General features: G+C 45.3%; 391 protein-coding genes, 13 tRNA genes, 3 rRNA genes, 23 pseudogenes and 4 riboswitches (2 of these 434 cut by a window edge). Of the genes and pseudogenes, 202 read left to right on the top strand and 228 right to left on the bottom strand.

All coding sequences use genetic code 11. From position 1 onward, the window contains the following. The 13 genes from FM037_RS06375 to FM037_RS06315 all read right to left on the bottom strand — a co-directional run. On the bottom strand, positions 1–277 hold the 5' portion of the coding sequence (locus tag FM037_RS06375) for a hypothetical protein (RefSeq protein WP_227992635.1). Its footprint begins 176 nt before the window's first position; only the first 277 of its 453 coding nucleotides appear in the window; the start codon lies at positions 275–277; its stop codon lies off the left edge, out of view. Positions 278–682: 405 nt separating this feature from the next. Further along, positions 683–767, bottom strand: a tRNA-Leu gene (locus FM037_RS06370). Positions 768–1,022: 255 nt separating this feature from the next. After that, a tRNA-Leu gene (locus tag FM037_RS06365) sits at positions 1,023–1,107 on the bottom strand. 116 nt (positions 1,108–1,223) lie between these two features. Next, a tRNA-Gln gene (locus tag FM037_RS06360) sits at positions 1,224–1,298 on the bottom strand. 73 nt (positions 1,299–1,371) lie between these two features. Continuing rightward, a tRNA-Leu gene (locus FM037_RS06355) sits at positions 1,372–1,456 on the bottom strand. Between the two features lie 109 nt (positions 1,457–1,565). Beyond that, positions 1,566–1,642: transfer RNA gene (locus tag FM037_RS06350), tRNA-Met, on the bottom strand. A 35-nt stretch (positions 1,643–1,677) separates the two neighbouring features. After that, positions 1,678–1,752, bottom strand: a tRNA-Gln gene (locus tag FM037_RS06345). A 32-nt stretch (positions 1,753–1,784) separates the two neighbouring features. Then, positions 1,785–1,859, bottom strand: a tRNA-Gln gene (locus tag FM037_RS06340). Positions 1,860–1,906: 47 nt separating this feature from the next. Further along, positions 1,907–1,991 (bottom strand) — tRNA-Leu (locus tag FM037_RS06335). A gap of 138 nt (positions 1,992–2,129) precedes the next feature. After that, positions 2,130–2,206, bottom strand: a tRNA-Met gene (locus FM037_RS06330). A 307-nt stretch (positions 2,207–2,513) separates the two neighbouring features. Beyond that, entirely contained in the window at positions 2,514–3,605 is a 1,092-nt protein-coding gene (ychF, locus tag FM037_RS06325; RefSeq protein WP_144045301.1) for a redox-regulated ATPase YchF, read from the bottom strand. Between the two features lie 130 nt (positions 3,606–3,735). Beyond that, a complete protein-coding gene (gene pth / locus FM037_RS06320; RefSeq protein WP_144045300.1) occupies positions 3,736–4,320 on the bottom strand; it encodes an aminoacyl-tRNA hydrolase in 585 nt (194 codons plus the stop codon). 204 nt (positions 4,321–4,524) lie between these two features. Further along, a complete protein-coding gene (locus tag FM037_RS06315) occupies positions 4,525–5,661 on the bottom strand; it encodes an FAD-dependent monooxygenase (protein WP_144045299.1) in 1,137 nt (378 codons plus the stop codon). A gap of 272 nt (positions 5,662–5,933) precedes the next feature. Here FM037_RS06315 and FM037_RS06310 point away from each other — a divergent pair, with 272 nt between their 5' ends. The 6 genes and pseudogenes from FM037_RS06310 (at position 5,934) to lnt (ending at position 11,961) form a co-directional block, all read left to right on the top strand. Then, positions 5,934–6,272, top strand: coding sequence for a hypothetical protein (locus FM037_RS06310; RefSeq protein WP_185976968.1), 339 nt, complete (start codon positions 5,934–5,936; stop codon positions 6,270–6,272). Between the two features lie 89 nt (positions 6,273–6,361). Next, a complete protein-coding gene (gene miaB, locus FM037_RS06305; protein WP_144045298.1) occupies positions 6,362–7,786 on the top strand; it encodes a tRNA (N6-isopentenyl adenosine(37)-C2)-methylthiotransferase MiaB in 1,425 nt (474 codons plus the stop codon). 145 nt (positions 7,787–7,931) lie between these two features. Then, positions 7,932–8,975: a PhoH family protein gene (locus tag FM037_RS06300; protein WP_144045297.1), complete on the top strand. Its 1,044-nt coding sequence runs from the start codon at positions 7,932–7,934 to the stop codon at positions 8,973–8,975. Then, positions 8,965–9,441: an rRNA maturation RNase YbeY gene (ybeY, locus tag FM037_RS06295; RefSeq protein ID WP_144045296.1), complete on the top strand. Its 477-nt coding sequence runs from the start codon at positions 8,965–8,967 to the stop codon at positions 9,439–9,441. Before FM037_RS06300 ends, ybeY begins: the two co-directional genes overlap by 11 nt. 50 nt (positions 9,442–9,491) lie before the next feature. Beyond that, a pseudogene (corC, locus tag FM037_RS06290) lies at positions 9,492–10,366 on the top strand (CNNM family magnesium/cobalt transport protein CorC). Positions 10,367–10,416: 50 nt separating this feature from the next. Then, the gene (lnt, locus tag FM037_RS06285) at positions 10,417–11,961 is read left to right on the top strand and encodes an apolipoprotein N-acyltransferase (protein WP_144045295.1); all 1,545 of its coding nucleotides are present in this window, start codon (positions 10,417–10,419) and stop codon (positions 11,959–11,961) included. Positions 11,962–12,051: 90 nt separating this feature from the next. On the opposite strand, the gene FM037_RS06280 is transcribed toward lnt, so the two are convergent. Then, the gene (locus tag FM037_RS06280; RefSeq protein ID WP_185976967.1) at positions 12,052–13,920 is read right to left on the bottom strand and encodes a methyl-accepting chemotaxis protein; all 1,869 of its coding nucleotides are present in this window, start codon (positions 13,918–13,920) and stop codon (positions 12,052–12,054) included. A gap of 384 nt (positions 13,921–14,304) precedes the next feature. Next, a complete protein-coding gene (locus FM037_RS06275; RefSeq protein ID WP_144045294.1) occupies positions 14,305–14,805 on the bottom strand; it encodes a zinc ribbon-containing protein in 501 nt (166 codons plus the stop codon). A gap of 119 nt (positions 14,806–14,924) precedes the next feature. On the opposite strand from FM037_RS06275, the gene leuS reads away from it, so the two are divergent. From leuS to lipA, 14 genes and pseudogenes are all read left to right on the top strand, one after another. Next, positions 14,925–17,516: a leucine--tRNA ligase gene (leuS, locus tag FM037_RS06270; protein ID WP_144045293.1), complete on the top strand. Its 2,592-nt coding sequence runs from the start codon at positions 14,925–14,927 to the stop codon at positions 17,514–17,516. A 31-nt stretch (positions 17,517–17,547) separates the two neighbouring features. After that, positions 17,548–18,042: an LPS-assembly lipoprotein LptE gene (locus FM037_RS06265; protein ID WP_144045292.1), complete on the top strand. Its 495-nt coding sequence runs from the start codon at positions 17,548–17,550 to the stop codon at positions 18,040–18,042. A 67-nt stretch (positions 18,043–18,109) separates the two neighbouring features. Next, positions 18,110–19,150, top strand: coding sequence for a DNA polymerase III subunit delta (gene holA / locus FM037_RS06260; protein WP_144045291.1), 1,041 nt, complete (start codon positions 18,110–18,112; stop codon positions 19,148–19,150). A 7-nt stretch (positions 19,151–19,157) separates the two neighbouring features. Continuing rightward, positions 19,158–19,792 (top strand): annotated as a pseudogene (gene nadD, locus FM037_RS06255) (nicotinate-nucleotide adenylyltransferase). A gap of 105 nt (positions 19,793–19,897) precedes the next feature. Beyond that, on the top strand, positions 19,898–20,227 hold the full coding sequence (gene rsfS / locus FM037_RS06250; RefSeq protein WP_144045290.1) for a ribosome silencing factor: 330 nt from the start codon (positions 19,898–19,900) through the stop codon (positions 20,225–20,227). Beyond that, complete coding sequence (rlmH, locus tag FM037_RS06245) at positions 20,227–20,697, top strand: 23S rRNA (pseudouridine(1915)-N(3))-methyltransferase RlmH (protein ID WP_144045289.1); 471 nt, start codon at positions 20,227–20,229, stop codon at positions 20,695–20,697. The genes rsfS and rlmH overlap by 1 nt, the downstream gene beginning before the upstream one ends. A gap of 75 nt (positions 20,698–20,772) precedes the next feature. Further along, positions 20,773–22,629 carry a penicillin-binding protein 2 gene (gene mrdA / locus FM037_RS06240; RefSeq protein ID WP_144045288.1) on the top strand — a complete coding sequence of 619 codons (1,857 nt, stop codon included), beginning with the start codon at positions 20,773–20,775 and terminating at the stop codon, positions 22,627–22,629. Continuing rightward, a complete protein-coding gene (gene rodA / locus FM037_RS06235) occupies positions 22,626–23,732 on the top strand; it encodes a rod shape-determining protein RodA (RefSeq protein ID WP_144045287.1) in 1,107 nt (368 codons plus the stop codon). Before mrdA ends, rodA begins: the two co-directional genes overlap by 4 nt. A gap of 189 nt (positions 23,733–23,921) precedes the next feature. Continuing rightward, complete coding sequence (gene mltB / locus FM037_RS06230) at positions 23,922–24,929, top strand: lytic murein transglycosylase B (protein ID WP_144048854.1); 1,008 nt, start codon at positions 23,922–23,924, stop codon at positions 24,927–24,929. A gap of 82 nt (positions 24,930–25,011) precedes the next feature. Beyond that, complete coding sequence (locus FM037_RS06225; protein ID WP_144045286.1) at positions 25,012–25,818, top strand: septal ring lytic transglycosylase RlpA family protein; 807 nt, start codon at positions 25,012–25,014, stop codon at positions 25,816–25,818. Positions 25,819–25,974: 156 nt separating this feature from the next. Further along, complete coding sequence (locus FM037_RS06220; RefSeq protein ID WP_144045285.1) at positions 25,975–27,147, top strand: serine hydrolase; 1,173 nt, start codon at positions 25,975–25,977, stop codon at positions 27,145–27,147. Between the two features lie 121 nt (positions 27,148–27,268). Further along, on the top strand, positions 27,269–27,535 hold the full coding sequence (gene ybeD, locus FM037_RS06215) for a DUF493 family protein YbeD (protein WP_144045284.1): 267 nt from the start codon (positions 27,269–27,271) through the stop codon (positions 27,533–27,535). A gap of 164 nt (positions 27,536–27,699) precedes the next feature. Further along, positions 27,700–28,353, top strand: a complete 654-nt coding sequence (lipB, locus tag FM037_RS06210) for a lipoyl(octanoyl) transferase LipB (RefSeq protein WP_144045283.1) — start codon at positions 27,700–27,702, stop codon at positions 28,351–28,353. After that, on the top strand, positions 28,350–29,315 hold the full coding sequence (lipA, locus tag FM037_RS06205) for a lipoyl synthase (protein WP_144045282.1): 966 nt from the start codon (positions 28,350–28,352) through the stop codon (positions 29,313–29,315). Before lipB ends, lipA begins: the two co-directional genes overlap by 4 nt. 71 nt (positions 29,316–29,386) lie before the next feature. Here the strand turns inward: lipA and rimI are convergent, their stop codons facing one another. Both rimI and FM037_RS06195 read right to left on the bottom strand, forming a co-directional pair. Next, positions 29,387–29,848 (bottom strand): ribosomal protein S18-alanine N-acetyltransferase, encoded by a 462-nt coding sequence (gene rimI, locus FM037_RS06200; protein WP_227992639.1) that lies wholly within the window; start codon positions 29,846–29,848, stop codon positions 29,387–29,389. 2 nt (positions 29,849–29,850) lie between these two features. After that, positions 29,851–30,198: a hypothetical protein gene (locus FM037_RS06195; RefSeq protein WP_144045281.1), complete on the bottom strand. Its 348-nt coding sequence runs from the start codon at positions 30,196–30,198 to the stop codon at positions 29,851–29,853. Between the two features lie 159 nt (positions 30,199–30,357). On the opposite strand from FM037_RS06195, the gene dpsA reads away from it, so the two are divergent. Then, positions 30,358–30,825: a DNA starvation/stationary phase protection protein DpsA gene (dpsA, locus tag FM037_RS06190; protein WP_144045280.1), complete on the top strand. Its 468-nt coding sequence runs from the start codon at positions 30,358–30,360 to the stop codon at positions 30,823–30,825. A 106-nt stretch (positions 30,826–30,931) separates the two neighbouring features. Here dpsA and FM037_RS06185 read toward each other — a convergent pair. The 6 genes from FM037_RS06185 to pssA form a co-directional block, all read right to left on the bottom strand. Further along, positions 30,932–31,008, bottom strand: a tRNA-Trp gene (locus FM037_RS06185). 282 nt (positions 31,009–31,290) lie between these two features. Then, on the bottom strand, positions 31,291–31,704 hold the full coding sequence (locus FM037_RS28465) for a LamG domain-containing protein (protein WP_185976966.1): 414 nt from the start codon (positions 31,702–31,704) through the stop codon (positions 31,291–31,293). A 342-nt stretch (positions 31,705–32,046) separates the two neighbouring features. Next, positions 32,047–32,162: ribosomal RNA gene (rrf, locus tag FM037_RS06175) — 5S ribosomal RNA — on the bottom strand. Between the two features lie 164 nt (positions 32,163–32,326). Beyond that, positions 32,327–35,231, bottom strand: a 23S ribosomal RNA gene (locus FM037_RS06170). Between the two features lie 460 nt (positions 35,232–35,691). Next, positions 35,692–37,236, bottom strand: a 16S ribosomal RNA gene (locus tag FM037_RS06165). Together the 16S, 23S and 5S rRNA genes form the textbook arrangement of a ribosomal RNA operon. A gap of 754 nt (positions 37,237–37,990) precedes the next feature. Further along, positions 37,991–38,812: a CDP-diacylglycerol--serine O-phosphatidyltransferase gene (gene pssA, locus FM037_RS06160; protein WP_144045279.1), complete on the bottom strand. Its 822-nt coding sequence runs from the start codon at positions 38,810–38,812 to the stop codon at positions 37,991–37,993. A 135-nt stretch (positions 38,813–38,947) separates the two neighbouring features. Between pssA and FM037_RS06155 the strand changes: the two genes are divergently transcribed. Next, positions 38,948–39,397 carry a DUF4124 domain-containing protein gene (locus FM037_RS06155; RefSeq protein ID WP_144045278.1) on the top strand — a complete coding sequence of 150 codons (450 nt, stop codon included), beginning with the start codon at positions 38,948–38,950 and terminating at the stop codon, positions 39,395–39,397. A gap of 128 nt (positions 39,398–39,525) precedes the next feature. Here the strand turns inward: FM037_RS06155 and FM037_RS06150 are convergent, their stop codons facing one another. The 4 genes from FM037_RS06150 to rluD form a co-directional block, all read right to left on the bottom strand. Continuing rightward, complete coding sequence (locus FM037_RS06150; protein WP_144045277.1) at positions 39,526–39,846, bottom strand: hypothetical protein; 321 nt, start codon at positions 39,844–39,846, stop codon at positions 39,526–39,528. 218 nt (positions 39,847–40,064) lie between these two features. After that, the gene (clpB, locus tag FM037_RS06145) at positions 40,065–42,638 is read right to left on the bottom strand and encodes an ATP-dependent chaperone ClpB (protein WP_144045276.1); all 2,574 of its coding nucleotides are present in this window, start codon (positions 42,636–42,638) and stop codon (positions 40,065–40,067) included. 121 nt (positions 42,639–42,759) lie between these two features. Continuing rightward, a complete protein-coding gene (pgeF, locus tag FM037_RS06140) occupies positions 42,760–43,479 on the bottom strand; it encodes a peptidoglycan editing factor PgeF (RefSeq protein WP_144045275.1) in 720 nt (239 codons plus the stop codon). 17 nt (positions 43,480–43,496) lie between these two features. Beyond that, entirely contained in the window at positions 43,497–44,471 is a 975-nt protein-coding gene (gene rluD, locus FM037_RS06135) for a 23S rRNA pseudouridine(1911/1915/1917) synthase RluD (protein WP_144045274.1), read from the bottom strand. Between the two features lie 122 nt (positions 44,472–44,593). On the opposite strand from rluD, the gene FM037_RS06130 reads away from it, so the two are divergent. Both FM037_RS06130 and FM037_RS06125 read left to right on the top strand, forming a co-directional pair. After that, complete coding sequence (locus FM037_RS06130) at positions 44,594–45,358, top strand: outer membrane protein assembly factor BamD (protein ID WP_144045273.1); 765 nt, start codon at positions 44,594–44,596, stop codon at positions 45,356–45,358. 263 nt (positions 45,359–45,621) lie between these two features. Next, a tRNA-Phe gene (locus FM037_RS06125) sits at positions 45,622–45,697 on the top strand. A gap of 167 nt (positions 45,698–45,864) precedes the next feature. Here FM037_RS06125 and FM037_RS06120 read toward each other — a convergent pair. Continuing rightward, the gene (locus tag FM037_RS06120) at positions 45,865–47,727 is read right to left on the bottom strand and encodes a methyl-accepting chemotaxis protein (RefSeq protein ID WP_144045272.1); all 1,863 of its coding nucleotides are present in this window, start codon (positions 47,725–47,727) and stop codon (positions 45,865–45,867) included. Between the two features lie 272 nt (positions 47,728–47,999). On the opposite strand from FM037_RS06120, the gene lhpI reads away from it, so the two are divergent. The 4 genes from lhpI to FM037_RS06100 all read left to right on the top strand — a co-directional run bounded on the left by lhpI (position 48,000) and on the right by FM037_RS06100 (position 51,244). Beyond that, entirely contained in the window at positions 48,000–48,956 is a 957-nt protein-coding gene (gene lhpI / locus FM037_RS06115; protein ID WP_144045271.1) for a bifunctional Delta(1)-pyrroline-2-carboxylate/Delta(1)-piperideine-2-carboxylate reductase, read from the top strand. Positions 48,957–49,227: 271 nt separating this feature from the next. Continuing rightward, positions 49,228–49,764 (top strand): RNA polymerase sigma factor, encoded by a 537-nt coding sequence (locus tag FM037_RS06110; RefSeq protein WP_144045270.1) that lies wholly within the window; start codon positions 49,228–49,230, stop codon positions 49,762–49,764. Then, positions 49,764–50,297 (top strand): hypothetical protein, encoded by a 534-nt coding sequence (locus FM037_RS06105; RefSeq protein WP_144045269.1) that lies wholly within the window; start codon positions 49,764–49,766, stop codon positions 50,295–50,297. Before FM037_RS06110 ends, FM037_RS06105 begins: the two co-directional genes overlap by 1 nt. Next, a complete protein-coding gene (locus FM037_RS06100; RefSeq protein ID WP_144045268.1) occupies positions 50,294–51,244 on the top strand; it encodes a DUF4097 family beta strand repeat-containing protein in 951 nt (316 codons plus the stop codon). Before FM037_RS06105 ends, FM037_RS06100 begins: the two co-directional genes overlap by 4 nt. Positions 51,245–51,371: 127 nt before the next feature. On the opposite strand, the gene rsuA is transcribed toward FM037_RS06100, so the two are convergent. Then, a complete protein-coding gene (rsuA, locus tag FM037_RS06095; RefSeq protein ID WP_144045267.1) occupies positions 51,372–52,061 on the bottom strand; it encodes a 16S rRNA pseudouridine(516) synthase RsuA in 690 nt (229 codons plus the stop codon). Between the two features lie 405 nt (positions 52,062–52,466). On the opposite strand from rsuA, the gene FM037_RS06090 reads away from it, so the two are divergent. The 4 genes from FM037_RS06090 to FM037_RS06075 all read left to right on the top strand — a co-directional run bounded on the left by FM037_RS06090 (position 52,467) and on the right by FM037_RS06075 (position 56,628). Further along, a complete protein-coding gene (locus FM037_RS06090; RefSeq protein WP_144045266.1) occupies positions 52,467–54,551 on the top strand; it encodes a M13 family metallopeptidase in 2,085 nt (694 codons plus the stop codon). A 200-nt stretch (positions 54,552–54,751) separates the two neighbouring features. Beyond that, complete coding sequence (locus FM037_RS06085) at positions 54,752–55,540, top strand: RelA/SpoT domain-containing protein (RefSeq protein ID WP_185977057.1); 789 nt, start codon at positions 54,752–54,754, stop codon at positions 55,538–55,540. A 66-nt stretch (positions 55,541–55,606) separates the two neighbouring features. Next, a complete protein-coding gene (locus tag FM037_RS06080) occupies positions 55,607–56,008 on the top strand; it encodes an SMI1/KNR4 family protein (protein ID WP_144045264.1) in 402 nt (133 codons plus the stop codon). A gap of 119 nt (positions 56,009–56,127) precedes the next feature. After that, positions 56,128–56,628: a DUF4447 family protein gene (locus FM037_RS06075; protein ID WP_144045263.1), complete on the top strand. Its 501-nt coding sequence runs from the start codon at positions 56,128–56,130 to the stop codon at positions 56,626–56,628. 120 nt (positions 56,629–56,748) lie between these two features. Here the strand turns inward: FM037_RS06075 and FM037_RS06070 are convergent, their stop codons facing one another. The 8 genes from FM037_RS06070 to FM037_RS06035 form a co-directional block, all read right to left on the bottom strand. Continuing rightward, the gene (locus FM037_RS06070) at positions 56,749–57,372 is read right to left on the bottom strand and encodes a glutathione S-transferase family protein (RefSeq protein WP_144045262.1); all 624 of its coding nucleotides are present in this window, start codon (positions 57,370–57,372) and stop codon (positions 56,749–56,751) included. A 103-nt stretch (positions 57,373–57,475) separates the two neighbouring features. Next, on the bottom strand, positions 57,476–60,019 hold the full coding sequence (locus FM037_RS06065) for a TonB-dependent receptor (protein WP_144045261.1): 2,544 nt from the start codon (positions 60,017–60,019) through the stop codon (positions 57,476–57,478). A gap of 253 nt (positions 60,020–60,272) precedes the next feature. Then, on the bottom strand, positions 60,273–60,989 hold the full coding sequence (locus FM037_RS06060) for a response regulator (protein WP_144045260.1): 717 nt from the start codon (positions 60,987–60,989) through the stop codon (positions 60,273–60,275). 44 nt (positions 60,990–61,033) lie between these two features. Further along, positions 61,034–62,653, bottom strand: coding sequence for an ATP-binding protein (locus FM037_RS06055; RefSeq protein WP_144045259.1), 1,620 nt, complete (start codon positions 62,651–62,653; stop codon positions 61,034–61,036). Between the two features lie 166 nt (positions 62,654–62,819). Continuing rightward, positions 62,820–64,355, bottom strand: coding sequence for a tripartite tricarboxylate transporter permease (locus FM037_RS06050; protein WP_144045258.1), 1,536 nt, complete (start codon positions 64,353–64,355; stop codon positions 62,820–62,822). 4 nt (positions 64,356–64,359) lie between these two features. Then, positions 64,360–64,848 (bottom strand): tripartite tricarboxylate transporter TctB family protein, encoded by a 489-nt coding sequence (locus FM037_RS06045; protein WP_144045257.1) that lies wholly within the window; start codon positions 64,846–64,848, stop codon positions 64,360–64,362. Positions 64,849–64,954: 106 nt separating this feature from the next. Next, entirely contained in the window at positions 64,955–65,938 is a 984-nt protein-coding gene (locus FM037_RS06040) for a tripartite tricarboxylate transporter substrate binding protein (RefSeq protein ID WP_144045256.1), read from the bottom strand. A 96-nt stretch (positions 65,939–66,034) separates the two neighbouring features. Next, positions 66,035–67,375, bottom strand: a complete 1,341-nt coding sequence (locus FM037_RS06035) for an OprO/OprP family phosphate-selective porin (protein ID WP_144045255.1) — start codon at positions 67,373–67,375, stop codon at positions 66,035–66,037. A 382-nt stretch (positions 67,376–67,757) separates the two neighbouring features. Between FM037_RS06035 and FM037_RS06030 the strand changes: the two genes are divergently transcribed. The 5 genes and pseudogenes from FM037_RS06030 to FM037_RS06010 all read left to right on the top strand — a co-directional run bounded on the left by FM037_RS06030 (position 67,758) and on the right by FM037_RS06010 (position 73,500). Continuing rightward, entirely contained in the window at positions 67,758–68,132 is a 375-nt protein-coding gene (locus FM037_RS06030; protein WP_144045254.1) for a response regulator, read from the top strand. Between the two features lie 278 nt (positions 68,133–68,410). Next, positions 68,411–69,592 carry an NRAMP family divalent metal transporter gene (locus FM037_RS06025; RefSeq protein ID WP_144048852.1) on the top strand — a complete coding sequence of 394 codons (1,182 nt, stop codon included), beginning with the start codon at positions 68,411–68,413 and terminating at the stop codon, positions 69,590–69,592. A gap of 11 nt (positions 69,593–69,603) precedes the next feature. Further along, positions 69,604–71,090 (top strand): annotated as a pseudogene (locus tag FM037_RS06020) (serine hydrolase domain-containing protein). 54 nt (positions 71,091–71,144) lie between these two features. Continuing rightward, positions 71,145–71,609, top strand: coding sequence for a YehS family protein (locus tag FM037_RS06015; RefSeq protein ID WP_144045253.1), 465 nt, complete (start codon positions 71,145–71,147; stop codon positions 71,607–71,609). Positions 71,610–71,811: 202 nt separating this feature from the next. Further along, the gene (locus FM037_RS06010; RefSeq protein ID WP_144045252.1) at positions 71,812–73,500 is read left to right on the top strand and encodes an NAD-dependent malic enzyme; all 1,689 of its coding nucleotides are present in this window, start codon (positions 71,812–71,814) and stop codon (positions 73,498–73,500) included. Positions 73,501–73,964: 464 nt separating this feature from the next. On the opposite strand, the gene FM037_RS06005 is transcribed toward FM037_RS06010, so the two are convergent. The 3 genes from FM037_RS06005 to FM037_RS05995 form a co-directional block, all read right to left on the bottom strand. Beyond that, entirely contained in the window at positions 73,965–74,780 is an 816-nt protein-coding gene (locus FM037_RS06005; protein ID WP_144045251.1) for a hypothetical protein, read from the bottom strand. A 166-nt stretch (positions 74,781–74,946) separates the two neighbouring features. Then, positions 74,947–75,357, bottom strand: coding sequence for a type 2 periplasmic-binding domain-containing protein (locus FM037_RS06000; RefSeq protein WP_144045250.1), 411 nt, complete (start codon positions 75,355–75,357; stop codon positions 74,947–74,949). Between the two features lie 10 nt (positions 75,358–75,367). Continuing rightward, entirely contained in the window at positions 75,368–76,549 is a 1,182-nt protein-coding gene (locus FM037_RS05995; protein WP_144045249.1) for a porin, read from the bottom strand. Between the two features lie 305 nt (positions 76,550–76,854). On the opposite strand from FM037_RS05995, the gene FM037_RS05990 reads away from it, so the two are divergent. Next, positions 76,855–77,727 carry a LysR family transcriptional regulator gene (locus FM037_RS05990; protein WP_144045248.1) on the top strand — a complete coding sequence of 291 codons (873 nt, stop codon included), beginning with the start codon at positions 76,855–76,857 and terminating at the stop codon, positions 77,725–77,727. Positions 77,728–77,781: 54 nt separating this feature from the next. Here FM037_RS05990 and FM037_RS05985 read toward each other — a convergent pair whose 3' ends face one another. Beyond that, a complete protein-coding gene (locus tag FM037_RS05985; RefSeq protein WP_144045247.1) occupies positions 77,782–79,521 on the bottom strand; it encodes an amidohydrolase in 1,740 nt (579 codons plus the stop codon). A 227-nt stretch (positions 79,522–79,748) separates the two neighbouring features. Between FM037_RS05985 and FM037_RS05980 the strand changes: the two genes are divergently transcribed. Then, positions 79,749–80,726: a transposase gene (locus FM037_RS05980; protein ID WP_144045246.1), complete on the top strand. Its 978-nt coding sequence runs from the start codon at positions 79,749–79,751 to the stop codon at positions 80,724–80,726. 690 nt (positions 80,727–81,416) lie between these two features. Here FM037_RS05980 and FM037_RS05975 read toward each other — a convergent pair. Further along, complete coding sequence (locus FM037_RS05975; RefSeq protein ID WP_144045245.1) at positions 81,417–81,854, bottom strand: DUF3069 domain-containing protein; 438 nt, start codon at positions 81,852–81,854, stop codon at positions 81,417–81,419. 93 nt (positions 81,855–81,947) lie between these two features. Further along, a complete protein-coding gene (locus FM037_RS05970) occupies positions 81,948–82,409 on the bottom strand; it encodes a phosphatase PAP2 family protein (RefSeq protein ID WP_227992698.1) in 462 nt (153 codons plus the stop codon). Between the two features lie 498 nt (positions 82,410–82,907). On the opposite strand from FM037_RS05970, the gene FM037_RS05965 reads away from it, so the two are divergent. The 3 genes from FM037_RS05965 (at position 82,908) to add (ending at position 89,112) form a co-directional block, all read left to right on the top strand. Then, entirely contained in the window at positions 82,908–84,650 is a 1,743-nt protein-coding gene (locus tag FM037_RS05965; protein ID WP_229381100.1) for a diguanylate cyclase, read from the top strand. 729 nt (positions 84,651–85,379) lie between these two features. Then, positions 85,380–87,677, top strand: a complete 2,298-nt coding sequence (locus FM037_RS05960; protein ID WP_144045243.1) for a beta strand repeat-containing protein — start codon at positions 85,380–85,382, stop codon at positions 87,675–87,677. Positions 87,678–87,902: 225 nt separating this feature from the next. Beyond that, positions 87,903–88,002, top strand: a riboswitch (purine riboswitch). A gap of 114 nt (positions 88,003–88,116) precedes the next feature. Beyond that, a complete protein-coding gene (gene add, locus FM037_RS05955; RefSeq protein ID WP_144045242.1) occupies positions 88,117–89,112 on the top strand; it encodes an adenosine deaminase in 996 nt (331 codons plus the stop codon). A gap of 169 nt (positions 89,113–89,281) precedes the next feature. On the opposite strand, the gene FM037_RS05950 is transcribed toward add, so the two are convergent. Together FM037_RS05950 and FM037_RS05945 are read right to left on the bottom strand one after the other, a co-directional pair. Beyond that, positions 89,282–90,901: a methyl-accepting chemotaxis protein gene (locus FM037_RS05950; protein ID WP_144045241.1), complete on the bottom strand. Its 1,620-nt coding sequence runs from the start codon at positions 90,899–90,901 to the stop codon at positions 89,282–89,284. 315 nt (positions 90,902–91,216) lie between these two features. After that, on the bottom strand, positions 91,217–91,942 hold the full coding sequence (locus FM037_RS05945; RefSeq protein ID WP_144045240.1) for a sulfite exporter TauE/SafE family protein: 726 nt from the start codon (positions 91,940–91,942) through the stop codon (positions 91,217–91,219). Between the two features lie 276 nt (positions 91,943–92,218). On the opposite strand from FM037_RS05945, the gene queG reads away from it, so the two are divergent. After that, entirely contained in the window at positions 92,219–93,493 is a 1,275-nt protein-coding gene (gene queG / locus FM037_RS05940; RefSeq protein ID WP_144045239.1) for a tRNA epoxyqueuosine(34) reductase QueG, read from the top strand. On the opposite strand, the gene FM037_RS05935 is transcribed toward queG, so the two are convergent. Beyond that, entirely contained in the window at positions 93,490–93,696 is a 207-nt protein-coding gene (locus FM037_RS05935) for a dodecin (RefSeq protein ID WP_144045238.1), read from the bottom strand. The genes queG and FM037_RS05935 overlap by 4 nt on opposite strands. A 444-nt stretch (positions 93,697–94,140) precedes the next feature. After that, positions 94,141–94,362 (bottom strand): hypothetical protein, encoded by a 222-nt coding sequence (locus FM037_RS05930; RefSeq protein WP_144045237.1) that lies wholly within the window; start codon positions 94,360–94,362, stop codon positions 94,141–94,143. 205 nt (positions 94,363–94,567) lie between these two features. Here FM037_RS05930 and FM037_RS05925 point away from each other — a divergent pair, with 205 nt between their 5' ends. Continuing rightward, positions 94,568–96,535: an alkyl/aryl-sulfatase gene (locus FM037_RS05925; protein WP_144045236.1), complete on the top strand. Its 1,968-nt coding sequence runs from the start codon at positions 94,568–94,570 to the stop codon at positions 96,533–96,535. A 456-nt stretch (positions 96,536–96,991) separates the two neighbouring features. Here FM037_RS05925 and cspD read toward each other — a convergent pair whose 3' ends face one another. From cspD to FM037_RS05910, 3 genes are all read right to left on the bottom strand, one after another. Beyond that, positions 96,992–97,213, bottom strand: a complete 222-nt coding sequence (gene cspD / locus FM037_RS05920; protein ID WP_144045235.1) for a cold shock domain-containing protein CspD — start codon at positions 97,211–97,213, stop codon at positions 96,992–96,994. 768 nt (positions 97,214–97,981) lie between these two features. Then, a complete protein-coding gene (locus FM037_RS05915; protein WP_144045234.1) occupies positions 97,982–98,734 on the bottom strand; it encodes a helix-turn-helix transcriptional regulator in 753 nt (250 codons plus the stop codon). Positions 98,735–98,983: 249 nt separating this feature from the next. Then, positions 98,984–100,387 (bottom strand): cytochrome P450, encoded by a 1,404-nt coding sequence (locus FM037_RS05910; RefSeq protein WP_144045233.1) that lies wholly within the window; start codon positions 100,385–100,387, stop codon positions 98,984–98,986. Between the two features lie 620 nt (positions 100,388–101,007). Between FM037_RS05910 and FM037_RS05905 the strand changes: the two genes are divergently transcribed. Continuing rightward, positions 101,008–101,550 (top strand): acyl-homoserine-lactone synthase, encoded by a 543-nt coding sequence (locus tag FM037_RS05905; protein ID WP_144045232.1) that lies wholly within the window; start codon positions 101,008–101,010, stop codon positions 101,548–101,550. A 159-nt stretch (positions 101,551–101,709) separates the two neighbouring features. On the opposite strand, the gene FM037_RS05900 is transcribed toward FM037_RS05905, so the two are convergent. From FM037_RS05900 to FM037_RS05890, 3 genes are read right to left on the bottom strand one after another with little or no spacing between them, the layout of a single operon-like run. Further along, positions 101,710–103,392 (bottom strand): GMC family oxidoreductase, encoded by a 1,683-nt coding sequence (locus FM037_RS05900; RefSeq protein ID WP_144045231.1) that lies wholly within the window; start codon positions 103,390–103,392, stop codon positions 101,710–101,712. A gap of 23 nt (positions 103,393–103,415) precedes the next feature. Next, entirely contained in the window at positions 103,416–104,084 is a 669-nt protein-coding gene (locus FM037_RS05895; protein WP_144045230.1) for a gluconate 2-dehydrogenase subunit 3 family protein, read from the bottom strand. Then, positions 104,078–104,596: a peroxiredoxin family protein gene (locus FM037_RS05890; RefSeq protein ID WP_227992696.1), complete on the bottom strand. Its 519-nt coding sequence runs from the start codon at positions 104,594–104,596 to the stop codon at positions 104,078–104,080. The genes FM037_RS05895 and FM037_RS05890 overlap by 7 nt, the downstream gene beginning before the upstream one ends. Before the next feature lie 359 nt (positions 104,597–104,955). Here FM037_RS05890 and FM037_RS05885 point away from each other — a divergent pair, with 359 nt between their 5' ends. Together FM037_RS05885 and FM037_RS05880 are read left to right on the top strand one after the other, a co-directional pair. Continuing rightward, positions 104,956–105,327 carry a hypothetical protein gene (locus FM037_RS05885; protein WP_227992692.1) on the top strand — a complete coding sequence of 124 codons (372 nt, stop codon included), beginning with the start codon at positions 104,956–104,958 and terminating at the stop codon, positions 105,325–105,327. Between the two features lie 94 nt (positions 105,328–105,421). Continuing rightward, positions 105,422–105,826, top strand: coding sequence for a RidA family protein (locus tag FM037_RS05880; protein WP_144045228.1), 405 nt, complete (start codon positions 105,422–105,424; stop codon positions 105,824–105,826). A 116-nt stretch (positions 105,827–105,942) separates the two neighbouring features. On the opposite strand, the gene FM037_RS05875 is transcribed toward FM037_RS05880, so the two are convergent. The 6 genes and pseudogenes from FM037_RS05875 to FM037_RS05850 all read right to left on the bottom strand — a co-directional run bounded on the left by FM037_RS05875 (position 105,943) and on the right by FM037_RS05850 (position 114,645). Continuing rightward, entirely contained in the window at positions 105,943–106,395 is a 453-nt protein-coding gene (locus tag FM037_RS05875; RefSeq protein ID WP_407695652.1) for a protein disulfide oxidoreductase, read from the bottom strand. A 119-nt stretch (positions 106,396–106,514) separates the two neighbouring features. Further along, the gene (locus FM037_RS05870) at positions 106,515–107,363 is read right to left on the bottom strand and encodes a DsbA family protein (RefSeq protein ID WP_227992691.1); all 849 of its coding nucleotides are present in this window, start codon (positions 107,361–107,363) and stop codon (positions 106,515–106,517) included. A 112-nt stretch (positions 107,364–107,475) separates the two neighbouring features. Beyond that, positions 107,476–109,592: pseudogene (locus FM037_RS05865) on the bottom strand (protein-disulfide reductase DsbD family protein). 99 nt (positions 109,593–109,691) lie between these two features. Next, positions 109,692–112,820 (bottom strand): efflux RND transporter permease subunit, encoded by a 3,129-nt coding sequence (locus tag FM037_RS05860; protein ID WP_144045227.1) that lies wholly within the window; start codon positions 112,818–112,820, stop codon positions 109,692–109,694. Beyond that, positions 112,817–113,977 carry an efflux RND transporter periplasmic adaptor subunit gene (locus tag FM037_RS05855; RefSeq protein WP_144045226.1) on the bottom strand — a complete coding sequence of 387 codons (1,161 nt, stop codon included), beginning with the start codon at positions 113,975–113,977 and terminating at the stop codon, positions 112,817–112,819. Before FM037_RS05855 ends, FM037_RS05860 begins: the two co-directional genes overlap by 4 nt. 317 nt (positions 113,978–114,294) lie before the next feature. Then, on the bottom strand, positions 114,295–114,645 hold the full coding sequence (locus FM037_RS05850; protein WP_227992688.1) for a hypothetical protein: 351 nt from the start codon (positions 114,643–114,645) through the stop codon (positions 114,295–114,297). Between the two features lie 448 nt (positions 114,646–115,093). Between FM037_RS05850 and FM037_RS05845 the strand changes: the two genes are divergently transcribed. After that, entirely contained in the window at positions 115,094–116,659 is a 1,566-nt protein-coding gene (locus tag FM037_RS05845) for a glutamate synthase-related protein (protein ID WP_144045224.1), read from the top strand. Positions 116,660–116,816: 157 nt separating this feature from the next. Here FM037_RS05845 and metE read toward each other — a convergent pair whose 3' ends face one another. Further along, complete coding sequence (metE, locus tag FM037_RS05840; RefSeq protein ID WP_185977056.1) at positions 116,817–119,105, bottom strand: 5-methyltetrahydropteroyltriglutamate--homocysteine S-methyltransferase; 2,289 nt, start codon at positions 119,103–119,105, stop codon at positions 116,817–116,819. Between the two features lie 232 nt (positions 119,106–119,337). Between metE and FM037_RS05835 the strand changes: the two genes are divergently transcribed. Next, positions 119,338–120,243: a LysR family transcriptional regulator gene (locus FM037_RS05835; protein ID WP_144045222.1), complete on the top strand. Its 906-nt coding sequence runs from the start codon at positions 119,338–119,340 to the stop codon at positions 120,241–120,243. A 103-nt stretch (positions 120,244–120,346) separates the two neighbouring features. On the opposite strand, the gene FM037_RS05830 is transcribed toward FM037_RS05835, so the two are convergent. The 3 genes from FM037_RS05830 to tsaD all read right to left on the bottom strand — a co-directional run bounded on the left by FM037_RS05830 (position 120,347) and on the right by tsaD (position 123,235). Next, positions 120,347–121,075, bottom strand: coding sequence for an HDOD domain-containing protein (locus FM037_RS05830; protein WP_144045221.1), 729 nt, complete (start codon positions 121,073–121,075; stop codon positions 120,347–120,349). Between the two features lie 300 nt (positions 121,076–121,375). Next, complete coding sequence (locus FM037_RS05825; RefSeq protein WP_324617109.1) at positions 121,376–121,816, bottom strand: GDSL-type esterase/lipase family protein; 441 nt, start codon at positions 121,814–121,816, stop codon at positions 121,376–121,378. A 405-nt stretch (positions 121,817–122,221) separates the two neighbouring features. Then, complete coding sequence (gene tsaD, locus FM037_RS05820) at positions 122,222–123,235, bottom strand: tRNA (adenosine(37)-N6)-threonylcarbamoyltransferase complex transferase subunit TsaD (RefSeq protein WP_144045220.1); 1,014 nt, start codon at positions 123,233–123,235, stop codon at positions 122,222–122,224. A 317-nt stretch (positions 123,236–123,552) separates the two neighbouring features. Between tsaD and rpsU the strand changes: the two genes are divergently transcribed. The 5 genes from rpsU to FM037_RS05795 all read left to right on the top strand — a co-directional run bounded on the left by rpsU (position 123,553) and on the right by FM037_RS05795 (position 128,465). Further along, positions 123,553–123,768, top strand: a complete 216-nt coding sequence (gene rpsU, locus FM037_RS05815; protein WP_142872304.1) for a 30S ribosomal protein S21 — start codon at positions 123,553–123,555, stop codon at positions 123,766–123,768. A 6-nt stretch (positions 123,769–123,774) separates the two neighbouring features. Beyond that, on the top strand, positions 123,775–124,218 hold the full coding sequence (locus FM037_RS05810) for a GatB/YqeY domain-containing protein (RefSeq protein WP_144045219.1): 444 nt from the start codon (positions 123,775–123,777) through the stop codon (positions 124,216–124,218). Positions 124,219–124,325: 107 nt separating this feature from the next. Further along, positions 124,326–126,053: a DNA primase gene (gene dnaG, locus FM037_RS05805; RefSeq protein ID WP_144045218.1), complete on the top strand. Its 1,728-nt coding sequence runs from the start codon at positions 124,326–124,328 to the stop codon at positions 126,051–126,053. A gap of 128 nt (positions 126,054–126,181) precedes the next feature. Beyond that, positions 126,182–128,026, top strand: a complete 1,845-nt coding sequence (rpoD, locus tag FM037_RS05800; protein ID WP_221937475.1) for an RNA polymerase sigma factor RpoD — start codon at positions 126,182–126,184, stop codon at positions 128,024–128,026. 362 nt (positions 128,027–128,388) lie between these two features. Then, a tRNA-Ile gene (locus FM037_RS05795) sits at positions 128,389–128,465 on the top strand. 234 nt (positions 128,466–128,699) lie between these two features. Here FM037_RS05795 and FM037_RS05790 read toward each other — a convergent pair. From FM037_RS05790 to FM037_RS05750, 9 genes and pseudogenes are all read right to left on the bottom strand, one after another. Continuing rightward, positions 128,700–129,985 (bottom strand): annotated as a pseudogene (locus FM037_RS05790) (NAD(P)/FAD-dependent oxidoreductase). A gap of 77 nt (positions 129,986–130,062) precedes the next feature. Next, the gene (locus tag FM037_RS05785) at positions 130,063–130,887 is read right to left on the bottom strand and encodes an ABC transporter permease subunit (protein ID WP_144045216.1); all 825 of its coding nucleotides are present in this window, start codon (positions 130,885–130,887) and stop codon (positions 130,063–130,065) included. Continuing rightward, positions 130,884–131,789, bottom strand: coding sequence for an ABC transporter permease subunit (locus FM037_RS05780; RefSeq protein WP_144045215.1), 906 nt, complete (start codon positions 131,787–131,789; stop codon positions 130,884–130,886). Before FM037_RS05780 ends, FM037_RS05785 begins: the two co-directional genes overlap by 4 nt. A 9-nt stretch (positions 131,790–131,798) precedes the next feature. Beyond that, positions 131,799–132,934, bottom strand: a pseudogene (gene potA / locus FM037_RS05775) (polyamine ABC transporter ATP-binding protein). A gap of 108 nt (positions 132,935–133,042) precedes the next feature. Further along, the gene (locus FM037_RS05770; protein WP_144045214.1) at positions 133,043–134,143 is read right to left on the bottom strand and encodes a polyamine ABC transporter substrate-binding protein; all 1,101 of its coding nucleotides are present in this window, start codon (positions 134,141–134,143) and stop codon (positions 133,043–133,045) included. A 187-nt stretch (positions 134,144–134,330) separates the two neighbouring features. Continuing rightward, a complete protein-coding gene (locus tag FM037_RS05765) occupies positions 134,331–135,431 on the bottom strand; it encodes a polyamine ABC transporter substrate-binding protein (protein WP_144045213.1) in 1,101 nt (366 codons plus the stop codon). 255 nt (positions 135,432–135,686) lie between these two features. Beyond that, positions 135,687–137,035: pseudogene (locus FM037_RS05760) on the bottom strand (glutamine synthetase family protein). A 3-nt stretch (positions 137,036–137,038) separates the two neighbouring features. Beyond that, entirely contained in the window at positions 137,039–137,800 is a 762-nt protein-coding gene (locus FM037_RS05755) for a gamma-glutamyl-gamma-aminobutyrate hydrolase family protein (protein WP_144045212.1), read from the bottom strand. A 603-nt stretch (positions 137,801–138,403) separates the two neighbouring features. Then, positions 138,404–138,952, bottom strand: coding sequence for a cupin domain-containing protein (locus FM037_RS05750; RefSeq protein ID WP_144048848.1), 549 nt, complete (start codon positions 138,950–138,952; stop codon positions 138,404–138,406). A gap of 324 nt (positions 138,953–139,276) precedes the next feature. On the opposite strand from FM037_RS05750, the gene FM037_RS05745 reads away from it, so the two are divergent. Further along, positions 139,277–140,584 carry an NAD(P)/FAD-dependent oxidoreductase gene (locus tag FM037_RS05745; protein WP_144048847.1) on the top strand — a complete coding sequence of 436 codons (1,308 nt, stop codon included), beginning with the start codon at positions 139,277–139,279 and terminating at the stop codon, positions 140,582–140,584. Positions 140,585–140,958: 374 nt separating this feature from the next. Here the strand turns inward: FM037_RS05745 and FM037_RS05740 are convergent, their stop codons facing one another. Further along, the gene (locus FM037_RS05740; protein WP_144045211.1) at positions 140,959–141,276 is read right to left on the bottom strand and encodes a hypothetical protein; all 318 of its coding nucleotides are present in this window, start codon (positions 141,274–141,276) and stop codon (positions 140,959–140,961) included. A gap of 1 nt (position 141,277) precedes the next feature. Further along, a complete protein-coding gene (hspQ, locus tag FM037_RS05735) occupies positions 141,278–141,607 on the bottom strand; it encodes a heat shock protein HspQ (protein ID WP_144045210.1) in 330 nt (109 codons plus the stop codon). A gap of 627 nt (positions 141,608–142,234) precedes the next feature. On the opposite strand from hspQ, the gene FM037_RS05730 reads away from it, so the two are divergent. Beyond that, on the top strand, positions 142,235–143,461 hold the full coding sequence (locus tag FM037_RS05730; RefSeq protein WP_407695632.1) for a dicarboxylate/amino acid:cation symporter: 1,227 nt from the start codon (positions 142,235–142,237) through the stop codon (positions 143,459–143,461). A gap of 118 nt (positions 143,462–143,579) precedes the next feature. Here FM037_RS05730 and FM037_RS05725 read toward each other — a convergent pair. Then, positions 143,580–145,090: pseudogene (locus tag FM037_RS05725) on the bottom strand (aldehyde dehydrogenase). Between the two features lie 205 nt (positions 145,091–145,295). Here FM037_RS05725 and FM037_RS05720 point away from each other — a divergent pair. The 4 genes from FM037_RS05720 to FM037_RS05705 all read left to right on the top strand — a co-directional run bounded on the left by FM037_RS05720 (position 145,296) and on the right by FM037_RS05705 (position 149,571). After that, positions 145,296–146,633, top strand: coding sequence for an aspartate aminotransferase family protein (locus FM037_RS05720; RefSeq protein ID WP_144045209.1), 1,338 nt, complete (start codon positions 145,296–145,298; stop codon positions 146,631–146,633). A 91-nt stretch (positions 146,634–146,724) separates the two neighbouring features. After that, positions 146,725–148,215: a CoA-acylating methylmalonate-semialdehyde dehydrogenase gene (locus FM037_RS05715; RefSeq protein WP_144048845.1), complete on the top strand. Its 1,491-nt coding sequence runs from the start codon at positions 146,725–146,727 to the stop codon at positions 148,213–148,215. Positions 148,216–148,315: 100 nt separating this feature from the next. Continuing rightward, a complete protein-coding gene (locus FM037_RS05710) occupies positions 148,316–148,681 on the top strand; it encodes a cupin domain-containing protein (protein ID WP_144045208.1) in 366 nt (121 codons plus the stop codon). 170 nt (positions 148,682–148,851) lie between these two features. Continuing rightward, on the top strand, positions 148,852–149,571 hold the full coding sequence (locus FM037_RS05705) for a TorF family putative porin (protein WP_144045207.1): 720 nt from the start codon (positions 148,852–148,854) through the stop codon (positions 149,569–149,571). Positions 149,572–149,665: 94 nt separating this feature from the next. Here the strand turns inward: FM037_RS05705 and FM037_RS05700 are convergent, their stop codons facing one another. Then, complete coding sequence (locus tag FM037_RS05700) at positions 149,666–149,854, bottom strand: hypothetical protein (protein ID WP_144045206.1); 189 nt, start codon at positions 149,852–149,854, stop codon at positions 149,666–149,668. A gap of 192 nt (positions 149,855–150,046) precedes the next feature. On the opposite strand from FM037_RS05700, the gene FM037_RS05695 reads away from it, so the two are divergent. Then, complete coding sequence (locus FM037_RS05695) at positions 150,047–150,394, top strand: DUF3634 family protein (protein WP_144045205.1); 348 nt, start codon at positions 150,047–150,049, stop codon at positions 150,392–150,394. Between the two features lie 54 nt (positions 150,395–150,448). On the opposite strand, the gene FM037_RS05690 is transcribed toward FM037_RS05695, so the two are convergent. Further along, positions 150,449–150,637, bottom strand: coding sequence for a hypothetical protein (locus tag FM037_RS05690; protein WP_144045204.1), 189 nt, complete (start codon positions 150,635–150,637; stop codon positions 150,449–150,451). A 4-nt stretch (positions 150,638–150,641) separates the two neighbouring features. Further along, a complete protein-coding gene (locus tag FM037_RS05685) occupies positions 150,642–151,598 on the bottom strand; it encodes a DUF368 domain-containing protein (RefSeq protein ID WP_144045203.1) in 957 nt (318 codons plus the stop codon). A gap of 268 nt (positions 151,599–151,866) precedes the next feature. Between FM037_RS05685 and FM037_RS05680 the strand changes: the two genes are divergently transcribed. Beyond that, positions 151,867–152,343, top strand: coding sequence for a hotdog fold domain-containing protein (locus FM037_RS05680; protein WP_144045202.1), 477 nt, complete (start codon positions 151,867–151,869; stop codon positions 152,341–152,343). 11 nt (positions 152,344–152,354) lie between these two features. Here FM037_RS05680 and FM037_RS05675 read toward each other — a convergent pair whose 3' ends face one another. Next, a complete protein-coding gene (locus FM037_RS05675; RefSeq protein WP_229381099.1) occupies positions 152,355–152,813 on the bottom strand; it encodes a MarR family winged helix-turn-helix transcriptional regulator in 459 nt (152 codons plus the stop codon). A gap of 172 nt (positions 152,814–152,985) precedes the next feature. On the opposite strand from FM037_RS05675, the gene FM037_RS05670 reads away from it, so the two are divergent. The 3 genes from FM037_RS05670 (at position 152,986) to FM037_RS05660 (ending at position 154,511) form a co-directional block, all read left to right on the top strand. Further along, a complete protein-coding gene (locus FM037_RS05670; protein ID WP_144045201.1) occupies positions 152,986–153,450 on the top strand; it encodes a hypothetical protein in 465 nt (154 codons plus the stop codon). An 86-nt stretch (positions 153,451–153,536) separates the two neighbouring features. Further along, the gene (locus tag FM037_RS05665) at positions 153,537–154,019 is read left to right on the top strand and encodes a hypothetical protein (protein ID WP_144045200.1); all 483 of its coding nucleotides are present in this window, start codon (positions 153,537–153,539) and stop codon (positions 154,017–154,019) included. Positions 154,020–154,130: 111 nt separating this feature from the next. Continuing rightward, on the top strand, positions 154,131–154,511 hold the full coding sequence (locus FM037_RS05660) for a DUF1294 domain-containing protein (protein ID WP_144045199.1): 381 nt from the start codon (positions 154,131–154,133) through the stop codon (positions 154,509–154,511). A gap of 103 nt (positions 154,512–154,614) precedes the next feature. Here FM037_RS05660 and FM037_RS05655 read toward each other — a convergent pair whose 3' ends face one another. Continuing rightward, positions 154,615–159,426 carry an Ig-like domain-containing protein gene (locus FM037_RS05655; RefSeq protein WP_229381098.1) on the bottom strand — a complete coding sequence of 1,604 codons (4,812 nt, stop codon included), beginning with the start codon at positions 159,424–159,426 and terminating at the stop codon, positions 154,615–154,617. Between the two features lie 11 nt (positions 159,427–159,437). Next, positions 159,438–159,602 carry a hypothetical protein gene (locus FM037_RS29175; protein ID WP_229381097.1) on the bottom strand — a complete coding sequence of 55 codons (165 nt, stop codon included), beginning with the start codon at positions 159,600–159,602 and terminating at the stop codon, positions 159,438–159,440. 427 nt (positions 159,603–160,029) lie between these two features. On the opposite strand from FM037_RS29175, the gene FM037_RS05650 reads away from it, so the two are divergent. Beyond that, positions 160,030–160,500 carry an FKBP-type peptidyl-prolyl cis-trans isomerase gene (locus FM037_RS05650; RefSeq protein WP_144045198.1) on the top strand — a complete coding sequence of 157 codons (471 nt, stop codon included), beginning with the start codon at positions 160,030–160,032 and terminating at the stop codon, positions 160,498–160,500. Between the two features lie 91 nt (positions 160,501–160,591). Here FM037_RS05650 and FM037_RS05645 read toward each other — a convergent pair whose 3' ends face one another. The 5 genes from FM037_RS05645 to FM037_RS05620 all read right to left on the bottom strand — a co-directional run bounded on the left by FM037_RS05645 (position 160,592) and on the right by FM037_RS05620 (position 169,298). Then, positions 160,592–162,292, bottom strand: coding sequence for a glycoside hydrolase family 19 protein (locus FM037_RS05645; RefSeq protein ID WP_144045197.1), 1,701 nt, complete (start codon positions 162,290–162,292; stop codon positions 160,592–160,594). Positions 162,293–162,446: 154 nt separating this feature from the next. After that, on the bottom strand, positions 162,447–165,038 hold the full coding sequence (locus FM037_RS05640; RefSeq protein ID WP_144045196.1) for a glycosyl hydrolase family 18 protein: 2,592 nt from the start codon (positions 165,036–165,038) through the stop codon (positions 162,447–162,449). 148 nt (positions 165,039–165,186) lie between these two features. Beyond that, positions 165,187–165,306, bottom strand: a riboswitch (cyclic di-GMP riboswitch). A 394-nt stretch (positions 165,307–165,700) separates the two neighbouring features. Further along, a complete protein-coding gene (locus tag FM037_RS05635; RefSeq protein WP_144045195.1) occupies positions 165,701–166,918 on the bottom strand; it encodes a M24 family metallopeptidase in 1,218 nt (405 codons plus the stop codon). Between the two features lie 325 nt (positions 166,919–167,243). Then, the gene (locus FM037_RS05625) at positions 167,244–168,020 is read right to left on the bottom strand and encodes an ROK family protein (RefSeq protein ID WP_144045194.1); all 777 of its coding nucleotides are present in this window, start codon (positions 168,018–168,020) and stop codon (positions 167,244–167,246) included. An 81-nt stretch (positions 168,021–168,101) separates the two neighbouring features. Continuing rightward, a complete protein-coding gene (locus FM037_RS05620) occupies positions 168,102–169,298 on the bottom strand; it encodes an MFS transporter (RefSeq protein ID WP_144045193.1) in 1,197 nt (398 codons plus the stop codon). A 549-nt stretch (positions 169,299–169,847) separates the two neighbouring features. On the opposite strand from FM037_RS05620, the gene FM037_RS05610 reads away from it, so the two are divergent. After that, positions 169,848–171,635, top strand: coding sequence for an aminopeptidase P family protein (locus FM037_RS05610; RefSeq protein ID WP_144045191.1), 1,788 nt, complete (start codon positions 169,848–169,850; stop codon positions 171,633–171,635). A gap of 68 nt (positions 171,636–171,703) precedes the next feature. Here the strand turns inward: FM037_RS05610 and FM037_RS05605 are convergent, their stop codons facing one another. Beyond that, positions 171,704–172,246 (bottom strand): helix-turn-helix domain-containing protein, encoded by a 543-nt coding sequence (locus tag FM037_RS05605; protein WP_144045190.1) that lies wholly within the window; start codon positions 172,244–172,246, stop codon positions 171,704–171,706. Positions 172,247–172,344: 98 nt separating this feature from the next. Here FM037_RS05605 and FM037_RS05600 point away from each other — a divergent pair, with 98 nt between their 5' ends. Further along, entirely contained in the window at positions 172,345–173,517 is a 1,173-nt protein-coding gene (locus FM037_RS05600) for a benzoate/H(+) symporter BenE family transporter (RefSeq protein WP_144045189.1), read from the top strand. A gap of 126 nt (positions 173,518–173,643) precedes the next feature. Here the strand turns inward: FM037_RS05600 and FM037_RS05595 are convergent, their stop codons facing one another. Then, positions 173,644–174,834: an EAL domain-containing response regulator gene (locus FM037_RS05595; RefSeq protein ID WP_144045188.1), complete on the bottom strand. Its 1,191-nt coding sequence runs from the start codon at positions 174,832–174,834 to the stop codon at positions 173,644–173,646. A gap of 460 nt (positions 174,835–175,294) precedes the next feature. On the opposite strand from FM037_RS05595, the gene FM037_RS05590 reads away from it, so the two are divergent. Together FM037_RS05590 and FM037_RS05585 are read left to right on the top strand one after the other, a co-directional pair. Next, positions 175,295–176,602, top strand: a complete 1,308-nt coding sequence (locus FM037_RS05590) for a DEAD/DEAH box helicase (protein ID WP_144045187.1) — start codon at positions 175,295–175,297, stop codon at positions 176,600–176,602. Between the two features lie 19 nt (positions 176,603–176,621). Beyond that, entirely contained in the window at positions 176,622–177,248 is a 627-nt protein-coding gene (locus FM037_RS05585) for a DUF2913 family protein (RefSeq protein WP_144045186.1), read from the top strand. A 123-nt stretch (positions 177,249–177,371) separates the two neighbouring features. On the opposite strand, the gene FM037_RS05580 is transcribed toward FM037_RS05585, so the two are convergent. After that, positions 177,372–178,019, bottom strand: coding sequence for a YqiJ family protein (locus tag FM037_RS05580; protein WP_144045185.1), 648 nt, complete (start codon positions 178,017–178,019; stop codon positions 177,372–177,374). A 218-nt stretch (positions 178,020–178,237) separates the two neighbouring features. On the opposite strand from FM037_RS05580, the gene FM037_RS05575 reads away from it, so the two are divergent. The 5 genes from FM037_RS05575 to FM037_RS28460 all read left to right on the top strand — a co-directional run bounded on the left by FM037_RS05575 (position 178,238) and on the right by FM037_RS28460 (position 181,639). Next, a complete protein-coding gene (locus tag FM037_RS05575) occupies positions 178,238–179,728 on the top strand; it encodes a carboxypeptidase M32 (RefSeq protein WP_144045184.1) in 1,491 nt (496 codons plus the stop codon). A gap of 40 nt (positions 179,729–179,768) precedes the next feature. Further along, entirely contained in the window at positions 179,769–180,248 is a 480-nt protein-coding gene (locus FM037_RS05570; protein WP_185977055.1) for a GNAT family N-acetyltransferase, read from the top strand. A 74-nt stretch (positions 180,249–180,322) separates the two neighbouring features. Then, entirely contained in the window at positions 180,323–180,577 is a 255-nt protein-coding gene (locus FM037_RS05565; RefSeq protein WP_144045182.1) for a DUF2960 domain-containing protein, read from the top strand. 95 nt (positions 180,578–180,672) lie between these two features. After that, positions 180,673–181,182 (top strand): RDD family protein, encoded by a 510-nt coding sequence (locus FM037_RS05560; RefSeq protein WP_144048843.1) that lies wholly within the window; start codon positions 180,673–180,675, stop codon positions 181,180–181,182. 304 nt (positions 181,183–181,486) lie between these two features. Then, positions 181,487–181,639, top strand: a complete 153-nt coding sequence (locus FM037_RS28460; protein WP_185976965.1) for a hypothetical protein — start codon at positions 181,487–181,489, stop codon at positions 181,637–181,639. A 184-nt stretch (positions 181,640–181,823) separates the two neighbouring features. Here the strand turns inward: FM037_RS28460 and nrfA are convergent, their stop codons facing one another. Beyond that, positions 181,824–183,224: an ammonia-forming nitrite reductase cytochrome c552 subunit gene (gene nrfA, locus FM037_RS05555; RefSeq protein WP_144045181.1), complete on the bottom strand. Its 1,401-nt coding sequence runs from the start codon at positions 183,222–183,224 to the stop codon at positions 181,824–181,826. Between the two features lie 245 nt (positions 183,225–183,469). Here nrfA and narQ point away from each other — a divergent pair, with 245 nt between their 5' ends. Further along, the gene (gene narQ, locus FM037_RS05550; RefSeq protein ID WP_144045180.1) at positions 183,470–185,173 is read left to right on the top strand and encodes a nitrate/nitrite two-component system sensor histidine kinase NarQ; all 1,704 of its coding nucleotides are present in this window, start codon (positions 183,470–183,472) and stop codon (positions 185,171–185,173) included. A gap of 79 nt (positions 185,174–185,252) precedes the next feature. Next, the gene (locus FM037_RS05545; protein ID WP_144045179.1) at positions 185,253–185,882 is read left to right on the top strand and encodes a response regulator; all 630 of its coding nucleotides are present in this window, start codon (positions 185,253–185,255) and stop codon (positions 185,880–185,882) included. 70 nt (positions 185,883–185,952) lie between these two features. Here FM037_RS05545 and FM037_RS05540 read toward each other — a convergent pair whose 3' ends face one another. Then, positions 185,953–186,327, bottom strand: coding sequence for a YacL family protein (locus tag FM037_RS05540; RefSeq protein WP_144045178.1), 375 nt, complete (start codon positions 186,325–186,327; stop codon positions 185,953–185,955). A gap of 164 nt (positions 186,328–186,491) precedes the next feature. Continuing rightward, positions 186,492–187,283 (bottom strand): FKBP-type peptidyl-prolyl cis-trans isomerase, encoded by a 792-nt coding sequence (fkpA, locus tag FM037_RS05535; RefSeq protein ID WP_144045177.1) that lies wholly within the window; start codon positions 187,281–187,283, stop codon positions 186,492–186,494. Positions 187,284–187,450: 167 nt separating this feature from the next. On the opposite strand from fkpA, the gene FM037_RS05530 reads away from it, so the two are divergent. The 7 genes and pseudogenes from FM037_RS05530 (at position 187,451) to FM037_RS05500 (ending at position 194,465) form a co-directional block, all read left to right on the top strand. Further along, positions 187,451–188,422 (top strand): WD40 repeat domain-containing protein, encoded by a 972-nt coding sequence (locus FM037_RS05530; RefSeq protein WP_144045176.1) that lies wholly within the window; start codon positions 187,451–187,453, stop codon positions 188,420–188,422. 8 nt (positions 188,423–188,430) lie between these two features. Next, the gene (locus FM037_RS05525; protein WP_144045175.1) at positions 188,431–188,643 is read left to right on the top strand and encodes a SlyX family protein; all 213 of its coding nucleotides are present in this window, start codon (positions 188,431–188,433) and stop codon (positions 188,641–188,643) included. 29 nt (positions 188,644–188,672) lie between these two features. Beyond that, positions 188,673–189,173, top strand: coding sequence for a peptide deformylase (gene def, locus FM037_RS05520; protein WP_144045174.1), 501 nt, complete (start codon positions 188,673–188,675; stop codon positions 189,171–189,173). A 20-nt stretch (positions 189,174–189,193) separates the two neighbouring features. Further along, positions 189,194–190,560 (top strand): annotated as a pseudogene (locus tag FM037_RS05515) (COG3014 family protein). A gap of 22 nt (positions 190,561–190,582) precedes the next feature. After that, on the top strand, positions 190,583–191,176 hold the full coding sequence (gene lpoB, locus FM037_RS05510; protein WP_144045173.1) for a penicillin-binding protein activator LpoB: 594 nt from the start codon (positions 190,583–190,585) through the stop codon (positions 191,174–191,176). 189 nt (positions 191,177–191,365) lie between these two features. Then, complete coding sequence (gene pepN, locus FM037_RS05505) at positions 191,366–193,990, top strand: aminopeptidase N (RefSeq protein ID WP_229381096.1); 2,625 nt, start codon at positions 191,366–191,368, stop codon at positions 193,988–193,990. Positions 193,991–194,252: 262 nt separating this feature from the next. Beyond that, a complete protein-coding gene (locus FM037_RS05500; protein WP_144045171.1) occupies positions 194,253–194,465 on the top strand; it encodes a hypothetical protein in 213 nt (70 codons plus the stop codon). A gap of 80 nt (positions 194,466–194,545) precedes the next feature. Here FM037_RS05500 and FM037_RS05495 read toward each other — a convergent pair whose 3' ends face one another. Both FM037_RS05495 and FM037_RS05490 read right to left on the bottom strand, forming a co-directional pair. Further along, entirely contained in the window at positions 194,546–195,112 is a 567-nt protein-coding gene (locus FM037_RS05495) for a phosphoribosyltransferase (RefSeq protein ID WP_144045170.1), read from the bottom strand. A gap of 387 nt (positions 195,113–195,499) precedes the next feature. Next, the gene (locus tag FM037_RS05490; protein ID WP_144045169.1) at positions 195,500–197,272 is read right to left on the bottom strand and encodes an alkaline phosphatase D family protein; all 1,773 of its coding nucleotides are present in this window, start codon (positions 197,270–197,272) and stop codon (positions 195,500–195,502) included. A 201-nt stretch (positions 197,273–197,473) separates the two neighbouring features. Between FM037_RS05490 and FM037_RS05485 the strand changes: the two genes are divergently transcribed. Further along, on the top strand, positions 197,474–197,908 hold the full coding sequence (locus tag FM037_RS05485; RefSeq protein ID WP_144045168.1) for a CBS domain-containing protein: 435 nt from the start codon (positions 197,474–197,476) through the stop codon (positions 197,906–197,908). Between the two features lie 60 nt (positions 197,909–197,968). On the opposite strand, the pseudogene FM037_RS05480 reads toward FM037_RS05485, so the two are convergent. Both FM037_RS05480 and FM037_RS05475 read right to left on the bottom strand, forming a co-directional pair. Beyond that, a pseudogene (locus FM037_RS05480) lies at positions 197,969–198,675 on the bottom strand (LrgB family protein). Between the two features lie 3 nt (positions 198,676–198,678). Then, a complete protein-coding gene (locus FM037_RS05475) occupies positions 198,679–199,080 on the bottom strand; it encodes a CidA/LrgA family protein (RefSeq protein WP_144048842.1) in 402 nt (133 codons plus the stop codon). A 211-nt stretch (positions 199,081–199,291) separates the two neighbouring features. On the opposite strand from FM037_RS05475, the gene FM037_RS05470 reads away from it, so the two are divergent. Continuing rightward, positions 199,292–200,179: a LysR family transcriptional regulator gene (locus tag FM037_RS05470; protein ID WP_144045167.1), complete on the top strand. Its 888-nt coding sequence runs from the start codon at positions 199,292–199,294 to the stop codon at positions 200,177–200,179. Positions 200,180–200,221: 42 nt separating this feature from the next. On the opposite strand, the gene FM037_RS05465 is transcribed toward FM037_RS05470, so the two are convergent. Both FM037_RS05465 and FM037_RS05460 read right to left on the bottom strand, forming a co-directional pair. Next, complete coding sequence (locus tag FM037_RS05465) at positions 200,222–200,881, bottom strand: peptidylprolyl isomerase (protein WP_144045166.1); 660 nt, start codon at positions 200,879–200,881, stop codon at positions 200,222–200,224. A gap of 198 nt (positions 200,882–201,079) precedes the next feature. Further along, entirely contained in the window at positions 201,080–202,030 is a 951-nt protein-coding gene (locus FM037_RS05460; protein ID WP_144045165.1) for a DUF808 domain-containing protein, read from the bottom strand. Positions 202,031–202,698: 668 nt separating this feature from the next. On the opposite strand from FM037_RS05460, the gene rpiA reads away from it, so the two are divergent. The 3 genes from rpiA to FM037_RS05440 all read left to right on the top strand — a co-directional run bounded on the left by rpiA (position 202,699) and on the right by FM037_RS05440 (position 206,225). Continuing rightward, positions 202,699–203,355, top strand: a complete 657-nt coding sequence (rpiA, locus tag FM037_RS05455; RefSeq protein WP_144045164.1) for a ribose-5-phosphate isomerase RpiA — start codon at positions 202,699–202,701, stop codon at positions 203,353–203,355. A gap of 1,163 nt (positions 203,356–204,518) precedes the next feature. Then, positions 204,519–205,082 (top strand): hypothetical protein, encoded by a 564-nt coding sequence (locus FM037_RS05445; RefSeq protein ID WP_144045163.1) that lies wholly within the window; start codon positions 204,519–204,521, stop codon positions 205,080–205,082. A 111-nt stretch (positions 205,083–205,193) separates the two neighbouring features. Then, positions 205,194–206,225: a transposase gene (locus tag FM037_RS05440; RefSeq protein WP_144045162.1), complete on the top strand. Its 1,032-nt coding sequence runs from the start codon at positions 205,194–205,196 to the stop codon at positions 206,223–206,225. 363 nt (positions 206,226–206,588) lie between these two features. Here FM037_RS05440 and FM037_RS05435 read toward each other — a convergent pair whose 3' ends face one another. Next, positions 206,589–206,921 (bottom strand): PBPRA1643 family SWIM/SEC-C metal-binding motif protein, encoded by a 333-nt coding sequence (locus FM037_RS05435; protein WP_144045161.1) that lies wholly within the window; start codon positions 206,919–206,921, stop codon positions 206,589–206,591. 550 nt (positions 206,922–207,471) lie between these two features. Between FM037_RS05435 and FM037_RS05430 the strand changes: the two genes are divergently transcribed. The 4 genes from FM037_RS05430 (at position 207,472) to FM037_RS05415 (ending at position 210,424) form a co-directional block, all read left to right on the top strand. Then, the gene (locus FM037_RS05430; protein ID WP_144045160.1) at positions 207,472–207,810 is read left to right on the top strand and encodes a hypothetical protein; all 339 of its coding nucleotides are present in this window, start codon (positions 207,472–207,474) and stop codon (positions 207,808–207,810) included. A gap of 207 nt (positions 207,811–208,017) precedes the next feature. Beyond that, positions 208,018–208,539, top strand: a complete 522-nt coding sequence (locus tag FM037_RS05425) for an aminoacyl-tRNA deacylase (RefSeq protein WP_144045159.1) — start codon at positions 208,018–208,020, stop codon at positions 208,537–208,539. Between the two features lie 439 nt (positions 208,540–208,978). Next, on the top strand, positions 208,979–209,398 hold the full coding sequence (locus FM037_RS05420; protein WP_144045158.1) for a hypothetical protein: 420 nt from the start codon (positions 208,979–208,981) through the stop codon (positions 209,396–209,398). Positions 209,399–209,584: 186 nt separating this feature from the next. Beyond that, the gene (locus FM037_RS05415; RefSeq protein WP_144045157.1) at positions 209,585–210,424 is read left to right on the top strand and encodes a class I SAM-dependent methyltransferase; all 840 of its coding nucleotides are present in this window, start codon (positions 209,585–209,587) and stop codon (positions 210,422–210,424) included. A 25-nt stretch (positions 210,425–210,449) separates the two neighbouring features. On the opposite strand, the gene recJ is transcribed toward FM037_RS05415, so the two are convergent. The 4 genes from recJ to brnQ all read right to left on the bottom strand — a co-directional run bounded on the left by recJ (position 210,450) and on the right by brnQ (position 215,917). Beyond that, entirely contained in the window at positions 210,450–212,174 is a 1,725-nt protein-coding gene (recJ, locus tag FM037_RS05410; RefSeq protein WP_144045156.1) for a single-stranded-DNA-specific exonuclease RecJ, read from the bottom strand. 207 nt (positions 212,175–212,381) lie between these two features. Then, positions 212,382–213,119: a bifunctional protein-disulfide isomerase/oxidoreductase DsbC gene (dsbC, locus tag FM037_RS05405; protein ID WP_144045155.1), complete on the bottom strand. Its 738-nt coding sequence runs from the start codon at positions 213,117–213,119 to the stop codon at positions 212,382–212,384. A 434-nt stretch (positions 213,120–213,553) separates the two neighbouring features. Then, complete coding sequence (xerD, locus tag FM037_RS05400) at positions 213,554–214,471, bottom strand: site-specific tyrosine recombinase XerD (RefSeq protein ID WP_144045154.1); 918 nt, start codon at positions 214,469–214,471, stop codon at positions 213,554–213,556. A 99-nt stretch (positions 214,472–214,570) separates the two neighbouring features. Beyond that, positions 214,571–215,917, bottom strand: coding sequence for a branched-chain amino acid transport system II carrier protein (gene brnQ / locus FM037_RS05395; protein ID WP_185976964.1), 1,347 nt, complete (start codon positions 215,915–215,917; stop codon positions 214,571–214,573). A 472-nt stretch (positions 215,918–216,389) separates the two neighbouring features. Here brnQ and FM037_RS05390 point away from each other — a divergent pair, with 472 nt between their 5' ends. The 6 genes from FM037_RS05390 to FM037_RS05365 all read left to right on the top strand — a co-directional run bounded on the left by FM037_RS05390 (position 216,390) and on the right by FM037_RS05365 (position 226,733). Further along, positions 216,390–217,121 carry a tRNA1(Val) (adenine(37)-N6)-methyltransferase gene (locus tag FM037_RS05390; RefSeq protein ID WP_185977054.1) on the top strand — a complete coding sequence of 244 codons (732 nt, stop codon included), beginning with the start codon at positions 216,390–216,392 and terminating at the stop codon, positions 217,119–217,121. Between the two features lie 116 nt (positions 217,122–217,237). After that, the gene (gene srmB / locus FM037_RS05385) at positions 217,238–218,467 is read left to right on the top strand and encodes an ATP-dependent RNA helicase SrmB (RefSeq protein WP_144048839.1); all 1,230 of its coding nucleotides are present in this window, start codon (positions 217,238–217,240) and stop codon (positions 218,465–218,467) included. 432 nt (positions 218,468–218,899) lie between these two features. Further along, positions 218,900–220,120 carry an efflux RND transporter periplasmic adaptor subunit gene (locus FM037_RS05380; protein WP_144045153.1) on the top strand — a complete coding sequence of 407 codons (1,221 nt, stop codon included), beginning with the start codon at positions 218,900–218,902 and terminating at the stop codon, positions 220,118–220,120. A gap of 14 nt (positions 220,121–220,134) precedes the next feature. Then, positions 220,135–223,302 (top strand): efflux RND transporter permease subunit, encoded by a 3,168-nt coding sequence (locus FM037_RS05375; protein ID WP_144048838.1) that lies wholly within the window; start codon positions 220,135–220,137, stop codon positions 223,300–223,302. Between the two features lie 473 nt (positions 223,303–223,775). Further along, on the top strand, positions 223,776–224,378 hold the full coding sequence (locus FM037_RS05370) for a TatD family nuclease-associated radical SAM protein (RefSeq protein ID WP_144045152.1): 603 nt from the start codon (positions 223,776–223,778) through the stop codon (positions 224,376–224,378). Between the two features lie 144 nt (positions 224,379–224,522). Next, positions 224,523–226,733 carry a PAS domain-containing protein gene (locus tag FM037_RS05365; protein ID WP_144045151.1) on the top strand — a complete coding sequence of 737 codons (2,211 nt, stop codon included), beginning with the start codon at positions 224,523–224,525 and terminating at the stop codon, positions 226,731–226,733. A 64-nt stretch (positions 226,734–226,797) separates the two neighbouring features. Here FM037_RS05365 and FM037_RS05360 read toward each other — a convergent pair whose 3' ends face one another. From FM037_RS05360 to tkt, 8 genes and pseudogenes are all read right to left on the bottom strand, one after another. Further along, positions 226,798–228,183 carry a hypothetical protein gene (locus FM037_RS05360; protein ID WP_144045150.1) on the bottom strand — a complete coding sequence of 462 codons (1,386 nt, stop codon included), beginning with the start codon at positions 228,181–228,183 and terminating at the stop codon, positions 226,798–226,800. A gap of 385 nt (positions 228,184–228,568) precedes the next feature. Beyond that, positions 228,569–228,748, bottom strand: coding sequence for a hypothetical protein (locus FM037_RS05355; protein WP_144045149.1), 180 nt, complete (start codon positions 228,746–228,748; stop codon positions 228,569–228,571). Beyond that, on the bottom strand, positions 228,741–229,478 hold the full coding sequence (locus FM037_RS05350) for a winged helix-turn-helix domain-containing protein (RefSeq protein WP_144045148.1): 738 nt from the start codon (positions 229,476–229,478) through the stop codon (positions 228,741–228,743). Before FM037_RS05350 ends, FM037_RS05355 begins: the two co-directional genes overlap by 8 nt. A gap of 374 nt (positions 229,479–229,852) precedes the next feature. Further along, complete coding sequence (locus FM037_RS05345) at positions 229,853–230,593, bottom strand: DUF481 domain-containing protein (RefSeq protein WP_144045147.1); 741 nt, start codon at positions 230,591–230,593, stop codon at positions 229,853–229,855. A 203-nt stretch (positions 230,594–230,796) separates the two neighbouring features. Next, positions 230,797–231,861 carry a class II fructose-bisphosphate aldolase gene (fba, locus tag FM037_RS05340; protein WP_144045146.1) on the bottom strand — a complete coding sequence of 355 codons (1,065 nt, stop codon included), beginning with the start codon at positions 231,859–231,861 and terminating at the stop codon, positions 230,797–230,799. A 231-nt stretch (positions 231,862–232,092) separates the two neighbouring features. Further along, positions 232,093–233,267, bottom strand: a pseudogene (locus tag FM037_RS05335) (phosphoglycerate kinase). A 737-nt stretch (positions 233,268–234,004) separates the two neighbouring features. Further along, a complete protein-coding gene (gene epd / locus FM037_RS05330; protein ID WP_144045145.1) occupies positions 234,005–235,027 on the bottom strand; it encodes an erythrose-4-phosphate dehydrogenase in 1,023 nt (340 codons plus the stop codon). Between the two features lie 338 nt (positions 235,028–235,365). Continuing rightward, a complete protein-coding gene (gene tkt / locus FM037_RS05325) occupies positions 235,366–237,360 on the bottom strand; it encodes a transketolase (RefSeq protein ID WP_144045144.1) in 1,995 nt (664 codons plus the stop codon). Between the two features lie 441 nt (positions 237,361–237,801). Between tkt and metK the strand changes: the two genes are divergently transcribed. Together metK and FM037_RS05315 are read left to right on the top strand one after the other, a co-directional pair. Then, the gene (gene metK / locus FM037_RS05320; RefSeq protein ID WP_144045143.1) at positions 237,802–238,953 is read left to right on the top strand and encodes a methionine adenosyltransferase; all 1,152 of its coding nucleotides are present in this window, start codon (positions 237,802–237,804) and stop codon (positions 238,951–238,953) included. Between the two features lie 239 nt (positions 238,954–239,192). Then, positions 239,193–240,230, top strand: coding sequence for a glucosaminidase domain-containing protein (locus FM037_RS05315; protein ID WP_144045142.1), 1,038 nt, complete (start codon positions 239,193–239,195; stop codon positions 240,228–240,230). 53 nt (positions 240,231–240,283) lie between these two features. On the opposite strand, the gene FM037_RS05310 is transcribed toward FM037_RS05315, so the two are convergent. Continuing rightward, complete coding sequence (locus tag FM037_RS05310; protein ID WP_144045141.1) at positions 240,284–240,796, bottom strand: hypothetical protein; 513 nt, start codon at positions 240,794–240,796, stop codon at positions 240,284–240,286. Positions 240,797–240,821: 25 nt separating this feature from the next. Continuing rightward, a pseudogene (locus tag FM037_RS05305) lies at positions 240,822–241,387 on the bottom strand (N-acetyltransferase family protein). A gap of 560 nt (positions 241,388–241,947) precedes the next feature. Here FM037_RS05305 and FM037_RS05300 point away from each other — a divergent pair. From FM037_RS05300 to FM037_RS30090, 3 genes are all read left to right on the top strand, one after another. Continuing rightward, positions 241,948–242,919, top strand: a complete 972-nt coding sequence (locus tag FM037_RS05300) for a GGDEF domain-containing protein (RefSeq protein ID WP_144045140.1) — start codon at positions 241,948–241,950, stop codon at positions 242,917–242,919. 275 nt (positions 242,920–243,194) lie between these two features. Continuing rightward, entirely contained in the window at positions 243,195–243,422 is a 228-nt protein-coding gene (locus FM037_RS30095) for a hypothetical protein (protein ID WP_324617108.1), read from the top strand. A 134-nt stretch (positions 243,423–243,556) separates the two neighbouring features. Further along, positions 243,557–244,138, top strand: a complete 582-nt coding sequence (locus FM037_RS30090) for a nucleotidyl cyclase domain-containing protein (protein ID WP_324617107.1) — start codon at positions 243,557–243,559, stop codon at positions 244,136–244,138. A gap of 28 nt (positions 244,139–244,166) precedes the next feature. Here FM037_RS30090 and FM037_RS05290 read toward each other — a convergent pair whose 3' ends face one another. Next, the gene (locus tag FM037_RS05290; RefSeq protein WP_144048837.1) at positions 244,167–244,373 is read right to left on the bottom strand and encodes a hypothetical protein; all 207 of its coding nucleotides are present in this window, start codon (positions 244,371–244,373) and stop codon (positions 244,167–244,169) included. Positions 244,374–244,462: 89 nt separating this feature from the next. Here FM037_RS05290 and FM037_RS05285 point away from each other — a divergent pair, with 89 nt between their 5' ends. Beyond that, a complete protein-coding gene (locus FM037_RS05285) occupies positions 244,463–244,876 on the top strand; it encodes an META domain-containing protein (protein WP_144045139.1) in 414 nt (137 codons plus the stop codon). 155 nt (positions 244,877–245,031) lie between these two features. Here the strand turns inward: FM037_RS05285 and FM037_RS05280 are convergent, their stop codons facing one another. Beyond that, positions 245,032–245,361, bottom strand: coding sequence for a DUF4234 domain-containing protein (locus FM037_RS05280; RefSeq protein ID WP_229381221.1), 330 nt, complete (start codon positions 245,359–245,361; stop codon positions 245,032–245,034). A gap of 556 nt (positions 245,362–245,917) precedes the next feature. Here FM037_RS05280 and FM037_RS05275 point away from each other — a divergent pair. Then, positions 245,918–246,373, top strand: a complete 456-nt coding sequence (locus FM037_RS05275; protein ID WP_144045137.1) for a GNAT family N-acetyltransferase — start codon at positions 245,918–245,920, stop codon at positions 246,371–246,373. 198 nt (positions 246,374–246,571) lie between these two features. On the opposite strand, the gene FM037_RS05270 is transcribed toward FM037_RS05275, so the two are convergent. After that, positions 246,572–247,939, bottom strand: coding sequence for an L-serine ammonia-lyase (locus FM037_RS05270; protein WP_144045136.1), 1,368 nt, complete (start codon positions 247,937–247,939; stop codon positions 246,572–246,574). 108 nt (positions 247,940–248,047) lie between these two features. Beyond that, a complete protein-coding gene (locus FM037_RS05265; protein ID WP_144045135.1) occupies positions 248,048–249,340 on the bottom strand; it encodes a serine/threonine transporter in 1,293 nt (430 codons plus the stop codon). Between the two features lie 600 nt (positions 249,341–249,940). Here FM037_RS05265 and yjjX point away from each other — a divergent pair. From yjjX to FM037_RS05250, 3 genes are all read left to right on the top strand, one after another. Beyond that, positions 249,941–250,528, top strand: a complete 588-nt coding sequence (gene yjjX, locus FM037_RS05260) for an inosine/xanthosine triphosphatase (protein ID WP_144048836.1) — start codon at positions 249,941–249,943, stop codon at positions 250,526–250,528. 372 nt (positions 250,529–250,900) lie between these two features. Next, entirely contained in the window at positions 250,901–251,851 is a 951-nt protein-coding gene (locus tag FM037_RS05255; RefSeq protein ID WP_144045134.1) for a GNAT family N-acetyltransferase, read from the top strand. 414 nt (positions 251,852–252,265) lie between these two features. Continuing rightward, the gene (locus tag FM037_RS05250; protein ID WP_144045133.1) at positions 252,266–253,309 is read left to right on the top strand and encodes an NADP(H)-dependent aldo-keto reductase; all 1,044 of its coding nucleotides are present in this window, start codon (positions 252,266–252,268) and stop codon (positions 253,307–253,309) included. Between the two features lie 28 nt (positions 253,310–253,337). Here the strand turns inward: FM037_RS05250 and FM037_RS05245 are convergent, their stop codons facing one another. Beyond that, entirely contained in the window at positions 253,338–253,955 is a 618-nt protein-coding gene (locus FM037_RS05245) for a class I SAM-dependent methyltransferase (RefSeq protein WP_144045132.1), read from the bottom strand. Between the two features lie 458 nt (positions 253,956–254,413). On the opposite strand from FM037_RS05245, the gene FM037_RS05240 reads away from it, so the two are divergent. The 3 genes from FM037_RS05240 to FM037_RS05230 all read left to right on the top strand — a co-directional run bounded on the left by FM037_RS05240 (position 254,414) and on the right by FM037_RS05230 (position 257,945). Further along, positions 254,414–255,628 carry a cysteine desulfurase gene (locus FM037_RS05240; protein WP_144045131.1) on the top strand — a complete coding sequence of 405 codons (1,215 nt, stop codon included), beginning with the start codon at positions 254,414–254,416 and terminating at the stop codon, positions 255,626–255,628. A gap of 83 nt (positions 255,629–255,711) precedes the next feature. Further along, positions 255,712–256,149: a SufE family protein gene (locus FM037_RS05235; protein ID WP_144045130.1), complete on the top strand. Its 438-nt coding sequence runs from the start codon at positions 255,712–255,714 to the stop codon at positions 256,147–256,149. Positions 256,150–256,790: 641 nt separating this feature from the next. Further along, complete coding sequence (locus FM037_RS05230) at positions 256,791–257,945, top strand: methionine aminotransferase (protein WP_144045129.1); 1,155 nt, start codon at positions 256,791–256,793, stop codon at positions 257,943–257,945. Between the two features lie 237 nt (positions 257,946–258,182). Here the strand turns inward: FM037_RS05230 and FM037_RS05225 are convergent, their stop codons facing one another. From FM037_RS05225 to FM037_RS05205, 5 genes are all read right to left on the bottom strand, one after another. Continuing rightward, positions 258,183–258,758 carry a YdeI/OmpD-associated family protein gene (locus tag FM037_RS05225; protein WP_144045128.1) on the bottom strand — a complete coding sequence of 192 codons (576 nt, stop codon included), beginning with the start codon at positions 258,756–258,758 and terminating at the stop codon, positions 258,183–258,185. Positions 258,759–258,818: 60 nt separating this feature from the next. Beyond that, positions 258,819–259,337 carry an AAA family ATPase gene (locus tag FM037_RS05220; protein WP_144045127.1) on the bottom strand — a complete coding sequence of 173 codons (519 nt, stop codon included), beginning with the start codon at positions 259,335–259,337 and terminating at the stop codon, positions 258,819–258,821. 434 nt (positions 259,338–259,771) lie between these two features. Continuing rightward, positions 259,772–260,320 (bottom strand): HD domain-containing protein, encoded by a 549-nt coding sequence (locus FM037_RS05215; RefSeq protein ID WP_144045126.1) that lies wholly within the window; start codon positions 260,318–260,320, stop codon positions 259,772–259,774. A gap of 268 nt (positions 260,321–260,588) precedes the next feature. Further along, positions 260,589–262,553, bottom strand: coding sequence for a TRAP transporter permease (locus FM037_RS05210; RefSeq protein WP_221937473.1), 1,965 nt, complete (start codon positions 262,551–262,553; stop codon positions 260,589–260,591). Positions 262,554–262,718: 165 nt separating this feature from the next. After that, on the bottom strand, positions 262,719–263,645 hold the full coding sequence (locus tag FM037_RS05205) for a TAXI family TRAP transporter solute-binding subunit (RefSeq protein ID WP_144045125.1): 927 nt from the start codon (positions 263,643–263,645) through the stop codon (positions 262,719–262,721). 233 nt (positions 263,646–263,878) lie between these two features. Between FM037_RS05205 and FM037_RS05200 the strand changes: the two genes are divergently transcribed. The 5 genes from FM037_RS05200 to FM037_RS05180 all read left to right on the top strand — a co-directional run bounded on the left by FM037_RS05200 (position 263,879) and on the right by FM037_RS05180 (position 271,177). Continuing rightward, the gene (locus FM037_RS05200; protein WP_144045124.1) at positions 263,879–265,033 is read left to right on the top strand and encodes a membrane dipeptidase; all 1,155 of its coding nucleotides are present in this window, start codon (positions 263,879–263,881) and stop codon (positions 265,031–265,033) included. 87 nt (positions 265,034–265,120) lie between these two features. Continuing rightward, complete coding sequence (locus tag FM037_RS05195) at positions 265,121–265,918, top strand: metallophosphoesterase family protein (RefSeq protein ID WP_144045123.1); 798 nt, start codon at positions 265,121–265,123, stop codon at positions 265,916–265,918. Between the two features lie 491 nt (positions 265,919–266,409). Further along, the gene (aspT, locus tag FM037_RS05190) at positions 266,410–268,122 is read left to right on the top strand and encodes an aspartate-alanine antiporter (protein WP_144045122.1); all 1,713 of its coding nucleotides are present in this window, start codon (positions 266,410–266,412) and stop codon (positions 268,120–268,122) included. A gap of 33 nt (positions 268,123–268,155) precedes the next feature. Beyond that, the gene (locus tag FM037_RS05185; RefSeq protein ID WP_144045121.1) at positions 268,156–269,742 is read left to right on the top strand and encodes a bifunctional aspartate transaminase/aspartate 4-decarboxylase; all 1,587 of its coding nucleotides are present in this window, start codon (positions 268,156–268,158) and stop codon (positions 269,740–269,742) included. A 253-nt stretch (positions 269,743–269,995) separates the two neighbouring features. After that, positions 269,996–271,177: an AAA family ATPase gene (locus FM037_RS05180; RefSeq protein ID WP_144045120.1), complete on the top strand. Its 1,182-nt coding sequence runs from the start codon at positions 269,996–269,998 to the stop codon at positions 271,175–271,177. Positions 271,178–271,246: 69 nt separating this feature from the next. Here FM037_RS05180 and FM037_RS05175 read toward each other — a convergent pair whose 3' ends face one another. The 5 genes and pseudogenes from FM037_RS05175 to norR form a co-directional block, all read right to left on the bottom strand. Beyond that, complete coding sequence (locus FM037_RS05175; RefSeq protein ID WP_144045119.1) at positions 271,247–271,621, bottom strand: PH domain-containing protein; 375 nt, start codon at positions 271,619–271,621, stop codon at positions 271,247–271,249. Positions 271,622–272,074: 453 nt separating this feature from the next. Beyond that, positions 272,075–272,440 (bottom strand): annotated as a pseudogene (locus FM037_RS30335) (universal stress protein); the annotation flags it as partial. Positions 272,441–272,701: 261 nt separating this feature from the next. Further along, a pseudogene (locus FM037_RS28770) lies at positions 272,702–273,477 on the bottom strand (YeiH family protein). Between the two features lie 675 nt (positions 273,478–274,152). Beyond that, the gene (locus FM037_RS05160) at positions 274,153–274,470 is read right to left on the bottom strand and encodes a cupin domain-containing protein (RefSeq protein WP_144045118.1); all 318 of its coding nucleotides are present in this window, start codon (positions 274,468–274,470) and stop codon (positions 274,153–274,155) included. 74 nt (positions 274,471–274,544) lie between these two features. Then, on the bottom strand, positions 274,545–276,170 hold the full coding sequence (gene norR, locus FM037_RS05155; protein ID WP_144045117.1) for a nitric oxide reductase transcriptional regulator NorR: 1,626 nt from the start codon (positions 276,168–276,170) through the stop codon (positions 274,545–274,547). 283 nt (positions 276,171–276,453) lie between these two features. On the opposite strand from norR, the gene FM037_RS05150 reads away from it, so the two are divergent. The 3 genes from FM037_RS05150 to hmpA all read left to right on the top strand — a co-directional run bounded on the left by FM037_RS05150 (position 276,454) and on the right by hmpA (position 279,432). Further along, positions 276,454–276,753: a hypothetical protein gene (locus tag FM037_RS05150; protein WP_144045116.1), complete on the top strand. Its 300-nt coding sequence runs from the start codon at positions 276,454–276,456 to the stop codon at positions 276,751–276,753. Next, positions 276,750–278,066 (top strand): NnrS family protein, encoded by a 1,317-nt coding sequence (locus FM037_RS05145; RefSeq protein ID WP_227992680.1) that lies wholly within the window; start codon positions 276,750–276,752, stop codon positions 278,064–278,066. The genes FM037_RS05150 and FM037_RS05145 overlap by 4 nt, the downstream gene beginning before the upstream one ends. Positions 278,067–278,196: 130 nt before the next feature. Then, entirely contained in the window at positions 278,197–279,432 is a 1,236-nt protein-coding gene (hmpA, locus tag FM037_RS05140; protein ID WP_144045115.1) for an NO-inducible flavohemoprotein, read from the top strand. Between the two features lie 152 nt (positions 279,433–279,584). Here the strand turns inward: hmpA and FM037_RS05135 are convergent, their stop codons facing one another. Beyond that, positions 279,585–279,875: a winged helix-turn-helix domain-containing protein gene (locus tag FM037_RS05135; RefSeq protein ID WP_144045114.1), complete on the bottom strand. Its 291-nt coding sequence runs from the start codon at positions 279,873–279,875 to the stop codon at positions 279,585–279,587. Positions 279,876–280,087: 212 nt separating this feature from the next. On the opposite strand from FM037_RS05135, the gene FM037_RS05130 reads away from it, so the two are divergent. The 8 genes from FM037_RS05130 to FM037_RS05100 all read left to right on the top strand — a co-directional run bounded on the left by FM037_RS05130 (position 280,088) and on the right by FM037_RS05100 (position 288,842). Further along, positions 280,088–280,888, top strand: coding sequence for a PH domain-containing protein (locus FM037_RS05130; RefSeq protein ID WP_144045113.1), 801 nt, complete (start codon positions 280,088–280,090; stop codon positions 280,886–280,888). A 1-nt stretch (position 280,889) separates the two neighbouring features. Further along, positions 280,890–282,473: a PH domain-containing protein gene (locus FM037_RS05125; protein ID WP_144045112.1), complete on the top strand. Its 1,584-nt coding sequence runs from the start codon at positions 280,890–280,892 to the stop codon at positions 282,471–282,473. A gap of 112 nt (positions 282,474–282,585) precedes the next feature. Next, complete coding sequence (locus FM037_RS05120; protein WP_144048832.1) at positions 282,586–283,125, top strand: DUF924 family protein; 540 nt, start codon at positions 282,586–282,588, stop codon at positions 283,123–283,125. A gap of 1,811 nt (positions 283,126–284,936) precedes the next feature. Beyond that, the gene (locus FM037_RS28765) at positions 284,937–285,908 is read left to right on the top strand and encodes a GmrSD restriction endonuclease domain-containing protein (protein WP_221937522.1); all 972 of its coding nucleotides are present in this window, start codon (positions 284,937–284,939) and stop codon (positions 285,906–285,908) included. A gap of 243 nt (positions 285,909–286,151) precedes the next feature. After that, positions 286,152–286,343, top strand: coding sequence for an HNH endonuclease (locus FM037_RS29165; RefSeq protein ID WP_229381218.1), 192 nt, complete (start codon positions 286,152–286,154; stop codon positions 286,341–286,343). 413 nt (positions 286,344–286,756) lie between these two features. Next, on the top strand, positions 286,757–288,277 hold the full coding sequence (locus FM037_RS05110) for an ISNCY family transposase (protein ID WP_144045111.1): 1,521 nt from the start codon (positions 286,757–286,759) through the stop codon (positions 288,275–288,277). A gap of 176 nt (positions 288,278–288,453) precedes the next feature. Next, on the top strand, positions 288,454–288,609 hold the full coding sequence (locus FM037_RS30330) for a glycohydrolase toxin TNT-related protein (protein WP_407695631.1): 156 nt from the start codon (positions 288,454–288,456) through the stop codon (positions 288,607–288,609). Then, positions 288,606–288,842 carry a hypothetical protein gene (locus tag FM037_RS05100; protein WP_144045110.1) on the top strand — a complete coding sequence of 79 codons (237 nt, stop codon included), beginning with the start codon at positions 288,606–288,608 and terminating at the stop codon, positions 288,840–288,842. Before FM037_RS30330 ends, FM037_RS05100 begins: the two co-directional genes overlap by 4 nt. Before the next feature lie 1,271 nt (positions 288,843–290,113). Here the strand turns inward: FM037_RS05100 and FM037_RS29160 are convergent. The 10 genes and pseudogenes from FM037_RS29160 to FM037_RS05055 all read right to left on the bottom strand — a co-directional run. Continuing rightward, positions 290,114–290,458: pseudogene (locus FM037_RS29160) on the bottom strand (AraC family transcriptional regulator); the annotation flags it as partial. An 18-nt stretch (positions 290,459–290,476) separates the two neighbouring features. Beyond that, a complete protein-coding gene (locus FM037_RS29155) occupies positions 290,477–290,821 on the bottom strand; it encodes a hypothetical protein (protein ID WP_227992679.1) in 345 nt (114 codons plus the stop codon). A gap of 109 nt (positions 290,822–290,930) precedes the next feature. Then, positions 290,931–291,278, bottom strand: a complete 348-nt coding sequence (locus FM037_RS05090; protein ID WP_144045109.1) for a Fis family transcriptional regulator — start codon at positions 291,276–291,278, stop codon at positions 290,931–290,933. A 200-nt stretch (positions 291,279–291,478) separates the two neighbouring features. Then, positions 291,479–291,889: a hypothetical protein gene (locus FM037_RS05085; RefSeq protein WP_144045108.1), complete on the bottom strand. Its 411-nt coding sequence runs from the start codon at positions 291,887–291,889 to the stop codon at positions 291,479–291,481. A 104-nt stretch (positions 291,890–291,993) separates the two neighbouring features. Further along, complete coding sequence (locus FM037_RS05080; RefSeq protein ID WP_229381094.1) at positions 291,994–292,833, bottom strand: zinc metalloprotease; 840 nt, start codon at positions 292,831–292,833, stop codon at positions 291,994–291,996. Between the two features lie 316 nt (positions 292,834–293,149). Next, positions 293,150–293,641, bottom strand: a complete 492-nt coding sequence (locus FM037_RS05075; RefSeq protein ID WP_144045107.1) for a FlxA-like family protein — start codon at positions 293,639–293,641, stop codon at positions 293,150–293,152. 517 nt (positions 293,642–294,158) lie between these two features. Further along, a complete protein-coding gene (locus FM037_RS05070; protein ID WP_229381093.1) occupies positions 294,159–294,671 on the bottom strand; it encodes a hypothetical protein in 513 nt (170 codons plus the stop codon). A gap of 295 nt (positions 294,672–294,966) precedes the next feature. Further along, positions 294,967–295,632 (bottom strand): hypothetical protein, encoded by a 666-nt coding sequence (locus FM037_RS05065; protein ID WP_144045106.1) that lies wholly within the window; start codon positions 295,630–295,632, stop codon positions 294,967–294,969. Positions 295,633–295,679: 47 nt separating this feature from the next. Next, positions 295,680–296,375, bottom strand: coding sequence for a HupE/UreJ family protein (locus FM037_RS05060; RefSeq protein WP_144048829.1), 696 nt, complete (start codon positions 296,373–296,375; stop codon positions 295,680–295,682). A gap of 181 nt (positions 296,376–296,556) precedes the next feature. Next, a complete protein-coding gene (locus FM037_RS05055; protein ID WP_227992677.1) occupies positions 296,557–297,036 on the bottom strand; it encodes a hypothetical protein in 480 nt (159 codons plus the stop codon). Positions 297,037–297,431: 395 nt separating this feature from the next. Between FM037_RS05055 and FM037_RS05050 the strand changes: the two genes are divergently transcribed. The 3 genes from FM037_RS05050 to FM037_RS05040 all read left to right on the top strand — a co-directional run bounded on the left by FM037_RS05050 (position 297,432) and on the right by FM037_RS05040 (position 302,031). Then, entirely contained in the window at positions 297,432–298,310 is an 879-nt protein-coding gene (locus FM037_RS05050) for an SRPBCC family protein (RefSeq protein ID WP_144045105.1), read from the top strand. A gap of 26 nt (positions 298,311–298,336) precedes the next feature. Then, on the top strand, positions 298,337–300,838 hold the full coding sequence (locus FM037_RS05045) for a lipoxygenase family protein (RefSeq protein WP_185976962.1): 2,502 nt from the start codon (positions 298,337–298,339) through the stop codon (positions 300,836–300,838). A 173-nt stretch (positions 300,839–301,011) separates the two neighbouring features. After that, positions 301,012–302,031: a patatin-like phospholipase family protein gene (locus tag FM037_RS05040; RefSeq protein ID WP_077754703.1), complete on the top strand. Its 1,020-nt coding sequence runs from the start codon at positions 301,012–301,014 to the stop codon at positions 302,029–302,031. 79 nt (positions 302,032–302,110) lie between these two features. On the opposite strand, the gene FM037_RS05035 is transcribed toward FM037_RS05040, so the two are convergent. Beyond that, a complete protein-coding gene (locus FM037_RS05035; protein ID WP_144045103.1) occupies positions 302,111–303,163 on the bottom strand; it encodes an alkene reductase in 1,053 nt (350 codons plus the stop codon). A gap of 184 nt (positions 303,164–303,347) precedes the next feature. Here FM037_RS05035 and FM037_RS05030 point away from each other — a divergent pair, with 184 nt between their 5' ends. Next, a complete protein-coding gene (locus FM037_RS05030) occupies positions 303,348–303,929 on the top strand; it encodes a TetR/AcrR family transcriptional regulator (RefSeq protein ID WP_144045102.1) in 582 nt (193 codons plus the stop codon). Positions 303,930–304,146: 217 nt separating this feature from the next. Here the strand turns inward: FM037_RS05030 and FM037_RS05025 are convergent, their stop codons facing one another. Beyond that, the gene (locus tag FM037_RS05025) at positions 304,147–304,590 is read right to left on the bottom strand and encodes a universal stress protein (protein ID WP_144045101.1); all 444 of its coding nucleotides are present in this window, start codon (positions 304,588–304,590) and stop codon (positions 304,147–304,149) included. A 72-nt stretch (positions 304,591–304,662) separates the two neighbouring features. Continuing rightward, a complete protein-coding gene (locus FM037_RS05020) occupies positions 304,663–305,094 on the bottom strand; it encodes a universal stress protein (RefSeq protein WP_144045100.1) in 432 nt (143 codons plus the stop codon). Positions 305,095–305,853: 759 nt separating this feature from the next. Here FM037_RS05020 and FM037_RS05015 point away from each other — a divergent pair. Next, positions 305,854–307,290: a coniferyl aldehyde dehydrogenase gene (locus tag FM037_RS05015; protein WP_185977050.1), complete on the top strand. Its 1,437-nt coding sequence runs from the start codon at positions 305,854–305,856 to the stop codon at positions 307,288–307,290. A 57-nt stretch (positions 307,291–307,347) separates the two neighbouring features. Beyond that, positions 307,348–307,923, top strand: a complete 576-nt coding sequence (locus FM037_RS05010) for a TetR/AcrR family transcriptional regulator (RefSeq protein WP_144045099.1) — start codon at positions 307,348–307,350, stop codon at positions 307,921–307,923. 95 nt (positions 307,924–308,018) lie between these two features. On the opposite strand, the gene FM037_RS05005 is transcribed toward FM037_RS05010, so the two are convergent. The 10 genes from FM037_RS05005 to FM037_RS04960 form a co-directional block, all read right to left on the bottom strand. After that, the gene (locus FM037_RS05005) at positions 308,019–308,351 is read right to left on the bottom strand and encodes a putative periplasmic lipoprotein (RefSeq protein WP_144045098.1); all 333 of its coding nucleotides are present in this window, start codon (positions 308,349–308,351) and stop codon (positions 308,019–308,021) included. 58 nt (positions 308,352–308,409) lie between these two features. Next, on the bottom strand, positions 308,410–308,829 hold the full coding sequence (locus FM037_RS05000) for a hypothetical protein (protein ID WP_144045097.1): 420 nt from the start codon (positions 308,827–308,829) through the stop codon (positions 308,410–308,412). A gap of 55 nt (positions 308,830–308,884) precedes the next feature. Beyond that, positions 308,885–309,223, bottom strand: a complete 339-nt coding sequence (locus FM037_RS04995) for a carbon starvation protein CstA (protein WP_144045096.1) — start codon at positions 309,221–309,223, stop codon at positions 308,885–308,887. Positions 309,224–309,614: 391 nt separating this feature from the next. Next, positions 309,615–311,015: a sensor histidine kinase gene (locus tag FM037_RS04990; protein ID WP_144045095.1), complete on the bottom strand. Its 1,401-nt coding sequence runs from the start codon at positions 311,013–311,015 to the stop codon at positions 309,615–309,617. A 78-nt stretch (positions 311,016–311,093) separates the two neighbouring features. Then, complete coding sequence (locus tag FM037_RS04985; protein ID WP_144045094.1) at positions 311,094–312,596, bottom strand: sigma-54-dependent transcriptional regulator; 1,503 nt, start codon at positions 312,594–312,596, stop codon at positions 311,094–311,096. Between the two features lie 340 nt (positions 312,597–312,936). Next, entirely contained in the window at positions 312,937–314,148 is a 1,212-nt protein-coding gene (locus FM037_RS04980) for an FtsX-like permease family protein (protein ID WP_144045093.1), read from the bottom strand. A 34-nt stretch (positions 314,149–314,182) separates the two neighbouring features. Next, positions 314,183–315,484 carry an ABC transporter permease gene (locus FM037_RS04975; protein WP_144045092.1) on the bottom strand — a complete coding sequence of 434 codons (1,302 nt, stop codon included), beginning with the start codon at positions 315,482–315,484 and terminating at the stop codon, positions 314,183–314,185. A gap of 11 nt (positions 315,485–315,495) precedes the next feature. Then, the gene (locus FM037_RS04970) at positions 315,496–316,272 is read right to left on the bottom strand and encodes an ABC transporter ATP-binding protein (RefSeq protein ID WP_144045091.1); all 777 of its coding nucleotides are present in this window, start codon (positions 316,270–316,272) and stop codon (positions 315,496–315,498) included. Positions 316,273–316,385: 113 nt separating this feature from the next. Then, entirely contained in the window at positions 316,386–316,712 is a 327-nt protein-coding gene (locus FM037_RS04965; RefSeq protein ID WP_144045090.1) for a hypothetical protein, read from the bottom strand. A gap of 10 nt (positions 316,713–316,722) precedes the next feature. Then, positions 316,723–317,985 carry an efflux RND transporter periplasmic adaptor subunit gene (locus FM037_RS04960; protein WP_144045089.1) on the bottom strand — a complete coding sequence of 421 codons (1,263 nt, stop codon included), beginning with the start codon at positions 317,983–317,985 and terminating at the stop codon, positions 316,723–316,725. Positions 317,986–318,692: 707 nt separating this feature from the next. On the opposite strand from FM037_RS04960, the gene FM037_RS04955 reads away from it, so the two are divergent. The 6 genes from FM037_RS04955 to FM037_RS04930 all read left to right on the top strand — a co-directional run bounded on the left by FM037_RS04955 (position 318,693) and on the right by FM037_RS04930 (position 326,556). Beyond that, positions 318,693–319,763 (top strand): efflux RND transporter periplasmic adaptor subunit, encoded by a 1,071-nt coding sequence (locus FM037_RS04955; RefSeq protein ID WP_185976961.1) that lies wholly within the window; start codon positions 318,693–318,695, stop codon positions 319,761–319,763. A gap of 15 nt (positions 319,764–319,778) precedes the next feature. Further along, positions 319,779–323,012: an efflux RND transporter permease subunit gene (locus tag FM037_RS04950; RefSeq protein ID WP_144045088.1), complete on the top strand. Its 3,234-nt coding sequence runs from the start codon at positions 319,779–319,781 to the stop codon at positions 323,010–323,012. A gap of 66 nt (positions 323,013–323,078) precedes the next feature. After that, complete coding sequence (locus tag FM037_RS04945; protein WP_144045087.1) at positions 323,079–323,294, top strand: YgaP family membrane protein; 216 nt, start codon at positions 323,079–323,081, stop codon at positions 323,292–323,294. Between the two features lie 37 nt (positions 323,295–323,331). Next, the gene (locus FM037_RS04940; protein WP_144045086.1) at positions 323,332–323,679 is read left to right on the top strand and encodes a rhodanese-like domain-containing protein; all 348 of its coding nucleotides are present in this window, start codon (positions 323,332–323,334) and stop codon (positions 323,677–323,679) included. Positions 323,680–324,186: 507 nt separating this feature from the next. Further along, positions 324,187–324,285: riboswitch (cyclic di-GMP riboswitch) on the top strand. Positions 324,286–324,350: 65 nt separating this feature from the next. Further along, entirely contained in the window at positions 324,351–325,769 is a 1,419-nt protein-coding gene (gbpA, locus tag FM037_RS04935; protein ID WP_144045085.1) for an N-acetylglucosamine-binding protein GbpA, read from the top strand. A gap of 217 nt (positions 325,770–325,986) precedes the next feature. Continuing rightward, a complete protein-coding gene (locus FM037_RS04930; RefSeq protein ID WP_144045084.1) occupies positions 325,987–326,556 on the top strand; it encodes a cytochrome b in 570 nt (189 codons plus the stop codon). A gap of 181 nt (positions 326,557–326,737) precedes the next feature. Here the strand turns inward: FM037_RS04930 and FM037_RS04925 are convergent, their stop codons facing one another. Together FM037_RS04925 and FM037_RS04920 are read right to left on the bottom strand one after the other, a co-directional pair. Next, a complete protein-coding gene (locus tag FM037_RS04925) occupies positions 326,738–327,121 on the bottom strand; it encodes an MAPEG family protein (protein ID WP_144045083.1) in 384 nt (127 codons plus the stop codon). A gap of 109 nt (positions 327,122–327,230) precedes the next feature. Next, positions 327,231–328,055, bottom strand: a complete 825-nt coding sequence (locus tag FM037_RS04920) for a cobalamin-binding protein (RefSeq protein WP_144045082.1) — start codon at positions 328,053–328,055, stop codon at positions 327,231–327,233. Between the two features lie 163 nt (positions 328,056–328,218). Here FM037_RS04920 and FM037_RS04915 point away from each other — a divergent pair. Beyond that, a tRNA-Leu gene (locus tag FM037_RS04915) sits at positions 328,219–328,305 on the top strand. Positions 328,306–328,732: 427 nt separating this feature from the next. Here FM037_RS04915 and cobO read toward each other — a convergent pair. The 10 genes and pseudogenes from cobO to FM037_RS04870 all read right to left on the bottom strand — a co-directional run bounded on the left by cobO (position 328,733) and on the right by FM037_RS04870 (position 340,086). Next, a pseudogene (cobO, locus tag FM037_RS04910) lies at positions 328,733–329,385 on the bottom strand (cob(I)yrinic acid a,c-diamide adenosyltransferase). Between the two features lie 80 nt (positions 329,386–329,465). Further along, entirely contained in the window at positions 329,466–331,091 is a 1,626-nt protein-coding gene (locus FM037_RS04905; protein ID WP_229381092.1) for a cobyric acid synthase, read from the bottom strand. Between the two features lie 217 nt (positions 331,092–331,308). Next, positions 331,309–331,863, bottom strand: coding sequence for a bifunctional adenosylcobinamide kinase/adenosylcobinamide-phosphate guanylyltransferase (gene cobU, locus FM037_RS04900; RefSeq protein WP_144045081.1), 555 nt, complete (start codon positions 331,861–331,863; stop codon positions 331,309–331,311). Positions 331,864–331,942: 79 nt separating this feature from the next. Beyond that, a complete protein-coding gene (locus FM037_RS04895) occupies positions 331,943–332,746 on the bottom strand; it encodes an adenosylcobinamide-GDP ribazoletransferase (protein WP_144045080.1) in 804 nt (267 codons plus the stop codon). Between the two features lie 57 nt (positions 332,747–332,803). Beyond that, positions 332,804–333,831 (bottom strand): annotated as a pseudogene (gene cobT / locus FM037_RS04890) (nicotinate-nucleotide--dimethylbenzimidazole phosphoribosyltransferase). Positions 333,832–333,919: 88 nt separating this feature from the next. Beyond that, a complete protein-coding gene (locus tag FM037_RS04885; protein ID WP_144048824.1) occupies positions 333,920–334,984 on the bottom strand; it encodes a FecCD family ABC transporter permease in 1,065 nt (354 codons plus the stop codon). A 67-nt stretch (positions 334,985–335,051) separates the two neighbouring features. Continuing rightward, a complete protein-coding gene (locus FM037_RS04880; protein WP_144045079.1) occupies positions 335,052–335,978 on the bottom strand; it encodes an ABC transporter ATP-binding protein in 927 nt (308 codons plus the stop codon). 31 nt (positions 335,979–336,009) lie between these two features. Next, a riboswitch (cobalamin riboswitch) is annotated at positions 336,010–336,278 on the bottom strand. Between the two features lie 225 nt (positions 336,279–336,503). Beyond that, positions 336,504–337,016, bottom strand: coding sequence for a histidine phosphatase family protein (locus tag FM037_RS04875; protein ID WP_229381091.1), 513 nt, complete (start codon positions 337,014–337,016; stop codon positions 336,504–336,506). A 20-nt stretch (positions 337,017–337,036) separates the two neighbouring features. Beyond that, positions 337,037–337,171: a hypothetical protein gene (locus tag FM037_RS29915; protein WP_267874863.1), complete on the bottom strand. Its 135-nt coding sequence runs from the start codon at positions 337,169–337,171 to the stop codon at positions 337,037–337,039. A gap of 92 nt (positions 337,172–337,263) precedes the next feature. Then, a complete protein-coding gene (locus FM037_RS04870) occupies positions 337,264–340,086 on the bottom strand; it encodes an ATP-binding protein (protein ID WP_144045078.1) in 2,823 nt (940 codons plus the stop codon). Positions 340,087–340,635: 549 nt separating this feature from the next. Between FM037_RS04870 and metH the strand changes: the two genes are divergently transcribed. The 3 genes and pseudogenes from metH to FM037_RS30325 form a co-directional block, all read left to right on the top strand. Next, positions 340,636–344,406, top strand: a complete 3,771-nt coding sequence (gene metH / locus FM037_RS04865) for a methionine synthase (RefSeq protein ID WP_144045077.1) — start codon at positions 340,636–340,638, stop codon at positions 344,404–344,406. 1,023 nt (positions 344,407–345,429) lie between these two features. After that, positions 345,430–345,675: a Fic family protein gene (locus FM037_RS29150; RefSeq protein ID WP_227992669.1), complete on the top strand. Its 246-nt coding sequence runs from the start codon at positions 345,430–345,432 to the stop codon at positions 345,673–345,675. Positions 345,676–345,683: 8 nt separating this feature from the next. Next, positions 345,684–345,865 (top strand): annotated as a pseudogene (locus FM037_RS30325) (vitamin B12 dependent-methionine synthase activation domain-containing protein); the annotation flags it as partial. 479 nt (positions 345,866–346,344) lie between these two features. Here the strand turns inward: FM037_RS30325 and FM037_RS04855 are convergent. From FM037_RS04855 to FM037_RS04835, 5 genes are all read right to left on the bottom strand, one after another. Further along, positions 346,345–347,022: a GNA1162 family protein gene (locus tag FM037_RS04855; protein WP_152829412.1), complete on the bottom strand. Its 678-nt coding sequence runs from the start codon at positions 347,020–347,022 to the stop codon at positions 346,345–346,347. 8 nt (positions 347,023–347,030) lie between these two features. Next, a complete protein-coding gene (locus FM037_RS04850) occupies positions 347,031–347,384 on the bottom strand; it encodes a DUF4810 domain-containing protein (protein ID WP_144045075.1) in 354 nt (117 codons plus the stop codon). Positions 347,385–347,399: 15 nt separating this feature from the next. Next, positions 347,400–347,759, bottom strand: coding sequence for a hypothetical protein (locus tag FM037_RS04845; RefSeq protein WP_144045074.1), 360 nt, complete (start codon positions 347,757–347,759; stop codon positions 347,400–347,402). 12 nt (positions 347,760–347,771) lie between these two features. Then, positions 347,772–348,704, bottom strand: coding sequence for a CsgG/HfaB family protein (locus FM037_RS04840; protein ID WP_144045073.1), 933 nt, complete (start codon positions 348,702–348,704; stop codon positions 347,772–347,774). A gap of 1,233 nt (positions 348,705–349,937) precedes the next feature. Continuing rightward, entirely contained in the window at positions 349,938–350,861 is a 924-nt protein-coding gene (locus tag FM037_RS04835; RefSeq protein ID WP_144045072.1) for a LysR family transcriptional regulator, read from the bottom strand. Positions 350,862–350,978: 117 nt separating this feature from the next. Here FM037_RS04835 and FM037_RS04830 point away from each other — a divergent pair, with 117 nt between their 5' ends. From FM037_RS04830 to sbnB, 10 genes are all read left to right on the top strand, one after another. Next, on the top strand, positions 350,979–351,659 hold the full coding sequence (locus FM037_RS04830) for an SDR family oxidoreductase (protein WP_144045071.1): 681 nt from the start codon (positions 350,979–350,981) through the stop codon (positions 351,657–351,659). A 66-nt stretch (positions 351,660–351,725) separates the two neighbouring features. After that, positions 351,726–352,922, top strand: coding sequence for an MFS transporter (locus FM037_RS04825; RefSeq protein WP_077754752.1), 1,197 nt, complete (start codon positions 351,726–351,728; stop codon positions 352,920–352,922). A 610-nt stretch (positions 352,923–353,532) separates the two neighbouring features. After that, positions 353,533–353,727, top strand: a complete 195-nt coding sequence (locus tag FM037_RS29145) for a hypothetical protein (RefSeq protein ID WP_229381090.1) — start codon at positions 353,533–353,535, stop codon at positions 353,725–353,727. Next, entirely contained in the window at positions 353,640–353,909 is a 270-nt protein-coding gene (locus FM037_RS30320) for a LysE family transporter (protein ID WP_407695651.1), read from the top strand. Before FM037_RS29145 ends, FM037_RS30320 begins: the two co-directional genes overlap by 88 nt. A 260-nt stretch (positions 353,910–354,169) precedes the next feature. Then, positions 354,170–354,472 carry an FAD/NAD(P)-binding protein gene (locus FM037_RS30315; protein ID WP_144045069.1) on the top strand — a complete coding sequence of 101 codons (303 nt, stop codon included), beginning with the start codon at positions 354,170–354,172 and terminating at the stop codon, positions 354,470–354,472. Then, a complete protein-coding gene (locus tag FM037_RS30310) occupies positions 354,379–354,777 on the top strand; it encodes an FAD/NAD(P)-binding protein (RefSeq protein ID WP_144048823.1) in 399 nt (132 codons plus the stop codon). Before FM037_RS30315 ends, FM037_RS30310 begins: the two co-directional genes overlap by 94 nt. 91 nt (positions 354,778–354,868) lie before the next feature. After that, a complete protein-coding gene (locus FM037_RS04805; protein WP_144045068.1) occupies positions 354,869–355,999 on the top strand; it encodes a hypothetical protein in 1,131 nt (376 codons plus the stop codon). Between the two features lie 97 nt (positions 356,000–356,096). Continuing rightward, positions 356,097–356,525: a ParB N-terminal domain-containing protein gene (locus FM037_RS04800; protein WP_185976959.1), complete on the top strand. Its 429-nt coding sequence runs from the start codon at positions 356,097–356,099 to the stop codon at positions 356,523–356,525. Next, positions 356,522–357,457, top strand: a complete 936-nt coding sequence (sbnA, locus tag FM037_RS04795; RefSeq protein WP_144045066.1) for a 2,3-diaminopropionate biosynthesis protein SbnA — start codon at positions 356,522–356,524, stop codon at positions 357,455–357,457. Before FM037_RS04800 ends, sbnA begins: the two co-directional genes overlap by 4 nt. Before the next feature lie 58 nt (positions 357,458–357,515). Continuing rightward, a complete protein-coding gene (gene sbnB, locus FM037_RS04790; RefSeq protein WP_144048822.1) occupies positions 357,516–358,523 on the top strand; it encodes a 2,3-diaminopropionate biosynthesis protein SbnB in 1,008 nt (335 codons plus the stop codon). Between the two features lie 368 nt (positions 358,524–358,891). Here sbnB and FM037_RS04785 read toward each other — a convergent pair whose 3' ends face one another. Continuing rightward, positions 358,892–359,440 carry a hypothetical protein gene (locus FM037_RS04785; RefSeq protein ID WP_144045065.1) on the bottom strand — a complete coding sequence of 183 codons (549 nt, stop codon included), beginning with the start codon at positions 359,438–359,440 and terminating at the stop codon, positions 358,892–358,894. Between the two features lie 337 nt (positions 359,441–359,777). Then, a complete protein-coding gene (locus tag FM037_RS04780; protein WP_185976958.1) occupies positions 359,778–360,662 on the bottom strand; it encodes a LysR family transcriptional regulator in 885 nt (294 codons plus the stop codon). Positions 360,663–360,762: 100 nt separating this feature from the next. Here FM037_RS04780 and FM037_RS04775 point away from each other — a divergent pair, with 100 nt between their 5' ends. The 8 genes from FM037_RS04775 (at position 360,763) to FM037_RS04745 (ending at position 367,968) form a co-directional block, all read left to right on the top strand. Further along, positions 360,763–361,170, top strand: coding sequence for a thioredoxin family protein (locus FM037_RS04775; RefSeq protein WP_144045063.1), 408 nt, complete (start codon positions 360,763–360,765; stop codon positions 361,168–361,170). A gap of 1 nt (position 361,171) precedes the next feature. Continuing rightward, positions 361,172–361,864 (top strand): cytochrome c biogenesis CcdA family protein, encoded by a 693-nt coding sequence (locus FM037_RS04770; RefSeq protein WP_144045062.1) that lies wholly within the window; start codon positions 361,172–361,174, stop codon positions 361,862–361,864. 11 nt (positions 361,865–361,875) lie between these two features. Continuing rightward, on the top strand, positions 361,876–362,649 hold the full coding sequence (locus tag FM037_RS04765; protein WP_144045061.1) for a haloacid dehalogenase type II: 774 nt from the start codon (positions 361,876–361,878) through the stop codon (positions 362,647–362,649). 255 nt (positions 362,650–362,904) lie between these two features. Beyond that, positions 362,905–363,168 (top strand): YdcH family protein, encoded by a 264-nt coding sequence (locus FM037_RS04760; protein WP_144045060.1) that lies wholly within the window; start codon positions 362,905–362,907, stop codon positions 363,166–363,168. A gap of 953 nt (positions 363,169–364,121) precedes the next feature. Beyond that, the gene (locus tag FM037_RS28755; protein ID WP_221937468.1) at positions 364,122–366,602 is read left to right on the top strand and encodes an alpha-xenorhabdolysin family binary toxin subunit A; all 2,481 of its coding nucleotides are present in this window, start codon (positions 364,122–364,124) and stop codon (positions 366,600–366,602) included. Next, complete coding sequence (locus tag FM037_RS30305) at positions 366,581–366,862, top strand: DUF4332 domain-containing protein (RefSeq protein ID WP_221937521.1); 282 nt, start codon at positions 366,581–366,583, stop codon at positions 366,860–366,862. Before FM037_RS28755 ends, FM037_RS30305 begins: the two co-directional genes overlap by 22 nt. A gap of 153 nt (positions 366,863–367,015) precedes the next feature. Continuing rightward, on the top strand, positions 367,016–367,648 hold the full coding sequence (locus FM037_RS04750; protein ID WP_144045059.1) for a hypothetical protein: 633 nt from the start codon (positions 367,016–367,018) through the stop codon (positions 367,646–367,648). Positions 367,649–367,650: 2 nt separating this feature from the next. Next, positions 367,651–367,968, top strand: coding sequence for a hypothetical protein (locus FM037_RS04745; protein WP_144045058.1), 318 nt, complete (start codon positions 367,651–367,653; stop codon positions 367,966–367,968). Positions 367,969–368,403: 435 nt separating this feature from the next. Here the strand turns inward: FM037_RS04745 and FM037_RS04740 are convergent, their stop codons facing one another. Further along, entirely contained in the window at positions 368,404–368,796 is a 393-nt protein-coding gene (locus tag FM037_RS04740; RefSeq protein WP_144045057.1) for a RidA family protein, read from the bottom strand. 207 nt (positions 368,797–369,003) lie between these two features. Beyond that, complete coding sequence (locus tag FM037_RS04735) at positions 369,004–369,327, bottom strand: hypothetical protein (RefSeq protein WP_144045056.1); 324 nt, start codon at positions 369,325–369,327, stop codon at positions 369,004–369,006. Between the two features lie 133 nt (positions 369,328–369,460). On the opposite strand from FM037_RS04735, the gene FM037_RS04730 reads away from it, so the two are divergent. After that, positions 369,461–370,330: a LysR family transcriptional regulator gene (locus tag FM037_RS04730; protein ID WP_144045055.1), complete on the top strand. Its 870-nt coding sequence runs from the start codon at positions 369,461–369,463 to the stop codon at positions 370,328–370,330. 326 nt (positions 370,331–370,656) lie between these two features. Here FM037_RS04730 and FM037_RS04725 read toward each other — a convergent pair whose 3' ends face one another. The 3 genes from FM037_RS04725 to FM037_RS04715 form a co-directional block, all read right to left on the bottom strand. After that, complete coding sequence (locus FM037_RS04725; RefSeq protein ID WP_144045054.1) at positions 370,657–371,052, bottom strand: DUF1090 domain-containing protein; 396 nt, start codon at positions 371,050–371,052, stop codon at positions 370,657–370,659. A gap of 241 nt (positions 371,053–371,293) precedes the next feature. Further along, entirely contained in the window at positions 371,294–371,893 is a 600-nt protein-coding gene (locus FM037_RS04720; protein ID WP_144045053.1) for a hypothetical protein, read from the bottom strand. A 124-nt stretch (positions 371,894–372,017) separates the two neighbouring features. Continuing rightward, the gene (locus FM037_RS04715) at positions 372,018–372,422 is read right to left on the bottom strand and encodes a helix-turn-helix domain-containing protein (protein WP_144045052.1); all 405 of its coding nucleotides are present in this window, start codon (positions 372,420–372,422) and stop codon (positions 372,018–372,020) included. A gap of 90 nt (positions 372,423–372,512) precedes the next feature. On the opposite strand from FM037_RS04715, the gene FM037_RS04710 reads away from it, so the two are divergent. Beyond that, positions 372,513–373,103, top strand: a complete 591-nt coding sequence (locus tag FM037_RS04710) for a class I SAM-dependent methyltransferase (RefSeq protein ID WP_144045051.1) — start codon at positions 372,513–372,515, stop codon at positions 373,101–373,103. Between the two features lie 164 nt (positions 373,104–373,267). Here the strand turns inward: FM037_RS04710 and glnD are convergent, their stop codons facing one another. Continuing rightward, positions 373,268–375,874 carry a [protein-PII] uridylyltransferase gene (gene glnD, locus FM037_RS04705; RefSeq protein WP_144045050.1) on the bottom strand — a complete coding sequence of 869 codons (2,607 nt, stop codon included), beginning with the start codon at positions 375,872–375,874 and terminating at the stop codon, positions 373,268–373,270. 321 nt (positions 375,875–376,195) lie between these two features. Here glnD and FM037_RS04700 point away from each other — a divergent pair, with 321 nt between their 5' ends. Then, positions 376,196–376,555 carry a TM2 domain-containing protein gene (locus tag FM037_RS04700; RefSeq protein ID WP_144045049.1) on the top strand — a complete coding sequence of 120 codons (360 nt, stop codon included), beginning with the start codon at positions 376,196–376,198 and terminating at the stop codon, positions 376,553–376,555. On the opposite strand, the gene FM037_RS04695 is transcribed toward FM037_RS04700, so the two are convergent. Then, positions 376,552–378,129 (bottom strand): ATP-binding protein, encoded by a 1,578-nt coding sequence (locus FM037_RS04695; RefSeq protein ID WP_185976957.1) that lies wholly within the window; start codon positions 378,127–378,129, stop codon positions 376,552–376,554. The genes FM037_RS04700 and FM037_RS04695 overlap by 4 nt on opposite strands. Before the next feature lie 412 nt (positions 378,130–378,541). Between FM037_RS04695 and FM037_RS04690 the strand changes: the two genes are divergently transcribed. Next, positions 378,542–379,228 carry a hypothetical protein gene (locus FM037_RS04690; protein ID WP_144045047.1) on the top strand — a complete coding sequence of 229 codons (687 nt, stop codon included), beginning with the start codon at positions 378,542–378,544 and terminating at the stop codon, positions 379,226–379,228. Between the two features lie 223 nt (positions 379,229–379,451). On the opposite strand, the gene FM037_RS04685 is transcribed toward FM037_RS04690, so the two are convergent. Then, the gene (locus FM037_RS04685) at positions 379,452–380,597 is read right to left on the bottom strand and encodes an NAD/NADP-dependent octopine/nopaline dehydrogenase family protein (RefSeq protein ID WP_144045046.1); all 1,146 of its coding nucleotides are present in this window, start codon (positions 380,595–380,597) and stop codon (positions 379,452–379,454) included. A gap of 1,256 nt (positions 380,598–381,853) precedes the next feature. Next, positions 381,854–382,249, bottom strand: coding sequence for a glutaredoxin family protein (locus FM037_RS04680; protein ID WP_144045045.1), 396 nt, complete (start codon positions 382,247–382,249; stop codon positions 381,854–381,856). A 260-nt stretch (positions 382,250–382,509) separates the two neighbouring features. Between FM037_RS04680 and FM037_RS28445 the strand changes: the two genes are divergently transcribed. Further along, on the top strand, positions 382,510–382,677 hold the full coding sequence (locus tag FM037_RS28445; RefSeq protein WP_185976956.1) for a hypothetical protein: 168 nt from the start codon (positions 382,510–382,512) through the stop codon (positions 382,675–382,677). A gap of 531 nt (positions 382,678–383,208) precedes the next feature. On the opposite strand, the gene FM037_RS04675 is transcribed toward FM037_RS28445, so the two are convergent. Both FM037_RS04675 and FM037_RS04670 read right to left on the bottom strand, forming a co-directional pair. Continuing rightward, positions 383,209–383,538, bottom strand: a complete 330-nt coding sequence (locus FM037_RS04675; RefSeq protein ID WP_144045044.1) for a DUF3332 family protein — start codon at positions 383,536–383,538, stop codon at positions 383,209–383,211. A gap of 381 nt (positions 383,539–383,919) precedes the next feature. Further along, positions 383,920–384,513, bottom strand: coding sequence for a toxin-antitoxin system YwqK family antitoxin (locus FM037_RS04670; protein WP_144045043.1), 594 nt, complete (start codon positions 384,511–384,513; stop codon positions 383,920–383,922). A gap of 583 nt (positions 384,514–385,096) precedes the next feature. On the opposite strand from FM037_RS04670, the gene FM037_RS28750 reads away from it, so the two are divergent. The 10 genes and pseudogenes from FM037_RS28750 (at position 385,097) to FM037_RS04625 (ending at position 392,920) form a co-directional block, all read left to right on the top strand. Then, complete coding sequence (locus tag FM037_RS28750; RefSeq protein WP_221937467.1) at positions 385,097–385,483, top strand: MBL fold metallo-hydrolase; 387 nt, start codon at positions 385,097–385,099, stop codon at positions 385,481–385,483. Positions 385,484–385,491: 8 nt separating this feature from the next. Next, a complete protein-coding gene (locus FM037_RS28745) occupies positions 385,492–386,037 on the top strand; it encodes an MBL fold metallo-hydrolase (protein ID WP_221937466.1) in 546 nt (181 codons plus the stop codon). Continuing rightward, complete coding sequence (locus tag FM037_RS04660) at positions 386,034–386,381, top strand: hypothetical protein (protein ID WP_144045042.1); 348 nt, start codon at positions 386,034–386,036, stop codon at positions 386,379–386,381. The genes FM037_RS28745 and FM037_RS04660 overlap by 4 nt, the downstream gene beginning before the upstream one ends. Continuing rightward, positions 386,369–387,229, top strand: coding sequence for a DUF692 domain-containing protein (locus tag FM037_RS04655; RefSeq protein ID WP_144045041.1), 861 nt, complete (start codon positions 386,369–386,371; stop codon positions 387,227–387,229). Before FM037_RS04660 ends, FM037_RS04655 begins: the two co-directional genes overlap by 13 nt. Continuing rightward, the gene (locus FM037_RS04650) at positions 387,213–387,950 is read left to right on the top strand and encodes an HvfC/BufC family peptide modification chaperone (protein ID WP_144045040.1); all 738 of its coding nucleotides are present in this window, start codon (positions 387,213–387,215) and stop codon (positions 387,948–387,950) included. Before FM037_RS04655 ends, FM037_RS04650 begins: the two co-directional genes overlap by 17 nt. Then, positions 387,943–388,527, top strand: a complete 585-nt coding sequence (locus FM037_RS04645) for an HvfX family Cu-binding RiPP maturation protein (RefSeq protein WP_144045039.1) — start codon at positions 387,943–387,945, stop codon at positions 388,525–388,527. The genes FM037_RS04650 and FM037_RS04645 overlap by 8 nt, the downstream gene beginning before the upstream one ends. Before the next feature lie 340 nt (positions 388,528–388,867). Then, a pseudogene (locus FM037_RS04640) lies at positions 388,868–390,470 on the top strand (cytochrome ubiquinol oxidase subunit I). After that, on the top strand, positions 390,463–391,602 hold the full coding sequence (cydB, locus tag FM037_RS04635; RefSeq protein WP_144045038.1) for a cytochrome d ubiquinol oxidase subunit II: 1,140 nt from the start codon (positions 390,463–390,465) through the stop codon (positions 391,600–391,602). The pseudogene FM037_RS04640 and the gene cydB overlap by 8 nt, the downstream one beginning before the upstream one ends. Positions 391,603–391,786: 184 nt before the next feature. Continuing rightward, a complete protein-coding gene (gene cydX, locus FM037_RS04630; protein WP_144045037.1) occupies positions 391,787–391,912 on the top strand; it encodes a cytochrome bd-I oxidase subunit CydX in 126 nt (41 codons plus the stop codon). 111 nt (positions 391,913–392,023) lie between these two features. Further along, a complete protein-coding gene (locus FM037_RS04625) occupies positions 392,024–392,920 on the top strand; it encodes a LysR substrate-binding domain-containing protein (protein ID WP_144045036.1) in 897 nt (298 codons plus the stop codon). Here the strand turns inward: FM037_RS04625 and FM037_RS04620 are convergent. Next, positions 392,917–393,651: a DUF599 domain-containing protein gene (locus FM037_RS04620; protein ID WP_227992703.1), complete on the bottom strand. Its 735-nt coding sequence runs from the start codon at positions 393,649–393,651 to the stop codon at positions 392,917–392,919. The two genes, FM037_RS04625 and FM037_RS04620, sit on opposite strands and share 4 nt — an antisense overlap. 204 nt (positions 393,652–393,855) lie before the next feature. Then, positions 393,856–394,065 (bottom strand): AbrB/MazE/SpoVT family DNA-binding domain-containing protein, encoded by a 210-nt coding sequence (locus FM037_RS04615; RefSeq protein WP_227992668.1) that lies wholly within the window; start codon positions 394,063–394,065, stop codon positions 393,856–393,858. Between the two features lie 218 nt (positions 394,066–394,283). On the opposite strand from FM037_RS04615, the gene FM037_RS04610 reads away from it, so the two are divergent. The 5 genes from FM037_RS04610 (at position 394,284) to FM037_RS04590 (ending at position 399,542) form a co-directional block, all read left to right on the top strand. Next, positions 394,284–394,871: an HD-GYP domain-containing protein gene (locus FM037_RS04610; RefSeq protein WP_144045034.1), complete on the top strand. Its 588-nt coding sequence runs from the start codon at positions 394,284–394,286 to the stop codon at positions 394,869–394,871. Positions 394,872–395,154: 283 nt separating this feature from the next. Beyond that, positions 395,155–397,122: a M4 family metallopeptidase gene (locus FM037_RS04605; protein ID WP_144045033.1), complete on the top strand. Its 1,968-nt coding sequence runs from the start codon at positions 395,155–395,157 to the stop codon at positions 397,120–397,122. Positions 397,123–397,331: 209 nt separating this feature from the next. Then, positions 397,332–397,811 carry a hypothetical protein gene (locus FM037_RS04600; protein ID WP_229381089.1) on the top strand — a complete coding sequence of 160 codons (480 nt, stop codon included), beginning with the start codon at positions 397,332–397,334 and terminating at the stop codon, positions 397,809–397,811. 51 nt (positions 397,812–397,862) lie between these two features. Continuing rightward, positions 397,863–398,429, top strand: coding sequence for an arginase family protein (locus FM037_RS04595; protein ID WP_229381088.1), 567 nt, complete (start codon positions 397,863–397,865; stop codon positions 398,427–398,429). Between the two features lie 246 nt (positions 398,430–398,675). Then, complete coding sequence (locus tag FM037_RS04590) at positions 398,676–399,542, top strand: delta-class carbonic anhydrase (RefSeq protein ID WP_144045032.1); 867 nt, start codon at positions 398,676–398,678, stop codon at positions 399,540–399,542. A gap of 90 nt (positions 399,543–399,632) precedes the next feature. Here the strand turns inward: FM037_RS04590 and FM037_RS04585 are convergent, their stop codons facing one another. The 7 genes from FM037_RS04585 to FM037_RS04555 form a co-directional block, all read right to left on the bottom strand. Beyond that, positions 399,633–400,640 (bottom strand): LacI family DNA-binding transcriptional regulator, encoded by a 1,008-nt coding sequence (locus tag FM037_RS04585; protein ID WP_144045031.1) that lies wholly within the window; start codon positions 400,638–400,640, stop codon positions 399,633–399,635. Positions 400,641–400,749: 109 nt separating this feature from the next. Further along, positions 400,750–401,664 (bottom strand): ribokinase, encoded by a 915-nt coding sequence (gene rbsK / locus FM037_RS04580; protein WP_144045030.1) that lies wholly within the window; start codon positions 401,662–401,664, stop codon positions 400,750–400,752. 190 nt (positions 401,665–401,854) lie between these two features. After that, a complete protein-coding gene (gene rbsB / locus FM037_RS04575) occupies positions 401,855–402,733 on the bottom strand; it encodes a ribose ABC transporter substrate-binding protein RbsB (RefSeq protein WP_144045029.1) in 879 nt (292 codons plus the stop codon). Between the two features lie 31 nt (positions 402,734–402,764). Next, positions 402,765–403,736 (bottom strand): ribose ABC transporter permease, encoded by a 972-nt coding sequence (gene rbsC / locus FM037_RS04570; RefSeq protein ID WP_144045028.1) that lies wholly within the window; start codon positions 403,734–403,736, stop codon positions 402,765–402,767. Positions 403,737–403,752: 16 nt separating this feature from the next. Then, positions 403,753–405,237 (bottom strand): ribose ABC transporter ATP-binding protein RbsA, encoded by a 1,485-nt coding sequence (gene rbsA / locus FM037_RS04565; protein WP_144045027.1) that lies wholly within the window; start codon positions 405,235–405,237, stop codon positions 403,753–403,755. Continuing rightward, positions 405,234–405,656: a D-ribose pyranase gene (gene rbsD, locus FM037_RS04560; RefSeq protein WP_144045026.1), complete on the bottom strand. Its 423-nt coding sequence runs from the start codon at positions 405,654–405,656 to the stop codon at positions 405,234–405,236. The genes rbsA and rbsD overlap by 4 nt, the downstream gene beginning before the upstream one ends. Before the next feature lie 308 nt (positions 405,657–405,964). Then, positions 405,965–407,182: a DUF3103 family protein gene (locus tag FM037_RS04555; protein ID WP_144045025.1), complete on the bottom strand. Its 1,218-nt coding sequence runs from the start codon at positions 407,180–407,182 to the stop codon at positions 405,965–405,967. Between the two features lie 354 nt (positions 407,183–407,536). Here FM037_RS04555 and FM037_RS04550 point away from each other — a divergent pair, with 354 nt between their 5' ends. Next, complete coding sequence (locus FM037_RS04550; RefSeq protein ID WP_229381087.1) at positions 407,537–408,133, top strand: Crp/Fnr family transcriptional regulator; 597 nt, start codon at positions 407,537–407,539, stop codon at positions 408,131–408,133. 161 nt (positions 408,134–408,294) lie between these two features. After that, on the top strand, positions 408,295–408,810 hold the full coding sequence (locus tag FM037_RS04545; RefSeq protein WP_144045024.1) for a YgjV family protein: 516 nt from the start codon (positions 408,295–408,297) through the stop codon (positions 408,808–408,810). Positions 408,811–408,857: 47 nt separating this feature from the next. Here FM037_RS04545 and FM037_RS04540 read toward each other — a convergent pair whose 3' ends face one another. Both FM037_RS04540 and FM037_RS04535 read right to left on the bottom strand, forming a co-directional pair. After that, positions 408,858–409,220 carry a response regulator gene (locus FM037_RS04540; RefSeq protein ID WP_144045023.1) on the bottom strand — a complete coding sequence of 121 codons (363 nt, stop codon included), beginning with the start codon at positions 409,218–409,220 and terminating at the stop codon, positions 408,858–408,860. 147 nt (positions 409,221–409,367) lie between these two features. Then, positions 409,368–410,909: a protein adenylyltransferase SelO gene (locus tag FM037_RS04535; RefSeq protein WP_144045022.1), complete on the bottom strand. Its 1,542-nt coding sequence runs from the start codon at positions 410,907–410,909 to the stop codon at positions 409,368–409,370. A 440-nt stretch (positions 410,910–411,349) separates the two neighbouring features. Between FM037_RS04535 and FM037_RS04530 the strand changes: the two genes are divergently transcribed. From FM037_RS04530 to FM037_RS04510, 6 genes and pseudogenes are all read left to right on the top strand, one after another. Then, on the top strand, positions 411,350–413,863 hold the full coding sequence (locus FM037_RS04530) for a CHASE3 domain-containing protein (RefSeq protein ID WP_144045021.1): 2,514 nt from the start codon (positions 411,350–411,352) through the stop codon (positions 413,861–413,863). 8 nt (positions 413,864–413,871) lie between these two features. After that, positions 413,872–414,222 (top strand): Hpt domain-containing protein, encoded by a 351-nt coding sequence (locus FM037_RS04525; protein WP_144045020.1) that lies wholly within the window; start codon positions 413,872–413,874, stop codon positions 414,220–414,222. A gap of 360 nt (positions 414,223–414,582) precedes the next feature. Next, positions 414,583–415,466 (top strand): annotated as a pseudogene (locus FM037_RS04520) (pirin family protein). Positions 415,467–415,603: 137 nt separating this feature from the next. Next, the gene (locus tag FM037_RS29140) at positions 415,604–415,822 is read left to right on the top strand and encodes a hypothetical protein (RefSeq protein WP_229381086.1); all 219 of its coding nucleotides are present in this window, start codon (positions 415,604–415,606) and stop codon (positions 415,820–415,822) included. A 32-nt stretch (positions 415,823–415,854) separates the two neighbouring features. Continuing rightward, a complete protein-coding gene (locus tag FM037_RS04515; protein WP_229381085.1) occupies positions 415,855–416,508 on the top strand; it encodes an SDR family NAD(P)-dependent oxidoreductase in 654 nt (217 codons plus the stop codon). 154 nt (positions 416,509–416,662) lie between these two features. Continuing rightward, entirely contained in the window at positions 416,663–416,890 is a 228-nt protein-coding gene (locus FM037_RS04510; RefSeq protein WP_144045019.1) for a ribosome alternative rescue factor ArfA, read from the top strand. A 93-nt stretch (positions 416,891–416,983) separates the two neighbouring features. Here FM037_RS04510 and FM037_RS04505 read toward each other — a convergent pair whose 3' ends face one another. Together FM037_RS04505 and FM037_RS04500 are read right to left on the bottom strand one after the other, a co-directional pair. After that, a complete protein-coding gene (locus FM037_RS04505; RefSeq protein ID WP_144045018.1) occupies positions 416,984–417,517 on the bottom strand; it encodes an amino acid ABC transporter substrate-binding protein in 534 nt (177 codons plus the stop codon). A gap of 32 nt (positions 417,518–417,549) precedes the next feature. Continuing rightward, positions 417,550–417,882, bottom strand: coding sequence for a hypothetical protein (locus FM037_RS04500; protein ID WP_144045017.1), 333 nt, complete (start codon positions 417,880–417,882; stop codon positions 417,550–417,552). A gap of 499 nt (positions 417,883–418,381) precedes the next feature. Between FM037_RS04500 and FM037_RS04495 the strand changes: the two genes are divergently transcribed. Then, positions 418,382–419,320 carry a DMT family transporter gene (locus tag FM037_RS04495; protein ID WP_144045016.1) on the top strand — a complete coding sequence of 313 codons (939 nt, stop codon included), beginning with the start codon at positions 418,382–418,384 and terminating at the stop codon, positions 419,318–419,320. On the opposite strand, the gene FM037_RS04490 is transcribed toward FM037_RS04495, so the two are convergent. From FM037_RS04490 to FM037_RS04435, 16 genes are all read right to left on the bottom strand, one after another. After that, the gene (locus FM037_RS04490) at positions 419,321–419,764 is read right to left on the bottom strand and encodes a cold-shock protein (protein WP_144045015.1); all 444 of its coding nucleotides are present in this window, start codon (positions 419,762–419,764) and stop codon (positions 419,321–419,323) included. Positions 419,765–419,827: 63 nt separating this feature from the next. Continuing rightward, positions 419,828–420,082: a hypothetical protein gene (locus FM037_RS29135; protein ID WP_229381084.1), complete on the bottom strand. Its 255-nt coding sequence runs from the start codon at positions 420,080–420,082 to the stop codon at positions 419,828–419,830. After that, complete coding sequence (locus FM037_RS29130; protein ID WP_229381083.1) at positions 420,082–420,315, bottom strand: hypothetical protein; 234 nt, start codon at positions 420,313–420,315, stop codon at positions 420,082–420,084. The genes FM037_RS29135 and FM037_RS29130 overlap by 1 nt, the downstream gene beginning before the upstream one ends. 380 nt (positions 420,316–420,695) lie before the next feature. Next, positions 420,696–420,908: a hypothetical protein gene (locus tag FM037_RS04480; RefSeq protein ID WP_144045014.1), complete on the bottom strand. Its 213-nt coding sequence runs from the start codon at positions 420,906–420,908 to the stop codon at positions 420,696–420,698. A 328-nt stretch (positions 420,909–421,236) separates the two neighbouring features. Next, on the bottom strand, positions 421,237–422,115 hold the full coding sequence (locus FM037_RS04475) for a hypothetical protein (protein ID WP_144045013.1): 879 nt from the start codon (positions 422,113–422,115) through the stop codon (positions 421,237–421,239). 464 nt (positions 422,116–422,579) lie between these two features. Beyond that, positions 422,580–423,746 carry an AI-2E family transporter gene (locus FM037_RS04470; protein WP_144045012.1) on the bottom strand — a complete coding sequence of 389 codons (1,167 nt, stop codon included), beginning with the start codon at positions 423,744–423,746 and terminating at the stop codon, positions 422,580–422,582. Then, positions 423,739–424,401 (bottom strand): potassium channel family protein, encoded by a 663-nt coding sequence (locus FM037_RS04465; protein ID WP_144045011.1) that lies wholly within the window; start codon positions 424,399–424,401, stop codon positions 423,739–423,741. Before FM037_RS04465 ends, FM037_RS04470 begins: the two co-directional genes overlap by 8 nt. Beyond that, on the bottom strand, positions 424,394–425,266 hold the full coding sequence (locus FM037_RS04460) for an HlyD family secretion protein (protein WP_144045010.1): 873 nt from the start codon (positions 425,264–425,266) through the stop codon (positions 424,394–424,396). The genes FM037_RS04465 and FM037_RS04460 overlap by 8 nt, the downstream gene beginning before the upstream one ends. A 25-nt stretch (positions 425,267–425,291) precedes the next feature. Continuing rightward, positions 425,292–425,501 (bottom strand): DUF1656 domain-containing protein, encoded by a 210-nt coding sequence (locus FM037_RS04455; protein ID WP_144045009.1) that lies wholly within the window; start codon positions 425,499–425,501, stop codon positions 425,292–425,294. Then, positions 425,501–426,067 (bottom strand): TolC family protein, encoded by a 567-nt coding sequence (locus FM037_RS28740; RefSeq protein WP_221937519.1) that lies wholly within the window; start codon positions 426,065–426,067, stop codon positions 425,501–425,503. The genes FM037_RS04455 and FM037_RS28740 overlap by 1 nt, the downstream gene beginning before the upstream one ends. Then, the gene (locus FM037_RS04450) at positions 426,064–427,191 is read right to left on the bottom strand and encodes a TolC family protein (RefSeq protein WP_221937465.1); all 1,128 of its coding nucleotides are present in this window, start codon (positions 427,189–427,191) and stop codon (positions 426,064–426,066) included. Before FM037_RS04450 ends, FM037_RS28740 begins: the two co-directional genes overlap by 4 nt. A gap of 10 nt (positions 427,192–427,201) precedes the next feature. Beyond that, a complete protein-coding gene (locus FM037_RS04445) occupies positions 427,202–429,472 on the bottom strand; it encodes an FUSC family protein (protein ID WP_144045008.1) in 2,271 nt (756 codons plus the stop codon). A 549-nt stretch (positions 429,473–430,021) separates the two neighbouring features. Next, entirely contained in the window at positions 430,022–431,347 is a 1,326-nt protein-coding gene (locus FM037_RS04440; protein WP_227992660.1) for a BamA/TamA family outer membrane protein, read from the bottom strand. Positions 431,348–431,446: 99 nt separating this feature from the next. Beyond that, entirely contained in the window at positions 431,447–431,608 is a 162-nt protein-coding gene (locus tag FM037_RS28440; protein WP_185976955.1) for a hypothetical protein, read from the bottom strand. Then, positions 431,592–431,885, bottom strand: a complete 294-nt coding sequence (locus FM037_RS30300; RefSeq protein WP_407695630.1) for a hypothetical protein — start codon at positions 431,883–431,885, stop codon at positions 431,592–431,594. The genes FM037_RS28440 and FM037_RS30300 overlap by 17 nt, the downstream gene beginning before the upstream one ends. Then, positions 431,870–432,688, bottom strand: coding sequence for an endonuclease/exonuclease/phosphatase family protein (locus FM037_RS04435; RefSeq protein WP_407695629.1), 819 nt, complete (start codon positions 432,686–432,688; stop codon positions 431,870–431,872). The genes FM037_RS30300 and FM037_RS04435 overlap by 16 nt, the downstream gene beginning before the upstream one ends. A 248-nt stretch (positions 432,689–432,936) precedes the next feature. Here FM037_RS04435 and FM037_RS04430 point away from each other — a divergent pair, with 248 nt between their 5' ends. Then, positions 432,937–434,223, top strand: a complete 1,287-nt coding sequence (locus FM037_RS04430; RefSeq protein WP_144045007.1) for a lipopolysaccharide biosynthesis protein — start codon at positions 432,937–432,939, stop codon at positions 434,221–434,223. A gap of 45 nt (positions 434,224–434,268) precedes the next feature. Here FM037_RS04430 and FM037_RS04425 read toward each other — a convergent pair whose 3' ends face one another. Next, entirely contained in the window at positions 434,269–435,102 is an 834-nt protein-coding gene (locus tag FM037_RS04425) for a hypothetical protein (protein WP_144045006.1), read from the bottom strand. Positions 435,103–435,283: 181 nt separating this feature from the next. After that, on the bottom strand, positions 435,284–436,918 hold the full coding sequence (locus FM037_RS04420; protein WP_144045005.1) for a CHASE domain-containing protein: 1,635 nt from the start codon (positions 436,916–436,918) through the stop codon (positions 435,284–435,286). Positions 436,919–437,333: 415 nt separating this feature from the next. On the opposite strand from FM037_RS04420, the gene FM037_RS04415 reads away from it, so the two are divergent. Beyond that, positions 437,334–437,993: a DNA-J related domain-containing protein gene (locus FM037_RS04415; protein WP_144045004.1), complete on the top strand. Its 660-nt coding sequence runs from the start codon at positions 437,334–437,336 to the stop codon at positions 437,991–437,993. A 209-nt stretch (positions 437,994–438,202) separates the two neighbouring features. Next, on the top strand, positions 438,203–438,856 hold the full coding sequence (locus FM037_RS04410; RefSeq protein ID WP_144045003.1) for a thiol:disulfide interchange protein DsbA/DsbL: 654 nt from the start codon (positions 438,203–438,205) through the stop codon (positions 438,854–438,856). Positions 438,857–438,901: 45 nt separating this feature from the next. Here FM037_RS04410 and FM037_RS04405 read toward each other — a convergent pair whose 3' ends face one another. Both FM037_RS04405 and hemG read right to left on the bottom strand, forming a co-directional pair. Continuing rightward, positions 438,902–439,438, bottom strand: coding sequence for a cytochrome b/b6 domain-containing protein (locus tag FM037_RS04405; protein WP_144045002.1), 537 nt, complete (start codon positions 439,436–439,438; stop codon positions 438,902–438,904). A gap of 42 nt (positions 439,439–439,480) precedes the next feature. Beyond that, positions 439,481–440,001 (bottom strand): annotated as a pseudogene (hemG, locus tag FM037_RS04400) (menaquinone-dependent protoporphyrinogen IX dehydrogenase). A gap of 584 nt (positions 440,002–440,585) precedes the next feature. Between hemG and FM037_RS04395 the strand changes: the two are divergent. Then, entirely contained in the window at positions 440,586–440,915 is a 330-nt protein-coding gene (locus FM037_RS04395) for a hypothetical protein (protein ID WP_144045001.1), read from the top strand. Positions 440,916–441,162: 247 nt separating this feature from the next. Here the strand turns inward: FM037_RS04395 and FM037_RS04390 are convergent, their stop codons facing one another. The 3 genes from FM037_RS04390 to FM037_RS04380 form a co-directional block, all read right to left on the bottom strand. Beyond that, a complete protein-coding gene (locus FM037_RS04390) occupies positions 441,163–442,785 on the bottom strand; it encodes a di-heme oxidoredictase family protein (RefSeq protein ID WP_144048817.1) in 1,623 nt (540 codons plus the stop codon). Between the two features lie 147 nt (positions 442,786–442,932). Next, a complete protein-coding gene (locus tag FM037_RS04385; protein ID WP_144045000.1) occupies positions 442,933–444,081 on the bottom strand; it encodes an imelysin family protein in 1,149 nt (382 codons plus the stop codon). 139 nt (positions 444,082–444,220) lie between these two features. Continuing rightward, the gene (locus tag FM037_RS04380; RefSeq protein WP_144044999.1) at positions 444,221–445,606 is read right to left on the bottom strand and encodes a DUF2968 domain-containing protein; all 1,386 of its coding nucleotides are present in this window, start codon (positions 445,604–445,606) and stop codon (positions 444,221–444,223) included. A 424-nt stretch (positions 445,607–446,030) separates the two neighbouring features. On the opposite strand from FM037_RS04380, the gene FM037_RS04375 reads away from it, so the two are divergent. Both FM037_RS04375 and FM037_RS04370 read left to right on the top strand, forming a co-directional pair. After that, positions 446,031–447,227 (top strand): MFS transporter, encoded by a 1,197-nt coding sequence (locus FM037_RS04375; RefSeq protein WP_407695628.1) that lies wholly within the window; start codon positions 446,031–446,033, stop codon positions 447,225–447,227. 62 nt (positions 447,228–447,289) lie between these two features. Beyond that, the gene (locus FM037_RS04370) at positions 447,290–448,123 is read left to right on the top strand and encodes a TIGR03899 family protein (RefSeq protein WP_144044997.1); all 834 of its coding nucleotides are present in this window, start codon (positions 447,290–447,292) and stop codon (positions 448,121–448,123) included. A 14-nt stretch (positions 448,124–448,137) separates the two neighbouring features. Here the strand turns inward: FM037_RS04370 and cobA are convergent, their stop codons facing one another. Next, positions 448,138–449,004, bottom strand: a complete 867-nt coding sequence (gene cobA / locus FM037_RS04365; RefSeq protein ID WP_144044996.1) for a uroporphyrinogen-III C-methyltransferase — start codon at positions 449,002–449,004, stop codon at positions 448,138–448,140. Between the two features lie 130 nt (positions 449,005–449,134). On the opposite strand from cobA, the pseudogene FM037_RS04360 reads away from it, so the two are divergent. The 5 genes and pseudogenes from FM037_RS04360 to FM037_RS04340 all read left to right on the top strand — a co-directional run. Continuing rightward, positions 449,135–449,260: pseudogene (locus FM037_RS04360) on the top strand (phospholipase A); the annotation flags it as partial. A 75-nt stretch (positions 449,261–449,335) separates the two neighbouring features. Beyond that, positions 449,336–450,916 carry a S41 family peptidase gene (locus tag FM037_RS04355; RefSeq protein ID WP_229381082.1) on the top strand — a complete coding sequence of 527 codons (1,581 nt, stop codon included), beginning with the start codon at positions 449,336–449,338 and terminating at the stop codon, positions 450,914–450,916. Between the two features lie 43 nt (positions 450,917–450,959). Next, complete coding sequence (locus tag FM037_RS04350) at positions 450,960–451,313, top strand: hypothetical protein (protein WP_144044995.1); 354 nt, start codon at positions 450,960–450,962, stop codon at positions 451,311–451,313. A gap of 15 nt (positions 451,314–451,328) precedes the next feature. Next, the gene (locus tag FM037_RS04345; RefSeq protein ID WP_144044994.1) at positions 451,329–451,712 is read left to right on the top strand and encodes a hypothetical protein; all 384 of its coding nucleotides are present in this window, start codon (positions 451,329–451,331) and stop codon (positions 451,710–451,712) included. A 130-nt stretch (positions 451,713–451,842) separates the two neighbouring features. Continuing rightward, positions 451,843–452,367, top strand: a complete 525-nt coding sequence (locus tag FM037_RS04340; RefSeq protein WP_144044993.1) for a peroxiredoxin family protein — start codon at positions 451,843–451,845, stop codon at positions 452,365–452,367. Positions 452,368–452,412: 45 nt separating this feature from the next. On the opposite strand, the gene FM037_RS04335 is transcribed toward FM037_RS04340, so the two are convergent. The 9 genes and pseudogenes from FM037_RS04335 to FM037_RS04290 all read right to left on the bottom strand — a co-directional run. After that, complete coding sequence (locus FM037_RS04335; RefSeq protein WP_144044992.1) at positions 452,413–453,267, bottom strand: PA4780 family RIO1-like protein kinase; 855 nt, start codon at positions 453,265–453,267, stop codon at positions 452,413–452,415. Positions 453,268–453,405: 138 nt separating this feature from the next. Continuing rightward, a complete protein-coding gene (locus FM037_RS04330) occupies positions 453,406–453,819 on the bottom strand; it encodes a DUF3010 family protein (protein ID WP_144044991.1) in 414 nt (137 codons plus the stop codon). Positions 453,820–453,955: 136 nt separating this feature from the next. Continuing rightward, entirely contained in the window at positions 453,956–455,701 is a 1,746-nt protein-coding gene (locus FM037_RS04325) for a hypothetical protein (RefSeq protein ID WP_144044990.1), read from the bottom strand. 125 nt (positions 455,702–455,826) lie between these two features. Beyond that, entirely contained in the window at positions 455,827–456,003 is a 177-nt protein-coding gene (locus tag FM037_RS28435) for a hypothetical protein (protein ID WP_185976954.1), read from the bottom strand. A gap of 83 nt (positions 456,004–456,086) precedes the next feature. Beyond that, a complete protein-coding gene (locus tag FM037_RS04320) occupies positions 456,087–456,803 on the bottom strand; it encodes a Gfo/Idh/MocA family protein (protein ID WP_144044989.1) in 717 nt (238 codons plus the stop codon). A 787-nt stretch (positions 456,804–457,590) separates the two neighbouring features. Beyond that, positions 457,591–457,695 (bottom strand): annotated as a pseudogene (locus FM037_RS29125) (phosphoadenosine phosphosulfate reductase); the annotation flags it as partial. A 267-nt stretch (positions 457,696–457,962) separates the two neighbouring features. Next, a complete protein-coding gene (locus FM037_RS04300) occupies positions 457,963–458,733 on the bottom strand; it encodes a phosphoadenylyl-sulfate reductase (RefSeq protein WP_185977048.1) in 771 nt (256 codons plus the stop codon). Next, positions 458,726–460,459 carry an assimilatory sulfite reductase (NADPH) hemoprotein subunit gene (gene cysI / locus FM037_RS04295; protein ID WP_144044987.1) on the bottom strand — a complete coding sequence of 578 codons (1,734 nt, stop codon included), beginning with the start codon at positions 460,457–460,459 and terminating at the stop codon, positions 458,726–458,728. Before cysI ends, FM037_RS04300 begins: the two co-directional genes overlap by 8 nt. Positions 460,460–460,574: 115 nt before the next feature. Then, positions 460,575–461,373, bottom strand: the final stretch of a protein-coding gene (locus FM037_RS04290) for an assimilatory sulfite reductase (NADPH) flavoprotein subunit (protein ID WP_144044986.1). The gene runs 1,004 nt beyond the window's last position; the window shows 799 of its 1,803 coding nt (coding positions 1,005–1,803); its start codon lies beyond the right edge, outside the window — the gene reads right to left on this strand; its stop codon occupies positions 460,575–460,577.

The following is a 461,373-nucleotide window of genomic DNA, read 5'->3' as shown; positions in this document are numbered from 1 at the left end:
TGGTGTCACCTCTATAATCGAAGCGCGCTAAAATATAGCCATCTCCCTCGCCCTCAAAGACCCAGGCAATGCCTTTAGTATTTAGCATGCCTTCAATAATCGCAAAGCGGGTGAATTTGATGTTTTTAGATGCTGGAATTTCTTTATGAACCGCTCGAATATAGCGCTCATATGATTTAGGTTTTACCTTCGAGTCGATAACTAGCTCGCTTGGTGCAGCATATAAAAAACCAGACATCCCTATTAAGCAGAGAAAAGCTATAAATGTCCCTTTCAAAATAATCTCCTTTTCAGTTTAAATAGGATGATGCCATAAAAGAGTCGTTTTTACATCTGACTAACAAGGGAGGCTATCAAAAGGAAAGAGGTAAGCAATAGAATATAGGCGCGTTCATGACAGGGAGCCTCTATTTGTATCAAGCCTTTAGGTTCATAAGCCCTATTTGAGGTTCTAACAAGTTAAAGCCCTCTATCATACCCATGATGCCAGAAACTAAATCTGACGAGCCTACAGTCTCTAAAAGAACAAATCCTTTAAACCAGTCATCTCTTAAACAGACCTTTACAGCGGAGTGCTCCCGCACAGCATCAAGTTTACATCCTGATAAAATTGCAGAGATTGACCTGTAAATTCCAGACACAAAAAAGCCCGTCGTAAGACAGGCTTTACTGTTTCAATAAATGGTACGGGAAGAGAGACTTGAACTCTCACACCTTACGGCACCAGAACCTAAATCTGGCGTGTCTACCAATTCCACCACACCCGCACTGACTTCAATTTTACATCTTGAATAGATGACAGGCTAAGAGATAAATCTGGCGTGTCTAATATCAACACCACCACTCCCGCACTGACTTCAATTTTACATCTTGAATAGATGACAGGCTAAGAGATAAATCTGGCGTGTCTAATATCAACACCACCACTCCCGCACTGCATAAGTTTTACATCTGAATAGGATGAGATACATTAAATGTATCTGAGACATAAAATCAGTTTAACCCAACCTTTATGTTTAAAATGGTACGGGAAGAGAGACTTGAACTCTCACACCTTACGGCACCAGAACCTAAATCTGGCGTGTCTACCAATTCCACCACTCCCGCACTGCATCAAGTTTACATCTTGATTAAGATGTCTTGGAATTAAATCCCGCTTCTATATAAATATAGCACGAGTCAAATTCACGCTCTAGTTTTTCATCTTGAGTAGATGTTAAAAGTGGCTGGGGTACCAGGATTCGAACCTGGGGATGCCGAGATCAAAACCCGGTGCCTTACCGCTTGGCGATACCCCAACAAATTTCTTACTAAGCTACAGACTCTATTTACTACTTTCGCAGCTAAAATAGCCTTTAACCTTTTTAATAATGGTACGGGAAGAGAGACTTGAACTCTCACACCTTGCGGCACCAGAACCTAAATCTGGCGTGTCTACCAATTCCACCACACCCGCACTGATCTCCAATTTTACATCTTGAATAGATGGTAGTGAACAATGAGACTTGAACCTAAGCACTAGACCTCACTTAACACTGCACTCGATTTTACATCCTGAGAGAAGATGGTAGCAATAGCGGGACTTGAACCTGCGACCCCAGCATTATGAATGCTGTGCTCTAACCAGCTGAGCTATATTGCCACATAAACCAATCGATACGTTATCACGTATAAAAATGGCTGGGGTACCAGGATTCGAACCTGGGGATGCCGAGATCAAAACCCGGTGCCTTACCGCTTGGCGATACCCCAATAATCTTTTAGATTACTGAAACGTGAGAAAATGGCTGGGGTACCAGGATTCGAACCTGGGAATGCCGAGATCAAAACCCGGTGCCTTACCGCTTGGCGATACCCCAATCAAAACACGTTTCGAAAAATAGGAAAACCTATTATTCAATATAAATGGTACGGGAAGAGAGACTTGAACTCTCACACCTTGCGGCACCAGAACCTAAATCTGGCGTGTCTACCAATTCCACCACACCCGCACATATCTCTAGTTTTACATCTAGGGGAAAGATGACTCGGTTTAACATCCTGAGAAAAGATGCTAGTGAATAATGAGACTTGAACCTAAGCACTAGACCTCACTTAACACTGCACTCGGTTTAACATCCTGAGAAAGATGGTAGCAATAGCGGGACTTGAACCTGCGACCCCAGCATTATGAATGCTGTGCTCTAACCAGCTGAGCTATATTGCCACTGTACACCTGTTCCTCTTGGTGAGGAACGGGGCGTATTATGCTTATTCAGCGTATTGAGGTCAACCGCTTTTTTCGCTAATTGAAACTAAATCTACCGTTCGGCTATTACTTCACCAAACTGAGCAGCAGATGCACAAATATAGCCGCTTAAACGCCATAGAGATAGAGAGCTGACGCGAAAGAGCCCTCCCATAAAAGCAAAAAGGCTCAATGAATACCATTGAGCCTTTATTACATCACCAACTTATAGCCATGAAATTAAGCTTCACGTCCTAATATGAGTATGAGCATAAGGGTCAAACCCTTATACGTTAAAGAGGAAATGCATCACATCTCCATCTTTCACTATATAAGATTTGCCTTCTACTTTTAGCTTACCAGCTTCTTTAGCGCCGGCCTCACCTTTATAGGTAATGAAGTCGTCATAAGCCATAACTTGAGCACGAATGAAGCCACGTTCAAAATCTGTGTGGATCACGCCGGCAGCTTGTGGGGCTGTCGCACCTATGGCAACAGTCCAGGCACGAACCTCTTTAACACCTGCAGTGAAGTATGTTTGCAGTGTCAGTAGATCGTAACCGGCACGAATTACACGGTCTAAACCAGGCTCTTCCAAACCAAGATCTGCCATGAACTCGTCGCGATCTTCAGGGTCCATCTCTCCAAGCTCTGATTCAATCGAGGCGCATACTGCCACGACAACAGCATTCTCTTTCGCTGCTATTTCACGAACTGTATCCAGATGCGGATTGTTTTCGAAACCATCATCGGCCACGTTAGCGATATACATGGTAGGCTTTAGCGTCAAGAAGTTCAGATAAGCAACAGCGGCTTTCTCTTCGACCGACAAATCTAAAGAACGTAACATAGTGCCTTCGTTCAAAGGAGCAAGCATCTTCTCCAGCACAGAGACTTCAAATTTAGCCTCTTGATCGCCACCTTTAGCACGCTTTGCCTGACGATGAATAGCACGCTCACATGAATCCAGATCCGCCAAAGCCAGTTCAGTGTTGATCACTTCGATATCTTCGGCTGGTGAGATCTTATTAGCGACATGCACAATGTTCTCATCTTCGAAACAACGCACAACGTGACCGATGGCATCTGTTTCACGGATATTAGCCAGAAACTTATTACCCAGTCCTTCACCTTTAGATGCACCTGCAACCAGACCTGCAATGTCGACAAACTCCATCGTTGTCGGTATTACACGTTCAGGGTTAACTATCTGTGCTAAGGCATCGAGACGAGAGTCGGGTACAGGCACGACACCAGTATTGGGTTCGATCGTACAAAACGGAAAATTCGACGCTTCGATGCCAGCTTTAGTTAACGCATTAAATAACGTTGATTTACCTACGTTTGGCAGGCCTACGATGCCACATTTAAAACCCATATCTTTACCTTTAATATCAATAGTAAACTAACAGTAATACTGCCAGTTAAGTTCTTAAGAAGTCACCAAGTGTCACTTCATCAAATTTTGTTATAAACCAATGCGGTTTAAGACTTAAACAAATACACCTCTAAGCTTTAAAGGTGTGCAACCTGTTCATGGCTTTTGCCATGTCTTCAGTAAACAATAACTCGGTTGAGCGTACAGCCTCATCGAGCACAGTTTCAATCTGAGTCTGCTCAGCTGCCGAAGCCTTGCCCAGTACATAATTACTGACTTGGTTTCTATCACCAGGATGACCTATGCCGATTCGTAATCGATAGAAACCTTTATCATTCCCCATGCTGGCAATGATATCTTTTAAACCGTTATGACCACCGTGCCCACCACCCAGTTTGAACTTGGCCACTCCAGGTGGCATATCGAGTTCATCATGAGCGACTAAGATCTCATCGGCTTGGATACGAAAGAAATTCGCCATCGCACCAACTGACTTACCACTGAGATTCATAAACGTACTCGGGATCAGTAAACGAACATCTTTACCATGCAGGTTCACTCTAGCGGTTAAGCCATAATACTTGCTATCGGCGATCAGAGTTGCACCGCATATTCTGGCGAGCTCTTGTACATACCAAGCCCCAGCGTTATGTCGGGTCTGCGCATATTTTTCACCAGGATTAGCGAGTCCTACAATCAGTTTTATGTTACTCATTTAGCCCATTCTTTAATACGAGGCGCACACCCGCCGTACAATGATGCCGGCTAAACGTCACGCGCAAAATAAAAACGCGGCATTTTAACACTCAATCCACGGCGCAACAAATTATAAGCAAAATTGGTTTGATCGAGAAACTCGTAGATGCGCCATACGGATCCTAAGGCCCGAGTTTAAATAGCGCTAATATCCGTAATTGGGTTAGAGTCCCATGGCATATTTGAGCACTTGTTTCTTAATCGGCGAGTCGATATTCGCAAACTTAAGCGCAGCATTTCGCAGTACTTTTAGTGGTAGTAAATCATTGCTAAATCCGGCATAAAACAGATCCATTGCCGACATCATCAGTTGATTATCTCGGTAACGACGAGTTTGGTATTCACTCAATGCAGCATTGCTCCACCAAGCCTCTTGCTGACTCAGTTTATTCGAAATCACCGAGATCAATGCATCGACATCTTTAAAGCCAATATTGACCCCTTGTCCAGCTAGGGGATTAATGGTGTGAGCCGCATCACCTAAAATTACCAGATTATCGGAAAAGTAAGATTGAGCATGGCGTCGGGTCAACTTAAAACTGCCTTTATTCAAGACTTCAAACTGCCTGTCCAATCGCTCAGGAAAATGCATCTTAATCTGCTGAGCCAGAGCTGTGTTACTCAATTTCGATAGCTGAGCGATTCGACTGGCATCATCATACCAGACCAGAGAAGCATTATTTCCCGGGAGTGGTAACAGAGATCTGGGACCTTTGGGGGTAAACTGTTGCCAGGTCACATCTTGTTGCTCTATGGCCGTCTCGATATTAATCAACATGGCCGACTGGGCATAATCCCAACCCGTTAAGCCGATCCCGGCCCAAGTTCTAACCTGAGAGTTGGCCCCATCGGCACCGACTAATAACTTGGCATCGAGTCGCTGACCATCGTCTAAGGTCACACAAACCCCGTTCTCGGAGCGACTAAAGCTATCAAGACTTCTGGGGCAAAGTAACTCGAGGTTATCGAGAGACTCGAACTCTTGCCACAAGGCCAACTGGATCAAACGGTTCTCGACAATATGCCCGAGATGAGACACACCTATGGCATTGGCATGAAAACGAGTGATACATCCCTCTAGCTCCCAGGTTTCCAGACCTAAATATGGCGCTCGTCGCATCTGAGTCAAACTCTCGAGCGCACCTAGACGCTCCAGCAAGGTCTCAGTAGCTAAGCTAATTGCAGAGACTCTTAAATCTATGGCCTGCTCACTGCAGTATGCCTCGGGTCTGAACGCCTCAATCACGGTAACACTCAAGCCTAGTTGCGCTAAACCTATGGCCGTTGCGGCACCGATCATGCCTCCCCCAAGATAACCACATCTCTTTTAGTAATTTCAGTTTGCGATTGACTCACCAAGACTCCTACACATCAAATAACCATTCCCTAATCACTCATTCTAATTTACAGGCATTAGATAGCCCAACAATCATTTCAAAATTCTCAGATGAGTATGCAAATGTTTCTATAGCCGAACTACTCACACCTGCTTACAATCCGTACAATTATCACACAAATTCCTGCCTTACACTCAGTCTTGCAAATCAAACCAATGGAATGAGTGAGAATACTATGAAATTTATCACAGCCTTTATATTAGTCATGAGCAGCCTGTTACCTACCACAGCTTTGGCAGCGCCATCGAATCCGGCGATGAGATCCTCCGCCATGGAAGTCATTACTGTAACCTATCGCTCGCCTATAGATTATGCCCTATATCAATATACGACGGAACTCTTGGCCTATTTCAGACTACAGATACAGGCAGACATTTATACTCAGGCTCGGGCAGGTTCAATGCAAATGGCTCAGTCAATACACAGACAACTTCAGGCAGACAAGTCCGCCAGGAAAGCACCAAATACACTCAATACTTGGCAAGGTAACACTTACAGTCCGCAGTATTTTTGAATAAAAATGCCCAAAAGCTAGCCAGTGACTTGTTCAAGAGGTAAAATGTCGCGCTGTTTTTCCCGTGGTTCCAAGAGTGACATAAACTGATGAGCAAGAAACTCCATATCAAAACCTGGGGCTGTCAGATGAATGAGTATGACTCATCCAAGATGGCCGACCTGATGGACGAATATAAGGGCTACACCCTGACAGATGACGCTGCAGAAGCCGATGTGTTGTTACTGAACACCTGCTCTATTCGTGAAAAGGCTCAGGAAAAAGTGTTCCATCAACTTGGACGCTGGAAGAAGTTAAAAGATAAAAATCCGAACCTAATAATAGGTGTCGGTGGCTGCGTTGCCTCTCAGGAAGGCAAGATGATCAAAGAGCGTGCTCAATGCGTCGACATCATCTTTGGCCCGCAAACCTTGCATCGTTTGCCTGAGATGGTCGATCAGGTCAAGCAAGGCGGCAAGGCTGTTATCGATATCAGCTTCCCTGAAATCGAGAAGTTCGATCGACTGCCAGAGCCTAGAGCCGATGGTCCGACGGCTTTCGTTTCGATAATGGAAGGCTGTAGTAAATATTGCTCTTTCTGCGTGGTACCATACACACGTGGCGAAGAGGTGAGCCGTCCCGTGGATGACGTCATCCTGGAAGTCGCTCAGCTTGCCGAGCAAGGTGTTCGTGAAGTCAATTTACTGGGCCAGAATGTGAATGCATTTCGCGGCGCGACCCATGATGATGATATCTGTACCTTTGCCGAGCTACTGCGTTATATCGCCGCTATCGACGGTATCGACAGGGTTAGATTTACCACCAGCCATCCAATCGAATTCTCTCAAGACATCATAGATGTCTATGAAGATACCCCCGAACTGGTTAGCTTCCTGCACCTGCCGGTACAATCGGGTTCAGATCATATTCTGACTCAGATGAAACGTGGTCATATGGCTATCGAATATAGGTCGATCATTCGTCGTCTGCGTAAGGCGCGTCCTGATATTCAGATCAGCTCAGACTTCATCATTGGCTTCCCGGGGGAATCTAAGCAAGATTTCGCCGACACCATGAAGTTGATTGAAGATGTCGCTTTCGATCATAGTTTTAGCTTTATCTATAGTGCACGCCCCGGCACTCCCGCAGCTGATCTACCAGACGATGTAACTCTGGCAGAGAAGAAAGAGCGCTTGGCCATCTTGCAAGAGCGTATCACTCAGCAGGCGATGCGTTACAGCCGTCAAATGTTGGGCACAGTTCAGCGCATTCTGGTCGAAGGCCCTTCGGTCAAGAACCCAATGGAGCTTAGAGGACGCACTGAAACCAGTCGTGTGGTTAACTTCGAGGCCGATCCTAAACACATAGGCAGCTTCGTCGATGTCGAAATTGTGGATGTCTACGCCAACTCACTGCGTGGCACCTTTATTCGCGGTGAAGACGAGATGGATCTACGTCGCTCATTAAGACCTTCCGATATTGTTTTGAAACATAAGAAAGACGATGAATTAGGTGTGACACAGTACATACCTTAAACATAACAAGATAAAGTATTAAGGCGGCTTCATTGCCGCCTTTTTTATTTGCTTAACAGGTATCAAATACCATTAGCATTTCTTGTTCTGTGCTCGTAAAATGAAACTATAGTGACACCCTAATTATTGTCAATTGGAGCCATTCTTGTCTAACAAGTTAACCACGCTTAATCTCTATCTTGAGCCATCCGAGATCCACAGATTGGCATCACTATGTGGGCCATTCGATGACAATATTAAGCAACTAGAACGCCGGATCGGCGTTGAAATAACCTATAGAAACAACCACTTCCAGATTGTTGGTCAAGCGAGGAACTGTTTAACCAGCAGCAATCTGCTGAGGGCTCTCTATGTCGAGACTCAGCCCATAAGAGGCAACACACAGGATCTTGAACCCGATACTGTGCATCTGGCAATACAGGAAGCTGTGGCTCTGGAGGCCGAAGTACCTCGGGATGATAAAGAGTTCTATATCAAAACAAAGCGTGGCGTGATTAAACCCCGCAATCCGAATCAGAGTGACTATGTCGCTAACATAATGCGCCACGATATCACCTTCGGCGTCGGTCCAGCCGGTACAGGTAAAACCTATCTGGCGGTTGCTGCAGCTGTGGATGCCCTGGAACGTCAAGAAGTTCGCCGTATTCTACTTACCCGCCCCGCAGTCGAGGCGGGTGAAAAGTTAGGTTTCTTACCCGGAGATCTGAGCCAGAAGGTCGATCCTTACTTGCGACCTCTCTATGATGCCCTTTTCGAAATGATGGGATTCGAGAAGGTCGAACGCCTGATAGAAAAAAACATCATCGAAGTCGCTCCACTCGCCTACATGCGTGGTCGAACCCTGAATGATGCTTTCATCATCTTAGATGAGAGTCAAAATACCACCTTAGAGCAGATGAAAATGTTCTTAACCCGTATCGGATTCAACTCACGAGCGGTGATCACAGGCGACATCACTCAAATCGATCTGCCCAAGAGTCAGAAATCGGGTCTGCGCCACGCTATCGAGGTTCTCAGTAAGGTTGAGGAAATTAGTTTCAACTTCTTCCAGTCTAAAGATGTGGTTCGTCATCCAGTAGTCGCGCGAATAGTCGAAGCTTACGAAGAGCATGAACAGAAAGCTCAACAAGCTAAGGAAAAACGTGACAATCAATATAAGCTTCAGGAAAAGACGTTAAATGAATCTTAAGCATAAACATCTCGAGTTAGATCTCGATCTGCAAGTCGCCATAGAGAATGAGTCTCTGCCATCTCAAACAGATTTTGAACTTTGGGTTCGCATTGCACTCAGAGATACCATGACTCAAGCCGAATTAACCATTAGAATAGTCGACGAAGCTGAGAGTCAAACGCTCAATAGCAGTTATAGAGGAAAAGATAAGCCGACCAATGTGCTCTCTTTTCCTTTCGAGGCGCCGCCTGAGATTGATATCCCTCTCTTAGGCGATCTCATTATCTGTGCCCCGGTGGTTGAATGCGAGGCTAAACAGCAAAACAAAAGCTTACAAGCCCACTGGGCCCACATGGTTGTACATGGTTGTCTGCATCTGCTAGGGTATGATCATATCCAAGATGCTGAAGCTGAAGAAATGGAGTCACTAGAGACTCAACTTATTGAAAAATTAGGTTTTAATAATCCATATAAGGAGCAGTAATTGGTCTGTTCACCCATCAATTTGATAGGATTACAGGCTAGGAAAACACTATGAGTGACGATATCCCCCGAGTACCAACGCCCAGAAGAAGGGCTGGTTTGAAAAAGTAAGTCAGTTATTTCAGGGCGAGCCCCAGAGCCGCGATGATCTTGTTGATGTCATTCACGATGCAGAGCAACGTGAGGTCATCTCAGAAGACACACGCGAAATGATCAAAGGTGTATTAGAAGTCTCAGATCTAAGAGTTCGAGACATCATGATACCCAGAGCTCAGATAGTCGCACTGCAGATCGATGATACAGTAGAAGAGCTACTCTCTACGGTTATTAGTTCCGCACATTCACGTTTCCCCGTCGTAAATGAAGATAAAGATCATATCGAAGGCATCTTGCTGGCAAAAGATCTACTCAAATACGGTTTTAAAAACAACGATGAGCCCTTCACCCTCGGCCAGGTTATTCGCCCCGCTGTCGTTGTTCCCGAAAGTAAACGTGTCGATGTACTCCTCAAAGAATTCCGTTCCCAACGTTATCATATGGCCATAGTGGTCGATGAATACGGTGGAGTATCGGGTTTGGTCACCATCGAAGATATTCTCGAAGAGATAGTGGGTGAGATCGAAGACGAATTCGACCACGATTCAGCCGAAGATACCGAGATACGCAAGGTGGGTAAGCAGGTCTATATGATCAAAGCTCTGACCCCGATTGAAGACTTCAATGATGAGTTTAAGACTCAATTCAGTGATGAAGAATTTGATACCGTTGGCGGGCTGGTCTCACATGCGTTTGGCCATCTGCCGGAACGTAATGAGAAGGTCGTCATAGATGGCATAGAGTTTAAGGTCATCAGCGCCGATACACGCCGATTACTTCAGCTAAGAGTCAAGCTCCCCGATCCTAATGCCGCAGAGAAGATAGCCTAGAACAAGCGCTGTCGGCTCAAAATACGGTTGTTTTATATGATGAGGCTTAAATGCTGAATAAACTTCGGGCATTTGCCCATCATGAAAAAATACGTCTGGTACTGGCATATCTTGCCGGTGCCAGCACGGCACTCGCTTTTGCCCCCTATGGCTTATGGCCAATCTATCTCATCGCTACCGTCTTCGCACTACATCAGAGTAGCGGCTTATCACCTCGAGCCGGATTAACATACTGGCTGAGCTTCGGCTTTGGCTGCTTTTCCGTCGGAATTAGTTGGATACATGTCAGCATGTCCACCTATGGCGGTATACCACTGATCGCTTCCATGGCCTTGATGGCGCTGCTCGCCTTGTACCTTGCCCTTTATCCGGCATTGACGGGTTATCTGCTTCAAAAAATATCACCCACGACATCCATTATGAGAAACATCATCTTGTTTCCTGCGTTGTGGACCTTAACCGAATGGCTAAGGGGCTGGGTGTTGACTGGTTTCCCTTGGCTCTGGGCTGGCTATTCTCAGACCGAAGGGCCGATAAAAGTACTCGCCAGCGTCATAGGCGCACTCGGCTTAAGCTTTGTTTTGGCATTAATTGCTGGCGTATTCGCCCTGTGTTTGCAAAAACGTTGGCGTCCGGCTGTTATTATTTTCCCCTTGCTGGGATTAGCGACTTATCTGTCTCCCATGCTATCTAGCGTCGAACCCGATGGCGAAACAGTCAAGGTGGCCATGGTACAAGGAAATATTCCTCAAAGTATGAAATGGGAGCCCGAAACGCTCTGGCCTACCATGAGCAAGTACATGGACCTTTCTCGTCCACTGCTAGATGCAGATATCATCATCTGGCCCGAGGCCGCGATCCCTGCCCCGGAATATATGGTGTCAGAATTTCTCGATAATGCCAGCAAGGTCGCTAATCTCAACAACAGTGCCATCATCACAGGCATTATTAGCCACCAGCAAGATAACTTCTACAATTCACTGATCGTGCTCGGCAACCACAACAGTGAGCACCAGAGCCAGGCAGATTACATAGGAGACGGCAGCAACGAATTTAAGAAACATCACCTATTGCCAATTGGTGAGTTCGTTCCTATGGAGTCTCTGTTAAGACCCCTGGCACCACTTTTTAACTTACCCATGTCTTCGTTTAGTCGAGGTGCGTATCAACAGCCAAATCTCAACGCACTAGGTCATCAGATAGCGCCGGCAATCTGCTACGAGATAGCCTTTCCTGAACAATTAAGAGCCAACGTCAATGAGGGTACAGAGCTTCTACTGACCGTGTCTAACGATGCCTGGTTCGGCAGTTCCAACGGGCCGCTGCAACACATGGAAATAGCTCAGATGCGCTCAATCGAACTTGGCAGACCTTTAGTAAGAGCGACCAACAATGGTGTCACCGCCGTCGTCGATGAGCTGGGCAATATTACTCACCAATTACCTCAATTCGAGACAGGGGTGCTGGTCGCCGATATCCCTCTGGTGAAGGGGCAAACCAGCTTCTCCAAATGGGGCCAGTCGCCGATATTAATCTTGTCGGCTATGTTACTGGGACTGGCGATTCTCCGTCAACGCTGGCTTTTGAAGAAGTAAGATCCCAATCCAAGTACGGCGATTAGAGTCCCACACAAAAAAATACCCGCTGAATGCGGGTATTTTTTACTGAAGATGATGAAAGAATTGTTAGACGATAAATTGATTCAACAGCTGTTCCTGCCTCTTAACTTGCTCCAGTTGGTTTCTCATGGCCTCATTGGCTTGCTCCGAGTTGTTGGCGACCTGCGTCGACAGATCCCGGATATTAGAAGTGTTGCGGTTCATCTCTTCAGCAACTTGGCTCTGCTCTTCAGCGGCACTGGCTATTTGCAGGTTCATGTCGGTGATCTCTTCGATACTACTGCGGATCTTAACTAAAGTTTCATTCGCCACCTGTGCTTTCTCGACGGTAGTCACTGTTGTCTGTCGACTGTCATCCATCACACTCACGACAGTAGCCACACCGACCTGTAACTTTTCTATTTTCTCTTTAATTTCTGAAGTTGACTGCTGAGTTCGCGCAGCCAAAGTACGCACCTCATCGGCGACAACAGCAAAGCCCCTACCCGACTCTCCCGCCCTTGCGGCTTCTATTGCCGCATTGAGAGCTAACAAATTAGTTTGCCCAGCAATCGCGTTAATCACACCTAAAATAGACTCGATACTCACGGTATCGGCTTCAAGCTCTTTTACCGCATTGGCCGCATTATCTATCTGAGCTGATAGCTGCTCGATGGACTCTGTGGTTTGCACTACGGCAGTCACTCCTTCACTTACCGCATTGTCGGCTTGCTGGACTGCATAGGCCGCGCTCTGCGCGTTATTGGCGACATCTGAAGCCGTTACCGACATCTCATGCATAGCCGTGGCGAGCTGCTCAACTTCTTGTGTCTGCTGCCCCATGGCTTCCAAGGCTTCACTGGCTCCTCTGGCCGTCGCTTGAGTACCTTGACTAACTTCACTGCCAATTGACTTCACCTGCTGAATCAAATCTTGCAATTTGATCACAAAATTATTGAAGTTACCAGCCAAAGTCGCGAACTCAACATCTGAATCAGTGCTCAACCTACGAGTCAGATCACCTTCACCTGTAGACACATCTCGCATGGCTTCATTCAATATATCCAGAGGCTTCATCAACTGGCGTATGATGCCACTCATAAGAAGAATAGCCACAATTAACGCCAGTACTGAATACAAGATTGCATCACGGCGAAGATCATCGGCAGCAGAAAATATCACCCCCTCATCCAGTACGATTCCCAGACTCCAATCCAGTCCAGATAGAGGCCTGAAGATGACCAAGTGCATCTTGCCATCAATATCCAGTTGTGAACTAGCCATTGACGTATCCAGCTGACTGCCGAAAACCTGACTCATTGGACGTCCATTTTTACTCGAGTCCGGATACGCAATAAACTCACCTTTCTTGCCAACGATAAATGCATATCCAGCGCCGAAGAGGTTAGCCCGGTTACTGATGTCAGCCAGACTCTTAAGACTGATATCAGTGAATAAGGCCCCCTTAAACTCACCATTTTCAGATAAAGGCATGGCCGCAGAGACTAATATTTCACCACTACCAGCATCGGCATAGGGCGCCGTAAACAAAAACTCACCCTGATTTTTCGTCTCCTGATACCACGTGCGTTGTCTAGGATCATAACTCGATCCAGGATTCCAGCTAGGATCATTGCCGACGAAATGTCCGCTCTCCAATCCCATACCCGATAAGATAAAGTGCTGTTTGATTATCGGCTGATCCAGCACCTCAAGAAAATGTTCATCGGATAGATCGGTTCCCAGCATAGAGGCTGCATATTCGGTAATGCTCTTCTTTTCAGCCATGATAGCTTCAATATTATTGCTCATGGAGCTAGCCAGCTCATCAACACTGCCCGATACCTGTTGGTAAATTTGTTGCTTCACCTGAAAATATTGATAACCGGATAAACACGCCAGTGACAACATCAAGATGAGACTCGCAGTAATAACTATTTTATGTACAAACTTCATATACATCCTCACAGGAACCACAAGTGGATTCGAAAAAAGTAGGCTTCCGTTATCGAAACTGAAAACCTTTAGCAAGTTCCAAGGTCACAGCTTCATTTTCATTGCCTACTACCTTTGTAGAGTAATCTGTGAAAAAATAACAGGTATTTCACATGATAATTGATAGAAATATGTGAATAATTGTGAGTAAGGCATCTATTTGACGATTCTATTTACCCATACTAACGGCTATTGCAGCCAGACTAGGCAAGATACTAGGCCTAAAATAAACCTCCGAGTCATCCAATTATCTGAGTAGATAAGATTCAAAGCTAAACATACCGAAATGAGCAGAAAATATCTGCTCATCGATTAGCCTATAGCCAGACTAAAACCAGCCTAATTTTAAGGTGCCAGAGCCTCACGAATAAAATCACTCTTATCACATTGAGGGCAGTCAGGAATAATCCCGGGGAATTCGATTCTCATCTCGTGGCCGCAGTGAGTGCACACCATATTGCCCTGATTAACGATTTCACCGCTTTGATAATGGCCCTGATGCTTAAAATCCTGCAAGACTTCATGCCACTCGATCTGGCTTCTGTCTGTGATACTGCTCAACCAATGCCATAATGTATTCTCTACCGTGATCATTGTCGGGCTATGGCTCAGATCTAAGTCATTTTTTTCATGTAAAAAATTCGCTATGTCACGTTTTAAAAATTGTTCAACTAATGCCAGCTCATTATCCTTAGCTCGGTCTTTGATAGAAAGAAAATCTTTACTGTTAGTAACAATATGAAATAACTCTTTTATAGTTATAGAGTTATCTTCAGAATAATCAGATTTAACTTGCGCTAGAAGCGCCTCGTAAACCGACAGTAGTTCAGTACTTCTCTTACTCATCTTAAATACTCCTCATCCGAACCTTTTTAATGACTCACTTCTAGTTTATTCTATGCAGATCTAACTCGCGTATAAAGTGCGCAAGATCAAATAATGGGCCCCATGGCCGGGAAATATTGATGCAAGAGCAATATCAACCTTCAGAAATTGAAGCTAAAGTGCAGCAGCACTGGCAGGACAAGAAAACATTTGAAGTCACCGAAGATGAGAACAAGGAGAAGTTTTACTGTCTCGCCATGTTCCCTTACCCTTCAGGCCGGCTGCACATGGGTCATGTACGTAACTACACAATAGGCGACGTAATAGCCCGTTACCAGCGATTACAGGGAAAAAATGTATTACAGCCTATCGGTTGGGATTCATTTGGCCTACCCGCTGAAAACGCAGCGATCAAGAATAAAACGGCTCCAGCCCCTTGGACTTACGAAAATATCGACTACATGAAGAACCAGCTGAAGATGCTGGGATTCGGTTACGATTGGAGCCGTGAAATCGCAACCTGCACCCCCGAGTACTACCGTTGGGAGCAGTGGTTCTTCACCAAGTTATTTGAAAAAGGTCTGGTCTATAAGAAGACCTCATCGGTTAACTGGTGCCCCAACGATGAAACGGTTTTGGCTAACGAGCAAGTGATCGATGGCTGTTGCTGGCGCTGTGACACTGTAGTTGAGCAAAAAGAGATCCCGCAGTGGTTTATCAAGATCACCGAATATGCCGATGAGCTACTAACCGATCTCGACCAACTCGATGAGTGGCCTGAGCAGGTCAAGACCATGCAGCGTAACTGGATAGGTCGCAGCGAAGGCATAGAGATGACCTTCAAAGTTGTCGATAGCGAAGAGAGCTTCGATATCTATACCACGCGTCCCGATACAGTTATGGGTGTGACCTATGTTGCTATCGCAGCTGGCCACCCTCTCGCCGAGCAGGCAGCAGCAAATAATACCGAGCTTGCCGCATTCATTGAAGAATGTAAGAACGCCGACACCACGGAAGCCGCGATGGCAGCCATGGAAAAGAGAGGTGTTGCTACAGGCCTTTACGCCACTCACCCTTTGACTGGTAAGCAAGTGCCAATCTGGGCGGCTAACTTCGTGCTGATGAATTATGGCACTGGCGCCGTGATGTCTGTACCGGCTCACGATCAACGTGATTATGAATTTGCCATTAAATATGGCTTAGCCATAGAAGGCGTCATTAAGCCAAGCGATAGCGAGCTCGATATCAGCGAAGTAGCCTACACGGAAAAAGGTGTGCTGTTTAATTCGGGAAACGCTTTCCCCGAGCTTGACGGATTGGATTTCCAGGCCGCATTCGATGCCATCGACGCTCGATTAATGGCTGAAGGCAAAGGTAAACGTCAAGTTAATTTCCGTCTGCGTGACTGGGGCGTATCCCGTCAACGCTACTGGGGTGCTCCTATCCCTATGATGACACTGGCTGATGGTACTGTGGTAGCGACACCGGAAGATCAACTACCGGTTATCTTGCCAGAAGATGTGGTAATGGATGGGATCCAGAGCCCAATCAAGGCTGACAAAGAATGGGCCAAGACCACATATAATGGCGAGGAAGCCTTCAAAGAGACGGATACCTTCGACACCTTTATGGAGTCATCTTGGTACTATGCTCGCTACTGTAGCCCCCATGCAGATCAGATGCTAGATCCGGCTAAGGCTAACTACTGGCTACCAGTTGATCAGTATATCGGCGGCATCGAGCATGCGTGTATGCACTTGCTCTACTTCCGCTTCTTCCACAAGTTACTCAGAGATATCGGCTTAGTCGATTCTGACGAGCCAGCAAAACGCTTACTCACTCAAGGCATGGTGTTGGCAGATGCCTTCTACTATAACAATGAGAGAGGCGCTCGCGTCTGGGTTGCACCTTCGGATGTGACTGTTCAGGAAACTGACGATAAGGGCCGTATCCTTAAAGCCATAGACAAGGATGGCAACGAACTCGTCTATACTGGCATGAGCAAGATGTCTAAGTCTAAGAACAACGGCATCGACCCTCAAGAGATGGTCGATAAGTTTGGTGCCGATACCGTTCGCTTGTTCATGATGTTTGCTGCGCCACCTGAGTTAACCTTAGAGTGGCAAGAATCAAGTGTCGAAGGCGCACACCGTTTCATCAAGCGTCTTTGGAAGCTGGCTCATGACCATATCGCTAAGGGGCCGACTGCCACTCTTGATATCAAGTCTCTCGATGCTAAGCAGAAAGAGCTTCGCCGTGAATTGCACAAGACGATAGTCAAGGTTACCGACGATATCGAACGTCGTCAAATGTTCAACACAGCCATCGCCTCTATCATGGAGCTAATGAACCGCTTACTGAAGGCGCCTCAGGAGTCAGAGCAAGATCGTGCTCTGTTAAATGAAGCACTATCGGCCGTAGTTCGTTTGCTATACCCAATCATTCCCCACACCAGTTTCAGCCTATGGAATGAGTTAGGTAATGCAGAGGCAATCGAAGATGTATTGTGGCCAAAAGCCGATGAATCAGCCCTTGTCGAAGACAGCAAGTTGATCATAGTACAGGTCAACGGTAAGCTTCGTGCAAAGATAACGGTTCCAGCCGATGCAACGAAAGACGTTGTTGAAGAGCAAGGTCTTGCAGAAGAAGGTGTGCTTAAACACACCGAAGGCAAGACCATTCGAAAAATCATCTATGTACCGGGCAAATTGCTCAACATAGTGGCTAACTAAGCATTCACCAAAAGGAAATACTGCCTAGCCTATGCTTATTAAACGCATATGTTTCGCAATAGCGGCACTGAGTATCATGCTCAGTGCCGGTTGCGGCTTTAAACTCCAGGGCAACTACTCGATACCTGAGCAGTTACAGACCCTGCACCTAACGAGTCAAGATGAGTACAGTGAGCTGACTCGACTGGTTCGCGAACGTCTACGTCTGCACAGCATTACTTTAGTCGATGCAAGCGATGACATCCCCACCTTACACATTTTACATGACTCATTGGACAGAACGACTCTTTCCCTCTACCCGACCGGTAATGTGGCCGAGTATGAGCTAACTTACCATGTGACTTTTGCCGTACGTTTACCTCAAGGTGAAGCGCAGGAGTTCGACGTCGATATTCATCGCGATTATCTTGACGATCCCAGAACCGCATTAGCCAAGAGCCGTGAAATGGAAATCTTGCTAAAAGAGATGCGTAATCAGGCTGCGGATCAGATGATTCAAATCCTTGCTTCCCTCGAGGTGAAATGATGCTGCTTTCAGCATCATTTCTGTATCGAGCCCCCGCTTATCTCTTGCCCCATCTAGGGGTATATTAATGCGGGTCTATCCAGATCAACTCCTACGTAATCTCTCTCCCTTGAAGCAGTGTTATCTCATCTTCGGCGATGATCCTTGGCTGTGCGAAACCAGTCGTAGCCAGATCTATCATCAAGCCAAGAGTCAAGGTTTCGAGGAGAAAATCCAACTGACCCAGGAAAGTGGATTTAACTGGAATGAATTGGTCGATCAATGGCAAGCCATGAGCCTGTTTTCCAGCCGTAGAGTGATCGAATTAATTTTACCTCAGGCCAAGCCTGGAGCCGAAGGCGGCACTATATTTCAAAGCCTGATGCAGATGGCTAATCCAGATGTGCTATTGATCATCACCGGACCTAAGCTCGCAGCGGAACAGACAAAGAGTAAATGGTTCAAAACCTTAGATAGCCAAGGTATATATGTTCCTTGTATGACCCCCGAAGGTTCACAATTTCAGCGTTGGTTAGAGGGTCGGATCCAACACTTCGCGCTAAACTTAACTCGCGATGCTAAAGATATGCTGTTCAGCCTCTATGAGGGGAATTTACTCGCAGCCGACCAGTCATTGCAGCTGCTGCAGTTATTGAGCCCAAATGAGCAGATAGACAGCCCGGAGCTGAGCCGTTATTTCGAAGACCAATCGCGTTTTAGCGTGTTTCAGCTCACTGATGCTATGCTCAATAACCGTCAGGACAAGGCGCAACATATCCTCTCCCAGCTAAAAGCCGAAGGCGTCGCCATGCCGATTATCTTGTGGGGGATATTCAAGGAACTGGCCATTCTTTTACAATTAAAATCAGCCCAGGAGGCCCAAGAATCTTTGCAAGGCCTCTGGGGTAAATTACGCATTTGGGATAAACGAAAACCTTTTTATCTGGCAGCCTTAAACAGACTGTCCCAGTTCCAGATAGAGGCCTTACTCGCCAGCGCTTCAGATATAGAGTTAAAACTGAAACAACAAGGTATAGAAGATTGGACTGGCGTGAGTCATCTGAGCTTACTGTTCGATCCTAAAGCCCATGCGGCCTTATCTCATATTCAACTCAACGACTGGAGCTAAACTCGCGATGCGGATTGGTATCTTGGGGGGCACATTTGACCCTATTCATTTCGGGCATATACGTCCCGCACTCGAGATCAAGTCACAGCTTAATCTCGATAGTGTCTGGCTAATGCCTAACCATATCCCCCCCATAAAACATCCACAGTAGTGAGCACAGAGCAACGACAGGCCATGGTCGAATTGGTCTGCCAACAATACAGCGAATTTGAATTGTGTGATATTGAGGCCCGCCGTTCTGGCCCCTCTTACCTGCTGACAACCTTAGAAGAGCTTCATACGCTATATCCAGAGCACGAGTTTTTCTTCTTAATCGGCACAGACTCTTTAGTCTCATTACCCAGCTGGTACCAGTGGCAGTCCCTATTTAGCCTTTGCCATTTTGTTGTGTCGGCACGAAGCGGCTGGCAGCTCACCTCCAACATGCCGGTATTTAAGCAATATGAACAAAGATTAACGAGCCTAGAACAACACAAATCGCAGAAGTCTGGCCTCATTTTCCAAGTCAATATTACCCCACAAGCATACTCCTCGACTCACATTCGACAGCAACTGGCACTAGGTTTAAGCCCATCAGAAGCCGTCCCCAGCCAAGTGCTCAAATTTATCGCCGAAAAAAACCTGTACCAAACACCAGCTTAATCCCCAACCTCGACTCTTGCCTCAGCTTAATTGCCCCAGCGCATCCTCAACGCCGGGATAACCTGTTATACTACTGCGCTGTCAAAATTTATTAAGGAATTACGCGTGGAAAGCGCCGAGCTAAAGCAATTTGTGATCGACAAGATCGAAGATTTAAAAGCCAAAGATATAGTCACGCTAGCAGTGGCCGAACAGTCAAATATGACTGATTATATGGTGGTTTGTTCTGGTACATCTAAGACTCACGTTAAGGCTATTGCCGAGAATGTGGTCCTTGAATGTAAGCGAGCTGGCTTAACCATAATCGGTGTCGAAGGCCGTGAAGGCAGTGAGTGGGTTCTTGTGGATCTAGGTGATGTGATTCTTCACGTCATGCAAGATAAAACTCGCGACTTCTATGAGCTTGAAAAACTCTGGTCAGCCAAGCCAGCTTAATGAAATTACAGTTAATCGCCGTTGGTACACGGATGCCAGATTGGGTCACAGCTGGTTTTCAGGAATACCAACGTAGATTTCCCAGAGACATGGCGCTGGAGCTGGTAGAGATCCCAGCAGGAAAGAGAGGCAAGAATGCCGATATCGCCCGCATTCTCCATAAGGAAGGCGAGCTGATGCTGGCTGCGGTCCCCAAGAGCAACCACATAGTCAGCTTAGATCTTCCGGGAAAAACCTGGAAGACGCCAGATCTGGCCTCTCAGCTCAGTCGCTGGCAACTCGATGGCAGAGATGTCAGCTTGCTCATTGGCGGCCCAGAGGGTCTCTCTCCCGCTTGCAAGCAAGCTGCGTCACAAAGCTGGTGCTTATCGGCTTTGACTCTGCCACACCCCCTAGTAAGAATTGTGGTAGCCGAGAGCCTGTACCGAGCTTGGAGCGTGAATAACAACCACCCTTATCACAGGGAATAGTAAAGTTCGGTATAACCGGACTTTTTTCGCTAAGGACCAGGCTTTATGCCGATTGCTATGCCGGAGAGAGTGTAAGTGGCGCCAAGAAAGCGAATTACGATGCATGACCACGCAGCTGAAGCATCGCTTTTTAAACGAAGAGCCATGTTCACTTTTGCTTGCGTAGTCATCCTATTAAGCATACTGCTAGCAAACTTATATCACCTACAAATCCTCTCATACAAAGATTACGAAACTCGCTCGAACGATAACCGTATCAGGGTCGTTCCCGTAGCCCCGAGTCGAGGCTTGATTTATGACCGTCATGGCAAATTATTAGCTGAAAACCGACCATTTTTTTCTTTAGAACTTATCCCTGAAAAAATAAAAAACATCCCTGAAGTACTCGAAGAGTTAAGCCAGATCATTCCCATCTCGGCCGATGAGCAGGAAGATTTTATTGCATCTCTGAAACACCACCGACGTTTCAAACCACTCACCTTAAAGAACCGTTTAACCGAGGAGCAAGTTGCACTCTTTAGTGTTAATCAGCATAAATTTCCGGGTATTTCTGTGATTGCTGGTCTCAAGCGACATTACCTCTATAATGGCTTGATGACTCATGCACTAGGCTATGTAGGCCGCATCAACGACCGAGATCAAGCGAGACTGCAGCGAAGTGAACAGTGGAAAAACTACGCCGCAACCAAAGATATAGGTAAGCTGGGCATAGAAAAATTCTATGAAAGTTTACTTCACGGTAAGCCGGGTCATTTAGAAGAAGAAGTCAATAATCGCGGGCGAACCATACGCACGCTTAAATCTGTAGCACCACAACCTGGGCAGGACATTTACCTGACCTTAGACTTAGATTTACAACGAAAAGCCATGGAACTGCTAAACGGCAGAAGGGGTTCGGTGGTAGCCATAGACCCACGTGATGGTGGTATCCTTGCCCTAGCATCCAGCCCCACCTACGATCCAAATTTATTTGTTCATGGCATCAGCAGCAAAGCCTACAACAAACTGCTTAACTCAAAATCCAGACCATTGATCAATCGAGCAACCCAGGGACAATACGCTCCGGCATCCACGGTCAAGCCCCATCTTGCTCTACTCGGTTTGGATGAAAAAATCGTCACCACTAAGACTCGCATCTGGGATCCAGGGTTTTGGCAGATCCCAGGCGTTGCCAGAAAATATCGAGACTGGAAGCGGTGGGGACATGGCTGGGTCGATATTAACAGCGCCCTAGTTCACTCCTGTGATACCTTTTTCTATGATCTAGCCTATAAAACTGGTGTCGATAAGATTGCCGAGTTTATGGGGCCTTTCGGCTTCGGTGAACGCACAGGGATAGATATCTTCGAGGAATCTGCCGGTATCATGCCCTCTAAAGACTGGAAGCGCCTTCGCTACAACCAGCCTTGGTATATTGGCGATACAATTTCTGTGGGTATTGGGCAAGGTTACTGGACAACGACCCCTCTTCAACTCGCCAACGCAGCGGCAATTATGGCCAATAAGGGCCGGCGTTTCACACCACACTTGCTCAAATCGATTAAAGATAGTACCTCTAAGATCGACACTCCAATAGATGAACTGGCACCAATCGAGCTGAATAATCCTGAGAACTGGGATATTGTCAATAAAGCGATGCAAGACACAGCCCAAAAGAAACGCTTTAAAAATGCAGGTTACACCGCAGCCATGAAGACTGGTACAGCCCAGGTCATTAGTGTCGCCGAAGATGCCAAGTATGATGCCGATGCCATCGCAGAGCACTTTCGTGATAACGCATTAGTTATTGCCTATGCCCCTTTTGAGAATCCCACCATAGTGCTCGCAGTGGTATTAGAAAATGCTGGTTGGGGTGGCGCCAACGCAGGTCCAGTAGCTAAAGCCTTGCTCGATGAATATATGTTAAGAGATACCTTGGAGCACCTTCAATGAGTTCGCAAAACCACAATCCTAATATTTGGCAACGCTTACACATAGACCTGCCATTATTACTCGGTATTTTGAGCTTGATGCTGTTCGGTCTATTCGTCATCTATTCCGCCGGTGGCGAAGACTTAGCCCTAATGGAAAGACAACTTGTCAGGATGGGACTGTCTCTGGCAATCATGTTTATCGTGGCGCAGATAAATCCCGAAGTATTCAGGCGTTGGGCCTTTCCAATCTACCTGGCAGGAATAGCCTTATTGCTTGGCGTTCACTTCTTCGGTGAAATCAATAAGGGCGCGCAACGTTGGCTCAACCTTGGTTTCATGGAATTTCAACCCTCAGAGCTGATGAAATTAGCCTTCCCTATCACCATGGCTTGGTATATCAGTAAGTACCCGTTACCACCAAAGAAAAGATATTTAGTCGGAGCCGGAGTTATCTTGCTGATCCCGACCTTGTTAATCGCAAAACAACCGGATCTGGGAACTTCAATTCTTGTGGCCGCATCGGGCATTTTTGTACTGTTTCTATCAGGCATGAGCTGGGCGATAGTGGGTACCTTTGTAGGCGGCATATTAGCTATGCTGCCCGTGCTCTGGTTTTTTCTGATGCATGACTATCAGAGAACCCGCGTTCTCACCCTGCTCGATCCTGAGAAAGATCCTCTGGGCGCCGGTTATCACATCATACAATCTAAGATTGCCATAGGCTCAGGTGGCCCTTGGGGCAAAGGCTGGCTAGATGGAACCCAATCACAACTAGAGTTCTTACCCGAGCGCCACACCGACTTTATCTTTGCCGTCATAGGAGAAGAGTTTGGCCTGATAGGCAGTGCGCTATTATTGATCATCTACCTCTATGTCATAGGCAGAGGATTGGTGATTGCATCCCAGGCACAGACCAGTTTTGCCCGCCTTCTTGCTGGGAGCATCACCTTAACCTTCTTCGTCTACATTTTCGTTAATATCGGCATGGTTTCCGGCCTTTTACCTGTAGTTGGGGTTCCTCTTCCGCTAATCAGCTATGGGGGCACCTCTATGCTCACATTGATGACAGGTTTTGGCATTCTAATGAGTATTCATACCCATAGACGATTTATCGACAGGTGAATCGACACGATTAAGACATTACACTAGTGCGTTATTACTAGTAAGACAGCTTATAGGCTTTCTCCCAGCAAGCATGTAGGCTGAAACTTTCTTAATGAATTAAGACAAGATTAAAGAAACTCACGTATGTTACTCGCTCGTCTTAGCGGTTTTACCCATAGCATTATCCAGATACAGGGAACGGTTTCAGTGAATATAAAACCACAACTAGTCACGACTCTACTCATAGCAGCATTCTCCATCTCGGCCACGGCAAATACTGAGACGTCCCACGATGACTCCAGTGTGGCACCATTAAAAACTGAATTTATGCAGACCCAAAAAGCCTTAGGCTTTTCGGAAAAAGAAGTTCAACAATTTCTTGATACGGCGAAATACGATCAAGGTGTCATTGATGCAATGACCAAGCCTTGGGAAGCCAAACCTTGGCATCAGTATTACCCCATATTTCTCACTGAGAAACGGTTAAAGGCAGGCATCGCTTTCTGGGAGAAACATAAGGCGACAGTGAGTCGCGCGGCTAAAGAGTTCGATGTAGATCCTGAAATCATCATCGCCATCATAGGCATTGAAACCTTCTATGGCGGTTACATGGGTAACTACCCGGTCGTTGATGCCCTCTATACCTTAGGTTTCTATTACCCACCCAGAGCGACCTTTTTCAGGAAAGAATTAAGTAATCTACAAACATTGATCAAAGATGAACAGCTCGATATAAATAACCTTAAGGGATCTTACGCCGGCGCCATGGGTTTCGGACAGTTCATTCCTTCGAGCTATCGCCATTATGCCGTCGACTTTGATCATGATGGACGCAGAGATCTGCTAAATAATCCAGTTGATGCCATAGGCAGCGTAGCAAACTATTTCCACCAACATGGCTGGCAGCCAGGTGCCCCCGTTGTGCTGCCTTTATCGGTCGATAATCAGCTACCCTCTCAACTGAACGTTTGGGCTGGTGAGAAGTTGGCCTATACCGCTGCCGACATTTTATCGCCAAGCGTTGCCCTGGCTGAGGCCATCGATATCGACGTATCCCAACCGGCACTAATTGTCGAATTGGAGCACGAAAAAAATACTGAATATTGGATGGGCTTGAATAACTTTTATGTGATCACACGCTACAATCGCAGCCCTCTATACGCTATGGCGGTCTATCAATTTAGCCAAGAGTTGAAAAATGCAGCCTCTCTTTAAGCAAGCTATCTTGTTTATCGGGCCCATAACTCACACAAATAGCCATGATAATTAATGACTTGGGCTGGAAACTAGAACCTTTATGACATTTGATATAAAAATCACACGCACGCTGGCCATTTTGGCCGCATTAGCTCTATCTGCCTGCTCTAGTTCAGAAAGCAGCAACAGCAGTCGATATGAACTCGCCAATGATAAAGCCCCAAGCAGCGCACCCGATGTATCTAAGGTAGAAAACGCTCATCCAAAATATGAAGCCTATAGTCGCGGTGGTAACAAGAGCAACTACACTGTGCTTGGAAAAACTTACCAGGTTTTGGACTCAGGAAAAGGCTTTCAACAAACAGGTCTTGCATCTTGGTACGGCTCAAAATTTCATGGTCACCTGACATCCAACGGTGAAACCTATGATATGTATTCCATGTCCGCAGCGCACAAATCATTGCCCCTGCCAAGCTATGTCAGAGTCACCAATATCAAGAACGACAAGCAGGTGATTGTTAGGGTTAATGACAGAGGGCCTTTTCACGAAAATCGAATCATAGATCTTTCCTATGCGGCAGCACATAGGCTAAATATGCTTAAAACAGGGACTGCTAATGTCAAAATTGAAGTAATATATATTGCAAGCCCTGAGTCTATTGCCCTAGCAGAACTAAAAAATACCAAGCTTCACTATATCCAGGTTCTGGCGTCCTCTGACAAGGCTAAGCTAAGTGCACTCTCAAAAGAGCTAGAGAATAAATATCAAGTTAAGACAAGAATACTACCGGTCAATAATCTCTATAAGTTGCAACTTGGCCCCATAGGCCAGAAGCAGCTTGCGACTAAGTTAAACCAAAAATTAAAAAGCAATGGCTACCCTCAAAGTTATCTAGTCACACAATAGTATTTGTCTTTAGAATTTGAGTTAGAGGTAATAGTTGAATATTACTTCCATTTACAAAAGATTAATGAACCTTCACTGAATTAGGGAGTCGACTAGTGATATACTGCGGCCAATTTCGCTTTCCGATTTTAACCAAATAAGACGTGCCTTGTTGATATGAATTTTTTAAATCGCCCTTTAAAAACGCTTATTCTTGCGACCTCAATCGCGTGCTCATTCACCTATGCAGCACCAGTCGTTACTCCTAATGCGCCGACTGTCGCTGCGAAATCCTATGTCTTAATGGACTACAATACAGGACAGATCATTGCGGAAGAAAATGCTTATGAGAGCTTAAATCCGGCAAGCCTTACTAAGATGATGACTAGCTATGTCATAGGCCATGAAATCAAGGTAGGCAATATCTCACCTGAAGATGAAGTCACTATCAGTAAGAAGGCTTGGTCAAAAAACTTTCCTGACTCTTCTAAAATGTTTATTGAAGTAGGAAAGCAAGTCACGGTAGACGACTTAAACCACGGTATCATCATCCAGTCGGGTAACGACGCTTGTGTTGCCATGGCTGAGTATATTGCCGGCACAGAAGATGGTTTTGTCGACCTGATGAATTCCTGGGCAATACAGCTTGGCATGAAGGACAGTTTTTTTGAGAACTCTCATGGTCTGGATGCCGAAAATCATAAGTCGACTGCCTATGATATGGCCCTCTTAGGGGCTGCACTTATCCGTGATGTACCAGACGAATATGCCGTCTATAGTCAAAAGTCATTTACCTATAACGGTATCAAGCAATATAACCGTAACGGTCTCTTATGGGACAAGAGCATGAATGTCGACGGTATAAAAACCGGACATACATCTGGTGCCGGGTATAACTTAGTCACATCAGCGACAAAAGATGGCATGCGTTTAGTTACTGTGGTCATGGGCACCAGGAGTGAAAGTGCACGTAAAGCAGAAAGCAAAAAACTTCTCAACTATGGTTTCCGTTTCTTCGAAACCATTACTCCATACAAGGCGGGTGACAGCTTTGTTTCACAACAAATTTGGTTTGGCGACAAAGAATCCGTTGATTTAGGTGTCATTACAGATACACCAATCACTATCAGCCGTGGTCAGGCTAAAAACCTACAGGCCAACTTCGAGCTTACCAAAGAGCTAACGGCGCCATTAGCCAAAGGCGAGACCGTAGGCCGTATCTACTTCCAGCTTAATGGTAAAGATATCGCTCAATTCCCGCTAGTCACCCTGCAGGAAGTCAATGAAGGTAGCTGGTTCAGTAAGCTAATGGATTACTTTAAGCAGATGTTTGCAGGCTGGTTTAGCTAGAGATTCTTTTATAAGCAAAATTTGAAGCCACCTTAGGGTGGCTTCTTTGTTTCAAGTCTCCCTTGAAAAACGTATAATGAGCTCCATATAGAGCCTATTACATCGGCAAGAGATTATAGTTATGTTAGATACAAAATTTGATGAAGTGATGGAATTCCCAGCTTCATTTCCGTTTAAAATCATTGGAGATGCCAGTGACACTTTGGCCGACAGAGTCGTTGCCGTCGTTCAACAACACATTCCAGGTGATTATGTTCCAAGCACCAAGGTGTCCAGTAAAGGCACTTATAATTCGATCACCATTCGTGTTACGGTTCAAGATAAAGCCCAGGTAGAGACACTCTATATAGAGCTTTCCGCCATTGAAGGTGTGAAGCGCGTCTTATAGTCGCTGTATTTTGTCTTTCGAATTATGATTAACGAACGGCACTTGAAAATCAGACACTTGTCAATTTCTTCAATACTCCTCTAACCAATAAATGTGATCTAGCTTACATTTATTGGTTAGAGGAGTATAATGCCGCCATTATTGTTTAAGGGGAGAGGTTGCCCTTGTCTCAGAGCACGTTACACGTTAGATATCTTGGTCAGCAAGATTACGAATCGGTATGGCACGCGATGCAGGACTATACCGACAACCGGGATGAATCTAGTCCAGATCAACTTTGGATAGTTGAACATCCACCTGTGTTTACCCAAGGTCAAGCAGGCAAGAGTGAGCACATTATCAACCCAGGTGATATACCAGTTATACTGGTCGACCGAGGTGGTCAAGTGACTTATCACGGACCAGGTCAGCTTGTGGCTTACCCTCTTATCAATATAAAAAGACTCAAGATTGGTGTACGTCAGCTCGTCACCGACATTGAAAATAGCATAGTGCAGATGCTTGAAACATATCAAGTTAAAGCCTATGCAAAAGCCGATGCTCCAGGCGTTTATGTCGATGAACGTAAAATCGCATCGCTAGGCTTAAGGATCCGTAAGGGCTGTTCTTTTCACGGTTTAGCCCTTAATGTCGATATGGATATGAGCCCGTTTCAACGAATTAACCCATGTGGTTATGTCGGTTTAGAAATGGCGCAATGCAAGTCGTTAGGCGGACCTCAAACTGTCGAAGAGGCAGGAGAGCAACTCGTTAAAACATTTAGCCAGAACTTAGGCTATCAGAATCTAGTTCATCATCAAGGATTGTCAGAGTCATGAGTAGGCCAGAAAGATTACAACCTGGAGTTAAACTAAGAGATGAAGCTAAGCTCTCTCGAATTCCAATTAAAATCGTTCCTTCAGAGCGTGCAACCATGCTACGTAAACCCGATTGGTTGCGAGTAAAGCTGCCGGCATCGAATCAAAGGATCACAGAGATAAAACAGGCTTTGCGCAAGAATGGTCTTCACTCTGTATGTGAAGAGGCATCCTGCCCCAACCTTGCTGAGTGCTTTAACCATGGTACGGCCACCTTTATGATTTTGGGCGCCATCTGTACCCGTCGCTGCCCATTCTGTGATGTTGCCCATGGTCGTCCTCTAAAACCTGATGCCGAAGAGCCTGTAAAATTAGCTCAGACTATCAGGGATATGAAGCTTAAGTATGTGGTTATCACCTCTGTGGATCGTGACGATCTGCGTGACGGTGGCGCTCAGCACTTTGCGGATTGTATCCGTGAAATACGCTTACTCAACCCTGATATCAAAATCGAAACCTTAGTCCCTGACTTCCGTGGACGTATCGATGCAGCGTTAGAAATTTTGGCCACCGAGCCACCGGATGTGTTCAATCACAACCTTGAAACTGCACCTATGCACTACCGTAAGGCAAGACCAGGTGCTAACTATCAATGGTCTCTCGACCTGTTGAAAAAGTTTAAAGCGCGTCATCCACACATCCCGACTAAGTCAGGACTGATGATGGGCTTAGGTGAAACCAACGAAGAGATAGCTCAGGTATTACGCGATCTGCGTGCTCATAATGTTGAGATGCTGACTCTAGGTCAATACTTGCAACCATCAAAATTCCACTTGCCGGTAGAACGTTATGTGCCACCTGCAGAATTTGATGAACTGAGAGTCTTTGCCGAAGAGATAGGCTTTACTCATGCAGCCTGTGGACCTATGGTGCGCTCTAGCTACCATGCTGATCTGCAAGCCCAAGGTAAAGAAGTCAAATAGACCTCTTAGCTAGACATCTAGCGTCGCTGATCCGTTAGCCGGCGCTATTTTTTTGCCTGAATTTTGTGGTTTTAGAAGTTAGGCTTAATATCGAGTTCCATCAAGATAGCGTCTTCATTACCATTCTCGGTCTTATAATAAAACTGACGAATACCAGACTCTTTGAAATCATACTTAGAATACAAGTGTCTCGCAGCCAGACTCGACGCTCTAACTTCCAAAAATAATGTCTCGGCTTTTGATTGCACGGCATTCGCAATCACAGCCTGTAATAACATTTCACCATATCCTCTCCCCTGCTCAGAGGGGTCGACGCAGATATCCATCAAGGTCGCATCTTCAAATATTTGATGAAGAATGGCGAAGCCCACCAAGTTACCTTCAACCTCAAGCCCGAATGTGGAGTACAAGGTGCCAAAACAGCTCTCAATGGTTCTTAGGCTCATCGGGTGCGAATGTGCAATCGCTGCAAGTTTAGACATGTTCACAGCATCTACGGGGCTTAATGAGCATACTTGGTGTAACGAACTCATAGTTATCCTATTTGAGATTCTTTGTTATGAGCAACAATTAGCTCCCACAACTCACGTTTAGCTTCAGCCTTCTTAAGCTCAGCTAAAGGTGCAGAACTCAGTACAGGATTAGATTTAGGCATCTTGAGACGACGCATATCCCAAATGACATCGGCTCCTTTACTCGCCTTCTCTGTAAATGAGCAGTTGGTGATAGGACAGCCTATGAGTGACAATACTGAATTAATCACAGGGTGATGCTCAATACCTGGCTCAACACTATCAACTAAGATGATATAAGCCTTAGCAGCATTACTAGTCTGTACCCACCTCTTGATCCCCATCGCATCTAAATATGCCGCTTTTTCCACTCTGATTAATGCCTTTCATTCTTTGATGATTAATAGGATACCAGCTTATAAAGCAAGGCTGAATAAAATCACAAAACCGATTAGAACAATCACTTCTTACCACTTTATAAGAACTAATTAAGGGAGATAAAATACATGTATTAACTCAGGAGAAAACTCATGATCAATATCGGAATTAAAGAGCAAGATAGGAAAGAGATAACGGCTGGCCTCAATCAAGTCTTAGCTGACACTTATAGTTTATACCTCAAGACACACAGCTTTCACTGGAATGTCACTGGACCTATGTTTACCAGCTTACATCAGCTGTTTGAAGAGCAATACACTGAATTAGCCGCTGCCGTTGATTTAATTGCCGAAAGAGTTAGAGCATTAGGAGCACGAGCATTGGGCTCATACAGCGCTTACGCAGCCCTAACAGGCATCAAAGAAGATCACGGCATCACTGATGCTAATGAGATGCTCAGGGAACTGTTGAAAGGCCAGGAAGTAATCATACGTAATATCAGATCACTCTACCCTTTGATAAACCAAGCTAATGATGAGGCGACAGCAGATCTGCTCACCCAGAGAATCCAGACCCATGAAAAAACGGCATGGATGTTAAGGAGTCTGTTAGCAGTTTAGTCAGTAGCCAGAAGAGAGTCTTAAAAACACTGAATGGGAACTATTTAATAAAATCGCAAATCCCAGATGCAAAAAAGCCGAGCTAATGCTCGGCTTTTTCTAAATGTGGCAGGGGTAGCAAGACTCGAACTCGCAACCATCGGTTTTGGAGACCGCTGTTCTACCAATTGGAACTATACCCCTGTTGACGAGACGCATTATGCTTAAACTCCCCTAAAAGGTAAAGTACTTTTTATTCTATAACCGTTTAACTGCGGCATTTTCAAGCAAGAATTATAATCAGAGTAATTTTTAAACGTTATCGTATAGGGTAAAGGTTAGATCACAGAAAATCCAATCTATAATGTCTGTATTCCCAAAAATACTGGCAACAACTCAATCTTCAATTTACAAACCACAAGGCGAAGCTAAAGCTGGCGTTAATTCAGGTACTCTATCGAAAGAATTGACCTTTCCGTCTCTGAATTAAGTCACATAATCCTTCACTTCAACAGTTGAAAGTAATGCTCCCTTAATATGGAATACCCAGTCGATGTCTTGTCGATATTCTCGCATCTCATCGGAATCAACCGGACCGATAGATCCATCGGCGCCTTTTGGCATAAACCATAAATTAAAATTGATCGACATAGGCTGCTCTGGTGCCACCTTGTCACTGTGAGTTGAGATAAGTTGACCATCTACATAGTAATTAACTTGATCGGCTTCGACTGTCGCATGAATGCAATTTCTGACCAAGCTCAGCGGCGTGACGACCGTCATGGATGGCGGAAGTGTCGATATTGAACGACTATATGGATATAGGAGGTACGAGACCAAGGATGGACGAAGGTAGAATAATGCAGGAACTGTTACCGAGGAGAATTTATCGACCGACATCGACTCTTTATAAACCAAAGTGGCATTGCACGTGCGTGCTTAAGTGGATAAGCCACCTGCCTACATTGACGTTGGATATGGGCAATAGAATTTATATTTAAAAATATCCAGACACAAAAAGCGGAGGCGCCTTCCAATAGCCCAGTTTCGGATAAATCCTCCGCGTTCTACCGCAGCATCAAACTTCGTTTGCTGAACGCAGCGATATCACCCTACTAGCACATAAAAGGATGCATGCTGCGCATGCGCTATCTATATTCCCCATGTGAGAAGCTCATTTCAAAAGCTGTTAAACGAAAAAATCCCCAACACTAAGTGCTGGGGATTTATCGTTTATTAGGCGCCTGGAAATGACCTACTCTCACATGGGGAGACCCCACACTACCATCGGCGCGATTGCGTTTCACTTCTGAGTTCGAGATGGATTCAGGTGGGGCCACAATGCTATGGTTTCCAGACTAATTTGGTAAATTTAGAAAGCTATAAATAATTGGGTTTAGTACACGGATGTACTGTATGTCATAAATGCAGGAGCATTTTATGACCAACTTAAATCAAGTTCGTATTCTTTTGTGCTTATGAAGTAACACACACATTAACTACACAAACCCATCTGGGTTGTATGGTTAAGCCTCACGAGTCATTAGTACAGGTTAGCTCAACGCCTCACAACGCTTACACACCCTGCCTATCAACGTCCTAGTCTCGAACGGCTCTTTAGAGGAATTAAATTCCTAGGGATGACTCATCTTAGGACTCGCTTCCCGCTTAGATGCTTTCAGCGGTTATCGATTCCGAACGTAGCTACCGGGCAATGCTATTGGCATAACAACCCGAACACCAGCGGTTCGTCCACTCCGGTCCTCTCGTACTAGGAGCAGCTTCCTTCAATCATCCAACGCCCACGGCAGATAGGGACCGAACTGTCTCACGACGTTCTGAACCCAGCTCGCGTACCACTTTAAATGGCGAACAGCCATACCCTTGGGACCGACTTCAGCCCCAGGATGTGATGAGCCGACATCGAGGTGCCAAACACCGCCGTCGATATGAACTCTTGGGCGGTATCAGCCTGTTATCCCCGGCGTACCTTTTATCCGTTGAGCGATGGCCCTTCCATACAGAACCACCGGATCACTATGACCTACTTTCGTACCTGCTCGACGTGTATGTCTCGCAGTTAAGCTGGCTTATGCCATTGCACTAACCGTACGATGTCCGACCGTACTTAGCCAACCTTCGTGCTCCTCCGTTACTCTTTGGGAGGAGACCGCCCCAGTCAAACTACCCACCAGGCACTGTCCTCAACCCCGATTCAGGGGCCTGAGTTAGAACATCAAAACTACAAGGGTGGTATTTCAAGGTTGACTCCATCAGAACTAGCGTCCCAACTTCAAAGTCTCCCACCTATCCTACACATGTAGGTTCAATGTTCAGTGCCAAGCTATAGTAAAGGTGCACGGGGTCTTTCCGTCTAGCCGCGGGTATACGGCATCTTCACCGCAATTTCAACTTCACTGAGTCTCGGCTGGAGACAGCGTGGCCATCATTACGCCATTCGTGCAGGTCGGAACTTACCCGACAAGGAATTTCGCTACCTTAGGACCGTTATAGTTACGGCCGCCGTTTACCGGGGCTTCGATCATGAGCTTCTCCGAAGATAACCCAATCAATTAACCTTCCGGCACCGGGCAGGCGTCATACCGTATACTTCCTCTTGCGAGTTTGCACAGTACTGTGTTTTTGATAAACAGTTGCAGCCACCTGGTATCTGCGACTCCCAACAGCTTAGAGAGCAAGTCTCATCACCGTCGGGAGCGTACCTTCTCCCGAAGTTACGGTACCATTTTGCCTAGTTCCTTCAGCCGAGTTCTCTCAAGCGCCTTGGTATTCTCTACCCAACCACCTGTGTCGGTTTGGGGTACGATTCCTACTAACCTGAAGCTTAGAAGATTTTCCTGGAAGCATGGCATCAACTACTTCAACCCCTTAGGGTCTCGTCATCAGTCCTCAGTCTTGCAATTTAATGCGTATTCCCGGATTTGCCTAAGAATACAACCTACAACCTTAAACGCGGACAACCAACGCCGCGCTAGTCTAGCCTTCTCCGTCTCTCCATCGCAGTTAGCAGAAGTACAGGAATATTAACCTGTTTCCCATCGATTACGCCTTTCGGCCTCACCTTAGGGGTCGACTTACCCTGCCCTGATTAACATTGGACAGGAAACCTTGGTCTTTCGGCGAGGGAGTTTTTCACTCCCTTTATCGTTACTCATGTCAGCATTCGCACTTCTGATACCTCCAGGATGGGTTACCCCTTTCCCTTCAACGGCTTACAGAACGCTCCTCTACCGCACCAGTGCAAGCACTAGTACCCATAGCTTCGGTGTATTGCTTAGCCCCGTTAAATCTTCCGCGCAGGCCGACTCGACTAGTGAGCTATTACGCTTTCTTTAAAAGATGGCTGCTTCTAAGCCAACTTCCTAGCTGTCTAAGCCTTCCCACATCGTTTCCCACTTAGCAATAACTTTGGGACCTTAGCTGATGGTCTGGGTTGTTTCCCTTTCCACGACGGACGTTAGCACCCGCCGTGTGTCTCCCGAGTAGTACTCATTGGTATTCGGAGTTTGCAAAGGGTTGGTAAGTCGGGATGACCCCCTAGCCTTAACAGTGCTCTACCCCCAATGGTATTCGCTCGAGGCGCTACCTAAATAGCTTTCGAGGAGAACCAGATATCTCCCGGTTTGATTGGCCTTTCACCCCCATCCACAAGTCATCCGCTCATTTTTCAACATAAGTCGGTTCGGTCCTCCAGTTGATGTTACTCAACCTTCAACCTGCCCATGGATAGATCACCGGGTTTCGGGTCTACACCTTGCAACTAAACGCGCAGTTAACACTCGGTTTCCCTACGGCTCCGCTATTCGCTTAACCTCGCTACAAAATGTAAGTCGCTGACCCATTATACAAAAGGTACGCAGTCACGGTCTCAAGAACCGCTCCCACTGCTTGTACGTATACGGTTTCAGGTTCTATTTCACTCCCCTCACAGGGGTTCTTTTCGCCTTTCCCTCACGGTACTGGTTCACTATCGGTCAGTCAGGAGTATTTAGCCTTGGAGGATGGTCCCCCCATGTTCAGACAAGATGTCACGTGTCCCGTCCTACTCGTTTTCATCTATGGTTAGTTTTCATGTACGGGGCTATCACCCTGTGCCGCTGAGCTTTCCAACTCATTCCACTAACACCCCATAGACTTAAGGGCTAATCCCCGTTCGCTCGCCGCTACTAGGGGAATCTCGGTTGATTTCTGTTCCTCCGGGTACTTAGATGTTTCAGTTCCCCGGGTTTGCCTCACTACACTATGTATTCATGTAGTGATACTCACTTATGTGAGTGGGTTTCCCCATTCGGACATCGTTAGCTCAAATGCTTGTTACTAGCTCGCCAACGCTTTTCGCAAGTTACTACGTCCTTCATCGCCTCTGACTGCCAAGGCATCCACCGTATACGCTTAGTCACTTAACCATACAACCCACATGGGTCTTTATCCGCTTGCCACTGTACTGTTATGCAGCGTTACTCAAACTCACTTGTCGGTTATGTAGTGAACTACACGCCCTCCTCGTTCGCTTTCGCGTCTTGCCTAACAACACATTGACTGCGCTAACAGACTCAATATTCTCTACGGATAGTAGAAAACAAATTGTATCGCAACTAATGGTGTTTACTTTCGCCAAAAGAATACTCTTGAATTGCATCGCTGCAATTCGGCACTTGATTTAAGTGTTTGAGAACTCAATTATTTATTTTTCGCGCTAATGCTATTAATAACAACTTACAAGTAAGTCGCTATCCCTTTCACATTAACACTATCAGCTTTCCAAATTTTTAAAGAACGCTAACTCTCGCTTGGAGAATTAGTTTGCTCTAACAAGAACAAGTTATCTGTGTGAACACTCAGCAAATATTGAGTTAGTCGTATAGGTAAGGAGGTGATCCAGCCCCAGGTTCCCCTAGGGCTACCTTGTTACGACTTCACCCCAGTCATGAACCACACCGTGGTAAACGCCCTCCCCGAAGGGTTAAGCTATCTACTTCTGGTGCAGCCCACTCCCATGGTGTGACGGGCGGTGTGTACAAGGCCCGGGAACGTATTCACCGTGACATTCTGATTCACGATTACTAGCGATTCCGACTTCACGGAGTCGAGTTGCAGACTCCGATCCGGACTACGACCGGCTTTGTGGGATTAGCTTGACCTCGCGGCTTTGCGACCCTCTGTACCGACCATTGTAGCACGTGTGTAGCCCTACTCGTAAGGGCCATGATGACTTGACGTCGTCCCCACCTTCCTCCGGTTTATCACCGGCAGTCTCCCTAAAGTTCCCACCATTACGTGCTGGCAAATAAGGATAAGGGTTGCGCTCGTTGCGGGACTTAACCCAACATTTCACAACACGAGCTGACGACAGCCATGCAGCACCTGTCTCACGGTTCCCGAAGGCACTAATTCATCTCTGAAAAATTCCGTGGATGTCAAGAGTAGGTAAGGTTCTTCGCGTTGCATCGAATTAAACCACATGCTCCACCGCTTGTGCGGGCCCCCGTCAATTCATTTGAGTTTTAACCTTGCGGCCGTACTCCCCAGGCGGTCTACTTAATGCGTTAGCTTGGGAACCCAGTGTTCAAGACACCAAATTCCGAGTAGACATCGTTTACGGCGTGGACTACCAGGGTATCTAATCCTGTTTGCTCCCCACGCTTTCGTACCTGAGCGTCAGTCTTTGTCCAGGGGGCCGCCTTCGCCACCGGTATTCCTTCAGATCTCTACGCATTTCACCGCTACACCTGAAATTCTACCCCCCTCTACAAGACTCTAGTTTGCCAGTTCAAAATGCAATTCCCAGGTTGAGCCCGGGGCTTTCACATCTTGCTTAACAAACCGCCTGCGTACGCTTTACGCCCAGTAATTCCGATTAACGCTTGCACCCCTCGTATTACCGCGGCTGCTGGCACGAAGTTAGCCGGTGCTTCTTCTGCGAGTAACGTCACAGCTATAGTTTATTAAACTACAACCTTTCCTCCTCGCTGAAAGTGCTTTACAACCCGAAGGCCTTCTTCACACACGCGGCATGGCTGCATCAGGCTTTCGCCCATTGTGCAATATTCCCCACTGCTGCCTCCCGTAGGAGTCTGGACCGTGTCTCAGTTCCAGTGTGGCTGATCATCCTCTCAGACCAGCTAGGGATCGTCGCCTTGGTAAGCCATTACCTTACCAACTAGCTAATCCCACCTAGGTACATCCAATCGCGAAAGGCCCGAAGGTCCCCTCCTTTCCCCCGTAGGGCGTATGCGGTATTAGCAGTCGTTTCCAACTGTTATCCCCCTCGACTGGGCAGTTCCCTAGGCATTACTCACCCGTCCGCCGCTCGACAGCAAAGGTGCAAGCACCTTCCTGTTTCCGCTCGACTTGCATGTGTTAGGCCTGCCGCCAGCGTTCAATCTGAGCCATGATCAAACTCTTCAATTAAAGTTCTTTTGATGCATCCTCTTTCGAAGATGACATCGGCTCAATGAATTATACTGTTTATATAAGTGATCCGAACTAGGTTCGAATCTATGAACACTCATTCATTGAGTAATATTTTGATTGCCGACATTCCGAAGAACAGAAGGCAATTTCGAATAACTCAATACCTGTGAGTGTCCACACAGATTTCTTGTTTTGAATTGTTAAAGAGCTGGTGCTTGGTAGCACCGCCGTTAGACGCTAGGTCGCTGGCTTTTACTTACTTCCCAAGGCGTTCCGCCTTGGCTAGGGATGCGTATTCTACACTTCCCGTTGTTGGCGTCAAGGGCTTTTAAAAATTTAATTTCTATCGTTTAAAACGAAGAAAAAAACAAGCTTACTTATTGCCCTGACTGGGTTTCAGCTTCGTTTAAGAAAACTGGTTTGCCGTGTCAGTGGATGCGCATTATAGGGGGTTTCGATATGAGCACAAGGGCTTATTTCAAAAAAACAAACAAGCGAGCACTTATCAATCAAAGAGTCCAGAAAACACACATAACACCTATCCGAAGGGACTTTTTACTCTAAACCTTCTAACAGGGAGATTAAGTCTGGCACACTTTTAAGAGTCTGCATGAAACTTTTAGCTTTCATGACATATTTCTATAAATACCTTTTACCGATACTGTCCAATATCCCTCAGTAGTGATATTGGATTCTTTAAATGAGTCAGACTCTATACATGCTGATTTCAATTTTATTAAAACATCAGATTTTAGTCCTTTGTTTTATCTTCATTAACCTGCTTGATGTTTTGGCTGTCCCTTCCACCTTGAGTGTCTTCTTTTTGTATACCGGCATTGGGCGATACTTTCAGTTTTCGTATGCCATAGATAGTCATCACAGGGCCCGATAGCGCATAGAGGTAAAAAATGAAACAGAGTATTAGTGCGGGCTCTAAAGACACAAAAACAAATATACCTACGAGGGATAAGATGACAAGGAAGTTAACTCGACTGCGCCAGTCGATATCTTTAAACGATAGATATCGAAAATTACTCACCATGAGTAGCCCCAACATGATGGTAATAATAGCCACAACCCAACTAACATTATGACCATCGAGTGCATTTTGGCTTCCCAGCCAAATGCTAGCAGCTATCACAGCAGCCGCTGCTGGGCTAGCCAACCCTTGAAAATAACGTTTATCGGCAACCCCAACTTGTGTGTTAAAACGAGCGAGACGCAGTGCTGCACCGGCACAATAGATAAAGGCCGCGAGCCAGCCTAACTTTCCAAGTTCAGCCAACCCCCAATTATAGGCGATCAAAGCAGGAGCAACGCCGAATGAAACCATATCAGCCATACTGTCGTATTCGGCTCCGAATTGACTCTGGGTATTGGTCATTCTTGCTACGCGACCATCGAGCCCATCAAATAACATGGCGACAAACACAGCTATTGCAGCAGACTCATACAAGCCATTCATAGAAGCGATAACCGCATAGAAACCAGAGAATAGCCCTGCCGTCGTAAACAAGTTTGGTAACAGATAGATACCTTTACGCTTTACCGAATCTTTATCAAAGTTTTGCATATCATTCAAAGATGAGTATCTTGTATGAAAAATATACCATACTTTAACTGTTCTACACTTTCCCTTTATCAGTTACTTACTTAAGTTCATGATATTATTTAAGCAAGTTCATCTCAGTTTTGATTGGAAGCCATTATGTACCCAAGATTTTTAGCTCTCGTGCTACCTTTACTATTTATGGCATCAGTTTCGGCCACCGTCATATATAAGTGGGTAGATAAAAATGGAGTGACTCACTATAGCCAGCAGATCCCAGAGAATGCCAACGATCAGTCAAAATCCACAAAGCTATACAGTGAAGATATTGAGCCAAAAGCCATAGGGACTGTTGCTCCAACGGCTCGTAAGGAAGAAGAAAATGAGTTAAGCCAAGCTCAACAAGATGCAGCAGCTATCAATGAAAACGATAAAGAACAAGCTAAAGAAATCTGTAAGAACGCGAAATACAATCTTGATATTTTGATGACCCACACCAAGCTAAACAGTAAAGATCAACAAACAGGTGAAGTTGTAGCTGTAACAGAGGAGCAGCGTCAGGAAAAGATCAAGGTGCAGAAACAGAGAATCAAGCTATTCTGTAAATAGCTAGTGTATGGGAATCATCACTAAATAGATAAACCCTTAAGTTAGTTCTTAGCTAAAACTAACTTAAGTTCCCCCATAAAATAGTCTCAATCGAGTCTATTTTATGCAAGGGTCGTAAGATTGATGCCTTAAGGTTTTGTGACCGTATACATGGAACGGCTCATCCCATCTTGACAGGCCTGAGTACCTGCATTCCAACCTTCATCAAATGAATCTAAACCATCTAATGTCGTATCTTTAAATGCGGTTAGTGACCCACCATCGGCTTTAACTGTTATTGCACTCTTACAGCCTTGATCATAACCAAAATGATATTGGCTATCATAATCAACATTGCCTACACCAATATATGCTTCTATGCCTTGGGTTGGTTTAGGCTCTGGAGTCGTCGAACTACAACCTAAGACCGATAACGACACCAATCCGATAAGTGCTAATTTTGATTTCATGATTCATACTCCTTGTTAGGCTAGAAGCGGCAAACATATGGAAAACATCATTCCAGGTCAGTTTTGCAGCTCTATATCTAAGTCAATTCCATATTGTTATATCTAAACAACTGACTATATTGGATAAAAGTTAATCTATACTAGTTGAGCCAAAAACAAAAGCACTAGAGAACCAGGCTGACAAGTATACAAACCAGCCAAAGTTCTCATATGATCCATTATTGCAGGAAGATCAACTCACCTCCCGAACACTCAAGTTTAATGGGTTTACCCGGCACTAAGCTACCGCTTAAGATACGTTGGGCCAGTGGATTCTCTACTTCCTGCTGCAATGCCCTTTTCAAAGGCCTTGCTCCATAGGCAGGATCGAACCCAGCCTTAGCAATCAAGGCTAGCGCATCTTTACTAATTATGAGCTCATAATCTTTTTCGGCAAGCCTCTGCTGTAAAGATTTAATTTGAATATGGGCTATATATTCAATGTGCTTCTCATCCAAAGGATGAAAGACCACAGTTTCATCGATTCTATTTAAAAATTCGGGTCTAAAACTATGAACCACAACATTCATGACCTCAGCCTTCATCTCACTATATGACAGGGAGCCACATCTGTCTTGAATGATGTCAGAGCCTAGGTTTGACGTCATGATAATAACTGTATTTCTAAAGTCGACAGTACGGCCTTGACCATCGGTCAACCTGCCATCGTCTAGTACCTGCAACAGAATGTTAAACACATCTGGATGGGCTTTTTCAACTTCGTCTAGGAGGATTACTGAATATGGCTTTCTTCTTATCGCTTCCGTGAGGTAACCGCCCTCTTCATAACCCACATAACCAGGAGGTGCACCGAGTAAACGTGCAACCGAGTGTTTCTCCATAAACTCCGACATATCGATACGCACCATGGCCGCTTCAGTATCGAATAAAAACTTAGCCAGTGACTTACACAGCTCGGTCTTACCTACGCCCGTTGGTCCCAAAAACAGAAATGATCCGATAGGACGCTCAGGATCGGCAAGTCCGGCTCTACTACGTCGTATCGCGTTTGACACCGCATCTACCGCTTCATTCTGGCCAATAACCCTTTCGTGTAACGCCTTTTCCATTTGCAGCAGTTTTTCTTTCTCCCCTTCCAACATCTTAGCAACTGGGATCCCCGTTGCCCTCGATAGCACCTCTGCAATCTCAACATCGGTCACCTTGTGCCTCAATAAGGTCATGTCTTGCATCTCAGCTTGCGCCGCTAGATCCAGTTGCTTTTCTAGCGCCGGAATACGACCATATTGCAACTCAGACATACGGGTCAAATCACTAGCACGTCTTGCTACATCGAGATTCAGCCTCGCCTGCTCTAAATCCGCCTTTATATGTTGAGTACCTGCCAGTGCTGCTTTTTCTGTATGCCATATTTCGTTAAGTTCTGCCGCTTTAGCATCGACATCTTTCAACTCTTTTCGCAGGGAATATAAACGGCGAATACTAGCCTCATCAGTTTCTTTCGCGAGTGCTTGCTCCTCTATCTTAAGTTGGATGCTTCTGCGCTCTAACCTGTCTAGTACTTCTGGTTTAGAGTCGATCTGAATCCTGATGCTCGATGCCGCTTCATCGATAAGATCGATGGCTTTATCGGGTAACTTACGATCTGAGACATATCGATTGGACATGCTTGCCGCGGCGACAATTGCAGGGTCGGTGATCTCAACATGGTGATGTAACTCGTAGCGTTCCTTGAGCCCACGTAAGATGGCTATCGTGTCTTCTACGTTGGGCTCTTCCACCAACACCTTCTGAAAACGTCGCTCTAAAGCGGCATCTTTCTCTATATATTTGCGGTACTCATCTAGAGTCGTTGCCCCGACACAATGAAGATCTCCCCTTGCTAAGGCAGGTTTGAGCATATTGCCCGCATCCATGGCGCCATCACCTTTACCAGCACCGACCATAGTATGTAATTCATCGATAAAGAGGATGACTTGGCCCTCTTCTTGATAGAGTTCATTAAGTACGGCTTTTAAACGTTCTTCGAATTCACCACGATACTTAGCCCCAGCCACTAATGACCCCATATCCAATGAGAGCACGCGCTTATTCTTGATGCCTTCAGGCACTTCGCCGTTAACGATTCTTTGAGCCAGCCCCTCGACAATCGCGGTTTTCCCCACGCCAGGTTCACCTATCAAGACTGGGTTATTTTTACTACGGCGCTGCAATACCTGAATCGTACGACGGATCTCATCATCTCGACCAATCACAGGGTCGAGCTTTCCTTGCTCGGCACGCTCTGTCAGATCGACGGTAAACTTCTTAAGCGCTTGACGTTGATCTTCGGCATTCGGATCGTCGACAGTTTTCCCTGCTCTGATCTGTTTGATGGTCTGCTCCATCAAATCTTTGGTCGCACCAGCCTTCTTCAGGCTCTGGGCAAGCGGGTCATTACCTTCTAATGCCGCCAGAATGAATAGCTCACTGGAGATAAACTTATCTTTACGCTTCTGAGAAAGCTTGTCGCAGAAATTGAGCAGACGTATTAGTGCCTGTGATAGCTGAATATCACCACCTGTTCCCTCAACCCGAGGCAAGCGATCTAACTCTTGGCTTATCATAGAACGCAGTGAACTAACCTGAATACCGGCCTGAGTAAGCAAGGGATGAATTGAACCATTATCTTGATTAAGAAGGGCCATCATCAGATGAATAGGTTCAATAAACTGGTGATCGCGCCCCAATGCCAATGATTGAGCATCGGAAATAGCTGTTTGGAATTTATTGGTCATACGATCGAGTCGCATACAGCCTCCAAAATAATTACTAGTACTAAAATTTACTTGATATAGTTAAAAGATGGGGTTTTTTTTAGTTTTTTCAAGCTTTAAACTGTGAGACTGGGCACTCTATCGTTAATTAACTAGCTTAAGTTAGCCAGATGAATGACGCCATGCGCCCTGTGATACCATCTCGGCGATAGGAGAAGTAATCGGCTTCATTTTTATAAGTACAAGCATGACTCAGGTATACCTCACTCACACCTGCCAACTGGAGTCGATATTTTGCCAGTCCCTGAAGATCGGCTAAAAACTTGCTGTCAGACTCAGTGGAATTGAAGAAGGTAGAAGTTTCAGGGTGTAATAACATAAACATCTCCCTCACTTCCTCTCCAACCTCAAATGCCTCCGGGCCAATGGCAGGCCCCAAATAAGCAATAAGATCTGCATGCTGTGAGGCAAACGTCTCCAACGTGGTCTCTATGATCCCATCACACAGCCCACGCCAACCAGCGTGAATAGCAGCAACTTGCTTGCCTTGTCTATCACAAATAAGCACAGGCAAGCAGTCAGCAGTCATAACGACACAGACTTGTTGCCTTTGCCTGGTGTAACTGGCATCGGCGCAGACAAGCCTCTGGTTATCGGCTTCGACAACTTTAGTGCTATGGGCTTGATCCAGCCAAGCTGGGCGGGAAGGTAATAACAAGCGCTCACTAATGAGCGCTCGATTTGCCAGCACATCTTCCAGTGCGTCACCCACGTGTAGTCCTACATTCAGACTCTCATAGGGAGCTTTACTCAAACCCGCATGACGGGTTGAGAAAGCAATATTGACGCCTTCGGGAATATGCCAACTTGTGGTCATCTACAGAGCCCGTCTATTTACAAGATTGAAGACGGGTTGTCTTCCGTATCTTTTCTTAACGCTTTGGTTAAGATTACCATATCCTCAGGAACCGGTGCCTGCCAGCTCATGATTTCACAGGTATATGGATGAGCAAGTTCAAGCCTGATCGCATGTAACGCCTGACGCTTAAAGCCCATATAAACGTCGAAAAACTCAGGGGTCACAGCTTTAGGTGGCCTTGGACGTCCACCGTAAACAGGGTCACCCACTAAGGTATGGCCAAGATGAGCCATATGCACACGGATCTGGTGAGTCCTTCCAGATTCCAGACGCAATCTTAAACGCGTATGGGCTCTAAACTTCTCGGCGACACGAAAGTGAGTCATCGCAGGCTTACCCGAATACACCACAGCCATATGGGTACGTTTAGTCGGATGACGATCGATAGGTTCATCGACTGTGCCACCCGAAATAAGTGATCCCATAACTATGGCTTCATATTCCCGAGTGATCTCGCGGGCCTGCAACGCCGAGACAAGGTGTGTTTGTGCCTCGACCGTCTTAGCTACAACCATAAGCCCAGTGGTATCTTTATCCAGACGATGCACAATGCCGGCACGAGGGACTAGCTCGATACCCGGGCAATGGTGAAGTAGCGCATTCAGAAGCGTGCCATCACTGTTGCCCGCACCAGGGTGAACCACGAGACCAGCCTGCTTGTTAATGACTAAGATATGATCATCTTCATAAACAATATCTAAATCGATTGCTTGGGCTTTAGCCTTTGTTTCTTCAACTAAGGTCGCGCCGACTTCTATTTCCTGGCCTTCGAGCACCTTCTCTCTCGGCTTATTTGAAACATTGCCATCAATAGTTACTGAACCATCTAAGATCCATTCTTTGATGCGTGTACGTGAGTAATCAGGGAACAACTCAGCCAAAGTTTGATCTAATCTTTGTCCAGTTTGTATTGCTGTTATCTCGCTTTTTAGATTAATATCTTGTGTCATAGGAACCGTACCCGCTTTTCGGGGTCCAAAAATGTGAGCGATCTGTTACAATCGAATTGTTTCTATTTTATATCGAAATGGAAAAAATCTTAACTACAACTTTAAAAGAATCGAAATTAAGTATGCATAAATTTGCTAAAGGTGCTGTATTAGCCCTATTTTCAATAGCCATTACGGCTTGTAGTAGTAGCCCGGATGAAGAACTTAAGGCCAGTAAAACATCACCAGATGTACTGTATTCCCAAGCGAGAACCTCTATGGAGCTTGGTAATTACAGTAAAGCGGTTCGTTCTCTTGAAGCATTAGACTCGCGCTATCCATTTGGACCACACAAAACCCAAGTGCAGTTAGATCTCATTTATGCCTATTATAAACTAGATGACCCTGCTTCGGGAATCGCAAATATAGATCGTTTTATTAGGCTCAACCCTACCCATAAAGATATAGATTATGTCTATTATATGCGTGGACTGGTGAATATGCAGTCAGATAGCTACATGTTCCACGATATGCTCAATATAGACAGAACCGATCGAGATCCAAAAGTTGCTCAAGATGCATTTAAAGATTTCGATCGCCTGATCAAATCTTACCCGAACAGTAAATATGCTTACGATGCAACACAACGCATGCAATTTCTTAAAAACAGACTGGCTAAATACTCAATAAATGTTGCCGAGTATTACATGAAAATGAACGCCTGGAGTGCTGCGGCTATCAGAGCCCAATCTGTGATGGAAACCTATCCTGGCACCCCATCTACAGAACACGCCTTAGAGATCATGGCCGATGCTTACGGTGAGCTAGGGCAAGAAAAGCTGAAAGAAAATGTACTGATAGTGATGAAAGCAAATTACCCGGACAATAAAAAATTGACCGGAAAATAACTTCAAAGACTTCAGTAAGATTCAGATACCTAAGTATTAAGGCTCCCACTTACAATGTAAGTCGGGAGTTTTTTGTGTCTGCCACCTTGTATCTAGCACAAAGGAACTTCAAGGAAAAAATAAATCCCCCGTAGTCTAACTCTAGCAAAAAAGCTGTCATGGCCATAATATAGCGCAAAAGATATCCAAACGATCAGTTAAAACCAAGAAAACATCGAAAGTAGTTGACTCAAATCCTCAAAAGCATTCTAATGACGCCCGTTGCCCGAATAGCTCAGTCGGTAGAGCAGAGGATTGAAAATCCTCGTGTCCCTGGTTCGATTCCGGGTTCGGGCACCATATTTCATTTAGGCGCTTATGGTGACTAAAACAAAAAACCTCGCTTAGCGAGGTTTTTTTGTATCTATAACTTACTGTTTCTAAACTTAGGTTTCAGGAGCAAAAGCTTTCAATGTCCCACCAAACCACTCGGGGCCAGCGATAACCTTAGGCTATCGCTCCTAGCTCTAAATCTTAAACAGGCTCACCGCTTGTTGCAATGATTCGGCCCGCGACTTAACTTCATCTGAAGCACGGGCATTATCATCGGCTGCCGTCGCCGAATCTTGGGCAATATCTCTGATGATCACCACATTTTTATTCACTTCAGAAGCAACCATACTCTGCTCCTCAATTGCGGCTGCAATCTGAGTGCTCATATCCATGATATTAGTGACATCTAAGTTTATCTGTTGCAATAGCGTTCCAGCAGAGGCTGCCTGTTCGGCACTCTCTCCGCCTTGCTTCTGAGTCGCTTCCATCAACTGCACGATTGAACGGGTTCTGGCCTGCAGTGTCTGAATGATACTGGCAATCTCCTCTGTAGACTCCTGAGTCCTCATCGCCAGGCTTCTCACCTCATCGGCCACCACGGCAAAACCACGTCCTTGTTCCCCTGCTCTGGCAGCCTCAATGGCGGCATTAAGTGCCAACAAGTTAGTCTGCTCGGCAATACCTCTGATGACATCGAGCACTGTGCCTATGGTCTCACTGTCTTTCTCCAGATCTGAGACCACCTGAGCCGAACCGTTTAACTGCTCGGCTAAAGATTGAATCTTCTCGATGGTTTGCTCAACGCCCAATTGTCCCTTCTGAGCATTGTCGTGGGTGTTACTGGCTCTATCGGCGGCAAGTTCGGTATTTTTAGCTATCTCATCGATAGTCGCCCCCATCTCTGTGATAGCAGTCGCCACCATATCTGTCTCATTGAGTTGCTGACTGACTCCTTCAGACGCCTTAGCCGCATTCATAGACAGCTCGCCACATGAATGATTCATGATCTGCACAGACTCATTCACTTCTTCAATCAAGCGCTGGAAGCTCTCAACCATACTATTGAAGTGTTTAGCAATCTGACCTAACTCATCTTCCGCCGTAGCATCACAGCGTATCGTCAAATCCTTATTCTTCTCTATGCTCGAAATAGCCTTGGTGATCCTATCTACCGGATCCATGATGCTGCGAATGATAAAGAAGGTAAAACCACATAAGATGATGGCAATCAGGATAAATATTGTGATGCCCAGAGTGAATGCAGACTCTTCGGCATCACGAATAGCCGCTAGTGCCTGCTCTTCTAGGGTATTAGAATCAGCCTCGGCAGTTTCTATAGCATCACGCAGCACTGCCATTTGTCCATCATCCTCGGTTAAGCCCAGAGATTGCTCTTTACCGACTAAGGTCGCGAAGTCTTTTTGATAACTGGACATGAGAGAGGAGATCTGATTTTTAGCACTCGCATCTAATACAGAGGATGATAAAATCTGTTGAAACTTATTAATATTACCGTCAAATTTTTCGATATAACTCATTTTACGACGTAGCATAAAATCTTTCTCATTACGTCTAAGCTGTAACATCACCACCATCAAGTTAGGTTGATCATATCTTTTTACTAAGGTTTCGACATCCCGGACTGCCTGGCGTAAAGCGCCATATAAGCCAGTTTTAGGTGTTAGACCAATCTCCTGCTGCAGCTGTACTACAGTTTCGAAAGATTGCTTATAGTGCTGAATACTTTTATCGAAACTATCCAAGGCATTGGTAGGAATATCATACATGACGAATTGCTGCCTAAGAGTATTCATCACAGCGTTCATATCACTCGAGCTCGCCCTATGCTTCTCTAAATACCCGATATCTAAGCGAGCAAAAAAATCCTTTTCATCCTTCCTCAAGCTGAGTACCTCATTTTCTAACTCGATGACACTTTGAGCAGCAACAGAGAGATCGGCCTGAACTGAACTGGAATAACGCTGTAAACCAAACATAGCCACCAATGAAAGGATTGAAACGGCAGCACTTAGTAACAATTTATGACGAATGAGCATATTGGGGTCCCCTAAAACAAGCACTCTTTTAAAAATAGTCGCAAATTTATATAAAAGGTAAATAAAAATCAGTCTGTAACAAAACCGTCACAATAGATTTCACTACTATCATTCACATTTAAAGATATATCAACTAATTTTTATGGATAAAGTCTAAACAAACCATTGACATGGAACACTCGACAATAGGAAAAAATAAGTAAAAATTAAAACAGACTCTTTATCTTGGCTCAAACCAGATATACAATATCCCAAAATAAAAAGGAGCTAGTATGCAGGTAATCGACGCTGACACTGTTAATCAAACATTAAACTTTCCAACACTTATTTCAGAGCTTAGAGAGACCTTCTCCAAACCTGCTGGTATGCCACAACGGCAGGTATTTAACCTGGATGAGGGCTCATCCCACAGCGATGCATTCGCAGTGCTCCCCTCATGGAACGAGAAGACCATAGCAGTTAAGGCTTTCACCTACTTTCCTGATAACCCAGCTAAGAGTAGTGAACTAGAAAGCCTGTATTCCAAGATCATGATATTCGATCGTAAGACCGGGGTTCCCCAAGCTCTAGTTGACGGAACCAGTGTTACCTACTGGCGCACAGCTGCCATTTCGGCTTTAGGCACGGACTTCTTAGCAAGAAAAGATGCCAGTAAACTGCTGGTTTTTGGGACTGGACGTCTCGCCTCATTTATGGCCCTCGCCCATGCCAGTGTCCGCCCTATCAGTGAAATATCTATCTGGGGCAGAGATCCAAACAAGGCACAAAGCATAGTCGAAGCGGTCAGTTTGGCCAGACCCGATATTAAGGTAACCGTCAGTGATAATGTCGAAAAGTCTGTAAAAGCGGCCGATATCATCAGCTGTGCAACAGGCTCACCCACGCCACTATTTCACGGTGACTGGGTGCAAGCTGGCACTCATACCGATTTCGTGGGTAATCATAATCATAATAAGCGCGAGTGCGACACAGGGCTCATCTTAAAGTCATCGGTATATGTAGATTCAAAAATTAATGTTTTTGCGGAAGCCGGTGAACTGATTATCCCTGTCACAGAAGGTGTTTATAGTATGGATTCTGTCGTGGGAGAGCTCGCACAACTCTGTAATAATCAGGTGTCAGGTAGAAAAAACGAGCAAGAAATTACATTATTTAAAACCGTTGGCACAGCACTGGCCGATCTCGTCGGTGCTCAACTGGTCTATTCCCAGTTACAGTCGAATAACTAGCTTATACAGCAAGTATCATGTCATTAATGGAGGGAAGGCTCTCTTCCCTTTTCACTTATTTTTTATCTTTCTCAAGTCTCATTGGGCTTATATTCATCTTGCTCAATTACGATTTATCTCAAGTTGAACCAAGTGCGTCCGTCTTCACTAAGACCGCTAAGTGTTATACCTTTGTATAATTTTTAATGCCAATTCAAACCTTTTTCTGACTTGCCTATGTCTAACTAGGTATCAATAAACTTTCATCATTGTATAGCACAGGGAATATTCAGTGAGTGTACAGATACAATTAATCGAAGAGAGAGAGCCCTCAGAGGTTGAGCTGATCGAAAGAGCCAAGCAAGGTGATAAGTCGGCATTCAAACAAATTTATCTATTACATCATAAACGTGTCTATGGGCTCTGCTTTAGACTATCGGGTCAAATTGAGCTCGCAGAAGAAGCAACCCAAGATACTTTTGTGCGTCTATGGCAGAAGCTGCCCCAATTCAAGGGAAACAGTCAATTTGGCACTTGGCTACATAGGCTGACTGTAAACCAGGCATTGACTAGCATCAAGAAGCATAAGAGCTTTTGGGCCAGATTCTTGCCCTTATCGGATGAAACAGAACTGGGCCAAGAGGCCCTGGAATATGAATTATTAGATAAACTACTGCTCAAGCTGCCTGAACGAGCCAGAATCGTATTTGTGTTATTCGAAGCCGAAGGTTACAAGCATGACGAGATTGCAAACCTATTAGGGATAGCCACCGGAACCAGTAAGGCCCAGCTTCATCGAGCCAAAAAACTTCTGCAGGAGATGTTGTGATGAAGCACAATAAAAACAAACTCGCTAGTATGGTTTCTAACCTGCCACGAGAGCTTTCTCCACCAGAGGGCCTTTGGGACAAGATTGAAGGCCGACTGAATGCCCCCCTGATGGAAACCGAACAGAAACGGCTGCACAAACAGTGGCCACGCTTAGCCATCGCAAGTGTCATGATACTCGCCGTATTAATAGGGACACGACTTTCAACGCCCACACTATCGGCACCAGAAGCAAACGTCACTCTGCTAAACACCTTAGCCCAGATTCAACTCGAACATGAAAAACAGTTCGCTCAGCTCGAGCAAATAAATCGACTGGTCAACTGGCAAAACAGCCCATATAGCTCACCAGTAGAAGCCGGGATCGAACAGTTAAGGCAGGCGGCGAAGCAGATTTATCAGACCCTGAGACAAAACCCAAGGGAAAAACAGCTTTGGCAGCTGTGGCTTTGGACACAACACAGACAAATTGAACTACTAAAGCAGGGGCAAAAGCTCCCTGTTTCACTAAATTCACCAGGAGAGAGCATATGACCAAGGCAAGATTCACTCACTACTTACTCATTCCCTTATTGCTTATAAGTAACTTAGCGCTGGCCGCACAGAGTATCGACAAGCAGATTAAAGTAACCGATGACCTCAGGCTCAATGTCAAAGTGTTGCGAGGCAAAGTCAAAATCAAAAGTTGGGATAAGCAAGAGATCAGTGTTCAAGGCACCTTAGATGAGCTCAGCGAAGGATTCATTTTAGAACAGCAAGGTAATTCCGTCACATTGGAAGATAAGATGCCACGACAATTTAGTGGTAAAAATAACAATGGCTCATCATTAATTATCACAGTGCCAAAAAACCTAAGCTTATACGCCGAGGGAATTTCATCTAGCTATTACTTATCCAACCTAGTGGGCGACATCAGCATTAACACAGTCAGTGGTGATATCAAGGCCATCAAGCTCACCGATGAGGTGCTGATCCACACCATTTCTGGCGATATCGTCACCAATGGATTGAAGGGAAACATCAAACTAGATACCGTATCTGGCACCATAAAAGATCAAAATAGTGGTGGTGAGATCAGTTATAAATCTGTCAGTGGAAAACTTAACGCCAACTCTCGGGCAACTAAAGTGTCAATCGAGCAAGTGTCAGGTGACGGTAAGATCATGCTACAGAAAGTTGACAAGCTTCAGGTTCGCAGTGTGAGTGGTGATATTGTCTTGTCTTTATCGGCACTCGAATCTGTCGCTAACTTAGAGAGTGTCAGCGGAGACATAAAACTCGAGTTGCCTCAGGTCATCAATGCCAGATTTAGCCTCAATGGTGGTCCCGGTGGCAAAATCCATAATCGTTATAGTGATGACAAACCGGCCAAAGAAAAGTATTCACCCACTTCATATCTCAAATTCCAAACGGGTAATCCAACATCGGATATCAAGATCAATACCATAAGCGGAGACATAGAACTGACCAAAAGAATGTAGTCAATTAATTCCCTTAAAGCAGCTAAGTAAAAGGCCTTCATCGAAGGCCTTTTACTATCAGTAACACTTATCGCAATAGACTAGTGCCAGCCGAAAAATGTGACTGAATTAATCCCAGTAGAAAGGACTAGACCGAGGCAACTTCTTCATCGGTCAGATAACGCCACTCGCCGGGTGCCAAGTCATCGTCTAACACTATCTTACCGACGCTTTCTCTATGCAGACCAACAACTTTATTGCCTACGGCAGCAAACATACGCTTCACCTGATGATACTTACCTTCGGTAATCGTTAAGCGGGCATGATGTGAGTCAATAATCTCAAGCACAGCAGGCTTGGTCAGTCCATCTTCATTTCTCAGCTCAACACCTTGAGCGAACGTCTCGACTAATGAGGCATCGAGTTCGTCGGTTAATGTAACCAGATAACACTTGCCGCAATCTTTCTTTGGCGAAGTGATCTTATGAGACCATTGACCATCGGTTGTTATAAGCACTAGCCCAGTGGTATCGATATCTAACCTACCGGCAATATGCAAAGTATCTGCTTTTTCGATATCGAGCAGGTCAATGACCGTTGGGTGTACCTGATCGAATGTGGCACAGATGGTCTCCGCGGGTTTATTCAGCATCAGAAACCTTGGACCAACAACAGAGATAACCTTCCCATCTAAACAGATAGTCTGCCCAACTTTTACTTTAAAACCTGAATTTTTAACCACTTCACCATCACAAGTCACATCACCACGGTGTAACGCCTTCTTTGCAAATGAGCGAGTGAGCTCAGTCGATTCACAGATAAATTTGTCTAAACGCACTTAAATTTCTCAAGTTTAAAATAAAAAGTGGCGCCATTATGAAGGGCTATCGCCTAAAGGGCAAAGCTTTAACAGACTAGACAAGGTATCACCTCAGTCGGCTAAGCTTCAGCATGGATGAAAATTCAGGAATAATTTATCGTTAACGTGAAAGGAAACCTTTACTTACACATGTTGCCCCTAATTTTCACGCGTTCTAGCCCTTGCACCTTGTTTACATTCCCCAATTAGACTTAACATGTGTGCCAGTATATCGTTTACTCCCACATTTTTGGGCATTGGGTATAGCCGTCAAGTTGTAACATTTCACTCGGTTATCGAAGCAAACAGTGGCTCAGCAAAGACACACACAAAATAAGTGACATAAATATAAATGACCCAAGAATGGGCAATAAAGGAAACAGCATGAAGAAAGTACTCGTTGGGGGCCTATGTGCCTCACTGATTGTAGGCCTGGCGGCATGCAATAATAAGGAAGCAGAAGTTAAAGCCCCTGAAACCAGTAAGACAGAAACGGCAACGGCCGTAGAGAAAGCATTAACATCAGGAATCGACTTCGCTAACTTCGATAAGTCTATTCGTCCTCAAGATGACTTCTACGGTTACGTTAACGGTACTTGGCTTAAAACTACCGAAATCCCAAGTGATAGAACCAGCACAGGTGCTTTTTATGATCTTCGTGAAAAGTCTCGTGACGATGTTAAAGCCATCATCGAAGAAGTCGCCGCAGCGCCTAATCTTGTAGCCGGAAGCGATGAGCAAAAAGTTGCCGACCTATATCGCTCATTTATGGACACGGACACAATAAACCAACTAGGCACAACACCAATTCAAGCCGAGCTGGATAAAATTGACGCCCTTAAGACTAAGTCCGATCTCGTCAGCTACTTCGCCCACAGTCAGATCATAGGTAGCGGTACACCACTTGCTTTCTATATCGATGTTGATGCCAAAGACTCGAGCCGCTACGCCACACACATTTGGCAATATGGCCTCAGCCTGCCAGAGAAAGATTACTACTTCAACGATGGCGAACGCTTCGTCAATATTCGTAAAGCCTTCGTCGAGCACATAGAAAAGATGTTCACCATTGCAGGCTTTAAAGATCCTAAAGCCAGTGCAGAGCATGTGTTAGCCTTAGAAACCGCCATAGCTAACAGACATTGGGACGTTGTGGAGACCCGTGACAGCACTAAGACCTATAACCTTTATCAGGTTAAAGACTTAACTACACTAGCACCTGATATCGATTGGACTGCTTACCTCACAACTTTAGGTGTCCAAGATCAAGAAGATATCATCATCAATCAGCCAAGCTTCATCGAAGGCTTCAATGATGTCCTTAAAGCCAATGAGCTGTCGACCTGGCAAACTTACATGAAGTGGCAATTACTGACTCATTTCGCTGGTGAAATGACAGGTAAACTGGATCATGAAAACTTCGAGTTCTTCTCTAAGACACTGAATGGCCAAGCAGAGCAACAGCCTCGCTGGAAGCGTGGTGTGAGCACAGTCAACAATGTATTAGGTGAAGTTGTAGGTAAAGTTTACGTTAAGCGTCACTTTGCTCCAGCAGCGAAAGAGCGCATGCTAGTTCTGGTTGAGAATCTACGTGGTGCCTATGGCACCAGTATCGACGACTTAGAATGGATGAGTGCCGGTACTAAGGTCGCCGCCAAAGACAAACTGGCAAAATTCGATCCTAAAATTGGTTACCCAGATAGGTGGGAAGACTATTCTAAGCTGACTATCAAGGCCGACGACCTTATCGGTAACAACATTCGCGCCAATGAACTCAGTCACGAGAAAGAGCTTGAGAAACTTGCCGGTCCTATCCGTAAGTGGGAATGGCACATGACGCCACAGACGGTGAATGCCTACTACAACCCGACCATGAACGAGATTGTATTCCCTGCAGCCATCCTTCAACCGCCTTTCTTCAACATGCAAGCCGACGATGCGGTTAACTATGGCGGCATAGGTGCGGTTATCGGCCACGAAATGGGCCATGGCTTTGACGACCAAGGTGCCAAATTTGACGGCGAAGGCAACATGCGTGACTGGTGGACAGAACAAGATCTCTCAGAGTTCGCCGCTCGCGGTAAAGCACTCGTCGCTCAATATAATGGCTATGCAGTGTTTGACAACCTTAATGTGAACGGTGAGCTTACTCTAGGTGAAAACATCGGCGATCTTTCCGGCGTGACTATCGCCTATAAAGCGTACAAGAAATCACTCAATGGTAAAGAAGCACCTGTTATCGATGGCCTAACTGGCGATGAGCGTTTCTTCATCGGTTTCACTCAGATCTGGCGTGCTAAGATCAAAGAAGAGTCTATGCGTAACCGCGTCGCCACCGACCCTCATTCACCGGCTAAGTTCCGTTCACTGGGCGCCTTGTCTAACATGCCTCAGTTCTACACGACTTTCGACGTGAAAGAAGGCGATGCCATGTATATAGCGCCAGAAAAACGTGTAAAGATTTGGTAATAACCTGAAATTATTTATCCTTTTAAAAGAGTGCCTTAGGCGCTCTTTTTTTATGTCTTTTGAAAAGTATGCCAAACATGAATGAAAGTTAATTTGCCGTTCAGCCTAGATTAAGCTGACTAGGCATAAATTGGATACATCGTTTAGTTTTACTTCATATTTTTTCAGGTAATGAGGCTAATTTGATGTTGATAAATAGTATGAATCGCTTGTTCCGCACTTTCTTTATTTTCCTTCTCCTGCTGTCCACCCGGACGGGATTTGCTGCCACAAACGAATTTCAGTCCAATATTAAAGAGAAGAGTGATTGCTATGCCGTCAGGCAAGCAATCAGTAAAGATCTCTTTGGACTCACATCGATATCAAGCCTCGAATACCATCCGCCCAGACAGACCAGCACAGATCTCGACGCCCTCTACTCCCAAGCGCAAACGGCTCAAGACGAATTAGCACAAATTTTAAAACAGATCTCAACAGGTACTCAGATTGAGACACAAGTTCCAGGCATTAAGAGCTATTCCAGAGCCAGCGAGAAGGTCAGTAGTAAACTTGATGGTGATGCGAGTCTACTCACCGATCTTGCCCGAGCCAGCATAGTAACCAAGAATATCCATGACTTGGTCACTGCCTATGAGGCCTTAACCAGTCAAACTCAGATCATCAAGGTCAAGAACCGCTTCGCTTCCCCTAAAGACTCAGGATACCGGGATCTCAATGTGCTCATCAGACTACCTAAGTCTCAGATGATTGCCGAAGTTCAACTGCACTTAAGTGAGATAGCTAACATCAAAAATGGTGCCGAACATCAGGTCTATGAACGAGTGCAGTCCATAGAAACAACCGCCATGAATCAAGATAGGGCATTGAACGATATTGAGCAGGCTCAGATAACGCGTCTTCGCCAAGTGTCCCACAAGCAATATCACAAAGCTTGGCTACAATATAAACGCATCGATGCAGCAAGCTTGATCACCGCATCGGCCGCCTAAGCGCTAACAATACACACTCAGACAAGATATACTTGAGCCCATAAACGTATAATCAGCGAAGAGACAATGCACGAAATCATAGAGCAACTTCAGGAACTGAGTGAAACCGTTCCAACTCCTTTAGAACTGGCTACATTTGAACAAATTGTAGTGGTCGAAGAGGAGATTTTAATGCCTCTTCCTGCCGAGCTAAAGGAGTATCTACTCTATGCCAGCGATGTTATCTACGGAAGTCTGGAGCCGGTAACCGCCAGCGACCCATATTCCCACACCTACCTTGCCGAAGTGACTGCCTACGCCTGGTCAATCGGCATGTCACGAGAATATGTCGCCATATGTCAGCAGGGCAATAGCTTCTACTGTATCGATCAGGAAGGTCAGGTCATACTCTGGAGCGAAGATGAGCTCGAAAGTGAAACTTGGGATTCATTTTGGCAATGGGCGGAACATGTCTGGTTACAGAGTTAAGCCTCAGTTCTAGGTTCTAGGTTCTAACGCAGCACATTTATCTATCCGAGCACAAGTATTTCAAGCACTAAATACTTGAATAAGGCTTGGTATAGACACTCAATATTTATGGAAAAATAATGTCAAACAATGCTGGCTTGAATGCCATCGAATTTAAGTTTTTACGTCTGTCTCTGGGTCTGACACAGGCTCAGGTAGGCGAACTCAGCAAAGCCAGTGAAGCAGATGTCATCGCCTGGGAAGCGGGTAAAAAGCCCGTATCGGGACTAGCGGAGAAGAAGCTGTTAGAGATCGATGAGATCATCGAGATGCAAGTGCTCAACACCTGTGATGGCATCGAAGAACTATTCAAGCAGGAGCCTAAGCGTCGCCTTAGTTTTGTCGTCTATCCGACTCAAGCCATCTACGCTCAATATAACCCAGAGTTCTTAGGCTCACTGCCCCTGACCGAACTTTATAGCACATCTGCTTGGCGCATCAAGAAAGAGTGTAAGCTAGTGCTTGAAGTGGACGTGACGCTAGTGGCACTCGACGTCGAAGCCTACAAGGCTTACCGCGAGAAAGAAGACTTAAAAGAGAGCCGCGAGATCCGAGCGAAATGGGCGGCGACACAGATATAGTTGCAAGGTTCGAGAAGCGTAAATAAAAAAAGCATCTAAATCGATGCTTTTCTCTTTTTAAGCGCTCTCTATTCAAGAGATGGTTCAAACATACGGTTCATAAGCATTTTTAGCTAAATGTTATTCTGCACCTGCCATCTCTTTCTCTAGTGCTTTCGCCATGGCTGGTCGCTTAGACACTCTGTCACGGTAGGCCGCTAGTTTAGGCGGAATAGTTTGCTCGAATCGCGTCGCCCACACTAAAGTGTGCGCCAGTAAGATATCGGCGACGCTTAACTCATCGCCTAATAAGAAATCAGACTCTGGAAGCCAATTTTCGGCAATAGCGGCCGCCTTATCGAACTCCCACTTCGCCACAGGAAACATGCTCTCTTGGCGTATTTCTTCAGGCAAGGCAAACTTGTGTTTGCCTATAGTCCATAACGGCTGCTCAAGCTCAGTGATGATAAAACTCACCCACTTATGATGCAAAGCAGAGGCATCGCTGCCAGGTTGTGGTAACAGCTTTCTGTCGCCATACTTCTCGGCTAGGTGCAACACGATAGCAGCTGACTCGGTCACCACCAACTCATCATCGACTAAAGCAGGAACCTTGCCGCAAGGGTTCACAGCAAGAAAATCGGGGCTGCGGCTATCGCCTTTGGCAAAGTTAATATAGTGATACTGCCAATCCAAACCCAGCTCTTCTAAGGTCCATGACACACGTAGTGAACGACTTCGGGGTACTCCATATAACTTGATCATTCTCACTCCCATAATGACGTACTAATAAAAAGGCTATACCTAATACCAATCGGTATAAGATGTAGCCCCTAACAATATACTCAAATTCAGTTAACTTGAAAGATTAAAAATTCATCGTCAGCTTAGTATAAATATATCGGCCCAAGGGATTATGCACCGCCATCGCATAACCATAGAGATCGGCATCACCATCACCGATGGCGAATGGTGGCTCTTCGTCAAACACGTTATTCACGCCGACACTCAGCTTAAACATCTCGCTGAAGCGATAAGAGCCCGACATATCCACCAGAAGCTGAGATTCGACGGTACGTGTCTTATTGAAATCATCAAACTCCCCGATGTAACTCAGGTTAATATTGGCGGCAAAATCATCCATCATCCAGTTTGTCGTCGCCAACCAACGGTTCTCGGGATACTCATAGCCACCGGTATAATCGACGGACTCGACACCATTATCTTTCTCAAAGTTATGCATATAACTCCACTCTAAGCCAAACTTTATGTCGCCATAACTATCCAGCTCCAGCCTATAATGGGCAGAGACATCCATACCCTGCACTTCTTGGGAACCCAAGTTCACGAAGCTTGAATGAATAACATCGATTGGCCCCAAGTTCTGACCCGGTTGAGCGGCCGAGCGTTCACAGATACTGCTATTTTGATCGTTACAGTTTGCATCATAAATATCGCTCAGCAGTAACTTGTCTATCTTGTTATCCTGGACGATGCTGAAAATATCAAAACCCAGATCGAATTGCTGACTCGGTGCCCAGATCATGCCCACGTTCCAGGTTTCTGACTCTTCGGCTTCCAGATCAGGGTTACCGGCAAATACCGTGTTATAGTCCAGTAATTCACAATCCACACCATCTGCAGCACAGCGATATTTATCGATAAAGAAGTTACTCTCCTCTGATGGGCCTAAACCTATCTGAGCTAAAGATGGCGCCCTAAAGCCTGTAGACCAAGATGCTCGAGCGGTAAGATCTTCTGTCATTCCCCATTGGAACGCGACCTTAGGATTAGTGGTCGAGCCAAAATCGCTGTAATGATCGTAACGTCCCGCCAGTTGTAATTCGAAGTTATCGGTCAATGGGATAGAAAACTCTACATAAGCCGCATACTGATCCCGAGCCGCCTGTGCCGAAACCGCTTCGGTACCGAAGATCAAACCTCTTCTGAACTGTTCATCGGGTACATCGCTGACATCTTCCTCGCGATATTCTGCGCCCGCTGCCATCATGATGTCACGACCCGCTAAGGTAAATGCCTGACCAGTAATGCTGGCATCATATGAAGTAATATTAGATTCACCTTGGCGTACTAAGCTCGTGGTGATGCGGTCTATGACTTCTTGAGGGTTATAGGTGCCACCGAAGGGGTTATAGTTGCCAGCATCGATCTCTGCTTGCAGATAATCGGTTCTTACCCAGCCCTGAGATCGGTCACCCGTCTGGGTGGATTTACTGCGCCCTCTCTGGGCGGATACTTCCCAGTCCCAGTCATTGATCATGCCGCGAAGCCCTACCACTAATCGCATAGAGTCAGACTCAATATCCCAGCGGCGAGCCCCGGCATCGACGGTACGATAACGACCAATCTCTATATCCTGGCCCCAGGGGTTATCCGGATGAGTACCAGGAACGGTAAGACCCGCATCTTCATCGAGAGGAGTGGGTGCACCTCCAGCTTCAGAGGTGTTGTGTTGCACCGCGAACTCTAAGAAGGCTGTCAGCTCGTCATTAAAATCATAATCGAACTGCCCGATAGCGCCTACACGCTCAGATTTAGGAATGGTGAGGTTGTATGGGCCATAATCAAACAGACAGCTACCGCTTTCAGTTGCCGAATCAGCAGGACAATCAGGGTCGATAGTCTTGACACCATCGACATAAAAATACCCGGGAAAACCACGGGATGAGCGATAATCTTCACCGCCATAAGGACTCTGGTTCGCCGTACCGAAACGCCCCATTTCACTGGCGGCCAGTGTATCGTTCTTAAAATAATCCAAGATAATCGACGCACTGCCCTTTTCAGACTTTATCCCCCAAACTAAACTGGCTGTCTGCTCGCCGTAATCAGTACCGGTCGCATCCCCGAAGCCCAGATTGATCTCTATGCCCTCAATGTCTTTCCTAAGCACAATATTGACCACACCAGCGATAGCGTCAGATCCATAGATAGCGGACGCGCCATCTTTGAGGATATCGATACGTTCGATTGCTGATACAGGTATGTTATTGATATCGACGAACGAATTGGTAATGCCCTCGGCAAAAGCCGAGGCGGCAACGCGGCGCCCGTTAATCAAGACGAGTGTGGCATCGGGACCGAGTCCACGCAGACTGATCGAGGCACCACCATTTGCTGTAGAATCTTGGCTGTTACCACGCGTTGAAAATGCACCTGCGCCGTTGGCAGGCATACGTTCGAGTAATTGCTGCAGGTTATCGAACCCCATATTAGCAATGTCTTCCTTACTGATCGATTGAATAGGCGATGGCCCTTCGATATCGGTACGTTTGATACGCGATCCCGTCACTTCGATTCGTTCGACGGTTTCAGCTGCCGCATGTAGGTCATTAGCGAACAGAGAGGTGATAGCCAGCGCGCACAGGCTAGGTGTTATTACTTGCTTCATTGTTATCATCCTTTGATATTATTATTTTTCAATCACTTGACTACAACAAATTTCAGTCAGACTACTGATTACTCGTGCAAGTACTAACCTAATGCCTAAATTAGGGAAGTCAAATAAAGCAGCGCCTTAGACATAAAGAGTTACAAACTCTATCTAAACGGCCTAGAGGAGCAGAGATGACTAACTTACGCAAATATAGGCACGCTCCTCACTTGAAGCGCTGGGAGATGAAGGAGAAGCTAATGGGAAATGTTTAAATGAAGATGTAACGACGCTCCGGGCGACCCACGGTGCCATATTCGATATCGGCCTTCACCCTATCGACAGACAGCAGATACTCCAGATAACGCCTGGCCGTGGTTCGACTGATCCCAATGCTGTCCGCCATCACTTCCGCCGTATATGCGGTGGCAGGATCCTGCCTAAAAGCATTAATAATCTTCTCCAGAGTCAGACTATCGACTCCTTTTGGCAAAGGCAATTTTTCACTTTTATCAGAACCAGCACCAGATCTCAGTTCTTCACCATGTTGCAGACCAAAGAAGAGATCCACATCTTCCTGCTCGAACGCCTGTCTGGTCTCAAGCTTATTTGAATAATCCGCGAAACGTTGCAGGGTCTGATTCAGACGTGAGAAAGAGATGGGTTTAAGGATATAATCGAATACACCAGAAGCGACAGACTTTTGGATAACCTCCACATCTTTAGCGGCCGTTAACATCACCACAGTCGGCGCATTTTCCTTTATCTCTTGACGAATATACTTGATCACATCCAGGCCGCAACTCGAGTCCAGACTAATATCCAAAAACACCAGTTCCGGTGCGAAGCAGTCTATGACATCTATCGCCTCAGTCACGTTCGAGGCGATGCCTATGACCTCATACTCTTCTCGTTTGTTGATGGTTTTGGCCAAGATCGTGGCAATCCTGGCATCATCCTCAACTATCAGTACATTTTTCACTTTCATTATAATACCTTGTTATTATTATGTTTATCATCGGTACTGCTTGCTTATGACCGTTTTCCCAGCTGCTTGGGGATATACACGGTCATTATGGTACCGCCTCCCTTGGCATTAGATATAGATATCGACCCGCCTAACTGAGCCAGTGCATTCTTTACCAGGTACATGCCGATGCCATGGCCCATCTCGGCCTTAGTGGTTTCGCCTAATGCAAAAATATTCGCTTTCAAGTCGCTCCCTATACCGCCGCCAGAGTCAACAACTTCAAATATGAGGTCATTACCTATATCTGTCATATGTAAATTAACCATGTGAATTTTAGCGCTGTTTTTAAGGCTGGCATCGAAGGCATTATCTATGATATTTCCCAGAATCGTGACCAACTTTTCTCTGGGTATATGCACTGGAATATCATTGAGGCTACTATCTGACTCTATGATAAATTCAATATTACACTCTCGGGCTTGATTGTATTTACCCAGGAAGAACCCCGCCATCACAGGATCTTTAATGGTAGTAATCAAAAACTCGATCATCTCCTGATAACCTGAGCTTTCACTGGTGATCAATTCCAGAGCCTCATCGACGGAGCCAATTTGAATAAGGCCTCCTATGGTATTGAGCTTATTAGAATACTCATGGGTCTGCACTTGTAACATGGTCGAGAACTGCTGCACCTGAGACAGTTTTCTACTCAACACCACTATGTCATCCTTGAGCCTGAAGCTAAGCACGGCTCCCTTATTTTCGCCGTTAATCAACAATGGGGTCTTAGTTAAGATCATCAACTGACCATTGATATCCACCTCGATATCCCGCCAGGATACCTCGGCATTATCGGCGCTCAGCATGGGAGACAGTGACAGCAGATCATCGATAGCACTGCCGACAATCTTGTCTTTGTCTACATCACCGATAAGCTTCAATGCAACCGGATTGACACTGGTTATAACTCCCGCTTCGTTGATCACTATGATAGCCTCAAGAATAGAGGCGAGCACGGCCTTACGTTCGGTATAAGTACGGGCAATCTCTTCGGGTTCGAGCCCGAAGATATCATCTCGGTAGCGTTTGGATATATAGATGGTTACCCCCACTCCCGCCAGGAGTATCAAGCCAAAGAAGAAGTTTAAATTACGCTTAAACTTATCTACGACCTTATCAATATCCTCTTCGAGAAAACCTACCGATACCAGACCGATTATGTCTCCCTGTGGCGAGTAGATAGGGCTCTTACCGCGAACCGAGATACCTAAAGACCCCTTCGCCTTTGAAATATAAGACTCACCATAGATTAAGGCTTGCGTGTTGTCTCCGCCCACCATCTTCTTGCCTAACTTGCTCACGTTTGGATGAGAATAACGAATCCCATCGATATCACCGACAACGATGAATCTGGCTTCTGTGTTATGACGGATAATCTCTGCGAAGGCTTGTACCGAGGCACTATCCTTATTGATAAGCCCTTGAATAATGATGGGATGATGGACTAGTGACTTGGACAAGGCTAAGGCACGTTTGCCAATCTGCTCTTCCAGATTGGTTTGCAGGCTATAGGTGGCAACGAGCCCTAAGCCAAAAGTTTGGATTACGATCAGGCTCAGGGAGAAGAAGGCCAGACGATTATGCAAACCTAAATTTTTAAACGTTGAGACGATAGAGATCATAAATTTATCCTAGTCGAAAACTCCTTTCTCGAACTCGCGTCATGGATACAAAATACGATAATAAGTTTTCTGTTAACGATTTGTCAAAAAAAGTAACGTAAGAATAAAGAGTGTAAGCCGCACTCAACCGCAGTTCTTACGTTACAAAACTTGATTGGAACTCTTTTTAATTCACTTCTGCAGTCTTTTTTCTCCCTCTTCTTAAAAGCTCAGATATCTTAGGTAGCAACAAGATCAATGACGCAACGATCAGAATTGTCAGGGTAATGGGTCTGTCCCAGAGGAATGAAATAGAGCCATCGTAGAGTGTTAACGAACGACGCAGGTTCTGCTCTAACATGCCGCCCAAGATAAAGCCTAAGATCAAAGGTGACATGCCGAAATTGAGTAACCTGAGACCGATGGCAATCACAGCGAAACACGCCATCATAAAGATATCGAAGGCGTTAAACGATACCAGATACACACCGATCAGAGAGAAGAACAAGATCAACACAGTAAGCAGTTGCTTAGGCAAGGCTAGTGCCTTGGCGATGTAAGGGATCAGCGGCAGATTGATAAATAGCAGTACGATATTTCCCAGATACATGGACACTATAACCGACCAGAATACCTCTGGATTATCGATAAACAGTCTTGGACCAGGCTGAATACCATAGGCCATCAATGCCCCTAACATAACAGCTGTCGTCCCGGAACCTGGTATCCCTAAGGTTAACAAGGGCACAAATGAGCCGCTACAGGCTGCATTGTTGGCCGTCTCAGGGGCCGCCAATCCACGTAGGCTACCCTTGCCGAACTTTAGTTTCTCTTTAGCCGATGCCAGATTACGCTCCAGACCATAGGCCAGGAAGGAAGCTATAGTCGCACCCGCTCCCGGCAGCACGCCGACAAAGAAACCCAATACCGATGAGCGCGCCACGGTAGGGGCCACCTCTTTGATCTCTGCCCTGGTTAATTTCAAACTGCCGACCTTAGTCGAAACAGCTTGCTCTATCGATGCTAGATCACCTTCTTTGGTCTTGCTCTTGGCTATGATAGACATCAAAGCTTCCGAGAGGGCAAACATGGACATGGCAATCAAGAGAAAACTGATCCCATCGAGAAGATCTATCTGGCCGAAGGTGAAGCGCTCGACTCCGGATGCCTGATCCGTGCCTACCGTCGCCAACATCAATCCCAGCAGAGTCATCATGATCGATTTAAGGAACTGTCCTTTATTGGAGAAAGCCGCTATCGCAGTGAGTCCCAATACCAGCAAGGCAAAATAATCCGGTGACTGAAAGCTCAGTGATACCTTAGACAACATAGGCGCGGCCACCAGCAGGAAAACAGCCGCAATAGTACCGCCACAGAAAGAAGAATAAGCCGCCAACGCCAACGCCTTACCCGCTTGGCCTTGCCTCGCTAAAGGATAGCCATCGAACGAAGTCGCAACGGTGCCGGCAACTCCCGGAGCATTAATCAAAATCGATGAGGTAGAACCACCAAAAATAGCACCGTAATAGACCCCTGCCATCAAGATCATCCCGGATGACGGGTCAATACCATAGGTGATGGGGATCATCAGGGCAATTGCTGTGATAGGGCCAAGCCCGGGCAACATGCCGATAAATGTGCCGACGAAGCAGCCGAAGATAACAAATAAGATGTTCTGCATCGAAAATGCAGTCTCTAAACCCAGTAGTATTCCATCATGCATAGTCTTAGCTCCAGATGTCGCCAGTTGAAAGATAGATGCCGAGTAACTGAGTCATGATCGCCCAGAAGACAATCACCACAGGCACCGAAGCGACGAAGAGGATTTTAGGTCGGCGCTCATCTAAGATGAGATAACCGATAATCAGGAAGACTATGGTAGACAAGATGAAGCCCAATGCTTCTATGGTGCCGCCGTAGAAAAACATCAAACCGATAAGCGCGCCGCACTGAGTCCAGCCCTTGCGGTCAAAATAAGGTCTGTCTTTATCTCCCGCCTTTAAAAATACCGATTTCCTCTCTTCGATTATCGCTAGAAATAGCGCCAGAGCCGACACTATCATGGCCGTAACCGCATAGATCTTCGGCATAGTCTGGGAGGTGAAGACATCGTATTCTTCACCGGGATAAAGAGGGATTTGCGTGGCGTAGTAGCCATAACAGACGCTAAATATGAAAAAAAACAACGCCCCAAGCTTGTCTCTACTGATATTCATAAGATTCACCATTTATAGTATTTTTTAATTAGGTGTTGTCCCTGCCTACAGCATACAAATATGCTGCAGGCAAAGAAGTCGTGCTTTGTGGATCTTGCTTATGTCTTTATCTTAAGAAACCTAATTCTTTCATCAGTCCACCGATCACTTGCTCCTGATTCTCGAGAAACTGATAGAACTCGGTATCCGGGTTATAGAGATTCACCCAACCATTACGAGCCTTAATCTCATTCCATTCAGGGGTTCCCTGAACCCCGCCCAGTAACTTGGCATAGGCTGCAACTTTCTCATCTGACATAGAAGGAGCCGCGAAGAAACCACGCCAATTAGCGAAGACCACGTCATAACCCAGCTCTGTCAGAGTCGGCACATTTGGTACTGCCTCGACACGCTTTGGTGATGTGATGGCGAGAATGCGTACCTCACCACTCTGGGCCATATTCAATGCCTCACCGACGCCGGTCGACAAGATAGCCGTCTCACCCGATAGCAAACCCGCCATGGCCTTACCGCCGGCGTCATAAGCCACATAAACCAGACGTTTCACGTCAACATCGCCAGCCTGCATCGCCATAGCAGCAACTAAGTGATCTAAGCTGCCTCGAGCCGAACCGCCAGAGAACTTCACCTTTCTAGGGTTCTTCTTAAATTCAGCAACCACTTCATCCCAGTTCTGAAACTTTGAATTAGCACGGACCACGAAGGCACCATAATCGGCAATGGTTCCCGCCACAGGTTTAAGATCCCTAAAGGACTGTGGAAACACCTTAGTCAGTGAACGAACGACAATCGGTGTCGAGTTCACCATCAAGGTATCGGTCTGCTTAGCCGCAGTTTCAATCATGTAAGCGATGGCCTTACCACCGCCACCACCGGACATGTTCTGATAAGAAGCATTTTCTATCATGCCGGATTTAAGCAAGGCCTCGCCTGTGCCTCTGGCAGTGCCATCCCATCCACCGCCTGGTCCACCAGGAATGAGAAAGTGGATCTTACTTGTATCGATACTGTCGCTCGCATTCGCCGCGCCCATTCCCATGGTTAGCATCACAGCAGCTATGGCACTCGAGGTAAATGTTGTCAGTTTCATGACGTTCTCCAAAAATTAAGTTTGATGACTCTGTCTAAAAAATTAAATGCTCTTGGCGCGAACCTAGTGTTCGCACCGATTTACCGATGCACTCATTTAGAAAAGATATTGCGCTCTTAGTGTCATCGCATTACCGCTGTCATAATCCCCAACTAAAGCCTGAGTGCCGGGACCACTGACATCAGACATCAAATAGTTAGCCATAAACTTGATTTTCTTATTGAGGTAGTAGTTCACCCCTATGGTGGCCACATCGGCCTCTGTACCTTGTGTCTCCGAGGTGGCATCGAAGTTACTCATGCGAGCAAAGACTTCCCATGCACCATAGGTAGAAAGTGGTGTCGGTGAGCTAAAAACGCCGCGTTTAGCATATTTACGGCTCTCGCCTGTGATGAAGTAACTGGCTGTCACATAATAACCATCGAAAGAATCATCGTTGATCGAGTCGACCGCCTGCACATCTCGCTTAGCGTATTCAGCCTGCAAAGACATAGGGCCATATACCCCGGCAAACTCCAATCCCCACTGCTGCAGATTGTCCACCGCATAGGTATCCCCGCCTGCCGCATAGTCCACCAGGCGTACATTGGTCTCGCGAACCTCACCGCGAGCAAATTTAGCCGACAACTTATTGCCGCCCATATCACGATGGGAGCCCCACAAGCCAAAGTGCAATACTTCGCCATCATTATGAATCGGAGACCAAGTCAAACGACCTGTGTAGGAAAGTGCTAACTTATCGTTTTCATCTTTGCCAGTGGCGCCAAATGAGCCGCCCTTGTATGCACCTATGGCGTAGCGTAAACCTGAATCTTTGAAATATTGATACGCCGCCACACCATATTTAAAATAAGGAGACATGGTATTTGACAACATGGAGCGTGAGATCCCCGTGATGTGCTTACTACTGGTCAGAGCTTCCATGCTGATATCTTCACGGATCTTACCTAGCTTAATCACCGGCCCCCCCTTGAAGCCCTTGTACCGCAGGCGCGCCATGGTGATCTCGGCGCCTTCCGAAAAATCGAGCAGTAACTTATAATCCCAGTTATCTGCTTGACCTTCTACATAGGTTCTTATTCGTCTGGGAAACAGATCTGAGCCTGTTTCACCGCCATTATCGGCATTGTAAGCGCCATCAAATGCGTTGTAATCGAGCTGGAAACGTCCGCCCATTTCGAAACTGTATTTGCCATCTTTACTGACAACTTCTAAGCCACCGCCAGAGGTCGATATTTCACTAACGGATAGCTCATCTAATTTTTCACTTAAATTTGCGACTTGCTGTTTTAAATCTTCTATTTCACTATTATCATTCGCTAATACCGATGTTGGTATGGCAAAGACACTTGCGACAAGTATTGCCAAGTTTGTTAATTTTCCTAATCTACCTTTAATAGAGCGAGTGTGGCTTAACTTACTGTTTTGATAGGCCATGAGGGTCCCTTCCACTTGTTGAATTATTTTTATTTTCAATCGCTTGCTATATTCGCCGATTTAAAATCAGAGTCATGACTGCGCAAGACTTAATAGGTTGCTAGTGAAGGGGATTTATGTAAACGTTTAATAAATAATGATTTTAAAATTCATAAAAACAATTAACAACATAAAATTTACACAATAAGAACAACTGTAAGCATATGACTGAAGGGACAATGATTTTTAGAATTATTCGATTCGAATAGAAGGTATAAGCCAAAAATAACGACTCATAGCGAGTACTGAAGCGTCGACCTTCTAAAGAGAAAATCTCACTTATTCAAGAGATCCACAGACATAACTACTACACTATGACTAAGTTAATAATGAAGGCAGTAATATGTCTGAAGCAACACTCCTACTCATTGAAGATGATGAGTTTATGGCTAAACAGATAAGAACGCTTGCCGAGTCCGTAGGCTTTGAACGTATACTTCAATTTGATGCCTTACCCGACGATCAATCCTATCTCGATGCCGATCTCATCGTCACCGATATACAACTTCCCAACATGGTCGGGATAGCTCATATCGATCGCATTATCACCCTAAAGGGCAACAAGCCAATCATACTGGTTACCGGCTTGGATCAAATGACGCTTGCTTCTACACTCACCATCTTGAAAATGAAACGGGTCAATATCGTTGCCGCATTGACTAAACCATTTAACAGAAAAGACTTTAAACAACTGCTTGAAGCCCAGCTGCCTAAATAGCATTAGCCAGCTAAATTAAGGCTTATCTAATGAACTCATAGCACTCTACCCAAAAACTTCTTTTAATCTTCATACCAAGCGTGTCATATTCTACGACCACTATATAAAAGATAAAAATAACAGTTAACTAGTGATGGAGCCCACACTAAAAAATGAATGCCATGGATAAAGCGCAAGATGACCCACAAACTGATACTAGCTTAAACACCTCACTAAACACCGAGACTCGGGTATCTAAAGCCAGATACCTGCTAAGCGCATTAGGACCAGGCTTATTAATGGCGGCCGCCGCTATCGGCGCCTCTCACCTAGTCGCCTCGACTCGTGCCGGGGCTGAGTTTGGCTGGCAGTTGGCCTGGGTTATCTTAGCGGTTAATCTGCTTAAATATCCTTTCTTCGCCGCCGGTGCCCGCTATACGGCATCGACAGGAGAGAGTTTACTCCATGGTTATCTTAAACAGGGCAGAGGCTACCTCTTGCTGTTCACGGGTCTCAACACCATAGCAGCCGTGGCTAGCACTGCCGGGGTGGCCATGCTAACAGCCGCGATGCTGACCCTATTCATCCCTCTCTCCATCGATCTACTGGCTCTGATTGTCTTACTATCGAGCCTGGCCCTGCTTATTTTTGGTCATTACACTCTACTCGATAAGCTCACTAAAGTGATCATGCTCTGCCTCACCATCTCGACGCTCATTGCCGTGGCATTAGCCTTCAATGCTCCGTCTATCATGAGCCCAGATTTTGTCTCTCAGTCACCTTGGCAATGGGGCTATATCGGTTTCCTCGTCGCCATGATGGGCTGGATGCCCGCCCCCATAGAGGTCAGTGCATGGAACTCCCTCTGGCTGTTAGAGAAGAAAAAAACGGTTCATATAACCAAAGAGCAAGCCATCTTCGACTTTAACTTCGGTTACCTGACTACTGCAATTCTTGCCATCGTCTTCCTCGCCCTAGGCTCCCTGGTTATGCACGGCAGCGGCGAGCAGTTTTCGGCATCTGGGGCTAAATTTGCCAGCCAACTCATAGACCTGTATAGCCGGGTTTTAGGCGAGGGAGCACGCTATCTCATCGGCACCGTAGCCCTATTGTGTATCTTCAGCACCACAGTGACCGTCATCGACGGCTACAGTCGCACCCTGAATATGGGCTGGCGCTTATTGACTCAAACCCAAGACACTGAGAAAGGCTTAACCAGGGTCATGCTTGGCATCAGTGCAATTGGCTTAGGCATCATTTTGTTTTTTAAAGGAGCCCTTCTGCCTCTACTGGAATTTGTGATGATCTTAGCTTTTATGACCACGGTCATTTTCGCTTGGCTAAACTATAAGTTAATGACCAGCTCGGCTCTGGCTGAATCAGATCGCTATGGCTGGAAAATGAAATCTCTGTCTATGGTAGGCATGACCTATTTGGTCAGTTTTGCCCTGCTGTTTATCTACTGGATGGCGACAAAATAAGTGATTATGAAATGCAGTTAAGGACAAGGATGCACCGACAAAACACTCTATTAACTTGTTTAGTGTTAAGTGTACTAACACTGAGTAGCTCAAGTTATGCCGATTTCCCATCGCTTAAGAATGAAAAAGTACAGTCAGAGCGCTCGGATGGGCAAACTCGAAGCGAACCTGTGGTCGCACCACAAAATATGGAAGTTGCCATAAAGCAGGCTATCGACACTTCTCTACAGCCATTCAGTGGCAGCGTACTCCTGTTAAGAGATGGAAAAACACTACTCACAGTAAACAAGGGCAGAGGGATCAACAAAAATACCAGCTTCGTCATCGCCTCTCTATCTAAACAGATAACGGCGACTCTTATTTTGCAGACCGTCGATGCGGGTAAGCTAGATCTCAACAGCTCCCTAAATAGCTATCTCATCGATGGTCTAGACTTAGATACTGATGAGATTCAGGGCGGTAATAGTGACTCTTATACAGATTCAGGATCTGAGAGAGATGAGGACTTCGATGCGAAATTTGAAACCGCTCCCGAGCCAGCCCTTGAACCTGAAATACCCTCGACGCTAGCAACGAACTCGAAGAAGCAGAAAAGAGCGACTCATCGCGTTCGTTGCAGCGAATCGGTTCGTCTAAAGAAGTCGCTTCGCCTACAATCATCTACGGCATAGATGTCGAAACAGCACAAAACAATCCCAGATTCAACCCAAGTCGATACAATGAAAACATCACATTACATCACCTGCTAAGCCACACATCGGGTGTCGATAAATTAGGTAAGCCAAATCGTTTCCAGCCCGGCAGCCAATTTCAATACTCCAACTTGGGTTACTCCCTCTTAGGTGAGATTCTCGAGCAGGTAAACCAGCAAACCTTGGCTCAACAGATTGCCAACTTAAAGCTAACTAACCGACTCGGAGGCCTCTACGCCGAGGTTGGCACCATAGATAACATACGTCAACGGGCTCCCTCTCTCGCCATTGGGCTCAATGAAGCAGGCAGTGTATTAGCCCCCTCAGGACTAGAGCTGACCAAATCTTTGATTCCAGCAGGTGGAATCATTGCCACGACTCAAGCCTTCGCCACATTTCAGCAAAAATTGCATTCAGGTAGGCTAATCAGCCCCCAGAGTTACCAGCTGATGACTCGCTCACATACCGACATAGAATTCTTGTGGCCGGATATGAGTTACGGTTATGGCCTTAGGATCAACCGAGAAGATGGCATCATAGAATATAGTCATACCGGCTATCTGCCGGGATATATGTCGATGACACTCCATTATCCTGAGTTTGATCTGGATCTGGTGATGCTGGAAAATATCTCATTAAACATCAGTGATCTCGACCGGGTATTTGAACTGCATAACCAAATACGAGCGAGTATCAGAGAGTCGCTTATTTATGCTAAAAGTCTTGAGAATAGAAGGCTCATGGACACAAAAGATAAAATAGACAGTACAAATAAATCCGAGGCTCAGAGCGAAACTCAGATATAATAGTACCCACAAGATCCCGCAGCCGCGGAATCAACTAGAAAAAGATAAAGACTAATGATTAACAACGATATTTTACGCCGTCTACGCTTCGTGTTCGATTACCAAAATGCCAAGATGATCAAGATCTTCGCCAAGGTTAATCATGAAGTGTCACAAGAGCTTCTTCTTAACTTGCTAAAGAAAGAGGAAGAGGAAGGTTACCAGCCTTGTAATGACAAGACCATGTGTCAGTTCCTTGATGGCCTTATCATAGAAAAGCGTGGCCTGAGAGAAGGCGCCGAAATCCCTGAGCCAGTATCACAAATTAACAACAACCTTACCTTCAAGAAGTTAAGAGTTGCCCTGGAGATGCGTGAAGATGACATCATCAGCACATTAGCTCTGGCTGATTTCAACATGTCTAAATCAGAACTCGGTGCTCTGTTTAGAAAGCCAGGTCATAAGCACTTTAAAGAGTGCGGCGATCAGGTTTTACGTAACTTTCTCGCGGGCCTGTCAGTCAAGCATCGCGGTAAATAACAAAACCTAATTACGATAAAGAAGTGATTACCTAAAGCACGGCTCTGGCTGTGCTTTTTTGTTTTAAACAAAACAAAATAAAATGTAAAAAACAGGTAAAAAAGAGATAAAAAACAGTTCAGAAACAGAACAAAGATCACGTTTCGTGATAATCTTGCCAGACTCACGGCATCTATAATTAACACTATCGAAAAGGTTACCAATGGACGATCATAAACGCCCGCTCTACCTTCCCTTTGCAGGACCTGCGATTCTCGAAGCCCCCTTGATCAACAAGGGCAGCGCATTCACCGATGAAGAACGTGTTTTCTTCAATCTCGAAGGCCTACTGCCTCATGTTATCGAAACCATCGAAGAGCAAGCGTCTCGTGCTTATGATCAGTACACTAACTTTACCAATGACCTCGATAGACACATCTACCTGAGAAACATTCAAGACACCAACGAAACACTCTACTATCGTTTGGTTCAAAACCACATTACCGAAATGATGCCTATCATCTATACCCCGACTGTGGGTATGGCCTGTGAGCGCTTCTCCAAGGAGTATCGTCGTAACCGCGGCCTGTTTATCTCCTATCCGAATAAAGATCGCATCGAAGATATTCTCAATAACTCGACACGCCAAAAGGTGAAGATCATCGTTGTCACCGACGGTGAACGTATTCTGGGCCTGGGCGATCAGGGTATTGGTGGCATGGGCATCCCTATTGGTAAGCTGTCTCTGTATACCAGTTGTGGTGGTATCAGCCCAGCATATACCTTACCAATCACCTTAGATGTAGGTACAGATAACCCACATCTGCTAGAAGATCCTATGTATATGGGCTGGCGTCATCAGCGCATCGGCGGCGAAGAATATAAAGAGTTCATCGAAGCCTTTATGCAGGCGGTTAGCCGTCGTTGGCCAGATGCCTTGATCCAGTTCGAAGATTTCGCCCAAAAGAACGCCATGCCTCTGCTTGAGCGTTACAAGGATCAATATTGCTGCTTTAACGATGATATTCAAGGCACCGCTGCCGTCACTGTAGGCTCACTCCTCGCCGCCTGTAAGGCTGCTAAGACTCAACTGAGTGAGCAACGTATCGCCTTCTTAGGTGCAGGCTCTGCCGGTTGCGGAATCGCCGAAGCCATAGTGGCCCAAATGGTCTCGGAAGGGATCTCAGACAGTCAGGCTCGCCAGCAAGTATTTATGGTCGATCGCTGGGGTATGCTGCAAGCCAACATGCCGAATCTACTGCCATTCCAACAGAAACTGGCGCAGAAGTGTGATGATGTAAATGACTGGGATAACTTCAGCGATAACATCTCACTACTTGATGTGATGAAGAACGGTAAGCCTACAGTACTTATCGGGGTATCCGGGGCACCAGGATTATTCACCGAAGAGATCATCAAGGCGATGCATGCAAACTGCTCTCGCCCAATCATCTTTCCACTATCGAACCCAACCAGCCGCGTCGAAGCCACCCCCAAAGATGTGCTGCATTGGACCAATGGCCAAGCACTTGTCGCCACAGGCAGTCCCTTCGAGCCAGTAGTAGTTAATGATGAAACCTTCGAGATAGCTCAGTGTAATAACAGCTATATCTTCCCGGGTATTGGCTTAGGTGTACTCGCCTCAGGCGCTAAACGCGTCAGTGATGCGATGCTGATGGCATCGAGCCGCGCATTAGCCGAATGCTCGCCACTTGCCATCAATGGTGAAGGACCGCTATTGCCGTCACTGGAAAAGATCCACAGTGTCAGCAAGCACATTGCACTCGCCGTAGGTAAGGTCGCGATCGAGCAAGGCCATGCACTACCATGTACCGATGAGCTACTCAAGCAGGCTATCGAAGCTAACTTCTGGACAGCAGAGTATCGACGTTACAAGCGAACTTCGTTCTAACTCTTCACTAGCTTGTCATCCTGAACTTGTTTCAGGATCCAAGTTCGAGATACGAGAATAGATTAAAGCTACCAGTTGATAATGGTAGCTTTTTTATTGCCTGTATTTGTGCCTTTGGATGAAGGCTATTGCACTTTTCTTCTGTTTATTTGGTATTAGTAAGAATAGCTGAAGGTTGCACCTTAGTTGTTACCTAGCGAGGCATGTGCACCACTTTCTTTGACAAGAGTCTGCGAGACGCTGGTTCTTGATTTCATAAGAGTCATCACTGTGAGCTCTGAGATTTCAAACAAAGTCCATGCTTAAAGTACCTGTCGTGAATAATCATTAAGGAACAGAGGAGCAAGATATCGACTTATTTGTTTATTCAGGATGAAGTCTAACATTAGTTTCTCTTGTAAATTTCATTCGTTATTACCTATATTTCCGCAACATATAAATGTTTGTCAATGGTTAAAGTAGAACTACCAACGATACCTTAACCCCAAAATAAACCTCGTTTCATTTTCATTGGCTATATCGATGCCAAAATAATCAAACTTATATAAATGCTGGTAACTAACTTTGCTAGCTATCCACCATTTATTATTAAAGGGGAAAGCCAAACTTATAGTCAACTTTAAATATTCTGCTGCTGTTTTATTATCCCCAGTTACATTCAAGTATACCGGAGAGATAGTTAGGACAGTGTTGTGAAACAAAAAATCTTTACGTATTAAAGGTACAAAGTGGTAGCCAGTGAAATTACTTTTACTGTGTCCTGCGAGCCCATCTTTCCCCAAAGACCCACTAAATATATAGTTAATCTTCGGAGCGAAAGTCCAACCATTTTTTTGATGTTTTAATACTCCACCGATAGAATAAAAAGTATAACCAAATAGGCCTTGATCTGAGCGAGATAAATTTCTATTGATAGCATATCCATTCCACCCACCGGAGAAATATTCACTAATTTGCCATGTTTGAATGATAAATGCCTGTAGCTTTAATAAATCTTTACCAAAGGAAGAGTGACTATCTTGTCCACTATAATTAATATGCCCCATAGTACCTTCGATGGCAGCAAAGTAGTTTGAACCTCCGAGTTTCCCTATGGTATAGGTATCGAAAATCACGCTTTTCTCTGTTGGTGGATCGTTAGCTTTTTTCGTATCAATACTTCTTAATTGAACATATATAGATGAAAATACAGGACCAGGTTGCCAAAAAAATGTTTGAGCTTGTGCACCAAAAGCGGCCCATGATAATAGGAGTCCAAAAATAATTGTGTACCTTATCATCTTCGTTTCCGGTTTTTAATAATACTAATGCTCAATGTTGAAACAAAAATAATGACCAAAAGGACAAAGATAGTCCCCTATTTTTAAAATGGATATATTGTTAATCAAGTTCATTTTCAGCGTCTACCCAGACCGTTCCCTACCAGATTTTAAGCTAACGTTAGAGTTAGAATTCAGCAACAACCTTAACGGTATCATTGACCTTACTACTATCAATATAACCAATAATATTTGGGTTAGATGAAACCAGCTTTATCACTTCATCATCATTGGCAAACTCTTTCGGGGGCGTTCCTTTACCAGTAAATACTTTCTTAGACCAATAGGACTTCAATTGACTTGATGATTTACCTAAAACAGTGGAATCAAACTCCCCTCGATTAACTTGCCTTTCCTCCAAGTTAATCGGAATAGCTTGAGCCCCTCCAGGAAATTTCTTCGTCTTACCGAGATAGAGATTTGAAATACTCTTCTTGTCTAAAGAATCACCGTTATCAGGGTGGACTATCACTGCAATTCCAGACACTGCATGTAACGAAAACAAACTGAGTAAAATTGAGCAAAATATTTTGTTCATCTTCTTTCTCCTAAAAAACCAGATCTACCGCAATAGCTAACAGTTGAGCATCCGTACCTACTGAATAATCATCGGAATAATGGGTGTACTCAATTTTAAATGCAGCCGATGGGTGGAAGTCCCATCGAGTGCCTACTATGTAGTAGTTACTGTCTTCTTCTTGTGCTGTTAGGGCTGCTTGAGTACCAAACAGCAATGGGGCTAAGGCGATTTGGTTGATCGGAGGTAATGAGCTATAGATAGGTAACATGGCTTCATAAGCATCCATCTGAGGCTTACCTTCGTCCATGCCGTAAGTCACATGGAAGGTTAAGTTATTGAACCGGATTCCACCTGAGATAAATGCAGAGTTAGTATCAGCCAAGAAGCTGGGATCAAGTTCTGTCATGGTGTATTCGGCGAGAATAAACCAACTGTCCACATCATATTTTACATGGGCACCAATCAAGGTTGCTCCATCATCTATGGGTAACAGATCATCAACGATCTCTTGAGTAAATACTCCAGCTTCCGAAATAGCCTGCCCCAGAGCAATGATAGTGTGCTGCTCATAGGAGTATTCGTCGATAAGACCTAGATTGAGCCCATACTCAAAGGAACCAGTGGCAAAATTGAAGTTAATAATGTGCCCCTTGGCTGAAAAAGGAGCTGGAGTAGTATCTGAGCCTATAGGTTGATAATCTGATATCGATGAGGTGATGTATTTATAGGTGATCTCTGCATCAGAGTCTCCCCATAAGTCACTATAGGTGAGCCCTACACCTTCCCCTGAGTTAAAAGGAAGCGAGTAGACCCCTCTTGGAGGGGTTATCCAATGGTAAGCGTAGCCTACATCGATATAGTCTGAGTACTTATACAGATTAAATCTCTGTCTTCCTGCCATTAGCATGAATTGATCATTAATCTCATAGGAAATATAAGCCCACTCAAAATCAGGATTAAAATCATTTCGCCCTCTTGCAATGATCTGAGCGGTCGCTCTGAGACCTTCCCCTAAATCAGCGGAAAATTGCAATGCCATCTTACTGTCGTTTTCGAAACTAATCTCTTTATCATAACCGTAGTAAGACTTGTCATCTTCGAGACTGGAGCCTGCAACAATGGAAGCAAAGCCATTAATAACGACTTCAGCAAAGCAAGTGGGGATATATATAAACGAAAGAATTACAATAACCAGTGAGTGCTTTCTCATTGCCTACCCTTTTCTATGACTTCATTCTTATTAAAAGATAGTTGGTAATTAATATAATGCCTATTGAGGATAGAATATATTTAGTTGGGCGGACCTGTCACACTTCACGAAGTGTTTGCATGAAAGGTCGTTTCTAGGCATCCTATCTTCAAGGTATTCGTATATCCCTATACAGCCCCCATGGTAGGTGATTGGTTCAAGTAAGGTATTGAAAGTAAATGAACTAAACCAATACGAATAAAGCTAGATGAACCAAGAATAAAATAATTAGAAAACTTGTTATTAGACAAGAGATAAACAGATTTATGAATTTACTACATCTTCAAGCATTGTTACTGGCAATTGAAACAGGCTCTATTTCTGCGGCGGCGCGTCAATTAGGAAAAAAGCAGTCTCAGGTTAGCCAATGGATTTCTGATTTAGAAATTGATTTGGGAGTGAGTTTTTTTGATCGCTCGGGTAACAAGACCACCTTGAGTCAAGATGGTGAAAAGCTACTTCCTTATCTTACTCACAGCTTGGGTCAACTGGATAAATTTGTGCAAAATGCCCAGGAGCTCGCGAAAAGTGAGCCTACAATACTCAGAATTGGAATGGAAAATTACATTCCCGACTTCGCCTTTACCCCTGCCCTCGCAGCAGTATTAGACATAGTGAACTTGAATCTAGAGGTGTATCGGGAAGAGGCGGGGCAGCTAGAGAAAGACCTGTGCGAGGGTCTTACAGATATCATTCTGACTCACGAATCCGACACTATTCACCACACCCGCTTTGACTACTGCCGCCTGGGTTATTATCACGAAGAACTAGTTTGCAGCCCCCGACATCCATTGGCAGAATCATCTAGCCTAAACTTACAAGATTTAAGTGAGCACAGTGAACTTGTTTGGGGAGATGTGAGCCATGGGGATGAAAACGGATTCAGCCCTCATTACGGCCTGTTCGCTGACATCAATATCTTGATCGCTATGCTTAAACTAGGTAAAGGGTTCGCGTTTTTACCGCGGGAGTATGTGAGTACCTTGGTTATGGATAAGCAACTCGTGTCGCTTAACTGCGACTTTGAGCCTGTCGGGATTAAACGAAAAGTAGAGCTGTGCTGGCGCAATGGCCTAACCCTGTCCAAGAAAGGATCTAAAGTGATCGATGCTTTCAAGCAAGAACATAGTTTAATTTAGAGCGCGCCAATACTGGCACTGATTCGTCACTAACAAGCCCATATAGAGAGCCAGTCATATAGTGTGAAGGCAAATCGTAAAAACGGTGCAGGCCACAAGATTAATGATCATTGGCATCGAAGACAACTTCCCCCGTAACACAGTCATAATGACTTCGGCGTAGACAATCTCCTCTATGGGTAAACGAGTAATGTTTTTGTCAATAATGGCAAAATCCGCCGACTTACCAAGATCTATGGAGCCTGTTATCTCACCGATCCCTAAGCTAGTTGCCGCATTGATAGTATATGAGTCAATCGCAGAATCTATGTCAGGTAAACCGGTAGCGCCCATCTTGATACTGTAGGCAATGCCAACTAATGGGTTTATGTCGTGCACATTCCAATCACTGCTTAGGGTCACATTAGCACCAGTATCAAAAATGGCCTTCAAGTTCATCAAGAAACTGCTACGCTCTGCACCAAGAAAAGGCTCGGCCCAGCTATGATCGTGATGAGCGATATAGTCCGATCCCACTTGAAAATCTGCCGTTACATCCAACTTAACAAAACGGGGAACATCCCTTGGATTGACTAGCTCTAAATGGGTTAATGTATAAGGCCTTGTCGCCCCTTTACTGCGAACATACTCAATGGCATTAAGCGACTCACGAATGGCTCCATCACCAATGGCATGAATATGAGCGCCAAAACCAATCTGATTTAATTTATCCAGCCAGCTTGGCATCTGTTGCGGTGCAATATAGTTAATGCCAAAAGGCTCATCTGCAATATAGGTATCTATATATGGCTTAAGTAATTTCGCCGTACCGTTAATAAAAATACCATCGCTGTACATTTTCACCTGATCGACTAACAGCAAACCTGACTTGTCGTCGGAGTGAATTGTCTTCAGATACGTCAATTGGGAATCCATAGAATCGGTGGGATATATCCAGGGACGAAGCGATACTCTTGCGGTTAATGCCCCCTCTTTCGCCGCCGCTTGCCACACTTCATACCAACCGCGTTTCCAATACAGTCGACCATCACCTATGGTGGTAATGCCATGGGTTGCAGCAATTTCTAGCCCAGTCATAAGACCATCATAGCTAGTATCAAATTGGTTTTCTAAGCTGTTCCATGCCATTTCCATAACCAAGTCGCCAGCATTATCGAACAAGATACCATTGAGCTCGCCGGTATCCTGGTCTTTAAGTATTTTTCCGCCTTGTGGTTCGCTGGAATCTTTAGTAATTCCTGCACGTTTGAGTGCTTCTGAATTCACCCACATGGAGTGTGAAGTCTGCTCCATAATCACCACTGGGGTATCGGGAAAAATGCGATCTATCACTTCCAGTGGACTGGTGTCATTCTCTTCACTTAACACGGAATCCACAGAGAAACCGTAGCCCATCAACCATTCATTTTCTTTAGCTAGATTACGGCAAGCTTTCAGATAAGGAACTTGCTCTGCCAGCGATGCGTCCATATTAAGCTCACAGTTACCACCGGCTGCCGATGCAGCTTCAAACACATGATTGTGGTTATCGATAAAACCAGGCATCACGAATGCTTGTTCCAGATCTATCATCTGGGTTTGGGTATTACGATAGGCATCCACACCATTTTCACTGCCTATATAAACAATATTGCCATCATAGACAGCCAGAGTATCGGCATCCCTATGGCCATAGATAACAGCATTAGTCATAATCATATCTGCGGGTTCAGCTGGTTTGGTAGACTCAGCTTTACAACTTGTGGTGCCCATAGTTAGACTCGCGATCAGTGCCAGTAAATACACTTTATTCATTAATTCATCCTATTTCCCCCAACTCTAAATGAGTATAGGGAATCTTCTGTTTATTTTCAGACAGGCTAGCGGAAGAGAGAAAATAAAGACAAATACTCAGTATCAGTAATTAGGGATAGCCACATCAGTAAATGAAGCAGAAATCAAAAAATCTGGCCACCCATAATTAATGGCATACAGTTACTCTTCTTACTAAGCTTAATGAAGAGTTTAAGCTGGAGATTATTATGCCCCGCCCTCGAAGTACTCAAATTAGTCTCGAAGACACACCTTACTATCACTGCTGTAGTCGCGTAGTCCGCCGCGCCCATCTCTGCGGAGACGACAAATATACAGGCAAAAACTATGACCATCGTCGGGGTTGGGTAGAAACGCAGCTCCTCAAATTGACAGAGGTGTTTGCTATTGATGTGGCTGCCTATGCCGTGATGAGTAATCATCTGCATTTAGTGCTGTATATTGATTTAGAGACGGTCAATACCTGGTCCGATAGAGAGGTGGTTGAACAGTGGCATAAATGTTTCAAGGGTACAGAGATTACACAGAAGTTCGCTAAAGGAGAGGTCGTTGATGAGTACCAAGTGGCTAAATTAAAACATTTTATTGCCACTTATCGCTCACGTCTCAGCGATATTAGCTGGTTCATGCGTTGTCTCAATGAGCCCATAGCTAGGAAAGCCAACGATGAAGATAACTGCACCGGGCATTTCTGGGAGGGAAGGTTTAAAAGCCAAGCTTTACTCGATGAAGCGGCCGTTTTAGCGTGTATGGCTTATGTTGAACTGAACCCTATCCGTGCGAAGGTAGCTCAAACACCAGAAAATTCTGATTATACCAGCCTTCAGCTAAGAGTTAAGGCGGCCTTGAAGGGGAAGCAACCGATAAAACTCCTGCCTTTTATTGGCAATGAGCATGAGCACCAAACTAAAGGTATCAACTTTGATCTTAAAGACTACTTAGAGCTGGTTGATGAAACGGGTCGTATACTTCGTGATGATAAGCGAGGTGCAATCTCAGTCAATGCAGCAAGAATACTGACACGACTCAATATTCCCAGTGATAACTGGATAAAACTCACTGCTGATTTTGGTAAGCTATTTCATGGGCCTGTAGGCACCTTGCAGGAGCTAACGAGCTACTGTGAACACTTAGAGAAGCGACGACGGCATTTCTCTCAATGTTGTCAGTATTTACAAGCAAGCTGATACGTTCAATCATTCCTTATTCCAGCTAACCTATCCATTTAATGGGTTAGGATAGTCCTGCGTAAAATTCACCATTTCCCTCCTTAAACGATCAAAATCTATAAATAATTAGCTCAGAAAGCCTGATTACTGGCTGAGTTAATCCCGTCACTGAGTTGAATCTTGATAACCAGAAATAAGGCTGGCATGTTGTTGATTTATAATGGGTGGCTTCGTTCTTTGCTTGCATATTGGTTGTAACAAGCAATGAAACCTGATAAGGCTATTGTACTTAGCAAGCTCACCAAGAACCTCTCAAGTGAACCCTTTAACCCTTTAACCCTTTAACCCTTTAACCCTTTAACCCTTTAACCCTTTAACCCTTTAACCCTTTAACCCTTTAACCCTTTAACCCTTTAACCCTTTAACCCTTTAACCCTTTAACCCTTTAACCCTTTAACCCTTTAACCCTTTAGCCCTTTAACCCTTTAACCCTTTAGCCCTTTAACCCTTTAACCCTTTAACCCTTTAGCCCTTTAACCCTTTAACCCATTAACCCATTAAGAAGATAGTTAAGACTTGTTATCTGGCAAGCCGCTGCCTAAAACAAAAGTACAAAAAAAGGCCATGGTTTCCCATAGCCTTTACAGATAGCCTGTTACCTCAATAGTCAGTCCTAATAGGATTAATATCTCATCCATGATGAGACAGCTATTTTCCGTCGATAACTGCCATGATGCTGTTAAACAGAGCTCTATCGGTGCGAGACTTTTTCAGCTTCTTCGAACAATCCTTGAGAGAATCATCTGAGATACGGGTGAAGATGCCGTTGTACTCTTTCTCGTCTATGGCCTCGTCACTCTCGGCCATCTCGGAAATGTCTTGTGCCACTCGGCTCAGCTGTATCCAGGCATTAGCAATATAAAAGCCATGAAAGTCCGCCTGTGGCAACTGAGCCCTGGCACTGTTCGGCAAGGCTTGCCAGCCTTTGATGAATTTCTCATCAGTATCTTCTAGCAACTCATTACAGAGGTTAGCGTAGGCTTCCAACAGATTCTCTGGGAGCTGATCCATAGGAAGAACAACATTACATACATTCAATGACACCTGCTCGACGCGGGTCTTATACTCTGGGGTGATCTCAATCATGGTTTTGCTCTATAAATTTTCAATAAAAATGGGCTTAGGATCAGTAATGACTGATATTTAACACTAGCGTTGAACTTAAACTGGCCTCTGAACTCAAAATCTGCCACTAACATACAGGCCGTAGCTGCCATTACCTGCTATCGGTGTAATGGTGATGCCTTTATAGGGGTCGGTAAAGTAAAGTCCGGATACAACCCCGATCGCGGCGCCGATCAATACATCTTCAATATGATGCTGATCGCTGGCAATTCGGGGATACCCCACATAAGCCGCACCTATATAGGCAGGAATGGCCCACTCCCAACCAAATCTCTGCTGAACAAAGGTCGCCGCTGCGAACGTATCCGCCGCATGTCCCGAAGGAAACGAGTCATTATCTGAGCCATCTGGCCTTTCCTTGTCGATTGCATATTTAAGCCCTTCAACAGCAAGGCGCGAAACAAGGCCGGTCTTAATCAACTGCCTGCTTCCCTCATAGTCATCTTCGACAAACAGAGTCGCACCGAATGTGACGACAGGAATTAACAGATAAAGCGCATCACCAGACTTTTCCAAATTAGATCCACTACCATTAAGCGTTAGCTGACCCACTCAATAATAATATGCTCGCAAATATGGCTCTCACGGCAATGAAGCTCTTAGATAGATAAAATATGGCAGCCTTTATACCTGCCCCCCAACATAAAAGCAAAATAAGTAGTAAGTAGACAAGTGCCAACCTTCATTTGTAACATCCAAAGATACAATATCTTATGTCAATTTTTTGCATATAAAATATATAATATTGAAGTAATCTCGGCTAGAATTTGTGTATGCTGTACATCATGATCCAACGAAGAGGAAGCATCAGCCCATAATGATTTATCGGCTTTTACGACATCGAATCATATCCAAGCTTGCACTAATATGTCAGGCTCTAGTTTACCGAACGCTCACACTTAGGGGGCTGGCAAGCTAACTTTTCCTTGGCTATTGATCATATTGCTCTCGCCTCTCGTCTTGGCCGATGAGCCGAAAAATCTAAATACTACCTTCGAAGAATTGGAAAGTGGTGTGACCTTATCCAGTGACGACCTTAAAACTAAACTTAAGTATCTAAAAGCCAACATCACCTTAACCGATCTGGATAACTATCTCAGATTACAGCGAGTACTATGTTGGAGCACAGATGCATATGACAGTGCTCAGAGAGCTAAAGGATTAGAGTTTGCCCAAAAACAACTGAATGCTGAAATCATCAAGCAATCTCCTGAGACCTTTGCCGATTTAAAGCTGTGCCGAGCCTGGTTTTATCAAGTCGCGGGAAACGTCGACCTAGCCTTAAATGAATACAATCAAGTCATAGCTCAAGCCTATCAACTTGAGTCCCCTAGGCTTATCGCCGATGCCCGAGGCCTGCGAGGCGCTATCTACTCCTTCCAGGGCAATTACGCCTTGGCACTGGAAGACCTATACAGTGCTCAACAGCTCTACGATGACTTAAACCTGGCATTCTGGAGTCGATATAACTTAGCCGAAATAGCCACTAGTTATCGTCGATTTGGCGATCCTCACACGGCATATAAGTATTATGCAAAACTCGAAGCCAAATTTATCGAAACTGGCGATCTCGAATCCGCCACGGACATGGTGACGGAGATGGCCATCGCCCTGGAAGAATTAGGTGAAAATGAAGCGGCACTGAAGAAACATCTGCAAAGCTATCGATACTGGCAGCAGGAAAAAGATGAACTAGCCCAAAGTTTTGTCGCCATTAACTTAGCGGGGATTCTTATCAAGTTGGGCCGCTTAGATGAGGTTCAAAAATATCTTGATGAAGCACAGAAGCATGTTCTACCTACAGATGAAGCCTTCTATAGCTTTATGATGCTATTTCGCGCCCAGTTCCAGCTATTACAAGGCCAGCCCATCGCGGCAATTCCCCTTATCGAAGAAGCTAAATCTGCCTTCTTGAGAGTCAAGAATACTCGTGGTCTCACCCAGCTCTATATGCTAGAAAGTCAGGTATTCGCGGCTCTTTTCCAATGGGAGCATGCATACCATTCACTGGAACATTTTAATCAACTCCATAATGAATTGGATATCAAGCTACAGACTCATAGAACCGCAGAGATGCAGACTCGATTCAATACTAAGCAAGTTGAAACTGAAAACCTCTTGCTGCTAGAGACACAGCAGATAAAGGAGCATGAATTACAAATTTTACAGCAAAATCGATACTTACAATTTACTGTCATCTTTCTCGCCATCATAGTCATTATAGTCATCTCTTTATTTGCCTATAAACAAGCACAAAAATCTAAACTATTTAGTACTTTAGCCCTGACAGATCACTTGACTAAACTAGCAAATCGCAGACACGCCTATACCGTCGGCGAACAAGCTTTCTCTGAAAACCATGATGTGATGGCCTTAATCTTGTTCGATGCCGATCACTTCAAGAAGATCAATGACAACTTTGGCCACAATATCGGCGATAAGACGTTAATTTCACTGGCAAACATTGCCAGTGATCTGATGCGAAAATCGGATCTAGTAGGCCGGGTCGGTGGCGAAGAGTTCTTAGTCATATTACCTCATACCAACTTAGAACAAGCCACAGAGATTGCCGAGCGTTTAGTGGACTCCATAGCCATGACAGACTTGAGTGATATAGCCCAAGAATTAACCATGACCATCAGCGCAGGGGTCGCCGCCAGGGAACAAGATAGAAACTTCTCCGAACTACTACAGCGCGCCGATAAAGGGCTATATCTGGCTAAATCTAGTGGAAGAAACTGTGTCAAATCAGGATGAATACAAGCAATCACTAGCGCTTAGTCATCCTGCGATCTTATCACGCCAGATTATTTCCACATCTTCAGGCACAGTCATAATGCCAAAGTATTCACCATGAAGTACATTTAGAAAAATAACCAGCACTGAGGAATGGGTTCTCATATAACCTCTTATATCTGAAGCTCTTATGCCTGAAAATCATACTTGGAAAAAACATGAATCAATAATCACATATTGTCCGCCCAAGCCCTACTTTCCGCTCCCACTCCGTAACACTTTAGTATTGTTATTCTAGATTTCTGACTCTAACTTGTTTATCTATCTCATTCGATCACAAAAACAACCAACATAAATTAAAACAATAACTTAGACTAACAACATGGATTTACGAATAGTATAAAAGTATTAGTACCCAGTGTAATTACATCCTTTCTACCTAGATCCTTTAATACTCAAGACTGATGTTACTCAGTCGTTAACTCCTCATAATTGTCGTCAATAAATTGACACGCTAAATCCTAGGTATGAAGAAAGGAGTGAGTGTACTAAGTCAATTCTCAGTGACATAGGGATCGAGTCATTCAAAATGATGAGACTTATCTATCAAGCGGTAACAACGAGTACAAACAAAAATGTTTTTAATCTTGATCCAGCAGCAAGGATCTTGTCTGTTTTATTTTGAGTCGATGACCAAAGTTTTTAACGGCTCAAATTAAGCAACTAACTAGTTAATAAGGGAATAATTTAATGAAACATTCTAAGATTGCCATGCTGATATCAGCGGCTTTACTCGCTTCTTCGGGAGCCTCAGCTGCCAGTATTGATAACAATACGACTGTGACACAAGATGGTAATAATAACGGCGCGACCGTTAACCAGACTATCGAAAGCAATAGTAATCAGGCATTGATTGACCAAGATGGTAACCGCAACACAGCCCAAGTGGATCAGTTAAATTCGGATCTGAACATTGCCGATATCCAGCAATCGGGCAACCGTAATTCAGCCATAGTCAGCCAAGCCGATGTGACTTCTGCTTCATCGAACATCATTCAAACCGGTAATGGCGACACCGCTCTCATCGAGAACACTGACTCAGATAGTGCACTCGCGACCATCACTCAGCATGTCGGCCAAGGCAATGATGCCTATATAGGTCAAACAGGTTCTGACGCAGCCGTTGCCAACCTGACTCAGTCTGGTTCGGGTAACGATGCCGATATCACCCAATCGACGGGTAGCATAGGTGGCGATACTACACTCGCCACTCTGACACAGACGGGTAACGATAACGTCGCACTCATTAGCCAATCGGCTCAACAAAACACGGCGACATCGATACAATCTGGTAATAGAAACGACTCGACCATCTATCAAAACGGTGATGACGGCGTTGGGCAGAACCTAGCATCGGTCAGCCAAACTGGTAATGCTAATGGCTCATACGTAGATCAGCTTGAAATGAACACGGCGACCGTGACACAAATGGGCAATGGTAACTACTCAGAAGTGCTTCAGGCAGAGAACAACACGGCGATTATCAGCCAAACGGGTAACAACAACGAATCTTATATCGATCAAGCCGATCGCTCAGGGGATGAAGATAACCAGGCGATAGTCACTCAGCTAAATGGTAATGGCAACGTATCAGATGTGATCCAGGAAGATAGAAACCAAGCCTATATCACTCAGCAAAACGGTAACGGTAATGAGTCATACCTAAATTCAGATGACGATAACGTCACCTACGTCACCCAGGAAAATGGTAACGGTAACTTCTCAGATATCGAACAGGATGATGATAACTCATTGCGTATCTATCAGGGTGGCGGTAACAACAACGAGTCTTGGGTAGATCAAGATGATGACAACACAGTTAACGTTACTCAGACTAACGGCAATGGTAACTTCTCCGATATCGATCAGGATGACGACAACACAGTGACTGTGGTCCAAGACAATGGTAACCGTAATAGCTCTTGGATAGATCAAGATGATGATAACTCGGCTACAGTGATACAAGTTAGCGGCAACGGTAACCAGTCTTGGATAGAGCAAGAAGATGACAACACAGCATTCGTAGCACAAGACGGTGGCAATAATAACTACATCAATATAGAGCAAGACCAAGCTAACGATGTGTTTGTATTACAGCTTGAAGGCAATGGTAACGAATCTAACATAGAGCAAGGCTCAGCTAACCAAGCAGATGTCATTCAGGTCGATGGTAACAACAACTATGCTGAGGTCACACAAGGGATCTCTAACACTGTTTTTTCATTGCAAATTAACGGTAATGGCAATGAGTCAAGCATACAGCAAGATTCACAAAACACTGCCAGAGTAGTACAAGACGGTAATAACAACAGTTCATCTGTTACTCAGGACTATCAGCAAACGACTCGTGTTACCCAAACAGGTAACGGCAATGATGCGACAGTCAGCCAGGTGAGTTCCGATACGGCGCTTGTGTCTAACAATGCAGATATCTATCAAGACGGTAACCGCGATACTGTAGCCGTGACTCAAAATGGTTTAGGTAACGATGTACTGGTTATGCAAGATGCTACTAGTTTCGGTAACAGCATCACTATCGACCAGACGGGTCTTGGTAACTATGCAGGTGCAGGCACCTTCTCTGGTGCGGGCAGCGAGATATTTATTACTCAAAATGGTAATAATAACCGTATATCTAACTCAGATACAGGCCGTGACATAGGTGCAACCTCTACAGGTTCAGATAACACCATGTATATCGACCAGATTGGTAACGGTAATTTAGTTTCGGCAGAGTCTTCACATAACGGTTCACTGGTTGATATCGACCAAAATGGTGACCTTAACTTCGCCGATGTAGATTCGACTTGGGGCGCAGAGAACGAATTACTCGTATCTCAAACGGGCAACAGCCATGTTGCTTATGTTACGGCCACCGGCGGCGCCATGAATTACGCCAATATCATCCAAACTGATATGTCTAACACCGCGGCTGTGACTCAAGTTGGTTCAAACAACTCAGTGATGATCAACCAAGGTTCTATGTAAAACCAAGGTACGAGTAAACGTATCTTAAGTTGAACTAAACCTAAGGGGGCATTAGCCCCCTTTTTGCTGAGTTAATGTTATCAATCCAGAACCATGCTTCCCCCAAAGTGTTCAACGAATCGCAATCAAGACATCAAAATAAATCCACGCCATCAAGCCACTAGATCAAGTCAGAGTAAATTAGCAAGCGCTAAAGTCGAACGTTGCAGTCACTTATAGCTAATGTTATAGTCCGAAAAATCGCTTCGTATAATCCCAATGATATGGTTTGGGAGTTTCTACCAAGAGCCTTAAATTCTTGATTATGAAGTCTGTAACTTTATGCACTATCTCCAATATAGACTATCTGTTAATAGACAGGATCTGCGTCCAATAAGCGCTATAGATCCCTCTTTTAATCGGTATTCATATAGGTACTATCCAATAAAGGTAGAGACTCATGAATTATTTAAGCTTACCCAAGATCGATCTACATTGTCACTTAGATGGCAGCGTTCGCCCACAAACGATTATCGATCTGGCCAACGAGCAAAGCATCTCCATTCCCAGCCAAGACATCAACGAAATCCGTGCATTAATGATCGCCCCCGAGACATGTCAAAATCTCGAAGAGTATCTGATGCGTTTCGACCTTCCTCTGTCTGTGATGCAGACCCAAGCGGGTATCGAGCGTATTTCATTTGAGCTTTTCGAGGATGCGGCTAAGGAAAACGTCAAATATTTCGAGGTCAGATTCGGCCCACAACTGCATCAGTTGCTGGGCCTAAGCTTCGATCAGATCATAGGCTCAGTCGTCAAAGGCATGCATCGCGCCGAAGCCATGTATGATATTAAGGGCAACTATATTCTCTCTATCTTGAGAACGTTCCCCAAGGATAACATCAGAGATGTTATCGATGCGGGCGCTCCTTATCTGAACAAGGGCGTGGTGGCCTTCGACTTGGCTGGCGCAGAGCTACCGGGATTTTGCAGTGAGTTTATCCCCTATGTAGCTTACGCCATCGAGAAAGGCTACCGCATCACTATACACGCCGGAGAGCAAGGCGTGGGTCAAAACGTATTCGACGCCATCTCTATGCTTAAAGCCGAGCGTGTGGGTCATGGGATTCATATCACGGGTCATCAGGGCGCCTATGACCTAGTGAAACAGCAGAATATCGGCCTGGAGACCTGCCCCAGCAGTAATATTCAGACGAAAGCGGTGGATAATCTTAGTGAGCATCCGCTGAAAGCCTTTTATGAAGATGGGCTGCCCATCACAATCAACACAGATAACCGCACCGTCTCCAATACCACTATGACAGACGAGGTACGAAAGGTGATGCAAGAGTTCAGCCTGAGCCGTGAAGATTACTTCAACATCTATAAAATCAGTGTCGAACAAGCCTTTGCTTCAGATGAAGTCAAACAACATCTGATGAGCTTCGTCGACTAGGTTTGTCTAAAATACAGAATAAAAAGCCAGCTTATACGTTCGTATAGGCTGGCTTTTTTCATGCCTGATCCATCATATTTAGTCCGTCCTATCACCTATGCAGAGAAAAGTTGGGCTAACTCATCAGCTCTTAGTATGTGAGCACTTACTCTTACTCTAGCTGAGAGTATTAGATAGAGAACTTCTGCACCTCTTTCTCCAGATTCTTAGTTAACATCTGGATCTGGGCGCTGGTCGCATGGGACGAATGAGACACTGATGCCGTATTTTCGGCTGTTTCTGAGATATTGACGATTCGTTGAGCCGAGTCCTCCCCCGCCGTTAACTGCTCCGACGCCGCCTCCGAGATCTGATGGCTCATCGAGGAGATTTCAGATAGCGAGGTCGCAATATTTTTGAGCTCTTCAGACACCTGATGTGATTTAGCCACCGTCTCTTCACTGGTCGTTATACTCTGAGTCACAGAAGTTTTCGCATCCTTAGCAGCGGTCTGCAGCTTAACAATCATCTTATTGATCTCACCCGTGCTGCTCTGAGTCCTCTGAGCCAATTGACGCACTTCATCGGCAACCACGGCGAAACCACGACCTTGCTCTCCGGCGCGTGCCGCTTCGATAGCCGCGTTGAGTGCCAGTAGGTTGGTCTGTTCGGCAATCCCCTGGATCACAGACAGCACATTGGCGATATTATTGACCTCATCATCGAGGATCTGAATATTCGAACCCGCACTCTCTATCTGAGTCTCAAGCAGGGCTATGGTTTTAGACGCTTCCTCAGTCAAGAGATGAGCGTTCAGCCCTTGTTTTTCCGCGGCGGTGACAGAGTCGGCAGTCTGCTTAGCATGGTCAGCAACAGTACCCGATGAAGCGGTAAGCTCAGTGACAGCCGAAGCCACCATCTGGGTTTCCTCATTCATAGTCCTGGTTAAGTTATCTAATTCCGTGGCGCGACTCTCTGATTCCACCATTTGCTCATTAAGAGTGTCAGCGACATTTTTTATTTCTTTTACAACGTCTTGCAATCCTTCCTGCATATAATTTATCGCACCGACAACGCTGTCATTGCTGGCATATTTAAAGTCAGGATTTTGCTTCAAGTCGCCCCTTGAGACTTTGATCACAATATTGCGCACATCTTCAATCTCGGCGCCTAACGCATTACGCATGCTTGCTCCGAAACGATAGAGGGCAAAGGACAATACCACAGCGATGATGATAGATAGGGTTAACAGCCACTTGGCCACAGACCAGTAGCGTTCATTGGCTTCGGCGGAACTGATCCCGGTTCCCACATACCAGCCCCAACGACTGGTTTTCTGTACCACAGAGGTGAGATCGACGACGGTGCCATTACGCTCAGAATCCCAATGATAGGTGATGATCTGCTGGGTCTTGTTACCCACTAAGCCCTCCACCATCTGGCCGATACTCTTACCGCTGGCATCCTTAAAATCGTTGAAGCTGGTGCCATGAAGTTGGGGATCGTGTGGGGTAGCTAAAAAGTCTAGTTTGTCGTCGACCACATAGACATATTCAGAGTCGTGATATTTATTCTCTCTGAGCATCTGAGCGGCATACTGCTTAGCCTTGGACTCACTGAGTTCACCCGATGCGGCTAATTGCTCAAACTGCTCAACAATATTGACCGTACTCTTCATCAACTGATTAATTCGGGCAATATTGTCACTTTCACTGGCTTTAGATAAGGCCTGCAGACCTAAGACTGCAATACTTATCAAGGCGATAAAGAGTACGCCCACAAATGTCATTATCTTGCGATTAAGCGTCATATAAGGAACCTTAGAAAATAGTTGTTTTTATGTACTGCCTTATATAACTAACACCGAAACTGGTATGAAACTAGCATTAACACACATTAAATATGCGTCAAAAATGAATAACTATTGTTATGGTGAGGAACAATTACGGCAGGGACAACGCAAATAACTCAACTTAAATAATAAAACAGCCCAAGAAGCCAGAATAACAACAGAAAGCAAAATTAATAGCCTGTAGACAAACAAAGTTCAGATGAATATAAACAGGAATACTAGGGGGTTATGGAGGGCTGAGTGATGCAAGAGAGCGCTAGTAGCATCCTTTATTCAGCCATAGCTAAAACGAACAAGTGTTTGAATTGCCAATAAGGTTAATATCCACTTCAAGGCCTTCATAAACTTCTGGTTGTCGATCTTTCCTCTTAGCTTAGTGCCAATCAAAGAACCTAAAGAAGCCCCTAAGATAGCCGAGAGTATTTGTGGCAAAAAATCGGAAAAAATGAATCCTAATCCCGCATAAGTCACCACTTTAGAAACATTACTCAAGCCCATCAACAGCGCCGCTGTGGCAATGATCTGATCTTTATCAGTCAAGCGCTTCATCAAAAGGTTTATGGTCAGTGGACCGGGAGCACCTACCACTAACCCCAGACCAGTCTGCGCCGCGCCAACCAGATAAAAGTTTTCCAGCTTGCCAAGTAAATCTTCAATAGGTTTTACCCAGAGGCTAAGCAGCAGATAAATCGAGATGTACAAGGGAATAAACTCAGTCGACAGGTTTATCAGGAAGAAGCCGAACAGGGCGATACCGACCAAGGAACCCAGCACAAACGGACCCACAACCGGCCAATATATGTGCTTGAAGGAAAATCCGAGACGAGTGAAATTACTCGCTAATTGGGTGGTGCCATGAATAGGAATGACAGCTGCGGCTGGTACGAACCAAGGTAAAGTCACGGCTAAGATAAGTCCGCCGCCTAAGCCACATATACCCGCTACGGTGGAGGTAAAGGTGGTTAACAGGAAAAGGGAAATGATAAGCGTATAATCCATGTTTCCCTTTAAGAATTAGATCCTAGGGACTAGTTCCTAGGTCTTTGCGTCAGTTAACTCTTGATTCGAATAGCATGATTTAAATGCCTGCTGTAATACTATCCATTCGAATCAAAACTGGCAACAGGAGGAATAATAGATAAAAGTTGCCAAAATTCACATCTAGTGGAAACTGTAACTAAGCCCAAGAGGCAGGCTTAATCAAATCAGCAGCTAAGGTAGCGAATTACTGTTATCATATTGTGGTATTTCATTGCCTATTTATATACCAATCCTATGTCTGACACAGCTCAACCTCCAACAAATTCCCACCTCTTCTCACCAGCAGAACTAAGAGAACTCACAGCTAAAATCAAGCAGTGGGGCATTGAGCTGGGCTTTGCTCAAATAGGTATATGTGACACAGACTTAACCAGCGAAGAGCTCAAGTTACAGCAGTGGCTGGACAAGGGCTATCATGGTGATATGGCGTATATGGAAGCCCATGGCATGATGCGTGCCCGTCCACATGAGCTGCACCCCGGCACTATCAGGGTCATCTCAGCCAGAATGAACTACCTGCCGCCAGAAGCAGGCTTCGCGACTAATCTCAAAGATCCCAACCTTGCCTATATCTCCCGTTATGCCGGCGGACGGGACTATCACAAGTTGATCCGTAATCGCCTCAAGAAGCTAGGCCAGATGATTCAGGCCGAGCTTGATATCATGAATGCGGGCAAAACTAACTTCCGCCCCTTTGTGGACTCGGCGCCGATACTCGAGAGGCCCCTAGCCGAGAAAGCTGGTCTGGGCTGGACTGGTAAACACAGTCTATTGCTCAATGAAGAGGTGGGCAGCTGGTTCTTTCTCGGTGAGCTATTACTCGACCTGCCCCTGCCCGTGGACATTCCCGTCAGTGAGGGCTGTAATACCTGCGTCGCCTGCATCAAGTCATGTCCAACCAATGCCATAGTCGAGCCGTATATCGTCGATGGCAGACGTTGCATTTCTTATCTGACCATAGAGCTGCAAGGGGCCATTCCTGAAGAGTTTCGTCCTCTCATAGGTAACCGTATCTACGGCTGTGATGACTGCCAGCTAGTATGCCCGGTCAACAGCAAGGCGCCGCTCACCCTCGAGAGTGATTTTCACACCCGGGACCCACTTAAACAACCTGAATTGCTTATCCTCTTTGGTTGGACTGAGGCCGAGTTTCTCAAGATCACCGAAGGCAGCCCCATTCGCCGTATCGGACATAAGCGCTGGCTAAGAAACATCGCCGTCGCCTTAGGAAATGCCCCAGCTTCAGAAAAGGTCGTCCAAGGGCTCGAGCAGAGAAAAGCATCCAAAGAGGTCGATGAGATGGTCATAGAACATATCGACTGGGCCCTGACTCAGCAACACACCAAGCTAGCATCAGCCCTTATCCTGGAAAAACAGAGCCTGGAAACAAAAGGCCGTGAAACAGCAGCCTTGAGCCAGTCAGATAGAGTCCAGAACGCCTCATCCCTCAGCCGCAAAACACAAAGAGTGATCCGCAGCATCGAAAAAGGCCTGCCAAGGGATGCCTAAGGTTCTATCGTAAACCCAACCTTGATGGTCACCTGCCAGTGAGCAATCAAGCCCGCCTCCAGATGTCCCCGAGTCTCAATCACCTCAAACCACCTAAGATGCTTCAAAGTCTGCCCCGCGGAAGTGACGGCATTTTTGATCGCTTCATCCGAACTGATAGGCGAAGATCCCACTAATTCAATAACTTTATAGGTATGACTCATGACTAGCTCCGGGTAATCCAGTGATTGCGCGAGTACAGATTATTACGAGTAATAGAGCAAGAGCAAAACAACACTCTGTCCAACTCAGTATAGGAGAGCTATCAGCACCTAGCTTCTTATACCATTCCATATAAGTATCTGGTCAATTCAGAGACTCTCAGCTTTTTCAATTCAAGGCGCATTGATGAGGAAATGGTTATTCCCTTTTAAGTCAATGTAACACAAAAGTGGAAACGCTGAGAGCCTCACGCAGTGCGGCTGATGTTTAAAGAAAAGGGCAAAGCCCTTTATGCTACGTTGAATGTTCTCGATATACGACTGCATGGATGCAGGAGGTAGAGCAACGCAGGAGCTTGTTGCCGAGAATAACTATTAGCTTCAAATATTCGCAAGCCGCATGGATGTGGTGAATGTCTATATTGCAGGAGCAAATATAGCCCTTGCCTACAGCGCTTTGAACTCCCGTTGAATGATCAGATACTTACTCGGAATGGTATTACCCTTCGGAATGACGGGGAAAACTGAAAAAGTATTCAAGCTGGATCCTGAAACGAGTTTAGGATGACGACTAATACACAAACCACCAGAAACCACCAGAAACCACCAGAAACCACCAGAAACCACCAGAAACCACCAGAAACCACCAGAAACCACCAGAAACCACACGTCATTCCAGCATGCCTGTGGCTGGAATCCAGCAGTTCCAATTACAAAGTAAAAACGTCCTCCCTTCCTAAAATCTTACCTCTGTAAATATTAAAAAAATCATCACATTAGCTGTTGATAATTCAACCGTTCCCCGTTAAGTTCACTATACTTTTACCCATTATTTAAATCAGCTTTTCCCTCTCCGTTATAAAAGGAATTTGTAATGAATAGATCTAAGCTTGCGCTGCTAGTCGCATTTTCTCTGGTTTTACCTCACTCGAGTCTTGCTGCGACTCAGTCAAAACCCGCCAGTCAATATACCAAGGTAGCCAATGCTGCGGTACTGAAGGCCTTACCCTTCAGTGACAGACAAGATTTTGAAGATGCCCAACGGGGCTTTATCGCCAAACCTGATACTGTCACCATCAAGGACTCTCAGGGCAATGTGGTCTGGGATCTGGAGCAGTACAAGACCTACATCAGTATCGATAAGGACGCGCCAGATACAGTTAACCCAAGTCTGTGGCGAAACGCTCAGCTTGTGATCCAACATGGTCTATTTAAGGTCACCGACAACATCTATCAAGTTCGTGGCTTCGATCTATCCAATATCACCTTTATCAAAGGTAAAACAGGCTGGATTGTCTTCGATCCACTTATCTCACCCGAGACTGCGAAAGCCGCGCTGGACTTTATCAATGAACAGTTAGGAGAGCGTCCGGTTGTGGCTATCATCTACAGCCATAGCCATATCGATCATTACGGCGGCGCAACAGGAATTGCTACCACAGAGCAAGTTGCGTCTGGAGAGGTGCAAATTATCTCACCCGAGCACTTTACCGAACATGCAGTCTCAGAAAATGTGATCGCAGGTAACGCCATGGGACGCCGCGCCATATACATGTACGGTGCTATGCTCCCCCGCAATGCAAAAGGGGGCGTCAATGGTGGTCTAGGAATGACAGTCTCGACCGGGCTCGCTGGCCTATTATTACCTAGCCATGAGATCACCAAAACCGGTGAGAAACTCAGTATCGATGGGATCAATATGGAGTTTCAGCTAACGCCTGGCAGTGAAGCTCCAGCCGAAATGAATACCTGGTTCCCTGATATGAAAGCGCTCTGGATGGCAGAAAACTCCACCAATACCATGCACAACATCTTGACACTGCGTGGGGCAGAGGTGCGAGATGCATTGATTTGGGCCAATTTCCTCGACGAAACCATCGATACCTGGGGCAGCCAGGCCAAAGTAAAATTTCAAAGTCATCACTGGCCAGTATGGGACACTGAAAACATCATTCCCTATTTTAAAAAGCAGCGTGATATCTACAAATTTACCCATGACCAATCAGTACGTCTGATGAACCAAGGTTATACAGGTGAAGAGATCTCCGAGATAATCACCTTACCTGCCGAGCTGGAACAAAACTGGCCGACTCGCGGTTACTACGGCACCCTTCGCCATAATAGCCGCGCCGTATATCAAAAGTATATGGGCTGGTATAACGGTAATCCCTCAAACCTCAATAACCTGCCGCCAGAGATGGTAGCGACAAAGTACATGGATTTTATGGGCGGCGAAGCTGCCGTGATCAAAAAATCCCAGGCTTCATTTGATAAAGGAGAGTATCGCTGGGTTGCTGAAGTGATGAAACATGCCGTATTTGCTAACCCTAAGAGTCGACCAGCTAAAGAGTTACTGGCCGATGCTTTCGAGCAACTTGGCTATCAGGCCGAATCAGGTCCGTGGCGCTCTGTGTATCTACAAGGTGCCTATGAACTGAGAAATGGTGTCCCATCCGCAGGAGGCACCCAAACGGCAACGCCTGATACCATTCGCGCCATGACCCCGGATATGCTGTTTGATTTCTTAGCGGTCAGACTCGACTCGGCAAAAGCGGCCGGGAAAGTGTTTGATATCAATATCGACTTTACTGATCTTAAGAGTAAGTACACCTTAACGATAGAGAATGCCGTTCTGCACCACAGCCAAAACCAGGTTGCTAAACCTGATGTCGCTTTAGTCATGTCGATGAACACCATGAACAGTATTCAGCTTAAAGAGTTCACCTTCGATGAAGCCATCAAAAATGGTTCAGTGAAGATAAGTGGCGACAAGAAACAGTTTAATGAGTTTCTCGGTATGCTGGACGACTTCAACTTCTGGTTTAATATCGTGACACCATAGCTGTCACGCCTTAATCATAAAAACTGAGTTCCTAGGATCTAGATCCTAGGAACGCTTCATTTTACTTACAACTTACTGCTTTAACTGTGCGATATTCACCTAGATAGTAAATATAGGGACCACAGACGCCCTACATCTTACCTCAAACATTCAAGCTGGATCCTGAAATGAGTTCAGGATTACTCAGCGAGTAATTTAGAACCAATATCGACAATACAGCTCCATAAGTCTGAGATGTTGGCCTAGCTGCTGATGCTGACCACGAAAAAAATCCCGTTAAGGAGTGAACTTAACGGGCAAAGGGTTGATGATGCTATTTTAATGCTTGTGGTTTACAACAGAGATTCGAGTTTGTTCTTTAAGTAAACACTCGATTCTATGGCTCTCATCCTTGAGTGCCTATTTGGGGATCTTACTTTTTAATCATAGGGTTAATGTGGAGTCTCCATTTAAAACCTAATTCACTGGCATTTCATCCGTTGGTGTTATAGCCAATGCGTGCATGCCTTTAGGACCGGCCTCTACCTTATATTCGACAGCTTGGCCTGCCGCCAGAGTCCGGTAACCTTCCATTTGTATGGCAGAATAGTGGGCAAAAACATCTTCACCACCGGCGCCTGGACAGATAAATCCAAAGCCTTTAGTGTTGTTAAACCACTTCACCGTTCCTTTCATCATGCCTAGAATCCTTCCATCTTAATTCGACGATCTGGATATAGAACTTGAATCGCTATCTAGCCCTTCCAGTCTTGTTACCGCAGCTTCGAGAAATTAATAACCAACAAAATGTCATTAACTTGTTAAATTACTAAAATGATAATACGTGATCTGCAAGTATCATGGCACTGTTCAAATGGGCAGTAGCTCAACTGAAAAAGATAAAATGTCTTCTTCATATCGAGCAGGCATCAGTATTAAGGAGAGCATCGAGCTCACTGCAGGTTAAGTTGTGGTGCCGGAGCATGTCCCCGAGATGGTGTTTTAGTCAATGATATACAAAAAAAAGCCCGTTCAAGGGGGAACGGGCAAATATTGGTCTTAAATAAGAAATTTACCGAGTAAATAAAAATAAGAGAATATATATTATTTAATCCATCTCATTTCAATGAGCTGAACCGAATAATAAACAAACAATTAAAATATAATTCAATCTGAGTTTAACTTATTCTGAGTAACTAATAACCTGCATGTCTAAATGTATAGACAAAAGCAAATATATTATGAGTTCATTATCCTGTATAAATGACACTTTAATAACTGTTCCCTCAGACAGCTAGAATATAATGAGTTAACCATTCTCCGTACCATATAAAGCTAAAACCCAGTAACCATAGGTTATTAGAGAGTTCTCTTATATTCATGAATATATATTTAAATATTGACGTTATTCATCCTAAAGAATATCAGTTTATAATTTAAACACCTAAAGTATGATATTTAAACAGCTTATATTAAGCCTTGCCTAATTGCACAAACAATCGCCTGTGCCCTATTTTGTACATTGAGCTTCTTATAAATGTTTTTCAGATGAAACTTCACTGTTCTCTCTGTGATAGAGCAGATCATGCCAATCTCCCAAGATGACTTTCCTTCGGAAGACCATGCCAATATCTCCCGCTCTCTCTTCGTCAACTCCTCCACCGGGTGCATAAGACGGGTCATGGCCTGAGCCGAAACCGCATTGATCAATTCTAAGGTCGCGAGCTGCTCCGTGTTGAGCGAACAACCACACACAGATGTGATGTTCAGCTCCTTATAGATATGTCTGGAAGAAAAAGAACCTATGCTGGCTCCCTCCTTCAAGCCCATCTCCTGTGCTCTCTCCAGAAAATTGAACTGATTCTCTGACAGCGACATCATCGAAGGGACAGACTTCCAATTAAAAGAGTTCCTGAAGGACTTGGAACAACTCACTATCGGGTCAATATATTGAAATTTTTTCTTCTGATATATGCTGTCCCACTCCGCACTCTTGGCCGCGAAACCAAATCCGGAACTAACGACCCTCTCAATATTAATACTGTGATCCGGGCGGATAACCAGAGTAATGAGAGCCACTCCATCAACTTCCAACAAGTTTTGTAAAGTCTTAGCACATTGCAGTATCTCATCACAAGATGATGAGGCACTAAACATTTGATATACATCTGAAACTTGCTTTATATTAAGCGAGATATTATTCCCTTCCAGCAATCTCATTATTCATCATCCTTCAATTGAATGTTTCGTTAGCCAGGTCACTGCAATAACAAAAAATAAAATACAATTAAAGTATCACCCTAGCGGTAAGTTCCCCTACCGATACTCGCCTAAGCTATAAATTTAATCTCAATCAAACCAAGATGCAAAGAAAAAAGATCGATCTCTTAACAAAAAAATCACAGTCATCAAGATCGGCGATTGCACAAATCAATTTTAATCAAAAATAGCCATGGTTTGATAAGATACTCAATTAACGGCGGTTCCCATCGATTCAAGCTTGATCCGCTTGTGTATTTTACACCTGAATCCATGGGGTGACATGGTAAGAGCAAACTGCTCAGTCACTTCACTGCTCGCCTGCATGGGCTGCAAACTGAAGTTTCTGAACAGAGTACTGAACGCCAACTTGATCTCCATCATGGCCAACATCCTTCCGGGACACAATCTGGCCCCGCCCCCAAATGGTTGAAGTGAAGAAAATGAGGCCTGATCTTTGTCCAGCCAACGATTTGGGTTGAAGCTGTTAGGATCGCTGAACAGATCAGGGTTAAAACCGTTGGCGTGTAATATTAAGAATATCGGTGTTCCCTTACTGACACTATAGCCGCCCACTTGGGTATCTTGTATCGGCTCCAGATAGAGCAGAGGTGTCACTGGTTTTAATCTCATCGCCTCATAGGTGATGGCATTGAGAAAAGATAATCTGGGGAGCGGCCAGCCTAAAATACCACTAACATTCGACTCCAGTAGTTCTCGATTTAAACGCTCCTCAGCCTCCCCATCGTTTGATAATAAGAATGCCATCCAGGTGAGCGTATTGGCCGTGGTATCCTCCCCCGCTAGCAGGAAAGTGACCGCATTGGCGATGATATCATCATCGGAAAGAGAGGTGTCTTCTTGTTGCACAGTCAACATGACCTGTAACATATTTTCCGGTTTTTTGGCCAACTCAGGGTTATCGGCCATTTTTTCCTTTTGGTTGCTGATGAAACCCTTTACCAGCGTCTTAACCTCCTTGAGGGAAGCATCGAAAGCTTTATCTGCTCTCGACGGAAATAAGCGCCAGATAGGTACAGGTGACGTGATTCGTTTGTTCATGGTTGGAAACACAGTTTTCAGGCAAGCTTCTAATCTGGATGAGGAATTTTCCAGTGAATTGAAATCTTCACCGAATGCCAGCCAAGTGGTGACGTCGACGGCATAACGCTTAAACTCATCCAGAAGATCGAACTCTTGCCCCGAAACGGCTAAGTATTCGAATCGCTTCTCCAGCCTCTTGGTGATGACCTGTAACAGGGGGAAAAAATGCTTCAGATGACCAGGCTGAAAACTAGGTTCTGTGAGTTTTCTGTGGGTTTTCCATTTCTCCCCCTCCGCAGAGAATATACCGTTTAGCCCAGCCTCTTCAAAAACCGTTTCTATGCTCTTAATTCTTCTGAATTGCTCTGGACGGCTACGTAACAAGGTCTTAATCAATTTAGGTTCGGCCACTATCATCACAGGCTTAATCCCTAACCTGATCCGAAAAATATCTCCATACTGCTCAATCCATTTCAACATCTGGAGGTGGATATCGGTTTGCTTCAATGCACTGACATGCCCGAGAATACTCGTTGCCGGAGGCCCGGATAATTGAGAGAGTGATTTCATTTTTAGCCCTGAGTAAACTTACATTTTATTAATTACCGGCAGAGAACATCTGCTCTCTATAGTTTCCTGTATAAATTTAATGAACACAAATACTATTTTATTTATAAATATTATTTACAAACGTAATATCAATTTAATAAAATTCACTTTTAAAATTATTTTCAAACATTCTCATCGTTCATGATAATAATTTAAAATATAAATAGGAACAATTACGCAACCTTAATCTCTTACAAAAATAACTTTTCCATGAACTTAAGTTCACTCAACGAAATACTTCAAGGGTTCAATTACTCTCAGATCTTTAACTAGCACCTCAGGACTTCAACAAACTTCCCCTTCAAACGCCTTATTGCAATATCCGACATTTACAACTGACCTTTCGGACAGTACCTAAGGTTCTATTATCGCGGTGTAATTCACCTTGAAATTTGCCCAAATTAGTAGAACCCTATGCTGGAATCAAATCAGACTCCATTAACAAATCAGACTCCATTAACAAATCAGACTCCATTAACAAATCAGACTCCATTAACAAATCATCACACCAGTGATAATGTCCATCGCTTTGCAGTAAATCCCCCCAGTACCTCGTCACCCATAGCCCGAATCAAGGGCAGATGGACAAACTATATCGACTACGCGCCGAGGTATTTTGTCGTGAACTCGCCTGGGTCGGAAGCCCGGAAGATGAGAAGGAATATGACAACTTCGATAATACATCGACCCATCTGGGACTCTTTATCGATGGTCAAGCGACCGGATACCTGAGAGTACATCATCACGACACTCCCTGGATGATCAATACGATTTTCAGCAGCCCTCTGCTGGGCTCTAAACCTACAACTCAACTCGCTAACTCTTGTGAAGTATCCCGACTATTAATCAAGTCCACTCACAGAGGAAAAACGAAGGTGAGTAATCACCCTCCTCTGAACCTGTTGCTGTCACACTTACAAAATTATTGCCGCAACAGAAACATCAGGTATGTCTACATGGTAGTGACACCCGCAACACGAGTCGTTTTTTCCCGAATAGGCTTTAAATCGACCCCGTTATCCAAGCCGGTTAAGATGGATGATGGTTGTTATGCCATGGCGGCTGTACTGGATTTTGGACAAGTCGAAACACTGATCCCTTCGAAGAAAACTCTTTGCTCCTAGCGATTTTATTTAAAGAGAGCCGCTAGATGACTACCTCATCTAGCGGCGCTAAAATCTTATCTGCTACTCGAAACGCATTAGCAAGAATCGTAAAGGTTGGGGTCACACTACCACCCGTTAAAGCCATGAATGAACGAATGAACGAATGAATTAACTGACTTAAACCTTCTCAAGTCGCGCTAAAATCTTATCAGCCACCCGAAACGCATTAGCATAAATCGTAAAGGTTGGGGTCACACTACCTCCATTAGGCATAAATGAACCATCGGTCACATAGAGGTTATCGCAATCATGTACTTTACAGTTCTTGTCTAACACAGAGGTTTTTACATCATTGCCGAAACGACAACCACCGGCGACTAAGTTTGAAGTAGGCTGAGTAAAAACATTACCCCAAGCTTGATGAGCCCCCATGGCTTTCATCACTTCAACGCCTCGATCCACCAGATACTGAGCCACCTTCTCATCATGGGAATGAAAGCCTGTTCTGACTTTGGCAACGCTCTGACCCCAGCGGTCTTTCTCTACAGGGTCCAGACTGACATAGCATTCATCATTAGTTAGCCAGTCACAGAAAACTTCAAACTTAAAGTCTTTCGACTTGGTGAAGTGGGATTTGATCTTCTGTTTCAGCGGCGTACCCCACAACAGGTTTTCCCCTTGCCACTTCAAGCTGGCAGTCTCCCCTGTTGGCGATGGTGGATCGAAGACAAAATCGAGTGTGCCGCCTTTTATTGGTTTAGATGAGACTGCTTTATCGTCAATCTCATACCAGTCCTGCAGGGCTCGATTGAAAAAGGGACCACGAATTTTAAGCTGCTTGGCCTCGAACTCTTTGAGCTTACCCATCTCAAACACACCATGACCCGTACCTCCGGCGCAGCAGTGCAGGTTTTTTCCCACCTGCTGATAGGTATTTCCTATGCCATTGGGATGTTTGTCGCCAGTGCTACTGAGTAACAGGCGGGCACTCTCAATGGAGTAACAGGCCACCACAAACAGCTTAGCCGTAACGCGCTTTGAGCTGTTTTCATCGGTCAGATCGAAATAATCCACGGAGCTTATTTGTCCAGAGCTGTCCGTATTGAGCCGATATACCTTAGCCTGAGTGACTATCTCACAATTGCCGGTTTTTACAGCCGCATCTAGCAAGGCTGCACGAGAGCTAGCCTTTGCACCGGAATGACAGCCATAACTGCCACAATAACCTGAGTATTCACAGCTTTTTCGGCCGTTGAAGGGGATAGAGAGAATACCGCGAGCCATGGGTAAGGGATGCAGCTTTAACCCCTTACAGGCGGCATCGAAGCGCTGAGCGACAGGATGTTCTGCGGTCGGTGGAAAGGGGAAGTCTATGGTCGAACGCGGCTCTAACTGCGGATGCTTTACCACTTTGCCAGAGACGCCAATCACCTGTTCCACCTTGGTATAGTAAGGCTCGAGATCATCATAACTAATGGGCCAATCGACATTGTTAGCACCTTCAATGTCACCATATTCAGTGACTAACCTGAAATCTTGGGGCTTGAGACGATGAAAGTAAGCGCTCATAAAATTAGTCGCGCCGCCGACAGTATTGCCGCCCCAAAACTGAGCCGTAGTGTCTGATGACCAAGTGTCATCACCATTAGGCTCCTCAAGTACATGACGCTCATCCTTAAATTGTGAGCGAAACACACTGTGGCGACCCAATTGCTCATCTTTAAAGAAATCATTTTCTTTAAACCAGTTACCCTTCTCCAACACACCGATCTTATAGCCCGCCTTTGCTAACTCATAGGCGATAGGACCCGCGCCAGCACCACTGCCAACGATACAGATATCAAACTCTTGCTTACTCATGCCATCTCCTGCTCTGTTGTCAGCTAGCTAAAATCTAAATAGGTTTTGCCTTGAATCGGACGCGGGAAACCAGGCTGATGTTCGAGCCACTGCCAGCCGATACCATCTGTATTGCCACCATAGATAGGGTCTAAGGTCAGGGACTCCAGTAAATAATAGAGCAGCAATGAAAGCCAGTTCTCACCGGTGCGACTCTTGGCTATCTGCTTAAGCACGACATCTTGCTCATTCACCCCTAGCTTGATGAAACTAGCGCCATGGGTCGATTTTGCTAACTCTTCGAGCCAACCAACACCGCGCAAGATAAATGCCCTGTCACCATCGGCTAAATTGTCAGGATCATCGAGTGCCCAGGTCAGATATCTAAATGCGTTAAGATCTTTTGCCGAAGGTCCATCGTCATCATCGGGAAATAACTGCATCTGCACCGCTGCAACTACAGCTTGAGCATGGGAACTAAAACCTGCATCACTGCCTCTCTCCTGGCTATCAACCTCATCAGCGGCTGCAACTACTGAGGGCTTAGCACCAATCAAACCGAGTAAAACTGCGGCAGCACCTGTTTGTCTTAAAAAGGCTCTGCGGTTAAGGCCACTACTAAAGACACTGACTAATTCAGGCTTGCTTGAGCCCGCTTTTAACGGCTTATCTTTTAATTGTGCCTCAGTTAACGGGGTATCTTTTTTCAACATACGCTCTCCTTGCTGCAGCCCTGGCTTGCCATTAATTCTTGCCCCATTTGAGGTATCATCTGGTTCCACTGAGCAATATTACTACTCAGGGTATCTGTAATACCATCGACCTGCTTGATGACACCATTGATATCCACTAAGAAACTGGTTGGCGTGCCCATCACACCATAGAGGTGAGTCACCTCGGCTTCATCATCGAAGGCTATAGGGTAATTAGTCGAAAAATGAGATTGAAAACGAGTGATTTCAAATAAAGAGTCACTCCAACTGGTATTAACAGCCAACAGTTTCACCCGCTCTCCAAGCTCATTTTGAATATCCACCAGCTTAGGTGCCTTCTTCGTACAGGGGCCACACCAGGTATTCCAGAAGATGAGATAAACTGACTTATGTCCCTGATAATCACTCAGGTTAAACTCGGTTCCATCGAGTTGCTTGAGCGCAAAGTCGGGGGCGATTTCCCCCACAGATAAAGGCGCTGTCAGCGCCTTGAAACCAATAAATAATGACATGACAAGCACCCCATAAATCCCTTTAACCATCCTTCTCTTCATCATATGTGCCTAAATATCATCCAGTAAAAACATCTATTATTAATACCAATCGGTATAACAGCAGACCGCAAGCTCTAATAAAACAATTCAAGTTAAATGAGTTTTGCATCTTTTATTGATTTAGAACAATTTTTAACAAGCATCATGGACGCTCCCCATCAAGCACCGAGTATTTTTTAGCCCTCCTTGGAAGAAGGCACTTAAAGTCAGGTCGAAATATGGGTATTTTCAACCTTTTGCTACGTTGGGGGATTTAAACTAACCTGATGTTGTCAAAGACTAGAGCCACCCATTTAGCAAGGGGACTATTACACAATATGAAAAGAAGATTAGGGTTAGCTTTTTGTTTGATGATTATCGTAAGCGGGATCGCTTATCACTTCCTATCACCACAAATTTTGGTCAGAAATCATTCTGACAGAAGCTTTTACCAAATTATTTTTAACCTGCCGACAAGCCAGCTCACCTTTGAGCCCGTCAAGGCTAATAGCCGCCAAACCATCTACTTCTCCCCACAGGAGAAAACAGGCCTAGTCACTTATCAGCTTATTTCGATTAATGGGGCTCAGGTAGCGCAAGGCCATATAGAATATCAATTCGACGATAACAATTTTTCTCAATTCGGGACTAAGCTCAGCTTCATCATAGATGAGCAATATCGAATCAGCTTTAGCAGTAATCAACAGTAATGATTACAAGAAAAAGTGCATCTTAAAAAAGAGGCAAAGTGTTGAGATTATTCCATACTTATCCAAGATAAAACTCAAAATACTGGAGTCTGATATGTCGCGGTCGTTAATCCCCAGTTCCAGCCCTTATGCAGATTTGATAGGATTTTCACGTGCGGTGCGGATAGGCAATCATGTCTGTATCGGCGGTACAGCTCCGATAGATAAAGGGGGAAATACGGTCGGCCTCAATGACCCGGCAGCACAAGCCCAACAATGTATACAAACCATCATACATACATTAGAAGTAGCCGGAGCCAGTTTAGACGATGTAGTACGTACTCGAGTGATGGTTACAGATATAAAAGACTGGCCGAAAATTGCCGAAGTACATGGTGAGTATTTTAAACATATCAGACCTGCTTCCACCCTATTCCAAGTTAGCCGCTTCATCAATCCTGAATGGCTAATAGAGATAGAGGTAGATGCGATAATAGACATAGATCGCTGTATTGATTAATTATTAATCTCGGCATCTATAATGAACATTAAAGTAGATGTTGTCATCCATCAACATAGATCACTGTATCGATTAGCGCTTAAAGCTTAACGTTAAGCGCTATGTTCATCAATGGATTAAGACAAGAGCATGCGCCACCACATCCCAGGTAGGCTAGTGAAACCTGTAGTGTAATGTTTCAGCTCGCCATCTTTAAATACCATCAAGGTAGGCGTCAGCTGCACCGACCAATCACGGGCAATGTCATTATTACTGTCGTTGATGGTCTCAAACTCATAGCCCTTATGCTGAAGATATTTGACCATCTTGTCATCGGGTCCCGAGTTCATCGCCACTGTGACTACTGGGTACATGCTGGCCATGGTATCCACTGCCGGACTGACAAAGTTACACACCGGGCACCAGGTGCCCCAAAAATACACCAATACCGCCTGATCTTGGCTCAAGGCATCAATATCGATATCAGTCCCGGCTAAGGTCATGCCTTTGATGTCTGGCAGGTTATCCCTTGGAATATCCTTACCACGCCAGATGTCCATCACTCCGGTGATCACTATGGCAAACAGCATAAACAGGGCTATTTGCTTAAGCCAGCCGAAGGCCCTTCTCAAAGGAGTAAGCGCCACGGTATCTAAGGCTATTTTTCCAGCCTGAGTTTTATCCTTACTATCGTCAGCGGCTCTACTCATTAGCCTTTGGCCTCAATCACTTCTTCAAGCTGCTCTTTGAGCACATCATAAGACACGAGTCCTGGAATAATCTTATCGCCAAAAATCATGCTTGGGGTGCCGCCTATGCCTAAGTTCCTCATCAGCTTGATGTTATCATGCATCATCTCGTTGACTCGAGAGTCCGTCTTTCCTAACCATTTCTCGGTATCGGTCAACTTAGCGACTTTAGCTATAGATGCTGAGTCGAGTCTACGCGGGCTAGACATCAACATATCTTTCAATTTTATGTACTTCTCAGGCTCGTTAAGCCAAACCGTCTGCGCCAATTCTACCGCCAGTTCAGACCCTTCCCCTTGCAGCGGCACCATCTTGATGATGATCTTCAGCTGAGGAAACTCTTCGATCAGCTTATTGAGCGAGGGTTCAATTTTCTTGCAGTAAGGGCAATTGAAATCGGTGAAATACACCATAGTGATCTCAGGGTTTTCAGCTCCTTTCCAGGGGTCGCTCTTAGTTTCATACATGGCGCTATAATTATCATCCAGAGCCGTCTGCTTGGCAGAGTTTGCCCCTAACTGCTCACGAGTCTGCAGCGCTATGATGGCTTCCTTCAAGAGTTCAGGATCATTAACCAAGGCATCCTTGATAATGGCTCTGACATCTTGCTCTTGCTGAGCCGTTAAACTTGTCACCTCGGCGTGGACCGGTGAGATAAATGACAGCTGTGAGGCGATAAAGAGTGCAGAAGCGGTAATGCCAGACATGGCAATAAACTGCAGTTTTCTTGATTGCATCAGTTTTAGCGGGCTAAATTTATGCAACTTAGGCTCATTGGACTGGCTGTCTAACTTAGATACTGATTTCATCTTATATTCCTAATATTTTGGCTAGCTCAAGGTAATGGGCTCACCTTGAGCTATAAATGTGTCTGATTAACCTGTGTTTTATTTATATAAAAACACTTATAGAGTCACTGATTTATTGTTTAATTCTCTGCTCGGCCGAAGCCGTTGGTGCTGTCGATGCACGCTCAATCGCGGCTAACACCCCTTGTGTAGACAAGATCACAGGTAACTGGATGCCATCGGGTGCCCCTGGGCCGTAAACCACATTAAATGGCACACCGAAACGATTATGCCGCTGCAAATAGTTGGTGATGTACTCAGATGGCTTAGTCCAATCTCCTTTCATGGTCATAAGATTGTCTTGCTTGAGCTGACTATAGACAGGATCTTGCAATATCACCCCCACCTTATTGGCCTTACAGCTGATACACCAGTCGGCAGTCACATCGACAAAAATCGTCTTACCCTCGGCCACTTGCTCGGCTATCACCTCTTCGTTTAACGGAGTCCACACCAGATCTGTGGGCAAAGGTTTCGCCCATTGCTCTGATGTCATAAAGGCGCCTATGGCGGCAAAGATAAGCGTGATACTAAACGTCGCCACGACCGCGGCGGCGCCAATCGTTTTTGCCATAAAGATGAAGAAGGTCACCAGTAAGACAGCTGCTGCGACAAACAGATAGCTGGTTGCCAGGAAATTGCTCAATAGACTGATGAGCCACAAACTAGTGATCAGCAGTAATACCGAGAAGATGACCTTAACCACACTCATCCAGCGACCGGGTTTAGGGAAGTAGTTCGCGATCTGAGGGAACGCTGCCACTAACAGCCAAGGTAGTGCCATGCCCAAAGCCAACGCAGTGAAGATCACCAACAAGCTGATGGTATCGGCGCCAAGGGCAAAGGCGACCGCAGTCCCCAAAAATGGTGCGCTACAAGGCGTCGCCAATAAGGTCGCAAACATCCCCTGAAGAAAATGCCCCCTGTTGTTATTGCCCCCGGTTGTCGCCAACTTAGTTTGCAGACTCGAAGGCAAGTTAATCTCAAATGCCCCAAGCATATTGATGGCAAAGATTGAGGTCACCAGGGCCATAAAGCCGATAAACCAAGGATTTTGGAACTGCACCCCCCAACCTATCGCCTGTCCGGTAAACTTGAGCATCAGGATAAAGCCCGCCAGTAACCAAAAAGAGACCAAGATCCCCAGCGCAGAGGCGATAAATTGCTGACGAATTTGATTACGTTCAAGATCCGGCGCCGAGACCACTGAGCTTAACTTCATGCCAAGTACCGGTAACACACAGGGCATCACATTGAGTATCAAGCCACCAATCAAGGCGATAAGCATCATTTTGAGCAGAGATGAGCCCTGGGCGATGATTTGAGTCGGTTTCACCTCAGATGAGTATTCCAACGCACGCTGGGAATCGACCACAGTGACATGCAAACTTTTACCCAGTAATTCAGGCTCACCCAGCCAGCTGCTACCATCGAAGATAGCGACGATTTTCTCGGCTTCGCCTACATCGGCGGCTTCTCTCTTGTTGACACTCACTAGCTTGAAAACCGTGTCCGGCTCGCCATCTATGATCAATTTAGGCTGACGCCAGTGAGTACCGTCGAGCACCACTTCCAGCTGTGACTTGCCACTGTCCCAACCTAGTTTTATTGCGGAATCAGCGTCTTGTGCTGTCACCTTCAATGGCACACTAGAAACCGCCCTGTTATAGGCGAACATGGCATCGGTGTCGGCCTTAAGAGTACCGGGCTCGATATCCAAGTTGATCTCATAATCCGTGAGCACACAAATGGTGGTACACGAAGACAAGGTGAACTTGCCATGCAGTTGAGTATTGGCTTCAATATCATCTAAAGTCAGCAGCAAGGGAAAAGTGACTTCATCTTGATAACCAAAGGTCTGCATGCCTAGCAAGGAAAACTGCTGCGGTGCGGGCCATGACCAATCCACCTTCTGTAGATTCGTGGACTTGTCCCACTTAATACTAGGGGCTATTCCCCCTCTCCAGGGCTACGCCAATAGGTCTTCCAGTCCCCATCAAGCTTAACTTCGAGTACCGCGGGCATAGCCTTAGTGACTGGATCTAATTCCCCGGTCAACATCAAGCGTACCTTCACCGGCGGATGATTGGGGTTAGTTAGCCAGCCAGTGGAAGCTGCAACTGCCATCTGGCTTGCACTTAAAGACAATAAGACACATAAAGCCAAGAACATTGATTTAATAGACTTCAATTGACTCTCCTTTTAATGTTAGATATTGATACTTAAATTTAAATTGTTTGCTCAATTGCATGTTCAATTTATTACTCAAAATAATAGTCATAGCCATCTTCACTTTATAAATCGTTCCATAATGCGTTCCCTTGATACTTGAATAAGCGCGTAATACCCAGGAACGAAGAAGGAGCCAATGAGTAATACACTCAATAAGCCGCCCACTAAGGTAAACCCGATATTCTGTAACCCCACCGCGCCGGCACCAGATGCAAATAGCAGAGGTGCGATACCTAAGATGAAAGACCATGAGGTCATATTCACCGCCCTAAATCTCAATGCGCCACCTTGCTTAGCCGCCTCGATAATTGATAACCCCGCCTCTCGTTTTAGCTTAGAAAACTCGACAATCAAGATGGCATTTTTTGCCGCCATGGCGATAAGCAAAACCAGTCCTATCTGAGCATAAAGGCTAAGAGAGAAGCCGCCCAGCTTGAGCGCCAGCATGCCACCTAAGATTGCCGTTGGCACCACCAGAATAATCGCAAAAGGCAATGTCCAGCTTTCATACTGAGCCACCAGCAAGAGATAAATAAATATCAGCGCAAATCCGAAGGCATAGATGGCCATATTGCCAGCAAGCTTCTCCTGATATGAAAGACCACTCCACTCATAGGTATAACCCTGAGGCAATACCTCTGCGGCGACACGTTCCATGGCCTCCATGGCATCCCCCGTTGAAAAACCTGGGGCGGACTGACCTTGAATGATGACCGCGCCATACTTGTTATACCGCCAGATGATATTCGGCGCTAATGTCGGCTTAACTGTAACCAACGTGCTCAAGGGGATCATCTCCCCGCTCTGACTTCTCACCTGATACCTGGCAATATCTTTTACCGACTCTCTAAAAGCACCATCGGCCTGCAATGTTACTTTGAAAGACTTTCCAAACTGAGTAAAATCATTGATATACAAGGATCCAAGATTAATCTGCAAGGTTAAGAACACCTCAGACAGTGGCACCCCAAGTTGTTTCGCTTTCAGTCTGTCGATGTCGAGATAATAGTGCGGCACATTCGCCCTGAACGCGCTGAATACACCTTGCAGCTCCGGCTCTTGATTCGCACTATCGATAAGGTCTTGCATCACAGCGCCAAGTTCCGCCTTGTCTCTACCTAAGGTATCTTGCAGCACAAACTCAAAGCCTGTGCCAGAGCCAATACCCGGGATGGTAGCAGGCCCAAAGCTGATAAGCTGAGCCTCTGGTAACTCGGCTTTTGCCCACTGTCCGACCCGAGAGATAATATCCTCGACGCCATGGAGACCTTCCAGTGCAGCACGTTCATCCCAATGAGCTAAACTGACAAACATTCTGGCAGCATTAGATTGCATTGAACCCGATAAACCTGAATAACCGGCCGCTGAAGCGATATTTAACACCCCAGGCTCAGACTTAAGAAAAGCTTCTACTTTGGTGATCACTTGCTCCGTGCGGCTCAAACTCGCCCCATCAGGCAAGATGACATTGACGAAAAAGATCCCCTTATCCTCTTTCGGCACGAAGCTGGTGGACGTCGACTGAACTAAATAACCCAGTGCCGCTAATGCCCCAAGCGAAAGTATCACTAAAACCAGACTCTTTCTGATCAATACCGAGGCGGTCCTGCTGTAGCTTGCGGTAATATTGTCAAAGAATCGATTAAAGCCGATATACCACTTAGGATAATTTTGTACACCTGGCTTTAATAATAAGGAACACAAGACAGGGCTTAAACTCAAGGCAACCACAGCCGACAAGATCAGTGAAAAAATCAAGGTCATGGCAAACTGCTGATACATGATCCCAGTCACCCCGGGTAATAGGGTCACAGGAATAAACACGGCTAATAAGACCAAGGTTGAGGTGATTATCGGCCCAGTGACCTGCTTCATCGCCTGCTCTGTGGCCGATTTAGTACTAAGGGATGGAGCTTGAGCTAAATTAGCTTCAACATTTTCAATCACCAAAATGGCATTATCCACCACAATGCCAATAGCCAAAATCAGTCCGAACAGGGTCACGGTATTGATGCCAAAACCCGCTACCAACATTAATGCAAAGCTGCCAACTATCGAAATAGGAATAGCAATTAACGGCACTAAGGTGGCTCTTACAGAGCCAAGAAACAAGTAGGTTACTAATACCACCAGAATAACGGCCAGTACTAATGTCCAAAGCATGCCCTTAATCGATTCAGTCACAAATAATGTGGTATCAACTTGGGTGTTATACATCATGCCTTCAGGCATAAAGGCTTGCATCTCTTTAAGCGCCGCTTTTACCGCATCGGCCACCTCGATAGCGTTAGCCCCGGGCAGCGTGGTTATCTGAATTTGCGCCGATGGCTTGCCATCACTGATCCCTGCGCCAACATAGTCTTCCTGCCCGAGCTCCACGGTCGCAACATCTTTGAGATAAACGGTATGACCCGACTTATCTGCACGTAGTATGACATTCTCAAACTCCTCAACCGTAGCAAGACGCCCTTGAGTCAGTAGCGAATACTCTAGTTCTAACGGTTTATCGCTGGGTCTCGCCCCGACACTGCCTAATGGCGCTTGAATATTTTGCTCAAGCAGCGCCTGCTGCACATCAGAAGCGGTAATACTCAGGTGCGCCATCCTATCTGGATTAAGCCACATACGCATACTGAGGAATCGATTACCGTAAAGCACAGATTCAGACACCCCCTTAATTCGGGTCAACTTATCTGTGACCTGTAGCGCCACAAAGCTAGATAAGACCTGTTCACTTATCTGGCCATCTGTTGAGGTAAAATCGATCATAATTAGAATATCAGGTGAGTATTTTTTCACGCTTAAGCCATTCCCCAACACCTCAGAAGGCAGCATGGGCTCGGCTAATGCCAGGCGATTTTGCAAATTGACCTGAGCAATGTTTGGATCTGTGCCCACCTCGAAGGTCACAGATAGACGATAAGTGCCATCGTTGCTACTTTTAGAGCTCATATAGATCATATCTTCGACGCCGTTAATGGCATCTTCGATAGGCCTGGCTATGGTCTCTTCAACCACAGAGGCACTCGCCCCCCGCATAGATGCAGTGACCTGAATTTGAGGCGGGGTGATAACGGGAAATTGAGACACTGCCAGGTTAGGTATCGCTATGATGCCAGCCAAGGTGATAATCAAAGACAGAACGATGGCAAACTTAGGCCTATCGAGAAAAAACTTACTGATCATGCGCCTACCACCATCACTTGAGCGTTAGCAGCATCAACCAACTTGGCCTTAACCCAAGAGCCGGTTTTAACCCGTTGCAGACCATGAGTGATCACCACTTCGTCAACCGTCATCCCCGCATTAACGATAACCTGATCGCGCACTTGCTCACCGATACGAATATCTCTGCGTTCGACTCGCTCATTAGCGTTGACTACAAATACATAGAATCCCACTAAATCTTGCAACAAGGCACGCTGAGGCAGTAACAACACAGATTCAGCCAGACTTTCGGTCACAGTGAGTTCAACATATTGTCCAGGTAATAACAGCTGCTTTTGGTTATTAAACTCGGCGCGAACATCAACTGTGCCCGTCGCTTTATCGACACGATTACCTAAATAAGTGATCTCACCAATTTCAGAAAAAGCTTCGCCTGAAGTAAAAAACAGCGAGACGGAGGGCAATTGAGCACCAGTGGCTTGTAATTTCTTTTTGGTCTGATGGAAAACCGTTTCACTCACCTGAAAACTGACATCGATTGGTGACACAGTCACAAGATCCACAAGCGCTTCACTCGATGGTGATACCAGCTCACCAAGCGCCACCTTGCTGTTACTGATCCGTCCTGAAAATGGTGCCCGTATTTGGGTGTAATCCAACTCGGTTTGAGCTAACTGAATTTGTGCTTTGGCCGACGTTATTTGCGCCTGAGCTAATTGTTTTTCAGCAAGGAAACGGTCAACTTCAGCTTCACTTATCGAGGAGTTAGGCAGTAAAGATAGCCCACGTTTATAATCAAGATTAGCCACATTCAAATTAGCTTCGGCGCTAGCCAGCAGAGATTTTGCATGGGACAGTTTTGCCTGATAACGGCTATCATTGAGTAAAAACAGTAGCTCGCCTTCGGCAACAATATCTCCCTCATTAAAATGCTTGGACACTAGATAACCTGTGACTTGAGCTTGCAGAGCAACGTCTTCTTTTGCCGCGACCCGCCCCTTAATTTTAAAGTTATGATGATATTCGTGTGCGGTGACTCTTGCAGCCTTCACAGCCACAGCAGCCTCTACACTTTTGTTCCCATCAGCATAAACTCTATCTGGAAAAACCACAGTCGCTACAACCAAAGGCGTCATAATGCATACGCTAGCTAACAAAACTTTATCTAATTTCAAAATAACCTCAAATCCCGTCAATGACGGGCTAGCCTGCTAAGGTCTCACCTAAGGCGATAACGCTTATGCAGTAAATATCTACATGATGATAAATACGCTGCGAGAGCAACGTGTCCAGAGGTAAGTCACTTATGATTATCGGGCTATTTTCAAACTAGTCAGCTAAGGCTTTTGTTACTGTAAATCCAATACATGTGGCCAATGTGATAAGCCTAAGTCTCAGATACAGTAACGCCAAAAGATGAACAAAATTGACCCAATAACCGCTAAATAGCGTAATTAAAGTGACTTAATCTCTCAGTAGAACAGATGAGTTTTTATTCTTGAAAGCGACACAAGGAGAGGTGTATTCGCCTGGGTTTAGCTTGTTCGCCAGGCTCTGGATAGCGTGTGATGACACGATACACGAGGGGAAGTAAGGGGAGTAAAAAAAGCAGTACCAAAAAAGGTAAGCTACTGGGTGCATCCATACACACACGCATGGACTTTTCTGATAATTCACACTTTTTGAATTCGAACGCTTTAAGCTCTGCGCCTTGAGTGAGCTCTTTTGCACTAGCACTGACATTCGACTCTGCACTTACATGTGCTGGGAGTAAAGCAGCCGACATCGCCTGCGCACTCTGTTGATTGAGTAGCAGGTTAAGAATTCCACTATTTTGGGTCAAACAGAATAGCGTCAGTATGGTAAAAACCAGTACCGTCCAACGATTTCCTGTTTGGTTAGCAAAAAACTTATTGATGAATAATGTCCTTTTTGAAACGTAAACTTACATTCGGGCTAGAAACGCAAACCTGAAACCAGGTTTGCTAATGGGATCTGACAGTGGAGCTCAGATGCGCCTGTTGGATAAGACCGGATAAAGGCAAAAATAGTTCATAAAAAATATTTTTATTTTCTCAATCGATTTTCATTCTCACTAAGTGAATAAAAAACAATCTATTGCATGACACACAAGCTTATCTTAAGTTATCTTTATAAGGTTATTTATTGAACACAGCACATTTACTAGCCCCCCTATTACAGGTGACTATTTCTATAAAAGTAAGTGAAATCAGAATAAGAGCCGTGGTAGTAATTCATCTAACAAAGTTGAAAATGGCCAAGGAGAAGGTATGAGCAACCCACATTCTACTGATGCAAAGCCGATTATTGCAGACAATAAACCTAAGAAAGTCGAACTCACCAAGGGTCAGGAATATTATTTCTGTGCCTGCGGCCAATCTAAGAAGCAACCCTTCTGCGATGGCTCACATGCAGGCACTTCATTTAAACCTAAGGCCTTCACAGCAGAGCAAGATGGCGATGCATATCTTTGCGCCTGCAAGCACACGGCTAATGCCCCCTTTTGTGACGGCACTCATAAACAGTTCACCGCCAAACAGGTTGGCAAAGAGGGACCAGGCCCGGCTAAAGATACCAAATCCGACGCCATGCCCTTGGCTAAGGCCACACTAGAGGAACCTACGGTGGAATTTATCCACCAACTTGCCCGAGAAGGCCTGTCAAAACTTGGCCATCATGGTCCCATGACCTCAATGGGTGTACCCCGTCATCTACTGCCTCATTGGGATGATATCCAGATAATGACGGCCCAAATGGCCACTAAGCCATTACAGGAAGACCAAGCCGTCTCGACCGAACTGATCATAGGCCCCGAAGCCCGTAAGCCGCTTAAGCTCAAGATCCCACTGTTTGTTTCGGATATGAGTTTCGGCGCACTTTCCGAAGAAGCTAAAACAGCCCTGGCTATGGGTGCTGAGCTTGTTGGCACTGGAATATGCTCTGGCGAAGGTGGCATGCTCCCCGAGGAACAAGCACAAAACTCCCGCTACTTCTATGAGCTCGCCAGCGCCCAGTTTGGCTATCGTGAAGAGCTACTACATTCTATTCAAGCCTTTCACTTCAAAGGCGGACAAGGGGCAAAGACAGGCACTGGAGGTCACCTACCGGGAATAAAAAACCGAGGGAAGATTTCACAGGTAAGAGGCATTCCCGAAGGTCAGCCAGCCATATCACCGCCCACCTTTAAGGAACTCAATAATTCATGCGACTTTAAGCGTTTCGCAGAACGTGTCCGTGAGATCAGTGGCGGCGTGCCCATAGGGTTTAAACTCAGTGCCAACCATATCGAACGTGATATCCAGTTTGCCCTGGACGCCACTGCCGATTACATCATATTAGATGGCCGCGGCGGCGGAACTGGCGCGGCTCCGGAGATGTTCCGCGACCATATCAGCGTACCCACGATCCCAGCCTTAGCTCGTGCTCGTCGATTTTTAGATGAAAAAGGTGCCAGCGGAAAAGTCACCTTAATCATCACAGGTGGAATACGTGTCCCCATGGATTTTGTCAAAGCCATGGCCTTAGGCGCCGACGGCGTCGCTATCTCTAATAGCGCCATGCAAGCCATAGGCTGTGTAGCCGCCCGTATGTGTAACACCAACAACTGCCCTTCCGGCATAGCCACACAGAACCCGGAGCTGAGGAAGAAACTCAATACCGACAAGGCATCGATGCAACTCGCTAACTTCTTCACTGCATCGGTGGAACTAATGCAGGTTATGGCCCGCGCCTGTGGTCATCATAGTTTGAGTGATTTTAACAAAGATGACTTAGCCACCTGGCACAGAGAGATGGCACATCTTTCGGGAATACATTACGCGGGATTCACGCCATAAGATTAGTAGAACGTCACCTTCATTCGAAGATGACTACGAGTTCCTAGAATCTAGATTCTAGGAACTCGTTACTTATCAGCCTTAGCTTGACCTTATCGCTTACAGCTGTCTCAGCTCTGTCTTGAACTCGAGACTCGAAGCTCGGAACTTCTCAGCCTTATCCCAACTTTCTTCTCAACACCTTAGTCGCTTGAACTAAGTTCTTAAGGGCTGGCTCTACTTCATCCCATGTTCTCGTCTTCAAGCCACAATCCGGGTTAACCCAAAGCTGGCGTACGGCAATCTTGTCGGCCGCTTTCTCGATAAGCTCAACCATCTCATCGACCGTTGGCGTGTTTGGTGTGTGAATATCATAAACACCTGGACCTATCTCATTCGGGTATGCGAAATCTTCGAAGGCCGTGAGTAACTCCATGCGAGAACGCGAGGTCTCGATAGTGATCACATCGGCGTCCATGGCCGCGATGGCCGCTATAGTTTCATTGAATTCGCTGTAACACATATGAGTGTGGATCTGCGTCTCATCTGTGACACCTGCGGCGCTCAACTTAAATGAATCAACCGCCCACTTAAGGTAGGCTTGCCAATCACTCTTCTTCAAAGGCAAACCTTCCCGGAAAGCTGGCTCATCTATCTGAATGATGCCTATCCCCGCATTTTGCAAGTCGACGACTTCATCACGAATGGCCAAACCAATTTGAGTCGCTATCTCCTCACGGCTGATGTCTTCACGGGCAAATGACCAATGCAGAATAGTAACCGGCCCCGTTAGCATGCCTTTAACTGGCTTGTCAGTCAGAGACTGAGCATACTGCGCCCACTCGACTGTCATAGCCTCAGGGCGTGACACATCACCATAGATAAGTGGCGGCTTAACACAACGTGAGCCATAACTCTGGACCCAACCAAATTTAGTGAAGGCGAAACCTTGAAGCTGCTCGCCGAAATACTCGACCATGTCGTTACGCTCGGCCTCACCGTGAACCAGTACGTCAATACCTAACTTAAGCTGACGCTCAACCGTATCTCTGGTCACCTGGCGTAGTTGGTCGTTATAAAACTCTTGGGTGATCTCACCTTTACGCCAGCGACTACGCAGGCCGCGAATTGCCGGAGTCTGTGGGAACGAGCCTATGGTTGTCGTAGGTAACAGGGGTAAATTAAACTTCTGTTGTTGTATAGCTTGGCGGTTAGCAAACACGGTATCACGCTCATAATCATCCGCATTAAGAGCCGCAACTCTGTCGATAACTTGCTGATCGGCGGCGGCTTCTCGAGCCTCTCTGCGCGCCACACAAGTTGCCACTATGGTGTCTATTTCAACTTTAGCGGCACTGTCCGCAGGAGTGCTGAGTAGCGCTTTCAGTTGAGTCAACTCAGAGAGCTTCTGTTTCGCAAATGAGAGTTGTTGCTTCAGGGCCGGAGCCAGCTCAGTTTCAACATCGAGATCCACCGGGCTATGAAGCAGTGAACAAGAAGGAGAGATCCAGACTCGTCCCTTAAGGTCGTTCACCACAGGAGCGATACGCTCGGCAATCAAGTCAATATCTGCCGCCCATACGTTACGACCATTAATAACACCTAAAGAGAGCACCTGCTCAGGTTGTAAGTTTGCCGCAAATTCTGCAAGCTGTTCGGGAGCCGTGACAAGATCCAAATGCAGACCGGCAACAGGCAAGGCTGAAACCAATGCTTGATGATGAGCAATGGTGCCATAGTAACTCGCCAGTAATACCTTGACCTCAGATGACTTCAGTTCCTCATAGGCAGAAGAAATAGCTGCTTGCCAATCGGCATCAAGCTCAAGGGCTAAAACAGGTTCTTCGAGTTGCACCCAGTCTACACCTTGCTCACTGAAACGAGCCAAGATATCTGCATAGGTCTTAATGAGCTTAGGCAGTAGTGAAAGTTTATCGAAATCGCTGCCAACAGCCTTAGATAAAAACAGATAAGAAACCGGACCTAACAGTACAGGTTTAGCGGCATAGCCCAGTACTTTTGCTTCTTCAACTTCTTCAAAAAACTGCTCATACGCTACACTGAATTCTTGATCTACAGTTAACTCAGGCACTATGTAGTGATAGTTAGTATTGAAATACTTAGTCATTTCACCAGCGGGGGCATCTTTACCCGATGGTGCACGGCCTCGTGCGACTCGAAACAAGGTATCGAGATCAACATGAGCATCATCTTGGTTTCTGTGACGCTCAGGGATGGCATTCAATGTCGCACTCAGAGTCAGCACCTGATCATAGAAGGCGAAATCGCCCACGGGCAACAAGGAAACCCCGGCCTGTGCCTGCCACTCCCAATGAGTACGACGTAACTCCTTAGCCACTTTTTTTAGCTCAGCCTGACTAGTCTCGCCACGCCAATATTTCTCTTGAGCAAACTTCAGCTCACGTTGACGACCAATTCTTGGAAACCCTAGGTTAGCTATCTGTATCTCTTTCGAAGTTTGCATATTGTATACCTTTTTGCTTTAATATGAGCAGAATTCAAAGTAAACGCGCCAGAGTCTTATCAGTGACTCCTGGTGATGTAACATCTTTCGATGTAAAAACACATTTGGGCGTCTGGACGTCTAGAAGTTTATTGTGATAGTCTATCTTCTGACAAACGAATTGATTTCAAGCGCAACATGAGTAAAATTCACGTTGAACAAAAGTAGGTATTATATGATTGAGCTTAGACACTTACGAACACTAGTAGCCTTAAAAGAGACGGGAAGTCTCGCTGGTGCAGCCAAGAAACGCTTCGTCACTCAATCTGCGCTTTCTCATCAGATAAAAGAGTTAGAGACCCGGATTAACTCCTCAATCTTTATCAGAAAGAGTAAACCTCTCTCTTTTACGCAAGAAGGCGCTCGGCTACTCAATCTGGCCGAAGAGATCTTACCTAAGGTCGTCGAAACCGAATATGACCTCAAGCAGGGACTCAATGACGAACTTAATCAACTTGCGGTAGGCATCGAATGCCATAGCTGCTTTCGATGGTTGATGCCAGTGATGGAGCAGTTTAGGACGGCATATCCAAATGTGAATTTAGACCTTTCCAGCCGACACCTGTTTGATTCACTCAATGCGCTGGAGATTGGCGAACTCGATGTGGTACTCACATCAGATCCTGTTCCGGGACAATCCATTGCCTATCAGCATCTGTTCGATTTTGAAGTTCAGCTCGTGGTTGCCAACGATCACCCTCTGGCCAAGCTGGAATATGTGACGCCTAAGCAACTCGAGAAACTTGCTATTATCAGCTATCCAGTGCCGCTGCAACGTCTGGATCTTTACCGTCATTTCCTGGAGCCTGCGGGAGTGGAAGCCGGTGAGCAGATCAGCTGCGATCTCACCATGATGCTACTGCAAAGGATCGCCTGCAAAGATGGTGTGGCAGCCCTACCAACCTGGTCAATCAGCGAGTCTTATGGTTTGAACTTAACCGCAATCAAGCTAGGACCTGAGGGATTAAAGCGTCCGCTGTTTGGGGCATATCGCAAAGATAGCTCTAGCGCACGAGTGGCGCAGCAGTGGTTAAAGCTAGTAGCCAAAGAAGGACTAGCAAAACAGCATAAGTTCAATTGAATTAAATGAAAGAACGAGATCCTAGGCTCTAACGGTGAGTTCCTAGGATCTTGCTATAAAGACAGGGCTATCGCGAGCTACAGCCAGATGCTCGAGCCTTCTTTTACAACGGATTCAGCAGCTGATTTCTCATCGAAAGCACGCGTCTGAGCACTAGACCTGGCGAGTTTGCATTGCGAGTCTGTCTGAGATTATGGGCAATCATAAACTCATCTTTAAGCTCTTCATCTAAACCCAAAGATTCAAACGCTTCTATGGTCAAAGTCTGCTTCTGGTTATCGATAAGCGACTTGATGATGCTCAGGGGAAACGACTCTTCCGACTCGGCATTTAAGAAGGCAAATGCAGTCAAGGCAATAATCTCACCGAATACACTAAACAAGGCTAAGGTCTGCACTTCATCCGGGTTGATATCCACCCCTTCCATTTGATGCAAACTATCGACGGCATCGGTAGCGATACTTTCAGTCAATGACCAATACCCGTGCACTAACTTCTTATATGGCTGGGGCAATTCATCGAGGCGCTCTTTCAAATAGAAGGTAAAGGCATAACGATATATGTTCACCTGACCTAATCGAACCAAGGCATCTTTCAATGAGCGGTTCTTAGTGGTAATACCTGCACCGCTAATCGCCGAATTGCTGCGCCAAAGCATATGAGCTGCTAAAGCAGGATCTGAAGAGACTATATCGATGACATTTCGAATATCACCATCGGCGATAATCGCCTTCTTTAATGGAATCAATATTCCGCGGCGACCAATCACCTGCTCTTCATTACTAATAATTGCGCGTACTTGAGTGAATACCTTATGCTCAAGATCTGTCATGGGAAGTTTTAACCTACATTTATTATTTTGGCACAACACCAATTGTTATCAGGGAATTTACCCATAAAAAGGCCACTTGGGTCAAGTTGATTTCGTCTAAATGAATACTTTAACTCTATTTCTCTGCCAAAGGTCAAATCACCGGACGAAAACCCCGAAATTAAGACTAAATAAGAGCGTTATCAACCATTCCATAAATTAGCGGCATTCAACCTAAAGTCTGAAGATATCGGCACTATATTTCACATTTGGTATCTTCAATACCTTAATAGCACATATTAATAGCACATATTCGATGAATTATATCGCGCCTGCATCTTCGAGTCCTTGATAAATCGTCTCAGCTAGCGCGCGGTAACCTGCATCATTAAGGTGAATCGTATCAGATTTCATTGACCGGGTTTTGAGCAAGTCCGTTAACGCCTCTTCTAGAAGCATAACATTATACGTATCAGCTAGCTCTGAATAGAGCGCCGCCGATGATAAAAAAATACTCTTCTGAGGGACGGCAATCAAGACTACCGGAATCGACTTAGCATGAGCCAGTTCGATCATCTGCGCCAGATTAGTTTTGGTCTTGGCTATATCGTGATTACGCAGAAAATCATTGCCACCTTCGAGTAAAATCAACAAGTCAGGCGTCTCTCGAACAAGTAGTTCAGCTAGCCTGGTCAAGCCTTGTGAGGTTGTCTCACCTGAAACACCAGCATTGATCACCCTGAGGCCAGTCAATTCAGCCAAAACCGCTGGATAGTCACCGCCTTCACTCGCCCCTTGCCATAAGTAAGACTATCGCCAAAGGCCATGATTTCGGCACTCGCCGAAAGCGGTTCAAGTTTAGGGCCGGAACATGCAGAAATGAACACACATAAAACGAATACAATAAACCGAATTTTCATGCGTTTACCTGTGCCAAAGAGAGTTAAAAATTTATCACGTTAACATGGGCCATAACAAAGCCAGGCACAAGGGGAGCAATACCAATTCCAGAAACGTTTAAAGCAGCTTCAAAATGAGACTGCCAAATGTCTAGGGTTCTGGGGGCTGTCCAGTTCTAGCAAGCCTAACCCAAAAAAACACCTGTTTGCAGATGCAAACCAGGTGTTTTTTATTTCTTCCAGCTTATAGCTCGTAGCATATTAGAACCTATAGCGGAGGCAGCGAGTCTAGGGACCAGCGTGGCATACCTTTGACGCCTAAATCCTCTGTCTGACCGGCCTTCAGTCTCTGCAAACCGGCATAAGCGATCATGGCGCCGTTATCGGTACAGAATTCGCCTCTGGGATAGAAAACTTCTCCGCCTAAATTTTGCATCATCTCGGCTAGCGAGCTGCGCAGGCGCGAATTTGCACTCACTCCTCCGGCAATGACTAAGCGGCTATAACCGGTTTGTTTTAGTGCGCGACGACACTTAATAGAAAGTGTATCGACCACAGCTTCTTCGAACGCTAGTGCGATATTGGCACGGGTCTGCTCATCATCGGGCTCTCTGGCAATCGTATTGGCGGCAAAGGTCTTCAAACCAGAAAAACTGAAATTTAATCCTGGCTTATCCGTCATAGGACGAGGAAAACGGTAATGGCCAGTCTCACCTTTCTCTGCCAGCTTAGCTAACCTTGGCCCACCTGGGTAATCTAGCCCCATGAGTTTCGCGGTTTTATCGAATGCTTCACCTGCGGCATCGTCAACAGACTCGCCAAGCACTTCATATTGTCCAATACCTTCAACGGCCACCATCATAGAGTGTCCGCCGGATACTAACAGCGCGAGAAAAGGAAACTCAGGCACATTATCCTCTAGCATAGGGGCTAAGAGATGACCTTCCATATGGTGCACGCCAACGGCAGGCTTACCCCATGAATAGGCTAATGAGCGCCCCACACAGGCACCGACTAATAAGGCGCCAACCAAACCAGGACCTGTGGTATAAGCGACTCCATCTATGTCATCCATTGTGCTGTTAGCATCGGCAAGCGCCTTCTTAATCAAGGGCACCACTTTTCTCACATGATCGCGAGATGCCAGCTCGGGTACAACCCCACCGTAATCGGCATGTAGCTTTACTTGGCTATATAATGTGTGAGATAACAAGCCTAGCTCGTCGTCATAAACGGCTATTCCTGTTTCATCGCAAGATGTTTCAATACCTAAAACCCGCATCGTATCCCGTCAAAGTGTCATAAAAGGCTGCTAATTCTACCTGCTGTGCTTTAATTATACCAATAGACTTGTTGCTGATTTTGGTCCTCCTAATAATGGTATCAATTACAGTGATTATTAGCGGGTACACGCGAAATATCCCAAACATGACTTAACCGAGATCTAAAATAGGATCGCGACGGTGAAAGGATCTAGGATATGATCGCGAAATATACTTTACAAACACGCTCAATTCGGTATAGAATTCCGCACCATTTTTAAATTAACTTGAGTCAAAAATTGACTCATTACAAACTACACCTAAGGGGTGATGGCGTATGCCAATAATTAAAGTACGCGAAAATGAACCATTTGACGTAGCTCTACGTCGTTTTAAGCGCTCTTGTGAAAAAGCCGGTATCTTAGCTGATGTTCGCGCTCGTGAGTTCTACGAGAAGCCAACGACTTGCCGTAAGCGTGCTAAAGCCGCTGCAGTTAAGCGTCTTGCTAAGAAGCTTTCTCGCGAAAACGCTCGTCGCGTACGTTTATACTAATCTATTATGAGCCTAGTAGATCAGCTAAAAAGCCAAATGAAAGACGCTATGCGTGCCAAAGCTAAGGTACGCTTGGGGACTATCCGTATGGCGCTAGCCGCCGTCAAACAGATTGAAGTGGATACCCGCGAAACTCTGACTGATGACCAAGCTATAGCTGTCTTAACCAAAATGGTTAAACAGCGTCGTGATTCGATTACACAATATAGTGCAGCCGGACGTGACGAACTAGCAGCAATTGAAGCAGAAGAGATCAAGATTCTTGAAGTCTTCCTGCCTCAGCCTCTTACTGAAGAGGAAATTGCCGTGCTAGTTGATGCAAGCATCGAAGAGATGGGCGCATCCTCCATGGCGGATATGGGCAAAGTAATGGGCGCATTAAAACCTAAAGTCTTAGGCAGAGCTGATATGGCGGCAATAGGCGCTATGATCAGAGCTAAACTTAAGTAACTTAAGAATAATGCGTAAATAAGCCGTGCTCTTGCGCGGCTTGTTTGTTTGTACTGTTTCAGTTTTTCATTTCGCGATAATAGCGAAAGGCGGCATTTACCAAACTAATGGCGATACCTCGTGATTTTATCAATGAGCTAGTAGCTCGCATCGATATTGTCGACTTAATCGACGTTAAGGTGCCCCTTAAGAAGGCGGGTAAAAACCACTCTGCCTGTTGTCCGTTTCATAGTGAAAAATCACCTTCTTTTACCGTCAGTAGAGATAAACAGTTCTACCATTGTTTCGGCTGTGGTGCCCATGGCAATGTCATCGACTTCGTCATGGAATATGACCGTCTCGATTTTATCGACGCGATAGAAGAGCTAGCTGGCCAACTGGGTCTAGAAGTGCCCAGAGAGCAAGGTACAGGTAAGAGACGCGATGAAGGATTGAGCCGCGACCTGTATCAATTAATGGAAGAAGCTAGCCGACACTTTCAGAGCCAGCTTAGACAACATAAAGACAAACAAAAAGTTCTCGATTATCTGGATCATCGAGGCCTATCCGAGAAAGTAATAGAACACTTCAATATCGGATTTGCACCAGAGGGCTGGGATGGTTTACTCAGTCGCTACCGCCAGAGTCAGGATTCTCAAGATAAACTACTCACCGCGGGAATGGTGATAGAAAACGATAACGGTAGACGTTACGACCGATTTCGCGACCGGTTAATGTTCCCGATTCGTGACAGACGAGGCCGGGTTATTGGCTTCGGCGGAAGAGTTTTAGGTGATGGTACACCCAAATACTTGAATTCTCCGGAAACGCCCATATTTCATAAGGGCAATGAGCTGTACGGACTCTATGAGCTTAAGCAGCGTCACAGAGATCCACAGCGAGTACTCATAGTCGAAGGCTATATGGACGTGGTCGCACTGGCACAGTTTGATGTCGACTATGCAGTCGCCTCTCTCGGTACGGCAACCACGGCAGAGCAGTTTCAACTCCTGTTGCGTAGTGCCAAGGAGGTCATCTGTTGTTATGACGGTGACAGAGCCGGGGTCGAAGCCGCATGGCGTGCATTAGAAACCGCATTGCCGCTGCTCAAACCCGGTAACCAAGTTAGATTTATGTTCCTGCCTCAAGGTGAAGATCCAGATACTATGGTGCGCCAGGTAGGAAAAGAAGCATTCGAAAGTCAGATTGATGATGCTAAAGCACTCCCTGAGTTTCTTTTTGAAACGTTAGCCCAACGCCATGGCGCCGATAAAGGGACATTAGCTAAGCAAGCCATTGGTTTAATTGAGAAAGTACAAGACACCGTTCTACAGAGTCTACTGCTGGAAAATCTAGCCTATAAACTCGGAATGAACGGTGCCGATGAGTTAAGAAGAAAGTTGGGTTTCAGCTCTAAACATCAGGGCCAAACTCTTCAGAATAAAGCGTTAAAAGGACGAGGAACCCCATTGCGACTAGCCATCGCACTGCTAGTACAACATCCTATGTTAGGTGAAGGACTGCCGGTGCAGCCGGCACTGAAACACATCAAGATGGCCGGCGTAGATTTGCTGATCCACTTGCTAGACATTACTCGTAAACAAGTTAAAAACAGCGCACAACTACTTGAACAGTACAGGGATGCTCCACAATTAGGCACCCTAAAAAAACTGACCCAATGGGACCATCAAGTGGCGGATGAAAACTTGCAGCAAGAGTTTAGAAAAACCCTGATCTGGCTCAATAATCAATATATTGAGCAGCGATATCAGGAATTGAGTCTAAAACAGAACCATACTAAAGAAGAAAGGATTCAGCTAAGCAAGCTGATCGCAGTCATACAAGGGCAAAATTAAGACACTTTATGTCTTAAAACTAAGCACTTGGACTAGCACACGGAAGCGCACAAGGCTATAATTGACGATTTGCGTGGCGATAAATTATTGCCCGTCGTTTTAACCGATACCCAACTTGGATGATATCTATGGAGCACACTCCTCAGTCGCAACTTAAATTGTTGCTAGCTAAAGGTAAAGAGCAAGGCTACTTAACCTATGCAGAAGTGAATGATCACTTGCCTGCTGATATGGTCGATGCAGACCAGATCGAAGATATTGTCCAGATGATTAATGACATGGGTATTCGCGTCTATGAACAGGCGCCGGATGCTGATGAAATCATGATGACAGAAGACAGCACAGATGATGATGCTGCAGAAGAAGCTGCCGCTGCACTTGCAACGGTAGAGGCCGAGCTTGGTCGTACAACAGATCCAGTCCGTATGTATATGCGTGAAATGGGGACTGTTGAACTTCTTACCCGTGAAGGCGAGATCGTTATCGCTAAACGTATCGAAGAAGGAATTTATACCGTTCAAGCATCGGTCGCCGAGTACCCTCCAGCGATTGCCTCGATCCTCGATCAGTTCGATCGCTATGAAGCCGAAGAAGTTCGTCTATCCGATATCATCTCAGGTTTTATCGACCCTAATGCCGCTGATATAGCCCCAACGGCCACTCACATTGGTTCAGATTTGTCACAAAGTGAGCTCGACAAAGATGACTCAAAGGATGACTCGAAGGATGATGATGAAGATGAAGAAGAGGAAGGTCCAAAAGGACCAGATCCTGAAGAATCTAAAGAGCGCTTCACTCAGCTAAGAGAAGTACATGAGAATACGCTGAGGATCATCGCAGACAAAGGTCGTGGCCATCCTGAAGCAACCGTTGCCCTGTTTGAGATTGGTGAATTATTTAAAGAATTCCGTCTCATGCCTAAGCAGTTCGACCGCTTAGTCAAGAACATGCGTGCCACCATGGATAAGGTCCGTGTTCAAGAACGTTTGATCATGAAGCTCTGTGTCGAACAAGCTAAGATGCCTAAGAAAAACTTCGTTAAGGGCTATACCGCCGACGAAAGCAGCATAGCCTGGTTTGACGCCGAACTCGCCTCTAAGAAACCTTATGCTGAAGGTTTAAAGATGATCGAGCCTGACGTTCGTCGTTGTCGCTTCAAGCTCGATATTATCGAGAAAGAAACCGGACTCGCGATTGCGTCTATCAAAGACATCAATCGTCGTATGTCGATCGGTGAAGCTAAGGCTCGCCGCGCTAAGAAAGAGATGGTAGAAGCTAACTTGCGTCTGGTTATCTCTATAGCTAAAAAGTACACCAACCGTGGTCTACAGTTCCTGGATCTTATTCAGGAAGGTAACATTGGCCTGATGAAAGCGGTTGATAAGTTCGAATATCGTCGTGGTTATAAGTTCTCAACCTACGCAACTTGGTGGATCCGTCAGGCGATCACTCGCTCTATTGCCGATCAGGCAAGAACGATCCGTATCCCGGTGCACATGATTGAGACAATCAACAAGCTGAACCGTATTTCTCGTCAGATGCTACAGGAAATGGGCCGCGAGCCGACTCCTGAAGAGCTGGCTGAGCGTATGCTGATGCCTGAAGATAAGATCCGTAAGGTACTTAAGATTGCCAAAGAGCCTATCTCAATGGAAACACCTATCGGTGATGACGAAGATTCGCACTTAGGTGATTTCATCGAGGATACCACTCTCGAGCTACCTTTGGATTCTGCCACAGGCGAAAGCCTGCGAAACGCGACTCACGAAGTATTAGCAGGTCTAACGGCCCGTGAAGCTAAGGTGTTGCGTATGCGTTTCGGTATCGACATGAACACTGACCATACGCTCGAAGAGGTTGGTAAGCAGTTCGACGTGACCCGTGAGCGTATTCGTCAGATTGAAGCTAAGGCGCTGCGTAAGCTACGTCACCCTTCTCGCTCTGAGATCCTCAAGTCTTTCCTTGACGAGTAAGTCTACTCGCTAAGCATTAGCTCGTAGAGACTCGAAAGCCCTGCCATTTTGGCGGGGCTTTTTGTTTCCTTCATCACTTCCTAAATTACCCCTCCCTCAAAAAATGCGCCCCTCCCCTTACTCCCATTAAATTCAATCTTCCAAGATAAACGGGTAAAAAAGCAATCAGCGCAGAATCCCCACGACTACACCACAAACTAACAGCCCATAAAAATAGCAGAAACAGATAAATTTCCCGCGGATTGATTAACAGATAAGCAGTTGAATTTAAAGTTAGCATTTCTCTTCAAAACACGGGTGACAAGCGCATTTAAACCTCGTATACTTCTCGTCGCTTCAGGTAGTGACGACTTCCTTTAGTAGGCCCCTTAGCTCAGTTGGTTAGAGCATACGACTCATAATCGTCAGGTCCCCAGTTCGAGTCTGGGAGGGGCCACCAATTTAAAACAAAAAAGCCTGCACCTAGTGCGGGCTTTTTTGTGTCTGGAATTTAAAAGACAATTCATAATCGTCATCATATGCCCTAACAGTTCGACTCTGGTCGGGGGCTGATAGAAGACCAGATATTATTCAAACAAAAAAGCCTGCATGGCTGCAGGCTCTTTCTCAAAATTAACTCTCTTGTCTCTTTTTCTATGCCAGACTTTTCTATGGCAGACTTTCTATGGCAGGACTAGATGCCTAACTTGTCCCTCATGGTGTAGTACCAGGCACCAATTGCGCTAAACGGTACTTGCATTATATGCCCCCGGGGAAAGGGTAATGTGGCAAGCTGGCGAACGCATCGAAGCGGGTCGCCTGTCCGTGGATCACATCGGCGAGTATCTTGCCCGCCAGATGAGTGTAGGTCACCCCATGACCGCTACAGCCTTGTGAGTAATAGATGTTATCGCCGATACGGCCGACTTGAGGCAGACGGGACAGAGTCAACAGAAAGTTTCCCGTCCAGGTATATTCAATTTTTACATCTTTGAGCTGCGGGAAGGTCTCCAGCATCTTGGGCCGTATGATGGCCGCGATATCGGCTGGATCTCGTGCACCGTACACCACACCGCCGCCATAGATGAGTCGTTTATCGCCGGATAGCCTGAAGTAATCCAGCAGATAGTTACAGTCTTCGACGCAGTAATCTTGTGGTAACAGGCTAGCGGCGAGCTCGTCACTCAATGGCTCGGTAGTGATGACCTGAGTGCCGCAGGGCATAGACTTGGCCTGTAATTCTGGGATAAGTCCATTGAGATAGGCATTACCCGCAACGATGACAAACTTGGCTTTGACCGAACCTTGTGCCGTATGAATAGTCGGGTTATCGCCCTGCTCAACCTTAATAACGGCCGAGTTTTCATAGATCTTTCCACCTTGACCCTCTACCGCCTGGGCCTCCCCCAAGGCTAGATTGAGCGGATGGATATGACCGCCACTTTTATCTAATAAACCACCAATATAGCGTTCTGAGCCGACCACAGAACCTATGCCTTGCTCATCTAATAGCTCTAGATGTCCAAGGTGGCCATGCTTCTCCCAGAGTGCTTTTTGATGCTCTAAATGTCCCATCTGTTTCTTGTTCATCGCGGCAAATACGCCACCATCTTTAAGGTCACACTGTATCTCGTGCTTGGCGATCAACTGCTTGATGATCCGCCCACCTTCGAAGGCCATTTCACCAAATAACTGACCAGTCTCTTTGCCGACTGTGCGTTCTATGGAGTCTATATCCCGGCTGAAGCTGTTGACTATCTGGCCGCCGTTACGACCCGACGCCCCCCAACCGACTCGAGCCGCTTCCAGTACTGTGACGCTGTAACCTAGCTCTAGCAGATGTAGCGCCGACGATAGGCCGGTATAACCGGCACCTATGATACAGACATCGGTTTCTATATTGTCGTTAAGCTGAGCACGTTCGACCTTGTCATTGGCCGACGCCGCATAATAAGATTCTGTGTGAGGTACGCTGGGCATATCATTCCCCTAATTTAAATTCAGTAAAAGTGGCTTACTCCTCCTAGATCAAAAGTAAGCCAGAGTATGTCAGATAACTACATGGCCGGTGGCAGGTTCTTGCGCTCGCTTCTACGCGCCAGATACCAACAGATAAATGCGATCAAAGAAACCGTCAGAATGATCAGGGTAGCTAAGGCATTGATCTTGGGAGAAACGCCCATACGCACCGACGAGAACACCACCATGGGCAAGGTGGTCGCCCCTGGTCCCGATGTGAAGCTGGCTATCACTAAGTCATCCAAAGACAAGCTAAATGACAGTAGCCAGCCCGCCGCCAATGAAGGCGAGATCATGGGGACTGTGATATGGAAGAAAGTCTTCAATGGCGTCGCCCCAAGATCCTGAGCCGCCTCCTCGATTGAGAGGTCCAATTCACGCAGGCGAGCCGAAACCACCACGGCCACATAGGATGCACAGAAGGTCGAGTGAGCAATCCACACCGTCATCATGCCGCGCTCCTTGGGCCAGCCCAAGAGATCTGCCATATGAATAAACAGCAGCAACAGCGACAGACCCGTGATCACTTCCGGCATCACTAAAGGCGCTGTGATCATGTTCGACAGTGTTATCTTGCCCCATGAACGTTTGAAACGTGTCATCACGAACGCCGCCATTGTGCCTAATACCACAGCCATAGTGGAGGCGAAGAAGGCCACTTTCAAACTGGTCCATACCGCATCTAAGATCTGCTGATCGCGAAACAGTTCACCGTACCACTTAGGCGAGAATCCGCCCCACACCGTCACCAGCTTGGACTCGTTGAACGAGTAGATGACTAAGATAAGCATGGGAGCATAGAGGAAAAACATCCCCGCCCACAGCATGATGGTAGAGAAACTCAACTTGCTTAATCTGCTCATAGGTCACTCTCCATACTCTTGGCCTGATAGCGATGGAACAAGGTGATAGGAATGATTAACAGACCTAACATGATGATTGCCAGCGCCGATGCCACGGGCCAGTCCCGGTTATTGAAGAACTCCTGCCACAACACCTTACCTATCATCAAGGAATCGGGGCCACCCAAGAGTTCAGGAATAACGAACTCACCAACGACGGGAATAAACACCAGCATGGAGCCCGCTATAACCCCGCCCTTAGACAGAGGTAAGGTGACTCTCCAGAAAGTATTCAGGCTACGGGAGCCCAGATCCGACGCCGCCTCTAACAAGCTACCATCGAGCTGAGACAGAGTCGCATACAGGGGGAGTATCATAAACGGCAGATAGGTGTAGATGATGCCGATATAAACAGCAAAGTTAGTGTTGAGCATCTGAATAGGCTCTGAGATCACCCCAAGCCACATTAAGAAATTATTGATCACCCCGTTATTGCTTAACAGTCCCATCCAGGCATAAACCCGAATGAGGAATGAGGTCCAAGATGGCAACATCACCAATAAAATCAATAGCCCTTGATTTTTCTTCGGGGCTCTGGCAATGGCGTAAGCCATGGGGTAACCGATCAACAAGCAGCCTAGAGTGGTGATAAAGGCCATCTTGATTGACCCCAGATAAGCCTGAACATACAGGGAGTCTTCGAAGATCAGCAGGTAATTCCCCAGATTGAGCATGATCTGCAATGACTCATCGGCATAACTGGCCAGAGACTCATAGGGAGGGATCGAGATGGCTGCCGTCGACAGGCTAATTTTCAGTACGATGGCGAACGGGAGGGCGAAAAATAGGAGTAACCAGAAATAAGGCAAGCCTATGGTCCAGTATTTTCCCTTGGGTAATCTAAACTTTAATGATCTTTTCATGATGCCACCTTAAGATCTGAGAACCACTCCACTGGTGGCCTCCCAGCTGATGAATACCTTGTCTTGCCATGTCGGCGGATCCGAGCGACGCTCTCTGTTAGTCATCATGGACTGGATCACTTGCTTATTGCTCAGTCGAATATAGTAGACAGAGATCCCCCAAGGTAGGCGATATCTTCAACCTCACCTCGGCACCAGTTATATTCACCGTCCGGTTGTTCGCGGCTGATACGCGCCTTCTCTGGCCTTACTGCTAACCAGACGCGTTTATCATCGACATTGGTCGAGACGCCGTGACTGATATAGAATTGTTGCGTTAAATCGGGAGATTGTATGATGGCATGATCCGGCTTATCGACGATGATTTCACCCTCGAACAGGTTCACAGAACCGATAAATTCCGCCACCATACGGCAGGTGGGGCTCTCATAGATATCCATGGGCGAGCCAGTCTGCACTATCTTGCCCTCATGCATGATGGCGATACGCTCCGCCATAGTCATGGCTTCCTCCTGATCGTGAGTCACCATCACACAGGTCACCCCGACCTCTTCGAGAATATCGACCACTTCCAGCTGCATCTCGGTTCTAAGCTTCTTATCCAATGCGCCCATTGGCTCATCGAGTAAGAGTAACTTAGGTCGCTTAGCCAGAGAGCGAGCGAGGGCGACTCGTTGACGTTGACCGCCAGAGAGCTGATTGGGTTTACGTTTGGCATAATCTTCCATATGCACGAGCTTGAGCATCTCCTTGACCCTTTGCGCTATCTCCTCTTTCGGCAGCTTGTCCTGCTGCAGACCGAAGGCGATATTTTTTTCCACCGTCATATGAGGAAACAGGGCATAGGATTGGAACATCATGTTGATGGGCCGCTCATGGGGCGGCATATCAGTAATGTCGACTCCGTCGAGGATAATGCGCCCCTCGGAGGGCTTCTCGAAACCCGCCAACATACGCAGCAAGGTGGACTTGCCTGAGCCTGAGCCACCCAAAAGGGCGAAGATCTCTCCCTTATATATATTCAGTGACACATCATCGACGGCTCGGACCTCATCGAATAATTTGCTGACCCGCTCAACCTTAAGCAGTAGCTCACCTTGCGTCTTTGTTGTTGGTTTAATGACGACGCCTGCGTTGCTAACCATATTACTTCTCCACAACAGGCACTGTGACAGTGCCTACGGTAATATCAAATTGAATAACAAAAGAGATTTAGACAAAAAAGAGCAAACCCACAGGCTTGCCCTTACCTTCTAATAACCTGACTTAACCTTGGTCCAGACGCGAGTCATCACTCGCTGGGCCTTCAACGGACGAACCTCACCCACATAAAGGCGCTTGAGGATCTCTTCATTGGGATAGATGGAGGTATCGTTTAAGATCTCTTTATCTACAAACTCTTGAGCGGCTACGTTAGGATTGGCATAGGCCACATAGTTAGTAATAGGGGCTATCACTTCAGGACGAAGCAGGTAGTTGATGAAGGTATGTGCATTCTGAACATTTTTAGCATCGGCAGGGATCGCCAGCATATCGAACCAAAGATTAGCCCCCTCTTTCGGAATGGCATAACTAATCACTTGACCATTATCGGCCTCTTCGGCACGAGCCGCCGCCTGGAAAATATCTCCCGAATAACCGAATGCGACACAGATATCGCCATTAGCAAGATCGGTAATATAACGAGAAGAGTGGAAGTAAGTGATATAGGGACGAACTTTAGCCAAGACTTCACCGGCTTTCTTAAAATCCTCAGACTTAGTGCTGTTGGGATCTAAACCAAGATAGAGCATAGCCATTGGAACCATCTCATCGGCTGAGTCCAACAATGCTAAGCCACATGAGGTTAATTTTTCTGCATACTTAGGATTAAAAATCAGCTCAAGAGAGTCCAGCGGCGCATCGTCACCTAATACAGCTTTGACCTTAGCTTCGTTATAGCCTATACCATTGGTTCCCCATAGATATGGCACCGAATACTGATTACCTGGATCAGCCGTTTCCAGCTGTTTCATCAGCTCAGGATTTAAGTTCTTATGGTTTGGCAGTTGATTAGAATCTAGTTTTTGAAATGCTCCGGCCTTGATCTGTTTAGCCAGGAAGCTATTCGATGGCACCACAATATCGTAACCCGAACTGCCAGAGAGCAATTTAGCTTCGACCACTTCATTACTGTCGAACACATCATAGATGACACGGATCCCAGTCTCTTTCTCGAAATTAGCTAAAGTGTCTTCGGCAATATAATCAGACCAGTTATAGACGCGAACAACCTCTTCGGCCATGGCTCCTGTACTGGCAAATACACCCGCTCCCAAAAGCGCAAGTGTGGTCATCTTCTTTAATAGCTTCATGGTATCTCCTTGATTTAGCGTAGCAGCAGGCCTAAGCCTGCTGTCTGTCATTGTTTCCGGTCATGCCGGTTTTAGTTTTTATTTTTGACCAATGCTACAGCTTAAAACTGCATCGGCAGTGCCCTGCTAATCGTTTCAAATCCTTTAAAAAATGTGTTAACTAATGAATAAGTTCCTCTTTTCTCTGTTAATAACCTGACTTGGCTTTAGTCCAGGCTCGGGTCATCTTGCGCTGTATCTTCAAAGGTCTAACTTCGCGGATATACAAGTTGTTGATCACTTCCTGACTGGGATAGATCCCCGGATTACTCAAGATAGCTTCATCTACCATGGGCTGTGCCTTATCGTTGGGATTGGCATAGGCCACATAATTAGAGATCTCAGCAATCACTTCAGGGCGCAGCAGATAGTTAATAAACTGGTGGGCATTATCGACATTCTCAGCATCCGATGGGATGGCCAGCATATCGAACCAAAGATTCGCACCCTCTTTTGCTATCGAGTAACTAATCTTCTGACCATTACCCGCCTCATCGGCTCTCGCCGCCGCCTGAAATACGTCGCCAGAGAAGCCAAAGGCCACACAGATATCGCCATTAGCCAGATCGGTAATATAACGAGATGAATGGAAGTAAGTCACATAGGGACGAACCTTAGCTATCGCTTCACCAGCCAGCTTATAATCATCAGGATTAGTGCTGTTAGGATCGAGTTTGAGGTAAGTGAGCGCTTGAGAAATCATCTCATCGGCAGAATCCATCATGGAGAAACCACAGCTGGATATCTTCTCGGCATACTTGGGGTTAAAGAGAAGCTCCAGAGAATCAAATGGTGGCTCTTGCCCTAACACAGCCTTGACCTTTTCCAGGTTGTAACCTATCCCAGTGGTTCCCCACAAATAAGGCACAGCAAACTTATTTTGCGGATCGGCTTTCTCAAGCTGCTGCATAAGATCTGAATTTAAATTGCCTAAGTTAGTCAGCTTACTCTTATCTAAAGGCAGAAAAGCGCCCATCTTAATCTGCTTAGCTAAGAAGTCATTGGACGGCACCACTATGTCATAGCCAGAATGGCCTGAAAGCAGTTTAGCCTCCACCACCTCCATGCTATCGAACACATCATATATGACCCGAATCCCGGTCTCTTTCTGAAAGTTTGCTAAGGTGTCCTTAGCAATATAATCGTTCCAGTTGTAAACCTTCAGCACCTCTTCGGCATGAACTCCAGCAGCGGCTAAAGTACAGAAGAGGACCAAAAATGATGTTTTCAGCGTTTTAAAAAGATCCATTTATCTCTCCATTCTAGCGTGTTACAGATAGCCATAAACTAACTGTTAGTCATTGTGTTACCGATAAAAATCGATTTTATTATTTTCCAATGCTACACCTAAAAACCGCACCGACCGCTTGCCATGTAAACCTGCTAACATGGCATTACTGCACATCAAGCCCAATTGACTGCTTGACGCTTATTTCATTTTCTCTAATGGGTTAACTCACTTTAAAATTCAAACTTAAGGGAGCCCCAACGGCTCCCTATTCGATTAAACAGTTAACAGTAGGAACTCACGTTCCCAGGAGCTGATCACTCGTTTATAACTGGCAAGGTCCGCCTGTTTCACCGCGATATAACCTGTGGTAAACGCCTCTCCAAGGTATTCACGACACGCGGCACTTTCAGCCATAACCCCTAGGGCTTCCTCTAGTGTCAGAGGCAAGCTGATACTTTGACGGCTCTCATTGGCGCGCCCTTGAACTGGCGTAGATGGCTTAACATCCTCAATCATGCCTATATAGCCGGCTAACAAGCTGGCGGCGATAGACAGATAACTGTTGGCATCGGCTCCAGCGATGCGATTCTCAACTCTCAGGTTTTGCGGAGAAGACTCGGGAATACGCAGACCGCAGGTTCTGTTCTCTTCCCCCCATTCGAGGTTGATAGGCGCAGAAGTACCGGGAAGGAAGCGTCTGAATGAGTTCACATTAGGGGCGAGTAAGGGCAATAACTCGGGTATAAATTTCTGCAGACCACCGATATAGCTATAGAACAGCGGGCCCTTGGTACCATCATTCAGTGAGAAGATATTCTTACCGGTTTTGGCATCCACTATGCTCTGGTGGAGATGCATGGCACTGCCAGGCTCATCGGCTACAGGCTTGGCCATAAAAGTGGCGCAGACATTGTGTTTAAGTGCCGCCTCACGCAAGGTGCGTTTAAATACAAACACCTGATCGGCAAGAGACAGGGCATCACCATGACTGAAGTTAATCTCCATCTGGGCCGTGCCCTCTTCATGGATCAGGGTATCGATATCTAAACCTTGGATCTCACACCAGTCATACATATCTTCAAATAGGGGATCGTACTCATTAGCCGCATCGATAGAGAAAGATTGTCTACCTGACTCCTGACGACCACTGCGTCCCACGGGGGGATCAACGGCTGATCGGGATCTTCATTACGACGAGTCAGATAAAACTCCATCTCTGGTGCAACCACCGGCTTCCAGCCTTTATCTTCATAGAGCTTGAGCACCTTCTTCAACACGTTTCGCGGAGACAACTCTATAGGATTGCCCATCTTGTCATAGGTATCATGAATAACCTGGGCCGTAGCCTCTATGGTCCAAGGTAACTTGAACACGGCATTCTCGTCGGGCACACAGATAAAATCGATATCGGCCTTATCTAACAGGGCATCATAGGGCTCATCTTCGACATAATCCCCGGTCACCGTCTGCAGCAGTACACTCTCGGGCATACGCATGCCCTTCTCATCGATAAACTTATCCACCGGCGCAATCTTGCCTCTGGCGATTCCTGTCATATCACAGATGACACATTCAACTTCTGTTATTTTTTGTTCTTTTAAATAAGCTGTTAATTTTTTCATTTTTTATCTCGTTCGGCTGTTTGCACGACGTTCACAGGCAACACTGAAAGCGTTAAAAATTGAGGTATAAAACGGATTGTCTAACACCTTCCATTCAGGATGCCACTGCACGCCCAGTGCAAAATTCTTTGCATCTTTAATAGAGAATGCCTCTACTAAACCATCTGGGGCATATGCTTCTGGCCGTAACCCAATACCCAGACGATCGACGCCTTGGGTATGCACAGAGTTCACCTCTGCGGAGCTACGGCCCCATGCCTCATGGAGCAATCCTCCAGGTTCAATGTGCACCTCGTGAGAGATGCCATACTGCACTTCGACTGGCTCTTGCTTATCTTCTCTGTGTTCGATAAAGCCACCCACTTGATGTAATTTCTGGTGCAAACTGCCACCGAAGACCACATTCATCTCCTGAAAACCACGACAAATCGCCAACACAGGAATACCGGCATCGATTGCCGCCTTGAGTAAGGGCATAGTTGTAGCGTCGCGTTTAGGATCGTGGTGAGTACCCGCCTCGCTTGGCTGGCCCTGAAAGTGATGGGGCTCGATATTTGAAGGAGAACCGGTAAAGAGAATGCCGTCCAGACGAGGTAAGATTAGCTCCGCCGGACAATGACCTAATGCAGGAATGACTAATGGCCAAGCCTTAGTCGCGTCCGCGATACTAAGCAGGTACTTTTCACCGACTATATTGAATGGATGTAAGCCTAAATCCTGATTGCACGCCGTCACCCCAATGACAGCAAGCCCTGCATCCGACATAAATCACCTTTATTGTTATATTTTTTATTTTATCTTTCACACTTGCTCAAGTATGTGAACACACATTAAGCAACTGTTCAGTTTTTCAAACACTACACTGAAAATAGCAAACAGGCAAGAGGCTAATTGAATACAATTTGAAATGATAACAACAAATACAACAAACAACTTAATAACAACCACTTAGTCAAAATGAGATATTGAATGAGTACTAGATACAAGCAATTTATCAGTTTTAAATGGAAATCTACTGAGTTAACTTTAGCGATATAGATCACGGTAACCGCTTGACATTGACCAATATTATTTACATCGAATATTCAATTAATTGATTATTTACTAAGCTGTAAATCACTATTTATACTGAATGTTTATAAATAACAGCATAAAAGTCTAGATGCTAACGGCAGTAAACTTTGAATCTGCTAGAAAGTAGCCATAAGACAGAATGGATCACGCCAAGGCGAAAGGGATAAAACAGGGAGGAAATAAGCAGGAAGCAAGGAATAAGGCTAAAATAGGTGAAAAGTGCGGAAAACCGCACCCAGATACCATCGAGTTTATTGTATCTAAAAGCAAATCACTCAACTGAACAAATTAGTATTAGAAATTGGCAGGAGTCGTGGCACTCACCAGCCTACACTCTTCATCGAATGGATTTCTGAATCTATGGGGAGACTCACTGTTAAAGTAATAACTATCACCGGCTTCGAGAATAAAAACCTCATCCCCTACCGTGAGCTCGAGTTTGCCTTCGAGCACCATGGCCGCTTCTTCACCCTCATGCTTGAGCATCTCTGCACCTGTGTCGGAACCGGGAGGATAAGTCTCACTCATTACCGACATGGCGCGATTAGGGTAATCTCGTCCGATTAACTTATAGTCTAAGTTGCCGTCACCTATGTCCAATAGCTCGTCACTTCGGTACACCACCTTGGCCTCGCTTTCACCGTTCCCCTCCATAGAGAAGAAATCAACCAGAGACAGAGGCAGACCGGACAGCACCTTCTTCAATGAGCTCACCGAAGGACTGACACTATTTTTCTCAATCATAGAGATGGTGCTATTGGTCACTCCAGCTCTCTTAGCAAGTTCTCGTTGCGACAGACCTTTCTGTTTACGGATAACTTTCAGGCTAGCTCCAATATCCAAATGCATATCTCCTGTAAGAATGCTTAATTATTCTTTATTACTATTAATCTAGGATAAAAAATGTGCAGATTATTCTTCATACTAATTTGTATCAAACAAAAAAGCATGTTAAATATAAACAACACCCGTGAATTATATATGACTCTAGCTTAATTGCAAAAACATACTGTGCTAAGTCAGGTTAATTCTCAATGGCTAATAGATAATAAGTAATAACAAATCAGTGCTGATCAAACAGTAATAAAGCCGTACTAAACAAGAATAGCCAAGCCCAATAGTCATCAACGAATAACAAGATCTAATAACAAAAAATCTGGAGATATGATGCTAGTTAAGCGCCCGGTTCACAGCGACCAATACCCCTCGTCATACTATTTCGATACTGCCAAGGAGCTATATGAGCACCCGCAACTGCAAGAATCTATCAAGGTAGATGTCTGTGTCGTCGGTGGTGGTTTCAGTGGCATCAACACAGCCATAGAATTAGCCCAGAAAGGATTTTCGGTGGCCCTGTTAGAGGCGAAACGCATAGGCTGGGGAGCATCGGGACGCAATGGCGGAGAGCTGATACGTGGCATTGGCCATAATATTGAACAGTTCCGAGACATCATAGGCGAAGAAGGCGTTCAAGCCATCAACCAGATGGGCTTCGAAGCCGTCGACATCGTCAGGCAGAGAGTCAAAGAACACAAGATAGACTGCAATCTGCAGATGGGATATTGCGACTTAGCCACCAAACCCAGGCACATGAAAGAGCTTTATGAAGACTATGAAGACCTAGTATCCCAAGGCAGAGGAGAGGGGTTTAAAATCCTCGAGAAGCAAGACATCAGTCAGGTCATAGGCTCAGATTGTTATGAGGGGGCTCTGGTCGATATGAACAGCGGTCACCTTCATCCACTCAATCTGGCACTGGGCGAAGCTAGGGTCGCTCGTATGCTTGGGGTGAAGATGTATGAATACAGCGCCGCAGAAAAAATTATCAAGGGCGATAAGCCCAAGGTGCTCACTGCCAAAGGTGAAGTGAACTGTCAGTACTTAGTCCTGGCGGGGAACGCCTATATTGGCCACAAGCTCGACAGCTATGTCGGTGGCAAGGTGCTACCGGCCGGGAGCTACCTGCTCGCCACAGAGCCATTAACCGACGAACAGTGCAAAACAATCATCCCGCAGAATATGGCCTTCGCCGATATGCGTATCGATCTGGATTACTTCCATCTATCAGAAGATAACCGCCTGCTTTTCGGTGGTCTGTGCACTTACTCAGGCAAAGATCCTAAAGATATCGAAGCGGCTCTCAGGCCGAACTTAGAAAAGGTCTTCCCGCAACTCAAAGGAATTAGAATCGATTTCGAGTGGGGCGGCATGATAGGCATAGGCGCGAACCGCCTGCCCCAGATTGGCCGACTACCTGATTGCCCTAATATCCTCTACGCCCAGGCCTATGCGGGTCACGGCGTTAACGCCACCCATATGGCAGCGAGACTCATCAGTGAAGCCCTGACAGCCCAAGCCGGACGCTTCGATATCTTCGACAAGGTGCAACATATGACCTTCCCCGGCGGGCCAACATTCAGATCGCCCATGCTGGCGGCAGGCATGCTCTACCATAGGATGTTGGATATTTTTTAGAAAAATATCTTTAAATTTGTCACCAAGGTAGGGACTTGTCGGATAACAAGTTTCAAGTCTCTTTTTAGTTTGGTTTCATTGGGCTGGTATGGTACTTGGCAGTATTCTGCATACCAATATTGCATTGTTATCTACCGCCTGTCCGGCGAGGAATGTGCCAACACTTCTGTGACACGCTGTGAATATGTCCCTATACGCTCTGCGGTTTCATCCCTGAAACCGAAGGTCACAGCCGCGTTCACACCTGAGTATTTACCTCTTCGATTTTAGTTTTATTGGCTGAGCGTCTAATTTAAAACAGATTGATTAAAAAATAACTTACTCAGCAGAGCTAAAAATCACGCAGCATTTTTTAGTCCCATGACAGTACTTTGTTAAATGACATTTTTACGCAATACCTTAATTTCCTGATTGTACCCACTTTGATCATAATTTTCAGAGTGCTGATTCATGAAACCATGAAGAAAAGGGACTTGTCTGATTGATACATTATCGGTACCAGTGAGGTTTGCGATAAGTTCATTTACTGAAAAGTGAGATTCAGATGCTAGAAAAATCAGATCTATCGGAAATCTTGGTTCCACATACCTGTTACTGCGAATTTGTGAACCATACGTTTTTCCAAAAATATCAGAAACTATGAGTGTTTTCATCATACCCCTCGTGTAATTTAACGCATTCGCTGCTGCCATGTTAATTAATAGGCCTGTTACTAATATATCGACCATTTTCTAGCTCTGAAAAATACTGTTTAAGCATTGGATGGCTAATAGGTTCCAAAATATCATCAGGCGCTAAGTTTTGTTCGGCCACATAAGTTGAATGTGAACTCTCATGAACTAAGACACTATACCAAGGCTTATTTTTTGGAGGTCGAGACTTAGCAACTTGTTCATACCAACTATCAGTTAGTTGAAAGTTCAAATCAACATCGACAATAACTCCACGATAGCCAAAAAGCCGGTGGTGAATTAAGTCGCCAACGGAAAACTTTGCATTGGTTATATTTGTTACCGTTCCCATACAATCTTCTCCATTTTCAAGCTGATTAGACTAATAATAGCTGTACAGTGCGCGTGCACAATTAATAAAGCTATTATTTCGCATGCGCGCATAGTATCTAGCTGAATTTATAGCTATTAACAGTTATTTTCAAAGATTGAAAATTAAAAGTATGCAGAGAATAAGATCAGATGTACTCGTATGAAATCAAGGGTTCGCGGCGCATCGCAGATGCCTTCTCAAAGTGAAAGTGCACATCTCCCGTAGGGAAGTAATAGATAACCTTAAAGGTAAACGTTAACACTCACTAGCCAACATCCACTCAGCTAGAAGTTAAACCAGAAAATGTCCTCAAGCTTCATTCGAAGCAAACTCACTGTATGAGGAAAAACAACCTAGATTTTCGGACAAATAAGCAGCGGTAGATGCAGATATCAAAAAAAGCCTTGCTGAAACTCAACCTATATTAACGATAAGCGAATTTTACCTATCCTTTTTCAACGATAATACAATGAAAGGTGCTTTTATTTATATAAGGATGAGTTAATCCCCTAGTTAAGTGCTGTTTCACAGTGTCAGATACACTGGTGTGATAGCTTTACGTCCCTTAAAAAAAGCTTTACAGATCAGTTTAACAACGGGGTTAGCGTGGCAATTCGAGATAAAAAATTAATCAATAACATAGGTATTCAGGTGGTTATCGCCATGATAATTGGTGCCTTAGTGGGCCTCTACATGGGAGAGGATGCCGTCATATTTGGGCCTCTGGGTACCATTTTCATCCACCTGATTAAGATGCTGGTCATTCCCTTAGTCGTAGTATCCATTATCGCCGGCGCCGCCAGCTTAGGTGATAGCCCTTCTGCGGGTAAGATAGGTATCGGCACTTTTGCCTTCTTCATTATCACCTCAGGCGTTGCCGTCACGCTGGCACTGGTCATGGGAAATATTTTTAAACCCGGAGCTGGCATAGACTTTAGCGCACACGGTCAATCACTAGCTCAAGTCACTGCCGAGCAAGGCACGCTTCCTAGTGCCATAGATACTCTGATAGGCATGATCCCGACCAATGTGTTTGAGTCTATGACCTCGGGAAATATTCTGCAGATCTTGGTCTTCTGTATCTTTTTCGGTATCGCATTAAGTAAAGTGAAAGGCGATGGTGCTAAGCCGATTATCAAGGGCCTCAATACTGTAGTAGAAGCCTTCGTATGGATGATCAATTGCGTGATGATCATTGCGCCTCTGGGCGTATTTGGTTTGATGGCTGAATCAGTGGGTTCATTCGGGTTTCAGGCTCTAGAAGTCGTATTGAAGCTATTCCTTGTATTCGTGGTGGCGATTCTCATCTATGCCTTCATCTTCTTTCCGTTAGTAGTGAAGCTTTTCTCTAACGTCCCTGTGATGAAGTTTGTCTCGGCGATGAAGAAGCCTCAGGCGATGGCACTATCTACCGCGTCATCTATGGCGACATTGCCAGTCACCATGGAAACCTGTGAAGAGGAGCTCAATGTCTCCAAGGCAACCACAGCCTTCGTATTACCACTGGGCGCGACCATCAACATGACGGGGAACGCTATCTACTATGGCTTGGTCGCCATGTTCTTCGCTCAGATGTATCACGTCGATCTGACCATGACAGCCTATGCTGCCATTATCTTCACTTCGACACTGGGCGCCATAGGTCAAGCCGGCGTGCCAGGGCCCTCCTTCCTCGTTGTCGCCGTACTACTTGCTGCCGGGATCCCGATTGACGGCCTACCACTCTTGTTCGCTCTGGATCGTATATTTGACATGATCCGTACCTCTCTGAACATTACAGGCGACGCAGTTTGCGCAGTAGTAATGGATAGATTCAGTCCAGAAAATAAATAGTCTGGATCACGAATATTAGTCATAAATATTGGCGATAAAAAAGCCCCTTTACCAAAACGTAGAGGGGCTTTTTTGGGAAGTTAAGGTTCTAGATCCTAGCTCCTCGAACCTTAAGCCTTCAATCCAACATAATCCAAGTCGCTTTTATTTCAGTGTACTTATCGAAAGCATGCAGTGACTTGTCGCGGCCGTTGCCAGACTGTTTATAGCCACCAAACGGTGCCGTCATGTCGCCGCCATCATAATGGTTAATCCACACCATACCGCTACGCAGCGCCTTGGCGGTCTTATGAGCCTTGCTGATATCCGAAGTCCAGACACCTGCGGCCAGGCCGTAAATACTGTCGTTACCGATTGATATGGCTTGCTCCATGCCATCGAAGGTAATCACAGATAGCACGGGACCGAAGATCTCCTCTTTAGCGATAGTCATCTGGTTATTCACGTCACTGAATATGGTCGGCTGTACATAGACGCCGCCACATTCTGCCATCACCTGCTCGCCACCTTGTATGAGTTTTGCGCCTTCATCGAGCCCAGATTTTATATAGCCTAAGACATTATCCAACTGTTGTTTATCCACCACGGCGCCACAAGTGGTGGCAGGATCCAGCGGATGTCCCGGCTGCCAGGCTTGCATCTCCTCGGCTATCAATGTCAGCAACTCGTCTTTAACGCCAGCTTCCACCAACAGCCGAGAACCCGCGGTACAGACCTCGCCCTGATTAAAGGCTATGGCGGCTGCGGCGGCTTCGGCGGCCTTCTTAAGATTTGGCGCATCGTTGAAAACGATATTCGGGCTCTTGCCACCCGCCTCGAGCCAGACACGCTTCATGTTTGATTCACCGGCATAGATCATCAGCTGCTTGGCTATCTTAGTCGAACCAGTGAAGACCAAGGTATCGACATCCATATGCAGCGCTAAGGCCTTACCTACCGTATGACCGAAACCGGGTAGGACATTGAGCACACCTTTTGGAATGCCCGCCTCTATGGCTATTTGCGCCATGCGAATCGCGGTAAGTGGAGACTTTTCAGAAGGTTTCAGTACCACAGAGTTCCCAGTTGCCAAGGCAGGGCCTAGTTTCCAGCACGCCATCAAGATGGGGAAGTTCCAGGGCACTATGGCCGCGACGACACCGACCGGCTCGCGGGTGATCATGCCTATCTCATTGTGAGCCGTAGGCGCGAGTTCATCATAAATCTTATCGATAGCTTCACCGGACCAACGAATAGCTCGAGCGGCGCCGTCAACATCGACCGCACCCGAGTAGCGAATTGGCTTACCCATGTCTAAGGTCTCTAGCAAGGCGAGCTCGTCTCGGCTTTGCTCCAGCAAGTCGGCAAAACGTATCATGACCTGTTTACGCTTTACCGGAGCGAGTTCAGACCACACTCCTGAGTCGAAAGTGTCTCTGGCATTGGCCACGGCTATGTTGGCATCTTCTAAGTCGCAACTGGCAACCTGACACAGCACTCGGCCATCGACGGGGCTGACACAATCGAATCGCTCACCGGACACTGACGCTAAATACTCCCCCCGATAAAGGCATCGGCCTTGATCTCTCCTTGGCTGATAAGTCTATCGGCTAGGTTTTGCCATTGTTCGCGACTGCTTGGTGTACTCATGATGACCTCTTGACGGGTGATTAATAGATCCTCAGATTACGCTTTTATCTGGCTAGGTTTCAATAAAAATTCAATATTTTTTACAAAATCGTCATTTTTGCTATAAATAAATGCACAAAAAGCTTTCATGTTCGTTATTTCTGACATAGCATGCAAAATATCAATCGCTCACAAAAACAACTAATACTGAATCAGGGTAGATGATATGACAGATATTCAGAATCACAACGAAAGCGAAGCTCAGTCTCTGGAACATTACTGGATGCCTTTCACGGCAAACAGACAGTTTAAAGCTAATCCCCGAATGCTCGCCGAAGCCGATGGTATGTATTACAAAGATACCTCGGGTCGAGCCATTCTCGATGGTACCGCTGGTTTATGGTGCTGCAATGCAGGCCATGGCCGCAAGGAGATCTCCGAAGCGGTAAGTCATCAGATTAAACAGATGGATTACGCCCCTTCATTTCAGATGGGTCATCCGCTGGCATTCGAGCTCGCCGAGCGCCTGGCTCAGATGAGTCCCCAGGGCCTGAACAAGGTATTCTTCACCAACTCTGGCTCAGAGTCCGTCGACAGTGCCCTCAAGATAGCCATCAACTATCACAGAGCCAATGGGGAGCCTACTCGTACTCGCTTTATTGGCCGTGAACTTGGCTATCATGGCGTAGGTTTCGGCGGTATTTCGGTGGGCGGCATAGGCGGCAATCGCAAGGCGTTTAGCCAGCAGCTACTGCCCGGTGTCGACCATCTCCCCCATACTTTAGATATTCAGGGCAATGCCTTTACCCGTGGCATGCCCACAACGGGCGCAGAAAAAGCCGATGTGCTCGAGCAGTTAGTCGCGCTTCATGGGGCAGAAAATATTGCTGCCGTGATTGTCGAGCCTATGTCAGGCTCGGCCGGCGTCATCTTGCCACCGCAAGGTTACCTTAAGCGTCTGCGCGAAATCACTCAGAAACATGGCATCTTGCTGATCTTCGATGAGGTGATCACAGCCTTTGGCCGTGTGGGCGATGCCTTTGCCAGCCAACGTTGGGGGGTGACTCCGGATCTTATCACCACAGCCAAGGCACTCAATAATGGCGCGATCCCTATGGGAGCCGTGCTTATTGATGACAAAATTTATGATGCCTGCATGCAGGGTCCCGATGGGATTGAGCTCTTCCATGGATACACTTATTCGGGTCACCCGGTTGCGGCCGCTGCTGCACTGGCGACCCTGAATATCTATGAAAATGACAAGCTGTTTGAACGCAGCAGAGAGCTCGAAGGCTATTTCGAAGATGCCATGCATAGCTTAAAGGATCTGCCAAACGTCATAGATATCCGCAATATAGGTCTGGTCGGTGCGATTCAGTTCTCCCCCAGTAATCAGGGCGTAGGCAAACGAGGCTTCGATGTTTTCGAGCGCTGTTTTGCCAACGGCACTCTGGTGAGAGCCACCGCGGATATTATCGCCATCTCCCCTCCATTGATTATCGATAAGCAAGAGATAGATCAGATAGTCAACACCTTAGCCGATGCCATTCGGGCGACCGATTAACAGGCTTATTGAGCTAAACACTTAACCCAGCAAGTAACAGATGACATATGCCTCCGGCCGCGCCGGGGGCTCTATTAATAGGATCGAATCTATGCAAGAGATCAATCATTACATCAACGGCAGACACACAGCACCGAGTCAGCGCACCAGTTCAGTATTTGAACCCGCTACGGGGGAGCACAGGGCCACAGTATCCTTAGCCAGTGCCGCCGAAGTCGACGGCGCTATCGAGCTAGCCAAAAAAGCCCATAAGACCTGGTCTCAAGTGTCTCCACTCAACCGCGCCCGTGTACTGTTTAAATTCAAGGCGCTAGTAGAAGCCAATATGAACGAGATGGCCGAGCTTATTACCCGTGAGCATGGCAAGGTCATCGATGATGCTAAGGGTGAGATCATCCGCGGTCTGGAAGTCGTCGAGTTCGCCTGTGGTATTCCGCACCTGCTAAAAGGTGAGCATACCGAGCAGGTTGGTGGTGGTGTCGATGCCTGGACAGTCAATCAGTCCCTAGGTGTGGTCGCCGGGATTGCGCCATTTAATTTTCCCATCATGGTCCCTATGTGGATGTTCCCTATCGCGATTGCAGCGGGTAACACCTTTATCATGAAGCCATCGGAGAAAGATCCAAGCTCGGTGATGCGTATCGCCGAGCTACTCACCGAAGCGGGACTTCCTGACGGTGTCTTCAATGTCGTCAACGGCGACAAGGAAGCTGTCGATACCCTGTTGAGCCACAAAGATATTCAGGCCGTGAGTTTTGTCGGCTCGACCCCAATCGCCGAATATATCTATGAGACAGCATCGAAACATGGCAAGCGAGTGCAGGCCTTGGGCGGCGCGAAGAACCACATGCTCTTGATGCCAGATGCAGATATGGACCAGGCCGTCAGCTCCTTGATGGGGGCGGCATTTGGCTCGGCTGGAGAACGCTGCATGGCGATATCTGTCGTTCTGGCCGTGGGTGATTCGGGTGATGCCTTAGTCGAGAAGCTGCTACCTCAGATAAAGGCGCTCAGGATAGGTAATGGAGTCACGCCGGAAATGGATATGGGGCCGCTCATCTCGGCTCAACATCTTGCGAAGGTGAAAGGTTACGTGGATGCGGGGGTTGCCGAAGGCGCCACCTTACTTGCCGATGGCCGCGACTTAAGTGTGACCGACCATGAACAAGGATTCTTCCTCGGAGGCTGTCTGTTCGACAATGTCACCCCTGATATGACCATCTACAAGGAAGAGATCTTCGGTCCTGTATTAGCCATCGTCAGAGTAAAAGATTATGCCGAAGCACTCGCGCTTATCAATGAACATGAATTCGGCAATGGCACGGCCATCTTCACCCAGAGCGGTGAAGCGGCCAGACACTTCTGTCATCACGTCCAGGTGGGCATGGTCGGCGTTAACGTGCCAATTCCTGTGCCTATGGCATTCCATAGCTTCGGTGGCTGGAAGCGTTCCTTGTTTGGACCGCTACACATGCATGGTCCCGATGGCGTTCGTTTCTACACTAAGCGTAAGGCTATTACCGCCCGTTGGCCCAAGGCGAAAGATGCTAAAGCCGAGTTTGTCATGCCGACAATGAAATAGCACAAATCCAACAAGCGCAGCCTGTCTGCGCTTTACTATTTTTCAGCATTCTTACCAGTATTTTTACCAGATTAGTTAAGCCAATCCTGGAGCTCAGAACGTGAATATCGATGACATTATCAACTTTAATACCAGTACGCCGGACATTGAACGCTATAGCTTAGCCGATGAGAAAGTCTTATCTGGCAAGCCATCCCAGGAACTAAGCAATCACTACTCCAGCCCCTGCGGTCAATTTCATACCGGTGTCTGGCAGGGAGATAAAGGCCGGTGGAAGGTTGAGTACACAGAGCACGAATATTGCGAGATCCTATCAGGAACCAGTGTGATCAGATGTGATGATGGCAAGGAGATGCGAGTAACTGAGGGCGATAGGTTCGTCATTCCTGCGGGCTTTAGTGGCACTTGGGAGGTCATAGATACCTGCAAAAAGGTCTACGTCATCTTCGAACCAAACGAGGGCTAGCACTCGTTCCATTATCCAGGTTAAAAGGCTCGAATAAAAATTAAATAAAATTGAAGCTTAGGTTTCAAAACATAAGCCATGAGGTCTCAGCATTGATGCTGATGTTTGGCAAATAATAGATGCTCTTGTTAAAGACATTTATGTCAATAAAGTAAAATGGAGAAACTACCGTGTATAAAAAATTGAATAATAAACGGATTGCCCAACTTACCGGCCTCACCTTAGCTGCTGCGCTAATCACTCCCCTTGCCCAAGCCGAAGTCACTGGCGAAGTCAGTGTCACTAACGACTATCGCTTTCGCGGTGTATCCCAAACAGCAGGAGACTTCGCCCTTCAAGGGAGTATCGATTACAGTGCCGATAATGGCTTCTTCGCCGGAGTCTGGGGAAGTAACGTTGACGATGAGAGCTATGACTCAGATGTAGAAGTCGACCTTTATGTGGGCTATTGGGGAGCACTCGGAGAAGATGAAGAGTTCGAGTACGATGTCACACTCACTTACTATACCTATCCAGGACAGGATGAGAGCACCAAATATTTAGAGGCCAATGTCGGATTCTATTATGCAGGGTTCCACTTCGCACAATGGTACACCAACGATTACGCCAATGCTGACGTGTCATTGCACTACTCTGAGCTGAACTATTCCTATGAAATTAGTGATAACTGGAGCATAGATGCTCATCTAGGTTACAGCTATGGTGATGGCGCCGATCTCGACTGGGGTGAAGACTATCTTGATTACTCAATCGGAGTCTCGACAGAATTGGCTGGTTTCGGACTATCCCTGGCCTGGCTGGAAACCAACCTAAGTGATGACAACATCATAAAGGATGGTCCATGGCAAAATGATGGCACGGTACTATTCACAGCCAGCTATGGCTTCTAACTATTTATTGATTTATTAGTAAGGAAAAACCGCCATCTTGGCGGTTTTCTATTTAACTTATTCAGTAGAGCGATCCCATAGCGGTTTATCGCATTTACTTATTCAATACATCTAATGTTTCCAGAGATTGGCCCCTACTCACCTGATCACCCAAACGACGCCAGCTGATCCCTAAATCGCTGTGATGCTCTTTGCGTTCGGGAAAGGCATCGGAGAGATTCTCTATGATCTCGGCTTGACGCTCACAAATTTGAGCCCAGCGTTGTGCATTAGATAAAAACATATGACCATCCTTGATTAACTGCTGTCCTGAGAATTAATAGTAGTCCAATAAGGTCATATAACAAGTAAACTTACTTTTATACAAATATAAACTCTCTATACAAAGTGTGCACTACAACACTTTATAAATCTCAGCCACAGGAGTATTGTTATTTATATTAAGTAACGAGATAAATAAGGACAGGATGACGACATGACACCAACAGTATTGAAAGTGCTATTTATTGCAATAGGGATTTTTCTCGCTTATAAGCTCATCTTTAGCGGCAAGAAGGGACTGACACTCTTCGAGATGCACTTTAAAGATGGAAGACTTAAATCTCACAAGGGCAAGATCCCGGAGAAGTTTCAGAAAGACTGCCGAGCCTTGGCCAAATCCGAGAAGCTCACCTGCACCGTCAGATGTGAAAAGCTATCGGGTGCGATAAGACTGCATATTTCGGCCAATGTGAACGACGCCATCACACAGAGAATTAGAAACCTGTTTCCCTTCGAATACTATGATAAGAAAAGGGTCGATAATAGCCGCCAGGCGGGTTAATAAACCCTAGGACAGATCCTATTAGGATCTGTCTACCAGCTTCACCCTTCTCGGCTAATCGCGCTCCATCCTGCCGTCTCTTCTGGCATCCTCAATCATACGTTCATTATTTTCGATCATAGGATCTTGCATCGCTTCCACAGCATCTTGCTTCGCACCGTCTTCGCTGTCGAGATCGAAATCAATATTGGTTGCGCAGGCTGAAATACCCAACATGGCCGTGATAATAAGTACTCGTTTCATTAGATTAACTCTCTTTATTAAGCTTTGGCTTATCTGTGTCTGAACCGGCATTACGCTCGGCTATCTTCTCCATGCCCCATACGAGTAGTATGCCTGCAATCAAGGCAGCTACGGCCCAGGAAATGTGCGCTGCTTGCCCGGTGACTTGTTCGAAATGCATAGGTGAAAGGTTCTGCTCCAACAGAGGAACCTGTTCACCGGCAGAGTTTTCACGCCAGGAGATCACCTCTTTCCAAGGCCAGATCTTCCCCAGAGTTCCCAACATCAAGCCCGTTAAGAAGATGAGAGTCGCATCGTGAAACTTGCGAAGCAGTGCCGACAGAAGATGGCTGAATGTCAGCAGTCCGAAAATACATCCAGTGGCAAAGACGGCAAGCACGGCGATGTCGAAATTTTTTGCCGCGGCGAGTACGGGTGGATACAAGCCTAATAACAACAAGATGAAGCTGCCCGAAATCCCTGGAAGTAACATGGCGCAGATGGCGATACTGCCACCTATGAATATATTAAGGTAGGTCATCTCCAATGAGATGGGATTGAGCATAGTGATCCCCCAGGCAAACAGCACGCCCAAAGCAAATAACATAATTCGGATCACAGAGAAGCTTTTTACCTGCTTGAGCATATGCACTACCGAGATCAAGATAAGGCCAAAGAAAAAGGACCACACAGGTATCGGATGATTGATCAAAAGATAAGAGATCAACTTAGAGAGACTAAAAATACTGGTTAATATGCCACCGAAGACACACACCAAGAACGGCCCGTTGATATGATTGAATGCGCCTTTGACACCTTGCTCCCTCACAACCTTGATTAAACTTGGGTTGATACGGCGAATGCTGTCTAACAAGGTATCAAGAATACCTGTGATAAAAGCAATGGTTCCACCGGAAACGCCGGGGACCACATCGGCAGCGCCCATCGCCATGCCTTTTAGGTAGGTAAGCAGGTATTTCAATTTTCAGCCTTATTTTAGTTAAATGGTACAAAATTTTTCTGCAGGGGGATTATACGGTTCATGATCCGCTAAAGGGAAATGAACTTTGTTTCATTTAGGCTAAATTGGCTCGCTGAGGCTAAATTAGTCTCCGAAAAGACCACTATCCTTGGACCAAACCGGTATTGACCAAAAATCAGCTTGTTAGTTTTTTGTTATCCATATAATCTAAACTCATCCGACCAGGGGCCAAAGCTCCAGTACCCTATAACAATAAGGCCAGATAAAGATGACACAGCAAAGACCCACTAAGGTGATGGCACTCTACAACAAGGTCACCCGATTCCCCTTCGGCAACAAGATATTCTCAGTCATGGTGTCTAGAATGGCCCCCTACTTCGGTACCATCAAGCCTCTGATCACTAACCTCAGGCCCCATTACTGTGAATGCTTCATCAAGAAACGTAATGCCGTGCATAATCATATTAAGACCGTCCATGTCATCGCCATCTGTAATGGGCTAGAGATGGCGATGGGCGTGATGGCTGAAGCATCGATTCCTCATCACTTAAGGTGGATACCTAAAGGCATGAGCCTAGACTACACGGCTAAGGCAGGTAGTGACATCCGCTGTGTCGCGGAGGTAAAGCCCGAGCAGTGGGTCGAGGGAGACCTGCTGGTTCCGGTTACCGCCTATGATGAAAACGACATCATAGTCGTCCAGGGCCACATTAAACTTTGGATCTCGGCTAAACCACCAAAATAGTTCTAATCCCCTTATGACTCTTCAAAATGAGTAACGAGTTTAGTGATCACTCTTAAAGTGATTGCTAGCTCCTGCTCGGTAATATCTTGCAGTGCCGCTTCACTCCACTGAGGGAGAAGCCCGCCGAGTTGCTCAAACATATGTGTCCCTTTCGATGTGCATGCGATCAATTTTGCCGTCTTATGATGCGGGTTGTCATCGAAGCTGACTATGCCTAGCTTGTCTAGTTCATTAGCGATACGTTGCACACTCTGGCGCGTCTGCCCCATGATCCGCGCAATTTGAGAAGCTGTCTGCGGACCATGCTCTATCGCCCCCAGCACTTTCCAACGAGCACTGGTTAGCCCCACAGGGTGACTCAGCATGTCCCCTTCGTTGATCAATAAACCATTGAGTCTAAATATACTCAGTACCAATTGAGTAAAACCTTCATCTTCTGCCATCGGCTCCCCCTGATTTTTAGTAAACACATCGGCTCATCTGAACACTTAAGTTCACTCGATTTGAGCCATCTCATCACTATAGCAAAACACGGCAACAACGACAACACACTGTCAAACTTGACAGTGTGTTGTCGCATGCGGTAGGATTCAAATATTGACAACGCACTGTCAAATAACAACACCCACACAGGACAACACCATGAAACTTAAAATCCATCTTATCGCTGCTATTTTAGCTAGTCTGTGTATCGCAACTTTCTTTAGTGCCAGCCTGTTGAGTGAACTCTTTGCCAGCCAAGCTTTTATCGCTCAGATAAAAGCGAGTATTCTTTTTCCTGGGCTATTTATATTGATCCCGGCTATGGCACTCACAGGAATAACCGGCAGCCTACTGGCTAAAGGGAATAAAAATAAGCTGGTAAGACAGAAACAGCTAAGGATGAAAATCGCCGCAGCCAACGGACTCGTCATATTACTTCCCGCCGCCATAATACTGAACAGTTGGGCCCAGGCGGGACAATTTGATACTCAGTTCTATATTGTACAAGCCATTGAGCTTATTGCCGGCGCATGTAATCTGGTTCTGCTGGGCAAAAATGCCATTGCGGGTCGAAAATTGTCGCGAAAAACAGGCAGATCATTGAATGCTAAACAAAACGTTTAAAGCTTGATTCACACCACAGAATCATAATGATTAAACAAGTATTCTTTATGCATATTAACGACTTTATCTAGTGGGAAAGTATCTCCATGGAAAAACATGATTATTTCGTTATCGCCCGCGCTATCCATGTCTTAGGAGTTGTATTATGGATAGGTGGCGTAGCATTTGTCACCACTGTCCTTATCCCGGCCGTGAAACAACTCGCCTCCCCCGAAGAGCGACTCCAGCTATTTGAACAGTTGGAGAGTAAGTTTTCATTTCAGGCCAAGTTTGTCACCTTAGCCACAGGCATCTCCGGTTATGTGATGCTGGATATCATCAATGGCTGGGATCGTTATCTGCACCCACAATTTTGGTGGATGCACCTGATGACTCTCGTCTGGGCACTCTTCACCTTAGTGCTATTTGTGCTGGAACCCCTCTTCCTCCACAGATGGTTCCATGAGAGGGCGGCGCAAGATAGCGAGAAGACTTTTGCGTTAGTCCATAAGATGCACATCTTCCTCTTGTCCTTAAGTTTAATCGCTGTGGCGGGTGCGGTGGCGGGGTCTCACGGATATACTTTTTAACTTTAATCGATATGAATTCAATGATGAAGAACCTGAGTTCTACGAGCTAGAAATAGCGTATTTCTGCTACACTCACTCTCTTTTCATATAGCTCTCAATGACAGAAAGTCCATGACCCGAAAAAAACAAACAGGCGGTACTAAGATTATCGCCCTATCCTTCCTAGTGCTTGTTGCTGCTAGTGTCTTTTTTGAAAGGCTTCCACTGGCCGTATTCGTCATCTACCTTGTCTGCAGTGTCATTACCTTCGCTGCCTATGCCAGAGACAAGTCTGCCGCACGAGATGGACGGTGGCGAATCAAGGAGAGCACCTTGCAACTACTGGCCCTCTGCGGCGGTTGGCCTGGGGCTATCATAGCTCAGCAAAGCTTGAGGCATAAGTCTCAGAAATTAAGCTTTAGAATAAGGCTGTGGTGCATGATAGCGCTAAACAGTGCAGGCTTTATTTGGCTTATGTCCCCACAAGGACAAGCATTGATCCCAATATTTTAGATGGTAAAGTTTTAAAAAAATGCATTTTAGAAACTATCTTTTATAAAAAAGAAAGGCGCCCGAGGCGCCTTTACGTAATCACTCTCAATATTACTGAAAGTAATTAATTCACCGTGACATTGGCCGTACCGGACACACCATCGAAAGTTGCCGTAAGCACAGCAGAGCCAACTTGGTGGCCGCTGATTATATCTTCTCGCCCCGTAGCTACATCGGAATCGCTACTAGTCCAGTCCACATAATCAGCATAATTCATTGAAGTTCCATCGGCAAAGGTCACCCATACTTCAACTGTCTTATAACTTCCAGCAGATAAACTCATATCAGCAGGTTTAACCTCAACTGAGACGGTATAGTTATCCTCTACTGATAATAAACGAGAGTCACTCTTATCTTGATATGTCGCACTTATCGTCGCCGACGCACCTACAGTCAAGCCTACCCCTTCCCCAGGAATTGAGTTAAACATCTCGACATTCTGTGGATTATCACTCTTCCAACTCGCATCTAAAGTTACATCGACACTAGTATTATCAGAAAAATAGCCAGTAGCAGTGAACTGAACAGGTGCTTGAGCGTAAACGACATCTATTTTAGGTGTGATTTCGATCCACTCGAGTACTGCGGGGGTTACAGTTGTCGTAACCGTACTACTCGACTTTTCGTACTCAGCCGTGATTTGACTACTGCCTATCTCATTAGCAGTACCTGTGCCACCATCAAAGCCGGTTGTGACCATATGGATCACATCAGGCTCACTCGAAGACCAAGTCGCCTTGTCGGTCACATCGATTTCTGACAAGTTAAACATAGTCGCCGTAGCCGTATAGCGTCCCTTAGTGCCTAGTGGAACCTCTAAATTATTGGGTGTGACCTTTATACTGGTAACTTCACTGTCGAGGACAATTAGCCGCCCCTCACCGCGAAATTCCTGATAATCAGCATAAACAGCAGAGTTGCCTACCTTAATCCCAGTGACTAGTCCTGTGCCATTGATAGATATTATTGAGTGATTAGCCACAGACCAAACGCTCTGATTTGTGACATCTTTCCGAATAATACTCCCACCACTGTCCATGTAAGCCGCTAGTGCTTGCATCTGAAGAGTATCATTAACAATCACATGATCGTTGGCAGGTTCAACATCAACCCCCAGATACTCGAGATAGGTTACCACGACTTCGGCGTTACCAGTCTCACCTATCCACTCCGCGGTCACACCAGTGCTTCCATGGACATCACCAGTCACCAAACCTGCAGTTGAACCTGTAGGATTAACATGAGCTACATCCCCATTGACAACTGTCCAGGTTGAATCTTTAGTCACATCACTAATGTAGCCATCACTAAAGATGGCAGACGCTTTATATTGCTGAACCTCATTGATATTCACCTTAGCCGTAGCAGGTGTGACCTGAATCTCTACCAGTACTGACTCACCGACATAGAGGTTAGTTTCAGCAGCTAAGCCTTTATATGTGGCCTTAATGACAGTTTTACCGCCTGTAGTGGTTTGCGCCAATCCATCCATGTCTATGGTCGCCGCATCCAGATTCGAGCTCTGCCAGCTAGACTCTAAGGTCACCTCTTTACTGGTGCCATCGGAAAAACGAGCAAACGATTGATAGGCTTGACTCAAGCCTAAGGGCACCGTCTTATTCTCAGGAGAGATAGTCAGCTCAATGGCTTCTGCGGCGGTCACTTCGACATTGGCCGTTGCACTCATGCCGTTAAATTGCGCCTTAACTTGGGTGCTTCCCACCTCAAGTGCACTGGCAAAACCGCCGTTCAGTCTACCAGTGCCGATATGAACGATATCATTATCTGTGCTTGTCCAACTGGCGACTTTAGTGATGTCTTCCGAGTGATTATCGGTATAAAAAGCCCAAGCTTCAAATTGTCCCTCAGTCCCGGCTGGTACTTTGACATTGGCCGGTGTCACTTGAATAAAGCTTAACTCGGCATCGATTACCGTTAACTTTGCAGTAGCGGTAAAGCCAATATACCTCGCCGTCACTGTCACTTCGCCAGGGCTATAACTGGTTGCAACTCCCTTCCTATCAAGCGTGGCAATACTAGCCTCAGAGCTCTGCCAATAAGAAGTTTTCGTTAAATCCTTACTAGTACCATCGGAGAAGATACCAGTAGCCTCAAAGTCTTGTTCTAAGCCTGCAGCGACGGTCGCTATCACAGGACTCATAACAAACTTCTCTAATATCACGTCGGTAACTGATACATCGACCGAATCAGCTTGCGTCTCAAATCTGGCTTGAACTTGAGTTCCCCCGACCCCAATCGCCTCGGCAAAACCTCCCTTACTGCCGGTAGCAGTGATATTCACTATCGAACCATTGACGGCGATCCAGCTCGCCAACTGAGTGACGTCACTGCTATGACCATCTGAGTAGAATGCCGTGGCAACATACTGGCCACTGGTGCCTAATGGTACAGATTCATTCGCCGGAGTCACTTGTAACCTAGTCAGGCTTGCATCTGTCACATCGAGCGCCGCAGTTGCGCTAAACCCTATGTAGCTGGCCTGAATCTGAGTTGAGCCGCTAATATATGACTGCGCCAAACCATGGCGATCCACACTGGCCACTGAGCCTTCGCTCGATTGCCAGCTGGACACATTAGTCAGGTTCTGGTTGCTACCATCAGAAAATAGTCCAATAAATTGATATTGCTGGGTGTTACCCGCAGCAATAGATGCTGTGATAGGAGAAAGCGACACTGAATCCAAAATAGCATCTGTGACCACGAAAGCAGAGCTCGATTGCATAGCATCGAAATTCGCAGTGATAGTGGCATTACCTACGCTCAGAGCGTGAGCAGAGCCTGCATCTGTACCTAGAGATACCACCTCAACGATACTCGAGTCACCAGATGACCAAGTCGCTAATTGAGTGACATCACTTGAGTGGCCATCTGAGTAGAAAGCGGTTGCGGTAAGTTGCTGCTTCTGGCCCTTAGGAAGTTGATTCTGCACCGGAGTCACTTGCAGACTTTCAATGACTGCGTCAGTCACTATCAGTTCTGCCTTAACCGACATTCCACGATAGTATGCAATGATCTCGGTCTTCCCAGAGGCAATACTTATCGCTTCTCCCTGTTCTACATGAGCTACATGAGGATCGAATGCCTGCCAATGGGCAGCTTGAGTCAAGTCCTTACTGCTTGAATCAGAGAAGATACCTGTCAGCACATACTCTTGGCTATTGCCCGCGGCTACTGTAGCCGTGATCGGAGAGATGACCAGTTGTTTTAAAACAGCATCGGTAACTGTGGCATTGGTGGTGTCCTTCACGCTTTGACCTTGCTCTGAAATGGGGCTGGTTGCCGAGGGTGTTGCCCCCGCTTTGGAGAATAAGCCTCTATAGCTAGCACTGATACTCGTTTCGCCAATTGCATTGGCATGTGCAAAACCGGCTCTTGGCCCAGAAGTGTTAATTCTGACAAGATTTCGGTCATCAGACAGCCAAGTGGCTTCTTGGGTTACATCTTGGCTATGACCATCGGTGTAATAAGCTGTTGCTTTGTACTGACCTTCAGTTCCAATAGGGTCCTGCAAGTCTTTAGGTGTGACTTGTAAGGAGGTTATGCTGGCATCCGTAACGGTCAAGGTAGTCGACTGAGTCATGCCCATGTAATCGATTGAGATCTCTGTTTCACCAGCGATTAGCGTACTCGCTTTACCGGCCAAGCCGCCGGTTAACCCTATGGTCGCGATATTGGTGTCACCGCTCTGCCAATAACCGAGCAAGGTAATATCATGCACGCTCATATCAGAAAATCGGGCCCGGGCAGAATACCCTACATTGGTGCCAGCTGGAGTTGTGATATCCAGAGGTGAGATCTCTATACTCTCGATAACCGCATCTGTCACCTCGGCGCTTGCTGCGCCAGATACCTCTTGAAATCTAGCCGTAACCACCACATTGCCAGATTCGAGGGCCGTAGCATGGCCTCCCATCTCACCAGACTCGACAATAACGGCAACGGCCTTATCATCTACAGACCAAATCGCATCATGGGTTACATCTAAGGTAGTACCATCCGAATAATAGGCTGTCGCACTATAATTACCTTGAGTGCCTACAGGTTTAACTAGCCTATCCGGACTAACCACAACTTGGGTCACCACACCTTGAGTTATTGTCGCTGCAGTAGTGTCTGAGACATTAACATCGGCAAAATTTAAACTGGCTGACACTTGGGTTTCACCGGCTATCAGGCCATTCAGACGCCCACCTGGATCGATAGTTGCTACGGAAATCGTGTTACTTTGCCAGCTTGACTGTGAAGTCACATCCATGCTCAAGCCATTTTCAAACACTAGATCCGCTCGATATTGCTGACTGCTACCAACTGGGAACGAAATATCTATAGGACTAATAATGAGCTTATCGACAGCCGAGTTGAGCACGATAAGTGAAGCATCTGCATCCATTCCTCCATACTTGGCCATCACTTTAGTCTCACCTGCAACAAGGCCTATCGCAATACCTCTGCTCTGTTCATCACTGGTAATTGAGGCAACGCTTGGCTCTGATACACTCCAATCGGTATAACTCGTCACATCTTGTTTATGAGAATCGGCAAACAGGGCAACGGCTTTAAATACTTGGGTTAATCCCACCAAGGTCTCAGCTTGTCCAGGTTCGATTATCAGTAATGTCAGCGCCGCATCAGTCACATTCAGAATAGCACTGTCGCTAACTTCTGGACCCGCCTGACTCGCGGCTAATATCGCCATGATATTTGTAGTACCAGACGTCTGTGCAACAGCAATCCCTCCCGCTGCTATTTCAGCTATTTCCGGGACACTGCTCGACCAGATAACATCAGAGGTGACATCCTTTCGCGTGCCATCACTATAGAGTGCCGATGCAGAATATTGCTCATCGGTTCCCACCGCTAAGGTACTCAGCTGGGGGACACGGTTAATTCAACCGCAAAAGCCGGACAAGGATCACCTTCACCCCCACATCCGCCAGTAGGGAAACCGTCGTTGTCACCGCCACAGGCCGATAATAGAAAAAGTAGGGAAAATAGAAAAAAGTAGTGCAGAGATTTGACGCTTGTCATCATTATCAATTCCAATCTAAGCTGGTTAGTACATAACGTACGTCCAGAAAACACAAGTGGAGTTATCAATCACTCACATCCTTGTCATGTTAAGTGCAGGTCTCAATTTTCGAGTTAACACCCTTAATAACCAACACCACACCAACTAATCCAATTAAAACTATTGCAACTGCCGAGATGTTGCAACTGATTTACATCAAACTACCACTCACCCATCAAATATAGAAATCAAAGTGAAACACAAGAAAAACAAGGTGCGAGAATTTTTATCTTATTCTCTTAATTATTAACAGCTTAGAGTAAAGTGTATCACAACCTCAATTTAGCTGCACAATAAGCGCTAAATCTGAGTATATCTAAACTCAAAGTTTCTTTACCCAATACCCGCCAATCAGTACCATTGGGTTAATTCAATCAAGAGATCCATTTCATGAAAATGCTTTTAGCCATTGTCGTCATTGCCGGCGTCATTTTTTATTTCTTTACCTCAATGAACAATCAGAAAGTGTCTAAGGAAAATATCGAACTAGGCAAGGCTTTCTTAGCAGAAAATGAGGCCAAAGAAGGTGTGGTCGAGACCTTGTCAGGTCTTCAATATAAAGTATTGAATAAGGGAGATGGCGAAATCCACCCTAAAGCCAGCGATACCGTTACCGTCCATTATCACGGTACATTGCTCGATGGAACAGTATTCGACAGCTCAGTGGAACGCGGTGAACCTATTGCCTTTCCCCTTAATCGTGTGATCAAAGGGTGGACAGAAGGCGTGCAACTTATGGTAACCGGAGAGAAGGTTCGCTTCTTTGTTCCAAGTACCTTGGCCTATGGCAATCGCTCAACGGGTAAGATTTCTGGAGGCTCGGTACTCATTTTCGATGTGGAGCTTATCAGCATAGATTGATCACCTACGCGACCTCTACAAAATGAAAAACGCGCCTCAAAGGCGCGTTTTTCATTTCATTATTCAACATCTAATTAAAGTCAGCTATCAGCTATCTGGCTAGCCAGGCATCTTGCCAGGCTGCACCGACTCCCGGCTCGTATGCCCATGCTGCACCCGCGCACCAAGCTGTATAAGGGAAAGGCTTACACTCATATAGACCACTAGCATTACTGACAATGTCTCCCGCAGCATAAGCATGCCCAGCCTGATAGGGACTTGCTCCATCGGGTGGAATCTCGCCAGCCACCTTAACTAAGACGCTATGAGCCTTAACCGAAGTCGCCCCCGCCTCATCGGTAACCGTGAGCATCACAGAGACACTCTCACTACTACTTGGTATAGGTAGGTTCAACTCAAGGTTCACTAGATTAAGTGCAGGCGCAGTACCGCCCACAGGTAATTGCCATAGATAACTCAAAGCGCCTCCCTCGGGATCATTGGACTGAGCAGCTGAGAGTGAGATAGCAGCGCCGGCCTCCCCCTCTGATGGACCTTGGATCTGAGCCTCTGGCGGCTGATTGACCGGATCTGTAGGCGCTGTCGGAGTGCCTGAGTCATCAATCATAACCTCAGGGAAGAAATGCTGCAGACAACGCACATAATCCCCCTCCTTGAAAGCACTATAGCGAGTCTGGTAACCCACCAGCTTACAGGCGTAACTCTTACCCCCATTTGGATTACCCGGAATATAGGACCAGTCTTGCTCCCAGTATATTTGCATGGCACCGGCACCTTGAGTATCGAAGGGCTTCATATCTTTACAACCCAGTTCCTCATTAGGCTCTATGGGCACCCCCATATACTGCGCCAACGCCTGATAGTATTCGATACGATTCTGGGACTGGGGCTTTTCGCTGCCACTGCCACACTCGATGCCGCCATTGATGATATGAGTGGTGATACCAAACCCGGCTTTCAAACCATTTTGTGCATCTCTGGCATTGGGCTGCCAGGTACCATCGATAACATGCAGCATAGAGGCTTTAGGTGGCTGAGGATAAGTGAAGAAGAACACTGCACTGGCCAAGTTTAACCAGGTATCGGCAACTTGCTGAGGGTTATTGAGCAAGGTACGAACGTCACCAAACATGGCATCCGAAAACGGCCCATAGTTATAGTTATAGGAAAGCTGCTTAGCACCGCGGCCAAAATAACTCTTATAGCTGCCATCAGCAAATGTGCCACAGGGCCACTCCTGTCCTTGCCATGTATCAGGGTTACATTCCATGTTATAGCCGCCGCGCTTAGTCTCATCCCAACCGACCTCGCGCACCCAATACAGACCTTGTCGCCATTGAGGCTCAGTCATCCACTTATCATGGGCGCCTGTCTCCTGGGCGAAATGAGCAAACATGGTCGCCAAGGATTTTCGACAGATGGCAAGACTGTCTCGGCCATCAGAGTATTCACCACATAAGGCTGGAAACTTAGCCGCGGATTGCAACAAGCCAAGATAAGTGTATTCAGGGGCCCGAACGGGAAACAAAAACTCAAATTGCGCTCCACTCAATACAGACTCGAGACGTCTCACATTATCCGGATTATTCGGGTTAGCGACAGAGACAGCTTCAACAGCAGAGTTATCTCGTGTCGCAATGGATGATTTTACCGCTCGCATCAGAGGGAAATCGGTTAATTGTGCCTCCGTGGCATCAATCTCGGTTTGAGTAAAATGTACCGGTTCGACGGCTAGTAGGGGAAATGCCATAACTGAAGTCAGCATAGAGATGGCTAATTGATGATGTTTCATTAGAAGCTCTCTTAGCACCTAAATATAGACACAAGAGCAAGCTAACCAGCACTAGGCTGAATAAGGCTCTTTTAATACTATTATTTGATGCTTAGGTAGATTGAATAGGAAAAGTAGGGGGATCTCTCCCCCTCATGGTGACGAATACTGCTGATTAGTTGGCTGTAACACCAAGATCATTCCAGACATCGGCAACGCCAGGTTCTTCACCTTTAGTCCACCATTTTGCCTGCCAGGTATGTCCATTGTGTGTGGTCTGCTCGCTACCGTTATAGGCCACTCCTGCATTCCATCCCATCTCAACATTACTCTGCAGCGCCCATTGATCTGCCGTCACCGTTGGCTCATTACCTTGAGTCCAGTACTTAGCTTTCCAAACTAAGCAGTTATGGCTTACGGTCTCGCCGCCATTATAGATAGTGCCAGTTTTCCATGCAGGATGATTACCTGCATCGGGATCGCTTGAATCACAGCCGCCAGTTGTAGGCGCCTTCACCGTCAATACAGTCTGAGCCGAGGCGTCCAGTGCACCATCGGATACCAAGACGCTCAAGGTATAAACTGTGTCTTCAGTCACTGCCAGCGCAGTCACAACTAAGGTATCGCTTGATTGCCCGGTCGCAGCTAAGCCCGCAGGGACAGTCCAGCTGTAGGTTAAGCTGTCGCCGTCGGCATCGCTGGCACTTGCTGCAACACTCACCTGCTTATTTGAGTCGACTGATACTGCCCCATCCAGTGATACCTCTGGTGCTCGGTTAGCTTGAGGGGCCATATTAGTGACTGAAGTCGTCGCCGTTGCCGATAAACCTTCAGGGTCTGTGACCGTGAGTGAGAAAGCATAGATAAGGTCGGCATCGGTTGCGTTCAAGCTGCAACTCGCTTGGGCCATATCGGCATTGACTAAGGTTAAAGCCGGGCCTGATGTTTGTGTCCAGGCATAGGTAATAGCTTGTCCTTCTGGGTCTCGTGACAAACCAGCATCGAGCACGATATCGCTCGGGCCAGTGACGCTTTGTGCACTGCCCGCATTCGCGATAGGCGCCTTGTTAACAGGGGGTGTCGTACCTTCGCCATGACCGAGTCCTTCATGCATAGCATTGAGAATGTCACCATTATCTGAGTCAATTTCCCATGCAAACAGACCACCTAGCTGATTCGCCATAACATACTGGCCTTTAGCTGTTACGGAGCGAGCATCATCGAAAGTGATCAAGTCACCGGTAGAAGGCTTGAATACATAAGCAGCCTCGGCAACCTCATCATATTCGTACTGCCATTCGCCAGACATGTATTCATTCACAATTTGACGATAATCGACCACGCCATCTTCCCAGGTTCCCTTAACCTTGCCAGTTGCCGTTCCAGTAAATGGATTACCACCTTGGTATCCAGTTACACCAGTCCAGCCTCGACCATACATGGCGGCACCAACGACAATCTTCTCGGGAGTGACCCCTTGAGCGAGTAGCGCATTCACGCCAATTTGAGTAGTGTTCTTAGTATCTGGCTTCCAGCTCGCGGCATAAAGCGCGGCTTGATGGTTAAGATCTGTGTTTGACCATGCGCCGTAAAAGTCATAGCTCATCAGGAAGATGTTATCCATATACTGCTGAGCTTCTTGATAATCCACCAGGGCAATCTTCTCGGCGCCAGCACTGATAGCAGACGTGAGTTCATAGCTTCTGCCGGTTTGAGCACTCAGTTCATCGAGCATGGCCCTAAGCTCTTTCATCAAGAGCACATAGGTTTGACCATCGGTAGCGGGATCGCCAAGATTTGGATTTGCGCCATTACCACCAGGAAATTCCCAATCGATATCCACACCGTCGAAAAACTTCCAGGTCTGTAAAAACTCTTTCACCGACGCGACGAAACGGTCACGCTTGACCTTGTCGCCCAGAAAGTAGAAAGGATCTGACAGGGTCCAGCCACCGACAGAAGGCAGTATTTTAAGATCTGGCTGAGCTTGTTTCAGCGCCATCAATTGACCGAAATTACCCTTGTATGGGTCAGAGAACTCACTGACTCCGGCTTGCGGCATCTGCACAGCCGCCCAAGGATCGTGTATCGCCACCTTGAAATCTTCACGGCCACTACAGGCGCGTTGCAGAGCCTGGAAACTGCCCTCGATCTCTTTCAAGCTGTCATTGATACCGTCACCACCACAGATGGGGGTAAAGCCATAAAGAATATGAGTGAGATTTTGTGCCGGCATCTTATCGACGGGAAACTTACGACCGTAAACGCCCCACTCGACAAAATAACTGCCCACCACCTTGCCAGACTTGTTGACGTAGGGCTTATTATTTTCCCCAAGCTGAGTCTCTAACGGCAACAGGTGGCTACCATCAGTATCGGCGATTATGATCTCTTTAGCATCACTGAGAGTACAAGCTTCAGCGTTACAAAGCTGAACCTGCATCTGGTAGCGACCACCTTGATTGATACTGAATGTCGCAGATCCTGACGCCGTAGAAGTGCCCGACCAGACCTCTACCCCGTCAAATAACACCTTAGCCGTCTCACCCAACTCACCTGACCACAAGTTCCAGCTAACAGAGACTTCTGCGGCATCTTTAACGGTAACGAGTTGATTGTAAGCGGTGGCAGATTGGTTAACTTCAATAATTGAAAAATTGGTTTCGCCCCAACCTATCGTTGGCTTACCAGGAACAGCTGCATAAGCCGATGAGGCGAGTACGCTAGCCACGACGAGCGCAGCGGATGAGAGTTTAGTGTTAAACATAGGGTGTCCTTATTGTTTTTTATTTTTTATAAAATAATCAATAAGGCAAACAAAGCTGAACAGGATAACAACCTATTCTTAATACCATGGATATAATGGTAGCGACCTTTGCGGTTCTTTGTACCATCACATCACACGAAGAAATTCCTGAAACATCCCCGCGATCATAGGTACCGCGATAGTACTGAGAGAACGACCTTCTCAACACTATCCCCTTAGACCGGAGGCTTTGCGTCCCAACCTTTCGATTGGTTTGCCTTTCATTCAAAATTCGCACATTAAATGACAACGCTGTCATCACTTGTTTAGCATAATCTTAAATTGAACATAAATGCAACACCTAGTTTTACATTATCACAAGCCAATGATTATTAATGGTTTAAATAATCATAAAAGCAATGTTTAGCAAAGTATTCTGAAGATAAATACACTTAGAGAGGAAGATTACACTAAACGGGGTTTGAGGAAGTACTGATTAAATCTGCAAAATACCTTGTAAAAAAGGACTAGAAAGCAGAGCTAATAAAAGCAAGATTTGAGTTAACAAGTCTAATGCAAGGAGATTAAAAATGAAAAAGAGCAGGACTACTCATACCTGCTCTCTACTTTTCTCTTTTAGCAATTCGAAACTTAAAGTACAAGTTTAAAGTTGCAGCTTAAAATCAAGCTTCATATCCAAAAGGATCATCGATGGAATGCATTGGCTTGGTGAACCACACAGCGCCTTCCTTTGTCATATAGAAGTGATCTTCATGACGCACACCAAACTCGCCGGGGACACATAACATGGGCTCATTACTAAAACACATACCCGCAGCCAGAGGCGTCTGGTCATTAAGCACCAGATAAGGCCACTCATGAATGTCTAAGCCGATACCGTGACCGGTTCTATGAGGCAAGCCAGGCACGGCATAGCCTGGACCAAAGCCAGCGGCTTCAAGCACATCACGGGCCGCCCTATCGACACTGGCACAGGGGACACCAATCTTAGCCGCCTCAAATGCCGCAACCTGAGCATCTTGCTCATGCTGCCAAATCTCACGTTGGCGATCACTCGGTTTACCGAACACAAAGGTACGGGTGATGTCTGAGTTATAACCTTGCAGCTGACAACCTGTGTCGATAAGAACCGTGTCGTTTTGCTCAAGCGCTTTAGGCGACTTGACCCCATGAGGATAGGCACTGTCTTCACCAAATAACACGATACAGAAGTAAGAACCAGCAGGAGCACCCACGGCCTTGTGAGCATCATTGATAAAGGCTTCAATTTCACCGACTGTGATGCCTTCTCTCAAGATACGAGCCACCGCTTTATGTACCTCAAGAGTCATGTCCTTAGCACGTTGCAACAAGCTAAGCTCGGTATCAGATTTGATCATGCGACAACTCGCAGTCACAGGCTTAGCATTAACATAATCGAACTGACCATGAGCCAGGCGGACACCATCGAAGATGAAGAAGGCTGCAGACTCATCGATACCAACTTTGCCGCTATTGATGTCCATCTGCTTGAGCACTTCACCGAACAGGGCGTACGGGCTCTCATCTTCATGCCAGGTATTCACCTTACCTTCGATAACCATATAGCCTAAAAGTGTATCGACTTCGAATGCCGGAGCGATATATTCCAACTCGCCGGCGGCAGGAATGATGGCGCCAACCATACGCTCACTGGCATACCAACGAGTACCCGTATAGTAATACAGGTTAGTCCCCGCGTTGATGTAGATAGCTTCGATTCCCTGAGCTTTCATCAGCTCCTGGGCCTTCTCGATACGCGCAGTATATTCACTCTTAGAGACAGGCTTAGTGCCCTTGGTCATATCACTCAGTTTTGCCAACTCTTGCATTGCGGTCGAACCGCCCACACCTAAGGTCATAGGGTTACCCTTTTATATATTTTTCTAAAATTCAAAGCCTGATGCCTTGCCAGATATTATGTCTTATTCGGCTCAATACTTGCCTCTAAGCGAGGCAATAAGCCGATACAGAAAGTAGAGGTACTTTCTAGCATAAAATATACAAAGGGTCAGTAGAAATATTTTCAGAATAAGAAAAAAACTATGCCTTCTGGTCGAGTAACACCTTTAATCCGCGGCAGACTAAGGTTTCCATATCATCGACACGGGCTATTTTCACCTCTGCAAAATGAATGGAGCCGTTAACTAAGTTTCAACGAGCGAAGAAACACTTTTAATGAAAAAACTATGCCTTCTGATCGAGTAACACCTTTAATCCGCGGCAGACTAAGGTTTCCATATCATCGACACGGGCTATTTTTACCTCTGAGAGCGGAGCCGTTAACGCCATATCTTTGAGTGAACTGACACATCCAAGATAGTAATCTGAACTGTTCATCATGCCACCAGCGAGCCAGATGCGATTAGGATTAAACAGGTTTATCGCCCAGGCGATCCCCATGCCCAGGTATCTGCCGGCGCGATTAAGCTCTTGCGCCTTCTTGAGTCCCCGAACGCGAATCGAGTCACCGCTGGCGAGTTGCTCTACGCTAAACTCTCCGGATTCGGTCATCACCCGACAATGGCCCAGCTCACCGGCAAAGCCACTCGCACCGGAGAAGATTTTCCCATTGATAGATATCGCCATCCCGATCCCAGTGCCACACATGATCAATAACTCACAATCATGCTTAGGATTTAAAACAGCCTGCATACCTGCATCTATATCGTTGCTCAACAAGATAGTCTTAGCCTGGGTATGTAAATCTTCTCGTGATAAGCCATTCAAGCGAGGCAGTGACTTACTCGATATCAGCTGATTGTTTTTTACTAAGCCGGGCACTGCGATGGCAAGTCGATAATCCACCAGTCCATAATCGGACTCCAACTCATACAATTGCTTATTCAAGCTCTCGATACCAAAGCCTTCGCCAGTCGGGATCTTATACTGCTCGGTTCTGTCTCCCAGATGCATCTCAAATAATGCCTTAGTGCCACCTATATCGACCGTAATCGTTTGCATCTTTTACTCCACTGAAACTCGTATAACTTGAATTTTTTATGAGCAAAACATTAACACATTTTAACCCGATATGAGACTAGGTTATTCACTCACCTTAGTGCCTAAGAGTTTGCTTTGGTTGAATTTCCACCAAGATATCAAGATCAACTGAATCCCGATAAACGGAATACAGATAATGAGTAACGCTTGCCAGCCAAGTTGATGTATGACCCAACCGGCACTGAGAGAAGCTATAGCCTGGGAGCCAAATACTAAGGTGTCATTAAACGCCTGAACCTTAAAACGCTCATTGGGGCGATAACAACGGGGCAGCAATACCGTTCCGCCCACGAATAGCAGGTTCCAGCCTAAACCTAGCAATACCAGCGCGGCCCAATAGTTGAGCACATCATTGCCCATCAAGGCCGTCACTATGGTCACAAAATAAGCCAGCAAGCCTGTGAGCATCATCTTAGACACCCCCAACTTAGCCACCAGATAACCGGTAAACAGAGACGGTAGATACATGGCGATGATATGGCTCTGAATCACCCATTTAGTGTCGGCTAAGGAGTGATGCTCTATATGATGCATATGCAGAGGCGTTGCCGTCATCACAAAGCTCATCATGGCAAAACCTATCATGGCCCCAGCAATGGCGACCCAAATCTGCTCCTGATTCAATATAGTCTTTAACGGTCTAATGTCTCCCAGGTCCTCAGGACTCACTTGATATGATGCAGAGCTATCCTCTCGATAAAAACAGAGTGTCAATCCTGCGAGCAGACTCACCATGGTCAGAAAAAGGAAAGCCCCGACATAAGGAGTCTCTATTAAATCCCCACCCAACACCGCAAGCTCAGGGCCCAGAAATGCTGCGACCAAGCCGCCTAATAAGACTCTCGATGTGGCCTTAGCGCCCAATTCAGGTGCCACAGACTCCATCGCCGCGAAGCGGTACTGTTGGATAATCGCGCCTGCTGAACCGAGTAGAATACCGCTTAAACAAAAGAGCTCAAAACTGTGCTCTTGAGCCGCATAGGCCGCAACCAATCCAGCTATTCCGGCCAGACCTGACCCACCAACAAACACTTTTTTCCGACCGAATCTGCGCATCAATTGAGTCACGGGCAAGATAGAGATGGCGACACCGACCACCATAGATGCTATAGGCAGAGTCGCTAATATGGGGCTAGGAGCAAGCTCGACGCCTATGATGCCGCCCAGTAACATCATCATAGGTGCGGCGCTCATGGCAAAAGCCTGCGCCAAGGTCAGCACCCATACATTAAAGGGCATTTTCGTTTCCTCTATCGAGTTAATTCCATTAAAGGCTTGTGATAAACCTAAATTTATAAGCTCTAATCTAATTGATTTTTCAACAGATGTAACAAGTATTATGTTTCAAAGTTTACATCTCTTTCCTCTTTGAAGCAGGTAATCCATACACCCACACTTCCCACGGACCACTGCAACTGAGATAATCGGACTTATACCATTCCGAGTAAATATCTGATCATTCAGCGGGAGTTCAAAGCACTGTAGGCAAGGCGGATGTTTGAAGCTAATAGTTATTCTATATCGAGAACATTCAACGTAGCATAAAGGGCTTTGAAACCCGCACTGCGTGAGGCTCTCAGTGTTTCCACTTCTGTGTTGCATTAACTTAAAAGGGAATAACCATTTCCTCATCAATGCGCCTTGAATTGAAAAAACTGAGAGTCTCTGAACTGACCAGATACTTATATGGAATGGTATTACATCGCAAGTTTTCATTTTAATAAGAGTAATGCTGACTCACAGTATCTAATGATGCCTAAGCATGAGTGAGTAAACACCGGAGTATTTATGTCTCAATCTATTACCGCACGACTCGATGCGGTTCGCAGTGAAATGGCCAAAGCCAACCTGGATGCCTTTATTATCCCCCGCGCCGATGAATACTTGGGCGAATATGTTCCCGAGCGTAACGAGCGTATGCAGTGGATCAGTCACTTCACAGGCTCTGCCGGCATGATCATCATCCTCAAAGAAAGCGCGGCTATCTTTGTCGATGGTCGATACACAGTTCAGGTAAAACTGCAGGTTGATGGTGAGCTATTTCAATACATGAGCCTGACCGATACGCCTCAAATCCAGTGGTTAGCAGCAACATTAGGTGCCGATGCCCGCATCGGCTACGATCCTCGTCTGCATCCATTAAGCTGGAAAAGGTCAGCAGATAGCCAGCTAAACAAGGCACAAATGACCTTAGTTGCCGTCGACGAAAATCCTATCGATCTTCATTGGCAAGACCGCCCCTTAGCCTCGAGCGCTCCGGCTATCCTCTTCGATGAGAAGCGGGCGGGTAAAAGCAGTCAACAAAAACGTCAACAGATAGGTGCTGTGGTGGCTAAGTCCGGCGCAGACATGGCCCTTATCACTTCACTGGATTCATTCTGCTGGTTACTCAATATCCGCGGTAATGACGTGCCTCGTCTGCCAGTTATTTTGGGCGCCGCCCTATTGACGGCTAATGGCGACATGACCCTGTTCACCGATGTTGAAAAACTCCCGGCAGGGACATCTGAGCATGTTGGCTCAGGCGTCAGTTTCAGAGCCGAAAGTGAGCTTAAGGATGCGCTTAAGGAACTTGCAGGCGTTAAGCTACTCGCCGATCCTAATTCGAGTAATGCCTGGTCTCAGCTAATCGCAGAACAGGCCGGTGCGATACTCATCCCAGGCTTCGATCCTGTATCTCTGGCCAAGGCACAGAAAAATACTACTGAGCTGGCAGGCATGCGTGCCTGTCATATTCGTGACGGCGTGGCAGTCAGTCGCTTCTTAGCCTGGTTAGATAAGCAAGTAGAGGCCGGGCACTTTCATGATGAAGGCGTACTGGCCGACAAGCTGGAGAGCTTTCGCTTAGAAGATGAACTTTATAAAGAGCCTAGCTTCGATACCATCTCTGCCGTGGGTGCAAACGCTGCCATGTGTCATTACAATCACAACAATGGCATACCGGCAACCATGACCAAAAACAGCATCTATCTGGTTGATTCAGGCGCTCAGTACCTGGATGGCACCACAGATGTCACTCGAACCATAGCCATTGGACAAGTCACTAGCGAACACAAGAAGATGGTCACCTTAGTGCTTAAGGGCCATATCGCACTCGATCAGGCTAAGTTTCCTCGCGGCACCACAGGCCAGCAATTAGACGGCTTCGCGCGCCAATACTTGTGGCAACATGGATTCGATTATGATCACGGTACAGGCCATGGCGTAGGTCACTTCCTCAATGTCCACGAAGGTCCCCAGCGCATAGGTAAAAACAGTAATGATGTCGCCTTGCTACCTGGCATGGTGGTCTCTAATGAGCCGGGCTATTATCGCGCCGACGAGTTTGGCATTCGCCTCGAGAACCTTATTACCGTCCGTCCATGTGAGGCCTTGGCAAACGCCGAAAGAGAGATGTTTGAATTCGACGTATTGACACTGATCCCCATGGACTCACGTCTCATAGATAAGAGCCTGTTAACCGACATCGAACTAAACTGGTTCAATGATTATCATCAACAGGTATTCGATACACTCTCACCTCTGATGCAGAGCGAAGAGTTAGCCTGGTTAGCGCGTGTAACCCAAGCAATCTAATACCTATCTAAGCAAGCAGGTGATACCGATTGACCTGCTTGCTTCTGTTATCCCCTATTCGCGAGTCTTCATCTCTTTTTATAACAGATGATATTATGGATCATGGCAGGCTTATCTGACAGATTCCGGTAGCCATGCTGACTATCGGCACCAAATTTAACCACTTGGCCCTGACCCAAAATGTGCCACTGCTTATTCAAGAAATACTCCATAGTGCCACTCACCACTATGATGTGTTCTATCACTCCCTCATTGTGTGGTGCCGACAGGTATTCTCTCCCCGGTGCTAAGGTGATCTGAAAAGTTTCCAGGCCAGTCTCTTCATCGAAAGGAAACAGAGTCACAACCTCAATATCGGACTCGGCATGGCTCATAAGACCCGGCGTCTTCGCCACCTCTAAATCAGTCAAAAAATAGGAGAGTGGTAACTCGAAGCCATTGGCAATACTCCATAACCTGATTATGGTAGGGCTGGATTCTCCCCGCTCAATCTGGCCTAACATAGCCTTGGAAACCCCCGTCTCGATGCCGGCTCTGTCCAGGCTCCAGCCTTTGTTACCTCGCGCCAGTTTTAATCGCTTGCCTAACGAGCCATTAATGTTTTTCTTCATATCACCCTTGTGCGTTATAACGTACAGTGTTAGTTTCGAATTGTGCGTTATAACGCACGAGATGAGATTAGCATATAAAGCACAGAGAGCACTAAGATATGACCCAGATAAGCTTAATTCTAAACCGCATCAACACAGGCTTTATCGCCGTATTGGTCGGGTTCACCAGCACTGTGGCCCTTATCTATCAAGCGGCTATCAATCTGGGCGGGGATCTGCAGATGGTATCGAGCTGGATCTTCGCGCTGGGCCTTGGCATGGGGGCTACCTCCATCGGCCTCTCTCTGTACTATCGGGTACCAATCCTTATCGCCTGGTCTACACCTGGGGCCGCACTGCTCATCTCTGGCACTCAGGGCTTCACTATTAATCAAGCAGTGGGGGCTTTTCTCTTCTCGGCGGCCTTGATCACTCTAACGGGTATGACAGGCTGGTTTGAGAAGGTGATGAATAAAATCCCACAACAGATAGCCAGCGCCATGCTGGCGGGTATCTTGATTAATTTCGGCATAAACACCTTCAACCTGATGAATCAGCAAGCCCCCTTAGTCTTGGCTATGCTTATCACGTATCTGATTTGCAAGCACACGCTCCCTCGCTACACCATGTTAGCAGTACTCATCGCAGGTTTCGGCGTAGCTTGGACCATGCAGTTAATTGAGCTACCCCAACTGCAATGGCAGATGAGTGAGCTAGATTACATTCAGCCCGAGTTCAATCTGTCGGCCTTTATCAGCATAGGTTTACCCCTGTTTATTGTCACCATGGCATCCCAGAATATGCCCGGCATAGCGGTACTCAAGGCTCATAATTACCACCCACCGGTGTCACGCACCATAACGGTGAGCGGAATCGTTAACATGATGATCGCCCCCTTTGGCGGCTTCGGTATAAATTTGGCTGCTATTACGGCGGCAATCTGTATGACTGAGAACGCAGATCCCAGGCCAGACAAGCGTTATTGGAGCTCAGTCGCCGCAGGAGTGTTCTACATTTTAATGGGAATAAGCGCTGTCAGTTTGATGACCCTATTCGAAAGTTTGCCATCTGCACTCATATTGGCTCTCGCGGGAATCGCCTTATTATCGACCATAGGCACTAGCTTACAACAAGCCCTAAGCTCACCACGTTATAGTGAAGCCGCATTGTTAACCTTGCTAGTCACCGCATCGGATCTCGTGTTATGGCACATAGGCTCGGCTCTTTGGGGAGCACTAGCAGGCTTGGTGACCTTGATGATCCAGAATCTACTAAACAGACACTCAGCTTAGTGCATTAGATAGTGTAATTTGAAACTCGGGTCCCACAGAGCTCTACAGAAACCGGCCGGCTTGGCTTAGCCCCAGCACTAACCAGCACTTCACTTGTAACAATAGGCTTATCTCTAGCCCTGGGCTTTAATCCCCCACTTTCTTATGTGCTTTAAGCCAACACATCAAGTCGTCGAATGGTTTAGGTCGGCAAATTAAAAAACCTTGCAAGCGTAAGTTATCAATTTTCTCCAGATAGTTAAGATCCCTCAGATCTTCGACTCCCTCGGCTACCAGCTTCACCCCTAGTTTATTACTGATCTCTTGTAAGGATTTTAGAATCGTTTGCGCTAGAGGGTCATGGTGAATCCCCCTAACCAGACTCATGTCTAACTTCAACTCGCTGATGGGTAAGCAACACAACTGAGTGAGATTAGTGTATCCGGTGCCGAAGTCATCGATGGCGACCCCGAAGTCATGTAAGCGTAGTCGACTGATACTTGAATATTGACTCTGCTCACTCAATGCCTGGTTCTCGGTGATCTCTATGGTGAGTTGCGCTGCCTCCATTTGATTGTCATGGCAATACTTTAGCAATCGATTGGGCCAGCTAGCTTGATTCAGTTGGCTGGGGCTCAGATTGATGGAGAGGCTGCAATTAGCACAGGAGTCATCTTGGCTTATCAGCTTCCATTGTGACAAGGCCTTCTCCAGTAACTTTTCAGTCAATTCGTTGAGAAGATTTTGAGATTCGGCTAGTTCAAGAAAGTTTGCAGGAGAAAGCAGTTGCAGCTTATTGCCCAACTGAATACGGCATAGGACTTCAAACCCGACAATGTCTCCCGTTTTGGCATCCATCTGAGCCTGGAAATAGGGGACCACCTTATTTTCATTCAAGGCCCGATGTAACTCATCAAGAGAGATAGAAACAGGCTTAGGCGCCAGGTCTGATTCCATCATAAATAGCCGCTCGATACACAGCTTAAGTTGCTTAGTTGAAACTGGTTTAGTTAATGCGCCTAAGAGACGAAGACTTGAATTAATTACAATTTTATCTGCCGCTTCTATGATGCGATTTTCCATCGCAGAAGCTATAATGACGCCTCCCTTATAACCTAGGTCACTTAGCTTCATCAAGAGTTCGATACTATCCATATTTGGCATGTGCAGATCGACGACAACAACTTGATAGTCCTTGATATACTTGGTCAAAATTTTAATCGCCGAGTCAGCATCGGTGCAATATTCCACACGATTAACATCAAGTTGCATTAGGTATTCGCTGAGAACACGGCAGCAAGTTAAGGAATCATCGATAACGAGTACATTGATAGACATATTAGTTCTCTAGTGAGATAGCGATGGGCAGATGAATACTGCGAAAAGAGACTGGTAGCCAAAAATGAAACAAGCGAAACAAGGTGAAAATAGATCACCTAAAGTATGACGAATTATCCCTTTCAATACACAATGAAAAAGTGCCATATAGCCTCCATGCGTTATATCAAGCCTACTGACCAGATAATAGGATTAATATGAATCCAATAAAGCCTAGTCCAAAGCCTCAAACTGTCAAATCCTTCGCCTTTTCTCTCTATATATCGGCTCAAAAATAATTCAAAGAAAGCTAGCATGGGCCTGATATAGAGCAGAAAATGATATGCTGTTAAAACCGGCTAAAAATTGCTATACTCCGCCGCCGCGAATTATTCGTGGTTTAGGCGCTCACCGCCTGATGAGTAGAGAAGATTACCTGCGTATGGTCAGGTGAATGAACAAGTTAAATAGAGGCCCCAAGATGAGATTTGAATCTTTTAGTTTTGCTCCCGAGATTTTGCGCGCTATCTCTGAATGCGGTTATCAAAAAATGACGCCTGTTCAGCAAGAAGCCATACCGGCGATCCGCCGTGGTCAGGATGTCTTAGCCAGTGCTCAAACCGGCACAGGTAAAACCGCAGCCTTCGCACTGCCTATTCTGCAGAAAATGTTCGATAACCCGATGCAGACACAGAGATCGAATACTCGGGCGCTGATCCTCACACCGACACGTGAACTTGCCTCTCAGATCGCCGACAACATCAGTGATTACAGCAAGTATATCGATATCTCCGTCTTGACCATCTATGGTGGGGTAAAGTTAGAGAGTCAGGCACAGAAACTTAAACGTGGCACAGACATCATAGTCGCTACCCCGGGCCGCCTGCTCGAGCACCTTCAAGCCTGTAACTTAAACCTGTCTAATGTCGAATTTTTGGTGTTGGACGAAGCCGACCGCATGTTAGATATGGGCTTTATTAGCGATATCCAAAAAATAATGCAGGCTGTCAACAAGCAGCGTCAGAACTTACTCTTCTCGGCGACATTCTCCAGTGCCGTGAAGAAACTGGCTAACGACATGTTAGTCAAGCCTAAACTTATCAGTCTAAACAGCCAAAACAGTACAGCTGACACAGTTAGCCAGGTCATTTATCCTGTTGAACAACGTCGCAAGCGCGAGCTACTCTCCGAGCTTATCGGTAAGAAAAACTGGCAACAGGTACTCGTCTTTACCGCCACTCGTGATGCCGCCGATAAGCTGGTTAAAGAGCTCAACCTGGATGGTATTCCTTCATCTGTGGTCCATGGTGAGAAGGCCCAAGGCAACCGTCGCCGCGCCTTAAGAGAATTTAAAGAGGGTAAGGTTCGCGCCTTAGTTGCCACCGAAGTGGCAGCACGCGGCCTTGATATTCAGGATCTCGAATACGTAGTTAACTATGATCTGCCTTTCCTTGCCGAAGATTACGTTCACCGTATCGGTCGTACCGGTCGTGCGGGTAAATCTGGAGTGGCCATCTCTCTGGTGAGCCGTGAAGAGGAGCGCACCCTATACGATATCGAAACATTAATCGGCAAGAAACTGCGCCGTATCACAATCCCCGGATATGAAGTCGGTAGCCGAGACCTGCTAATCAAGCAACTACAGAATCGTCGTAGCTTCGCCAAGAAACAGCAGCGTGAAGATAACGCAGGTGCCCAGATCGTCGGTGAGAGAAACATGGAAGGCCGTCGAGTAAAAGTGAAAAACTCCTCTAACAGACCGGCCACTAAGGCCAAGAAAATCCGCTAAGGCTTAAGGGAATAAATTGATGACTAATTATAATCAGGCCCTCATCGAAATTACTCAAGCAGGCCTTGCAGCGCTCGAAGAGCGCAGCAAGAGCAAGAATGTCGTTAAAACGGCCGCGGCCGAGAGTCACTTCCTGTGTAATTGGATGGTTCAAGCTCTGAAGGAGCGACGCTTCTCTAAGTTGATCGCCAAAGAGCTTAACCAGTGGATCCGTGATGCCCGCAGCATGGGTGCTGCAGCTCAACTGACCTCTGTGTTGCAACGCATAGAAGGACAATATCTGGCAGCAGAACAAAATCAGGCAGTGGGTGCATCTCTGAACGCCATGTTAAGTGAGCTTAAAGAAAATGACTGGGTCGTTATCTTAGATTCTGAAGTCACCACTAAGCTAAAGCTAGATAGCAGTGGCCAAAACAGCCTGATTATCTCGAATAAACAATATGATGGACACATAGATGGCGATCAGTTGACTAAGACCATCACCCTCTATGTCCGCGCCAATGAGCAAGAGTTGGCAAAAATGGCAGCCAAACATGGTTTGCTGCTAAGCCAAGGCAATAAGAAAGCTAGCCTCATTAAACATCATAAGGCCTATCTCATCTGCCCCGATAATCAGCTACCGGCCATGGCACTTCTTGTAGAATAAGCAAGTTAACCTATCGCTTTACTCAAGACATTAAAAAAGCACCTTAAGGTGCTTTTTTAATGTCTTTCTTATCTCTTATCTATCTGATATTAGCAGCGCAAAGCTCCCCAATATCTTGAACGGTTAAGAATCAAACCTTGCTGCAGACCATACAGTCCCTTCCCTTCTTAGCAACACGACTTGAGTACCACGACTAAATTCGATGCCAGCTAATTCCGGCTCCACCAGTACATAATGTTTCTGTTGATACTGATCTTTGACTAAGGCCTCACTGGGATTGCCTTTAATCGCACAACCTATGGTCACTGTGCCAACACTGCCGAGTAGGCCATCGATAGACACGGCACTGGATTCATTTTTAGGTAATATACTGGCAACGAGTGCACCGATATAACGGCAGGAGAAGGCCGTAAAGAAGAGTGCTATGGGCAGAGTTGCACTTTGAGGAAGTAGCTCATTATTGATAGCCAATGAGATGTAATTACTAATATAGCCAGTGATTGAAAAACTGACCAACACCAGCACAAACCAGATAAGTAATGGCAACCTATCCAGACAAAGCCAAGCGGCAATCTCGGTTAAGCCACTCCCGCCCGCGGAACTATCCGCATCGGAGTCAATATCGAGATCGCTGGGCGCCCAATCATCCAGAGCCCCCACTAGGCTGTAACCAATGCACAACGACAGTGCTTCGAACACGCCGAGTATGAGTACAAACGTAAGAGAGAGTGTAAAAGGTAAATTAGCTTGGGTGAGTAGAAAGTCCACCATATTGTCGCCTCCATGTGTATTACCGCATCCATTTTATTGAAACTTAACGAGATTAGTGAACTTACCTTGTTCACAAACTTAATCCGTATTGTTTAAAATAATAGCAAAGCCAAAACAATATAGAAACAATATTAAGATTAAGCTTTTTACATATCACTAAGCACTGCTGAAGATTGAGTGATAACATAACGCAAGTGAAAATTTGATGAAGAGCCAGCATGACACACTCACCGAGTACGCCCCATTACCTGCATTTAACTGAACACTTTCAGAAAATCGCCCACTTCGAACATCTTAGTGCCTTAGGTGATTGGGATCAGGCCACCATGATGCCTATTGGCGGCAGCGAAAGTCGAGGGGCCGCTATGGCCGAACTGGCTCGTCATATTCATGAGCTAAAAACAGATTGTTTTATCGAAACCAGTATCGAACAGGCCGAAGAGGAGCTACTCGATAGTCACCAAATGTCTAACCTCAGAGAGATCCGTTATCAGTTCATGCAAGCCAATGTCGTTCCCGCCGACCTCGTTCAAGCTAAAACACAGCTGGCTTACCGCTGCGAACATGCTTGGCGTGAGCAGCGAGCTAATAATGACTGGCAGGGATTCAAACCTAATCTTGAAGCCCTGATGAAACTGGTAAAAGAGGAAGCTTCCATACGGGCACAGGCGCAAGAGCTCACTCCCTACGACGCCTTGTTAAATAAATTTGAGCCAGGCATGACCACCAAACGCCTCGAGCATATTTTTGGCGATCTTAAATCCTGGCTACCTGGATTAATAGAGACGGTTCAAGGGCTGCAAGCCGGTGACAGCAAGATATCATTGGCTAAATATTCAGCCCGAAGCCAGGAGGCACTGGGCCGGGATGTGATGGCATATCTGGGGTTTGATTTCACCCAAGGTCGTTTAGATGTCAGCAGCCACCCTTTCTGTGGCGGCGTACCCGGTGATATACGTTTAACCACGCGTTACGATGAAGCAGACTTTACCAGCGGCTTAATGGGAATAGTCCACGAAACGGGGCACGCGAGATATGAACAGGGACTCCCGAAGGAGTGGCGTGGTCAACCTGCTGGCGGTCATCGTTCAATGGCGATACATGAGAGTCAGAGCCTATTTTGTGAGATGCAGCTAGGCCGCGGCGAAGGTTTTCTCACTCAGATCCAGCCTAAGCTACGCAAGCACCTAAACAGCCAACTCACCATAGGTGAACTCAATCACATCTATACCCGAGTCAAGCCAGGTTTAATACGAGTCGATGCAGATGAAGTCACATACCCATGTCATATTCTATTGCGTTTCGAGGCCGAAAAGGGCTTAGTCGACGGTAGTTTAGACGTTGCTGACCTTCCCGAGTTCTGGGCGGAGCATATGAAGTCGTTGTTGGGTATAGATACCCGAGATGATTACCGTAATGGTTGTATGCAAGATATCCACTGGGCCGTAGGTGAACTAGGTTACTTCCCCAGTTATACCTTAGGTGCCATGTATGCGGCGCAATTTAGATTCGCTATGGAAGCGAGCTTAGGTCCGGTTGATGAACTGCTGGCCCAAGGTAACATAGCTCAGGTTTTCGATTGGCTGGACAAGAACATCTGGTCTCAAGGCAGCTTATTAACCACCGAAGAACTGGTTAAGCGCGCTACAGGAGAGACCCTAAACCCTAAATTCTTTAGGCGTCATCTAGAGCAAAGATACCTTAAATAACGTATCATACGGGGATAAATTAGGCTGTCAGGATAAAATGATGCACCTGCGAAATATCGACTCCGGAGACTGGGCGTCTATCCTCTTGATTCAGGAGGAGTGTTACCCTGAAATAGCGCCTGAGTCTCTGAGTGTGTTGCAGAGTAAATGGCAATGTTCCCCACAAACTTGCTTCGTCATAGAGGCAGAAAAACACCTGGTTGGATACTGCCTGGCACATCCCTGGATTCTCGGCTCGCCACCCTCACTGGAACAAGTGGTCAGTCAGGTTAAGCAAGCCGATACCTTGTATCTGCATGACATAGCCCTATCGGCAGACGCTCAAGGAAAAGGAGCCGGACGCGCCGTTTTCGAAAAGCTGTTAACATTGGCTCGGCAGCTCTCATTTAACAGTATCTCCTTAGTGGCAGTCCAAGGCGCGAGTAGCTACTGGAAAAAACATGGCTTCGTGCCGCAGTCTATCGATAAAAGCCTGGAAACTTATACTGCGGATGCCTGTTATATGGTCTTGAAAATATAGGCATATGACAGTGTTATTAGAAGTTTTATCAGATTGAATAAACACTTAGTACAAGAGAATCAATAGAGTAAATTATGGCAGTAAGAGTAACGTACAGATATAAGAAACAAGCGAAAGAGATCAACTTTGCTTACGACAAGCATCATGATATCCATGAGGCCATTGCAGCCGCCGAAGGCGTCGACCTTACCCGCTACCATATGATGGAGCAGCAAGTCGCCATGACATCGAAAGGCTCTGCAGCAGTGAGAGACTTCAGAGATAAAGAGTTCGCTCGTATGGGCTTTAGCGATATCTATTACATTAAAGATGACCCAAAAGCCAAATAGCTTTAGCTTAGAATCTTAGTCTTAGAACTTAGACTAACAACTACAGCAACGACAAACTGAATGTGAGAGTGAACACCAAAATGACCGAGAGTTCAATGCCAAACCGCGAACACGCTAACTTTCCTCGAGCGGGTTTCTTTCGCCGCTGCGGTGCTGCCGTCTATGATCTTCTACTCGCGGTAGCCGTCTATATGATAGCCGGCGCCATAGGTTTTGGCGTGTTTACCGCCCTCACCTCTTCGGGTTTGATAGACATGGGGACCTATGAGCATGTATCAGATTTGCTCAATAGCGACTCGCTTTACAAGGGGTTATACCAGCTTTGGATAGCAGTGTGTGTAGGTCTGTTTTACATCTCCTTCTGGAGCTACGGCGGTCAAACTCTAGGCATGCGTGCCTGGCAACTAAAAATCCAGCACCCAAACGGCCAATGCCTGAGTATGATCACAGCCTCGGCTCGTCTGGTATGGTCTCTGTTAGGAATTGGTAACCTGTGGATCCTGATCAACGGTGATAAACTTGCCCTGCAAGATATGATGACCCGCTCAGAAGTCGTGGTATTGTCGAAAGAAGCCAACAAGATGCGTAACTGGCGCGGCGTTTAACAGCAGCAATAAGCCAAATAAACAGCATAGAAAGTTGCGAGCCGCGAGCTAGTGCAAAGAATATTAGCTCGTAACTCGTAGCTCAACACTCAGCCTTCTTTTGCACTTCATTAGCTACAACATAATCCGTCGATAACCTTCAATTTCAATCGTCTGTTTTAGAAACGGCATCGCTGCCATAGCTCTGAAGCCTTTGTTGGCCCTCTTATCGCCCCAGATTCAAACGCAACGACCATAGCCAGTAATCACGATCTGGATGACACTTCCGATAATGACTTAAGTGTATTTGAAACCACAGGTATCAATGGTCATACAGGAAAATTTAAGAGATCAAGAGGGAAATCCGGTGCAATATAACTTCTCGGCGCTAGAGCAAGCAGATCTTGTCGCCTTCCTGCACACCTTGACCGATGAGAGTTTTCTAAATGATGAGAAGTTCAGCGATCCGTTTAGGTAAAAACAAAGCTCCTAAAGCCTAATTTGCTTATCTAAAGGCATAAAAAAATCCGAAGCTAGATTAGCTTCGGATTTTTATATTTAAAAGATGAGTCAAGCGTTCCTAATCTGAACACCATCTCTCTTTATAAGCAAGCTTAATCACTGCAGCCTACTATCTTTAAACTGAGTAGAATGACTCATGCTTAGTAAGTCGCTTCACGCTTCTTAGCTTCTGCATCCCACTTAGGCAGTACAGTCTTCTTGAACTCTGCTTTATCGGCATTCAGCTTCTTCATATCCATGCCCATGGCAGCTTGTGCCTTAGCCTTGGTAGAAGTGTCAGGGTATGAGATAGGCTGTTTAACACCTTTATTAGCAAGCAGGTGCGCCAGCTTAACACGAGCATCAGCCGCCTTATCTACCGCTGTACCTAAGATACGTAGGGCTTCAGCAGGAGCGTGAGCCGCAACACCGTGAGAGGCTGTCGCATAATCCCAGCGCCACTGTGAATGACGAATATCGGTCAGAATAGGCTTCATCTCGGCTTCGGTAGCACCGGCTTCCCAAGCTGCACCAGCCTCGAAGTGTGCCTTAACCAATTGACCTTCCGCTGCCATCTTAAGCTCTTCAACTTTCGCCTTGCGCTGATTAGTCAGGTCGACCATGAACTCTTTGCTCTGTTCATGACAAGAACCACAAGTTTCTTCGAAGCGATCGAATGGGTTACCCACCTTGTGATCGGTATACTTACGGCCTTCAGCATTCTTGACTCTAGGCATGTGACAGTCAGTACAACTTACATTGTTCTGTCCATGTACGCCAAGCTTCCAAGTTTCATAACCAGGATGCTGTGCTTTCAACATAGGTGTCTTAGAGATCTTGTGAGTCCAATCAGCAAACTCAATCCCATCATAATAGGCTTCTGCAGCATCTACGGTAATACCTTGATCCCAAGGGAACTTAACAAAACCTTTCTTATCTTTAGTCTTCTCGAAGTAGTATTCGACATGACATTGGCCACAGACCATAGACTGCTTATCTTTACGAGAAGCTTCATCGAATGGCGTACCTATGGTTTCCATCGCGCGCTCGGCGAAAGGACGAGAGATACGTAGCTTAGACTTACCGCTCACGTGACAATCACTACAACCGATAGTGTTGACTATTTCAGCACCGCCTTTATACCACTTACCCGTGAAGTAACCGTCTTCCCCTTGCTCCTCGATCATGCGAGGTACATCCGGGCCCTTACAGCTCCAACATGCCATAGGCATTGGGCCATCTTCATCTGACTTAGGTGCACCGGTACGCAGTGTATTGCGCAAATCAGTTACCGCGTAGATATGGCCACGGGCCTTGTTATAATCTTTAGCGAAGCCATAGCCTGCCCACAAAACCACTAGATTAGGATCGGCTTCCAGTGCATCGACAATCTCAGAGCTCTCAGAGGTTGCATGCCAGCTGTTGTACTGCTTAGAAAACTTATCTTTATAGACTTCGCTTCTAGGCTCAGTTTTATTATCTGCCATCACGCCGGAAGCCATCAGGCTCGCTGCGACCATTGCACTTAGTACAAAGGATTTTTTAGTTAATGTTCTCACCATCTCATCTCCGTGTTACTTTTATAATAGTCTTAATAACCACATCATCTCCAAGGCCAAAGTTAGACCCTTAACACCATTTAGAATATACCCCAAGTGAGTATACGATGTAAAGTTTGCGGTAGATCAAAATGTAAACGTGTTGTTGTTCACACTTTTGCCAATTTGTTAACGGGCTTAAGTGGGAACTAAATTAGAACGAGTCTAACAAATAGACTATTCAAAATAATTTAGCGAGTTTTTAACTAATGAAAAAAGGCAGTTTAACGTCGACCATTTTGGGTCTAATGTTAACTTTAATATTATTATCGAGCGGTCTGGCGACCTTCGCCATCATCAACTTAGCCTATAGTCTTGGGGATGCAAGGGCCATCAATGCATCCGGTTCTCTGCGAATGCAGAGCTATCGTTTAATGTTCTATGCAAACTCTGGCAGCGAAAATGCCTTACAAAAGATAGAAGAATTTGAAAATACTCTATATTCAGATGCACTTAAGCGTTCACTCGACTGGAAAACCCCCGACGAGCTCGGCGAGCAATATCGTCTGGTTATTCACAAATGGAAGGTGATGAGATCGTATATCGAAGAGGAGAATTCACGCCTCTACGCTGCCGCACTGAAAGACTTTGTCGATACTATCGACCTATTGGTTCTGGAAACTGAGCACTACGCCGCATTCAAATTGAAATTGTTAGCCGTGAGCCAAATTATCGGGCTGGCCTTAATGTTATTTATCGCTTTCATCGCGGTACGTTTCACCAAACGAAAAGTGGTCGCGCCCCTCAATCAGTTAATGGAATCAGCCAATACCATCTCCAAAGGAAACTTCAATGTCGAGATGCCTAAATCTGAGTATATTGAACTCAGCGCCTTAAGTAATGCATTCCAATCTACAGCTAAAGAGCTGTCGGCCCTCTACCAGGGTCTGGAGAGCCAGGTAAAAGATAAAACATTAGCCCTGACACGCAGTAATAACGAGTTAACCCTCTTGTACGATAACCTGGTCATGCTCCATTCGGGGAAGCTCGAAATTAGCAGCTTGAAAACCGCACTCAATCAGCTCAGAGCTCATGAACCTGAGACATTCCTTCGCCTGGTGATAGTGCAGGACAATGAAGAGGAATTAGTCATAGAGGCCGACGGTGGTTGGCCTCTGAAACCGAATATCCAGACCCACTTCCCGCTTAAGTTTGAATCCAATGAGCTGGGTTACTTAGAGGCTAACTCCAGCGAGGAGCCGAATTATCAACTGTTCGAAAATTTTGCCATCATGTTGGCTCGCTCGATCGTCATCTATAATGCCGGAGAGCAGAGGCAACAACTCGCGCTTATGGAGGAACGAGGCGTCATAGCCAGAGAGTTGCATGACTCCTTGGGTCAAATCCTCTCCTTCTTAAAGATCCAAGTCAGCCTGCTGTCTAAAGGGCTGGACAGTGCTTGCCGCAGCCCCCAGGTCGAACAACAGATATCTGAAATCAACGAAGGGGTAAACACCGCCTATGTGCAATTAAGAGAGTTATTATCGACCTTTAGGCTGACCGTCAAAGATCCAAACTTGCACCATGCCATCGAAGCCATGTTAGAACAGCTTCGCAGTCAATCCGATGCTAAGCTCACCTTAGATTATAAACTGCCCATGCAACTGCTCGGCGCCCATCAACATATCCATGTGTTGCAATTAACCCGAGAAGCGACGGTTAACGCCATCAAGCATGCCCAAGCAGATCAAATTAACATTCGATGTTTTAAAGACTCAGATACCCATGTCACCATCACCATCAGTGACAATGGCATCGGCATAGATAGGGTGAAGAAACGTGATCAGCATTTCGGCATAGGCATTATGCATGAGCGTGCAAGCCGCTTATCGGGTATAGTGGAGTTCAACGGCAATCCCGAAGGAGGAACGAGAGTAACACTGACTTTCCCTCCTCAGCAGGAACCAGCCTAGATAAATGATTAACTTCATATTTTTCTTTGTATGTAATACAAGGCATAAGAAAACACCCTTGCAGGAGGCGCTTTAAAAAATGGGCAAACCTTACTCAGTGCTCGTTGTCGATGATCACCCGCTGTTACGCCGCGGTATTTGCCAATTAATCACTTCTGACTCAGATTTCACTCTCTTTGGTGAGGCTGGTAGCGGATTAGATGCCCTGTCGGCTATCGAAGAAAGTGAGCCGGATATAGTGCTACTCGACCTCAACATGAAAGGGATGACTGGATTAGATACCTTAAACGGTCTGCGTCAGGAAGGAGTCACTTCCCGCATCGTTATTCTAACGGTTTCCGACGCCAAACAGGATGTCATTCGTCTGGTTAGAGCCGGTGCCGATGGTTATCTATTGAAAGATACTGAGCCCGATCTCCTGTTAGAGAAACTAAAGCAAGCCATGCAGGGACATAGAGTGATCAGCGAGTCCGTTGAGGACTACCTCTATGAACTCAAAGATGCAACCGATGAGAAGGACTGGATCGATAACCTGACCCCCAGAGAGTTACAGATTTTACAACTCGTGGCTCAGGGAAAGAGTAATCGTACAATCTCGGAGCAATTGCATATCAGCGAAGGCACGGTCAAAGTTCACGTTAAAAATTTACTGAGAAAGGCCAACGCCAAATCGAGAACCGAGATGGCGGTTAGATACCTCAGTCAATAACAGTTTCAAATCGAGAAAGGCAGCCTATGGCTGCCTTTTTTATGGGTGACGTTATTTGAGGAGAAAGCCTCTAACGAGTCTCGTCGAGAAACTCTCGCCAGCTCAATAATGCCGACTGGAAATCTTCTAAACCACAAAAAGCCTCTGATTCACCGTTATAGAGTGACATGTCATCTTCAAATTCATGATCTAATCCATCGTCTAATTCGTTGGCGAACACCCTGACCTCTTCACTGTCCAGCTCCAGTGATAGCGCCTTACCTAGCCAGCGCTTTTGGGTAAGTGAACCCACTTGTAACTGTTCGATTATCTGACTGAGCGCCTTGAACTTATCTTGGCACTCACCCAACTCCTCGACGAACCAGAAACCTAATACCTCGTGATCCATACTAAAATTCGCAATCACAGTAGCTGTCATGGTATTACGCCGAAACTCATATTCCATACTAAAACCTATTACTCAAAAATTTAACCGTATCTCTCCCATAATTTTACCCTAAAGTCAGTCTCTATGTGTAATTCATGCTTCACTAACCCTAAATATCAGGCAATAAAAAGGACGCCTAAGCGTCCCTATGTCAATCTCTGCCAACTTAAAATAAGCGAGAACTAGTGAGCGTGGCCATGATCTTCGCCAGCGGCTGCAGCTTCGGCAGTCGGTGCACCAGCCTTTTCGATAGAAAGTAACTCGACCTCGAATATCAAGGTTGAGTTAGCCGGGATAGTCCCAGTATCGCGCTCGCCGTAGGCTAGGTCAGCCGGAATAACGAACTTGTACTTAGCGCCAACAGGCATAAGCTGAAGGCCTTCGGTCCAACCAGGAATCACACGGTTTAGCGGGAACTTAGCAGGCTCGCCGCGAGCGACTGAGCTATCAAATTCAGTGCCATCGGTAAGTGTACCAACATAATGAACTTCGACCATGTCTTCGGCAACAGGCTTCTCACCCGAACCTGGAGTCAAGACTTCATACTGAAGACCAGATTCTGTGGTGACAACGCCTTCTTTAACCTTGTTAGCCTCTAAGAATGCAGAGCTATCGGCTAAAGCTTTCTCAGCAAGAACAGTCGCTTGAGCCTCACGCTTCTCATTTAACTTCTCATCGAGACCCTGAAGGACTGTCTGCATCTCTTCTTCTGTCAGCTTAAGCTGGTCATTCAGACCGCTACTGAAACCTGACACGATAAGGTCACGATCGACTGGCATACCAAGCTCTTCTTGCTCTTTGATATGACCAGACATGTATTTACCGATAGATGCACCAACACTGTACGCTTCTTTCTGTGCCTGTGTCTTCAACTCAACATTGGCCGCGGCTTCCGTTGTTTGTTGCTCTTGGTTACAAGCTGATAGACCGATAACGGCCAAAGCAACCAGTGATAATTTATAAATAGATTTCATTAAAAAGCTTCCTCAGGATCTTCTAGTCGAGACAATAACCTTATCTTATAAGGCGATCCACTTTATACTAGTTAAATACGTTATTCCAATTACATTACTTATGTTTAATAATCGAATGTAAATGCAGGTTCACTAGAGCTAGAGACAACAGCATTGAGGGCAAGTTCATGAAAAGTTTCTTTTCGATTGTTTTTTGCACTCTCGCCATTTCAGCTTGTCAGCCTGATGCCATAGACACACAGGCATTGATCACCGAGCCTAGCTATGATGCCAGCCTGTCTCAGAGTGGACAACTAGTCCTGGTTAGCACGGCCAATAGCGGCATACAGCTTTGGGATATCGACACTGGCAGGCAGAAATATACCTGGATACACAGTGAATCCGATAATGACGCCTTCGATGTCGCCATCTCAGCCAATCAAATGTTTGCAGCTTCCCTAAGCAGAGACTCAGTCGCCCTCTGGAGCATCTTAAATGGTTCATCTCTAGGTTGGTGGTCATTGCCATCGACCGGGCAAAGTGTGGCGGTATCCAACTCAGGTTCATTGCTCATAGGTCTCACCGATGGCAGTGTCATGTCTCTGATGCCGTCCGTCTCCACCAAGACCCCCTCCTTAATTAAGTTTCTCGGCCATTCAGAAAAAGTGAATAGCGTGGCCCTTTCCGCCGATGGCAAACTGGCCCTAACCGGCTCAAATGATATGCAGGCCATCTTGTGGCGCACCACCACAGGTCAGCCCATTCATAGCTGGCAGTTCGATAACCGGGTCATTAAGGTGAGCTTAAATGAATCAGGAAGCCTGTCATTTATTGGTGACAGCACTAAAATAGCCAAGATTATGGATAATCTCACAGGCGAACAAATCAGTCAGTTGAAAATCAACCGCAGAAAAATGAACTTTTCGGCGGCGCGCTTTTCAAACCATGATACATTGCTCCTGACGGGCACTCCGGCGAGAGAAGTTCGGGTCTGGGACATCAAAACAGGTCGTTCCTTGGCCAACTGGCAAGTTCAGCGTACCAAACATGCCAAAATCAAGAGCGCCGTTGTATACTCTGTCGCGAACCTGGATTCAAACCAGATCCGTACCATCAGCAGCAATGGCTTAGTCGAAACTTGGCCAGTACCTGTCCATTAGAGGTAAAAATGGAACAATTAGAACAGAGAGTCGAAGATCTTGAGATGAAACTGGCATTTCAGGATGCCACCATAGAAGATCTTAATCAGCAAGTGATCAAGTTAAATGATCTGCTATCTGATCAGCAGCAAGCAATACGACTCTTAGTCAGTAAATTACAAACCGCAGAACCGAGTAACATAGTAAGTCAGTCAGATGAGAGCCCGCCACCTCACTATTAAATATGACAGCAAAAAATTGAAGGATCAAGATGTTAGCCATAGCTCAAGTTGGTGAGTCCATACTTAATAGACAAGCACAAAAGGTGATAGAGTTTTCACCGGCATTAATGCAACTTGCCAATGATATGCTCGACACTATGCTACAGGCCAAAGGTGTGGGCATAGCAGCGCCTCAGGTTAATCAAAGCCTATCACTGTTTATCATGGCTTCCAGACCCAATGAGCGATATCCAGACGCCCCTTTTATCGAACCAAGCATAGTAGTTAACCCTAAAATTATTGTTTGTTCGGATGAAAAAATATCCGGTGAGGAAGGCTGTTTGTCCATCGCAGAACAAAGATTCACTATCTTGAGACATGAATGGGTTGAAGTTAGTTTTCAAGATCTTAATGGCCTAGAGCATCATCAGACCTTAACGGGCTTTATTGCCCGGATTTTTCAACACGAATATGATCATCTTCAAGGTATCACCTTGATTGAAAGGAGCGCTATGCAAGCCAGTAATAGCCTCAATGAGGCTGTACGATGAAAAGTACCATAAAGAGCACAATGAAACATTGGCTATTAATCCCTCTGTTGACTCTCAGCCTATCTGGTTGTGCATTTAACAGCATTTTCATCAATTATCCGTCGCAAATTGCCCCGGTAAAAGCCCAGCTCAACACTAATACCCCATGAAAGGGGTTCAAGATGTGGCATCGAATATCTCCGGCGCAGATGGCCTGCTCTATGCCCAAGAGGCTGGGCGGGTCGCTCAGATCAGTGGGGATTTCGAGGCGAGTAAAAATTACTATCAACAAGCCGTGTCTGCCTATCTTAAGTTTGATGATAAAGCGACCCTGAGTGTCACCGACATTGGCGCCACCGCCAGCAGTCTTCTTATTAACGACAATGTGATCCCCTATCGCGGGCCAGGTTATGAGCGTGTGATGTTGCACCAATATCAGGCGCTAAACTACCTGTTCAGTGGCGATCGAGAAGGAGCCTTAGTAGAAGTCAGGCGCAGTAACCAGCTGCAAAGCTCAGAGCAGGCCAGATATCAAAAATCGCAGAAATCTGTTCAATCCATGGCGAACGGCACCATAGATGCCGAAGTGAATAAACTAGGCAAGGCCGCGGGCACAGTCACCAGCTCCTTCTTAAATGCCTACAGTTACTACACCACAGGTCTGTTACATGAAATTTTAGGCGAGCCCAACGATGCGTTTATCGATTACCGTAAAGCCGCGCAAATTACCCCTGACAACCCCTATCTGCAACAAGATCTTGTCCGTTTAGCGACACAGCTCTCCATGCCTCAACAGGAGGAGTTTGAACGTAGATGGGGAAAATCTAAGACCCAAAAGAAGGAGGAAGGCCAAGTCATCGTCCTGCTCGAACGTGGCTTTGTCCCTGAAAAGAAGAGTATAACGGTTCCATTCACTATTCATGGAAACTGGCAGACCGCCTCACTAGCCACCTATACTTCAAATTCTCGTGCTGTTTCAAAAGGTAAGATAAACGGCTTAGGAAAGACCCTAACCGCGGCTCCCATCGCCAATATAGACGCACTGGCAATCACGGCCCTGAAGGAAGATCTCCCGGCCGCCTTAATGAGGCAAGCAGCCAGAGTTTATGCCAAGTCTGAGATGGCCAGAAGCGTAGAGAGCAGCAGCAAGAAGAGACATAACGAAACCGATATTGCCGCCATCGCCATGCAGATATTCAACGTAGTGACGGAGCAAGCCGACAGACGCAGCTGGCTTACCTTGCCCAAACAGGCACAAATTGCCAGAACTTACCTCAAAAATGGTAGTTACTCACTCAAGCTTGATAATTCACCGAGCCAAGAGATAGAAGTAAAGAGCGGTAGAACTACCTTAGTTTGGGTAATAGACACTGGTAATCACACACGTTTTTATTCAATAATCATCTAATACACATTTAATGGAAGCCACTATGAAAAATTTTAAAGTCATTTTTATGCTAGCAGTCGCAGTCGGACTGGCTGGTTGTCAATCAAAAGTCGAATATGGAGACGCCACTGAGGTGGAAACGGTCAATGAAAACTTCGGTTCTTCAGATCTTCAAGCCATCACGGCTAAAATGGTTGATAGCATGCTGACTTTCCCACCTATCGTGGCGATGACAGTAAACGACCGTCCCATCATGTTCGTCGATAAGATCAAGAACAAGACTTCAGAGCATATCGATACAGAATCGGTAACAGACTCGATCAGCAACAAGTTACTACGCTCGGGTAAGTTCCGTTTTATCGATATGACCAAGGTCGACGCGGTGCGTAAGCAGCTGGACTACCAGAACAATGCCGGTATGGTTGACCCATCTACCGCCATCAGCTTCGGTCGTCAGATCGGCGCTCAGTACATGCTTTACGGCAACCTTTCCAGCATAGTAAAGCAGTCTGGCAGCACTAAAGATGTTTACTACAAGATGACCATGCGTCTGATGGATCTCGAAACTGGCCTCATCGAATGGTCGGATGAAAAAGAGATCCGCAAGGTTAAGTCTAAGTCATTCCTAGGAATGTAATTTAGCCTAAACTGCTAACTTGCAGAATGATAAAAATGCCAGTCTAGATGACTGGCATTTTTTATACCCTCTCTCTCTCTAACAAAAAGTCATTCCCTTGTATTACTATCGCACTCGGTTAAGAAATCGGTTAGTGTTGCCACTCGCCACTCAACTGCTACTCACCATTCAACTGCCGGGAATCAAGCTGTGAATCTACTGCGTGTCTGTCTGCTCTGCCTTGTCTCACTACTGCTCATCTCATGTAACAGCACCAGCCAACCTAAGGTTCACGATAGTGTTTCACTCAACTCCTCTGCCGCTAAGCTAGCCTTAGCCCAGTCTCGTCGTGCCCGTATCGCAGAAGTCAGCTATCAAATAACCCTGGATTTAACTCAAGCAGAGCACTTCAGTGGCAGCACACAAGTTAACTTTCAGCTAGCCGATACCAGTACGCCGCTCTCCTTAGACCTGCTCCGGGCCGACATAAAATCGTTTACCATTAATGGTCACAAAATTTACCCCAGCTATAACGGTAAGGCCTTTATCTTGAGCCCAAGTCTCTTGGTGCCAGGCAGTAACACGGTGGAGATCAGTTACACGCAGAATTATGGCAACAATGGCATGGGCTTAGTCCGCTTCGTGGACCCAACCGATGCTAACGTCTATCTTGAATCGAACTTCTCCCCCAATGCCGCCAGCATGATGTTTCCCTCGTTCGATCAACCCGATCTTAAGGCCAGTTATAGCCTGAATGTCACAGTGCCCAAAGACTGGGTGGTCATCAGCTCAGTCAAAGAGCAGAGTGTCATAGACTCATCCGAGTCAAACCAGTGGCAATTTCCCACTAGCCCAATATTGAGCCCGCATATGTTTTCCCTGCACGCGGGTGCCTATCGCGTCTGGCAAGATGACAGTGCTAAATCAAGCTACCCCATTCGCTTGTTTGCCAGGCAAGCTATCGCAGACGACATCTCCCCACAAGTCTGGTTTGAAGATATCGATAAAGGGCTCCACTTTATGAGGGAGTATTTACAGACTCCCTACCCGTTCAACAAGTTCGATCTGCTGCTTAGCCCGACTCTGACCAATAACGACTCACTCGCCAGCGCAGCAGTCACCAGCATAGATGAAAATATCGTTCTCTTTGCAGGACTCTCCCCGCAAGAGCAGCAAAAACGCATCGCAGTAACCAGCATGACCGGCCTCTCCGCCCAATGGTTTGGCGCGCTCATTACCATGAACTGGTGGGACGAAAGCTGGCTGAATATGAGTTTACGCTCGCTGATAACCAACAAAACCTTGGCTCAACTTGGCTACGGCCCTCAAGAATCGAAGCAGTTCTATGACCCGATAAAATCCAGGGCTTATATGGATGATGTGCTATTCGCCAATCATGTTTATGGATCCGGACTACCTTCTGTCGGCGTCTTTAAGGGAGAGGCGAGTTTACTGGGACTCGAGCAATTGATCGGCGAATCAGATTTCAGACTCGGCCTGAAAAGCTATCTGGAAAAATTTGCCTATCTGAGTGCCAGCCCAACCGACTTTTTCGCCAGTCAGAGTATCAACGCCAAACGTGACCTGACTCAATGGCAGCAAAACTGGCTCTTAACACCCGGTGTTAATACCCTAAGGGCGGAGTTTACCTGTAAAAATAACCGCATTAGTGAGTTTTCCCTCCTACAATTTCCAGCCAGCGAGCAAAGCCCAACTCTGAGGGAGCAGAAGATAACACTGGCACTGTTTACCAAGGGAAGAAATGAGCTTCACAGAGTCCGCACTATTTCGCTAACCTACAAGGGGGAGAAGACACCAGTTAAGCAGTTAAACGGCACTCGATGTCCCGACCTTGTCTATCCTAACTATCTCGATTCAGGCTACGTGAAAGTGAACCTGGATGAGCGCTCACTCGAGACGGTGAAGCAACACCTGAATATGGTCAGTGAACCTCAGTTGCGTTCCATGTTATGGCAGAGCCTGTGGGAGAGCGTATCTGACGGTGAACTAGCATTAAATGAATACTTAGGCGTGGTCTTCATTAATCTCCCCAAAGAGCAGGATTCAGCCATCCTGGAGCAGGTGCTGATCAAGCTTAATCAGAGTAAAGCCTATCTTGAGCAGATACTGCCAAATCACAGCAGTTATATTCAGATGGCACTGAAAGGCTTAGAGCAGATGAGCCTGAGAAAGACCATGGTCAATGGTGAAAACGCCGATATTCAACGCCTCTGGTTTAATGCATATATTCAGTTTTCACGCAGCCAGGATGCCTTGACTCACCTCGCTAAATTACTGGCAGGAAACTCTAGTATCAAGGGATTGAAAATCGATCAACAGATGCGCTGGAGCATCATCACCCAACTCAATCGTTATGACTATTTGGGCAGCCGCTCTCTGATAGACCAAGAGCTAAGTACAGATCTGAGCCAGCGCGGAAAAAATTCCGCCATTGCGGCCCGGGTATCCAGACCCGAAGCCGGCATTAAACGCTATTGGTTGACTCATATTCAACATGACAGCCAATTGCCATTTTCGACGCTCAGTATTGCCATGGCTCACCTGTATCCAAGAGAGCAACAGAGATTAAGCTCTGCCAGCTCAGAGCAGAGACTCGAGTCGCTAACCCGAGTAGACGAGCAAAAGAGTGACCGTTTTATGAAACTCTATGGCCGATATTTGATCCCGACTCGATGTACCCACGGAGGAATAGCCATACTCGAAAAAACCATCAATACCCAACATGGACTCTCGGCTACCACTCGAAAAGCCTTATTACAGACACACCAGAGTGAGTTGAGATGTGTCGCCATTAAGGAGCGCTTGCTGAACTAATCTAGTGAGCGAATTTAACCTGATCTGGGGTTAACTTGGTCTGGACGAGTGTGGTTTATATCATTAATGTTTAGTAAGAAGCGCTAACGTTCGATATTGGACTCGCATACAAAAAGATTAACTAACTGATGAGTATCAATATTTAGTCATGGCATAGAGATTGCTCTTACAATGCTTATGACATGATTAACAATCAACAAATACCAACAATTAGAATCAGCTCAAGCAGAGTTGCAGATAAAGCACAAAGGGAATTAGAAATATGGGACCATTTGAAGTCATCACAGTAGCCATAGTCGCCGTATTCGGTGTAAAGGCCTTTAAAGAATACAACCAGAGAAAAACCAGCGTCGATAACAGCGAAGTCGATGCGCTTAAGTCTGAACTCGTCAAACTACAAGATCGCGTAGCGACTCTCGAAACCATAGTCACTGATAAATCATATCAACTCGGTGAACAGATAGATAAGCTATAGCTTCCCAGCCATTAAAACAAAAAACCAGTGCATAGGGATATGCACTGGTTTCATTTATTGAGCTGAATACTGAGCCTTACTTAAACGAAAAGCTCTTTAATATTCGCCAGATCGCTTTTGCCTTCGAGGATCTCCTCAGGCGTTAACCCTGAGACTTCATGAGGAAAGACTAACCACTCTTCCGACTCATGAATGTAGTAATCCGGCTTTAGCGGTACCGAAGTATTCTTGGGCTTATAGTAAGGGCAGGCAATACGCACATCTTTTGGCATATTCAAACGCATCAACTCACTGAGCTTATCCTTGAGTGCGTGAATACTGCGGCCAGAATCGAACACATCATCGACAATCAGCAAACCATCATCGGCGTTGGCATTCTCGACGATATAATGCAGTCCATGAACCTTGATTTTTTTATTCTGCTTGTCGGTGCCGATACCATAGTAAGAAGAGGTACGAACCGCGATATGATCGGTTTCAACCTGTTTAAAATCGAAATATTCCTGCACCGCGATCCCTATAGGTGCACCACCACGCCAAATCCCGACGATAAATTGCGGACGAAAACCGCTCTCATAAACCTGCGCCGCCAGGCGAAATGAATCTTCAAGCAATCCCTGTGCTGTAATAAAGTGCTTATCTGACATTCGACCATCCCCATCTTGTTATTTATTTAGGTCAACTTGGTAGGCAGAGCGCTTATTCCAAAGACGGAATATGCGCTATTTTATACCGGTGAAATAATCACAGGTTAAAGTGTAGGCACCTACCAGATTTTGGGGCCAAACTTTATACTAAAATGAGATTTGATGCTTCATTTAAAATAAAAACTTAGACGCTAATCGCTATTTATTGTGCTTATCGCCTCAAGGAAGTGGCTAATTCAGAGATTAAAGCTGGGGGGTTGAAAGCAGCATACTATCGAAACAGTGCTACCGAAAAAGAACAATCAAAAAAATGAGCCACACCTTATTAGATGTGGCTCATTTTTTACTACCAAGTTCTGCTCAGGTTTTACACTCTTGAATTAGTCTCTAACTGACACTCACCACTTGCGCCGTCCCTATCGCACAAACACACGCTTGCTGTTTACTCATATCTTCGCTGAAATCTGCAGAAAGTATGGTATCGACATAATGCCAGTCACTGCGTACCTGCTCGGCAGTGAAGGTGAGCACCATAAAGCCTCTGTCTCTTAAGTTGGTATACTTAAGACCCTCGACCATCTCCTTGATCCCAGCTTCAGTTTGCACCTGCTGATCTTCCGGGATCCCCAGGTAGTACTCGAGTCCGGGAGAAGATACCGAGCTGGTCGCAAATTCCACGCCCACAGGGTCACCATGACTGTCCATAAGCTCATTTGCCCAGGCATTATGGGTATCTCCTGCCAGTACCACTAAGTTACAGCCTATAGACTTAGCCGTGGCCAGAACCACTTCACGCTCATAGGCGTAGCCATCCCAGGCATCTAAGTTATAAGGTACCGCAGGCATCTGCAGCAAAGCCATGGCCTCAGGGGTAAGCCTGTGTTGGTTCTCGATAAGAAAGGTATATTCAAATGTCGTCACCGTCGGATCTTTCGCCTCCCAACGGGCGGCAATTTTCGCCAGGGCCGCCAGCTCACCAAACTCAGACACGCTAAGCTGCTGCATGGCTATCGCTGCCGGTAGCATCATGCTACCCATCAAGACTTGCTGCCCCAGAACTTGCCACTTGCCTGTCGCTGTCAGCAGGCTAGATTGTAACCATTGCAGCTGCTCGGTGCCCAGCAAGGTTCGCTCAGTCCCCGTCACTGCCGCCATAAACTTCTGGCTATCCATGGCTTTGGTCACAGGATCGATATAATCGACATAATCCAGTGGCTTATCACGAGCTAAGACGCGCGTGTCTAACATATGCAGATCGACCAGATCCCCGAAACTGAAGGAGCGATAGATCTCCTCATGATTGCCTTCACGCCAGGGGCGGATGGGCAACCACTCGAAATAGGCTTGCAGGGCTCCCTGCTTTCTCGCATCGAAATCACCGTCTTCCTCGTTATGATTCTCGGCGCCATCCTTCCAGGTATCGTTAGCGACTTCATGGTCGTCCCATACCGTAATAAAGGGCACCTTGGCATGCAGCCCCGTCAGGCTGGGATCGGTTCGATATTGCGCATAGCGGGTACGATAATCACCTAAGGTGAATAGCTCACCAGCCGGTAAAACCTCACGGCCCAGTTCGGCAGCATGCTCGCTGGCATACTCGCCGCGCGCATATTCATAGATATAGTCCCCTAAATGGATAACCGCATCCAAGCCCTCTTGTTGAGCCGCTAGCGCATACACATTGAAGTGTCCTGCCGGAAAGTTAGCGCAAGAGAGCACCGCCAATTTAACTTGATCTATGGCCCCTTGAGGCAAGGTGAGCGCCCGTCCCACTTCTGAGACGGCTTCCCCTTGCTTAAAACGGTAGAAATACTGAGTCCCGGCGTCCAGTCCGGTTGCATCGACCTTAATGGTGTAATCTCGCTCGGCACTGGTGGTGGTTTCACCATTGGTGACTAAATTACTGAAATCGGTATCCGTAGCAAGCTCCCAAGCAACCGTCAGCTCCCCTTCCACTTCCGGGGTCACACGTGTCCACAAGATGATTGCATCATGGCTAGGATCACCGCTGGCGACACCGTGTAAAAATTCAGCTTTAACAGCATCATCACTGCTGCCGTTACTGTCACTACAGCCCATCAAGCCATATGACACAACTGCTGCGCCCACACCTTTAGCCGACATTTCCAAAAAATCCCGACGTGTAAATCTCCGTTTCATTATTATTATCCTTATAATGCACAAGTGGTAAGAGGTCTAACGAGTATTGTGCAACACCACTATTACATTCGTGCTACACATTGTCTAATGTGGTGAAAACCTGCGCAGACAAAGATAATTGAGGTATATTACTCAGGGTGTTAAATGGGACAAAGCGATTGAGCCCGACTCTAAATTGCAATCAGACATAAGGATAAGTGGATGAAAGTACAAGATATAATGACAAGGGAAGTAGTGTGTATCAGCGATCAGGCCAGTTTAAAAGATGCTCACGCTCTGATGACCAATAGAAATGTCAGGCACCTTCCTGTTATCTCTGAGCAAGACTCAAGTTTAGTCGGCATTCTTACCCATAAGAAGATGGTTGCGACCGTGATGGCACTAGTCAATAAATACGGCAGTGGAGCCTTAGACAGGCGAGAGCGGGCACAAACCGTTGAAAGTATCATGGACAAGCATTATCAACATCTCACCGCCGATGAGCCTTTACCCATAGTGGTAGAATACTTTATCGACAATAAACTCGGCTGCTTACCCGTCATCAATGCTCAGGGCAAAGTTGAAGGTATAGTCACCTCTTCAGATTTTGTGAAGCTGTGCGCCAAGCTGCTAAAGCTAAAGCCTGAAGCAGCTTAAGTTTCACACAGCAATGGCTTAACTTGGTAATAACCAGGACATAAACAGGCAAAGAGCGAACTAAACAAACAAAGAGCTAAATAGCGGGGCCGTTAATACCATAGCTATGCCGGTAAAAATCATGGTAAGACTGGCGACAACCCCCTCCTCCTCTCCTATTTCAGACGCTTTTGCGGCGCCGACGCCGTGAGCCGATGCGCCCAACGCAGCGCCCTTGCCCAGGGATGTGTTGATTTTTGCCAGCCTAAAAATTGGCTCACAAATTATCATGCCTAATACCCCAGTGAGCAAAACCAACATGGCCGTCAACTCAGGCACACCACCAAAGCTCGACGTGGCTTCCATGGCAAAAGGCGTAGAAACGAAACGGACTAGCACACTCTGAGCGAGTTCCGGTGGCAGAGAAACTAACTTAGACAGGCCCCAGGACGAAATTAAGCCTAAGAGGAGGCCGAAGATCACACCAATAGAGAGCGTGAGTGGGTATTTAGCAATTAAGTGCCGCTCACGATAGATAGGCACAGCGAAAGCGATGACCGCAGGCGTCAACATCAAGGTCAGCAGATGACTGAAGTGAAAATAGCTAGGTAAGGGAATATCCAGCAACAAGACCAGAGAGATAATCCCTAACGGAGCCAGCATGATGGGCGACAACCACCAGAACTTAAATTTTGCATAGGCATATTTAGCCCCCAGTAACACACGAGTGTCATCACTAAACTAAAAATTCCTACCAAGGCCGAGCCTGTACCTTCGAAAATAGACATGCGTTAACCTTCCATACCGGGTGCCAGCAAAGCCTGAGCGCGCTGACGATTCATTCTACGCTCGAAACGAAAGACCCGGTCAACCACAAACCCTGTCCCCACCAGCACGAATACCGTCCCCAGCACTAACATCACGATCAGCTGAACACCATAATTCTCAAATAAGCTTTGATATTTAATCACAGAGACCACTGGAGGAATAAAAAACAGTAGCAGCTCGGCGATCAACCAGGCCGAGCCTAAGCTAACCCTATGTTCGGGAATGGTCTTGGTCAGCAAGAGTAACAGGACTATGGCCAGACCTATGACGCTTCCGGGGATAGGCAAATTAAAGTATTGCTCGGCTTGTACGCAGATGACTGCCAATAGACAAAACAAACTCACCTGCACCAAGGTCTGTAGCATGAGTTTCAGCTTGCCATTGCTCTTAGTCGCTAAAGCAACCTTAGCGTGATCCCCACGAGTGAAGCTGGAATTGGTATCACTCTGGTGAGTGGCTCTTGAAACTGGCATAGGTCAATAAACTCATTCATTAGCAGGAGTACAAGTTTAAGCTTGCACTCTCAATAAAAAAAATGAATATTAATCATAGAATACATTCCTTAAGGTTATACAAATGGATCTACGCGTTATTCGTTATCTGATTGAGATAGTCGACTCGGGTGGCTTTGCCAAAGCCTCCGAGAGAGTCCACATTACTCAACCCGCTCTATCCAAGGCGATTCAACAACTAGAACATGAACTTGAGGTTACTCTGCTCGAACGCGGCAAGCGAGGGACTCGAGTCAAGCTCACCCCCTCCGGTGAGCTAGTCTACCGTCATGGGCAAACCTTACTGGCTAACAAGCAAGCCTTACTCAATGAACTCGCCGCTCAACGCGGGCTAACCTCGGGTCAGTTAACACTCGGTCTGGCTCCATTGGGCAGCGCCGAGCTTTTCGCACCGGTTATCGCCAAGTACCGAGACACCTATCCTAAAATAGAAATGGAGCTATTAGTCCGTGGTTCAGTAGAACAAAAAGAGGCACTTATTAAGGGGGAGATAGAGCTAGCCACAGGCATTATTGCGCTGAACAAGGAGTTCGAAGGCATTCTGGTTCGTGATGAGCCTATGGTCGTCATCTTGCCTAAACATCACGTCCTAGCCAGTGAGAAGTCCCTTAGACTCGAACAGATCTCCGAAGAACCACAGATCATGTTCGAACCCGGATTCTCCCTCCATAGCATGGTCTTAGACAGCTGTGAGCAAGCGGGCTTTACACCGAAAAATATCACTCGAATAAGCCAGGCGGAATTTGGTATCGCCTTAGTCGCCGCAGGTGCGGGCAATATGTTACTGCCTAAGATGATCGCCGAGCGTCACAGGGTAGCCGGAGTCGTCTCGGTGCCACTTATCGGCTCAGACTTAAGGTGGAAAATGTCGCTATTTTGGCGAAAGGAGCAAGCCCTCTCTTTTGCAGCGAAAGCTATGATTGAGATGATAAAACAAACAAGCCCCGTTTAAACGGGGCTTGTTTGGCAGAGATACAGCTTATACCGTTTGGTATTAAGTCGCTGGGCAAGCCATTTGAGCAATACTATTAATTACTATGTCTTCCACTGGGACATCGGTGAGGATCCCTCCAGATTCAGTCACTGCATTAGCAGTATCTACTATATCAATCTGATCGATAATTTCTATTCCCTCGATCACCTGACCAAAAACAGCGTAGCCATGACCATCTGACGAGTTCGCTTTATCCAAAAACGCATTATCTACTGAGTTAATAAAGAATTGCGATGTGGCCGAATCCGGATCACTGGTTCTTGCCATGGCTAGAGTGCCGCGCAGGTTACTAATCCCAACGCCAGCCTCATTTACAATAGGATCATTACCCGCTTTCGACATGGGTCCAGATTTAAATCCGCCACCTTGGACCATAAATTGATGGATCACCCGGTGAAATATCAAGCCATCATAGAAGCCGGTATCCACATACTGCTTGAAGTTCTCTCCCGTGATAGGGGTATTAGTCGCATCGATAGCCAAGCTAATGTCCCCCATGCTAGTGCTCATGGTATAACAATAATCTTGCGCTAACTCGGGAGTGGGAGTCGGAGGTGTTATCGGTGGCGGTGTCGTCGAATCATCTGAACCACCGCCACATGCGGTTAACACGCCGGCCAACACTAAACTTGAGGCTATACTTACTGCAAATTTGTTCATCTATATCCCTATCTTCTTACCGGCTCGTTAGCATTTTCATTAGTAGGCCAGACAATGACTACTTTAAGACAGGTTAAAGCCTACAAATATTTAACCTTATGCACAATAGGAGATACAAATTAGAACATCTAGGCAACTTGGGGTTAGGCCTAAGTTCTAAGTTCTAAGTTCTAAGTTCTAAGTTCTAAGTTCTAAGTTCTAAGTTCTAAGCTTTTGCACACCAGACATAACTAGCAAGGCTAATGCACCGGCAATCACACCGAAAATAGTATTGAGTAAGCTAGGCGTGAGAAATGATAATACAGGCCCGATAATAGCGAGCTGATCAACCAGAGCGGCGACAGTTTCAATCTGTACACTGATCCAATGCAAGCCATGGGTCAGAATTCCGCCTCCCACCATAAACATAGCTATGGTGCCGACTATGGTCAGTCCGCGCATTAAATAGGGAGCAGCATTAACCATTTTTGCGCCAAGCCAACGGCCGCAGCGAGTCAAGAGACTAGCGCCTTTTCTCAGGCTCAGGTACAAGCCAACATCATCCATCTTGACAATTGCAGCCACCAAGCCGTAAACCCCTATGGTCATCACCAGAGCAATCACAGAAAGCGTCACCACTTGAGTGAGAAAGCTACTTTCGGCGACGACCCCTAAGGTGATGGCGATAATCTCAGCTGAGAGTACGAAATCGGTACGAATGGCACCTTTGACCTTCTTGGCTTCGTATTCTCCAAGATCATCAATGTGCGGCAGTTCATCATCCACATCATGAGCCGCACCGCCTTGGGCTAAAGCGGCGGCTTTCTTCTTTCGTTTCTCATAGGTGTGATGCAGCTTCTCGAAGCCTTCGAAACAGAGAAACAGGCCGCCAAACATCAGCAGAGGCGTCACAGCCCAAGGGATAAAGGCGCTGATCAATAGCGCTGCTGGCACCAGGATGCACTTATTACGCAAGGAGCCCATGGCTACAGCCCAGACGACCGGCAACTCCCTATCGGCGCTGACTCCTGAGACTTGTTGGGCATTGAGAGCTAGATCGTCGCCCAGCACCCCCGCGGTCTTCTTGGCGGCAACTTTACTCATCAAGGCCACATCATCCAAGATGGCGGCAATATCATCCAAAAGCGTTAACAGGCTAGCTCCAGCCATAAATAGTCCTTCCCTTTCCCTATCCTAAATGCTGCAAACCCGTGCAGATTTGATACATGCTTGCTTAAGCAGTCAAATGCTTAAACCAAACTTAATTTCAAAGGGCTAAAGTTACTCTTTTGCAGTGATTTTTACCACAGGCAAAAGATTAACTTGTCTTAATTTGTAAACAAAAGCAGAGACAAGGCGAAGAAAGCTGTAAGACTATAAAGAAGCTTTAAAGTCCTCAAGCTTATAGTCACTGATTCAACTGATAACACTATAGTTTCAATAAAGTGCGCGACTCTTGCTTAAATCACTACCCGAGCCACATAAAAATTCTAGGTTCAGCAAATCGAGCATTTTGACGTGGCTCGGGTATAATACCATTCCATATAAGTATCTGGTCAGTTCAGAGACTCTCAGTTTTTTCAATTCAAGGCACATTGATGAGGAAATGGTTATTCCCTTTTAAGTCAATGTAACGCAGAAGTGGAAACACTGAGAGCCTCACGCAGTACGGGTTTCAAAGCCCTTTATGCTACGTTGAATGTTCTCGATATAGAATAACTATTAGCTTCAAACATTCGCCTTGCCTACAGCGCTTTGAACTCCCGCTGAATGTTCAGATACTTACTCGGAATGGTATAATGACCTCAGAATTTTAAAACTCCTTACAGGAAACGACCATGACACAAGATGAGATGAAGAAAGCCGCTGGTTGGGCTGCGCTACAATACGTTGAAAAAGATACTATTGTTGGCGTCGGCACTGGCTCTACCGTTAATCACTTTATCGATGCTCTCGCGACCATGAAGGCCGATATCGAAGGGGCTGTATCTAGCTCTGCAGCGTCTACCGAAAAGATGAAAGCACTGGGTATTCCGGTCTACGATCTCAATTCTGTCAATGAGCTTTCTGTGTATGTCGATGGTGCCGATGAGATCAACGAACGCATGGACATGATCAAGGGCGGCGGCGCCGCGCTGACTCGTGAGAAGATCATCGCAGCCGTAGCCGAAAAGTTTATCTGTATCGTTGATAACACTAAGCAGGTCGATATCTTAGGCGAGTTTCCACTGCCAGTAGAAGTGATCCCTATGGCTCGCTCATACGTGGCACGTCAACTGGTCAAGCTAGGCGGCGATCCGGTTTACCGTGAAGGCTGTCTCACCGACAACGGCAACATCATCTTAGATGTGTACAACATGAAGATCATGAAGCCAAAAGAGCTCGAAGAGCAGATCAATCAAATCGTCGGCGTAGTGACTAACGGTTTGTTCGCTAACCGCGGTGCAGATGTGTTGTTAGTGGGTACACCAGAGGGTGTTAAAACGGTTAAGTAGACCGTTTTATTGCTTCTCAGAAGTGACTAGGTTTCTAGGTACTAGAGCCTAGGTACTTGTTTAGCTAAGCCACTCTTTTAACGGGTGGCTTTTTTGTGTCTTCATTTTTGATAAATGGGACTTGAAAGCTTGCTGTACGGCATAGCTTCATTGTTATCTATCGCTTCCCAGCGGGGTTGTGCAGATGCTTCTGTGACACGCTATAAATATGTCCCTATACGCTCTGCGGTTTCATCCCTGAAACCGAAGTCCACAGCCGAATCTACACTTGGTTATTCAAAAGAAGATTTTCCATGTTAGTTGGCGTCATTGAAATAGGTTCATAATTTCGAGTAGACCTTATTCGCTACGAGCCCTTTGTTGCTCAGAATTTATAGCGACACAAAAGCAGAAAGAAGCAGCCTGCGCTGCCGTAAACAGCTCCATAAACCAAACAGAAAACAGAACAAGAACAAGAACAAGAACAGAAAGCTAGGGAAAAAAATAGAGTTTTATATTTCTATTAGAAATATGTGATGGAGATGTTGAAACCCACGCTCAAACTAGGTTAATGTGTGTGCAGTTAGGGAAACGCAGGGCAAACTCTTACATCGACAAGAGAACGCCATTCAGGGAAGAAAAAGCCAATCATTAGCTTGTAGGTCTACTCAGTGACCACATCCAAGCACCAAGTGATAACGTTTACTTTGACCCTGATTTTCCAGCCAGATACTATGCGCGTTTTGCAAAATAATAGGTTTATTAATTGTGCATGCGCGTTAATAAAATATGTGCGCATGTGCACTATACAGCTGTTATAAGCCATATTCACTATTCACTATTCACTATTCACTATTCACTATTCACTATTCACTATTCACTATTCACTATTCAATAATAAATGAGAGAAATATGTACGATCAAGATGTAATTGAATACGCAAAGCAACAAGAAATTTTATTGTCTCCGCTAGAATACCGAGTTCATGAACATAGTGATGGGCGATCAGAACACCGTAATAGCTTAATGAGAGATTACGCAAGGGTATTGTACTCTTCTTCATTTCGTAGGTTACAGGGGAAGATGCAACTGCTCGGAGTAAAAAGATAGGACAGCCATATCTTTTGCTATGTCCAAGAAGATAAAGGGATCAAAACACATTAGCTTTATGAAGGTAAATAATCATGATGTATAAATCACTTATGATGACGGTTTTAATATTGATACAGGTGTCTTGCGCTTCATACACAAAAGAGGAGATTGACTATGTCGTCCGCGACCTTATAGGGGAATGCTATAAAGTTAATGTAGACAGCTTTCTTTACTCATTAAATCGATGTAGTAGCGCAGATATTTGCTATGGTATTCAAGCTTATACTGACAAAAGTAAAAGCATCAAGTATAAAAATACACCATATTCCCATGAGCAAGTTATCGGTGATTTAGATTTTTGGAATGATGTCATAAATAGGGACCCTAATTTACCAGGTATTGGGAAAGGTGAATATATAGGGACTGTGCCCGCTGGAACAGAGTTTGAGTTTGTTGACATTGATTATAAGAATATGCCTGGCTATCGAGAGTTCTGGGCGGCAGAAGTGGTATTGAAAGATGGCGAATTTAAAGAACATCATGTCAGAATTCCTGATCTGTCCTATAAACAGATTTTTCCACCATGGACGGTTGCGAGTCCATTTGTAAATGGTCCCGTTTGGAACAAAAAATACATAGCTAAATGCATGTTGTAGAAAAAAAAGACAAAAAAAGACAAAAGACGGGACAGCCATATCTTTTGTGCTTTAGAGCATCCTCTACTAACCTTTAAGTTACCTCAACTCAGTTTGTTCAGGATAGCGACTATGACTTCAGCTCGACGTACCTTAATCGACCCAGAATCGACTCCGTTTTACCACATAATAAATCGTTGTGTTAGAAGGGCTTTCCTCTGCGGAGAGGATAAATTGACAGGCAAGAGTTTCGAGCATAGACGCGGCTGGATTGTCGAAAAAATTAAAGCTTTATCTGCTATCTTTTGTATCGATGTCTGTGCCTATGCGGTGATGAATAATCACTATCATCTTGTGCTGAAAATTGACCTTGATAGAGCAAATTCGCTGTCGAACCGCGAGATAATTGAGCTTTGGTGTAAGGTGACGAAAGGACATGATGTAGCGACTAAATACATGAATGGCGACACCTTAATCGAGGATGAGCGGTTACTACTCGATGGGTTATTGGCTGAGTGGCACGAACGTCTATCCAGCATCTCTTGGTTTATGAGGTGCCTCAATGAAGAGATAGCGCGTAGGGCCAATCGTGAGGATGGATGTAAAGGGGCTTTCTGGGAGGGGCGCTTTAAGTCACAAGCCCTGCTTGATGAACAAGCACTATTAGCCTGCATGATGTATGTTGATTTAAACCCTATCAGAGCTGGGATTGCTAACACACTTCAAGCATCTGATTATACGTCTATTCAGGAGCGCATTACCGAGCTAAGTACCTCGGATAAAAACACTAAACCAAATGATGATAAGTCAGCAGCAACTTCGAGTGAGCCACTCAAACCACTTGCCCAATTCGATGGTGCTGCCCATCTAGCGACTCAATCAGGTATCCCATTTCATTTCTGTGATTACCTACAACTTATCGATTGGACTGGCAGAGCCATTAGGCCTGATAAGAAAGGTTTTATTGACTCAACCCAACCTAAATTACTCAATGAACTTGGCATAGCGCCCGAGGCTTGGATTACCTCAGCGAAAGAATTTCGCCGCCAATACAGTGGTATGAGTGGTCGTTGGGATGCTATGTGTGCTTTCAAAAAGCAGCATAACTGTGGGCTATGGTGTAAAGGAAAAGCCAGCAGTAATGCACTTCATCCCGCTCCTTAGCAAGATCTTCTCGGCTGAAGCAGCTCCTACATTAAAATCGAGATAAAGGGGTCAGAACACATTAGCTTTTAGCTCTCTTGATTATTCTGGCTTTATTGGATGACCTGGTTTTAGGTGGTCGAACCTTACATTTAGATGGGCTTCGATTTCGGCTCTGATGACCTTATTCGTTCCGACCCCTTTGTCGCTCAAAGAATCGACCAACTTTTAAATCCATTGACGATATCAAAGCACTGAATATCCAAGGCGGGTTAGGTGGTAACAGTACGGGATTGCTTCGACTCGGTGATATTGCAGATGTCAGTTTAGGTTATCAAACGCCTGCGATGACATTAAGTCGATTCACGGAAAAATAGCATGTTGTTAGCCGCAACACTTTTTATATTTTTTACCACTGCCACATAAACAAGGATCATTACGGTTCGGGGTTTTGTCGAACCTAGTGGTAGTTGGCTTGTTTATAACCGCGTTAAGATCATTGATATTTTCATCAATAGCACTATCTACAGTAATCTCGGCAAATAATCCATTATCAGCAACTAACGCCACTACCTCTTTTTTTCTCTCATCACTGTTAACCACTAGCGATAATGGCTGCTTTTCTGTACCAAGCTTAACGATACGCTTAGTATTATAACCACTTATTATATGATTTTCTCTGGTGTAGATACGCCCTTTGTAATACAGATCGTGCACGATGAACTCCGCTAATTAAATACTAGATTTTAGCGCGGAAGTATAACGTAAAACGTTAAATAGTCGACTGTTGAATTAAGGAACTCAGATAAAGCAGATAAAGGGGTCAGAACCTGACGAAACCCCACAAAATATTATGATTAAACAATAAGATAAATTAAAGATAAAGCGGATAAAGGGGTCAGAACACATTAGCTTTTGCTATGTCCAAGTACAAGTAAAGATAGGACAGGCATATCTTTATTGATGAGCTTAAACGACTCGTTGAAGAGTCCGTTTTTATATACGATGAAATGAGGCCGCACTTAAGCTTGGGAATAATAAATCGTGCCACCCATTGTTAATCAATAACATACAGTGCCCCCTTGCTCAAAGTAGAAGTGCGTCACTCATTTTTAGTTATTGGTTTAAGGTGATTATGCCCCGTCCCAGAAGAACACAAGTCAAAGCCGCGATTAACAACCAATGCACCACTTCCTCAACCAAGAGTGTTATTGACGCTGGAATACTACAGGGGTAAAATTATGGCCTTCTAATTTTGAGGTTAACCATGCGATTCAAGCAAATCATAAGCGTTGAAATGGCTAATACCACCGATATATTGTCAGTGTCATTTGGTAAGGAAATTGAAGTCGTCAGCAATGATGGTTCCAGAGTGGCAGACTACTGGCAGGAAGTCGCTTATCTCGTATTACTCGATGGTAAAGCCGTGGATGATGGTCATACAAGATCTAATGCGAATGAAGTAGCGAAAAAATGGCAAATAGACGATGATTTGCGATTAACAGGACTTGGCACACACTCAAACAAGCGTTACTGGCAATTACCTATTAAGCTGCAACGACAGATCAGACAATTTGGCAGTGTGTTACCTTCGCTCGCGCCTTAAGAACGTTAAAGGATCGCACCTCAGTTTCTCTCAAGATACTCAAGAACATATAGTTGAAAGCCCCGATGCCGTGAGGTATCGGGGCTTTTTTGTTTGATAAACAGATAAAGCAGATAAAAGGGTCAGAACCTGGCGAATCCCCCTTTGTAGATTTGCGGCTATGCTACACTTATAAGTGGCTAAGCTTGTCCCTGCAGGAGGTATAAAGTGGCCATCGCAATTACACTTAGTGAGTATTTGTCAAAAAACAATGTTAAATATGAATTAGTGAAGCATAAACATACCGCCGCTTCACTGGACTCTTCAAAATCGGCCCATATCCCCTCATCCCACATGTCTAAACCCGTTGTCTTAGTTAACAAATCAGGAGAACACATAATGGCAATTGTGTCTGCTGGCAACAGGCTGTCATTGCCAAGATTGAATGATATAACCGGACAAGAATATAACTTAGTTAGCGAACAAAAATTGGGTGAGCTTTTCCCCGATTGTGACAGAGGTGCGATCCCCGCAATAGGTGAGGCATACCAGATGAAGATGCTTGTCGATGACTCCTTGTTAGCGACCGAGCATGTTTACATAGAAGCCAGTGACCATAATCATTTAATTAAGATGCCACATAAACAGTATGTAAATATGCTAGATAAAACACCCCATGGTGACATTTCCGGCAAGCGAATAGGCATATCTAGATCAGCCAGAAGATACCAGCGCGATTGGCGATTGTGATCTCATTCCATATGAGTATAGACTCAAGTCCAAGCCTACTTACACTTTGAAACAGAACACCGAGTTAAGCTCGGTGTTTGAACATCCTGAGGACAAACCCCACTCAAAAATTGACAGGGATATGCCAAGGTTTAGCTAGATAAGCAGACCTAAAATTACAGCGCCTGTATCTGTTCTACCATCAACTTCATCTTATTTCTAACTCCTTATTTCTAACGACCTTGGATTTAGTATTCATTAAGAAATAAACCTACTTAAGATTATCTGTGGATTTAAAGTCTGAATTATTACTCCGCAATAGAGAAGCTGATAAACAATTGAATCAAATGGTTAGCAAGTGTAGGCTAGCGACAAAGATAATTTATCTAGGCTCCTACTCTACATTTTAATCAGTAGTGATTAAGCACCTTTAAAGGTTAAGAAAAAGGAAGTTCAGGGAATGAATATATTGTTAGTGGTAGCTGGGGCGCTGAGTGCGCTTGCGGCTTTGGCGCATATCGGCTGTATCTATTTTGGTGCATCCTGGTATCGCTTCTTCGGTGCCGGAGAGCAGATGGCGATAATGGCGGAGCAAGGCAGTTTAAGGCCGACTATTATCACCTCGGGGATTGCCTTAGTCCTGTCTATCTGGTCTCTTTATGCCTTCAGTGCCGCTGGACTTATCGGCAAGCTGCCACTCATTCGAACCGCTCTGATCATTATCACTGCTATTTATCTACTCCGCGGTGTCGCAGGCTTCTTTTTCATCAGTAACCCACTCGGGCGCAGCCCTGAGTTCTGGTTCTGGAGCTCAGCCATCTGCCTGTCCCTCGGCCTACTCCACCTCATCGGACTAAAACAGCAATGGGCTAGTTTGTAAGTCGTAACTATAACTATCTAAAGAGAACTAGATAAGTTTACTGTTAATTCAAGACAGAGTTGAAAGCTAGATGCTGATCGCTGTGTTATTGATTAGTCACGGGAGCCCGATTTTTATATAACAATGCCGACCCAGCGCTGAAGGTGTATAGTGCGGCCAGTATTTCTCACTAAATAGACCAACGATATGCTCGGCTACTACCTACATTCAATCAATGCCAAACAGGCGCTGGAAGCTATCGCTAAAGGACTGTCCTGCATCCGGCTCTCTACTGACCTAAATCTTTCGGAACGGGACTTTTCCTTAAGTGATCAGAGTCTGGTACTCGACGATGACAATCGACTTTCCATTGACGAACTCAAAAGAATCGCCAAGAAGACACAGAGGATCTACCTCTGCCGCGATGGAGATATGGTTCCGCTTGAAGACCGCAGCTCAGGCTACTACAAGCTCGTTCCCACATCTGGCGCACCTCTGCTAGAAATTAGCGGCGTCAAGATGCACATCTCCAAGGGAACTGACCCCTTTGTTAGTGCCTCCGAGATGGCTAAACAGGCGGTGAGCAAGGGTGACAAGGTACTGGACTGCTGCAGCGGACTTGGCTATGCGGCCATAGCAGCCCACCGACTAGGTGCAAGCGAAGTGCTCACCATAGAGTTGAGTCCGGAGGTAATGGGGCTACGCGCGCAGAACCCTTGGTCAAACGATTTGGGCAAAGAGGGGATTGTGCAACGTCAGGGTAGTAGCTTTGAGCTGATCACCACAATGCCTGCGATTTCCTTCGATGCTGTGGTTCACGATCCACCGCGCTTTTCCCTCGCCGGGGAGCTCTATAGCGAAGAGTTCTACCGGGAGATCTTCCGGGTGCTGCGCCCAGGCGGACGACTTTTTCATTACACTGGCAATCCACACGTAGTGAAGAAGGGAAGCAGCTTTGTCGATGGCGTCATCCGCCGGCTCAAAGCGGCCGGCTTCAAACACGTGAAAAAAGTCGAGCATCTGATGGGGGTCAGTGCGCAGAAATAAGGCATAACCGAACCAAGAAGCAGACTTACATAGGTTCTATCTGCTCTACCATCAACTGCACCGTCTGATTACCTCTAAACTCGTTCACGTCGAGTTTATAGACCACCTGAGCATGCTCTATGGTGGCATCGGGCCAGGTCTTAAGATCGATATTAAAGGCGATGGCATCTAGCATGGTTTGGCCACATTCGGTTTCCAGCACCAGTTTAAGATGCTTCTCACCGACGATACGTTGTTGGATGACTTTAAAGTGACCATCGAACAGAGGCTCAGGGAACTCTTGGCCCCAGGGGCCTGCATTACGCAGCTCTGAGGCGATTGTTAAGTTCATATCTCCAGCGGACAAGTCTCCGTCGGTCACGAACTCACCAGTCAGCTGCTCAAGCTTTAACAACTCACGCACAGCTTGATCGAATGCCTGCTCGAAGGTCTCAAAGTCTTTCGCTCTCAAAGAGAGTCCCGCAGCCATGGCATGGCCACCAAATTTGAGGATCATTCCGGGGTGACGGCTATTGATAAGTTCAAGAAGGTCGCGCATGTGCAGTCCCTTTATCGAGCGCGCCGAACCTTTTATCTCGCCTTCCCCCGCATCGGCAAATGCAATTACGGGTCTGTGGTATCTGTCTTTGATTCTGGAAGCCAGAATACCGATAACTCCCTGATGCCAATCCTCCTGGAAAAGGGCTATGCCCCAAGGCAGGCTCGCTTCATTGAGCTCAACAGACTCCAGGCTCTTTAGCGCTTCTTGCTGCATATCGGCTTCGAGATCCCGTCGCTGTGCGTTTAAACCATCAAGCTCAGCCGCCATGCGCCTGGCACTCATCATGTCATCACAAAGCAAGGTCTCGACCCCAAGGGCCATCTCATCGAGACGCCCCGCCGCATTAAGCCTGGGGCCTACGGCGAAGCCAAAATCGGCAGCGACTATTTTAGCCGGGTTACGTTTCGCGACTTCTAATAAAGCCGTGATGCCGGCGCGGCAGCGGCCCGCCCTCACCCTCTGTAATCCCGCTTCCACTAAGATGCGGTTGTTACCGTCGAGGGCCACCACATCGGCAACTGTGCCCAGGGCGACGATATCGAGCAGATGACCTAAATTCGGTTCGCTAATGCCCTGATCTTGATACCAGTTGCGCTGTCTAAGCTCGGCTCTTAGGGCTGACATCAAGTAGAAAGCCACCCCGACACCGGCGATAGATTTACTGGCGAAGCTGCAATCCACTTGATTGGGATTCACTATGGCGTCTGCATCGGGAATAGTCTTACCCGGCAGATGGTGATCTGTTATCACCACTTGCATGCCCAGCGCCTTAGCGGCAGCAACGCCTTCTATGGATGAGATACCATTATCTACCGTGATCAACAGCTCTGCGCCCTTACTATGGGCGACAGCAACAATCTCAGGGCTAAGTCCATAACCGAAATCGAAGCGATTAGGGATAAGGTAATCGATTTTACTGGCGCCCATCATCTTGAGGGCCAACATGCACACACAGGTCGAGGTCGCACCATCGGCATCGAAGTCACCCATGATTAAAATAGCGCGATTGTCTCTGATCCCATCGGCGATAATCTTAGAGGCTATGTCCAAACCTTTCATGGTATTGGGGCGCAGCAGGCGTGACAGAGTCAGATCGCATTCCTCGGCAGTGGTACCACGGCTGGCATAGATCTGCTTTAACAGAGGAGAGAAGGAATCTGGCAGATGAGTGTCATCAACCTTAGAACGTCGGACTATCTTATGGATCACGAATTACTGCCTTATAGCTAGGTTGAGCACAGAGAAATCAAACGACGGCTAGCATATCAAACCGCAGCCCAGATAACACTGCAAACAAACCAGTTTTAGGTTAAGTATGGAAGCAAAAATTCACTAACCTGAAATGCGCCATCTGATATGCCGGACATAAAAAGGCCAGCGATATCGCTGGCCTTAGGCTTTATATAGTCAAGAAATCTAGTTAATAGCTTCCAGAGCACGCAGTAGATCTTTAGGTGGCTGATAGCCAGGAATCATGCTGCCATCTTCGAGGATAATAGCCGGGGTGCCATTGATACCGAAGCTCTGTCCCAAATTATACTGCTCGGCAATTTTCGCGTCACACTGCTTATGCTTAACGCTCTTACCCGCCTTAGCTTCTGTCATCGCTTTCAGTGGATCCGCTGCACACCAGACCGCCTCCATCTCATCTGCGTTAGCAGAAGGCACGCCGCGACGAGGGAATGCCAGATAACGAATGGTGATGCCTAAATCGTTATACTCATCCATCTGATTATGCAATTTGCGACAGTAACCGCAGCTAATGTCGGTGAAGACGGTAACCACATGCTTCTCGTTCTTAGCCTTATACACCAACATATGGTCTTCAAGGGGTTTCATCATCTCGATACGAGGTCCTGCCATAGCAGCCTCAGTCAGATTCTTCATACCGTTATCTAAATCGTACAAGCTACCATGGAGTAGCTTAGAGCCATCTTTAGAGATATATAGCACGCCACGATCCGTTAAGGCTTCGTATAACCCTGGGATCGGCGACTGATTAAGGGAGTGAACCTCAACATTGAGTGTTTCACTCAGCTTCTGCTTCAGCTCAGCTGAATTGGCAATTGTGTCGCTGGTAGTATTCGATGTGGCCATAGCGAAAGGTGCTATTACCACAGCAAGTACCAAAGAAAATATGCGGGTAAACTTCATTATATATCCTGTTCTTTGCATGGGTCTGGTGCGGTTATTTAGAATTACAGTTGATTAGACCCTGTTTAGGCCAGAAAAGTTACAGTTTCAACAGGATTAAAGCAAATAATAACTGTAACTAAATCACTGCCAGTAGAGGTAATTATAAATTACCTCACAGTTAAGCTGCTTCGAATGAAGCTTGTTTGCATTTTTTGATGGTTCATTTGGGTATCAATCCTTCTTCCCCGTCGTTCCGGCAGATCTTTTTAGCCGGAATCCAGTGGCTTTTGCTATTGGCTTATGTGTTTGAAGCTCGTTCCTTCATGGCAACCTAACGCTTCCGGGCAGGCGTTTGATAACAAAACCATTTCGGCATACGGTAAATTGCCAAACACCGAACCCGCCAAATGAACCCAACTTAAAAAGATACTTCCAACTTGCTATCTGGCAACCTAGCCCCTGGGGTGATGCTCGCTGTGGAGCTGACTGAGTCTGGCTTTGGCCACATGGGTGTAAATCTGTGTGGTGGACAGATCGCTATGTCCCAGTAACAACTGCACCACACGCAGATCTGCGCCATGATTTAGCAGGTGCGTCGCGAAAGCATGCCTCATTGTATGGGGGGAGATATGCGTCACTATGCCAGCCCTAAGCGCGTAGAGTTTAATTCTATGCCAGAAGGTCTGCCTGGTCATCATCTGGCCACGTTTAGAGGGGAATAACACATCACTGAGCTTGCCTTTAAGCAACTCGGCTCTGGCTCCCTCAAGATAGTGTTCAACTTCGTTGACGGCAAGCTCTCCCAGAGGCACTAGCCTCTCCTTACCACCTTTGCCCACCACCCTCACCAGCCCCTGCCTGAGGCTGAGCTGCTCCATGGTCAGGCTCACCAATTCAGTCACTCGTAGCCCGGTAGCATAGAGAAGCTCCAGCATAGCCCTGTCACGGCACTCAATGGGATCTTGTAGATCCGGTTCATTGAGCAAGATATCCACATCGGCCTCGCTGAGTGAATCAGGTAACTTACGGGCTAATTTAGGCGACTTTATCCGAGCGATAGGATCCGCTTGAATCAACTTTTTAAGCAACAAAAAACCATAGAAACGCCTCAGACTACTCATCAGACGAGCACTGCTGGTACGGGCGAAACCTTTATCAAATCTCACATCCAGATAGTCACGGATCAATTCCTGAGATACCTGAACTAACCCGGCCCCCAATTTCTGAATATAACGATCGAAATGGCGTAGGTCGGTTCGATAGGCTGAGAGCGTATTATCACTCAATCCCCGGTTCGACCAGAGGTCATCAAGAAAGGTATCGATAAGCGGGTCGGGTTGATATTGTTTAGATTCAGCAGGCTCAGCCAAGCTAATCACTCCTTTGAGGCATTAAAAAAGCGCGTTCTCATCGAGACCGCGCTTAGTATTCTATGACATACTCAGGAAATTAACAGAGTATGTATGGAGTTATCCCAAAACAGGCTCTGCTTTACTCTTCTTGATAAATAAACACGCCATAATTGCCAGCCCTGTCGGCAGTAACCAGGCCATGCCTTCATTATTCATTGGCATGAAATCCACCAAGCCCATATCGATACCGGCCGCTTTAAGACCATCGATAATACCAAATACCAAAGCGACGCTCAGCACGATACGATGAGAGAGCTCAGGCATGGCAAACTTATTCGTTAAGAAAGTCACCGCAACTAAGGCGATAGCAACAGGATAGATGGTGTAGAGCACAGGTACGCTTATGCTGATCAGTTGAGATAAGCCAACGTTCGCCACTGTGGCACAGGCCAGACTCATGATAACCACGAACATTTTGTAGGATATGCGTGGAAGCAGATCATTGAAGAACTCGGCACAAGCCGTCACCAGACCAATAACCGTGGTTAAACAGGCTAGTGTGACCACGGCCGCCAACAAAATCTGACCTAGACTGCCGAACTCATGGTTCACATAGTTGGTTAATATCGTCCCGCCATTGTCTGCGCCATTGGCGAGTTCACCGGCAGAGGCACCTAGATAAAAGAGAGATATATAGACAAATGCCAGACCGGCTGCGGCAATCAAGGCGGCTCTAATCAGGTATTTAGTCTGATCTTTACTGTCACTCACCCCTTTACGACGAAGAATATCGATAATCAACATGCCGAAGATGAGTGATGCCAAGGTATCCATGGTGTTATAACCTTCCAATATACCTTTGGTCAGCGGGTTAGTCTGATAATCACCCACGGCTTGGCCAACGTCTGATCCAGGTAACACCATGACAGAGATAGCTAAACCCACCAGAAGAAAAATCATAATAGGCGTAAGTACCTTACCCACACTGTCGAGCAGTTTTCCCGGATAAAGTGCCATTAGCATGGCTCCACCAAAGAAGATTAAGGTGTAAATAAGCTGGGAAACATTAAGCACTATGCCAGCGATCATAAAGGTTGCATTGCTATCTGCCAGGAAAGGTTTAAAGCCCATTTCATAGGCCACTAATCCCGCTCGTGGGGCCGCGAATGCAGGACCGATAACGATATAAATAGCGATGGCAAAAATGGTTGCAGCCAAAGGAGGGAGTAAACCCATGATCTTACCGTTCGCCTTAGCAACCGCGATCAGGGTGATCAGGGGTAAAGTTACCGCCGTGATCAAGAAGCCAATCATGGCTAAAGTCATATTTTCCCCAGCGAGGAAACCTGCCAATGGCGGGAAAATAAGATTACCGGCGCCCAAGAAGAACGCGAACGTCATAAAACCTAACCCTAAGGTATCAGCCATGCTCATCTGTTTATTTTGCACTTTTTGCCCCATCATCTTTTATTGTTTTGTAACGATCTCAAATTATTAGGCCAATCACAGGCTCTGTAAGTGGAGATTATATTATGTGTAAACTAATAATTACATGAGTCCGTGGTAAATTCGGTCGACACTTGGCGAGTTTATGAGCAAAAGCGGGAGTACCTGACGCTAACATTACTTAAAACTGGCTTACCTAGCCTAAAAAAGTGCTTAAAGCCCTATTCCAGAAGCATACTATTAGCAAATACCGCATTATTTAACAAGGAACCTACTAAAATCAGAAATAATTAACACCGGAAATACAACGATATCGCAACACCAATGTAAAGGTTCACACAGAGCAACAGCATCAAGCGTAGAAAAGAGGTCGTCATCACAAGCCAGCAACATAATTAAAATCAGAGCCCAAATGAAAGCCATTAACCAATCTCTGCTATTAGAGTACAATCCTGCACCTAAATTTTTAATTCAGAACAGATCAGACTCGATGCCATTTACCTTCAAACAATTTCATATAGATGACCATAACTGCGGCATGCCTGTTAGCACAGATGCTGTGATTCTCGGAGCCTGGGCACCTCTGACCCAAGCCAAGAATATTCTTGATATTGGTGCAGGAAGCGGACTACTAAGTTTGATGGCCGCTCAGCGAAGTGAAGGGATTATCACCGCAATCGAACTCGATGAAACCGCGGCATCGGCTTGTGAGAGAAACTTTCAGGCCTCTAAGTGGGATAAGAGGTTTACAATAGAGCAGTGTGCTATTCAGGACTTTGCTCTACAGGGCTTGGACACCCAAGTAAAATTTGATCATATCATCTGCAATCCCCCTTATTTTAAAGGCGGGACACAATCCAAAAATCAACTTAGGGCAAAAGCCAGACATACCGACAGCTTAGATTTTTCATGCCTAATAAAAGCCATAACTCGCCTCTTGGCAGCCGATGGCACCGCTAGCCTCATTCTCCCCAGTCAAAGTATGCCTAAGTTTCAGCAAGAGCTGGCATGCTCAGAACTCGTCATGACCCGGGTCATGGATATTGCAGATTCTGCAGCTAAGAAACCCCACAGACATGTGTTTAATTTAGCTCACAGGCAAGCTCCCTCCCCAGAACAGAGCAATCGAGTCGACTCGAGCCACTTCTGTATCAAGGAAAGTGATGGCAGTTATACCCAAGAGATGATTGCCCTAATCACCGGGTTTTATCTCAAATACTAGCCCGTTTCCGGATGAAGTTTATCTCCGGAACGACCGATAATTTAGATGAAATTAAGAGCTAGTTTGGTATATTTTGGTGTATAATGCGCGGCTATTATTTATTGAGAACGCTGCGCATGCTATTTGAAGACTTCCTGCTTGACCCTATTTTACTAGAGTCATTAAGAGCCATGGGCCATAAAAAGCCCACCACGATACAGCAACAAACCATTCCATTGGCGATGGAGCAGAAAGACATTTTAGCTCGGGCACCAACAGGGACAGGCAAAACTGCCAGTTTTCTGCTGCCAGCGATCCAACATCTCATCGACTTTCCTCGTCGCTTCGGCGGTCAGCCCCGTGTCCTTGTATTGACACCGACCCGTGAGCTTGCCAGCCAAATTCATCGTTATGCCTCGCATCTGTCGACAGGTCTGGATCTCGATATCGCCATCATCACAGGCGGCATGCCCTACGGCCCACAAGAAGAAGCGCTAAAGAATAATGTCGATATCTTAGTCGCCACTCCCGGCCGCTTGATGGAATATCTGGACAAGGGTAACTTCAATGCCGAAGAGGTTGAAGTGTTTGTCATCGATGAAGCCGACAGAATGCTGGATATGGGATTCTCCGCCGCGGTCGAGACCTTAGCCATCGAATCAGTTGGTCGCAAACAGACCATGCTATTCTCGGCAACGCTAGAGGGCAGTGATGTGGGACGTTTCTCACACCAGCTGCTGACAGATCCAGTTAAGGTAGAGGCCGAAGCACCGCGCAGCGAGAAAGCCAAAATCCACCAATGGATCCATATTGCCGACAATAAAGAACATAAATTCGCCATGCTATGCAACATCCTCAGACAGGAAGATGTGACGCGTACCATAGTGTTTGTTAAGACCCGAGAAGGTGTAGCAAGCCTGGAAGGCTTGCTACAGAGAGAAGGGATAACATGTAGCTTTATGCGTGGCGACATGGAACAAAAACAGAGATTCCAGGCTTTGGGCCGCTTCACTAAAGGCGAAGTCAATGTCCTATTGGCCACCGATGTCGCCGCTCGCGGCATCGACGTAGATGATATCAGTCATGTAATCAACTTCGATATGCCAAGATCTGCAGATACTTATGTACACCGCATCGGACGTACTGCCCGCGCAGGCGCCAAAGGCACGGCTATCTCTCTGGTCGAGGCTCACGATATCCGCGTAGTCGGCAAGATTGAACGCTACATTGACCAGGTCCTTAAGCGCAGATTCATCAAAGATCTTCGCCCTAAGAACAAGGAAGCTAAGCCTCCTGGGAAAAACAAGGTTAAGCCTGGTGCAACAAAGACATTCAGTAAGAAAAATAAGAAAAAAAAGAAGAAGTAGATCTTTCATCTACACACTTTATTCTTATTCATTAATAAAAAAAGAGTCGCTAACCGCGACTCTTTTTTTACATTTTTCTGTAGGAGGGGCTTTAGCCCTACCAGCGCAGCGTTGTCTTTGCCCTACCAGCATTTAAGCAGGTTGAATAGCAAAGACGACGGCCTTCGGCCTATCGCTACGCCTATTCGACGGGCTCCGCCCTGTTAGTAAAAGCGAACTGCGCAGCGTCATCTTTCCTGTTGTTTAGCCCCGAGGCTTATAGGTTCAATATCTCCCGGCTAAAGCCAATCCTACTCTCCTGATCCAAAGTCAGGAAAAGGTTAAATTTCTAGGTGTTAGATACATTTATTTTACAAAAACAGATTTATCCAACCCTGATACTCTGGTAATTTAGTTAGTAGAAAAATTTCAGCAAGGAAAAGCGGGAAAATAATGATAAAAACAATCCTGAGAAGATCTTCTCCCCTATTGATTCTTTTGGTTTTCGGTGCAGCTGCAGCATTACTCATCAGCACCAAGGAAGCACCCGAGCAGAAAGAAGATGAAGTGCCTGTGCCCATCATAGATGTTACCCGTGTCGAGCAAAAAACCGTGTCTTTAAATTTGCCTTCATACGGTGTCGTGACTCCCAAGAACAAGACACAGCTGGTAACAGAAGTTCAGGGAAGAATGCTGACAATAGCCCCCAATTTTGTCGCCGGTGGTGTGGTGAAAAAAGGCGAACAACTTGCCGTTATCGAGCCTTCTGATTATGAAGCCGACCTGATGCAGGCCCAGGCCTCTCTCGCTCAAGCCGAAGCAGCACTCGAAGAAGAGGTTGCCCGAGGCGAAGTGGCTAAGAATGATTGGAAAGGATTCGATGGCGGCATCCCACCCGAGCTTGGATTACGTCTTCCTCAGCTGAAAAAAGAACAGGCCAATGTTAAATTCCAACAGGCAGCGCTGGCTCGCGCTCAACGTAACCTTGAGAGAACCATCATTCGTGCACCTTTCGATGGCATCATCAAGTCAAGAATTGTCGACTTAGGCCAGTACGTCACCTTAGGCACTAACCTAGGTGAACTCTACGATACCCGTACCGCCGAGATCCGTTTACCTCTTGCAAATAATGACCTCGCCTACCTGGAGTCAGTCGATAAACCCGATACCTTGGTCACCCTCAGTGCATCATTAGCCGGGAAAAATGTCACCTGGATTGGGACTATAGTAAGAAGCGAAGGCGTTATCGATGCCGAAAACCGTATGGTGTATCTGGTTGCCGAAATTAAAGATCCTTACCTGAGAATGAACCGTAAAGAAGGTCAACTTCCTCTTAAATACGGCAGTTTCGTTACCGCCGTAATTAAAGGCCGCACCGTAGACGGTATTGTACAGTTACCCCGACATCTGGTGCGTAACGGCAGTGTGGCCGTAGTATCGAGTGACAATGTCATCGAGATCCGCGAAGTCAATGTGGTCAGAACCGATATCGACAGTGTGTATATCAAGGACAGTCTGATCGATGGAGAGCGTATTTCACTGACTAAACTCAATAATATGTCTACGGGTCAGGTTGTTAAAATCCTCGGTGAAATGCAGAAAAATGATACCGGGGCTGACACCCCAGATTCAGAGACCAAGGAGCAGCGACTCGCTAGCGCGGGTGAACACTAATGGATGTACAAAAAGTGGATGCTCAAAAAGGCATAATTGCCTGGTTTGCTCGAAACAGTGTTGCTGCAAACCTATTAATGGCTTTCTTAATTTTAGGCGGCCTGTTTAGTAGTTATTTCTTGGTTAATAAGGAAATCTTCCCCTCGTACGAGCTTAACTACCTGCAGATATCGGTGGCTTACCCTGGCGCTGCGCCTCAAGAGATTGAGGAGGGGATCAACATTAAGATTGAAGAATCGATCCAAGATATCAATGGCATCAAGAAGGTCACCTCAGTGGCCAGTGACGGCTTTGGTAATGTCACCATAGAGGTCGAAGATAACTATGATCCTCAGGATATCCTCGATGAAGCTAAACTTGCGATAGATGCAATTTCAACCTTTCCAGATAATATCGAAAAGCCAAATATTTTTCGTATCAAACCAGAGAACAATGTTATCTGGGTCTCTGTGTATGGCGACCTGACTCTCCATGAGATGAAGGAGTTAGCTAAGTCTATCCGCGAAGATATCACCTCCTTACCTGCGGTTACCCGGGCAAAAGTCACTGGGGTCCGTGACTATGAGATAAGCATTGAACTGTCTGAAGATAAGCTTAGGGAGTATGGCCTCAATTTCGCCCAGGTCGCTCAAGCTGTACAGAACTCTTCGATAGATCTTCCCGGCGGCTCTATTCGCGCCCAAGATGGTGACATCTTGCTACGTACTAAGGGGCAGGCATACACAGGTGAGGATTTTGAGAAAATAGTCGTCAGCACCCGTCCCGACGGCAGCCGTATCATGTTGCCCCAAGTCGCCACCATCAAGGATGGCTTCGAGGAACGATTGGAATATACCCGCTTCAACGGCAAGCCTGCGGCGATCATTGAAGTTAGTAGCATAGACGATCAAAATGCCCTCGATATCTCGGCTCAGGTAAAGGCCTATATCGAAGAGAGGCGTGCGACACTGCCTGCTGGTGCTCAGCTAGATACCTGGGGCGATCTGACTCATTACCTCAAAGGACGCCTGAACATGATGTTATCTAACATGTTCTATGGTGCACTACTGGTGTTTCTGATTCTGGCCATCTTCCTGGAACTCAAGTTAGCCTTCTGGGTCATGATGGGCCTGCCAGTGTGTTTCCTCGGCGCCGTGTTGTTGATGCCGGTAGAACCTTTTTCACTCTCTATCAACCTGCTTACCCTGTTCGCCTTTATTCTGGTGCTGGGCATAGTGGTGGATGATGCCATCGTCATAGGTGAAAGCGCCTATACAGAGATAGAGAAACACGGTCATTCACTAGAAAATGTCGTCAGGGGCGCCAACAAGGTGGCCATGCCTGCAACGATTGGGGTGTTAACCACAATCGTGGCTTTTCTACCTATGCTGATGGTCTCCGGTCCCCAAGGTATTATCTGGAAATCTATCGGTATGATAGTGATCCTCTGCCTGATGTTTTCTCTGGTGGAGTCTAAGTTGATTCTTCCGGCTCACCTCGCGCATATGAAGCCCAAGAAACCTAGGTCCAAATTAGGTAAAATGGGACTATTAAAAGCCAAGTTGAACGACAAGATCCAGTATTTTATCCATCATAAATATCGCTACTTTCTCGAACGCTGTATCAAGCAAAGATATAACGTTGTCGCCATTTTTATCGGGGTACTGATCCTATCCATCGCCTTAGTGGCAAGTGGTAAGATACGCATGGTCACCATGCCTGATCTTCCGTCCGACTTTATTCAAGTACATTTAGATATGGATGAAGGCAGCTCTGAAACTAATACCTTAAAGGTGGTCAAAGAGATCGAAGAAGCCCTCTACGCCATGAATGACAAGATGAAGTCTGAAAATGGCTACGAAGTGGTCAAGCACAGCTTTATCGACATGAGCTCGAGAACCTCGGCCTTTATCTTTGCCGAGCTGACTAAGAGTGAAGACCGTGAGGTCGATGGTGTCGCCATTGCCTCGGCCTGGCGTGAACAGCTGCCTGAGTTGATTGCCGTCAAAAAACTCAATATTAACGCCAGCACCAATGAGGGTGGCGGCGATATCTCTTTCAGATTAACCGCAAGCAATCTCGAACAACTGTCAATGGCTGCTACAGAGCTTAAACAGAAACTAAAAACCTATGAGGGTGTCTACGATATTTCAGACAACTTCTCATCGGGTAGCCATGAGATACGCTTAACGATCAAGCCAGAAGCAGAGGCTCAGGGACTCACCTTGTCAGATCTAGCCAGCCAGGTTCGATATGGTTTCTATGGTTATGAAGCGCAGCGCATCTTGCGCAACAAGGAAGAAGTGAAGGTGATGGTGCGCTATCCGCTTGAGCAGAGACGTACTATGGGCCATCTGGAAAATATGATGATCCGCACGCCCGAAGGTATTTCGGTGCCATTTTCGACGGTTGCTGAGATTGAAATGGGTGACTCTTACTCCTCAATCACGCGAGTCGATGGTCGCCGCGCCATTAGTATCATAGCCAACGCAGATAAAAATAAGGTCGAGCCTTCCAAGATTGTTGCAGAGATCCAGCAAGATTTCCTGCCTTATTTAGAAGATAAGTACCCTGCCATCTCGACAGCACTGGATGGTAGCAGCGCCGATGATCAGAGTGCCTTAATAAGTCTGTTGCAGGGCTTCTTCTTTACTCTATTTGCTATCTACGCACTGATGGCTATCCCGCTCAAGTCATACAGCCAGCCACTGATCATCATGTCGGTTATCCCCTTCGGTATCATTGGCGCCTTATTTGGTCACCTGTTGTTGGGACTGACGCTCAATATCTTAAGCCTGTGCGGTATCATCGCCTTGGCAGGCGTAGTCGTGAATGACTCTCTGATCTTGGTCGACTTCGTCAACAAGGCAAGAGCACAGGGTCAATCGATTACTCAGGCTGCTATTGAATCAGGGTGTTATCGATTCAGGGCTATCATCTTGACTTCTATGACCACCTTCGTCGGCCTGGTGCCAATTCTATTAGAGAAGAGTCTACAGGCACAAATCGTCATACCTATGGCGACATCACTCGCCTTTGGAATCGTCTTCTCAACGATAGTGACACTGATCCTTATTCCTCTGCTCTATATCATATTGGATGATATCAAACGCACTAGCCGCCGTTTCTACAACTGGTGGTGGCAGCCTAAGACACTAATGTCTCATTCCCATGAGTCTGATGCGGTGACCAGAAACAAATAGATAAATGCTCTCTCCTCCTTCAGTGAGCCAGTGAACGGCCTAGAACCTAAGTTCTAGGCCGTTCACGCTAGATATATCTAACTTCCGTGATCGCTTTGGCAGTTTCCAGCCCCAAGCTTGCCTACAATAAAGTCCAGAGAGAATAACTTAGGGCTTATACCATTCCGAGTAAGTATCGGATCATTCAGCGGGAGTTCAAAGCGCTGTAGGCAAGACGAATGTTTGAAGCTAATAGTTATTCTCGGCAACAAGCTCCTGCGTTGCTCTACCTCCTGCATCCATGCAGTCGTATATCGAGAACATTCAACGTAGCATAAAGGGCTTTGAAACCCGCACCGCGTGAGGCTCTCAGTGTTTCCACTTCGGTGTTGCATTGACTTAAAAGGGAATAACCATTTCCTCATCAATGCGCCTTGAATTGAAAAAACTGAGGGCCTCTGAACTGACCACATACTTATATGGAATGGTATTATATGGCTAACTCAACCTTAATTTACGATATACGTAATAGTCGCTACCTTAATATTACCGGTCGATGCACGTTGCGTTGCCAATTCTGCCCTAAGCATAACGGCAGTAAACAGGTCCATGATTACCAGCTAGCTTTAGATCATCAGCCCACTGCCGAGGAGATCATCCCTCTGCTTGGCGACATCGATGCCTATGATGAATATGTCTTCTGCGGCTATGGCGAACCCACTCTTAATTTAGCGACCTTAATTACTGTGGCAAAGGAGATTAAGCTCAGAGGCGGCCAAGTCAGAGTCAATACCGATGGCTTAGGTAACTTGTTTCACAGACGCAATATATTGCCTGAACTGGCACCTTGGGTAGATAGCCTGTCAATTTCACTCAATGCAGATAATGAAACCGCTTATCTGATGCATTGTAAGCCCAAGTTGAAGGGGAGCTATGACAGCGTTAAAGCCTTCATTCGGCTGGCAGTCAATACTATCGATTCTGTACAGGTCTCGGCCATAGATGGTCTGGAAGGGGTGGATATTGCGGCTTGTAGAACTTGGGTTGAGCAGAGCGGCGCTGAGTTTAAACATCGAAGCTTAGGTGTCGTCGGCTGAATGCTCCACTCGTCACCTTAATGGGTAGACAAGAAGCTCATTAGCTTGAACAAGGCAAAGTTATATTCATGTAACCGGCAGTGCTCGCAAATTTGATTTATGTTAATATGATTTCCCATAAAACAAACAACAAAAATACCTTAGATGTTGACGCCAAAACTATCACCTCTTATCCCAGCCCAAGATATTCATTGGTCGAATCAAAGACTATTGTCGGTGGCAACACAGATCTTCATTCTGATAATCAGCGTGGTATTACTCAGTAACGTCATCATCACCTTAGGCGAACGTAGACTCCAGGAAGACTGGGCGACTCAGAGGTACAGTGAACTCCAGGCTGTGGGCACCTTGATTGCAGATAAGGTCTCTTTCCAGCAATTTCGCACTCAGATGTTTGCCAAGTCAGAACTGCTCAAGCGCTACTTGGATGTGCCTAGTATTCCCAGGCAAGACAAGCTGGAGAAAAACTGGGATGTAATCACCAGTAATATTCCCGAACTGTTAGATATCGCCTTGTTCGATCCCCAAGGTAACTTCAAATTCGCTACCAGCGATAATTTCGGCCATGAACCTCTGCCCCCTTCCCTGCTCGGCGGCTCGAGAAACATGGGTGGCAACGAGATCTATACCTCTCCACTGGAATTTAGTCCGGTCAATGGCAAGCTAGAGCCTTACCTCTATCAACTTGCCTGGCTCGAAAATCCCGATCAGAGTGTTCGAGGCTATTTAGTGACATATAACTCTATGTCTAAGATGCTTAAGAGTATCAAGCCTGCCTATTCCAGCGGTCAATCACCGTTACTGATGTTAGATACTCAAGGCTTGCTCTATGCAGGTGCAGATTCCCGTCCGTCATTGAAACGTGTTCCCGATACTATGGGAGGCAGCATAAAACAGAGCTATCCGGCGCTATGGCGTAAGATGGCCATGAGTAATTTCGGTCAGTTTCATGGTGATAATGCCACCTTCGTCTATCTAAAAATCGAGCTGACGACCCAATACGAGACCCGCAGAGAATACTTCTTGGTATCCTACGTGCGCAACGATGATATTGCAGCCAATTTTTCCCAGTGGCGCACCATACTCATGAGCTGTGCTTTTATGCTGACTCTGTTGGCCTCTGTGCTCATTCTGCTGAGTCACTTTTATCGTCTAGAACAGAGATCAAGACAGTTCAGCATAGAGTTATCGAATCGCCTCTTCCACCGACAGGTGGGGTGCATCATAGTCAATCATAACAATCGGATAATTTCGGCGAATGAATTGGCGGCAACTCAGTTATCTTTGCCTAAAGATGAGCTACTCGATCGCAGTCTACAAAGAATCCTACAGCTTGAGGACGATGACTATTCTCGTATCGTGACTGAGATCCAGCAAAAGCAAGAGTGGAAAGGTGAACTTAGTCTGGATATGGGTGCCGAGACACAGGCCAAGTTAATTGCCCATATAAAAACCCAGGCCTCTAAAGATGAACGCAGAGCTTATCTGGTCATCACCTTCGAAGATGTCAGTGAGCTCAAACACGCACAGCAAGATGCCTACCTGAGTAGAGTCTTAAATAATAGTGGAGTGCCATCGGCCCTGGTTCAGGCTGACGGCACTATCATTCGTGCTAACCCCGCATTTGAACAGCAGATGCAGTCAAACACCGAATGTAGCAATATCATTGACACCTTACCCGATGATTTAGGTGATAAGTGGTCACAAATTTCTCAACTAATATTACTTCAGGGGAGTTGGAAAGGTCAGGTATTATGTTCCTCATCGAGTGCTAATACCTGCTTACAAGCCACACTTAAGGGTCATATCGATGCGTCCGGAGAGCTGGATTATATCGTCTGTACTTTCGAACAGGCGATCATCAAGAATAATCATGATGAATCCGGTGTGCTTGTGCCTCATCGCTCAACTATCTTAGTCAACTATAGAGATCTTGAAAGCTACTTCGATTCATTAGAGCACACGAGTAAAGATCGCTCCAGCCTACTCCTGTTGGACATCACCTCTGAGAGTATGCTGAGTCATATGAGTGATATAGGGCTGCTTGAGAGCAGGCAGAAAGAAGTTGAGATATTTCTCCTCAGAGAGCTGCCATCGAATTACCAGATGTCTCACTGGCAACTAGGTAAGCTTATCTTCATCTTGCCCGATACTGATGCAGACCAGGCACATTATTTCGCCATCAAGTCTTTAGCGAGTCTCAATGATATGGGGCTGGGCAAAGGTATCTGTATGGGCATAGCGTCTTTTCAACCAGAGCAAAATCTCGAACAGTACTTGAGTAATGCCGAGGTCGCACTTAAACGCGCTAAGCAAATAGGCGAACAAAATATCTGTCAGGCCTTTACGCGCTAAAGCTGAGAAAGAGCCTAGAGTCTAGTTTCTAGTTTCTAGTTTCTAGTTTCTAGCATCTAGGCTCTTATCCTATCACTGCTATGCCTTCGGGCAGTTCACTCTGGCTGATATCGATAATCGTCGAGCGATTCATGGTGATCTTATAACGCGCATATTTCACTGCGTCTTTGCCGTCTTTCACCGCTAAGATCAGATTGATCTGGTAACGGCGTTCCACCGAATCATTGCTGATTTTACCATCCTGTTCCTTGTAGATCTTCGCCTTGCCCCGCTCCAGATAGCGGGCGAATGGAGCTAAGCTAAAGTTTACCTGCTCCTGTATCGACGTATAACCAGCCAGAAACTCTTTCTGGGTCACGCGGGTATGAATGCCGTAATGCAGCACTTCGGCATCGAGCTTATTTTGTCTGTGGCGCCGTTTAAGAATTTCAGCGACTGTATCCGGTAACTCGATCGTTTTCATAAAGTCTAACCAGACCAGCTGCTTAGCAATCGGGGCTTGGCTGTTGGTATCTCTGAGTAGTCTGCTCCACTTGGGCCTGCCCTTCTGAATCAGGCGCCAGAGTGCATTTCGAATATCTTCCTTAAAGATCTCACGAAAACCATAGATCACAGCCAGAGTTAACACTAAGGCTATGGTTAAGCCGCTAAATACACCCTGAGCCTTGATAATAAGCGCCGACACTACCAACATCACCATGGCCGTCGCAAAACCGGTAGTCATCTTCTTCAGGCCTGTGCCTAAAGTTTTCATCTCCTCTTTCAATACAACACCTTGTTGTATTAGGCGCCTGAGCAGCAACATCTTATTGGAGATGCGATTAGGATCATCCTTTGTCTGTTGAGAATTATACCGCTTAGTTTTTCTATGTTCGTTCTCAGCCCTACACAGGGCAATAGCCGAATCTAGAATCTCACTGTACTCGCTACTTCTAGGCGCTCTGGATAGCAGTTTCAGTAGACGCTGTTCACAGAACCAGGAAAGGTAATTGTCGGCGTTCTCAAAATAAGACTTCCATTTAGGATCGCTGGGCTCATTGCGACGAAACTTCTTCAGCAGTTGACTCACTAAGTCACACAGACCTTGCAGAGAATTGAAGAAGTCTTCAGGCTCTTCAATCTGTGCCAGCTCCTTGCTATCCGTCTCGATGGCAACAGAAAATTGATAGGCAAATAAATTCAAGTAGAGACGAAATTCTTCTACCGTACGTTTTTTCTGACTGGCAAAACGGCTCTGTACCAAGGGAAGGTGAAGACCGCTGGAATAATATGAGCGACGCCCCGTGATGGCCGAATGATAGTACTCCTCTTCATTTAAGCTCTGAGGACCTATTCCCATCTCTTTAGGCAAGAAGAAATAGAGATCCAGACGTCGGTTATCTCCCACCTTCATCTGATGGATGAACTTAATAGAGAGTGACTCTTCCTGCTTGACTCTAATCTTAGACACTTAGCTCCAATTTCCTTTAAATTCAGTATAATGCCTTATCGATCTAGCCTGTTCCCTCTACGTCATCATACTGTTCTTGAGAAAGAGCAGGCGATTATCTCAGGGGACAAGGTTAACAATTTACTATGGCAATGTTTGTGTGCTGCAAAGCACGATCTCTCCTCATATTCGCCTGAAAGGCCATACAGAGAGTAATAGTTTGATCACTTTCTCATGCAGAAAATACAAGAGGTGGATTTAGATAAAAGAGTTAGAAATTAATAGGATATTAGATCGTAAGTATAGTCTAAAACCTTATTAATACCATATCAGAAATAAGAGAAAACTTTACCGTGAAAGGCCTTTCTTAAGGTATCACCTATCAATAGCTTCAGTGCTAACACGATTAATTAAGATCGCAGATCCAGATACCATTACCAAGATTAAACTGAATGACAGCATAACCTTTAGCGCTATCCATATCCATAATGTGGAGATTTAAACTCGCTATTTTTGAATATGCTAAAGCTTGTTTTGCCGAATCGATGATGGAAGAGATTTTATTTTTCCAAGAAAAATCAGCCACAGATACCAGTCCTTTTTAACCATGTCTGGTCGATATAATCCTTACTAGCACCAGATGAAATACCTTTAACGTTTCTCACCTCTGTCCCCTCAGCGTTTTCCCGCTTTAACACTATACTGCTCACTGTCTCATTATGAGTAAATGAAACAAAAACATCGTCCCATAGTACAGTGTCGCAAAGCTCAAGCTGCTGTATAAAAAAGCTAGATAGATCCTCAATATCAGCAAAGCTTGCCCCTTCATTAGGCACAGGGTAATAAGATACGATACCTGTCGAGGTAGTTATTTCATGCTTATTCAATGGTTTAATTGATTTTTCAGGTTCGAAAATTGAATGCATGAAGATAATCAATAGCAGAATTTGTGCGATTAAAAGCCCATACTTCTGCTTAGTCATGCCCGCTAGGGGGCCTGAGAGAGTATGATTTATAGACGCCTTCATTCTAGTATGCAGAATGAAACCTTGATCATCTATAGTCTCTAACAACTGGGCTGATTGCTTGCCCAGAAAAAACCTGAGTCTATCGATCGCTTCTTGTAGCTTAGCCGGTGTTCTATGCTCTTCTGGTAGTCGTTGCAACAGCTGCTCTTTGGATAACACCTGATCCCTGAAACGTACTAAGAGTTCGAGTACAACAAACTCCACCAAAGGCATTTTCCAGCTGGTATCATTTTGCTGATTTGATAGTGTGGTTCGCTTTATATCAAACCAGCAGCAACCAATTTGCATAGTTAGCGGCCTAATTTATCTTATGGACAAACATTGTATCTATTCCCATCACTGTCGTCAGCGATCTCAATAACCTATCTATAACCAATGAAAGGAATCGTGACTGAGAGCACACAAGTGATTGATAGTAGTGAACAAGCATAGATACAAGTTAACGTAAGTGTAAATTTATAGTTAACAGTTATACACATTGACTTAAAAGGGAATAACCATTTCCTTTTAAGTCAATGTGCCTTGAATTGAAAACACTGAGAGTCTCTGAACTGACCAGATACTTATATGGAATGTTATATGGAATGGTATTAGAGGCGTGTGGTGGAAGAGGGGAAGTAAGTTAACAAGCGCCATGATGACGCTTATTATTTTCAATACGACTAGAATGCGTAAAGCAAGGTCATATTGGTTTCTGTATCTGTACTCTCTTTATCATCGAGAGGCGAATCGTTGTAACGCACAATAATGGCAAATTTCATGGCTAAAGCACCTATGATATTGGCTGTGATCGAAGTTTCAGAGCGGCCTTCGAAACTTTCACCATAATCGGCAACAAACATCTGCTTAAACCTAGAACTCTCGGTTATATCAGTTTCAAAGTTCATCACCCCGTGAGCAACCCAGCTGTCTTCGGTGTCATAACCAGCTTCAGCCGCACTCTCAGTGTCTAAGCGTTTATACTTATAACCTGGACCGACTTCAACATTAAACAGAGTCTTACCATCATCAATAAACTTATGACCATAACCGGAAGAAACCGTCGAAGTAGAATCAAAACCAGTGAAAGGATCGATCTCATGGTTTCCGTTTACAAATATATAGCTTGTGTCGGTTAACTGATAATCGCCCTGGATCAGGCCGTAATAACGTTTACCAGTGACTTCACCCGTATCTTCTTTATATAGAGCTTCAAGCAAGTACTGGTTTTCCCAGTTACCAAACTCGTGCTTCATATCTAAACGGCCTTTTATTGAGGTCGTTTCCGTATTACCTGTGGTCAAGGTCGCACCTAGCTCAGCGTCGCCGCCGAAGGTCTTATCGCCTTCGACAAAATCAGCACCAGCTTCTGCAGCGAAAGGCGCTGCCATTAAAATAGCAGACGCTATCAGCATTTTTTTCATTTTTATTCTACTCCGAAAAATCATATCCCTTAAAATCGGCGCAATATTAACACTCACAAAACAGAATTGAAAATCTGTGATACACATTAATGCAATTAGGGGAAGCGCCTAAAAGGGGATAAAGACTGAAAATGTCTATAAACAAAACCCAGATACAAAAATGCCCGCGAGTAGCGGGCATTTTTAAAATATTCTATTTAGCTTTACTTAATCTGTGGATCTAACTCACCAGATTGATACGCCTTATACATGGCTTGCAGCGACTTAGGCTTAATCTTAGAGCCCATGCCAGCAGCGCCAAATGCTTCATAACGCGTGGTACAGATATCAGCCATGGCTTCCATAGACGCCTTAAGGAATTTACGCGGATCGAATTCGCTTGGATTCTCGGCCAGAAACTTACGTACAGCACCGGTTGATGCTAAGCGAAGATCGGTATCGATATTGACCTTACGCACACCGTGCTTAATACCTTCGACGATCTCTGCTAATGGCACGCCATAAGTTTCCGGGATCTCTCCGCCGTACTCGTTGATGATCTTCAGCCACTCCTGAGGCACAGATGAAGAACCGTGCATCACTAAGTGAGTGTTAGGGATACGTGCATGAATTTCCTTGATACGATCGATACGTAGTACTTCACCGGTAGGCTTGCGGCTAAACTTATACGCACCATGGCTAGTACCAATGGCGATCGCTAAGGCATCGACGTGAGTGTCAGATACGAAGCGCGCCGCTTCTTCCGGCGTGGTCAGCATCTGATCCATGGTCAATATGCCCGCAGCACCGATACCATCTTCTTCACCGGCTTCACCTGTCTCCAGACTACCCAGACAACCGATTTCGCCTTCAACAGACACACCACAAGCGTGTGCGAAAGCAACAGTCTTACGTGTTACATCGACGTTATATTCGTATGATGCTGGTGTTTTACCATCGGCCATCAAGGAGCCATCCATCATCACAGATGACATGCCAAGCTGAATAGAACGCTGACAGATATCAGGATCTGTACCGTGATCTTGGTGAATACACACAGGGATATCAGGATACTGCTCGAGAGCGGCAGCCATCAGATACTTGAGAAACTGAGGACGAGCATACTTACGTGCGCCAGCCGATGCCTGAACAATCACAGGACTGTCTGTCGCTTCGGCAGCTTGCATGATGGCACGCATCTGCTCAAGGTTGTTTACGTTAAAGGCTGGTACGCCGTAATTATGTTCTGCAGCATGATCAAGCATTTGTCGTAGGGAAATTAAAGCCATTTTTTACTCCAATAATAGGGTAACTCAAGCACTTAAGTTTTAGCACTCAAATTGTAGAGTCACCGAGGTCACTATCGTTTGGATTGATTTTTATATGCCTTGGCCAAACACAATACTCAGACCTAAGTCTTAGCATCTGGCTTAACCAAAGCACGGTTTCTTTTTATCGCTGATTTAGAGGATAATTATAATTTTAAGAGCGTTATTTCGCTCTAAATCAGTTTATGTTTGTTATTTTCCGCGAGATTCTAACATAGCTACGGCAGGAAGTTCTTTTCCTTCGAGAAACTCGAGGAAAGCACCGCCACCGGTAGAGATATATGAGATCTTGTCGGCAATGTCATATTTATCGACTGCCGCTAACGTATCACCGCCACCGGCGATAGAGAACGCCTTAGACTCGGCAATTGCCAGGGCGATACGCTTAGTACCTTCACCAAATTGATCGAACTCGAACACGCCTACCGGACCGTTCCACACTATGGTACCAGCACCTTCAATAATTTTTGCTAAGGCTCGCGCGCTGTCGGGGCCGATATCGAAGATCATATCGTCCTTGGTCACTTCACTCACGTCTTTGAGCGTCGCACTTGCTGTCGGACTGAATTCGCCGGCAACAACCACATCGGTCGGCACAGGAATATCACCACCACGACTCTGAGCATTAGCAACCAGACGCTTAGCCTCGTCGATGAGGTTGACCTCATACAGAGACTTACCCACTTCATGTCCGGCAGCTGCAATAAAGGTATTAGCGATCCCCCCCCGACTACGAGCTGATCGACTATGCCAGATAGACTCTCTAATACCGTAAGCTTAGTCGATACTTTAGAACCGCCTACAATCGCCACGAAAGGACGAGCAGGATTGTCCAATGCCTTACCTAAAGCGGCGAGTTCATTGGCAAGAAGTGGACCGGCGCAAGCTATTGGCGCATGCATACCCACACCATGAGTCGAAGCCTGAGCCCTGTGTGCGGTGCCGAACGCATCCATCACATAGACATCACAAAGAGCCGCAAGCTTCTTCGCTAAGGCTGCATCATTTTTCTTCTCACCGACATTGAAGCGTACGTTTTCAAATACAACCACTTCGCCGACGTTTGCTTCTACACCATCGAGATAATCATTAGCCAGACGCACAGGACAATCTAATGCCTTAATCAAGTAATCTACTACTGGCTTGAGGGAGAATTCAGCGTTGAATTCGCCTTCTGTAGGACGGCCCAGATGTGACATCACCATCACGGCAGCCCCTTTTTCCAGAGCAAGCTTAATCGTCGGCAATGCAGCCCTAAGACGTGCATCACTGGTGACAACGCCTTCACTCACAGGTACGTTCAGATCTTCACGGATAAGCACACGCTTACCTTGTAGATCTAACGCTGACATATTAATAATCGTCATTTACGTTTCCTTAAAAGTTAAAAATTAAAAATTAAAAATGGGTAAATCAATTCGGTTCACTCTGACCGCCGGGACAAAACACCGGGCCATCAGATAAAAATATTCAAATCAAAAACCAAGACGACGGGCTCCGCCCTGTTAGTAACAGCGAACAGCTCAGCCTTACCAGCATTTAAGCAGGTTGAATAGCAAAGACGACGGCCTTCGGCCTATCGCTTCGCGGACGGCTACGCCTATTCGACGGGCTCCGCCCTGTTAGTAACAGCGAACAGCTCAGCGTCATCTTTTCTGTAGGAGGGTCCTTTAGCCCCGAAGACCATAGGCTCATTATCTCCCGGCTAAAGCCGGTCCTACAACTAAACGTAAACGGTTGAATAGCAAAGACGACGGCCTTCGGCCTATCGCTTCGCGGACGGCTACGCCTATTCGACGGGCTCTGCCCTGTTAGTAAAAGCGAACAGCAATAGCGTCTTCTTAGCTCCACCAGCGCAGCGTCATCTCAGCCTTACCAGCGCAGCGTCGTCTTAGCCTTACCAGCGCAGCGTCATCTCAGCCTTACCAGCGAAGCGTCATCTCAGCCTTACCAGCGAAGCGTCTTCTTAGCTCCACCAGCGCAGCGTCATCTCAGCCTTACCAGCGAAGCGTCTTCTTAGCTCCACCAGCGCAGCATCATCTCAGCTTTACCAGCGCAGCATCATCTCAGCCTTACCAGCGCAGCGTCATCTCAGCCTTATCCCTTACGCTCTTCTCGCCTTAATCATCTCTAAGCTGGTATCTAACATACGGTTGGCAAAACCCCACTCGTTATCGCACCACAGCAGTAACTTAACCAGATGACCGGCACTCACTCGGGTCTGAGTGCCATCGACGATGCTGGATCTTGGATCGTGATTGAAGTCACAGGACACCAGAGGCTCATTAGTATAGCCTAAAATGCCTTTATAGAGTCCCGTTGCCGAATCACGAAGCACCTGATTTACATGATCAATATCGACTCTTGAGGCTAAAGTTACCGACACGTCTATGGCGGTAACATTTATCGTTGGCACTCGCACCGAGATAGCTTCAAACTTGTCTTTCATTTGGGGGAGTATTCGCTCTATGCCTCGAGCCAGTTTAGTGTCCACAGGAATGATCGATTGACCCGCGGCTCGTGTACGACGCAGATCATCATGATAGGCATCGATCACCTGTTGATCGTTCATCGCCGAGTGTATGGTGGTGATTGCGCCGCTTTTCACACTAAAGTGTTTATCTAACACCTCGATGACAGGGACAATACAGTTTGTGGTACAGGATGCATTGGACACGACGGTATGCTCAGCCCGTAAAAGTTCATGATTCACGCCGTAGACAATAGTCGCATCTACATCACTCGATGAAGGATGGCTGATGAGTACCTGCTTGGCCCCCGCATGGATGTGAGCCTCACAGCTTGTTCTATCGGATAACACGCCAGTCGCCTCATAGACGATATCGATATCCAGATCCGCCCAGGGCAGTCTGCTGGCATCGCTTTGATGCAGTAACTTGATGACATCATCACCCACATGCAGGTAGTTTTCATCCGTACTCAGTTCTACTTGAGACTGAAAACGTCCATGAGTCGTGTCGTACTTGGTGAGATGAAGAATTGCTTCAGGTTTAGCCAGTTCATTGATAGCGACGATCTGGATCTGATCACGCTTACCTGATTCATAAACGGCACGGAGAATTGAACGGCCGATACGGCCATAACCATTGATTGCAACTCTGATCATTAAGCGCTTATACCCTATAGAAAAATATTGGAATCGACATCTGTAGCTCAACAAGAACCCCATGGGGCTAAGTTAAAGCAGCAATTTCAATTTGCTTATTTCAACATGCTTATTTCAACATATATGTAAAAAGACTATTTTAAAAACTGGCATTTATCAAAGGTCACTGACTGTATTCAATGACCTTTGATAAATATCCACAACAAGCGAGACGTACTCTATCAGATGTAACAACGGCCTACCCCATTATTTGTAGCTTAAAGTAAGCCACATGAGATAAGCCGTTAGTAAGATCACCTAGCCAAATAAGCTAGGTGATGCACCGCTAAATGAACCGATTAAACTAACTCGTTCACTGTAGCAACAACATTTTCAACGGTGAAGCCAAAATGCTTCAACAAGTCAGCACCCGGAGCCGACTCACCGAAGGTAGTCATGCCCACAACAGCGCCGCCGAATCCGACATACTTGTGCCAGAAATCAACGTGAGCCGCTTCGATAGCTACACGCTTAGTCACAGACTTTGGCAGTACAGATTCTCTGTAAGCCGCATCTTGCTTATCGAACTCGTTAGTAGAAGGCATAGAAACCACACGGACCTTGTTACCTTGCTCAGTCAGTGCAGCAGCTGAATCGACAGCCAGTTGAACTTCAGAACCAGTAGCAATTAAGATCAGGTCAGGTGTGCCAGCACAATCGATTAAGGTGTAGCCACCTTTAGCGACGTTAGCTAATTGCTCTGCAGTACGAGCCTGAGCCTTAAGACCCTGACGACTGAAGATGAGTGATGTTGGAGCATCACGACGCTGAATAGCAGACTTCCACGAAACCGCAGTTTCTGCCGCATCACATGGACGCCAAACAGTCATGTTTGGAGTCATACGCAAGTTAGCAAGTTGCTCTACCGGCTGGTGAGTCGGACCGTCTTCACCTTGACCGATAGAGTCGTGAGTATAAACCCAGATATTTTGGATACCCATAAGTGCAGACATACGTACCGCATTACGTGCGTACTCCATAAACATCATGAAAGTTGCACCATAGTTGATGAAACCACCGTGAAGTGATGCACCATTCATGATACCGCTCATACCGAATTCACGTACACCGTAATAGATGTAGTTACCGGCTGGATCGTCTTGAATACCTTTTGAACCAGACCAAAGCGTCAGGTTAGAACCTGCAAGGTCGGCAGAGCCACCTAACATTTCAGGCAAGATAGCAGCGAATGTGCCAATAGAATTTTGTGATGCCTTACGGCTGGCAATGCCTTCAGCCTTGTCTTGACACTCTTGAATGAAAGCTTGTGCTTTCTCTTCAAAATCTGCCGGTAAGTCACCCGTGATCACGCGGCGCTTATATTCTGCGGCAAGTTCAGGGAATGCAGCTTCATAGGCAGCAAACTTGTCATTCCAGCTAGCTTCGTTAGTCGCGCCAGCATCTTTAGCATCCCAACCTGCGTATACATTGTCAGGGATTTCGAAAGGACCGTGATCCCAACCCAAGAATTCACGAGTCGCTGCGATCTCGGCATCACCCAGTGGTGCGCCGTGGCAGTTATGCGTACCTGACTTGTTAGGAGAACCGAAACCGATAACCGTTTTGCAGCAGATCATAGTCGGCTTGTCGGTAACTAACTTAGCAGCTTCGATGGCGGCGCGAATAGCATCGCTATCATGACCGTCAACGCCGGCAATCACATGCCAACCGTAAGCCTCGAAACGCTTTGGCGTATCGTCGGTAAACCAACCTTCGACGTGACCATCGATAGAGATGCCGTTGTCATCCCAAAACATGATGAGCTTGCCAAGACCTAAGGTTCCCGCTAAAGAACAGGCTTCGTGTGAGATGCCTTCCATCAGACAACCGTCACCCAAGAAACAGTAGGTGAAGTGATCGACGATGTCGTGACCAGGTTGGTTGAACTGAGCCGCTAAGGTCTTCTCAGCAATTGCCATACCTACGGCGTTACTGATACCAGCGCCCAGTGGACCTGTGGTCGTTTCAACACCCGGAGTGTAACCATATTCAGGGTGACCCGGTGTCTTAGAGTGCAACTGACGGAACTGTTTAAGCTCTTCGATAGGCAGTGCATAACCTGTCAGATGAAGCAAAGAGTATATAAGCATAGAACCATGGCCGTTTGATAAGACAAAACGGTCACGATCAACCCACTCAGGGTTATTAGGGTTGTGCTTAAGGAAGTCATTCCAAAGCACTTCAGCGATATCAGCCATCCCCATTGGTGCACCTGGGTGACCAGAATTGGCTTTTTGAACGGCATCCATACTTAATGCGCGGATAGCGTTTGCGAGTTCTTTACGAGATGACATGCTCTCTCCTGCTTGGTTTTGAGGTCTAGATCATCGAGCGCCATATCAATCAGCACTTAAATTAGAAATCGATGTTCTACTGCAAATTTTGGAGCCATATTTTCGCCCACATAACAGACGGACGCAAACGATAATTCACCGAATCACAATATTTCCCTGTAAGTCATAGGGGCGAACCGCCATCTTCGAAACATAGGATTCGCCAAACGCCGCTTTTACCTCATTTAAAGCTGAATTAAATTCATCAGTTCTAGTGAAGCTATAACACTGATAACTAAGAGGTTACAACTCAACAGCAAAATATATTTACATATTGAATGTCACAATATGTACTAATAATTAGTGAACGGGGGTGATCGCCGACTCATTTTGAATTAATATAGACGTCTAGATGTAGATACTTCTACACATTCAAATTGTTCAATGACGAGATTTCCCACCATGGCAAAGCACTTGTTTACTTCTGAGTCTGTATCAGAAGGTCATCCAGATAAAATCGCCGATCAGATTTCTGATGCGGTACTAGACGCAATCCTAGAGCAAGACCCTAAGGCTCGTGTCGCCTGCGAAACTTATGTAAAGACCGGTATGGTCATGGTCGGTGGTGAAGTCACGACTTCTGCTTGGGTCGATATCGAAGAGATCACCCGTAAAACAGTACGTGAAATTGGTTACACACATTCTGATATGGGCTTCGATGCCGACTCTTGCGCTATATTAAATGTCATTGGTAAACAGTCTCCAGACATTAACCAAGGTGTTGACCGTGCCGATCCTAAAGATCAAGGTGCCGGTGACCAAGGCTTGATGTTTGGTTATGCCAACAACGAAACCGACGTACTCATGCCAGCCCCTATTACCTATGCTCACGCTCTGGTAAAACGTCAATCAGAAGTACGTAAGAACAAGACTCTACCTTGGTTACGTCCTGACGCTAAAAGCCAAGTTACTTTCGCTTACGAAGACAACAAGATTGTCGGTATTGACGCAGTTGTTCTTTCGACTCAGCATTGCGACAGCGTGAATCAATCTGATCTGATTGAAGGTGTAATGGAAACCATCATCAAGCCAGTACTACCGGCTAAATGGTTATCTAAAGACACTAAATACTTCATCAACCCAACAGGCCGTTTCGTTATCGGTGGTCCAGTAGGTGATTGCGGTCTGACGGGTCGTAAGATCATCGTCGACACTTACGGCGGCATGGCTCGCCACGGTGGTGGTGCATTCTCGGGTAAAGATCCCTCGAAAGTCGATCGCAGTGCAGCATACGCGGCACGTTATGTGGCTAAAAACATAGTTGCTGCGGGTCTTGCCGATCGCTGTGAACTACAAGTTTCCTACGCTATTGGTGTTGCCGAGCCAACCTCTATCAGCATTGAAACCTTCGGTACCTGCAAGGTATCTGAAGAGCTACTAATAGCCTTGGTACGTGAGCACTTCGACCTACGTCCCTATGGCCTGACTGAGATGCTAGATCTGGCTCGCCCAATCTATCAAGCTACAGCGGCATACGGCCACTTCGGCCGTAATGAGTTCCCTTGGGAACGTACCGATAAAGCCGAGGCATTGAAAACGGCTGCTAAGCTATAAATTGGTTTATCCCGTCTAACGACTGTTAAACCCTAAAAACCGCCAAGTGGCGGTTTTTTTTGTGCCTTTAATAGCTCACCTCATCCCCTCGACAATTCTCCCGACCATTTTCATTTTTTACTACAAAATTAGTGATAAATTAAGCTGCAGTTAAGCTAGAACTCGGTAAACTAACACCTCATATTCGCCAATGTATTTATTGGTAACACTTTTTGGGAGAGACTAAGGTTGGAGAGACAATGGGAACTAACATAGGAAAATTGGTACTCCTTGCCCTTTTAATAGGCACTTCACTCTATTGGGGAGCCGATAACTTCACCAGCGGACCCACCAATCTGAAAGATACAGATAAGCTAAAGCTAGAGGCAACAGATGAAAGCGGTGAGCAAACTGCATCACCAGATGTGGCACAACTGAAAAGCAATCATCCACAACTGAGCGACAATATCCCCACCAGCTTGGCTAAAGATGTAGTACTGGACTCACTAGACGATCTTATCGCCCTATTTGATTCATTGGACTACAACACCCAAAGCTGGCTCGACGGTAATCGCGAAGTACCGCGTCTCACCTTCGAAGGTGTCAGCGATAACTGGCATAAGACATCTAACGAAATCCCCGTTCAACAAAAGAAAATGGTTTTTTTCCGACTGATGGCCCCCCTAATTCTTGTGTCTAACGAGAAGATATTGCTAGAGCGTCAGATAATTGAACGAGCCGGGCTTGATGCCCCGGAGCTAAAGCGCATAGCGTTAAAATACCGAGCGATAACGGATAGTAAGCTTCCACTTACCGAGGAGCTGCGCATGAATTTATTAAATCAGGTCGATATATTGCCACCTTCCTTAGTGCTAGCTCAAGCTGCCGAAGAGAGTGGCTGGGCCACCTCAAGATTCACTTTAGAGGGCAATGCATTCTTCGGTCAGTGGGATTTTAGTGGCAACGGCATGATCCCCAAGCAACAGCGTAAAGAGTTAGGTAACTATGGATTGGCAAGATTCGATAGCCCGTTAGCATCGGTAGAAGGTTACATGTTTAACCTAAATACCAATAATGCCTACCTGAAACTACGCCATCTTCGTGCCGAGCTAAGAAAGAGTGAACAAGCAATTACAGGACCGGAGCTCGCCGGTACGTTAGATAAGTACTCGGAACGTGGTCAGGCATACATAGATGGCATTCGTGAGATGATACGTTTTAATAAGTTAGATCAGGTGGATCAAGCTTATCTCAGTAGCAAGGCCCCGCTGCATTTAATCGGTAAGAATCAAGACTAGTTCGGTTCTATAAATTTAAGCGCTAACTTTCAGGTTCGAGTTAGCGCTTAAATCTAGCAATGGTCAAAATGCGCATACTCCATACACATGAATTCAACTTGTTGTAGCGATAATACAGGTACATTCACTTGCCTCAATGAAGACGTCTCTATATGCATGATATCGAGTGTACCTGTAGTAATGGCATGCTCACCTTTGCCATCTGATGGACCAGGCTCCTTAATGTGCTGTACCTTACCATCATGAGTTAGCAGCTGAATCGACGCGCTGTAATCATTGATGAGACCACAATTGATCCAAATCCTTTGCCATTTCACACAGTAAAATTGCTCACTGAACTCGCTCTTATCCCCTTCAATATCCGCGTGGTTATCCCTATGTAGAGTCACTTCATAGGCAATGCCAGACTCAAGTTTAATTGAATCATCTGCTCTCTTCTCCACATCTGCAGAAATAACAGCAATGACTAACTTCATATTATCGAAAGCCGACAGCGACTCTCTGGCATAGGGCGCGAGTAAACGTTGAACTTGCTGTAATATGTGTTTATCTGATCCGGAATTCATAATGACATTACCTGTGGAGGTTAATTCAAGTAGACAAGGCCAGTAAATAATAGTCTCTGTCATCGAAGGTAAAAAAATCCAACACCTGCATCGATGCTTTATTTGTGTGTGCCGAAAATGAAGCCATATTATCTTCGGCGATAAAGGTAAGCATAAATGGGAATTTAACTTGCACCTGAGTTTTTATCTCACTGACCAGAGCTTCAAAAATACCTTGGCCACGATAATCCTTCTTAATCCAGATAGGACCATATTGGCATGAATTACTCTTAGTTAACTTGATCCCGCCAAGGCTGAATTCCTTTATTCTCTTAAGAATATGTCGGTACACAGGCCAAGATTCAAAAAAAGACCAAGTCCCCGCAATCACGTAGCCCACTATTTCACCATTCCCCCATCGAAATCTTCGAGTTTTCGCTCAGCAACACAGATCCAATGGGAGTCAATCAGCTGTCTCAATTCAGCTTCCCCAAAAGCTTGCCCATCTAATGCGTAAGCTTGTGCTCCGTCACTGAGCTCGTCATTAAGATGTATTCGTTCGAGCTCTACCAACTGCTTGAGATCACCCATACGGGCTAGTCTGATGTTCATGGTGCAGGTATTGACCTTTTAATTATGAGTAAACAATTATACCATTCCGAGTAAGTATCTGATCATTCAGCGGGAGTTCAAAGCACTGTAGGCAAGGGCTATATTTGCTCCTGCAATATAGACATTCACCACATCCATGCGGCTTGCGAATGTTTGAAGCTAATAGTTATTCTCGGCAACAAGCTCCTGCGTTGCTCTACCTCCTGCATCCATGCAGTCGTATATCGAGAACATTCAACGTAGCATAAAGGGCTTTGCCCTTTTCTTTAAACATCAGCCGCACTGCGTGAGGCTCTCAGTGTTTCCACTTCGGTGTTACATTGACTTAAAAGGGAATAACCATTTCCTCATCAATGCGCCTTGAATTGAAAAAACTGAGGGCCTCTGAACTGACCAGATACTTATATGGAATGGTATTAGCCATGATTATAACTTAAAACTCTCCAGTGCTAGGTTAATTATCCGCTCTCGGAAAATGCCCAAACACGCCATCCATTTGCATAATGACGTTCTGACTACCACAATTAACGAAATAACATGATGACTTTACCTAGGTTCCCATGCTTCCTGAAAATGTTGATACCAGTATTAGTTTACTTGAAAGTGATAATACCCAGCTAAACTTAGTTCGCTGGATGCACCAGTGCGAATTGATGAAGCGTTATTATGAAGCCGATGTGGTATTTATCATCCAAGAAACCGGGTCCAGCTTTGAAGTTATCGTTAGTTCCATTTGCCAGTCCAGACAGTTTACTACCGGCACTAGCTTCGATAGAGATCATAAAATTTTCCAGCGCCTAGTGCGATCGCTACCCGATGGATTAAATATCGATTTAACTAACCATGACCATGTCGATCTACATGAAGAGTTCGATCAAGCCCAAACCCTATTAACTCGCCCAATTCTCTGGCCCGATGGTACACATTTCGGCTGTATCTGTGTCTTGAATGCCAAAGCATCCACTTCGGCATCTAACTCCTTTATGTTGGAACCTTTTCAGGTGTTGCTTCAACAAGAGCTGACTCTTTACTGCCAAACTCAACGAATAGAATCTTTATCCATGCGTGATAGAGAAACCGGCATGTTGAACCAATATGGTTTCATCATGATGGCACCGAGACAGCTTAGTTTAGGGCGACGTTTCGGCGCCCATGCTGGCATCATCTTCTTCGAACTTTACTCCGCTCACACCATAGAGCATATAGAAGAAAAACATCATAGATTATTGGGAAGCATCATTCAGGATACGATAAGGACTGCAGATATTGCGGCTCACTACAGTGACAATCAGTTTGTTGTGCTGGTCTTTGTCGATTCAGAGAGAGATCTTCTCCACATAGGTAAGCGAGTCGACAAGCTAATTTTTCAACAAAACGATCAACTTAAAGTCGATTCAAGCTGTAATTATTTCACGCCAGACTCGACACTTAAACTCGCCCCCATGCTTGAAAAATCAAAAAAAGGACTGAAATCTGAGCAGCTTAAGTTAGAAGCTCAAGCCGCTAAACTAAAGGCCCCCGCTGTAACCTGAAAAATACACTCTACACATAGGCTTGACGCTTTTCTTCTCAAGCCTAATTTCTGGTGTAAACCCACACTCATTAAGCCATGGTTGAACACTCTGTTCTGCAAAAAACACACATAGCTACATTTTATTAACCTTAGAAATTAAGTATGCTAACCAGCGTCATAACAAAACAAACTCAGAGTAATACTAATTTAAGAACCCTTAACACAGATAAGCATTATTTTAGTTCAGATAAGAATCATTTAACTCAGATAAAAAATAACTAAGAGAGAAGTCTCATGCTAGCCCAAAGCAATCATCACCGACTCTGGCTAAGAGAACAAGATCATCCAGCTATCAACTTGCCAAGATGGCAGCAGCAAATGGATCTTTTGACCAGTTTCTATCGTTCACAAGCGAGCCTGATATTGCAATTATCCGATAATAGCTTTCAAGTTGTTTGCGCTCAGCAGAGCCAAGATTACAAGCTTAATGGGGGACTATTTTTTTCGATGCTGGATTATTAAAGCTGGTTGAATCTCAGAGTGGTTATGGCCAATCTCATGCAAAAGGAAATGAATTTACTTCAGGCCTGTCTCAGTTTCAACATGTGATATGTCAATTAATTTACTGGCCTGATGGGGAACTCTTTGGCTGTATATTGATCTGTGATCCTAATCAGAATAGATTTCAAGAACGTCTCGCCCCTCTGGTAGAAACAACTAAATGTTTAATTCAGGCGGAACTTAAACATTTATTCTTGATGATGAAAGTGCAGATGCTATCGGTACAAGATGAACAGACCTGCATGCTTAATCAATATGGTTTTAGCCTGATGGCACCAAGACAGTTGAGTCTGAGTCGACGTTTTGGCTCTCATGCGGGGATAATCTTAGTCGAAGCTCTTTTCGATGAATCGACAGAAGTACAAACTGAATCAGAAGAGCAGAGGCTGCGCATACTCGCCAGGATAATCCATAGCAGTTTAAGGGATGCGGATGTATCGGCAAGAATAAGTCATAACCAATTTATTATTCTTTGTTTCATCGACAATGAGTCAAACCTTGACTCATTGGTCTTAAGGTTGAAGAAACAATTCGCCAAAGAAGGTCAGAATTTAAACTTAGTCACGGGGCAGAGTTACTTTACTCCAGATACTCAAATCAGCCTTGCTCCTATGCAGCAGCAAGCTATAAAGAGTCTAAACCTAAACCGGATCGAACTACAAAAAACAACAAAATAGCGCTAGTCCGATTAATTTTTAAATTGGACTAATCTTGCTTTTCCTCCTGTGTTCTTGCCCATTGTATAAATAGCACAATGGGAAAGGGTGACATCATTACCGCTCCCAATCCAATCAAGCTAGACACCAACACCATCCCAGATATTTCAAGTGTCATATCGGTAAAAAGATAAGCACCAATGCCGCTAAGAAGCATCAGCAAGCCTATCCAATGTAATAGTTTTAAAGCTTTCATTACACTTTGAGCCCTTATATCGAGTTTTCGCTGTTTATCTTGTTCTAAACTTGCCACAATATAAGCATAAATTTATTGGGATCCCAGTCATGTCTTTAAAATCTTTTTTGATCGCCAGCACATTCTTCGCATTATCCGCCTGTCAAAGTACACCAGAGCCTGAGTCTCTGGAAATAGCACTTGCTGGAACCTGGCATATAGAGGTAATCGCAGGTAACCCTGTCATCGATTACAGTCCGGCTCAACTCATCTTTAGCCAAGAAGGCAAATTGAGTGGTAATAACAGTTGTAATAGCTTCTTTGGTGAATACTCACTGCAAGGCTCATCGATCACACTTTCCCCTGCAGGTCACACGATGAAAGCCTGTGTCGATGCATTGATGAATCAGGAGCAAAGAGTCATGACAGCCATACCCAAGGTCACTTCGGGTCAAATAGTCAAAAGTAAACTTGTATTGAAAGACGCCAATGGAAAAACTCAATTTGTATTGAGTAAGCTCTGAAGCCATTTGAACAGTTGAACTGACTCTCTCTGTATTAAAAGAATCCCGTAAAACAATAAAACCGCCTCATGGCGGTTTTTGGTTATGTGTCACTAAGTTATCTAGATCTAGACTAACGTCTACAGGATTAGGTCTACTGGATTAAGCCATCGAGATCAGGCATCGAAATATCCAGTCTCAACCTCTTGATCGACTTTCATTTTATGAAGTGATGCAGGAGGCTGCTCCCGCGTTATGAGGTAACTCCAATAAGCATCATCAAATCCACGAAAAAGTTGATCCGTTTTCCCTTCAGATTTTAAGATTAACCACCACCAGACAAGCCCCCAGGCACCGAAAGTAACAAGGGTAAGAACGAAGTGAATCAGCTTGTTTTTTTCAAGATTGGTCGGTTCAACTTGGGTCGACTTGGCACCATCACTGTGACTATCTGTCCCTTCTTCCGGAACGAGTCTATCTTGATTAGCTGCCGTTCGCCTAAACAATGAGTGTAAGTCCTCACCTCTGCTTCTGACTCTCACATAACAATGGGAACAAGATTTGACCGCTAAGCGATGAACGCGATATTTATGGTGGACTGATGCCATAGGCGCCTCTTTTTCTTGAGCCGACTTCTCTTGAGCCAATAATAAAAGTCTAGCAGAGATAGGGCCTGTTGACCTTTCATGGTTGTTTTTGCAGCGAGTTGTTGACCTTTTTATACAAGTTGGAGCTTGAGTAGTGTAGTGATTCTACATAAACAAGCGATAACGCGGTAAAGATGGTCAACAAACGCTGCCCTACGGGCTCATCTCAATGGGCTTCTTGCTGTGTTACGAGCTTTTCACCTAATCCATTAGGCGTCATCGCTCGATGCCTTGCATCAAACCCATTAAGATTGAGCAAAACTCAAGCTCGAAAGATAAACAGACCCTGGTACTTTAGTCGAATAAAAAATCAGACATTATTCGCCAAAATAAACTCGTCGACATGCTAGAGTGTCTGCAAATAATGGAGCCTTCTTCCGTGAAATCAAATGTGCAGTCGAGTGTGGAATTAAATATGCAAACAAATGTTCAATTAAGAAAGGGCCAGCAATCGGATCTGCCAGCACTTGTTCGATTCAACCAAGCAATGGCATTGGAAACTGAAAACCTGTCACTGGATGAAGTCCTACTGACAAAGGGGGTAAACGCCTTACTCTCGGAGCCAGAAAAAGGCTTCTATCTAGTCGCCGAATCCGATGGCGAGATAGTGGGTTCTTTGATGGTGACATTCGAATGGAGCGATTGGCGCGCGTTAAATTACTACTGGATCCAGAGCGTTTATATCCGTCCGGAGAATCGCCGCCAGGGTATCTATGGCAAGCTATACCAGCAGGTGAAAAACCTAGCTGCAGAGAATGGTGGCGCTGCGAGTTTCAGACTCTATGTAGAGCAGGAAAATACCAAGGCGCAACAAACTTATCAAGCACTGGGGATGGAGCAGAGTTACTATTTAATGTACGAAGAGAAATAGCGAGAGCGAACGCTTCGCTTCGAGGACGTTCGCGGGAACTAGTTCCCTGCTAGAGCGCTTCGCTGCGAGAAAACGAGAATAAGCGAAGCAACAAGCAACAGCTTGTCGCTTTTGACTCATATTTTCCTCTAAGGCCGTAGCCCTCGCAGTGACGAAGTCACGCTCTCGAAGACCGAAGGTCGCCCTCGCAACTATCTTTTAAGCACAAATACTCGTTACTTTAATGGCTAAACCACCTTGACTGGTTTCACGGTATTTAACGTTCATGTCTTTTCCTGTCTCGTACATGGTTGCTATCACCTTATCTAAGCTGACTCTAGGCTCGCTGTTACGACGCATCGCCATACGCGACGAGTTAATCGCCTTTACTGCGGCAATAGCGTTACGTTCGATACAGGGCACCTGCACTTGGCCCCCAACCGGATCGCAAGTTAACCCTAAGTTGTGCTCCATGCCAATTTCCGCGGCAATGCACACCTGAGAAGGACTAGCCCCCATGATCTCAGACAAACCTGCAGCAGCCATAGAACACGCCACACCGACCTCCCCCTGACAGCCCACTTCGGCGCCCGAGATAGATGCGTTGCGTATATAGAGTGAGCCTACCGCGGCTGCCGCCAGGTAGAAGCGGGTATATTCTTGCTCGCCCATTGGCTGAATATACTTATCAAAATAAGCCATAACCGCAGGGATAATACCTGCTGCACCATTGGTCGGTGATGTCACCACCCGCCCACCAGCCGCATTCTCTTCACTGACGGCCAAGGCAAACATATTGACCCAGTCGATGACCACCATAGGGTCTGCAGAAAGTCTCTCATTCGTCATCAGCTGACGATAAAGCGCTGCCGCTCGTCTCGGTACTCTAAGAGGGCCATCGAGCACTCCCTCGGTTGTCTGCCCTTTTTCTATGCCGGCTTTCATCACATCCCAGACAGCACCGAAACCTTCATAGATGGCCTCTTCACTGTTAAACACCTTCTCATTTTCCATCATCAAGGCGCTGATGCTCATGCCCGACTCGGTACATTGCTCGAGTAATTCAGATGCATAGGCGTAGGGATAAGGCACTAAAACATCATTGGCCGCCGTTAAACCGAAGTGCTCTTCATCAACGATAGAGCCACCACCGGTTGAGTAGTAGGTCTTACTGAAGATACAATTATCTTTAACCCAGGCATGAATCGACATGCCATTCTCATGGAGTTGCAATGCATGCTTATGGAAGGTGACGGCATCTCGCGGAAAGTCGACCCTGCGGGCCTCTGTACCTAACAAGAGACTGGTGCTCTGCTCAATCTCACTGATGATGGCAGGAATTGACTCAATATCGACGCTCTCGGGGCTGTTGCCGCCTAAGCCCATCATAATAGCGATATCCGTGTGATGACCCTTGCCGGTTAACGAGAGTGAGCCGTAAATATCGACACTCATGCGGGTAACAGACTTTAGCTCGCCACGTTGACGCAACTCATCGACAAATTCTTTGGCGGCCTTCATCGGCCCGACGGTATGCGAGCTCGATGGACCCACACCTATCTTAAAAATATCAAATGCGCTAAACATAGATTTACCTCTTAATTCATGAGTGGAAGGTGAAATGAGGAGGGTCAGTCCCAAAGATTGAAACTGACCCGAATAACCAAACGTTATGAAAGGATGAAAACGGAGAACTTAAGACAACATACCGAACAGAATGGCTGTCATTGCCAGCACACCCGCAATAACAACGAAGATATTGCTGATACGGCCGCGGTAGGCCTTAAGTGCAGGTACCTTGTAGATAGCATACATAGGCATCAGATAAAGAATCGCGGCGATGATTGGACCACCAAGTGCCTCAATCATACCTAAGATACTTGGGTTGATGATGGCCACGCCCCAGATGGTGACGAACATGAACACAAGGATAAACTTATCTACTTTCTTGTCTGACACTTGCTTATTGCTGCTACGTAGCTGCTTAGTGATAATGCCCTTCATGCCTTCTGTCGCACCCATGTAGTGGCCGAAGAAAGAAGAAACGATGGCAATCACAGCTATGATAGGACCAAAGTAGCTGACGAAGCCGCTTGAGTGAATGTTAGCCAGATAAGAAAGAATCGGTAAGTTTTGCGCCTTAGACTCGGCAAGTTGTGCCGGACTCAAAGAGAGAACACAAGAGAACACGAACAACATGACGAAACCCACTAACATCATACTGGTATTACGCAGTATCACATCGGCTTTCTTTGATGCATCTTTACCATGTTCGCGCTTGAGTGCCACAGAGAACTGAGAAATAGCTGGAGAATGGTTAAAGGCAAACACTAATACCGGAATAGTTAGCCATACGGTCCCCAGGAAGTCGCCCGCTGACGGAACCTGCGTCAAGGCATCCATTTTCCAGCTTGGAATCAGGTACAGGGACATAAAGACTAAAATACCCACCAGAGGGTAAACCAGAAACTGAGTCACCTTCAGCATTAACTTCTCACCAGATACCATCACAGACATCATGGCAAGGATAAGCAAGCCAGATAATATCCAACGTGGAGGCGATGCCATACCGAGCTGATTAACGATAAAACTGTCTACGGTATTGGTAATACCCACACCATAGATCAATACAATCGGGAAGATAGCAAAGAAATAGAGCAAGGTGATCGCCTTACCGGCACCGACACCAAAAAACTCTTCGACCACATCGGTAATGTCACTGCCCGGCTTCTCAGAGGCGCAGACAAAACGTGACAAGCCACGATGAGCTAGATAAGTCATAGGACCTATAACCAAGGCCATCATCACCAACGGCCAGAAACCGCCCATACCTGCATTTATTGGAAGAAAAAGGATACCAGCACCAACGGCTGTACCGAACAGACTCAACATCCAAGTCGTATCTTTACGTGTCCAGCTCTGACTGACGGCTGGGTTTACTTGGGTTCCGGTTCCATTGACTGGAGAGACGGTCGATTCTTTCTGCATAAACATTACCTTTGAGGTGTTCTACACCTTTGGTTTTCCAGAAGCCACTCCACCTAAAACCATTTTCAAAGGGGAAGCAGCTATAAATTTCAAGGCCAGATTATAGAACTCAAGCCATGAAAAATTGATCTGGAACGGGGTTTTATCATCAAATTTCAGAACAAGTTCATAATGAGAGCTATGTCTAAATTATCATGGGCTAAATCTTTATTCTGACCCCACCCCCGCAACCAAATCGAACCTAAAATTAACACTTAAAGCACATATATTACCTATTGGTGATATTAGAAAATTTATTCAAGAAGGCGGCAAGGTGAGGCGGGTCGCAAATAATAGCAGATCTGATGGGTGGCACCGCACAAACTTCATGAAACATGAGTGAGATCACAGGCTTTTTCACTAGCTCAGCCCAAAAGTTAAACGTGATCCACTATACATTTGGTAAAAAGCAAAAGGTGATCTAGATCTGGTATCAGTTTTTCTAAGCCAAATTAGAAAGCCTTGATACATCTCCACCAACAAATTCAAGGCTCACCGCCCGTAATAAAATAGGCGTAAATTTGGTATCATCCCCCCAGGTTGATTGGAATGAATAAGAAAATGCAACGGATAACTAAATTAAAGAAGATCAGAGTATTAGTCGGCTCGAAAAACCCGGTGAAAGTAAACGCGGCCAAAATCGCTATCTGCCAACTGTTTCCGGATATTGATATCGAATGTATTGGTATGCACGCCCCATCAGGCGTACCGGACCAACCCATGACAGATTTTGAAACCCGCGAAGGCGCCATAAACCGTGTTAAATATTGCCGAAATTTTTCCGCTACGGCGGCGAAGCAACCTGATGGCGAGTCAGTTGCCGAACTCTTTATCGCAATGGAAGGCGGCGTCGATAATTTCGAATACGGGCCAGCCACGTTCGCCTATACTGTGGTTGCCACTCAGAACCAGCTTTCCGTTGGACGTAGCGCACAACTCCCCATATCTCAATCTATCTATAAGTCACTGGTTGCCGGTGAGGAGCTGGGAGATGTGATGGATAAACTATTCAACACTAACAACATTAAGCAACAAGGTGGGGCAATTGGCCTATTAACCCAAGGGCATGCCACCAGAGAGAGTGTCTATACTCAGGCATTAATCTTAGCCATGGCCCCCATGCTAAATCCTGAGCTTTATCTCGATTAACTGTTTCAACCCCCTTTTAATGCAAGCAATCGACTTTCATTAGCAATTGCTTGCATTCTCCTCCATGAGCAATTAGGTTAGTCACTAACTTGATACACTTCATACTAGCCGTTTAGCTTTGTGCGCTGAATCTGGCGCGTGCACTTAATGTTAGTGATCACGCATCACATTATACTTGTTAATCGCAACTTAACTCCTCCTAGAACACAAAGCCATTACTCCCTACTTGCAATTTGTTGAATACCCCCCTAGGTTAGATGTTAGTCGCAACCATATTCATCCAGTGTCGGCAGTCAGCTTTGGATGAAGAACGTTATTTCTGACCAAAATAACCAATGTCTATTCAGACAAGATAAATTGCAGGAACAGGGTATGACAGAAGATAATAGACCAAGCAATCAACAAGGTTCTACACTCAGAACCGTATCTCGCCATATTGTGCGACAACTCGGCATGCTTAACTCAGCCTGTGGCGACCTTCCTCTATCTCCTGTTCAGGCCCATGCGCTTATCGAAGTCAGCCACGGCGCAATATCGATTAAAAAATTGGCGCAAATCCTTAATATCGATAAATCCAACGCCAGTCGTGCCGTCAGCCATCTGGTTGAGAAGCGATTTGCTTCTACCAAGAGTAATCCCAGAGACAGCCGCAGCCTACTGGCTCACCTGACGCCTCAAGGGCGTAAATTATTACAGAAGTTAGATCATCAGCAAAATATCATCTTCAATGAAATCTTATCCCAGTTATCTTCCTCCGAAACCCAGCAGATTGAGATTGCAATGACCCTATATCACAAGGCCATTGATCGTTCCCGGCTTCAGCAGGAATATACGCTTAGGGTAATGACCCCAGAAGATAATGCCTCTATGGCCGAAGTGATACGCACGGTCTCAGCAGAATATGGCCTCACCTCAGATAAAGGTTATAGCGTAGCGGATCCCACCTTAGACATTCTTAGTGAACAATACCAAGCAAGTGATGCCTGCTATTGGGTCATAGAGAAAGAAGGTGAACTCTTAGGTGGAGGAGGAATTGCACCTTTAACCATAAATACACCAACAGCAAATCAAGAGCGGGTATGTGAACTACAGAAGATGTATTTCAGCCAAACACTTAGAGGCAAAGGATTTGCTAAACGCCTGGCTTATCTGGCGCTCGACTTTGCCCGTGAACAGGGATTTAACGCCTGTTACTTGGAAACTACCGCGGATCTCAATGAAGCAGTCAAACTGTATGAGTCTATCGGATTCAAACATCTGGACTCTCCTCTGGGTGATACAGGACACGATGCCTGCGAGATGCCTATGTTGTTAAAGTTATAAAAGGTTCTAGATCTTAGGTCCTAGAAACTAATACCATTCCATATAAGTATCTGGTCAGTTCAGAGACTCTCAGTTTTTTCAATTCAAGGCACATTGGTGAGAAAATGGTTATTCCCTTTTAAGTCAATGAAACGCAGAAGTTGAAACACTGAGAGCCTCACGCAGTGCGGGTTTCAAAACCCTTTATGCTACGTTGAATGTTCTCGATATAGAGTAACTATTAGCTTCAAACATCCGCCTTGCCTACAGCGCTTTGAACTCCCGCTGAATGATCCGATACTTACTCGGAATGGTATAAGATCTTTATTTCCCTAGTCTTTCCTCTGAAAGCTTGTTAGCTTCGAATGACAGTGAGCGCACTCTTGAGCCAAAATATGCGCCCAAATAACAAGCTAAAGTAACCGTGGAGATTTTATGGAATATCGTCGTATCCCACATTCCAACCTTGAAGTCAGTGAACTCTGTTTAGGTACCATGACCTGGGGTGAGCAGAACACACAAGCCGAAGCCTTCTCTCAGCTAGATTACGCCATAGGCGAAGGCATTAACTTTATCGACACAGCCGAGATGTACCCGGTTCCTCCCAAGGCTGATACTCAGGGCGAGACCGAGAGAATCCTGGGTAACTATCTTAAAAAAAGTGGTCACCGAGACAACTTGATCATCGCCACTAAAGTATCCGCTCCGGGGTCTAAGAGTGACTACATACGGCCGAATATGGCTCTGGATTGGCGCAATATACACCAAGCCGTCGATGCCAGCCTGGAGCGACTCAAGATCGACACCATAGATCTGTATCAGATCCATTGGCCAGACAGAAACACCAACTTCTTCGGTGAGTTATCCTACCAACAGGTCGATGACAACGAGCAACAGACTCCTATCATAGAGACCTTAGAAGCCCTAGCCTCTTTAGTGACGGCAGGAAAAATCCGTTATATCGGTGTCTCCAATGAAACCCCTTGGGGCTTGATGAAGTATCTACAGCTCGCCGAGAAACACGAGCTCCCTAGAGTCGTCAGCGTACAAAACCCCTATAACTTGCTCAACCGCAGTTTTGAGGTCGGCATGGCAGAGGTAAGCCATCGCGAAGAAGTGCCCTTACTGGCCTATTCTCCCTTGGCATTTGGCGCACTGACGGGAAAATACCTGGACGATAAATGGCCCCAGGGCGCCAGACTCACCCTGTTTAAGCGCTTCTCTCGTTATACGGGCACACAAATAGCGCTCGAAGCCACCAAGGCCTATGTAGAACTTGCACGTGAATTCAAGCTGAGTCCGGCGCAGATGTCACTCGCCTTCGTCACCTCACGCAAATTTGTCGCCTCAAACATCATAGGTGCCACCAATCTTAAACAGCTGAAAGAGAATATCGACAGCATCAACACCTGTATATCTCCAGAGCTAATGGTAAGGCTAGATGAGCTGGCACAAATCTATCGACTGCCTTGTCCTTAACAGGATGATAAAGAGTCGTATAAAGAAACTAGGCTAACTTTCTACAGAAGCAGTAGACGAAATGCTGTTCGCTGCCATCTGGGGTTTGATGGGACTCTTTCTCATGGCCGAGCAAAGAGAAAGGTTCTCCAAATTCTTCATGGAGTTCATCGGCGCTATAACGCTTTACGGGAAGGCCACTGCACATGGTGGGGCCATTCTCGGCAAACGTGGCCACGATAACTACACCGCCGGGCTTTACAGCATGCAGCACGGCTTTCACATAGGCCTGACGCTCCTCGAGAGTATTGAGAAAGTGAAACACAGCCCTATCATGCCAGACATCATAGCCGTGATGGGGGTATTCGGCCTCAATCACATTAGCCTCAAGCCAAGTCACATTCGACGCCTGCTCGCCCAGCCTGTTTTGAGCTTTAGCGAGCGCCGCCGCAGAAAGATCGAGTACCGTAATATTGCGATAGCCGTTAGCTAAAAGATCATCGACGAGTGTAGAGGCTCCCCCTCCGACATCTATGATTGAGGCGCTCTTGCTTGCATCCGAATTCTGGATCAATTTCAATGAGAGCTTTGCATGTTCTTGAAACCAACTGACCTCAGCTTCATCTTTGCTTGAGTAGACCTTTTCCCAATGTGCTTTCGATTGCATTTTCACTCCCTAGGTAACTTTCATCTCTAATACCAATCGATATAAGAAAGTGGTCAACTCAGAGTTATTTTTGGCTGCATAATTCAAGGCGAAAGAGTGAGGGAATGGTGATCCCTTTTGAACTCATTCAACACAGAAGTAGGCTGCCAAAAACACTCCTGAAAGGCGAGTTTTAGCACTTCCGATCGGCGTTAACGAGCTTAAACGTAGAATAACTATGTTCCTCACTCGTTGCCTTGCCTCTGAAGCGCTAAACTCTCGCTGAGTGACCACACCTTTATACCGATTGGTATAACCAAACTCTAGCAAAAGATGGTCTGAAAAGATTGCTAAAAAATGCAACCAAAATACGCAAGTAAGCCATGCAGATAATCCGCATCAAAAGCCACTTGCATTAGTCGCCTAAATCTCCGAAGATCTAAGAGCCTTTTTACCCGATGAACTACCGGATCCGAACAATGGACTTTCCCCAGTTGCGTGCTCAATTTCCTACACTCGAGCAGACCTTAGAGGGATACCCTCTGTGTTATCTGGACACGGCAGCGACCAGCCAAAAACCCAAGTGTGTCATAGATGCCATGACTCAGTATTATCATAAAGATAACGCCAATGTTCACCGGGCCGCTCACCAACTCTCATCCAGAGCCACATCTCAATATGAGGCGGTGCGCGAACAGCTAAAAGGCTTTATCAAGGCCAGTCGCCGCGAAGAGATAATCTTCACCCACGGCACCACTGAATCGATAAATATGGTCGCACATGGTCTGATTAATCAGACAAAATCTGGCGATATCATCTTAATAGACACAGCCGCCCATCATGCCAATATCGTCCCCTGGCAAGAACTCGCCAAGCGCAGCGGCGCCATCATCAAGCCCATCCCGCTGACAGAGGATTGCCAACTCGATGAACAAGCCTATGAAGCACTACTCGAACAAAAGCCTGCCATCGTCGCTCTGTGCCATGTTTCCAACGCACTAGGCACACTTAATCCGGTGAATCATTTAGTCGCGAAAGCTAAGGCCGCCGGTGCTATTACCTTGGTCGACGGAGCTCAGGCTATCGCCCATCTGGAAATCGATGTACAGGCGATAGATTGTGATTTCTATGTATTCTCCGGCCACAAGATGTATGGCCCGACGGGGATAGGCGTGCTCTATGGCCGTTTCGATATTCTGGATAAGCTCGAGCCTATGATGACAGGCGGCGAGATGATCAAGACCGTCAGCTTCGATGCCACCGAGTTTAATATCTTACCCAACAGACTCGAGGCAGGAACACCGCCCATAGCCGAGGTTATCGGGCTTGGTGCAGCCATCGAGTTTATACAAAATCTACCTAAAGCTGAGACGGCCCAACGTGAGCAGGAACTGCTGACTTATCTGCAAACTCAGTTAGCTAATTTGGGCGACATAAAGCTCTATGGTGCCCACGAAAACAATATCGGCGCAGTCGCCTTTAACTTGGCCGATGAACATCACCAGGATGTGGGGATCTTGCTGGATCAACAAGGCATCGCCGTCCGCTGTGGCCACCACTGCGCCATGCCTCTGATGCAGAGTTTAGCGATCAAGGGCTGCTGCCGGGCATCCATAGGCGTCTATACCAGTAAAGAAGATATCGATCGCTTCATAGAGGCGCTAACGTCGGTAAAAGAAATGTTGTTAGAATAAGGGTCTAGGCTCGAATATTAGAGATTCTAGGTTCGAGCAAGTTATTTAAACATCATTCAAGGTAACTAATTCAGGTCAATTTTATGAGCTCAGCAGTACAGCCCGCCACAGAGACATTTTTAGCCCTTAAGTTCGATAGCGGTGAAATATTGCCTAGATTCGACAATGCCAACAACTGGCAGGAGCGCTATCGTCAGATAATGCTCCTGGGCAAGACCTTACCTAAGCTAGAAGATGAGTTTCGTGTGGAGCAGGCCCAAGTCAGGGGCTGTGAGAGTAATGCCTGGCTCTATCATAGTGAAATAGACGGCAAGCATTACTATCTCGCCGACAGCGACGCCCGCATAGTCAAAGGCCTGGTCGCACTACTGCTAACTGCTTGTCACGGCAAGAGCGCAGACGAGATAGCGGCGTTCGATATAGAGGCCTACTTCGACCGACTAGGCTTAACCGGACAGCTCAGCCCCTCACGCACCAATGGTTTGTTTGCCTTGGCTAAGGCAATTAAAACATCAGTCTAATTGACTTGTTGGATAACAAGTTTCAAATATCTTTTTTGATTGGGTTCATTGGGCTTTATTGGTATTTGATTATTGCCTGGTAAGCATAGCTTCATTGGTATCTATTGCTTGCAGCAGGCTCACATGTAAATACTTCTGTGGGACGCTGGCTCTTGATCTCATAAGAAGTGTCCCTATACGCTCTGCGGTTTCAAACAACTTCCATGTTTAAAGGCCAGTTCGGCATCCTAGTCTCTCGTTCGGAGAGTATCACTTCGTCACGGAAGGTCACAGCCGCGTTCACACCTGCTATGGCTTAGAAAAAAGTGCTTCTTCGATTTTAGCTTTACTGGCTGGTAACTCGTTTCTAGCCAGAAGCGTGTTCACTTGTTGGATAACAAGTTTCAAATATCTTTTTAAGTTGGGTTCATGGTACTTGTTTGGTATTTGATTATTATCTGGCAAGCATAGCTTCATTGATATCTATTGCTTGCAGCAGAGACTGTGCATAGATGCATCACTTTCGACCCAAATAGCGACAAAAAATGGCCATGTTTGACTGGCTTATTTTACTAATATCAAATTAAGATAATTTAGAATAAGATTAGATTACAAAGAAAAAACTGACTAACCAGAGTGGTTTATAAACGGAGAGAGTCCCATTGAGTACCTTAGATCTTAGCAGTAAATTACCGAACCTTGGCACCAGCATATTTACTTATATGACAGGGCTGGCAAACCAATACAATGCCATTAACCTCTCTCAAGGCTTCCCAGAGTTTGATGCCCCTAAACTATTAAAGCAAGGCTTGGCCAAATACTGCGATCAAGGTTTTAATCAGTACGCTCCCTCCTCTGGACTGGCACCACTGCAGACTCAAATAGCCTCCCTCATCGGGCGCAAATACGGCATAGATGTAAACCCAAACGATACGGTAACAGTGACTTCGGGAGCGACCGAAGCATTGTTTGTCGCAATACAGGCCATCACCCACCCAGGAGACGAGATAATAATCTTCGATCCTGCCTATGATTCCTATAAACCCGCCATTGAGCTGGCCGGAGGCCGTGCGGTGCATATCACAATGCAGGCGCCGGATTATGCCATAAACTGGCAACAGGTAGCGGCAGCTATCACTGACAAAACCCGCGGAATTATCATCAACACGCCCCATAATCCCAGCGCAAAAACGTTAAAACAAGCTGATTTTGATAAATTAAAGGCACTCGTGCTCAAACATGATCTGCTGATAATAAGTGATGAAGTATATGAACATATCACCTTTGGTAACACGCCCCACATCAGTGTATTAGGCGATGCTGAACTTTTTTCGCGCGCTTTTGTGATCTCCAGTTTTGGCAAAACGTTCCATTGTACTGGCTGGAAGATGGGTTACTGCGTTGCCCCCGAGGTGCTGACACAAGAGTTTAGGAAGATTCACCAATATGTCACCTTCTCAAGCTTCACCCCAGCGCAACTGGCGTTAACAGATATGCTGGCCGAAGAGCCTGAACATATCACAGCACTCGCACCTTTTTATCAACACAAGAGAGACGTGCTAGTTAATGCGCTGCAAAATAGCCGCTTTACGATTTTACCCAGCGAAGGCACCTACTTTTTACTGCTAGATTACTCAGAGATCTCAGAACTAGACGACATGTCATTTTGTGAATATCTAGTCAAAGAGATTGGTGTAGCAGCAATCCCACTGAGCGTGTTTTACCAAACTGCACCAGGTGATAAAGTCATTCGCTTATGCTTTGCCAAAGAGGATAAGACATTGCAGCAAGCAGCCAAAAAATTATCTGCTTTATAGCGATTTACGGACGCTTCAAGGAGATGAGGGAAATACAAGGCACAGCTATCAAAGAGGCTTATCAGCTAATAGCTACAAAGGAAAAAATAGAAAAAATGGCAATAATATCCGGTGTCAGAAAGATGGTGGTGACACCCAACTCATTGTTGATAAATGGTGTTTTGTGGGAAACGCCAAAGCTTAAATAAGTTATTAACGCCATAGTCGTTTGTTATGCCTTTTTCGTCTTTTTGAAACCTAAGTCGGCTTTTCTTCGCTAACAAGCATGTCTATGAATTTTGCAAATCGCCTCTGTCTGGTTTCGGGTTTCTTCGCACTTGTCAGTCCGTACGCGATGACATAATGACTCGATTTAGTGAGCGTTTCAAAAAATTGTTTCGCCTTCGGCTTGCTATCTAGTGCTGTTAAGAAATCCGCCGGCACTTTCATTTCACTTACAGCATAGGCGCTCTCCCATCGGCCGTCTGCTTTGGCGGCACGAACGTGCACGAGTCCTGACTCCGTCATCTGGCCCTCGTTTATTAAATGCTCCACATGCTCTCTGTTCCTTTTTGACCAGTTGCTTCGTGCTTTTCTTGGAGTGACCCGCTGGAGATAGGCTTGGTCATCGATTGACTTCTTGACGCCATCGATCCAGCCCCAGCACAGCGTCTCAATCACGACATCATCCCAAGTCACGCTCGGAATTCCAGTCTTTATCTTGAATATCTTCACCCACAGTTCACTTTCGATGGCGTGATTCACCTTAAGCCACCGGCCAAGATCTTTCGGCGATGTAAAGGTCATGATTCTCGCTGGATCGGGTTCAGGCATAAAACTAGATTCTCTTCGGCATAAAAAAGACAGGACAGGCACATCATTAACGATGGCAGCCTACATATCTCGGTTGTTTCCCGTAAAGGTTAGGTTACTAAGATAACAGGTCTTCTTGCTCTGAAATGCAGAATAAAAGTCTTCATGGGCCCGTCTTGAAAAGGTGTCATCTCTTAGATCGTATTGGGCTATCCATTCAATAAGCATGGATAAATTAGCATCTTGGGCCTGTTTTGAAGGGTACTTGTGTGGCTCCCAGGGACGTTGCTTAGCATTCTCGATACAGAGGTCGACAGGCAAGTTCATAAAGATCAACTCAGTGACATTGCCAACTAGCAACTGTAAGAGGTCCGTGTAACATCCCTCTATGACCCAGTTTTGATTGTCTTGGATAAAAGTCCTAAGCGAGTGCTCCGACTCATTAAGCGGCATACGCTGCGGCGGTTTAGGCGGCTCATAGGGTTGCCAGGCCAGACTATCGAGATCTAAATGGGCTAGGCCATCAGAACTAGCTAAACGCTTGGCAAGCGTCGACTTTCCCGAGCCTGAATTACCAAAGATGAGCACTCTTCGATCCATATTATCTCCCACTAGCTAATCCTTTTAGATTTATACGATTGTCGGCCTAGCCTAATACTATCGAAGATAAGACGACCCAAGCCAAGGCTGTCGAAGCTAAAGCTGTAGATACTGGCTTATTTAAGTAGGCCTATCTCCACTGCATGCGATAGCTTCTTCTCCAGACTGGACCATAGCGCTTCACTACCTTAAATACCAATTCCATTAAGTAAGTGAGCATTCAGCGGGAATTAAAAATGTTGTAGGCAAGTAAGGGGATTGAAGCTAATAGTTAATCTATATCGAAAGTCACTTCCGCAGCATAAAGCATTTTTAAACCCGCACTACGTGAGCTTCTCAAGACTTCCACTTCTGCTTTGCATTGCCTTGAAAGGGAGTAACCATTACTTCAACAATGCGCCTTGAATTAAAAGCCCTGAGAAGCTCTGAATTGTTCATAAATTTAATGGAACTGGTATCACTATACGGCGATTGACCGAAAAAACCTTCTCTTTAGGCACCTCATTATCACGCCAGCTATGCCCCTCGCCATACAGATTATGTAACAGTGGCGGCACCCTGTCGATTGCCTTCGCAAAACTGGCATCGGCGGTCTCACCCAGCTCAAATTCATACCACAGAGCCATATACGTATCGGCCTGCCCCACAGGTAAGATATCTAGGATACGCTTAAGACCAGCCGCTTCCTTCTCTTTTATTCCCTGAGTTTCAGATTGATAGATGATGGTATCCCCTGCATCTACCTCGCCTAAGTCATGTATGAGTAGCATCTTGATGACCCGGTCAATATTTATAGGCTCATTAGCAAACTCTTTGAGCATCAGAGCCGATAGACACACATGCCAGCTATGCTCGGCCGAATTCTCATAACGATCAAGACCAACAGGCCTGGTTTTTCTCTTAACATCCTTAAGCTTCTCTATCTCAACGATAAAGCTCAATACTCTTTCGATATCACCATTAACTGAATCCGCTGCGTTCACTCGTCCTCCTTAATCTGTCATATAGGGTGCTGCTGGCACAACACCTTGTACCATCCTTATAAAAGCGTTTTGTTTCGGTCCAATCTGCTTCAGCAGATATTATAAGGATCTATAGTCAGAGATAAAGACGGCAACCTTCTACACACTTTCAAAAATAAATTGTTAATAATCAATTTACTCCAGTTAAAAGAAAAGGCCTTCTGTCGATAACAGAAGGCCTTAGGTGATGTTCAAACATTTACATCACAGCAGTTCTTAATTGCGCCAGTTACGTTCCCTCAACCAGCTCCCGACTCTTCCACTGCACAATTATCAGGCCTAATATCACTAATATTCCGACAAAGCCTGCACCGAAGGGATTGAACAAGATCAAGGGAGCCATCATCAGAGCGACAATACGTTCCATATTAGACAGTGGTCGCAATAAATACCCTTCGATGGATATCGCTAAGGCCAGTATGATTGCCGCGGTCTGAGCGATAGCAAAACCAAACTCCAATGCACTCGCCTCAGGGCTTACCAGATCCGTATAGGCCATCATAATAGGAATAATAAACAGGCCGCCAGCAAGCTTAAAGGCCTCCACCGAAGATTTCATCGGGTTCGCCTTGGCCACACCAGCTGCGGCGAAGGCGGCTAATGCAATCGGCGGCGTCACATTCGAGGTCTGGGACAGCCAGAAGATAATAAGGTGGGCCGTTAATAGCGGCAGACCAAAATCCCCCAACATGGGCACGGCCATCACGGCGAGCACGATATAAGCCGCCGTCACAGGTAATCCCATGCCTAACACCAGGGCGACAATACTGATTAGCCCGAGAGCCACCAGCATGTAACCACCGGAGAACTCCATCACGAACTGAGTGAACTGTAAGCCAATGCCAGTCTGACCCACTACGCCGACTATAATCCCAGCCGCGCCGCAGGCCACCGAGATAGGCAGTGCCATCAGGGCACCGTTTTTCATTCCCTGAATAAACTTAGTCAAACCTATACGACTGTGTTTACGCAGTGCTGCTGTCACTAAGATTGCCGCACAACCAGCAACACCGACTAACAATGGCGAATAGGCCATCATCAGCAGTGCGGTGATTAAACCCAGTGGAATAAGATGATGGGCACCGTGTTTCATCACAGAAATCACCGCTTCGGTGCGGCTCACGGCCTGCAGATTTAACTTACAAGCCATCAAGTGTACATAAAGCAAGGTACAGAAAAAGTAGAGAATAGCTGGGGCGATAGACGCTAACATGATCTCGCTATAGGGAACCCCGGTGAACTGCGCCATCACAAAAGCGCCCGCACCCATGATAGGTGGCATGATCTGCCCGCCAGTCGATGCTGCCGCTTCGATACCCGCCGCCTGCTCAGGTTTATAGCCCAGCTTCTTCATCATAGGTATGGTCACCGACCCTGTGGTCACAGTGTTGGCAATCGCAGAACCCGAAATAGAGCCAAGACCAGCGGAGGCCAATACAGCGGCCTTTGCAGGACCACCGCGATACTTACCTGCGATAGAGAATGATAAATCGATGAAGAATTTACCCGCACCGGTCACTTCTAAGAAGGCGCCGAAGAGTACAAAGATAAATACCGTCGTCGCCGCAATCCCTAAGGCCGAGCCAAATACCCCATTAGCGGAGTAAATCTGAAACTGAATAAGCTCTTGCAGCGAATACGCCTTAGTTGCAATCGCGCTTGGCAACATATCACCAAAGGCACTGTAGGATAAAAACAGCGCAGCAATCAGTACCATCACCCAGCCCACAGTACGGCGACAGCCCTCCATCAAGAGAACTAACAGGGCGCAACCCGCCACTAAATCTGGCATCTTGAGGCCATAAAGCAAATGATCGATATCGTTATAATCAAAAATGCTCATTCGGTAGGCACCAAACAATGCCAAACCACAGAGCGCGAGATCAAACACCCGGCCTAGGAGGTAGAGTTTGCTGTATCGATTGTTAACTAGCGGGTAATGCAAAAAAATCAACACCAGCACCCAGCTCAGGTGGACTGGTCTGAAGTAAGTCGCCGAAATGGTGGAAGTGATCCCCTGCCAGATCTGAAATGCAGACAGAGCAACTGCAATGGCTAGAATCACATAGCCAAATACTTTTAACGTTGGCTCATAAGGCAGAGATGTATCGATGGTCACTGAGCTATGATTAGCTTTAGTATCTTCGAGTACAGGTTCATCATGACCTAATTTAGTATTATTAGTTTGGGTCATATCATGTCCTCAATAGGTCAATGCCAAAGTGACTCCTTGCTTGCGAAAAGAGAAGTTTACATCTGGCATCAACAAAAATGAAAAGGATATATCAGAAAAAACAAAGGTAACTCATTAAGCTACCTTTGCCTTTGTCTCATTGTATTTATTAAATTGGAAACTAGCCTACTTAGCCAATGAGTCCAGATACTTCTGTGCACCCGCATGCAGTGGCACACCGGCTAGGCGATGGGCATTTTCAGGCGTGGTCGCTTCGGCAACTTTCACCACCTTACGCACTTCACCCATATTCTCAAACGCTGATTTAGTCAAGTTGTAAGCCATTTCATCACTCATCTTGGCGCTAACAACAACGACGTTCCACACACTCAAGGTAGATACCGCCCCCACATTCTTGTACACATCTGCAGGTATGGTGTACTGACTATAAGCTGGGTTTGTCTCGATGAAAGCAGCGCTCTCGGCATCGGAGATAGGAATAAGATTGATCTTATGAGTCAGCGAAATTTGAGTCACTGCGCCAACACCTTGGCCGCCAACGATGAAACCAGCATCAATCTGACCATTGGCTAACGCATTGGTTGTCTCACCGTAATTTAAGTAGACCGCATCGATATCTTTCTTCACATCGATACCAACAGAGGCCAGCAAGGCCGCAGCCGTTACCGCTGTACCACTTGCCGGAGCACCTAAGGAAATACGCTTGCCCTTAAGATCGGCTAAAGATTTAATCCCGGATTTTTCCAATGCTATGGTATGTACCAGGTTTGGATAAAGCGCAAACAAGGTTTTAACCGGCATTTCGCTGCGGAACTTACCTTCGCCTTTATAGGCATCGAGTACCACATTGCCCATGGCAATACCGGCAATCATGTCACCGCGCACTACCTTGATGGTGTTCTCAACTGATGCTGCGGTCACTTCCGCTTTGACGTTCACATCTGGAACCTTGTCAGACCACACCTTGGCTAACGCACCACCGAAGGGATAATAGATACCGCTTTGACCGCCGGTACCGATAGAGTAATTTTCAGCTTGTACTGCCGAAGGTAAAATGAGCAGTAAAGCGAGTGTAAGCGCGCGATGAAACATAGCCTTCCCCTTAATTAATTTGATACATTTGTTATTTTTCAGGTCATTAATCTTAGTCAAAAACCTGTTAGTTATTAGTGTATTTCCACTTCAATTTGGCATCGATATTACTTAAGGGCTAGCCAATGTCAAGGTATCGAATAGTCTAAGTGGATAGGTTAATATGAAGATTATCGGAATCATAAAATGCATATGTACTATGGGGGTTTCATCCCCATGAAATCAGGACAAATATGAAGCACGAACTGAACAGACGACAACTGATTAAAGCCATTGCAGCAGGCAGCGTGCTAAGCCAACTAGGCAGTTTCTCGGCACTAGCCACAGAGGCGAAACGCCTTTATGTGGATGGCTTATGCTTTCTTCCCGATGACCTCACCGATCTAAAAGCCTCAAGCATAGATGCTTACCTGTGTGATATCTCAGATATTGAGGCCATTAAGCAGTCCGACGGCACCACCAACTATAAACGTACCTACAAGGCGTGCATGAGGAGCATTTCGGAAGCACTCACGCGAGTAAATGATAATCCTGACAAGCTTATCTTAGGTAACACCAGTGTCGATATCCGAGAAGCACATACCACAGGTAAGACTGCAGTATTCTTCCAAATTCAGGGCGCAGATTGTGTCGAGGACAGTATTAGCTCGAACCTAAGTCAGGTCGATGAGTTTTATGATAAAGGGCTGCGAGCACTGCAACTCACTCATCACTATGGCAATAAATTTAGCGGCGGTGCTTTAGATAATGATGGCGTTCGAGGGCTCAATAAGCCACTAACCCAAGCGGGCAAACAGCTAATCGCTAAGCTTAACGATAAACGCATCTTGGTCGATGTCAGTCATTCCAGTCCGCAATCTGCGCTGGACACGGCCAAAGTATCGAACGCCCCAATCGTTCAGAGTCACGGCGCCGTACGCGCCATCGTCAATCATGCTCGCTGCTCACCCGATGACGTCATTAAGGCTATCGCCGATACCGGCGGCTTGTTTGGGGTCTTTATGATGAGTTTCTGGCTGACTAACGACAAGATACCCACCACAGAGCACTATATCGCTCACCTGAAACATGTGGCTAATGTGGCTGGCATTGATGCTATCGCTATCGCCAATGACTATCCACTCGCTGGCCAGAAGAAGCTGCTTAAGCTCGACAACAATAACACAGAAGGTATAAAACAGTATCTTGAGTGGTGGCACAGCCTACGAGCCAAGAATGTACTGGGTTACGACATTGAACCTGTGCACGTAGTGATACCCGAACTCAATCATATTCATCGTATGGATCGCATAGATTCTGCCTTGGCCAAGTCTGGTTTTAGTGGCAGTGACAGAGATAAGATCATGGGCGGCAACTGGCAAAGAGTGCTAAAAGATGTATTAGCTTAAACTTAATTGCGCTCTCATCGATAAGAAACTTATCTCATCGATTTAGCTGATATCTGCATCAAAATACAAAATGCTTTGAAGGATAAAATGAGAATATATCAGTTGAGTGATTGTCACTTACAGGTGGACGAAGAAATGCCAAGGGCAAATCTAATTCGCGCTTTAGCCTTGATTGAAGGCAAGAGGGATGGCGATGTACTCCTGTTAACCGGTGACCTAGTCTGCGACCCTTCTATTGAGATATATTCGCAGTTTAAAGCCATCGTTCAGGCGCACACTTCGATCGACAGAGTCTTTGCCATTGCGGGGAATCATGACAACCTGACTATGATGAAGTCAGTGTTTAGCGGCAGTAGAATCCAAGTGAAAAACCATGTTCATCTTAACGATGACTTGAGTCTATGCTTTGTCGATTCCAGCCAGAAACCGCTATCTAACATGCCTCTCGGCGCAGGTAGGGTATCAAGCAAAGCCCTTAGTTCTTTAAAAAAAATCACCAGAGAACATCAGTCCATCGTGGTGATTCATCACCCTGTGGTTAATTTAGGTGCTAAGTGGTTTACCCGGATAGGTATTGAAAATAATCTTGATGTCATCAAAGCTATACATCCACAAACGTTGGCCATTTTAAGCGGACATGCCCATGGGTTTTTCAAACAGCCAATAAAAAACCGAGGAAAAATCATCCCGCTCATCGTCAGCCCAGCCACCTCCTATGGCTTCGAACACACTAATCCCGATTATGAGAAAAACACCAATATAGGCATCATGGTTTACGACCTAAATCCGGCTCCTAACGAAGAGATAGCAGTGAAAAAGACGGGAACGAACAACAGACAGATTGAATACACCTTGAGTGAAACAGTGATAACTCTCAACCACTAGTGATTTTATTATAATCAAACAAGCCTACTGCAGATTAAATCCCCCAAGCATATCTGAGCCAAGTCATGAACTTAGACATACGTCCTAGTACAAAAGGTTAAGTTTCCCTGCTTTATGTAAATATCATTGTTCAAAGATAGCAATTAGCTGTCTACTTCAACTTAACAATTTTATTACCTACGTATGTCGCCCCCCATCTTATTTGGCCTGAGACATTAAGCTAACACCATTGATAATATTACAGATTCATTACAATAAACTAGTAAAGATAACCTACGGGATTACTAATCTCTTTGATGTTATTTGTAATGCTAACTCTTTGATGTTGAGGAACCTGTCAATTAATAAATAAAAATTAACGAATGTAACAGTGTGACCATGATCACACATTGACGTCATCAATCGACGCATTATTCAGATCTGACCATGCGGTTCAATCTACCAATTGAACCACACATATATTAAATCATCTCGACCAATGAAGGTTTTATATGGATATTTTAGAAGAACTTTTCCAAGCAGCTCCCTTAGTCGCACTTTTTATTACGCTCACCTTTGGTTATCTCATAGGTAAAATAACCATAGGGAGGTTCGTTTTAGGCGGGGTCGCCGGTACATTACTCGTAGGTGTGGTTGTTGGCCAAGTCGGTGTAGATATTGACAGTGGTGTTAAGAGTATCTTTTTCGCATTATTTATTTATGCTGTTGGTTTTCAAGGCGGACCACAATTTTTTGGTGCGCTGAACCGGCGCACACTCAATATACTTCTCTCAGCTGTCGTCATGACAGTATCCGGCTTAGTGTGTGTTATTGCTGCAGCTTGGTTTTTCGACCTTGATAGAGGCACAGCAGCAGGATTAGCTGCCGGAGGATTAACACAGTCATCGATCATAGGGACTGCGGGAGATGCTATCGCGAACCTCATGGGAGTCAGTGGTGAGGCGAAAAAAATCATGGAGACCAATGTTGCCGTGGGTTACGCCGTAACCTACATTTTCGGCTCATTAGGACCGATAATAATGGTGACCTGGTTTTTCCCCACTATCATGGGCTGGGACATTCGAGCCGAAGCGATCAAGAAAGCCAACTCAATGGCGGGTGGCAAACCCGATCTAGAGCCAGGGCAATTCAATGCTATAAGCAGAATTGTTTCAAGAGCTTATAAAATCACTCCTGATAGTTATGCCATAGGTAAAACCGTCGCCGAAGTCAATGAAGCACTCTATGATGTGGCTATTGAACTCATTCAACGACAAGGCACCGACACCCCAGCCGATGAAGAGGCAATAATTCAAGAGGATGATGTTGTCATTGTCACAGGTGTCAGAACGTCAATTCATAAAATACCTGATTACTTAGGCGTAGAGTGCAATGTGCCAGAAGACTTTACCTTAATTGAAGAGCATCGACAGTTGCTGGTAACAGGTAAAAAACTGGTTGGTAAGCGACTAAAAGAGATAAAACAGGTCACAGGCATGTCAGTGCGCCGAGGTGTTTACTTATCTGATTACAAACGCGCAGGTAAAACCATCACCATATCGCCAGACCTTATTGTCGAAAAGAACGACCAATTGCAATTAACAGGTACGCCTGAAGATATTAACCGTGTCCAGAACACCATAGGCGACAGGTTAGTCTCCCCCTATTTCACCGATTTTGTATTTTTTGGTCTGGGCATGACAGTAGGCATGCTGATTGGCCTGATACATTTTAAAATAGCCGGTATCCCCGTCACCATAGGTTCAGGAGCAGGCTGTCTAGTTTCCGGTCTTATGTTCGGCTGGCTCAGAAATACTCACCCAAGGTTTGCATCACTGCCTATGGGGGCCTCTAATTTCTTACGTGATTTTGGTCTTGCGGTATTTGTTGGACTGGTTGGCTTATCTGCTGGTCCTCAGGCGGTAGTCACCATCAAAGAGTACGGCCTCACACTGCTTTTCTTAGGCGTTTTTGTCACCCTGGTGCCTCAAATAATCGCCTTTTTCTTCTCCTATTACATCTTGAAAATAAAGGACCCAATAGAAGCTTTGGGCGCCTTAGTCGGTGGCCGAAGTGCTAATCCCGGCTTTGCCGCCTTATTGAGTAAAGCGGGTAACCCTACGCCAGTATTCTCTTTTACCGTTACCTATGCCGTTGCGAATGTACTCCTCACATTATGGGGGCCTATCATCGTCGGCATCATCACTAAAAATGCAGCTGGTTAATTGTTTTTTCTATATAAATAAATGGATGGTTATATGAAGAATTTAGATTTCTCACAATTTACAGACCTAAGCCCGTTTGAGCTAAAAGATAAGCTAATCGAAGTCGCTCAAGCCACGCCTGACCGAATATTATTAGATGCTGGACGCGGAAATCCCAATTTTCTAGCGACATTACCGCGACGCGCTTTTTTAAGGTTAGGTGATTTTGCCTTAGAAGAGTCTGAGCGTTCATATGCTTACCTCAATGAAGGCTTCGGTGGCATTCCCGACGGCAAAGGCATAGTTGCCCGTTTTGATACGTTTGCCAAAGAGCATCAAGATACCGAAGGCGTTAAGTTTCTCCAGTCTTCAATCAGCTATGTAAAAGACCAGTTAGGCTTAAGCCGCGAGTCATTTCTACACGAAATGGTGAATGCATTTTTAGGTTGTAATTACCCCGTGCCCCCTAGAATGTTGACCAACATCGAATCTATCGTCAACGCATACATAGCGCAAGAGATGTATGGCAGCTTACCCGTCAGTAACGATTTTGACTTGTTTGCCACCGAGGGCGGTACGGCAGCAATGACCTATACCTTCCAAACCATGTTTACCAACGGCTTGTTAAAGAAAGGCGATAAAATAGCGTTAACCACACCTATCTTTACCCCTTATCTGGAGATCCCGGAACTGGCAGAATTTGGACTGGAAGTGGTTGAGATCCGCTTAGATGAAGAGACATGGCAGTTAACCGATTCGGAAATTGCCAAACTGGAAGACAAGGACATTAAATTGCTCTGCGTCGTGAATCCAAGTAATCCACCTTCGGTTAAGTTTTCCAATGACATTTTGGATAAGTTAGCCAACTTAGTGGCAACCAAGCGCAAAGACCTGTTTATCATCACTGACGATGTATATGGCACATTCGCCGATGACTTCGTGTCGCTGTTTGCTAAATGTCCATACAACACCTTATGTGTGTATTCCTTCTCTAAATACTTCGGCGCGACGGGTTGGCGTTTAGGTGTTATTGGCATTCAAGATAAAAATATCTTCGATGACACCTTAAAGTCCATGTCTGAAGAGCACAACTTAACGTTAGATAATCGCTATAAAACCTTAACGCCTAATCCCAGAGAGATAAAGTTTATCGATCGCATGGTTGCCGATAGCCGAAATGTCGCCCTTAACCACACAGCTGGCCTATCTTTGCCACAACAAGTACAGATGGCCCTGTTCTCACTCAGCTGCCTGATGGACAGAGGTAACGACTACAAGCGAGCAACCAAACGACTTATTCGAGAACGTTACCAGACACTCTACAAGAATATGGGCGTCGCATTTGAGCAAAACGAGAATAGTGTGGACTACTATACCTTGCTCGATTTAGACATTCTTGGCGCTAAGATGTATGGCGATGAATTCGTGAGCTGGTTCAAGCAGTCTGGCTTAGGTAAAGAGTTTTTATTCAGACTCGCCGATGAAACCGGTGTAGTACTGCTACCGGGTAAAGGATTCGATGTGGTTCACGCGTCAGTCAGAGTCTCCTTAGCGAATTTAACCCATCATGAGTATGCAGCCATAGGCCGCTTAACCCGAAAAGTGATGGATGAGTGCTACGCTGAGTACCTGAAGAAGTAAGCCAATCTAACCCGCTCTCTCAAGGTAATAAGTGTGACCTTGAGAGAGCTTTTCCCATTAGCCTCTAGCTCAAAAACCCGCTCTACTTATGCTAATGACCAGCTTCCCTCATTCGATTTTACTCCCAGATGATCACCCTTAGTTTGAATAATCAATTTAAGCTCTGAAAACTTTCTACCACCATTGATTTAATGCCACTATTCTCATCTAATAAGCCTGACTATCACAGACAATCACCAACAAAGAAACTCTTATGCTAACCACCTTGGCCATTCAAAATTACCGTTCACTGCGTGAGATCCGAGTTCCCCTCAAGCGGCTCAATCTGGTCACGGGGGCTAACGGTAGCGGCAAGTCTAATCTTTACAAGGCATTGAGGCTATTGGCACAAACAGCACAAGGGGGCGTGGTTAACGCCTTGGCATTAGAAGGCGGACTCGACTCCAGCTTCTGGGCCGGACCTGAGAATATTACCAAGGGCATGATCAGGGGCGAAACGGCTATCGAACCTACGGTGCGACAACAGGTAAAACGCCTCAAACTTGGATTTGCCAGTGATGAGTTCAGCTATTTGATCGAGCTTGGGCTGCCTGCGCCTGATTGCACCACCTTGTTTTGCTTAGATCCCCAGATAAAACGTGAGGCCATCTGGTTCGGTAACAAATATCGTCCCGCCTCAGTATTAGTTGAGCGTCGTGGCGCCTTGGTCAAGAGCCGCGCCGAGAAAAATAAGCAAGCAGGCTGGCAGACTCTGAACTTACATATGCAGCACGGTGATAGCATCTTCAGCGAACTTGCCGATCCTGATCGTGCTCCCGAGATACTCAGGCTCAGAGACAGTATTCGTGCCTGGCGTTTCTACGATCACTTCCGTAGCGACAGCGATGCCCCGGCCAGAAAACCACAGCTAGGCACACGAACACCGGTTCTGCACCATGATGGACGAGATCTCGCCTCGGCGATTCAGACTATTTTCGAGATAGGGGATAAGGAAGGCTTCGATCATGCGGTCAGTGATGCTTTTCCCGGCGCACATGTGCATATCGAATATGAATCTAACGGCATGCTTAGCCTAAACTTCTATCAGGAAGGTTTACTCAGGCCCCTCAAGGCAGGTGAATTATCCGATGGTACCCTTAGATACCTGTTACTGGTCGCAGCCCTACTAACCCCAAGGCCACCAGAATTGATGGTACTCAACGAGCCAGAAACCAGCTTGCATCCGGATCTCCTCCCCGCCCTGTCCCGCTTAATCGCTAAAGCATCGGACTTGTGTCAGCTTTGGGTCGTCTCTCACGCTAACCGACTCATCAATGCCCTCAATGAATTTGAGCACTGCAATCTCATCGAGCTAGACAAACAGCTGGGTCAGACAGAGATAATAGGCCAAGACATCTTGAGTACGCCCAGCTGGAACTGGCAACAGAAAGGCTGAGTGTGCCTCGGAAGCTTATTGCGCTCTCTATAACGACAAGCTTATAACGACTTATTTATAACAAGAAACTTATAACATGAAGTTCGCTATGGTCTTCTGAATACCGACCACATCTGTGCCCTTTTTGAGCTCTTTGACTAGTGGCTTGTCTTGACCCGATATCCACAGCTTTAGCTCAGAGTCCATATCGAAGCGACCCGCAGTTTCCACCTCAAAATGCGTGATAGCCTTGTAGGGGATAGAATGATAGCTGACCTTTTTGCCGGTCAATCCCTGCTTGTCGATAAGGATGAGACGTTTATTGGTAAATACAAACATATCGCGGATCAGCTTATAAGCTAATTGCAGTTCTTCGTTGTCGGCCAAGATTGGACCTAGCTCGTCGGCAAGTTCTTCGAGGTTAACTTCCGAAGCGTTGCCCATCAATGAATCTAATAATCCCATTTATTCTTCCTTAAAAAAGTGTGCAATATGATTTTTCTGGTATCGTTTGGCTCATCACCATCAAGATAACATAATACCAATTTCATTAGATATGTTAAGGGCACCTCTGCAGGCTTAGCTTCAGCTAGGTATAGAGACTAGAGTGACACCATATCGCCCAGTGCATAATGTCATAGGTAGAAGGATCACTGAAACACACATCTAGCTTATTGGCTGAATAGCTAAAATGCACGTTCATGTCTGAGGAGTCTCGGGGATGACCAATAGAGCGACCATCTTGTGGCGGATTATCCATGTAACGCATGGCGCCGTAGCCCGTCTTGAGCTTGTCCCCTATCTGCCAGGTAAATAATATAAAAAAACTGATTAAGAGGTTTAGTATATTAACTACAACCTAGATATTAGAGTAAGACGGAATCGATAAGCCACTATTTAGTGGCTTATCTGTGCCAGCTAGGTCTTAACAAGCATTAGATCACAAGGCATCTTCTTAATAACGTCTTTAACTGGTGATAGAAACAGTTGATATATAACGTTGCTAGACTTATGGCCCATAACTAATAAGTCTGGTTTGTATTTCTCAGCTACGTCTAGCAAGGTGTTATCTATATAACCAGATACAAGAAAATGCTTATAAAATGGATATGGGTGTTCGGCCATTAATAATTTCATCATCTTAACTGATGTGTCGTGTTCTTCCTGCTCTATCGTATCCAGAGCAACTTCTAAGATACCGTTATATAACTTATGCAAATCAAAATCGACATGAATAACTGTTAATAGCGCGTCTTTCTCTGCTGCTAGATCTATAGCCTTATCTAATACTTGCTTGAATACTGATCAAAGTCAATTGCAACCATAACGTGAAATTTTTTCATTTACTTCCCCTTATCCAAAAATCAATTCTGTTCCAATCGTGATACCTAAACCACCGACCAATAACCAAGCAAACAACACACTAGCTAACAATATAGGCTTTATCCCAACACCTCTAATCTTCGCTATATTGGTATCAATGCCTAGTGCTCCCATTGCCATGGTTAAGAAGAAGACAGACGATTTAGTTAATACCTCTACTATTTAAGCCGGTATAACATCAAATGAATTGATACCCGCCACAACAACAAACATGACAGCAAACCAAGGGATAGTGATTTTAGCTTTGTCTGAACCTGTACTCTTATCAGATTTAGCAAGATAAATACTTAAAGCAATAAGGAAGGGCGCTAATAGCATTACTCTTGTTAGTTTTACAATAACTGAATAATGCCTATATCCTGGCCTAATGCGTTACCAGCAGCGACCACTTGTGCGACTTCATGAATCGTTGCACCGGTATAGATACCCATAGTAGATTTAGCTATTTCTAAATATGGGTACATAAGCGGATAAATAAACATTGCTATAGTTCCAAAGATAACCACTGTTGCTACGGCTACAGCCGTTTGGTGTGGTTTAGCTTTTACTATTGGTTCCGCAGCTAAGATTGCCGCCGCTCCGCATATAGCAGAACCGGCCGCAGTTAACATACTGGTTTTTTTATCGAGTCCAAATACTTTAACGCCTAACCATGTACCGCCTATAAAGGTTGTAGCTATGATTAGAAGAGCAACAACCAAACCCGTTAACCCAACGGCTATGATCTGTTGAAAGGTTATAAAAAATCCGTAAAGAATAATCCCAAGCCTTAATAGCTTTTGCTGACTAAATTTTATCCCTGTATTACATGAGTTTGGAATCTGTTTTTGAAAGCAGTTACCTAAAATCATACCCATTACAATACATATCACTAATGGGCTTAGTTGATAATCTTTACAGAATTGAAGTTCAGCAAGGGCAAACGCTATCGCCGCCATTACTGCCGTTATTAAAACACCACTTAGATACTTCATTTATGACCCTAATAATTTCGTTAGCTCATAGTAGGGTTTCCCGATGAGTAATTAAAATTGATTTCATTCATTCATTCACATGTTCAATTTTACTTAACATTGTTAATGTTCATCAATTGATCGCTTAGTCAATAAATGTGGTGAATGTCTTATTGCACGACTATACGGATATATAGGAAGTAAACTAACGCGGGAGCTGTTACCAAGGAGCAATACATAGACCTTGCCTACTGTGCTTTGTACTCCCGATGAAAGATCACATATTTAATAGGCTTGGTATTATACCTCCACCACAAAGTTTAAGAGGAAACTTGCTACACTAAGATTTCCTAATTTGGATATATTTTCAGTTAAATCAGTAGCTAATTCTTGTTGTTAGATAACTAAGATGAATGTGACACAGTCCCACTTATCAATGCCTAAAGACTATGAGCATAGGAATGGGTGAGCAGGAGATGCTTAATAAACTCAATTATTAGCATGCTGATGAAGTGTTTCTATAAATAAGATAAGTGCGGTCTTAGCCACTCATCTTATTCCAATAGCATTACTGCTACTAAAGGACAATTTGAGATCAGCCCCGACCTTCATTTGGCACCTGTCGATTTGCTCCAACCACCAGCATCAATAAAGTCACAATCAGTAATGCACCGCCAGCCATAGAGTTTCAGTCTCTGTACTGGTCCAGACAACCCTATGCTTGCAGTGGGCGGCAATATCGACATGATCACCCGCCTTCAGATGTACCAGCTCACCTTGCTCAAATTGCAACTTGGCTTCGCCCTTTAAGACCATCACCCATTCGCTACGGTCTTGATCGTACCACTGACCCTCAGGAGTCACATGAGCCTTAGAGACTATCCTCTCGATGAGTATTTTATCATTGCCACCAATCTGCTCGAAGGCCTCATCAGTCAGGTCCAATGGTATCTTGTCGAAAATATTACTCTTTTCCATAGACACTCTCCTCAAATATTTATGCTAACTCTTTAATTATTTCTTTTTAAGAGCGGCTGTTTAACCACTCCAGATTAACTCGTGCTGAGGGTGACAGCTTTGGTCACGCTAATCCCTAACCTCTTCGCTAACCGGCTCAAATTGGCTCTGTCTGTTTGCAGGCGCTTCGCCGCTGCCGACCAGTTTCCAGATTCCTGACTCAAGACTCGGGTAATAAGCTTGCGTTGAAACGTTTCCGTTTCCAGCTTGAGGCCTATACTCGCCCCTTTCTCCACCACAAGACCGGTCGTTAACAGCTCGGCATTTAACCCATTCGAGGCTGAAGATGACAACTTATCTTCAGAGCGTCCCACCGAGTCCACCAGTTGCTCGATATGCCTGATATCTATTCTCACGATAGCCTGGTTTCCGCGCCCTCTGGCTCTGAGAGCCGCCCTGCCAATCACGTGCTCCAACTCGCGGACATTGCCCGGCCAATCATAACGATTGAGTATGCTGATGGCCGAGGCATCGATTGTCAGCTGACGGATCCCCAATTTACGCCGGATCTGTTCGATAAAATACCCCGCCAGCATAGTCACATCTCCTTCTCTCTCTCTAAGAGCGGGTACTGAAATAGGATAAACACTTAGCCTGTGGTACAGATCGGCCCTGAACCGCCCCTCACTCACCTCCAGTTTCAACTGCCTGTTGGTCGCCGCTAAGATACGAACATTGACCTGCTCGGTGGCATCTTTGCCCACGGGCTGGATCTCCTGGCTCTGCAGTGCCCGCAGTAACTTACTCTGTACACCTAAGGGAAGCTCACCAATCTCATCGAGAAAAATAGTGCCGCCATCGGCCAGGCTGAATTTACCGGTACGATTCCTATCTGCCCCGGTAAATGCCCCCTTAACGTGACCGAACAGCTCACTCTCGATCAAGTTTTCCGGCAGCGCAGCGCAGTTAACATAGACGAGGGGCCCTTCTGATCGCGCCGATTGCCTATGTAAGGTTCTGGCCACCAGCTCCTTACCCACGCCTGTTTCACCTTCAATAAGAATCGAAAAACCTGACACCGCCACCATGTCGATCTCTCGCTTAAGCTTTAACATCACAGGGCTATCGCCAATCAGCTCGCCACCATCCTTAACCAGAGCTTCATTAGTCAACTCGGCAACCAGCTCCTGACTGTGCTGGGAATGGCTCTCCAGCTCTTGCAGTAGAATCGCCGTTTTTAGGGTCGCAGCCGACATGGCGGAAATGATGTCTAAGGTACGTTCAGGTAATTCATCGAACACTTCAGGCGTCATGCTATCTAAAGTCAACACCCCGATAAGCTGGTCATCGGCCAGCAGAGGCAGGCCCATGCAGGCATGAACCGGAAGGTCTCCAGCATGGGCTAACAGCATGCCGTCGTAGGGATCGGGAAGCACGCAGTCGGCGGCGAATCGCACCGGAGTGGATGAGCCACAGATAATTTCGAACCTGGGATGAGCCTGAATATCGAAGCGCCGCCCCAGGCTATCTTTACTCAGTCCCTGTTGGGCTAAGGGTTTTAACCTCTCGCCTTGAACGTGCAACAAGACCACGGCATCACAGCTCACGGTACGACGCACTGTGCTCAGTAAGCGATCGAAGCGATCTTTGGTGGTCAAACTGTTCGTCAAATCCAGAGCCAGCTCTATCAGGGCCGTCGAAGAGATATCTATCATGGTCATAAAAATTGCCGCACTCTTGTCTGCTCAAACGAGCCAAGTCATATGAAGTATAAAGTGACGATAGCACGCAAGCACAAAAAACGCATCATAAGAGTCATTTCGACTCAAACAGATAGAGTCAAAATGACTCATCAAGATTCAATAAATCAAATAAAGCATTGTAAATAAAGACTTTAAATACTTGGCACGAAATTGGCAATACTAAAAACATAATAGGTCCTATATCAGTTATTTGAACTAACTATCTGGCTCAAACACAGACTCAGATTTAAGGAGTTCCGCCATGTATGCTACTCACGCTAATGATTTTAGCTTCGCTCATGACACAGATCTTAGCAAAGATTCGCTCACCACTGACGCTAAGCGATTTAAGCTGGTATTGCACAGTGGCAATGCTGCCATGTTGATTGCGGTACTCGGTATGCTGCTGTCTATCTTTGTTGGTTATGTCCTTGCAGAGCAGTTTTCATTGTGGGCTCAAGTCGCCAGCCATATCACACTCATCTTGTGCGCCACCGCCATCAAGATTGGCTACGTCATGCGTTGTATCGGCCTTCATGGATTGGGAGCAACTCAGCTATGAGCCAAACCTTACATAAAATCAGCGAGCCTCAAACCAATCAAAATAAGAAGCAGCGGGGAAGTAACACACAAAAATTCAGTTTCAGGCTCTCTTCGACCGGGGAGGTCGAGCAGGTGTCTAAAACCAGAATGACCATGGAAGCCCCACTGTCTAAGATCACTAAGCTTCCAATTTGGGATCTGGCCTTTCGCCCTTGGTTTATCTCGGCCACAGCCTTATCTGTGGTCAGCTTGAGCATCTGGATCTTGTTCCTCCATGGCAAGATATCGCCTTTTAGCGCTGAAGGGATCAGTCCACTGATCTGGCATATTCATGAAATGCTTTTTGGTTTCGGCGCCACCATAGCCGTGGGGTTTCTGTTAACCGCGGCGCAGACCTGGACCAAGATTCGTAGCCTCAACGGCCTGGCCTTACTCCTGCTCACTAGCATCTGGTTAGCCGTTCGCGTCTTACTCTTAAGCAATTCCGTTAACCTGCAACTGTTGGCTATCGCATTGCAGGCTCTATGGTGGCTGGTGTCCATCAGCTATCTGACCTATATGGTCACTCGCGCTAAGAGTCGTCGCAATTATCAGTTTATCCCCCTATTGTCGGCCATGATGCTGCTGAACTTAGCGCTCCTGTTGGCAGATATCTTCGGCGATACCGAACTCGCCCTGCACCTATCCCGCAGTGCCATACTCATGTTTGGTTTGCTGGTTGGTATCGTCGGCGGACGCGTTATCCCCTTCTTCACCGAACGAGGCGCCGACGGAGCTCAGGTTAAGGCCACGCCATTAATCGACAAGTTACTGCCAATTGTGACTTTACTCGGTGTATCTGTGTTCTTTAGTGGCCACTTTATCGCCCTGCCATTCACACCGGCAGCCCTGCTTATCACCGCAGGAATCTTACATCTGCTGCGTCTATATTGCTGGGATCCCTTATCTACACGCAAGGTGCCCTTACTCTGGTCACTGCATGCCAGTTACTTAGCCCTGGGCCTAGGTCTGGTACTGCTAGGCGCAAGCTACTTGACCGACGCCATACGTTTCGCCGATGCCTTGCACCTGATAACGATAGGTACCATAGGCGGCATGATACTCGCCATGATAGCCAGGGTTTCTCTGGGTCATACGGGCCGAGCACTCAAGCCGCACGGCTCACTGAATATGGCCTTCGCTCTGATTTTATTTGGCGCTCTGACTCGTTTCATTCTGCCCCTATTTCAACAAGCCAGTTTGGGGTGGGACATAGCCGCCGCTTCTTGGGTCATCGCCTTCAGCCTGTTTCTGTGGCACTACACGCCTATCTTGTTTAGCGCCAGACACTAAGGATCCAAATTATCAAACCGTTTCACACACAAATTATGAAGTTCATTGATTAATACACTCAAGCTAAAACCTAAGACAATCACCCTAAGGGATGACACATATAGTCACCCATAAAATGAAGGATATTTAGATGTTATCTGCAAAACATATCGAACTGGTAAAAAGCACTATTCCCCTATTAGAATCTGCAGGCACAGACATTACCGAATACTTCTATCAGCGCATGTTCAAGCATAACCCTGAGCTTAAACACATCTTTAATATGAGTAATCAACGCAGCGGAGGCCAACCAGCAGCACTCTTTAGCGCCATCGCAGCCTACGCTAAAAATATCGAAAATCTTGCTGCACTCTCAGGGGCTGTCGAACGTATCGCGCATAAGCATACCAGCTTAAATATTCAACCCGAGCACTACCCGATTGTGGGACACCACCTGCTAGCCACACTACGAGAGCTTGCACCGGAGGCGTTTACCGCCGAAGTCGAAGAAGCTTGGGCCGCAGCCTACGGCGTGTTAGCCGGGATATTCATCAACCGTGAAGATGAGCTCTACCAAAAAAATGCCAATCAAGTCGGTGGCTGGCTCGGCGCAAGACAGTTTAAGGTGATAGAGAAACGTCAGGAATCGGCCCTGGTTACCAGCTTTATATTTGCTCCAGTCGATGGCGAGCCCGTGGTAGATTACCAAGCCGGTCAGTATCTGGGCATCAAGGTAGAACCTGCCAATCATGAGTACCGGGAGATGCGTCAATACTCTCTGTCAGACAAGCCCAATGGCAAGACTTACCGCATATCGGTAAAACGTGAAGATTCCAGAACGCCTGACGATAAGCCGGGAACCGTGTCCAACTACCTACATGACCAAGTGCATGTGGGCGACGTGCTGGATATATTCCCACCGGCAGGTGATTTTCATTATGTGGAGCGTAACGAACCTGTAGTACTTATCTCGGCGGGTGTAGGTGTCACCCCCATGCAGTCTATGTTGGAGATGCTTGCCTCGAAAATGTGCGACAAGCCGGTATTTTACCTACATGCCTGTGAAAACTTAGCCCAACACTCTTTCAATGAGCGAGTACAGGCGCTGACAAGCGAACTCAAGCTGGCTCACCATACCTGGTACAGAGAACTCGATGGCAATGAGCAGGAAGCATTGAATTCACAAGGCAGTAGCGGCAGTGTCAACAGCCATATGGGCTTTATGAATCTTGTCCCCTTGAAAGCCGAACTGCCTCTGGATAAAGGTGACTTCTACTTATGCGGTCCGGTCGTCTTTATGAGCTTTGTCAAACAGCAACTCATCGAGTTAGGCGTCGAAGATACCCGCATTCATTACGAAGTCTTCGGTCCACATTCCGATTTATAAGAATTGGTATAACCACAGCGATAAAGGTGACTCAGGAGGATGAAGCATCACGGTTAACAATGAGGATCGAATCTTAACCTAAACGACTGGCTGATAAACCCCGTGATACAGGTCTGTATCACGGGGTTTATTTTATTCAATAAACAAGGAATCTAAGCAAGCACCTTGGTTATCTCATCCAGGTGCGTATCTACCCAGGCTGAGCTTATCGGTCCCCAGGTACGAATCTTGTAATATCCCGAATTATTACGCTCTCCATCCTGTATAAACTGGCATTCGATACCGACATCGCTCAAGGCGGCTATCGAATCTTGCAGGGTTCTCCTTGGCATGCCAGTCTGTTTATTCAAAGAGAGTAAGTTATGCTGCTCACTGTCGATGGCGTGAGCGAGATAGAGCTTACGTAAAAATGCTTTTTTCTGTTTAGAGACTTCAATATCCACAAAAACACCTATTTTCCAGCTAGTGCTAATCAATTACCTATTGATAAAATAGCACATTATTAACGAATACTCGCAATGTGAATGGTTTCAGACAATTTTATGCAATCGTTTAAATTCCCCCATTAAATTGTTGTGAAATATGTCTGACCTAGAGTATGTTGGCGGGATCCTGATATAGTGATTTTCTAATAATAGGCACAAATTGAGAAGAGATGGATAATTCGACTGATTCGGCCAATGCTACCAACGAGGCTACAGATAATGCTTCAGGCAATGCCTTCGGGACTCTGCAAACCTCTGAGCGAGTTGCAGACGAAATCTCTCCCCAAGAGCATGAATTACCCAGACAGACTCAAGCCGAGTCCGACTGGCTTAGCTTCGATCAAATCCCGTTAACTCCAGTGGATCCCCGTCATTACACTCAGGTCTTATGTGAGACCATCATAGCGACACTGGTTCTTTTCAGTGTACTGTCGGTATTTATCATCTTCGTCGCTGAATTCCCTATTCAGGTCGCTTTGCCTGTGCTGTCTGTTTTAGGCTTGGCCTTTAGTGTCATCACCTGGTTACGTTATGCCCATGCTAAGTCGATTGCCTTCGCCGTATGTGATCACGAGCTATTGATGCAAAAAGGAATTATTTGGTTTAAACGTATCTCCCTACCTTATACCCGACTGCAACATATCAGTCTGTCTCAAGGCCCCTTGGAGAGAAAGCTTGGCCTACATACACTAAAGTGTTTCAGTGCCGGTAGCGGCAGCGCTGAGATAGAGCTGCCAGGTTTAGAAAGCAGGACGGCCGAAAAACTCAGGCAACATCTGCTGGCTAAGGCAGGTATTGCCAGTCAAAGCGGTAATCCAGGCCCTAGCATAAATCCAAGTCCAGGCATAAATCACTCCTTTGACACTTCGCCAAAGACATCCCTCAAAACTTCCCCCGATACTTCTCCTGATACACATCCTGAGAGACAAGAATCGAAACCAGCCAGCCTCACGACAGAAAGTGAGCGCTAATATGCACAAGAGATTCGCACAATGGTCAGGACTCTCGCCCTGGTCGATAATCAGCTATACCTTAAATACGATTCGGTTAGTAATAACCAACGGTTATGCCATGATTCCTGTGGTCTATACGGGGTGGAAACAAGGTTTTAACTCCCCCTGGGTCATAGTGGCAGTTGTCGGTGTTGCCCTCGCGGTACTCGTCTATGCCATCGTTCAATGGGCCATGTTTCGTTATCGCTTATATGAAGATAAACTCGGGGTTCGTCAGGGACTCATTTTTAAGAAGACCCACGAGATCCCCTTGAGCAAGATACAAAATGTGCGTCTGGAACAACCCTTCTATTTCAGGCCCATGGGACTCTACAGCTTAGTCGTGGAGACAGCTGGTTCCAAAGAAGATGAAGCCGTACTCGCCGCGGTAAACTATCGCAAGGCAATCCAATTAAAACACAAGTTGGTTAACCCTCTACTTCCCACACCCATAGATGATTTTGAAGCTGATGCAGAAGATAAATATCAGGCTAATAATGCAATAGGAAATAGTGCCGAAATCAATGGCACCGTATCTAATGGCAAGCTTGACAGTAAAAACCCCAAGACCAGAAGCGAAAGCTTAGTTCGCAAAGATTTAAAGCAACTATTGTTGTTTGGCTTATATCAAAATAACTTGTTTTGGTTTGCCATTATCGCCGGTCCAATCATAGGGCAATTTGACTGGTCGCAACTTGCCGACACTCATCTGGCTCAATCGGTGTGGCACTGGTATGAGCTAACTATCAGTACCAATGTACTTTATCAAATCGTATTGGCTAGCCTCTTATTCATTGGCTTCTACTTGCTATTGTCATTGATCTCTATGGCCGCATCAGTTCTCAAATATTATCCCTATCACCTGAGCAGAGATAGCAGCACGCTACACAGGAGTGGCGGTATTATCGCTAAACAGAGTGATGCCCTGGCCCTACAACGAATACAGGTCATACGATTCTCACAACCCATCATAGGCAGACTACTCAAGCTGTGGACCGTCTATTTCAAGCAGGTAAAAAGCACGGAAGTCGAACAAAAATCCCAACGCCATATGTTAGTGCCCAGCATGACTCGACAGACCGTATCTGCGCTACTGAAGAATATGAAGGGCATCGAAGCTAAGACGACTGAGCTTCCCAAACACTATAACCCCATACATTTTGGCTGGTACTGGCGACGCGCCCTGGCCCCGCTTATCGTGCCAGCGGTCAACACCCTAGGTATGGGACTCAACCCCATAACCGAATTAATGTGGTTGATAGGTTTAGGCTTTACTATTGGTCTCTATTTACGATATCGACAATGGGGCTACTTCTTAGATGGCAATGACTGCTGGATCCACACAGGCATGCTTGACCATAGCTGGCACCTCATTGCGCTAAAAAAAGTACAACACGTCGCTATTATTCAGACTAAGGGTCAGAAAAGAAAAGGCCTGGCGACACTTGAACTCGGTCTTGCAAGCGGTACTCAGACCATCCCTTATTTGCCTCTGAATGATGCCAGAGAAATTGCCGAGCGCGCTTTAGCCATAACCGGTCGCTCTCATCAAAATTGGATTTAAATGCACTAATTTCTAAACCCTAGAACCTAGGAACTGAATGCTAATACATAGGAGAATACTCTTGAACACAAGTGAACAAGCACAGTTACATACACAGTCACAGACGATACAGATGACACCTGAAACGATTATCAATTTTTGGTTCGACGAGATAGAGCCTAAATCTTGGTGGGTGAAAGATACTGAGTTTGATGCACTGATAAAACAGAGATTCGGTTTGCTCGTCGAGCAAGCTAAAGCTGGGGAGCTCTATCATTGGCGCGCCACACCCCAGGGGCGACTCGCCGAGATTATCCTACTGGATCAGTTTTGCCGCAACATACACAGAGATACACCACAGGCCTTCGCATCGGATCCCTTAGCGCTAGCCCTGGCCCAGGAAGCAGTGGCACATGGTGCCGATACCGAACTCAAAGCCAAGCAGGTACCCTTTCTATTTATGCCTTACATGCACAGCGAGTCTAAGAAAATCCATGAGATTGCCATGATACTGTTTAGCAGAGAAGCCGCAGCGGGTAACTTAGAGTTTGAGCACAGGCATAAGGTGATTATCGACCAGTTTGGCCGATATCCACATAGAAATGAGATCCTTGGACGAGAATCGACTCCAGAAGAAGTAGAGTTTCTGTCACAGCCAGGATCAAGCTTCTAATCACTTGTAGAATAACAAGTGAGGAAGTATTTCTAAGGTTGGATTCATTTGGCTAGTTTGGTGTTTGGCTCGCTTGATATTGAGTTGAAAGGCTGATGTTTAACGCCTGCCCGGCGAGGCATGTGCAGATACTTCTACGAACCACCGCAAGCACTTCTGACCTCCAGGGATGGAGGAAATGCCAAATTTTGTATGGAACAAAATTGGCCCTGTGGGCTCTGCGATTTCATCCTTGAAATCGAAGCTCACAGCCGCATATATAGACCCATCCCGTTTATCTATCTCTTCGATTTGGCTTCCTTGAGCAATTCTAGTTTCAACCTGTAGCTCGGAACTGCCCCAAAGTTAGCTAGCCTTCGAATGAAGATTGATTACATTTTATGTTTTAGCTTCTGGCTGAGTTGGTATTGAGTGGTGTGTTTGAAAGTCGTACTTTCATGGCTATCTATCACCTGCAGTGGGCGCATGTGTAAGTAATCTCTCGGTACGCTGTAAACCCATCCTTGGGCGCTCTGCGATTTCATCCCTGAAATCGAAGTCCTCGAGCTTACTTACACCCGTTTATCTATCTCTTCGATTGGAGTTTTGTTGGTAAGCCTAAGCTTTAATTGGTAACACGTTTATGCCCCAAAGTGAGCCAGCCTTCGAATGAAGACTGATTACATTTTCTGATTTAGCTTCTTGCTGAGTTGATATTGGGGAGTGTGTTTGAAGCTTTAGTCTTCATTGTAATCTATCGCCTGCAGCGTGCTTAAGTGCAGATACTTCTACGAAACGCCGTCAATCCGTCCATGGAGGCTCTACCAAAACATCCTTGTTTTGGAAGCTCGTAGCCGCATCTACACCTGGTTATTTGTCTCTTCGATTTGGCTTTTGATGGTAAGTCTAAGCTTGAATTGGTAACACGTTTCTGCCCCAAAGTGAGCCAGCCTTCGAATGAAGACTGATTACATTTTCTGATTTAGCTTCTTGCTGAGTTGATATTGGGGAGTGTGTTTGAAGCTTTAGTCTTCATTGTAATCTATCGCCTGCAGCGTGCTTAAGTGCAGATACCTCTACGAAACGCCGTCAATCCGTCCATGGAGGCTCTACCAAAACATCCTTGTTTTGGAAGCTCGTAGCAGCATCTACACCTGGTTATTTGTCTCTTCGATTTAAGAATATTTGTTAGTTCACTAACACGGATATGCCCCTTTATGTGTTAGAACCTGCAATTCGTCCAATACAGCACTGACCTCTTTGCAATACTTTTTCTCATCAGTTGAAGAGGTAATTCTTTCTGTTTAGCAACAACTCTTTAGTTAACCTGTGCTTGTGTTTATACACCGTATTATTGGCTTTTTGCGGATAACCTCCAAATTATGCACGAAAAGTGCGTGGTTTGCTATTGAGTGAACATAGAAAACAGCGTAGATTCAATTAACTAAAGTCGTAAATGCTCAGTTTGCTAAAGACACTAGACAACCAAAGTAAGGATGCTCCCTCAGAGTAATAAGCTACTCAGTGAGGTTTTAGAGGAACATCAAATTTTTAGGGATGAAATAGGTTTGATTATATATTGCAATTCAGCACTCCTGCCATCCTTAATTACACACTGTGGGCGTTCTTTATGTACTGAGTAAGTTGTTTAATTTGTTGGTCAATATATTTATAGTGGAGTAATGGATGCCAAATGTTAATTTAGATGCGTTAATTTCTCGTGAAGATTTCGAAGTGATCGAAAGCAATTCGAGAGCAATTCGAGAGCATCATCATTTAACCAAAATGTCAGTGTAAAAGACTTAGAAAGAGGTGAGTTTTTTTATGCCGGTCTGAGAAAACCAGATTTTCAACGTGAAACATCTGATTGGACTGATGACCAACTATGCGAATTTATTCAAAGCTTTATTGATGGTGATCTTATCCCCGCAGTCATTTTGTGGAATTCTGGCCCTTACAACTTTGTCATAGATGGTGCGCATAGGTTAGGGGCATTAATTGCTTGGATTAATGATGACTATGGTGATGGTGTTCTTTCTCAAAAATTTTTTAATAATGAAATAGATGAAGAACAAAAAGATATTGCATGTAAGACAAGAGAAAAAATAAAGAATACTGTAAAGTCTTATAGCGAATATAAAAACGCAATTTTGGATAGTTCCGGTTGTGATAGGGAAATTCTTGAAAAAGCTCTTAGCTTAGGTAGAACTTCTATCCAATTACAATGGGTTACCGGTGGAGCAGAAAAGGCAGAACTCTCATTTTTTAAAATTAACCAAAAAGCATCAAAGATTAATGATACAGAAATTGAATTACTAAAATCTCGTAGAAAAGCTTTTGCAATAACATCAAGGGCTATAATTAGAGCTGGCACAGGCCATCAATATTGGTCAAAGTTTGCGCCCAATATAATGGAAGACATTGAAGATTTAGCAAAAGAAATTCATAACTTAATATTTTTCCCTAAAACCCCAGGAACTATAAGAACTCTTGATTTACCTTTAATAAAAAAGCATAACTCACCTCAAACAAATAGTTTTATATTTGATTTAGTTAAAAAGTGTAACGCTGTTCCAGCTAATACAAAAAAAATCGCAGAAGATAATGATGGGCATCTAACCGTTACATACCTAAAAAATGTCCGTAAATTCTTACGTAGAATTAACTCTTCACATCCATCTTCTCTAGGTTTACATCCTTTAGTTTATTTTTACAATAAACGTGGCAACCATATTTATTCAGCTGTTCTAGCATGGGTTGATGTTATTAATGCCGTTGAAAAATCTCCAAAGTCATTAAATTAATTTATCATTATCCGTCATGATTTGGAAAGATTCCTTATTAAATATAAGCATTTCATTTCAGGTGTTAATGCTAAATACGGTAGCGGCACAAAAAGCCATAAACATATATTCAAAGTTTACACATTAATTATTAGCCTATTGCAAAAGAAAGATTCGGAAAAGTATATTGTAGATACGATTTTAAGTGATTATGGATTTTTAAGTGAGTCTGATGAAGTAAATATCACGTCGACAAGGTTTTCCATGGACGTAAAATCACAAATTTATATTCAAGAAACTTTACCTAAGAGCTCTACTTGTTCTTACTGCCGAGGCTTAATTCACCAGAACTCAATTTCCTTTGATCACATCATACGAAAGCAAGATGGTGGTACAGGAAGTGTTCAAAATGGAGCTTTGATGCATCCATACTGCAATACATCTGCAAAAAATTAATACGTTTACGCGGTGAGGCGGAGGTAACTAGTCTCCTGTTCCCACCATGCATGTAGACGGTTAATTTAGTACCACCTACATGCATGGTTAGCTTCTTTACTTCGAGGGTAAACTGCGTCCATCCCTCAGTGAATAAAGCTCCACTTTCCTTAGGGATACGAATTAGGGCTTTCGAATAAAGCTAAGATACTTTTTCTCATCTGAGTCACCCGCATTAGAGCAAATAATCTAGCACGTTTCTGTCCATAGGCATGTCAGCTAGTCAACGCTGACACTGTGATCACCAAGGGACTTTGTCGTACCTTAACTACCAAGCGACTTTGTCGTTTTTAATAATTACCAAGGGAAATTGACGGATCTAACTTTTAGTAGTTCTCTGATTGCCACTGTGAGCTTTTCAGAGGTTACTAAGGATGATCATTATGGATTCTCAATCCCAACTTACTGTTGATGTGATTGCTAAGGTTGCTCAAGGCAAAATCAGCATTCTTAACGCCTCAAAACTGCTCAATAAGTCCCGTCGAACCATTGAACGCTATCTCAGTCGATACAAAAAAGATGGCATTCGTTTTGTTGTCCATGGCAATACGGGGAGAGCCCCTGCCAACAAGATCCCTGGCACATTGAAAAGACAAGTTCAGTCACTCATTAAAGAAAAATACTACGACTTCAACCTACAGCATTTGGCTGACATGTTAGAGGTGGTGGAAAGTATTCAAGTTAAGCGTGAGACTCTTCGCTCTTGGGCTCATGATATTCACCATGTGAAACGAGCGAAGCATCGCCGTTCAAAAGTGAGAAGAAGGCGTGAGCGGATGGAGTCTGCGGGATTAATGCTGCAAATGGATGGCAGTCCACACCTGTGGTTCGGTGATAATAAGTCTTGCTTAATCACCATTATCGACGATGCGACCAGCGATATTCATGCCGAGTTCTTCCCGTCCGAGACCACCGTTGGTTGTATGAAGGTCATGAAAGCCTATATCAAGAAGCGAGGGCTGTTTAAGACGCTTTACGTCGATAGAGCGGGCATCTTTGGTGGACCGAAGCGTTGTAACTTCTCACAAATGCAAAGGGCCTGTAAGGAGCTTGGGATAGAGATTATTTTTGCTAACTCTCCTCAAGGTAAAGGGCGGGTTGAACGAGCGTTCGATACCTTCCAAGACCGCTTGGTTCCTGAGCTTCGTCTGGCAGAAATAGCGGATATGGACAGTGCCAATGATTACCTTCAAAACGTTTTCATTCCAGATTACTGGTTGCCGAAACTTACCGTCAACGCAAAGAATATCCGCTCAGAATTCAAACCCGTTCCTAAGTATATCGACCTTGATGCGATCTGCATCCAAAAGGAATATAGAAAAATCCGGCGCGATCATACCTTCAGTTTCAGCAACACCATGTACACGATAGACTCCCCCTTAAGGCATTCAATCGTGAACCAGAAAGTTGAAATACGAAAGCAGTTAGATGGCGACTTCGCCGCTTATTTTGCCGATCGTAAGCTCGCCATCTCTGAAATCAAGGAGCCGAGCAAGCTCACGGAATATGGAGAGGAAGTGCAGAGAAAACTCGATGCCATCAAACTTGCAGAAGCGCTAGGTAACTTATCTGAAGCGGCTCGGATCAGTGGTTGCTCTAGGGAAAGTATCTACAATAATCGACGGCTGCTTGAAACTCAGGGACCTCTGGCGCTCAAAAGGATGTATGGCATCCCTCGTCATACCAATCGTATAGACCAAGATACTGAGGATAAAATCATCACCTTAACGTTAGAAAAACCCCACCTGACCCAAATCCATATCAGCGGTGAAATGATGAAAAGGTACAATATATCAATCAGTCACTCTACAATCAGAAACATCTGGGTAAGAGAAAAACTGAATACTAAGGTGTTACGGATCGAGCGTGCAGAGGCATTAGAAAAAACACCTTAGTGAAAGTGATATTAATGGACTAATATCGATAGTGTAAAACGACAAAGTCCCACGGTAATTAATCCGTCAGTCTCCCTCGGTAATCACATAGTCAACGCTGACACGGTCGATTTACCCCAAACGAATTAGTTTAGAATGAAACTTGAGGCTATTTTACCGACCCCTTTATCCGCCCTTTGACTCAATATAGAGTAGTGAAGCCTATACCTGTATATTATGGGCCTGCTACTCCACATTTTGGGCAGTTTGGAGGAGGGGTTCAATATCAACTACCTAATAATGTTCGAAGTTTAAGGCTGGGCCCTAAACCATATTTGGAGCTAGTAAAATGAAGGTTAAAGAGTTAAAAGTAAGGCTGCAAAAAGAAAAGTTTAACCCACATTGTTACAATGTCGATGGTGGTAAACCATTAGACGGGTATGGGCTAGTGTTTAGATCCGGGTTATGGGTATACTTTACATTTGAAAGGGGGATTGAAAGTAATCAGAAGATGTTTCTTGCTGAGAGTGAGGCATGTGATTATTTTTATAATGCAATTAATGAAGATCCAACCGTTAAGTCTTAAAAAATAGGCTTGAAAAATAACATAGCCACTAACATTTAATCCTAAGCGTTATCAATAAATACAAGTTTCGTTTTGATATCACAGGCGGGACTTTTTCTGCTCGCATATCGCATTTTTATCAGAATAAATCAGGCCGGCTATTGTTAATAACACATTTTTCTTTCTCCTACTAAGCTTTAGTTACTGGTCGGTTTAGGAGGTTGTAATGTCCCGTCCAAGAAGCACTCAGATAAATATTGAACTTCTAATTTAACCATAAGTATCTTGATACCACACAATCTCAAGGTGTGTGCGAATAACAAGTGGTAACAAGTGGGGTTAGTGTAAACTTTATTCTCCGCCCTTAATCTGGCAGTCAGAAAGTCTCTCGCTTCCCCCAAACTTGCGCTGTTGCAGGCAGCGTTAGTACATATCAGGTCGCCATACTTTCCCTAATGGCAATCGTGATATTTAGAATGTTAGTTCAACCCATTTCTGTCCAAAAGTGAGCTACATGCCAGTAAAATTCAAATCGAAGAAGCAAATACTCAGGTGTGAACGCGGCTGTGACCTTCCGTGACAAGGATGTCATGGCAGAGCCCACAGGGACTGTGCTTGCGGCGTGTCGCAGAAGTGTTTGCACATCCCTCGCCGGGCAGGCGTTAGATAACAGCTAAGTAATGGCATCCAGCAAACCAACCAAACACCAAAACCGCTAAATTAACCCAACCAAAGATACTTGCTACTTGTTATCCGACAAGTAAACACGTTTCTGTCCACAAACGAGTTACTAGCCAAAAAATCTTAAATCGAAGAGATGAATAATCAGGTGTGAACGCGGCTGCGAGCTTCCGAAACAAGGACGTTTTGGCAGAGCCCACAGGGAAGTGTTCACGGCGCCTCGTAGAAGTGTTTACATGTTAGGCGAGCCGCAGGCTATAGATTAGAATGAAGCTATGGTTCTCAATAAACTAACCAAATACCAAACCAGTCAACTGAACCTAACTCAATGGATATTTAACTAACTTGTTATCTGACAAGTCATCACGTTTTTGTCCAGAAACAAGTTACAGCCAGTAAAACTGAAATCGAAGAAGCAACTTTCTCGAAACAAGAACAGGTGTGAACGCGGCTGTGACCTTCCGGCTATAGATACTAATGAAGATTAGGCCTTCAAGGAATTATCATACGGCAAAGGGGCTGGATTCCCGCCCACAAGCATTGCGGGAATGACGAGTATTGAAGAAGGCCAAATGAAGTAAGAAAAATGCCCTAACCTTCATTCGAAGGTGCTAAACCAATGGTAGGTAAATATCTGTTATCAGTTCATGCTCTGCCACTTCGGGGAAGAAGTTCTGATAATGGAAGAAACAGTGAAAGTCTCTTAGAGACTCGCCGCTATCCGGTAACCACTGACCATACAGATAATGAATCTTGGTATCTAGATCATCATGTGAACCCAAATGCCTGATGACGGCGCAGCGGCCTGTAGGAATGGTTTTGTTGATAATCCCCGAAGCGTTATCTGGCACCTCATGCAATACCGAGCCTGCTATATCAAACCTAAATTTATCAGCTGGAACTGATTTAGGGTCTTCATAGATTAGCCCGAACGTTTGGCTCTTCGTCACAGGCGATAGGCCAGTCTGCTTACGTCAGGCTATAAACTTACCGGCAGATACATTAACCAGTTCGGGGGCGCCCCTATGCTCGAATACCGCTATCTTAGTCTCAGCAAAGTTGACGATATCGACGCTAACGTCTAAATGCTCTGCCTGTTGTTTCTTATCCATCTTACTGCCTCCAAATTGATACTTAGAGAAACCAGCAAACAGGCTCAGATGTTCAACTGACAAGTCTTCATCCAAATTTTTATGGATATAATCACAGACCCGCTTCATCACCTTAGCGTAACTGTCTATTTTTGCTTTCGACTGCATAATAAACTCGGTTCCCATCAAACTTTCAAGATGGCGAGCTCCACGATAAAGCTCACTCATCGCACGCTCAATACTACACGCCCTTCTGAATATGAGGCTAGTATGCAGATGACACCGAAGGCTTTCCTGACAGATATTGCTCGAGTCAGTATCAGTCAGGAAATAGCTATCAGTGACGCTTCAAACGACGATCCCACTTCCCTTCGGCTTGTGAACTGCACTTTTCTTCGGTATCAAAACTGACCTTACTGGTTAAATCACCGACCTTAATAGCCACCTTGGCGAATTCCTGCTCAATGAGCCCGATGAGGTACTCATCCTGCTTATTGGCAATCGCATCGGATAACTCAGCATTGGTATTAAATACACAGACAATTTTGAGTGACTGAGGAAACTTGTCGTAATTAACCAGATGAGTGATCCACTCAAAGCCTTCGACATGCTCCAGTGCCAGTTCACAGACATGAGTCAGTGATACTCTCAGGCTATTTTCAATCTTCTTATCCGACTTTCTCATCTCAGTTTCACCTTAATCATTTCCATCTTACTTTGTTTATCTCAATCTCACAGGGAGCACTAGCCAGTACTTTCTGAGGTATTTATGCATTGGCTTGAGTTTACAGGAACTATTACCTATCGGCATAAGAGGATGTCAGTTAGCAGCTTATGGCTAAGCCAAGAAATGGGGCAAGGAAAGGGGAAAAACAGGAGAAGAATCTACAAAAAAGTTCCGATCTGCCAGTCGATCAAGGTGGCATTGCCATCATTATCACAAAGCCAGATTCTGGCTCTGGTCATCGGCTTGAGTAGGCCGACTTCCGACTCGACTTTAGACCAATCTTCATAGGTGAAATGCTCACCATTGATCAATAACTTATTCAGACTATAAGGCGTGATCAGAGACTCTTGAGTCCCATCATCTGTGTCTATGGTGAAACCAAGCTGGGACGCATCTCGCCAGTAAAAGACTAAAACCCCGGTCCAGGAGGTCATATGATTAGGCTCACAGGCAAAGTCTGCCGGAGGACGAAGACGTCCTCCGGCTACTACCAAGAGCGAAGTAAATAATATGAGGACAGCAATCAATGCTGTACCCATCACCGTAAATAACTTACTAATATCGAACATAACTTATTACCAACGATAGCTCCCACTAATCATATCCATGCGTTCAGACTGACGCTCTGTAAACTCAAACATGCAACCATCATCGGTGTAATTCATAAAGTTTTCTATGGAATCATCTCCTCCTTTCCTACAGGTGTTACGACCTGTGGGACAACCGTAGGCGGGGAACGCTCAGCTGCAGTATCAGACACCAAGTCACCAGACTTACTACAGCCACCTTGGAAGGTATGATACAAACCGAGCCAGTGGCCCACTTCGTGTGTTGCAGTATCCCCTTCGTGGTATGGTGCAGCACTCCCACCAGGCATAGACTCATTAAGAATAACGACTCCATCGTCAAGAGGGTCGCTTGCGTAGCTAGTGGGGAAAGTAGCCCACCCCAATAAACCGCCCCCCATATTGTTAGCATAAATATTTAATGCACTTGCTCCTCCTTGACGTAATGCACTTTTCATAGATGCTTCGGCACTACTATTAGGACCTGCTATATACCAACTATCATTTGCTGTTAACGTCGTCTTAACCAAGTCGAATACAAATTTAGTATCGAAGCCGCCTTCACCATTGCCAGCAGCAAAAGCCTTATTCAAAACCTCGATTTGCTCATCTACTTTATTAGTCACATCACCGCTGCCAGAGGTACTGGTTATCACATGAAAATATACAGGGATGATATTCCCTACAGGCGTATAAGATAAAGAGCCACCACCGCCACTACCTCCATTCCCACCACCATTACCATTACCTCGCCTAAGCAGAGATTTTAAGTGCTCATTAAGCATTTTAACTTCCCTATCTGAGGGCGTTCGCGTTCCGCAACGTTTAAAAGCGGCATTAGGGTTGGCGTTATCCCAACCGTTACCACCCGGATTAGGCCCTTCAGCCATAGATTGCGGCACGGTTAAGAGTAGTAACCATACCAATAAAAATAGTGACCTAAACATCTTAAACCTCCTGGGAGGCTTTACCCTCCACTGATTCATGTGACTAATATAAACAACTCATTCAAATTTCTCTTTCGAATAAGCCTTTCAAACAGCTAGCTCAACAAAAGGTTAGAAATAGAAGATGTGAGTGAATAATTGCTTACATAGTTAACTTGTCATGTCTAAATTATAACCTAAGAAAAAATGGCTGAAGCTTTGATGGCATCACTACTTAGCTCATTTCAGACTCAACAAATACTTAACTAGATAAATTGATTATTTAGCTCTCTCCTCTCCTAATATCTACTCCGCCTACTTTTTACAACTCATCGATTCACACATTAGCTGCGCGCATCTTCCTCTCGAGTAAACTGACTATCTGTACAGTCAGTAACATGATCTGATCCTGAATGATTCTTCGCTCTAATTTGGCATTTTTAGAGTTATCACCAGCGATGGCTCTGAGTTCCTCTTTTAATTTTTGTAACTGTTTTTGTATGCGTTTTATCTGTCTCTCTATGATCGACAAGTCTTCGTCAGCCCTTGAGCCATTTTTGAGTTTATGAGCATTTAGGCCATGCAACAGCTCACCTATGTAGGTTCCTATGGCTCTTTTGTGATCTAACTGACTTTGCTCTACTCGCTCAGCATTAAGTGCGTATTTAGCAGAGTCAGAGATTGAAACACTAATTTCAGTGGTACGTCTTTCTGATGAGAGGGCAGATGAAAAACTTGAGGGCTGAGAGAGAAAGGCAGGAGAGGTGAAACCTATAGAATTAGGCTTGGTAAAGTTTAGATATAGGCCCTCCAGCCCGATAATCTTCACATAAACCTCTAACCTGAATGTAAACTGATATCTAAGCTATCGACAGGGTAATAATTAACTGGAGGGGTATCATTAGAGCATTACCTTCTATAAAAAAAGCCAATAGCTTGTCTCGTTATGACAACTCATTTCTGCAGGGAGTTATAGCAATCGGTTTTAGATAAGGAGTCCCCAAAAAAGCAGCCTGATTGAACTTGTAATCGTTAGCATGAAGGATATTACAATACTTTCCAGAGCCATTGATAAACTTCCATCTTATTTGGATTTTCAGCATCAGCTAGCGGGTAGATTTAAAGGCCTGTGCGCCATATATTAGAGGCTAATGCCTTCGATTGACGTTGCCGTCATAAAAGTTAAGCTCGCCAATACGAGTCTCAACTTTATTTGGGGTCACGATCTCTTCAGGGATCTTCTGGTTAAAACCAGGGGTGACATCTTTATCTGGTGACCCATACCTGACAGCGCTGATATGATACAAGTACTTAGCAGTGCTGCTTTAATAAGCAATTGGGGACTATTATGCAGACAAAGATTTAGCATCGCGGGTTTTCTTCTCCATTAAGCTCATCAAGACGCCTGTGAGCTCTAAAATCTGATCTAGTATGAGTTTACGCTCGTTATCCGCTGCTTCAGAGCTATCGCCTTCCAGCTCTTTCAAGCGCTCTTGTAGCTCTTCTATCTGCTCTTTAACGCGTTGGATCTGCTTGTCGATGGGAGACATCGCCTTCTCCTCTTCCATCTCCTTCGCCTGCTGAGCAGATTCGGAGTGCTTACCGTGCAAGGTGCTGCCCATGTTTGAGCTTAGTGCCTTTTCTGTATCCGCAGATTTACTACTAAGTGCTTTGTCTTCATTGAGGGCCTCTTTACCTTCCTCGGAAATGGTGACCTTATCACTGGATTGAGCCGAACTTGCATGGCTAAGCGCTGAGGATATAGGTGTTGCTACTTGTGGTGCCGGTCCTGTAGAAAACTGGACATCTAAGGGTCTCTTACCCGCAATAATATTGAGTGTTAATCCATTAATGTTCACCGTTTACTCCTGTAACGTCAAATGTCAGATCTTAAAGTTGAGTGGAACTTGTATTTGCTGTACTTACTCTAAGCATACAGATTATCGACACATATAAGATTAACTAAAGGCTTGTTTTCAGTGTTTTACTCTAAAAATAGAAATTAGTTCAGTCAAAACCTGAGGCATTGTTAAATTAACGAGGATTCACAAGTCTTAGCCGATTTAGTGGCAGTAAAGCAAAGAGGCGTATCCTATGGATACGCCTCTTATTGGCTTATGTAACTCAACCTACATACCAATTGGTATAAGGTTTCTAGCCTTTAATAGTGTAATCCCCTGTTGTTGATAGGGTCACTGTAATTGGAGAATCTGTTTTGTTTTTCCAATACCAGCCATGTGCACCAGCGAATGGCGTAGTCAGCGAGCCTTTCACCTTATCTGATGTAGTAATGGAGAAACTCTCGAAATAACCTGTGGTATCGCCCTTGGGCTCTCCGTGGAAATCAAAGTACAACTCCTCACCACCAGTGCTCCACTCATATTTTAAGTGAACAAACTCATCCATCAGTAACTTATACTCTAAGCCTTTACCCGCAGGGATATTAATTTTAACAGTATCGCTTCTCACCCCAGGAGTTTGGCGAGCTTGAGCTATCTCGCCAACACTCGGGGCATTAGCAATTTCTTTACTATTAACAGGCGCAGTTTGTCCAAAAGCAAAAACAGTCTCGTTACCGCTCACCGCGACCTCAGGAATCACACTTGCCGCTTCAGCTATCTGAGTTAATCCCAACGCCTTACCTATGCCAGTTGGATCGATATTGTATTCGGCAGGCAAGATAGCAGTAATTAAGACAACAGCTGCAATCGCCGAAGCTGCGACACTGGCTTTGACTAAGGTGGCACTGGAGTGCACCGGAATGCTATTGAATAGGGTTTCGTTCTGATTTATTGAGTTTGGTTTATCATTGGTTTTCATAATTATTCCTTAAGCTTATATCTGTTTATGATGTTTAATTGAGTCTGTTAGCTAACAAAAAATCCCGTTAACTGAAAGCCAACTAACATCAGGCCACCACTCATCAACAAAGTATTAGCTGCTGTTGAAAATTGCAGGTAACTCCTGTGTCGCCGCCAGAAACTCATCAAGATAAGTACCACTCCCAGAGCTAGGAACTGACCTATTTCCACCCCAACATTGAAAGCTAGGATATTGGGAACCAGGCCTTCCTGTGGCAGATTAAACTCCTGAATTTTGGTGGCTAAGCCAAAACCATGGAATAAGCCGAAGATCATCACTGCAGCCTTAGTATTGGGCTGAAAACCAAAAAACCGCTTAAAACCTCCCAAGTTATCGAACCCTTTATAGACGATAGAGAAACCAATAATGGCATCGATAAGATAGGCATTAACTCTAATGTCACTCAGTACACCAAACAACAAGGTGATACTGTGGCCCAAGGTAAACAGGCTGACATAGAGCAACACATCTTTACTTCTAAACAGGAAGAAAATCACCCCGACAAGAAATAAAAGATGATCGTAACCGGTAACCATATGCTTGGCACCGATATAGATGAAGGGCAGAATCGATACCCCTTCATTTTGAGTTAAAAATTGCTTGGTATCTTCATCAACCCCGTGGGCCGATAATGAAAAAGAAGCAAACACCCCTAAGAAAACCACGAATAAGGTCATAACGTTAGTCATAGTACCAGTCATGGTTTTGGCCAAATGATGACTCATTACACATACTCCAAAATAATATTTAAATCAGTTGAATAGCACTCAGCCCTGGATTGTAGAATCCTAAATTTTGGAGCAGCATGAGTGCCTAAACAAATTTGAATTAACGTTTTTACTCGCAAAAATAGCGAGGTATCACGCTAAGAACATGAAAAAACTAGGTATGTGGAGGGGGAATTGGCGGCGCGTAGCGACAATTAAGGTATGAGATATCATCATAGATAAGGATCTCAGATTCAAAAAAACTCGAAATCAATATTGGTTCTTCAGGCGGATGAGACGGAGTATGTGAATGATTGGCATGCTCATGCTCTGCTTCCGCATTTACTGCCAACTCTCCATCTAAAATAGTGAGTACATTAGTCTCAAAATCAAAAGATACTGGCTCTGTGGCATTAAACGCTATAGGCCCTTGATGATGGGCGTCTTGGTCATTTGAAGTGTAAGAAACTGGTCTATTAGGGGATTCACTATGACTGTGATGATGGCTAACATTTTTCCCCATAGGATGCTCGCCACTGGGGTATTGCACAGAGAAAGCCGAACCGATTGCGAAAAATTGACACAGTAAAACCACCAGCACAATGGCCAATGTTAATTTTGAATGCCCCTTAACGGGCGATATTTGGGTGTGCAATAACATCTTAGTATTAAGCAGGAACGACTCCAATACGCTTATTCATATCATATCTGTGTAAAGCTGTAGCATTAAATCAGATCCCCGTACAAACATCCAGCCGAAGGCATTTACTCAATGGTGCCTGATTCGTTTAAATACTCTCCGATAGTCGACAAGTTACCAGCTGTCAACTGTTCCTAGTAGACAGTTATTTTAAGTAGTCGCTTCCCTTATGTTAACGAGATGTTTCAACCCGATCTTTCAAAATCACTATATAAACAGTCAATTAATGAAAGATATTGCAGAAATAATTAGCCAAAACTCGCCAGTAAAAGTGCTTAGTTCGAGAAGTTAAGTGCTTACGCTGACAATGAGATTCGGTCAATAACACGTGTGTTAACCAAGGAGAACTTATGAGTAATGTAGATCTTGAATATGGCCGCTTAATAAGCCAGAGCCATGAACAGGAATTACCGCTAACAGTGGCCGAATTTTGGTCTGGATTTGACGATTATCTAGCCCTGCAAAAAGCCTTAGGTGGACATGAGGATACCAAGCTGCTGACTGGAGGCGGACGTCCTAATAATGGCGTCAATGCCGAAGTCGCCTTTGCCTTTGCCGGCGGAGAAACCCGTGAAGTCCTTTGGCAAAAGGATGATACCAACCACATTTGGGTCATGGGACTCCCACAGCCTAATGTGATGTTTTCATATTATCGCGCCACAGTGTCGGTCTGGCAGGCAGAACAAACCACAAAGGCAAGGCTGACCATTGACGGTGTTTTGGTCAGTGAAAAAGAAAAAGAACGTCAGATCACCTTAGATACCTTAGCCAAATTCCTACCGACCCGTATCAATGAAATCAGTGATCTGGTCTTGCAGCGAGATGGCCTGCGTATGTCTTTAAAGTTAAAACTCAATTATTCCATTGATGATTTTTGGAAAATTGTCAGCAACTGGAGCGATATCTCCTGGGTCATGGGGGCAACCTCGATGGAAGATCTGGGTAATGACATTCGCCGGGTTCACTTTGGAGACGTAGCGCTGGAAGAGAAACTTGATTCGGCAACGGAAGAGACTCACACCTTGGTCTACTCAGTGCTGAAATCAGCCATGCCAGTCAGCATGTATCAGGGGACTCTACGCCTTAAATGTAAGGGAGATAATAAGCTAGTACTTTACTACGACTCAGTCTTCTTACCTCGTGAGGGTCTAGATCGAAAAACAGTAAAAAATGCCATAGAGCAAGGCTTCTCACAAAGATTAGAGTGGATGAAAAACAAATTTAACTAATAAGAATCATGGAAGAGGAACGTAAAATGACCGATAAGACTGAGCAACCTACGGTTCAAGTAAAAGGAATAGTAAACGCCGCCATCGAAGATGTCTGGAAACTTTATCGCCCCTTCGGTGAAATGACCCAGTGGTGGCATATTTATAAGACCATGGAGTTAGCTCCGCCTGCTAAGGACGAAATTGGTGCAATTCGAACCTTTAGCTTTAAAAATAGAAATATGACCATAAGTGAGCAACTGATCTCTCGTGATGATAAGACTCACACCCTGCAATATAAGTTGGTCAAAATGGAGCCAGCTATGCCTGGTCTCGACAGCATTACGACTCAGGTACAGATGCGATCCATCTCGGCAGTTCAAACCGAGATTATCTGGTGCAATTGGGTGATGGCCCCAGACGTCGTCAGCAGCATAATAAAAGGCCCTCAAGCCCAAGGCTACCATGATGGAATCGCAGCCTTAAATCAGTATTTCAATCCCTCTTTAGGCAAGGTCACTGTCACCTTAGGCAGTATTAAAGATCTCCCCCAGACGTTCCCGCCGGTCAATCCCTATGTGATCGTTGAACTAGATGGAGAGCATCACCAAACGGCTAAACCAAACTTCCCCTACAGTTCAACGTTCAATGATACCTTCGAATTTGAATTGCTAAGCAAGAAAGGTAGTTTAGGTTTTGGTGTCATGGACTCTTGTTTAGGAAGCGATACGCTGATCGGCACCGCCTCTCTGGATTTACATGATTTTGAAAATGATAAGCCTAAAACCCTTGAGCTAGAACTCGACGAGGGCGCCTCTGTGTCAGTGACCATAGAGATGGAACTCAATAATGATGCCGATGCTTTACCACTAACGGATAAACAGCAGCAGTTTGTCAGCCTTAAGGAGATGTCAGATACCATCAATGGTATCAAAGATAAGCTACAAAAAATTGTCTTAAACCTGCTGGTCGAAGAGAAACCACGCTGGGAGTATGACTCTTATCCGGTGCATCCTATGCCTAAAATGGTCAAAGGTCTGCCCAGAAGCCAGGCTCTCTCTCCCCATAAATTGAGTCGCATGGCCGAGCGCGTACTCGAGTTTTCATTCTCGGAATTAGAGCTAAAGCAACGCTTAGCACAATACCCTTCGGGCTCGCTCAAAGCCTATGGCGCTTTTTTTGGTGGCTACCTGCCGATCCCGGAACTGCTGGAATCCTGGCAGGATGACAGTGAATTCTGCCGCCAACTGCTGCAAGGGTTAAACCCCTTAATGATCGAGGTAGTTAACAGCATAGAGCAAGTACCTGAAGCGATGCGAGAGCTAAAAGCGCAAGACAAGGGCATGTCGGAACTCATTGCCGATAAACGCCTCTTCCTAGTTGATTACAAAGAACTTGTACCATTCAAGTGTGAAGATGGTAAATACTTCTACGCCCCCTATCTCTTGGTTTATAAGCAGCAGCTTGAAAATAATGACAGCCGTCTGAATATCGTCGCCATACAGCTAGAGCGTAACGAGGGCATAAACCCTATCTACACGCCAGACTCGAATCAGCCAAACCGATTTATGTTTGCCAAAATTCATACGCAATGTGCCGATAATCAGATCCATCAGTTTCTCTATCATCTGGGACTAGCCCATTTGGCCATAGAAGCTATGGCCATAGCGACCCATAACAGCTTACCCAAAGAGCATATTGTCTCTAAGCTGTTAACCCCGCACTTCCATGACACCATAGGCATCAACTTCCTGGCTCGACAGACCTTGGTTGCTGAGCAAGGCGCCATCACCCAAAGCACATTTGCTTTGGGTACAGCTCAAGGTGTTCAAATGGTGTCTAACGGTTGGAAAAGCTATGACTTCTTCAAGTCCAGTTTTCCGGAGCAATTAAAGGCACGGGGCTTCGATGAAGAGATGAGTGATGGCTTACAAGGATATTATTACCGTGAAGATGGATTCCTCATCTGGAACGCCATAGGTAACTACACCTCAAATGTCGTGAAATCTGCCTATAGTGATGACGCTGCAGTGCAAGCCGATCCAGCACTACAGGCTTGGGCTAAAGAGCTGGCCGATCCAGAACTGGGCGCCATGCCAGGCTTCCCTGCTGAGATAACAGATTTGGCACTCCTGAGTCACACATTACAGACGATTATCTGGATGGGCAGCGCCTTCCATTCTGCAATAAACTTCCCGCAATTTCCTTACACAGCATTGGCACCGAATCGACCCGCTACGCTAGCGAAACAGATGCCAGAAGGGGAGCAGGACATTAGCGCCGAGTATATTGCAGCGGCGTTACCCAACCAGAAAAACTCCGCCTTCCAGTGCCTGCTATCCTGGATGTTGGCAATGCCCTCGGAAACCTCTCTTGCTAGCCTAGATCCCCTGCAAAAGGATCACCCAGAAATAAGCCAAGCATTTACTGCTGAGATGATACAAATCAGCGAGAAAATCCAGGCCCGCAACAAGCAGTTAGCTGCCGCGGATAAACCTGAATATGGCTATCTGTTACCGGAGAATATTGCCGCCAGTATCGATATCTAATGATTGATAGATAAATCAAACCAATATTCAGCGACTAATGGGCGAGTCAAGCTCACCATTTGTCCGCTGATATTTAGCTGATATGGCTAAGTTTATAGCGATTGGTATTCATCCTGTACGAGCAAATATTCTATAAATCACTCACGTGTACGTATACGAAAAGGAACAGATAAATGTCAAAATTGATTTTGTCTCTCGATGGCGGTGGAATACGAGGGGTAGCCATCACTCAATTTCTCAGTATGGTCGAACAGCAATTACAGCAAAACCATGATAAATCGATTCGCGATTGTGTCGATCTATACGCAGGAACCAGTACCGGAAGTATCATCGCCTTAGCCTTGGCGACTACTGACATGACTTTAGCTCAAATCGATGAGCTTTATAATTATGAAAATGGCCAACGGATTTTTACTGAGCATAAAGGCTTGCTCGATATAGACGGTATCAATGCTCCGAAATATGAGGCAAGTGGTAAAACAAGCCTGTTACAGGAGAATTTTAATCAAGCTAAGATTGGTGATGTACCTGAAGGTAAACATGTCTTAGCCGTATCCTACGACATTGAAAAACGTAAGCCCGTTATCATCAAGTCAACCAAACCTGACTATCTTGAACTTCTGTCATCAGAAGCTGCAGATGCAACCAGCGCAGCGCCAACATTCTTTCCCACTAAGGGTCTGGAATCTCCCGACACGAGCGAAGAATCTTGGTTGATAGATGGTGGCGTAATCGCGAACAATCCCACCATGTGTGCCATTGCCGAAGCCAGAAATGTATGGCCCCATTACTCACTCAGCGATATGCGGGTGTTATCCATAGGCACAGGTTTTTTAACCAGAAAGATCAACGGTGCCAGCTCCAGAAAATGGGGCGCCTTACAATGGATGACAGAAGGTAAACTCATGGAAGTGTTGAGCGATGAACGTATCGTTTCTTACCAGAGCTTAACCATCATGGATCGGGGCAACTATATCCGTGTAAACGCCAAACTGAAACCCCAACCCGGATTGCCCAATCCACCCGATGATGCAATGGATGATCTGACCAAAAGCAACATCAATAGACTCAGAGAATTAGGTAAGTTCTGGTTTAGTGAATATGGCGAAGCCGTGGTTCAGTTGTTGTTGAACACCTATCAAGGCCCTTCACTCGATCGCATAGACCCCAAAACGGGTCACCCCATCGCTTAACGACCGTTGCGCGTCATGAAAAAGCCAGTCAAAATATCGACTGGCTTAACACAACTAAATACTCAATTAAGGATGACCATTACACTAAGCTGGTCAACATCTCATCTGAATATTCCACTAGTGCTTTACCGTCACGCACTAACTCCACGTAATCCGGATTAGCGATAAAGGGTCTGCCTATGGCCAACAAGTCGAACTTATCTTCAGCAATGGCGCTACTGCCACTCTCGGCGGTAAAGCTACCGACTCCCACTAATGTCTTGTTATAAATACTGCGTACATAGCTTGATGCACGACCATCTAGATAATCAAACTCCATAGCATCATCGAAGATACCTATGTGCAAGAAGGCCAAATCGCGCTTCTCAAGCTCAGGAATAAGATAATCGAACACAGCACGATCTCGGTTATCACCCGCCATGTTGAAATATGCACCGGGGGACACGCGTAGTGCAGTTCTGTCATTGCCGATACGTGCAGCAATGGCATCGACCACTTCGAGAGCGAAACGCGACATATTTTCAGGGGTCTGACCATATTCATCTGTACGGCGGTTACTGTCGTGATGTAGGAACTGATCGATAAGATAACCATTAGCACCATGGATCTCGACACCATCGAACCCAGCATCGATAGCATTAGCTGCCGCCTGGGCATAATCCTGTACCAGCTGAGCTATCTCTTCAATAGATACAGCTTTAGGCACTTGATAAGTCAATTCTCGCATTCTGGGTACGCTACCTTCTACACCAGCTGCTGAAGGCGCCATCACATCACTGCTGCCAGTGCTTTGATAGAAATGAGGATGAGCGACGCGACCAGTATGCCAAAGCTGAGCGAAAATCTTACCGTCAGCCTTATGTACGGCATCTGTCACCACACGCCAGCCATCAATCTGCGCCGGAGTAAATAGACCCGGAGTATTGGGATAGCCTTGACCGTCCGGACGAATAATAGTTGCCTCAGAGATGATAAGACCCGATTCGGCACGGCGTGCATAATAATCTGCCATGGCCTGAGTCGGCACGAGTTCATCATCAGCCATACAACGAGTCAGTGGCGCCATGAGGATGCGATTTTTAAGAGATAATGTGCCATTAAGCGCATAAGTTTGAAAAAGGTTATCAGTCATAGCGACCTCTGATTCTTGAATGAGCATTCAAGATATGCTTTTTTGAACAAGCATTCAAGATCTTTTTTGAATAAACGTTCAAGATTGATTACAATGGATTTGAACTGCACAATAAAGCGCTAAGATGACCCTCACATGTGAGAGCCAAATACGATAGCCACATACAAGAGTCAATTGATAACCCATGCGAAATGCCGAATTTGATAGAGAGAAAGTACTGAGATCAGCCATGACAGCGTTTATGGACAAAGGCTATGGCAAGACCAGTATGCAAGATCTAAAAAAAGCCACGGGCCTACACCCGGGGTCTATCTATTGTGCATTCGAAAATAAACGTGGTCTATTATTAGCGGCTCTAGAACAGTACAGATTAGACAGAAATGCCGAGTTTGAGGGGTTCTTTGCCGGAAAACATCCAGTTCTTGTGGAGCTTAAAACCTATCTCGATCATATCGTGCACGAATGTCAGAGCTGTGATGCCGCCCAAGCCTGCCTACTCACTAAGGCGCTCAACGAAATTGCCGAAACAGATGCAGAGCTACTAGCCATCATCACAAGTAACTTAGCTAACTGGCAACTGGCACTGACTCAAGTTTTTGAGCTGGCTCAAGCCAAAGGTGAACTCACAACTGAGCGCGATGCAGAACATCTGGCACGCTACTTCATGCTGGGAGTTTATGGCTTGAGAACCTTCGCTCACACTCATTCCGAAGGCGATACCTTACAAGAACTGGCCGATCAGCTTTATAAAGATGTATGCCGATAAGCGGATAGAGGGTTCGAGGTTAGAGCCGCCAAGCTGGATTCCGGCCAAAAGCATGCCGGAATGACCTAGGGGCTATGGCTTTCTTCGCTCTATCTTGACTCGCGACTCGCTGCTTTCTTAGCTGTATCTTGAGCTTTCTTAGCCTTTCTTAAGACTTAAAGCTTACAACTCGAGACTTTCTTAGCCTTGCCTTGAACTCGAAGCTGTCTTAGTCTCTTTATTTAACCACCAACACAGGGCATAGGGCCTGATTGGCTACGGCCTCGGCTACATTAGGACTTAACATGTGTGATATACCAGTATGACCATGACTGGCCATCACTATCATACCCACTTCACGTTCTTCAGCTTCTTCCAATATTTGAGCTAATACCCCTCCGCTGCGAACATTGGTGTGCACAAACAAACCACTGGGCATTTGCTCGCGCACTTCTGACACCATTTTTTTCATCTTCTCATTGGCGTAGGCTTCTTGATCTTGTAGTAGCTCGGCAGGACTATCGACAACAATGCCATAATCAGGTGCGCCGTAGGGCAGACTGATCACATTGAGCAGCCTAATATCAACCCCGTATAGATTTGCCATCTCGACGGCATAACCTAAGGCATGAGATGCCGTTTCCGAAAAATCGGTCGGGCACAGTATGTGACGTGTACGCATAACTATCTCCTAATGAATCAGCTCTCAATAAGTTTTCTAGGTTCTAGGAACGAGGAACTCAAACTTCAAAACTTATTTAACCACTAAGACCGGACACTTAGCCTCATTTGCCACAGACTCCGCCACATTCGCATGGAGAAAATGGGTTAAACCTGTGTGACCATGACTGGCTAAGACGATCATCCCGGCGTTTATCATATTAGCCGATGCCAAAATCTCCTCGGCCGGAGAGCCATGACGAATTACCCCCTCTACCGACAAACCTGAAGCTAAGGTTCCAATCAGTTTACGCATCTTTTCTGCTGCCTCCCCCTCCATTCGACTAGCAAGCTCCTCAGGAGTCACAGATAACACGCGAGTGTATTTGTCTCCGAATGGCTTATCGACCACATGCAGTAAACGAATGCCGACATTATAGAAATTGGCCATCTCAAAGGCGTAGCTCATTGCATGGGAGGCTGTCTCAGAAAAATCTGTGGGGCAGAGTATTTGACGAGTTCGCATAATGTTCTCCTAATAGATAAACTTTTTATTCCTAGCTCTTAGCTTCTTCCAGAACCTTAATCTGAAAATAAGTGGCATAGCCCCAGTCTACTGCCTACAGGTCGCTGATGACATAAACGCCACGAGCAGCACCATACTTAGTCCAATAGGGCTACGCCAAACCTTGTTTAATCAACCTTCCAAGATCGCATTCGACATCCCTATCGGAAACTTTAACTCTAAGCTATAAGCATTGAACATTTAGAGCTGTTTTCAACCATGTTAATGAACCCATGCCGACACAATAAAAGCCATCTATATCAATGATACAGCTAAGAGCGTGAGGTGCTGTCTCATAAAAATCTATTAGACCAGAGTGTTGGACCAGTTCTCATGTACTAAGCATAGTCCCAAAATGCCTGTTAATCCTTCCCTTTATCATCCTCTTATCCCCTATAGATATCACTCATCTCTCCCCCTGTTGATACCACTAGCCAATAGCCTATATCTGTAATAGATCGTAACTAATAATTCTTAAATAACAGCTCTAAATATGACCTCTTCCGAGATGCCGACCTCACTGCCGATTTACACTCAACTCATAAAAGTGAATCCAAAAGAGTCAAAGTGATTTGTATCAATTTTAAACAGGTGTAGATCTTAGTCCCGTTGTGAATTATGATGGAGCAACACAGACCGACCAATCAGTCGGCTTGTAAGTTGAACAGTGCGAAAAACTATAATCGACTAGACTGGATACAGATCAGGAGCTATGAGCAGATGAATATGCCTATTGAGACAGAGAACAAATCAGCGATGCAATCACAACTCGATGAATTGCTCAGACTACAAAGAACCAGCTATCGCTCAGAGCCAGCTCCAACTTATGCACTGAGAGTCAAGCAGCTCAAAGAACTTAAGCAAGCCTTGCTGACCTTTCAACAGCCACTAGCCGATGCCCTCAATCGAGATTATGGCACCCGTTCGGTCGATGACACGCTAATCTCAGATATCATGCCCTGTATCAACAACATCAACTACAGTCTCAAGAACCTGAAGAAATGGATGAAACCCAGTTCTCGCCATGCTGGACTACTACTGGCTCCAGCTAAGATCAAAGTACATTACCAGCCAGTAGGTGTGGTCGGCATCATAGTGCCATGGAACTTCCCTGTCATGCTCTCAATTGGCCCATTGATCACCGCCCTGAGTGCGGGGAATCGCGCCATGCTTAAGCTGTCAGAATTCACACCTGAGACAAACAAAGTCTTAGCCCAGATGCTGTCTAGCATCTTCGACGAATCATTAGTTGCCGTGGTAGAAGGTGAAGCCGATGTCGCCGCCGCATTCTCGGGACTGGCATTCGATCACTTGCTGTTTACAGGCTCCACCACAGTTGGAAAACATGTGATGCGCGCCGCAGCCGCTAACTTAACTCCTGTGACTCTAGAGCTGGGCGGAAAGTCTCCAGTGGTTATCGCCCCAGATATGCCCATAGACACCGCCGTAGAGCGCATGATCTATGGTAAATGTTTAAACTCGGGCCAAATCTGTGTCGCACCGGATTACGTCTTGGTTCCTAAAGAGAAGCAGGCCGAGTTCATCGCCGCTTATCAGAAAAAGTTCAATGCCATGTACGGCAAGGTGAGTGACAACAAGGATTACGGCGCCATCATCAACCAACGTCAGTTTGATCGCCTAACCTCGGTTCTCGAAGATGCCAAAAGCAGAGGCGCAACAGTGGTTTCAGCCAATGATGAGGCTATCGATACCGCCAAGCGTAAAATACCCACGCAACTGATCACCAATGTCAGTGATGAGATGATCTTGATGCAAGACGAGATCTTTGGCCCCTTACTGCCAATCGTAGGATACGAGACCCTGAATGATTCAATAAAGTATATCAATGAGCGTCCCCGTCCATTGGCACTCTATATCATGAGCTTCGATGCACAGGCTCAAGCCAACATACTCAACAACACCCACTCAGGTGGCGTCTGTATCAACGAAACCGTGTTCCACGTCGCCGCCGACGATGCACCATTCGGTGGCATAGGCCCCTCGGGCATGGGCCACTATCACGGCAAAGAAGGCTTCTTGACCTTGAGTCATGCCAAGACAGTATTGAGCCGCGGTAAACTCAACACAGGCAAGCTTGTTCACCCACCCTATGGCACTGGCATTCAAGCCATGTTATATAAGTTTTTCTTGCGTTAACAGCCGTAGGAGCTGCTTTAGCTGCGTGTTTCCAAATGCTAAGAGAATAAGTTGTAGATGAGTAAATTAGATAAGAAGCAAGCCATACTAGATACCGCGCTGACTCTGTTTGTCAGCCAAGGTTTCTATGCCACCTCAACCGCATCCATAGCCAAGCAAGCAGGGGTAGCCACAGGCACCCTGTTTCATCATTTTCCATCCAAAGATGAGCTTATGAACCATCTGTTTCTTAATATCAAGCAGGAGTTTGCCGACGCGATTTTAGCGTCAATAAAAGACAGTGGCGATCTAAAAAAAGATGCTAAACACCTCTGGACCAGCGCCATACAATGGGCCATGGATAACCCGCTGAAACAGGAGTTTTTTCAGCAGTACTCCATGTCACCATCGATATCCACTGAAATCAGAGAGCAAGCCATGAACTCGATACTCGGTTTTATGGGCGCCCTGATGCAAAAAGGCCAGGCCCTAGGCTTGCTGGCTAATTATCCGCTGACCCTGATGCAAGATAACAGTCACGGCCAGTTCTTAGCCGCCACCCGCTTCTTCCTGGACAATCCCGAAAAGTGGCAAGACCCACAACACCAAGAAGCCAGCTTCCTACTATTTTGGAATGCAATGGTGCAAAGTTGAGAAGTCTTAAGCTAAAGACAGAGCAAGGAAAGTTGCGAGCAGAATATAGGGCTAGTCTAATGAACGAGTATCCCTTTATCTGGTTATAGATAACTCTAATCGCTGACCCTTGTGAGCTTTACGCCATCAACTGTCATTTGCCACACACCATCTACTTCTTGAGGCGATTCTGAAACCACGAAGGTGGTTGTTATGAAAAGGAGCCCCACTACGAAATCATCACCAACAAACTCTTTTAGCGGCCCGTTAACAGATGTGGTTGTTCCGCCTTTTATGCGTTTATAGGCAACAGTTCCATCCGCAAGAATCAACAACCCCATTTCCTTGCTTTGCCACTCTCCTACATAGCTAAGCCTGTCTTCCGGTAATGGATCTGCACACCCTGACAGCAACAATAGCAAAGCAATAACTGATATATATTTTTTCAATGGTCTTATCCCTAAGATTTATAAAACTTAAATAAGTCGCGCATGCTTTAGCGTCAGTTTATTTTTTTCTAGTGAGGTAATGAGTTACGGATCTGACACTATATGCTTCGACACAACCTTTCACCTTACAAAAGTACTGCACCATTATGGCCATATCATAGTTCCCAGGTTGATAGTGGGCCATTACACTTGGTGCCTCGTCAGTCACCACATAATCAGATGACGCCCCCATCACTTCATCACCAGTACTATCCAGAAGGCTTAACTGGACCCTTTTGGCCACCCAATTTCCGTGGGTCGTCTTTGGGAATGTGAAAATAACCATACGTACCTTATCATCACCAGAATAGGCTTCCTTAAGCTCAAATCCCAGATCCTTCGAATTATCAGGGGTTAACTCAACCAGTTCAGGTACACCGGAAGAAAAAACATTGCCCGCAAGTACTGAGAGTAAAATAACGAAAAAACACTTAATCATAGGATGCCTCATAAAATGGCGCGGTAAACTTGGAGAATCTGGATCTGTAAACTTATTAGATACTCTCTATTGGCATGAAATACACGTAGATCAGATATCCCATAACAAAAATATAAGACAATGAAATAAGAGTATTAGTCCCCCATAATCCAAGCCAAAACTTACCAGTAAAGTAGCTAGCATTTCGAACACGTGTACTAATCAAAGCAATTGAAGATGGGATCAAGAGAAATGCTGAACAGCCTAGTAGCGGAGCAACTATAAACATTAATCCAAAACCAACACCGCTAGCTGCTGATGCCGTCGTTTCTGAATCTACAGGTGCTAACAGTAAATAACCCAATATCAATCCTGCAAGTGTTGAGATAAATCCTAAAAACTGAATTGTACGCATAAATTCCTTCTCTATCAGCATCCTGCTTCTAGTTCGTTAGCTTGACGCTATGCTTCACAGCGTCTCGCAGACCCTTCCTAAAGTAAGAGTGCATATAAGATCGCTCCTAGGCATCCCTTTATCACTACATAGCGATAAAAAGGTCGGAGCGAATAAGATCGAACTTTCTTGTAAATCCCCAAGTGTAGATGCGGCTGCGAGCTTCCAAAACAAGGATGTTTTGGCAGAGCCCACAGGGAAGTGCTTGCGGCGGTTCGCAGAAGCATCTGCATAAAAGCCCGCTGCAAGCGATAGATAACCATGAAGGTAAAAGTTAAAACTCCCCCCCAATACCCACTAAGCCAGAAGCTAAACTAGAAAATGTCATCCAGCTTCATTCGAAGCTGCTAACTTATTGGGGTAACCAAAGCTTCACACAGAGCCCCGCTTCTTCCCGGTTATGCAGGCTGATGCGGCCATCGTGGGCCTCTAAAATCTCCCGGCACAGGGGCAAGCCCAGTCCAGTACCCGATTGTTTGGTGGAGTAAAAAGGCAATAATGCCTGCTTGAGCACCTCGGCTGACATGCCGCTACCAGCATCACAGATGCTAATGAAGACCCCCTTATTTCCACTCGTTCCATCGACGCCATGACTGGGATTGGAATTGGGATTGGCCTCGGTGATGCTCATGGTGATCTTATCGACAGCGGATCCCGACTCGTGAGCATTCTTCAACAGATTCAGTAGCACTTGCTCCATCTGAATAAGGTCGAAGTAACCATCGCCCTCGGGTAAGTCGCCATCTAAGGTGAACTTATAATGATGGCTCAGGTGATCGGTCATCTTCAGCCAATTAACCATAGACTTGTTGGGCAGCGGCAGCTTGGCGAATCTGGCGTAATTGAAGATAAACTGGCTCAGGTGTTGGGTGCGATCATCTATGGTGTCGAAGATCATCTTGAGTTTGGGATCATTAAGATCTTTGGTGATCATGCGGCCCGAGTTAACCATGGAAGCTATCGGGGCCACCGAATTATTGAGCTCATGACTTATGATGCGGATCACCTTCTTCCACACTGCCACCTCTTGTCGATTGAGCTCATGGGTCATCTGTTTCAGCAAGAGCAGATGATGAAACTGGCCATTGAGCTTGAAACGTCCCCTAGACAGATGCCAGGTCTCATCCTCATTCATGGACTCATTGCTTGTATCACCTTGGCCATCTGTACCGAACGGCTCCTTGGCCGCCAGGGTAAACAGGCCATCTTTGGGATTATTTAGCGCTGTGATAAGTTCGGGGGAACTGCCTTCGAGCAGCTCATTCAGAGTCAAGCCTTCTATGCGTACGCCTTGATTGAACAAGTGCCGGGCGGCGTCATTAGCATAAATAACCCTCTGTTCATCATCGAGCAGTATCATCACGTTGGGGGAGCTTTGGATCACCTTATCGAGTAACAGCTCACGCTGATAGATGAATTGCCGCTCCCGCCTCAGGGTGTGTGCTGATTCATTGAACAGTCGAGCCAAGGCGCGGAGTTGCTCATCTCCTTTAACCGGAATACTGATGCTAAAATCATTATCCTTGAAATTGAGCAGACCCACCTCCAGCGCCGTCAAACAGTCCGCCAGACTTCGGGTCATGTAATGGCTCACCGCCCACACTAGCACCAGCGACAGCACCAGGATCAATACCAGATAGTCCTGACCCAGCCAGTTAAACAACAATCCTGCCGAGACTAAGCCCAAGAAACAGGCCAAAACGGCCCCCAGAATCAACTTAGATCTCAGCGTTATTGCAAAATTACCCATCATAACTACACATAATTAAATCCATGATTAATCTCCCCGAACATCACCCGAAATCCGTAATCCCGAGATATTCGAGTCCCGCTACTTATTGATACCAAACTTTTCCATGCGGCGATACAGGGCCTGCCTGCTGAGTCCCAGAGATTTTGCCACACGCGCTATGACGCCTTTATGCTTGTCTAGCTCGGCTTGTATGCTCGCCTTGTCGATGACGCTTACGCTAGAACAGGCACTAGGATTGGCACTAACATTACCTGATTCTTGTACCCTTGGTGTTTTGGCTATCGGCTCTATTTTTGACTCTGGCTTAAGTACGGGGTCCGACACTAGCTTGTCCTGGGCAGACTCAATGACTTCACTTCCACGAATACCCCATTCTGATTGAGTAACTAGGGGGTTAGACACGAGTGGCTCAGAGGCCAGACCGAAATCGGCTGCGGTCAGTATCTTTGATGGCGCTAGGATCACCGCGCGCTTACAGGCATTTTCAAGTTCCCTGACATTGCCCGGCCAAGTGTGGGCCACCAGTACTCTCTGAGCCTGTTTATTGAGGGAGAAGTCTGGGCCGATAAAGTGATTAACCAGAGGCAGGATATCATTCTGGCGCTGATTGAGGGGAGACAACTCCAACTCGATAACATTGAGACGATAGAAGAGATCCTCACGGAAACGTCCCTCGCGAATGTCGAGGGCAAGCTCGGCATTGGTGGCGCTAAGCACGCGCACATTGACCTTGCGGGTCTGATGACTGCCCAAGCGTTCAAACTCACCAGTTTGTAGTACGCGCAACAGCTTAATCTGGCCCGACAAAGACAAGTTACCTATCTCGTCCAGAAATAGTGTGCCGCCATCGGCCGCCTCGAAACGGCCTATGCGGGTCTTGTTAGCTCCGGTAAAAGCACCGGCTTCTGCGCCGAAAAGCTCAGCCTCTAACAAGTCCATGGGCAAGGCACCGATATTCACCTTGATAAAAGGCTTATTCTTCAAGGGGGAGTTAGCATGAATAATGTCGGCAAGCTTATCTTTACCCGCGCCATTGGGGCCAGTAATCAACACTGACACATCCGAACGAGCGATCTGCAGGGCAAGGTCGACACTGCGCTGCATCGAACCACTAGCGAACACTATTCCACACAGATCCGCATCCTTGATGGCCACCATTCGTTGGCTCTCGACACGCTGTAATTGGGTATTTTCCCGGGACAGGGTATGCAGTGAAATAAGGTTACCCACACTGTTGAGTAGCTTGGCATCGTCCCAAGGCTTACCCATATAATCCGCCGCGCCCTCTTTAACCAGCTCGACGGCAATATCCAGCTGAGTCCAGGCGGTGATCAACACGATAGGGAGTTGAGGCTGTAAGCGACGCAGATCATAGAAGAGTGATTTTCCTTCTTCACCCGAGGTGGTGTCCTGAGTGAAGTTCATATCCTGGATCACTAGGGCAATATCATGGATTTTAACCAACTCAAGAGCCACTTCCGGGGATAAACAGGTGTGGGTCTTATACCCGTGAAGTTCCAACATCAGTGCCAATGCATCACACACGGCCTGGTTATCATCGACGATGAGAATCGTATCCATACTGCTTTTATCGTTCTTCTTTTAGTAGTTTAAAATCGTTTGTGGCAAGCGTTTTAGCTCAACAAGTTAGGTTCAAACTAACTGAAAGCGAAAGAGAATTAAAGGCTAATTCTCTTTCGCTTATTTCAGCACTCCCCGAACAGAGGAGCTGATGTTTAAGATCCTGCTAAATACACGTTAAATCAAGATACAGACTAAATGACAGACTATACGCTTCTGGTCGCTGTAGCTGGCGATATATATTGGCCGCTTTTCTCGCCGGTAAGATGACCGCTATACGCTCCGAGTCGCTGTAGCCGTCGATAAATATTAACCGCTTTTCTCGCTGGTAATATGACCGCTATACGCTTCTGGTCGCTGTAGCCGGCGATATACAAGCCGCTTTTCTTGCCGGTAAGATGACCGCTACGGTAGTGAGTACCATCAAGCCGGCGACCGTCACTATCGGATAGATAAGCTCAAGCTTAGGCAAGCTATAGAAGGTCATCAATTGCTGACCCAGCTGTACTGCCACCAGCCCACCTATGATGCCGCCCACGATACAGATGATGTAGTTCTCCACTAAAAACAGGCTCAATATGTCCCTGCGCTTAGCCCCAAGTGCACGTCTGGTGCCTATCTGCTTGGTGCGTCGCTCAATATTAAACATCACCATACCGGCTAATCCCAGAGAAGTGATAAGTAACAGCAGTACCACCATCATAGACAGTACCGTCGCCATCAACTCATGATTACGGTACACCCTTTTTCTATGCTCGCTGATCAAGGTAAAACCTTCAATAACACGATTGGGTTGATCTTTATGTAACACTGCCGGAATCGCCTCTTTGAGCTGAGCTAAGGTGCCAACTTCGGCGCGGACTAAGACCTTAGTGAACACGTTCACCAGTCTCACATTCAGTATCACACTGTTATCCAGATATGAGCTATTGACCCAGGCTCCCTGAAGTTTATCCACCACGCCTATGACCTGCAACGGCTGACTACCGAAATCTCCCGCATACATGATCTGACCAATGGCTGGCTCATCTCCCCAGGTCGCCTTAGCAAACGCCTTAGACACTATGGCATGAGTCGCCAGATCCGGACTCCCGGTGACGATTTCTGCCGCATAGAAGTTACGTCCCTCGATCAGATCCACACCTAAAGTATTGACCATATGATCATCGCCATAATAGATAGCGGCACTCTCAGTATCCTTAGCCGTTTCCTCACTGTTACCTATGGTATAGCCGGAAGACCAGCCTCCACCGCTCAGAGGTACCATGCTGGTCATGGTAGCATCTATCACCCCAGGCAATTCACGAATGGCTCGCATATCACGCGGACTCTGAGACTCAATGTCGATATCAGAATCGAAGGCGTAGAGGCGAAAATCAAACACCTCCTCTTCCATAGTCCCAGATTCACGATCCATCAAGGCAATGCGCTCGCTGATAATGAAACTGGCATTCGCCACAATCGCCACAGAAAGAATGATCTGTATCAGCAATAAGATCGGGCCACTCTTGCTGCGCATCAAGGTATTGATGATAGGTTTAATGTGTAACATGTAGAATTCCTTTTACTAATTTCACGGGCAGCCTTTACTGACTCTTAAGATGAACACTTGGATTCGTAGAGCAGATGCGCCAGGCCGGATAAGTCCCGGCAATTAAGGCGGCGCAGATGGCAATAGCCGGTGCGATTATCCACATACTCGGATCCAGGTGAGTCAGAGACTCTTCTAGATCGAAGTGTGCCGACAACATAGACAATGACCCCCATGCCCAGATTAAGCCCAAGACACCACCACAGAAGCCAATTAAGCCCACTTCAACCATGTGCTGAGCAAATATCTGATTACGGCTCGCGCCTATGGCACGGCGAACACCGACTTCCGGGGCTCGTTTCAAAAATTTAGCCAGTAACAGCCCCAACATGTTCACCAGACAGACCAGCAAAAACAGCGCGCTGAGACCAACCAATATTTTGTTGTCTTCGGGAACCACTTCATTGAGATCCAACCACTGAGCAACATTCGAAAGCTGAGCACCCGCTTCAGGGCTCTCGAACCGACCCAAGAGCTGTTGCTGCTCCACATAACGCGTCAACCACTGGGCATATTCATCACGCTGTTTATCATCGGTCACCTCGGCCCAAAACTGTATCCAATGCATCTCAGAATTAAGGCGATCACTATAGGTATCCATGGATTCTCGCTTCCAGCTTTGATTATTGCCCCAACTCTGAAACTCTTCGATAGGCGCCAGAGAGAAAGGTACAAACAGCTGGGCGCTATCTTTGAATGCCCCAGTGGTCACATCGTAATATTGAGGACTGGGATTCCAGGTCTTAATCACTCCAACAACTTGATACGGTTTGCTGTCTAAGAACAGAGTCTTACCAACACTGTTTTCGCCCGAGAATAACTGCTTATTGATTTCTTCGTTGATCACCACCTGATAAGCGGCCTCGGTATCGACACTCTTATCCCAGGCTCCACCATAGAGAAAAGGCACAGAAAACATCCCGAAGAAATCGCTATCGGTCACCCGAACAGACTCTAACAGAGGAGAAAAATCAGCATCTTCTGTCTGTATCGCTAAACCGGTAACGAACATAGCCGTTTGACGTACAGGCAGATCACTCTTACGTAAGTTAAATGCATCCTGATAGGTCACTTGGGCATTAAATTCTTTCCAGGCATCCTTGCCCTGACTCCAAAGCTGCACTGCAATTAACTTATCTGAACGCTCTCCCGCAGGATTGACAGACATAAGCTGATAAACATTCAGAGTCGTTATGGTAGTGCTGATGCCAACAGAGATGGCGAGTACCATCAACAATGACAACAGAGGCGTCTTCTTAATGCTGCGCCAGGCTAAATCGAGATAATAGAAAAACATGGTCACTCTCCTTAGCTAGCGACTTGTTGAGTCTGTTTTGACTCATCGGCACTTTTATCTAAACCAGAAGCTGCCCCAGCAACTAGGTGTGGCTTTTCGGCTCCTGCACTGCCTTGATACATAGTAAAATCACAAACCTGACCATCGACAATCTGAATATTACGTTGAGCTCGGCGTGCAAGCTCAGGATCATGAGTCACCATGATGATAGTCGTGCCAGCCTTATTGATATCTTCCAACAACTCCATCACCTGACGCGCCATCATGCTGTCTAAGTTACCCGTAGGCTCATCGGCAAGCAGGAATCTAGGCTCGCCGGCAAGGGCACGGGCAATCGCCACACGTTGCTGCTGACCACCGGACAGTTGTGATGGCAGGTGCTTCATACGTGCCGCCAGACCCACTTGCTCTAATGCATGTTGCACACGGCGCTTACGTTCTTTAGCGTTGAAACCACGATAGCGCAGAGGCACCTCAACATTTTCAGCTAAGTTAAGGTCAGGGATTAAATTAAAACCTTGAAAGATAAAGCCTATTTTCTCGTTACGAATGGCTGCACTCTTGTTGTCACTCAAATTGGAGATATTGACGCCATCGAGGAAGTAGTCCCCGTGGGTGAAGCCTTCCAGCAGACCAGCAATATTAAGGAAAGTAGTTTTACCTGAACCCGATGGTCCTGTGACCGCTACAAACTCACCTTCTTTTACCTCGAGATTAAAGTCACGCAACGCATGAGTCTCTACTAAGTCCGTTTTAAATACTTTACTAATGCTTTTCATCGATAACATTTTAATATTCCCTGTTTTTATCGTTTAATTCTTTATCACTCATTGTAGGAGCGGCTTTAGCCGCGATGCTCCCGGTTATCTTGGTTCTACAAGCTTAAGCCGGTCCTACGGATTTAATCCAAGGCACACTCGATAATTCCTATGACAAATTTCTGCGTGAAAATACCTATGTCGGTCAAGATATTCGCTATATCTGAGTCAGTGCCTAAGCCAGAGACCATACCTGTGCCTAAGTGTGTGTTTAGGCCTGTGGTGACATTTGATACTTCAGTGAATACTGGCGTAACAGGCGTCGTCATCTCTAATACGTTAAGGCCAAATACATACCAATCGCCGATGCTCTGAGTCGATACCTGAACGGCAACCAGCAGGAGTAATAATGCCGACACTGTGATCACTCTCTGTATGTTTAAGCCACTTTTTTGATTTAATTTATTCATCTTGCTCTCCTTAGCGTACTAAGACTTGCTCGGCTTTGTTGAATGGCTGGATACTGGAAATCACCCAGACATCCCCCGCCTTGCCGCCTTGCAATACTTCGATATGACTCATGCTACGGGCCCCCAACTGAATATCTGTTTGCTCGGCGATGTCGCTATTCATGGCATAGACTTCTCTGCCGCCACCGGTTGAGACAAATGCACCGCGCTTCACCATCAAGACATTAGGTCTGTTTTCTAATAGCACCCTAGCCGATAGACGCTGGTTCTGACGCAGATGCAGACGCTCGTCTTGCTCAAACCTGACACGAGCGGTAACTTCACGATTTCTCACCTCGGGTGAGATAGATGACAGCTCGCCAATCAGGGTAAGTTCGCCGAAACTCAGTTCCACTGCCATGCCGAGTCCTAACTCGTCGGCATAGGACTCAGGTACCGCTAGCTCTGCTTCGAAGGCACTTAAATCAACCACAGTGAGTATGGGTTGGCTCTGACCGATACGGGCTTTTTGCTCCGTTAACCAGTTACCTATGATGCCGCCAACGGGCGCCTTGATATTTAGCGCGCCGACCTGACGTTCAAGCTCGCTGACCACTAACTTCTGACGATTCACTTCCGACTCCTTGTTCTTTATCTCGAAGGCCAAGGTGTCTCGCATCAGCTCGGCGTCCTGCTTAGCATGAGCGGACAACAACTTGGCCTTATGCAGGTCATCCTTGCCCTTCTCGAAATCAATTTTGGAGATGAGTTTATTTTGGATTAGCTCATCACCGCGGCGACTCTCTCTATCCGCCGCCTCCAGGTCGACCTTGGCCATGTCTAATGTTTGTAGTGCTTTAAGTTGCTCACGACGGGCATCGAGACGGGCTCTTTCTAATGCGCTCAGCATGCCTTCTAACAAGGCTTCTTGTTGTTTAAGGCTGTTGGTCAACTTGTGACTCTCGATAGTAGCCACCACATCACCCAATTCGACTCTGTCGCCAGGCTTTGCCAGTAGTGTCACTGTACCTTGGTCAGTGCTATATAAGATGGGCGCGTTAGCCGCGACAATTTTACCTGTAGTGGCTATGTCTCTGGTCAGGGTGCCTAGCTCTAAGGTGGCAAATCTAAGTTCACTGCGTTTAATCGACTCGCTGATCTGACTGCCGCCAACACTGGACCAAACCAGACCGGAAACCAATAGCACAGCCGCCCCGGCCACTAAAGGCCATTTCAGTTTCTTGCCCATGTTTGGCTGAATCTCTGTGTCCTGTCCGCTGGTATCCTGAATCATCTTATACTAGTCCTCATAAATATCTGTTCATTCAGCGGGAGTTCACAGCGCTGTAGGTAAGGCGGATGATTGAAGCTCATAGTAATTCTATTTCTAAAGCATTCAACGCAGCATAAAGTGCTGTGAACCCCGCACGTTGTGAGCCTCTCAGGCTTTCCACTTCTACTTTGCATTGACTTAAAAGGGAATAACCATTTCTTCATCAATGCGCCTTGAATTGAAAACTCTGAGAGACTCTGAATAGACCGTATATTTATACGGACTAGTATTACTATCCCTGTCCGTTTAGTGAGTGCTGTATCACTATCTTTCAATTAATCAATCTTGCAGTGACTTACTATATACAAGGAGTGTGCCAGAAATAGACATTAGCTAACATTCAATGAGTTAGAGTGAAAAGTTGTAAATCGGACGCTAAAAGTGTCCGCGGACACATAGAGAAAGTGTCCGATTATTTGCTCATTTGAGCAGCATGTGTCCGATCATTTACTCAAATGGGCATTATTTGTGTCCGATTTGTTAGCGGACAGGTGAACACCTTGTCCGTTAACTGAATTTTAAGTCACTCATCGCAGCCACTCATCCCTGTCCATTACAAACCACATCGAGCGTTCCATCGCATTTTTCTAATAAACTGATTGCAAGCCCGAAAAAACTCCATTAGAATTTTCTCATGAACTTTTATCAATCAGTTTTGGGTACTCGATATGTCCGCTAGCTCTCATCAATCCAGCCTAAGTTCGGCTGTGTTTATTACAGCCTTGCTCCCCCTGATTTTCCTGGGCGTCAGCACCCCGGTCCTAGCCGCGATGGCAAGTTCAAACTCCATAGAGACGATTCGGGTATCCAATACAGAGCAAACCAAATGGGTCGAACTCGATGCCACACTGGAGGCGGTAAAGGCAGCTACAGTATCGGCACAAACCTCGGGGCGGATACTCAGGCTCAACTATGATGTGAACGATATTGTGCCTAAGGGCGCGGCATTACTCGAGATCACCAGCAAGGAACAAGGGGCAGAGCTTGCCAGCGCCGAAGCTGGGCTTGCCAGAGCAGTGGCATTAAACACAAAGGCGCAGCAGACAAAAAATCGTTATGAAGCGCTATTCCCCCAAGGCGCCATCTCCCAGGGTAAAATGGATGAGGCCATTGCCCGGGCAACATCCGCCGAACAAGAGGTCTCTGCGGCCAAAGCCAACATCATACGGGCCAATGAATCACTCACCTATACCACGGTGTCCGCGCCCTTCTCAGGCATAGTCACCCAGAGACATGTTGAGCTAGGGGAAACCGTCAGTCCGAGTCAGCCTCTACTGTCTGGTTTCTCACTGAGCCAGATGCGCGCTATCACTCAGGTGCCCCAAAGATATATAGATGCGTTAAAACGTCAGCCTAGGTTTAAACTCAGCCTCAAAGATGGTCGTGAGTTCAGCTCAGATAAGCTCACCATCTTCTCTTTCGCCGACCCCCTCAGTCACAGCTACCAGGTGCGCATCTCGCTTCCCGAGGGCGAGCCTAATCTGATGCCGGGGATGTGGGCTAAGGCCAGATTCAGTTCCGGGATCATTAAGCTCATCACGATCCCAAAATCAGCATTGATCGAGCGTGGCGAGCTGAGCGCTGTATATCGAAAATTGGGACAAGGTTTTGTGCTTAATCAGGTACGCATCGGCGTATCCGATAACCACAAAGCAGAGATCCTCTCCGGCCTGGATGATGGCGATGTTATCGCCCTGGACGCCTATCGGATGTTACTCGAACAACAAGCCAGCAAGTAAGGGGAGCGCAACAGGATGAGCAGTTCACACATTCCAACTGAGCCAGGTTCCTCGAAGAGTCTCGGCATCTCAGGCAAGATAGCCGCTGTATTTCAGCTTAGCGCCATCACACCTTTACTGGCCATTCTCGGCCTGTTATTGGGACTGTTTGCGGTACTCGTCACCCCAAAGGAGGAGGAGCCTCAGATAGACGTCACCTTCGCCGATGTCTATATTCCCTTTCCCGGTGCCACACCGGCAGAGGTGGAGAGTCTGGTCACCCTGCCTGCAGAGCAAGTGATCTCACAGATCAAAGGCATAGATACCCTCTACTCCTTCTCACAGCCTGACGGTGCCTTGATCATCGCCATCTTCGACGTGGGAATCCCCAAGAACGAGGCCATAGTAAAACTCTACAATCAGATCTACTCCAATCTGGATAAGCTCCCTTCGGGCGCTGGTGTGGGCGAGCCCATGATCAAACCCAGAGGAATCGATGATGTACCTATCATGAGCTTAACCTTGTGGTCAAAAGACACTCAGGTGTCGGCGGAAGATCTGACTCATGTAGCCCACAGACTGGAAACCGAGCTCAAGCGCATTCCCGGCACTCGCGAGATCTATACTCTGGGCTCCCATGAGCTGGTGCTCAATGTGCGTATCGATCCGGTAAAAATGAACTACTACGGCCTGAGCTTCGATGCCATAGGTCAGGCATTATCGAGCAATAATCACATCTCCATGCCCGCCTCTCTGATACAGGGAAACCAGGAGATTAAAGTGCAGGCGGGCCAATTTCTACGTAGCTTAGACGATGTGAAACAGCTGGTCGTCTCCGTCTATAAAAATAATTACGGTCAGAGTGTTCCCGTGTATCTGGCCGATATCGCCGAGCTGTCACTCAAGGCCGATATCCCCAGCAAGAGCGCCTGGCATGGCGACAAGTCAGGCATGTATCCCGCGGTCACTATCGCCATAGGTAAGCAGGCGGGCGAGAATGCCGTCGGCGTCGCCGAGCAACTTCTCCAGCGAGTCGATAAAGTCAAAAATATTCTGCTGCCGGACAATGTCGAGATCACAGTAACGCGCAACTATGGTGAGACCGCCGGAGATAAGGCCAATACCTTAATATTTAAGTTGATATTTGCCACCGCCGCCGTGGTTATCTTAGTGCTAATTACCATGGGCGCACGAGAAGCTGTGGTGGTCGGCATGGCCATCATCATCACTTTAGCCATCACCTTGTTCGCCTCCTGGGCCTGGGGCTTCACGCTCAATCGCATCTCACTGTTCGCACTGATTTTCTCCATCGGCATCCTGGTAGATGACGCCATAGTCGTGGTTGAGAATATTCATCGTCATATGGCCATGGGCAAGAAGAGCCTGACTGAGCTTATCCCCGAGGCCGTCGATGAGGTAGGAAGCCCCACCATATTGGCGACCTTTACCGTTATCGCCGCCCTGCTGCCGATGGCCTTCGTCTCCGGCCTTATGGGCCCTTATATGGCGCCAATCCCCATCAATGCCAGCATGGGCATGTTGATTTCCCTGGCCATCGCCTTCATCGTCACCCCTTGGCTCAGCCATAAACTACTGAAACATAAACGCGCTTTGCCTGAAGGAAATAGCGGTGAAAATCAACAAAGCACTGGCCTGATGTTCAGGTTATTCACCCGCCTTATCGGCCCCTTTGTGTTGGGCAAAGGAGCGAGGAAGGCTAGACTCGGACTCGCGGCGGGCATCTTTGTTTTAATTGGCGTCGCGGTCGCGCTGCCTATTGGCCAGTTGGTGCTCCTTAAGATGTTACCTCTGGATAATAAGTCCGAGTTTCAGGTGATGGTCGATATGCCCGAAGGCACGCCTGTCGAGCAGACTCAGCGCGTGCTGCAGGACTTGGGACGTTATCTGGCCACGGTAGAAGAAGTAGACAACTATCAGCTCTACGCCGGTACGAATGCACCGATGAACTTCAATGGCCTGGTCAGGCACTACTTCCTCAGGGAGAGTCAGGAGCTGGGCGACATTCAGGTCAACCTGCTGGAAAAAAAACACCGGGAGCGTGATAGCCACACTATCGCTCAGTCGGTGCGCGGGCCTCTGCAGGAGATTGGCAAGCGCTACCATGCCAACATCAAGGTGGTTGAGGTTCCGCCCGGGCCACCGGTATGGTCACCCATAGTGGCCGAGGTTTATGGCCCCAGTGAGGTGATTCGGGAGCGGGCCGCTAACGAACTGCTTACCTTGTTTAAACAGACAGATGGCGTCGTCGACATCGACATTTTCCTACCGGCCGCACAGCAAAAGTGGCAGGTAAAAATCGACCGAAACCGAGCCAGCATACTAGGCGTCCCCTATCAGAATATCGTCGACTTGATCGCCACCTCCATTGGCGGAAAAGACATGAGCTACCTACATGATGATAAGCAAAAATATCCTGTGCCGATCCGCTTACAGCTGAAAGAGTCGGCCAAGGTGGATCTCGATCAGGTACTCAATCTCAAGCTAACGGGAGCCGATGGCATACGCATCCCGGTATCAGAGCTGATCACTATCCACAAAGGAGTCATAGACGCGCCCATCATCCACAAGAATATGATCCCCATGATCATGGTGGTTGCCGACATGGCCGGGGAGAATGATAGTCCTCTGTATGGCATGTTCGACATGGCCGCTCAGATAGATAACAAAGAAGGGCTGGGATTCGAGCAACACTATATCAATCAACCCACGGGACTCGATTCCGTAGCGGTACTCTGGGATGGCGAATGGAAGATAACCTATGAGACCTTCCGCGACATGGGGATCGCCTATGGCGTAGGCATAATAGCCATCTATCTGTTAGTGGTGGGCCAGTTCAGATCTTACACAGTGCCTTTGATCATCATGGCCCCCATACCGCTCACCATCATAGGCGTCATGCCGGGACACGCACTGCTGGGGGCTAATTTTACCGCCCCATCCATGATAGGCATGATCGCGCTGGCCGGGATAATAGTCAGAAACTCGATCCTGTTAGTGGACTTCATCAATAAAGAGACCGCCGCCGGTGTTCCTTTCGAGCAAGCGGTGATCCACTCTGGTGCGGTGCGAGCCAAACCTATCATGCTCACGGCTCTGGCAGCCATGATTGGCGCCCTATTTATCATAGATGACCCGATATTTAATGGCCTGGCCATCAGTTTAATATTCGGCATCATGGTATCCACCCTGTTAACTCTGGTAGTGATCCCTGTGCTCTATTATGCCGTGATGAAGAATAAATTCAGCTAAATCCATTATTTAAGCTGGTAACTTTAGTCAAACATTGGGGAGCCTAACTCCCTTCCAGGAGAACATATGTCAATAGAGCGTTTTATCATGGCCTTCGCAGGGATCATGGTACTGATATCACTTGCCTTAACTGTGTGGGTCAACCCACACTTTGTCTGGTTCACCCTATTCGTCGGAGCCAACTTGTTTCAGAGCGCCTTTACCGGCTTCTGCCCCGTCGCTATTCTAATGAAGAAACTGGGTATGAAAACTGAGGCTCAGTGCGCCCTGGCTAAGCCTTAATCCAGTTAAACCATAGTAAAGAGAAGAGGAAAAATCTATGTTGAGATCCATAGCCGACATCATGGCCGAAGTGAAAGCCCCATTAAATACCATCACGGCGCAACAAGCCGCCTTAATGTGCCAGAGTAAAAATGGCGTATTAATCGATGTGCGTGAAACATCCGAACGGGCCCAACAGGCCGTAGAGAGCGCAGTACATATTCCCCGTGGCGTATTAGAGATGAAGATGCTCACCCTCTATCCTGACGAGAAACAGGCCATCTTCATTCATTGTGGCTCGGGGGTCAGAGCATGTCTGGCGGCGGAGCAGTTGCTGAGACTTGGATATGAGAATGTGTGGGCGATCACCTGTAAACAGGATGCCGTCTTCGCCGCCAATAGCTAGTCGCCGATCATAGCCTCGCTAACAATAGAGGCTATCAAATCGACGAGCTAACCAATGAGTCGGTCACCACTCGATGACTGACCCACATTTTCACACTGCATCCAGCTTGTTTTGCGGAGCAAACAATACAGATTAAAATATTAGTCAAATTATCTCAGAAAATGAAAAAAATCATCCCAGTCAAAAAATACTCCCAGTGTCGAAATACTAGCGTAAGAGTCAAAATTCTATCCACAGCTAAAAAGACCAATAAACCAAATGTCTTACAGACTGGGCCATCAGCAAATGGCCCAAAACATAAATCAACAATTACGCAACCCATATGGCACGGTAAAAAACGCAAGCATTAACATACTCTAAATTAGAGTATTTATTCACATGCAACACTTTGTAACCAGGCAAATAAAATAGCTTTAACTTTTTGAATTTAAACTGTAGTTTCTCGCTTACATTCGTTCATTCGTACGGTAAAGCAGATACAAGCCGCTCAATAAACGAATGCCATTATTAGTCACTTGGCAAACTAGTTGAAAGACTAGGACGCAAAGCTTCCGATCTAAAGATGTTAGTCAGTTAACTAGCATCCAAGATAGCGGGGTTGCAACTTACTGAAGTTAGCGCTTCAGGCCAAATTGACTGTTCACAAATCTATCAATTAATTGGAAGTATTTATGACAGTAAATCAAAATATAATTCGCCTCTTTGCTGCAAGTACACTGCTTGCCAGTACAGGCGCATTCGCCCATGGGTACATCACAACACCTGGGACCGAAGCCCGAGGTTACCTTTGTGATAAACAGCCGGAAAACAGTAACTGTAATGAGCTAAGAGGAAACTCTCAAAGTCTGGAAGCACTTAAAGGTTTTCCAGCTTCTGGGCCTGCAGATAGCCAAATAGCCAGTGCAGGCACTCCCTATAAAGTACTCGATGAGCAGTCCCCTTTGCGATGGGTAAAGAAAGAGATTGAATCTGGCCCGATGGAGATCCACTGGACCTTCACCGCCAACCACAGAACCGCTAAGTTTCATTACTACATGACCAAACAGAACTGGAACCCGAGTGCGGCACTCACCCGAGACAGTTTCGAACTCGAGCCGTTCTGTGAAGTAGATTATAACGATCAGGTTCCTCCTATGGCTCTGTCCCATATGTGTAATATTCCTGAGCGTAGCGGTTACCAAATAATGCTAGCAGTTTGGGATGTAGCGGATACGGCTAATGCCTTCTATAACGTTGTCGACCTCACCTTCGATGATGAAACACCTGAAGGTTGGAAGCATGGCGGTACTATCATCCCATCTAGCGACTTAAAAGCTGGTGACTTGGTGAGAACCCGTGTATTTGCTAATGGCAGCGAAGTTTCAGGTTTAGCTACACGCCTTGAAATAACACAAGATACTCAGGCCTATGTCTGGTCTTATGCTTTAGCCACTAAGATCAATGCCGAGCAAAGTGAAATCCAATCGGGGCAGGTCAATACTCAGGCTGAATTTGTGCCAGTCTACGGCAGCAATAAGATATTTGTCAGCAAGGCAAGCGACATCACCAGCGTAGAAATTCAGATAGAACAATTGCCACCAGAACATGATGTCACTATCACAGGAGTAGAGGGCAGTTATGAAATCCAAGATGGCTCAGTGACAATAAACTTCGAAGCTAGCGCAACTGGCGATACCATGTTGGTAAATGCAACCCTATATGATCATGGCGGCGCACCGCTGGCCTACGAACATGCCGTGGTTGAAGACAATGCCAGCCATAGTTTTGCAATTACGCCAGTGGCTAATGTCCAAGCTGACCATCATATTCTCAAACTGATAAGTAGTCCCAAAAATGGCGGAGATAATGTCCATGAAAACTTCGATATCATGTTCAAAGAGCCAAGCACTGGAGAGTATGACTATAGCTTCCCTGAAGGGTTAGGCTCTTACGTTGAAGGCACTAAGGTGTTTCAACCGAAAAACGGTCAAATCTATCAGTGTAAAGCCTTTCCATACAGCGGTTGGTGTAACATCTGGAGCGAAAGTGCCTCTCAGTATGAGCCAGGTGTAGGCAGCAACTCTTCCGATGCCTGGGATGAAGTAAACTAGTTCACACTGACTAAATACCAATCCTCCCAAAAATAAAAGCGATCGTTAACGATCGCTTTTTTCATGCCTCATAGACAAAGAGTCAGATTTAAATTAATGCTCAATTAAAACACTTAATAGAAGGTGCCGAACATACAGAAGGTGGCATAGCCTTCTGTCATAAACCGGAGAAGTTGACATCTATTTCGTACTCTTATCTCGTTTGAAGGAGAGAGCAATGACAAGCTCACCATTAAAAAGCACACAGGCTCATTACGACTTATTAACTCGTTTTTTTCACTGGGTGATCGCGTTTACTATTATTTATAATACAATTGCTGGATATACCATGTTCGTACTCGAAGAGACATATCCAGTCATCTATCAATTTATTGGAGATATCAACGTATCCCTAGCCAGTGTGGTAGCAATACTTTTTATATTTCGCTGGATATGGTCACACTTCAGACAGGAGCCTGATTCAAGCAGCGGCCTCCCATTACTACAGAAAAAGATAGCCAACATTGTTCATTCAACTTTGTATTTAAACATGTTTATTGTTTATTTATCAGGATTTTTAATGCTAGAACATAGCTTTGAAATTTTCTGGTTGTTTGAATTACCCAATCCAATAACCACACCAGAAATAAACCATTTCTTTTTTATAATTCATCGATACAGCTGCATTTGTTTAGCTATATTTATGTTAGTACATATTGCTGCGGCGCTTAAACATCATTTAATAGAAAAAAATAATGTACTCATCCGCATGTTGGGACCTAAATTTATACTTCGTAAAACCATTTAAATAAGGGTTATTCATATATGGATGGATATTAATAATGAAAAACTTCAATATTAATATCGGCTAGATACACAAAAGCCAGGTTTTTAATCGCGTAATTAGCCTATCCCAAAGAAAAGCGATCGTTAACGATCGCTTTTCTTATGTTTCATGGCTTAAGATTCTGACTGGAGCTTATGCTCAATTAAAACGCCTGGAAGAAAATGCCGAAGGAGCAGAACACAGCCACAAACCAAGCCAGAGAACGTAAAGTCCCTTTATCGATCAAATAGAGAATCTGATAGGCGATACGTGCAACCACATGAATTATCGCCAAGGTCACTACTGTTTCATTAACGCTATCGGTGGCAATGACAGCCACTACCGACGAGCCAAAAATCAATAGAGACTCGAAGGCATTTTGATGCCCCGCCACCGCGCGAGCACCGAAGCCAGTTAGCTTGGCCTGTTGCGCCCTCGGGTGGGCGTTATCGTAGCCACCCGCTTTAGCCATGGCCCAAGCAACAGGCCCTTTCGTCAAATAAGGCAACAACATGGCAATAAACATACAAATAAGTAAAGTCGTCATAGGGCACAAAGTTCCATTAAAATTGTAGGACCGGCTTTAGCCGGGAGAGATAACACAGATAAAGCTTCGCAGCTAAAGCAGCTCCTACATAAAAGCTCATAGTTCGCGGCTATCTCGCCTTATCTAACGCATCACACAGGGCTTGAACGCCTTGAAGTGCGCGCGGTGTAGCTCTGTGTAACAGGTCTGCATTGAGCTGATAAATATGCTCATTCTTAACTGCCGGGATCTCCTGCCACTCACTCCAGTCGACGCCTAAAACATTGCCTTCATCCTGACTCTGCAGAATAACGTCCGGCATCTTCAGCAGCACACTCTCCAAACTGACCTGAGGGTAATCACTGGCCGCATCGAGATAGACATTGTCGCCATGACAAACAGCTATTATCTGTTGTATCCAGCTATTCTTAGCCACTGTCATCAAGGGAGTAGACCAGAGCTGATAGAAGACTTTCACCTCAGGCTTAACCAGATTATCGTTTCGCAGAGCCTCAAGCCCAGCAAGGTAATCAGCGGCGACCTTGTTTGCCTCGACTTGATGGCCAGTTAACTCTCCCAGCTCTTTTAGCTCATCGGCAACGGCTTCCAGTGTCTTAGGGTCGCTGTTATACACATTAAATCCCAGGTCCTTTAAGCGCTGTAGATCCTCGGCCTTATTGCCACTTCCCCAGACCACGACTAAGTCGGGCTCCAGCTCAAGCACCCTCTCTATCTGAATGCCGTGATAGCCACCGATTCTAGGGATATCCAAGGCCGATTTTGGAAAGTCGGCATGATCTGTGGTCGCGAGTATTGAGTCTCCGGCGCCAATCGCATACAGCATCTCAACCGAGTGCGGCGATAGCGCAATCACTCGTTTAGCGGGCGCGGCCATAGACGAAAATACTGGCAGACAAACAGCCAATAACAAGACGATTCTTTTTATAGTTTTCATTACCTTCTCTTATAAAAATACACATAGCGATTTCATTCAATGACAGGCCAAGACCAATTACTCTGAGATTGATTGACAGCAATAAGATAGAGCAGTACTATCAGTCTTGCAAGCAGTTGAAAAATAGGTGTATTAATGAACTATTTTCTTGACTATAAGCAATGCAGATGTGGTGGAATTGGTAGACACGCTAGCTTCAGGTGCTAGTGCCCGTAAGGGCGTGAGAGTTCAAGTCTCTCCATCTGTACCAAACTTATCTTAATATCCAAGTACTTATCCCGTTTCACTCTAAAACTCTTCCAAAAAAATCACCCTAGATTTATCTAAGCAACCCCCAAGATCCTCTCTAAGAATCCAAAGCAATTCTCTTAAGACATTCACTGAAAGCCTGCCCCTGAGCATACGCGCTTTCTACCCAAAAGCCGCCGAAGGCTCTTTATTAGATAAGCTGACGGCTCTATGTAATTGGCTGAACTCTTTATAACTGCAAGCCGGGCAGACAATAACGCCACAGTGGTTAGCACAAAGAAATGTAATTTCAAACAGGCAGAAAGAAAATGGCGTGATGAAGAAGCGAAGTGCAAGGCGCCCCACAGCGAACAACGAAGACATACCTTTAGGTAGGCGAATTGTGAGCGAGGACGTAACGCAGCAATTCACTTCTGCAATAGCCATTTTTAGTAGTCGAAGCCGGGTTGGGCTTTAATTCCATTATCAAACGCATGCTTAATAGGTTGAACCTCACTCACTGTATCCGCCAGCTCGATAATAGCCCTGTGACACGCCCTTCCGGTAATAATTACATGCTGCATTGGCGGACGATTCTTCAGTGCCTCTATGACTCTGTCGACTTCGAGATAGTGATAGCTCACCATATAGGTCAGCTCATCAAGCATAAGGCAATCTATCGACTCGTCTTTGAGTAACGCTTCTGCAGCAGTCCAGGCACTCTCGGCGGCTTGGGTATCTTTCTCTCTATCTTGGGTTTCCCAGGTAAAGCCGGTACCCATCACATGAAATTCGACCCCGGCTCCTTCGAGTAGAGTACGCTCGCCACATTCCCAGTTACCCTTGATAAACTGCACTACCGCAGACTTTTTACCGTGACCGACACTGCGCGCAATCGTGCCAAACCCGAGGTAGACTTGCCTTTACCATTACCTGTTAGCACTAAGAGAATGCCCTTCTCTTCTTGAGCCGCAGCAATTTTGGCATCGACAGACTCCTTGACTCTCTGCTGCCTCTGCTTATGACGTTGGGCTTTCCTCTCTTCCAGGCTCATCTGTTTTTCTTCATCAATTGAATTCGAGTTTTCGTTATTATCTGTCATTTTATTCCCATATTTTTATGTAGGATCGGCTTTAGCCGGGAGATTCGATGCAAACTAAAGCAGCTCCTAGCCCCTAATTCCTAGGTGGTAGTTCTTAGGATCAGCTCTAATTTATCCATATCTAAATCTTTCTCTAACTGATCGGCAAAACGATTCAACTGCTGATCACGAATAGCATCTATGTCGACAGGTTCTGCATCCGACATACCGGCCCACTTAAGTAATAGCGCGCAGGCATCCGGTGAGTCGAACAGGCCGTGCAAGTAAGTGCCTAACACTTGGCTATCTTCTGAGAGTAAACCGTCACTGAACGAGCCTGCAGCAGACGCACCTTCAACTTTTGACTCCACCGGAGATAAGCTCAGGGGCTGAAGTTGGCCCTCGGCTTGAGTTTTGAGTAACAGGGATTGGCCACAATGGATCTCATAGCCTTTCACCTCGGTCAGCTCACCGAGTAACGAAAGCTTACCTGTCACCTGACGTAGGACTTTTTGCGGTTTTAGCTCAGTGACCAGAGACAATAGCCCGAGTCCTTCGCTTTCACCGGGCTCGCCTTCGACACCGCTAGGATCATCGATAAGCAGGCCTAACATCTGATAGCCACCACAAATCCCCAGCAGCTTGCCGCCGTATCTCAGGTGCTTCTTGATCCCTATGTCCCAACCTTGATTCCTTAGGAATTCCAGATCGGCACGGACATTTTTACTGCCGGGCACTATGATGAGATCCGCTGGTGGTAACACACCAAACTCAGATTGACTCTCGGCTTGGATCTGCAGGGATACATAGTTAAATTCAACATGGGGATTGAGCCGCAGAGGATCGAAATCGGTATGATTACTGATCCGCGGGAAGACGAGCACCAAGACCTTGAGCCTGGTCTGAGTCGATTTATTGGGTGCTGGTGTCAGCGCATCCTCGGCGTCCAGATGCAGATCGTGCAGATAGGGCAGCACACCCAGAACAGGCTTATTGGTGTACGTTTCTAGCCAGTCTAATCCCGATTGCAGCAGGGCTATATCGCCGCGAAAACGGTTGATAACGAAGCCTTTGACTCTGGCCTGCTCGGTATCAGATAATAATGCTAAGGTGCCCACCAGATGGGCGAATACACCACCTTTATCGATATCGGCAATGATGATCACGGGACAATCTACCGCTTCGGCGAACCCCATGTTGGCGATATCACCTTCGCGCAGGTTGATCTCAGCCGGACTACCCGCCCCTTCTACCATCACCAGCTCATAGGCATGGGTTAAACGCGAAAACGAATCCAACACGGCAGACATGGCTTTGACCCGATAACCGGGCAGGTACTCGCCTCCACTTCCATCACCCTGACCTTTATGCAGACCGAAGAAGGTCTTAGCCTCCATCTGGTCCAGTGCCTGGCCTTGAACTATGACCTGAGCACCGGTATCTGAGCTAGGTTTAAGCAAGATGGGATTAAAATCTGTGTGCAGGGGTAAACCACAGGCCACCGCTTGTAATGCCTGAGCACGGCCAATCTCACCACCATCGGCCGTTACCGCACTGTTGAGTGCCATATTCTGTGGTTTAAACGGGGCAACGCGCCTCCCCTTGCGGGCAAATAAGCGACACAGGCCAGCGACTAAGGTGCTCTTACCTGCATCGGAAGTGGTTCCCTGCACCATAAGCACACGGGCTGAGCCCATCTTTGAATCGATCGTGTTATTAGAATTCATCTTGTTCTTTTTATTTAGTATGAAGCCGCAGGCTGTAAGGTTTTTAGAAGCCATAAATACTGAGAGACATGAAGGATACAAGCCTTCTTAACCCCTAACCTTGTTTGCTTTATTTTAATCTACTGGCTAATAGATTGGATTCCGGCCATAAGCATGCCGGAGTGAAGAGTGAAGAGTGAAGAATGCCTTCAACTTTCCCTTATAGCTTTCTTAGCTTCTACCCCTTCAATCTCATGGGTAAACCAGCTGTCACTTTAGTCACTGTATCCGCAATAGCCGCTATATCTTGATGCAGCCAACCCGCCTCATCGACGAAGCGGCGATTAATCTCTCCCAAGGGCACAATGCCGCAGCCAACTTCATTGCTGACCAGATAGATCTCACCGGGTAATTCGGTTAATGCCGAGAGTAAAGCTTGCTTCTCGGCGTTCCACTTGCGATCGCAATCGGTAAATACCGTCGGAGAGTCTTCGAGCATCAAGTGATTGGTTAACCAGAGTGTCAAACAGTCGACCATGAGTACCCTATCCTTCCTGGCATATTCACTCAGGGTTTCCACCAGATTTAACGGTGTCTCGACGGTTATCCAATCCAAGCTATCAGCCTCTCGGTCAGCTTTATGACGAGTAATTCTGTCATTCATCTCGTCATCTAAGGCCTGAGCCGTGGCAATGTAGACGCACTGATAACCATTTTCGCTGCATGTCTTTGCCGCCATGGCAGCATAACCCGTCTTACCGCTACGGGCCCCACCGAGTACCAGATGAATCATGTTATACCTCCTGAGATGCTCTTAGCTCTCATAATAGCTCTTAAACAGCTAACGAACACATCACCGAAAGCTGGTTCTATCATGCTAGGCTAGCTAATAAGAGTATATAAAATACTAGCTCGGAGACTTGTTGAGCAGCGCCTAAAGTGTCACCGGTATAACCGCCTATCTGTCTTCGAAAAACAGTCACTAATAACCAGCGAGCTAGGAATAAACTTACTGCTATCAGTATGGCTGACCCCAGACCACTAAGCCATAAAGCCAGAACACCTGTGACCAGCAAAATAGCGAGTTCATTGGTGGTTTGGCTTTCGGCCAATGGCTTGCTCTTGCTGCCCTTCTCTTCACTAACACTAGTAGCGCTAGCATAAGCATCACTGACATATATGTCGGTAAAGATAATACTCGCGGCTAACACCCGGCTGAGGCAATGACCCAGAATCAGCGCCACAATGACAAGTTCAGGATCATATAACGCCAGCTCCAACAGCAACATGTACTTTAATATCATGGACAACAGCAGGGTTACCGCGCCATAGGTACCGATACGAGAGTCTTTCATTATTTTCAGTTTATCGGCAACCGCCCAACCGCCACCAAAACCATCGGCGGTATCTGCCAGACCATCTTCATGAAAGGCCCCTGTCACTGCCACACCAGCGATCATAGCTAAGATGATGCTGATAGATGTTGGCAGAACAGTCAGGCTGAGCTCATAGACCAGTGCCGAGATAGCACCAACGAGTATCCCAACCAAACCAAAATACCTGCTGGCCTTATTGAGATTATCGGCATCGACTTTGACCCAAGTCGGCATTGGAATGCGGGTAAAGAAGCCCATAGCAATAAAAAACAGCGTTAGTTCTCTGCGTAACACGTCCATAAATAATCCTTTAAAGAAGTTCCTAGGCCCTAGAACCTAGGAACTGAAACCTTGTTTTTAAATCTCTATTCCTGCATCGCTGAAGCTGGCCATCTCATTGTAGAAACCAGCAGCGGCCTGGATCATAGGTAAAGCCAATGCTGCACCGGTTCCTTCACCTAACCTCATGCTTAATGTCAATAAAGGTCTGGCCTGAAGGTGCTCCATCATCAAGCAGTGTCCCCGCTCATCGGATTGATGGCCGAAGATCATATAGTCACGAACATTTTCATTGATCTGCACCGCAACCATAGCAGCCGCTGTAGCGATGAACCCATCGACCACGACTAACATTTTCCTTTCCGCTGCGGCTAACATGGCTCCTGTTATCTGCACAATCTCAAAACCACCTAAACAGGCCAGAATATTCATAGGACTGGTCAATTCAGGCCCATGAAGATGCAGGGCTTGCTCAACCAAAAGCTGCTTTCTCTTCAGGGTCGCAGCGTCTATACCTGTGCCGCGGCCGACACATTCGGCCCCTCCATATTCATGATGGTGGCCATGATAGCCGCCGCCGATGAGGTATTGCCTATGCCCATCTCACCTAAGGCGATTAAATTTGTCCCTTGCTGGTGATGATATTCGATTCGGTTACGGGCCATCTCGAAGCCTTGCTTTACCGCACCTAAAGTCATAGCTGGCTGTTTATGAATTGGGTTTGTTCCCGCACCTAATCTCTGTTCGATAATACCTTCAACACCTTCGAGTGGTTGTAGTATTCCGCAGTCGATCACCTCTAGTTCGAAGCCAACTTGGCGACAGAAGACATTGATTGCAGCGCCGCCTTTGATAAAATTCATCACCATTTGAGTGGTCACATCACTGGGCGCTATCGACACTCCGGATGCTGCTATGCCATGGTCAGCGGCAAAAACCAGCAGTTTAGGCTTGATGATTTCAGGCTTATCCTTATCTAAAATTCGCGCCAGTTGCATGGCTATATTTTCCAGTTCACCCAGAGCACCTAATGGTTTGGTCTTATTATCGATCTTATACTGGATCTCTTCATCGAACTCATGGCTCACTGGACTAATATCAAACATTATCTACACCCTGTTTATTTTCGTTATTCATTATTTTTTAAAAGCAAAGACAGCTTCGCGGCTAAAGCCGCTCCTACCTAGAGGAGGTTCACTTCCTTCGACTTAAGATCCCTAAGAAGAAGATGCTGCCTATCACAGCTGTGATTATGCCTACGGGCAGTTCCTGATGGCTCAACATGGTCCTTGCTAAGACATCTACCCACACCATAAATACCCCACCGACTAAGGCAGTGGTAATGAGGGGGAAATGACCGGGAAACAGCATTCTTACGGTATGGGGCACCATTAAACCAACAAAACCTATGCCGCCACAATTGGCAACGAGAATCGCGGTGATGATGGAACAGAGCAGCAGCATTTGCAGCCGCAATCGACTCACGTTTATACCTAAAGTATGGGCCGTTTCATCACCTGCCCGCATGGCCATTATCTGTCTCTTAAACAGTAAGATGATACCTGTACAGCCAGTGACAATCACAAAAGGCGCGATTAACCCACTCCAGCTGGCTTTCGAGAAGCTCCCTAGACTCCAAAACAGCACTGATGCGGCCGCCTGAGGGTCTGAAAAGTAGAGCAACAAGCTAGTTAGTGCGCCGAACATAAATGATATCGCCACGCCCGAGAGCAACATGCGCTCTATCTGGCTGCTCATGTGTCGGCCACACAGAGCCAGTACCATAGCAACCGACAAGCCGGCCCCCATAAAGGCCCCCAGAGGCAATGTCATCCAGCTAAACTGTTCAAACAGACCAGAGCCGGCGAGCAGCCCTGAGCCGGTAAATAGTGTTAGCACAATAACAGCACCAAAAGATGCCCCAGAAGAGATACCGAACAGATAAGGGTCCGCCAGTGGGTTGCGTGTGACAGTTTGCAGCACACTACCTGCGATAGAGAGACCAGCTCCAGCAATAAATGCCAATATGACTCTAGGAAATCTCAGTTCCATCACTATGCGCTGGGTGATGCTAGCAACGTCGCCAATCCCGAACAACTGATGCAAGACCACATCTAAGGTGTCCATAAACGAGATATTTGCGGCACCAAAACTCGCGGCAAACATCAGACTCAGCAGAGATAATAAGCTCAGGGAGAATAAAATCCATTTATGAGCAAACAGCTCATGCTTAACCAAATCGACTTCACCAGTTTTCATTTCTCTGGTTTTCACTGCAACTGAATCAGTTTCCGCCATTCCAATTCCTGCTGGGAGTTTGACACTTCTAGTCATGGGCTACGTCCTCGAGAGAAACCGGGCCACTTTTATTACCCTGACTCTTCTCACGGCCCTTCTCATAGCTATTCTTATGTCCTGGCTCGTAACCCTTGTCGTAACTCGTCTCATAACCATAGTAGTAACAGATCTGTGGATTTCCATGTTGAGGATGAGGCGCGACATGGGAACAGACACCGAAGACCTCGCCTATGGCCTGCTCTGTGAGCACCTGTTTAGGCGAACCGTAAGAAATACACTTTCCCTCTTCCAGCAGAAGTAATTTGTCGCACATGGCGCTAGCGAGATTAAGATCGTGAATAGAGGTGATCACAGTGATCCCGATTGAGCGCAACAGCTCCATGATCTGGATCTGATAATGGATATCTAAATGATTGGTCGGCTCATCGAGAATAAGAAGTTTAGGCTGCTGCACTATGGCACGCGCTATCAAGGCTCTTTGCTTTTCACCGCCAGAGAGATATTCATAACTCTGCTTAGCCTTATGGGTTAAACCAACTTTTTCCAGCGCATCGGATATCAAGACCCGATCGGCAGAATTAGTGAATTCGAACGGGCCTTTATGGGGCGTCAAACCGATAGCCACCAATTGCGCCGTGGTCAACTCGAAGTGATGAGGGGTATCTTGCAGTACTACTGCCACCTCTCTGGCGAAGGCCTTAGAGGAGAGACAAGTTATCTCTTGGCCAAACAGCTGGATTCGGCCACTATCAGGCTTGATATATCGATAGATGCAGCGAAGCAAGGTCGACTTTCCCGCACCGTTAGGCCCGATAATGCCGAGCATCTCACCGCGCCTTATGGAGAAGCTTACCTGCGACAGAATCGAGCGTGACTCGACTTGCCAGCTAAGCTCGCGCACATCCAAGGCGAGCTCAGGTGTGTTCTGTGACGTTGAGCCTGAAACTAATGACATCTATGACTCCCCCGAGTTACCCGCTCGAGTATTATCGCGACAAAATGAGGCAGGTATCCTGACTGGTGATTAAAAACAAGATTCTAGTTCCTAGGTACTAGATTCTAGATTCTAGGAACGTTTTTAAAAATCACTCACAGTTGCGGGCACAGTTTGGGCTTCTAAAGCTGATAGCTAATGCTGCTAATGCTATAAACATAAGCTAAAGACATAAGCTAAAGACATAAGCTAGGAGCTATCGTCCCAATTCCCTTTTAAGTTTGAGTTAGCAATAAAATGGGCACACTTGATTAAACGGCCAGATTAGCTCTCAACACCTCATTTTGCGAACTTGAAACCTTCCTCTTAGAAACTAAAAAGAATAAAAAATTAAATAAAGTACTAAATAGATAATTTACATAACAAGCTCTAATGGGCGCTATTATGCCGATTTTACTTGTATTGGCAAATTGTACCTGTGAAGTGATCGCGTTGATTCATACTAAGACATACTCAGATAAGTCATAGAGACAGAGTAAAAAGCGATTAGTCATCGCCCCAATGCAGCTTAGTGAAGTGGCCCTGAGGAGAGGTGAACACAGATATCTTGACCACAGAAGCATAAGCTAATGACAGCTGAGTGTAAAAACCGGCCACCCCACTCACACCAAGGGCATTGGCCATCAAGTGTCTCATCACTCCAGCGTGAGTGATCAAGAGTAAGGTTTGTCCCGAATATTGCTGCAAAATAGATTGCCAAAGGGCATCGATTCTGAATTCAAACTCAAGCATGCTCTCACCATTAGGTGGTGTCACGGCCCAGGGATTCTTCCAATAGCTTTCTATCATCTGAGCGGAGTTCTGATACAAACTCTCTAAGGTCTCGCCATCCCAATCACCAAAATTAACCTCCTTTAAACCGTCCTCCAGTTTTAATGGCACTCCATTTTTCAGATAGAGGTTGAGTGCAAACTCACTGCAGCGACGCAGGGGGGATGAGAATAGTTGGTCAAACTCCACATCGTGACGCTCAACGAGACGTTCAATGGCAGCTGTCATCGATGCTCGCCCCGCTTGACTCACGGCGACATCTGTATGCCCCTGAGTATATCACCGCCTTCGCATTCACCATGACGGAGAAGATAAAAGACAGTGGTACGCTCAGCCTTATTCTCAATGCAGCTCTTGCTGTCACCTTGAGCTCCTTCAGACATATTTTCTCCTTTGCTGGTTTCCCGTTTCTATTTCTAGTGCTACTTCCTAGAATCTAGATTCTAACTCCTATCCTCTTGTTCCCAGTATAAGTCTAACTCTCAATATTTTGCGGGAAACGTATATGGTAACAGAGTCCCTTACCTGGCGATGTTTCGACGTCAACTTCCCCCTTGAGTTTCTGGGTCACCAAGTTATACACCAGATGTGTGCCCAGTCCACTGCCTCCCTGATTACGCTTAGTGGTATAGAAGGGATCAAATAGATTCTTCTCGCCATCTTCATCTAAGCCGACACCATCATCGCTGTAATTCATTAATATGTTCCCCTCACTGCCAGTCACTTCTATGGTGACCTTACCGACCTGTTCAGGCTTAAAGGCATGCAGTAAGCTATTCATTATCAGGTTAGTCACCACCTGCGAAATAACCCCAGGATAGGTATTACAGATAAGCTTATCTGGACATATAACCTGTATTTTATGAGGCTCTTTTTTCAATGTTGGACGCAGCGACATTAAGATCTCGCCGAGATATTCTTTAAGGCCAAACTCTCTAACCTGCTCACTGGATTGATCCACAGCGACCCGTTTAAAGCTCTGGATCAACTTAGATGCCCGAGCATTGTTCTTAAGAATGATATCCATCGACTCGGTGCAGGTTAGCATAAAGCCTTGAAACTCCTCTTCACTCAGCTCCCCGGCGGCAAACATCTTCTTCAGTCCAACGACCTCATCATGTAGGTGAGATGCCGCGGTGACACAGACACCGATTGGCGTATTGATCTCATGGGCTATTCCCGCGACCATTTTACCTAATGATGCCTGCTTCTCGGTTTCAACCAAATGGGCCTGAGCGCTCTTGAGTTTATCTAAGGTCTCTTGTAGCTCGCGGGTTCTGTCATCGACTATACCCTGCATCTGCTCTGAGTATCGCTTAGCCAACAACTCTTTCTCTTTCGAGTAGTTAAGTTGTTGCCTTAACTGAGCCGGACTTATTTTCAACTGTGCCAATAACTGACCGTAATAACGCTCTAAGGTGCGGATCTCTTGCTCGGAATAAAGGTTAGACTGAGTCACCACCATGTGGGCCACCGCTGCCCCAGTGATACCACTCAACTGCCTCTCAGTGGTTCGCTCCAGATTTGCCAGTTCCTGCACATTGATCAGACTAGCCTCATTGAGTTCAGCCTCGATCAGACAGGCTGCCAGTTTCATCTCGGCATATTCAGGAGTCAGATACTGGCTGAATATACCTTTGAGTAATTTAAGCTTAGGATCAAGCTCGATATTTCTGGGCAAGGTATCCATGATGGCTTCATCTTCAGCCACACGCTCAGCCATCACATCCATAAACTCGGCATTGTAACGCTTCTCTTCCCCGGACATCTTAGAGTACAGACTGCCCAATACCAGCGCCGAGATGTTTGCCGCCATGGACCAGAAAGCGCCATGACTGATCTTGTGCATTTCGGTGCCCAATAGATGCTCGGGATGCAGCCAACCTATGCCGAAGGGACCCGTTAACAAAATATCGGCATTGATCCAACCACTTTTCATGATTGCAGGTAAAAGCAAACAATAAGCCCAGATGCCAAAGCCAGCGCACAGGCCCGAAAATGCGCCTTTCGTTGTGACCTGAGGCCAATATAAACCGGCAATAACCAAGGGCAGAAACTGTAACACGGCGCAAAATGAGATCATCCCCATGTTAACCAACATGTAGGACTCGCCCAGATAGAGGTAAAACATCTGCCCGGCCCCAAGCACGATAAAAACCGCCAACCAGCGAGATTGCAGTAAATACTTCTTCAAGCGACTATCCGGTCTGAACCACTGAATGAGAGGTAAAACCAAGTGGTTACTGAACATGGTCGATAGAGTCATTCCCGACACCATAAGCATGGCCATAGAGGCTGAGAAACCACCAATGAACACGAAGATAGTCAATAGCTCTTGCCCGGCTAACATGGGAATAGACAACATATAGCTATCGGCTGTTTCGGGCCCCAACAGTAGCAAGCCCGCCGCCGCAATAGGCGTGACAAACAAGGTCATCAAGATGAGATAGACAGGCAGCCACCACTGGACTTTTTTAACATGATTAGGGTCCGGGTTCTCCACCACCATCACATGGAACTGCCGTGGAAGTAGCATGAAGGCTGTTCCCGCTAATATGAGGTAACTAAACCAAGTGACAAATGCGGGTTTCGACGACATATTAGCCGCAGCCTCAGGCATCTTCTGTTCCAATTGAGCAAAGATATCCAGGGGAGAGTCGAACATCACGAAACAGACAAATACCCCGACGGTCAACATGGCTGCCAGCTTAACCACACCTTCTACCGCCAACGCCAACATCATGCCTGGGTGACGCTCAGTGGGGTCCAGATGGCGGATACCAAACACTATGGTAAACAGGGCGACGCCCAGCCAAACCAACCAGGCTATAGTGAGCTTAGTCCCGACTTGCACCGCCAGAAGCAAGTCGATAGACGTATTTATCGCCTTAAGCTGCAGGGCTAAATAAGGCACTATGCCTATCATGGCCACTAAGGCCGCGAGTCCCGCCAGCGACACACTGCGATTATATCTGGCAGAGAGGAAGTCAGCGATACTGGTCACCCTGTATATCTGCTTAATCAGCAATATTCTTTGCATCAAGGGCCAGATAACGATCATCAAGAGCGTCGGGCCCAGATAGATAGTCAACATCAAGATGCTAGAGCGAGTGGCGATACCGACACTGCCGAAGAAAGTCCAACTGGTACAATATATGGCTAAGGACAGGGCGTAAACTGCGGCGCTGGTGGTGATCTTTTGAGCTAGTTCGCTACCAGCTTCAGCCCAGGCAGCAATCATATATAGAAAGCCTACATAAGCTAATATGATCAGCAGCAAACTCGTAGCGCTAATCATCTCACCACCTTGGATTTTACATAAAACTCTCTGTCATGAGGAATTTGAGGATACAGAGCACAAAGCACAACTTTTACCGTCTCAGCGAGAGGCTGGAGAGGTAAATTGGGCTCCAATGCATGTCTACACATCATCGACTAACCTACTTAGTCAAAGCATATAAAAATAGAATTAAAGACAGCCAAATCAAAGTGATACTCAGTAACATACTAGATAGGCTGAATGCTATGTTGCTGGCGACTGGCCATGAGACAATAAAAAACCACATAATTAGAGCCAACAGTCTGAAGGCTGCTTGATTATTATTTTTCCTCCACACCACATTTCTCCAGTAAAGAGCCTGCTTAAAGCATAGTTCAGACCTTAAAAGAGTGGAAAATTCATTCACAAATAAGTCAATATACAAGGTGATAGAACACACAATATGGCAACTCGACACAGATACGTGTCTGGTTTAGTATAGACGTCTATACGTATAAACATCCAAACGATACCACGCAGTGGTTTCAATAGAGATGCAGCGCAGATCTATTAAGGCAGGTAGAATTTATGGCCAGTGGCACCCTAAGTACCCAAAGATTAACCAAAGAGAAAGGTCAACAACTCACCTTAAAATTGACCCGACAACTCGAACAAGGGATCCTCATTCTCGATGGTGCCATGGGCACCATGATCCAAGACCTTAAGTTGGAAGAGGAAGATTTTCGCGGCGAACAATTCAAAGACTGGCATAAGGATGTTAAAGGCAACAACGACATGTTGGTGCTGACTCAAGCTGCTGCCATCAAGGGCATTCATAAACAATACCTGCTGGCCGGCGCCGATATTATCGAGACCAACACCTTCAACTCGACGCGTATCGCCATGGCCGACTACGACATGCAGGAGTTCTCGGCCCAGATAAACCTTGAGGGAGCCCGCCTCGCCCGCGCCGCTGCCGATGAAGTGGAGCAAGAGACTGGCCGCAGCTGCTATGTAGCCGGTGTACTCGGCCCGACTAACCGCACCTGTTCTATCAGCCCGGATGTGAATGACCCGGGATACCGAAATGTCACCTTCGATGAACTGGTCGAGGCTTATGTTGAGTCTATCAATGCCCTGATTGAGGGCGGCGCCGATATCATCATGGTAGAAACCATTTTCGACACCTTAAACGCCAAAGCCGCACTTTTTGCCGTCGAGACTGTCTATGACGATCTCGGTGCACGCTTGCCTATCATGATATCCGGCACCATTACCGATGCATCGGGCCGTACCCTGACCGGACAAACCACCGAAGCCTTCTACAACTCACTACGCCATGTTAAGCCGCTATCAATTGGCCTTAACTGCGCCCTGGGACCTAAAGAGCTGCGCCCTTATGTAGAAGAGCTATCTAAGATTTCCGAGTGTTTCGTCTCGGCTCATCCAAATGCGGGCTTGCCCAATGAGTTCGGTGGCTATGATGAAACCCCTAAGCAGATGGCCGATATTATCGGTGAGTGGGCCCAGGACGGCTTCCTTAATATAATCGGTGGCTGTTGTGGTACCACGCCGAATCATATTCGCGTCATTCGCGAAGCCGTTATCAAGTACCCCGCCCGTCCGCTACCCGATATCCCGGTGGCCTGTCGTCTGGCTGGACTTGAGCCGCTGACCATAGACAAAAACTCGCTGTTTCTTAACGTGGGTGAGCGTACCAACGTCACTGGCTCGGCCAAGTTTTTACGTCTTATCAAGACTGGTGAATTCGAAGAGGCGCTTTCTGTTGCCCGCGATCAAGTAGAGAACGGCGCGCAGATCATAGATATCAACATGGATGAGGGCATGCTCGACGGCGCCGAAATCATGCACAAATTCCTGAACCTTATCGCCTCCGAGCCTGATATCTCACGTGTGCCGATTATGATCGACTCCTCCAAATGGGAAGTGATCGAGGCCGGACTTAAGTGTATCCAGGGTAAAGGTATCGTTAACTCCATCTCGCTAAAAGAGGGAGAAGAGAAGTTTATCCAGCAGGCCACCTTAGTTAAACGCTACGGCGCTGCGGCCATCATCATGGCCTTCGACGAACAGGGCCAGGCCGATACTAAGGCGCGCAAAATAGAGATCTGTACCCGCGCCTACCGGGTATTGGTAGATAAGGTGGGCTTCCCGCCGGAAGATATCATCTTCGATCCCAACATTTTCGCCATCGCCACGGGTATCGAAGAGCATGATAACTATGCCGTCGACTTTATCGAAGCCACCGCCGAGATAAAGCGCACCTTGCCCCACGCGATGATTTCCGGCGGTGTATCTAACGTCTCCTTCTCCTTCCGTGGTAACAATCCGGTCCGAGAGGCGATTCATGCCGTGTTCCTCTATCACGCGATTCAGGCCGGCATGGACATGGGTATCGTCAACGCTGGTCAATTAGCCATCTATGACGATATCGACCCAGAGCTTAAGGAAAGGGTCGAGGCCATAGTCGGGAACTTTGCTTGCACCGCAGTCGATAAGAATGGCGATGCCACCAATAACACAGAACTGTTATTGGAAGTAGCGGAGAAGTTTCGCGGCGACGGCAGTCAAACCGCCAAAAAAGAAGATCTCGAATGGCGCAGCTGGGAGGTCAATAAACGTCTAGCCCACGCTCTGGTTAAAGGCATCACAGATTATATCGACGAAGACACGGAAGAGGCGCGAGCAGCGTCGAGCCGTCCGCTTGATGTGATCGAAGGCGCTCTAATGGACGGCATGAATGTCGTCGGTGACCTGTTCGGCTCGGGCAAGATGTTCCTACCTCAGGTGGTAAAATCTGCCCGGGTAATGAAAAAAGCCGTGGCTTACCTCAACCCCTATATCGAAGAAGAGAAGACGCCGGGTCAGTCAAACGGCAAGATCTTAATGGTCACCGTTAAGGGTGACGTGCACGATATCGGCAAAAATATTGTCGGCGTGGTACTGGCCTGTAACGGCTATGATGTTATCGACCTCGGAGTCATGGTGCCGGTGGAGAAGATCATCGACGTGGCCATAGCCGAGAACGTCGACATCATAGGCATGTCAGGGCTTATCACCCCGAGTCTGGATGAGATGGTGCATAACGTTAAGAGCTTCCATAAGGCGGGCTTAACCATTCCAACGATAATCGGCGGCGCGACCTGCTCGAAAATTCACACCGCGGTAAAAATTGCCCCACACTCACCGACAGGGGCCATCTATATCGCCGACGCCTCACGCGCCGTGCCTATGGTGTCCAAGCTGATTAATAACGAGACTCGTCAGGCCACCATAGACGCCGCCTATCAGGAGTACGATGTGATGCGCGAGAAACGCCTGTCACAGACCAAGCGCAAGATCATCACGACTATCAAAGCGGCCCGTGATAATCGCTGCAAGTATGACTGGGACAACTACACCCCGTTTATCCCCAATCAGCTGGGCCGTCAGGTATTCGATGACTACCCATTAGAAGATCTGGTCGAGCGTATCGACTGGACGCCGTTTTTCCGCAGCTGGGAGTTACACGGACACTTCCCTAAAATCTTAACCGATAAGGTCGTTGGCGAAGAAGCCACTAAGCTGTTCGCCGATGGCAAGGCCATGCTTAAGAAGATCATCGATGAGAAATGGCTCACCGCCAAGGGCGTTATCGGCCTGTTCCCAGCTAATACTGTCAATCATGACGATATTGAGCTGTACTCTTGTGATGGGACGGACGAGTCTCGCGAGAAACCAATAATGACCCTGCACCATCTGCGCATGCAGATAGAGCGTGTGGGCAACGACAACTTTTGTCTGGCCGACTTTGTCGCACCAAAAAACTCAGGCGTCGCCGACTACATGGGCGGCTTCGCAGTCACTGCGGGTCACGGTATCGACGAGCATGTTGCGCGCTTCGAAGCAGACCACGATGACTACAGTGCCATTATGCTCAAATGCTTAGCAGACCGATTGGCCGAAGCCTTCGCCGAGCGTATGCATGAACGTGTACGTAAGGAGTTTTGGGGTTATGCCAGCGATGAAGTGTTGGATAACGAAGCACTGATTCGTGAGAAGTATAAAGGCATACGTCCAGCCCCTGGTTACCCAGCTTGCCCCGATCACACAGAGAAAGGTCTGCTTTGGGATCTGTTAAAGCCCGATGAGACTATCGGCCTTAATATCACCGAGAGCTACGCCATGTTCCCAACCGCTGCAGTTTCTGGCTGGTACTTCGCCCATCCTAAGTCGCGCTACTTTGGCGTGACCAATATCGGTCGAGATCAAGTCGAGGATTATGCGGCACGTAAAGGAATGAGTATTGAGGATACAGAGCGGTGGTTAGCACCAGTGTTAGATTATGATCCTGAGTAATCATAAGGTTACTCTTTTTAGTAGGGGTTCCTGAATCATCAGCTATCCCCTGTCATCCCGGCGATGCTTTTAGGCCGGGATCTAGCTTTCCAAACTTCGTTTGGATGTATATCGCAGGATTCCCACCCTTCTCGCAATGAAAAGTAGGGCAAGGAGGACTGCTCGTCCCATCCTCCTTGCATCCACCATGACGCCCGGCGAAGTTACATGCATTGAGTACGGGCCTCATACTCCAATATAAATCGCCTAACAACTCAGATGCTACATCCCTGTAGCTCCGAGCCTTATCCATCATCCATGATGGCTATACGGCATTTTCAATTACGTATTTCAGCAACTTCCAACGGGGAATAGTTGTAGCTTTAACCTTCATTTACTAGAGCACTGTGAACTCTTACTCTGACCCTGATTAATCCCCTGATATTCAAAACCAGCCATATATACCCTATTCATTCTTGTATTTCAAAGTAACTAAAATAGTGTAAACTTAATTTGCTGGTTAAATTGATTAGAGAATGATGATGAAAAAAAGCAATGTTACATCCAATGCTGAACGTACATTTAAACCAAGCCTACAAAATATGAAAACGAGTTTAAGTTATGAAGGGCTTAGCATTAAAGCAAACAGTACAAGTAAAACTATCTCCCAATTAAAAGCACAATATGCGCGATAAGTACGGTACAGAGTCGGATCCATATTGTTACCCAGACAGCGACACTCTAATCAACCTTTTCGATATACACGATCCCAATACTCTAAGTGAAGCAGAAACCGACTTCTACGCCCAACGACTGCTCGCCTATCAAGCAACTGACCCATCCTTATCTCACTTTACTCTTAATCATTTGCAAACGATTCACCACCACCTTTTTCAAGATATGTATAATTGGGCTGGTGAAATAAGAAGCATTGATGTATCGAAAGGCTGAACTCGATTTTGCGCTGCTAGCCGCATAGTCCAGCAATCCTCAAAGGAATTTTCCTTAATCCCACATCTTAGTGAGATATCTGACTTAACAATATTGATTGCTGCTTTTGCCGACATTTATTGTGAACTTAATATTATTCACCCTTTTAGGGAAGGTAACGGCAGAACCCTGCGTTTATTTTTTGAAGAGTTAGCATTTGTATTAGGACAGGAATTAGTATGGCCAAATATCGATAAAGAGGAATGGGTACAGGCAAACATTGCAGGCTATAACGGAGATTTACAGCTGCTAATTGAGATTTTTACGATTGCTTTTAATGCAGAGAATCACGAAATATAGTGCGATATAAAAGCTACACCATGCTCCCAACAGCGAGGTATCAGGTTGGTACTTTGCCCACCCATACCCACCATCAGTAACGCTACTTTGGCGTGACTAATATAGGTAGAGATCAGCTGCGCGTAAGGGGATGAGTTTGGCTGAGACTGATAGGTGGTTAGCACCAGTGTTGGATGATGATCCAGAGTAATCATGTTTACTCTTATTAGTGGGGATTCCTGAATCATCAGCTATCCCCTGTCATCCCGGCGATGCTTTTAGGCCGGGATCTAGCTTTCCAAACTTCGTTTGGATGTATATCGCAGGGTTCCACCCTTCTCGCAATGAAAAGTAGAGCAAGGAGGATTACTCGTCCTATCAATAACATCCATGTTTAACAGCCAGTTCGGTATCCATACCTCTCGCTCAGAGAGGTTACTGTCGCAACCTTCGCCCTTGATTCTTCGTAAACCAAAGTACCTATGACGCCGGCGAAGTTGTCTTCCTCTGTTCTTATGGGTAAATGACTACCGCTTCCGATGGTACATCCTGCACCCCGAAAGCTAATCAGACATCCGTGTCTGACTCACATCATTTATTCCAACGCCCTTCAGCAACTTCCAACGGGATTATTGTAGCTTGTGGCTCTATTTAGAAAAGCCAAAAGGTATATCCCGTCTTTTTAAGGTTCTAGAACTTTTCTACTGGAGCACTCGCTAGTTCAGGAATAACATTTTTTACTTTCCCATCTTGTAGGTATTTGGGGTGATACTTGCCAACTGGTAATGTCATTACAGCGTTAGAATGTACACGTCTTGCTACTGGAACATAATCAGTTGCTGCAGTTGATATCGCTGTTACGATTAAATCTGCAAGTAAATTTCCAGAAGAACCAGAAGTATCTAGCACGAATGTATTTTTATATGACCATAATACACTGTTCGTTTCTGCTGAAACTAAAATGTACTCCATCCCTACAGTAACATTGCCTGAAATGACCATATAATTAGTTTCCCAGGATGTTAACTTGATAAAGAGTACTGATTCTGCACCAAATTTATCTTTGTAGGTTGAAAATGGGATCCCTTTTAGTTGCGTGCCATCAATAATCCCTGCCTCTTTGAAAATATTGCTCACAATAGGTACAGGGAGTACATAGTAGCCTTTATCAGCTAAAGGCTGGGCAACCGTCGCGTTTAGGAAGTCGGGAGCTTCAGCAGCTGTTGTTTCATTGATAACGGGAACAATGAGCATAACTTGACGATTAACGTCTGAATACATGTCAGGAAAGGCAGCTTCTTTAGTTGTTGTCTTAGCTGCACAGCCCGACATAAGTAAAACAATAGTAATTGAAATGAGTAAGCGCATGTTTATCCCTATTTCTGATCTGATATTAAGCGTTCAATAAAGCCTTTGGACTCTGGGTACAATTCAGCTTCTTGGCGGTAATAAGCAATACTGTCATCGCTATCACCACGTTTTGCTGTAATGTATCCAATTTCAGCATAAATCCCTGGAGGAACTTTCAAACCTTTTTGCTTTGATGTATCAACAATTCTGTTTAACTCATTGAGGTGATTTGTGACACTTTGTTCTGAAGGCGCTTTAATATATTCATAGTAGGTCTCGGAGTAGTTCCCCCAGTAATATCCACTCTCAGTTATCGAAGCACAGCCTGCAAACAGAAATGTCGTGGCAAGTATAAAAAGGTATCTTGTTTTAATTAGCATTAGTTACTTTTCCTTTTAGAGTCGTATTGTTCTTACTTGACCATCAGCAAGGTAAATGTCTTTAGTGTAAAGAACTGTACCTGTAGGGCTCTTGATGGATAGTCTGTGTGATCCTTTATCCAATTTTATTACTAGAATTTGACGATTTTCATCTGCTGCATCAGCAGCACCAGCAATACCTGTTGCATAGGGAGTTAAATCTTGACCATTAATTATATGGTTATTGATTGCAGCAACAGAAATTGAATTTCCAACTAACACGTCGGCAATTATGACGACTTTTTGTTCATGTTCTAAACCCGTTTCATTTCGCTGTACATTTGATCCGCATGCAATTAAAAATACACTTAAAAATAAAAATATTATTGTTCTCATGAAAGTCTCATTTTATTTGTCAGAAAGGTAATATTTTGACAGGTCATCGCTAATCGACCCTTCAACTACATCTACGAAAGATATTTGCTCAAACTCATCATTTCCATATGTAGATAACACTTGGATCTTACCGATTTTCTTCCCCGGTAAAGTGATACGGCCACCTGTTTGTGGGTTTTTCACTTGCTTCCCATTCTGATAAACAACTAACTCCATACCTTCAGAAAGACCCTGTGCTTCTCCTCCAGAAATGATGAAAGTGCCATCCTCATTTGATAGAAAATATGATTTCCAAGGCTTGGCCGTCATGTTTTCGACTAGATTGCTGATCATTTGAGATATCGCTTGTGATAACGCTTTATCAGTTAGGCTTTGATCAAATGCAGCAGATGTTCCAGCTCCAAGTGTTTTCTTTGTTTCAGTGGTTGCTTCACCAGCCCCTTCAACAGAGCTTATTATCCTTCCTGTTGTTACATCCACTAAGCGGACGTTAACCTTTGTATAAGCTTTCTGTATTTTTGACTGAGAGAATAAACCTGTAGTACTCTCAGCTGAACGGCCAAATTCGCTCACAGAACCAACGATTAAGTAATCAACAGAAACGCCACTATCATTTATGCCTTTTAATATGTTTTCTGAATTAACTTCATCACTGTCAAGACGTTCAAACATAATAAACTTATTGGTGTCGGCTAGGCGAGCACTAAGGATATCAGCCGCTTGTTTACCAATTCTATTGTTAGAACTGTCTACTAGAAAGCTGTTTGCTGCCTGAGTTTCATTTGAAAATCTTGCTATTGCGATTTTACGTTTTAGAAACGTTTGAGCCGAATCAGACTTTATACTTGTGTTTGAAGATGTTGCATCCAATCCAGTTGCAAATGCAGGTCCTTGAAGGCAAAAAAGTGTCAACCAGGTGAATACGAAAATATTCCATTTATTCATTTTGTTCTCTTTTTTAATTTTATCCGTTGATGCTTCATTATATTTAAAATGAGCACTATTACTTGGAGATCTACGCGCTTGAGAATTCTGCTACCTATGTCATATTTCGTTGATTTTTCCCTCAAGTTTGTGTTTTACATTTATGAACTACAAAAAATAAAATAACCCACTTTAGCTTTCGATACCAAGGAAGCTCGCATTTTATACTCCCTTCTTCATCCAATTAGATATTCAGCTGAAAAATATAGTTTTTATCTGGGGGGACTGGACAGTCGCATATTTTGTTTTGTTAACGACAAAACATCTTGAGTAGAAGCTTCCCTAGTTGCACTCTCAATTACTTCCACAAAGCGCTACGCTTCCATAGAAAACACGTAAGTAAAGATTACAGTATCCAAAATATCTAAATGCTTCCTTACTCCTTGGTTCTCAGTGCCCTCCATTGTGCATCGGTTTAGAAATGTAGAATCCAAACAAATGAGAATTTTGTATGGATTAATGTTTTTAAACAATTGATTGTTAACTATTTATTACGCTAGCAACTTGATACAAGTAACGGGCTCTTTGGGCTCTGGCTGCTAAATGTTCATAAAGCGAAGCAAAGAGTGGTATATCATCCTGATACGGGTTCCGCCTGAGCTGCTTGCTAGTACCTGTTATGGGTATTAAGCGGTGCCGCTTAGGAAATCATCCTTGTTTTTTGTTTATCTTTTCGACAGACAAGATAGCGTTCTGTATACAATCTGTCTAGCAGTTTCTACTAATCATTTTCTCTACAATTATTCAGCTTTTATTTTAGATGACTTAATAGACAACATTTTAGATAACAGCTAGTTAAGCACCGACTAAACTAGATTGGCTAAACACAAAAAAAGGCAGTTCAGCCACACTTTTGTATTGTTAACGACTCCTTTATTCGAAGTAAAAACTCTTGCAGCTTTCCTTCTCCGTGACCTCTGTGTACTCCGTGGTAAATCGCTTTTTTTTTAACGAAGGCCAAGAGCATTTTCACCACAGAGCGCTACGCTACACGGAAAACACGGAGGTAAATATGGCTACTTCCAACGGGGACGAGTTGTAACTTTAGGCAGCGCGTAAAGAAATGAGTATTGAGGATACACAGAGGTGATTAGTAACACTACTTGACTATGATCCAGAGTAATCTAGTCGTTCCTATTATTTGATTGCCTCTGCTAGCTCAATAATGAACATAATATCGAGTGATATTAAATCCTAATAATTTGACGAATAGCGGAACTTATCGATCATAAAATCTAAAAATAATCGAATTCGTTTCGGTTGATACTGTTTACTAATGTACACCACGTTTAAGTCGGCACTCGATACTGAGGTCGATGCATTGAAATTTTTCATATAACCATTGAGCACTGTAACAAGTCGTAGATTATCAATATCATCTTGAATGTCTAAAACGGATTTAAGCGCAATGCCAGCCCCTTCTAAAGCCCAGCATCGAATGACTTCTCCATCATCAGAAAAACGCTTAGGGACAACCGTGATTGCATTTCTTTTATCTTGATCTTGAAAGTGCCAGGTCTTTAACTCCTCGTTACTACGAAGCATTGCTAGGCAATGATGATGCACTAAATCCTGTGGTGTTAATGGTGTGCCATATTGCTTCAAATATGCAGGTGAGGCGCATAACACCCGTCTGCTAGCCGACAATCGCCGCGAGATCAAGTTACTATCAGCAAGCTCACCATAACGAATAACAATATCCATACCCGACTCGGCAATGTTAGAGACATTGTCGTTCAAATATAAATAAGGCACAACATCAGGATATAGCTTACAAAACTCAGACACTATTGGAAGAATATATTGTTTACCGACATCCTTTGGCGCCGCGATTTTTAGTGAGCCTTTCACCTCTTTAACACCATTTTGAATCAGGTCTTCTGTTTCATTGACGTTATCTAAAATCTCAATACAGGCTTTATGATAAAGCGCTCCAGAATCTGTCAGCGATATGTGTCTGGTACTGCGATTAAGCAACTTCACCGCATACCTTTGTTCAAGTGCCTGCAACCTTGCCGTCATTGTGGCAGGGGAAAGGCCGATATCGCGCCCAGCAGCGGCTAACCCTTGATGCTTCACAATGCTGACAAACATTTCCATATCAGAAAACTTATCCACGCCCTCTCCTATTATTCAGCTTATACGAATAATAACTTCGTATTTAGACCAATTATCAAACCTTACCGAATAAATATAATAGCAACTGTTATCAAGAACAACAGCAAGGAACCAATTATGAACCAGAACCTAAATCAGAAAAAGACAACTTACGTGATCATTGGTGGTACATCAGGTATCGGTGAAGCAGTGGCAAAACACGTCAATAATGACAATACCATTGTCCATGTTGCCAGCCGCATGACGGGGTTAGACATCAGTGACGAGACTGCTGTACATCAGTACTTTGAGTCCATAGGCCCTTTTGAACACTTAGTCGTTACAGCAGGTTCATATGCTCCTGCTGGAAAAGTAGCGGATGTCACCATTGAAGAAGCAAAACACGCCTTTGATATTAAGTTTTGGGGGGCCATCAATGTGACTAAACATGCGGCAAGATACATGACTCCCAAAGGAACAATCACCCTGACCACTGGCATGCTGTCGCGTAAAGTCGTTGCTAATACTTACGTAAAAACCGCTATCAATGCCGCGCTAGAGGCCGTGACAAAAGTGCTAGCTAAAGAGCTTGCGCCGATTAGAGTCAATGCGATTAGTCCAGGCTTAACCATGACCTCAGCATACAAAAATATGGATGCTAGCTCACGTAACGCCATGTACGAAAATGCTAAACGCAATTTACCCGCAGGTATCGCGGGGTCGGCTGAAGATATTGCGATGGCTTATGTCATGGCAATATCCAACCCCTATATGACGGGTTCGATCATCGATGTCGATGGCGGCGCACTCGTCAATTAGCACATCAACCTACCAGGTGTGCCAAGCCATGCCGAGCAAATCTTAACGTAACCAAGGTGATTAATCATGAACAAAGCAAAGATGCCGTTTCAGGTATGGATACTCACACTCGCAGCCTTCGCTATTGGCACCGCTGAATTTGTTATTGCGGGTATTCTTCCGCAAATAGCCACATCACTATCGATTACAGAAGGCCAAGCAGGATACTTAATTAGCGCATACGCGCTAGCCATTGTGATTGGTGGTCCTATCTTAACCATCTATCTAGCCCGCTTTAATAAAAAATGGGTGCTCATTGGGCTCATGGCTTTATTCATTGTCGGCAATATAATGTCCGCATTAGCACCGACTTACAACTTACTACTCTTAAGTCGCGTTATTGCCGGATTAGTTCAAGGACCTTTTTATGGGATTGGAGCTGTTGTAGCGACAAACCTAGTGTCGGAGAAAATGGCGGGTCGCGCCGTTGGTCAAATGTTTGCAGGTTTAACACTTGCCAATGTACTTGGGGTTCCCGCTGGCACTTGGATTAGCTTAAAGTTTGGCTGGCACAACACCTTCTTTATTGTGGCCGCTTTTGGTGCCATCGCTATGATTTCAATTTTAATATCTATCAAGTCGACTGGGCATGGGGAAGCAAAAAATATTAAGGCTCAGCTAAAGGCATTCAAAAACCCAATGCTGCTTATCAGCCTAGCAATCACTGCATTAGCCTGGTCAGGTTTCATGGCGTTATATGGATACATAGCACCAATAGCAACCCATATTACAGGCTATAGCGAAGATGCCGTCACTTGGATTTTAGTTATTGTCGGGCTTGGTCTCATCATTGGTAACACGCTTGGTGGACGCTCGTCAGACAAGGATCTAAGAAAAGCCTCTATGTTCTGGGCTATTGCAATGATTGTCTCATTGATTATTGTCGGTCTGGTAATTGATAATCCGATTCTACTTATTGTTGCCCTCTTTGTATTCGGTATCGCGTCATTTGCAAACGTCCCCGCGATGCAGCTTCGGGTGATGAACCATGGTGGTGAAGGTCAAGAACTAGCGGCAACTGCCAATATATCGGCATTTAACTTAGCCAATGCATTTGGTGGTTTCCTAGGAGGAATGGTACTCGATAGCCACTTAGGTGCGGGCATGATCCCTTACGCGGCCATTATAGTGCCAATTATTGGTGTGTTCTTTATCGCTAAAGCCAACCAGCGTGAAAGTCGCAATGATAAGTTAGACACCAACCTGGCAAGTGCTAATCACTAACCTTCACTTAATAGCGAGCGAAAATAATAGCCCTAACTGAAATTCCCCGCTTATTCGATGAATAAGCGGGGAAATTTTCCAGCACTTGCCTCTCTGATAGTGAGTTAATTAAACAGGAGCCTGCACTTTATAAACCAAAGTAACATAAGCCCAATAGACGTAGGGTCTAGGCCGAGCGTATGCGTAAGAAGTTCTGGGTTATGCCTCTGATGAAGTATTAGATAATGAAGGACTTATTCTTAAATCTATTGCACTTATTCTATATACTCCAGCAATGAGATTAACCCACTCAAGATTAAAATAAGTCGTGGTTAACGAATAAAACTTAATTACTAATTAAACACCTCTTACTTGCAACTAAAGAACTACAACCTTCATATGCAATTAAAAACTTGCATGAGAGAGATGAATTTAATTCATCAAAAAATAAAGACTTACATTTTAACACCCTAATATTCAATTGATCAAAACACTTAAGTATTGTACTTTGTCCGTCATTAATAATTACTTAACAAGTCAGGACAATTAACGAAACAAATATAAATAAATTGAAACAATAAATAGTTAGTCTACTACCAAACAAATAAGTTACATATTTCAAGGAGTGAAAATGTCAAACATTGAATTATTCATAGCATGGTTTACGGTCATGTTCCCTTTAGTCATAAGTCCTGGACCTGCAAATGTTGTATTTGCGGCTTCGGGTGCATCAATGGGATTTCGACGATCTTTACCTTTAATAGCAGGAATCGATATTGTTTTTGTTTTTTACTCTCTACTCATTGGTTTTGGCTTTGGGCCGTAATTCAAAGTAACAACACCCTTTTCAATGCAGTTCAAATATTAGGAGCAATATATTTACTCTATTTATCGTACCGATTTATTTCGCCTAAGGTAAAACAAAATAACAATTCAGAAAGTGCTTCCAATGCTAACTTTACATTCTTAAATGGTGTGATAATTCAATTACTTAACCAAAAGGGTTAATCATGTTGATACTAATGTTCTCTCTATTCTCATCATCAGAACAATCCTCATCAAACATACTCACATTATCTTTATGGTTATGTTTTTAAACGTATCTTCACACATGCTCTGGTCGCATTCGGTTCCCATATTTTAAGAAGAATGAATTCCGGTAGAAGTGAAAAAGTTCCAAGCTATTTTTTTTGCAACTTGTCTAGCGCTAGTTTCAATTTGGATAATAACTGAAATGGTTATTAATCTTTAACATTTAAATTTCAAGGATGGAATTTGTAATGCAGTATTATTCTACATGTATCATAGGACTAGGTCCTCGAGGGTTATCTGTATTACACAGAATACTTTGTCACGCAAAATCATCACCAAACATTAATATTTCTATTGCTATATTTGAACCAAATGAACCAGGTGTCGGTGTACACAGTACTGAGCAGCCCGATTACCTACTGTTAAATACCGTTGCTGGACAGCTATCTATGTTTCCTCAGGAAAATACATTGGTAGCCACCAGACTTGCAATGAAAATATCTCCGGCCCGACATTCTATGAGTGGTGCCAAGATCTAAATATACAAATTGATATGAATAATCATGTCACAAATCAATTAGGAAGGAATATTTCAAGTACAGACTATCTGCCAAGGCGTTTAGTCGGAGAGTATTTATCTTTCACATACAAAACCCTAATTGCTCATTGTCCGGCTAATGTAAGTATTCAACGATATGCAGATACCGTGAATGGAATCACTCCTCATCAGCTAGCCGATAGCCGATTAAGCTATAGTGTTCATAGCAACGAGCACCAGATTAATTGCCACTTTTTGTTCCTAACCCTAGCCATACAGGACAAAGAAAGATATTGCGAAAACTAAAACAAGTACAACCTTATACCCTATGCCAGCCGCATTTTCCCATATCAACCAAACAGATTTGGTTGGAATTGAAGGCTTAGGACTCGCAGCTATGGATGTATTATCCTGCTTAACCTTAGGTAGAGGTGGCAAGATAACGCGAACTGAAAAAGGAAAGATCCCACAATATACCCCTTCAGGAAAAGAGCCCAAAATTTGCTTATATTCACGCTCTGGAATGCCTTTTCGCGTTAGACCTGAAATAGCCGTAACCGACAAACGGCATCAAGCTATTTTACTCACAGCTAAAAGATTGGAACAACTCACAGCTAATGGAGAGCAAAGTGTTGATTTTGAAAGAGACTTCATCCCTCTTCTCTTACTAGAAATGCGAGCCGTTTATGTTTTAACCTTGATGGACTTGCAGCTAAGAAAGACTGTTGAGCAAAGCCTTCGACAACACGCCAATATCAGTACCTCTTCATTTCTAGATATATTAATCCCTATAGAAAATGATTTAGGCTGTTTTGATCCATGCCTGTATGTACAAGACACCTTACCAGAATTTGTTACCCCTATTGATTATCAAGCCTGGTTTAAAGAATTTATAATAGAGGATTTATCTTCAAGTTTAGAAGGAATTTCATCTAATCCAGTAAAAGCCTCTTTAGAAGTATGGCGTGATCTACGAGATACTATCAGAGCAATATCTGACTTTAATAAACTTACACCTAACTCTCACTCGCTGCTTTACTCTAAGTACTCAGGGATTGTAAATAGAGCAGTTGGAGGCCCTCAGAGAGAACGCCATGAAGATTTAATCGCATTGATGGACGCTGGAATAGTTGAAGTGACTACAGTTCACGGTACTGAATACAATCAGGAAGAGAACTCATATCAACTAAATTGTAAAGACGGCACTACCAGAAAAATGGACATCATCATTCCGGCTTATCTCGATAGTAGTGGAATCGGAAACAGCAACTCTTCAGTTTTAATATCTTTAAAAAATAGAGGTTTAATTTCAAAACAAAACAATAATTTAGGTTCGGACAGTATCAACATAAATCAATTACACCAAGTCATTTCCGAAAATGGTGAGGCAATAAGTAATATTTGGATACTGGGTCCTAATGTAGAAGGAACCACTTATTACAATCATTACATTCCGACATGTGGTGGTGTATCTAAAGCCTATGTAGATGCTGATATTGCAGTTATGAATTTCATAATAAATATCTAGTGTAGCACTAAAGATTTATAAATCAGTGTTTATTAGTACTTACTCTCAGACACTAAAATTATCAATGTTAATTTAAAGACAAATGGAGTTTTCTTATATGAACATTAATGAATCTATAAACCAGGTATTTATAAAGCTGGTAAAATTATCAGATTTAAAACCTTCTGAAGAGTTTTGTGAAAAGCATGTTGAATCTTTAGTACATAAGATTCAACATCAACAGAAATGGTCACATCCGATTTTAGTTGAGATAAATTCTAATGTTATATTAGACGGTCATCATCGATTTGCAGCGGCTAAAGTATTAAATTTTAGTCGTATTCCATGTTTTCTTGTTGACTATAACAACCCAGAAATCCACGTTTCTTGTTGGAATACTGGTAAAGAATTAAACAAATCAGAAATATTACAAAAATCATCTCAGGGTATCTTGCTTGAAAAGAAATCAACTAGACATTATTTTAACATTAACATGCCTATTCTATCTTCTTTTGAAGTCAATGACTTAAAAGGACATTCCTCATGATTCACAAATCTGAATTAGACTTGGTATTTGATGATATTTTCCTTGAAAATCATAGCATTTTGGATAATTCAAAACTTTTTTTGAAACTAGAAGGGTTCAATATCGGCGGTTCAATAAAAATGAAACCCGCATTGAAAATGATAAACAAACTTGAGTTACAAAATAAAATAAATGCTAACACCGCGATAATTGAAAGTTCTTCTGGAAATTTAGGTGTGGCACTCAGTATTATTTGTGCTTCTCGAGGTTATCCTTTTATTTGTGTTGTTGACCCCAATGTACTCCCAGCCTCTGAAAACTTGATGCGATCCTACGGTACAGAAATGATTAAGGTCACAAACAAGGACAGTAATGGCGGTTTTTTAAACTCTCGGATCGATTTAATAAAAGAGATGTGTAGTAAGAATGATAATTTAATCTGGCTCAACCAATATGAAAACATTGATAATATAGAAGCCCATTATTTAACAACAGCAAAAAGTATCTCACAAGAGTTTCCAGATTTAGATTATCTATTTATTGGTGCTGGAACTACTGGAACTTTGGGAGGGGTCAGTCAATATTTCAAAAAACACATGCCAAAGACAAAGTTGATCGCTGTTGACTCACAAGGTTCTATCACTTTCGGCGGCGTAGCTGGAAAACGTAAGATACCAGGATTAGGGTCAAGTAAAGTCCCTCCTATAAGTCAACACTCTTCATTTGATGAGATTATTCGGATCAGCGAGAAAAGCACCATTGAAATGTGTCACAGGATGGCAAAATCAGGCTTATTATTTGGTGGTTCAACAGGAACGGTCTTAGCCGGGGTAGAAGTATATAAATCAGCAATCCCGGCTAATAGTTCCGTTGTTGCCATCTCGCCAGACTTTGGCGAACGCTACCTCAGCACTATCTATAATCCGTCATGGGTGAATGAACATTTTCGTTAATAAAGATCAATGAAAAAAATTTATCCTAACCAACTCAACAAAGGAATGTATTGTGAATATGCCACCATTTAGCGTTATTGGCTCGACTGTTATTGAAAAGTGGATAAGCGGAAACAGTAGCACTATTATTGACCTCGTCGCTGAAAGCTATCAGTTGTTTGCAAAAGAACAAACTGTTTGCCCTGATAGCTATTTTTTACGTTATCCCAGTCAGCCCCAAAATCGAATCATCGCATTACCCGCCTCAATAGAATCAGGTAGCCCAGTTTCCGGTATAAAGTGGATTGCTAGCTTCCCTGAAAACTTAAATAATGGGTTGGATAGGGCTTCTGCTGTAATCGTTTTGAATGATCGCCAAACAGGATACCCCATGGCTTGCCTTGAGGGTTCACAAATATCAGCCAGTCGAACTGCAGCATCTGCGGTATTAGGGGCTAAATATCTACACAAGACTCCAGGAAAAATAGAACGTCTGGCAATTATTGGTAGTGGCCTAATCGCGCAAACAACAGTGAACCTTTTCAAGCGACTTGGTTGGGACATCTCTGAGCTGATCGTTATTGACCTGAATCCCAAAAGAGCTGAACAGTTTTGTGCACAGTTTCCAGACATTCAATCCCAAATAAGTAATGACATAGAAAGCATTAAACAAGCTGACATGGTGTTATTTACGACCTCAGCAATCACACCTCATGTAGAAAAAATGGATCTACTTGCCCATAACCCAACCATTTTACATATGTCTCTGCGTGATATTTCAGCAGAAATTATTCTTAAAAGTCAAAATATCGCTGATAATGTGGATCACGCAGTAAAAGCGAATACATCACTTCACCTTGCTGAGCTCCACTCTGGGGATCGCCAATTTATGGCTGGTGATATTGTGCAATTAATGAATGGAGAGTTTACAGCTGATTTTTCTGTTCCCAGAATCTATGCTCCCTTTGGAATGGGGATACTTGATATCATGATTGGATATCAAATACTCAAAGATAGTGATGCCAATCAAGTTACTAAATTGAATGACTTCTTCCCAACACCACTGTCATCCAAAGCTGTTTCATAACGAACAATATCCCTCTAACTAAGGTATTTTCTTACCTTAGTTAGTTAACTAATCAAACTGCTATTTGATGAGACTCATAGCCGCTAAAAGCGGTTGTAAGTCATCTTGGAGTCCCTCTGCTGTGTTATGGTCGCACATAAACATTAGCGTGACTGTCTCTTCAATAACATCCATGTTTGCCTCACGTAATTTATTCCAACGCTCTTCGGCAAGTAAATCTATTTACTTAGCCAGTTCGCTATCCCTAGCTCTCGCTCATGAGATCATGGCTACACCATATTCACCTTCCAACGGGGATAGATTGTAACTTTAGCTTTCATCTTGAATATTTAGGGATATATTTACTATGATCCTACTTTGTTATAACTCTACTGCCTTGTAAACAGAGGTTGGTTATTTATAAAGGTAACATTTTCTGCAGCATGGCAAGCCATGCAGGCAGCCTTGGCCTTAACTAAGCCTTGCTTGGCTTTAGTGAGGTCTTTACTGGTGAAGTCATTTTTGACTTCTGCCCAGGTATTATTAAGTAGAATAGCCTCGGCATTTTGACGTCTAGCAGGGCGTTTCATCAAGCCGTTCTCTATGGTTACCTTGATTTTATCCCAATGATAAGCCGCTAAATCAAAATTCTGATCTTTTATCGCTTGTACTATGCTGCCGTATCGCTCACCAACTTCCCACATAGGTTGATCGAAGCCACGTAAGTACTTCTCGATACGTTGATCTTTAACGCTGTCACTTGGCGCTTCGGTGATCCAGTGCTTCGACTGATGTGTACTTTCCTCAGCCGCAACCGCTATACCAGAAACACCTTGTGCAGCAACAACGAATAACCCGGTCATTAATAGTGAAGTAAATAATCCCCCTTTGAAATGGGTTTTAAGTACATCACCATCACTCCTAGTTTTATAATTCATTCACTCTTCCCCGCTCTCAAAGAGACCAACTCTAACAAAGTTAACATCGAAAAAATCTCGAAAATGTGCAAAGAAACGTAAAGGGTAAAAGTGTAAAGCAGGCCAACATATTGCTTGTTTCGCATAGGCATAATACAAGTTGGGACAGGCATATCTTTTCGTTCTAGACCATCCCCTATAAGACTCCGAATTATCTCAACTTGCATTGATTTCAGATGGCTATCCATCTCCTTGAGAACATTATCTAACCGTCATTCCGTCAACGCTTGAGCCTGTTCTAACCTCCTAGAATTCGCTTCAAGGCTTCAAGGCTTCAAGGCTTCAAGGCTTCAAGGCTTCAAGGCTTCAAGGCTTCAACTAAGAACTCTCTCAGTGCGACTAAGTTGCTGTCAAAACTTTTTCGATGCGCCACGACCATATTTAACGGCGACTTTTCTTTGCGGTAATCAGGCAGTAGCGATACTAAACGTCCTGCGGCAATATCCTCACGCACATCTAAGCAGGTTTTATAGACGATACCCACTCCCTTAACAGCCAATAAACGAAGATAATCGCCATCGTCTGATAAATGATTACCACTTACTTTCACGGAAACAGTGCTCGCATCTTTAAAAAATCGCCAATGACTGCTTAACATGTCGTCACTGTAAAAGTGTAAACAGTTATGTTTTACCAAGTCTTCCGGCGTTTTCGGCGTGCCATAGCGGGCTAAATAATCAGGTGAAGCACATAATTCCCGGACGGCATTACGCAGTATGGGTAAACACACTAAGGAGGAATCTTCGGGCTCACCGTAACGTAGCCCCGCATCTACCGTTTGCGAATAAAAGTCTGCGTATTTATCGCTTAACTTAACCTTCAAATTGATATCTGGATGGTGTAGTTGGAAATCCATCAAACAGCCAAGTAATGTGTTTCTACCTAGATCAGAAGGCACTGACAAGGTGATACTGCCTTTAAGCTTATCCCCTAAGATAGCTTGCTTACCAATATCTAAGTTCTCCAGTGCTTTAAGTGCGTAGGGTAAAAAATTTCGACCGCTCTGGGTGAGAGTTAAACTGCGTGTAGAACGCTGTAATAACCGAGTGTTCAGCTCAGCTTCCAAGCGCTTTACAGCCGCGCTAGTAGCGGCAGGAGTAATTGACAATTCACGGGCGACAGCAGAAAGATTCTTAAGTTCGCATGCCAGCACGAATATTTTGACGTCAAAAAATTTCATCATGATTTTCAATTTCTCGTTGAAAGTACTTTCGATTTTAAAGCTATTATAAGAAAAAGCCATCTCCTTTATGCTGCACGAAACCACCAAAGGAGAGTTACACATGACACTATTTCGTTCCCTCAAACTAGCCACTGTCACCCTGGCAACGTCGTTAATATTAAGCCTTTCGGCTCACGCCAGTAATTTCGAAAAGATCCCATTTGAAAAAGCGCTATTTGATCAACTTCAAGCTCAAGGCGATACCGTGCTTATCGATGTATTTGCCCCTTGGTGCCCAACGTGTAAGAAACAACAAGAGGTTATCGGCGACTATTTTGCAGCCCACCCCGATAGTGAGATAAAGGTGCTTGTCGTTAACTTTGATGATCAACCCCAATGGGTAAAGTTCTTTAAGGCGCCACGCCAATCAAGCCTGTATCTATACAAAAATGGCGAGCAACTTTGGTTCAGTGTGGCTGAAACCCGTGAGCAAAAAATCTTTTCCGCTTTGAACTCAGTGAGTATGTAATATGGATACCTTTGCCATACCACTGGCGTTTGCCGCGGGCATACTCAGCCTGTTATCGCCCTGTGTATTACCCATGATCCCCGTCGTTGCAAGCTCAGCAATGCGCAGTTCTCGCAAAGGCATAATTACCTTAGCGTTAGGGCTAAGTCTGTCCTTTGCGTTTGCAGGAACAGTGCTCACCTTTGCGCTGATTAGTTTGGGGCTATCGCCAGAGGTATTGCGGTACTTCTCGGCGGCTTTACTGCTGATCATTGCCGCAGTCATTTTAATCCCGAAAGCCGGAGACTGGCTCACACTAAAGCTGTCAATGCTCACCAGCCGACTGCCTAGCCATCAAGTCGATGGCGAAGGTGTAATGACACAATTTGCCGTTGGCGCATCGCTAGGTCTAGTGTGGCTGCCCTGTGTTGGCCCAACGTTAGGGGCTGCTATCGCCCTTGCATCGACAGGTCAAAGTATGGGCTCAGCTTTCATCATTATGCTGGCTTTTGGTATCGGTACCGCCATTCCTCTGATTGGTTTCAGCCTGTTAATGAAAAACTCACTGGGAAAATGGATCAGTGGTGGCGCGGTGGCCAAAAAAGTAATGGGGCTATCTTTAATCATTTTGTCATTGACCATTTTCACAGGCTTTGACCGCACATTAGAAGCGTTAGCACTCGACATTATGCCCGAGTGGCTCTACAACATATAAGAGAATACGATATGAAACTTACTCACTCCGCCATTATGCTCGTCGGCTTAACAACACTCTCGTCAATAGCAAGTGCCACAGAGAAAACCGTTAATACGCCTCAAGTTTTACCCAAAGTTATTTTCTTCGACGTTAACGAAACACTGCTGGATTTAGGCAATGTTGCCCAGTCTGTCACCCTAGCATTAGATGGTCGTGACGATTTGGTGAGTAGCTGGTTCACTACCATGCTGCATTACTCCTTGGTGAGTAACGCTATTGGTGAATATCATCATTTCGGTGAAATCGGCGTTGCAGCGCTGCAATTAGTCGCTAAACAAAATGGCATAGCCTTATCTCAGACCGAAGCGAATCAAGCGATTCAAGCGCCATTTCGCGATTTACAACCTCATCTTGATGTCATTATGGGCCTTAAAAAACTACAAGCTTCAGGCATCAAACTGGTCACACTGACTAACTCTTCAGATGCTGGCATAGAGAGCCAGTTGAAAAATGCCAATTTAACCCAGTACTTTGACGACTCATTAACCGTGCAACACCTGCAAGTGTACAAGCCTGATTTACGCGTGTATCGGTGGGCACTTGAACAGATGCAGGTCGAAGCAGATGAAGCTATGCTCATCGCCGCCCATGCATGGGACATTGCCGGTGCAGCCAAAGCTGGCATGCAAACGGGCTTTATTCAACGCCCCGGTCAATATCAGTTCGCGTTAGCAAAAAAGGCTGATTATGTGGCTGTCGATCTGATTGGACTGTCGGAGCAAGTGTTGACCAAGCAGCCATAACCTAGATAGGTATTACAGCTACGCCAATATCAACGTCTCAGAGGGGGTCGTTGATCCCTTCCCCAGTGTTAGAAATAAGAGCCTCTAAAAAGCTTATATGGACGGTAAATTCCCGACGAGGTAACGATCCTGCTTATGCCACTGAGGTGAAATGAGGAAAGTATGATCTGGCCCCACTTTTTATTGAACTTCATAGTGCTATAGTGTAGGAAGTTCTAAAATAATAAATTTCAGATCACCATTCAGGGGTTACCTATGCTAAATGAGAATCACGCGCTTATTTTCGATTTCCCAGAATATAAGCAAGACATTGTTTATTTGAATTATAAAGACGAAGCATTCACAAAACTATCCAAGCAGTATCACCTCCTCGATTATGATATTCGTCAGTTAGAAATTGATGGTAGTCCAACCGATGACGAGCACATGCACCAGCTAAAATTACAACGCGCGAACTTGAAAGACGTATTGTTCCAACGATTGAAAGCTCACCACGACGCCCCGATTACAACAAGCTAGTTCCAGAGCCTAAGTTCACTCCCGCGCCATTCCGGCAATGGTTTAGACTCTGTCATTCTGGCAATGCTTTTAGCCGGAATCCATCCTGTCATGCCGCTGTTTTTTAGGCCTAAACAAAATAATCTGTCGTCCCGGTGTCTTTTAGACCGGGATCTGGCTCTTTATGGCTATACAAAATACCTATGACATCGTCAAAGTTGTCGTGTATTGGCAAGAAATCCATTTACTTAGCCAGTTCGCTATCCCTAGCTCTCTCTCATGAGCTTGTGGTTACGCCACTGCTTGTAACAGTCAGAGCACCTTCCAACGGGGGGTTGTAGCTTGAAGCAGTGATTTGAAAAATTTACTCTGACTCCTCTAGGATTTAAAACATTTTAAATAAGAATATATTTAATTAAATCCACTATGTAAAATCTATATTTTTCCCAAACTAATATTTCAACATGCACCATGCCTCTAACTGAATTAGTTGTAGTGACTTACTTTCTATTTCCTACCCGTTGATATCGGTTACAACCCTATTTTAACAGGTGTATTCTTATTAAGTGACACCATAAAAAATAACAAACATTAAATTAACACTTTAATGTAAATGTGCAACAGTCACAGAATATGAACCTCAAGTAACAATCTTTACAATCTTCATAAGCAGATGCTTAACTAAATATAGGTTACTGTTATTTAATATATATTTACCCTTTCACTTTATCGTTCATCATTAAATCCCTTGCGTGATAAAAGTCAGCTGTCCATTTGAACAGTAATTAAAGCCAACAGTTTATTTTACTGTGGGATTTGAAATATCTAGTTAGTAATTTATAAATCATCAAATTCATTTAGATGAAAAACATCGCTAACTTCTGATTTAAAACTTGCGACTTCATTCCAGCAAGAAATATTAATTGTAAGAAAATATGTGCGCTAGTTATAATATTATTAATCAAGGATAAATTATGTCAGTTAACATTCAAACTCAACTTCTTTCTGCTGATGTCGACTATGAGATCAGAAATACTCAGGCAATGCATGAGCTGGTAAAATTAGCGACAGGTAAAGTTGAAGGCACGTCGAGCGATATCTCGTTAGTCCTGGATACTGAAGCAATACTTTCACTCGAGCGCTATAAGGTGCGTGGCGTCACTCTGCCTGAAACAGCTGCAGAGGTGAGATTATTTTTAGGTAATTATGACAGTACGATACCAGGCTTAGCCAATCATGATCTGTTAATCACTTATCTTGCGATTCGAACGAATGCCAAGCAGTGGGATCCGATAAAAGATGAGTTGTTAAAAACAGCGGTAGAGATGGACGGCTTTGCCAATAAGATACTCACTAGTGGCGGCCAGGCATTAAACTTTTTAATGGATATGGTTGGGATTTATTATACTGGCGATATTGAGCTCGATAGCATAACGCCTGAGCAGATGCTTGATGCTGAATTTGTAGAACAATTTATGCTAGATATTAACGGCGATGCAGCTGCTGCAGAGGACAACGCTGGCAAGCTTGCTATCACTGCAGGAATGATTCAATCCCTGTGTAGTCAGGCCGATATTTATTACAAATCTAGCTTGAACCTACGTGATCAAATATTAGGATTTAAGACGGGCATGGAAGCCTGTAACGACGACGTCAAGAAAAAAGAAGCCCTGTGTGATCAATTAGATCTCGATGAGCAATTACAAGGCTTAAAAAAAGAACGCAGAGACTTAGCCGCGCAAATACAAGGCTTGAAAGCCGATTACGACAAGAACGTTGGACTGGCTTTTACCGGTGCCGTTGGTGGTTTTATAGGCATTGCGATTACTGGCGGGATATTTGGTGCGAAAGCTGAAAAAATAAAAAAAGAGATCGCTGTCAATACATCAAAACTGCATGATTTAGATATTGAAATCGAAGGTTTGAGTAAAATGCTCAATGCGGTTACCACAGTCGACGGGCAACTCGAAGGTGTAATGGCTGTTATCACCCAAGCCGAAAAAGGGGCAAATCAGCTCGTCACAGCCTGGTTGACTGTTGTCGACTTATTAGAATCTTCCCACAATGCCTGTGTTGCTATCGAATCTTCACAAAACTTAGTTGATTACTGGGTTGCATTCAATGATGTGGTTACTCCCTGGAATGACGTGCAGAGCAGTGTACTTGTGATCCTCGAGCAAATAAATAATGCCTTAGATCAAACCTTAAGAATGACGCCTCAATATAACTTAGATTATATTCAGGCGACAAAAGATTCGCAAATGATACATCCTAGCATCGATATCAAGCAATTAAATTTATTAGCAGCAAAAATACGTGAGGAAAATAATACCATTGTTAATAACTATTACCCTGATTTTAACTTTTTTTGTAACGCTATTACAGAAAGAGTGCTTGATGCTAAAGCTGATGTAAAGGCCTCCATTATTACTGTTGAAAATAATACCGGAGCGAGTCAAACCAGTAGTATAAATATGATAAACACATTTATTATTAATGACTTATATGCACTATCTCATGAAACAGATCAAACCGTTATCGATAGTCTGAATATGAAAATTGACGGTTTTAGAACTACGGTCATCAAGAAGCTGCATACGATAAATGCTTTACTTCAGTCCCGAGCCGATCTGCATAAAGAATCTATCGGTAACATAAATTATTTTAATTTTAAATCTGATTTGATACATGAAAAAGAAGAGTTAACAGAAAAAATAGCACTTAAAGAGCTACAAATACTACAGATCAAAACTGAAATTAATGATACAGATCAACAGATTAATGATTTGAACAAAGCAAAAAACTTGATGCGTCAATACAGTGTTTTTGATTTTTTCTCTGATACGATCCCTAGCATAGATGATATCGCCGGTGTTGCAGATATACCGACTCCGCAATTACAAGCGATAGCATTAGGCTTAGATATACTATCAGGTCTTGTTGGTGAGATCGGTAGCGGTTTCAGCTACAACAAAATGGTAGATGCGACTATTTATCTCCATAAGGTGCTCGATGAGCTTAATGCAGCAAATAAGGACTTAGAAAGTGAGCAAGATACGTATCTCATCAGCTTAGATACAATCAATATTATGTTTAACATTGAATCTGATAGAAGACCATTTTGTGTCGAGTTACAGAATCTGATGCAGTGTTACCAGAACTTTATTGTAGACATTAATGATGCAGAAACACTGGCTCGTGACTTTAACAAACAGCTTGAGCTGCTTGCTAAAATGTCTAGCTACATGTCCGAGCTTAAAGTTGATATAGATAGTCGCCTCTCGATAACTTCTCAGAAAAGTTTAAGAACAGGCATGTATTTTAATAATATCAAGGGAATTTGTGAGCGTAGTGTCGTTAAATTAGACATAATAAATATTAAATCTGCCAGTGACTTGCTTAAATATGGCTGTCAGCCTAAAGGTCGGGGACTATTGCTAAGCTTGTTGGAATAGATGAAGCTGAGTTACTTAATTGGATCAACCGTGCAGATCTTAGCAGGATTAGGGGCGTAGATGCTGAATACGCAGATTTACTCGAGATCTCAGGCGTCGATACTGTAGTAGAGCTCGCTCAGAGAGATGCTGTTAACTTGCTGAAAAAATTAACTCAGCTGAATCAAGAAAAGTCCTTGATTGAGACTTTGCCTTCGCTATCTTTAGTACAAAAATGGATAGACGAGGCACGCAGCTTACCCAGAGCTATTCATTATTAATCGTTAACTTATAAACAAAAATGTAATTTAGGCATAGCAAGGAAATTTATTTAATTGTCTTACTATGCCTTTATCCCTCCTCTGCCGACTACCTGATCCAAGCCACTAAGCCATGGTTTCATGCGAGTTAACTTATATATGTGAAATTAAAAAATGGTAAAAAGTAAAAATAATGAAATAGTGACCAATGCCGATCTCATCAATATTAAGCTTTATGCGCGTTATGCTGTGTTAGCACCTGATAGTTTGAAGAAAACCCAATTTTTTTTAGGCTATGATAATAGTGATATATCACTATTATCTCCAGAAAGCTTTCACGAACTATTCTTAGAAGTTAATAACAATGGCAGATATTGGAGATCCACTATTGAAGCACAATTTAAATCCTGTCTGCGATCCATGAAAGATCTTTATCAACTTCACTATCCCTCTTTAGAAGAGGCGCTGGAACAACTCGATAAACTGTTAGATGAAGGCAAGATCGTACAAAATCCGCTGGCGGATCTGGATTTATCCGATGAACAACAAACTGTAATAAATGATGTTCATCGAATTCTTTATAATGCTTGGTATGACTTAAGTTATGCTGAAGCAGAGAATCAATCCGCCGCTAATTCATTAAGTGCTTTCAGAAAAAATATTGATCACACAAGAATATTAATAATAAAGAAAATCGAATTCATCCAGTATGTTGATACCTCAAGCCTGAGAGCCTTATTGTATAAATTACAAGATGACTTTAATTTCATGCTGGATTTTTCAATCAGTGCTGAGCAAGCAAGCTGAGTTTGTGGGCGCAATGGCTAAGCCTTTGCGGCGAGCTTGATAATGCACACAGATCCATAGGTAATATAAGCTGTCAGGCCGATATTTATGACCTTTATGTCGACTTACTGGATATTATAAATGTGATGCAATCTGTTAATGTTGAGAACAGCTATATGCTCACTTGCTTTGAACAAGCAGATAATGATTATCGAGTTAATTATCCTTGTGGCTTCGTTCCTCTAGGCCGTTATCTTGATAATTGTAAGGATATAAGTGTCTTTCTCAGGGCCAATGCCGAAATCAAAATGGGTCATGGCAAGCGTTTAGTATTAACTTAACCAAGCATGATCCAGTCAAGACTGAGGTGCTCTACGACAACGGGGCACTCATTATCGACATCAATTTTCCTATTACCCGAGGTTATTGCTACTTCCCCGGTGGGGATTATGAAGGTCATTGCCAGAACATCAGAGTGGAATTAACGGCTAATTGCCTGTCAGACAGCGGGAGCTATATCCCTAGTTCACTCGTATTAACCCATGAACTCTACCTTGAAGTTAATAATATAAACGGATGTTTAGTTATAAATTAAAAAAGATAGGAAAAAAAATAGGACACCCGTATCTTTTATGCTTTAAAACATCCTCTACTAACCTTTAAGCTCTCTTAACTCAGCTTTGTTCAGGATAACGATCATGACCTCAGCTCGACGTACATGCATGTTGAATTCGGGTTTATTTGGGTGTCTCTGTTTCTTCTCTGACTCCACTTGCTCAGAGCTTAGCTGCCTGGACCTCTATCTCCACCTTCCAATCCTCGGAAAAGAGACCAGCCACAAACAGTAACGTCACCGGAAGCACCTGAGAGTGACCGTTAAAGAGCTGCTGCATTGCCGCTCGATACCCACCAAGGTCCTCTCTGTCAGTTAGATAAACTCTAACACTGACAATATCTTCCCGTAACATCTGGTTAGCTTGCAGTAGCCCCTCTATATTTTGCCAGGCATACAGAACCTGCTGCTCTATCCCTTCCCCTAGCTGACCATCAAGATCGATCCCTAGCTGACCTGCGATATGCAGCCAACGACTATTGCCTGGTACATGGGCGCAGTGATGGTATCTTGCTGCGGGTGGCGCAATATTATCGGGGCTCCAAATTTTATTCATTTAAGCTAGTGTCCTTGAGTTAATTCCTGTTGATGCAAGCCAGTTAATCTTAGTAAGCCCTTTAAAAAAACCGGAAGATCATGAACTCAATGTTCAGATATCCTGAACAACCTTCTTCTATTTAAGGGAATAACCATTACAGCAAAAAATATAGCAGCCCAGATGTTCACCAGTACTGGTAAATGTTCATGTTGAATTCGTGATCTATTAGAACTTTAGCGCTGAAGATGTTTGTACCGGTTGATAGATTTCTATTTTAATCGATTGTGGGTTGAGCAGTGCAATTAGGTCATTGAAAGAGGCTTTATCTGCCATCAATTGATTAGAATTGTGCGCATCAGCCGCTGTTTGCCAATAATAAAGCTGCATCCAACTGCCGTCAGGGGCAAGAGTCAATAACTCATGAATAAATCCCGGCAGTACTTTCAAATCCGCAAGCATCATTTGAATCGCCAAGATCATTTGTTGCTCTGTGACTCCAGCTTGAGCGTGCCATGTTACGGTTTCCACCACATAGTCAAATGTTGCCACTTTTTCTTCCTTTAAATGCGAACTAGAAATAACGTTATTTCTGATTCTGATATTGTAAAGTGATTATAAACCTTGCCGATAAGAGAATAATCCCACAAAATACTAATAATTAGTTTCCATAAGAGAACGAATCATGGCTAGATTTAGGCATGCATTGCTATACCAGCAGGTGGTTGAGCTAGGATCGATGGCGGCAGCCGCCCGAGAGCAAGGGATAGCCCCTTCAGTAGTAAGTAAGCACCTGGCAGAACTAGAGGCAAGTTTAGGCGCACAGTTACTTACTCGTACGACACGAAAAATAGCGATGACTGAAGCAGGCGAATACTTTTATCATTCGATATGCGGGATAGGAGCCAACTGGCAGGCTCTTCAGGATGAAACCGCAAGACTTAATAAACGACCAGCCGGGAAGTTGTCGATTGCCGCGCCCAGTTTGGTTCATAGCCGAGTACTGATGACTGTATTGAGTGGTTTTGCAGTTCATTATCCTGATGTTAAGTTAGAACTTCGATGTGTTGACTACGAAGATATCCCGTTTGACCGTGCTGATATTTCAATTGCCCGCAAACGTGAAGGATTTGATTCCGCTACTTACGTAGGTGTTCCTATCTATTCTTATAGTAATAGCTTGTTCGCTTCCTCTGATTACTTGGCCAAACATGGTGAGCCCCAAAATACTCAAGATTTACTTCACCATCAATGCCTAAGCTATGGAGTAGGGAAAAGCCGCAGGTATTGGCATTTTTCTCAGGCAGATTCGATATTGGTTAATGGTCATTTATCGAGTAATGATACAGAGGTATTGATTCGAGCCGCGTTACAGCATCAAGGGATTGTTTATATTCCTCGTTTACTGGTGAGTGATGAGATTGAGCGGGGTTTATTGAAACCAATACTTGTTAATCAATGTCAAAGCGAGCCTTTTGAACTGATGGCTTATTATCGTAAACAAGCTTATTTACCACAAAAAACTCGAGTGTTAATCGACTATTTAATAAAGTAAAACTAGCCCCATCCATGAGAAAACTAAAGCCATTCATTGTTGATCAATTACATACCCAGGCTTTCGTAAGTTATCAATGGGCCTTCCCCCGTAAACCTAATCGAACAAGTTACTGGCATATTCAAAGTCGGCAATGTGCTAAAAATGGGGGAAGTTAATAGGAAAAATGATGGGAACTATCAGCCAGCTTGAAGATACTAGCAACAACTTGAAAAGTGCTGGCTAGTAAGACCCTAGAACAGTAGACACTTCTCCAAGTGTTCACAATCACGAATGAGCTTTTGAAAACTCCCTACAGGACCATGAATTCGGGTATGAACCTTGCGTTATTGCAATTCAGTAAGCTCGATTTCAAGTTCTGAGATATCCTCCTCCTTTTCCTTGATTTTTCTTTGATACTTTTCAATTTTATCTGTTTCATTGTCTGATTCAGCTTCATTGAGGTTTTGCCTATATTCCTCTATGTCCTCCATTTTGTCATCAATTTTATCTAGTAAATCATCACGTAACCCTTGGATAGAACAATTCTCTTTAGCGTATTTTAGAGCCTTATTTAATCCATCAACCTTAAATTCATTGTTCTTAGATTCAGCGATTGATAGCTGATAATTGATTTCACAAAACTTTCTTTCACATGCCTTCAAATCTCTGCAATCTGAAGCAAATACATTACTTGATACACACGCAAGGACAAACAATCCTGATTTGTAGCCTACTTTCACAAAATAATCCTCTGAACGTTATAAATATAAGTCAAATTCGACATTATACATGTTGCAAGGTTAAGGGAGCATGAGGCAAGAGGTGAATTAATATTAACCTCTTGGAATAAGTGAGATGAGAGTAAATTTTGGAATTTACCTTTTCACTATGTCTTTCTAATTTAAATACTTTTGTGGGATGAAATAATAAGTAAGGCTATCTGAAAATGAGAACAAGACAGCCTTATCTTTTTATCAATGATTAATTAGTCTGTTGCTTTAACCACTTAGCCACATCATTACCCAAGGTATTGACCGTGTGCGCCAATACCGAGCATGAGCCTTTAAAGCCACCGAAGAAGCCACCACCCGAATTTCGAGTCTTTTCTGTCGTTGCCAGCATCTCACCATCGACTAAATAAGATGCAGTGATACTGGCTGATTTACGGTGGCCTATGAAAGCATTTCCCGCGCTGTAAACATCATCAATAGATAACTTCAATACTTTGCCGTTAGCGGGTAGCTGATCTACAGCTTTAAGCGAAAGCTTCTGTTTCTTAGCGTACTTTAACACTGAGTTTGAGAATTGATGTCCAAGTTCAGTGCATTCATTTTCGATATTATCCGCGACATGATTGTCTGAACGAAAAGGGATATCCATTAAGATATAAACGGTCTTGTCAGCACTCTGACTCGATAGTTTAGCGACTTGCTTAACCGTTTTTTCCACCTTTTTCGTTTGCACTATTTCCGTTTGTACTATTTCTTTATTCGTTTCTGGTACTGGGCTAGGAGTAGTCTGAGTGGCACCACAGCCACTTAATAGGGCAGCGCTTAGCAAAGGTAAGGCGATTGGTTTCATTTTAAGTCCTTTTATAATGATAATACTTAAGTTATTTGTGCATGACATGTGATAAAAATTAGTCACTTATATTATTTTCAGGTGAAAAGTTGAAGCAGTATACATTGAAGCGAATGTACATTACTTATAACTTACTTTTTGGTCGATAACCGCTATGCCCTGCAATGTTGAGATAACGAAGAAACTTAGGACACTCTAAGTGATTTATGGCGCTACAAGCTGCGGCATGTCGAAGCCCGTCCCGCATTGCCGACATCTCAGCAATCTTCTTATCCAGTATTTCAGCTTTATCTAAGAGGCACCCTCTATCAACGACTAAACCGTCGGCAGTAAACATCGCCCCTATATCATCTAGCGATAGGCCTACGTTGCGTCCCAAAGCGATCAAAGCTAACTTTTCAATCACATCCTTTGCAAAGTACCTTCTCAGCCCTTTGCGACCCACAGAGCGAATTAGCCCTTTCTCCTCATAAAACCTGATAGTAGAAACAGGTAGCTTAGATATTTTTGAAACTTCACCTATGTCCATCAACTCCCCCTTGACCTCAAGTCAGCTTGAGGTTGTACCATTTAAAACCGAACTTCGCTTCATGTTTAGCACAACAAAGGAGATTACCTCATGTGGGATCAACGCTATAGCACCTTAAAATACGCTTATGGAACAACAGAGAATGACTTTTTGAGATCCAACATTCAGAGCATTCCAAAAGGGAAGATACTGAGTTTAGGTGAGGGTGAAGGCCGCAATGCGGTTTATCTTGCGAAAGCGGGATACTCAGTTACTGCTGTTGATTCGTCGATTGTAGGCTTGAACAAAGCTAAAGCATTAGCCAAAATCAATGGCGTATCGATTGAAGTAGTACATGCTGACTTAACAGAATATGATCTAGGTGAAAACCAATGGGATGGTATCATTTCTATCTTTTGTCCTTTGCCATCGACCATTAGAAAATCGCTACATACAAAAATACAGAGTGCACTTAAAGCTGATGGGGCTTTTCTGGTTGAGGCTTACACTCCAGAGCAGGTGCTTCGAAATACAGGAGGCGGTAAATGTGTCGACGTCTTTCAAACAAAGCAAACATTAACAGATGAATTGAACGGCTTAACAATACAGTACCTTGCTGAACTTCAAAGGAAAGTGATTGAAGGTAGTTACCATACAGGCATGAGCTCAGTCGTTCAGGCTATTGCGGTAAAAAATAAATAAGTGCAGCCAAAGTCTGACTAGTCCCCAAAAAAGATATAGAACTCACCTATCCGCCATATCTCTCTAGTCTAAACCTTTTTATGGGGACAGAACGGGTATAGGAAAAGTAACTAAATAGAAATAAGACCATATTTGTAACTTTTTATCAGGCACATAATGAAGAATCAAATAGGAACCTGTTCTTTAATGATATCGACAAAGAAGGATTTTAGCGCTTGTTTACTCTCATCATCTAATGATTGACCATTTTTGTCAGAGACAAGAAATACATTGTCGACTTGCTCACCAACTGTGGTTATTTTTGCAGAGTGAATATTAAGTTCAAACAGCCTGAAACCGTTACAGAAGTGACTCATAAATTGTGGATTATCGAGTGCCGTAACGCTGATAAGCGTTCTATCCTTTTTACGAGAGTGTAAGAACTCGACTTTAGCCTCGCACACGAATGAGCCAATGTTGCTATTAAGACGCTGTTTAGGCACTTTTCTATTTTCAAACAATACTTGTTTGAGTCTTTTCTTGATACGGTCACGTCGCCCAGCGGTTCTTATTGGATGATGGTCATAATCCAATATTTTTAAAGACTCCACCACATAACCATCTTTAGTCTTGGAGATATTCGCTTGCTGAACTGAGATTTGTAGCGAGGCTAAAGTATTAAATAGTGTCACAAACAGGCCCGGCTTATCCTTCATATAAACGAACAGATCACTGCTACCTTTAGTACTGCTTTCATCTAGCAAAATAAGTGCATGTTCTGTGGGATATTGCATCATAGCTTTAGAATAACGAGCGATATCACAGGGCTGAGCGTTGCTGAAAAATGATAGCGGTAAGCGTTTCCAAAGCTGTTTAATCACATCAGGCGTTTCACTCATCCCCATCAGCTCTAGCGCTTCATTTTTGTGTTCACGGACGATAGTTCGCTGTTCTAGCACATTTTCTAAGCCATTACGCAGCGCATAACTAATCGACAAATAGAGATCTCGAAGTAACGTTGCCTTCCAGTTAGTCCACAGGTCATCATTTGTCGCCTTAATGTCGGCAACCGTTAAACAGTACAGAGCATCGAGTCTAGCTTTAGTGCCTATCGCTTTAGCAAGATTCTTAACTTCCGAAGGGTCATATATATCTAACCTTTGGGAGGATAAGGATAACAATAGATGATTTTTAACTAACCAAGTGATCACCTTAGCTTGCGAAGGTTTTAGTTCATGAAATTTGGCAAATTGCAGCGCGTCGACCGCCCCCAATTCACTGTGGTCACCGCCGCGTCCTTTGCCTAAATCATGGAACAAGGCGGCTAACAACAACACCTCTTTATTCTCTATCGCTTTGTAAACGGCACTAGGTTGTGCAAGAGAGGGAGATTCAGGTTTGCCACTGAGTGAATATAAGTTTTTTAGTAACTTATGCGTATGCTCGTCTACGGGGTAAACATGATATAGGTCGAATTGCATCTGACCCACAATTTCGCGCCATTGTGGAAGATAGGAAGCTAAGATCCCATGTTTGTGCATTAATGATAGCGCGAGCCCCATGCCTTGAGGATGACGGAATAGCGAGATAAACTCTTTGCGGCAGCTATGAAAATCTTGCAGATCACCCAGTAATCGTCGCCTAACCTGACGTATTAATCGAATCGTCTGTGGGCTGATACCGTCAATATCGTTCGCGTTTTCTGCTATATGGATAAACAGAGCGATTAGCTGCTTGCGATCGACAAATACATCATCATGGCGAGCATTAATCAGTCGACCATTTATTTCAAAATGCTGATTTAACGGAGTAGATTTCTTGTCTGTTTGCTCCAGAATTTCATCTTTAAAATACTGTAATAGCATTTGATTAAGTTCACTAATTCGCCTCATTGCCCGATATAACTGACGCATCATTTTTTCGATAGCAAGGTGACTATTGTCTCCAAAGCCCATCAGCCTTGCCACATCGCTTTGCAAAGAAATAAGTAATCGATTTTGAGAGCGCTGAGCTGCAGCGTGTAATGCCCAACGTGCACGCCAGATAAAATGTTGTGACTCTAATAATTCTGTATATTCGTCGGCCGTAAAGAAGCCGAACCGTCTTAACGCCGCCATATCCTCAGCAGCAAAATACTTACGGGTTACCCAAATCAGGGTTTGAATATCGCGCATACCGCCGGGGCTATTTTTTAGGTTTGGTTCTAGGCTAAAAGCACTGCCTTGCGCCTTTAGATGGCGTTCGTCTTGCTCACTGACTTTGGCTTTAAAGAAGGCTTCACTGCTCCAGAGATCATCGCCATAAAGTCTGTCTAATACCTGATTTGCGTGGGACTCAGGACCCGTCAGATGGCGAATTTCAAATAGTGAGGTAGCAATGGTGATGTCTTCTTTACACGCTTTATCAATTTCCGTCAGTGCTCGAACACTGTGGCCTAGCTCTAGGCCTAAATCCCATAGCTGGGTAAAAAAAAGGCCAATCTGCGTGGTTTGATGAGGACTAAGCTCTTCGGGAAATAACACACAAATATCAATGTCTGAGTGTAGGTGTAACGTTTGACGGCCATAGCCGCCTATGGCATTGAGAGATAAGTTTTCGGTAGCGAGATCGGCACATTCCCAGAGATGGAGAAGCAAGGCATCAAAAAAGTCAGCGCGCAACTTTACTATCTCGTCGATAGCAACGTGGGTAAAATTTTCATTAAGGCAGTTGTCAGCATCTTGGATTACTTTTTTATAATCAGTAATGCTCATTTTTGAACTGAATTGAGGTGATATATCAGAGTCTGACATGCTTCTCCTGTGCCAGTTTGCAGTGAGTATAATTAGCTTTTTTGACTTTTTTTATACTAATTAAACCGTTCTACAATGGCCTTAAAATGAACAAATAGGGTAGATGATCTAAGTGAAAATTACAAATCGATAACAGCAAAACCAAGGCCACATGGGAATAAGTGGCGGTCAGCGTAAGCTTTTGGAAGCTATGTTCAATGAGAAACAGGACAGCCATATCTTTATTTTAATTCTGTGAACTGTGCACCTAGGTTTCAGCGCACACTTGTACGCATAATAGTCACTAGTCATATGACGTACGTGCGACAACTGGAGTTTGCAATGAAGAATAGTGATGTCCCATGCTCTCGATGTACTGAGTGCAGCCAAAAAATCGACCTTAATTTGGTCACCTGCCCCCAATGTCATGCAGCTCAAGGGTTAGAAGCCCTCGCGGGAATCGATCCGAACATTCGCATTAAAAATCAAAAAGTCGCAATATGGTTTAGCTTTATATTCGGCGGTTTGGGGCTACATAAATTCTATTTAGGCCAATACCTGAAGGGCTGTTTGTACTTAACGTTTAGCTGGACGTTAGTGCCGATGATTGTTGGCTGGGTCGATGCTTTTCGCACCCTGAAAATGAGTCCATTTAATTTTGAGCAACGTTATAGTCGTAGAGTGACTCGCCACTACATTTAGCCAATGATAAGGGGAGCAGCTTGCTTCAAAGTGGGAAAAGAAATATCCACCGTTAGTCCCTTGCCAACACCACTAGCGAGCTTGATATGACCATTAAGCTTTTGAGTGACGATATTGTGAATAATGCTTAATCCTAGTCCACTGCCTCCTTCATCTCTTTTTGTGGTGAAAAATGGCTCCATCACCTTTGGCAGAATATCATCAGCAATACCAATACCATCATCACTATATTGTATGCTGACTTCATTCTCTTGAGCCGATACAACAAGTGTAATCGTGCCATGATTTTGCTCTGCAAAGCCGTGGATAATGGAGTTGGCTATCAAGTTAGTTATCACCTGGGATAGGAAACCCGGATAAATAAAACAAGAGCGATCTTCAATACAGTCTAAATCAACCGTTACTTGTGCTCTTTTAGTTTTAGGCAACATGCTGTGAATCACTTCTTTAAAGTATTCAGATAGCAATACTTCTCGCACTTGTTCACTCATTTGATCGACCGATACTTGTTTAAAACTGCGAATCAGATCTGCAGCTGAAGATAAGTTTCGAGTTAAAATCATCATTGAACTACGACTCGATTCTAAAAATGCCTCAAAGTCCTCCTCATTTAACTCTCCAGAGGCAAACTTCTTGGCTAATATTTCAATTTCATCTTGCAAGAAACTGGCTGCGGTAACGCCAATACCTATGGGAGTATTCACATCATGAGCGATGCTGGCCACCATTCTGCCCAATGAGTTAACTTTTTCTGTTTCAAATAGTTGTTGCTGTTTTTCAAGTGCTTGACGTTCTAATAATGCAGTTTTAAACAGTTGAAATGCCGTGTACATTTGATGTGTTTCTAAGGTGGCAGAATATTGAGGTATTTCGGTCTCATAATTGCCTTTACCAAGAGCAATCATGCCTTGGGAGATATTACTGACTTGTTCGGTTATTTTCCCCGTTAAAAAATAAAAGATGATGATCAGTAATGTACACGCAATGAGCATGCATGAAATTATCCACAAACTTAACGTATTTGCTAAGGCTAGTTGAGACGAAATATCTATACTCATCTCTAATACACCACGCACATCACCTAACTTCCAGTCTGATTTAGGCGTTAATGGATGATTATTATGACAATCAACACAAGTTTGAACTTGCATTTGATCAGAAATCGCGACTCTTAATACCGCATTATCATTTTCTTTATTGACGACACTAATTATTTTTCTCGGATTATCACTGAGCTCCAACCAAGCTTTTTGTTGAAAAGAGTCAAGTGCGATATGTTGACGGTTAGGAAAAGGGTAAGGGCTGTATAAGTTCAATTTACTGCCATTTTTATCAAACAGCTGGCTTAAATCGTGAATCATGGTTGCTGGCAGAGGAATTTTATCAGTCTCACCTGAGTGCTTAATCGCTGGAGTTAATACGCCATACTCTTGCACTTTCTTAACAATGTTTTTGGTGTAATAAGTACGCAATACTTTCAGTTGCTTTAAGGAGTTAAGTGCTGTGTGCAATGCATGTTGCTCAGCATTTCTTTCAACCAGTATTGGAATAGAAAAACTAAGTACTGCTAACATAATCGCCATAATAAGCGACAGTGGGAAGATTATCTGAAACCGTAGATTATTCTGAAAGAATGACATAGCTATCCATGTTTTCTGAGCTTGACCATTACTTAGTCCATCACTGAAATATAGCCATAGATGACTTAGAAAGAAACTTAACAAGTGTTTGGCTGTGACTATGATTGCAACGGTTAGTTAGTAATCATTAAAAATAAGACAGGCGACCCTGACAATTGTCGCTCGCTCTCACCATTCGTATCGCCAAGTGTCCCCAAGATAATGGAGTACAACAGGATACCAATTGTGACTTTTGTTTGCATTCAGCTTGTATGTTACAGGCACTTTAAGGCACTGTAATAGTTAGTAAAATATGTTGAGCAACCTTACTTTGACTGTGATAATGCTATTTTTTCAGGTGTTACAAATGCATTTCAATAATAAAAGGGGACTTCCCGTAACCCTCATTTTTCTTTGCCTCTCCAGTGCTGTCAATGCACAAACTATTCGCCACATTGCAGACCCCCTCAATTTAACCACAAGCTTAGGTGCTGGTTTCGACGCCGATGTACTAAAAGTCGCCGGGCGCTATGGGTGGGAAAATCAAAAAATTGAATTAAACACCAATTTTGGCGGAGATAAATGGAACTTGTCTTATCTCTATTCTCCTCAAAGCTCGTTAAGTAACTGGAATGTGAGCGCTTCAATTAAACATGGGAAAACGGATACGGAAATCGGCCGCTTTAACCATTACCAATATCAAGTTGGCATTATTAGCGAATTTAATGGTTGGATGGATACCGCCATATTTACTGAATTAGGAGCAAATTACCTGAATGTAAAAGATTACTCGAGTAGTGACAGTATTACCGCAAATGCCAGTGCGACGATTCTCAAGCCTTGGAGTGACAGGTGGTACAACACATTAGTTGTGCAGGGCAGCGCGGCAATTGATGGCAGTGAACGTTATGAGACTCATGCCTGGCTATCACTCGGGTATCGTGTCACCGAACGCTGGTCCTGGGAGATCAGATACCGTTATGAGTCTAATCAATACGAGACTTATAATGAAGAGGAGACTAAGTGGGGCTTCACCATGCAGTCTCAATTTTGAATACAATCAATAAAACGCAATACAATATAAGCCATAAATAACGCTGCACTTGCATGTTGAACGCGGCGAGACAACTGGCGCAATTCGATCACTTAGGCCAAAAATAGGGGGAATGAGTGATCGCAACCGCCGGAATATGCAGTTCCCTCAGACTCAGCCCCCTAGGTTCTAAAACTTAATGCTCAATGCTTACATTGAGACGATTAAATGTTCGCTCGCGACTTTATTTTCTTTCTACAAAATGCAATAACTCTTCGCTTGTTAGTTCACCTAACCCTAACGAAGCTAACGTTCTGCCTTCTTTATAAAAGTCTCTCGCTAAAATACCGCCACTCATCTCGATCAAACGATCACACTCAGGCGTATTAATACCTAATTTGTCACCTAATGATGATAATAAAACCAACCCCATAGGAACATCCTCAGTTATGTATCTATTATCGAAACTGTCAGGTCCTGAAGGTGATGATATTTTATAGCTTTCAAAAACTTCTCTAGGGTCTTGATTAACGTCTTGTTCATTTCTGAATAAACACGCTTCTAGATAAGGAATGGGTTCACATCCTAGCGCACTTAACACCGCCATTTTTTCCGCGTCCAATTTTTCTATCATTTGCCATGCCATTTCAGTCGAAAGAGCATCCCTATACATATAAGGCACTTCATCAGGATGATGTTTGGCACAATACTCAAGCATTGGATACATTACATACTGGCCCACGGTGTGAACTATGATATTGGGGTTATGTAGTGCCGATTCGAATATGTGTTTTCGAACGCTGCTCATTTCAATGTTATAGGCAGGGAACAAGCGGGATGCAATGGCCATTCCTTCAGTTGTTCTTGTGGCGGGAAAAAATGACAGCGAATTTCTGACATTTTTAAATAAAACTTTCACAGTGCCAGGTTCAACCACTCTAGCATCATTTGGGGTGGATTCCCCTTCTGAAAATATCGGATTATTATCGCAATATTGATTATAGAAGATACTGCTTGCATACCCAGGTATCAAGATAACCAACTGATTATCCTGAAAATATTTTGCAATTTTTTCAGCCAAAGCCCGATGGTATGTAGTTTGAATGAAAATCATGACTACATCCGCCCCCTCAATCGCTTCTTTAGGGTCTCGGGTAATCAATTCCAATGGTTGAAAGGTTTTTTCGGCATCATCGGCACTATCAGTAAAATGCCCTTTTTTGGTGTTATCGATGCAGTATATTCCCTTATTTCTGACCATAGCTTCAAAGTGGTCATCATGGGTAATACGATTCGAAGTCTTCAATAGTCTTACTTTATGTCCTGCTTCAGCAGCCATAAACGCACAAGCAGAACCAGCATTGCCGGCTCCAATTATGGTGATTATCATTTTTTCTCCATTAAAATATTAAAATATTAAAATTAGTTAGAAAGTTATAAATATCACCTCTTTGTCAGTGTAAAACTGCGGAAATGGAATAACCAAGACACCTATAGTTATTCTTATGCTTTATTAGTGATCGCAGCATAATATTCGGTGATCCGCAGGCACCGTACTCACTGCTAAAGCTGTAGAAAGCTTAAAATCAACTTAACTGATAATTAATAATAGGGAGCATGCGCTTTTGTAGGGTGTTATTATTGATAGACATCAAAATTTTACTTTTTGATGAAGAGCCATCCTGATGTAAGTGTCCACCAAAGCTCTGCTTTCTATGCGATGTTAACCACCAGATAAATTGGGTTTTGTTCTTGTTTCGCCTATTTTTACAACCGATAAGGTAGCGGTCTGTATACAATCTGTCTAGCTGTTTATACTTATATTTATATTTATAGTTAAATTTGTATTGCCATTGATTTTAAATGGCTTAAACTAAAGGGCTGCCTAAAATTAATATTTTATTTGGCATCCGGGTTTAATATCGTGCCTAACTACAACTAATATATAAATACCAACTAGTATTCGGGCTACTTGCTCAGTGGGCACCATGGAAAACGGTTGCGGCAGCTATGACTTATGTAACATATACTTATATTTCACAAAGCATGGTTAACGAAGCTATAATCAAGAAAACCATAGTTATTTTTATGTTTTTTACTCCTAGAAAGCAATAATTTCAAATAGACTAGTCCTGTGGTTATAGTTATGGTGTCGTTATCACAATGCGATTTTCAAAAAAATCGCACGCGTTGAGAGGGATCGCAGCGTAAAGTATTCGGTGAGATGCAGACAGCCTACTTACTGCCAGAGCTGTAGAAAACTCAAAATCAACTTAACTGTTAATCCATAATAGAGAGAGCATATGCTTTTGCATGATTTTATTCTTTCCGTACCTATTTTTACAAGCGATTAAGGAAACGAGCAGTATACTCATTCCTTTCCTTACTGAATTAATACAACAGTTACTTAAGTAAATTATTAACTTCTGACTTAGGTGATAGTTTCTCTCTGAACCCCTGATACATTTATAATTTACAGTGTGATAACTGTTTGATCTATGCATGATGCATTGAGCCTAATTATTTCTGATTGTCAGCCTAACTTTATTATAAAAATAATTGTTTAACTCAGAGGTATCATTCGGATTTTTACTTTTTAGATATGATAATCCAGTCAGCTTAGGTCTATCTTATCCTTTTGGTAAGTCACCTTTCATTTAATGCCAGCTTTATCTCTTTGGTATCAAGCCCAAATATCCTTTTATTACCAATTACAATTACCGGATATCCATTTGCACCTAATTTTTTATACAGTTCAAATGCATATTCATCCTTCTCTGGATTAAGCTCTTTATAGGCAATACCTTCTTCAATGAAAAACTCACGAGTCCTTTCACATACAGGGCACCAATCTGTACCGTACATAATTACTTTCTTATCCGTAGTTTCGAAGTGCTGAGTATAATCACCAACAAGTACAAGCTTAGGCTCAGTAAACTCCTTATATCCAAGCATGACCCCATAACCTGAAGATGTTCCTATCAAGAGTAACAAGGTGTATACAATAACATCCTTAAACACTCGTCCTTTTGTAATTGACATAAACAAAACTCAAAAACTCAATTTCATGACAAACTACATCAATATAAAAACTTAAACAACTATGATAAAACAAAATAATATAACAGCCAACACTTTAGACTTACCAAACAAGGATAACATTAAGACATTAGCGCTATTGACGAACCCCAAACCTAACATCATATTAATTGCACACCCCCACTTACCCTGGGGTAACATCGGTTTAATATACAAACAAATTAAACTTAAATTAAATAATAACTTAAATATTTGGGTTAATTATGAAAACTAAAATTTTAATGCTATCTTTTGCTATTTCTCTTGGTTTATCCGCAGGCGCATCAGCAATCTCACCATGTTTAGCTAAATACATGGCATGTGTAGAACGTGATGATGGGTTAAATGAAAGAGCTTGTGAAGCTGACTACAAGAGATGTGCAGGCATCTAGAATTTTGGAGGTCTAGCGTTTAAATTAGCCCTCCTACTCAGCAGTAACAACATTAAACAGTCGATATATAACATACGATTTTCTTAAGCTTGTCGTTTAAAAACAAAATAATCACGTAAAATAAAAAGGAATTTATAATGAGAAAAATAATCTCTACAGCATCCATTATAACATTTGTTGCATCTCTTTCATTTGCTGCATATGCAAATATATGTGACGAGTTCCCAGAATGCCCAGTCGGACCACAATGTCAGTGTCACGTAAGTAAATAGATTGTTTATAAAAAGGTGAAGTAAGAACTTCACCTTTAAAAATCAATAATTAAACAATGAAAGACATACAGACCATATATGGAGCAATCTATTTAAATCTACTAGCTTATATGTTTATTGTTTATTGTTTAAAAACAAAAATCACTATATTTAAGAACTTGTTAACAACCCTCAAACTTTATCACTAGCATTTATTTTTTGTTTAGTATAATACTCAGTAAATGGACCTCTAACTTAGATCCACTTGTACTGTAAAAACTTAATCTAATTTAACAGGAGCAGTTTTTAATGACTCATCTAAATCATCATTTATCTCTATATAGTTTTTACCTTTCATATCATAGATTGATTTTTTGTCCGTAAGAATGTTTTCTCCAGTCCAAAACTCAATAGGATTAAATAGACCATAATCAGCAACAGTAGTGACAGCATATACTGGAGCCATCAGTATTGTTAAGCCGCCTCTGGCATAACGATTATCGACAGCATCCATATTAAATTTCATTGTTGCGTTACTTACAGCCATTTGACCCGCACATCCCGATAACAACACTGACAACATAACTGCAGATAGCACTTTGATTTTCATTAACAACTTCCAGACTTAAAAATAAAGCCAGTAAGCTTAATAGGTTATAGCCTATTATCAATGCTTATTACTTTCTTGCTTTCATAATTTGAATTAAATCACAATAAAGCTATTTACAGTATTATCTATACCCCAACCTTATTAACAATAAATGAAAATAAAAAACAATAGCACTACTTACAATCAATAATTCAGCGAGCCAATATAAATATCCACACTCTGGCTACATACAAAATAGCACGAATAAATATGCCTTCATTAATATTAATAAATAACCCTGTTAGATTACAGAATTTAAGTATCTTCGACTATCGCGAATGTTTTAGCAGCTAAATAGGCTAGCAATAAACAACTGCTAGCCTATAACACCATATTCGACAGTTAAACGTGTTCAGGCCAGTACTGGCTTGAGACTTCATTTCCTTTCTCGAAAGTAATTTCAGCAGCTTTTTCGCCATTAGGGTACCAAGCCTTCACCGTTCCATCATTTAACTTACCCTGGGTGTAGTTTGATACTTGGTACTTTTGTCCATTGCGATACCACAAGGTTTTCGTCCCATTTTTCTTGCCGTCTTTATAGGTTATCTCAGAAGATTTTTGGCCATTTTCAAACCAATGTGTTTCTACTCCGTCTTCCTGGCCTTTAGTGAATTGAGATTCAACGGCTTTTTGACCATTTTCATACCAGCCAGTCTCCTTGCCATTTTTTTTCCCATCACTATATTGAACTTCACTGATCTTTTGATCATTCGGGTACCACCTTGTTGCAGTACCATTCTGTTTACCGTCTTTGAAGCTGACTTCAATGTCTTTTTGACCATTGTTATACTTATTCACAAAAGTGCCAGTAAAGGGTTTGTCATGGTTTACCTGATACGCCACCCCATTTCTTGATTGTAAGTAGTCCACCGTGGCCGCTTGAGATGCCCCAGCAAAAGTCATTAGAAGTAACGCAAAAGGAATTGTTTTTTTCATGATGATATTTCCATTTAATGGTGATCAATTCAATGTTGACTTCACTATGCTTGAGCTTAGCGAGTTGGCTCTGTGAAGTATCTGTGTGACAAAAATTTCATCGGGAAAGTTCACCTCCTAAACTCCTTTTAATAATCTGGCAATGTTTACTTGCACATAAAAACAAGGAAACACAGGTCAGCCATACCATCTTATTCATTCAACATTAACATGCCCCTTCAGCTCTTGAACCATTGCCCGAGCTATTGAATTCAAAGCAGACTAGTTCACCTAAGCTTCATAAGGGCTTGATTTATGGAGAAGCAAGGACAAGGGTTCATCATCATAGAAACCGAACAAGCCCCACACCATACAGTCCACCGCGACCAATGTTTATAAAAATTAAACGCATGTTAAATACATTTAAATATTTTTACTTAGCGATTTAGACAAATATAGCTTCATGTCATGGACATTTATTTAAATCTAGTACAGGCAAACAGGTTAAATAACCTGAAAATTCACGAAATAAATTAACACAAAGATAAACACTATCTTTGTGTATTGATTTTTATATCTGAAAATATATTGGAAACATAAAATCATGTTTAAAAAAACTATGTTAGCTACAAGCTTATTTATCGTTAGCTCATTAGCCCATGCAATTTCAACAGAACCTCTGGATAAAGACTTTACCCTACAGTTATTAGGTTCAGGCGGCCCAATTTCTGATGATGCCAGAGCTTCCTCAGGTGAGGTGATTTGGTGGAAAGGTAAATCACGGATCCTTATCGATGCAGGAGGAGGTGTATACCTGAGATTTGGCCAGTCAGGCTCCAGAATGGAAGAGTTGAATTTCTTAGGTATGACTCATTTTCACACCGATCATGTTACAGATTTACCAGCCTTACTAAAAGGCGGGATATTTTTTGACCGAAGTTCGACGTTAGCCATATCAGGTCCAACTGGGGGGAAGGATTCCCAAGTTTAACTGAGTATATGGATGCATTATTTAACTCGGATAAAGGCGCTTACGCTTACCTTAATGGCATCTATGATGGCAGCCATGGTCTATTCCCTGTCTCTTTAAATGATGTCGACATCCATGAAACACAAGCTACCAAGGTATATGACGCTGATGGCTTAACCATTTACGCCAAGAGTATCCCCCACGGAGATGTACCTTGCTTATCTTATCGGATTGAATCCGCCAAAGGCACAATCGTTATTTCAGCCGATCAAAATGGCAGTGATGAATCATTTATCGAATTCGCTAAAGATGCCGATATTCTGGTGATGCCAAGCGCTATTGATGAAGGTGCCGACAGCGGCTCTGCTTTTTTACACGCTAAACCTTCAACCGTTGGACAAATTGCCGCAAAAACCCATGCAAAAATGTTGGTTCTTAATCACTTTATGGGTAAAAGTCTGAGCATGAAAGATGAATCTATCGAAATAATCAAGCAATACTATCACGGACCAGTCTATGCGGGTCGCGACCTTGCTAGTTATCCCGTTAATGCTAATAAAGGATCTGACAAATGAAAAACAAATTAATTCTCTCAATCGCCATGACCTCCTTAGTTGGTCTTAATATTAGTCTGGTGCAAGCTGCTGTATCTCAACCCCAACTTCAGTCTCAGTCTCAGTCTAGTCTGCCGCAGACTAAACCAGAGAAAGCCACTGGTAATAATGGTGCCTGTGCCGCTGGTAAATGCGGAGGAACAAAGCAATTTGGCAAAAAAGATTTAGTCAATGATCCCCAGGGACAATTGGTTTACGCTCGGGATGGTCAATGTGGCTCTTCAGGGGAAGGTATTAGCAACAAGAAAACACAGACTCAGATCGCTCAACCAGGAAAATGCGCAGGTGGCTTATGCGGTCAATAACAGCTGCAAATAAAGGGATTGGTCTGCGTAACGAACATATCCAATCGCTATGTAACCAAGCTAAAATTCCACAGTTAGATTTCCTGGAACTCGCACCGGAAAACTGGATGAATATGGGAGGGTTAAAACGTGAAAGTCTCGACTGTATTGCCGAGCGCTATCCTCTTATTGCTCATGGACTCAGCCTGTCAATCGGTGATGCCCAACCTCTTAATATTGATTTCATCAAAAAAGTCGGTGACTTCTTAGATTACTACGATATTGATATTTACAGTGAGCATTTGAGTTTTTCTCGAGATACAACCGGTTACCTCTATGAATTGCTGCCCATCCCCCGCCACCGAGCCAATATTGACTACTTAGCGGATCGTATTAAGCAGGTTCAGGATATTATTAAGCGTCCATTAGTATTGGAAAATATATCTTACTATTACCAATATGCTGATGAGATGGCAGAAGCAGAGTTTATATCTGAACTCGTTGATAAGAGTGACTGCGAGCTACTACTGGATATAAATAATGTCTATGTTAATAGCAAAAACCATCATTATAACGCCTTAGACTTTATTACCTCGCTGCCTAGTAAGGCTATTCGCTATTACCATATTGCTGGACATTTAAAACAAGATGACGGCTTTCTTCTGGATACTCATGGCAAGCCTGTTAATCATGAAGTTACCATATTAGCTCAACAGGTCATTAAATATCATGGTCTACGGCCTTTACTGTTAGAGCGAGATCACCATGTTCCAGAGCTAGCAAAGCTTTGTACTGAACTGGAGCTATTACATGATTCGGTAGCAGGAGAGAAGCAAGTCGAGGAGGACTGGTATGCACAATCCGCCTGAGAAGCTATGCAGAGATACGCAACGACTGACTCAAGCTATTCGTCACCAAAGTATGACGACTAATAAGGCTAATGTTATCCTTTACCGAGAATTTATTATTGACAACATAAGTGATGTTATCAGCAATACGTTCCCATTATTTAGCTTTTCATTAGGAGTAAACGATAAAGAAAAGTTAGTCTTAGAGTTTTTATATCATCATCCTTCAACAGAGCCTGAATTTCATAATATAGCCACAGAGTTTGTTCGCTTTATACAAGGTTATAATGCAATAAGCCCTATACTATTATCTCTAATTGAATTTGAGTGGGTTATATATAGCACAGAAATAAACCCATTAACAATTAAGCACTCAGAGGTAATGCCTGAGTTAAACGATTTCAATGTTCAGGAAGTTTATATCTACCTGAATCAAACGCTTCAGTGTATTGAAGTTCCATTTTCAATAGACCAGGCAATGGTAGGGTTTTGCCATCTTAGGCCTGACCGATTGTCATATGGGATTTTTAGAAATATAAAACATCAGGTTTTATGGCAAGAGCTAACTCTTATTGATAGATTTATAATTGGTTATCTAAATCAAGTTATGCCTGTTAGTTACTCTGAGATTAAAGAATATATAGATAAAAACCTAAAGCATTTCGATTTAAACATGTGGTTAACTCAGTCCCATAAAACAAACTTAATTAACATGTCATACAAAGAGGAATTCCATGATTAAATTATTATTTTCTAGAATCAATTTATTACTTAATAGATGTAAGAAATTTGATTTTATTGCATTACTTGCCATTCGCCTATATTTAATCCCGGTAATATATACAGGGGCCCACTCTAAAGTTGTAGGTTTTTCTGGTACTGTAACCTCGTTTGGAGAGGGCGGTCTGAATTTACCTTTTCCAACATTAATGGCTTTTATGGCAACAGGGACTGAAATTATAGGACTCATTTGTATTGCACTGGGGCTGTTCACACGAGTCATGTCGGTTCCAATGATATTTATGATGAGTGCAGCCAGCGCTTTAGTTCATTGGTCTAATGGATGGCTGGTTGTTGCAGATAAAGGAGCTGAGTCCAGTATGCGGTTAAGTTCTTTTATGACTTGGTTAGGCGAGAACTTCCCGGGACGTTATAACTATCTTACTGAGCTAGCCGATCCTGTGATGTTAAATAACGGAATGGAATTTCCAATAACTTATTTTGTTATGTTTATGGTTCTATTCTTTTACGGCGGGGGACGTTATGTCAGTGCCGATTACTGGCTGAATAAGCGTTTCAAGCTAATCAATAATGGATAACTCGCCTAGCCATCTAATTACAATTCAGTAAACATAATGAGCTAAAAGACAGCTACCTCTTATATCAAGAGACATGCTCTACTTAAGCCAAAATCGTTATTCCCTCCTTTTTAGCGAAGGAGGGAATAAATTAAACTGTGAATACATAGGTTAACAGTCTTTATCTTTATGCCTGAACCCTCACTTCAATGAGGCTAACTAGCACTATCGAATCACCTGTTAATACGCTTCGTTCTTTGGGTTTAAAGCCTGAAGTGAGACTTATCGATCTTCTTATCAATAAGTCAAATATATAGCGCGCAGGCAACAAACATAAATAAGATTAATAGGAAATCTTTATATGATTAATGAAACTCTGGTGGAGTTGTCTCGCTGGCAATTCGCCATCACAGCTCTGTTCCATTTTCTCTTCGTCCCCTTAACCATAGGCATGTCCTGGATATTGGTCATCATGGAGGTAGTTTATGTAATAACGGGACGTGAAATATACCGGGACATGACTAAGTTCTGGGGCAAGTTATTTGGTATTAACTTTGCGTTGGGTGTCGCAACAGGCCTGACTATGGAATTCGAATTTGGTACTAACTGGGCTTATTTCTCACATTATGTTGGTGATGTGTTTGGCGCCCTCTGGCTATCGAAAGTTTAATGGCTTTTTTCCTTGAATCTACATTCGTAGGCATGTTTTTTCTGGGTTGGGACAGGCTAACTAAACGTCAACACTTAGCCGGCACTTTTTTGATGGCCCTAGGCACTAACTTATCTGCATTATGGATCCTGATTGGTAACGCTTGGATGCAAAACCCGGTCGGCAGTGAATTTAATTTTGAAACCATGCGCATGGAAATGACCAGTTTCTCACAATTGATATTCAATCCAGTAGCCCAAGTGAAGTTCATTCACACTGCAGCTGCCGGATATGTTGCTGGTGCCATGTTTGTAATGAGCATCAGTAGTTATTACATATTGAAGGGCCGGGATCTCCCCTTCGCTAAGCGCTCTTTTGCGGTCGCATCTGGGTTCGGTCTGGCAGCGATTTTATCCGTTTTAGTACTGGGTGATGAGTCAGGTTATGAGGCTGGGGCGGTACAAAAAGTTAAGCTTGCTGCAATTGAAGCTGAATATCATACCGAACAGGCACCAGCTGACTTTACCCTGATAGGCATACCGAACGATAAAGAGATGCATACTGATTATGCGATAAAGATACCCTATGCTCTGGGGATTATAGCGACCCGTTCGTTAGATAAACAAGTCATCGGGATCAGCGATCTGAAAAAGGATCACGAAGTACGGATCCGTAATGGCATACTTGCCTATGACTACCTGTTAAAGCTGCAAGCGGGAGACAAAACTAAAGAAAATCTCACAGGTTTCGACGATACCAAGCAAGATCTGGGATATGGCCTGCTACTTAAGCGCTACACCGAAAATGTAATAGACGCCAACGAAGAGCAAATAAGTATGGCTGTGGATGACTCTATTCCACCAGTTGCCCACTATTTTTTGCATTTCGCATTATGGTTGGCAGCGGTATAACTATGCTACTCCTGTTTGTTCTGGCCTTTTACTTCAATGCAAAACGGGTTATCGAACAAAAAAGATGGTTACTCAAAGCCATTTTATTTGCACTACCATTACCTTGGGTTGCCATAGAAACGGGCTGGCTTGTCGCCGAGTTAGGCCGTCAACCTTGGTCAATAAGTGAAGTATTTCCGACCTTCCTCTCCGTATCTAACCTAGCGGTGAGCGATGTTCTTACCAGCATGATCGCCTTTATTTCTGTCTATCTAATTCTGTTCGTTATCGAAATGTATCTGATGATTAAATTTGCTCGGATCGGACCCAGTTCATTACACACAGGTCGTTATCATTTCGAGCAAGAATCCGATGCCAGCCCTCTATTGCATCTAAGCACCACAAAGGAATCCTTAAATGTTTGACTATGAAAGCTTAAAATTACTCTGGTGGGGTTTGATTGGCGTCTTGATGATAGGCTTTGTCATCACCGCGGGGATGGATATGGGAGTGGGCGGCTTATTACTCTTCGTTGGTAAAAGTGATAATGAACGCCGAGTCGCGATTAATAGCATAGGCGCTCATTGGGACGGTAATCAGGTATGGTTTATCGCCTTTGGCGGTTGTTTATTCGCTGCCTGGCCTATGGTTTATGCCACCGCATTTAGTGGTTTCTATTTTGTGATGATGTTGACCCTATTCTCGCTATTCCTTAGGCCTCTGGCTTTTGATTATCGCAATAAGATTGACTCTCCACGCTGGCGTAATAACTGGGATAGAGCCTTATTCGTTGGCAGTATGGTGGCTCCTTTAGTATTTGGAATCGCTTTTGGTAACTTACTGCAAGGTGTGCCATTTCATTTTGATAAGTTTATGCGCGTAACTTATACCGGTACTTACCTAGGCTTATTTAATCCCTTTGCCATACTGTCTGGCGTCGTGAGTGTTGCCATGATTATTATGCATGGCGGCACTTGGTTAGTGATGCGCACCGATGCGCTAGTCGCATCCAGAGCGGCTAAGGCCGCCCAAATAGCCGCCTTGGTTCTGGTTGTCAGTTTTGCTTTAGCCGGAGTCATGGTTGCCCAATCTATCGAAGGCTTTGTGATCACCAGCCAGATTGATCCTTCCGCATTAGCGATTCCTATCACTAAACAGGTTGTCACTGAGCTAGGTGCTTGGATGCATAACTATAAGATACAACCCTTGCTTTGGTCATTCCCGGCTCTCGGTATAGTGATGGCGCTTATAGCAGGCTTGATGGCCCGCGCCGGAAAAGGCGCATTAGCATTTACCGCCAGTGCCTTATCTGCAACTGGCATCATTCTCACGGCGGGCACTGCAATGTTTCCATTTGTCATGCCATCGAGTAGCGTGCCAAATCATAGCCTGACATTATGGGATGTAGTGGCCAGTCAATACACTCTATCCATTATATCCATTATTGCTGTAATCATTATTCCAATTATTCTGCTCTACACTTTTTGGTGTTACTACAAGATGTGGCGGGTCGTTACCGTGGACGAGATTATTCAAAACAATCACTCGGCATATTAGCGTCTGGCGATACGTACTTCAGCCATTAGATATCTCCTTAGACAAGCGATATCTAAGGTTAAATTGAATAAGCCTGCTTTCAGAATGCTTGGCTCTCATGGTAAAGCCAAGCATTTGTTAGCAAGCATTAAAGAAAGTAATAACAAGCTAAGGTATATAAAAATATACCTATTTAGGAGTTTATATGTGGTACATGTGCTGGATATTAGGTGTTTTTTTTGCATGCGCTTGCGGCATAGTCAATGTAATCTGGTATGAGATGGAACAACATCAAGATAACGTTGCAAAAGATCAGCAAGACCAAGTGTAATGCCAAGATGAGTATATAGACTTCTATGGACAGAAATCTATATACTCTAGATCATGGCTAAAATCTGTAGCAGCAGGTGCTAATTTAAGCCCCATATTTCCCAGTGAGTCAATGATGAATATTACCCTTAAACAGCTTAAAGTTTTCGCCACTGTGGCCAGAAACACCAATTTGAGTCTGGCTGCCGAGAAGTTATACCTATCAAAGCCTGCGGTCAGTATCTCACTCAAAGAACTGGAAAAGCAGCTGAACAGGGAGTTATTCGACAGGTTACCAAACTCCTTGAGGCTTAACTCCAATGGAGAAAAATTACTTCCCCTTGCCGATGAATTGTTAGCTCGTGCAAAATTGCTCGACAGCTTATTTGATAATGCCGAGTTGACCGGGGAAATTAAGATAGGTTGCAGCAAGGCCATAGGTAATCATGTACTACCAGAATTACTGGCAGGCTTTCGTCAACTGACTGGACATACAAACCAACGGGTAGAGATCCTCAATAGTGAGGATGTTTGTCGAAAATTGGCCAACTTCGAGCTGGATATCGGCTTAATCGAAGCCGATATCCCCCGGGAAGGTCAGGTACATTTACCCTGGTGGCAAGACCGTATGTGCCTTATTGCCGCTACTAATCACCCTTTAAGCCAACAAGCCAGTCAATCTTACGGTGATCTGGGTGGACAAGACTGGATTTTAAGAGAGTTAGGTTCAGGAAGCCGTGATGTATTTACCCAGTGCCTGGCGCCTCACCTGAGTCAATGGAATATGACACTGGAACTCAATGACAGTGAAGCCATTATAAACGCCGTCAGCACAGGTCTGGGGTTAGCATGTGTTTCGGAGTTAACGGCCAAGTGGGCGTTAGACGACAAAAGAGTTAAAGAGCTACCACTGGACGTAGTCATCGCACATCCGCTATTTATTACCTATCAAGAGCATAAATACAAAACACCATTATTCGAGGCGTTTTTTAAGTATTGCCAACAATATGGAGAACTAAAAATGGATTAAAGCTCGCCACCCACCTGTTTTCGCTCCAGCTCCTCCTTTTGCAACATGATCATCCCACAGGTGATAGCCACGACTGCTTTAGATTTAAACTCTCGGGCGTAGAGGGTGTAGACAACCAGTAGACTAGAGACAATAAAGAGTAGCGGGTGGAAGAACCAGCTTAGTACCGCCATGGAAAAGTAGTAACCACGCATGCCATAGTTGTAGGAGTGGGCTGCTTGATCTTGGACAATCGCCATCTGAGTTGCGTAGTTTTTCATATGATCACTAGCCTCACCTCCTCGCAGTGGAGTGGCACCGATCATCACATTCACGAAACCATATTGGCGCATCGACCAGGTGAACTGGAAAAAAGCCATCACGAAGATGAAAGTAAGCAGGCTTAATTTTATCTGGATCAAGGCGTAGGTAGGTGTAGCAGTAAAGGGAATAGAATCGATCACCGATTCCAATCGTTCTACCTGTGCAAAGAGTGCCAACACACCGGCAAGTATTAACATAGTAGTGGAGGCAAAGAAGGTTGTATTTCGCTCAATGTTTGCCATTAGTGCAGCTTCACCCACCCGCATTTCATAGCGCATCAGTTCATTCATCCAGTGAATTCTGTGCTGATGCAGGCAGCGAGCGAGACAGTTGCTATTTTTCGCTTTCCACTTGGCAAAGTAGGTGTAGCCGATCCAGCTCACGACAAAACAGATAAATGCGATGAGATCTAATACTGAACCTGTCAACATAGCGACTTCCTTGAGGCCTTTGGCAATATCACCACCGCCTCGATTATGGCAAGCTTTTCATGGCATGACTATGACCTAGAACAGATCCAGCCGTTAATTATCAAGGATATATCGAGTTATCTTTAGGTTATAAACGTTCATCAAATCGCTCTCACCGATGAATTCCCTCAGTGCTAACGGGGTTCACTAATGAGGGGGCTTTCACGCATCCTCTTCATGCATATAGTCTTCAATCTGTGTCATTTGTTCGGCTAATTCATCATCCTTAGTGATGAGTCGATAACTGCCATGTGCCATCTTCTCGAGACAGATACTGTCTCCGGCATCAAGATGGAGCCGCTCTACCACATCTTGTGGTAACTCCAACCCTAAGCCTTTACCCACATTTTTGATCTTGAGTACTGTCATCATCACTACCTACTCGTGTTATCTATCATCCGACACTTCATCATTAAACAAGCGCCACATTAAAAGGACCTATTAATGCAAATTATAGTTGTTCTGCATAGAAATGAGGCAAGCCTTACCAGTTGTTGATCTTTTCTTGTCAGACCAACATCGGCATGCAAAGCATGTGAAATTAGTGCTATGTTAATATAGATATAATTTAGTAAAAAGGATTTAGCTAAATGGACAAACACGGACTTCATCAACTTGTCGCAGCGATTTCTGCAGCCGCAGCAGCGCGAGATCATTACACTGCAACCCATCAAAAGAAGGTCTCGGCTCTCGCTCGCCGAATAGCCCAACACCTTGAGCTACCGAGCAATCAAGTAGAGTGCATAAGAATCTCAGCCTTGCTGCATGATATTGGTAAGTTAGGTGTTCCCAGCTCCATACTTTCAAAAACTGGAAAACTGAGAAAAGAGGAGTTCGACTTAATTAAGGTACACCCGGCAATTGGAGAAGAGATTTTTCTAGGGGTCGATTTTGAATGGCCAGTAGCCAGTATAATCCGGCAACATCACGAACGCTTGGATGGTTCTGGCTACCCTGATGGCTTGACAGGAGATCAAATTCATTTTGAATCTAAGGTAATTGCCGTTGCCGATGTGGTTGAATCTATCAGTCACTCTCGTGCCTACCGTCAGGCATTAGGACAAGATAAAGCCATCGAAGAGATCAGTAAAAACCGAGGGACTCTATATGAACCTTGTGTGGTCGATGCTTGTATCGCGCTGTATGATCTTAATCAAGGCAATCTGTTCCCATCTTAATAGAAAACAAAAAGTTGGAACCAGTCTCTACTCACGTCACCAACCACAGCATATTCCCTTTTAAAACAGCGAGGTGAAAACATCCGGATCACGCATACCCCCCTTCCTAAAGTGAGAATAAATGAAGGGAGGCCTGCCTATTTGACTATACTTAAAGTTAAGCCTCGGACTATGGGTAGTCCTGTTAGCGACATAGCCTAGGCTCCTATTCATCTACTGCTGATATGTAGATACAATTGCCATACATGCACCCACTTCTGTCGCTCAGGAAGGAGAAAGGTTCATGTCCACTCGACTCAACTCGTCTGTCATGCTGATATTGTGTGCAATGTTTGCAGCTATGCTCACCTCATCTGCCGACGCTCAAGACGAAGTAACCGACCAAGGTAAAGCCAACAGACCCACAGTTGCCAGCGGAGACTTAGGCAGCGTCAACGCATCTTCGAAGGCAACATTGCACGCTTCAGCCAAGAGCGCACTCCAACTTGTCTTGAGCGACAAATTTGGCGCCGATGGAAGCGAAGAGATCACTGTCACTAAGGTCATCGAAGATAAAGTCGGCGGCCATCATATACGCTTCGAGCAGAAGCTCAATGGCCTGCCAGTTGCGGGGGCAGGCATGGTACTCCACGCCGATATCAATGGTTCGGTTTATTCGGTCAATGGTGACTTTGTTCCCGGCGGTGATCTGCCCCTAAATCCTGACTTAAGTGCTGTAGAAGCCTTTGGTCTGAGCGACTTAAAGGGTACTCGAAGCGGCAAACCTGAGCTCAGCTATGTGCTAGGTAGCGACGGTAACGGCCATCTGGCCTGGAAAGCCACCTTCGAATATGTCAATGAAGAGGGGCCTCAGCGTGATATTGTCTTTATCGACACAAGCACAGGTAAAGTTGCCGCCAGACATCCGCAGATCATGTATGCGCTCTTCCTCGATACTCAGGATTGTAAACAGAAGACCAGGCGCTGTAGGACTATTTCCACTAGTTCGATTGAAATCGATACTGACGACCTTGCTATCGACTTCGCCCATAACTACGCCATAGCCACCTATAACTACTATTGGAATAATCATGGTCGTGACTCCATCGATAATGCAGGCATGACCCTCATATCCCGAGTGCATTACGGCCGTAACTATAACAACGCCTTCTGGGATGGCAGCCAGATGACCTATGGTGATGGCGATGGCGTGAATTTCATCCCGATGTCACAAGATGCCGACGTTGTCGCCCATGAGCTCACCCACGGTGTAACCGAACGTTCGTCAGGCCTTATCTACCAAAACGAGTCTGGGGCGCTAAACGAAGCATGGTCAGATATCTTCGGCGCTATGGTCGACCGACAGGAAGGCGCTATGGGGGCTGATATCTGGCTATTAGGTGAAGATATCTATACTCCAGGTACATCGGGTGATGCCCTACGAAATATGGCAGATCCCGCCGCGATGGGAGATTATGACTATTATCCCACACGCTATACTGGCAGCTCAGATAATGGCGGTGTACATTGGAACTCTGGGATTGCCAATTTGGCGTTCGTGCTCTTGGTTGAAGGTGGTCATCACCCGCGTAGCGGGGAGCCAGGAATACCTGCTATCTTAGTAACAGGAATAGGCTTCGCCGCCGCAGCAGATATCTTCTATGCTGCCAATACAGCCTGTTTAACACCGAGCTCTGACTTTGCCACAGCCAGATACTGTACGGCACAATCTGCTACCAGTGCAGCTCATGAGCAGGCCGTTCATGAGGCTTGGGATGCGGTAGGCGTACCTACTTATGAGCCACCTCAGCCAAATCCAACTATCTCATTAACAGATAACGAACTGATGAGTGGCCAAGACGCCAGTACAGGGAATATTCAGAATTACCTCCTACCTAATGTGAGTGATGACCAAACTGTCATCTGTACCACTTCCGGTGAGAATGGCGATGCCGACCTCTATCTGCGCTTCAACAATGAAGCTGAAACTAACCCCAGCAGCAGTGTCAATGAATGCGGCAGCTATTCCTCTAATTCGGACGAATCCTGTACTACAGGAGCGGCGCTGAGTGATGACGGTACAGGCAAGAGCACACTCAATGCGGTAGTTCACGCATATGCTGCATACAGCAATCTATCTATCACCTGCTCGATAGACAGTGACAGTGGTGGAAGCTGCTCTTTGTTTCCCGTTGGTAGCAGTTGTCGTTTAGGTTCAGAGTGCTGCTCGGGTAAATGTAAGGGAGGTCCAAACTCCAAAACATGTAAATGACCGTTCAACAGTGACGAGCCGATAACGAATAAGCCTCGTGGTTAGTCGAGGCTTTTTCTTGATTATATCTAGCAGTACAAGGCAATAAACACTAGAGCCGGAGTTAATATGAAATTTGTGTTCCCTTGTGATCAAAAGTAACCTTTGAAGAATGAAGTCTTTTACGAATTCCGTTACTTTCATGGGGAAACTCCTTTTAAGGTTCACAGTTGCAGCTGGAAGCCAATATGACAATAAACCAACTTGTATTCGCACTCTTATTAATCGCTGCCATCATCAGTGTGGTGATTTACCTGCGCTTTCCTCCTCGCTTTCACAATAAAATTAGACATCATCCCCACCTTAAGCCTATGAGTCATATCTATGAAGTGCTGCCGGATGGGCACCATGATATAAATAAACAGACAATGCATCCGTATCACAATGTCACTATTGAACGAATCCAAAATGCTTGTTGTGCGGTAAAAAATATTCAAGGCATACATTTTTTATCTAAAGATGCCCCATCTATCCCCCTATCCAATTGCGATGCCTTTGAATGTCGATGCCACTACAAACACTACCAAGACAGAAGGAGAGAAAAACTGGAACGCCGTGTCGATTTTGGCATGACACACGATCTGTTTGGTGCCTTCGGTGAGAAAAACCAAAGGATAAAAAAGCCTGATAGAAGACACTATGACGACTAAACCAAGTGAAGGTAACCTGAAAATACTAAGCACATCGCCCTTTATTATCGGATGACCAAACTGCTACTATCTGCTCACTACCTGCTCACTACCTGCTCACTATCCGCTCACTATCCGCTCACTACCCGCTCACTATCCGCTCACTACCCGCTCACTATCTGCTCACTATCCGCTCACTATCTGCTCACTATCTGCTCACTATCTAACTTTGCCATGCTGCCACTAGTCTACCATCCCATCTATTCTCAGTTACCTCTGGCAAAGGGGACTGGCGACGACACCTTTTTAACCAGCTTTAAACAGGTGGTTAAGATGGCGATAAATTTACACCGACCGGATCTGGTTATTTATGATGTCGGGGTGGATCTTCATCGAGACGATGAACTGGGTTATCTCGATATAAGCACGGAAGCCATCTATCTAAGGGATCTATTTTTGCTAAAAACCATGCAAGATAATCACATTCCTGTTGCTGCAGTCGTCGGCGGAGGCTACCGAACCGAGCAACAAGAACTGGTGCCAGTGCATTTTCAGTTGATTCAAGCGGCCCTGAATTTAAGCTTAGATTTGGATTCAGATTTACTAAAAAATAAAGTTAAAACACAAGTTTGCGCCTAAACTGAAATCAATGGCGTTTGTAATCTGCCTGATACAAATATGAGTAACCTTGGTGATACCTATGTTTATAACATGAGTGATAGGCTAACTATCTCAACAATTCCCTAGCGAAACCAAGAATATATTGCTTTAATCTCATTTAGCTTGTAACCCTACTGAATAGCCAAGAAGTTAACTTAAGCCGCTGGTTCGACTCTAATACTTGGCATACCTATTCTGTTTATTAATAATAAAAGGACAAATTACATGATTAACAAGACACGAGTATTATGCGCCACTGCGGTGCTTTTCCCACTTTTGGTTAATGCTGGAACGACCCAAGATGCTGGTCATAACGTCTCAGATAAAGTGATAGAAAAGCAAAGAGCCGAATTGGCCACTAATACTCAAGGTAAAGGTTATGGTCCTCAGTCGCCAAGAGATATAGATACCATTCAAGGTAACAACAAGCGTATATTTGGCGAGGCGCCTGACTACACAGAAATGAACCTATGTAACATACATTTCCATAAGAATGCCGAGCACAAAGGTGGTGAGTTCACTAAATATGCCGGCAATGGTGATGGTCACGGCTATCAGAGCGGTTATCAATATAGCGGAAAACTATCTAAGAATGAGTTAACTCCCCTTAAAAATGAAGTCGGTGCCAGTAAGCACGGTAGTCTGTATCCAGGAGATACGATTGAAGTGCACTATGTCCACTCAACCGCTCAAGTTAGCCCTGGCGCGACTCTGGGCGCTTGCCTCAGCGAGGCTAATAGCAACCCTCAGTTACGCGTAGAGACTCAGGTATTCGTGCTGGTCAATGATACTAAAGCCATGAGCTTTATGGAGCTAACAAAGTTAGGCATGAAAAACGGGCTTAACCAGGCCCTAAACATTCCAAGCAATACCGGTGAGCCAGTGGAATATGAAGGTTCAACCACAGGTCCTGGATATAACGAGAAGGCTTCACCACTACAAGTGAGCTGGAGCGTGCGTCCAAAGGTAATGAAGGTGGATATTAACACTGTAGGTAAGTGGTTAGAGGGTAACGCCTTCGATGAAGATCATGCCCACGGCGTCAGAAACCTAGTGATTAACCCAGATCTACTATCCGCTGACAGTGACTAGTCTGGTACAGACTGTCTAAACCAAGACAAGTAAGGGGCCGATTAATTCGGCCCCTTTTATTTTGTATGTTATACCGAGAAGTGAGCGGGATTACTTCTCAACAGATTTTAGAACAGCGACGGAATCCCGGATAACTAAGCTGGGTGGCAACAAGGTACGTTGGCCTTCCCGTTCGGGAGTCTCTATTCGCGCCAGTAACATGGCAATCGCCTGCTCCGCCAACTGTTCTAATGGCTGACTCATGGTCGTCAGTGGCGGGTTGAAATACTTAGCCCCGGGAATATCGTCATAACCGATAATCGACAGATCCAGTGGGATAGTAAGCCCAAGTTTGCCAGCCACCCTTATGGCACCCATGACCATGAGATCATTGGAGGCAAATATGGCCGTCACCGAACAAGGCTGACCGAGTAATCTAGTCATGGCCTCAGCGCCACCTTCGTAGGTGAATTCTCCTGATTGGATCCAGCGCTCATCCACCTCTGCGTTCGCTTCGGCCATTGCCCGGCGATATCCGGCAATACGGTTCTGACTATTGGACTTATCCAGCGGCCCGGCCAACAAGCCAATGCTCATATGGCCCGACTCTAACAGATGCTTGGTCGCCATGTAGCCCCCCTGCTCCGAGTCATCCAAGATGCGATCATAGCCCGCCTGCTCAGGACCGGAATCCATCATCACCATAGGCATGGTGCCATAGGAAGATACAGGTAACTGACGGGCATCCGAGCTCATCATTAACATGCCATCCACCCGTCTTTGATTGAGCATGACCATGTAGTCTTTGGCTCGCTCGATGTTGCCCTGGGTATTACACAAGATAAGGTTGTAGCCATGGCGGTACGCTACCTGATCCACCCACTGAATTAGGTCTGCGTAAAATGGATTATTCGCATCTGTGATCAGCATACCTAAGACTCGACTACTGCCGCCTTTGAGACTACGGGCAATGGTGTTGGGCACGTAGCTGAGCTCAATAACTGCCGCCTCGACCTTGGCCTTCCCCTCGGCAGAGACAAACCGAGTCTTGTTAAGCACGTGGGAAACAGTGGTAGTTGAGACACCGGCCAGCTTAGCAACATCACGTATGGTGGTCATAGAAATACCCTGCAAGCTTAGTCAAAATGCTACAAAAGGTGGTCATGCAATTCGGCTCCTATCGAAAACTACTACTAAAAACTCAGACTAAAACGTGTAAAGTTAGCCATTAAGCTAACAATGCTAAGGTTTCTACCCGAGTCGGGATAGAGCTTTGCGCCCCCATGCGAGTCACAGATAATGCCGCCGCGGCCTGGCCAAAACGCACCGAATCCAACATGGATTGACCTTCCAGTAATCCAGTGACGAAACCGCCGTTGAAGGTGTCCCCGGCAGCCGTTGTATCTATGGCCTTCATCACGAAACCGGCAATGTGTTTACCTTCACCCTTGTGTGACAACCACACTCCCCGCTCACCTAAGGTGATCAGTACAGTCTTTATACCAAACTGGCTGTGCAGCTTGTTAGCCGCAATATCCGCATCCGATAACTCCCTGATCGCCACGCCGGTCAACTGCTCGGCTTCAGTCTCATTGGGCGTGATGATATCGACATGGCGTAGTAGGCTTTCCGGTAACGCCTTAGCGGGCGCCGGATTCAACACCACCCGAGTACCGGCAGCTTTCGCTATCTTAGCCGCCGCGACTAAGGTAGCGACAGGGGTTTCCAGCTGTAGCAAGAGTAAATCCGAGTCTTGGATAGCGGCCTTATGCTCAAGCATCACCGTCTCAGTCAGGAAAGCATTAGCACCCGGCCAGATACCGATACGGTTTTCACCCGAGTCCTCGACGTAGATCATCGCCACTCCAGTATTTTCACCAGCAACAGTGGTAATGCCTTTAGTGTCGATACCAATATCGGCGAGGCCATGTTTCATCTGCTCACCTATGGCGTCGGTGCCAATACAGGCTATCATGGCCACGTCCGCTCCCAACTTGGCCGCGGCCACAGCCTGATTCGCGCCCTTGCCCCCAGCCACTATTTGGTACTGTTTAGCTTGAATAGTCTGCCCGCCCTTAGGTGCGGCGCCGACTTGCATCAGGTGATCTACATTGATGCTGCCCAATACGGATAATTTAGCCATCTGAGTCTCTCTTTGCTTAATTTGATCGCTGAGGGCCTACACGGCGGCGCAGCAAGGACCGAATAATCGGCCCAGTTATAATAACTTAGCTCTGAATTAGCAAGCTAATGTAAGTAACTAACTATAAGTAACTTAAGTCAGCAGCTAAACTGCTTATGTCTCAGCTTATGTGCGACGAACCGCTAAAGGCTTATTGAGAAATAATCTGCAGGGGTACCGGCTGAAATTCGGAAACAGTTTCGCCTTTGAGCACCTTAACCGCGGTCTCGACACCCAACTCGCCAATCAGTTGTGGCTGCTGCGCCACAGTTGCGCTCAGCAGGCCGCGTTGAACGGCGGCAATGCCTTCATCTGTGCCATCGAAGCCCACAATCAATACATCTTTACCCGCACCACGTACTGCGCGCAGTGCACCCAGAGCCATCTCGTCATTCTGGGCAAATATGGCCTGTACATCCGGCTTAGAGGCCAACAAGTTTTCGGTGACGTTCAAACCTTTGGTGCGGTCGAAGTCTGCGGGTTGTGATGCTTGCAGCTCGAAGCCGTTCGCCGCAACGGCGAGGGCAAAGCCTTCACCACGATCACGGGATGCCGAGGTACCAGCCACACCTTCAAGCTGGATAACCTTAACGCCTTTGCCCAACTTATCTGCGATGAAGTCGCCCGCAAGCTTGCCACCTGCCACATTGTCAGATGCGATATGAGACACCACCTTCCCTCGGGTCACACCGCGATCTAGTGTCAATAATGGGATACCGGCACGATTCACCATGCGAGCCGCATTCGAGGCTGCATCGGAGTCCGTGGGATTCAGCAAGATAGCCTTTACCTGACGAATGGTCAGATCTTCGATATTGCTCAGCTCCTTAGACGGATCGTTCTGAGAATCGAGAACTATCAGCTTATAGCCCAGTTCTTCGGCTTTCTGCTCCGCGCCCTCTTTCATCGACACGAAAAATGGGTTATTCAGGGTCGATACCACCAAGGCTATGGTGTCTTGTGCCATGGCCGGAGCGGTTAGGCCCAGAGCCAAGGCCAGTGCTGCAGCAGATGTGAGTAGCTTGTTCATATTGGTCACCTTCTTTCCGGATTAGTTATCGTTATGTGTTGGATTTTCGGTCGGCAAGTACCGCCAGTAAGATTACTCCAGCCTTGGCAATCATCTGATAATAAGATGACACATCCAGCAGGTTCAAAGCGTTGTTAAGAAAACCTATGATCAGCGCGCCAACCAGAGTTCCCCAGATAAAACCGCGACCACCAGCCAGAGAAGCGCCGCCGACCACCACAGCAGCGATGGCATCGAGCTCATAAGAAGTACCCGCTGTCGGTTGAGCCGAAGACAAGCGTGATGTCACTATCAGCCCCGCCAGCGCCGCCATCATGCCCGAAAGGCCATAAACCGCGATTTTCACCCTATCGACATTGATGCCAGACAAGCGCGCAGCGGATTCATTGCCGCCTATGGCGTAGATGTAGCGTCCCAGTCGAGTGTGGGTCAACATGACCCAGACCAGCACGAAAGTGATCAGCATCAGCCAGACCGGCACAGGTACCCCAGCCAACCAGCCAGTACCGATAAAGGAAAAGTTGTCGGCGGTGTCGGTGAAGCCGGTGGAGATAGGACGCCCCTCGGTGTAGACCATAGTCAGGCCACGGATAGCCGTCATGGTCACCAGAGTGGCGATAAACGCCTGTACCTTACCTTTAGATATCAGCATGCCATTCATGGCACCAAGCGCCCCTCCCAGCATCAAGGTCAGAGGCAATGCCAGTGCCAAGGGTAACTCGGCCCCCACCATGGATGCGCCGAGCGCCCCGGTTAAGGCCAGAATCGCACCGACAGACAAGTCTATGCCGGCAGTCAAGATCACTAAGGTCATTCCCACGGCGATGATGGCGTTAACCGAGGTCTGACGCAGTATGTTCATCAGGTTACCCATGGTGAAGAACTGGTCGTTCAATATAGAAACCACGACAATCAAGGCGATCAAGGCGATAAGTGCTTTTTGCTGCTTCAGCCATGCCCAGATTTTAGTGCCGGTGGCGTTATAAGTTACAGTTTGATTCATTGTTATTATTCTCTAATCAGTGGTTGCCGATGGCCGCAGCCAAGAGTTGTTCCTGAGTCACTTGGGTGGCGTCGAACTCGCCGCTGATGCGACCTCCGCTCATCACCATTATCCGGTCACTCATCCCCATCACCTCCGGCATATCGGAAGAGACGAGAATGATGCTCATGCCCTTTTGCTTATACTGGTTGATCAGTTGGTAAATCTCTTTCTTCGCGCCGACATCGACTCCCCGAGTGGGCTCGTCCAAGATCAATACTTTGGGATTGGCCATCAAGCCCTTAGCTATCGCCGCCTTCTGCTGATTACCGCCGGATAATTTGCCTATAGGCTGATCTAATGAGGGGGTCTTTATGTTGAAGGCCTGCTTGAAATAAGTCGCCTGCTCGAGCTCGGCATCGGCCTTGATTGCCCCCATGTTAGACAGTGCATTCAGAGAACTGAGACTCATATTCTGTTTCACCGACATGCCGAGCACCAGGCCATCACCCTTACGGTCTTCGGAGATGTAAGCGATACCGGCCTTTATGCCTTCGCTTGGATGAGTCGGGTGCACAGGTTTGCCGTACAACTCCACCTCACCTCCGATGCGCCAGGCATCCCCAAACAACACACGCATCAGCTCGGTTCGCCCCGCGCCCATCAGGCCATTGAAGCCTAAAATTTCCCCCTCATGCAGGTCAAAGCTGATGTCACTTATTCCCTTGCCGGACAGGTTACGCACCTTCATCGACACCTTACCCGATTTGTGTTCGATACGTGGATACAGATCTTTAAGTTTACGGCCGACCATCAACTCGATCAGGCTTTCCTCGGTGAGTTCTGACACGGCGGATTCAGCAATAAACTGACCATCTCGCATCACAGTGACACGATCGCAGATGGTAAATATCTCTTGCAGACGATGGGATATATACACTATCCCCACACCCTGCTCCCGCAACTCGCGGATCACCTTAAACAGGCTATCGGTCTCGTGCTCGGTAAGGGAATCTGTGGGCTCATCCATCACTATGATGTTGGACTCAAACGACAGGGCCTTGGCTATCTCTATCATCTGTTGCTCACCCAGTGGTAAAGCCCCCATCTTCTCGCGACTGCTGCGCTGCACATTCAAACGGGCCAATAGGGCATCGGCTTCACTGAACATCTTGCGCCAGTCGATAAGGCCGGGGAATTTCTGTGGCTCCCGGCCCAGAAAGATGTTTTCGGCGATGGACAAATCATCAATCAGATTCAGTTCCTGATGTATGATACTGATCCCCGCCGCCTGGGACTGACGAGGACCACCGAAGCTCACAGGTTCACCGTTTAAGATGATCTGACCAGCATCGGCTTGGTAGATCCCCGTCATCACTTTCATCATGGTGGATTTACCCGCACCATTCTCCCCCATCAGCGCCATCACCTGACCGGGATACACGTTAAGTTGGGCACCATCTAAGGCTTTAACCCCGGGGAAAGATTTATCTATACCACTAAGACTCAGCAGTGCTGTCATTTGAAGACCACTCCCGCTTGCAGGATGATATTAGCGTAAGGGGTACACTCACCGGTGCGCACCACGGCGCGGCTGTTGGCAGTTTGGGTCTTAAAGGCTTGATGACTGACGGTGTTAAGCCGAATAGGATGAGATTGCGCTTCCCCGATCTCATCCAGCAATTGCAGCAACTGAGTGTGCACGGCACAATTGTAAACCAACATCTCTTCGGCAATCACCACAGACTCAATTTGTAATTCGGTGGCGACTATCTTTAGGGTGTCGATAAAAGCCGGGACCCCATGGGTCAAAGCCAGATCGATACGTTCACAACATTCAGGCACAGGCAGACCTGCGTCGGCTATGGTAATCTCATCGGTATGAGCCGACAGGGCAATGACCCGCGCCAGATCACTGTTAAGCAGTGCACATTTTCTCATCTCACTAACCTTACTTCAAAACTGTGAAATAACTGCGCAAACGTGTGCGCAAACGTTTGCGTGAATACTAATGCACCTAAATTCGTATATCCAGACCAAAAACACGATCTGGATCACGCTATTATAAATGTTAGATTATTTCAAAAATGGATGATTTCGATCATTTAAATTTAAAAAGCTGTGTTAATAAGGCAGGAGAGTGAAACGCTACAGAGATGATGAGGTAATAGCTCTAGCAAGCTTGCTCTATCTAGATGACGAACAAGCTTGCCGAGATATACTTGTACTCAAAGTTTTATATGGTTAGCTTATCTTGACTGGATCACCAGAGGCGCGAAGAACGCTCTGGCATTGCCGCCCGCACCATAATGATTTGTGTAGGTCTCGCCCTCTTGTAAGGTGTAATACACATCCACAAAGTCATCGTTATTGGTAAACCAGGCATCGGGTAAGGCATTTAATATCTCGTTAGTTATCGTGGCTATGATGGCATACCCCTGTACTTCCGGATCGGGATATTGCTGCAAGACGCGCTCGGCAATACTCACGAGTGCGGTCGCAAGATCTTTATAGTTAGTCCCATCATCATGCTCCATGAGTACAAGATCGGCGGCGGCCCATCGGTAACGCTCCCAATGAATGACTATCTGATTGGGATAATACTCGGTGCCTGAATAATCGAGATAAGGCATCTCAATGATATCCAGCACGGGTTCATCACGGCTTGGGTTAACGCCCGTCACTATGCCGTAGATCTCGGCTTTACCCGAAATCCAGGGCTCCTCATCATCTTTCACACTGATCTGTTTGATGACTGTGGTCGATATGAGCTGATCCGCAGCGGTAAAGGCACTCACCTGATGCTTAGCTCTTTTGATCTGACTCGCAGAATGTGTGCTCAAGGCTAATGTGTCTCGCATCACAGCCAGACCTTCACGCATGGCTTGCTGCTTATCTAACCCAATCACAATCACGGGTCTCTGGGGAAGCTGATACACATCGAGCAAGTGAATATTACCTTCAACATCATAGGCTTCGATATTAGCCCACTGCTTATCATCACCATCAGGCTCGAATGCAAATAGCGGCGATTCGCCTTGTTGCCAATCGCTCAGCATGCTGGCATCGGCCAGACGAAATTGCACTAAACTGGGAGCCTGAGATCCACTACGGACTGTATTAATCTTAGGTTTAGTGTGAGTATATAAACCTTTCGCTTCACGGATCGCCAACTCGCTTTGACGTAATGTCTTGGTGTCGCTGCCACTGGACCGGAACACTAAATCAGCATCCATGGCCAAGTTATATTGGTTGATATTGGATTGCAGCACAGGTAACACTCGAGTGTATTGGCGACTGAGTTCCAGTGCTATCTCACGTTTAGCGTGAGATACGCTGACACTGTATTGTGATGCTTGCTGAATCGATATATCTGTTCTTTCGACTGGCTCGGCGGAACTACATGGCGAAATAATAGAAGCCAGAGGTACCGTTATCATAAGCAAGGTTAAAGTCATTTTTTTCATATTATGTCCTTATTGAATATTACTCGTTTTATATTGCTTCTGTTCGGTCCTAGAAAGCATATGAGCATAATTAACAACCCATGTAAATAATAATAACAATAGTTACCAATAACATTTACATTCATTCGATTTAGAATTGAATCTAAATTTGAAATAGGTAACTTGAATAACTGATGTCTTAATATGGAAACAGCGACGGTATTCGATCAGATATAAAAAATAACTAATATTTTGTTTTTCGTGGGCTAATAAAAATATCTATTTTATTTCATCTAACTTGGTCATATGACTGTTATCATTGACTCCACTTTCTTATACCTATTGGTATTACATACAATTTATTGCGCGAATACTATGATGATCAATACTAATAAGAACCAGCCAGACAATGACCTGATACATCATGAAAGTCTCATCCATTATCTTTCAACATTAGGTGTCAGCAAGGATGCTATCGGGCAGGTTCAGGCACAATTTAGAGCCATGAATGTAAATGCTGGAGAGGTATTATTGTTACAGGGGGAAAAGCAAAAATATGCTTACTTTATTGTTTCCGGTATTTTAAAAGCTTGTCATTATGGCAACTCAGGCAGTATTTTGTCGAAGGAGTTCTATTTCCAACATGAGTTATGTTTCCTATATTGTTCATGGTTGACTCAAGCCCCGGCAAAATATCAGATTGAATCGATAGAAGATGCACTACTCATTCAAATCCCCCTTGAGCAGCTATCTCATGCAGACTGGCAGTTAGCCAAGATAGCTTTACTTAGCCAGCAACTCATTTACAAAGAGGAAAAAGAAGCATTCTTCCTATTGAACACGCCTGAACAGCGTTACCTTTTCCTGGTAGAAAACAGGCCTCTTTGGGTCAATACACTCAATAATATTCAGCTCGCTAGCTATATTGGCATCAATCCAGTGAGTCTTTCACGTTTAAAATCAAGGATATAGAACTATTTCCACATTGAGAAGAGTCGACACAGGGAATGGGAAAGGATAAATAAAAGTCATCACAATTAACTTAGGTTAATTCACTGTTCGCGGTTTTTCCCTATCCTTGGCCTACCTCAGCTTAGTTTGTTAACTAAGCACTTCGTCAGTTAGGTTGTTCTATGTCTGTATTTGCAATATCTCAAGGCCTGATCGCTATCGCGATCATTTTTGATCTGATCTCATTCCAATTCAAACAGAGACAAAAAATCCTTGCTTGCTTATGCGTATCAGGCATCTTAATCAGTAGCCACTTTTTTCTGCTCGAGCAGTGGACCGCTGCAACCTTGATGCTGCTTGCTTCAATCAGATATCTGGTCACAATTTTTAGCCACTCGAAACGTTGGATGATGTTTTTTCTAGCCGCAAGCTCCCTGGTTACCTTCGTCACTTTCAGTGGGCTCTTGAGCTTAATCAGTTTTGCAGGCAGTGCCACCCAGACCTACGCGGCATTTTGTCAAAGCGATCGAAAATTAAGACAATTGATGCTAATAGGAACCAGTATCTGGCTGCTCAATAACGCACTAATTGGCTCCCCCACAGCAGTGCTGATGGAGCTGCTATTTATCGGCAGTAACTTACTGGGCTATTACCGATATTATGGCTTCACTTTTGCGGCCAAATATAAGCAAACTTAAGCAGGTATGACTCGAGTCTGATACTCACCTACTCATGCAGAAAAGATCTATAGGTATTGATCGACCATTGTCTGTATCACGTCAGGCATAATAGGCTTGTTGATGTAATCGTTAGCACCGAGTTTCAACGCAAAATCACGATCCGAACTCTCAACTAAGGTGCTGATAACAACCACAGGTATATTGGCTCGCGATGAGTCCGCCTTTAGGAACTGAAGCACCTGGTAGCCATTCACCTCAGGCATAGTGATATCCAGTAAGATGAGGTCTGGGCTCAATGAATTTAAGATATCTATGCCACCACGACCGGAGTTTGCAGTAGTGACTTGATAATCATCGCCTAAGATTGCGAGTAACACCCCGGTACAAACAGGGTCATCATCAATTATCAGAATTTTAGATCTTTCCATGTAGCCCTCTCAGATCTATTTTCAGTGTCTTTATTGTATCCAATTTAAGGGGAAAAGATACCCGCGAGATAAATCCAAACAAGAGTCGAAAACCTAAGTACTAGGACACCTAGTACTTAGGTTAAGTTTCCCCAGCGTACTTGCTACTTAAGTTCCACAAAATGTGGTGTAAGGCCCAAAACTCTTTGGCGCCGATTTGGTATATCCCTCGGATCCAGACTGTAATGTGAAGGGGGTTTCGAGTACCGTGAGCAAGTTTTCGAACGGCTCATAGTCAGCTCTTTGTTCTGCCGCTTCTATGGCTCGCTCAACCTGATGATTGCGAGGGATATACATAGGGTTAGCTGCATTCATCATGGCGACGCGTTCGGGCAGAGAGAGCTTTTCCTTTGCTTGATCGTCGAGAGAGAGACGCGCTATCCATAACTTCTTCCACTGGATAAACTTATCGGCATCATTGAATAGCTTATCGCTTTCGCAGCTTGTACTCTCAAGATTAATCTCTTCAGCACTCTTGCTCTCGAGACTGCTAGTTTCAAGATCGTTAGCGAGTTGGCGAAAAAGTAAGGTGAAGTCCACCTCTTGCCCCGACATAGACTCGAGCAGTTGCTCGCAAAGTGCTAAGTCGCCTTCCTCTTCGGTGGATATACCCAGTTTTTCCCGCATGCCAGTTAGCCAGTAGCCTTGATACACCTCCCAGAACTTGGTGACGGCTTCAGTCGCTTTCGCTACCGCTTCCTCTTCATCATCGCTTATCAAGGGCAATAAGGTTTCGGCTAATCTGGCCAGATTCCACTGTGCTAAGACTGGCTGATTATTGTAAGAGTAACGTCCGTCTCTATCGATGGAGCTAAACACAGCTTTGGGATCATAGTCATCCATAAAGGCGCAGGGACCATAATCTATAGTCTCGCCGCTAATCGTCATATTGTCGGTATTCATTACACCATGAACGAAACCGACCAGTAACCAGCGGGCGACTAACTCAGCTTGCTTGTCGCAAACCGCACATAAAAAGTCCAGGTAAACCTGTTGGCTGCTCTTGAGCTGCGGATAGTGACGCTCAATGGCATAATCGGCCAGCTGTTTAACCTTATCTTGCTCACCGCGGGACGCAAAAAACTGAAATGTGCCGACACGTATATGGCTGGACGCGACGCGAGTGAGAACGGCTCCAGGCAGGAGTTGAGTGCGCATGATCTGTTCACCAGTAGTGACTACGGCTAACGCTCTGGTGGTGGGGATGTTTAGGGCATACATGGCTTCACTGAGTATATATTCCCGCAATACAGCGCCCAGTACTGCCTTGCCGTCGCCGCCTCGTGAGAATGGCGTCCGCCCAGAGCCCTTGAGCTGAACATCCACACGTTTGCCGCCTTCATCCAGCACTTCCCCCAACAATAGGGCCCGGCCATCACCCAACTGAGGGCTAAAACCACCAAATTGATGTCCGGCATAAACTTGTGCCAGTGGACTGGCACCTATTGGCGCTTGGCTCCCAGAAAAAACCTCGGCTAATTGAGCCGAATCGTGATTGCTAAGGCCGATGCTATTCGCCAATGAAGTATTCAATTTCACTAGCTCGGGACTCGACGCTTTGGCACCCGGGCAGGTAGCATAAAAACCCTCTAAATTTCTTGCGTAACTGTTGTCGAATGTCAAACCTAGGTCAATATTCATGCTATTCATCTTATTTCCATGCTATCGAGATCAATCTAGCCACAAAGCTATTCTTGTTACTTTACCTTAATCGACAAAAGAAGGTGATCATATCGAGCGACTTGCATAGTAAAAACCTAAGTACATAGCGTTGATACAAGCTAGTTTTTCTCAATAAATAGATGACACTTAGGTCAGAATAAAATGAGTTAAGGAGTCAGCCAAATTAGTGATTTAAAAAATATGAACTATGCTTTTGTTAGTTCGTAAGTCACACCAATTTGCTTCGGTATAGCAAATGGCCCCTGCTGAAGCTGACATGGAAGTTCGAGAACAAATATGTGCAGATGCTCACAAACAACCACACTTAACGTTTCCCCCTCGTTCTAATAATTTTGCTTCTGACCGAACTGCATGCAAACAGATAGATATAACCCAATGCTTTAGTAATAAAAGCGGAGATATTTTTGATGCTTAAAATGAATGTAGGGATGAAAATTGGTGCAGGGTTTTCCGTCGCAATTCTATTTATCTTAGCTATCGGCGCAGTCTCTTATCACAGTACGATTAAACTGAACGAAACGGCGCAATGGAAAACTCATACTTACCAAGTCCTAAATGCGTTGAAAAGTATGATCTCGAGTATGCAAGACGCTGAAACGGGCCAACGTGGTTTCCTTCTTACAGGCGAAGAAAGGTATCTAGAACCCTTTTATTATGCAGAAAAGAAAATTGACCAAAACTTAATTTCCCTTTTTGAGCTGACCCTAGATAACCCCATACAACAACAAAGACTCAAATTACTCGAACCTAACATTCATGGACCTGACAGCAAGTTTTCGGAGCTAAAAGAAACGATAGCAATACGCAGAGAGCAAGGTTTAGAAGCCGCGTTAAAGATCGTGCTATCAGATAAAGGCAAATTAATCATGGATGAGATCCGTCGGCAAGTCACCGAAATGACAGTCGAAGAAAATAGACTATTACAACAAAGATCGATTGAGGCATCTTCAACGGTTGAAAACGCAGTATCAGCCGTTATAGCCTGTGCGTTATTGGCGTTCGTTATGCTGAGTATCATAGGATTATGGATCACTAACAACATATCTGCTCCACTCAGAGAGATTGCGTCTGTCGCAAAACGCATCACTACCGATGGCGTTAGCGATGGCGATGGCGATGGCGATGGCGATGGCGATGGCGATGGCGATGGCGATGGCGATGGCAGCGATATTAGTGCCAATTTAGAAATTCAATCCCGTAAAGATGAAGTCGGCATCCTTGCCAGGGCTTTCTCTGAGATGACGAACTCACTGGCGCTCAACTCACTGGAACTACAAGAAGCCCTACTGCAGGCCGAACGTGCCAATGAGATTAAGGGTGAATTTTTGGCGAACATGAGCCACGAAATCCGTACACCAATGAATGGCATTCTAGGTATGCTAAAGCTGCTACAGCATACAGAGCTCACCAAGCGTCAGAATGACTATACCCTCAAGGCTCAATCAGCGACGATCTCACTGTTGGTTATTATCAATGACATCTTAGACTTCTCAAAAATAGAAGCAGGAAAGATGACAATCGAACATGAAGATTTTGTGTTTGATGATGTCATGTGTGATCTCAGCGTTATGCTAGCAGCTAACCAGGGCGAGAAAAATATCGAGATCCTTTTCGATTTAGATCCTGGTACCCCCGAAACCCTCAAGGGGGACTCGCTTCGAATTCGCCAGGTGCTACTCAATTTAACGGGTAACGCCATAAAATTCACTCATCAAGGACAAGTTGTACTGGCAACTCGCGTGCTCAGAAAAGATAAAAACACCGTGAATATAGAGTTCTCAATAAGCGATAGCGGAGTGGGGATCTCTCCCAATAAGCTGCAAGATATTTTCTCCGGCTTCAGTCAGGCAGAATCATCAACATCTCGTCAATTTGGCGGTACAGGATTAGGCTTAGCCATTTGTAAACAGTTGGTAGAACTTATGGGAGGGGAGTTACAAGTTCAAAGCGAACTAGGTAAAGGCAGTCGCTTCTTCTTCACTCTGACCCTGGAGATAGGAACATCTATAGCGAAAGTTGCACCGTTAAAGAAAATGCGAGTATTGATCGTCGATGATTGCGCCTTAGTTCGTGAAGTATTGCAAACTATGGCCGAGTCTAATGATTGGCAATGTGACTGCGTCAGCAGTGGACTGCAGGCCCTCGAACTATTGCAGAAAGTCGATACTCCGACCTACCAAGTCATACTCATGGACTGGTGTATGCCTGGCCTGGATGGCATGGAGACAACGAGACGAATTCGCCAGCTATCAGAAATTCAAGGGAGTACATCTGTGGTGATTATGGTCACGGCTCACGGACGCGAGGCCCTGGAAGATGCTTCACATCAAGAGACCGGCCTTCTTGATGGTTTTCTGATAAAGCCCATCACCGCATCTATGCTTTTCGACTCAGTCAAAGAGGCGGTTTCAAATGAGGAAGACCATAGATTAACCAGGCTGAAAAATACTCAGCATTTGTCTGGTTTACACTTGTTGGTTGTTGAAGATAACTTACTCAACCAGCAAGTGGCCAAAGAACTTTTGGAAACCAGTGGCGCAGAGGTCACACTAGCCTCGGGTGGCATCGAGGGCAAGATGCTAGCACTGAGTGCTACCCAGCCCTTCGATGCCATTCTTATGGATATGCAGATGCCGGATATTGATGGGTTAGAAGCGACTCGTCAGATCCGTCAACATAACCATATGCTGACGGTACCTATTATCGCCATGACGGCGAATGCTATGCAATCAGATAGAGATGCCTGCAAGGCCGTTGGCATGGTCGATCATATCAGTAAACCCATAGAACTCGATGATATGCTAGCAACCATAATTAGTCACACTGGGCAAAAACATGTCAACGACACCACCCCCTCGGTCGAGCCTATGGCAAGCAGTAATAAAGTAATAGATGACCTAGGGGGGAAGCTAGAGTCTTAGACGCTGAGCTGGCCATAAAACGGTTACGCGGAAAAAGAGAGTTATACCTCAAGCTTATCGAAGTATTCCGAAGTGATGCCTGGATTCAGTTTAGAAACTTTGAATCTGGCTTACAACAAAATGAAATACAGGTAGCGGTTAACAGCCTCCATACCCTCAAAGGTTTGGCTGGCACAATGGGCACCATTGCCTTACAGGAACTCACAACTGAAATAGAAGTACAGCTCAAACAAGCAATCGCCTCCAGAAAAGAGGTAACTAACTATCAAGTATGGATTAAGGACATCGAAAAATCTCTGAATGAAGCCTTAGCGCAAATGGAAATTATGTTCCCTCAGGTTCACAAGATTGCAAAATAGCAAACTTAACTTCTAAATTTCCATTTACCAGGCTAGTGCTTTCAAGACTGCTAATCTTGAGCTCCCAACAAGAGATGAGTGACGTATGCTCTGCCCCAGTAATAACTGAGGTAACAAGTCTAACCATGGTTAGCCCCTTGAAGTAGAAATGTTAAGGACAGGTCTTCACTCAATATGTACTCCCGCATACACGTACCTAACTACCGCCTTCACCACCTCTCTACATTAATCCTATTTTATAGAATGTTTAGGCCGATATTTCGCAATATTCATTCGATTATCCCACTGGTATGCTAATCGTAATCGCTAATACAAAAACATTGTTAGCTAGATAATTTTTAGCTAGTTCAGGAGAAAAACATGAAAGTACTAAGTCAATTTTCAGCCAGACCAGCGATGGATGGCGATGGCGTGAATATTCGCCGGGTAGCTGATTTTAATAATACCAAGTTCGACCCATTCTTGATGATGGACGAGATAAAGTCCGATGATGAACAGGACTTTATCGGCGGCTTCCCCCTCATCCTCACCGTGGTATCGAGACATTTACCTATATCCGCAAAGGTGGATTTGAACACAAGGATCACCTGGGAAATGTGAAAGCCATTCGCGCTAAAGATGTGCAATGGATGAGTACCGGCAGCGGAGTCATACATTCCGAGATGCCCCTGAGCGACGCCGATGAGGGCCTGCATGGGTTTCAGATTTGGGTCAATATGCCAGCGAAAGATAAGATGCGCCCAGCGAGATATCAGGACACCAGTGAAACGGTAAACCCTGAGGTTAGCAATGACTCGGGCGCGACACTGCGGGCTTTGGCGGGAGATTGGGCATTTGCCGGACAAGCAGAAATTAGTGCTCCGATACAAGGGCTCGCGGGTGAAGCCGCGATTGCCGATCTCATGCTGAGCCCTGACGCTATGGCCGAGTTACAGCTCAAGAGACATGAGTTTGTCGGCCTCTATCTGTATCAAGGAACGCTTAGCAGTACTCACATAAATACAGGCCAAGATACCGACAAGGAAGCTAAGCAATATATCCAAGGTCAATATCTGATTCTGGATAGTCAGACCTTACTTGAGATGCAGGCCGGATCTAATGGCGCGGGATTGCTCTTGTTCGCAGGCAAACCCATCAAGGAAGATATCGTGCATATGGGGCCTTTTGTAATGAACACACAAGCAGAGATCCAGCAGGCGATCGATGATTATCAAGCCGGACGCTTTGGCGAAATCCCGGCGTAATCCCAATCCTAATAATTAACAGAGTATTAAGCCTGAAACTAAGTTATTGAGCCATGGCGTTAAACCGCTAGCCAACACAGAAGCCAGATGTTAAAAATATAGTCAAATTAAAACTATAAAACTCAGGAAAATGCATCATGACTAACTCAAGGCTTGACTCAGAGATTGACACAAAAGCTGAACCAAGGGCGATAGACGACACCTTAACCACGGCTTCCAATGGGACGCCGACGGTACTGATCACAGGGGCATCTAAGGGAGTTGGCGCGGCTTGTGTGCATGGGTTTGCAAAGGCCTTTCCTGAGGGGGTTAACCTGGTATTAGTGGCTAGAGGATTAGCGGGTTACAAGAGTTAGAGAGTGAGTTAGGCCAATACCCTAATGCCAAGGTGTTGACCCTGACGGCCGATATTGCCGACCTAAAGGCGTGTAAACAGTTAGTCGCGGCTGCAGCGAAAGAATTTGGCGGCATCAATGTCTTAGTCAACAATGCGGGCCTGCACCATAGAGGCGAATTTAGTGAAAGATCGCCGGAGCAGATAGCGGCCATGGTGGATGTGAATCTAAGATCCCCCCTGTATCTGGCTGCACTCGTGCTGCCCCTAATGCCTAAATCCGGCCCTAAAGCCATAGTCATGGTGGGCTCGCTTGCTGGCCGTGCGCCACTTCAAGGCGCAGCGACCTATAGTAGCACTAAGTCCGGGCTGAGAGCCTTCGCCTATGCCTTGAGCGACGAACTTAGGGATAAGGAAATCAATGTGGCTGTGGTGTCACCCGGTCCTATAGATACCCGCTTTATTATGGATGAGATAGATGAAGTGGAAGATATTGTCTATTCCCAGCCCATGAGCACACCAGAGCAAGTCGCCGACGCCATAGTTAAGTTAGCGAAAGGTACAGAGACCGAAATTACTATGCCCTGGTTTAGCGGTAAACTCACTACATTAGGCTACCTGTTCCCCAGATTTCGCCGTGCCAGTCGTGGACTGCTCTATCGTATAGGCCGTAAGAACAAGGATAAATACCGACGACGTCAATCTTAAATCTGAGGTAATTTCAACATAGGTGAACTATGAAAAAACGGTTTACTTATCCATCAACTCTGGATTATAGTCGCCCACAGAGCTAGCCCTTATGGCTGGCTTTATCACTAACGTTAACAAGAGAAAATTCAAACAAATTAAATAGGAATATTCGATGGCTAAACATCGTAAGTCCGACACCGTTTTGGAACATGATAGCGGTCGCGGCACAATCAAAGACAACGCCTTAAAAGCATTAGTCACCAGCGAGCTTTTTAGAATGAGAACCGAGAAACCCAAGAAAGGCAAAGGTTCATACAACCGCAAACAACAGAAGGGGCATGTGCTGAAGGGCAATGCCCCTTTCGATTTTTTAGGGACACTGATTATGGGCATTGCCTAGCTTTAAGCGAACAAGTTAGATTCGCTGAACACCATCTCCCCCCACACAAGAATCCCGTCAGATAAGAATCGCGTGCTAAACCTCTTCTGTCATCTAGTGGCACAGCCAGAGAGCTTTATTATCGAGTAATTTTCGACTCCGGGCAGATAGACTCGGATTATCTATCTCAAAAATCTTACGTGTATCCAGCTTAGCTTTGTCCAGTATATCGGCTGTAGCCGAGTGGCTGTTAAAGAGTGCATCAAAACTGCCATCTTCTATGGCTAAGATTAGCCCCTTCTCGATACGTTGAGCCAGTTGCTCATTATTCTTATTGACGAAGAAGTAGATAGGCGAGGAATACTTGATTAACAGACTCGACTCAACCTGAATATCATCCTGGCCCTTAACTTCATCCCAGGGCTCATGCAATCCCCGAGGAAAAGCATCAAAGCGTCCCTTTAATAGCATATCTATCATCTTGTCGCCTTTACCTGATACCACAATAAATCCTTGTGACCGCAGAATATCGGTATCGGGCCAATCTTGCCCCTGTCCTAAAATAATACTTTGAAACTCAGCTAAAGTTTGGATATCTGTGAACCTTTGCTGCTCACCACTGCGAATAATTGCAATTCGATAGCCCATTAACCCCTTCATGATAGGAATATATATAGCTCTTAGCTCTTTCTCACGCTGGGGGATGTCATTGTCCAAACCAGATCGATAAGCTGGCCACGAGCCACAGATTTAACCGCTCTCCCCTGAGGCATTGCCATAAACACGGGCTTTAGACCGAAGGGGCCAAACTCAGGCTGACTTTTCTTTAGTGCTAACTTTAGTACCTCTATATAATAGTTCTGTTTTTCGTCAACATCTTGAGTCGAAACATTGTATCGAACCACTGCGACTGTATTCCTCTCAGCCGAAGAGGCACCGACAGGATTAATCAGAGCGGTGAGTACAAATAGAAAAGAGGAAAACAAAAATCTATGCATATAGCTAACTGACACTTATGTCCTTATAATCTCAACATCCAAATGTTAAAATATCTTTTATATCAAATCTTTAATTTAAAATCCACATGACATTTATTCAAGAAAAACCCCGACCCACATTAGCATAAATTAATTTAGATTTTCTAATTGACAGTATACCTTAAGAGATACACTATGAATGTTCACTTAATTCCCCAAGTTTAGGAACAGGGTTTAGTTCATGCAGTTAACTCAATCTCAAACAAGTCATCAAGATAAGCTGGTATCGATTCAATTACGACTCCTAGTAACGAATACCGATCCCCGTGTGATGACTTGTGTGTGGCCGAATCGGCCCGCGGATGAGATGGAAATAGAGTACTAGTCTAAACCATTACCCAGCCGCAAAAGATAGCAATGCGGCAGATAACTCCCCCTTCTTCGCTCCGCTCTCTTCTCGGCTTACCACAAATTTGATGACCAAGACTCAGGTTTTTCTTCAAATTATTAATACCAAAAGTAAGCGAGGTACAAGATGACAATGCAAGTCCCGGCAACATTACCCAGACTGGTTCCCGCAGCCTTTTTATCTGTGGTTTTGATCTGGTCTACCACTCCACTGGGCATAGTCTGGAGCAGCGAGTCTGTTCATCCGACCATGGCTGTGTTGCTGAGAATGATGATCGCCTTGTCTCTGGGGAGCTTGATCTTGCTTATAACCCGTATTCGATTGCCATGGAGCAGGACGGCAATAAAGCTTTATGGCGTCTCATCCATAGGCATAGTCGGCGGCATGTTGCTCAGCTACTTTTCGGCTCGCTATCTGGCATCGGGAACCATGTCCCTGATCTTCGGTCTGTCGCCGCTAATTTCAGGTTTGCTAGCTCAGAAGCTGCTCGGTGAGGCCAAATTTGGCCCCATGAAACTATTAGCCCTGGCCATGGCTTTTATCGGATTAGGGATTGTTTGTTCATCTAAACTTTCATTGGGCTCGGATAGCTGGATTGGCCTGATGCTGATCTTGACTGCGGTATTTCTATTTAGTCTCAGTGGCGTGTTAATAAAGACCATCAAAATCAATATTCATCCCATCGCGAGTACGGTTGGTGCATTAGCATTTTCGACGCCAATATTTGCCTTGGCTTGGTTGATATTCGACGGCACCCTACCAATAGAGACATGGCAGGAGAGATCACTCTGGTCGATCCTGTATCTGGGGGTGTTTGGCTCCCTGATAGGCTTTATCGCTTACTTCTATATCCTACAAAATCTGAAGGCGAGTACTGTCGCCCTCGTGACCTTAATAACACCTGTGTTCGCCATGATGTTAGGGGCTCAGCTTAATGGCGAGACAATCACAGATGCCTTAGTCATAGGCGCCATGTTTGTAATTTCCGGCCTGGGCCTATATCAGTTCGGTGAAACGGCCATGGACTCTATCAAACATAAGCTGATGAAGAAAAAGAGCCCTTGATTACTGCGCTCTGTGTACATCCTCTGTGGTATTCGAGTCAGTGAACATCTGATAAATCAGGCTGCCACCGATAAGCAGCACGGCGATGATTAATAGCCGTGCTATAACAGCCGATGAGGAGATAGGGATCTTACTATTGCCGTTACCTAGATAGGGTTTATTATCCTTCACATTATCAGTATTGGCTTCGACCCCTTCAATATAAGCCTGGATGGCATTGAGTTTACTGTCGAGTTTAGTTTCTATCAGAAAGAAGATGGTGTCTCCGACCTTGGGGCGCCTGCTCATATGTTTCAAGACTGAGATATGAATAAATATTTCCTGATCGCTAGCCGGCCCATGTAAAGTGACCATATCTACATGAGATGCATCTGGCCTGAGAAATCCAAACCCTTTATCATCATTCCAGCGGATCAATAAGCCCTTTAATATCTGAGTTTTCATACCTGTATCTGGGTCTATCCTTAAGTTCTTCTTTGTAAATGAGCCAGCCTAAATTCGCTCACCTCAGAGTCTGCGTTTGTTTTTAGTATCGCTCATCGCTTGCAGCTTCTGTTGGAAATGAGTATCGAGTTTAAACCACAACTCTCCCGCTGGTGACACATTTTTCATAATGGTGTAGTCACCAATCTTGCCCAAATAAAAACGAGAGAACTTATCGGCCATAAATGAAGTTTGAGCGAACATCTCACCTTCACCCACAGCATCACAACTTATCTCAATCGGCGAGGTCTTTGATATTGAAAAATCGGCTATGTTCATCACCCCCCCTTAACCCTAAGCGAGTCCTTAGACAGTATCTCTACCAGTTCGTCGTAATGGGTCTTACCCTCGCAAATACCAGGGATCTTCACCCAAGAACCTATGATGAGGGGAACTAAGCTTTTATCTTGATCATGTTTGCCCGCATTAACATACATGCCTATCCCGACTCCAGTCGCAGCCAGTAAGAGGAATAAACTAAGGAACAATATCTTGGTATTTTCTGAGGACATTGGATCCCTTCACAGATACAGGAATTTAGATGAGGTCAAGTTATCCCAATAGATATAAAACATCCATAACATATTGTTAAATACGTATAAACCATGAGCCTAACTCTTAGTGATTTATATCCCCCTTAATCAAGAAGGCGAAATATTGGCCTGCTAAAACACGATAAATCAGTTATAAAATTCATTATGGTAGGAAAATAAGCTTAATTAGCTTTTATCATAAAACATAAGGTATAGACGAGTTCACACCTGACAATGGGATACCTTATAAGATTCGCCAGTATAAAACTGTTTATTAAATACTGAGCCTCGGCTTCGCCAATGGCAAGCTAATACCTATACTTTAAGCCTGCCAAAATCACAATCCAGATTAAATTCTATTAGTTATAACCTCTAATAAAATCTTTCTCCAAATTGATCACATCTTCCTTAGCGCATTGAGCCTCCTTAGCCTGATCTAACTCTTCGGCGGCGAGCAACTTGATAACGTAATCGACTCTACAACGGTATGAGCTAGAGGTTTCATAGAGGTGATGATTAACTTTAAAATGCAACTCTGGCATGGCTGGTTTATCTTGGCTTGTAATTGACATAATTGATTCCTCGAATGACTCATCTATATCCTTTATATCGGATATAAACAGCTAGACTTTAATACAGCATATGCTGTGCCAAAATCAATCAGAACCATAATTATAACTTTGTTTCACTCGGTTTATCATGGGCAAATAAAAAGATAATCATCTAAATTATTATTAAGTTAGCTGATATTTATTTCAGCTAACTTAATAACGAAAAGAAGAATCCAGATGAAAACTATTGTTCGCTAAATGCAAAAATACTTCCCACTTTGCAATGCATCTCGAATAAGCAGTACAGCACCCGGATTTAGCTGCCAGCCAGTGCTCCCTTTAACACCTGCTAATCATCTAACTTAGAGATAGCCATCCGACTAATGTCTTTACCCCACAGCTGAATGATCTTTCGGGTCTTATCCTTATTGAAAAAACACTTACCAAAAATGATGATCCCTGCACCTTCAAGGTCGCGTCGCTCTTGGATATCAAATCTCTTACACAAGGCCTCTTGATAATCTTCGACAGGAATACCCACATCCCTGCAATCGGCAGGATTGAGCCAGTGCATATTTTTATCGCTGTGAGAGAGGGTTCCCCAGTACATACGCGGCGCACCGTTGTCGGTAGGCTCAGCATCGGCAAAGTTAACGAACAAGTTCTTGGCCCGCCAACGGTACTTCTCATCGGTATAGACCCAGAGATCTGATTCGGCCAGTTCACTGCCCCTAAGTAAACTGTGAAGCAGTTTGTCCAATCCCTCCGAAGAGACTCGGCTCATACCAGACTGCTCATCTTGAGTCCCTGCTTTATCTGCGCCTATTTCTGCTAAGTCTGTATTACCTTTATCAGCTTTACTCTCAACGACAACCTTTTTATCTGCTGAGCTAAGACTAGCGCACTTTCCTCCAGCTCGTTTAGAAAAATCAATGACCAGGGCATCGTTGTCCACCAGCAGTTGATTAACTTCGATGGCGGCAAGCTCTTCACGCACTTTTGCATTTGAAGGGTTAAATTCACTGCAATCTGTCTGGTGGTAACGAGAGCCAAAACAGGCGGCCTTGCCATCTTTCGAGGCTTTGCGGAAGTACGCCTTGCCATTACAAGCTGGGCATATGAGGGACTGCCGATAATGTTCAATATCGGCATCACTCAATTTTTGAAACTTAAACACGGTATAAGTAACCGGCTTGGTCTCATCTAAGGTACAGATGGCATCTAACATAGGGCTATATGAGTCTCTTGCAGTGCATAAATTAACGCTAACCTAAAGCCACTATAGATGATACCAGTTCCATTAAGTAAGTGATCATTCAGCGGGAGTTAAAAATGCTGTAGGCAAGTAAGGGGATTGAAGCTAATAGTTATTCTCGGCAACAAGCTCCTGCGTTGCTCTACCTCCAGCATCCATGCAGTCGTATATCGAAAGCCACTTGCGCAGCATAAAGTATTTTTAAACCCGCACTACGTGAGCTTCTCAGGACTTCTACTTCTGTGTTGCTTTGCCTCAAAAGGGAATAACCATTTCCTCAACAATGCGCCGTGAATTAAAAGCCCTGAGAGAGCTCTGAATTGTTCATCAATTTAATGGAATTGGTATAATACTGAACCCCATAAAAAAGGAGAGCCTATGCTCTCCTCCTCTGGTGGTAACCTGCTAGGCTCCCTTGAGTCAGTAAAAATCGTTAGCTATTTGACCTCATTAGCCACAGCTTCAAACTTAGGCTCAGATGTGTCACCTTCAATCGTCAGCTCTTGCTTTGCCCCTTGTTCCTTGTCGACCTTCAACCAGGCAACAAATAACTCATACCAGATGGCAAGCACGACGGCGCCGAGGAACAAACCTATGATCCCGGCCGACAGCATGCCGCCGATGGCACCAATTAAGATAACTGGCATAGGCACATCCACGCCACGTCCCATCAACAGAGGCTTAAGGAAGTTATCCGACACGCCAGCAATCAGCACCCATATAGTAAAGATGGTCGCTGGTGTCGTATCCTGAGTAGAAAACACATAGAAAATAACAGGTAGCACAACAATCAGTGCCGGCAGCTGGGCGATACCGAGTATCAGCACACCTAAGGTGATCAGCCCTGCCGCGGGTACGTCAAACACGAACATGGCGGAGCCGATTAACATGGACTGGATGAATGCCACGCCGACAACCCCAAGCAAGACGCTGCGTATGGTCGCGGCGGTTAGTGTGGTCCACTGCTCGCCATTCTTACCCACAACACGTACTGCGACAGTGCTAACGGCCTCAGAGATCTTCTCCGCATGGGACATGAAACCCGCCGCTATAGCTAAGGAGATGATAAACATCATCAGAGTCGCCAAGCTGCTCCCTATTACCGAGGCTATAGTGCCCACGGCCGTCTTTATCTCAGGCAGGAAGTGCTGCACCGCCTTCTCCAGGTTAGTGGAGAACAAGGCCCATATTTCATAAAGCTTATCGCCGATCACTGGAATATCGGCCACCCTCTGGGTCGGGCCAGGTATCTTAACATCACCACTCTGCAACACCTCTATGGTACGGCTGACGCCATCGAATATTGAACCTGAGACTAGGACAAATGGAACGACCAGTAGGGCGACTCCGATAATAGCCAATGCAGTCGCAGCCAGTCCGCGTCTGCCCTTAAAGGCCTTCTCAAGTTTCTGGGTTAGTGGCATCAAGGCCACGGCTATGATGGCACCCCACAACACGGGAATGACGAAGGGCCTGATAATGTCATACGTCCATACGATAAGCATAAACAGCAAGCCGATGCGAATAGCCGACTCCATCATGTTATTGACGAATATTTTACTCTGCTGATTTCCCACTCGATTATTTCCTTGTTGATTATCCATGTTGTTTTCCCTGATTTGAACTCACTAAACTCGCTACCACGATAGCCATATAAAACACTCCGGCGATCGCTTCCATGTAGACAAGGACTTGTGAAAATGGGCTGATGGGACTGATATCCCCATAGCCTAATGTGGTTAAAGTAACGAAACTAAAATAGGCCAGCTGAGAGAAGTTTTCCCCCCAGGACATCTGGCTCATGCCAGTGAAAGAATGTGGCGCAAACTCCATGACCATAAGGTAGGCAATGGTCCACATCAAGCCCATCAGGAGGAACAGGGCCACAGACCCCACCACCTTGTTGCCGTCCACTGTGCCGGTAAATAAGATCTGCCTGGAGATAGATCTAAATGTCCCCCAGAAAAAGGCAAACATGATCAGCAGCACCAACAGATCTATCTCCTGTATGCCTAAAGCTTGCCTGAGTATCGAGGCAAGCACCCAGCATAGCGCCAACATCTGCATGAAGCGTTTCCAACGAGGATCAAAACGCAAACTCAATATGCAGACCAGAAAAGTCAGCACTATCACCCCTTCGAGTACATATTCTAAGATACCGCTCGGCATCACCTCTACCAGAGATGAGGTTACCAGTAAGCCAATGAGCGCGAAGGTCATGTAGTAGAAGTTATTTTCCTGATTGATTTTCTTATTCATCGCCGAGCACCATGATCGAAGCTGACAGGCCGAATCTCAACTCTACTCCCTCGGGAAGCTCGTCTAAGGTAATACGCACAGGAATACGTTGTGCCAAGCGGATCCACTGAAAGACAGGATTCACATTTGGCAGCAAGTTATAGCCCACGGTACCGTCTTTAGGCGCTATGCCCCAGCCTATCGATTCCACTTTGGCCTCGATAGGCTTATCTGGGTGTGCCATCAGGGTCACCATGGCAGTACTGCCTATATGTATCTGCTCTAACTCACTCTCACGAAAATAGGCGAAGGCCCAGAAGCTATTGCTGTCGACCAGAGCGATAAGCGGCTGATTCATCACAGCCTGGGTACCGATCTGGATGTCTATGTTAGAGACATAACCCTCTACAGGAGCATAAATATTAGTGAAGCCAAGATTCATTCTGGCCGCCTTCAACTGCTCCTCGGAGGCCTTAATCTTAAGCTTGGACTCTTCGTAAGCTATCTCACGGCGGATCAAATCTTTATGGGAAACGGCTCCCTTATCTTTCGCCCTGATGTCCTGAAGGCGATCGAACTCAATCTTCTTACCCTGCGAGCTCAACTTGGCCCGCTCCAGCCCGACTTCGGCTTGGGAGAGTGAGACTTCATAGGTACTGGGATCGATCTGAAACAGCAGATCTCCCTTATGCACAAACTGGTTATCCTTGATATAAACTTGCACCAGAGGACCGGAAACCCGGGGAGCCAGCTTGATCACATTGGCTCTAATCTGGCCATCACGAGTCCAGGGGTTGTTAAAGTACTCCTGGTATTTCTGATAACCCAGAAACAGTGCGCCGCCTATGATGAGGACATTGAGGACTATGATTAATAATTTTTTCATCTTATTCACTTGTTCGAAGGTCCATTTAGAAGCGTAAAAAGAAACTATCTATGCCGATAACGTAGAACAAGGTTATCGCCATAAAGGTCATCGAGGGAAACGCAATGAAACGCGACAACCTCGTCTTATTTAACAGGGCTACCGTTATCCAGCTGGCGATTGTCGCCACCACCAGTACCAGTAACAGGGGCGAGAAATAAACATCTCCCGCAGCGAGTTCATGGGGGAGATCCATCACTCATTCCCTCCTTTAATCGAAAGCTGAGCGCTAGTCTGTTGAATATCCGCAACCGCCGGTTTGTTTCCCAGCACAGGTAATAATTGAGGTTCATCTAAAACATCTCCCCAATCGGTTCTCTGCCTCATCAGCTCTCTAGTTGCATCGCTGATAAAAGCCTTGCCATTATTTATCTGCCAGCCACCGCCTAGGGATTTATAGAGCGCCACAACTTGATTGGCCACATTGCCCTTGATCTGGGCATAACTGTCTTCGCTACGGGTCATCTTTTCTACCGAGTTCAGGAGTCGCTCGAAGCCTATCTGGCCATTCTCATACTGGGTCATGGAGATATTAAACGCCCGAACCGAGGCATTAACCGAACTCATTCTCAGCGCCTTCTGCTCCCGATACAGGGAATAGGATTCCAGAGCGCCACTCACCTCTTGTACCGCCAACAACACCTTTTTGTTGTAGTTGGTGAGCGCCTCTTGCAAGCGGGCATCCTCCAGGCGGACATTGTTCTTAATCCGGCCATATTGGAAAATATTCCAAGAAAATGAGGGGCCGGCGGAGAGCGTCAGCGAATCGCTAAAACTGAAACTGCTACCGCTGGGGTATTGCTGTTGATCCCTATTGAGCCGAACAGGGAAAAGCTGGGATAGAGGGCCGCCTCGGCCGAGCCTATCTTGGCACTCTGGGCATGGGCCAGTAACTCGGCGACCTGAAGATCAGGACGTCTCATCACCAGGGAAGCATCGATACTGGCATCGAGCATGGGCGGCGTAGGCACGATAGATTCGGTATTTTCATCAGTCATGGTGCGCTTGGTATCTGCCCTGCCATACTCGATATTGTAGGCATCGACCTTAGCCTTGAGCTGCTCCGACTCCAGCATGGGCACTATCTCACCAGGCATAACACCGAGTAACACGGCGAGAGCATTTCTCGCCTGCATCATGCCCAATTTAAGTGAAGGCAGCGCCGCCTTAGTGGTGTAAAGCTGACTCTTGGCCTGCTGCACATCGAGCTCGGTGACATTGCCCGAGTCATACTGCACCTGAGTGATATGTACCACACGCTGCTGGATCTGAATGTTTCTCCTGGAGAGCAGCACTCTCTCCTGAAAGGTTCTGAAGTTAATATAATTACGTGCCACTTCCGATGTGATGGTCACGGCAATATCATTGTATGAGGCGATGCTGGCATAGAGCGTCGCTTCAGAGGCCTCGACGCCCCGAGCATATTTGCCCCAGATGTCCATCTCCCACCCTGCATCGAATGACAGAGCCGCGCTATTGAGCGAGCTCTCGTTGCGATACACTTTCGCCAAGCTACCCGATGCCACCTGCACCTGTGGATAGTTGAGTGAATCACTGATCCCCAAGATCATTCTCGCCTGCAAGATACGTAGGCCCGCGGCCTCGATATCCAGATTTTGGGTATTGGATCGCTCCACCAGAAGATTTAGGGTCGGATCATTAAACTGCTTCCACCACTGAGCAGATGCTTGCATTGTCTGTTCAAGCTCACTCTCAGAATCACTCTTAGAATCACTCTTAGAATCAGAGTCTGAGGCAGAATTTTTCCAACTGTCGGGTAACTTCTTCGCCTCAAGAGGCTGAAAGTCTGGTCCCAGAGTGGTACACGCCGAGAGCCCAAGCAATGGCATCATCACCAGACAGGTTTTGACGTACTTATTTAACATTGCCACTCTCCTAAAATCGCTTCTGTCGTAAATTGTTCCAACTGATATCCTCATACGTCCGTTGACACTGACTGATGGCATCGAACACATTCTTCTTCAAATTGAGGAAGATATAGAAGCCTGAGATGTCCGTCGCCGAATAGAGCGACAGGTCGAGACCATTAAGATAATCTTCCAACTGCAACTCTGTGGCTTCATAATCCAACTCATAGCCCAAAAACACCTTGTCTGATGCCTCCTGCTTATATCCCCCCGCCAAAGACTTGGTCATGGGCAGCAGCACCTTATCCTTGAAAGAATGCCGCCCCTGTAACACCAGTTCATTGGTTGCAAACTTACTTTGGGAAGAGACAAAGATATTCAGATGATTATTGAGCATTTCACAGGCAGCACAGAAGGCCGCGAGAGCTTGTGGCGTTGTTTGCTGAAACTGCTTATTGTTAATTTTTGCCGACCATAGGGTTAATTTCTTCACAGTGACGTTCATGGTCATCTGGTGCCAATCGGTCTTGAGCCGCTGTAAGCCGTTAGGTTTAAGCGTTTGATGGCAAAGGATCACCCCGGCGGCATGTCTGAAGAAGCGCTCTCTCATCACCAGAAACAGATGTTCCGGGCGCGATGAGAAGGGAAAGTAATAGGATAAGATGATCATCAAGACCACCAGATAAAACATCATCATTACACTGAGGAGCACGGCAAAGTTATAATGCATGGTGTTATCAATACCCAGCACAAACAAACCCATAAGGAAAAATATGGTGACAGGCCCCTTGAACAGATAGAAGGCGACGAAGGTATAGATGAAAATAAAGACCCCAAGCTCGGCACCTAAAGTCAGCCCGGGCAGAACGAACACATAGGCAGGCACAGCAAACAGGAAGCCGAAGGTGAACAGCACCAGCAACATCACAGGGTGCACAGGCAAGAAAGATAGCAGGGACATGTAGATCACCGAGAAGACCACGAAGGTGTAGCCCCCCGGAGGATTGAAGTAGATCCAGATGAGTCCCGCGACCCAATAGGTAACGAATACCTTTATAGCCGTCTTGGCATTCTCCGCATCCCACCAGATAAACTGAGAGAGTGCCTTAGGGAAGCGCTCGCTGAAGTCCACCTTACCGGTCACAGAATCTATGCAGCTGATGGTCGCCGTCAACCGCGACAACTTTTCATGGAGCTGATTGAGCAAGTAGGCGAAAGTCAGCACCTTGCCTCTGCCAAGATGAGTGCAGGTTTCTAGCGCTTCTTCATCTAAAGTCACTCTGTACTCGATGACTTCACATGTGCGTTCTTTATCTTCCCAAGCCTGCTCTGACTCGATAAAAAGTGCCGCTAGCTTTTGGACAGTTTGATCGTAATCTGTGATAAAGCGCTCTAGCCTTAACTCTGTGCCCTCTTTCACACCGTGAGAGCCCGACTCGGCGACAAAAATTAGCAACTCAGAGATCTGCTTATAATAGAGCAGGGCCAGGTCCCACTCCTTCTTATAGGCCGAGACATCGCTGCACTCGGCGCTGATTGAAGTGTACCTCTGATCCAAGGCCCCCTGCGCAGCGAAGAGCTGCTTCACCAGAGATGACACATCTGTTTGCTCTGCCGACTCTTCGGGACGCTCCAGGGACATTGATTTAGCGGGTTCGGCTTGAACCTGCGTCACCTTAGAATGCGTCAGAAGATGAAAAATCTGTCCCTGTATTCGATTCAGATCATGGGCTAATGCCTTGAGGTTTTGCTCTGTCTTGACCGGAAACAGGAATACACTGACCAAGGTAAACACCACCACGCCGAATGCCGTCATAAAGGCCCGATCAACACCATAGATAAAGGCGCCGTTGGCATCGCCGCCATTGGACATCATCAATACCATCACCCCGGTGAGCATAAACACACTGGGGTCTTTCTTATAGGCATTGCGAAAATAGAAGATGAGTGAGACCACCACAGAGACCACTAACATGTAGAGGATGCGCTCTTGAGCGAAGAACCCCACCAGCAGTAAGCCGATAACGGCACCAATCAAGGTGCCAATCACCCTATAAGTACCCTTGGCGAGAGACTCGCGGCGACTGCCGGTAGAAGCGATCAACATCACAGTGGTGGCGGCCGTCGATGCCTGAGGCCAACCCATAGCCATGGGAATGAGATAAGCCAGAGTCAGACTCAAGGCAACTCTCGAGGCAAACTTGAATTTCTCGCTCAGGCAAAAGGGCCATAGCCAGAAACTAAAATTCAGCCACGACCATCTGGATTGCTCAATTTGACTTGAGTCCTTACCTTGCATTAAATATCCTTATAGAGTCTCATAGAACTTAAATAAGTGCATGAATCGACTAATGCTTTTATAGCGACTCATCGCGCTAGTCTAGTATTGAAATGTTAATGCAGTGCTGCATTATTAGATGACATCATTTCCCTGATACATGTGATAGCGTCCATCATGAACAGGTTCCTGTTCAATGCGACTATTTTATCACCAAGTACGCGTTTTACCGATAGCCTTTCGCCCTTAGCCTATAAAAAATGTGACCAATTTAAGAGTTAAAACTCATAACCAGGACAAAAATCACACAGCAGATTCGCGTTAACAGCAATTACCCGCTAAGTTGCCATCAAGATGAAACCGCAATACTTATACTCAAACAAACTCATTTCATCTTCCACTCAATACTTCACTACTTTTCATAGACATAGAAACAACAAAGGGATAACCCAAGACTTAGGGCGGTCGTTAATATGTTACATAAACGTACAGGGTCTACTCAGTCTAAAAACCGCTAAACAAAATATATACACGGATGATCCCCGCTTAGTCTAAAAACCGCTAATGAAGTTAGAACGGATGATCCACCATCACCCAAGTGTTACTACCTTCATCTGAAATCGCAATATCAGTCCTCACGACCAGACCTGCGGCTAGAAAGCGCAAAGAGAAGCCGGCATCATATTTAAGATCTGTTAACAGCTCACTGGCAGTATATTGCGCGCCCACTCTTCCGGCCTCGACGAAACCCACCAGTTGAAACCAATCAATCTTGAGAAACTTAAGCCAATTCACATCTTCTATGGGGTTATATTTCAGGGTATATCGATATTCTGCTGAGCCGTAAATAGCAGCCTTATCATGGAAACGATTCTGATCGAAACCACGCATGCGATAGAAGCCGCCTAAGGTTGCCGCCTCATTATAAGGGGCATTATTCACCACTTTCTGACCACCTAAACCGTCATACTCCAGTTCCCAGGAGGGTGAGTATCCGGTCCAGAAGTTTAACGCCAGAATTCTCTGATGAGCATAATCTGACTCGCCGAAGGAAAAATACTTGCTCATGTCTAAGTTTAAAAATGTCCACTGATTGTCTGAATCGAGCCAGGCGGCATCGTGGGAGATAGAGAAATATTGGCTACTGCCTCTAGACGGGTTAATCGAGAAATCGGTGTTGTCATACAAGATCCCCAGCTCGATAGCGTGGATAGTACCATCAGACTCTCCCTCTTCGAATTCAAAACTCTGGTAACGATTGAACTGACGCAATACTACTACGGTCGCTCCATGCTCCAGAGGATTCCAATCCCCGCCCCCACTAGGCTCAGAAATTAACAGGCCATCTTTGAGCTGATACTTCACCGAGCCTTTATCGGCAGTAGCTCCTATGGGAAGGGCATATTCAAGTTTAATATCGAACCAATTCGACGAGCCATCGGCTTCAAGATACTGAGTATTGTCCGAGTCATTACTCCCGGGAAGAGGCGTATTGGCGGGAATAAAATCTTGAGTGCCACCAGCATAGGCGCGCTGTTTAGGATAGTAACCCATCATACCGTAGGCACTTAAATAGAAACGCTCTGTATTCGGCAGCAGGAAGTTCCAGACACCACCGCCGGCCGCCTTGCTGACGTCGCCGCCAAATATTGTCCCGCCAATGGTCATATGATCTTGATAGTAACCATTGAGCATGCCGCCGACACCGATATTCAATCCCATGGACTCTGAACTGAAGAGGTAAGGCAAGACTAAGCTCTCCTTTACTCTGTTGGCCGATTCGGTGCGATTAACCGATGTTTTCACATTGGCCGCGGGAGCTGCGAAAATGGAAGCACTGATTAGCAGGCCTAAGAAGACTGAAACAGTAGAAGATAAAAAAGTAGTTTGCTTCATAGGAGTCGGTTCCTTTAGCCTGTAAAACTGAGCACATTTAGGCAATTAGTAAAAACTCTAAGCATATTATCAAAACGATAACAAAACCGCAGCATTTACTCATTCTCTGATAGCAAGGGTGATCATCACAGGAGCATGATCTGTGCTCTGGCTGTCATGTTCGAAGCTGGGATTGATCAGATGGCGGTCATAGATTTCGTAGCGGCCGACCTCAGCCAGACTCAAATCATTTTTGGCATCAAACTCATTCTCTGATAGCAAGAGTGATCATCACGGGGGCATGATCTGTGCTCTGGCTGTCATGCTCGAAGCTGGGGTTAATCAAATGGCGGTCATAGGTTTCGTAGCGACCGACCTCAGCCAGACTCAAATCATTTTTTGCATCAAACTCACTCGAGAGCAAGATGTAATCCAGTACCGAGCCTTTAGCAAAATAATAATGCGTCGCAGGCCTGACCTGTTCCGATAAACTATATTGACTCGCTTGGTATAGATCATAGGAATCTTGTAAACGATAAAATCCTAACTGATGAGCCACCCCCCCATGGCTCCCTGACTCATATCAGCTTGAGGTTTGATGCGGGTATCGACTGAGGTTAGTGCTGCGAGCACACCATCGCTCAACATGTCATTAAAATCCCCCATCAATATCATAGGATTTTGTGTCTGACTTCGACGTTCAACCATGGCATAACGCAACAGCGCAGCTTCGCTGCCTCGCTGAACACTCGAGCCCCAACGCCCCAGCGCCTCCATGGCCAGTAATTGGCCGGTATTCAGTTCAGTACCTGCAGTACTTTTTCTAAAGGAGCTTGTAGCGGAATTAACCTTAATATCCTGTGCATCGAACAGGGCGCGCTTAGACTTAAAGTGCACCACATAACAATCACACAAGCCAAGTTTAGGCAACTCAACCGTAGCCCTAAGCGGTTTGCGACTAAATTCAAACTCACTCATTAGCCCCATCTGCGCCGCCCACTCTTTATCGGCGCTAACCGAAACCGCTTCCTTGATAGGATAACGAGAAGCCAATGCAACGACTGGCTTGCTATAAATAAAATCGTCCATGACCTGAGGTGAGTCCAGCACGCTAAAGTAGTCCAGGCCACAAGCTTTAGTGAGGGTCTCCAGTTCATCAGGACTAAACACCTCCTGAAAAGCTATCACATCAGGCTGGTGCTCATTAAGGTACTTAGCAATCCAGTTTAGCTTCTTCTGCCACTGTTCCTGAGTGTAAATATTGTCAAATTCATAGAAGGCATCGGGAGGCGCAATAAAATTAAACAGATTAAAGCTGGCTATCTTTAATCGATAATGGCTATTGGAAGAAGTTGATAACAAGGCTGAACCTAGAAATAGCGGATACTATTTATGAAGGTTATACCGAAAATAACTCGAAGGATAGTTTGAATAACAGCCTAGGGTAAAATAATGACGGTACAACTTAACCCCTGTCATAAGACCAACCATGAGTATAAGTCACAGCTTTACTTTATTGCACTATATCGACGCATATTATCGAGGTAGAATAATCTGCCGATTGAATACTTAAACTTGCTTTCTCCTTTTCCCCTCATTCGGCTAGGAGTATGATGCAAACAACAGCTATCGAACGAGTTAAGTCTGCTTTTATCGCCGGGCTTTGGGCAACCTTGGCCAGTATAACTATCGGCTTCGGCTTTAAAATTTGGCTGGCACAATGGGTAGCCAAAGAAGATCTGGCTCTGTATCACACCAGCATAGATATCATCTCACTGTCTCTGATCTTGATGACTGGCTTTCGCTCTTCCATGGTGGTGAGCTACTCGCAAACACAGAATGATAAAGATATAACCAATATTTTTCGTTATAGCCTGATCACTATGGTATTGCTCACCTGGGGAGTTGTCTTACCTTATATCAAGCACACATTACATATCCCAGTGGAGTACTTCCATTTGGTCGGTATCATCTTAGGCATGGGGTTCAAGGTCTACTTTACCAATCAGATAGCCATGTATCGTATGTACAATATTTCCAACAAGGTGACTTGGATGGAGCCCTTAGCCCAGATCTTAGTCTTCTTTATCTGCTTCTATCTGTTAGGGCAAGCCGCCATTGCCTCGCTATTCATTTCCATGATGCTCTCCTCTCTCGCCATGGCTGGCTTCATGTTTATCAGCCGACGAAAACAGATAGCGACGACGCCTTTAGACTCGGTAAATATGGACTCTAGCCTAGTCAGCTTCGTGAAAAAAAGTTTTACCGCATCCCTGGAGGCTGGGGCTAGCATCTTGATGATCTACATTACCGTGCTACTCACAGTCGCTCACTTTAGCATCGAAGAGCTCGGAGACTTTCAGGTGGTTGTTAGACCTGTGATTACCTATCTGACACTGCTGTTCGTTTTTCCTATCTATCGATTCGTATTGCCTGAACTCGCTGTATGTGTACGAAATTCTGACATCCAGCAAATTAAACAGATAAAAAAGTGGATTTATAAGCTGGCCGCCATAGTCGGTTCAGGTTTCTTCATTACTATGCTTTTATTCAGCCATGACATAGTCGCTTGGGTGTTCCCGCCTGAATACACTCAGGCTGCACCTGTGCTAATGCACTTTTCCATGTTCTTCATCTTCATGATACTTAACGCCTATCAGCTAGCTTTTATTAAAGCCCACGGCTTGTTTACCCAAAGCTTGATGATCAGAATCAGCGGCATTTGTGGACTGATAGTGAGCTACTATATTTATAGCGAGGTTACTGACAATGTCGTGGCGGTGATCTTAGCCCTAGGTACCGGCTACCTCTTGATGTTTATCTTATCGAGCTTGGTAGAGAGGCAGATCCACAGAAGAGAACACTGCAATATGCCTATGGAGCAGAAGATAAAATAACCAGACTAGCTTAGTGATAAACTCCAAAATATTCACATATTGGGATTAAAAATCCCAGGGCATATCGATATAAACTCTAACCAAAGTATCTTTATCCCAAGGTAAGATAGGCAAGTAATCTGGATCATCTAAAGCCACTTTTGCATATGGATCGAGATTGTATTCGGTATGCTCTACACTCACCACAAACACACTGTCCTCTACCCAAGTATTAGCATCATAATTCAGGGCGATGCTATAACGATTCTCCAGCCACTCACTGCCATCGTTCCAATGCTGAATCTTAGCCGATAATTCCAACGAAGACCCCAAGGAAAATCGAGTGTCTGCCGCAAGCGTATAAGCCCCGGTCTTATTTTGGAAATCACCTCGATCGTATCCACGCATTTTCGGCACATCATCATCTATTTCCAGAAAGTAGTATCCCGCCCCCACCTTCACTCCGGCAAAGAAATTTTTTGTATCATATTCATAGCCAATACCAGGAAACAATTTCAGCTGTTTCTCAACTGAACTGACAGTATTTCGCCTGCTACTCGCCTCTACTTCCCATTGAAATGCACTATCAGGAGACAGACGAAATAGCTCGCCCTTCACCATAAAATTCGAACTAAACCAGATAGGAATATGATCGGGATCTAGCTTATCTTTATCATGATCGACAAAAACATCTACAGAGCCAGTCAATAAAATATTGGACTGCGTGAGATGAGACAATGAAAAAGTCGCCCCAGCACCTAAAGTATGTGAGTCGGCTTGCTCGACTATAATGTCGTGGCCACCAAAAGCGATACGCCAATCCAGTGCCTTAGCACTAAAAGTACTCGCTAAGGAGAGACACAGTACGGTGAAAATGAGTGTAGGAATTTTCAATGCCATTTTGCGATAACCTTATAATTCTTGGCGAGCGAATGCTTCACCGGCAGGCTTGTTACGCAGAATTTAACCACAAACCAAGATTAAAATCAGTAGCTTGTAACTAGCCTGAATAATTAAGCTAATGATGAAATAGGAATCGAAGTGCAAGCCCGAGAAGGAAGCTTCGAATAGAGAGCATCAATTACTGCTTCGGTGCTTTAAAATCTATCACATCCCCCTTCTGTAGGATTAACGGCTCCTCGATGCATACTCTGTTTTTGCCTAAGTCTTTGGCTAGATATAATAATTTATCTGCTTTCGCACTGAAAGCCAAAGGGTCGCTGTTCTGAGTCGGATTTGCGCTGATCACTCCAAGACTGATGGTCACATATTCAGAGACGCTCGAGGGCTCATGGGGAATATGTAATTTTTCAATACTCATTCGACACTTATCCGCCAAGAGTGCGGGTTCATTGGTATTTGGCAATAAAATAACGAACTCTTCACCACCATACCGAGCGACTAAGTCTGTGTTACGGCTCATGGTACTCTTCAATGACTTGGCCACATCCCGCAAACATTGGTCTCCCGCCAAATGTCCATAATGATCATTAAACTGCTTAAAGTTATCAATATCGATCATGATGAGGGAAAGTGAAATATTGCTTCGAACGGCTCTCTGCCATTCTTTTTCGAATTGCTCATCGAATTTGCGACGATTGGCAATCTTGGTCAAACCATCGGTATGGGATAATTCTTCCAGCTCCAATTTGGCTTCATTCAGATCTTGGGTTCGCTCTTCTACCTCGACCTTGATTAAAGAGCTACGTCGAATAACGGCAGAGGTATACGCACCACAAAGAAGTACGAATAAAATACCAAATGCAAAACTAATGAAAGGTAATAAACTTCTACGTTCTGCGATATAGCCAAGCGTCGGAGTCGACACTAATGTCCACTGTCGCCCTCCAAATCGACTCAAGGGTTTATTGTAAGTGAGCTGAAGCTGAGTCGTATTTTGACGTTGGTCGATAGAAAAATTTGAATAGAGTTGCTCGGCCAAGACCCCGGTATTATCAATCAATTTTAAGTTAATGCCTTGGGCGCCTGTATACTTGATCGCTGTTTCGAACATATCTCCGATTCTATACACCCCGAGCACGAAGCCAATCAACTTCTCTCGACGTTTAATTAACGTATTAGGTTCACCTCGATAGATAGGCATAAACATCAGAAATCCCTTCTGATTGGAAATTTCCTGTACCAGAGTAATGCTGGCGGTCGCCAATGAGAGGTCTAGATCTCGTGATTTTTTGAGAATTTTGTCGCGTTTGGGATTTGATGCTAAGTCAAAACCGAATGCCACCTCATTGCCTTCCATTGGCTCGACATAATAGACAGGAAAATACTCCTTTCGCTCAGTCGCTCGGATCATACTCCCCTGAAATTCACGCTCGGTGAATTCAAAATCAGGGTGCAGTTGTCTTCTTTGCTGCTCATATTTTTCGCGCTGTTCCAAGCTTACTCTGGGGATCCACTCTAATGCCTTTATGTTCTGATGCCTAACCAAGAAGCTACTTGCCAGCTTTCTAAATTCACCCTCGGTCACATCATCTGAACTATTGTATAAGCCCTTAACCGCATAAAGCACTTCTAAATTAATCAAGAGCTCTCGTTCTAAGGCTGCCGCCTTATCATCAACATCTCGCCTAAAATCGGACTCTATGGTCAATGTCTCATTTTGATAAAAGCTATATCCAATCCCTGCAGACAGTATGATGCCAACCAAGATGAAAAATAGAACTAAATAGTTAGAGAAAATGCTGAATGTACGCATGATTAATTCTCTCTACTTAAATAGAGTAGAGCAACAAAGAATGAAATAGGCTCAAGTTGTGACAATGCTTTACTCTGCTTAAAAAAAGAAAAGTTCCAAGGAACATAAATAAGTTATATTAGTTAGTCCTTTTATGCAATTAACTCCCATCAGCAATCATCCAAAATTTATACCTAAAAAAACGATCTTGAAAAATGCTAAGACGAGTATAGATACATCCTGATAAACATTAAAAAATGATGACAAACCCTTCTCTTAGACTAGTTCGAACAATCAAAAAATCAAATGATATTGTTCTATATCCAATGAATGAAACGAACCTCAATGAAATTGTTTTAGTCAATCATTCTTGTGTTCTCTTGCCCCTATGACGTAGTCTACAGTCATAGTCAGCAATTCAGGATGAATTTCACCTATGCTATTTGCTAAAAGTTCAACTTCGATTTCAGCAATAACAGAAAAGAGTCCTGATACCAGCCTCTGTGACATCAAGGAGGATAACCCTTTGATTTGGCCGTTGTTAAGCCTACTCAAAGCCTCTAACAGAAGCTGGAAAGTACATCACCTCGCGGCCAAACTCCAACAACAAGGCTTGATGCATCATCTAGACGATGATCAACAGAAAGCCCTCTTCAAAACCAATTTTCTCCTAATGAACGCCCTCTTCGAGCTGCAGCAACTCCTCCTACCACAACATTGGTTACAAGTTAAGGCCATGGAGATTCAAATTTACAGGGTTTTACCCCTAAATCTAGTCACTAGCCTCAAGGAAGATGACGCCTTGAGAGATTACTATCTCAATTGGCTCAATTACGATACCTGCCCCAACATCATTCAGGAAATGCTCGAGTCTTTCTGGAGTCGATACGAAGACTACATAGGTACTAGCCCCAACTTGATGCATAACAGTCAGGCATTATCGGTATTTGAGTTAAAGGGCGATGCAACAGATAAACAGATCCGCAAGCAATGGCGCAAATTAGCCCTGATATGGCACCCAGATCGCCCTAATGGAGATGCAGCTCAATTTCGTAAAGTTTGTGAAGCGTGGCAGACTTTAAGAGATAAACGTTAAAAATATCCTCGAAACTCAAACCTAGATCACACTGTAAACACTGCTCCTATAAGTTAATTCAGTCATAATTAAGCATTAGCTTTTATGCTAGATTTATTAGGTGCAATATGGCGTATCGATAGCTTGCTTTGCCCTTCAGGCAGAAGTTTCGATATTGAGTACCAGTCGGTACGAGCCTGCTTCAGCCTATCACTTTTGAGGATAATCAATTGATTAAGCACATAGCCTTAGCGTTAACTTTAGCTTTAGCCCCTTTGAGTAGTTTTGCTGCACAATTTGAAGAAGGTAAGCACTTCACACAGATTGCCGAAACAGCCAGTGCTCAGCCAAAGCTAACTGAATTTTTCTCTTTCTATTGCCATAACTGCTACAACATGGAAAAGCAGTATCTTGGTGATATAAAAGCCAATTTAGATAAGAAAGTCACCTTTGATAGCAAACATGTAGACTTTATGAATAGTGATATTGGTACAGAAGTCATGCGCTCTTTGGCAGTGATTCAAGAGCTCAATGCTGGTGACAAGATGACTCACGCTATGTTTGCTGCGATTCAGGGGGACGAAGATGCTCATGGCCATAATCATGATCACGGCGCACATGAAAAACCAGAGCTTAATAATCGCGATGATATCAAGAAAGTCTTCGCCGCCAATGGATTCGACATCAATGAGTATGATGCTGTTGCCGACAGTAAAGCCGTTAATGACAAGATAGATTTATGGCGCGTACAGCAGAGACAGTTCCAAATCCAGAGTGTCCCTGCATTTGTAGTGAATGACAAATACGCGGTTAACATGAGTTCCATTCGAACACTCGGCGAGCTTATCGACTTAATCAATTACTTAGCCGTAGAGCGTAAGTAGATGTAAACCTAAGAAGCATCTAGAAACTAGGACCTAGTTTCTAGATCAATTTTTGATGAAATCCAGTAGATGCAAACATACACAGAAAACATGTATCAAGATAAACCCGATAAAACCTTTCACAAGCAGGATGTGATAACTGCGCCACATAAAGGCATCTGAACTGCCTTGCAGACAAAACCAGATCACGCCGCTAAAGCCAACACCAACTAAGAGTAATATCCCAATGCCTTCGATGCAGCTAAACAGGCCACGCCCGCCAGCTACAGGGATTCTACCTTTAACCAGCCCGGATAGATCTTTGTTGAGCTGAGAAAAGTCAGCCAGCAGCCAAGGAAACATCTGTCGCCACCGACCTCTCAGGCAATGAGTGATCAACATACTCACAGATAGCCCGGCAGTGACTAACCCCAGGTAAACATGTAAATAATCCCATATTGAAGCACTATTACGCAGGCCTCGTCCCATCAGGATCCAGCCACTGGTGGAAATTAAAAATGCAGATAAGATAATAATACAGGCATGCTGATAGTCGACCAGCTTAGAAACCAGCCTACTGAAAACCGAAGAAGAATTAGCCATTAAAACCTCTACTTGTGTATCTTGAATTTTCCCAAGCAAACACTACAACAGCTCGATTTCCTTGACGAAAACATCGACTCGCTGCCAATCCGTATACTCAATCTTAGTGCCCACAGCCGTTGGCCCTTTGGTTATCCACATAATGAAGCGAATTATGCTCCTGTCTAACCAGTTATAGCCCTGATAATCCAGGTTACCTGCAAATACCTTAAGCAAGTTAGGCCGCCATTGGGTCTTACTCAAGAAAGCCTGCATATAAGGATTCGTCTCGGGGTATTTCTGCCAGCTTTACGCGCCACTAAGCTCACAGAAAAGAAGCAGCTAGATTTAGCTTCTAACGCCACAAGATGGGTCGCAATAAAGTTATACACCTCTGCATTATGCTTTCCGTGGCGGATACTGGCTCCAATAATAATTTTATCGAACTCACCGAGGAGCGGAACTTGCTCTATGCAGCAAGTCACCACTTGGTTGCCATTTTCAATCAAACGTTTGCCGATATGCTCAGAAATTTTGCGTGTCTGGCCATGAACACTGGAGTAGATTATCAATATTTTACTCACCGGGCCCCCTGACTAATGAACTCATTATGGATAGAGGCATACTAATGTATAAGGCAAAATATTTACTTGAAACAGATCACGAGACTCCGAGGTCAAATCTGGAATACTCCTACCCAGCTCACAAACTCAACCATCAACCATCAACCATCAACCATCAACCAGAAGTGAAAACATTAAAGCTTATCTGGCAAAGAACACAATTAAACCAACTGATACCTTTTAGTTACAAATGATATCAACACGTGATCGTTAAGTTTCAATCTGGAGGCTGTTTAATATGGAATCAATGTCCTTAAAAGGTAATACTTTCACTCACTAGTCTCTTCTTGGTATGCTCCGCTTCACATCACAACCTTAACATTTTTATTTATTTATCTTTATCCAAAACCATTTGCGGATAAAGTTATATAACATTGGTTATCACCTAGGTACCTACAGAGTTGTGCAGGCTTAACGCCTCAAAAGTACCTTGCCATCATGATAGATTAACGGCTATACAAACCTCATTGGGCCAAGCTAAATAAACAAAGTTGGAAACTCTCAGATGCTAGTAGCTGAGCTCCAATCACACTTAGAGAATCGAAATGAAAAAACGAATAGCCATCGTGCTGGCTTGGGCAATATCTGGATGTGCAAATGAAAACCAACTCTTAGCGGATCTAAAAAAAGACACACAGCCTATTGAACTCACTACCTGTCAGCAGGTACTCGATGCCTACAAAAAGGGACAGGATATTGAACCTTATGTGCGACTAGCCAGGACATTATGGATGATACAGAAGAGCACTGAATATGGCAGTGCGGCAGCCATGAGTAAGTATCAGGCTGATGAACGAATGGGTTTAGTCATCAAGAAATGCATAAACGAACCTGGAAACACTTTTATTGCCACGTATGCTCTCGCTGCAGATTAAGGACTTATTACACATAACAACACTGGACTCAGTATTCCTTTTCCAAAGCCAGTTACCAATTAACTAATCTAAAAAAGCTCAAAATTGAGTATATCGTGGCCCCTAAAGAAAAATCCTAATTCCCATTGTCATACAGAGAAAAACAGAAAGCATGATAGTGAGTAAACCTATAGATATAAAAAAAGCAGAGCAATAACTTGCTCCGCTATAGGTTTTAAGCAAAATTTAAAAGCTAGCAGGATAAACGTTACAGTGACATCAAGAAAGCAACAACTTGATCTCGCTCAGCCTTGCTCAATGCCATAAAGTCATTACGACTCTGCTCACTTTCGCCACCATGCCACAATATCGCCTCTTCCAGAGTTGCAGCGCGACCATCATGTAAGAAGCCGGCCAGTGGGTTCACGGTCTGAGTCAAGCCAATACCCCACAATGAACGGGTACGCCACTCATTGCCGTCGGCTAGAAAATCAGGACGGCCATCGGCGAGCTCTTCACCCATGTCATGTAGCAACATATCAGTGAAAGGATAGATAGTCTGTCCCTTGAGCGCATCTATCATAGGTGTGCCGCCAATATCACCAGTCGACTTAGTCACGAAGCTGGCCTTATGACAGCCCGTGCAGTTAACTTGCTCAAACAGGCGCGCACCTTCACGAACATTAGCATCATCGACATTACGTCTGGCCGGTACCGCTAAAGTCTCGGCGTAGAAGACCACAGAATCACTGAACTCGACGCTCGCCTCAGGCTCTCCATTGACATCTTCTCCCGTGTCAACGAAGCCGGTTCTGGTTAGATAGCTATCATGCAAGGCGGTGCCAAATACGCTCTCATCGGGAAACAGTGGATTAGTAATACCGATATCACCACGCAATGCACCCAGAGATTGCACTCGTACACTCGGAGTATTGGCCTTCCAACCGAAACGTCCCAAAGAAACTGGATTAGTGTCCCCAGCTTGCGCCTTAACGGCGTCGAAGACCAGGTTAGCCCGGCCAGAGATCTTGTCGCCATCTGCATCGTTCTCATCGACCAGGGCCAAAATATCAGTCTCTGGAATCGCTTCAAGCAGGCCTAAACCGAAAACAGGCATGCCGTTACGCCAGCCCATCAAGACATCATCTTGGAGTAGGTCCGAAGTCACGTTAGCACTAGATAAGGTCTCACTGGGTGCATCATAAGGGTTTTCTACCGCGAATAATGGTTTCTTCAATGTGATGCTTGTGCCATCCGAATATGTCACGACCTTGGTTTCATAGGAGAGATACACATCCGCCTGTCCACCAAACAAATTATCTTGCCAATCCGGACGCGCTTTTAACACCCCGCGGTGAAACAGTTGACCGCCAAAATTAGGCACTGGGATAGGAGCACAATAATCATTTGCCGCAGTTCCTAGAGTACATGGCTCCGCAGCAGCCTTGCTGATACGCAAAAATAGCCCGGCTTCGGAACTTAGTTTTATCCGGGATTCTCCGGCTGGCACTATGGGAGTCGAATTACGCCCATCTCGCTGGTGACATGAGTTACAGTCAGTATTGTTAAATACCGGGCCCAAACCATCGAGATCAGGATGTTCGACGTTTGGCGCCGTAGTGAAGGCGGTCTCAAAACTAAGATCACCTTCTAGGTGATGCTCTAAGCTCACATCGGATAAATTAGGTGCAGGAGTCGAGAAACCATGACCTGACTCGGAAGCATCGAAGGTGGTAGTCTCTCCGCCGCTGGCCTTCATATCGGTAAAACTTGGGTATATTTTTTCTTCGGGTTTAGGTTCAGGGGCATCGTCACCAGAGCCCCCACAGGCAGTTAAGCCAAAGCAGATAGCGAGAGCTAAACTGGCATATTTATAACGATTAAAATTCATCATTTTCATCCCACACACATTTTTACTTAAGCGAGTATTTCTCTATCCTGAGCTGAATACTGCTTAAAATAGGTCTCTTTATATTAAAAAAGGAGGCCATTCCTGTGCCTCCTTTTCTATCCAATCACATCTGTATTAGATAGGGAGTTATACTTTCCACTTATTAAGTAGAGGAACAACATCTGACTCCAGACTGGCTTGTAGCTTAGAAAGCGCATCCACAGCAGTTTGGATTCTTCCGCGACCTTCAGCATCGGCAATTGCCTGGCGGAATGGCATATTGTTAGAGCCCTTGATAGCCTGGATCTTAATGATGGCATCATCAATTTCACTGCTTACACGCAGTGCAAGCGCCTCATCGCCGGCCTTAACGAAATCGATAATGCCTTGCTTGTCACTGGCACCGGTTAGCTCACCTTGGTAGACATTACGCACACCTATGATGTTATCGCTGAAATCTGTCAGTGAGTTCCATGAGTACTGCGACTCAACTTTAGAGGTATCAGCAGTTGCTGCCGAAGTGCCAAATGGATCGGCAATCTTACCGTTACCCACTTCATCGACAATGCCAATCATGCCGTTTACCAGCTCCTGAATCACACCGACCTGAGAAGCGTAAAAGGTGTTATCCGCTGTTCCCGGATTCTTAACCAATTCACCATAGGCTTTACCTGTTTGACCGTCATGACTTATCAGCCATGAATCATCAAGAGTCTTGGTGTAGTCACGGAACACTTCCGATAGACCCATCAAGTATTCGGCTTCTGACATGCTTAAGTCGGCAACATCTTTCTGGTTATCGGCAACACCGTCACCAAATAATAGATATTCCATGGTGTGGAAGCCCTGAACATCATCGTTCCAACCCTTGATGGTATCGGCAGAGAAACCTGAGTTATTAGTTAACACAGTTTTAAGGTCTGTAGTGTTTAATGGCCAGCTATCTAAGTGTGGATCGATACCTAATGAATCTACTGGGCCAAAGATATGTGACTCACCTTGTTCCCAAGGCTGACGAGCCGCCTTCCAGGCTTCTTGTGCTGCAAGCAGGTTAGCCTGAGTCTTGTTAGCCACTAGAGTTTGAGACGCAAGAAACATCTCCTCGCCTTTTATCGCCAGCGTCGAGTAGCCACTGATAATCACATCGTCGGTCAAGTTAGTGATCATCTCAGTCGCGGCAAATTCAAACTTGTCATCAGTAGGCGGTGGTGTTGTGTCATCGCTACCTGAACCGCCACATGCGGCGAGTGTAGAGATGAGTGCAATTGCGACTGCTGAGTACTTAAGTTGTTTCATGTAAATCTCCATTTTTACTTTATAATTAGGTGCGCCTACCCCTGCATAGTGTGCAAGGGCCTCCCCGAGTCCTAGATGTGTGCTCATTGCTTATGCATGAACACACGTGACGCCGAGTAAAATGACAAAAAATCAGGTGTTATAGTGAGAACTGGTAACCCACGCCCAGGGCGAAAAAGTTTGTGTCCGGAATTGAAGACACGGCAACTTGCTGACGTCCGGCTTCCGCTTTGATAACAATCTCAGCAATTGGGAAATAGTTAATTCCGATACTGGTCCAGGTATTCTCATAGCGCTTAGACGCAGTGCCGGTATCGACATCGGCTAGCGGGTTCGAGTAATCGATATTGGCAAAAACGGTAACTGGGATCGAAGTGAAATGGCTCAGATCTACCCCTGCCTCGACGAAGAAGGCTTCAGACTCGGATCCGACTTGGGCAAAGTTGCCAGGCTTTAGACCTGGTGTGGTCTTGTTAGCTTGAGTGATACCATCTGCGTCACTCAAAGTACCGTTCAGGTACTGACCGCGTAAGATCCAAGGTCCTTGTACGAAGGCGCCAGATATGGCCAAGATACTAACCGTACCATCACCACTCACCTTGTTGCTTTTATGACGGTTACCTGTGGTATTGCCATAGTAATAAGCGACGCCAACGGCGCTGCCCTTTTTAAAATTGCCGTAATCAAGACGCAATGCATAGGCAAGGTCGTCTGCATTAACACTCTCGAAGCGCTTCTGGTGGCCGGATGCTATCCAGTCATAGGTACGGAAATATTCGGAGTTTAGACCACTGACAACCTGAGCTTGATAGTGGAAATTAGCCATCTCACCAAATATGCCGACACCCATCTCATTCCAAACAGCGGGTAACATGGCCGCCTCACTACGGTGACGCAATACAGTCAGGTATTGATCTGGCTTATGTAAGATACTTGAAAGTCCAATTGGCAGATGAATATTACCGAACTTGACACCAAATTCATCACTGGGACGGTATCTCAACTCAGCCTTCTCGATCATGACCTCACCACCGGCTTCGACTTCAGTTTCAAACTCACCGAACTCATCGAAACCATCATATTCAAGGGCCGTGCCTGTACCACCATGTTCGTACTCGATCTCGACTTCCATATCCCATTCATCGTTGAACTGGTAACCGAACTCGGTGACTATGCGTTCGAGGTCGAAACGGCCACGACGTTCTGGACTGGTATCCTGTACGTTCTGGTAATACTCATCGCTGGTGTAAGTCATGCTGCCGTATGACTTGAAAGAAAACTTGTTCCATTTACTTTCAGTTAGCTCTTTTCTTGCAGTTGCAACTACTTCAGCCTGCTCTTCTTGCTGCTTTAGTTGCATTTTTTGTTGGGCTGCTAACTCGGCGAGATCGTGTTTAAGCTTATTGAGTTCCGCTTCCTGTTTAGCAATCGCCTGCTCTAATTGAGCCGGATCTGTTGCCGCCATGGCACTAGTACAACTAAAGCCAGCTATACATAAAGCCAACAAACTTAACTTGGTTTTCATTTATCTCTCCGCACAAATTAACAGCATCACTTAAATTCGCGAACAAAATACTACAAATGAAAATCGTTTGCATTATAATTTACACTTACCTTTGTAACAGCATTTACAAAAAACTTACATTTGCAATAGCTAATATATGTAGTTTGTACTAGTACAAATAAGAATTTAAGGAGTTCCTACTAGATAGAGGGCCTAGTCGCAGCGAGTTTTTAGGAAGACTAGATAGGAAATGAGGCAATAATCGTTAACCAATTGAGAAAAAACTCATGTAGACTCCTTGTTAAATTGCTAGCCCCCGAATAGTAAATCTGGTCAATCAGCCGAACTTTCCTCGCTGCTGATATCGTTTTGTCTATAACTAGCTACTTGATACGAGCTGAAACTGACGCCCTATACCTGCATTAATTGCCATATGGAAGATCTAATGAAGCAGAAAAACCCGCAGAGTCTCCTGCTTTGGATGACCTTCATCATGTCGCTAGTATTCGCCGTTTGGCAGGTACTGCTCAATAACTTTGTCATAGAGAGGGCGCAATTTACTGGCGTAGAGATCGGCATACTTCAGAGCCTGCGTGAGGTTCCTGGCTTCTTAGCCTTCACGGCCATATTCGTGCTACTACTCATCCGTGAACAAACCTTCGCCTTAGTCTCGCTGGCAGTTTTATCCATAGGCGTCGCGGTTACCGGTTTTTTCCCTCAGGTACTCGGCCTCTATATCACCACAGTACTCATGTCTGTGGGCTTCCATTACTTCGAAACCATAAATCAATCGTTGACCCTACAGTGGGTAGACAAAAAGGAGACTGCTGGATTTCTCGGAAAAGCGCTAGCCTGGCGCTCTGCCGCCGCACTCTCAGGTTATGCCAGCATCTGGTTAGTGATGAGCTGGCTAAAACTCGATTATGTGTATATGTATGCTCTCATAGGTTGCTTAGGCTTATTGATGGTGCTGATCGTCACCTTATACTTTCCTAAATTTGAAGTAGGTGAAGTGCAACATAAGAAGATCATTCTCAGGAAGAGATACTGGCTCTACTACCTGCTCACCTTTTTCTCCGGAGCCCGGCGGCAGATTTTCATGGTTTTCGCTGGCTTTATGATGGTAGAGAAATTCGGTTATAGCGTCAGTGAAATTACCAGTCTGTTCCTAATTAATTACGTCGTTAATCTACTGTTTGCTCCAGCAATAGGTCGTTTCATCGGCCGAATAGGCGAACGCCGAGCGCTCACCATCGAATACCTAGGCCTGATCATCATCTTTATCAGCTATGCTTGGGTGCAGCAACCCGAAATAGCTGCGGCTCTCTATGTTATCGATCATTTGTTATTTGCCATGGCGATTGCCATCAAGACCTATTTTCAGAAGATTGCCGACGGTAAAGATATTGCTGCCACCATGTCGGTAAGCTTCACTATTAATCATATTGCCGCCGTAGTGATCCCGGTTTTACTGGGTCTACTCTGGCTATATTCACCACAAGCTGTATTTTATATAGGGGCAGGCTTCGCGGTATGCTCCCTAGTACTGGCCCGAAATATTCCGAGCGCTCCGTCCCAAGGCAACGAAGTCAATTGGAGCTGGTCCAGAAAAAATGTTCAGCTCACCGACCCAAGACAATGAGGTCAATGACGCTAGATTCGAGTAAATAAGTGCAAGACGTATTATATTAAACTGAGAGTGATATGGCCGAAATAGCGAAAATCAGCGAAGTAAAGTCAACACAATCTGATGTCTCTGCGCGCAAGAAGGCGCTCCTATTAGGCCTTCAGCTTGGGTTGAGTAGTGAAGAGGGCTATCGGGCAACCACAGCCTCGGTCGCAGAGCGCGCCGAACACCGGCAGCGAAAGTTGATGAGCCAGTATCAAATCAATCTGGAAACCATCTATAAGATAGCCTTGAGCATCACGCCATCAGACGTAACAGGGGCCGATCTCGATCCCGATTGGTCACATCAGTTTTTTCAAATCGCAGAGCAGATACATAACCGAAAAATGCAGGAGTTATGGGGCAGAATTCTCGCCAATGAAATCACCAATCCAGGTAACTTTAGCCTAAGGACCCTGACAACACTGAAACAGTTAACTCACAAAGAAGCACAAATATTAGAGAAAGCCTTAGGCATGGCAGTGAAGGTCAATAACGAGACTCGTTTAAAGCTCATCATTGGATATCGATATACTGGCGGAATTGGCCAGATATTCAGAAAGTCATCACCCATTAATATCGGCTTATCAAATTTTGGCCTGCCTTATTCCAATATTCTCACCTTAATCGATGCAGGTATACTCCACCGAAGTGAATTCGAAACAGGTTTATTAAACAGTAAGACACCTATCCATTTCACCTTGTTCGATACTAAGATGAAACTGACCCCAAAAAGCGGCCATCTATTATTTAACTATTATCGTTTAACGCCGATTGGTGATGAACTCACCCAGCTTATTCACCCTAAACCTGACAGTGAATATACCAAGGCCATGAGGACTCTGTTCGCCAAAGACTTCAAGATCGAATAGCCTTGAAATAAGGTTTATTGTGCTAGATCGACCTTTAATTTTTGAGTCAATTCACCGTGCAGCAATTTATTTTGAGCCCCGTCGTTTCGAACCCTGTCTTTTTGATTAGAGTCAGGTTTAAACCAGTTCAAGGTGTCGGCGAGTTCGACCACCTCACCGATGATCATCAAGGCTGGCATTTTAAGCGCAGGATTTGATGCTAATCGTTCTAACTCTCCCAATGTACCTATGAAGCACCGTTGATCTTGTGTAGTGGCCTTGGAAACAATTGCCACTGGGGTATCGATATTGCGTCCAGCCCCTAACAACCCAGACTTTATCAAGCCAGCATTCAATATTCCCATATAGATAACTAAGGTGTTATTGGGATTTGCATAGCTATTCCAATCCATTGGGCGGCTCTCTAGCTGGCAATGACCTGTGATAAAGGTTACCCCTTGGGCATAATCTCTATGGGTCAGTGGAATGCCCGCATAGGCCGATGTGCCACTGGCAGCCGTGATACCCGGAACGACTTCAAACTCTAAACCCGATTCGACTAAGCTCTGCAGTTCTTCGCCTCCGCGGCCAAAAATAAACGGGTCGCCCCCTTTAAGTCGCACAACACTCTGCTTAGTAAAGGCTTTGGTGACTAAGAGTTGATTGATCTCATCTTGAGCGGCGCTGTGCTTACCCGCACGTTTACCGACTGCAATTTTCTCGGCATCCTTGGGAACCAGAGCCATGATGTCTTCACTGACCAGGGCATCATAGAGGACAACATCGGCGCTCTGGAGGATTCGGTATGCCTTGAGCGTTAACAGCTCAACATCTCCCGGACCCGCACCCACCAACCAAACTTTGCCACCAGCTCTCTGGCCAGGTAAAGCGACTATTTCCATCTCTATGCCCCACACTCGATTTTAATAGTGTAAATATAACCGTCTACTTATAACTTAATAAATAGTTATTTCTTTACTGTTATACGTTTTAGTTATTAAGTGCAGGAGCTTATAATTTACACTCAATAATTTTAACGGTTACGGAGAGAGCCTTATCGACTATAATGCTCATACTCAAAGCAGAGGGATCTGCGTATCCCTTAACGATCTTTTATGGGTAAACTATAACTGTACTCAAACCATTTTTAATCGCTGAAGTTCGGGCGGCTAACAAACCAAGCCAATGGATCTTGCCTCCGGGTAGTGAACAGACGTGTATCAAGGAGAGATATTGAGATTCGGATTTCCACAGATAGTCAATGTATTTGGACTCTGCCTGCTGATCAGCACCCTACAGCTAGCACGCTTAACCCTAGATTCTGTCGACTATAAAACCCGCCTAACTCAGAGTGAAATGCATCAAGATCTCGATGTATTGATAAACGAAGTTAAGTTACATTCAGCATTTGCAGCATTAGATGAGCAGAGATTCACTAAGATAGAAGCCGATATCGAGCCTCTTATTTACCGAGTCACCAACTCGCTCGAAACCCAATATTTTTATGCTGAAATCGTAAAACTACTCGCCACTCTCGAAGATCCGGGAGTGATAGTCACATCTCCCAGTGAGCCTCTGTCTATTTTACCTGTGATCCTCAAGCCACTTGCAGACTCCTGGCTTGCACTGGATGAAAACGCCACCCCGATAGATCCCGATCATCCTTTCATTACTCATATCGACGGCCTTCCTCTATCTCGCTGGGAACAAGTCAGTCAAAAGTTTATCTCAAACCCTCTGAATGAGAGCATCAGTGAGCGTGTGCACTGGCTTTCACAGCTGGATATTCTGAGGCACGACATGGGGTTGCCCCTCAAAGCTCAGGTAACCCTGTCCCTCAGCAATAATCAGGATTCCAACATTCAGTTAATCTTGCCAGTTGCCAAGCATCAGCTCCATCCTCCCAGAGAGCTCATCGCCGGCATGGTGAACAGCTTGAACGATGACGGCATGAAGAATCAGCCCTTGTATGTCTCAATCGATTTATTATCTAGCTATGGTAGCGACTCAGACCTAGTGACAAGCCTGGAGAAAGGTTCACAGCAAGCGCTAACTATCATAGATCTGAGGAGTGCCGTAGGAGACAGTGATAAACTGTTACATTTCATCGCCCGTCATTATCCTAACCCCAAATCTGTCTATAATCAGACACAGGTACCACAGCATCTTATTGCCCTAGGGCAATATCGCCGCTCCCTCGAGTTCAAATCCGACTTTCTCAGGCCTCTGGGCTTTATTCCTTTTGATGAGTTTAATTTCTTCGAACAACTAGAGTTCAGTCAGACAAGCCAAACGATTGATTTGAATAAAGCTGACAAGTTCGGTCTCTGGTACGGAAGAAGATCGCCACTGGCTAAAAATTTAAATAGAGATGAGTCAGGCACGCCAATATCTAATCGCCTCGGCTTAATCATAGGCCCTGAATGTCGACGGGAATGTGAGTGGATAGCCTACTTTGCAAAGTCATTGTCACGAGTGACACTTATCGGCGAAAAGACTTCTGGGGACTTAGGTCGACGGTATGGGTTCACCTTACCCAACAGTGGCATAAAGATTGAGTTTACGGCGAGCCTCACCTACAACATGCAAGGGAAATTGCTGTCTAGCGTAGGAACTCAACCCGATATTCCGCTACCCATCACTGAGGTTATAAACTGGCAAGGGCTGTTATCACTGATAGAAAGTGAACAGCAAGATCGAGATACCGTCTACACTCTCAAGAGTCCCAATATTGAAGCTAAGCGGGTATTAAGTGTCGAGCATAGCTCGGATGGGACGACCACTGTAGAGTCCCGAGTGGCGTTACAACAATAAAGTCAAAGAACTACAGGAAGTGAAGAGCCAAAAGGAGAGGGTTATGCCGAGTCAGGAAGAGTTAGTGTTAACCGCCGATACGTTTAGCCGCGGTGCTTTGCGTATGACTGTCACCCTATTGCGTAGCATAAATCCGAAACTGGCACTCACAGTACAAAATCAAATGTGCAGTCCCATCAATCCTCAACCTGACAATAACCCTAGTCCCAAAGACAACTTCAAGATAGGGCTGGTCCCATTGGACGTTAGAGGGGTAGTTGAATCCCTGCAAAAAAAAGGACAACACCCTCAGGTAGACCCAGGTACTCAAATGATGGTGAAGGCACTCATCATTGACTGGATAAATTATGCAAACTTACTCATAGGTCTAGAAAACAGCAAGAATGCACAGCAATAAAGGAGGTATTTAGTGATGAGTAGCCCTATTGGCGGATTTTACTTAAATGCACAGTATAGGAACAAGGCTGCCAAATCAGAGCTAACGAGCAAACCTAGGATCACGCTCAAACTCCGTATAACACTCGATGGAATTCCCCTTATCGATGAAACGCAAACGGGTATTGCTGAAACTAGATGTCATTTAGACAACGACCATATCTCTGTCACTGCATTGCCAACACTGATTTCCGATGAGATGATACGCTTAGAATTTCATATATTGATCAAGCATCTGGACTCAGATATCGCCACACCTAAACAGCAGGTGTTAAACCTAGAACTGGGCGAAAGCCTTTGCGTATTAGTCGAGGGAGATGAGAGGTTAAAAATAACCACATCATGCTCAATCACCCCATAAAGAATCCTGTTCGATGATTTAGCTTCATCTCTATAAGCTTACACGCATCTGCTAATGTGTTAATTTGAAAGGACCCTATATCGGTAATACCGATTGATATAACAAGCAATATACAGACTAGGTACTAAAGATGTTTAAAATGTCGTTCAAGCTTATCCTATTATCCATACTCAGCTTCTCCGCCATGGCGACCGACCTCAAGGTTGGAGATACTGCACCAAATTTCAGACTACAATCTACAGATGGCAATTTCTATCAGCTAAGTGATTACTTAGGTAAGCAGACTCTGGTCCTCGCCTGGTACCCCATGGCGAACACTCATGGCTGTACACTGGAGTGTCGCTCCCTGGTTCAGAAGGGGCACTTAATCAGGGAATATAACGCGGTCTATATGATGGCTAGTGTCGATGACTTAGAAGACAATCAAGATTTCGCCAAGAAACAGAAAGCCGATTTCCCCATGTTGAGCGATCCTACCAAGGAAACGGCAAAGGCCTACGATGTGCTAAATTTCGTTCGTGTCGCCAGTCGCGTCACCTTCTATGTAGGCAAAGATGGCAAGATCATTAAGATAGATGAAGATATTAATGCAGCAACGGCAGCAGAAGATATAGCCGCAAATTTGGAGCTGTTAGGGGTAGAAAAAAGTATTTAGTCCCTAGATAAAAGGTTCTAGTTCCTAGGAACTAGAACCTTTTATCTAACCTTCCTCAGCTTCGCGGATACGCTCTTTGCGTTCCTGCTCTTCATCGAAGGCCGCTTCAATTTCAGCGAGCACCGACTCGACATCCGCAGCTTTAGTACTCTCTTTAAACTTGCCTGTCAGTTCAGACTCAGAATTTAACTTACCCGACTCGAACAGAGCCCACATCTCTTTAGCATACTTGCTACTAAGCAGCTCAGGAGCATACTGACCATAATATCGGGTCATATTGTTCACATCACGTTCAAGCATGCGCTTAGCATTATTGTTTGCTGCTGCATCGACTGCCTGGGGGAGGTCTATGATCACTGGGCCATTACTGTCCAGCAACACATTAAACTCAGACAAGTCGCCATGAATAAGGCCGACACACAACATACGCTGTACATCTTTTATCACTGACTTGTGCTGCTCTAGTGCCTGCTCACGGGTCAAGGTGATGTCGTTGAGCCTTGGGGCTACAAATCCTTGATCGTCGGTGATCAGCTCCATCAATAGCACGCCATCGAAACAACCGTAAGGCTGCGGGACTCTAACGCCGGCATCGGCTAGGCGAAACAGGGCATCGACTTCGGCATTTTGCCAGGAGTTTTCCTGCTCATTACGGCCAAATTTCGAGCCCTTCTCCATGGCTCTAGCTCGGCGACTGTTACGGCTCTTTCTGCCTTCTCGGTATTGTACAGCCTGTTTGAAGCTACGCTTCTCGGCTTCTTTATAAATCTTGGCACAACGAACATCGTCGCCACAGCGGACAACATAAACATCGGCCTCTTTGCCACTCATCAAGGGGCGAAGGACTTCATCAACTAAGCCTTCATCGACGAGAGGCTGAATGCGTTTCGGTATTTTCATAGCGCCGTTATACCTTACTTAAGGCTTCGATGGAATATTAAAACAAATTTTCATGGGAACAAGATCATTCCAAAAACCAAACCCACGAACGTAACTTCTACAATTACAGTAACTTTTCAAAAACTTATATTATTTCGGCTAGTTTAACAGCTCAAACGCCAGATCATAAGCCTTACCTAAATCGACCGTTTTAGGTTTTAAATCTTTTAGGGTCGCAGTGCGTTTATCAGTCGCTCTCATTGTGGCAGGATGAACCAAGTCAACATTTATCATTGAGCTTGCCAATATAACCCCTTCCATCAGGAAGGTCCCTGCACCGCCGGCGCCTTGGCCCTTACTGGCACGCCTGTTCATCACGATTTTCTCAACTTGATGCTCGCCGCAATAAGCCTTAACCTCGGTAGCAAACTGGCTGACCTCTTCCCGGGTGGGATTCTTATTTAGCGCTAACTTGTTTATCTTAGCTGCCACCAGCTCATGGGATTCACGCGTACCACTCAGACTTACCATTCTCACTTCATTTGCTTTTAAAAACAGTCCAGCAATGACCACTTATTACCTCCGCCTTCTAATTTATTTATTACAGTTATCTTTAATGCCGTCTTTATATCGATTGCTATGACACAAAAAAGAGCCAGCAGGGCTGGCTCTTTTTTAGCACTTTATAATAACCTATTAGCGACTCGTATTACTCGCCACCGGGTGTCGCTTTACTATTCATGTATGAGTCAAAGACTATACCCTGGTCATTGATATCCAGGCCCATCTGCACCTGCATATTGTAATCTTTCATCATAGAAAACTCTTCCGGCAATGGTTCGCCAGTCATCTCAGCCAAGCTTAAGATCGGCGCAAACACCTTGCTATAATCCAGATAAACACTATACAAACCGTTATTGTCTAATTTTTCATCAGCCAGCTTATTAGCCACAGCTTCAGCCTTGTCTCCAGTATACAGGACTAAATGTTTGCCCTTCAGCGCCAGCTTAGGAGAGATGCCATATTCGGGCGGAAGTGGAAGCAATTGAGAAAGGTCAACAGGGCTACCATCTTGTGGTAATTGAATATTGGCCAGCTCAGGGGCGAAAGGCTTCACCATGTTAAACAAGATACTCGGATTATCTGCTGACAGGCTTATAATAGCATCGACACTCTCTAAACTTGGCTCACCCTCTGCGCCCGCGGCTTGCTCGGTAAACTTGTAATCAAGGAGTGCCGCACTCACGCCACGGACTCCATTCGCCATGCCGGTAAACATACCTAACATCGCAGGGTTTTGACCCGACATCTCTTGCTGAAACTCTTGTAAAACCTGACACTGGTATTGAGGTTGTAGCATCTCATCCCATACGGCAGTTAGTGAGGGAACCAATTGATTTAATTCTATGCCCAGACCCATGGAAAATACGCTATCACGACTGTTCTTCACGTAATCTGGAATGAAGCCACGCATGCTCTTAAGTGCATTCAGAAATGTCTGATTTTTACTCTCAATCACAGTAGAGAAATCCAGACTACTCTCTTGGTCTCCTATCGAAACACTATTCAAACCAAATACGGTGCGCGGCCAATTAGCGGCAATAGCCGTAAATTCACTATGGCACTCGGGAGTGCGAAGCTCCAACAATGGGTCTTCTCCCTCTTGAGCAAGAATCGCCGTCACCTGACGGGCCAGCTGATTACCATCTTTGGTAGTAATGGCCTTAACTAACTCTTGATGATTGACGAAACCGACAGCTTCATCGCTAAAACCGTGAGTTTTAATGATATCTTGTAATATCTTTGAATCCGCTAATGAAGGTGTCACGGGATTAATGCCAAGCGCCGTTTCGAGAGTATCTTCGGTAAGCATAGACGCATTTAAGGTGATCGTTAGCAAGCCATCTTGCTGTGAAAACAGTAACTCAATAGGTTCGGCATCGCCTGCATCTGTTAACGTATAAGAGCGATAAGATAGCCCTTTCAAGGTCTTCATTTGGTGACTGAAGCCACTGTCCTTTTCCGCCTTATCAAGCAGAGCCCAAATAGCCTCAGGCTTTTCGACGTCAAGTTTGAGTACAGGTAGCAGGCCTAGGGTGTAAAAATAACTTCTGATATCATCGGCTAGACCAAAAGTGGCCACAAATTTTTGGCCGCTCTCCATACTATCCATATAGGCCCGACTCAAGCTGACAAAAAACTTAGCTCTGGCATCATCAGACTGCTCTAACTCGGCAAACATATCCTCTGGATAGGTCTTGTAACTTTGAGACAATGAGTTGATATAAGACTTGATAGGGAAAGGCTTTAACTGACCCGAAAATATAGGCGTATCTGCAGGTACCGAAGCCAATACTTCATTAGACTGACTCGCTTCCTCTCCGGGCTGCTGGCTAAACCAATATCCACCGGCACCGACGGCAACCACAGCCGCAGCGATTAGTATTTTTTTCATTCATTAAACTCCATTTTATAGATCGAAATTTGTATTTTGGGGGATGTTGAAAACGCCCTGACATTAAAGTCTCTAATATACTATATATGCAGAGAAAAAGGTTCTCAAAAATAAGAAGATGGCCTTTAACAGCTTGAATTCAAGGTTTGTTCCACGACGACTTGAACCGCTAAGGCTTCCCCGAAACTCGCCAGCTTATTAGGTTTCCCGGCCATCATCTTGGCAACTTCATCCAGCTGTAATAAAACAGAACTCCCCACTTGACCTGTGTCGATATCACTCCAACGTTCCAAGGTTCTCATACTCAATTTATTCCAATCTGAAAATCTGATGGCGCGTCTATCGGTATATAAAGTCCATTCATTGGTGTCTGGTGCGACTCCTCCTATGCCACCACTGACTCTGATGGGAGATCGCCGCAGAGGTACTCGGCCATCACATAAGTTTCGCAGCCCCCTTTAACAAAGGAGATCTGACAGTTAGTTAGCTTCATCTCGCCAAACAGGCGATGCTGTAGAAATACAAAATGAGAGAAAACCTCACGAAGAAAACCGCCCTGCTCTCTTGAACTTAACCAGTTGGCCGCGCCAGCCTGCCAATGCCTCGGCCACTCGCTATAGTGAAACCTCATCTCTACTTGCCGAGCTTCTCCATGCTCAACCTCTTTTGTGAGTGATACTAATTTATCTAGAATTGGACTGCTGGCTAATGACAAATTAACGGCAGACATAACCCCGGAGGCCTCAACCTCTTCGACTAATATACCTGCTGCACTAAGATCTATACTGAGGGGTTTCTCGCACCATATTGCCTTTCCCTGAGTTAAGGCTAAACGACAATATTCAATATGGGATGCCGGAGGCGTGGCGATATAAACAAGATCGACCTGCTCGCATGAAACCAGCTCATTGGCCGATGCCATCAGCCTGATGTGTCTATATTCTGCTTTGGACATAAACTCAGCAGACACAGACGGCAAGGAAGGATCGAAGATGGCTACAACTTCAAACTCATTATGTGCCAACGCACCATCGACTATATATTTACCGATAGTATCAAAGCCAATCACTCCAATACGTATTCTCTTGATATTTACTGCCAAAAGTTACTCTCCATGTATGCTCTTCTAGGTTCTAGGTTCTAGGTTCTAGGTTCTAGGTTCTAGGTTCTAAAATAGATTACCAAATATGTTGGCTTAAAAAACAGAAGTAATGTTTGAATGAAGTAAATTCAGGAATGGACTGTGGTGAGCTTTAGAGTTCTGGACTGAGCCTGAATAGCCGCATCGGGCTATTCAAGGGCAACGGCTATTGATTAAGCAGGCGCTAACAAGCCAACCAAAACCACATATCACCTAATCACATAATCACATATAAAACAGGATACGTGAGGTGAACAGGCTCTAAAGGCCGTCTGTGACTTCTAGTGAGTATCATCACAGGGGTGACAACAAGCTCCAGGAAGATCTAAAAGTCATTGAGTCCAAAGTTAAACAACACAAATTAACAATGACTCCTATACAGAACAGCATTCTAAAACCATCTACGGGAACTCCTGACTATAGACTAGTTTTTTTAACTGTGCATAAGTTTGTGCGTAAAAATGTATTATTTACTAAAAATACAACGAAAGCACACCACCTTGATTATTTTCCCCGTAAAATTAGGTGGATGAGATCAAAATGACAAACCCCACTTACAGCCAAACAGTATTGATGTACCAGTACGAGCATGTGGATAAGCAGAACAAGAATCCTGAATACCACTAAGTTAATTATCACTGATAGCCAAATACAAAGTTGCAAATCCGTAGGCATAAAAAGAGCCAGATCAACTGGCCCCTATTTTGTTGTCGACTAAAACTAGAAATATAAAGCGAGAGACATGAATCTATATCTCAAAATGCAGTCCACATTCACGCTTGAGACCATTAAAACGCGTCTCCTCTTCACTCATACCCAGCTCTAATGGCTTACTGGAATGTGTATCACTAACTTAAACCATAACCTTGCTGCTATATCTCGAAGTGCTGACCACATTCACGCTTGAGACCATTGAAACGCGTCTCCTCTTCACTCATACCCAGCTCTAATGGCTTACTGGAATGTATATCACTAACTTAAACCATAACCTTGCTGCTATATCTCGAAGTGCAGACCACATTCACGCTTGAGACCATTGAAACGCGTCTCCTCTTCACTCATACCCAGCTCTAATGGCTTACTGGAATGTATATCACTAACTTAAACCATAACCTTGCTGCTATATCTCGAAGTGCAGCCCACATTCGCGCTTGAGGCCATTAAAACGCGTCTCCTCTTCACTCATACCCAGCTCTAATGGCTTACTGGAATGTGTATCGCCAACCGACACGTAACCTTGTTCCCAAAGTGGGTGATAAGGTAGGTCATGCTCAGTTAAGTATTCATGCACATCCTTATTACTCCAGTCTAAGATAGGTAAGATCTTATAGCGTGAACCATGAATAGCTAAGATAGGCAGAGCCTCTCGGGTACTGGATTGACTGCGGCGCAAGCCTGCAAACCAGGTGCCGACACTCAGTTCATCGAGAGCTCGCTGCATTGGCTCAACCTTGTTCATACGATTATATTGGTCTAAACCATCGAGGCCTTTCTCCCACAACTGGCCAAAACGCGCCTCCTGCCAGGCAGGGGTCATGGGTGAGGCGAATATCTTAAGGTTTAATGATAAACGCTCGCTCAGCTCATCGATAAACTTATAGGTTTCGGGAAACAGGTAACCGGTATCGGTCAAGATCACCGGGATACCCGGCTTCTCAGTACTGACCAAATTCAACATCACGGCACCTTGAATACCAAAACTCGACGATAACGCGTGGTTACCCGGAAGATACTTCAATCCCCAGACGACTCTTCGCTTAGGGGTCAGCTCTGTGAGGAAACGATTGATACGCTCAAGCTCACCCTTCTGCTCGACTGCCGGCGCGCTTAACAAGGCTAACAGCTCTTGTGCAGAAACCACTGATTCAACCTGAGTGTTTAATTCAGGCATTACTACTCTGTCCATGAAAATCCTTAGCGGCATCGATTACCGCTGCCACGACGCCTATGCGTACCGTGAAATTACCAAAGGTTTCGGCCTCTTCCCGTTCAGCCACGTATTTGGCGAACAAGCTATCAAGCTCAGATAAGATCTCAGCTTCTTGAATATTCTCGCGATAAAGTTTATTTAAACGTGTACCTTCGAAGCTCGCGCCCAGATATAGGTTATAGCGACCCGGCGCTTTACCTACCAAGCCAATCTCTGCCGCGAAGGGTCTTGCACAGCCATTAGGACAACCCGTCATGCGGATAACGATTCCTTGGTCCAGGAAGCCATGTTTCTCCTGCAATGACTCGACTTTCGTCAGGAAGTCCGGAAAGTAACGCTCGGCTTCCGCCATGGCGAGGGCACAAGTTGGCAATGCAACACAAGCAATTGAGCGGCCTCGGGTCTCGGTAATCAATTTCCCCATCAGACCATGGCTACGGGCTAAGGCTTCTATCTCGGCCTTATCTTCTTCGGCAACGCCGGCTATGATTAGGTTTTGATTAGAGGTCATACGGAAATCGCCCTTATGTATCTTGGCAATCTCTCTTAATCCGGTTTGTAGAGGCTGACTAGGGAGATCTTTGATGCGCCCGCCTTCGATAAATAACGTCAGGTGCCACTGGTTATCGACACCTTTTATCCAACCATAACGGTCGCCGCGATCGCCGATGACGACATCGCGCTTGGGCTCAAATTTAACTCCTGCACGCTTCTCTACCTCAGCCTTAAACACCTCATAACCATATTTGACTATGGTGTACTTGAGTCTCGACAGCTTACGGTTAGAACGATTACCCCAGTCACGTTGAACTTTTAATATCGCCTCGGCAAACTTCAATGTATCTTCGGCCTTAATAAAGCCAAAATCATCGCCAAGGCGCGGAAATGTCTGTACTTCGCCATGGGTAGAGCCCATACCGCCACCAGCCACTAAGTTAAAGCCGATAAGCTCGCCCTCTTCCGCTACCGCGATAAAACCCAAATCATTGGTGTATACGTCTACATCATTATCTGGTGGTACCGCAACGGCCATCTTGAACTTACGTGGCAAGTAAGTCTTGCCATATACAGGCTCGACATCATCACCTTCACTGGTGGCAACTTTGTCATCTCCCAGCCAGATTTCGGCATAAGCCTTAGTACGTGGCAAGTAGTTATCCGACAGCTTCTTGGCCCAATAGAAGGCCTGCTCGTGTAAGCGAGACTCTACTGGGTTTGGATTACACATCACATTACGGTTCACGTCACCACAGGCGGCAATCGAGTCCATTGCCTTGCTGTCCAGACTCTGGATCAAGGCTCTCAAGTTACGCTTAGAGATACCGTGATACTGAAATGTCTGACGCGTAGTCAAGCGTATGCTGTTAGAGCTGGTCAAGGTTGACGCTATTTCATCGACACCCAGCCACTGTTCCGGAGAACACACGCCACCGGCAACACGGGCGCGCAACATGAAACTATAGAGCGGCTCCAATTTCTGCTCTTTACGTTCATTTCTTAAATCACGGTCATCTTGCTGGTAAAAACCATGGAATTTAATCAGCTGCTGATCACCTTCACTAAATGATCCCGTAACAGCGGTATCTAAGCCTTCCTGAATTGTGCCTCTCAGAAAATTACTGTCGGTTTTAAGATGTTCATTGACTGATAATGGCTCTGCTTGCTCTACACTTTTATTCTCTGACATGGCTACCGCCTCACTCATCTCTTGTGCGACGCTCTTAATAGGCATCGCATCTTATATTAGGTTTAAACAGAAGATCTGATTACCGGGTATCCAGACCCGGCAAGACTTCTAAATATCAATAAACGTCTTTCTGATAACGCTTGTCGCTGCGTAATTGCTCAAAGTAGGCCTCGGCCTCCTCCTCGGTTTTCCCGCCAAACTTCACAGCGATATCCAACAAGGCCTGATGCACATCTTTTGCCATACGCTCGGCATCACCACAAATATAGAAATGCGCGCCAGACTCGAGCCATTTCCACAGCTCTTCACCTTGCTCGGCGATTCTGTGCTGAACATAAATCTTGTGAGCCTGATCTCTAGAGAAGGCTAAATCTATACGAGATAACGAGCCATCTTTCAGATATTGCTGCCACTCAGTTTGATAGAGAAAATCCTGCTCAAAATGTGGGTTACCGAAAATAAGCCAGCTATTGCCTTCGATACCTTGAGCCGCACGTTCCTGCATAAAGGCTCTAAACGGCGCAATACCTGTGCCCGGCCCCACCATGATTACTGGAGTCTCTGGATTTTCCGGAAGTCTGAAATGCTTATTAGGTTCAACATATACCTTAACTTCGGCTCCCTCTTGTGCTTGAGCCAGAAACTGTGAAGCGCCACCAAATCTTGCGGCTCCTTCACGTTCATCTTCGACTAAGGCAACGGTCAAGTGTACCTCTGATTCCACCTCGGACTGACTCGATGCAATGGAATACAGACGAGGTGTGATAGGTCGCAGCATGGCCAACAGCTGAGTAGAAGTTACTTCTGCGCTGTAAGTAGCCACTAGATCTGCTAGCTGATTATTTCGCACAAACTGACGAGTCAGCTCTTTGTCATCACTGATACTCTGCAGCTCGGCATTACCGCTAAGAGCG

It is taken from the genome of Shewanella psychropiezotolerans, assembly GCF_007197555.1.
Classification (GTDB): Bacteria; Pseudomonadota; Gammaproteobacteria; order Enterobacterales; family Shewanellaceae; genus Shewanella; species Shewanella psychropiezotolerans.
This window is presented reverse-complemented; position numbering and strand designations above follow the sequence as displayed.

Coding starts and splice junctions, on each gene's coding strand:
- ychF (WP_144045301.1), bottom strand. CDS start 3,605: ATGGGTTTTAAATGTGGCATCGTAGGCCTGCCAAACGTAGGTAAATCA.
- pth (WP_144045300.1), bottom strand. CDS start 4,320: ATGAGTAACATAAAACTGATTGTAGGACTCGCTAATCCTGGTGAAAAA.
- FM037_RS06315 (WP_144045299.1), bottom strand. CDS start 5,661: ATGATCGGTGCCGCAACGGCCATAGGTTTAGCGCAACTAGGCTTGAGT.
- FM037_RS06310 (WP_185976968.1), top strand. CDS start 5,934: ATGAAATTTATCACAGCCTTTATATTAGTCATGAGCAGCCTGTTACCT.
- miaB (WP_144045298.1), top strand. CDS start 6,362: ATGAGCAAGAAACTCCATATCAAAACCTGGGGCTGTCAGATGAATGAG.
- ybeY (WP_144045296.1), top strand. CDS start 8,965: ATGAATCTTAAGCATAAACATCTCGAGTTAGATCTCGATCTGCAAGTC.
- lnt (WP_144045295.1), top strand. CDS start 10,417: ATGCTGAATAAACTTCGGGCATTTGCCCATCATGAAAAAATACGTCTG.
- FM037_RS06280 (WP_185976967.1), bottom strand. CDS start 13,920: ATGAAGTTTGTACATAAAATAGTTATTACTGCGAGTCTCATCTTGATG.
- FM037_RS06275 (WP_144045294.1), bottom strand. CDS start 14,805: ATGAGTAAGAGAAGTACTGAACTACTGTCGGTTTACGAGGCGCTTCTA.
- leuS (WP_144045293.1), top strand. CDS start 14,925: ATGCAAGAGCAATATCAACCTTCAGAAATTGAAGCTAAAGTGCAGCAG.
- FM037_RS06265 (WP_144045292.1), top strand. CDS start 17,548: ATGCTTATTAAACGCATATGTTTCGCAATAGCGGCACTGAGTATCATG.
- holA (WP_144045291.1), top strand. CDS start 18,110: ATGCGGGTCTATCCAGATCAACTCCTACGTAATCTCTCTCCCTTGAAG.
- rlmH (WP_144045289.1), top strand. CDS start 20,227: ATGAAATTACAGTTAATCGCCGTTGGTACACGGATGCCAGATTGGGTC.
- rodA (WP_144045287.1), top strand. CDS start 22,626: ATGAGTTCGCAAAACCACAATCCTAATATTTGGCAACGCTTACACATA.
- FM037_RS06225 (WP_144045286.1), top strand. CDS start 25,012: ATGACATTTGATATAAAAATCACACGCACGCTGGCCATTTTGGCCGCA.
- FM037_RS06220 (WP_144045285.1), top strand. CDS start 25,975: ATGAATTTTTTAAATCGCCCTTTAAAAACGCTTATTCTTGCGACCTCA.
- ybeD (WP_144045284.1), top strand. CDS start 27,269: ATGTTAGATACAAAATTTGATGAAGTGATGGAATTCCCAGCTTCATTT.
- lipA (WP_144045282.1), top strand. CDS start 28,350: ATGAGTAGGCCAGAAAGATTACAACCTGGAGTTAAACTAAGAGATGAA.
- rimI (WP_227992639.1), bottom strand. CDS start 29,848: ATGAGTTCGTTACACCAAGTATGCTCATTAAGCCCCGTAGATGCTGTG.
- dpsA (WP_144045280.1), top strand. CDS start 30,358: ATGATCAATATCGGAATTAAAGAGCAAGATAGGAAAGAGATAACGGCT.
- FM037_RS28465 (WP_185976966.1), bottom strand. CDS start 31,704: ATGTCGGTCGATAAATTCTCCTCGGTAACAGTTCCTGCATTATTCTAC.
- pssA (WP_144045279.1), bottom strand. CDS start 38,812: ATGCAAAACTTTGATAAAGATTCGGTAAAGCGTAAAGGTATCTATCTG.
- FM037_RS06155 (WP_144045278.1), top strand. CDS start 38,948: ATGTACCCAAGATTTTTAGCTCTCGTGCTACCTTTACTATTTATGGCA.
- FM037_RS06150 (WP_144045277.1), bottom strand. CDS start 39,846: ATGAAATCAAAATTAGCACTTATCGGATTGGTGTCGTTATCGGTCTTA.
- clpB (WP_144045276.1), bottom strand. CDS start 42,638: ATGCGACTCGATCGTATGACCAATAAATTCCAAACAGCTATTTCCGAT.
- pgeF (WP_144045275.1), bottom strand. CDS start 43,479: ATGACCACAAGTTGGCATATTCCCGAAGGCGTCAATATTGCTTTCTCA.
- rluD (WP_144045274.1), bottom strand. CDS start 44,471: ATGACACAAGATATTAATCTAAAAAGCGAGATAACAGCAATACAAACT.
- FM037_RS06130 (WP_144045273.1), top strand. CDS start 44,594: ATGCATAAATTTGCTAAAGGTGCTGTATTAGCCCTATTTTCAATAGCC.
- FM037_RS06120 (WP_144045272.1), bottom strand. CDS start 47,727: ATGCTCATTCGTCATAAATTGTTACTAAGTGCTGCCGTTTCAATCCTT.
- lhpI (WP_144045271.1), top strand. CDS start 48,000: ATGCAGGTAATCGACGCTGACACTGTTAATCAAACATTAAACTTTCCA.
- FM037_RS06105 (WP_144045269.1), top strand. CDS start 49,764: ATGAAGCACAATAAAAACAAACTCGCTAGTATGGTTTCTAACCTGCCA.
- FM037_RS06100 (WP_144045268.1), top strand. CDS start 50,294: ATGACCAAGGCAAGATTCACTCACTACTTACTCATTCCCTTATTGCTT.
- FM037_RS06090 (WP_144045266.1), top strand. CDS start 52,467: ATGAAGAAAGTACTCGTTGGGGGCCTATGTGCCTCACTGATTGTAGGC.
- FM037_RS06085 (WP_185977057.1), top strand. CDS start 54,752: ATGAATCGCTTGTTCCGCACTTTCTTTATTTTCCTTCTCCTGCTGTCC.
- FM037_RS06080 (WP_144045264.1), top strand. CDS start 55,607: ATGCACGAAATCATAGAGCAACTTCAGGAACTGAGTGAAACCGTTCCA.
- FM037_RS06075 (WP_144045263.1), top strand. CDS start 56,128: ATGTCAAACAATGCTGGCTTGAATGCCATCGAATTTAAGTTTTTACGT.
- FM037_RS06070 (WP_144045262.1), bottom strand. CDS start 57,372: ATGATCAAGTTATATGGAGTACCCCGAAGTCGTTCACTACGTGTGTCA.
- FM037_RS06065 (WP_144045261.1), bottom strand. CDS start 60,019: ATGAAGCAAGTAATAACACCTAGCCTGTGCGCGCTGGCTATCACCTCT.
- FM037_RS06060 (WP_144045260.1), bottom strand. CDS start 60,989: ATGAAAGTGAAAAATGTACTGATAGTTGAGGATGATGCCAGGATTGCC.
- FM037_RS06055 (WP_144045259.1), bottom strand. CDS start 62,653: ATGATCTCTATCGTCTCAACGTTTAAAAATTTAGGTTTGCATAATCGT.
- FM037_RS06050 (WP_144045258.1), bottom strand. CDS start 64,355: ATGCATGATGGAATACTACTGGGTTTAGAGACTGCATTTTCGATGCAG.
- FM037_RS06045 (WP_144045257.1), bottom strand. CDS start 64,848: ATGAATATCAGTAGAGACAAGCTTGGGGCGTTGTTTTTTTTCATATTT.
- FM037_RS06040 (WP_144045256.1), bottom strand. CDS start 65,938: ATGAAACTGACAACATTTACCTCGAGTGCCATAGCTGCTGTGATGCTA.
- FM037_RS06035 (WP_144045255.1), bottom strand. CDS start 67,375: ATGGCCTATCAAAACAGTAAGTTAAGCCACACTCGCTCTATTAAAGGT.
- FM037_RS06030 (WP_144045254.1), top strand. CDS start 67,758: ATGTCTGAAGCAACACTCCTACTCATTGAAGATGATGAGTTTATGGCT.
- FM037_RS06025 (WP_144048852.1), top strand. CDS start 68,411: ATGGCGGCCGCCGCTATCGGCGCCTCTCACCTAGTCGCCTCGACTCGT.
- FM037_RS06015 (WP_144045253.1), top strand. CDS start 71,145: ATGATTAACAACGATATTTTACGCCGTCTACGCTTCGTGTTCGATTAC.
- FM037_RS06010 (WP_144045252.1), top strand. CDS start 71,812: ATGGACGATCATAAACGCCCGCTCTACCTTCCCTTTGCAGGACCTGCG.
- FM037_RS06005 (WP_144045251.1), bottom strand. CDS start 74,780: ATGATAAGGTACACAATTATTTTTGGACTCCTATTATCATGGGCCGCT.
- FM037_RS06000 (WP_144045250.1), bottom strand. CDS start 75,357: ATGAACAAAATATTTTGCTCAATTTTACTCAGTTTGTTTTCGTTACAT.
- FM037_RS05995 (WP_144045249.1), bottom strand. CDS start 76,549: ATGAGAAAGCACTCACTGGTTATTGTAATTCTTTCGTTTATATATATC.
- FM037_RS05990 (WP_144045248.1), top strand. CDS start 76,855: ATGAATTTACTACATCTTCAAGCATTGTTACTGGCAATTGAAACAGGC.
- FM037_RS05985 (WP_144045247.1), bottom strand. CDS start 79,521: ATGAATAAAGTGTATTTACTGGCACTGATCGCGAGTCTAACTATGGGC.
- FM037_RS05980 (WP_144045246.1), top strand. CDS start 79,749: ATGCCCCGCCCTCGAAGTACTCAAATTAGTCTCGAAGACACACCTTAC.
- FM037_RS05975 (WP_144045245.1), bottom strand. CDS start 81,854: ATGATTGAGATCACCCCAGAGTATAAGACCCGCGTCGAGCAGGTGTCA.
- FM037_RS05960 (WP_144045243.1), top strand. CDS start 85,380: ATGAAACATTCTAAGATTGCCATGCTGATATCAGCGGCTTTACTCGCT.
- add (WP_144045242.1), top strand. CDS start 88,117: ATGAATTATTTAAGCTTACCCAAGATCGATCTACATTGTCACTTAGAT.
- FM037_RS05950 (WP_144045241.1), bottom strand. CDS start 90,901: ATGACGCTTAATCGCAAGATAATGACATTTGTGGGCGTACTCTTTATC.
- FM037_RS05945 (WP_144045240.1), bottom strand. CDS start 91,942: ATGGATTATACGCTTATCATTTCCCTTTTCCTGTTAACCACCTTTACC.
- queG (WP_144045239.1), top strand. CDS start 92,219: ATGTCTGACACAGCTCAACCTCCAACAAATTCCCACCTCTTCTCACCA.
- FM037_RS05935 (WP_144045238.1), bottom strand. CDS start 93,696: ATGAGTCATACCTATAAAGTTATTGAATTAGTGGGATCTTCGCCTATC.
- FM037_RS05925 (WP_144045236.1), top strand. CDS start 94,568: ATGAATAGATCTAAGCTTGCGCTGCTAGTCGCATTTTCTCTGGTTTTA.
- cspD (WP_144045235.1), bottom strand. CDS start 97,213: ATGATGAAAGGAACGGTGAAGTGGTTTAACAACACTAAAGGCTTTGGA.
- FM037_RS05915 (WP_144045234.1), bottom strand. CDS start 98,734: ATGAGATTGCTGGAAGGGAATAATATCTCGCTTAATATAAAGCAAGTT.
- FM037_RS05910 (WP_144045233.1), bottom strand. CDS start 100,387: ATGAAATCACTCTCTCAATTATCCGGGCCTCCGGCAACGAGTATTCTC.
- FM037_RS05905 (WP_144045232.1), top strand. CDS start 101,008: ATGGACAAACTATATCGACTACGCGCCGAGGTATTTTGTCGTGAACTC.
- FM037_RS05900 (WP_144045231.1), bottom strand. CDS start 103,392: ATGAGTAAGCAAGAGTTTGATATCTGTATCGTTGGCAGTGGTGCTGGC.
- FM037_RS05895 (WP_144045230.1), bottom strand. CDS start 104,084: ATGTTGAAAAAAGATACCCCGTTAACTGAGGCACAATTAAAAGATAAG.
- FM037_RS05890 (WP_227992696.1), bottom strand. CDS start 104,596: ATGTCATTATTTATTGGTTTCAAGGCGCTGACAGCGCCTTTATCTGTG.
- FM037_RS05885 (WP_227992692.1), top strand. CDS start 104,956: ATGAAAAGAAGATTAGGGTTAGCTTTTTGTTTGATGATTATCGTAAGC.
- FM037_RS05880 (WP_144045228.1), top strand. CDS start 105,422: ATGTCGCGGTCGTTAATCCCCAGTTCCAGCCCTTATGCAGATTTGATA.
- FM037_RS05875 (WP_407695652.1), bottom strand. CDS start 106,395: ATGCTGTTTGCCATAGTGATCACCGGAGTGATGGACATCTGGCGTGGT.
- FM037_RS05870 (WP_227992691.1), bottom strand. CDS start 107,363: ATGAAATCAGTATCTAAGTTAGACAGCCAGTCCAATGAGCCTAAGTTG.
- FM037_RS05860 (WP_144045227.1), bottom strand. CDS start 112,820: ATGATCAGTAAGTTTTTTCTCGATAGGCCTAAGTTTGCCATCGTTCTG.
- FM037_RS05845 (WP_144045224.1), top strand. CDS start 115,094: ATGAGCAACCCACATTCTACTGATGCAAAGCCGATTATTGCAGACAAT.
- FM037_RS05835 (WP_144045222.1), top strand. CDS start 119,338: ATGATTGAGCTTAGACACTTACGAACACTAGTAGCCTTAAAAGAGACG.
- FM037_RS05830 (WP_144045221.1), bottom strand. CDS start 121,075: ATGACAGATCTTGAGCATAAGGTATTCACTCAAGTACGCGCAATTATT.
- tsaD (WP_144045220.1), bottom strand. CDS start 123,235: ATGCGGGTTTTAGGTATTGAAACATCTTGCGATGAAACAGGAATAGCC.
- rpsU (WP_142872304.1), top strand. CDS start 123,553: ATGCCAATAATTAAAGTACGCGAAAATGAACCATTTGACGTAGCTCTA.
- FM037_RS05810 (WP_144045219.1), top strand. CDS start 123,775: ATGAGCCTAGTAGATCAGCTAAAAAGCCAAATGAAAGACGCTATGCGT.
- dnaG (WP_144045218.1), top strand. CDS start 124,326: ATGGCGATACCTCGTGATTTTATCAATGAGCTAGTAGCTCGCATCGAT.
- rpoD (WP_221937475.1), top strand. CDS start 126,182: ATGGAGCACACTCCTCAGTCGCAACTTAAATTGTTGCTAGCTAAAGGT.
- FM037_RS05785 (WP_144045216.1), bottom strand. CDS start 130,887: ATGAGCAGATTAAGCAAGTTGAGTTTCTCTACCATCATGCTGTGGGCG.
- FM037_RS05780 (WP_144045215.1), bottom strand. CDS start 131,789: ATGAAAAGATCATTAAAGTTTAGATTACCCAAGGGAAAATACTGGACC.
- FM037_RS05770 (WP_144045214.1), bottom strand. CDS start 134,143: ATGAAGCTATTAAAGAAGATGACCACACTTGCGCTTTTGGGAGCGGGT.
- FM037_RS05765 (WP_144045213.1), bottom strand. CDS start 135,431: ATGGATCTTTTTAAAACGCTGAAAACATCATTTTTGGTCCTCTTCTGT.
- FM037_RS05755 (WP_144045212.1), bottom strand. CDS start 137,800: ATGTCGGATGCAGGGCTTGCTGTCATTGGGGTGACGGCGTGCAATCAG.
- FM037_RS05745 (WP_144048847.1), top strand. CDS start 139,277: ATGCTAGTTAAGCGCCCGGTTCACAGCGACCAATACCCCTCGTCATAC.
- FM037_RS05740 (WP_144045211.1), bottom strand. CDS start 141,276: ATGGCAGCAGCGAATGCGTTAAATTACACGAGGGGTATGATGAAAACA.
- hspQ (WP_144045210.1), bottom strand. CDS start 141,607: ATGGGAACGGTAACAAATATAACCAATGCAAAGTTTTCCGTTGGCGAC.
- FM037_RS05720 (WP_144045209.1), top strand. CDS start 145,296: ATGACAGATATTCAGAATCACAACGAAAGCGAAGCTCAGTCTCTGGAA.
- FM037_RS05715 (WP_144048845.1), top strand. CDS start 146,725: ATGCAAGAGATCAATCATTACATCAACGGCAGACACACAGCACCGAGT.
- FM037_RS05700 (WP_144045206.1), bottom strand. CDS start 149,854: ATGTTTTTATCTAATGCACAACGCTGGGCTCAAATTTGTGAGCGTCAA.
- FM037_RS05695 (WP_144045205.1), top strand. CDS start 150,047: ATGACACCAACAGTATTGAAAGTGCTATTTATTGCAATAGGGATTTTT.
- FM037_RS05690 (WP_144045204.1), bottom strand. CDS start 150,637: ATGAAACGAGTACTTATTATCACGGCCATGTTGGGTATTTCAGCCTGC.
- FM037_RS05680 (WP_144045202.1), top strand. CDS start 151,867: ATGACACAGCAAAGACCCACTAAGGTGATGGCACTCTACAACAAGGTC.
- FM037_RS05670 (WP_144045201.1), top strand. CDS start 152,986: ATGAAACTTAAAATCCATCTTATCGCTGCTATTTTAGCTAGTCTGTGT.
- FM037_RS05665 (WP_144045200.1), top strand. CDS start 153,537: ATGGAAAAACATGATTATTTCGTTATCGCCCGCGCTATCCATGTCTTA.
- FM037_RS05660 (WP_144045199.1), top strand. CDS start 154,131: ATGACCCGAAAAAAACAAACAGGCGGTACTAAGATTATCGCCCTATCC.
- FM037_RS29175 (WP_229381097.1), bottom strand. CDS start 159,602: ATGATGACAAGCGTCAAATCTCTGCACTACTTTTTTCTATTTTCCCTA.
- FM037_RS05650 (WP_144045198.1), top strand. CDS start 160,030: ATGAAAATGCTTTTAGCCATTGTCGTCATTGCCGGCGTCATTTTTTAT.
- FM037_RS05645 (WP_144045197.1), bottom strand. CDS start 162,292: ATGAAACATCATCAATTAGCCATCTCTATGCTGACTTCAGTTATGGCA.
- FM037_RS05640 (WP_144045196.1), bottom strand. CDS start 165,038: ATGTTTAACACTAAACTCTCATCCGCTGCGCTCGTCGTGGCTAGCGTA.
- FM037_RS05635 (WP_144045195.1), bottom strand. CDS start 166,918: ATGACCTTAGGTGTGGGCGGTTCGACCGCAATGCAAGAGTTGGCAAAA.
- FM037_RS05625 (WP_144045194.1), bottom strand. CDS start 168,020: ATGCAAACGATTACGGTCGATATAGGTGGCACTAAGGCATTATTTGAG.
- FM037_RS05620 (WP_144045193.1), bottom strand. CDS start 169,298: ATGCCCTTTAATGTATGGGTGCTGACCTTGGCGCAGGCTTTTGCCATG.
- FM037_RS05610 (WP_144045191.1), top strand. CDS start 169,848: ATGTCTCAATCTATTACCGCACGACTCGATGCGGTTCGCAGTGAAATG.
- FM037_RS05605 (WP_144045190.1), bottom strand. CDS start 172,246: ATGAAGAAAAACATTAATGGCTCGTTAGGCAAGCGATTAAAACTGGCG.
- FM037_RS05600 (WP_144045189.1), top strand. CDS start 172,345: ATGACCCAGATAAGCTTAATTCTAAACCGCATCAACACAGGCTTTATC.
- FM037_RS05595 (WP_144045188.1), bottom strand. CDS start 174,834: ATGTCTATCAATGTACTCGTTATCGATGATTCCTTAACTTGCTGCCGT.
- FM037_RS05590 (WP_144045187.1), top strand. CDS start 175,295: ATGAGATTTGAATCTTTTAGTTTTGCTCCCGAGATTTTGCGCGCTATC.
- FM037_RS05585 (WP_144045186.1), top strand. CDS start 176,622: ATGACTAATTATAATCAGGCCCTCATCGAAATTACTCAAGCAGGCCTT.
- FM037_RS05580 (WP_144045185.1), bottom strand. CDS start 178,019: ATGGTGGACTTTCTACTCACCCAAGCTAATTTACCTTTTACACTCTCT.
- FM037_RS05575 (WP_144045184.1), top strand. CDS start 178,238: ATGACACACTCACCGAGTACGCCCCATTACCTGCATTTAACTGAACAC.
- FM037_RS05570 (WP_185977055.1), top strand. CDS start 179,769: ATGCACCTGCGAAATATCGACTCCGGAGACTGGGCGTCTATCCTCTTG.
- FM037_RS05565 (WP_144045182.1), top strand. CDS start 180,323: ATGGCAGTAAGAGTAACGTACAGATATAAGAAACAAGCGAAAGAGATC.
- FM037_RS05560 (WP_144048843.1), top strand. CDS start 180,673: ATGCCAAACCGCGAACACGCTAACTTTCCTCGAGCGGGTTTCTTTCGC.
- FM037_RS28460 (WP_185976965.1), top strand. CDS start 181,487: ATGGTCATACAGGAAAATTTAAGAGATCAAGAGGGAAATCCGGTGCAA.
- nrfA (WP_144045181.1), bottom strand. CDS start 183,224: ATGGTGAGAACATTAACTAAAAAATCCTTTGTACTAAGTGCAATGGTC.
- narQ (WP_144045180.1), top strand. CDS start 183,470: ATGAAAAAAGGCAGTTTAACGTCGACCATTTTGGGTCTAATGTTAACT.
- FM037_RS05545 (WP_144045179.1), top strand. CDS start 185,253: ATGGGCAAACCTTACTCAGTGCTCGTTGTCGATGATCACCCGCTGTTA.
- FM037_RS05540 (WP_144045178.1), bottom strand. CDS start 186,327: ATGGAATATGAGTTTCGGCGTAATACCATGACAGCTACTGTGATTGCG.
- fkpA (WP_144045177.1), bottom strand. CDS start 187,283: ATGAAATCTATTTATAAATTATCACTGGTTGCTTTGGCCGTTATCGGT.
- FM037_RS05530 (WP_144045176.1), top strand. CDS start 187,451: ATGAAAAGTTTCTTTTCGATTGTTTTTTGCACTCTCGCCATTTCAGCT.
- FM037_RS05525 (WP_144045175.1), top strand. CDS start 188,431: ATGGAACAATTAGAACAGAGAGTCGAAGATCTTGAGATGAAACTGGCA.
- def (WP_144045174.1), top strand. CDS start 188,673: ATGTTAGCCATAGCTCAAGTTGGTGAGTCCATACTTAATAGACAAGCA.
- lpoB (WP_144045173.1), top strand. CDS start 190,583: ATGAAAAATTTTAAAGTCATTTTTATGCTAGCAGTCGCAGTCGGACTG.
- FM037_RS05500 (WP_144045171.1), top strand. CDS start 194,253: ATGGGACCATTTGAAGTCATCACAGTAGCCATAGTCGCCGTATTCGGT.
- FM037_RS05495 (WP_144045170.1), bottom strand. CDS start 195,112: ATGTCAGATAAGCACTTTATTACAGCACAGGGATTGCTTGAAGATTCA.
- FM037_RS05490 (WP_144045169.1), bottom strand. CDS start 197,272: ATGAAACGGAGATTTACACGTCGGGATTTTTTGGAAATGTCGGCTAAA.
- FM037_RS05485 (WP_144045168.1), top strand. CDS start 197,474: ATGAAAGTACAAGATATAATGACAAGGGAAGTAGTGTGTATCAGCGAT.
- FM037_RS05475 (WP_144048842.1), bottom strand. CDS start 199,080: ATGCTACAGACCTTGGTGCAGGTGAGTTTGTTTTGTCTATTGGCAGTC.
- FM037_RS05470 (WP_144045167.1), top strand. CDS start 199,292: ATGGATCTACGCGTTATTCGTTATCTGATTGAGATAGTCGACTCGGGT.
- FM037_RS05465 (WP_144045166.1), bottom strand. CDS start 200,881: ATGAACAAATTTGCAGTAAGTATAGCCTCAAGTTTAGTGTTGGCCGGC.
- FM037_RS05460 (WP_144045165.1), bottom strand. CDS start 202,030: ATGGCTGGAGCTAGCCTGTTAACGCTTTTGGATGATATTGCCGCCATC.
- rpiA (WP_144045164.1), top strand. CDS start 202,699: ATGACACAAGATGAGATGAAGAAAGCCGCTGGTTGGGCTGCGCTACAA.
- FM037_RS05445 (WP_144045163.1), top strand. CDS start 204,519: ATGATGTATAAATCACTTATGATGACGGTTTTAATATTGATACAGGTG.
- FM037_RS05440 (WP_144045162.1), top strand. CDS start 205,194: ATGACTTCAGCTCGACGTACCTTAATCGACCCAGAATCGACTCCGTTT.
- FM037_RS05430 (WP_144045160.1), top strand. CDS start 207,472: ATGCGATTCAAGCAAATCATAAGCGTTGAAATGGCTAATACCACCGAT.
- FM037_RS05420 (WP_144045158.1), top strand. CDS start 208,979: ATGAATATATTGTTAGTGGTAGCTGGGGCGCTGAGTGCGCTTGCGGCT.
- FM037_RS05415 (WP_144045157.1), top strand. CDS start 209,585: ATGCTCGGCTACTACCTACATTCAATCAATGCCAAACAGGCGCTGGAA.
- dsbC (WP_144045155.1), bottom strand. CDS start 213,119: ATGAAGTTTACCCGCATATTTTCTTTGGTACTTGCTGTGGTAATAGCA.
- brnQ (WP_185976964.1), bottom strand. CDS start 215,917: ATGATGGGGCAAAAAGTGCAAAATAAACAGATGAGCATGGCTGATACC.
- FM037_RS05390 (WP_185977054.1), top strand. CDS start 216,390: ATGCCATTTACCTTCAAACAATTTCATATAGATGACCATAACTGCGGC.
- srmB (WP_144048839.1), top strand. CDS start 217,238: ATGCTATTTGAAGACTTCCTGCTTGACCCTATTTTACTAGAGTCATTA.
- FM037_RS05380 (WP_144045153.1), top strand. CDS start 218,900: ATGATAAAAACAATCCTGAGAAGATCTTCTCCCCTATTGATTCTTTTG.
- FM037_RS05370 (WP_144045152.1), top strand. CDS start 223,776: ATGGCTAACTCAACCTTAATTTACGATATACGTAATAGTCGCTACCTT.
- FM037_RS05365 (WP_144045151.1), top strand. CDS start 224,523: ATGTTGACGCCAAAACTATCACCTCTTATCCCAGCCCAAGATATTCAT.
- FM037_RS05350 (WP_144045148.1), bottom strand. CDS start 229,478: ATGCAAATTGGTTGCTGCTGGTTTGATATAAAGCGAACCACACTATCA.
- FM037_RS05345 (WP_144045147.1), bottom strand. CDS start 230,593: ATGAAAAAAATGCTGATAGCGTCTGCTATTTTAATGGCAGCGCCTTTC.
- fba (WP_144045146.1), bottom strand. CDS start 231,861: ATGGCTTTAATTTCCCTACGACAAATGCTTGATCATGCTGCAGAACAT.
- epd (WP_144045145.1), bottom strand. CDS start 235,027: ATGATCAGAGTTGCAATCAATGGTTATGGCCGTATCGGCCGTTCAATT.
- tkt (WP_144045144.1), bottom strand. CDS start 237,360: ATGTCATCTCGTAAAGAACTCGCAAACGCTATCCGCGCATTAAGTATG.
- metK (WP_144045143.1), top strand. CDS start 237,802: ATGGCAAAGCACTTGTTTACTTCTGAGTCTGTATCAGAAGGTCATCCA.
- FM037_RS05315 (WP_144045142.1), top strand. CDS start 239,193: ATGGGAACTAACATAGGAAAATTGGTACTCCTTGCCCTTTTAATAGGC.
- FM037_RS05310 (WP_144045141.1), bottom strand. CDS start 240,796: ATGAATTCCGGATCAGATAAACACATATTACAGCAAGTTCAACGTTTA.
- FM037_RS05300 (WP_144045140.1), top strand. CDS start 241,948: ATGCTTCCTGAAAATGTTGATACCAGTATTAGTTTACTTGAAAGTGAT.
- FM037_RS30095 (WP_324617108.1), top strand. CDS start 243,195: ATGCTAGCCCAAAGCAATCATCACCGACTCTGGCTAAGAGAACAAGAT.
- FM037_RS05290 (WP_144048837.1), bottom strand. CDS start 244,373: ATGAAAGCTTTAAAACTATTACATTGGATAGGCTTGCTGATGCTTCTT.
- FM037_RS05285 (WP_144045139.1), top strand. CDS start 244,463: ATGTCTTTAAAATCTTTTTTGATCGCCAGCACATTCTTCGCATTATCC.
- FM037_RS05275 (WP_144045137.1), top strand. CDS start 245,918: ATGCAAACAAATGTTCAATTAAGAAAGGGCCAGCAATCGGATCTGCCA.
- FM037_RS05270 (WP_144045136.1), bottom strand. CDS start 247,939: ATGTTTAGCGCATTTGATATTTTTAAGATAGGTGTGGGTCCATCGAGC.
- FM037_RS05265 (WP_144045135.1), bottom strand. CDS start 249,340: ATGCAGAAAGAATCGACCGTCTCTCCAGTCAATGGAACCGGAACCCAA.
- yjjX (WP_144048836.1), top strand. CDS start 249,941: ATGCAACGGATAACTAAATTAAAGAAGATCAGAGTATTAGTCGGCTCG.
- FM037_RS05255 (WP_144045134.1), top strand. CDS start 250,901: ATGACAGAAGATAATAGACCAAGCAATCAACAAGGTTCTACACTCAGA.
- FM037_RS05250 (WP_144045133.1), top strand. CDS start 252,266: ATGGAATATCGTCGTATCCCACATTCCAACCTTGAAGTCAGTGAACTC.
- FM037_RS05245 (WP_144045132.1), bottom strand. CDS start 253,955: ATGCAATCGAAAGCACATTGGGAAAAGGTCTACTCAAGCAAAGATGAA.
- FM037_RS05240 (WP_144045131.1), top strand. CDS start 254,414: ATGGACTTTCCCCAGTTGCGTGCTCAATTTCCTACACTCGAGCAGACC.
- FM037_RS05235 (WP_144045130.1), top strand. CDS start 255,712: ATGAGCTCAGCAGTACAGCCCGCCACAGAGACATTTTTAGCCCTTAAG.
- FM037_RS05225 (WP_144045128.1), bottom strand. CDS start 258,758: ATGCCTGAACCCGATCCAGCGAGAATCATGACCTTTACATCGCCGAAA.
- FM037_RS05220 (WP_144045127.1), bottom strand. CDS start 259,337: ATGGATCGAAGAGTGCTCATCTTTGGTAATTCAGGCTCGGGAAAGTCG.
- FM037_RS05210 (WP_221937473.1), bottom strand. CDS start 262,553: ATGACCCAAACTAATAATACTAAATTAGGTCATGATGAACCTGTACTC.
- FM037_RS05205 (WP_144045125.1), bottom strand. CDS start 263,645: ATGTTTCATCGCGCGCTTACACTCGCTTTACTGCTCATTTTACCTTCG.
- FM037_RS05200 (WP_144045124.1), top strand. CDS start 263,879: ATGAAGCACGAACTGAACAGACGACAACTGATTAAAGCCATTGCAGCA.
- FM037_RS05195 (WP_144045123.1), top strand. CDS start 265,121: ATGAGAATATATCAGTTGAGTGATTGTCACTTACAGGTGGACGAAGAA.
- aspT (WP_144045122.1), top strand. CDS start 266,410: ATGGATATTTTAGAAGAACTTTTCCAAGCAGCTCCCTTAGTCGCACTT.
- FM037_RS05185 (WP_144045121.1), top strand. CDS start 268,156: ATGAAGAATTTAGATTTCTCACAATTTACAGACCTAAGCCCGTTTGAG.
- FM037_RS05180 (WP_144045120.1), top strand. CDS start 269,996: ATGCTAACCACCTTGGCCATTCAAAATTACCGTTCACTGCGTGAGATC.
- FM037_RS05175 (WP_144045119.1), bottom strand. CDS start 271,621: ATGGGATTATTAGATTCATTGATGGGCAACGCTTCGGAAGTTAACCTC.
- FM037_RS05160 (WP_144045118.1), bottom strand. CDS start 274,470: ATGGAAAAGAGTAATATTTTCGACAAGATACCATTGGACCTGACTGAT.
- norR (WP_144045117.1), bottom strand. CDS start 276,170: ATGACCATGATAGATATCTCTTCGACGGCCCTGATAGAGCTGGCTCTG.
- FM037_RS05150 (WP_144045116.1), top strand. CDS start 276,454: ATGTATGCTACTCACGCTAATGATTTTAGCTTCGCTCATGACACAGAT.
- FM037_RS05145 (WP_227992680.1), top strand. CDS start 276,750: ATGAGCCAAACCTTACATAAAATCAGCGAGCCTCAAACCAATCAAAAT.
- hmpA (WP_144045115.1), top strand. CDS start 278,197: ATGTTATCTGCAAAACATATCGAACTGGTAAAAAGCACTATTCCCCTA.
- FM037_RS05130 (WP_144045113.1), top strand. CDS start 280,088: ATGGATAATTCGACTGATTCGGCCAATGCTACCAACGAGGCTACAGAT.
- FM037_RS05125 (WP_144045112.1), top strand. CDS start 280,890: ATGCACAAGAGATTCGCACAATGGTCAGGACTCTCGCCCTGGTCGATA.
- FM037_RS05120 (WP_144048832.1), top strand. CDS start 282,586: ATGACACCTGAAACGATTATCAATTTTTGGTTCGACGAGATAGAGCCT.
- FM037_RS29165 (WP_229381218.1), top strand. CDS start 286,152: ATGGACGTAAAATCACAAATTTATATTCAAGAAACTTTACCTAAGAGC.
- FM037_RS05110 (WP_144045111.1), top strand. CDS start 286,757: ATGATCATTATGGATTCTCAATCCCAACTTACTGTTGATGTGATTGCT.
- FM037_RS05100 (WP_144045110.1), top strand. CDS start 288,606: ATGAAGGTTAAAGAGTTAAAAGTAAGGCTGCAAAAAGAAAAGTTTAAC.
- FM037_RS29155 (WP_227992679.1), bottom strand. CDS start 290,821: ATGAGTGAGCTTTATCGTGGAGCTCGCCATCTTGAAAGTTTGATGGGA.
- FM037_RS05090 (WP_144045109.1), bottom strand. CDS start 291,278: ATGAGAAAGTCGGATAAGAAGATTGAAAATAGCCTGAGAGTATCACTG.
- FM037_RS05085 (WP_144045108.1), bottom strand. CDS start 291,889: ATGTTCGATATTAGTAAGTTATTTACGGTGATGGGTACAGCATTGATT.
- FM037_RS05080 (WP_229381094.1), bottom strand. CDS start 292,833: ATGTTTAGGTCACTATTTTTATTGGTATGGTTACTACTCTTAACCGTG.
- FM037_RS05065 (WP_144045106.1), bottom strand. CDS start 295,632: ATGAAAACCAATGATAAACCAAACTCAATAAATCAGAACGAAACCCTA.
- FM037_RS05060 (WP_144048829.1), bottom strand. CDS start 296,375: ATGACTGGTACTATGACTAACGTTATGACCTTATTCGTGGTTTTCTTA.
- FM037_RS05050 (WP_144045105.1), top strand. CDS start 297,432: ATGAGTAATGTAGATCTTGAATATGGCCGCTTAATAAGCCAGAGCCAT.
- FM037_RS05045 (WP_185976962.1), top strand. CDS start 298,337: ATGACCGATAAGACTGAGCAACCTACGGTTCAAGTAAAAGGAATAGTA.
- FM037_RS05040 (WP_077754703.1), top strand. CDS start 301,012: ATGTCAAAATTGATTTTGTCTCTCGATGGCGGTGGAATACGAGGGGTA.
- FM037_RS05035 (WP_144045103.1), bottom strand. CDS start 303,163: ATGACTGATAACCTTTTTCAAACTTATGCGCTTAATGGCACATTATCT.
- FM037_RS05030 (WP_144045102.1), top strand. CDS start 303,348: ATGCGAAATGCCGAATTTGATAGAGAGAAAGTACTGAGATCAGCCATG.
- FM037_RS05025 (WP_144045101.1), bottom strand. CDS start 304,590: ATGCGTACACGTCACATACTGTGCCCGACCGATTTTTCGGAAACGGCA.
- FM037_RS05020 (WP_144045100.1), bottom strand. CDS start 305,094: ATGCGAACTCGTCAAATACTCTGCCCCACAGATTTTTCTGAGACAGCC.
- FM037_RS05015 (WP_185977050.1), top strand. CDS start 305,854: ATGAATATGCCTATTGAGACAGAGAACAAATCAGCGATGCAATCACAA.
- FM037_RS05010 (WP_144045099.1), top strand. CDS start 307,348: ATGAGTAAATTAGATAAGAAGCAAGCCATACTAGATACCGCGCTGACT.
- FM037_RS05000 (WP_144045097.1), bottom strand. CDS start 308,829: ATGATTAAGTGTTTTTTCGTTATTTTACTCTCAGTACTTGCGGGCAAT.
- FM037_RS04995 (WP_144045096.1), bottom strand. CDS start 309,223: ATGCGTACAATTCAGTTTTTAGGATTTATCTCAACACTTGCAGGATTG.
- FM037_RS04990 (WP_144045095.1), bottom strand. CDS start 311,015: ATGATGGGTAATTTTGCAATAACGCTGAGATCTAAGTTGATTCTGGGG.
- FM037_RS04985 (WP_144045094.1), bottom strand. CDS start 312,596: ATGGATACGATTCTCATCGTCGATGATAACCAGGCCGTGTGTGATGCA.
- FM037_RS04980 (WP_144045093.1), bottom strand. CDS start 314,148: ATGTTACACATTAAACCTATCATCAATACCTTGATGCGCAGCAAGAGT.
- FM037_RS04975 (WP_144045092.1), bottom strand. CDS start 315,484: ATGTTTTTCTATTATCTCGATTTAGCCTGGCGCAGCATTAAGAAGACG.
- FM037_RS04970 (WP_144045091.1), bottom strand. CDS start 316,272: ATGTTATCGATGAAAAGCATTAGTAAAGTATTTAAAACGGACTTAGTA.
- FM037_RS04965 (WP_144045090.1), bottom strand. CDS start 316,712: ATGAATAAATTAAATCAAAAAAGTGGCTTAAACATACAGAGAGTGATC.
- FM037_RS04960 (WP_144045089.1), bottom strand. CDS start 317,985: ATGATTCAGGATACCAGCGGACAGGACACAGAGATTCAGCCAAACATG.
- FM037_RS04955 (WP_185976961.1), top strand. CDS start 318,693: ATGTCCGCTAGCTCTCATCAATCCAGCCTAAGTTCGGCTGTGTTTATT.
- FM037_RS04950 (WP_144045088.1), top strand. CDS start 319,779: ATGAGCAGTTCACACATTCCAACTGAGCCAGGTTCCTCGAAGAGTCTC.
- FM037_RS04945 (WP_144045087.1), top strand. CDS start 323,079: ATGTCAATAGAGCGTTTTATCATGGCCTTCGCAGGGATCATGGTACTG.
- FM037_RS04940 (WP_144045086.1), top strand. CDS start 323,332: ATGTTGAGATCCATAGCCGACATCATGGCCGAAGTGAAAGCCCCATTA.
- gbpA (WP_144045085.1), top strand. CDS start 324,351: ATGACAGTAAATCAAAATATAATTCGCCTCTTTGCTGCAAGTACACTG.
- FM037_RS04930 (WP_144045084.1), top strand. CDS start 325,987: ATGACAAGCTCACCATTAAAAAGCACACAGGCTCATTACGACTTATTA.
- FM037_RS04925 (WP_144045083.1), bottom strand. CDS start 327,121: ATGACGACTTTACTTATTTGTATGTTTATTGCCATGTTGTTGCCTTAT.
- FM037_RS04920 (WP_144045082.1), bottom strand. CDS start 328,055: ATGAAAACTATAAAAAGAATCGTCTTGTTATTGGCTGTTTGTCTGCCA.
- FM037_RS04905 (WP_229381092.1), bottom strand. CDS start 331,091: ATGAATTCTAATAACACGATCGATTCAAAGATGGGCTCAGCCCGTGTG.
- cobU (WP_144045081.1), bottom strand. CDS start 331,863: ATGATTCATCTGGTACTCGGTGGGGCCCGTAGCGGTAAGACGGGTTAT.
- FM037_RS04895 (WP_144045080.1), bottom strand. CDS start 332,746: ATGGACGTGTTACGCAGAGAACTAACGCTGTTTTTTATTGCTATGGGC.
- FM037_RS04885 (WP_144048824.1), bottom strand. CDS start 334,984: ATGAAAACTGGTGAAGTCGATTTGGTTAAGCATGAGCTGTTTGCTCAT.
- FM037_RS04880 (WP_144045079.1), bottom strand. CDS start 335,978: ATGTCATTAGTTTCAGGCTCAACGTCACAGAACACACCTGAGCTCGCC.
- FM037_RS04875 (WP_229381091.1), bottom strand. CDS start 337,016: ATGACAGCTGCCATTGAACGTCTCGTTGAGCGTCACGATGTGGAGTTT.
- FM037_RS29915 (WP_267874863.1), bottom strand. CDS start 337,171: ATGTCTGAAGGAGCTCAAGGTGACAGCAAGAGCTGCATTGAGAATAAG.
- FM037_RS04870 (WP_144045078.1), bottom strand. CDS start 340,086: ATGATTAGCGCTACGAGTTTGCTGCTGATCATATTAGCTTATGTAGGC.
- metH (WP_144045077.1), top strand. CDS start 340,636: ATGGCCAGTGGCACCCTAAGTACCCAAAGATTAACCAAAGAGAAAGGT.
- FM037_RS04855 (WP_152829412.1), bottom strand. CDS start 347,022: ATGCGCTTACTCATTTCAATTACTATTGTTTTACTTATGTCGGGCTGT.
- FM037_RS04850 (WP_144045075.1), bottom strand. CDS start 347,384: ATGCTAATTAAAACAAGATACCTTTTTATACTTGCCACGACATTTCTG.
- FM037_RS04845 (WP_144045074.1), bottom strand. CDS start 347,759: ATGAGAACAATAATATTTTTATTTTTAAGTGTATTTTTAATTGCATGC.
- FM037_RS04840 (WP_144045073.1), bottom strand. CDS start 348,704: ATGAATAAATGGAATATTTTCGTATTCACCTGGTTGACACTTTTTTGC.
- FM037_RS04830 (WP_144045071.1), top strand. CDS start 350,979: ATGAACCAGAACCTAAATCAGAAAAAGACAACTTACGTGATCATTGGT.
- FM037_RS04825 (WP_077754752.1), top strand. CDS start 351,726: ATGAACAAAGCAAAGATGCCGTTTCAGGTATGGATACTCACACTCGCA.
- FM037_RS29145 (WP_229381090.1), top strand. CDS start 353,533: ATGTCAAACATTGAATTATTCATAGCATGGTTTACGGTCATGTTCCCT.
- FM037_RS30315 (WP_144045069.1), top strand. CDS start 354,170: ATGGAATTTGTAATGCAGTATTATTCTACATGTATCATAGGACTAGGT.
- FM037_RS04805 (WP_144045068.1), top strand. CDS start 354,869: ATGGATGTATTATCCTGCTTAACCTTAGGTAGAGGTGGCAAGATAACG.
- FM037_RS04800 (WP_185976959.1), top strand. CDS start 356,097: ATGAACATTAATGAATCTATAAACCAGGTATTTATAAAGCTGGTAAAA.
- sbnA (WP_144045066.1), top strand. CDS start 356,522: ATGATTCACAAATCTGAATTAGACTTGGTATTTGATGATATTTTCCTT.
- sbnB (WP_144048822.1), top strand. CDS start 357,516: ATGCCACCATTTAGCGTTATTGGCTCGACTGTTATTGAAAAGTGGATA.
- FM037_RS04785 (WP_144045065.1), bottom strand. CDS start 359,440: ATGAATTATAAAACTAGGAGTGATGGTGATGTACTTAAAACCCATTTC.
- FM037_RS04780 (WP_185976958.1), bottom strand. CDS start 360,662: ATGATGAAATTTTTTGACGTCAAAATATTCGTGCTGGCATGCGAACTT.
- FM037_RS04775 (WP_144045063.1), top strand. CDS start 360,763: ATGACACTATTTCGTTCCCTCAAACTAGCCACTGTCACCCTGGCAACG.
- FM037_RS04770 (WP_144045062.1), top strand. CDS start 361,172: ATGGATACCTTTGCCATACCACTGGCGTTTGCCGCGGGCATACTCAGC.
- FM037_RS04765 (WP_144045061.1), top strand. CDS start 361,876: ATGAAACTTACTCACTCCGCCATTATGCTCGTCGGCTTAACAACACTC.
- FM037_RS04760 (WP_144045060.1), top strand. CDS start 362,905: ATGCTAAATGAGAATCACGCGCTTATTTTCGATTTCCCAGAATATAAG.
- FM037_RS28755 (WP_221937468.1), top strand. CDS start 364,122: ATGTCAGTTAACATTCAAACTCAACTTCTTTCTGCTGATGTCGACTAT.
- FM037_RS04750 (WP_144045059.1), top strand. CDS start 367,016: ATGGTAAAAAGTAAAAATAATGAAATAGTGACCAATGCCGATCTCATC.
- FM037_RS04740 (WP_144045057.1), bottom strand. CDS start 368,796: ATGAATAAAATTTGGAGCCCCGATAATATTGCGCCACCCGCAGCAAGA.
- FM037_RS04730 (WP_144045055.1), top strand. CDS start 369,461: ATGGCTAGATTTAGGCATGCATTGCTATACCAGCAGGTGGTTGAGCTA.
- FM037_RS04720 (WP_144045053.1), bottom strand. CDS start 371,893: ATGAAACCAATCGCCTTACCTTTGCTAAGCGCTGCCCTATTAAGTGGC.
- FM037_RS04715 (WP_144045052.1), bottom strand. CDS start 372,422: ATGGACATAGGTGAAGTTTCAAAAATATCTAAGCTACCTGTTTCTACT.
- FM037_RS04710 (WP_144045051.1), top strand. CDS start 372,513: ATGTGGGATCAACGCTATAGCACCTTAAAATACGCTTATGGAACAACA.
- glnD (WP_144045050.1), bottom strand. CDS start 375,874: ATGTCAGACTCTGATATATCACCTCAATTCAGTTCAAAAATGAGCATT.
- FM037_RS04700 (WP_144045049.1), top strand. CDS start 376,196: ATGAAGAATAGTGATGTCCCATGCTCTCGATGTACTGAGTGCAGCCAA.
- FM037_RS04695 (WP_185976957.1), bottom strand. CDS start 378,129: ATGTTAGCAGTACTTAGTTTTTCTATTCCAATACTGGTTGAAAGAAAT.
- FM037_RS04690 (WP_144045047.1), top strand. CDS start 378,542: ATGCATTTCAATAATAAAAGGGGACTTCCCGTAACCCTCATTTTTCTT.
- FM037_RS04685 (WP_144045046.1), bottom strand. CDS start 380,597: ATGATAATCACCATAATTGGAGCCGGCAATGCTGGTTCTGCTTGTGCG.
- FM037_RS04680 (WP_144045045.1), bottom strand. CDS start 382,249: ATGTCAATTACAAAAGGACGAGTGTTTAAGGATGTTATTGTATACACC.
- FM037_RS28445 (WP_185976956.1), top strand. CDS start 382,510: ATGAAAACTAAAATTTTAATGCTATCTTTTGCTATTTCTCTTGGTTTA.
- FM037_RS04675 (WP_144045044.1), bottom strand. CDS start 383,538: ATGAAAATCAAAGTGCTATCTGCAGTTATGTTGTCAGTGTTGTTATCG.
- FM037_RS04670 (WP_144045043.1), bottom strand. CDS start 384,513: ATGAAAAAAACAATTCCTTTTGCGTTACTTCTAATGACTTTTGCTGGG.
- FM037_RS28750 (WP_221937467.1), top strand. CDS start 385,097: ATGTTTAAAAAAACTATGTTAGCTACAAGCTTATTTATCGTTAGCTCA.
- FM037_RS28745 (WP_221937466.1), top strand. CDS start 385,492: ATGGATGCATTATTTAACTCGGATAAAGGCGCTTACGCTTACCTTAAT.
- FM037_RS04660 (WP_144045042.1), top strand. CDS start 386,034: ATGAAAAACAAATTAATTCTCTCAATCGCCATGACCTCCTTAGTTGGT.
- FM037_RS04655 (WP_144045041.1), top strand. CDS start 386,369: ATGCGGTCAATAACAGCTGCAAATAAAGGGATTGGTCTGCGTAACGAA.
- FM037_RS04650 (WP_144045040.1), top strand. CDS start 387,213: ATGCACAATCCGCCTGAGAAGCTATGCAGAGATACGCAACGACTGACT.
- FM037_RS04645 (WP_144045039.1), top strand. CDS start 387,943: ATGATTAAATTATTATTTTCTAGAATCAATTTATTACTTAATAGATGT.
- cydB (WP_144045038.1), top strand. CDS start 390,463: ATGTTTGACTATGAAAGCTTAAAATTACTCTGGTGGGGTTTGATTGGC.
- cydX (WP_144045037.1), top strand. CDS start 391,787: ATGTGGTACATGTGCTGGATATTAGGTGTTTTTTTTGCATGCGCTTGC.
- FM037_RS04625 (WP_144045036.1), top strand. CDS start 392,024: ATGATGAATATTACCCTTAAACAGCTTAAAGTTTTCGCCACTGTGGCC.
- FM037_RS04615 (WP_227992668.1), bottom strand. CDS start 394,065: ATGATGACAGTACTCAAGATCAAAAATGTGGGTAAAGGCTTAGGGTTG.
- FM037_RS04610 (WP_144045034.1), top strand. CDS start 394,284: ATGGACAAACACGGACTTCATCAACTTGTCGCAGCGATTTCTGCAGCC.
- FM037_RS04605 (WP_144045033.1), top strand. CDS start 395,155: ATGTCCACTCGACTCAACTCGTCTGTCATGCTGATATTGTGTGCAATG.
- FM037_RS04595 (WP_229381088.1), top strand. CDS start 397,863: ATGACCAAACTGCTACTATCTGCTCACTACCTGCTCACTACCTGCTCA.
- FM037_RS04590 (WP_144045032.1), top strand. CDS start 398,676: ATGATTAACAAGACACGAGTATTATGCGCCACTGCGGTGCTTTTCCCA.
- FM037_RS04585 (WP_144045031.1), bottom strand. CDS start 400,640: ATGACCACCATACGTGATGTTGCTAAGCTGGCCGGTGTCTCAACTACC.
- rbsK (WP_144045030.1), bottom strand. CDS start 401,664: ATGGCTAAATTATCCGTATTGGGCAGCATCAATGTAGATCACCTGATG.
- rbsB (WP_144045029.1), bottom strand. CDS start 402,733: ATGAACAAGCTACTCACATCTGCTGCAGCACTGGCCTTGGCTCTGGGC.
- rbsC (WP_144045028.1), bottom strand. CDS start 403,736: ATGAATCAAACTGTAACTTATAACGCCACCGGCACTAAAATCTGGGCA.
- rbsA (WP_144045027.1), bottom strand. CDS start 405,237: ATGACAGCACTGCTGAGTCTTAGTGGTATAGATAAATCTTTCCCCGGG.
- rbsD (WP_144045026.1), bottom strand. CDS start 405,656: ATGAGAAAATGTGCACTGCTTAACAGTGATCTGGCGCGGGTCATTGCC.
- FM037_RS04555 (WP_144045025.1), bottom strand. CDS start 407,182: ATGAAAAAAATGACTTTAACCTTGCTTATGATAACGGTACCTCTGGCT.
- FM037_RS04550 (WP_229381087.1), top strand. CDS start 407,537: ATGATGATCAATACTAATAAGAACCAGCCAGACAATGACCTGATACAT.
- FM037_RS04545 (WP_144045024.1), top strand. CDS start 408,295: ATGTCTGTATTTGCAATATCTCAAGGCCTGATCGCTATCGCGATCATT.
- FM037_RS04540 (WP_144045023.1), bottom strand. CDS start 409,220: ATGGAAAGATCTAAAATTCTGATAATTGATGATGACCCTGTTTGTACC.
- FM037_RS04535 (WP_144045022.1), bottom strand. CDS start 410,909: ATGAATAGCATGAATATTGACCTAGGTTTGACATTCGACAACAGTTAC.
- FM037_RS04530 (WP_144045021.1), top strand. CDS start 411,350: ATGCTTAAAATGAATGTAGGGATGAAAATTGGTGCAGGGTTTTCCGTC.
- FM037_RS29140 (WP_229381086.1), top strand. CDS start 415,604: ATGACTAACTCAAGGCTTGACTCAGAGATTGACACAAAAGCTGAACCA.
- FM037_RS04510 (WP_144045019.1), top strand. CDS start 416,663: ATGGCTAAACATCGTAAGTCCGACACCGTTTTGGAACATGATAGCGGT.
- FM037_RS04505 (WP_144045018.1), bottom strand. CDS start 417,517: ATGGGCTATCGAATTGCAATTATTCGCAGTGGTGAGCAGCAAAGGTTC.
- FM037_RS04495 (WP_144045016.1), top strand. CDS start 418,382: ATGACAATGCAAGTCCCGGCAACATTACCCAGACTGGTTCCCGCAGCC.
- FM037_RS04490 (WP_144045015.1), bottom strand. CDS start 419,764: ATGAAAACTCAGATATTAAAGGGCTTATTGATCCGCTGGAATGATGAT.
- FM037_RS29135 (WP_229381084.1), bottom strand. CDS start 420,082: ATGAACATAGCCGATTTTTCAATATCAAAGACCTCGCCGATTGAGATA.
- FM037_RS29130 (WP_229381083.1), bottom strand. CDS start 420,315: ATGTCCTCAGAAAATACCAAGATATTGTTCCTTAGTTTATTCCTCTTA.
- FM037_RS04480 (WP_144045014.1), bottom strand. CDS start 420,908: ATGTCAATTACAAGCCAAGATAAACCAGCCATGCCAGAGTTGCATTTT.
- FM037_RS04475 (WP_144045013.1), bottom strand. CDS start 422,115: ATGTTAGATGCCATCTGTACCTTAGATGAGACCAAGCCGGTTACTTAT.
- FM037_RS04470 (WP_144045012.1), bottom strand. CDS start 423,746: ATGGATAATCAACAAGGAAATAATCGAGTGGGAAATCAGCAGAGTAAA.
- FM037_RS04465 (WP_144045011.1), bottom strand. CDS start 424,401: ATGAATAAGAAAATCAATCAGGAAAATAACTTCTACTACATGACCTTC.
- FM037_RS04460 (WP_144045010.1), bottom strand. CDS start 425,266: ATGAAAAAATTATTAATCATAGTCCTCAATGTCCTCATCATAGGCGGC.
- FM037_RS04455 (WP_144045009.1), bottom strand. CDS start 425,501: ATGGATCTCCCCCATGAACTCGCTGCGGGAGATGTTTATTTCTCGCCC.
- FM037_RS04450 (WP_221937465.1), bottom strand. CDS start 427,191: ATGTTAAATAAGTACGTCAAAACCTGTCTGGTGATGATGCCATTGCTT.
- FM037_RS04445 (WP_144045008.1), bottom strand. CDS start 429,472: ATGCAAGGTAAGGACTCAAGTCAAATTGAGCAATCCAGATGGTCGTGG.
- FM037_RS04440 (WP_227992660.1), bottom strand. CDS start 431,347: ATGAAGCAAACTACTTTTTTATCTTCTACTGTTTCAGTCTTCTTAGGC.
- FM037_RS04430 (WP_144045007.1), top strand. CDS start 432,937: ATGATGCAAACAACAGCTATCGAACGAGTTAAGTCTGCTTTTATCGCC.
- FM037_RS04425 (WP_144045006.1), bottom strand. CDS start 435,102: ATGGCATTGAAAATTCCTACACTCATTTTCACCGTACTGTGTCTCTCC.
- FM037_RS04420 (WP_144045005.1), bottom strand. CDS start 436,918: ATGCGTACATTCAGCATTTTCTCTAACTATTTAGTTCTATTTTTCATC.
- FM037_RS04415 (WP_144045004.1), top strand. CDS start 437,334: ATGCTATTTGCTAAAAGTTCAACTTCGATTTCAGCAATAACAGAAAAG.
- FM037_RS04405 (WP_144045002.1), bottom strand. CDS start 439,438: ATGGCTAATTCTTCTTCGGTTTTCAGTAGGCTGGTTTCTAAGCTGGTC.
- FM037_RS04395 (WP_144045001.1), top strand. CDS start 440,586: ATGAAAAAACGAATAGCCATCGTGCTGGCTTGGGCAATATCTGGATGT.
- FM037_RS04390 (WP_144048817.1), bottom strand. CDS start 442,785: ATGAATTTTAATCGTTATAAATATGCCAGTTTAGCTCTCGCTATCTGC.
- FM037_RS04385 (WP_144045000.1), bottom strand. CDS start 444,081: ATGAAACAACTTAAGTACTCAGCAGTCGCAATTGCACTCATCTCTACA.
- FM037_RS04380 (WP_144044999.1), bottom strand. CDS start 445,606: ATGAAAACCAAGTTAAGTTTGTTGGCTTTATGTATAGCTGGCTTTAGT.
- FM037_RS04375 (WP_407695628.1), top strand. CDS start 446,031: ATGAAGCAGAAAAACCCGCAGAGTCTCCTGCTTTGGATGACCTTCATC.
- FM037_RS04370 (WP_144044997.1), top strand. CDS start 447,290: ATGGCCGAAATAGCGAAAATCAGCGAAGTAAAGTCAACACAATCTGAT.
- cobA (WP_144044996.1), bottom strand. CDS start 449,004: ATGGAAATAGTCGCTTTACCTGGCCAGAGAGCTGGTGGCAAAGTTTGG.
- FM037_RS04350 (WP_144044995.1), top strand. CDS start 450,960: ATGCCGAGTCAGGAAGAGTTAGTGTTAACCGCCGATACGTTTAGCCGC.
- FM037_RS04345 (WP_144044994.1), top strand. CDS start 451,329: ATGAGTAGCCCTATTGGCGGATTTTACTTAAATGCACAGTATAGGAAC.
- FM037_RS04340 (WP_144044993.1), top strand. CDS start 451,843: ATGTTTAAAATGTCGTTCAAGCTTATCCTATTATCCATACTCAGCTTC.
- FM037_RS04335 (WP_144044992.1), bottom strand. CDS start 453,267: ATGAAAATACCGAAACGCATTCAGCCTCTCGTCGATGAAGGCTTAGTT.
- FM037_RS04325 (WP_144044990.1), bottom strand. CDS start 455,701: ATGAAAAAAATACTAATCGCTGCGGCTGTGGTTGCCGTCGGTGCCGGT.
- FM037_RS28435 (WP_185976954.1), bottom strand. CDS start 456,003: ATGAGAACCTTGGAACGTTGGAGTGATATCGACACAGGTCAAGTGGGG.
- FM037_RS04300 (WP_185977048.1), bottom strand. CDS start 458,733: ATGCCTGAATTAAACACTCAGGTTGAATCAGTGGTTTCTGCACAAGAG.
- cysI (WP_144044987.1), bottom strand. CDS start 460,459: ATGTCAGAGAATAAAAGTGTAGAGCAAGCAGAGCCATTATCAGTCAAT.